This is a genomic window from Bradyrhizobium centrosematis, assembly GCF_045571495.1.
Lineage (GTDB): Bacteria > Pseudomonadota > Alphaproteobacteria > Rhizobiales > Xanthobacteraceae > Bradyrhizobium > Bradyrhizobium centrosematis.
In genome coordinates this window covers 2,178,788-2,629,929 of the sequence record NZ_CP120703.1, presented here as the reverse complement: position 1 = coordinate 2,629,929, position 451,142 = coordinate 2,178,788, and the positions used below count along the sequence as shown (strand labels likewise).

Here is a 451,142-nt window from a genome sequence, read left to right as displayed (position 1 = left end):
GGCGTCAACGTGCACTATATCCCGGTGCACACCCAGCCCTATTATCAACGTCTCGGCTTCCGCGCAGGTATGTTTCCTGAAGCCGAAAGCTACTACCAGGACGCCATCACGTTGCCGCTGTTTTCGAAGATGACGGATGCAGAACAGGACACCGTCGTCAGCGCGCTCACGAAGATCCTCTCGTGAAGATCGCGGTCATTCCGGCGCGCGGCGGAAGCAAGCGGATTCCCCGCAAGAACATCCGTCCGTTCTGTGGTAGACCCATCATCTCATACTCGATCGATGCGGCGCGCCAGAGCGGCCTGTTCGACGAGATCATCGTGTCCACCGACGACGAGGAGATCGCAGCTGTATCGCGCCAACTGGGCGCGGCGACGCCGTTCGTTCGGCCGAAGGAGATTGCCGACGATTTCACCGGCACCAATGCAGTCGTCAAACACGCGGTCACGTGGTTCCGCGAACGAGGCAAAGAGATCAGCCATGCCTGCTGCATCTACGCCACCGCTCCGCTGATTCAGCCACGTTATCTGCGCGAGGGACACGACGCCCTCGCCCGCTCGGACGCCGCCTTCGCCTTTTCGGTCACCAGCTACGCATTTCCGATCCAGCGGGCCGTGCGCATCACGACGTCAGGACGGGTCGACGCTTTCTATCCTGAACACCGTCTGACGCGGTCTCAGGACCTCGAGCCGGCGTATCATGATGCGGGCCAGTTCTACTGGGGAACGGGGGACGCCTTTCGCGATGATGTGCCTCTGTTCTCCGAGCGATCGATCGGCATCGTTCTTCCGCGGAAATATGTGCAGGACATCGACACGCTCGAGGACTGGGAGCAGGCGGAATACATGTTTCGCGCCATCAGTCACGGCTAGACCGCCCGCTATATGCCAGCCCTGAACCGCAGCTATACTAAGGCGCCGCAGTGGCCTTGAGCAGCGGGCGAAGGAACGCCGCCAGGTCGCCCTCCCTGTACAAGTACCCGGGCAGCCCGGCAGCGCGTGCCGCTTCGACATCGCGATCATTGTCGCCGACGAGCAGGCTTCCTTCCGTCCGGACGGGCCAACCGCTCATGCAATCGATGATCATGCCCGGAGCAGGCTTGCGCCGGTCGCTGGCGCGCCGAAACGCCTCAATCGTACCCTCCTCATGATACGGGCAATATTGATAGTCGTCGATGTGCGCGCCCACCGCCGCCAGTTCTCCGCTCATCCAGTCATGCAGGCGGTGAACGTCCTCGACGCCGTAATAGCCGCGAGCAACTCCCGACTGATTGGTGGCGACGAACGCGTAATAGCCGAGATCGTTGCAGAGCTTGATCGCTTCGCGTGCGCCCTCGATCCATTCGAAATCTTCGATCCGGTGCACATAGGCCTTGTCGACGTTGAGCACCCCGTCCCGATCGAAGAACACCGCAGGGCGGCGTAGCCGCTCCGGGAGTTCGTGCTGGACCCGCTCGAAATCAGAGGGGATGCCGATATCGATGAAGAAGCCGTCGTAGAGACTCGCCTCGAGTTGTCCCTCGGCGACCAGCCTCGGAAACACCTGTTGCTCCAACGAGCACGGCAGTTCGTCAATATACCGTAGAATTGCCCGGTCGATGCAATAGACGCCCGTATTGATCGGCCCGTTCGGCTGGGCCCCGGCTCCGAGAAAACGCCTGACGCGACTGCCTTCGAGCACAACACGACCGTAGCGATCTCCCTCCTGGTCACGCTTGAGTGCCATATGGACGATGGCGGACGAATTCCGCGCGCGCAGGGTGAGATCCAGCAAGTTGAAATCAAACCAGGAGTCGCCGTTCAGAAGGAAAAAGCGATCCTGCAGCACTCCAGCAGCATGCTTCAACGCACCGCCAGTGCCGCACGGCGACGGCTCGCAAACGACCGTCACCGAAGCGCGGCGCCAGCTCCTGCCGTGGTAGGCCTCGACGACGACGTCGGCGCGGTGGCCGGCGAGCAGCACGATCTCCTCGACCGTCGGGTAGCGCGTCAGCTCGTCGAGCAGATAGTCGAGAAAAGGTTTACCGGCGACTTCCAGCAGTGGCTTGGGAACGAGCCGGGTCCGCTCTCCGAGCCGTGTCCCGAGACCACCGACCAGGATGACGGCCTGCCTCAACATGTTCGCGCTGTGCCCCTAGTCTGCGCGGGCGGAGCCCGGCATGCGGATCATGGCGTACAGGAGCAAAGCCAGCAATGCAATTGCTCCGGCAAAGATCGCATGTCGGATAGGCCGAGGCGATGACTGCACAAATGTCACGTCCTCGCTCAGGGATGCCGGATAGGTCTTCGCCGGCCCCATCCTGCTCATCAGTCTGCGCCGCTCCGCGTTGGCGGCAGCCAGTCTCTCTTCGTTCTTCGTCGTCAGATCCAGTAGCCACACGCGGCGCAGGACTAGCGCCGAGGCATCGCCGGGTACGGAGGGCGAAATCGAATCGCCCGTCGCCAAGGATTCTCGAATTCGAGTCAGGCTAACAATGTTTTCATCTTCCAGAGCGAGTTGAGCGCTGAGCTCCGAGACCAGGGGAGCGCGCAGCTTCTCCTGCTCCTTGTTCAACTCATTGACGGCGGCCTCCAACGCGTCGCGAGCCTGCTTCTCGCTCGCCGCCGTCACGACGAGCGTCAATGCATCGGCCACATTCGGACGTGCGTTGAAACTATCCAGGATGAGGTTCCGACCCCGTTCATCGGGACCGGCCGCCGCATCCGAGGCGCTCAGGGCACGAACCAGGAACATCCGCTGATTCATCTGGCTGGCCGTCGCCTGCGGCGTCATCAGATCCGCGCCGTCGACCCGGGCGAGGCGAACACCCGCCGTCGCGGTATAGGTCGCGGGCGCCATTTGGCTGACGAGGAATACGGCGACCATCACCGCCAGCGTTCCTATCGCAATCGTGCCCAACCGCTTCCGGACCGAGCGGTCGAGAAACGTCGACAGTCCGCCGAAATACTCCAGAATAGATATCTGCGGCTGCACATTACTCATACGGCTGTTCCTTCCGGCCTCACACGACGGGCTTGCCGGCAACCGAAGCCGTAGCCGTGATCATACTCCAGCGCCACCTATCCTCCAGAACATACGCGAAAACAGCGGCGGCAATCTTTATCATAAATGTGAGCTGCACGAACGAATTGACCATCCCGGACACGAGGAAGATCGAAAGCGCGTAGAAGATCGGAGTCAGGAAAAAGCAAGTGACGTAGCGCTCTTCCACGAGGCAGCGGGTCAACAGGAACATGAATTCGGAGAACAGTATGGCCGAGACGGCGACGAGACAGAAGCCCCCGACCGGACCTGCCAGCTCGAAAAGAACCTCTGGCCACCCTCCGGTGTAAGCCGCTCCCTGCGCAATGATGAAATGGGCACGCTCGAGCGGCAGTCCCATTTCCATCAGGAACTGCATGGTCGAGTTGCGGTTCGGATTGAACGGGTCCACGAACAGCTTGAAGAAGGCATGATCGCCATTCCAGTCGTTGTGCAAGAAGACGCGTTCATACGTCATCCACCACATCTCGCCCTGCTGAACCAGGATGCGTTGGACGAGTTTGGTCTGGAGGGCAACCGTTTCACCGGCGCGAACGACCACGTAGGAGTAGACGAGCGCAGCTCCAACCAGAAGTACGAAGCCAAATGCAGGCAACCAGACGCGGCGCAACAGCTTCGCCAAGGAAATCTGGCTCTTCTGCTTGCCTAGCAACGCGGCTCCCATCGGAATCACGAGGAATGAAAGGTAGAGATAAAACGACGAAAAGCGATGCCCGACCGCAAACAGATACAATATCAAGGCCGCGAACAATGCAGCAAAGCGCTTGTCCAGAGGCTTGCCGCAGAGCGCGGGCAGCGACAGGAGAACGCCGAGCTGAAATGCCAGCATCGGTCCCCATTCCAACAGCCGCTGATGCAAGGGGCCGCCGTAGAGCCGCGTATAGTCGAAGCGCTCGAGGCCCGCGAACAGCGGGATATGACCGCGGATCAGCAACTCGATCCAAAGCGCGAGCACGAACAAGCCGACAACGCGAAAGGCCACGTCGGTCAAACTCCAATCGCCGCTCTTCAGCACAGCAGATAGCCGGATAACCGAAGCATCCGAAAGCGCACGCAGACGCCGCGGGCGAAAGGAGATGAGCAATGCGGTCAGGACGAGCGCCTGGGATGCCGCCAGCGGCAGCACGGCAAATCCCGGACCGAGCTCGCGCTCCAGTTGCTCGGAGTAGACTGGCCCGAACACGTCGATATAGAGGACAGAGAGGAGGCGCCAGGCAAATGCAAAGAAAAAGAAGAAGAGGATCAGCAAAAGGCCGGGTCGGCTTATCGCGATGCGACCCATGGCTGCGAGCATGACTCCGACAGCCGTGATGCAAAGCATCGCTGGAAACAAGCTCTCCATGCTCCACCAAGAGACCTGCATCTCATCCCCACCGACAGCTGGATCGCCGAACCACCGCCGTGGGCAAGTTCCGAATCAGTCCGAATCGCCCATCGGCGCCCAAGCATAGAGCAATCCGTCATTGTGCAGGGTGGGTGCAAAGTTCATTCGCTCCCTCGCACTCACGCGAATCCGGCCCGCCCGATCCAATTCGTCGAGCAGCGTCCACAGCCGGGTTTGATAGTCCATCGATCGAATGTAGACCCGGCTGGCGATGTCCCGCGGATCGGAAAGGTCCAACATGTCGACCGCAGGCTCGATATTGATGACGCGCGCAGGGCGCGCTTTCAGGATGTGATCAACGACGGCCTCGACGGCATGGGGAATCTGCTCGATGCAGAAATAAGTGAGGATCGTCGCGCCCTTTAGTTCCTGGAAGGCGGGATCGGCGGGATCGGTCAGGTCGATACGCCCGAAGCTGATCCGGTCGCCCAGCGCGAAATGGCCGGCGATCTGCCGGCCGGCCTCGATCCCGTTCGGAGCGATGTCGAGGCCACGCAGCCTGGTCCATCGTCGGTCGATCGACAGGGAGAAGAGATTGTATCCAAAGCCCGCGCCAAGTTCGAGGAGCGACGTCTCTTCGCCGGCGTGCCGCGCGATCAATTGCGAGAGCGCGCCCAGCCGGTACCGATAGTATTCTCTGGTGGGAATCCGGACGATCCGGCCATCGACCTTGGCGAGGCGCGACGCCTCGTCATGGCCGACCAGAAAGTCCTCGAGTGAGGGTTCGCGAAGCCAGGCGCGCTCGGATAGAATGCGGCCCCATTCCCCCGAATTGTATTCGGCATCAACGATGTCGCGTGTCCGCTTGACGTTCTTGAACGCGATCCGACGAAGGCTGCGCGCGATATCGACGGCATAGGCTCTCGACAGCTCCAGCCGTGAAGCAGGCTTCAAATCAGGCGTAAACGTCACCGAACGCCCTTTCAGAGATTGATCATGAGATCGGAGTGCCTATCCATCACAGGCCCAGCAGAAGCTTTTCGAACGCCGTCGTATTCGGCGCCGCAAAGAATGGCCGGTTCTTGGTACCGGGGAACATCCGCGGAAACGAGAAGAATGTCGCGGTGTACAGCAGCCGTCCATGCCCCGGCCCCATTCGGCTCCCCATGTGCAGACATCTCGTCGTATCGACCATAAAGGATGAGAGCCGCGGTGCCTTCATCACCTTGATGTCCTCGCGCGGTACCTTGTTGAACACCTGCTCGTCAGGGAAGTGGCTTCCCAGAAGAGGGTAGCCAAACTTGTCCGTCGACTGCTTCGGGAGGAAAGTGAACGGACCGTCGGCGTCATCCTCGACGTCGGTCAGATAGCTGAAAAACTTGATAACCCGCACGTCGTCATGATCGCGATGCCAAAGCTGTGAAGAGGCCAGGCTCTCGCCGGTGTAACGCGAGTAAGACAACAGAACATAGTCAAGCCAAGGAACCTCGCCGAGCGCGGTCGAGATGACGTTGACGACCGACTTCTGCATCGCATAGCGAACAAAGATGTTATCCGCACTGAGCTGACCATTTTGCATCTCGGCATCAAGCAGGCGCACCCAGAATTTCTTCCAGTTCGAACTCTGCTTGGCCTCGAGTCTCTCGACGTCCTTCAGCCTTTCCATCCCGGCATCCGCAAACGCCTGCTGGATCGACGCATCCATCAGCTCGGTGACGACCGCATAACCGTCCCGGTTCAAATCCTCGGCCTTGGCTTTCTCCTGCGCCGATACGGTCAGGAGCTCGGCCTGGCGACGCCGCTCCTGCTTCTCGCTGAGGTGCCATGTGCTGACGCCCGTCTTGACCGCCCAACGGAGCGGCGAACGGTTCACGTGCCAAAGCGCCCTGGACATCAATCCCATTTTGCCGCCCCCGCCCCTGCCGGACCTATATTTCGCGCTGTTCCCAATGGGCTCAGTCAGCTGATTTGGCCTTAGCAAATCCACCAAACCCGAGCAACCGCAGAGTGTCGGTTGGGAACTTTACGATGCCATGGGGCTGCCGACGCATCAGCGCGGCGTCAATGCCCGGGCAAATTTGCCCACCATTTCTCGGTCGCTGCGGGACAGTATCAGACCCAAGCTCAGCGCCCATGCGGCGATGCACGCGATCCCCCCTACGGTGGCGAGAGCCAGCAAGCTTGCTGGTGTGGCGTACATTTTGTAGCCGACTGCCATTATCGTGAGGATCGCCGCCACCAGCAAGTGTCTGCCCAGTTGCTGCCAGAACAGCGAATTCGGCAGGCTCATGAAAGACAGCATGCGGTGGGCTATGATGGGCGCAAAGAGGATATAAGATATTGCCCAACCGAGAAGAAATGCACGCTCGCGCAACCACGCCGCGGCGAGCGCTGTGGCGACGTATTGGGTTAGCACCTGCAAATAGAGAAAATGCGTGTTAGTGCGGAGAAAATCCGACCGCACCATCAGCGCTGTCTGGCCCGCCCCCAACATGGCCGTTACGGCGGGAACGAACAGCGCCAAGGCAAGCCAGGGCCATTGATCCGCATGCTGCGGGCCGACCCACACCCTCAATATGTCCTCGGAGAAAAGCCCGATGACGACGAGGACCGGAATAATGATCGCAGCCGGTAGAACCAGACCATTCCGCCCCAGCAATTGCAGCCGCCGAACGTCGGTTTTCTCGTCTAGATGGGTGGAGATCGGAAGAATCGCCGAATAAAGAGGGCCCATCGTCGTCTTCAGAAACCGCGGAAGCCGCGTCAGCAGGTCAAAGGTCCCGACCTCGACGGGTCCATACAATGCGCCGATCATCAGGGGAATGAGGGTTTGCTGTAGTGCGCCCGCTATCCTGTTGTTGAACATGAGCCAACAACGATAAGCGACATCGTGCCGGCTCGCAGGCGTCCAGACACTGAAACGCAGCGGAGTAGCGCGTGCCGCAAGGTAGATCACCAACGCCAGCACGAAGTATTTTGCGGCCATGGCGCCCAGATATGCATAGGCGATCCACTCGAACGCAGCGTTTTGCCAGAAGGCGAGATAGATCGAGCTAACGTAGAGAACGCTGCTTCCGACTTCCGTCAACCGAAGCCAGCTATATTCCTCGAAGCCCTTGAGCGCGCCCTCGACCACCAACCCGACGAAGGCGATCGGCAGGACGAACGCGGTGATCCGGAGGATCGACACGAACGCTTGGGCCTGTTCGGGGGCCACCCTGAAAACGAGAGCAAGACTGGGCGCGGCAAGCCACAGCACGATACTCGAGGCGACACCGGCGAACACCGCGACCACAGTCAGGAGCGATATCTTTTCGCCGGCCGCCACCCAATCGCCGAGCCGGCCGCGAGCGATTGCTTGGGTCGCGATCTCCGATACGCCGAAATCGATCAGAACGAGAAAACCGCTCGGAAGAAAGCCGCGCACCAGGACGATCAGACCGAGCACGGCCAATCCGTAGGACTTCGCGATCAAGCCGACGGCAAACAGGCCCAGCACGCCAGCAAAGCTGTAGGCAACGGCGGAGATCGCTGTGTTATGCACAAAGCGGCGCAGCAAGGTCAGCTCAATTCCGCGAGTTGCACGCTCGCTCCACTCAGCATGCGTTTCATACGGACGTTCGCGGCCGGCCGCGCGACAAAGCGCCTGCCGTCGACGGAAGCCCCATCGAGACGCTTCAATATCGAATTCACGGTCTCGATGCCGAACGCCTTGCCGTCCCGCCGACGCTCGCTTTCGGCGGAGCTGTAAGCACGACGCAGCAACGAACTTGTCCTGTGGCCCAGAGTTCGACGAACCGCAGCCGCGGCCATTCCGCGCAGCGAAGGCCGTGCTGTCGCAGGCATCGGCGCGTCGCCCCGCCGGGCGGAGATTGTCGCGAGCACCACCTCGGACACGCGAGCAGAACTCGCGCCATCCACGGCGGTATAGAGCTCGCTGAGAATTTCGCGGCGAAACGTCGTGGTCTCGGCGGGCAGTGGCGGCATGCGATCCTCGAGCCCCTGCCGGACCAGCTCGATCATTTCGGCTTCCCGGGCCGCACCTCGACTGACCCGCGTCGCCGCATCGAGGCGCAGAGCCGGAGTGTTGAACCACTCCATGCTCAACGGCTCGACGTTCAGCATGGTGGCCTCGATTGCGGTGGAACAATTCTGATGAACCAGCAGGCGCGCACCGCTGATCCATTCGAGCGACGTTCCGCTCTGAATGACCTTGGCGTTCGGCAGAGCCGCAAACGCATCATACGAGCTGATGTTCTCGAATGGGTGCGGCCGCAGCACGAACTGCACGTCGGAAAAATGCTGCGCGAGCTTGATCGCCATATCCAGAGCGCTGCGATAGGCATGGGCGCCATCGGCGATGAACTGCCGGGCGAATTCGCGTTCGAAGCCCGCCTTGACCATCGAGTCTTCCTCGTGCGAGCTGCTGCCGGAGAAGCGCGGATTCACGGTCGGGAAGTTCGTGTTGATGAGAACGTAGTCCGAGCCAACGGACGGCTTCGGCAACGCCGCGCGCCAGGGAGGCGCGCAGAAATCATAGCGCGGACAACCGGTAGCGTGCAGGCGATCGGCCGCGACCGTGTCCTGCCGGAGGAACGCTGCGTACTGTGCCTGCCCCCAGACGCAGTAGAGATCGACAAGGTCGGGGCAGCCCGCACTCTTCACCATGCTGGCAAACTGGTCCGCGTTCTTGCCGCCAATTCCTTCCGTATCGAGAACGCCGACGAGAATTCCGGCGCTCTTGTAGGACTTGATCAGGTCGGCATTGTTGGGACGCGTGTAGTTCACCAGCACGAGATCAGGCCGCAAGGCCGGGACGTCGAACCCCTGCTCGTACATGGGCACCAGCGTAGCCTGCACGCCGCGTGTCGACAGCTGCCGCGCGAGCAGCACCAGTCCCTCGAGATCGCGAAGCGGGTTATCGACGACCAGACAGACATGCGGCTGATCAGCCACGGGCGCTCCTCGCCGCGCCTTGCGGCGTCGGGACCGCGTCGTCTGCAGACGAGAGCAGATCCCAACTCATCGGGGTTCCCCGCCTAACCGCTCGTCCTACACGCTTGCCAAGCAGCGTCTCGAAATACTTCGGTGGCAAGCCAAGACCGGGCCGGATAATGCGGAGGTTTTGCTCGCTGAGCACGTCGCCGGGGGCGAGATCCTCCGTCACGTACAGCGACCGGCGGAACACCAGCGACTTGCTCTCCTTTTCGGTCAAACCATAATAGACTTGGCCGAGAGCGAGCCAGGCGCGCTTGGTCTCGACCACGAGAGCGGCCATCTCCTCCGGCTCCATCGAGAAGGTCGAATCGACGCCGCCGTCGGCGCGGGCAAGCGTGAAATGCTTCTCGATCACGGTCGCGCCGAGCGCAACACTTGCGACCGACGCACCGATGCCGAACGTGTGGTCCGACAGCCCGACCTGACAGCCGAATAGCGAGCGCATATGGGGAATGGTCAGCAGATTGGTGTCAGCGGGCGTCGCCGGATAGGTGCTAGTGCACTTCAGCAGGACGAGCTGCTTGCAGCCCGCCGCCCTGGCCGCCCTTACCGTCTCATCGATATCGGCCACCGTGGCCATGCCCGTCGAGATGATCATGGGCTTGCCAGTGGCCGCAACCTTGCGAACGAGCGGCAGATCGGTGTTCTCGAACGAGGCAATTTTGTAGCAAGCGACACCGAGACCTTCGAGAAAATCGACAGCGCTCGCATCGAACGGCGTTGAGAACGGAATCATGCCGAGCGAGCGCGCGCGGTCGAAGATCGGTCCATGCCATTCCCAAGGCGTATAAGCCTGCTGGTAGAGTTCGTGCAGGGAACGACCTTTCCAGAGGCTGTCGGGATCATCGATGAAAAATTCGTCGCGCGCGAGTGCCAGCGTCATCGTGTCGGCCGTGTAGGTCTGCAGCTTGAGGGCGTGAACCCCCGCCTTGGCGGCCGCCTCGACGATCGCCAACGCCCGCTCGAGCGACTGATTGTGGTTGCCCGACATCTCCGCGATGATGAACGGCTCGTGGGACTGGCCGATTGCGCGCCCGGAGAGGGATATCGTGTCAGTCATCGATTGCTCCAACCTTTTCAAGGCGCACCAGGTAACGGTGACCGCGGAAATCGAAGAACACGGGAAAACGCTCAGGATCCGCTACTCGCAGAAGCTCGAATTGCTGAGCCAGTGGTTGCGCCGGATCCAGCCTCGAATCCTCCGGCGAACGCCGTGGATAGTACGTCGGCGCGCGGTCATCCTGAGCAACCGGCGCCCTTCGTCCGATGCTGACTAAAGCCTCGTTCATGAGATCGAGCTCGATCGCAAACAGCTTCGCATTGATCTCGTCGAACAATTCATGGCCTTCGAGGATCAGGTGACGCTGCGCCCAGATGGCGCCCGTGTCCACCTGGTCCTCCGCCTCCAGCAATGAAACAACGATGTCATTCTTCCCCTCGAGGATCTGCCAGATGTGGGGCGACCATCCGCGCCCCTGCGGAAGGTCGCTCGCGTGAATTACGAGGCACTTATCGTAGCGTGCGCGATCGCCCGCCGAAATGATCTCGTGGCACGAGATCAGGAACAGAATGTCTCCGCCCGAGAGTTCAGCCTTTCTTTGCACGAGCTCGACTTCGTGCGTTGCACCTGTAAGCTGAGCCCAATGCTGCAGATGCGGGTAGATCGGATGCGACGCGCTGGAGCAGAGGATCGAAATCTTCATCTTCAACCGACGGACCGAACAGCGGGATTCCCAAGTTTCGCCCTGCGTTTAGCACGAAAGTCCGGCTTGGCCACCAGCTGGCTGCACCCCTTCGGAATTTTTCGGCGCGTGGCAGGATTTTGGCCCAAAATCAAAGCCTTAATCGCACATCCGGGCCATGACCCGGTTCCTTCCCTCTCCGTCCACCAGCCCAAGGGCGGCCTCGCCCATGGTCCTGACCCGAGGTGCACTGTCGAACAGCGAATGAGTGCCTTCGGCAAGCATTTCAACCGTGACGGTAGTCGCGGAACCAAGATAAAGCGCAGCTCCCGCATCGGCCAGGGCCGTTAGCGCGCCGATCTGGTTGTCGGCAATATCGACCACCACGGCCGGCAGGCCTAGGCAACAGCGCTCCCAGCTCATTACGCCGCCGGCCCCAATCGAAAGATCGGCCCGCCGCATCAGCTCCGCGATATTGTTAGCCCCCCGATAGACCCGCGCGCCCGACAACCCGCTGCATAACCGCATGATCGAGTCCGTATGGGGATTGCTCAGCCCCACGACTACATCGACCTCTACCGACGGTATCTGGAGGCTCGCAATCGCTCGCACCGCTTTTGCGGTCTCATTGGTGGGATCGGAGCCGCCATAGCAGACCAGAATGCGGCCAATCTCTCCGCTGCGGCTTGTCAACATGCGACGCTGTTGCGCGAAATCGGGGCGAAGCAGGGCGTAACGCGGTCCGAGCAGTTTCACACAGGTCTCAGGCACTTGGTCGCGATAGCGCGCGTGCATCTCTCGAACGAGATTCTGATCGAGCAGGACCTCGCAGTCATGTTGGCGATTGGCCAGATCGTCGATTGCGAGAATCCTCAGGGCATCGCGGCGACATGCGCTTTCCCAGCGAAAATCGAGGGCGTAGTGATCGACAATGAGCCAATCGGCCGCGCCGATCCGGTCCATGGCTTGCGAGGTCTGCTCTGCGTCCTGTCGCCATGTTGTCGGCAGCCAATCCGCATACGGGCCGGCGTCGTCCGTTTCGGGACACCCCTCCGGCGGATCCGGCAATAGGCGCACATCGTGTCCGCGTCCTTCAACGAATGCTCTCAATCCCGCGGCGTGGCTGCGCAGGAGAAAGCACGACTTCGCTCCCCTTTCGGCGAGCGCATTCGCCAACGTAAGGCATCGGGTGAGGTGCCCCATACCCATCTGGACCGATGCGTCAACGCGAAAGACAACTCGCTGCATGCTGTTCGTGAACCCAACCAACGACCTTGTCCTGCCCACGATCATAGCCGATGCGACCGTCGGCTGCCACAATCGGGGATCGGAACTCACCCCAATCCGCCCTTGAGCTGTCGCGCAGGCTTCTATATGCGGAAACTGCAACCAATCACACCGCAAACCAAACATGAGCTCCTCCAACACGATCCTGATCACGACGCTTGCCGAATACCAGACCCGGTTCTGGATTCCGGTGGCGCAGCGTCTGCGCACGTCAGGATGCGATGTCGAACTGCTCGCCTTTGACGATCGCAGCGCCGAGATGGCGGTGACCGCGGGCGTGCCGGTCACGAACATGTACCGCGAGGGCCTCAAGGCCGGCCCCTCGCCCGATGAACGGAAGGCTTTTGATGCACGGATCGAAGCCTATGGCCTCGACGGCTCCAATTTCCTGTTCAGCCATGAGCGCTTCGCTTTCGGAATCCGCGACAGCGCGGCGCTGCGCCGGCGCTTCATGATCTACGCCAACGCCATGGAGGCGTTGCTCGACCGTCTCGCGGGGCAAGGCAAGCATGCCGTGCTGGTGCAGGAGCTCGGCGGCTTTCTCTCGGTGATCTCGAGCTTCTACGCTGCGAAACGTCGCGGTATCCGCAATTGGTTCATCGAGCCGTCATTCTTCCGCGGCCGGATGTACTTCACGCCGGATAGTCTTGCCGCGCCGCAGGTGATGGCGAGACCTGCGGATGAGGTGTCGCCCGAAGTGCGCAGCTATCTCGACGACACCCTGAAGCAGCAGGCCATCGTCATCCCCAAGAAAGACCAGCATCATTATTCGGCGGCCTTCAAGAAGGTGGTCAACCTGCGCAACTCGCGCCGCCTCGCCGAGAAACTCTGGGACCAGCTCGCGCTCGGCAAGCACCAGGAATTCGGGCACAATCTGCGCCATGCCCGCGTGCACGCCGCGATGGCACTCAACGCGACACGGCTGAAGAAGCTCTATCGTCCAATCCCGGACAAGCGGTTCGTCTATTACCCCTTTCATGTGCCGGCTGACATGGCTCTGACCCTGCGCTCGCCGGATTATCTCGATCAGGTTGCGACCGTCGATTTCCTGCTGCGCACGATCCCGGATTCGCACGTGCTGGTGGCGAAGGAGCACCCTGCCCAAATCGGCGCAATCTCGGCCGATCGCCTGTTCGAGCTGGCGCGCCGCTTCGACAATTTCGTGCTGCTGCCGCCACAGACCAACAATTACACCGTACTGAACCGCTCCGACGCCGTCATATCCGTCAACAGCAAATCCGGCGCTGAGGCGCTCCTGCTCGGCAAGCCGGTCGTGGTGATGGGTGATGCCTTCTACAGCTCATGTCCGCTGATCTATGCCGCCGACCGCCTGCGCGACGTGCCGACACGCCTGCGCGAGGCGCTGCGGGACGGCCCATTCGATCCGGCCAGGGGCGCTCCCTATTTCGAGGCCGCCTGGCGGCGGTCGTTCCCGGGCGAACTCTATATCAGCGACGGCGAACAGCTCGACACCTTCGCGGCTTCGTTGCGCGCCGCGGTCGTCGAGACCGCCGTTGCCGGTTGAATGGATTGCGAGATGCCCCTTGTCTCGATCATCACGCCATCCTGGAACGTCGAACGCTTCATCGAGGAAACCGTCGCTTCGGTACAGGCCCAGACCTTCGGTGACTGGGAGCTGCTGATCGCCGATGATTGCTCGACCGATCGCACGCCCGCGATCGTGGCCGAGATCGGCGCGCGCGATCCACGGGTCAAGCTGATCCGGATGCCGAAGAACGGCGGTCCGGCGCTGGCGCGCCAGGCGGCGATCGACAAGGCCGAAGGTCGCTATCTCGCTTTCCTCGACAGCGACGACCTATGGCTGCCCACGAAGCTCGAACACCAGCTCGCCTTTGCCCGCGACAAGCGCGCGGCGCTCAGCTACACCGCGTTTCGCCGCATCGACGAAGCCAATACCATGGCAGGCCGGCTGATCGAGGTGCCGGCAGAGCTGAGCTATGACCAGCTCCTGAAGAACACCTCAATCGCGACACTGACGGCGCTGGTCGACCGCGAGATTTCAGGTCCCATCGCCATGACCAACGAGGGCTATGACGATTTCTGCCTGTGGCTGTCGATCCTCCGCCGCGGTCACATTGCCCATGGCCTCAACGAGGACTTGGCGCGTTATCGTGTCAGAGGCTCGTCCGTCTCCAGCCGCCCGGCGCGCTCTGCCAAATGGGTCTGGAACATCTATCGCAATATCGAGCACCTGCCGTTGCTCAAGTCGGCCTGGTGCTTCGGCCATTGGGGCGCGCGTGCCTGGCTGAAGCGGCGCCAGTTTTAGACGCGGCACGATAACCTGTCGCAACGACGATTATGGTGTCGCGATACCATCACCTAGGTGGGCCATTTCAGCTGTTGGAGCAGCCGGCGGTTGCCGATACCACTCCTCGAAGCCGCCGCTCGGCCGGGTATTTTGGAACCGATGATGCCGTTTGAAACCTACAAGAACAGCCGCATCCTCGTGACGGGCGGCGCCGGGTTCATCGGATCGCACCTCTGCGAATGACTGCTCGCGACCGGGGCTGAAGTGGTGTCCGCGGACAATTATTTCACCGGCAGCCGGCGCAACATTGCCCATCTGTTTGCAAATCCGCTGTTCGAGGCGGTCAGACAGGATGTCACCTTTCCGCTCTATATCGAGGTCGATGCCATCTTCAACCTGGCCTGCCCGGCCTCGCCGATCCATTAGCAGCGCGATCCCGTGCAGACCACCAAGACCTCGGTACACGGCGCCATCAACATGCTGGGCCTCGTCAATGCGCAAACCACAACCTAAAACGCGATGACGATTCATCTAAATCTCATCGCTTTAGTGAAACAGGAAGGTTCGCGCCAGAAGCTCAGTGATGTGGGGTAGGCTTGAATGGTCAGTAGGAGAGAAGGCCTGATCACTCCGCTGGTCTTCCCAAAATCCATGATCAAACGAGGGCGCTTGCGTCTCCAAGAGAAATCCGGTGCCGAGTGGGCGGCTGGAAAGATCCGGCAATCCGCTGTGGATGGAGCTAGTATCCATCTTACCGGTGAGCTCGATCTCAGGTTGGAAAACGAAACTTTCGTTGTGCTGTTTGAGAAACTCCGTTGCAGATGATGTGTTGGCCCCAGCAGCAGCCGAAGGAACTCCAATGGTCCCATCGCCATTGAGGTCTTGCTGGAAGGTGGTCTCGAGCGATCGAAGTGATGTGTTCGTCCCCGTCACCTCGGGAACGATGTTGCCCGTGTAGTTGCCGTTGGTGTCCGTGCTCCAGACGGTGTAGTGACCTGTCGCCGAGTCCCTCCAGGCCACATCGTATCCGCTGCCGGTCTGCTCGGCCGCGATGGGCGCCCAGGTCCCATACACGGTGGCGCTGACCGGCGAGCCGGAGATCTTCAGGACAGGCCCGCTGCTCGTACTGATGGCCTCGAGGTAGAAATTGTCTCCCGTCTGCACCAGTTTGGTGGAGCCCTGCGCCTCAATCGTGGCGCTGGGAATACCGATGGTGCCATCGCCATTGAGGTCTTGCTGGAAGGTGGTCTCGAGCGATTGAAGTGATGTGTTCGTCCCCGTCACCTCGGGAACGATGTTGCCCGTGTAGTTGCCGTTGCTGTCCGTGCTCCAGACGGTGTAGTGACCTGTCGCCGAGTCCTTCCAAGCCACGTCGTATCCGCTGCCGGTCTGCTCGGCCGCGATGGGCGCCCAGGTCCCATACACAGCGGCGCTGACCGGCGAGCCGGAGATCTTCAGGACAGGCCCGCTGCTCGTACTGATGGCCTCAAGGTAGAAATTGTCTCCCGTCTGCACCAGCTTGGTGGAGCCCTGCGCCTCAATCGTGGCGCTGAGAATACCGATGGTCCCATCGCCATTGAGGTCTTGCTGGAAGGTGGTCTCGAGCGATCGAAGTGATGTGTTCGTCCCCGTCACCTCGGGAACGATGTTGCCCGTGTAGTTGCCGTTGCTGTCCGTGCTCCAGACGGTGTAGTGACCTGTCGCCGCGTCCCTCCAGGCCACGTCGTATCCGCTGCCGGTCTGCTCGGCCGCGATGGGCGCCCAGGTCCCATACACGGTGGCGCTGACCGGCGAGCCGGAGATCTTCAGGACAGGCCCGCTGCCCGTGCTGATGGCCTCAAGGTAGAAATTGTCTCCCGTCTGCACCAGTTTGGTGGAGCCCTGCGCCTCAATCGTGGCGCTGGGAATACCGATGGTGCCATCGCCATTAAGGTCTTGCTGGAAGGTGGTCTCGAGCGATCGAAGTGATGTGTTCGTCCCCGTCACCTCGGGAACGATGTTGCCCGTGTAGTTGCCGTTGCTGTCCGTGCTCCAGACGGTGTAGTGACCTGTCGCCGAGTCCTTCCAAGCCACGTCGTATCCGCTGCCGGTCTGCTCGGCCGCGATGGGCGCCCAGGTCCCATACACAGTGGCGCTGACCGGCGAGCCGGAGATCTTCAGGACAGGCCCGCTGCCCGTGCTGATGGCCTCGAGGTAGAAATTGTCTCCCGTCTGCACCAGCTTGGTGGAGCCCTGCGCCTCAATCGTGGCGCTGGGAATACCGATGGTGCCATCGCCATTGAGGTCTTGCTGGAAGGTGGTCTCGAGCGATCGAAGTGATGTGTTCGTCCCCGTCACCTCGGGAACGATGTTGCCCGTGTAGTTGCCGTTGGTGTCCGTGCTCCAGACGGTGTAGTGACCTGTCGCCGAGTCCCTCCAGGCCACATCGTATCCGCTGCCGGTCTGCTCGGCCGCGATGGGCGCCCAGGTCCCATACACGGTGGCGCTGACCGGCGAGCCGGAGATCTTCAGGACAGGCCCGCTGCTCGTACTGATGGCCTCGAGGTAGAAATTGTCTCCCGTCTGCACCAGCTTGGTGGAGCCCTGCGCCTCAATCGTGGCGCTGGGAATACCGATGGTGCCATCGCCATTGAGGTCTTGCTGGAAGGTGGTCTCGAGCGATTGAAGTGATGTGTTCGTCCCCGTCACCTCGGGAACGATGTTGCCCGTGTAGTTGCCGCTGCTGTCCGTGCTCCAGACGGTGTAGTGACCTGTCGCCGTGTCCCTCCAAGCCACGTCGTATCCGCTGCCGGTCTGCTCGGCCGCGATGGGCGCCCAGGTCCCATACACGGTCGCGCTGACCGGCGAGCCGGAGATCTTCAGGACAGGCCCGCTGCCCGTGCTGATCGCCTTAAGATAGAAGTTGTCTCCGGTCTGCACCAAACTAGTCGACCCGACCGCCTCGATCGCAACGTTGATCACGCTGACGCTTGCGATCGTGCCATCCGCGAACTGAAGATATTCGACGCCAGTCACGGTGTCGGTACCGTCAGGCGAGCCGGAGCGCTGATCGGCTATGGTGAAGGTCTGCGTACTCGCGTTGTACGAGATGGTGTAGCTCGCCTTGCTGCCCGAAAACACGGCGGTGTCGGTGCCGGCGCCGCCGATGATGGTGTCGTTGCCCGCCCCGCCCGTGATCGTGTCGTTGCCGCCGCCGCCGTTCAGCGTATTGGCGATGGCGTTGCCGACGATGGTGTCGTTGCCGGATCCGCCGATGGCGTTGTCGATGTAGGAGCGCACGTCGCCGCTATAGAGATAGGCGTTGTAGACGTTGCCCGACGCGTAATGGCCGTCACCGAGATACGCCAGCTGCACCGAGGACAACACCGAGGAGGCGCCGGGATTGAGGTTGATGCTGAGGTTGGTTGTGTAGTTCGACAAATCGTAGGTATCGACGCCGCCGCCATCCCAGACCGTCTCGTAGATGCGGTTGGCTGAGCCGCCGACGCCACCGCCCGGCGCAAGCTGCCCAACACCGTTGATGAACTCCTGGCCGGTGGTCGGATTCCAGGTGTAGACGGTGTTGCCGCTTTGGGTGGTGTAGTCCGCGCCGTACATCGTCTGGAGCGCGAGGATATCGTTGGCCATGTACGTCTGAGGATAGCCATACGCCTCGTTGGTGTAGCCGGACGTGGTCGAAGCGCCGACATAGCTGCGATAGCTCATGACGGTGTATTCGCTGTCGTCATGCGCGCTCGGCACCGCGACATTGGCGGGACCACCGGCCTCCTGGCTGTGCTTGAGGCCAAAGGCATGGCCGAGCTCGTGCAGCGCGGTCGTGAAGTAATGATTACCGAGCTTGGCTAGCGAGTAATTGTACTGAGTGCCGAACCAGATGTCGCCGCCGGACGCGTAGTTGCCGGGATAGTAGGCATAGGAGGTCGGATTGGCCGCCGGCGACTGCGCGATCATGAGGTCGGCGCCGTTCGTGCCCGCGTACTGGATATTGGCGTTGGTGTAACTGAGGATCAGACCGATCGCGTAATTGATCGCCGCCTGGATCTGGGTGGGCGCCGAGGCAAAGCCCGACGTGGTCGGCTCGCTGTCACCACCGCTGTAGGGATTGGCGTAGTCGCTCGGCGCGTCGGGAAAACTGTAGGTGATCGTGCCAGACCATTTGTAGCCTGACAGCAGACCGTCGATCTCGGCGTTGTTGGTGGCACTGACATTAACGGCGGTAGCCAATTGAATCTCCAAAGCAACGCGTCGTGTGATTCGCCGCGAGGGCACATGATTCTAGCTAGAGAGTTAAACGTTTGGTTTAAATGGGGCAGGGGCGTTCGCAACGCTTCCATAAGGCTGTATTAGCCATCAAATTCCGTAGTCATACGGAACAGAACGCAGGGTTTCGTTCCCGGAACTCCCGTCATTTGTAGGGTCTTCATGAAACGACATTCATTCCCGGCCGGCCTGTTTGGCGCCCTGATCGTGCTTGCCGGACTGCCCCTGCAACCCCTCGAAGGACTGCCTGTCATGGTGAAGAAGGCCAAGGCGGACGACAGCGGCAAGGCGGGGCGCGCGCCCTCCATGCCGATGGCCCGCGATCCCGCCGTTGCGGTAGCGGAGGAATACGAAGCTGCACGCCGCAAGGGAACGTGGGAGGCGCTCGAACTCTTCATTGCGCGTCACGGTGATGATCCCCTGGCCGAGCAGGCGCGGGCCGGGTTGAAGCGCCTGCCGCGCTGATCTCGCAGGCACCGCACCAGGCATGGCATTTCGGCAGGCGGGACCGGCGCCGGGCCGGGCTTGTCGTGTGGTCTTTCGGCACTATGGTAGGCCCGCAACCTGTCCTGGAGCCTTGCAAGATGCCCTTTCCGCATGCCTCGGAAGCCCTGTCGCGCTTCACCGTGCTCGATCTGACCCGCGTCCGATCCGGGCCGACCTGCGTGCGGCAGCTGGCGGACTGGGGAGCGAATGTCATCAAGATCGATGCGCTGACCGAAGATGCCGGCGGCGAGCAGCCGGGCGGCCCCCGGCGGGGCTCCGACTTTCAGAATTTGCATCGCAACAAGCGGGCCATGACGCTGAACCTGAAGGACGAGCGCGGGCTCGCCGTGTTCAAGCGCCTCGCAGCCAAGGCCGACGTCGTGGTCGAGAATTTCCGGCCCGATGTGAAGAAGAAGCTCGGCATCGACTACGACAGCCTCGCCAAGATCAACCCACGCATCGTCTATGGCAGCATCTCCGGCTTCGGCCAGGATGGCCCCTATCACAAGCGGCCCGGCTTCGATCAGATCGCGCAAGGCATGGGCGGGCTGATGTCGATAACCGGGGCGCCGGGCGAAGGCCCGATGCGCGTCGGCATTCCCGTGGCCGACCTGACGGCTGGCCTGTTCTGCGCCATGGGCATCCTCACCGCGCTGCTCGAGCGCGAGGTCTCGGGCAAGGGCCAGTGGGTGCAAACCTCGCTGCTCCAGGCACAGATCTTCATGCTCGACTTCCAGGCCGCGCGCTGGCTGATGGAGAAGGAGGTGGCCAAGCAGGCCGGCAACAACCATCCGACCAGCATCCCGACCGGTGTGTTCAAGACCTCTGACGGCTACATCAACATCGCCACCACGGGCGGGCGGATCTGGGAGCGTTGTGCGCAGGCGATCGGCGCACCGGAGCTCTATGCCCATCCCGACTATGCGACCGCCCCTGCCCGCTCCAAGAACCGCGACGCACTCAATGCCGAGATCGAGAAGCGCACCGTGACGAAATCGACCGAAACCTGGGTCCGCGAGCTCAACGAGGCCGGCGTACCCTGCGGGCCGATCTACGCCATCGACCAGATGTTCAATGACGCCCAGGTCAAGCATCTCGGCATCGCCCAGGATGTGCCGAACGAGGAGGGCCGCCATATCCGCTTGGTCGGCCAGCCCGTGACGCTCTCACGCACGCCAAGCAGGATGGTGGCGCGGCCGCCGGAATTCGGCGAGCAAACCGATGAGGTGCTGAAAGAGTTCGGCTTCGGCGCCGACGAGATTGCGGGGCTCAGGGACGCCAAGGTGGTGTGAGTCCGGCCTGAAGCATGATCCGGAAAAGCGTGAAGCGGTCTTCCGGAAAGATCATGCACAAACAACAAACTAAAGCGCGATCACGATTCATCCAAATTTCATCGCGCTTTATTGCGATGTCGCTCTCGCCCCCTGTGTCAGTCCGACGCGAGCAAGCACACCGTCGATCACCGGCCAGAACAGCAGCACGATCGCCAGCGTCGTGATCGAGCCGACTAGGCCATTCGACCAGAACACCTTGAGGTCGCCGCCGGAGCCTATCATCGAGAGGCGGAAGGCATCCTCGGCGCGATTGCCGAGCACGAGCGCCAGGGTGAACGGCGCCAGCGGAATGCCGATCTTCTTGAAGACATAGCCGACCACGCCGAAGCCGAGCATCAGCCAGATGTCGAACATCGCGTTCTGGATCGCGTAAGCGCCGATCGCGCAGGACACCACGATCATCGGCGCCACCGCAGCAAATGGCACGCGCAGGATCGAGGCGAAGATCGGCACAGTCGTCAACACCAGCACGAGGCCGACGACATTGCCGAGATACATCGAGGCGATCAGGCCCCAGACGAAGTCCTTGTGTTCGACGAACAGCAGCGGCCCCGGATTGAGGCCCCACACCATCAACCCGCCGAGCAGGATCGCCGCGGTGCCCGAGCCGGGAATGCCGAGCGCCAGCATCGGCAGCAGCGCCGAGGTGCCGGAGGCATGCGCCGCCGTCTCCGGCGCGAACACGCCCTCGATGCGGCCCTTGCCGAAGCTCTCGGGTTCCTTGGCAAAGCGTTTTGCCAGATTGTAGCCCATGAAGGAGGCCGCGATCGCGCCGCCGGGGGTGATGCCGAGCCAGCAGCCGATGAAGGACGAGCGCAGCAGCGTCACCCAGTATTTCGGCAGGTCCTTCCAGACGCCGAGCACGACGCGCAGCGAAATGCTCGCGGCGTGTCCGCGCAGCGCCAGCCGCTCCTCCATCGTCAGCAGGATTTCGCTGATGCCGAACAGGCCGATGACGGCGACCAGGAAGTTGATGCCGCGGAGCAGCTCCGGCGAGCCGAAGGTCATGCGGAGATTGCCCGACACGGTATCCATGCCGATGCCGGCCAGCAGCAGCCCCAGCGACATCGAGATGACGGTCTTGTGCTTGGCCTCGCGCCCCAATCCGACGAAGGAGCAAAAGGTGAGCAGATACACCGCAAAGAACTCGGGTGGGCCGAACTTCAGCGCGAAGGACGAGATCATCGGTGCGAGGAACGTGATCAGCAGCACCGCAACCAGCGAGCCGATGAAGGAGGAGGTGAACGCCGCTGTCAGCGCCTCCGCCGCCCTACCCTGCTGCGCCATCGGATAGCCGTCGAAGGTCGTTGCGACCGACCAGGCTTCGCCGGGAATGTTGAACAGGATCGAGGTGATCGCGCCGCCGAACAACGCGCCCCAATAGATGCAGGACAGCATCACGATCGCCGAGGTCGGATCCATCGTGAAGGTCAGCGGCAACAGGATGGCGACGCCATTGGGGCCACCGAGCCCCGGCAGCACGCCGACGAAGATGCCGAGCACCAGCCCGACCATCATCAGCACGATCGTCTTCCATGTCAGCAAGACGACAAAACCGTGAAGCAGGAGACCGAGAGCTTCCATCGCGGGACCGCCTAGCGGCCGAGGGCCGCTTCGAGCGGCCCTTTCGGCATGATGACGTCGAAGGCGATGTCGAAGGTGACGAACATGATCGCCGTGAACACGAACGCGGTGAGCAGCGACTTCCACAGCGCGATCTTGCCGACGAGGCGCATGAAGCCCGCGATCAGGAGGAAGCTCGCGACATAGAGGCCGAGGAGCTGCGTGACCAGGCAGAACAGCAGCGTCGGCACGAACACCGCCAGCACGCGGCGCGCCTGCGCGTGCGTGACGAAGATCTCGGCCGCCCTGCGGTGCGCAACCAGCGCCGCGATCAGGCCATAGAGGCTGCCGCCGCCGAGGACGATGGAGAGATAGAACGGGAAATAGCCGGGCTCGGGCCCCGTCGCATCCCAGGCCGCGCCGGTGCGCCAATTGTCGTAGCCGAGCGTGACGGCCAGCGCTAGCAGCAGGATGCAGACGACGATCTCGATCGTGCCGGAGGACACGATCGAGGGCGAGTCGTCTTCAGGCGCGGTCGGATCCTCGACGACGATTTCTAGATCGGTTTGGGACATGAGCGAATGACAAACACTGCGGCTGATTCCCTCGCCCCGCTTGAGGGGATAGGGTTAGGGTGAGTGGGAGTCTCCACGAGGATGGTGAAAGCTGGGACTCGCGGAGAGTCCCCCTCACCCGGATTGCATCTTCGGTGCAATCCGGCCTCTCCCTCGCAAGCGGGGCGAGGTGAAGAAGACGGCTACTTCGCGACGAATCCGGCCTCCGTCATCAGTGCCTTGTTCAGCGAATCGTCCTCCTCGAGGAATTGCACCATGTCCTTGCCGGTGAGGAAGATCGGCTTCAGCGCCTGCTTTTCCATGTAGTCCTTGTACTCCGCGGTCTGCGTCACCTTGTGGAATAGATCGACGTAGAACGCCTGCTGCTCCGGCGTGACCTTGCCCGGCAGGAACATCGCGCGCAGCATCAGATACTGGACGTCGACACCCTGCTCCTTGCAGGTCGGAATGTCGGCCCAGGACTGGGTGTCCGTCACCTTGCTGGTGTAGGAGATGCGCTCCTTGTCGAACACGCAGAGCGGACGCACTTGGCCCGCACGCCAGACCTCGAGATTTTCGGATGGATTGTTGACGTTGGCTTCGGTGTGGTTGCCGACGAGCTGCGTCGCGGCCTCGCCGCCGGACTTGTAGGGCAGATAAGAGAATTTTGCGCCGGTCTTCTGCTCCAGGAACACGGTGAGCACGTGATCCTCGCGCTTGGAGCCGGTGCCGCCCATCTTGAACGGCGAGCTCGCCGCCTTCGCGGCGTCGATGAAGTCCTTCACCGTCTTGGGGCCGGCGCTGTTGTCCCACAGCACGAACTGATCGAGCGCGATTACCGAGACTGGGGTCAGCTCGCGCCAGTTGAACGGGATCTTCGCCGACAGCGGCAGCATGTAGATTAGCGAATAGGCGATCAGCACCTTGTTCGGATCGCCCTCGCTCGATTTCATGTACATCAGCGCTTCCGCGCCGGAGGCCCCGCCCTTGAGCGAGACCACCATGGGCTGCTTCATCAGATTGTTCTTCTGGATCGCCGCCTGCATCATCCGGGCCATCTGGTCGGAGGCACCGCCTGCCCCCGCCGCCACCACGATCTCGACGGGTTTGGTCGGCTCCCAGCCGGCAAAGGCGGGCATGCTCATCAACAGGGCCGTCGCAGCCCCGACGGCTTTCACTGGAATACGCACGAGTTTCGTCCCCTGGTTATTATTGGCTTTGTGATGCCGGGAAATTTATCGATGCATTGTGCGGACTAAAGGTTGTGAGTTCAAGCCGGCGGACATTCCGCCGCATATGACTTTCGGCTGACGAGGCGCGCGCTACTTGCCCTTCCAGACCGGCGCGCGCTTGTTGAGGAAAGCGTCCATGCCCTCGCGGAAATCTTCGCTCATATAGGCCTTCAGGATCAGATCCTCGCCTTCCTCGCGCGACAGCGTCCGGCGGATGCGGCGCACCGCTTCCTTGGTCGCTTCCAGCGTGAGCGGTGCATGGCTGGCGACGAGCTTTGCAGTCTCGTCGGCGCGACGCTGCAGCGTCTCGACGTCGGGCACGACCTCGTTGAGCAGGCCGAGCGCCAGCGCTTCCTGCGCCTCGACGAGGCGCGCCTTGAAGATCAGATCCTTGGTACGGGCGGGTCCCACCAGCGCAACGACACGGCTGATGTTGGACATCGACAGGCAGTTGCCCAGCGTGCGTGCGATCGGAAAGCCCATTCGCGTCGTCTCGGTGCCGATGCGCAGATCGCAGCAGGCCGCAATGCCGGCGCCACCGCCGGTGCAGGCCCCTGCGATCGCCGCGATCACGGGCACGCGGCACTGCTCGAGCGTGCCGAGCACGCGGTCGATGCGCGCCTCGTAGTCGAGCGCGTCCTGGGCGGTCTTGAACGCACGGAACTGGGAAATGTCGGTGCCGGAGGCGAACGCCTTGTCACCGGCGCCAGTTAGGATCAACGCCTTGATCGAACGGTCGGCGTTGATCTCCTGGCAGATCTCCGCCATGCGATCATACATGGCGAAGGTCATGGCGTTGCGCGCCTGGGGGCGGTTGAAGGTGATCCGCGCGATGCCCTCCGTGACGGAGTAGAGCAGGTCTTCGTTAGTCGTCGCCGGTGCGTTCATCGCGCGCTCACTTTCTTCACTACCGTTCAATCAGGCCGCCCTTAAGGACCTGATCCTCAGGCTACCTGAGCCTTGGTCATCGGTACCACGTCCCGTCCCTTCAGGACGTCCATGGCCGCCAGCACGCCGCCGCTCCGGTGCGGAATCTTTGCAAGATCCAGGCCCATCTCGACGCCGGCGAGCGTGCCCATCAGCATCAGATCGTTGAAATGGCCGATATGGCCGATGCGGAACACCTTGCCCTTGACCTTGTTCAGACCGGTGCCGAGCGACATGTCGAAATTCTCCAGCACGACCTTGCGGAAGGCGTCGGCATCAAAGCCCTCGGGCACGCGCACGCCGGTCAGCGCCGGCGAATGGGCCGCGGGGTCGGAGCACTGCGTTTCCAGGCCCCAGACCTTGACGGCCGCGCGCGTCGCTGCGCTGTGGCGCTTGTGCCGGGTCCAGACGTTCTCCAGCCCCTCCTCTTCCAGCATCTTCACGGCTTCACGCAGGCCGTAGAGCAGATTGGTCGCAGGCGTATAGGGGAAGGTGCCGAGCTTGTTGAAGTTGATGATTTCCTGCCAGTCCCAATAGGAGCGCATGCCCGGATTGGCCTTGGCAACCGCGAGTGCCTTCTCCGAGACGGCGTTGAAGCCGAGGCCGGGCGGCAGCATCAGGCCCTTCTGGGAGCCGGCGACCGAGACGTCGATGCCCCAGGCATCATGCTCATATTCCATCGAGCCGAGGCCGGAGATGGTGTCGACCATCAAGAGCGCCGGATGCAGGACGCGGTCGAGGATCTTGCGGACTTCGGCGGGCGGCGTGACACAGCCGGTCGAGGTCTCGTTGTGGACGACACACACGGCCTTGATGCTGTGCTGCTTGTCGGCAGCAAGGCGCTTCTCGATCTCGGCGAGATCGGCGCCGTGGCGCCAGTCGCTCGGGATGAAGTCGACGTCGAGCTTGAACTTGTCGGCGATGCCGCGCCACAGCACGGCGAACTGGCCGGTCTCGCACATCAAGACCTTGTCGCCGGGCGAAAACACGTTGACCATGGCCGCTTCCCAGGCGCCGGTGCCGGACGAGGGGAAGATGATCACGGGCTGCTTGGTGCGGAACACGCGCTGCATCGCGGCAAGCACGGCAAAACCGAGCTCGGCGAACTCCGGACCGCGATGGTCCAGCGTCGGCATGTCCATCGCCCGCAGCACGCGGTCGGGCACATTGGTCGGTCCTGGAATCTGTAAGAAATGCCTTCCAGTATGCACGGTCATAGGCGTCCTTCCCGGTCTAGCCTTGGATTTGATGGCCGCCGAATAGCACCATTTGGCCGGCTTGTCCCCTCCTCCAAGGAGCCGTTCGTGCATAGCGGGCCGGCCTGCGCCCGGGCGGCCCCGTTGCGGACCACCTTTATGTGCCGACGATCTTCAGATGCGGCGATGCGTTGCCTTGCGGACGCTGCTCCAGGAGCTTCATGGCGACGTCGACGCCGCCGGAGCGATGCGGCACGCCAGCCACCGACAGGCCCATCTCGACGCCGGTGAGCGCGCCGAGCAAAGTGAGCGCGTTGCATTCGCCGAGATGGCCGATGCGGAAGACTTTTCCAGCGACCTTCGACAAGCCCGAACCGAGTGACATGTTGTAATTGTCGAGCACAATCTTGCGGAACTGATCGGCGTCATGGCCGGGCGGCATCAGCACGGCCGTCAGCACCGGCGAGAACTCCGCCGGCTCCTGGCAGAGCACTTCCAGCCCCCAATGATTGACGGCGGCGCGCGTCGCCGCGGCAAGCCGCTGATGCCTGGCGAAGACGTTGGCGAGCCCCTCCTCGAGCAGCATCGCGATCGCCTCGCGCAGGCCATAGAGCAGGTTGGTTGCGGGCGTGTAGGGGAAGAAACCCTTGGCGTTTGGCTTGAGCATCTCCGCCCAGTCGAAATAGGAGCGCGGCATCTTGTTGGTCCTGGACGCAGCCAGTGCCTTCTCCGAGATCGCGTTGAAGCCGAGACCGGGCGGCAGCATGAAACCCTTCTGCGAGCAGCTGACGCTGACGTCGACCTTCCATTCGTCGTGGCGGTAGTCGACCGAGCCGAGCGAGGAGATGGTGTCGACCATCAGCAGCGCAGGATGGCCCGTGCGGTCGATCGCGGCGCGGATCTCGGCGATGCGGCTGGTCGCGCCGGTCGAGGTCTCGTTGTGCACGACCATGACGGCCTTGATCACGCGCGCCTTGTCCTCGGTCAGTCTTGCCTCGATCACCGCGGGATCAGCACCGCGGCGCCAGTCGCCGGGCACGAAATCGACCTCGATGCCGAAGCGACTGGCCATCTGCCGCCACAGCGTCGCGAAATGGCCGGTCTCGACCATCAGCACCTTGTCGCCCGGCGATAGCGTGTTGACGATCGCGGCTTCCCAGGCACCGGTCCCCGACGAGGGGAAGATCACCACAGGCCCCTTGGTCTGGAAGATCTTCTGGCTGCCTTCGAGCACGGTGCGGCCGAGCTCGCCGAACTCCACGCTGCGGTGGTCGATCACGGGCATGTCCATGGCGCGCAGCACGCGCTCGGGGACCGGGCTCGGGCCCGGGATCTGAAGGAAATGGCGCCCTTGATGCATGAAACCTCCCTGGCGACGGGATATGGCCGGCTGTATCAGGCATTTTGCATTCATTTTTTGTCCTTTCAATCGAAATTTGGTATTCGGTTGAGAACATCGACGCGACCAAACGGGCAAACTACTGTGCTGGAAATGAAATCCACGATTCCCGACACCGGGGTTCCGATCACCCCGCCCGCCGGCAGCGGCGGCGACCGCCAGGAAAACCATCACGAGGCCTCGCTCCATGGCGAGATCCTGCTGCGGCTGCGCGACTACGTGGTCGAAGGCAACATTTCGGAAGGAGCCCGCGTTCCAGAGCGTCAGCTCTGCGAGATGCTTGGCATCTCCCGCACGCCTTTGCGCGAAGCGCTGAAGGTGCTCGCCGCCGAAGGCCTGATCGAGCTATTGCCCAACCGCGGCGCACGCGTGCGCCAGCTCAGCCAGCGCGACCTCGAAGAACTGTTCGATGTGATGGCCGGGCTGGAAAGCCTGGCCGGGCGCCTCGCCTGCGAGGCCATTACAGATGCGGAAATCACCGCGATCGAGCAGCTGCATTACGAGATGTATGGCCACTATCTGCACCGCGACATGCACGGCTATTTCCAGACCAACCAGCGCATTCACGAGAGCATCGTCGCGGCCGCGCGCAACGAGACGCTGAAGACCGCCTACGCCAACTTCGCCGGACGGATCCGCCGCGTCCGCTACTCCGCCAATTTCGCCCGTAAGCGGCAGCGCTGGGCGGAAGCGATGCGCGAGCATGAGGCCATCCTCGATGCACTGCGCCGCCGCGCCGGCAGCGAACTCAGCGACATCCTGTTCCAGCACCTGCGCAACAAGCGGACGGCCGCGATCGAGCACCTGACCGAACCGAAAGAGGACGCTCCGGCGACGCCCTGAGGCCGTCGGCTTGCTCCATTTTGCATTCAGAACATATTCGGTCGAGAACCATAATGAATAACTCAGCAAGGCCTAGGCCTCGCTGAGGCAGTCCGGGATCAGGGATGACAAACGCCTCCACACTCGAACAGCGCCTGCGGTCGGAATTGACCGGCGACGTCTTGTTCGACCCCTTCAGCCGCGGCCGCTACGCCACCGACGCCTCGTTCTACCAGATCGTGCCGGCGGGCGTGGTCGTACCCCGGACCATCGATGAGGCGCTGCGCGCGCTGGCGATCGCTCGCGACGAGGGGCTGAAGGTCACCCCGCGCGGCGGCGGCACCTCGCAATGCGGCCAGACCGTCAATGACGGGCTGGTGGTCGATCTCTCGAAGCACCTCAACCGGCTCCTGTCGCTCGACGTCGAGGCCCGCACCTGCGTGGTGGAGCCCGGCATCGTGCTCGACGAGCTCAACCGCCAGCTCAAGAAGCACGGGCTTTGGTTCCCGGTGGACGTCTCCACGGCCTCTCGCGCCACCATCGGCGGCATGGCCGGCAACAATTCCTGCGGCGGCCGCAGCCTGCGCTACGGCACCATGCGCGACAACACACTGTCGATGGAGGCCGCCCTCGCCGACGGCACGCTGAGCCGATACGGCGAGATCTCGCGCGATCTCTCCGATCTCGACGCCGGCGACAGCACTCGGGCCCTGTTCCGCGACATGCTCGATCTCGGAATGCGCGAGGCCGACGAGATCGCCGTGCGCTTCCCAAAGGTGCAGCGCCGCGTCGGCGGCTATAATCTCGATGCGCTGGTGCCGCGCAATGCGCCGAACAACATGGCACACTTGCTGGTCGGCTCCGAAGGCACGCTCGCATTCACCACCAAGGTCGAGCTGAAGCTGTGGCCGGTCATCCGTAACAAGGCGCTCGGCGTCTGCCATTTCGGCAGCTTCTACGAGGCGATGGATGCGGCCCAGCACCTGGTCAAGCTGAAGCCGATCGCGGTGGAGCTGGTCGACCGCACCATGATTGCGCTCGGCCGCGACATCGCGATGTTCAAGCCGATCATCAATGCGGCGATCAAGGACGATCCGGACGCGGTGCTGGTGGTTGAGTTCGCAGAGGAGGACCAGGCGGACAACCTCGTGCGCCTCAAGCAGCTCAGCGAATTGATGGGCGATCTCGGCTTCGGCTGGAATAACGAGCCGCGCAAGTGGGGCGGCGTGGTCGAGATCATCGAGCCGGCGCTGCAGAGCGGCATCGCCGATTTCCGCGCCGCCGGCCTCAACGTCATGATGTCGATGAAGCAGGAGGGCAAGCCCGTCTCCTTCGTCGAGGACTGCGCCGTGCCGCTGCCGCATCTGGCCGACTACACCGCGCGGCTGAATGAGGTGTTCGCCAGACACGGCACCAGCGGCACGATGTACGCGCACGCTTCCGAGGGCTGCCTGCATGTGCGTCCGGTGCTGAACTTGAAGCTGGAGAAGGACGTCAAGGCGATGCGCGCCATCGCCGAAGAGGCGTTTGCGCTGGTACGCGAATACAAGGGCTCGCATTCCGGCGAGCATGGCGACGGCCTGGTACGCTCCGAATTCCACGAGACGATGTTCGGCGAGCGCCTCGTGGCCGACTTCAGGGAAGTGAAGCATCGCTTCGATCCCGATGGCGTGCTCAACCCAGGCAAGATCGTCGATGCGCCCAGGATGGACGACCGCTCGCTGTTTCGCTTCAGGCCCGACTATCGCGTCGGCGAGCTGAAGACCAGGCTCGACTGGTCCGCCTATCCCGGCGCCGGCGGCGGCTTCCAGGGCGCGGTCGAGATGTGCAACAACAACGGCGCCTGCCGCAAGCTCGAGGGCGGGGTGATGTGCCCGTCCTATCGCGCCACGCGCAACGAGAAGGACGTCACGCGCGGCCGCGCCAATACGCTGCGCCTTGCGATCTCCGGCCAGCTCGGCCCGGATGCGCTCGCTTCCGACGAGATGATGGAGACACTGAAACTCTGCGTCTCCTGCAAGGCCTGCCGCCATGAGTGTCCGACCGGCGTCGACATGGCCAAGATGAAGATCGAAGTGCTGGCTGCGCGCGTCGCTTCTCGCGGGCTGACATCGCGCGACCGGCTGGTCGGCTATCTGCCCCGCTATGCCGGCCTCGCCTCGCGCTTCGCGCCGCTGGCGAATTTGCGCAACCGCAGCCCCTTGCTCCGAAAGCTGTTCGAACGCTTTGCCGGCATCAGCGCGCGCCGCACCCTGCCCGCCTTCCGCAGCGATATATTCGCACCGCCGGCGGATGTGGTCGGGCCGGAGAGCGGCCGGGAGGTCGTGCTGTTCGCCGACACTTTCAACCGCATCTATGAGCGCGAAAACCTCGACGCCGCGCTGCGTGTGCTGGCAGCGGGCGGCTATCGCGTGCATCTGCCCAGGCCCGCAAGCGGCAGCCGCCCGCTCTGCTGCGGCCGAACCTTCCTCTCTGCCGGCCTCGTCGACGAAGCGAAGGCCGAGCTCGACCGGCTGGTGAGCGCCTTCGCGCCTTTTGCTGCGCGCGGCGTGCCGATCGTCGGCCTGGAGCCAAGCTGCCTGCTGACGCTGCGGGACGAGCTCGCTTCGCTGCGCAAGGACGCCGACGCCAAGGCAATCGGCGCGCATGCCCTCACCTTCGAGGAGTTTCTGGTGCGCGAAGCCGCAGCCGGAAGGCTGCAACTGCCGCTTGGCCACGTTGCCGAGAAGGCCGTCGTGCACGGCCATTGCCACCAAAAATCCTTCGGCGCCTTCAAGCCGGTCGAGCAGGTGCTGCGTCTCGTTCCCGGCATCGACGTCGAGACCATCGAGTCGAGCTGCTGCGGCATGGCTGGAGCGTTCGGCTATGGCGCCGACACCTATGACGCCTCGATCGAGATGGCCGAACTCTCCCTGCTGCCCACCGTGCGCAAGGCTGATCAGGATACGCTCGTCGTCGCCGACGGCACCTCCTGCCGCCATCAGATCTACGACGGCACGAAGCGCGAGGCGCTTCACGTCGCCCGCGTGTTGGCGATGAGCCTCGATCGTGCCGACAGCAATTCCACCTCAACCGCGACAAAGGAAACCAGCCATGGCTGACCTCACGCTCGACACCGCCCGAAAAATCCTCGACGCCGCCTTCGCGAAGGCCGGCGAACTGAAGCTGAAGCCGTTGGTCGTCACCATCCTGGACGCGCGCGGCGTGCTCAAGATGGCCGCTGCGCAGGACGGCATCAGCCTGATGCGGGCGGAGATCGCGCACGGCAAGGCCTATGGCGCGCTCGCCATGGGCATGGGCTCGCGCGCCCTGTTCCAGCGCGCGCAGGAGCAGGCCTATTTCATCGACGCGGTGAACACGATTGCCAAGGGCGCGCTGGTGCCGGTCCCCGGTGGCGTTCTGATCATGGACGGCACCACGCTGCTCGGCGCCGTCGGCGTGTCCGGCGACACCTCCGACAATGACGAAGCCTGCGCGGTCGCGGGTATCGAGGCCGCGGGGCTTAAGGCGAACGCGGGGTGAGGCCTGGCACGTCGCGTCGTCATATTCCGCCATCGCGGGCTTGTGGCACGCACTTGAAACAGACTCGGTGTCATCGCGCGCGAAAGCGGGCGATCCAGTACTCCGAGATAGTGCGAGAATACGGAAAGGCCGTGGCGTACTGGGTGCCCCGCTCCCGTGCGCAATTGCGCACTAGGCGGGGCTTGACAGCAGATAGCAGTGGCCGCCTTCTCAACGCCCCGTCCAGACCGGCTTCCGCTTCTCGCTGAACGCCTTCAGGCCCTCCTTGGCGTCCTCGGTCATCGCCAGCAGCGCGATCTGGCTTTCGGTGTAGGCGATGCTCTCGTCGAACGACATCGAGGCAATGGCGCGCATTGCGTATTTGCCGCGGCGGATAGCGGTCGGAGATTTGTCGACGATACGGCCGATCAGCCAGTCGACCTTGGCATCGAGCTCGGCGGCGGGCACCACGTAGTTGAGGAGACCTGCAGCGCGCGCGGCCCCGGCGTCGAACGGCTCGCCGGTGAGCGCCCATTCATTCACGAGCCGTGGCGGCGCGATGCGCTGGAGCAGGCTGAGCACCTGCATCGGAAACACGCCGACCTTCACCTCCGGCAGGCCGAAGACGACGTGATCGGCCGCAACCGCCATGTCAGTCATGCACAAAAGGCCCATGCCGCCGGCCATGCAGACGCCGCCGACCCGCGCGATCGCAGGCTTGGTGGCGTTCTGTGACAAACGTAACAGATCGGCATAGTCGACATTTGGCTTGGAATGATCCATCGCGAACGCAGCGCCGGAATTCTGCAAGTCGGCGCCCGCGCAGAACGCCTTGTCGCCCGCACCCGTCAGCACGATGACGCGGACGTCCTTGTCGTCATGCGCGTCGCGATAGCCCTTGGTGATGCCGGCGATGACGTCTCCGTTCAGCGCGTTGCGTTTCTCTGGCCGGTTGATGGTGATCCAGAACGCTTGTCCGCGCTTTTCCGTGATGATGGCAGTGGTGTCGCTCATGGCACGCTCGCTTGCTTAGGCCCGTTTTGCTGCCATTTGCGGCAGGTCGGGCGAAAGGCGCAAGCGCAAACTGCGGCGAGGTGCTGCTTTAGCGCCTCGACGCAATATGCGGGACAATCAGCATGCGAGAGCGGCTCAACCCGCGAGCGCTTTCCTGATCCAGACCTTGTTGTCATGGAATGCAGCCCCGCCGATCGGCGCGACCGTTCCGGCTCCGGTCAGCATGTTGATGCCGCGGCCACCGATATGGTTCTTGTTGGGGTGAACGGATTCGGCGATCAGCACGCCGCGCCTGACGCCGTCGAACAGCGTGGCGATCAGCGTGGTCTCGCCGCGGCTGTTACCGAGCGTCACCGCATCGCCGTCGGCGATGTCGAGTGAGGCCGCATCCAACGGATGGATCATCACGCTCGCCTTGCCCTCGCGCGCCTGCGAGGACGGCGTTTCGTTGAATGTGGTGTTGAGAAAACTGCGCGACGGGCTGGTCGCAAGCCGGAACGGATGCGCCTGGTCGGAGTGCTCGATCACGGCCCAGTGGTCCGGCAGCCTCGGCATGTTGTCGATATCGCCCATCGTCACGCCGAACGGCGGGTGCGCCCAATCCGCCCGGAAGTGGAATTTCCCGTCGGCATGGGCAAAGCCGTCGAGGAAATGCGAGGTGCGGAAGTCCGGCTGCAGGTCGCGCCAGATGTCGGCTTCGAGACCGGCGATGTCGCCATGGCCGCTCAGCTTCAGCGTCGCATCGATCAGTTCGCGCGGCGTCATCTCGAAACCTCGATGCTTGGCACCGAGCCGCGGCGCCAGTGCTTGCAAGACTTCATGGTTGGAGCGGCATTCGCCGGGCGGGTCGATCAGCTTCGGGCCGACCGAAATGTGCTGGTGACCGCCGCCGTAATAGAGGTCGTCGTGCTCCATGAACATGGTGGCCGGCAGCACGATGTCGGCCATCTGCGCCGTCTCGGTCATGAACTGCTCGTGCACCGCCACGAACAGATCCTCGCGCGCGAAGCCCTGCCGGACCAGCGCCTGCTCCGGCGCGACCGTCATCGGATTGGTGTTCTGGATCAGCATCGCCTTGACCGGTCCCCTGCCCTGCAGGGCTCCGGCATCGCCGGTGAGAATGCGGCCGATCTTGGACTGGTCGAGCGCGCGGACTCCAGGATCGATCGCGTCGTGGCCCTCGATGATGGATTCGTTGAAGTGCCACAGCGCGTAATTGTTGAAGAAGGCGCCGCCCCCTTCATACTGCCAGGCGCCAGTCACCGCGGGAATGCAATTTGCCGCGTGCATCTGCGTTGCGCCGTTGCGGCTGCGCGTAAAGCCGTAGCCGAACCGAAAGAAGGTTCGCTTGGTCTCGCCGACCGCTTTCGCAAAGGCCTCGATCTCCGCCACCGGCACGCCGCAAATCGCAGCTGCCCATTCCGGTGTGCGCGTCTTCAGATGTGCCTCGAGCTCGGCAGGACAGTCCGTGTATTTGTCCATATAGGCGCGGTCGGCATAGCCGTCTCGGAACAGGACATGCATGACGCCGCAGGCGAAGGCGCCGTCGGTGCCGGGGCGCAGGATGATCTTGATGTCAGCCTGCTTCATCGTCTCGTTGTCGTAGATGTCGACCGCCGCGATCTTCGCGCCGCGCTCCTTGCGGGCGCGGGAGGCGTGCGTCATCACGTTGACCTGGGTGTTGACGGGATTGGTGCCCCAGATCACGACGAGATCGGACAGCGCCATCTCGCGCGGGTCGACGCCCGCGATCTTGCCGGTGCCAATGGCATAGCCGATGCGGGCGACATTCGCGCAGATGGTCTGATAGAAGCGCGAATATTTCTTCACATGCGTGAGGCGGTTGAGGCCGTCGCGCATCACGAGGCCCATCGTGCCGGCATAGTAATAGGGCCAGATCGATTCGGCGCCGAACTCGCGCTCGGCCGCATTGAAGCAGTGCGCGATCTCGTCGAGCGCCTCGTCCCAGGAGATCCGCGCGAACTGCCCCGAGCCCTTCGGTCCGGTGCGACGCATCGGATACGTCAGCCGCTCGGCGTGATGAATGCGCTCGGCATAACGCGCGACCTTGGCGCAGACGACGCCGGCCGTATAGGTCTGCAGCTTCGAACCACGGACGCGACCGATGCTCCGGCCCTCGATCACCTCGACATCGAGGGCGCAGGCCGAGGGGCAGTCATGCGGGCAGGTCGAATGGCGGATTTCGATCCGGGTGTCGATCTTGGCGTGCTGGTTCATGTCACAGTCCGTAACACCAAAATACCTGTCAGCCGAGGGCATTTATCCGGCAGCGCCCATGCGATTTGCTCAAACCGTGCGCGCCGTGGGTTCCTGCTGCGACCGCGAAGGCAGACCGGCCACACCGAAAGCCACCCGGTATTCCCGGCCCAATCGCCTTTGTGAGGCGTCGACAGTCCGCATCCGCTGCCGCTACAGTGCCGGCCAACAAGAACGACATCAGGGAGGTGGGCATCATGGCCCGAAGATCCGTGCTGGCATTGGCGGCCGGCCTGCTTGCCACGTTCTCCGCAGCCCCCTCATTCGCACAGGACTATCCCAACCATGCAGTCCGGATCGTCGTGCCCTTCGGCGCCGGCGGACCGGCCGACGTCGCGGCCCGGCTGATCGGCAATGTGCTCCAGGAGAGCTTCGGCCAGCCCTTCGTGGTCGAGAACCGCACCGGCGCCGGCGGCGTCATCGGCACGATTGAGGCCGCGAAGTCGCCGGCCGACGGCTACACGCTGCTGATGATGTCCAACACCCAGACCGCGAACGAATCGCTGCTGACACCGGACAAGCGCAAATACGAGCTGATGCGCGACCTCGTGCCGATCGCGCCGGTGAACTATTCCGATCTCGTCATCGTGGTGAACCCGGGTGTTGCGGCAAAGACCCTGCAGGAGTTCATCGCACTCGCCAAAGCGCAACCGAGTAAGCTGAACTATGCCTCCTCGGGCCAAGGCACACCCTACCACATGGCCGGCGAGCTGTTCAAAGCCACGGCCGGCATCGACATCGTCCATGTCCCCTATCGCAATAGCGGCGAGGCGCGCAGCGGCGTGATCGGCGGACAGGTGCAGATGATGATCGACGCGGTGCCGGCGATGGCGCCGAACATCGCCGAGAACCAGGTTCGCGCGCTCGCCACCACCGGCAAGCAGCGCTCGGCCGTGCTGCCGAACGTGCCGACCGCGACCGAGGCCGGCGTTGCCGGCTACGAGGCGACGATCTGGCTCGGCCTGATGGCGCCCGCGGGCACGCCGAAGCCTGTCATCGACAAGCTCAACACCGCCGTCAGCGCAATGGTGAAGCGGCCCGATATCGTCAAGCTCTGGACGGACCAAGGCGCCGTGCCCATGTCGATGACTCCCGCGGAATTCGACAAATTCCTGCGCGGCGACATCGAGAAATGGGCCGACGTCGTCAAGAAGTTCGACAAATCCTGAGGCCGCAGCGCGCAATGACCACCGTCCAGTTCCAGCTCAACGGCGCGGCGACGACCGTGGATGCTGATCCCGATCAGATGCTGCTCGATGTGCTCCGCGGCCGGCTCGGCGTCACGGGTGCGCATTTCGGCTGCGGCGCGGGTGAGTGCGGCGCCTGTTACGTCATGGTCGGCGATCATGCGATGGCCTCCTGCGACTTGCCGATGTGGTCGGTCGCGGGCAAGGACGTCGTCACGGTTGAAGGCCTCGGAACCATCGAGCGACCACACCCGCTGCAACGCGCCTTCATCTCCGAACAGGCCATGCAGTGCGGCTATTGCGTCTCCGGTATCCTCATCAGCGCCGCGGCACTGCTAAAGCGCAATCCATCACCTACGGAGGCGGAAGTCAGGACCGCACTGGACCGCAATTTGTGCCGCTGCGGGTCGCATAACCGCATGGTTCGCGCCGTGCTGCGTGCGGCTGTGGAGATGGCGGCGTCATGAGCACATCGTCCCCTGCCCTGAAACTGCCGGTCAGCCTTGCGGCCAATCCCAAACTGTCGTCCTGGGTGCGATTCACCGAAGACGGCCGCGTCTCGATCTCGCCCGGCAAGGTCGAGATCGGCCAGGGCATCGTCACGGCGCTGGCGCAGATCGCGGCGGACGAGCTCGACGTCGAGACCGCCAGAATAGACATGATCCGCGCCTCGACGGCGGCCAGTCCGAACGAAGGGGTCACCTCGGGCAGCCTGTCGGTCCAGCAGTCCGGCCGCGCCCTTCGGCATGTCTGCGCCGAGGTGCGCCAACGCTTCCTACGCGCCGCATCGGACCGCTTCGGCGTCAACGCCTCGCTGCTCGATGTCGATGACGGAACGATCTCGGGTCCTGGCAATATCAGGACCAGCTATTGGGAACTGGCCGGCGAGGTCTCGCTCGACCGCGATGCCACGGCGGACGTGACTGCAAAGAGCATCGCCAGTCGCACCGTCGCCGGACATTCGGTCCAGCGCATCGACATTCCCGATAAGGTGTTCGCGCGGCCGCGCTTCATTCACGACCTTGCACTGCCGGGACTCCGACATGGACGCGTACTGCGGGCGGACATCTCCGGCGCGAAACTGATCGGGCTCGACGAGAAGGCTGCGCGCGCGGTCCCCGGTCTCGTCGCGATCGTCCGCGATGGCGGCTTTTCCGGCGTGGTCGCCGACAGCGAAGCTGCGGCGGAAGCCGCGCTGAAGGCTCTCCGCAAAGGCGCGACGTGGTCGGCCGGCGAGCCGTTGCCCGATGAAGATGATCTGGCGGGCTTCCTGCGGAGCCAACCGGTCGAGACGACCATCATCGACACCAGGGTGGCAGCAGCGACCGGGAACGCCACGCGCACCCTGCGCCGGCAATATACCCGGCCCTACATCGCGCACGCCTCGATCGCGCCCTCCTGTGCCATGGCGCGATGGGACGGCGAGCGTGTCCACGTCTGGACGCACAGCCAGGGGGTCTATCTGCTGCGTGCCGACCTCGCGATCGTGCTCAAGCTGCCGGTCGAAAGCATCGTGGTGGAGCACATGGAGGGTGCCGGCTGCTACGGGCACAACGCGGCGGACGACGTCGCGCTCGATGCCGTGCTGCTGGCCAAGGCGGCAGGCGGCCGACCGGTGCGGGTGCAATGGTCGCGCCACGACGAGATGTCCCATGCGCCTTTCGGCGCGGCCATGGCCATCGAGATCGAGGCTGACCTCGACAACGACAATGAGATCGTCGGCTGGCGCCACAGGATCTGGAGCAACGGCCACGCCGCAAGGCCCGGACGCGCGGCACGGCCGGCGCTGCTGGCCGCAACCGAGATCGCCAATCCCTATCCCCGCATGATCTCGACCAACCCGCCGGCCGCCAATGGCGGCGGCGGCGACCGCAACTCCGTTCCGCTCTATGATCTCCCGGCCTGGACGATCACAAGCCATCGGCTGCTGACCATGCCGGTGCGCACCTCGGCGCTGCGGACGCTGGGCGGCCAAGCCAACGTGTTCGCGATCGAGTCCCTGCTCGACGAGATCGCCGCCTTGCGCGGCGAAGATCCGATCGCATTTCGCCTGCGGCATCTGCGCGACGAACGGGCGCGCGACGTCATCAGCGCCGCGGCGCGACGTGTTGGATGGAAGCCGCAGAAGCGCCCCGGTATCGGTCACGGCATCGGCTTTGCGCGCTACAAGAACATGGGCGCCTATTGCGCCGCGATTGCCGAGATCGAGGGCGCCGACGATATCCGGGTGAGACGGCTGACGCTGGCGGTCGATGTCGGCGAGGCGATCAACCCGGACGGCGTCATCAATCAGATCGAGGGCGGCGCGATCCAGGCCACCAGCTGGGTGTTGAAGGAGCGCGTCCGTTTTGACCGGACACGCGTCACCTCGACCTCGTGGACGGACTATCCGATCCTGTCCTTCAGCGAGGTACCGGCGGTGGATGTCGAGATCATCCAGCGGCCGGAGATCGAGCCGGTCGGCGCCGGCGAAGCTGCGCACGGCCCGGTGACGGCGGCGATCGCCAATGCCGTCTATGATTGCCTCGGCGTCCGCGTGCGCGACCTGCCGATCACGCGCGACAACATCATTGCAGCCATGGAGCTGGCAACGTGACGGCAATAACCATTTTGAGCGGCGGTGCGGCGCAAGGCCTGGTGCGCGGCCTCGCCGAAACCTTCAAGGCGCGGACCGGCTTCGACATCGATGGCGAATTCGGCGCAGTTGGCATCATGGCCGACAAGCTGCGGGCAGGCATGGCGGCCGATCTCGTAATCCTGACCCAGGCGCTGCTTGCCAAGCTCGCCGAGGAGAAGCTCGCCGTTCCCTCCTCGATCGCCGACGTCGGCCAGGTCGAGACCGCGCTGGCGGTCCGCAACCGCGATCCCAAGTTGATGGTGAAGACCGAGGCCGATTTGCGCGACGCGCTGAGAGGCGCCGACGCGATCTATGTCCCCGACACCAAAGCCTCGACCGCGGGCCAGCACGTCGCAAAGGTGCTGGATCAGCTCGGCATCAGCTATGAGATCGCCTCGCGTCTCAAGATCTTTCCAAACGGCGCGACCGCGATGCGCGAGCTCGCGAATTCCACCGCGACGCGGCCAATTGGATGTACCCAGGCAACCGAGATCATTGCGACAGACGGCATCGTACTATCGGGATCTCTGCCGCCGGGATGCGAGCTTGTGACGATGTACGCGGCCGGTGTGACCGCGCGGGCCGCCCATCCGAAGGAGGCCGCCGCGCTGATCGCGCTGCTGACCGGCACAGATCACAGAGAGTTGCGCCAGCGCGTGGGCTTTGCCGGCTAACGGCCGGCCTATTTGTGCAGCTGGGTGAGACCGGTCGGCGGACCGTCGACAGCGGTCCAACCGCCGTCGACGAACAGCGTGCTGCCGCTGACATAGCTCGCGGCGTCCGAAGCGAGATAGGCAACGGCGGTCGCGACCTCGTCGGCACTGCTCCAGCGGTTGAACACGGTGTGGCCGGCATAGAGATTATAGATGTCGGGCCGTTGCTTGAACGGACCTGTCAGTGCGGTCTCGGCGATGCTCGGCGCGATCGCGTTGACGCGCACGCCGGCATGGCCGACCTCGGAGGCGAAGCCCTTTACGAGGAGGCCAATCGCCGCCTTGGTCGAGCCGTAGACGCCGAGGCCCGGCTCGATGGTCACCGCCCGCACCGAGGAGCAGGCAATGATGCTGCCACCCTTCTGCGCGACCATGATGCGGCCGAAGGCCTGGAAGAAGAAGACCGTGCCCTTGACGTTGAGATTGAGAACGCGGTCGAGGTCCTCCTCGGTATAGTCGAGGATGGTCTTGCGGATGTTGAGGCCCGGCGTCGTCACCGCGATGTCGAGCCGCGGAAATTTCTGCATGAGGGTCTTGGCCAGCGCATTGACGTCCGCAGCGCTCGCGGCGTCGCAGCTAGCGGCTTCTGCCCAGCCGCCCTTGTTGCGAATGCCGGCAGCAGTCGCTTCCGCCGCATCAAGCGCGCGATCGGCGCAGACGATCCGGGCTCCGAGCCCGGCCAGCGCTTCGGCCGACGATTTGCCGATGCCCGAGGCGGCGCCGAGCACCACGGCCGTCTTGCCGGTGAGATCGAAGAGCTTGCGATAGTCCGTCACGAACGAAATCTCCTGTCTTGCCGCTATCCCTTGTAGCCCATCAGCAGGCGCGGCAGCCACAGTGAGAACGCGGGGACGTAGGTCACGAACATCAGAGCTGCGATCAGCGCAGCGTAGAACGGCAGGATGGTGCGCATCACCGCGCCCACCGAGATGCCGCCGATAGCGCAGCCCACGAACTGCGTGGTTCCGACCGGCGGGGTGTTCAGCCCGAGGGCGCAGTTGATCAGCATCAGCATGCCGAACTGCACCGGGTCCATGCCCGCCTTCATCGCGATCGGCAGGAAGATCGGGGTGCAGATCAGGATAGTCGCAGCCATGTCCATGAACGTACCGAGCACGAACAGGATGACGTTGATGAGCAGGAAGATCATCCAGGGTTGCGTCGACACCTTGCTCATCATTTCGCCGGCGAGGTCGGCAACCTCGTAAAGTCCCATCAGATATTGGAACATGGTGGAGACGCCGATCAGCAGCAGGACAACGCCCGTCGTCTTCACCGCCTTGGCGGCGGCGCGCAGGAAGTTGTTCCAGGTCATGGTGCGGTAGATGATGAACGTCAGCAGGATCGTGTAGGTGACCGCGACGGCGGCGGATTCGGTTGCCGTGAAGACGCCCGACAGGATGCCCGCCAGGATGATGCCGACGATAAGCAGCCCGGGCAGCGCGGCCGCGAACGAACGAAAAACCTCGGTCCAGCCAGGAAACTTGCCGGCCGGGTAGCCGCGCTTCACCGCGACGGCGTAAGCGGCGACCAGCATGCACACCATCAGCACGATCGCCGGCAGAAGGCCGGCAGCGATCAGCGCGCCGATCGAGACCTTGCCGCCGGCGGCGAGCGCGTAGATGATCATGTTGTGACTGGTCGGCATCAAGGCTCCCACAAGCGACGCGTGAGTGGTGACGTTGACGGCGTAGTCGGTGTCGAAGCCTTCCTTTTTCATCATCGGGATCATCACCGCGCCCATCGCCGATACGTCGGCCACGGGCGAGCCGGAGACGCCGCCGAACAGGGTACAGGCGACCACGTTCGACATGCCGAGCCCGCCGCGGATGTGCCCGACGAGATTCTTGGCGAGCTGCACGATCTTGTCCGCGACGCCGCCATGCAGCATCAGCTCGCCGCTGAAGACGAAGAAGGGAATGGCGAGGAAGGAGAAGATATTCATCCCCGACATCATCTGCTGGAAGATGACGGCGACCGGCAGCCCCTCATAGAGAATGGTGCAGATTGCCGAGAGGCCGATGGCGAAGGCAACGGGGACGCCGAGGATGAGGAAGCCGAAGAAGGTGGCGCCGAGGATGATCAGTTCCATGAGGGGAGGACCTCTTCGCCACGCAGGAGAGCAATGATGTGCTCGATTGAAAAGGAGACGATCAGAAGGCCGGAGGCGATCAGCGGCACGTAGCGGACGACCTCGGGCAGTCCGAGATTGGGGATCTTCACGGTTCCGACCGACGCTCCAAGGATCCAGCCATTATAGGCCATCGCGATGCCGAACACGGCGACCAGGACGTGGATCGCGAGCTCGATCTTCTCGCGCGCGTGGTCGGGTAGCATCACCAGCAGACTGTCCATGCCGATATGTCCGGCATCGCGCACGCCGACGGCGGCGCCGATCAGCGTGACATACAGGATCAGAACCAGTGCGAGGTTCTCCGTCCAGGTCGGACTGGAATTGAGCACGTAACGTCCGAACACCTGATAGAACACGATGACGACGATGACGAGCAGGCCGGCCACGGACAGATACATGCCGGCCCGAGCAACGGGGGCGTTGATCCGCGTCAGCAAGCCTGTCGACGGATGTGCTGCCGTGTCGTCCTGTTCGTGACTTGCGACGTGGGGGTCTGTCATTCCCGCAGCTCCCTGCGCGGGTCCGGTGTCGCCTCCGCGGCTACACCGGACCCGATGCGGCAATAGGCTTACTTGGAGTCCTGGATGCGCTTGACGAGGCTCTGCAGCTTCTCGTCACCGGCGAACTTCTGATACACCGGCTTCATCGCATCGACGAACTCCGCCTTGTTGGCGATAGGGACGACTTGCACGCCGGCGGCTTCGACGGTCTTGCGGGAGGCCTGCTCACGCTCGTCCCAGAGCTTGCGCATGACGGGCACCGATTCCTTCGCCGCCTTGCGGATCATCGCCTGATCGTCCTTGCTCAGCGTGTCCCAGACCTTCTTGGACATCACGAGGACTTCGGGCGCCAGGGAGTGCTCGGTGATGTTGTAGAACTTGGCGGCCTCGAAATGGCGCGACGACTCGTAGGAGGGCCAGTTGTTCTCGGCAGCATCCACCAGGCCGGTCTTGAGCGCAGTATAGACCTCGCCATACGGCATCGGCGTCGGGTTGGCGCCGAGGCTCTGGATCATGCCGACCCACAGGTCAGACTGCTGGACACGGATCTTCAGACCCTTGAGATCCGCGAGCGACTTGACCGGTGCCTTCACAGTGTAGATCGAGCGCGCACCGCTGTCGTAATAGGCAAGGCCGACCAAGCCCGCGGGCTCCATGGCCGCCAGGATCTCGTCGCCGATCGGACCGTCGAGCACGGTGCGCATGTGCTGCGTGTCACGAAACACGAAGGGCAGGCATAGCGCGATGGTCTCCGGCACGAAATTGTTGAGCGGCGATGCGTTGATCCGCATCATGTCGAGCGCACCGATCTTGAGCTGCTCGATAGTGTCCTTCTCCGAGCCCAGAGCTCCGTTGGGAAACACCTTGACACCGAGCTTGCCGCCGCTCGCCGTCGCGAGCTGCTTGCCCATGAACTTGACGGCCTCGACGGTCGGATAGTCGGCAGGGTGGACGTCGGCGGAGCGGAAGTCGCGGGCGGTCGCCAGGGGCGCCGAGAGTGCCAACGCGACGGCTGTGACGATACCGGTGAGTGTCTTCATCTGGGCGTTCCTCCGGGGTTGATTGTGTCGTTGTCGGGCAGGCTGCAGCCGCCTTGGGTCGCTCCACTCCAACTGTGCAGTCAAGCGCCAATATCGTCCCTAGGGCGGGCGGCATTCCCTGTCCAAGCCAAATCCGGCATCGATCGATGCAACAGTTGTATCGATCAATCTGCCCCAATTCGCATCCTTGTGGAAGGCGCCGGACAGCTTGCGTCGCCGGCACGTTACTTGACGCGGCCGATGGAGGACCCGCAAGATGTCGGAGACAGCGGACCATCTCGAAGGAATGCCTATGCCGCGGAAGCTGATCGATATCTCGGTGCCGCTCAAGAACGACGTGACGGCCGATCCGCCGGGCAACCATCCGACCATCCAATATATCGATCACCAGCAGGGCCTGCCCCGCATGCTGCAATTCTTCGATGGGCTCAAGGCGCAGGATCTGCCGGATGGACAGGGCTGGGCCGTCGAACAGGTCTCGCTGTCGACCCATAACGGCACGCATCTCGATGCGCCCTGGCATTTCCATCCGACCATGAACCGCGGCGAACGGTCATGGACGATCGACGAGGTCCCGCTGGAATGGTGCTTTCAGCCTGGCGTGAAGCTCGACTTCCGGCATCTGCCGGACGGTTACGTGGCGAGCGCCGAGGACGTCGAGAAGGAGCTGAAGCGCATCGGGCACACGCTTTCGCCGCTGGAGATCGTCGTCGTCAACACCGGCGCCGGCGCGAAGTTCGGCAAGGCCGACTACGTCAATTCCGGGTGCGGCATGGGCTATGAAGCCACCATGTATCTGCTCGAACGCGGCGTGCGGCTGACCGGCACCGATGGTTGGAGCTGGGATGCGCCGTTCGTCTACACCGCCAGGAGATACGCAGAAACGAAGAATGCCGGCCTGATCTGGGAGGGTCACAAGGCGGGAAGGCACATCGGCTACTGCCATCTCGAGAAGTTGCACAATCTCGACCAGCTACCCTCGACCGGGTTCACGGTCTCGTGCTTCCCGGTGAAGATCGAACGTGCCTCGGCGGGCTGGACCCGCGCGGTTGCCATCGTCGATAGCTAGAGCGTCGTAAGATCAGGCTGACCGCTGCAATGGAGGTCACGCACCGTCGAGACCGCTCTCGGCGAGTTCGCGCAGCGCATCGGTATCGAGCACGACGATGGCGCCGTGCTCGAGACGAACCCAGTTGCGGCCGGCCCAGGCGCGCAACTGCTTGTTGATGCTCTCGCGCGTCATCCCCACCATCTCGCTGATCTCCTGCTGCGTGATGGCGAGCGTGCCGCTGCCGGAGTCGAGCTTGCGCTCCTCGGTGAGACCGAGCAGCGCGCTCGCGAGCCGGCCCGGCAGATTCTGCAGGATCACCTGCTCGACCTGCTGGCTGGTCCAGCGCAGACGCGCACAGAGCAGCTCAATGAATTTCATCGCCAGTGCTGGCTGGCTCCTCACGAACGGCAGGAAGTCCCTGCGATCGATGATGTAGAGCTCGCAATTGGTGTTGGCGGTCGCATCGGCCGATCTCGGCGCGCCGTCGAGCACCGCAATCTCGCCGAAGATCTCGCCGGGGCCGATCAGGTTGAGGATGGCGTTCCGCCCATCCGGCGAGGAGGAGGAGATCTTGACCGTCCCTGTGATCACCGCGAACAGATTGTTGCCGGGATCGCCCTTGGCGGCGATCATCGCGCCGCGCTTGACGGTGGTGTGCTTGGCATAGCGGCAGAGCTGATCGAGCGCCTCCGGCTCCAGATCCGCGAAGATCGGGTGCTTGCGCAGGACCGATAGTTTGTTGCCCGCCGACTGTCGGGGGTCGCCGGTCTTGTCCTGAGGCACGCCGCGGGGCTCCTAAGACTGCGAGGCACTGAAGTTCCTGCGTAGTCAACGTTACCAGGGTTTTCAACCGGAAAGCACGCCCGCAATTTAAGGCAAATGCCGCGAAAAAGCGCGGTCGAGCCGGGATTCCGCATCCAAAGGATGCGCCGACTCGCTTCGAACGATGCAGAGTTGCAGGCGTCGCAAGCTATGTTGCGTTGAGGCGCTAACGAGCGGCGGCCCACCGGACGAGCGTCCGCCGTCGGCCTGTCTGAGCGTACCGAGGCCTCGAAGACTTCAGCGTTTGGAATCCGGATCGAGCCGGCCTGCACTGGTTTGCCGGTCCGCCCAGACTAGAGCAGCGGCGAATGCGACGAAGATCGCGACGACGACAATGGTCACCAGCAACGCGTCAGCAGGCATCATGCTCCTCCCAATAGTTTGAGGCATTATTTGCTGCAGCCAGACGGCGTCATTGATCGAGATCAAAAGCGGCGGGGCACTGCGGACGGAATCTCAGGCTGCGGCCAGCGCCTCGGCGCGGGCAGGATCGAGCAGGCTGATGCCGCCATGAATGATCTCGATCACACCGTGACGCTCCAGCTTGGTGAAGGTGCGACTGACGGTTTCGATGGTCAGACCGAGATAATCCGCGATGTCCTGACGGCTCATCGGAAGCGGGACCGTGTCGGACAACCCTTTGAGCGCGACCAGCCGTTCACGCCAGCCGAGCAGGAACGTCGCGACCTTCTCGTCGGCCGAGCGTCGGCCGAGCAGGACCATATGATCGCGTGCCTGGCCCAACTCGCGAATGGCCAACTCGTTGATCCGCTTGAGCAGCTGCGGCCGGTCTTCGATGAAACGGCTAAAAGCCGCCTTGGCGAACTGGCACACGGTCACCACGCCGATTGCATCGGCCGAAAAATTGTGCCGGCCGGAAAGGTTCATCCCCAGGAAATCGCCAGGCAAGGCAAAGCCGACGATCTGCCGCCGGCCGTCGGGCAGCAGCTTGTACAGCCGCATGACGCCTTCAAGCACGTTGTAGAAGGAGGTCGTGATGTCCTCCTCGGAGAACACGGTCTCGCCAACGTCGAAACGAACGCGGCGTCCGAGATGCTCGAACTCCCTGAGCTCGGCTGCATCCAGCGACGCGCAAACCGCCGCCCCGCGTACGGCGCAATCGCTGCAGAAGTGCCCGTTCGGCTCAATCGTGACCACGGAAGGCTTCATCCACCGCTCCTAGCGTCGGTCCAGCTCCGCCCCCCGGCCGAGTCCGCCACGCGGCTGCATTTTACTGCATTGCGCCAAAGCCAATTGACTCAGATCAAATTTGAGTGGCATCCCCATCATATTCTGCCTCCGGAGTTCGACGGGATTACTTTCCATGCTGCAAGCCGCCCTGCGTCACGGCCTGATTGGGCTGCTTCTGATTACGCCCGCACTGGCCGCCCCTAGCGCCGAACAACGCGGCAAGGCCTTTGCTAGGGCCAATTGCGCGCGCTGTCACGCGATCGACCGCGCCTCCCGTAGCCCACTCGAGGGCGCTCCCCCGCTCCGCACTCTGCATCTGCGTTATCCGATCGAGACCCTCGGCGAAGCGCTGGCCGAAGGAATCTATACCGGTCACCCAGATATGCCGGCCTTCGAGCTCAGTCCGGACCAGATCCACGACCTGCTGTCCTACCTGAAGACGCTGGAATAGACGGCGTCATACCGCCTCCACGGTCCACCCGATCAGCTCCTTGACGATGCGCGCGAAGGCCGCGTCGAAGGCCGCGACCGAAGCGGCCGGCTCGATCTTGTCGAGCTTTTCGCTGGTCTCGAGCAGGCGCGAGGCCACCACCTTGCCGGTCTTGTCGACGATCCGTGCCGACAGTCCGATCTCGACCTTTGCCTCCCCTTCCGTCGCGATCCGAAAGCGCCTGATGTCGATCAGGAGCTGATAATCCGCCTGACCGAGGTCGCTCGTGCGCAGCGGGGCGTGGGCGATGTCGTAATTCTCGAAGCTGTCGATCAGGCGCGCCTGCACCAGTTTCGGAATGCTATCGGCCCAGAGGAAGTCGGCAAAGCCCGTCCTGTCCCCGCTGGGTGCGAACAGCATGCGCTGGGTCTGCAGCATTGCGACCGCGCTGGGCTCGGGAATGGCCAGTGGCGCCGACAGCGTCTTGCCGGCAGGGCCGAGATACTGCGGCGTGTGCAGGTCGTAGGTGACCTTTTGCGCAGGAGCGCCGCCGCCGGTCATCTTCTCCAGGCCCGCCAGAATGCCGTCGATCTTGCCGGTGTTGCGAGCGAGCCCGTCGGAGAAGGTCTTAAAATTGGCGATGGTGTCCTTCAACGGGCCAGAATTGTCCTGCAGCACCGTGTCGACCCGCCGCAACGCATCGCGCGCCGCCTGCGTCATACTCTGACCGGCGCCGGCGTCCGCGATCAAGGTCAGCGGCTCGCCGGATCTGGCGACGACCATACCGCCTTCCAGCGTCACCACCGGCACGCCGGTCAGGCCCTGGAATTCGAGACCGACCTTGGTATCGGAACGGACTGGCGTGGCGGTCGCAACGGAGATCGTCGCATTGACGAAGCGTGGGTTGTCCGGCGCGAGCCCGAGCTGGGTCACCTCGCCGACACGAATGCCGTTGAACAGCACGCCGGCACCGACCAGCAAGCCTGGGACCGGGCCCTGGAATTGCACGTGGTAGTTCGTGCGCGGCCCGATCCCGCCGGTATTGTTCAGCCAATAGACGAAGCCGAACACCGCGAGAATCGCGGCCAGCACGAAACTGCCGATCAGCACGTAGGGAGCGCGGGTTTCCATATCTCATCTCATCTCGTGTTGCAGCATCTGCGAGCGCTTGCCGTGGAAATAGGCGCGCACCCAGGGATGCTCGGATTGCAGCAATTCGCGCATCGGGCCGATCGCCACGATCTGGCCGTCGGCGAGCGCGGCGACGCGGTCGCAGACCGTGGTCAGGCTCGCAAGATCGTGGGTCACCATGAACACGGTCAGCCCCAGCGTCTTTTGCAGCGTCTTGATCAGCGCATCGAAATCGCCGGCGGCGATCGGATCGAGGCCCGAGGTCGGCTCGTCCAAGAACAAGATCGGTGGATCGAGTGCGAGCGCGCGCGCCAGCGCCACGCGCTTGGTCATGCCGCCGGACAGCTCCGCCGGATATTTGTCGGCATCCTCGGCACGCAAGCCCACCATTTCGAGCTTGGCGATCGCGATTTCGTCCATCAGCTCCTGCGACAGCACGAGATTTTCGCGCAAGGGAAACTGCACGTTCTGGCGGACCGTCAGCGAGGAGAACAATGCACCCTGCTGGAACAGGATGCCCCATGTCGTGGCCGCGCCTCGACCGTGACCGCCGGTCGGTTGCCCCATGACTTCGATGGTCCCGCTCCGACGCGGGATGAGGCCGATGATGGTCCGCATCAGCACCGACTTGCCGCCGCCGGACGCCCCTACCAGCCCGAGGATCTCGCCTCGGCGGACGTCGAGCGACAGATGGTCGAGCACGATCTGGCGACCGAAGCCGACTACGAGGTCGCGGACGCGGATCGCGAACTGGTCCTGCGATACGTCCATCGTCACATTCCGATCGAGGCAAAGAAGACCGCGAACAGGCCGTCAAGCACGATCACCAGGAAGATCGACTTCACCACCGACGTCGTGGTCTGTCGCCCGAGCGACTCCGCGCTGCCTTTGACGCGTAATCCCTCGCTGCAGGCCACGATCCCGATCACCAGCGCCATGAACGGCGCCTTCAGGATACCCACCTCGAAATGCGTGACGGAGATGGCCTCGTGCAGCCGCGCGATGTAGATCGCCGGCCCCATGTCGCCATAGAACTGCGCGACGAGACCGCCGCCATAAAGCGCGGCAATCGATCCGATAAAGGTGAGGATCGGCAGCGCAATGACCAGGGCCGCGACGCGCGGCAGGATCAAGACGTCGACGGGATCGAGCCCCATGGTCGAGAGCGCGTCGATCTCCTCGCGCATCTTCATCGAGCCGAGCTCGGCGGTGTAGGCGCTTCCCGATCGGCCGGCGACCATGATGGCGACGATCAGCACGCCGAGCTCACGCAGCACCAGGATGCCAACCATGTCGACAGTATAGGATTCCGCGCCGAATCTGCGGAAATGGAAGAAGCCCTGCTGCGCGATGATGGCGCCGATCAAGAAGGTGATCAGCGCGACGATAGGGATCGCCTGCCATCCAATGCGGTAAAGCTGATACACCAGCGAGGTCAACCGCAGCGAAGGTGGCCGGCGCAGAACGCCGACTATGGCCATGAATAATGCGCCGAGCATCTGGAGGAAGATCGTGATATCCTCCCGCGCACCGAGCGTGGACTTGCCGAGATCGCCGAGCCTTGCCAGAATTGGATTGGGCGCAACCGTCGGCGCGGGTGTGTGGCGGTTGACTTGGCGTACCTCATCCAGCAGCCCGCTGAAGTGATCGGCGACGCCGACGAATTCAGCCGATCTGCCCGATGACGCGGCCCTGCGCGACAGTTTCTCCAGGACCCAGGCGCCGAGCGTGTCGAGCGCACTGACGCCCGACATGTCCAGCGTGACAACACGCGACCGATCGACGTCGGCTCCGACCGACCGGGACAAATTCTCCAGCGCTACCACATTCGCGGCGGTCCAGGGCCCTTCAGGGCGCAAGTTCAGCACGTCGCCGGACGGCGTCGCGAGCAACAGCGGTTCGTAGTTCACGCTTCCACCTCATCGGGGCAATTGGCCCCCATTCATTGGGCATTTCTAGGCCAGCAGATGGCGGCCGGCTTGACCTGTCTCAAAACCCTGGAGCATGCCGCGGGTTGACGCAAATCAAGCGCGATCGCGCACGCGGGTCCTAGGCTTGCTTCCGTTCAATGGGGATATCAAGTCCATGTTCGACAGTGACAGGATGAGCGAAGAACTGCACGCACTGAAGGTCGACGTCACGCGCTTGCTGAGCACCGCCGGCGAGGAGATGTTCGAGAGCTCGAAAGATCGCGCCGAGGCGCTCGCCGATCAGATCCGGGCCGCGCTGACCGAGCTCGGCGAGACCGTCGAGGAAGAGCAGGAGCAGCTTCAGGGGCTCATTGCGGACCGTCCGATCACATCGCTCGCCTCTGCCTTCGCGCTCGGCGTGGTTGTGGGCTTCATGCTGAGGAGACACTAGGTGAATTCCGAGAACGTCGTCAAACATCTGCGCGCGCTGTGGCGCACCGACAGGATCATCGCGGACATCAGGCTGCGCCATCTGCTGGTCGGCCTCGGCCTGCGCGCCTTTGCAGCCCTGATCGCAGCGTTCGGGCTTCTGATGCTGGAACTGTCGGCCTATTTCGCGCTGGTGCAGATCTGGAGTGCAATCGCCGCGGCGGCCATTCTCGGCGCCGTCAATTTTGCCATCGCGGCCGCTCTCTTTCTGATCGCCGGCCGCGCTCCGTCAGGCCGTGACATCGAGCTCGCCAACGAAATTCACGATTGCTCCATCGAAGCGCTTCAGCTCGAGGCGCGCGCGTTCCAGGCCGAGGTGTCGGGCGCGGTGCATCATCCGCTCAGCACGATCGTGCCGGTGCTGGTGCCGCTGATCGCGATCATCATCAAGAATTTGCGGACGGCGGCCAAGACATCCGCCGCGGCAAGCTCGGCCGAAGCGCGCCCATAAAGCCCGATGAGATTTTAGGTCGTTGTTTGCGCATGATCTTTCCGGAAAACCGCTTCGCTCTTTTCCGGATCATGCTTTAGCGGTCGCGCTCAGAGCTTCAACCTGACGTCGCAGATATCAGGCTCGGTCGAATCCGGCTTGACCTCGAATCCGAGGTGCCGGCACATTTCCAGCATCACGGTATTTTCCTTCAGCACGTCGCCCGATATGACTTTCAGCCCTTCCGACTTGGCGTAGTTGATGATGAGCTGCATGAGGGCCAAGCCGAGCCCCCTGCCCTTGAGATCGGACCGCAGCAGGATGGCGTATTCGCCGCGCTCATAGACCGAATCCGAATGCAGCCGGACCACGCCAACCATTTCGCCGGTGGCCTCGTCGAACGCGATAAAGGCCATCGCCCGCGCATAGTCGAGCTGGGTCAGGCGCGCGATGAACTCGTGGGTAAACTCCTTCATCGGCGCGAAGAAGCGCAGGCGAAGGTCGTGCGGGGTGACATGACGCAGGAAGTCGTGGATGGTCGGCTCGTCCTCGGGGCGCATGGGCCGCACGAAGATGCGCCAGTCATCCTTGATCTTGAGGCGGCGCTCCCATTGCGATGGATAGGCGCGAACCGCGAAGTTGGCCGGGCCGGAGCCGACAAACTTCCGTTGCGGCGGCCCGACCGCAACGCGGGCATCGACCGCGGTCACGCCGGTTTCGTCCGCCAGCAGCGGATTGATGTCGAATTCGCGGATCTCGGGAATATCGGCGGCCATCTGCGCCAGCTTGACCAGCACCATGGCTACCGCGTCTTGCTTGACTGCGGGCACATCCCGGTAGGACTTCAACAGCCGCGATACGCGCGTGCGGTCGATCAAATCGCGGGCGAGCTGCAAATCCAGCGGCGGCAGCGCAAGCGCCTTGTCGTTGATGATCTCCACCGCCGTGCCACCACGGCCGAACACCACGACGGTGCCGAAAGTGGGATCGTCGGCGAGGCCCAGGATCAGCTCGCGCGCTTTCGCCTTGACCACCATGGCCTGGACGATGACGCCGCCGATGCGGGCTTCCGGGCGCAGCTTTTTCGCACGTGCTATAATGCCCGTGGCCGCGCCTCGGACTGCTTCGGGCGTGGTCAGGTTGAGCACGACACCGCCGACATCGGACTTGTGGACAATGTCCCGTGACAGGATCTTCAGCACGACGGTGCCGCCCTGTGCGAAGATCTCCTTCGCATAGGTTACCGCCTGCTCGACATCGGTTGCCGCATAGGTCGGCACCATCGCGATGTCGTAAGCTTCGAGCAGATGCTTGATCTCGACCGGCTCGAGCCATTGGCGGCCATCCGCGATCGCGGCAGTGACGATCTCCCTTGCCCCCTGGGCGTCCGGAACGAAGGTATCGGGCATCGCGGGGGGAACCTGGCTCAGCTCCTCCACCACTTCACGGTGCCGGACCAGATGCATGAAGCCGCGCACCGCATCGTCCTCAGTTGGATAGTTCGGCATGCCGGCACCGGAAAGTGCCTGAATGATGGGCTGATCGGCCCCGACCCAAGCCGCCAGCACCGGCTTGGCCCATCGGCGGTGCTGCTCGCGATACTTGCCGACGAGCTCCGTCACGGTGGTGGCGATCTCGGCCGCAGAGGCAATCGCCGTCTGCACGTTGAGGACCAGGACCGCATCGTTGTCGCGATCGGCGAGCAACTCTTGCAGCGCCGCCGCGTAGCGCGAGGCGTCGGCATCGCCCACAATGTCGACGGGATTTGCACCGGACCAGGTCGGCGGCAGTGCGGCATCGAGCTTCCCGCGCACTTCGGCCGAGATTGTTGCCGGAATCCCGCCGAGCTCGACCAATCGATCCACTGCGAGGACGCCGATGCCGCCACCGTTGGTCAGGATGGCGAGACGCTTTCCAGTCGGGGATTCGACGCGCCCGAGCGTCTCGGCACAATCGAATAGCTCGCGCAGATCTGACACCCGCAGCACACCCGCCCGGCGGAATGCCGCGTCGTAGACGGCGTCGGCACCGGCGAGCGCGCCGGTATGGGTGGCCGCTGCCTTCGCGCCCTGCGCCATGCGGCCGGACTTCACCACGACGACAGGCTTGACGCGCGCAGCAGCGCGCGCCGCCGACATGAACTTGCGCGCGTCCTTGATGGACTCGATATAGAGCAGGATCGCCCGCGTCTGGCGATCCATAGCGAAATGGTCGAGCAGATCGGCAATGTCGACGTCGATCTGATCGCCGATCGAGACGATGCCGGAGAAGCCGACGCCACGCTGCGTAGCCCAGTCGACCATACCGGCTGCGATCGCCCCTGATTGCGAGATCAGTGCGAGGTTGCCCGCCCCCGGCATATGCGCGGCAAAGCTGGCATTGAGGCTCACGCCGGGCATCATGATGCCGAGGCAGTTCGGTCCGATCAGCCGCATGCCGTATTTACGGGCAGCCGTGCTTGCGGCCTCGTGCAGGGATCCCGGCCCCTGGCCGAGCCCGGCTGAGACAATCAGCGCGCCCGCGGAGCCGCGACGCCCGGCCTGGTCGATAATTCCTGGAATCTCGCCTGCCGGGGCAGTGATGACGACGAGCTCGGGCACGAAATCCAGCCTGTCCAGGTTCTTCACCGCTGCGAAGCCGCCAATCTCGGCATGGCGCGGGTTGACTAGGCCGAACTGCCCCTTGAATTCGGCCTTGCGAATGTTGTCCAGGACGGCGCGTCCCACGGAGGCCGGACGGGAGCTCGCCCCGATGAGCGCGACTGAGCGCGGCGACAGCAGGTTGTTCAGACGATAAGTGGACATGAAAGCAAATGCGCCGGGTCAGTGGCGGTTCCGATGGTTGACGGTCGGGCCTGAAAATGGAGAGCCTAGTGTGAGATCATAACCCAGCATGGTGGCTGGCCAATGACGGTCTTTGTCACACCGCCCCAGACGATCTCATTCAGGCGCGAATGATGGTAGGCACCCATCACGATGGCATCGATGCCATGGGATTTCGCCCAGCTTCCCAAGACCTTGCCGACCGAGCTGCCGCCGCTTTTGGTGGTTTCGAACGCGGCATAGACCCCGTGTTCCCTCAGGTGGTCGACGAGAGCTGTCCCGGATTGTACGACCGCATCCGTCTTGTCCTCCGCCACGGTCACCACCCGGACCGAGCTGGCAGCCTGAAGTAGCGGCAACGCGTCGCCGACCGCTCGCGCCGCGCGCGCGGAGTGATCCCAGGCGATCATGACGTTCTCGAATTCGGGCCGAAGCTCGCCCGCAAGATGCTCCGGACAGAGCAGCAGCGGCCGGCCGGATTCGAACAGGAGGGCTTCGACAATGCGCTCCGTTCGACTGTCGTGCGGCTTGACGGGAAGCAGCGTGAGATCGCTGAAACGGGCGTGCTCGGCCAGAATCACTGCGATCTGGTCTGCCGGCACCTTTCCCGTTCGGCGCTGGGCGCGAATGTTGGCGCGGGACGCCGCATTGGTGAATGCGTTCAGGAGCTGCTGCAGTTCGTTCGTCCCACGCGCCCTGCCGACATCAGCGGAATCGCCATCGTCAGGCAGTATCACCTTCGGCCGTTCGAAAACCTCTTCCTCGAGCGCGAGCGCCGTGATCCTGACGCCGAGGTCGGCGGCGACGCTCACACATTTCTCGATCGCAACCAGGGCCGGCCCGCGCGGCTGGCCGACAAGCGGCAGAAAGACGTCCTTAATGGGCATCGGAATTCTCCTTGGCCGCCACAATAGGCTGGCTTTCGTCGAGACAGTTGATCCTCGTCAAGCCAAGGGAACCGGTTCGCTCAAGCGGGAACCGGCGTTGACCGACGTCAAGGACTGGTCGCTCTGCTACTCTATGAATAATTCAGTCGGAGCGGTTCGCCCCGGAGAGACTTTATGCGCGCGATGGTGTTGTCGGCCCCGCGAAGGCGGCTCCAGATGGAGGAGCGGCCTGACCCGATACCCGGCGCGGGTCAGCTGCGGGTGAAAATCGGCGCCTGCGGGGTATGCCGGACCGATCTTCACCTCGTCGATGCCGAGCTGCCCGACATTCATTATCCGATCGTGCCTGGCCATGAGATCGTCGGCCGGGTCGACCTCGTGGGCCCGAATGTGGCAACGCATGCGCCCGGTGATCGCGTCGGCATTCCCTGGCTCGGCTTCACCTGCGGAAATTGTCGCTTCTGCCGGGATGGCATGGAAAACCTGTGTGACGCACCGCTGTTCACCGGCTACACGCGCGACGGCGGCTACGCGACCCACACCATCGCCGACGCTCGCTACGCTTTCCCCCTCGGCGAGGCCGGCAGCGACGTTGAGATCGCCCCTCTGCTATGCGCCGGACTTATCGGCTGGCGCTCACTGGTGCTGGCCGGCCCCGCCGACCGGCTCGGCCTTTATGGTTTCGGCGCGGCCGGCCACATCATTGCGCAAATCGCGGTCTGGCAGGGACGCTCCGTCTACGCATTCACACGGCGTGGCGACGCCGCAGCACAGGATCTTGCGCGTCGTCTCGGCGCCGCGTGGGCGGGGGCATCGGACGAGGTGCCTGACGAGCCGCTCGATGCCGCCATCATCTACGCACCAGCCGGCGAGCTCGTCCCGGCCGCGTTGCGCGCCGTACGCAAAGGCGGGCGCGTCGTATGCGCCGGGATCCACATGACCGACATTCCAAGTTTTCCGTATGATCTGCTCTGGCAGGAACGCCAGCTTGTCTCGGTGGCCAATCTGACCCGGCAGGATGGCCTCGACTTTCTCAAGATCGCTCCACAAGCCGGCGTGCGCACCGAAACGACCGCCTTTCCGCTCGACCAGGCCAATGAAGTTCTGACCATGCTGAGAGCGGGCCAAATTCTCGGCGCGGCCGTGCTGACGCCCTGATGGTGCTTTCGGATGCCCGTTTCCACGAAAGATGAAATGGCCGCCCAAGAGCGGATCTTCCGGACGCTGACCGGCCATCCCGGCGTGACACGGATCGACACGCATGGAGCGTCGGTGTTCCTCGACGGGAAGCGCGCATTGAAGATCAAACGCGCCGTGCGGTTTCCCTTCCTCGATTATTCGACGTTGGAGAAGCGAAAGGCGGCGTGCGAGGAGGAAATCAGGATCAACCGACCTCTGGCGCCGCAGATCTATCATCGCGTCGTGGCGATTACGGAAGAGCCAGATGGATCAGTGCAAGTCGGCGGTCCGGGCCGGCCGATCGAGTATGCAGTGGACATGTCGCGCTTTGACGAAAGCAGGACACTGGATCATCTGGCCAAAGCCGGTCCGCTGGATGCAAAGCTCGCCTCGGCAGCCGCCGACGCGATCGTGGCTTCGCACGCGGCGGCGACCCGCGCCGACGGAAAGGCATGGGTCTCATCGATCCCGGCGCTGATTGACGGCAACAGTGACGGACTGCGGGCTGGCGGGCATTTCAACGCTGACGACGTCGAAAAGTTCGGCAAGGCCTCGCATGAGGCATTTCGACGTATTCGTCCCCTGCTCTCGGAGCGCGGCCATCAGGGCTTCGTGCGCCGCTGCCATGGTGATCTGCATCTTGCAAATATCGTTCTGATCGACGACAGGCCCGTGCTGTTCGATGCCATCGAGTTCGATGCACAGATGGCAACCGTCGACGTCCTCTACGATCTCGCATTCACGCTGATGGACCTGTTGCACCACGAACAGCCACGCGCGGCCAACATCGTCTTGAACCGCTATCTCACCGCGACGCCGGCCGACAATCTCGACGCGCTCTCGGCCCTGCCACTGTTCATGTCGGTCCGGGCAGCGATCCGCGCCCAGGTGGCCCTGGCACGGATGAGGCCGCCGCTCTCCGACGACCCCGGCATTCTCGGGCAGGCACAGCGTTATTTTGACCTCGCCAGGACTCTGATTCATCCGCCGGCCCCGCGCCTGATTGCCATTGGTGGACTATCAGGCACCGGCAAAACGGTTCTGGCGCAAGCGCTCGCGCCCGGCATTGCACCGCCGCCTGGGGCCGTCGTGCTGCGCAGCGACATCGTCCGCAAGCAGATGTTCGGGGTCGAGGATACCCAGCGCCTGCCGCCGTCCGCCTACACGCCGGAGCATGCGGCCCGCGTCTACGGCACGCTGGCCCAGCACGCCCGGCGGGTGCTGGCGCAAGGCCATTCGGCGATCATCGACGGCGTATTCGCCCGCGAGGACGAACGGGACGCGGTTTCCGCGCTGGCGCGCGAGTGCGGCGTGCCGCTGAACGGGCTGTTTCTGGTTGCGGACCTCGCAACCCGGCAGATGCGGATCGGAAGCCGCCGGGGCGACGCATCGGACGCCACGCAGGAGGTTGCCGCGCTGCAAGAGCACTATAATATCGGCCGTATCGATTGGGGGACCATCGATGCATCCGGGTCACCAGAGCAAACGCTCCAGCACTGCTGGAGCGCGATCGCTGAAAGCAAACAGGGCAATCTGATTGGCGCGGGCAAAGATGGCACGACCTAGCACGACCTCGACGGCCGCTCGCACCACTCCGGCGGCGCGGCGCAATGCGCTGCCCGGCCGGCTCAGTCCCGGCATGGCCTGCGATACGGCGTTCCGGATCATCGCGCGCCGCCACCTCGATGCCGTCCTCGCCCAGCACGACGGCACCTGCCGCGGTGATCCCGACGCTCTGCACCAGATCCGTATCGCATTGACTCACCTGCGGACGGCCATCCGCTTCTTCTCGCCGATGGTCGACGATGCTCTGCGGCCGCATGTCTGGGCCGAGCTGAAGTGGCTGAACAGCCAGCTCGGCATGGTGCGCGACCTCGATGTGGCGATCGAGCGGGTCGTCGCCGAGAGCGGCGACGAGCTCGCCGTGGTCGCCGAGCTTCAGCACTGGGACGAAAAGCGCGCCGAGAGCCACCGCCAGCTGGCGCGCGCACTGCAATCGGCGCGGTATCGCCGCCTCGTGGAGCAGACCTCGAGCTGGATCGAGAGCGGTCCCTGGTCGACCCGGCGCAGCAAGGAAGCCATCCGATTGCGCCGCTGCACGCTCGCTGACCACGCAACGGAGCGGCTGACCGAATGGGAGACGACGCTGCTCAAGAAGGCGCGCAAGCTCCGGAAACTCGACGTCGAGAAACGCCACAAGGTGCGACTTCTCAACAAGCGAATGACCTATTCGGTCGAGTCGCTGCAGGACCTGTTCGCCGAGGATTCGTTGACGAAGCAGAAGTCCATCCTCAAGAAATTGCGCAAGGCGCAACGGTCGCTCGGACAACTGAACGATGACGCACGAGGACAGGCATTGGCAGCGTCGTTGAACGGCGCAGGCCTCGAAGCTGGCAAACGCTTCCTCAATCGCAAGCGGGAGAAGAAGCTGTTGCGGAAGGCCTCGGCCGCCTACCGCAAATTGGATAAGACCAAACCGTTCCGCTCCTCAGATCTCGCGCCGAGTTCGGAGCCGGAGGCTTAGGTGTGGACGTAATCCCCGGGCGCATCGGGCAGGCCCGGAGCGCCTCCAACTCCGATCTGCGGGGGATCGCAGGGCACTCCGGAGCGCGCCGTCAGCCATTTGGTCCATTCCGGCCACCATGAGCCTTCGACGTGCGGAGCCAGCTTCAGCCATTCGTCGGCACCAACATAGGGCGCATCGGCAGCCTTGGTCAGCACCTGGTAGCTGTGGCCGGGCTCCTCGGGAGGCGCAACGACACCCGCATTGTGACCACCGCTGGTCAACAGGAACGTCACGTCGGCATCGACCTGATAATGGATCTTGTAGACGGATCGCCACGGCGCGACGTGGTCGGCCAGCGTTCCGACCACGAACATCGGCGCGTGAATATCGGAGAGCGAAACGCTCCTGCCGTCGACGCGATAGCGACCACCCGCCAGATCATTGTCGAGGAACAGCTGACGCAGATACTCCGAGTGCATGCGATAGGGCAATCGCGTGGCGTCGGCGTTCCAGGCCATGAGATCGCTTGGCGGCGCGCCCTCGCCCATAAGATAGTCGTGCGACAAACGCGACCAGATCAATTCGTTGGAGCGCAGCAGCTGGAAGGCACCGGCCATCTGCGTCGTGTCGAGATAGCCTCGCTGCCACATCATGTCCTCGAGAAATGCGACCTGGCTCTCGTTGATGAAGAGCGTCAGCTCTCCGGCCTCGGTGAAATCGGTCTGGGCCGCAAGAAGAGTGACGGTGCCGAGGCGGTTGTCGCCGTCGCGCTCCATCGCCGCGGCGGCGATCGACAGCAACGTACCACCGAGACAATAGCCGAGCGCATGAGTCTTCCGTCCCGGCACAATCAGGCCGATCATGTCCAGCGCAGCCATGACGCCCAGCTTGCGGTAGTCGTCGAAGGCAATATCCCGATCCCGTGCATCCGGATTGCGCCAGGAGATCGCGAACACGGTGAAACCTTGATTGGTCAGATATTTGACCAGCGAGTTCTGCGGCGAGAGATCGAGGATATAATATTTCATGATCCAGGCAGGCACGATCAGGATCGGCTCGGGTCGCACCTGCGCGGTGGTCGGATGGTACTGAATCAGTTCGATCAGGTTGTTGCGGTAAACGACCTTGCCGGGTGAAGCAGCCACCGTCTTGCCGACCACGAACTGCCCGTCGTCGGTCAGCTTCGAGCCGGAGAGCAGGCGCATCAGGTCGCTGCACCAGTTCTGCCAGCCGAAGACGAAATTCTCCCCGCCGCTCTGGAACGCCTTCTCCAGCACCTTCGGATTGGTCGCCGCGAAATTCGACGGCGCCAACATGTCGAGCATCTGGCGCATCGAGAACTCGACGATGGCCTCGTTTGCGTGCGACACGCCGCGCACGCCTGTCGCGGCATCGCGCCACCAGCTCTCTGTGAGCAGAAATGCCTGCGCGAGCAGGTTGAACGGCGGGGTCTCCCATTGTGGTCCACTGAAACGGCGATCCCGCCCCTGCGGCTTGATCACGGACCACGGCTTTTGCTGCGGTGACGCCGCATGCGCGGCGGCTTGCGCCAGCCGGCCAGTGTCGCGCAGGATGTTGCGGGAAATCTCCATCTGACGCTGCGGCGCCGCAGCGAGATGCGAGCTCCAGTCGAACCAGGCAAGCGACAAGGCCAGCGGCGAAATTCCGCCCGTGAACCGTGCCAGCAAAGCGTGAAACGCGCGGTCGAAGGGATATGGCTCTGATACAGGCAAGAGATCGGCGGCAGCCGGCGTCTCCAGGGGCTTTTCAGCGCTCACCGTCCGGGCTTCGGGCCCAACGATGAGATTGACGGGAAGAGCCTGTGCTGTCGGCTCTTCGGCCCGTGGAAGTGTCTGCACGACGCTCATGGCTCAATTTTTCCTGTCGGCTCTGTTCATTGGCAAGATATGGCCAGCCTTCACATGCGGGTTGAGCTGCATCAAATCCGGGACGCAGATCACGTCTGCTGAATCGGGATGAACCGGCGTCGTCCGATTGACCTGGGTCAAGCCGCACCTCGATACCCGAGCTAGTTTTCGTGCATCGACGTTCAACAAGCCAGCGGAGTTATCCATGCGCGCCCATCAGATCATGACCCGGTCGGTCATTTCGGTCACCCCCGACACCAGCATCGTGGAGGCGGCCAATATCATGCTGAAGCGGCATGTCAGCGGCCTCACGGTGGTCGACGAAACCGGCAAGCTGGTCGGCATCGTCTCCGAAGGCGACTTCATTCGCCGCAGTGAAATCGGTACCGGGCGCAAGCGTGGGCGCTGGCTGCGGTTCATCCTCGGTCCGGGGAAATCCGCCAGCGACTTCGTCCATGAGCACGGCCGTAGGGTCGCGGAGGTGATGACCGACACGGTCGTAACCATCACGGAGGATACGGCGCTCGCCGAGATCGTCGATCTCATGGAGCGCAACAACGTGAAGCGGCTGCCGGTGGTGCGTGGCGACAAGGTCGTCGGGATCGTATCACGGGCCAACCTGCTGCAGGCCGTGGCAGGGCTCTCTCGCGAAGTGCCGGATCCGACGGCGGATGACGATCACATTCGCAGCCGCATCATCGAGACCATGGAGAAGAACGACTGGTGCCCGTTCGGGCTGAACGTCATCGTCCGTGACGGCATCGTTCACCTCAGCGGCGTCATCACCGAAGAGCGCACCCGGCAGGCCGCGATGGTCGCGGCGGAGAATGTCGAGGGCGTGAAAAAGGTGCACGACCATCTGTGCTGGGTTGATACCATGTCGGGGATCTATCTGAACTCGCCCGAGGACGACGGGCTCGCTAAGGCGAGCTGACAAGGCGAGCTGAGCCAGGCTCAGCGTGGAATGACGGCGGTGGCCTCAATCTCGACGCGCGCCGCCTTCTCGACGAGGCGCACCACCTGCACCAGCGCCATTGCGGGGTAATGGGCGCCAAAGATGGAACGGTAGATCCTGCCGAGCTCCTTCAGGTTGGACAGGTACTCATCCATGTCGACGACGTACCAGGTCAACCGCACGAGGTGCTCGGGCCGCGCGCCGGCCTCGCCCAGGATCGCGGCGATGTTGCGCAAGGTCTGGTGCACCTGCGCGACGAAGCCATCGGCGAGACGCTCTTCGGCATCCCAGCCGATCACCCCGCCGGTGACGACGATGCGTCCCTCCGCGGCCACGCCATTGGCATAGCCCTTCGGCATCGGCCAACCCGACGGCTGGAGCACCTGCACCCGCGGAGGGGTGTCATCCTCGGCGGCTGTCGGTAGCACCGCGAGCTGCGGGCCCTTCGGCGTCGTCACGGACAATTCTTCATCCTTCTCTCATTCGGCCGCGACGCCCGAGGACGTTGCGGCGGCCTGCGCCAGTTGTCGCAAAGCAAAGCGCTTCAGTTTCCCGGTCTCGGTCTTCGGAAGTTGCGTCACGAATTCGATGGCGCGCGGATACTTGTATGGCGCGATCTCGCGTTTGACATGCTCCTGCAACTCGGCCACGAGCTTTGCATCCGGCGTCACGCCGGACGCAGCGATGACATAGGCCTTCACGATCATGCCGCGCGCCTCGTCCGGGGCGCCGACCACACCGCATTCGGCGACCGCCGGATGCGTGAGCAGGGCCGCCTCGACGTCCGTGCCTGCGATGTTGTAGCCGGCCGACACGATCATGTCGTCGGAACGCGACTGGTACCAGAAATAACCGTCGCTATCCATCAGATAGGTGTCGCCGGTGATGTTCCAACCGTTCTGGACGTATTTCCGTTGGCGCTCGTCGGCCAGATAGCGGCAGCCGGTCGGCCCACGCACGGCAAGCCTGCCCATCGTCCCCGGCGGCACGTCACGGCCGTCATCATCGACGATCTTGGCCTCGTAGCCCGGCACGGGCTTGCCAGTTGCGCCCGGACGAATTTCCTCTTCCGTCGCGCTGATGAAGATATGCAGCAGCTCGGTCGAACCGATACCGTCCATCAACTTGATGCCGGTGGCCTTGAGCCAGGCATCGAAAGTGGCCTTCGGTAGGGTCTCGCCGGCCGAGACGCATTTGCGCAGCGAGGAGATATCGCGCCCCGGCAGCTTGCCGATCATGGCGCGGTACGCTGTCGGCGCCGTAAAGCAGACCGTGGTCTTGTATTGCTCGATCGCCGCCAGCAGATCGTCGGGCGTCGTCTTCTCCAGCACGACGAAGGAGGCGCCGATGTGCATCGGAAACAGCACGCCGCCGAAGCCGAACGTGAACGCGAGGGGCGCCGAGCCGATGAAGCGATCCTTCTGCTCGGCCCGCAAGATGTTGCGCGCATAACCGTCGCAGACCGCGAGCATGTCGCGATGAAAATGCATAGTGCCCTTGGGATCGCCCGTCGTGCCCGACGTGAAGGCGATCAGGCAGACATCGTCCGACGCGGTGTCGAGGGCCCTGAACTCCGGGCTCGCATCGGCGATCAGCGCTTCGAGTGAATCCGCGGCGCCATTGCCCCAATAAACGACCCGCTTGAGATTCGGCGCGGCAGCTTTCGCCCTCTCCAGTTCCTCGGCGAGCTTGCCGTCGCACAGCGCCAGCGCGATTTCCGCCTTCTGGATCGGATAGGACAGTTCCTTGGCGCGCAGCAGCGGCATTGTAGCCACGACGATGCCGCCGGCCTTGATCACTGCAAGATAGGTCGCAACCATCATCGGATTGTTGGCCGAGCGCAGCAGCACCCGTCCGCCGGGGACGAGACCAAGCTTGCCGACGAGCACGTTGGCAATGCGGTTCACCAGGACTTGCAGCTCGCGATAGGTGTAGCTGACGGCGGGGCTGATGACACAAGGCGCATCGCCCCGACCCTGCTCGACCCAACGGTCGAGAAAATAACTGACACAATTCAATCGCGGCGGATAATGCAGCTCCGGCCGCGTGAAGATGAATTCGGGCCAGAGCTCGCGCGGCGGCAGATGCTGTTGCGCAAACGTATCGACATGGGGCGTCGCGGCGTTGCCGTCATGCGAGCCCGTGATTTGAGTCTTGGCGGCGTTGGCCATCGCACGCTCCTTTCAGCATGGATTGCACCCGGCAGCACGATCTGGAAAAACATTTTAGGCTTAAAACAATTCGGCGCAATAGCGGATTTTGGGCATCCCGTGCTTTTTCCTGCGGCAAAAAGGACTGGGGACCTGCCGGCTTGGGCTCACGGCCGGCGGCGCGCGGCCGATTTCTGCGCCGAAGCCTTGGTCTTGGCGAGCAGCCGCATCAATTCGCGCACATCCTTCGGCGAGAGGTCGGCGAACAGATCCGCGATCCAGGTCTCATGCTCCGCAGCCATCCGGCGAAACTCGGCTCGGCCGAGTTTTGTCAGACGGATCACCTGGACACGGCGATCCGTCTCCGAGGTCCTGCGATCGAGATGGCCGGATTCCACAAGGCGCTCGACGAGACCGGTGACGTTACCGTTCGACACCATCATGCGCTTGGAGACATCGGACAGCGTCATGCCGTCAGGCGCCTTGTCGAGCTGCGCCATCAGATCGAAGCGGGGCAGCGTGACGTCGAACCGCTGCCGCAGCCGGCCGCGAACCTCGCCCTCGATCAGGGTCGTGCAGGTCAGAAGGCGCAACCACAGCCGCAGCTCGTCGGCATGATCCTCCGGCGTTTCGACGGCCTTGGTCTCGGAATCGAGCATCTCGGTGCAGTCACTCTTGGCGGGCGTTGGCGCCGGCACGGATTCCCCAACATTTTGAGCTTCAAATAAATTGAAGCCGGCCGCAAGTCCAAAGCTGCAACAATCGACCCCACGTCCAACTTCTTTAGGCTTCAAATAATTGGCGCGGCGCTTGCATGCGCCGCCAGCCACGGGATGAGGACACTTTGAGGGCTGCTTGCCGCGGCAGCCATCGTCGGCATAAGCTTGAATTGGAGCACGCGGCTTGCGGCGCAAGCCCTGACGTCACGAGGGACAGATCATGAAGACGCAATTGACCTTGGCCGCTGCCTTGCTGCTCGGCACTGCCGTGAGCCCTGCCCTCGCCCAGGAGAAGATCAAGCTGGGCGTAATCGTGACCCTGTCGGGGCCCGCCGCTGCGCTTGGTCAGCAGGTGCGCGACGGCTTTGCGCTCGCAGTGAAGGATCTCGGCGGCAAGATGGGCGGGCGTGACGTCGAGGTGATCGTCGCGGATGACGAGCTGAAGCCGGACGCTGCAGTGACCAAGGTCAAGGGCCTGCTCGAACGCGACAAGGTCGATTTCGTGGTCGGCCCGATCTTCTCCAACATCCTCCAGGCGATCCACCGGCCCATCACGGAATCGAAGACCTTCCTGATCAGTCCCAATGCCGGTCCGTCGACCTTCGCCGGCAAGGATTGCAATCCGTACTTCTATGTGACCTCGTATCAGAACGATCAGGTTCACGAGATCCTCGGCAAGGTCGCGCAGGATCGCGGTTACAAGCGGATGTACCTGATGGTGCCGAACTATCAGGCCGGCAAGGATTCGGTGGCGGGCTTCAAGCTCGACTACAAGGGCGAGATCGTCGAGGAATCTTACATGCCGCTGAACACGCTGGATTTCCAGCCGGAGCTGTCCAAGATCTCCTCGCAGAAGCCCGACGCCCTCTTCACGTTCATGCCGGGCGGCCTTGGCGTCAATCTCGTCAAGCAGTACCGGCAGGCCGGCCTAGCCGACAGCATTCCGGTGCTCTCGGCGTTCACGGTGGACGAATCCACGCTGCCGGCGCAGCAGGACGCGGCCGTCGGCATGTTTGGCGGCGCAAACTGGGCGCCCAATCTCGACAATCCCCAGAACAAGAAATTCGTCGCGTCCTACGAGGCCGCCTACAACGTCGTGCCCGGCACCTACGCCTTCCAAGCCTACGACGCCGCGATGCTGATCGACAGCGCGGTCAAGGCCGTGAAGGGCGACCTGTCGAACAAGGGCGCGGTCCAGGCCGCGTTGAAGAAGGCCGACTTCACCTCGCTGCGCGGCGCCTTCAAGTTCAACACCAACGGCTACCCGATCCAGGATTTTTATCTGACCAAGGTCGCCAAGCGTCCGGACGGCAAGTTCCAGACGGAGATCGTCCAGAAGGTCTTCGAGAATTACGGCGACCGCTACGCCAAGGACTGCAAGGCGGCGAACTAAGCATGATCCGGACAAGTGCATAGCGGTTTTCCGAGAAGGTCATGCCCAAACTAGCCGCGCATCGCGTTAAGGGAGGACTGCTGCAATGAAGAGCGAAATCACCGGCATCACGCGGGCCAATGAGGGCATACAGGGCATCTCCTGGAACATTCTCGGCCAGACCTATGTGCCGAAGAGCTATGCCGAGAACAGCTTCTCGTGGCACGCGACGCTGCCGCCGGGCACATTCGTGCCGCCGCATATTCACCCCGACCAAGACGAGTATCTCTACATGCTTGAGGGCAAGCTCGACTTCGTGCTCGGCAATTCGGAGGCGCAGGCAACCGCAGGCGACCTGATCCGCCTCGGCATGGGCGTGCCGCACGGCATCTTCAACAAGTCGGAGCAGACCGCAAAAGTGCTGTTCTGGGTCTCACCCAGCCGCAAGTTGTTCGACCTGTTCTGGGGCCTTCACAACATGAAGGAGCAGAAGCCCGAAGACGTGGTGGCGCTGGCGGCCGAGTTCAACATCCACTTCCTGCCGCCGCCTCCCGGCGGCTAGCAGCGCGCCTCAAGCACGCACCGCGGCAAGCCCCGGCACGGCGGCAAAACCGGCCTTGGTCGCATAGCCGCGCACAATGGCCTCACGCTGGGAATAGCTGAGGACATTGTCGATATTGTCAAAGCCGTCGGGCGCGAGTTGCTCGACGGCGTCGATGACGCCCTCGGGGCCACCGCGCCGGTTGGAGCGAACGATATCGGCGGTCATCGGCAGGCGCTTCTTCTCGTATTCGAGCAGCGCCTGGCGCGGATGCTCGGCACGCACCAGCGCATCGGCAAGACAGCGCGCATCGAGGATCGCCTGCGAGGCGCCATTGGAGCCGACCGGATACATGGGATGCGCGGCGTCGCCGAGCAGCGTGACACGTCCTGACGACCAGTATGGCAGGGGATCGCGGTCGCAAGTCGGATATTCGTAGAATTCAGGCGTCGCCGCGATCAGGCTCCTCACGTCGAGGTAAGGCACCGAGAAGCGCGCGACGTGTGGCATTAGCTCCTCGCGCCGACCCGGGCGCGACCAGTCTTCCCTGCGCGGCGGCGGCACGTTGCCCTCGCCGACCTTCACTAGCACGGCCCAATTGGTCAGGCGGCTCGCCGGGCTCGATCCCTCCGCGATCGGATAGATCACCACCTTGGCATTGAGGCCACCGGCCACGATCATCGATCTACCGGTGAGGAACAGCGGCCAGTCGCGCGCACCGCGCCAGAGCATCAAGCCGTTCCAGCAGGGCGGCCCTTCATTGGGGAACAGCGTCTCGCGGACGCGGGAATGGATGCCGTCGGCGCCGATCAGAATGTCGCCGCGCACCGTGTGGACATGCGCACCGACACGATCGAAGAAGTAGGCGGTGACGCCGCCCTCGTCCTGCGTGAACGCACCGAGCCTGCAACCGGTGTGGATGGCATCAGCCCCGAGCCGCTCCTCGACCGCGCGGTGGATGACGCCTTGAAGGCGGCCACGGTGGATCGAGAATTGCGGCACGTCATGGCCGGCGTCGATGCCGCGGGCTTCGCGCCAGACCTCCTGGCCATGGCGGTTGAGGTAATAGAGCTGGTCGGTACGGATCGCGACGTCGTCGAGCTTCTGGAGCAGGCCGAGCCCGGCAAGTTCGCGCATGGCGTGCGGCAAGGTGTTGATGCCGACGCCCAACTCGCGAATCGTGTCAGCTTGCTCGAAAAGCTCGCATCCGATGCCGCGCGAGCGCAGCATCAAAGCGGTGGTGAGGCCACCAATACCGCCACCGACGATAATCGCCTTCATCGCCCTTACTCCACTCGAAACACGCAAGGCAATGAGGTTAACGTCGCACGGGCGGTCACTCCGCCGCAAGCGGCTTTGTCGCCTCCGCCTTGAGCTCGGCCCGGGTCTTGGGCTTAGCCTTAATTCTCAGCTCCTCGAGATCCTGTCGGTCACGGACGCTATTGCGGAAAATTTGCTCTTTTCCCGGCAGATATTGCGGCGGGCAAAACGCCGCATCTGCCCCGTACCAGGCGGCGGCCCTCATGGTGAAGAACGGATCCACCAGGTGCGGCCGGCCGAGCGCAACGAGATCCGCCCGGCCGGCAGCCAGGATGGTGTTGGCCTGGTCCGCCGTGGTGATGTTGCCGACGCACATCGTGGCCACGCGCGCCTCGTTGCGAACCTGATCCGAGAACGGCGTCTGGAACATGCGGCCGTAAACAGGCTGCGCATCGCGGACGGTCTGCCCGGTCGAGACGTCGACGAGGTCGACGCCAGCTTCGGCGAAAGCGCGCGCGATGGCAACGGCGTCGTCACCGGTGATGCCCCCCTCAGCCCAATCGGTTGCGGAAATGCGCACCGACATCGGCTTGTGCGACGGCCAAGCCGCGCGCAGCGCCTCGAAAATCTCAAGCGGGAAACGCAGGCGGTTCTCGAGCGAGCCGCCGTATTCGTCCGTGCGGTTGTTCGTCAACGGCGAGATGAAGCTCGCGAGCAGATAGCCGTGGGCGCAGTGCAGCTCCAGCATGTCGAAACCGCAGCGCTCGCCGCGCTCGGCCGCCGCGACGAAAGACTCCCTCACCGCGGTCATGCCGGCACGATCGAGCTCGCGCGGCACCTGGCTGTCGGGAAAATAGGGTAGCGGGGACGCCGACACCACCTCCCAGCCGCCCTGCTCCAGCGGCCGATCGATTCCGTCCCACATCAGCTTGGTCGCGCCCTTGCGGCCGGCGTGGCCAAGCTGCAGGCAGATCTTTGCAGCCGAATTGCCGTGGACGAAATCCACGATGCGCCGCCACGCGGCCTCCTGCTCGTCGTTCCACAATCCAGCGCAGCCGGGCGTGATGCGGGCGTCGCGGCTGACGCAGGTCATCTCCGTGAAGATGAGGCCTGCCCCTCCGATGGCGCGCGAGCCGTAGTGGACGAGGTGGAAATCGGTCGGCACGCCCTCTTTCGCCGAATACATGCACATCGGCGACATCACGGCGCGGTTGGCGATCTGCATCTCGCGCAGCCTGAACGGCTGGAACAGCGGCACCGCCGGCTTCGCCGTATCGACGTCAAAGCCGCTGTCGCGAACCCGTTTCGCAAATGACGTCTCGACTTCGGCCACGAAATCCGGCGCGCGGAGTTTCAGATTGTCATAGGTGATCGCCTTCGATCGCGTCATCACGCCGAAGGCAAACTGTACCGGGTCGAAATCCCAGAAGCGGTCGACGTGCTCGAACCAGACCAACGAAACGTCAGCGGCGTGCTGTGTCTTCTCCACCTCCTCGCGGCGGCCGTGCTCGTAGAGATCGAGCGCCGCCTCGATGCTGGGAGCTTCCTCCATCGCTTCGGCGAGCGCAATCGCGTCTTCCATCGCGAGCTTGGTGCCGGAGCCGATCGAAAAATGCGCGCTCGCCTTGGCATCGCCAAGCAGCACCATGTTGTCCTTGACCCAGCGCTTGCTGCGGATCATCGGGAAATTGCGCCACATCGAGCGGTTGATGAGCAGCTTGTGTCCATCGAGGAACCAGCCGAAAATCTCCGCCATCCGCGCAGCGGATTGTGTCTCGTCCAGCCCCGTCAGGCCGGCCCGCTCGAACGTCTCGGGATCGGTCTCGAAGATCCAGGTCGAGTGTCCAGCCTCGTACTGATAGGCATGGGCGATGAACGGCCCCCACTCGGTCTCCTGGAAGATGAAGGTGAACGCGTCGAGCGGCCTGGTCGAGCCCATCCAGGCGAACTTATTGGAGCGGACGTCCACCTCCGGCTGGAAGTGATCGACGTATTTCTCGCGAAAACGGCTGTTGATGCCGTCGGCGATCAGGACGAGATCGGCATCGGCGAAGCGCGATTCATCGTCGATGTCCACCTCGAAATGCAGGACGACGCCCAGCTCGCGGGCTCGCTCCTGAAGGATCAGAAGTAGCTTGCGCCGGGAGCAGCCGCAAAAGCCATTGCCGCCGACCCGGTGCACAGTGCCGCGGAAATGCACGGCGATGTCATCCCAGTACGCGAACTCCTGAGTGATGCGGCGATAGCTTGGCGGATCGTGCTTTTCGAAATTGTCCAGCGTGGCGTCCGAGAACACCACGCCGAAGCCGAACGTATCGTCAGCCCGATTGCGCTCATACACGGTGATGTCGGCGCCCGGCCGCTGCTTCTTGAGCAGGATCGCAGCGTAAAGACCCGCAGGTCCGCCACCGATGATCGCGACTTCCATGGGAGCCTCGCCAATTCACCCAGTCATAAAACTATTTTAAGCCTAAAATAATTTCACGCAAGTCCCCGTTGCTGCCGACCTCGGACGCGGCGTGTCGATCTAGTCGCCCCTGAATACCGGTTTGACCTTGTTGGCGAACGCCTCAAAGGCGCGCTCGAAATCGGCGGTTGTCATGCACAAGGCCTGGGCAACGGCTTCCGCCTCGATCGCCTCCTCCACCGACATGGCCCATTCCATCGCCAGCATCCGCTTGGTCATGGTGTTGGCGAAAGTCGGCCCTTCCGCGACCTGCTTGGCGAGCAATTGGGCCTGGATCAGCACCTGCTCCGGCGTCACGATGCGGCTGAAAAAGCCCCAGCGCTCCCCCTCCTCCGCAGTCATGAACCGGCCGGTATAGAGCAGTTCGGAGGCGCGGGACTGTCCAATGATCCGCGGCAGGATCGCACAGGCGCCCATGTCGCAGCCGGCCAGACCCACCTTGTTGAACAGGAACGCAACTTTTGCCCCACTTGCAGCAAGTCGCATGTCCGAAGCCATGGCGACGATCGCCCCGGCCCCGGCGCAGATGCCCTCGACGGCTGCCACGATCGGCTGCGGGCAGGCGCGCATCGCCTTGACCAGGTCGCCCGTCATCCGCGTGAAGGCGGTCAACCCCTTGGTGTCCATCTTCACCAGCGGACCGATGATCTCAAACACGTCGCCGCCGGACGAGAAATTGCCGCCGGCGCCGGTGACGACGATGGATTTGACCTCGTCGTCGAACGCGCAGGCTCGGAAGAAATCGGTCAGCTCCCGATAGCTTTCGAATGTCAGGGGATTCTTCCGTTCCGGCCGGTTGAGCGTGACCGTCGCAACGCCCTCGACCACGGCCAGCAGAAAATGCTGCGGCGAATAGCCTGCGAGCGGCACGGTGACGGGATTTGCTGGCCTGCTCATGCGATCTCCTTAGCTTCTTGTTTCGTGCCTGCGCTTGCAGGCTAGACCTCGCCCCCGGCCACGGCAATCGCCTGCCCGGTGATCGCACCGGCACCCTCGCCGCACAGCCAGAGAACCGTGTCTGCCACTTCTTGAGGCGTGATTAGACGTCCTTGCGGATTATGCTTCGCGAGCTCAGCGATCGCCTGCTCGCGGCTGCGCCCCGTCTTGTTCATAATGTTCTCGATGCTGCCGGCAACGAGATCGGTATCGGTGAAACCTGGGCAAACGGCGTTCACCGTCACATTGCCGCCGGCGAGCTCAAGGGCAAGGGAACGCACGAGACCGACCGCGGCGTGCTTTGCCGCAGCATATGCGCTGACATAGGCATAACCCTTGAGCCCCGCTGTCGACGCAATCACGATGATGCGGCCGTAAGGACGATCCTTCATACCTGGCAGCACGCCTTGGATGGCATGGACCACGCCCATAAAATTGACGTCCATCATCCGTGCAAACAGGGCGCTGTCCGATTTCGCGAATGGCGCGGATTCGGCACTGCCCGCGTTGGCGATCAGGATATCGATCGGCTGCCGCGCATGGACCTCGGCGATGGCGGCTTTCAGGGCAATCTCGTTCGAGACGTCGGCGACCGCCGCAAAATGCGCGGCGCCTGCATTGACCGCGTCCTCAAGCGCGGCGGCGTTCCGACCGACGATCGTCACAGCCGCGCCGGCTCCGACGAGAGCTGCCGCGATCGCACGGCCGATGCCGCGACCGCCACCGGTCACCAGTGCGTGCGGCGAGTGCGGCAATCTGGACATGCACTGGGTCCTCGGATCTCGTGATCGTGGCTCCGATATATTTTAACCTTCAAATTTTTGCAACGAAAGGGCGCTCGCCGCCGCAGGTGCCGCGGCACGAGCGACGGCCCGAAAATTGCTTTAAGTCTAAAATTATCGCTTCCCATCCCCGAAAGGCCTGTTAGCATCGAAGGGCCAAGCAAAAGGATGTCGCGTGTCGCAGCCTGTGCTAATGATAACAAAGGACGGACGCTTCGCCTATGAAGCGGCGGGCGATTTGAACGCGATACCTCTGATTTTCCTGCATGGCATCGGCGGCGCGGCACGAGCTTGGCGAAGACAGCTTTCCACATTCGGCAGCCGCTTCCGCGCAATCGCCTGGGATATGCCCGGCTATGGCGGATCGGTGCCGCTCGCCCGCGTCAGCATCGCTACCTTGGCAGAGGCGCTCCAGCAGTTCATCGAGCAACTCGGCGCAACCAGACCCATGCTGGTCGGTCATTCGATCGGCGGCATGATCGTCCAGAAATGGCTGGCACAGTCCCCAAGCCTGGCTCGCGCGGTCGTGCTGGCACAAACCAGCCCTGCCTTCGGCAAGACCGACGGCGACTGGCAGAAATCATTCATCACAACGCGGCTCGGACCGCTCGATCGCGGCGAGACGATGAAATCGCTGGCGCCCTTGCTGGTGAAGGAGCTGGTCGGCGACGATCCCGATCCGGCGGGAATGGAGCTCGCCCGGGAATGCATGAGCAGCGTGCCGGAAGCGAGCTATCGCGCCATGATGCTGGCCTTGATCGGCTTCGATCAACGCAGCACGCTCGGCGATATTTCGGTCCCGACGCTGTTGCTGTCCGGATCCAAGGACAACAATGCGCCCGCCCCGATGATGGCGAAGACCGCGACCTACATCCCCGGGGCTCAATATGTCGAGCTGGCCGGCGTCGGCCATCTCGCCAACCTCGAGCGTCCCGACGCCTTCGACGAGGCGCTTGACCGCTTCCTGAATTCCGTTACGACCGAAGTGTAAGGTGACTGTGCAATGACCATGCAAGTCAGCAAAACTATCGGCACGACCGACAAGGTCGTGCTGGATGCCCCGATCTTCGATCCCGTTGCATTCCGCCTAGGCGACGAGCAGGCCGGCATCATTGCGCGGGCAAGGGAGATCGGCCAGAGCGTGTTCGCCGCTCGCGCCGCGACCTACGATCGCGAAGCAACCTTTCCGATCGAGAATTATCGCGACCTGCATCGCGTCGGCCTGCTCGGCATCGCCATTCCCAAGAAGCACGGCGGGCTTGGCGCGGATTATCAGACCTATGCCTTGGCGGCCGCCGAGATCGGCCGCTATTGCGGCGCGACCGCGCTGACCTGGAACATGCACGTGTGCTCGACCCTGTGGTCGGGCCCTCTTGCCGACGATCTCGACATGGATTCTGCGACCCGTGACGAGCACGAACGGCGGCGGGCGATCCACTACAAGCGCATCGTGCAGGACGGCGCGATCTATTCGCAACCCTTCTCGGAAGGCGGCGCAGCGGCCGCGGGTGGCGTCGCATTCGGCACGGAAGCAAGGCCGGTCGAGGGCGGCTGGATCGTCAACGGCAAGAAGATCTTCGCATCGCTCTCCGGCCATGCCGATTATTACGGCGTGCTTTGCACCGAGGTCGAGGAAGGCGAGAAGGCCTCTCGCCGCAACACGCTGTACCTCGCGATATCGGCAAAGTCTGAAGGAGTCTCGGTTGTCGGTGATTGGGACCCGCTCGGCATGCGCGGAACAGTTTCAAGGACGCTCCTGTTCAAGGACGTGTTCGTGCCCGAGGATTCTGCGCTGATGCCGCGCGGCGTCTATTTCCAGGCCGCGATGCGCTGGCCGCACATGTTCCTGACCTTGTCGCCGACTTATATGGGGCTCGCGCAAGCTGCCTACGACTTCACTGTACGTTACCTGCGTGGCGAGGTTCCGGGCATGCCGCCGGTCAAGCGGCGCATGTATCCGACCAAGCAGATCGCGGTTGCACAGATGCAGATCAAGCTTGAGCAGATCAAGGCGATCTGGTTCCAGGCCGTCACCGAAGCCCGTGCCAATCCGAGCAAGGAGCAGGTGCTGCGGGCCTATGCCGCGCAATATTCGGTGATGGAAGGCGCCAACGAGCTCGCAGCGCTCGCGATCCGAACCTGCGGCGGCCAAGCCATGCTCCGCTCGCTGCCGCTGGAGCGAATCTATCGCGACAGCCGCTGCGGCTCGCTGATGCTGCCCTGGACGGCCGAGCTCTGCCTCGATCGTATCGGACGCGAGGCGCTGTACGAGGCCGGCGAGACGGACGACTGACGGTGGATCTCTGCAGTCTGATCGATCGCAACGCGGCGTTCGCGCCAGACAAGACGGCCATTGCCTTCGAGGGGCAACGGCTGAGCTACGCGGCCTTCGCCGCACGCATCGAACGGACCGCGACGGCATTGAAGCAGGAGCACGGCGTCGGCCGCGGCGACCGCATCGCCGTCCTGAGCCTGAACCGGCCGGATTACTTGGTTCTGCTTTATGCCTGCGCGCGACTTGGCGCGATGCTGGTACCGCTGAACTGGCGGCTCGCAGTCGCCGAGCAGCTCTTCATTCTCACAGACGCGGGCGCCAAGGTGCTGGTGCTCGAACGGGCGTTCGAGGGAGTCCTCCCCGAGCTTGCGCCGGGGATATCCGTTATCGGCCTCGACTTCGCGCCGCCTCGCGGCAGGACATTCGAAGATCTGTTGCTTTGCGGGGATGGCGGTGGACGCAATCCGCACACCGATCTCACATGTCCGCTGCTGATCGTCTACACGTCGGGAACGACCGGACGGCCAAAAGGCGCAGTGCTGCGTCAGGAGGCGCTGTTCTGGAACGGCGTGATGAGCCAGCACATGCACAACATGACGTCCGACGACCACGTGCTGACCGTGCTGCCGTTCTTTCACGTCGGCGGCCTCAACATCCAGACCACGCCGGCATTACAGCTGGGCGCAACCGTCACGGTCCACGCACGCTTCACGCCGGATACCACACTTGTGGCCATTGAACGGGAACGGCCGACGCTCACAGTGATGGTGCCCGCGATCATCCAGGCGGTGAGCGAACATCCCGCCTGGGCATCCACCGATCTTTTCTCGCTCAAGGCCGTCACCACCGGCTCGACCATCGTGCCGCCGCACCTGATCGATCGCTTTGTCGCGCGCGGCGTGCCGGTCCTTCAGGTCTACGGCTCGACGGAAACTTGCCCGATCGCGGTCTACACGCGGCTTGGCGGCGACCTTTCGCGCGCGGGATCGACCGGTCTTGCCGGCCTGTGCTGCGAAGCCAAGATAATCGACCAGGCCGGAAACGAATTGCCCGCGGGCACGCCGGGCGAGATCGCGGTGCGTGGGCCGAACGTGTTCTTTGAATATTGGGGTAATGAAGCTGCAACGCGCGACGCGTTGCACGATGGCTGGTATCGCACCGGCGATATCGGACTTTCCGACGCCGACGGCTATTTCTGGGTCCGCGACCGCAAGAAGAATATGATCATTTCAGGCGGAGAGAACGTCTACCCGGCCGAGATCGAGCGCGTCCTGCTCGAACATCCCGATGTCAGCGAATGCGCCGTGATCGGCCGGCCGGACCCACGCTGGGACGAGGTGCCGATCGCCTATGTCATTGCGCGATCCGGCTGCCGGCTCGAGGCGGACGAACTGAGGACGCATCTTCAGGCGCAACTCGCACGCTACAAGGTTCCCGGCGAGATCGTCTTCGTCACCGACCTGCCGCGCACGGCGTTGGGCAAGGTCCAGCATTTCCTGCTGAAACAGCTTGATGCGCAGTCACGCGCGCAAGGAGAAGCATCTTGAAGATCGCGGTTTTGGGTGGGGGAAACGGCTCTTTCGCGGCCGCGGGCGATTTTGCGCTGTCGGGGCATGAGGTGCGGCTCTGGCGCCGCAATGCCGACCAGGTCGCGACGCACCGCGCCGCCGGCTCGCGCATCCTGGTGAAGGATCACAACGGCCGCCACGACGTGAAGCTGGCGCTGGTCACGACCGATATCGCCGAGGCCGTCGATGGCACGAAGCTGATCCTGTGCCCGGCCCCTGCTTTCGCGCAAGCAGACATCGCGCGCCTGCTTGCGCCGCATCTGCGGGACGGTCAGGTCGTCTTTCTGCCCCCGGCGACATTCGGCTCGATGATCTTCGCCCAGGCTGCACGAGATGCCGGCAACCACGCGAATGCAAGCTTTGCGGAAACCGGCACGCTTCCGTGGCTGACCCGCAAGCACGGACCGTTCGAGGTCGCCATCACCATCCGCGCCAAGCGGCTCCCGGTCGGCGTGTTCCCGCTCGACCAGGCGCCCCACGCCCTCGAAACGATCGGACGTGCTTTCCCAGACGCGATCGAGACGTGCGGAGACGCCCTGTCCGGCGCGCTGATGAACGCAGGACCCATCATCCATCCGCCGCTGATCGTGATGAACGCAGGCCCGATCGAGCATTTTGAGCGCTGGGACATTCACAAGGAAGGCACGCAGGCCGCGATCCGCCGGGTCACCGACGCGCTCGATGCCGAGCGGATTGCCGTGCGCGAAGCACTCGGCTACGGCGCGCCGCATTTCCCGCTCGCTCATCACTACGCGAAGGAAGGCGAGATCTGGATGTATGGCCGCGGCTCGCACGACCGGCTGACCGATTCCGGCGACTGGCGCGAGCGGATCGTGCTGACCGAGCACCGCTACATGCGTGAGGACTTGCGGCTTGGGTTGTCTCTGCTGGCGTCGGTCGCCGGCCTGGCGGGCGTCGCCACCCCACTGGCCAAAGCGTTCCTGTCGATCGGTGGCGCAGTCTGCGGCGAGGACTTTTTGCAGGGCGGCCGAACGCTTAAGACGCTGGGGCTCGACAATCTCAGCAAGGCTGAATTGCAGACGCTGCTCCGCAATGGATTTTGATCAATGACCAATCGCGCCAATATCGCCTGTCTCGGCGCTGGCCGCATGGGCCGCGGGATTGCCGTCGCCTTCGCTTACGCGGGGCATCGCGTCACGATGATCGACGTCAAGGCCCGCCCCGCGGAGGAGTTTGCCAGGCTGGAGGCGGACGCGCTCGGCGAGGTCAGAAAGACCTTTGCCAGCCTGTCGAAGCTGGGATTGTTGACCGAGGCAGATGTTGATCCGCTGATCGCGCGGGTCTCGGTGGTAGCAGCGGGCGAGAGCGGCGCAGCGTTGGCCGAGGCCGGCATCGTCTTCGAAGGCGTCCCTGAAGTCGTCGAGCTCAAGCGCGAGGTGCTGCGAGCGGCTTCAAAGCAAGTCGGCCCCGACACGATTATCGCATCAACGACATCGACCATCCTCGTCGACGATCTCTCAGGTGCGATCGTAAATCCGCACCGCTTTCTCAACGTGCACTGGCTCAATCCAGCCTATCTGATTCCGCTTGTCGAGGTCTCGCCGGGGAAAGCCACAGATCCCGCCGTCGTCGACGAAGTCAAGGCTCTGCTCGAAGGTATCGGCAAGGTGCCGGTGGTCTGTGCCGCAACGCCTGGCTTCATCGTTCCCCGCATCCAGGCGCTGGCGATGAACGAGGCCGCACGCATGGTCGAGGAAGGCGTCGCCAGCGCGGAAGAGATCGACAAGGCGATTCGCTACGGCTTCGGCTTCCGGTACGCCGTGCTCGGGCTACTCGAATTCATCGATTGGGGCGGCGGCGACATCCTCTACTACGCGAGCCGGTATCTCGAGGGCGCGCTCGGCAATGACCGCTATCGGGCGCCGGAGGTCATTTCTCGCAACATGCATGAAGGCCGGATCGGCCTGCGCACGGGCGCAGGCTTTCTCGATTATTCTGGATTGGACGTGGACGCCTATCGCGCGAAGCGGCTGCAGGCCATGGTCGACCTGCTCCGCCACTTCGAACTGGCACGTCCCCCGGTGCTCGACCGCAACTAGCCGAAAACGTCCTGGAGCACGCCTTCCCGGACCACGGCAAGGCCATCGAGCTCGATCGTCGTTCCCATCATCGGCAGGTCGAAATGGCCCGCCGTGTAGCGGCCGGCGAATTCGTTCGCGCCGGTCGAGAACAGGAAATTGCCGGAGACGGCGCGAATTTCCGTGCCGTTGGTGTCGCGCTGGTCGTACATCGAGAGGGCCTCGTAGCGTGCACCCGGGTTCATGCCAAAACCGACATGCGAGACGGCATAGGCCTCGCGATCGCCCCAGGCAGCGAGATAGGCGCGCATCATCGCGGCATCAGTGCCCTCGCCTTCCAGCTCGACGACATAGTCATCCTTCAGCGTCATCTTCACGGCCGATGTCAGGTAGCGCTTGAAGGTGAGATTGATGTCGCCCGGCGCCATTACCAGCGTGCCGTTGATGGTTCGGCTCTTGGGGAAGCTGACGACGATTCCACCGGGCCAATGCGCCAGCGTTCCGGGTTTGTCGGTCCAGCCCCACACACCAACCGTAGACGCACCGGCCATATCGACGTCAAGCGCCGTGCCGGCCTTCGAGGTCACCCGCATCCGCTTGGTGCCTCGCAGCATCTTCGCCGCCGCCCGGACGCGCTTCTCGAGCGCGGAATCCGGCACCATCCGCTCCAGCGCCTCGGGATGCTCGTTGGAGATCACCAGGATCCGCGCGCCGGCCTTGAGGATCTCCGGCGTCTCGACCGCATGCATCAGGCCCTCGATGGTGCAGTCCACCACGAAGCCGGCCTGCTGAAGCGCGGTGATGACCGGGCCAAGCTTCTGGATCGCCTCACTCGCCCCCGTGGAACGAACCGGAACGATATTTCGATTGCGGGGCGTCGGCATCACGACGTGAAACGGCCGCGCCCCCATGCGCAGCAGCGCCAGCTCAGCCAGATGAACATTCAAGGCGCGCGATTGGGTTTCCGAGAGGATCGCCGCGGTATCGCCAGCCTTGACGGCGCAACGCTCGAAGATCTCGCAAAATGCGTCGATCCACTTTGCCTCGATGCGATCAGCCAGCATGATTCACTCCCGGTCTTGCTTTCTTCTTCCTTCAGATCACGCTTCTGGAAAACCCCGCAAGAGGTAAGACCGCAGGGCGCCAAGCAGGGCATTCAGGATCAATCCCAACAGCGAGATCGTGATCAGCGGCACGAACATGTCGACGGCCTGGAAGGTACGGGCCGCCGTCACGAGCGCGTGGCCCAGTCCGTCCGTCGACGTGATCATCTCGGCCAGAAACACCACGATGCAGGAAATGACAAGCCCGATCCGGCATCCGGTCAGGATCGACGGCATCGCGGCCGGCAGCACCACCTTGAAGAGGATTTCACGGCGCGCCGTTCCCGCCGCCATGGCCGACCAGATCAACTTCTGCTCGACGGTCGATGCACCGTAATAGGTCGACAGCAAAATGGGAAAGAGAGCGTCCGCAGCCACCAATGTGATCTTAGATCCGTGGCCAAATCCGAGCAAAAGCAGGAGCGCCGGATAGAGCGCAACCTTGGGCAGCGGCGCCAACACGCGGACGATCGGCCGAACCACGGCATCGATCCCGGAACTAGCGGCGGCGGCAATCCCGATACTGACGCCGAGCACGACTGCGATCGCAAACCCGGCAAACAGGCGGACCAGCGTTGCCGCAATCTCCTGCTGAAACGCAAACGTCACGAGTTGCTGAAGCAGCCGGCTGAACACAAAGCCCGGTGGCGGCAGCAAGACCGCAGGCGCAAAGCCGAACGAAACCAGGCCCTGCCACAGGGCGATCACCAGCGCGAGCGGGGCAATCCCAAGAAGGACATGCGGGGAAAGAAATCGGGACATCATGAAAAGCTCAGCGGCATGTCGAACTGCGGCTCGGACCAACGTACGAGCCTGGCACGAATCCGTTCGAAAATCGCATCGAGGCAGATTCCCATCGCCCCCACGACGATGATCATCGCAAAGACGGTGTCGTATTGCCCCATGTCCAGCGCATTGAACAGGATATTCCCGGCGCCGGACTGACGGGCAATCATTTCGCTGGTGATCATGGTGATCAGCGCCAGGACCAGCCCCGTGCGGCAGCCAGTCAGAATTTCCGGCAGCGCCGCAGGCAACACGATCCGCACCAGGCGTTGTACGGACGAGAGCCCCATCGCGGCACCTGACCACAGCATCTTCTCTTCGACGGCCTTGGCACCCTCGAAGCTATGGTAAATCACGGGAAGGCTGACGCCCAGAAAGATCACCAACGTCTTGGTAACGTCGCCGACACCCAGCCAGAGCATGATGATGGGCATCAAGGCAGCTTTCGGCACTGGATAGATCACCATCAGGAGCGGATTGAAAAAAGCCGCGACGCCTCGGCTGCGTCCCATCAACAGGCCCAGCGGAATCGAAATCAGAACGGCCACACAGAACCCAAGCGCCATGCGGCGCAGCGACGCCAGGATGTTGACGAGGGATTCCTTGTCGCCGAGAATATCGGGAATTGACCGGATCGCCTCAATCGCCGTCGGGAAACTGTCGTTCTTCAGCGCGAGCGAGGCAACTTGCCACACCGCCAGCAAACCGATACAGGCGAGCACCGGAGCGGCTCGTCTGATGAAGACACCCGGCGACATCATGAGGCAGGCCCGGCTTCGTCGCTTTCATCGAACATGCGCTCGATATCGACGACATACTTCTGGTAGCGCGGGTCGAGCAACAGCTCGTTGCGGCGGCGCGGCCGCGGCAGATCGATGTCAATCACCTGGCGGATGCGGCCGGGAGATTTCGACATCATGACGACCTTGTCGGAGAGAAAGACAGCTTCGTCGACTGAATGGGTTACGAACAACACGGTCTTGCGATCGCGTTCCCAGATGTTGAGAAGGTCGTTCTGCAGGCGTGTCCTTGTGTGCGCGTCGAGCGCACCGAACGGCTCGTCCATCAGCAGCACCTCGGGATGATAGGCGAGCGTCCGCGCCAGCGCCACGCGCTGCTTCATGCCGCCCGACAGCTCCTTGGGATAGAAGTTCTCATAGCCCTTGAGGCCGACCATTTCGATCAGGGCGCGGCTCTGCGCTTCCGCCTCGGCAGCACGCACGCCTTGTTGGCGCGGGCCGTACATCACGTTGCCCAGCACAGTCTTCCAGGGAAACAGCGCGAACTCCTGGAACACCGGTCCGCGATCTGGGCCAGGGCCTGTGATCGCCCGCCCCTTCATCTTCGCTACGCCGCTGGTCGGGCTGACAAAGCCGCCGACGATATAAAGCAGGGTCGACTTGCCGCATCCGGACGGACCGAGGATGGAGACGAATGCTCCCGCCTCGATCATCAGCGAGATGTCCGAGAGCGCCACATGATCCCTGCGCGCCGAGGTCTGAAAGATCTGCGAGACGCGGTCAATCTCGATGATTGCAGAAGCCGGCTCTTGTGATGTCACCGGGCTCACCCACTCCTTCGGTCTCGCAGGCACTACCGTCATCCCGTCTCTCGCCTCACCCGCGCGAATTTCCCTCGACGAACCCGCCGAATGTTCGCTGTCCGCGGCACCAGCTTAGCAAGAAGCCTGCCACACAGGCGGCCTGTCTTTACACCTGTGCGCTGCGTCACTCGAACCACGGCCATTCTGCGGGGCCTTCATGCGTAACGGCTCCGCCCGGGGCCTGCCCAACCAACCGGGCATACTTTGCGAGGGCCCCTGCACGATGACGCGGCGGACGCTGCTTCCAATCGCGGCGCCGCGCAGTGAGTTCCTGCTCGTCGAGCAGGACATCCATCCGTCGATTTGCGGCATCGATCCGGATCCTGTCACCGTCGCGAACGAGCGCCAGCGGACCGCCAACAAATGCTTCGGGAGCGACGTAGCCGATGCACATGCCGCGCGTCGCGCCAGAAAACCGGCCATCGGTGATCAACGCTACCTTTTCACCCATCCCCTGACCGTAGATCAGCGCCGTAACGCCGAGCATCTCACGCATGCCAGGGCCGCCAACCGGCCCCTCGTTGCGGATCACGAGAACCTCGCCCGCCTTGTAGCTGCGGTCACGAACCGACGCGACGCAGGCTTCCTCATCCTCGAAGACGCGTGCCACGCCCTCGAAGAACTGGTTCTTCAAACCCGCGACCTTGATCACCGCACCGTCGGGACAGAGGTTTCCCTTCAGCACCGCCACGCCACCATCAGGCATGATCGGCGCGCGCGCCGCATGCACAACCTCTCCATCGGGCGCGTTGGCGGCGCCATATTCTTCGGCAAGTGTGCGGCCGGTGATGGTCAGGCAGCTGCCATCGATATGCCCACTCTGGATCAGCTCACGGATCACGACCGCCGCGCCGCCGATGTCGTAGACATCCTTGGCCGTGTATTTGCCCCCGGGGCGCAGATTTCCGATCAGCGGCGTCCTGGCAAAGACCTCGCCCACATCGTCAATCGTGAATGCAATGCCTGCCTCGTTCGCGATCGCCGGCAAATGTAGCGCAGCGTTGGTCGAGCCACCCGTCGCCGCAACGATCGCGGCGCCGTTCTCAAGGCATTTCCGTGTCACGATGTCGCGCGGCAACGGCCCGCCGCGTTCAAGCATCTCCATGATCAGGCGTCCGGCGCGCCGCGAGATCCGCGCACGCTCTGCATAGACACCGGGCACCATCGAGACGTTGGGCATGGTCAGCCCCATCGCTTCCGAGACCATGCCCATGGTGTTCGCAGTGAACTGGCCGGCGCACGCGCCGATCGTCGGCAGGCACGCACGCTCGATCCGCGCGAGCGTGGCGCCGTCGATCTCTCCGGTCATGAAGCTGCCGACAGCCTCATAGGAGTCGAGCACCGTCAGCGTGCGTCCATCCAGACGGCCCGGCAGCGAGCTGCCGCCATAGATGAAGATGGACGGCACGTTGCAACGAACCATGGCCATCATCACGCCGGGAAGCGTCTTGTCGCATCCGCCGTATCCGATCAGCGCGTCGTAGGCCAGGCCATGGACAACGGCCTCGATCGAGTCGGCGATCAGTTCACGCGAAAACAGCGAGAACTTCATTCCCTCGTGGTTCATGCTGATGCCGTCAGAAACCGACACGGTCGAGAACTCCCGCGGCGTGCCGCCGGCCTCCTCGATCCCGGTTTTGGCCGCAGCCACCTGGAAGTCGTGGGTCATGTTGCAGGGCGTCTGCTCGCCCTTCATGCTGACGACGCCCACCATCGGCTTGGCGATCGCAGCGTCGTCGAGTCCCATGGCACGCATGAAGGCCCGGTGCGGGGCCCGATCGAGGCCGTCCGTCGTGACTCGTGATCGTAGCTTCTTCATGCGCGCATTTTCTTCATGCAGCGGCCCGAATGCCGGGACGAAACGCTATTCTTGACCGATTCAGCAGGCTTATCCACTCGATCCCCTACTGTAGCGGAGCGACGATCGACGGATGCTTGAACTGCGCGACATCCAGTTTCGGCAGCATTCCGGTCTCCGCATAGATGTCCAACATCTTCTGGATCGCCGGGAAGTTCGGTGCGGCCCCCGGATCACGGCCGAAATCGTTGTCCTTGAGCAGGTAGGTCTCGAGCACCGGGATGGGGGCTTTCAGCACTTCATTGACGACCTTGAGAGTCTCCTCGCGGTTCGCCAGCGCCTTCTTCATCCCCGAGGTGATATCGCGGACATAGGTCTTGACCAGCTCCGGGTTCTTGTCGACGAAATCGGCGCGGCAGGCCTCCAGAATATGCACGATGTTCGGCATGGCCTCCGAGAGTGAGAATAGCTTCCTGGTGCCCCCCTTCGCCTCCGCACGCGCGGCAAACGGCTGATTCATGTTGACAGCATCGACGCGGCCCTGGCGCAGCGCATCCTCGGAGACCGCAAAGCCGACCTCGACCAGCTTGATATCCTTGGCCGGATCGACACCGCTCTGCTTCAGAAGCAGATTGAACGGGCCTTGCGTACCACCGCCGATCACGGAAATGCCGACCGTCTTACCCTTGAGATCGGCAATTGTCTTGATCGGCGAGTCATCTTTGACGGCCCAATAGACCGAGAAGCCACCAGGCTTCTCGAACACGTGCTGTGCCACGATGTAGGCCTTGAGATTGCCGCCGACCACACCGTTGGCAAGCGACAGGGGTGCCTGCGTCGCGCAGTCCAGCGCGCCGGCGGCCAAGGCCTGCGTCATCGGCGCGGTGCCCTGGAATTGGGTCCATTCGATGTTGTAGGTCTTCCCGATGCTGGGAAATTCAGCTGGGCGGCGCATCATCCAGTACTTGGATTCCTCGGCGGGGATCGTCCAGCCGACGCGGATCGTCTGTTGCGCCAATGACGGGCCTGCCCCCGCGCTCGCAGCTGCCGCCGCCCCTAAAGCCAGGATCCATCTCGAAACGGTTCGCATCGTGCCCACTCCGCTGCTCCGGCGCCGATCCGCGCCACCCAACCCGACCGCCTCAAATGTTTCATGGTTCAAACAATCAGGCAAGTCATGCAAGCCGGATGGTTTTGCCGCCTGACATGGGATGTATGGTAAAGCGGCGTCGCGCTGCGACAGAAGGAGGCAACCTATGGCTGATGCGAGCAGGACAAACCCGCAAGGCACCGACAGACTTGGTTATCTCGGTCTGGGGCTGATGGGAGCGCCGATGACCCGGCGCTTGCTCAAGGCTGGCTATCGGGCCTCGGTCTGGAACCGATCGGCAGACAAGTTGACTCCGCTCATCGAGGCCGGCGCCAAGCGCGCGGCCACGCCTCGCGATCTCATGGCGAACTCAGATATCGCCTTCATGTGCGTGACGGACGCGACGGCAGTCGAAGAGGTGGTCTTCGGGACCGAGGGCCTGGCAGCGGCTCCCGGTGCAGGCAAGCTTGTCGTCGACTTTTCATCAATACATCCTGACGCTGCGCGCCACCTCGCAAAGCGACTGAGAGAGGCCAATGGCGCCGGCTGGATCGATGCACCGGTTTCCGGCGGGACGAAGGGCGCCGAGGAAGGCACGCTTGCTATCATGGCCGGCGGAGAAGCGGACGACATCGAACGAGTCCGCCCTTACGTTCTGGCGATGGCGCGCAGGTTCACTCACATGGGGCCGATCGGCGCCGGGCAGACGACAAAACTCTGCAATCAGGTGATCGTCGGTTGCGCGATGGCCGTGCTGGCGGAAGCCACGCGCCTCGCCGTCAACGCCGGAATTGATGCCAATCGCCTGCCCGAAGCGCTCGCAGGCGGCTTCGCGGATTCCATCCCGCTTCAGCTTTTCGTGCCGCGGATGGTCCAAGGCATCCACTCACCACCGCTTGGTCACATTGCCACGATGCTCAAGGATCTCGATACGGTTGCCGACGTCGCACAAGCGACGTCGACGCCGGTGCCGATGGCCTCGCTTGCGGGCCAATTGTTCAGGTTAGCCAAGGCCGCGCAGGGCGCGGAAGCGGACGCGCTGGAGATTTACAAGCTTTCAGCGGCGAAGCGCTAAGCCGTCGCGCACACCCGAAGCGCACGCTAGGGCGATCTCTGGCGCTCGTCGTCGGCGAGAAACCGGCCAAACGCCCCCCTCGCGAAGAGCAGCGGCTCCGCCGCGTTGTAGGTATAGGCCTCGACCGCCCCGAGAAAGATCACGTGGTCGCCGCCATAATAGCGGTTCACGGATCGGCATTGAAAGTTGGCAACGCTCTCGGCAAGCACTGGCGCGTTGCCGAGGCCCGGCGCCCAGTCCACGTCTGTGAACTTGTCCTCCGACGACTTCGCGAATTTACTCGCAAGCGCCTGCTGCGAAGCGCCAAGCACGTTGACGGTAAAATGGCTGGCGTTCTGAAAAATAGTCAGGCTCGAGGAGTAGACGACCAGGCTCCACAGGACCAGCGGCGGATTCAGCGAAACCGAGGCGAACGAATTGCAAGTCAGTCCGTAAGGCTTGCCGTCAGGCGCTGCGGCCGTGATGATCGTCACGCCCGTTGCATAAGTGCCGAGCGCGTTGCGAAAGTCGCGCGGATCGATCGGCGAACTGTCGCTCGCGAGCTCGTTGGCTGGATCGTGAGCGGCGGGCTGCTGCGGCAGATCATTCATCAGCCGGCCTCACAACGTGAGATTTTCGGACGGCAGGCCCAGCGCCACGCGTCCATAGTTGGTTCCGGCCGCATCAAAATTGAACGCGAGATGCGAGTTGATCGCGTGGGCATCGCGGAACTGCCGCTGTAGCACGCCGGTGGTGAACAGGCCGCGCGCGCCGCTCGCGGCAAACAGCATCGAGACCGCGTCCGTACACAGGTTCACCGAAAAAGATCCATCGCGCCGATACCGGGTCTTGGTTGCCATGTCGGGAATGTGCCCGCGCCGCGCGTCCTCCATGGCATCGAGGCACGCCGACCGCATGATCAGGCGTGCGGCGTCGATCTTCGCCGAGGCCTCCGCAATCTTGATCTGGGTGCTTTGAAAATCGCTCAGCTTGGCGCGGTTATAGGTCGAAATACGATGACGTGCGACATCCGTGTAATCGTCGAGGCACGCCTGCGCATTCCCCAGCGCGACACCGGAGAGGACGTACGGAAACAGCGAGAATACGGGCAGCGCATACAGCGGATTTGGATTGACCTTGCTTCCCGGCGTCGGCCCGCCGGAGAGGTCACCAACAGCGACCGTCATGTGGTCGGCCACGAAGGCATCCCTGACCTCCACGTCGCAAGATCCGGTCCCGCGCAATCCCGCGACATTCCAGGTATCCAGCACTTTGTAATCGCCCTTGGGCAGCAGAAAGATCCGATACTCGATGCCGTCGGCTTCATCTTCGGAGTAGACCACGCTTGCCAGCATGTTCCATTCACAAGAGGCAACTCCGGAGGAGAACGGCCAGCTGCCGCGCAGCTGGTATCCGCCGTCGACTTTCGTAGCGCGCCCGGCAGGGAAGATGAACGAGGAGGCGATCAACGCGTCCGGATCACGGCTCCAGACCAGATCCTGCGCCTTGGGTTCGAACATGCCGAGCATCCAGTGATGGCTCGCCAGGTTCGCGAGATTCCAGGCCACCGACGCGTCCGCTTGTCCGAGCAGCTCGGCGCAATCGACGAGAGCGACGTAGTCAAGCTCGGCGCCGCCGATCCGCGCCGGCTGGAGCATTCGGAACAGACCGCCGTCGTGAAGATCCCTCTCGGTTTCCGGCGGCAGATGCCGCAGCTCCTCCGTTCGCGCCGCCCGCTCGCGTAGTCGCGGAAGGAGGGCCCGGGCCTTCCCGATCATTGCCGCATAGGTGCTATCGCCGGCTTCTGGCCCGGTGGCCTGACCCATGCTCGGCTTTCGACCAGGCGCCATCTGTGTCCCTCACATTCGCATATTTATGCGGCCGACGCTTCACCAAATCAAGCCAATGCACCCGGCATGGACTCGCGTGTCGGCGGAGTTTGATGCTGCGGGCATTGACCGCGCGGGGGCCTAGCCGGTCGAGGGGTTGCCTGAACCAAAGACCCCCTTCTGGGTCAACTCCGTGATCCGACTCTCGTCACAACCGAGCAAATTGCGCAAAACATCTTCAGTATGTTCGCCCAACAGTGGCGCCGCAACGGGATCGACGGCGCCGGTCAGGCTCATGGTAATCGGCGGCTCGATGTTGGGCACCCACTCCGCGGTCGGGTGTGGAATCCGGTTCAAGCGATCGCGTTCGCGAGCTTCGGGCGCGTTGAACCCCTCCTCGACCGTCCGGAGATAGCCGACCGGAATGTTGGCCTGCTTCATCTTCGCCATCCAGTTTTCGAGTGTATCACTGGCAAAGACCTCAGCAATGGCCGCGCGCAAGAGCTCCTTGTTCTCGGAGCGGGCCTTGCGCGTCGCAAACTGCGGCTCGGTGATGAGATCCGGCCGGTTCAACACCTCGACCACGAGCCGGCGATAAAGCCGATCATTGGCGCAGGCCATGTAGAGCGGCCCGTCGGAAGCCTCGTAGACACCGACGGTGGGAGAGCCGCTCGGCGAATTGCCGAACCGGCCGGGATTTTCGCCGTTGATGAGATAGGCCATGCCATAGAAGCCAGTCATCCCCATTGCGATGTCGAACAACGCGACTTCGACACGCTGCCCGCGGCCGAGCCGGTCGCGCGCCAACAGCGCCAACAATATGGCGTTACAGGCCGACATCCCCGTCGCCATGTCCACGATGGGCGGGCCGGTACGAACCGCCGGACCGTCGGCAAATCCGTTGAGCGACATGAAGCCGCTCTCCGCCTGCGTGATGGGATCGAAGCCGGGGCGCGAGGCGAACGGTCCGGAGCGCCCGTAGGCGGAGATCGAGCAATAGACCAACCGAGGATTGAGCGGCGCGACCGCCTCATAATCCAGTCCGAACTTCTTCATGACCCCGCTCGAGAAATTCTCCACGACCACATCCGCCTTGCGGATCAGATCCAGCGCGATCTCGCGGGCTTCCGGGATGGAGAGATCGAGCGCGATGCCTTTCTTGTTGCGATTGAGGCTGAGATAGGCGGCGCTTTCGCCGCCGATTTCGGCGTGCTCATAGGCGCGGGTGTCGTCGCCGCCGTCGGGATTCTCGATCTTGATGACATGCGCGCCAAAATCGGCGAGTGTCTGCGTGCAGGCCGGCCCGGCGACGACACGCGTGAAATCGATGACCAGCAGACCATCGAGCGCAGTCAGCCCTTCCGTCGCCCGCGACGAACGTTCCGGCAATTGAGGCTTGTTGGGCATCGATGGTTCTCCCTTACATCGGCTTGTGGCCGCCGAATTTCCTGCAAGAGCAAACTTAAAGCCTGACGCTACCAACTTCGCAAGTGTTTCACCGGCATTGTCCATAAACGAAAAAAAAGCCCGGCAGCGGTCGGGCTGCCGGGCTTCTCGCCATCCTGCTCATACCGCTGCGCCAACGTCTTATGAGCCATTGCAAGCCATGTTCCGCATCGCGGGAAACGCTCCTCCAGCGTTCAGCGCAGCCTCTTTCTCCAGTAAAGTGTATGCGACCAGGCCCAAGGTACCTCGGGCTCGTAGAGCCGATAACCCGCCTGGATGAAGTTGTTGGCGGACACGGGATTGTCGGTCGTATCCGAAACAACACTGTCCCATCCAACGCGCCGCCCCCTTGCCTCGATCGCTCGCATCAGCCTGATTTGCAGCCCGCGTCCCCAATGCCGGCGCAAGACACCGACCCTGGAGAAGTAGCCGCTGTTTCGTACATGTGTCGATGGCACAACCCCGGCAAAGGCGACCGCGTTATCGCCGTGATAAGCCAGCCACCACGCACCAAGGTCGAACTGGGGCATTGCCGCGGCATCGAAGAACGTCAGCTGGTGCAGATCGGTCAAGGTGTCGGCGACGTCTTCGTCAGACGCATCGACGATACGAATTCTGTACATGGCATACCCATTGGCGACGGACAACGCATTCCATCGTGCGGTGACATCGCCGCCGAAGTCGTCTCACTTGCCCAGCGCGACCTTGACGCCTAGCCAAATGGCCCCCATCAATCCCGTGGCGACCACAGTAATCACGGCCTTGAACGTATAGCTCTGCGCCTGTTCCACGCTTTTCCGCCAGTGCCGCAGATGCTGAAAATCAGCTCTGATCTCGCTGCCGACCCACTGCACGATCCACATCGTGAAGGCATCCGCCGCAGCGCCCGCGCCACCGATGTCGATGAAGGCGCGCAGCGGAAGGAGAGGATCTGCCGAGACTTTTCCGATCCGCCCACCGGCACGGGCGTCCGACAGCAGCGAGGCGAAATAGGCGCCCTCGAAAGCGCGGGCATACTCGCCCTCCCAGATGTGGTCGTAGCGCTCAGGGTAGAGCTTCTGATCCAGCAGCCGCTCCTCCCCAAGCACGTCCGGAAACCAGGGATTGTCGCGCCAGTTCGCCTTGATCACGACGGCCCCGTCGGGCTTGCGCCCGCGCAGAAAATCGTCGATCGCATCGCTCTTGCGACGCGGATTCCAGCTCGCCCAGAGCTCGGAGTCTTTGGCACGGATCGTCGGCCGCAGCAGCGCGAGGCTGCGCGCGCTCAAGGATTGCGCCTCGTCGATCCAGGCGATGCGAAATCCTTCCAGAGACTTGATCGAATCGGCCGTGTGATCTTGAAGACCGCGGAAGATGATGAGGCCGTCGCCGGGCGTCTCGATCTTGTCGCTGAACAGTTTGAAGCCGTGGCCGAGGCCAAGGCTCGCGATCTTGCCTTCGATCAGACGTTTCGACGATTGCGCCAACGTCCGCTGCGCCTCGCGAATACAGACCGCGAGCGTGCCGCGCTCGGCCTGGCAGGTCTCGACAAGAAGCTCGCCGAAGAAATGCGATTTGCCCGAGCCGCGTCCGCCGTAAACGCCCTTGTAGCGCGCAGGTTTCAGCAGCGGCTCGAAGATCTTCGCCGTCGGAATTTTCAGGATCGACAATGGCTACGCTCGCTAGCCCTGGGTGCAGCGCACCTGCGCTGGGCAACGCCGGTCCAGCAAGCAGACCAGGAACTGAGGAAAGCATCATCGAGACGACCCGCAACCGATCGCTCGGCGCGGGCTGAACCAACTCGTTTTGATGATGCCACTATGCAAGTGTTTTGCCCGACGGGTCAACGATCAATCGAGACGGGATTTGAAATCGAGATCTCCGCCGCCGCAAGCGTCGCGAACGACGTCAGTGCTGCCCGAGCTTCCCGGATACACGATGATCCGTTCGATCCGGTGGATCAATTCGAGCACTCCGTCTTCGCCATTCTCGACCGGCTGTGCGGCCTTGCCCCAGCCGCGATCCAGGATCGCGTTGGCGGCCGAGACGCGCGCCGCCGGCGTTGCATCCTCACTGCGCATGACGCCGACCAGCACCCTGATGGCCGTTCTGGTGTGGCTGCGCGCAAGCGAGCGAATTTCGGTCAGGGTGCGCGCCCTCGACGTCTTCCCGCGCGCGGGCAAGCGAACCGGTGCAGGCTCGCGCTCGCATTCGGTCATTTCCTCGCTCACGACAACGTCTCCCACAGCACGACTGCAATGAGGCCCGCCAGCGCGAGCGATATCAGATAGGCGGTCATGACTCCTCCCAACAACGAAAATGCGCGGCAGATCGCGCAATGAGGCGCGATCGTTTCGGGCGCGAACCCTATCTCCGATCCCGGAGACCGCAGCGGCGCGGGCGACGAGCCCGGCGCCGCGGGCCGGCACGTTCGCGCGTGCACGGCCAGCAATGGTTCGGACGACGGCGCGCCGATCGGCGCTCCAGGTTTGTCGCGTGCGTGGCCGTGATGCGCCGCCGCCGTCCGATTGCGATATCGAGACGAAAAAACCCGCGGCGGAATGTTCCGCGCGGGTGAACCAAACTCGTCTCGATGATGTCATTCTGCCGGTGTTTTGCCCGACGTGTCAAACGAACGAACGCCTCCGACGGACGTTAGTCCGATCCGGAGGATCGCCATGACACAAAGGCCATCTCGCAAGCCGCGCAACCAGGACAAGCCGCACGCCGGCAAGGAGCGCGAACGCCAAGCGGCGGTGATCGAAGAGTCCGCCGAAGCAGCGGACAGCGGCCGCGACCTCGTGCACGGCGAAGGCGGCACCATCGATCTTCCCGCCGAGCCCCGCGATTTGTCGAAGGACGATTAAAGCATGACCTGGAGAAGTGCGAACTGGTTTCCCGGAAAGATCATGTGCAAAAGCAACCTGAAGCGCGATGACGCTTCATCCAAATCTCGTCGCGCTCCAGGCTCGCCGGAACTTAGCCGATGAGAGACGCGTTGATGCCTTCGCATGGAAGGAACGTTCGTGCGATGAGGCCTACCATTCTGGTTGTTGACGACGAGCCCGCCGTTCTCGACGTGATCGTGGGCATGCTGGAGGATCTTGGCTGCGAGGTGGTCAGCGCCCGGAACGGTCCGGATGCACTCGAGAGGCTAAAACAAGACCAGGACATCTCCGTCCTCATCACCGATATCAACATGCCCGGCATGGATGGTCATGAACTGGCCGAGCTGGCCAAGCGCGTCCGCCCGGAGCTGAAGATGCTGCAACTGTCGGGTCGCGAGCCCCGGCGCGGCGGCCTGCCCATGATCAGGAAGCCGTTCTCGTTCGAGGAGCTCGCCGCGATCCTGCAGCGGACCACAGGCATTCACTGACCATCGCCCAATAAAAAGCCCGCAGCGGACGGCGTCCGCGCGGGCATGAACCAAACTCTTCTGATGATGCCAATATGCCGGTGTTTTGCCCGACGTGTCAACGCGGCGAACGCGGACGAAGGACTCCCCTCCTCCCAGCTCAATATGTGGTGCGCAACGGGCTTGCTTCAAGTCCCCGACCCTGCCGTAGAACCCCCGACCCAGCACGCATCCAAAGCAACCAGCCGAGGGGGTCAATATGCCTGTCCTGCTTCCGACGTCCCGTTCACGCCGCCCGGCCCGGAGTGCCGATGCGCGGAACCAGACGCCGGCCGACCATGCCGTCGTGATCGCCGGCGGCGGGCCGACCGGCCTGATGCTGGCCGCCGAGCTCGCGCTTGCCGATGTCGACGTGGCCGTCGTCGAGCGCCGGGCCGACCAGGCACTGGTCGAAACGCGCGCGGGCGGCCTGCACGCGCGCACCATCGAGCTGCTCGATCAGCGCGGCGTCGCCGACCGCTTCCTGCGCGAAGGACAGATCGTCCAGCTCGCCGGCTTTGCCTGGACCCGGCTCGACATCAGCGATCTCCCCACGAGGCACGCTTACGGGCTCGCGCTGCGGCAGAACCACATCGAGCGCATCCTGGCCGATTGGGCCGCCGAGCTCGAGGTTACCTTCTATCGCGCGCGCGAGGTGACGGGCTTTGCGCAGGACGAGACCGGCGTCGACGTCATGCTGTCCGGCGGTGAGCGACTGCGTGCAAACTATCTGGTCGGCTGCGACGGCGGGCGCAGCTTGGTGCGCAAGACGGCCGGCATCGACTTCGCCGGCACCTCACCGACGCTGAGCAACCTCATGGCCGAGGTCGAGATGGGCGATGAGCCGCAGTTCGGCCTGCGTCACGATGCGCTCGGCTTTCACGGCCTCAGCAGGACGGAGAGCGGACGCGTGCTGGTGGTCCTGACCGAAGCAACGCTCGCCCGCACCGGCGAGCCCGGCTTGCGCGATCTCAGCGCGGGCCTCCTCGCCGTCTACGGCACCGACTTCGGTGTCAAAAATCCCGCCTGGATCTCCCGCTTCACCGATGCGGCACGGCAGGCCGCATCCTATCGCGAGGGACGCGTGCTGCTCGCCGGCGATGCCGCGCATATCCATCACTCCGTCGGCGGGCAAGGCCTCAATCTGGGTGTGCAGGATGCCGTCAATCTCGGCTGGAAGCTGGCGCAGGTGGTCAAAGGCGTCTCGGCGGACAGCCTGCTCGACAGCTACCACGCCGAACGCCATCCGGTGGCCGCGCGCGTGCTGCGCAACACCAGGGCGCAGATCGCCCTGCTTCGCCGCGGCGAGGACGGCCTCAAAGCCGCGCGCGAGGCGATCGCCGAATTGCTCGCCATGGACGAGCCGCGCCGGCGCTTCGGTGCGATGATGAGCGGGCTCGACATCGCTTACGATCTTGGCGAAGGCCACGCGCTGCTCGGCCGGCGCATGCCCGATCTCGATCTGAGCGTCGACGGGAAGAAGCTGGCACTGTTCACGCTGCTGCACAGCGCGCGCGGCGTGCTGCTCAATTTCGGCAGACGGGGTGGCATCGATATCGCACCGTGGAAAGACCGCGTCGATGTCGCCGAGGCCGACACGGATGGCGCCTGGGAGCTTCCTGCGATCGGACACATCGCCGCGCCGGGCGCGGTGCTGGTGCGGCCCGACGGGCACGTTGCGTGGGTGGGCGACGAGAGTCAGCATGGACTCGAACATGCATTGACACGATGGTTCGGACCGGCCGCCGTGTAGCTCGGCGGGTGCGGCCCTGAAACAAAGCCCGCGCCATTCAACGGGCTTCTCCCGCTTCAAGTGTTCGGGACGCGGGTCAATAATCGAATATTGCGTCGCTCGTCCACTTCCGGTGGGACCGCTTTGGTTGGTGAGCCCCCCACCGGAGTGGGGCTCTCGGGCCTATGCGCAAGTGCGTCCGCGATCCACTTCGGCCATTTGGCTTCATAACTCGGCTCCGCACGCGCTGGGCGCAGCTTTTGGAAGTCGTCGCTCATGCTTGCTCCTGCGAACGCAGCCATTCCTCTTCATAAGCCTCCTCGGAATCACACGTCGTTCCGAGGCTTCCGAGAACACTGATCGGCATTCGCTCAACACTCTCCTCGATCTGCGCTTCCATCATGACATTGTCGCCGGGGTGCACAATGACCCGCTCGATGCGGTGAATGAATTCAAGAGGCTTGCCGTCCTCACTCGCAAGTGGCTGCAGCGGCTTGCCCCAACCCCGGTCGAAAATCACACTGGCCGCGGCGACACGTGCATGAGCCGGAGCGTTCTTGTCCCGCATGATTTGCACGAGAGTCTTTATGCCGAGCGAGGTATGCGTGCGCGCCAGCGATTTGATTTCAGTCAACGTCCGCTGCTTCAACGCGCGCCGTGCCGCCGCCCTCGCCAGAGCATTCTGAGAAAGAAGGTTGTATTTCATGGGTTCGGTCATCTGAAAAATCCGTGTAAAGCTGCAATCCGCTTCTGAAACCGAGACACAAAAAAACCGCGCCGGAAAACTCTGGCGCGGGTGCAAAACACACTCGTCTCGATCATGCTAGTCTGCCGGTGTTTTGCCCGACGTGTCAAACGACAATCGCTGTTTCAAACGAGCTAGGCGGCACCTCGCAACGGGAGCGGCAGTTGAACAGCAAAAGGCCGCGTGGCATTGGCTTCGACGAAGGTCTGTAGAGCCGGAGAGAGCTCGACATTTTCAGCGACAGCCTTTGCGAGATCGTCTGCAATCTCGCTGGTCGCGTCGCGGGCCCAACCCTCGGATGGATTAAAAGCCACTATCCTCACGGGATAGACGTATTGGCCGGAGAGCAGATCGCGGATGATGGTGTCGCGGTCAGTATCCTGCTCGTCGGTCTCGCGCCACGCACAGCCGGCGCGCGCGCCGAAGTCCTCAAGCACCAAATATATGTCTCGGTCGAGGCGATCGGTCGGGATAATCGAAGGTGATGAACGCATACGCTTACTCCGAAACTTCGCGCGAAGGAGACGGCCCCGGCATCGCAGCGGGCTGGAGGTATGGCCGGGGCCGCTCGCCGGCTCGGCAGCGGGCCAGCGCCGACTCAATTCCGCGGCAATTACCGCAGTTCCTGAGTGGGGGAGATTCTTAATGGCGGTCCAATTAGACCAGCCTGAATCTATCTAGGGGAGCTTCGTGGACGCGATCGCCATCAGCATCGGTAACGAGCACTTTGTATCCTTTGCCTCGCAGCTCAGGCCTGGCTGCTGACAACTCGTTGGCAAGACGATTTGCGACCTGAATGGCCATTTGCACGTCGGCAAGCAATTGCCCGCCGTAATCGATAACGGTTTTGCTATCAATCAAGTCGAAATGGTAACGCGGCATAGGAGAAAAACCGAACGGACAGCGGTGCGTTCCTTTCGGCGAAACTGTCGAAGGCAAAAGTTCAGAGGGCGCTCCAAAGATGAGCTAGGAAAAACTGTTCACTCTGTTACTTAGGAAGCTCGCGACGAAGCGAGGTGATTCGATGCTGGAAATGATCTTGATCATGGCCGTCATCGGGACGGGGTTGGTCGGCGGCACAGTTGTCGTCTTCGAGTGGCGTGCTCTGGCCGGGTACTGGCATCTCAAAACCAAGCGCTGACGGCACTGCGGCAGCGTTGGCCTTTCGAATTTTTCAGCCCTAAGGCGAAGCTCAGCGACGCTTCAGCTTTTGCTCTACTTTCTTGCGGCTGCTGCCGACCTTTTTTACGGCCTTCTTCACCGCCGACGCGGATCGGCGTGTCTTCTTTGCCTCATAACGCACTTCGTAGTCTTGCCCGCCTGCCACGCGCGCGCGGTCTTGCTTGCGACCGCGAGCGGTCTGCTTCTTCGCCTTAGCCATAGTGCACCTCCATGCACTGCGAAAACGCCAGAGGATTCAGTTAGTTCCTCTCGACTAATCGGACCGGAGCAAAAGCCGGAACGAATCCTCTCAGAAAGATTCGAATCAAAGAGTTTGTTGCGTGGAGTTGTTCGGTGGCGTCCCTGCGTCAGCGTAAGTCAGCGGCGATCGGCGTCAAGGCGCCCTTCCCGAATTTTATCGAGCCCGCCCTGGCATCCTCCGTCGAGAGGGTCCCGTCCGGAGCGCGATGGATTCACGAGATCAAGTTCGACGGCTACCGCGTTCAAGTTCACTTGGCCAACGAGGCCGTCACCATCTACACCCGTCGCGGCTACGACTGGACGAAGCGCTTCAAGAAGGTCGCTGATGACGCATGGCACATCAAGGCCGGCTCCGCAATCATCGATGGGGAAGTCGTCGTTCCGGCCGCCGACGGCACAACAGATTTCTCGGTCCTCCAGAACGAATTGAAAGGCAACTCCTCCAAGCTCGTGCTTGTAGCCTTCGACCTGCTCTATCTGAACGGCCGTGACGTTCGCAGTCTGCCCTTGATTGAACGCAAGGCCGAGTTGAAGAAGGTCATTTCAGGCACCGACGTTCAGTTCAGCGAGAGCTTCGAGATCGAAGGGCGCGAGATGTTTGCCCACGCCTGCAAGGTTGGCCTTGAAGGCGTGGTCTCAAAGGTTCGCGACAGCACCTATAACAGCGGCCGGGGCAACAATTGGGTCAAGATAACCTGCCGGCAGCGAGAGACCCTGACCATCGCGGGCTTCGCGCTTGATGAAGGCAAGTGGGACGGCGTTTATCTCGGACGCCTAAAGGGCGATGATCTCATCTACGCCGGCAAGGTCGACCACGGCTTCGACAAGACATCAGCCGCAGAGCTGCGCAAACGGCTGGAGCCGCTGCGGCGCAAAACACAGCCCTATGCAAAGCGGATCGCCCACAAGGGTATCTGGGTCGAGCCAAAGCTGCTTGCCGAGATCGAGTACCGCGCCAAATCGGCCGAGGGAAAGGTGCGACATCCATTCTTCAAGGGATTGAGAGAGGATCTATGACCGGTACAACCGCCCACATCCTTCAGGATCTATATGACAGCGAAATCAACTTCGCGATTGCGACATTTTGGGATTGCGGCTTTGAGATTAGGCTTGGGGACCCACTGAATGGTTTTGCGGCCATTGGGAACGCCGACAACTTCGCGGAGGCTGTCGAGTGGCTTCGCGTGCTCGCTATCCAGAACTATCCGGAAAGCATGTTTGCAAAGGTTCATCGTCAACCTACCGACTTGATCGAGGCCCGCAACGATTTGTCACTGCCCTCGTAGGTCATCAACTCAGACACCCCACAAGAATGAGTGAGGAGCATCATGACAACGGAAACGGAAGAAGCGGTAGCCGAGGCCTTGGCGTCTTACGACTCCGCCATGACAGCGGCGTTTCAAGTTCTCGTCCACTGTTTGCAGACCAACGGAGCTCTTCGGGCGGGCCAGTACCCACAAGAACTCACCCGCTATCTCGATATCACGAAAGACAAGTGCCCTCCTGTGAAGAAGGCGATCCTCGAAGACCTGCGGGACATGTTGCTCAATTGATGCCTGTGCTGGTCTATTGCGCCTACAACTCCAACACCGCAGTCGAAGCTGAAGTCAGAGACCTCGGATGCGGCGCCGGAGAAATCCGCTGCCTCGAATGCGGTGGAGACGGCAATTGGGGCAAGTTCGCACCAGAGATTGTCGGACCGGATTACGCTTGCATTGATTGTAAGGGGACAGGCAGACAGCTGGTGAGCATTTGAGAGCTTCATTGTCCACAGCCACGAGAGGCAGTAGCTCGGTGGCTTCGACGCCTACTAGGGATCGATAATTTGCCAACGCTGTTGGCTCATGCCTTTGATGATTGGATGTCCACCAAATCGCGCCAATATCTCTTCGGCACTCAGATCAAGATGTCGGCCGAGCGGGCAAAGGAGGCCCGAAGGGAAGCCGATAAGCTAGCCTGCGAGGCCTGGAACAATCGCATGCTTGGCTACAAGGGCCCCGCGCAGCCGTCGCCAACGATCGGCGATGCGATTAACGGCGGCTACCCCTATCTGGAGGTTCGCTGTCACGGCTGCGATACCAATCAGACCGTAGCGCTCGATATCATTCGCCGTCCGAAGACGACGCCGGTTCACGAACTCGAACGCTACATGCGATGCAAGGACTGTTCGCAAGTGCGGGGCTATCCGTATAAGCGGAGCAAGCTTGTGGCGTTGAGGCCGACAAAGATTTCAGCCGCACACCCGCCCTCCATCTGGTGGCCGGGCGAGCGATAAGGCACAATCCATTTCATGTGCAATCTCTATTCGATCACGACAAATCAGCAGGCAATCGCCGAACTCTTCCGGATCGTCCGTCGCTACGAAGGCAACTTGCCGCCAATGCCGGGTGTCTTTCCAGACTACCCCGCACCCGTCATCCGTGACGCAGGCGGCGAGCGAGAAATGGCAATGATGCGCTGGGGCATGCCGCCGCCGCCGCGCACCGGCGGTCCACCTGTGACGAACATCCGCAACACCTCCTCGCCACATTGGCGCGCCTGGCTCAAGCCCGAGCACCGCTGCCTCGTGCCTGCCAACAGCTTCGCTGAGTATGCACCGGAGCCGAACCCGGAGACGAAGAAGAAGGATGTTGTCTGGTTCGCGCTTGCGGAGCCACGACCGCTGTTTGCATTCGCCGGCATCTGGACCACGTTCAACGGCGATCGCGGCACGAAGTCAAAGCCGGTGCCGGGCCCGCATCAGGTCTATGGGTTCCTCACGACCGAGGCCAATGCCGTCGTCGAGCCGATCGATCCCAAGGCGATGCCGGTCATCCTGACGAGCACAGAGGAGTGGGACGTTTGGCTGAGAGCTTCGTGGGACGAGGCGAAGGGGTTACAACGACCGTTATCGGCTGACTCCATGGCTGTTGTAGCGCGAGGAAGTGACAAAGAGGACATTTCCGCCCTTTAGCAGGACCTGCTTCAAGCCGGAGGCGGCTTTGGTTGCTGAAACTGGATGTTACACTTCTTCTGAATTGACGCTTGCTCAATAGCAACCATCTGGCCCTTCATTTGGGCCAGTTCGGCAGCTGTTTGCTTGTCTCCGCCGACCAGAAACGCCGCCGGCCAGAACACGACAATAGCAACCCCCGTCGCAACCTGATCTTTCGTGCGCTGACTGTCCTGCGTTCCGGAGAGAGCGGCCGCTCGTGCGGAAACCGACTGCGCCTCGAGCGCGAGCTGCTGACAGTTGTAAGGCTGATATTGTAGTGGCGAAACATAAGCTGGCGTGATCTCAGATGATGAAGACGCGCAGCCTGCCAGCGCGGCGCCCAATGCCGCGATGCAAATAATACGCATTCAGTAAGCCCCCCGGCTAGTCTCAAAGCGCCATCCAAGCTCAACCGATGGGCGAGTGCAAGAGGCAGATCGCCATATAGTAAAAGTACGGAGTAAGGAGTAGCCACGCGTCCCGGGAACAAGCGGCAAGACCTCGCATTGAGCTGCCATGCACGGATCAATGGACGATCCCTTGTTGGCGCGCGCCGATGCCGCCCTCTGCGAAGCCGAGCGGCTGCGCCTTGCACTCGTGCGGCAGCGCGCGATCGCCCGCGCGATCTGCGACAACGCCGCGCAAACCCACACGCTGCAATCAGGCCTGCTGCCGACCGCCGCGATTGCGTTGACGCTCAACGCTCCTCGTTCGGCGTAGCGTCTGTCTCGTGCGGGAAAGGCTCGTACGTCCTGCGTCCCAGAAACGTGTCGGGTAGCGGCTGCTTCAACAGCTCGCGGCATTCGCGCACGATCTGGCGCATGTATTCAGCCTGCTCGCGTTCGACAGGCAACGGCCAAAACACCGGCATGGTGCGGCTCCCCTTGCTTTGCAGGCGGGAGCACGCTCGGTCTCTCAGCCACCGACGCCTACGGACAAAGCCTTGGCCGGTGATGTCTTGCAAACGACCTGGGGTGGATTTGGTTCAAAAGTGAACGTAGATGATCGCGCGGCCAAAAATGAGTAAGTGGCTCAAAAGGCGCAGGAAGAGCGCGCGAAATTTAATGTACGCCCTATCAAAAGATACTGACTCTCCGCCGTGCCGGGCGTAGGGTTGGTCCATCACCGCAAGGCCCGTGGCAAGTATCGGTGATGAGAACGCTGGTCGCGCTCCCGCCCCCACTCCAACGAGGGAGCATCGCCATGCTGAAGCGGCGTCGTTTCAAACAGGTCACCACACTCAAGGACAGACTCGCGGACGAAGCCGCACGCTGCCGCGAAGAGGCGCGCACGCTCGCGCCGGGACGCCGCCGCGAAATGCTGCTGCGCCGCGCGCGGCAGGACGAAACGGCCATGCAGATCGACGCCTGGCTGCGCTCGCCCGGCCTGAGGGCACCGACATGACACAGCAATATCGCGCTTACCTCGTCGGCGAGAACGGCGTCTTCCGCTCCGCCGAAGCCTTCGAGGCCTCGTCCGACGAGGCGGCCCTCACCTTCGCGCAGCAGTTCACGCGTCACGGCAAGGTCGAGGTCTGGCAGCTCGGCCGCAAGGTCGCCGTACTGGACTCGGAGCAAGCCTTCCCGCCATTGGCCAAGCGATTCCCACCGACACTGACGCGTCAATGATCGGCGGGAGGCGATCCCGGCGTGAACGTCTCGAGCGCGAACGCGAACGTCACGCGCATCACGGGCCCCTTGTCGTCACGAACGTCTATCGCCATTTTTTGGCGCCCGCCTGTCGCCGGCGCTGCAATGATGGCGTCGCGCGCCATGTCGGCCACCGATTTGGCGGCCTCGCCCTGAACCGCGCGCAGGCCCGACAATTCCAGCCCTTCCTCGTCGGGCGCAATTCCATTGTCGTCACGAAGATCGAAGTAAAATCGCGGCATAGCTCGCATCCTTTCAGCCCTATTAGGCGCGGCGCGTGCAAAAGTTTCGTGTGGGATGAAAAAACGTCGTGGAGTCAACACGTTCCCGGAACCGGGCCGGGGGCCTGATCCGATCATATCCCAGACGCGCCTGACGGCTTGGTCTCCCTACTCCTCGGCGAGTTTGCGTTCGATATAGGCGTCCACCGTCTCGGCAAACGAGCGCTGCACGCCGACCGCCACATCATGCTGGTCGAGCGCGTCGCGCTGGAGCACGCGCAGGCCGCGCCCGCGGGCGCTGCGCGGCGCGGTGTTCAGGAATTCATCGATGGCGCCTTTGGCGAGCGGGATGGCCTTGGGATCGCCCCTGGCGATCAGGAGCCTGAGCAGGCTCTGGCATTCGGCCAAACCTGGCATGGATTTCAGCCTCTCACCTTCGCTGCGATTTCGGCTTCGGGCGCTTCACAGGCTGGGTGTGAGTGCCGAACAGCGCCAGCAGGAACGCGACTTCTTCCTTCGAACCGACTTGAATCATGATGATCTCCTTTTCGCTCCGTTGGTCGAGGCCCGGGCGCGCGGCGTTCAGGACAATCGGGTTTCAGCATTGTTTCAGCCGTGTTTCGTCCGGCCGAGCCGCGGCTGCCGGGCAGCCTGTGTACACAATTGAACATGGCCCGGCCGAGGTTGGGCTCCATTGCCGGTTTCTCTGTTCCTTAACGGGTGCGCCATAAGGTCAGCGCCATCAAAGGGCTGCGGGAGGTCGGGCGATGGTCGTGACGTGCGCGGGATGTGCTGACGGGACGGAGCTGCCGTTCGACTTCAAGATGGCGTTCCAGCCGATCGTCGACATCGGCCGGAACAGGGTCTGGGGCTATGAGGCGCTGGTGCGCGGCCCGAACGGCGAGAGCGCCCACAGCGTCCTCAGCCAGCTCAGCGACCATCAGCTCTACCGTTTCGACCAGGCCGCCCGCGTCATGGCGATCGAGACCGCAGGCCGGTTGTTTACGGATCCGCATGCGCGGCTCTCGATCAACTTCATGCCGAACGCCGTGTACGAGCCGCGCGCCTGCATCCAGAAATCGCTGGAAGCGGCACGCCGGGCGAATTTTCCTGCAACCAACCTGATGTTCGAGTTCACTGAAAACGAGCGGATGAGCAATCCGGCGCATGTCGAGAACATCGTGCGCTCCTACAAGGCCCTCGGGTTCTGGACTGCGCTCGACGATTTCGGCGCCGGCTACGCCGGCCTCGGGCTGCTGGCGCGGCTGCAGCCGAACCTGATCAAGATCGATATGGAGCTGCTGCGCGACATCCATCTCAGCCATCCCAAGCAGGTCATCGTGTCGGCCGTCGCGACCATGGCGCGCGAGCTGGACATCACGGTCCTGGCCGAAGGCGTCGAGAACGAGGCCGAGCTGACGGCGCTGCGCGGTGCCGGCATCACGCTGTTTCAGGGCTATCATTTCGCCAAGCCCGGCTTCATGTCCCTGCCGCCGGTGCGGGGATTTCAGCCGATGGACGTGTCGCTCGCCGTGTGAGCGGTTCAGCAAATGGGAAAGCCGGTGCAACGCATCGTTTGCATTCGTCCTGCGTCAAAAGCCCGCGCGGATCGCTCCACGCGGGCTTTTGCTTGCCGCTTTCGCAGCCTCCCTCAAGCTCCGGCATCGCAGGCCTGCGATGCCGATTGTCGCCTCAGTGCATGTGGCCGATCAGATAAACGCCGCCGCCGAGAACGATGACGGCCGGAACGGCCCAAAGCAGAAGTACGGGCATCGATCTCCTCCTCAGTTCGACGTGCAGACCTTGACGGTCTTCATGCCGGCCTCGGCTTCAGCTCGGGTCTTGTACACGGTGTCGCCGCTGACCACCGTCGTCTCCGTGGTGGTCGGCTTGGATTCCGTGATCGTGCACTTCTTGGTCTTGACGTCCTGCACCACGTAGAACGACTGCGCGAATGCGGGCGCGGCAAACGACGTCAGCACGGCAGCGGCAATGATGGTCTTGATGTTCATCGTGTCCTCCTCCAGCAACCCGGTCTTCCGGATCTGTCTTCTACAAACTCGAAGAATTTCCACTTGTTCCCGTTGGCGGGCAGAACCAACGGCCCCGGCTCGCGTTGTCGCGCAGGACGGAGGATGCGATGCTGGATGTGAGACTTGTAACGACGTCGCTGGCGATGCTGATCGCGCTATTGTCGGTGGCGCTGGCCGAGCCGGCCCAGGATCAGGCGCGGCCTGCCATCCAGGGCGCCAGCGAAGCTCGCCCCATCCGCGTCATCCTCCCCGCACCTTGGGAGCCCGCCCGGCCGCAAGCCGAAGCCCAGTCGACGAAGTGACGCCGCTTTTCTCCAGCCTCGCGGCGCGCCAGCAGGGAATGCTCTGCTTCCCGTTTGTCGGTCACGGCTGCCCTTCAGACATCGCTGCCAAGTAGCAAAGTGGACAATTGTTCCATCGGCAGTGCTGCGCGATGAAAGCGGCAAACGTTCCTCAATTTCCCGAGGCGCGCGGGCCGTCTTGCGCGAGAACGGCTGCGGCACTCCGTAGCTTCGCGCCGCAGCAACCAATTCGAATCTCACTTGTTGTCGCCGGCACATTCACTGCCGGAAGGACAACAACATGCGACGTCTCACTTTACTTGCAACGACCCTTTTGCTGCTCGGAGCGGTGCCCGCAAGCGCGCAGTCGCAGCCTGCGCAGAGCGGGCCGGGCAACAATGCCGTCAACAGCTCGGATCAGAACAACTCGAACAGGCCGGTCGCCGGCCGCAACAGCTTCACCGAAGGACAGGCGAAGTCGCGGATCGAGGGCGCCGGCTATTCCAACGTCTCCGGCCTGCAGAAGGACGACCAGGGCGTCTGGCGCGGCAAGGCCGACAAGGCCGGCACCAAGACGGATGTGAGCGTCGACTTCCAGGGCAACGTCAACCCCACCAAGTAACGCGCAAAGCAACGATCGATCACCAGGAGACCGAACAATGACAGTCACCATCTCACGTCTTTACGACAATTACGCCGATGCCGAGCGGGCCGTAACCCGGCTCGAAAGCGCCGGCGTGCCGCACTCCGACATCAGCATCGTCGCCAACAATTCGGACAATTGGTACGGCTCGTCGCGCGGCAAGGTTGACCGTGACCGCGACGGCGTTGACGATCGCGCCGAAGGCGCCGGCACGGGTGCCGGCATCGGCGCCGGTGTCGGCGGCGCGGCGGGTCTGCTCGCGGGTCTCGGCCTGCTCGCGATCCCCGGCCTTGGGCCCGTCGTTGCGGCAGGCTGGCTCGCCTCGACCGCTGTCGGCGCAGCAGCCGGCGCGGCCACCGGCGGAATCGTCGGCGCCCTGACCGAGGCCGGCGTCTCCCGGGAAGATGCCTCGCGCTATGCCGAGGGCGTTCGCCGCGGCGGCACACTGGTGTCCGCGCGCGTGCCCGACCAGGACCGCGCGCGCCTCGATGCGCTGCTCCACGAGAGGTCCGTGAACCTGCAAGACCGCAGCGCGGCCTGGCAGAAGAGCGGCTGGACCGATTTCGATGCGGCGAGCCCGCCCTTGTCGCCCGAGGATATCGGCCGCGAGCGCGAGCTCTACGGTGTCGGCGCGCGGCGATAGGCGCCTCTTGAACACGACAAAGGCCCCGCGCACGCGGGGCCTTTTTTCGGCGACGGCCGGCCAACATCACGATCCGGCAGGCTCGCCCATCGTGGTATCTTTGCCGGTGTTTTGCCCGACAGGTCAAACTTTATCTTAAATGCAGCAAAGCGGATTTGGCGAAACGAAATCTCTTCGCGCCATCCTGGGACATGGCCCGTTGCGCGCAAGCAAGCGGGAAAGCTTGGGAGAGAGACCGCCATGTACTACGTCGCCGCTGCATTGCTGGTGCTGTCGGGACTGTTCTACTCCGCGAGCCATCACGAGATCGGCTCGCTCGGCGTCACCATGTGCACCTATGGGGGTGCATTCTGCGACAACCCGCTGATCGTTTTTTCCGGCGCGGCGCTGGCTGCCGCCTGGGGCACATTCGTCAGCATCAAGTAGCGAGGCGCCGCCAGCCTCGCCGGCAAGCAAGCTTCCCCGACCGGACCGGACAAATGCCGCCGCGCGGTGATCGAGGTGTTGGGATGATGGCAATCTAAACCTGTTTTGCCCGGCGGTCAAGTTGAATTAGCATTTTCAGAAATTCCTAGGCCTTGGTGCGGCAGGGAACTTATGTTCCCTCTTTAGCATTTGCTAAAGAAGACATCCGTCCGCGACCGAGGCCTCCTTACATGAGCGACAGCGCCCTCACTCCGACCAAGTCCACGCCGACATTGCTGCAACGGCTGGGGCCCGGGCTGATCACGGGAGCTGCCGACGACGATCCGTCGGGCATCGCCACCTATTCGCAGGCCGGCGCGCAATTCGGCTACGGGCTGCTATGGACGGTGTTTCTGACCACGCCCTTCATGATCGCCATCCAGCTCGTCAGCGCGCAGATCGGCCGTGTCACCGGCAAGGGGCTCGCCGCCAATGTCATGAAGGTCGCGCCGCGCTGGGCGGTGCTGGGCCTCGTTGCCATGCTGGTTGCCGCCAACACGTTCAACATCGCCGCCGACATCGCCGCGATGGCCGAGGCGCTCTCGCTCGTCATCGGCGGGCTCAACCACGAGCACGCGCTGATCTTCGCGGCGGGCTCGACCCTGCTCCAGGTCTTCCTGCCCTATCGCCGCTATTCGCCGGTGCTGAAATTCCTCACCTTGGCGCTGTTCGCCTATGTCGCGACCGCCTTCACCGTCAAGATTCCCTGGAGCACGGCCCTGCTCGCCGCGGTGTGGCCCGAGCCCAATGTCAGCGGCGACTATCTGATGATGGTCGTTGCCGTGCTCGGCACCACCATCAGCCCGTATTTGTTCTTCTGGCAGGCCTCGCAGGAGGTCGAGGAGATGAACCAGGGCACGCGCGACAAGCCGCTTCGCGAGCTCAAGCGCGGCGGCGGTCACGAGCTCGACCGCATTAAGACCGACACCATCTCGGGCATGCTGCTGTCCAACGGCATCGCCTTCTTCATCATCCTGACCACGGCGTCCGTGCTGCACGCCAATGGCGTCACCAAGATCAATTCGGCGACCGAGGCGGCCGAAGCGCTGCGGCCGCTTGCCGGGGATTTCACTTTCGCGCTGTTCGCAATCGGGATCATCGGCACGGGACTGCTCGCGATCCCGGTGCTGGCGGGCTCGGCGGCTTATGGAGTCGCGGAGATCTTCGGCTGGCGCGCCACGCTGGAGGCCAAGCCCGACGAGGCGGTCGGCTTCTACACCATCATTGCCGCGGCAACCATCATCGGCTTCGGCCTCGGCTTCACGGGAATCGATTCCATCCACATGCTGGTATGGAGCGCGGTGCTCAACGGCATCGTCGCGGTGCCCATCATGGCGATGATGATGCTGATCGTCTCGAGCCGCGCGATCATGGGCCGCTTCAGGGCGCGGTCATGGCTGATCGCGCTGGGCTGGCTCGGCACCGCGCTGATGACGCTGGCCGTCCTCGCCTTGCTCGGATCCTCGCTGCTCGGTTGAGCAAAAGCAGCCCTCGCCGGGCTTCACGGCAGTGCGCCGTTAGCTTACCAATTGCGGCCGGGGCCAAGCTTGCAAGCGGGGCCGACAACAAGAACAACGCCCGCTGGGGCCAGGAAACACCATGACGACATCATCAAGAGCAACAAGTCTCGAAATCCTCGCCTGCGATGCCGGCTGGAGAAACTACCATTTCGTCAAGCTGACGACCGAGGACGGCATCGTCGGCTGGAGCGAGTTCGACGAGGGTTTTGGCTCGCCCGGCGTCGGGGCTGCAATCCAGCGCCTCTCGGCCCGCGTGATCGGGCAGAGCGTCTTCCAACACGAGCGCATCTATTCCGAACTGTTCGCCGCGACCCGTCCCGCTGCCGGCGGTGTGGTGGCGCAGGCGCTCGGCGCGATCGAGAATGCACTGCTCGATGCCAAGGCCAAGTGTCTCGGCGTGCCCTGCTACGAGCTGCTCGGCGGCAAGATCCGCGACCGCATCAGGGTCTACTGGTCGCATTGCGCCACATGGCGGATCAATCATCCGTCCTGGTACAAGCCGCCGATCGAAAGCCTCGATGGGGTCAAGGCGATGGGACGCGAGGTGCGCGAGAAGAAGTTCACCGCACTCAAGACCAACATCTTTTCCTATGACGATGGCAAGCCGACCGGCTGGCGCCCCGGCTTCGGCTCGCCCTTCGTCCCCGAGATCAACGTCGACCGCAAGATCCTGCGCGACCTGCACATGCATCTGGAGGCGATCCGTGACGGCGCGGGCCCCGACGTCGACATCCTGCTGGACTGCAACTTCAACGCCAAGACCGAAGGCTATCTGAAGATCCTGCGCACGATAGCCGACATCGACATGTTCTGGGTCGAGATCGACAGCTTTAGTCCGGAGGCGCTCGGCTACATCCGCAGGCAAAGTCCGCATCCGATCTCCTCCTGCGAGACGCTGCTCTCCTTGCGCGAATTCCTGCCTTATTTCCACGCGCAGGCCATGGATGTCGCGATCATCGACACGCCCTGGAACGGCGTCTGGCAATCAATGAAGATCGCAGCCGCCGCGGAAGCCTTCGAGGTCAACGTCGCTCCGCACAATTTCTATGGTCATCTCTGCTCGATGACCAACGCGCATTTCTGCGCCGCCGTCCCGAACCTGCGCATCATGGAAATCGACATCGATCGTCTCGCCTGGGATCGCGAACTCTTCACCTATGAGCCGGAGATCGAGAACGGTCATCTGGTCGTTCCAGACCGCCCCGGCTGGGGCACCGAACCGAACGAGGAAGCCCTGCGTGCCCATCCGCCGAAGACCAGCGGCGGACTTTTGAATTACGGTCGCAAGAGCTGACGGGACGTGTTGAGCGGCTACGGCGTCACGGGATTCACGGTCGGGGACGTCTTCGGCCCCGCCCGTGCCGGCTCGATCGGCGATTTCGGGGTCGTCGGAAGCACTCTGGCGCCAGCGGCTCGCGCCGCTTCGCCCGTGGTCGCATACATCGCAACATGGGCCGGTTGCGTCTTGGCCCGGCTCCAGGGACCGTGATCGACGATCAGCATGGCCGCAATCGTCACCCCAGCTACGATCAGCGCGATCACGCCGGGATGCCGCAGGGCGGTTGTCATAGACCTCGCGAAAGGACCGCTTGTCATCACAGGAGCCACTGTTGTTCCTATCGCAGGTTAACTCAAAGGCGCCCCACCCGGTTCCGGCTTCCGCCAAGTGGTTCCCTGACCAACTCGCGCCGCCGGTCTCGTGGACAGTCAATGAGCGTGCGCGATTCAGATCAACCAGTCATGGAAGACGAGCCCGGCATGCAGACCGTGATCGCCGTGCTGCGCCGTATGTTGGTCCGGCGCGACCAGCATCATGTCGAGAAGCATCTGGGCGTCCTTGTCCTGACCTGGCGGTACATGCGGCTCCTTGAGCTCTTCCGGCGCGATCGCCGCGGCGAGCGGGGAAGGAATGACCTCGCCATCGAAGCGGAACACCGCTTCGTGGTCTGCGCCGCTCGTAAAAGCAATCTCAGCCGACTTGGCGGTTTCTGATCCAGCCGCACCGGAATACGCCGCTTGCTGTGCGTTTCCGTCTGCGGGTTGACCCAAATTGCCGTCGCCGCCGCCTTTTTCCATCGCTCTCGCGGCTTCCGGATCGTCCGAGGCCGGAGAATGCTGATTGCCGTCGCCGTGGTCGTCTGGATCGGGAGCGTGCGGCGAGTGGCCATGCTGTCCGCCGTCCGCGGTGACGACGTTCTGGTCCGCTTCCTGCGCGTCTGCAGAACTCGGGTGTGCCGAGTGGCCGTGATCGCTGCCGGCTTTCACGTCCGCTTTCGCTCCTGCCGCATTAATCGAAGCCGGGGACTGAGGGTCATTGTCATGGCCGATGCCGTTCTGCGGTGTGGCCCCCGTCTCGGCCACTTCGCCGGCCGCCCCCTTCGATGCCCCTTGTTCAGACGCATGATGCGCGTGACTGCCGCCCGCCACATCGATGACGTCTGCTGCTTGTGCATTGGCAGGGTCCTGGTGTTGCCCCTGTTCCGAGTTGCCATGCTCCACCGGCGTTGACGGTTTCTCGGCGGCCGACTCTCGCGTCTCCTTCGAGGCCGGAGCCTGGTGCTCGGTGCCCTCGCCGCCGCCGTTGCCGGCGTCAGTCAATTGTGGAGCAGGCTCTTTCGATTCTGGCTCCGAAGCGTGCCCAGAGTTCCCAGCGCCGGTGTCCGCGGCAGACGGCAGATCAGGCGGCACCCACTCGTTCTGCTGTGTCGAAGGAGCGCCGTCGCCCGCATTCATCGGCTCGCTCTTTGCGCTGAGCTTTTCAATGGCTGGAACGGATGCGCCCTGACCGAGCGCAGTTGATGACCCCTGAACCGACCCATTCGACGCAGCGGTGCCAAGGTCCGTCTTATCCGGCGGCTCGCTCGTGAAGACCCCGGCCTTTGCCGACGTCTCGAAGCCGGTCCGAACTTGCGCGAATTGGAAGCCGACCTCGCCGAGGGCAAGAGCGCTCCAAACTCCAGCCGCCCCGGTCGAGCCCTCAGCCAGATGAGGACTGCCCGTCGTCAGACCAGCCTCATCGGTTGCGATCGCCGACACCAGCGCTTGCTCAAGCTGCTCCAGCGTGACCGCGACAGCGGCACCTTCCGGCTGACCGACGTCAGCCTCCGCAATGGAGACGATCCCCTGCACATGAACTTCCATCAGGGCTCGATCCCCGACATCGAGGACGCGATCGGTCGTGTTCACATACACGATCGTCTCATTGGTCGCGGCATCGTAGACCCAAGCGAGGGTATGCGGCGGAATGGATTTGGCGGCTGCCGTCAGATGCAGCCAGGCCAGCGCTCCGAAGGCCGAAAGATTGAGCCGGCCTGGCCCGAATGCGACATCCACGACAGAGTCGGAAGGGCCCGACCTGGAAGCGATCGGAGCACGAAAAGCAAAGTCCTCGACGTTACCACCGATCAGCTGATCGCGGCTGGATCCAGCCGGACTGGAATCGAGACCTGCGTCCAACACGCCTGCGGATCTCTGAAGATTGAGGCCCGCGGCGTCCGGGCCGGCGTGGCCCTGAACGCCGACTTGCGCGATATCGCTGGCATCGGTCACGGAGACAGAATGCAATCCGAGATCATGGGACAGAGTATCCGGGGCTGATTTGTCTGCCTGATTGATCGCCGCCAGTTTCGTCGTCGCCATTTCTCCGAGGCTTGCCAAGGTGCTGTCGATTGATGCATGCGCCGGATCAAATGACTTCGCGACGGCATCAGACTCGCTCAGTGCGTAGATCAAGGCCCCGGCGAGAGCTGCGAAGGTGCCGTACCCACTATGAATGGTCGGATTGGCTGCAAACCGCGGGAATTGGTTCTGCGGGAACAGCTCGCTTTCAATTCGCGTGTCGCTCATTTGCTGCGGCAGGAGCGCGGCAGAACTCGGCGTGATCGATCCGGCAGGGGCGTAGCCCTTCCAAGGCTTGGCGCCCATGAACTGCTCGGCTGCGCGCAGGGCTTCGATTGCCGCCGCCGGGTCCATAACCTCGCTCGCCTTGGCAACAACATGCCTCTCTGCGAACGGCGGCGCCTCATGGGAATCCGAGACAATGAGGCGCTGGAGAATGGCCTTTTTCCACACCTCATAGCCGGGGTGCTCGCCGGCGTGACCGGGGCCTTCGGCGTCCGGAAACATGTCGCTCGCTTCGGAAGCCTTGAGCTCATCCGCAACAGCGAACGCCAGGAAGGCCAGCGCGAGTGCGCCGAAGGCGGAGGTGCGTTGCAACAGCGCGATGGTCGCAAGCACCGTGCGATTGGTGATCTCGAGCTTCTGAAAGATGTTGTAGAGGTGGACTTTCACGGTCCCCTGCGACACGTTCAGCTTGCGGGCGATCTCCTTGTTCGACAGTCCCTCGGACACCAGCCGGGCGATCTGACGTTCCCGATCGGTCAACAGCTCGAGCAGCTTTTCGATCTTGGCGTCGTCGCGGCTTGGCGAGAGATCACGCTGCTCCAGCGAGACACCGCTCTTCGTCATCAGCCGCAGCGCGTGCAGCATGTTGGCGGGCGCGACATATTTCGAGATGGCGCTGCAGGCGCCCGCAGCGATCGCCGCGGTCAGATCGGGGGCGACTTCGGTCTCGGTGAAGAACACCAGACGTGTAGAAAGCTTCTCAGCCTTTACGATCGCGAGGATTTCGGCAGCCGTCAGATCCGGCAGCGCGTCGGCAATCAGCGCGACGTCAGGTGTCAGACTCCTGATGGCTTCCACGCAGCCTGTCCCGTCCCTGGACGCTGCGACAACGTCGAAATCCTGTTGTGTCCCAAGGACCGACTTCAGTCCCTGCAGAACGATCGGTTGCCGATCGACGATCACAAGCCGGATAGGTTTGAGTATCCCTTGCCTGGCGGACGCGTCCAACATCGAGTTTGCCTCGGCCCGGTCCTCTATATCCTTCGGCATATGGCCGTGGCCGGGTGGCATACTAAAATTAGATCCGTCGATTTGGTTCCTCGACCTAAATCAGATGGGACAATGGAAGTGACAAATATCTCGTTTGACCCGATGGCAGCGGCGATCGACTGGCTCGATGCCTACCGGGCGGGTGATCTCGAAATGATCATGGCGCTCCACGCCGAAGATGCCGTGGTGCACTGCGGCTGTGCCGGCGTCCAAACCATCACCGGTCGCGAGGCGCTTCGCGCCTATTGGAGCGAGCACCTCAAAAAATACCCCGCGGGAATCTTGGACGACCTCACTCCCTCGGACAGGGGAACAGTCGTCTCTTATGTGACCAGCACTGGCGTCATGAGTGCGCTTCTGGCGTTTGACGCCGCCGGCAGGATCAAGCTGGTGGATTGCAGCCCCTTGCACTAGGCGGCGCTACCGGGCCTGCAGAGGCGATATTCCGCGCCGTGCAAAATTGGGCGCCTGGTTCGATGTTCTCGATGATACGACGCTCTCGCGGCTCGACGGTCCGCACTGAGGCGTTTCGAAAGAAAGAGGGCCTCCAGATGGAGGCCCTCGATCTCGATCACGTTCCGTCTTGTCAGTTGTAGTCCGAATATTTGAATTGCGGGAGCGCCTTTAACTGCTCCTTGTTGCCGCTCATGACGGCGTGGTCAGGGACCCAGTCGTGGGTGTTACGGCTGGTGGTGTTGGTCGAAGCCGTACCGGTCGTCGTCTCGCGCGAGGTGGTCGTATTGGTGGTCGAGCTGGTCTTGACCGGCTCTTCCACGAACTTCAGCTTGTCCATGGAGACGGCGATGTCGTGCTCGCCCATTCCCAGGAAGCCGCCGATGCCGATCACCACCGCGTTGATCTTGCCGCTCTTGTCGACCAGCAGTTCGTTGATATCGCCGAGCTTCTCGTTGGCCTCGTTGTAGACGTTCAGGCCCATCAGCTTCGAGGCGCGCCAATTGTCCTTCAACATCGTCTTGTCTGCCGGCTGCGCGCTGGCCGCGGGCGCGGCCGTGCTGGCGGGCGGGGTGGATTGCGCGAACGCGGCGCCGCCGATCAGAGCGCTGCTGATCAGAGCTGCAGCCAAAACTGTCTTCATCGATCGTCTCCTCCAGTGAGCCAGCATCCGAATGGATGCCCGCCCAAAAACGTCCGGACGTACCACTTGTTCCCTATTGAGCTGCTCGGAAGCCGAGCCGCAATCTGGCTGCTCGATCTAGCCCCCGAGGAAGATACGCAAGGCGATCACGATGACCGCAGAGATGACAAACGAAATCGCAAGCAGGGTCCAGGTCGGCCGCGTGCTTCTGCGGGCCACGCAGGCGACGAGCATCTTCATGCCCGTCAACATTCGTCCCTGGGAAGCCGGTGCAGGTAGGCGATGCCGAAGCTGGCGAGCTCTTCCGCATCGCTCTCGCGCTCTTCCCATCTCCTGTGCAGGTGCCGTTCCAAAAGACAGCGCCGGCTGTCGCGAGCGTCGACGTCGGGGTACCGCGCCCGGTACACTGTCCAGGCGGTCTCGGTGGCCTTCTTCAGAGCGACTTCATCCACCATGTCCTAGTCCGAAACGTCCCGGTCGCTTGCCAACTCAAGTCACTCGTAAAGTTTCCACTTTTTCCCGATTTATCGCGCAAAGGCGATGCCCCCTCGCCGCCGCGACCGGCAGCAACCATTGCTTATTCCTCCCGTTAGTTCAGGGGCAGAAGCAATGTCATGTGAAAGGTGTCTCGATGAAGAAGATTGCAATGTCAGCTCTGATGATCGGCGCGCTTGGTCTGAGCTCGATCGCAGCAACGTCTCCCGCCCAGGCGCATTGGCGAGGTTGGGGACCGGGCATCGCCGGCGGCCTGGTCGCAGGCGCAGTCATCGGCGGGCTTGCCTCCTCTGCCTACGGGTGGGGACCCGGTTACGGCTATTACGGCGGCCCCGGCTATTATGGCGTCGGCTATTATGGCGGTCCCTACGCCTACGACTACGGCTACGACGAGCCATATCGCTGGGGCGGCGGCTACACCACGACGTACTACACGGCGCCTGTTTCCTACGGCTATCGTTATCGCCGCGTGGTGCGCCCCGCCTACGCCTATTACGGCGGGTCGTATCCGGTCGTCCGGCGCCACTGGCATCGGCACTACCGCCATTGGTGAGACCGTCGCGTCGCTCAGTACACAACGAAGGCCGCGCTGGGGAAAGCGCGGCCTTTTTCCTTATGCCATCTGCCGACCTTTCCGCTCACCACCACCCGCCCGAGAATGGATCGTGCCGCTCGAAGGCAAGCCGGCGCTCAGGTGCCCTTTTCGGTGATTTGGACGAGCGCCTCGGATGGCGACGGGCCTCTGCGAAGACGCGGGCGGGCGGTTCTTTCTTGATCTGCCCGGTCCGCTCTGCAGGCATGGCGGCCATAGCCTCACCTATCTGCTGGGGAGGCAATTCAGAAATCGGCTCGGCTCGAGCGATGTTCGGCACGACGGCGCGGATGTTCGTGTCGAGTACGATTTTCTCCGGGAGTCTTCTTGCCGAGGTAATGCGGATGGTGGTCTTGTCGGGATCGGCCGCCCCGGCAAGTGCCACAGGAGCCGGCAAGTACCCGTCGGCAGCAATGAGCAGCGCCAGCAAGATCCCGCCGACGAAGACGAAGTATCGAATGATCGGCATGACGCCCGCTCGCAGGTGAAAATGAGGGGTCGGGATAGGCGGCGGGCCGCACCGGAAGGAGGCGCGTCGCCTGCTTCAGCGACCCGCCCACTTGGACTTAATCGATTTCTTGAACGACGGTGCGCGTCGACGGATCGACCAGCATCACGCGTTCGCCTAAATACACGTAGCGGTACTTGGTGAGCGAAGGACCCCAGTCCGCGGGCACGGCCTCGAGCTCGACCTCGCGCGGTACCGGCTGGCCCACGACGATCTTCTCACGGGTCTGCACGGGACGGACCTTGCGTTCGGTGACATAGGTTCGGATCTTCGCGCGATATTCCGGCTCGATCTGCACGGCGGCGGCATGGCCTGTGCCGGTGGTGGTCACCACCGTTGGACTGCGCCATTGCGCCAGTCGAAATCAGCGCGGCAGCAGCGCACAGTATCAGCTTCTTCATGGGGGATCTCCTCGCCGCAGGAGGCGGCGCTGCGAAAACCCGCGAATGTTGGCGAGGTTCCCAGGAGTTGCCACTTTTTCCCGGTTGAAGACCGGAGAGCACTGGCTGCCAGATGCGGCGTCTTACGCCGCGCCCCGATGACGAAAAACCGGAGCCGCCACTTTATCGGGCGGAACATGCGCCGGCGTGAAAATCGTCTCGGTTCGCTGAGCACGCTTGCAGTTGGGGCAGACGAAAAGATGAGCGATGATCGGCTGTGCAAGGTCTCGCAAGAGCTCCGAGCGAAACCATCGCGTCGCGACGCGGCAATTCGGGCAGTGCGGGACATCCAGCTGCCCCAGTGCTTCCTTCAGCCGCTCCATGCTCGCCCCCACTCTTCAGGAAGCAGTAGCAGAGTGCGGAGCGTCGTAACGTATCAAACGATACACATCGGCGAGGTGGAGCAAAAATCCCACTCGGTGTTCACCATGCGGGTGCAGCTTTGCCCCTCTTCATGACAACGAGCGCGCCCCGTCTCGATGAGGCGCGGCATTCGTTACGTTCGCGGCGCCGCTTGCGGAGGCGCAGCCGGTTGCTGCGAAGGTGCGGCGGGCGGTTTGGACTGCTCCGCTGGCGCAACAGCATCTCCCCCGCCGTGCGGCACACAGGTGCCGACGTTGCTCAGCAGTCTTTTCGCCTCAAGCTCGCGGGCCCTCTTGTAGTCGCTACGCCGGTCGATTCTTGCTGCAGCCGCGCGGTCCCAGGCGTCGAACGCATCGGAATAGTGCTGTCGCATTTGCGACTCGGCGGCAAGGCAGTCGCTGAACTTGTCGAAGACAAGATCGGTATTGACGGGCGCGACGCCCCCCACGAGGACCACAAGCATCCATTTCATGGTGTCCGCCTCCGTTCGCGCCTGCGCACCGGGAACGATAATGCGTCGGCAAGGTTCCGGCTGCGTCGCCACCGGTCGCCATGAAAAAGGCCCCAGCTCCCGGGGCAATTGGGGGGCATTGGAGCTGGGGCCATGCGGGGTCACCCTTGGGGAAGGGCACCGGGAAAACTTGGCAATCGCGGGAATGTTCCGTCGCAATTTGGCCGTTTGCGCTGGCTTTTCCGTTCCACGAATGGAACGAACGCCGCTTTGTACACTTTGTAACACATTGGGTAGCGGGGTGACCGTGGTAGCAGAATCTCCAGTCGTCCTTGTCATCGAAGACGAGGCTATCCTCCAGGCCCTCGTAGAGGACGCTCTCTCGGAGGGAGGCTTTCAAACCGCCACCGTGAGAACGGGCGAGGAAGCCGTGACGCTCCTGAAGGGCGGGCTCGTGCCTTATAGGGCTCTCGTCACGGACGTGAACCTGCTGGGGCGTCTCGACGGTTGGGACGTGGCACGAGCCGCGCGGGAAATTGATCCGCATTTTCCCGTGATTTACATGACGGGCGGCGCTGCCGATAAGTGGCCCGTACTCGGTGTGCCCAACAGCATTCTGCTTCAAAAGCCCTTTGCGCCGGCGCAAGTGGTGGCGGCTGTTTCCCAACTCCTGAACGCAGGCTCGCAGCAGACGGGACCTGCCTGAGGTCGAATCCGTGCCAGCTTCAGTGTTCCTCGTCGAAGATGAAGCGCTCATCCGCATGATGCTGGTCGAGATGATCGAAGAGGCAGGACATTCCGTCGTCGCCGAAGCCGGGGATCTCGACAAGGGAGCCGCCCTTGCAGCTGGCGCTGACTTCGATCTCGCGATCCTCGACATCAATGTCGGCGGCGAGACCATCGAACCCGTCGCCTCGGAAATTGCCGGTCGAGGCAAGCCGTTCTTCTTCGTCAGCGGCTACGGGTCGTCTGGGGTGCCGGATGCGTTCAAAGGAACTCCCGTACTGAGAAAGCCTTGCCTGCCAACCGAACTTTCGGCTGCCATCGATCAGGCACTGTCGCAAACTCCGAGCGGCAGCGCTCAAACGCCGTAGCCACTCTCACTCGCCCGGAGCGATCGCATTGCTCGGCGTCGGCCGATCGGTGATCTGCTGGCCGAACAGGCTGCCGATCAGCTCGACCGCCGTGCGCGCCGTCCGACCACGTTCATCCAGAAAGGGATTGAGCTCGACGATATCGACCGATCCGACCACGCCGGAATCGTGCAACAGCTCCATGATGAGGTGTGCCTCGCGATAGGTCGCTCCACCAGGCACCGTGGTGCCGACGCCTGGCGCCACGCACGGGTCGAGGAAATCGACGTCGAAACTGACATGCAGCACGCCGTTGCTCGCTTTGACCCGCTCGATCACGCGCCGGATCAGTACGGCGACGCCGAACTCGTCGATCTGGCGCATGTCGACGACCCTGATCCGGCGCGCGCGCATCAGCTCCTTTTCGAGCTTGTCGATCGAGCGCGCGCCGAACAGGTCGAGCCTGTCCGGACCGATCGACGCGCGGGGATCATCGCCGAGGAGACCGTCGAGGCCCGGCTCGCCACACAGGAACGCTGCAGACATGCCGTGCATGTTCGCCGTGATCGTCGTCTCCGGCGTGTTGTAGTCGGCATGGGCATCGAGCCAGAGTACGAACAACTCCCGTCCACGCTCCTGCCAATGACGCGCCATGGCATTGACCGATCCCATGGACAGCGTGTGATCGCCGCCAAGAAAAATCGGCAGCGCACCGGTTTTCGCGATCTCATAGCCTCTGCGGCTCAGAACGCGCGTCCAGCGCTGGATCTCGCGGTAGTGATTGGCTCTCTCGGGCGGCCTGTCGGTGAGGTCCCGGAACTCGCTGACAGAAAGATCGCCGTAGTCGACGACCTCAAGCTCCAAGCTTTCGAGCAGCGTCGCAAGGCCCGCAGTACGTAGCGCCGCAGGGCCCATCAAGGTGCCGCGCTGCGATGCCCCCATGTCGATGGGAGCACCCAGCAAGGCGATGCGCCGGGCTCGATCCGTCATGGTCCGATCGGTCACGGCTGCCTCCTGGCGTCAACAACACTGAGCCAGCCTAACAGAGATTCGCATCCGTCGTTTCACGGGGCTCACTGCGGGGGAACTAAATCCCGCGCGCTGAATTGCTCATCCAAGGCCGGCACCCGCCGTTAAACTACGGCGCCTGTCGCGGATAGCCAAAGGTCATCGGACCCGCTGTTCAAAACGAGCGCTCGCGCGGATAGCCAAAGGTGCCGGTCTTCATCGTCAGGCCTGGAGGTCACGCGCTTGAGCACCGAGATACCGCAATCCCCTTCCCAACCCGGCGTGGCCGAGCGTGCCATCGACGCGGCAACGGACGTATCCCGGACAATCGGTGAAGTCGCCGGAGGCCTGCATGCTGCTGTCGACCGTCTGACCGCGGTGGTCGAGGAATCGCGCAAGCCTGGCGGGGCTCTCGCGACCGTTGCAGCCATCACGCGCGAAGCTCCGCTTGCCAGCCTGTTCGTCGCTTTTCTCTTTGGCGTCGCAGTCGCGCGCCGGCGTTAGAAACCCGGACCGCTTGCTCAGGCCGCGCTGACAGCGTCGAGTTCACCTGCCAGGAATTGCTTTTCGAATGCTTCGGCGGGCATTGGGCGGCCGAAGAAATATCCCTGTCCTTCCTCGCATCCCATGCTGACCAGGAAGTCGGCCGTGGCCTTGTTCTCGATGCCTTCCGCCACGACGGTGAGACCGAGCTGCTTGCTGAGGCCGATCGTCGAGCTGACGATGGCAGCATCTTCGGAATTGGCCAGTAGACCAAACACGAACGAGCGGTCGATCTTGAGCCCGTCGAGGGGAAACTTCTTGAGATAGCTCAGGCTCGCGTAACCGGTACCGAAATCGTCGAACAGGACGCGGACGCCGAGCTCCTGAATTCGCTTGAAGATGGCGAGCACGCGGCGTTCGTCCTGCAGCAGGATATCTTCCGTGACTTCGATCTCGAGAAGCGATGGCGTCAGCCCTGACCTTTCGAGCAGCGCCGCTACCGAATCCGCGAGATCGCCAGACTGAAGCTGCGAGGGTGAGAGGTTGATCGCGACCCGCACGTTGCGGCCGAACAGCTCCCACGCACGCGCCTGACGGCAGGCGGTCTCCATCACCCAGTTCGCGATCCGCTCGGATAGCTCCGAGGTATTGACCACCGGCATGAACTCTCCCGGCGCAACATAGCCGCGCACAGGATGTCGCCAACGGATGAGCGCTTCGGCCCCGACCAGGCTGCCGTCGATCAGACGAACCTGGGGCTGGTAGAACAGTTCGAACTCGCCGCGATCAGCGGCAAGCGCCAGCTCACTCTCCAACGTCAGCCGGTTCTCCAGCTCCTGCCTGATCGCAGCCTCGAAGATCACATGGCTGCCACGCCGCGTCATCTTCGCCCTGCTGAGCGCCAGGTGACCGTTGCTGAGAAGATCGTCGGCGCTCTGTCCGCCTTCGGGATAGACCGCGACACCGACGCTGATTCTGACGCGGTGCCGGCGCGTGCCCGTCACGAGCGGTGCTTCGAACGCGCGCGCGATCCGCTCGGCGAACGCCACGACCGGCTCACTGTCGTCCGCTCCCTCGCGCGCAATGGCAAATTCATCTCCGCTGAGCCGCGCGACGGTCGCCATGGCTCCGGCCTCGTCCTGAAGCCGCGCAGCGACCGCCCGCAGCACCAGATCTCCTGCCGAATGTCCCCACATGTCGTTGATGCGCTGGAAGCCGTCGAGCCCGATCACGAGCAACGCGACCTCGCGAGGTTGTCGGTCCGCAGCCGCGATCATGCCGACGAGGCGAGCATGCAGCGTGTTGCGATTGGCAAGACCGGTCAGTGCGTCGTATTCGGCAAGATATTTGACGCGGTCGGCCTCGCGCTTGCGGACCGAGATGTCGCGCAGGATCGCGCCGTATTGAAAGCCGTCCGTTCCCTGCCAGCCCGAGAAGCTCGCCTCGACTGAGAAGGTTTCACCATTCTTGCGCCGGCCCTCGAACTCGACGACGACCGCTCCGCCCGGGACCAGCAGTGCCTGGCGCGCGGCGTCGTGCATGGACGGTCGCGCATGGCCGACTGCCGGCGCGGCGCACAGCGTTTCGAACGGGCGACCGATCATCTCGGCCGGCGTGTAGCCGAAGATCGCGCTCGCGCCGGGATTCCAGACCGTGATCTTGTGATCCTCGTCGGTGCAGACGAGGCCGTCGCCGAGCGACATCGCGATGCGATGAAACCGGCTCTCGGCGATGCGTCCGAGCAGGCTGCGGAAATCGATTTCGTCCAGCGCAATCGCGGTCAGATAAGCAATGATCGCGATATGGAGGAGCGATGTGTCGATGACGAGGGACCATCTTGCCTGCACGAAGATTGCCGCCGATTCCAGGGCTGCTCCGGCGGCCACGAGCACTGCGACGCGAATTCCCGGCGCGACGCGGCGCCACGACAATATCATGAGCAGGCAGATCACGCCCAAGCCGAGGATCATTCCGATATCGGACGTCCAGCGCAGCATCCGGCCCTGAAGGATCGATTCCGCGGCCAGCGCCTGGAGGACCGGCCCCGAGACGATCTTGCCGTTCGGAATGCTGAACCGGTCGCCGAGCTCGAGCGCCGTGGCGCCGATGATGACCTTCCTGTCTCTCAGCTTGTCGAGAGCAGCAGGATCGCCGCGCAGCACGTCGACATACGAGACGCTCGGAATCGAGCCCGCACGAATGCTGAAATCGATCAGGAAGGGCGGCCGCCGGTTGGCGTCTTGTCCGGCCAGCACGACGGCCATCGAGGGCAGCATGGCATCGCCGAGCTTCTCGCCGATGGGATAGCGGCGAACCAGCCCGTCGGACTCGACTGCGACGTTCACGACGGCCGGCCACGACTGGTTGCTGAACGGCTTCAAGGGGCGATTGATGTAGGCGGCGCCACCGTTTGGCGTCGGCTGCTTGAAGGACGGCAGGATCGTCGAGCCGCCGGCATCGCGGAGCGCGTTGACGAAGGCCTCGTCGGAAGCCGGATCGGAAGACGTGCTGAAATCGACATCGAATGCGACGTCCCCCGCTCCCGCCGCCTCCAGCCTGCGCAGCAGTTCCGCATGCAGCCTACGCGGCCACGGCCAGACTCCGATCTGATCGATGGATGGTGCGTCGATGGCCACCACGACGACCTTGCCGCTGGCCTCACGCGGTTGCCAGGCAAAACGCAGATCGGTGAGCGCGTTACGTAGGGCACCATGCCATCCCGTGGACAGCACGATCGCAAGCGCGATCACGACAAGAACATGCGGCCGATAGCGTTTCACCCGATCCTCCCACGCACCCACTCCGATGGGCGCGCCCCTCTGCCCTAGAAAACGACCTCAGCGTCTGCCGTAGGCATGACCATGGCCGTTGCTGCCGTTCCCGCCGCCATTTCCATTGCCGTTGCCGTTGTTGCCCCTGCCATTACCGGTGGCACCGTTGTTGCCGTTGTTTCCATTGTTGCCGGAATTGCCATTGCCGCCGCCGTTTCCGTTGTTGGCACTGGGGCTGTCGGTGAGGGCACCGCCTGTCGCTGCCGCACTCGCGGTAGCCGCACTTGGCACGCTGCTACCGGCCGTGACGGCACCGCTCGTCGTCGCGGCGGTCTGGACCGAACTGTTCGAGGCGGGCGAGTTGGTTTTGCTGTCGTTCCACACCGTCGCAGCGGTGGCGTTCGCGTTGCGGACCTGGCCTGGAACAATGGCGCCGTGGGCGAGCCCGCGCGTGACCTTGTGGACGTCCAGCTTGACCTCGCCGAGCGAGCTCGAGATGCGCACGACGCCGGCCCTCGAGCCATGGCCCCCTGCCGCCTGATGCGATTGCTTCGGCCCGCCGTCCACCTTGGTGCCCCTGTCGATCGGACCGAGCGCGTGGATGGCCTGGCCGTTCGCGGCGTTGCGCGGCGCGGACAGACCTGATTTCGGCACCGGCACACGGTCGATCGTCGGAGCGCGCGGCTTGCCGTGCTCGATCGGACTAAACGTCCCTGCACCGCTCAGGCTGAGACCGGGCTTGCCGTGCGCGAAGACGGTGGCCGCTTGCCCCCGCATGATCTGGGCCATCTGTCCGGTCCTGAAATCGGAGACTTCGACCTGGCCGCGGAGCACGCCGACCTTGGTGCTGCCCGCGTCCACCGTGACGCTGAAACGCGTTCCCTTGACCACAGCGGCGAGATAGGGCGTCTCGACCTCGAAATGCTTGACGTTGCGCTTCTCGACTTCGAGCAGGATCGAACCCGCCTGCTGGATGATGGTGGTCGAGAGCCCCTCCTTCTTCTCGGCCGGCAAGCCGACCACGGAATTGGGGGAGATCAGAATCGTTTCCTCGCCGCGGACGAGCAGGACCCGGCCATTGCGCCCGGTGCGGATGGTATTGCCGGGCTTGAGCGTCTCTTCCTGATTCAGCGAGACCTGTTGTGCGCCGTCGGTCGCGACCCACACCTCACCGGTCACCTTGCTGATCGACCAGACGCCATCATCGGCGGCGAATGCACCGCAAGCCGTTCCAAGGGTCAGCGCCGCCACAAAGGCGCACCGCATTCCAATTCTGCCGAGCATGACCTTCCTCAGTCCCGTTACGGGCGGATCTGAGGGGTATCCGAAATCACTCAAGAGAGGATTAGCAGGAAGCGGCCAGTGACAGAGCGGCATTAACCAATCATTGACCATAAAAAACTAAGAAAAATCATGCGACTAACGAGCCCTTACCGCCCCGCGGCGAGATCTCCGTCATACTACGGAGAAAGCTTCGCCGCGTGCCTCAAGAGGCGGGATCTCCTTACCGCATCAGTGCTGCTGGTATCGATTTTTGCGGGAGTTCCCGAGGCACTCGCTCAGCAGGCGAACCAGCCGGGTTTCGATCCGCGCCAGCCCGAGAAATACTTTGAAAACCAAACCGAACGGGAAACGCTGAACCGTCCGTCGATCCGGTTACCGACGGTCAGCCAGCCCGGCACTGGAGGCGATACCAAGCCGCAATTCGTCCTGCGCGCCGTTGACGTCCGGGGTGCCAACGCCGTCTCGCGCGATCGCCTCGCGGCGGTTTACCAGCCTTATCTCGGCAAGAAGGTCTCGCAGGCGGATCTCGCCGCAATCGCCGGCGCGATCAGCGATCTCTACCGCGCCGACGGCTTCCATCTGAGCCGGGCGATCGTGCCGCCGCAGGACATTGCCGACGGCCGGGTCCGGATCCAGGTGATCGAAGGCGCGATCGTGGAGGCCGAGCTGAAAGGCGACGGCGCCGAGCAGTTCGGCGTCAGGCCAATGCTCGGGCCGGTTCTGGCCGAGCAGCCGTCGCGCCTTGCAACGCTCGAGCGCCAGCTCTTCCTGATCAACGGCAGGCCGGGGGTCCGAATCTCGGATACCGCGCTGGAGGAGATCGGCGGCGCCACCGGCCGCTTCCGCCTCATCGTCTATTTGAAGACCTGGCACGTCTTCTCGTCGTTCAGCCTGGACAATCTCGGATCATCCTCGGTCGGCCCGTGGCAGACCTATGCTACCGGCGCATTCAATTCGTATCTCACGCCCGGGGACACGCTGGCCGTCAATCTGTCGAGCATTGCCAACGATCCTCGCGAGCTCGGCTTTGCGCGGCTGTCCTATGACGCCCCCGTAGGTGTCGACGGCGTACGCCTCGGCGCTTCCGTCCTCTACAGTGCGGTCCGGCCGGGCGATGCCCGCCGCCTCGACAGCGACATCACAACGACCGAGGTCTTCGAGCTGCGGGCCGGTATCGTTCCGCTGCAATCACAATCCTCCACGCTCACACTGACGGCGGCGACGACCTTCAGCAATGTGTCCGAACACGACCTGTACGGCCCCTGGTACAACGACCACATCAGGACGGCGAGCCTGACCGCCGACTACAGGCTGCAGGATCAGTTCGGCGGCACCAATTACACGACTCTGACCTACCGCCAGGGCCTCGACGTCTTTGGCGCCTCGCATTTCGGCGACGATCTGTTGTCGCGCGACGGCGCCTCCTCGAACTTCTCGGTGCTGAACCTCTGGTTCACGCGCTACCAGACGCTCAACGATGCCTGGTCGCTCAAGCTCGCCGCGGCAAGCCAGACAGCGTCGCGGCCGCTGTTCACCTCGCAGCAATTCTACCTCGGCGGCGCGGCCTTCGGACGGGGCTATGGCGCTGCCCAGATCAGTGGTGACAATGGCCTTGCCGGCTCGCTCGAACTGCGCTTCGATCAGAAGCTCAATTTCCGCTACTTTACCGGTTATCAGCTCTACGCTTTCGGCGACGCCGGCGCCGTCTGGAACGACGGATACCGTTTGAGCGATGGCCTGTCGCTGACGTCGGCCGGAGCCGGTGTACGCTTCTTCCTGCCAGACGATCTTCAGGCCGATCTCGGCGTGGCCGTGCCTTTGAGCTACCGGGCGCCGGACAATGAGCGCCACAGCCCCCGCTTCCTGTTCACGCTGTCAAGCGCATTCCGGCTCTGCCCCGAGCGCGGCAGGTCGGGCTGCCTTTAGCCACCGTTTACGCAGCTCGCGCCGACATGCGGCCGTTTTGCGGCCTTGTTCACAGACTTGCCTAAATTTAATCCCGTAACCTGCTCACGATCACTCGATCCGGGAATTCCCAATGTCCATGTTCAGCCAAACGTGATTTGAGACCGAGCCATGACGAGGGTGTTTGCAATCCTGGCGTTTCTGTGCGTCCTCGGCGCCGGGGAATACCTTGTCGTTAGCCGGTTCGCGATCCGCCATGAGACTTTGGCGCTGTACGACGCCTCGCGGCAGCGGCCGATCTCGGTCGAATTGGCGGTACGACGCGATTACGAGACCAAGGCCAACCTCGGTCTCTGGAAGCTCCCGCTCGCCGTCATCAGCAACGGCAACACCGTCAAGGCGACCGAATATTCCTTCCTCGCCAATGTGCTCGCCGCGCGCGGCTATCTGGTTGCGAGCATCCAGCAGGACCTGCCGAGCGACCCGCCGCTGATGACTCATATCGGTCAGCAATATGTCGGCCGGCGCGAGGTCTATATCCGCTGCGAGGCCAACATCCTCTTCGTGCTGGACGCATTGAAGCGGCAGCAGGAGAATGTCGATTACGACCACATCACCCTCGTCGGCCACTCCAACGGCGGCGACGTCTCCATGTATGTCGCCCATCAGCATCCGGAGCTGGTGTCGAAGGTGATCACGCTTGACAATCTCAGGGTGCCTTTCGTGCTCAACGACGGCATGAAGATCCTGTCGTTCCGGTCGAAGGATCCGCATTTCGTGACCGATCCCGGCGTGCTGCCGACGCCGGAAGAGGCCAAGGCGCGCGGTATCGACATCGTCCACACCGGCGCGCAGCACACGGACATGAGCGATCGCGGCCCCAACGCGGTCAAGGAGAAGATCCAGGAAACGCTCGATCGCTTCCTGCGTGACAGCGCCAGCAGCGCTCTCGCGCCGGCCGATACGAAGAGCCCGATGATCATGAATCCGGGGGACTATTAGCCGGGAACGCCTTGCGGCAGATCAAGGCGGCTCCGAAGCGGCAGGGTAGAAAACCCTATGGCCTCGGAGAAACACGTGTCGCATTATATCGAACGTCTTGATACGAAAGGTCTCGATACGAGAAGTCTCGATGCAAGCAGTCTTGACGCAGGAAGCCTTGGTCTCCCCGCGGCGAGAATGCCGGCACCCGTGCGGCACCTCTATCGTTCGGCCCGCAAGCTGCTGCGGTCGATCGTCGCTCGCATTGATCTCTCACAATTTCCGGGATCATGCTGCGGATAGGCATGGCAGTCGCAAGAATGCATGAAGGTCATCCTATGCACGCGCATTTGAGACGAAGCTGCCTGCTGCTTGCCTTAACATTGAGCGTAGGCGCGCCCTCTGCACTCGCAGCCGATGCGGATCACGGGGCCGACCTCGCCAAGCGCTGGTGCGCAAGCTGCCATATCGTTGCGAACGGCCAGACCCAGGCGAGCGCCGACGTCCCCTCCTTTGCCTCAGTCGCGAGAAGGCCGGACTTCAATGCGGAACGGCTCGCCTTCTTCCTGCTCGATCCACACCCGAAGATGCCGAACTTCCCCTTGAGCCGGACCGAAGCCGGCGACCTCGCGGCCTATATCGCATCGCTGCGCTAGAGCATGATCCGGAAAAGTGCGAAGCGGTTTTCCGGAAAGGTCATGCGCAAACAACAGCCTGAAGCGCGATGATGATTCATCCGGATCTCATCCGCGCTTGAGTCGCGCGCCGAGCACGATAGCTGCTCCAAATAAAAGATCCCTGACGGAGGACCGACAGGGATCAGCAGAAGGGATGCCGGACGGCGAATGTGGTCACTCGGTGGCCCGTCATAGATCTGCACCAACATCGAAGTGCGGATCGCCGCGCCACGCAAGATCAATTTGTGGGCACGCTGTGCACAAGCTGAGAATCAGGATTTGCCCTTGCCCGGTTGCATGAGACTGCCGGTCATCTGGCGCATGTGATCTCCGGCGCTGGTGAACTGGCTGCGCAGGAAATCGGACTGGATCCGCATTGCTTCCTGAAGGTCGGTGGCATGAACCAGCTTGCGCGCATGCTCGAAGGCCGACTTCATGTTCTGCTCGGTGAAGGCCAGCGCCTGCTTTGAGACCTCCGTCCCCGCGCCCGGAACGGAAGACATCGATTTGGTGGCGGCTTCGAAGAACATCCCGAATGCTTTTTCCGCCTGGTCGATCGTCTTCTCGGCCAAGTCGCGCAGTTCGGCTGGAACTTCGAGCTTCGGTTCGATCATGGTCGCACTCCTCCCGTTTTCCCAACTGAATACCACACTTGCCGGATCGCCTTCCAGCGGCCAGCTCGTGGGGACACCTCGCCGGTGGCGCGGCTCCGGGCAGGATGAGAAAGCGACAGTAAAGGACCGGCGCGCGGGCGGGCTCAGGACAAAGGGTGCTCGGGAAGCGCTTCTTCGGTGGCGAGGTCTTCGACCAGCTTGATGACCTCGAAACGCTGTCGTGGCGCGAGCTTCAGGAACGCGCGGAGCAAGCGAAGACTTTCGACCGTGCCGCTTGTGGGCGCGCCGAGCTTGAGGTGCAGTTCAGCCGCGAAATTGAGGTTCTTCATTCCGCACCTATGACAAGCATCGGCCTTCGTGATCCAGTCAAGAACCGAACGCCGTAACAAGACGCCACAACAGGACCCTATGGCGACGAACTCTCGGCCGGGTGGCCCCGACCGGCTGGCACGCTGAACGACATGTCCACACGACGGGCTCAACCAGATGGTTGCAACTATGCCAAGGAACAACCCGCCCGGCAAGTCCAACGGTGTACCGTGCGATGCCTCGCCTGCATCGCACCACGGCGATTCCGGATAACAGGAATATCGACCGCCGTCACCCACCTGCGTCAAGAAGCGGCATCAATCACGCACATAGCCCCGATCGCTGTCAATTGGCACAATGTTTCGGCTTGCTTCCGACATGAACGGAGGCCGGCCGCGCATTAGCGCTTTCGGGTTGCATACACGTAATTGTTGAGTCCTATCGCGGCGGTTGTATCGGCGATGGAACGACGATCAATCCTCCAGGCCAATCTCCAGCGTCTCGATCCCGGCGCACGGCAGTCGCCTTGAGCATCGTCGGTCTGGATACGTTCCCGCCATGAACCGTTGTCCATGAGCGAACGACCAAGCCGTTGCGGCACAGTCACGCAGACAACGGGCGCCATGGCTGAAGACTTCTCGATTCGGGCGCGCGTCAGCACAAGGACCACGGCATGATTTCTCCCAGCGATCTCATCAAGGGCGCCGCGTTCACGCTCTTCACCCTTTCGATACAAGGCGCATGGGCGCAGGAGACCAAGATGAACCTGTTCAAGATCATCACCACCAAGGACGAAATCGTGGTGGGATTGTCGGTTGATGAGCTTCAGACGCTCGGCGGTCATGATGCGAGCGCCGTTGCGCACGCGCTGGCGCAGAAGGGCGATCTCACGGTCTGGCAATACAACGTGCATCGCGGCCCGAACGGCGAATTGCAGCAGGCGCCGACCGCCAAGATCGGGCTTCTGGCCAACGCCTCGCTCCGCGTCGAGCCCTATACGACGCCTTACCAGATCGTACCGCATCCATAAGGGCCCGATTGGCATGCCGGCGGTCGAGGCCGCCGGCGTGCCGTCGTCAACTGCGGCGCCCTGCCCGCCGGGCTCCCGTTTCCGTCGCAAAGCCGTAGACCAGTGCCAGCCGGTCCAGACATTCGCGAAAACGCCGCGCAAAGTAATCGTTCCAGCGTTGCGTCCGGACGGCGCGGCGTTCTCCGATCTGATCCATGGTCAGGCCCAGTATCAGCACATCGTGCACCAACGCGGCACCGTCGGTGCCAAGTTCGCGCTCGACCCGGTTCAGCCGCAACACCGCCTGGCGCTGGCTCTCAGTGACCGGCTCGCGCGTACGCGCGCCATCGACATATTCCCGCGTCGGATCCATCGCCTGAGGCCCCCGCTCCGCCCGCTCCCAATCGTTCTGGAAGGCACGACCGCCACGGTATTGCGCCTCGTCGATCTGATGGTGTGAGTGCAGCCGTCCCAGCGGATCGCCACGGGTCGACCGGACGACCAGGATCTTCTCGCCGGAATCGAGCGCCAGCGGGTTGTCGACCTCGACCTCCGCCACTTCGGCATTGAACGGCACCTCGCGGGACCGTCTGTCGTAAACCTGCGCCAATTTGTAGGACTTGCTGCGTCGGACACGAGCCACTCGGATACTCCTTGCGAAATTGAGAACGGAACGGGTGGGAGCTCAGGCGACGGAAACCAGCCTCAGCATCACGGGACCGGCAGCACGGGCGGACGCCGCACCGGAGCGGCGCGTCAGGCGCGCATGCGGCGCGCAATAGCTGGAGCCCGGCTGACACGGATGGCCGCAGAAGGCGATCTCTTCGCCATCCTTGTCGCCGCCATAGGGATAGCGGCAGTCGGCCGGCTCGAGTTCGACCAGTTCAACCAGGCGCGGCTGGACGCCGACGCAGCGCAACTTCACGGGCGCCGCTGGCTTCATCGCGGACTTCGGCGGAACGTTCAGGTTCGGTAACACCGCGCGGCGTGGCGAAACCGGAGCCTCTCCCGGCAAGTACGGCGCGAGCGACGGGCTCGTGATCCATTCCGATATGACGAGCCCGAGCCGCTTGGCGCGGCCGATCACCGCATTGCGCGTGTAAGCCGTTCCAAACCTTGCGTTAATCTGCCTTCCGATCTCCGCATAAGACATGCCCTTACGAAAATAATCGCAAAGCGCGTCGGAGTGCTCCGACGGCCAATGGCCCGGTTCCATGTTGTTGTCCTGTGATGCGCCTCCTCCCATCGAACGGGAGGCGAAACATACATTCCGTTATTCCGAAGAAGCAGTCAAGCAGAAATTCTGATATTCATAATTGCATCAATTCCGAATTTCGGATTACAAGAGGCGGGACGGTGTGCAATCGAGGGAATCACCATGTTGGACGTTGCTATGATCGAGCGGGGCCTGGAGAAAACGGGCAAGAGCAAGGGCGGCCTTGCGGCGGCCATGGGCGTGCGGCCCGGCGCGGTCTCGGAAATCCTCGGCGGCGAACGTCTGGTGAAGGCTTCGGAGATCATTCCGATCATGGAATATCTCGAGCTCAATCTCGCGCCGATCATGGGCCGCGTCGGCGCCGGTGCCGTGATCGAGCCGGACTATGAACAGGTTCCGCCGGAGGGGCTCGGCGACATCACGCTACCCTTCCCGATCATGGAAGAAACCGTCGCATTCGAGATCGTGGGTGATTCGATGCTACCCAAATACGAGAACGGTGACGTGATCGTGGTCTACAAGGACCAGCGCCATCCGCTGTCGAGCTTCTACGGCGAGGAGGCCGTGGTCCGGCTCAAGACCGGCGAGCGCTATTTGAAGACCATCGAACGCGGGAAGAGCCCATCGGTGGTCAATCTCACCAGCTTCAATGCCAAGCCGATCGTCGGCGTCAAGCTGGACTGGGTCGGCGAGATCTGCCTGTCGATGCCCAAGGGGCAACTCGAGCGGCTGCGCGCCAAGTCGGCACGCCCCCGCAAGAAGGGCAAGTGACGAGGATTTCCGTTTTTCGGAAATTGCTCTTCTTGATTTCGATTTTCAGAAATACTCTGCCGCGCCCCCCAGTGTCGGGACGTGGCAGGGTCGTTTTCATGCAGTATTTCGTCGTGATGATCGACTATGGACGGCGCGGCCGCGAAGCGGTGGTCGATCCCGAAATCACGCGGCGCGAGGTCATCTCGCGGATCGCCTCGGGCGAATACCAGAATGTCTCGTTCATCCATGAAATCGCGGAGAATACGGTCGAAGACGTCACCGAGGCGATCCTGAGTGAGGCCGCCCTGCCCCAGATCCCGCCAGAAGATGTCGACCTCCAGGCAACCCGCCTCGACCACCTCCGTGATCTACGCAAGCACGAACGGGCGTGACGCAGGCCGGGTCGCCTGCGCCCCCCCGTTCGGCCGGACCTTACACCAGGAGCACGGTCGATCCCGTGGTCTTGCGCGCGGCGAGATCGGCGTGTGCCTTGGCAGCGTCCTTCAGCGGATAGGTCTGGTGCACCTCGATCTTGACTGCACCAGACTTGACCACGTCGAACAGTTCGTTCGCCATCGCCACGAGATTTTCGCGCTTGGCGGCGTAGGTGAACAGCGTCGGGCGGGTGACGTAGAGTGAGCCCTTCTGGGCCAGCAGGCCGAGATTGAGCGGCTCGACCGCACCGGAGGATTGACCGAACAGTGCGGCGACGCCGAGCGGGGCGAGGCAATCCAGCGATTTCAGGAACGTGTCCTTGCCGACGGAGTCGTAGACCACGGGAACCTTCTTGCCGCCGGTGATCTCGTCGACACGTTTCACGAAATCTTCGCGGGTGTAGATGATGACGTGATCGCAACCATGTGCCTTGGCAAGCTTGGCCTTCTCGTCGTTGCTGACGGTTCCGATCACGGTCGCGCCGAGATGCTTGGCCCATTGGCCCAGGATCAGACCGACGCCGCCGGCCGCCGCATGCAGCAGGATGGTATCGCCGGCCTTCACCCGATAGGTCTGCCGGATCAGATATTGTGTGGTGAGCCCTTTGAGCATCATCGCCGCCGCGGTCTTGTCGTCGACACCGTCAGGCAGCTTCAGCAGACGGTCCGCAGGGATCAGCCGCGCCTCGGAATAGGCCCCGAGCGGCGAGGCGCCATAAGCGACGCGATCGCCCGGCTTCAAATCGGTGACACCGGCCCCGACTTCCTCGACGACGCCAGCCGCCTCGCTGCCGAGACCGCTCGGCAATTGCGCCGGGTACAGGCCCGAACGATTGTAGATGTCGACGAAGTTGAGGCCGACGGCAGTATGCCGGATGCGCGCCTCGCCCGGCCCGGGCTTACCGACGCTGACCTCCTCCCAGACCAGGACTTCCGGGCCGCCGGTCTTGTGAAAACGAATGGCATGAGTCATGGGCGTTGCTCCCTTATCGTTTGGTGAGGATCCGAAACAGCCATATTGGCCGCAGAAATAGGCATTCAATCCGCCCGTTACAGTACAGACACGTAACAAGAATGTCACAGCGAGCGACAAACATCCTCCGTTCCGTCTCCGTTCGAAAGAGTTGATGACGCGCCCGGAGCACGCGGCAGTAGCTTCTGCGCGGGGGTTGGAGGCCGCCTGCGAAGGAGAGCCGAGATGCCAGCTTATGTACAGCATCATCAGGATTTCGAGATCGCGCCAGTGAATTGCCCTACCTGCATGGGGTTCCTGCCGATGTATGTGCGCGAGGTCGAGCCGCATTGGAGCCTTGCCAAGATCGACTTTGTTTACGAATGCGCCGATTGCGGTACCGAGCTCAGGCAGACCATCCGCAAGCCGGAAGTGCTGCGGCACTGAACCAAGCGAACGGCGATCCGCCCAACTATTTGCGTTCAGCGGAAAAAACGCCGTTCGCGCGGGTCTGATGCCTCCCAAACGAGGCTTGTTCTTTGCCGGGAACGCAGGCAGAACAAGGCTCAAGCAAGACCTTTGGGAGCGCCCTTTCGTGGCTGATCAGAAGGCCTCGACGTCGATCGAGGCAGTAGAGAGCGGCCTTGCCGCGCAGGGCTATATCGCGAGCCGACAGATCGCGACCGCCGTTTATTTGTCGCAGCAGATCGAGAAGCCAATCCTGGTCGAGGGCCCCGCCGGCGTCGGTAAGACCGAGCTCGCCAAGGCGATCGCGGCCTGGCGCGGCATGAAGATGATCCGCCTGCAATGCTACGAAGGCCTCGACGAGGCCAAGGCGCTCTACGAGTGGAAATACGCCAAGCAGCTGCTCTATACGCAGATCCTCAAGGACAAGCTCGGCGAAGTCTTGGGCGGCGCGCAGACGTTGCACGCCGCGCTTGACCAGTTGCACGATTTCGGCGACGTGTTCTTCTCCAAGGAGTTCGTCGAGCCGCGCCCGCTGCTCCAGGCGCTGGAGCAGCCGGGCGGCTGCGTGCTGCTGATCGACGAGATCGACAAATCGGACGCCGAGTTCGAGTCGCTGCTGCTGGAAATCCTGTCCGACTTCCAGGTCACGATCCCCGAGCTCGGGACCGTCTCGGCGATCACGCCGCCGACAGTGATTCTCACCTCCAACAGCGAGCGCGACCTCGGCGACGCCTTGAAGCGCCGCTGCTTGCATCTGCATATCGGCTTCCCCGAGCAGCGGCTCGAGGAACGCATCGTCGAAAGCCGCGTGCCCGGCATCTCGCAGATGCTGCGCCGGCAGATGGTCGGCTTCATCCATGAGATCCGCTCGCTGGACCTGAAGAAGCTGCCTTCGGTCAGCGAGTCCATCGACTGGGCTCGCGTCCTGGTGCTGCTCCAGGCCGCGGAGCTCGATACCGAGATCGTCAAGGACACGCTCAACGTCCTGCTGAAATACGAGGCCGACATCGAGGCGGCAGCGCCGCAGGTGACGACCTTCATTGCCAAGGCGGCGCGTTCCAACGTCTTCGGTTGACGCCGATGCGCGAGAACCTCCATCGCTTCTTTCGCGCGGCACGGGGGGTCGGCGTCCACGTTTCGCCTGCCGAAAGCATCGATGCGATGCGCGCGGTCGCGAAAGTCGGCATCTCCGACCGGTCCGTGCTGCGCGACGCGCTGCTGCTGACGCTTGCCAAATCGCAGGACGAGAAGCTCGCGCTCGGCGACTGCTTTGATCTGTTCTTCAGCCAGCCGGAGCCGCGACAGGATCAGCCTGAAGCTGCCAGCGACGACGACGCTGGTGCAGGCGAAGATCGGCCGCCTTCCTCCGGCTCGGCGAGCGAGGCGGGCGAAGAAGGTCAGCCTCCCCAAGGCTTGGGTCCGTTGGCGCAGATGCTGTTGTCACAAGATCGCAACGCGATCGCGGCCGCGATTGCCAGCGCCTCCGGCGCGGCGTCGCTGTCCGACATCCGCTACTCCACCCAGCGTGGCATTTTTTCCAGTCGCATCCTCGATGCCATGGGCCTCCAGCGGCTGCGCGACGATCTTGACCAGCTCACCGCGGCCAATCCCGCGCTGGCCGAGCGCCTGCGTGCTGCGCTCGACGCCTTGCGCGAAGCCGTGCGCGACACGGTCTCGCAGGGGCTTGCCCTCTACGCCCGCGAGGAGGCCGAAAATCTCCGCAACGAGATTCTGCGCAACGCGCCGCTTGCCCGCATCGAGCGGCGCCAGGTCGCCGAGATGCGCGCGCTGATCCGCCAGATCGCGCGTCGCCTGCGCGAGCGCTATTCCAAGCCGCGCAAGCGCCAGCGTCGCGGCCATCTCGACGTCCGCCGCACGCTGCGCCGCAATGCGGCCTGGGGCGGCGTGCCCTTCCTCACGGCGTGGAAGCGCAAGCATCGCGACCGGCCGAAAATCGTGGCGCTGTGCGACGTCTCCGGGTCGGTCGCCCAGGTCTCCGATTTCTTCCTGCTCCTGATCCATTCGTTGCACGAAGTGGTCGATGACGTCCGCTCCTTCGCCTTTTCCTCGCACCTGATCGAGGTCAGCGACATCCTGGAGGCGAAATCGCCGGAAGAGGCAATGGCCGAGATCATGTCCAAGGTCGGCTTCGGTTCGTCCGACTACGGCTCGTCGCTGGTCGATTTCGAGGAGGGCTTCATGAGCGCGCTGACGCCGCAGACCACGGTGATCGTGCTCGGCGATGCCCGCAGCAACAATCTCGACCCGCGCGCCGACATCTTGCGCCGCATCTCCGAACGCTCGAAGCGGCTGGTCTGGCTTAATCCCGAAGGACGGCTGGCCTGGGGCTTTGGCGATTCCGAGATGCCGCGCTACGGCACCTTCTGCACCGTCGTGCGCCAATGCGCCACCGCGCAACAGCTTGAGCGCGCGGTGTCGGATATCGTGGCGACCTACCAGTAGGTCACGCTCGCCGCCAACGTCAGTTTCGCGCAAGCTCCGCTTCGCGGAGGTTACACTCCCGGAAGTGATAGGCAATTTCGTCGAGCGCCCGCTGCTCCCATTCCTCGGCTTGCGCAAGCCAGAAACTCCGGCGCTCGAAATCGAAAGCCGCACGCTCCCGACACAGGGATTCCTGACTGCGAATTTCAACCAGCCTGTTCATGCACTCCACTCCTGCCGCGTGAAGTCATTCCCCGGGAACCAACGTAACAGAATCCTGGATCGCTCGCCTCATGATTCCTGTGCATATACGACGCATTATGGGACAGCGATGCTTCCCGTGCAGCGCGGTAACTCGCAGTGCAACATCAACGCCAGATCATCAATTAGTGATCGAGGTTCGGGACGATATTCGCCGTCCAGCGATCTATCTCGCGTGCCGCAACGAAGTGCGGCAATTTGTGAAGAGACGTTCTAAACGGCCGATCGAATTCCCGACTCATTGTCGTCGCACGGTCTTCATGCAGCGTCGCTAACAGAGGCGCGGACCGCACTCTCTCTTGAGGCAACATGAGCAACGATTTCGACTTCGAACTTGCACCGGACCAATGGGAAGCGCTGCGCTCGCTTCGCAACCCGCTGTCCAGCGGTCGTCTCTCCAAGCCCTCTCTCGTCCGAGGCCTCGCCGAGCTCGGCCTCGTTGCCATCAATGACGGCGTACCTGCAATCACGCCGGCCGGACGCAAGGTGCTCGTGCGTGGGTCGTGCCGGCTGTTGGATCTCGTGGCGTGACAGGTTCGCGCTGATCATCGGTGCCCGATCTCCTGCCAACATTCAACCTCGCCCGATCACGTCCAATGCCGCGCATCGCGCCGGGTTTCGCGCAGATCAGTCATTCCACTGCAGGAGCGGCGATCCATACGCCCTCCTCCAGACCGACAGGAAACGCGGAAACCAGGAGTGGGCCACAGCACCCTTGTAGGCCCAGGTGCGATATTTCAGGCCCTGCTCCGAAATCAACTCCTGATATCCGCCGTGGAGCTCGGTCGCGGTCCGAATGTCCTTCAATATTCCCTGGGCGCAGGAACGGTAGGTCTCGCGCCCCGCGAATTCATCGTAATCCAGCATGCGATCCGCGAATTCGACGTTGAACGTCGGCCAAGAGGAACGTCCCTGGTAGGCAGGCGCCGCAATCTTGTGGATCATCTTGTTCCGCGGATTATCCGCCGACACCAGGAAGTGAAACGTGCTGGGGATACGAAAGCGCGGCTCCGCGACGATCAGATCCGCCGTGGCGGCGAACAACGCCCGCTCGCTCGCATCGCTCAGATCCCAGAAGCCGCGATGCACGCCGACGAAATCGAGCGCGACCGAGAACGCCGGCGGGCCCATGGGAGCATCCAGGGAATGCCTGATATATCCGTTCCTGCCGAACAGACCGAGCAGATCCGTCTTGTATTGTGCAAGGTCGCGCCCGAGCAGCCGCTTCAGCTCGTTCTCTTCGACGATTCCAAGCTGCACGCTCCAGGCGAAGGTTGTATAGACACAGGCATTGGTCACGAAACGCCGGCGCTCGGCGCGGGTATCCGTTGCAGCGGAGCGAGGGCCTTGGGCGTCACACAGCAAATAGCTGGCGCCGTCATGCTCGAACGGCTCGAGCTCGCTTGCGAGCTTCAGGATCGCACGCTTCAAGTCATCGCCATATTCGGCCAGCAGCAGGCGGCCGGCATGCGCGCATTGTGACATCGCCAGATAGGACGGCGCCCTGTGCTCGGCGAAGATCATCTGCTGCAGGCCGGCCAGAATGCCGAGCAGCGTATCCGACGGGCGCGAGAAGTAATTCACGCCGAGGTATCGACCGCGCCCGGCCGGGACGATGGTCGTCGTCACGACATCGGCGCGAACCGCCTCCAGCAGCAAACGGATGCTCTTGTCGAGCAGCCGCGCCCGCCGCACCGCGTCCTGCGCATCCATGATGGTTTCGGGGTCGAGAACGTCAGGGTAGAACCAGGCGAAATCGCGCGGATAATAGGCGGACGCGTGCGGCGCGCCCGTGACGAGGAAGGCCTCGGTCAGCGAAAAGGCGCTGTCCATCGAGTGCCGGTAAAGGTCCTCGATGGCCGATAACGAATGACGCGATCTTCGCAGGAAACGATCCCCAAGAAAATTGACCGCCTGAAGGGCGTTGGCGAAAAACGTTGCAGCCACGCCTTGGTAGAATCGGTTTCCGCGATCTGAGGACAATGAGATATCGCTATACATATGCAGTTAGGGCAGCTCCGATGGTGCGGCCACCATCTTGAGCTTGCCTGATTCGTATTTCTTCCAGATGACTGGCCGGCCTGAGTCAAAGCACCCGCGGCCGGCCCAGACTACCCCTCCCGCGGCTTGAATTTCTCGATTACCCGCAGCAACACCCGCGCGCCGGCATCGACATCGGCGGGCTCCACATGCTCGTCCGGGTGATGGCTGATGCCGCCGCGGCATCGGACGAAGATCATGCCGACATCGGCGATGTCGACCATCGCCATGCCGTCGTGCCCTGCCCCGCTCGGCAGTTCGAATACGGAAAATCCCTCCGCCCGGATCGCCTCGCCGATCTGATCCTTGAGCCATGGCGCGCACGGTACAGTACGGTTCTCGTGGGTGACGTCGAGCTGAAGGGCAAGCTGCCGGCGCGTGGCGATCGCCTCGATCTGACGGACGACATCGGCCACCGCGCGCTTGCGGTGCATGTCGGTCGGCGCGCGCATGTCGATGGTGAACGACACCTCCCCCGGAATGACGTTGGTCGCGCCGGGCCGCGCCTGGATGTAGCCGACGGTGCCGACCAAACCGGCCACGTCGGTGCGGCAGAACTGCTCAATCGCCCCGATGCATTCGGCAGCGCCAGCAAGCGCGTCGCGGCGCAGCGCCATGGGCACGGTGCCGGCATGTCCGGCCATGCCGGTCAGCCGCGCCGCAAGGCGTGTCGCGCCGGCAATCGCAGTGACGACCCCCACGGGCAGGTTCTGCGCTTCCAGCACCGGCCCCTGCTCGATGTGCAGTTCGAGATAGGCAAGCAGCTCGCGCCGCATCCGCGCGGCCGCGCCGATATGATCGGGATCAAGGCCGAACTGCACCAGCGCGTCGCGCATCGACACGCCCTCGCGGTCACGCGCATTCAGGACGCTCTCGTCGAAGGTACCGGCCACCGCGCGGCTGCCGAGCAAGGTCGAAGCGAAACGCACCCCCTCCTCGTCGGCAAAGCCGATGACTTCGATCGCAAACGGCAGGCGCTTGCCGCGGCGGTTGAGGTCGGCGATGCAAGCGATCGCCGTGATCACGCCCAGCGGTCCATCCCATTTGCCGGCATCGCGCACCGTGTCGTAGTGCGAGCCCAGCATCAGACAGGGCAAACCCGGCCGCTCGCCTTCGTAACGGCCGCAGACATTGCCGATCGCATCGAGATGAGCGCTCATGCCCGCTTCGCGCATCCAGCTCAGGATGAGGTCCGCCGCCTCGCGCAACGCCTTGGTGAGATACACTCGGGTGAGATTGTCGCTTCTCTCCGAGATCGCAGCCAGATCGTCAATTCGGCGCACGATCTCTTCGCCGAGTGAAGCATTTTGACCGATCTTGGCGGCCCCCATCTCGGTGAGCTCTCTCTTCGTTGGACGCAGTAGCCTGCCTCGCATATTTAACATTTTCAATCCACCATCCGGAAATGCATTCGGGAACAATTCGGACCGACTGGTGGTGATGCTCAACGGCGAATTCGTGTATGAAGCATGGGGACGTGCGCCGCCCGACCTCGCCGTGGTCGGCCGGCGCGTGGTGGAACACCGACCGCGGAGGGTTGATGACCGGCGCATCCGAACGGGATGAACACTTTCTGCGCTTGTCCTTCGGCGTCGCCCGCCGCTCGCTCACCCATGGCAATCATCCGTTCGGCTGTATCGTGGTGGATGCGGGCGGCAAGGTGCTGATCGAGACCGAGAACGGCTACATGCCCGATCGCGACGGCACCGCGCATGCAGAGCGCCTCGCGGCGACGCAGGCCTGCCGCATGCTCAGCCGCGACGTGCTGGCGACAGCCACGCTCTATTCCTCTGCAGAGCCCTGCGCGATGTGCGCCGGCGCGATCTACTGGGCCGGCATCGGCCGCGTCGTCTACGGCCTCAGCGAGCATCGCCTGCGCGGCCTCACCGGCGACCATCCGGAGAATCCGACCCTCGACCTGCCGTGCCGCGAGGTCTTTGCACGCGGCCAGCGAGCGACCGAGGTCGTTGGTCCGCTGCTCGAGGACGAAGCCGAGGCGCTGCACGACGGCGTATGGACGAAATAGACCTTAAGCCAAGCCCGCAATCGTAGAGTGACCGAAGGCGCATCTCCGCCGCGCCGTCGATATCCAATGGAAGCGCGAGCGGTGGGCACGCATTCACTCAGCCCGCCCCCGCGCGCATTTCTCCAGGCAATCACGAATGGTGCCGCGCATTTTCGCGCGGCACCACCCAGATCTCGACGCTCGCCCGATCAGAACTTCACAGTGATACCGGAGTAGAGCGAGGACTCGGTGCAGGACCCCGTGCTCACCGTCCGGCCACCGACGGCCGTGGTGCAGCCGACCGCAAGGTTGTGATCGAGACCGAACTTGTTCTGCCAGTAGCGGTAGGCCACCCAGACGTCCACGAAGTGCGAGTACTTGTCACCCCAGGCGGCCTTCGAGGCATCGAAGGTCAGACGGATGGGCTCCGAATTCAACTCGACTGCGGTGTTGTAGACGCCGTTCGCCGGGCTGTAGGGAAGCGGTTCGGTGTCCGTGCCCTTCTTGCCGTACCAGCCGGCGCGGCCGCTGATCGAGAAATACTGCATGTTCGGCGGCAGGAAGCCGAGATCCATGTAGTAATTGATTTCGACGGCCCAGGTCGGCTTGAACGAGGTATTGCCGTCTGCGAGGCAGGTGACGCCGGGAACGCCCGGACCGAACAATCCGCACTGGCTGAATGAGTTGTGATTGGCGAACTCCCAATACACCAGCGGCGCAACGTTGATGTAACCCTTGTAGGGCAGATCGAACGCAAACTGCAGACCGGCGACGACGTCGCGCTTGGCGGCGCCGAAATATCTGTTCTCGGTATTGGCATCCATGCCGACCTCGAACGAGATGTTGTGAAGCGGCCCGGCGGTGAAGGCCTTGGTGTTGAAGAGCTCATTCCAGCCGAACGTCGAGCGGAACAAGCCGTAGATCTCCGTCGCACCGGCGCAGGATGCCGCCGCACCGAAGATCGTGCCCGCGTTGGTGCAGGGCCCAGCCGGATCATTATGATCGGACTTGAACATGGAGATGGTGAAGAAGTTCGTGCCGTACGCCCAGAGATCGAAATGCGTGAACGAGTAGACCTGCTTGGTGGTCTTGCTGTCGATCGACCCATCCGGCCGGAACGACCACGCACCGGGCTGAGAGGCGTCGAAGATGTAGGAGAAGGTGACCCGGTTATCGATCACCAGGAAGAACGGAAGGTCCTGCGCTTTCTTGGCAGCCTTGACCGGCAAGTCCGCGGCCTGAGCCAGGCCACCGGTGGCGAGTGTAGCAACTGACAGCGCCGCAGCCGCAATTGCCCTGAAACGAAACGACATCCTGAATACCCCCAAGTTTGGACACGTCAACGAACGCCCTTGGGTGCGACACTTGCGCCGATCTCCCGGATGAAGAAGCCTCAACTTTTTTCAAGGTCTGCCGCTTGTTTTGGCATGACGCGGCCTTCTATCGCGGGACTTGGAAGGTTTTTCATAGCGGACACGCGGCCGAATGAAGCTCGCGATTGCCAGACATTCCCGTTTGATTTCGCTCTTCTTTTGTTAGGAGCGGATATTGCGAAGCGCAACGTCCGGGAGGCAATGTTGCGCCCATCGGCACCGCATGAACGTGCTGGCGCAACTTTACTCACTGCGACGTCAAGACTGCCTAGCGGGTTCCGATTTGCCTTGGACCGTCACAAATCTGCAACAGGCGTCCGCTGAAGCCGCGCCGGCAAGGCGATGTGCAGGCGTTCGAACACCGGTCATCGTCGTGGCGAGAGCAGGCACATTGCCACCTGATGCCTGCCAAAGCGTTGAGCAAGGGATGGCGCATTTTCACACCTTACGCCGGGGGGCAAACTGGCCCACTATTGGGACCCTTCACCATGCAAGCGCACCGGCGAATGTTGGATTCGACACCTGAGGGCATGATTTCCGGCGAGTCCCCGCTGCTGCGGACGATCGGGCTCACCAAGCGCTATGGCGATTTCCTCGCCAACGATTCCGTCGATATCGCTATCCGGCCCGGCGAAATTCATGCACTGCTCGGCGAGAACGGCGCGGGCAAGTCGACGCTGGTCAAGGCGATCTACGGGCTGATCCAACCCAGCGCCGGCGAGATTCGCTGGCAGGGCGAGCGACTCGTGCTGTCTGGCCCCTCGGAAGCACGCCGCCTCGGCATCGGCATGGTCTTCCAGCACTTCTCGCTGTTCGACAATCTCACGGTCGCCGAGAACGTCGCGCTCGGCCTCGACGGACGGGAATCCTTCAACGACATGTCGGCGCGGCTCGAACAGGTGTCGAAGACCTACGGTCTTCCGCTCGATCCCCGCCGCGAGGTCTGGCAATTGTCGGTCGGCGAGCGCCAGCGCATCGAGATCGTCCGCGCCTTGATGCAGGATCCGAAGTTCCTGATCCTGGACGAGCCCACCGCGGTGTTGACGCCGCAGGAAGCCGATCAGCTCTTCATCGTTTTGGAGCGGCTCAAGGCCGAAGGCCGCGCCATCCTCTACATCAGCCACAAGCTCGAGGAGGTGAAGCGGCTGTGCGATACCGCCACGATTCTGCGCGGCGGCAGAAAGGTCGCGACCTGCAATCCCCGGCGCGAAACCGCCGCTTCCCTCGCGCGCATGATGGTCGGCGGTGAGATCAAGGAGGTGAAGGCAGCGGCCGGCCGGAAGACCACCGTGCCGCGGCTCGTCGTCAACGATCTTTCGCTCGCGCCAAGCGAGCCGCATGGCGTACGGCTCGAGCACATTTCGTTCGAACTGAAGGGCGGCGAGATCCTCGGCATTGCCGGCGTCGCCGGCAACGGCCAGGACGAATTGTTCGCCGCGCTGTCCGGCGAACGGCTGTCGAAGGACCCCGGCACCGTGGTGATCGAAGGCATCGCCGCCGGCCATCTCTCGATCACCCAGCGCCGTAAGCTGGGCGCGGCTTTCGTGCCCGAGGAGCGGCTCGGCCATGGCACCGCGCCGCGCATGAAGCTGTCGGAGAACGCGCTGCTCACCGGGCACGCCGCCAGCGGCATGGTCCGTCGCGGCTTCATCGACACCGCGGCGACGCTGAAGACGGTTGATCGCGCAACCGAAACGTTCGACGTCCGCAAGGCCAAGCGCGATCCGGAAGCTGCGAGCCTGTCCGGCGGCAATTTGCAAAAATTCATCGTGGGACGCGAGATCCTGCGCAATCCCGCCGTGCTAGTGGTGAGCCAGCCGACCTGGGGCGTCGACGCCGGTGCTGCCGCCGTCATCCGTCAGGCGCTGCTTGATCTCGCAACAGCCGGTGCCGCCGTGCTCGTGACCAGCCAGGATCTGGACGAGCTGACGGAGATCGCCGACCGTATCGCCGTCATGTTCCACGGCAGATTGTCAGCGCCGCTCGCCACGAGCGAAGCGACGCGCCAAAAGCTCGGCCTGCTGATGGGCGGCAGCAGCCTGGAGCCGAAGGAGGCCGCGCATGCAGTTGGTGCTTGAGAAGCGCGCCGAGCGCTCGGGCACGATCGCGCTGGTCTCGCCGTTGATGGCAGTCGGCCTCACGATCGCGACCATGGTTATCCTGTTCGCGATCCTCGGCAAGAATCCGCTGCTTGCCTTGTACGCTTACTTCATCGCGCCCCTGACCGACGGCTATTCGCTGCAGGAGATCGCAGTGAAGGCGACGCCACTGGTGATGATCGCGATCGGGCTGTCGCTCTGCTATCTCGCCAATGCCTGGAACATCGGCGCCGAAGGCCAATTCCTGATCGGCGCGGTGGCCGGCAGCTGGATCGCGGTGAGGACGCAGGGCACCGACGCCGGCGCCTGGGTGCTGCCGGCCATGCTCGTGCTCGCCGCCGCCGCAGGCGCGCTCTATGCGCTGATCCCGGCGATCTGCAAGGTGAAGTTCGGCGCCAGCGAGATCCTGACCAGCCTGATGCTGGTTTATGTCGCCGACCTCTTCCTCGACTACCTCGTGCGCGGCCCCTGGCGCGACCCGCACGGCTTCAACTTCCCGACCACGGCCGAGTTCGACCCGGTGGCGACCGTCCCGCTGCTGATCCAGGGCGGCCGGCTGCATCTCGGCGCCATCATTACGCTTCTTGTCGTGGCGGCAGCCGCAATCCTGCTCGGGCGAACCATCAAGGGTTTTGAGATCCGCGTGGTCGGTGCGGCCCCCCGCGCGGCGCGTTTTGGCGGCTTCAACGCCAACCAGCTGGTCATCCTGACCTTCGCGGTATCAGGCGCGCTCGCGGGCCTTGCCGGCATCATCGAGGTTGCAGGTCCGGTCGGCCATCTCCAGCCCGGGATTTCCCCCGGCTACGGCTTTACAGCGATCATCGTTGCCTTCCTCGGCCGCTTGAACCCGCTTGGAATATTGATTGCAGGGCTTTTCCTTGCATTGACCTTTATCGGCGGCGAGCAGGCGCAGATCGCGATGAAGATTCCGTTGGATGTCACCAAGGTGTTTCAGGGCATTCTGCTGTTCTACGTGCTCGCCTGCGATTCCCTGATTCTCTATCGATTCAAGCTGGTGTTCCCGAACCGACAGGTGCCCCGTGGAGCTGGTTGAAGCCATCATCCTTTCGGTGCTTGCCGCCTCGACGCCGCTGCTGATCGCGGCGACCGGGGAGCTCGTGACCGAGCGCTCCGGCGTGCTCAATCTCGGCGTTGAGGGCATGATGATCGTCGGCGCGGCCTGCGGCTTTGCCGGCGCATGGCTGACCGGATCGATCTTGATCGGCGCGCTGTTCGGCATCATTGCGGGCACGCTGATGTCGCTCGTCTTTGCGCTGATGGCGCTCGGGCTTGCCGTCAACCAGGTCGCGACAGGCCTGGCGCTGACCATCTTCGGTGTTGGGCTCTCAGGCCTGATCGGCGCCGGCTTCGTCGGCGAGCGCATCACGCCGGCGGTGCACCTCAATCTTCCCGTCCTGACCGACATTCCGCTGATCGGCCATGTGCTGTTCGGCGAGGACGCCTTCGTCTATTTCTCGGTCGCGCTGATCGTCGGCGTCTGGTGGTTCCTGTACCGCACGCGTGCGGGATTGATCCTGCGCGCCTGCGGCGACAATCATGTGTCCGCGCATGCGCTCGGCTATCCTGTGCTGCGCATCCGCACCTTCGCCGTGATGTTCGGCGGCGCCTGCGCCGGGCTTGCCGGCGCCTATCTGCCGCTTGCCTATACGCCGTTCTTCATTCCGGGCATGACCGCGGGCCGCGGCTGGATCGCGCTCGCACTGGTGGTGTTCTCGTCCTGGCGTCCGGGCCGGCTCGTGGTCGGCGCCTATCTGTTCGGCGCCGTGACGATCCTGCAGCTGCATGCTCAAGGGTGGGGCGTCGGCATTCCCTCGCAATTCATGTCGGCGCTGCCTTATCTCGCGACTGTTATCGTTCTCGTTCTGCTCTCCCGCGCGCGCAGCGGCGGCTCGACCGCACCGGCCGCGCTCGGCACCGTGTTCGTACCTGACCGCTGAATTTGATTTTCCGCGACGCGCACGATGGGGCGCGCGCGTTGCGGATCGTGGCTTTCCCCTGATGTTGGAGATCGATGATGAGGAAATCACTTCTTGCGCTGGCCACCGGACTCTTGCTCGCCGCGAGCACCAGTGCAGCCTCCGCCGCCGACAAGCTCAAGGTCGGCTTCATCTATCTGGGACCGATCGGAGACCTCGGCTGGACCTACCAGCACGATCTCGGGCGCCAGGCGCTGGTGAAGGAGCTCGGCGACAAGATCGAGACCACCTATCTCGAGAACGTACCCGAAGGCCCCGACGCCGAACGCTCCATCGAGCAGCTCGTCCGCGCCGGCAACAAGCTGATCTTCACCACGTCGTTCGGCTACATGGATCCGACGCTGAAGGTCGCCAAGAAATATCCGAACGTGCATTTCGAGCACGCCACCGGCTACAAGCGTAACCCGAACATGTCGACCTATTCGGCGAAATGGTATCAGGGCCGCTACATCCAGGGCCTGATCGCCGCCAAGATGTCGAAGTCGGGCGTGCTCGGCTATATCGGCTCGTTCCCGATCCCGGAGGTGGTCTCCGGCATCAACGCGACGATGCTGGCGGCGCAGACCATCAATCCGAACATCAAGGTCAAGATCATCTGGGCCAACACCTGGTTCGACCCGGGCAAGGAGGCCGACGCCGCCAAGGCGCTGATCGACCAGGGCGCCGACGTGATCATGCAGCACACGGATTCGCCAGCGGCGATGCAGATCGCCAGCGAACGCGGCAAGCTCGCCTTCGGGCAGGATTCGGAGATGATCAAGTTCGGGCCCAAGACCCAGCTGACCTCGATCCTCGACACCTGGGGCCCCTATTACATCGAGCGCGTCAAGGCCGAGCTCGCCGGAACCTGGAAGTCCGAGGACAGCTGGGGCGGCCTCGACAGCCACATGTTCGCGATGGCGCCTTATACCAACATGCCTGATGACGTGAAAAAGATTGCCGAGGATGCCCAGGCCGCGATCACCGCGGGCAAGCTGCATCCGTTCAAATGCCCGATTGTTGGGCAGGACGGCAAACCAGTCGAGTGCAAGGGTGGTGATCACCTCGACGACGGCCAGATCCTCGGCATGAATTTCTACGTTAAGGGCATCGACGACAAGCTGCCGGGCAAGTAGCACGCTTCTTGCTTTACCCAAATCACCTGCTCCTCCCGGAGGAGGTTCGGAGGGGGTGGCCAGAAGCACCCGGCACTTATGGCTGCCCCCTCTTTTATCCCGCCTGCATCGCCCGCGCCGCCAAACTATGGCGGCGTACGAGGTCCGCAACATCGAGGCCCGGGATCGCACCGTCGACCACGACCCATTGTCCGGCCACCATCACGCGGTCGGCCCGATGCGCCCCGCACAGCACCAGCGCAGCCAGCGGATCGCCGTGGCCGGAGAAGCGCAGCTCGTCGAGCTTGAACAGAGCAAGATCGGCCGCCTTGCCGAGCGCGATCTCGCCGAGTTCCGGCCGGCCGACGCAGGCCGCTGAGCCCTTGGTGACCCAGCGCAGCGCGTCCTTGTGGCTGACCTTCGCGACGCCATAGCGCCCCCGTTGCAGCAGGAAGGCGGCGCGGACCTCCTGCATCAGGTTCGAGCCGTCGTTGGAGGCCGAGCCGTCGACACCAATGCCGATCCCGACGCCAGCCTCCTCCATCTCGCAGACCGGACAACAGCCGGACGCCAGCAGCTGGTTGCTGCAGGCGCAGTGGCTGATGCTCGTCTTGGCGTTGCCGAGCCGCTTCATTTCGTCGGCATCGAAGAATATGCCGTGTGCGAGCCAGGTTCGCGCATTGAGCCAGCCGCATTGCTCGAGATAGTCGAGCGGGCGGCAGCCATACGTTTGCTCGCAAAACCTGTTCTCGTCCTCGGTCTCGGCAAGATGGGTATGCAGACGCACGTCGAGCTTGTCAGCGAGATCGGCGGTCGCGCGCATCAACGACGTCGTCACAGAGAACGGCGAGCACGGCGCCAGCGCGATCTGCACCATGGCATCCGGACCGCGCTGGTGGTGCTTTGCGACCACGCGCGCGCTGTCGGCGAGGATCGTGTCCTCGTCCTGCACCACGCTGTCGGGCGGCAGGCCGCCGTCGCGCTGCGACAGGTTCATCGAGCCGCGCGTCAGCAGCACGCGCACGCCGAGCCGCTTGGCCACCGCCACTTCGATATCCACGGCGTCCTCGAGTCCTGCCGGAAAGACGTAATGATGATCCGTGGTGGTGGCGCACCCCGACAGCAGGAGCTCGGACATCGCCACAGTGACGCCGAGCTCGAGCGCTTCGGGGGTCAGCCTCGCCCACACCGGATACAGCGCCTGGAGCCAGGGGAACAGCTCGCGGTCCATCGCCGCCGGCAGCGCCCGCGTCAGCGTCTGGTAGAAGTGATGATGGGTGTTGATCAGGCCCGGCAGCACGACATGATTGCTTCCGTCGAACACCGCGACATCGGCGGTCGCGGGCGTGGCCCCGGCCGGCACCAGCTCGACGATCCGGCCGGCCTGCACCACGACGCCACGCTGGGCACCGTCGGCGAGGATGGCCATGGGATCCCTGATCCAGATCGGCCTTGAATCACTCATGATCCGATTTTCTCCTCACATTCGCTGAAGAGGGGGCCGCAAGGCGGACGCGGGTCCGATCACGGCCTTGCTGCGATATGTCGTTGCGACTTCTTCTTGCGACTTGGCTCCGGTCTTGCAAGACTTTCCGTCGGACAATTCAACCCGACCGAAGCGTGGGCGCAGCCATGGATTTGAATACCATCACAGCGGTCGCCCATCCACAAACGCGTACGCAGCTGCCGGCCTGGACGGCAGGCGATGCCTGGCTCGCAGGCGGCACGTGGCTGTTTTCGGAGCCGCAGGTCCATCTGAAACGGTTGATCGATCTGACCGACCTGAAATGGCCGGCGCTGACGATCACGGACAACCATCTCTCCATCGCCGCCACTTGCACCATCGCAGAGCTCGATGGGCTTGCCTGCCCGTCCGACTGGCTGGCCGCACCGCTGATCAATCAATGCTGCCGGGCCTTTCTTGCTTCGTTCAAGATCTGGAAGACCGCAACAGTCGGCGGCAATCTCTGCATGTCATTGCCGGCAGGGCCGATGATCTCACTCACCTCCGCGCTCGATGGCGTCTGCACGATCTGGAAGGCCGGTGGCGGTGAGCAGACGATTCCGGTCGTCGACTTCGTCACCGGTAACCAGCGCAATCGCCTGACGCCGGGCGACCTGATCCGGCAGATCGATATCCCGATCACGGCGATGAAGCGCCGCACGGCGTTTCGCCAGATCTCGCTGGCACCGGTCGGCCGCTCGGCGGCGCTCCTGATCGGCAGCCTCGATACAGATCGCACGCTGACGCTCACGGTTACCGCATCGACGGTGCGGCCGATCCGGCTGTCCTTCCGCAAGGCCCCGGACGCCGATGTGCTTCGCGACGCCATCCTGCAGCAGATCACGGATGATTTGTACCACACCGACATCCACGGCAAGCCGCTGTGGCGCAAGCACATGACCCTACGGCTTGCCGAGGAGATTCGCAGCGAGTTGCTCGGAGCCATGCCGTGAGCTTCGAGATCAACGGCAAGACGTTTGCGCAACAGCCGCGCGCCGGCCAGTGCCTGCGCACGTTCCTGCGCGAGCTCGGCCATTTCGGCGTGAAAAAAGGCTGCGATGCCGGTGACTGCGGCGCCTGCACCGTGCTGCTCGACGGCGAGCCGGTGCACAGCTGCCTGATCCCGGCCTTCCGCGCCGACACGCACGCCATCACCACGATCGAAGGTCTCGGTGGCGAGCATGGCACGCATCCGATGCAGCAGGCCTTCCTCGACGCGCAGGGCTTTCAATGTGGCTTCTGCACCGCCGGCATGATCCTGACCTGCGCCTCGCTGAACCAGGCGCAGCGCGCCGATCTCGGCTCCGCGCTGAAGGGCAATATCTGCCGCTGCACCGGGTACCGCGCGATCGAGGACGCGCTGCTCGGCAAGTCCAATGTCGAGGCGAGCGTCGAGCCCGGCGCCGCCTTCGGCCGCAGCCTGCCGGCGCCGGCCGGCCCCGACATCGTCCGCGGCAAGGCGCGCTACACCTTCGACACTGCGACCGACGGCCTGCTGCACATCAAGCTGCTGCGTTCGCCGCACGCCCACGCCAGGATCGTCGCCATCGACAAGTCCGACGCCCTGAGCGTTCCCGGCGTGCACGCGGTGCTGACCCATGAGGATGCGCCGTCGGTGCTGATCTCGACCGCGCGCCACGAAAAGGAGTGGATGGACCCCGAGGACACCCGCGTTCTCGACGACGTGGTCCGCTTCATCGGCCAAAAGGTCGCCGCGGTCGTCGCCGAGAGCGAAGCCGCCGCCGAGGAGGCGTGCCGGCGGATCAAGGTCGCGTACGAGATCCTGCCGGCGCTGATCGACCCTGAAAAGGCGATGGCGCCGGGCACACCGATCGTCCATCCCGACCGGACCACTGCCAACCGCATCGCAGATCCCCAGCGCAACCTCGCGGCGGAGACGCATGGCGAGTACGGCGACGTCGCGGCGGCGCTCGCGACGTCCGCCGTCACCTATGAAGCCACGTTCCACAGTCATCGCGTGCAGCACGCCGCACTGGAGACGCATGGCGGCCTCGCCTGGCTCGATGAATCCGGCGTGCTGAACGTCCGCACCTCGACGCAGGTGCCGTTCCTGACCCGGCGCGCGCTGTCCGAAATCTTCAAGCTTCCCCTGGACAAGGTCCGCGTATTCTGCGAGCGCGTCGGCGGCGGCTTCGGAGGCAAGCAGGAGATGTTCGTCGAGGATATCCTGGCGCTTGCCGCGCTCAGGACCGGACGCCCGGTGAAGCTGGAGCTGACCCGCGAGGAACAGTTCATCGCGACATCGACGCGGCACCCGATGCGGGTCCACATCAAGGCCGGCGCGGACGCCGACGGCAATCTCACCGCGCTGCAGCTCGAGGTGCTCTCCAACACCGGCGCCTACGGCAATCATGCCGGGCCGGTGATGTTCCACTCGCTGGCGGAATCCATTGCCGTCTACAATTGCCCGAACAAGCGGGTCGACGGCTACGCCGTCTACACCACCACCGTGCCCGCGGGCGCGTTTCGCGGCTATGGCCTGCCGCAGACACAGATCGCGATCGAGGCAGCGATCGACGAGCTGGCCAGGCAGCTCGGCATCAGCCCTTACGAGATGCGCCGGCGCAACATCGTCAAGCCGGGCGATCCCATGCTGTCGCCGCCGCCGTCCGAATATCACGACGTGCTCTACGGCTCCTACGGGCTCGATCAATGCCTCGACCTCGTCGAGCGCGCGATGCAGGCGGACGGCCCGCAGTGGGAGCTGTCGCCGGAATGGCTGATCGGCGACGGCGTCGCGTTGACCATGATCGACACGGTGCCGCCGGCCGGACACCTCGCCGACGCCACCATCGCGCTCAACGCAGACGGCAGCTTCGATCTCACCGTCGGCACCGCCGAGTTCGGCAACGGCACCAGCACCGTGCACCGGCAGATCGCAGCGACCACGCTTGCGACCACCGTCGACAGAATCCGCCTGCGCCAATCCGACACCGCCCATGGCGGCCACGACACCGGCGCCTATGGCAGTGCGGGCACCTTCGTCGCCGGCAAGGCGACGCATGCGGCCGCCACGCAGCTCGCGGCCGAGCTGAAGGCGGCCGCCGCAGGCGCGTGGCTGTGTGACGTCGGGAGCTGTGTGCTCGAGAACAACGCCGTCGTCAGCGGCGTCCGGCGGATGTCATTTCTGGAGCTGGCGAAACTTGCGCGCGAACGCGGGGAGCCGTTTGCAGGCAGCGGCAATTCCGGCGGCACGCCGCGGTCGGTCGGCTTCAACGTGCAGGGCTTTCGCGTCGCCGTGAACAAGGGCACCGGCGAGCTCAAGATTCTCAGGAGCGTGCACGCCGCCGACGCAGGCGTCGTCGCCAATCCCATGCAGTGCCGGGGCCAGATCGAGGGCGGCGTGGCGCAAGCGCTTGGTGCTGCGCTCTACGAGGAGATGGTGATCGACGCGACCGGTCGCGTGACCAACGCAAAATTCCGCGACTATCACCTGCCCTCTTTCGCCGACGTGCCACGCACCGAGGTGTTCTTCGCCGAGACGTCCGACACGATCGGTCCGTTGGGCGCGAAGTCAATGAGCGAGAGTCCGTACAATCCGGTCGCCGCCGCGCTCGGCAACGCCATCGCCGATGCCACCGGCATCCGCTTCACCTCTCCGCCTTTCAAGCCGGACCGGCTGTTTCCAGCATTGCTCGACAAGTTCGGCGGCTAGCTGCCGCGATAGGTCGAATAGCTCCACGGCGTGATCAGCAGCGGCACGTGATAGTGATCTTCCGGGGCGCTGATTCCGAAGCGCAGCGGGATTTCGTCGAGGAACGGCGGCTCGGCGAGTTGCAGGTTCCGCTCGGCGTAATATTTGCCGACGCTGAAGCGAAGCTCATAGCGGCCGATCGGCAGCGGGCGGCCGCCGATCAACGGTTGCTCGGTGCGGCCGTCGGCGTTGGTGACGGTGCGCGCGATAATCCGGTTCTCGCCGAGCGCGGAGAGCTCGACGAGCTCCACCGGGATGCCGGGTGCGGGCTTGCCGGCATGGTTGTCCAGCACATGCGTCGAAAGCCGACCGTGCACCTTCAGCTTGTCGTCGGCAACGACGAGCTGATCGAGCCGCAACGCCGAGATGCGGCCGATCTCCTCGATCGCGCGGCGCGTCTCGGTCTTGGCGATATTGCGCAACCGGATCTCGAAATCGCGCAGCACGGAATCCCTTGTGTGACGGCGCACGCAGACGATATAGGGGATGCCGAACTTGTCGCGGTAAGCGCTGTTGACGCGCTCGAACGCGGCGTACTCGGCCTCCGACAAGCGGTCGAGGCCTGCGCTGGTCTGCTCGTCGCTCGATTCCGCCGTAAGCCCTGCCGCGCGCTGAGTCTTGCTGGCGAGGTCGGGATGCGCCCGGATCAGCGCGAGCTGCACCTCGGGGTCGGCGCTTTGGATCGCCGCCATCAGCGCTGCGTGCAACTGGTTGACGCCCGCAAACGGCCGCTTGTCGGCGAGTTGCTCGGCGACCCACGGCGAATATTCGACCACGTTGGCCAGCGCGGCCACGAAGTCGGCCTTGGCAACGACGTTGAGATCGGCGAGCGGAATTTGCGGCATTGCCGTCATCCGATCTCGAACGCATCGGCGGCAAGATGCGCGTGCTTGTCGTGCCAATGCTGCGCGATCTGCAATCGCGTCGGCACCCAGACGCGCTCGTGCTCGCCTATATAGTCGAGGAAGCGGATCAGGCCCGCGGCGCGGCCGGGCCGGCCGGCTAGACGGCAGTGCAGGCCGACCGACATCATCTTCGGCGCCGTCTGACCTTCCGCATAGAGCACGTCGAAGGCATCCTTCAGATAGGTGAAGAACTGCTCGCCCTCGGCAAAGCCCTGCGGATTGATGAACCGCATGTCATTGGCATCGAGCGTATATGGGATGACGAGCTGCTTGCCGTTCGCGCCCTTGATCCAATAGGGCAGGTCGTCGGCATAGGAGTCGCAGAGGTAGAGGAAGCCGCCCTCCTCCATCAAGAGAAGGTTGGTGTTGATCGAGGAGCGCCCGGTGTACCATCCGAGCGGGCGCGATCCGGTTGCCTCGGTGTGGACGCGGATCGCATCGGCGATCTCGGCGCGTTCCTGCGCCTCGGTCATGTCCTTGTGCTCGATCCATTTCAGGCTGTGGCTGGCGATATCCCAGCCCGCCTCCTTCATCGCCGCGACGATCTCGGGGTTGCGCTTCAAGGCGGTCGCGACGCCGAACACGGTGGTCGGCCAGTTGCGCGCGGTGAATATGCGCCACAGCCGCCAGAACCCGGCGCGCGAGCCATATTCGAACATGGACTCGATATTGGCATGGCGCTGGCCGGGCCAGGGCTGCGCGCCGAGCACGTCGGACAGGAACGCCTCCGAGGCGCGGTCGCCGTGCAAGATGTTGTTCTCGCCGCCCTCCTCGAAATTGACGACGAACTGCACCGCGACGCGCGCATTGCCGGGCCATTGCGGGTGCGGCGGGTTGCGGCCGTAGCCGCGAAGATCGCGCGGGTAACGAGCGTCAGTCACTCAGACTTCCTCGAAGCGGATCGGCAGCGCGCCCTTCCATAGCACGCTCTTGCCGAGGGTGGCGAGATTCTCCAGGCCAGAGGTCAGCGTGATGAAATGGTTGCCGGCGAGCTGGCCCATCTTGCTTGCGAAATGCACGCCGCCATAGGCCAGCAGGATCTCGGTCTCGCTGATGCCGCCGGGATAGAGAATGATCTGGCCGGGCGCGGGGTAGCTGGTGTGGTTCTCGTAGCCGACGCCGAAGTCGAGATCGCCGAGCGGCATCCACACGCCTTCACCGCTCCAGCGCACATGGATGATGTGGCTTTCGAACGGCAGCGCCTTGCGGAAGGCGGCGACGGTCCTGGGCGCCAGCTGCTCCTCGAAGCGGGCATCGAAGGTGAATTCGCCGGCGCGGATAACGAGTTTGCTCATCTCATCTCTCTGGATCGGGGCCGACCGCCCCGCAGGTAACTTTCAGCAAGAAGCACTCCATCGGCCTTCGCGCAAGGGCGAAGCCACATCACCTGCGGTCGTAGGACCAGCCGAAAATGCCGCTCCGCCGCACCTCCGGCTCCGGCTCGGCTGCTGCCGGAGGCGGCGCCTCCTTCAGTTCTGCCTGCGGCGGCGGTGGAGGCGGTGACGGCAGGTTCTCGCATTTCATGGAATAGACCAGCTTGCCGTCCGCGGTCCGCCCGATTGGCGCGCAGGGATCCGGATGCGCCGCCAAACTCTTCGGCGTGGATTTGACCTGCGCCGACGCCGGTGCAGCGACCAGGAGAAGGACCAGCAGATATTTCGACATCGTTGTCGCCTGGAAAGCCAATTCATCCCATTGAACCGGATTGCGGCGGGCAAGTCCATCGGCGCCGTCGGGCAGCTGCCGAATTTTTAGCCGGGACCAAAAAATCGCTCGCTTCAACGTGATGGTGCCGCCGCTGATATTCGGCAAGCCACGTCGCCATGTCAGCCGCGACGACGACAACATCTCTCACAGCCGGAGCGTCGTCACGGGAGAAACAACGATGCAAAAGTCCCTCGCTTTTCTCGGCGCCGCCCTGATCGCCGCCGCCACCATCCAGACCGCCGCCGCAAACGACCGCCACCACGCCCGCAAGGCGCAACACGCTCCCATCACTCAATCGGTGCGCGATTCCAACGCCGCCATATGGCCGTCGCAGCCGACCGCGCCCGACTGGTCGCGCTATGCCAACGGCGCAATGTCGGCACCGGCGGGACGGTGATGCGCGAAGCGTAAAGCGCTGTCCTGTCTCTCTCGTGTCCCGGACGCGCTGCGGCGTGCAACGCTGCCGCGCAGAGCCGGGACCCGCGAGCCACAGGATACAAGGCCGCGACATGGGCCCCGGCTCTGCAGCGCACCATCGCTTCGGACGATGCTGCGCATCGCCGGGATGACGCTGCGTTGCGTCGGGACACGAGATCGAAGTGTGGCGCACACTCTCTCCAAGTCATCATTGCGAGCGCAGCGAAGCAATCCAGAATCCCTCCGCGCAAGGACGCTGGATTGCTTCGCTGCGCTCGCAATGACGGAGCATGAGGCGTCGGCGGGCCCTCCACACACCGCTGTCATTCCCCGCGAAGGCGGGGAATCCAGTACGCCGCGGCGGATGTGGGGAGAGCGAGCTTTTCAACGCGGGCCTCTGGAATACTGGATCGTCCGCCTTCGCGGGCGATGACGGTGGGTGTGTGTCGCAGACACGCCTCCGCATCCTCGCGGCTGATTCGCCCGAGCTTTGCTTGATCGATCTACCCTCATGTTCAAGAGGGAGCAGGGAAGGCCGGGTGCCGGCTGGCACCCACGGTCCGCTGCGCGAAAATGTAGCGCAAAGGAACCGCACAGCAGCATACAGGTGAAGCCCAACACACGGCCTTCCCTGCGCGATGGTCGGACGGCTTATGCCGTGCTCTCCCGGGAGCCGAGTTCATTCTGGCCTCCCTCACCTTCGCAGAAGTTACCGGATCTGCGCCGGTTGACGCAGATACCGCATCCGCAACGGTTTGACCGTAGCAACGACGGCCAGGACCACACGGTTTTGCCGTACGCGCGGTTCGCCATGTCGCCGCAGTTTTCCCGACTCCGTCGACAGAGCCGGAAACTTACAGACGAGACGAACCTGACAGCGCCGCTCGTCCGCACAAGGCCTGAGGGCTCATGGAGAGCAATCCGCCCTGCCCCAACATCTCGTGCACGACGCTGCCGCGTCCACCGCAAGCCCGGCTCGCGAAAACGACGACCGCATGATCGCCCCTCAAGGTTGAGCCGGGATGCGCCACAAATACGATAAACCCGAATTTCTGTAAAGTAGAATATTTCTCCGCGACGGATTGACAGTCTCTCAGCTGTTTTGCCCGTCGGGCAAGGAGATCCGTAACCCAGAGGGACCGCAGCGAAGCCCGGAAAAAGCGCCGGACGCCGAGCGAGCGCCGCCGGATTCGCCGCGCTCAATCCGAGCTACACGAATCCGGAAACGACAAGAAGGGCGGCGCAAAGCACCGCCCTTCCGCCAAACCCCAGCCTATCAGGCCGGTATCAGTAGCCCGGATCGTAATAGTAGGGGCCGCCGCCGTAATAGCCGGGGCCACCATAGTACGGGCGCGGGCCATAGCCGTAATAATAGCGGTTCTCGTAATAGTCGCGGCGCCGCTGCTCGGCGATCACCCCGCCGATGATGCCGGCTGCTGCGCCCATGAAAGCGAGGCCTGCGGCGCTCGGCCCGCGCCGATAATAATGGCGACGTCGGGCTGCGCTGAAATCGGTGACATCGGAGGACGCCCGCCCTGCCGCGGCAGCCGTTGCGGACACCGCCGACATCGACCCCGCGGAAGCCGCGACCGAGGGTGACACTGAGGTGGCGAGTAGCGCCAGGCCTGCGAACGCGGCCAGGACCGTGTTGCGTCCGGCTGCGGAAATCATCGGTGCATCCCTCATCTTGATCATCCTCTGTTCGCGCTCGAAACATAGATAGGCAAACAGTCGATAACGCGCAAACTACTGAAATGGTTTCCTGATCGCGGCGATCCGCCACGCTTTGAACAATTGTAAATCGAACGGCCAAGTCCAAGCTTGCACCATTCAACCTGAGCGGATAATGAACAGCCGCGCCGTTTTTCGGCTGCCGTAAGCGTTTTACGTGAACCAACGCATCAACCGACGCTGTCGGGATCGATGCCAATTGCAAGGTTCAACGTGATCGACGCGTCCTTTTCCAAGAGAAACCAGATGATTGTGGTTCGCAAACTGCCGGCGCGCTATGCGCCGATCGTGATGCCATTCGTGCTGTCCATCCTCATGACCGCCGTCGTGTCGGTCATTTCGACGCTCCGAAGCCTCGGGGCAACGCCGGCGTTCCTCGCGACCTGGCCCGGCGCCTGGGGGCTGTCCTGGCTGGTCGCCTTCCCAACGCTGCTCCTGGTGCTGCCGCTGGTCCGGCGGATCGTGACGCTCCTCGTCGCGTCGCCGCCTCAACCAGGCCAATAGCCGGCACCGGCGCTTACGACAGCGCGCCCAGCACGCCCCTCGTCGCCTTGTCGATCTCCTCGACATAGCGGCGGCGGGCGAAGGTTTCGGTGAGGAAGCCGACCACCTTGCGGCTGTCGGTGGAATCGACCACCGCCAGCATCTCGGCCTCGGCCTCGTCGAACACCGCCATCGCCGACTTCACGTTCATTTCCGGGATCAGCACGATGTCGATAAGGCGGGCGAGCTCGATCACCTGGATGTCGTCGGCGATGGTGTCGAGGTCGCTGGAGAACAGGTCCGGCAGCAGGACCAGCCCGACATATTCGTCCGCATTGTTGACGATGACGACGCCCGGCCGCGAGCCCAGCGCGAATTCGCGGCGGGCGGCGGCGATCGTCGTGGTCGAGGGCACCTTGCCGACGTCGGAACGCATCAAGCGTTCGACGGTGAGGTTGCGCAGCCAGCCGACGTCGTTGGCGCTGCGGATGGTCTCGCCGCGCAGATGCAGGCGCCAGGTCGAAAAGGAATGTCCGAACATGAAGCGGACGCAGATCGAGGTGACGATGCAGCCGGCCAGCACCACGGCGGTGACGTCGACGTTGCGCGTCATCTCGAGCACCAGGAACGACATGGTCAGCGGGCCGCCGACGATGGCGACACCGAGCGTCGCCATGCCCGTCAGCATCGCAACCAGCGGATCGATCACGAAGTTCGGACTGATCAGGAGCAGCACCGCGGCAAAGAACTTGCCGATCAGGCTGCCGACGAACAGCGAGGCGAAGAACAGACCGCCGCGGAAGCCCGAGGCGAGCGAGATCAGGCAGGCCGTCACCTTCAAGGCGATGATCAACGCGATCATGCCGATCGCCATGTCATGAAACAGATCGAGCACCATGGCGCCGTGGCCGGCCGCCAGCACCTGCGGCGTGATGATCGCGAAGCCGCCGACGATGAGGCCGCCGAACACAGGCCGCAGCCAGACCGGCAACCAGGAGAACAGGCGCTCGAACGTCGGGGAGGAGCGCATCACGGCGATGCCGACCCCGCTGGTGACGAGGGCGAGCCCGATCAGCGCCAGATATTGCTCGACGCCGACGGCGCTGACCTTGGGTATCTCCAGCGAATAGGGCGCGCCGCCGAGCCATTGCGCGGTCAACGCGCCCGCGAGCGAGGCTGCCAGGATCGGAGCCGCGCTGCCGACCGAATAGACGCCGACGATCAGCTCGCAGGCATAGAAGGCGCCGGTGATCGGCGCGCCGAACGCCGCCGCGATCGCCGCGGCGGCGCCGCAGCCGACCATCAGGCGCAGATCGTTCCGGCGCAGATTGAAGAACTTGCCGAACAGCGAGGCGATCCCGGAGCCGATCTGGGTATAGCCCGCCTCGAGGCCGACCGAGGCGCCGCAGCCATTGGAGATCAGCGTCTGGCTCGACACCACCACGCTGTCCCGCATCGACAGATTGCCGCCGCGCAGCGCGTTCGCCTCGATCGGATCGACCGCGCTCGAAATCTTCATGCGCCGCCGCGACCATTCCATGATGCCGAGCGCCAGACCGCCGAGCGCGGGCGCGATCAGCGCCGCCCACGGACTCACATAGGCGTTGGAGGACAAGCGCACGTCCACTGGGATGCCGTAGATCACCACATGCGCGATCTGCGCGATCTCGGCCATCAGCGTCACGATCGCGCCGGCCAGCGTGCCGATCACCAGCGCCAGCGGGATCAGGTAGAACTCGTTGCTGCGCAAGAGCGCACGGAGCCGGACCATGGTCCGGCTCGTTCCCTTGCGATCGACGAGATGCCTGATCCGCACGAACACCTTCTGCCTGCCCCTAACCGTCCGACAGGCCGTATCCGGCCATGCGCTGGCGGACCCGCTCGATCTCGGCGCTGGGAAGCAGCGGCGGCTTCTCGATCTGGAGGCAGCCGTGATATTGCCGCGCCAGCGTCTCGACTTCGACGGCCAGCCACATCGCCTTGTCCAGCGTCTTGCCGATCGCGATCATGCCGTGATGGTCGAGCAGGCAGGCGAGCCGCCCCTCCAGTGCCCGCACCGCATGCTCGGACAGCTCCGCCGTTCCGAACGTCGCATAAGGCGCGCAGCGGATGCTGTCGCCGCCGGCCGCCGCGATCATGTAGTGCACCGCCGGGATCTCCATGCCCATGATCGCCAGGATGGTGCAATAGGTCGGATGCGCATGCACGACGGCATTGACGTCGGGGCGCGACTTCAGGATGTCGCGATGAAACCGCCATTCGCTCGATGGCTTCTGATCCGGCGCGTGCGCGCCGTCCATGGTCATGAAGACGATCTGGTCCGGCGTCATGGCCTCATAGGGCACGCTGGTCGGCGTAACCAGCAGCCCGTCCACATGCCGGACAGAGATGTTGCCAGAGGTGCCCTGGTTGATGCCGAGCGCGTTCATGCGCCGGCACGCATCGATGATGGCCTGTCTCTTGGCGGGCTCGTCCGCTGTCATCGACATTTCGATTTCCTGACGATGGGCTTGTTGGACCCGGAGTACGTCAAAGCAACATGGCAGTGCAAGCGAAAGCGGCCCAGACCCCGTGCCGCCCTGACGAGGTCCTGCAAAATCACGAAATGGACGGCGAAATCAATGGATTTGCTGGCCCTATGACAGGCTGGTCCGGACGGCGGCAACCCCGTTGATCACGAACTGCACGGAATAGGCGGCGAGCAGCATGCCGAGAACGCGCGAGAGCACGGCATTTCCGGTGCGTCCGAGCGTGCGTGCGATAAGCTGAGCCGAGACGAAGCACAGCATGCAGAGCAGGCAGACCGAGAGGACGACCGCGATGATGATCGCGAGCCTCGCCCGGTAGCCGACATCGCCCGACAGGAGCAGCGTCGTCGCAATCGCGCCGGGGCCGGCCATCATGGGAATGGCCAGGGGAAATACCGCGACGTCTGAAGCGTGCTCTGCAGTCGCCTTATCGGCCTCGCGGGCCTCGCGATGCGGGCGATCGCCGAAGATCATCTGGTAGGACACGCCGAACAGCAGCAGCCCGCCGGCGATCTGGAAGGCGGGGATGCCGATCCCAAGCTGGCGGAGCAGCCAGTTGCCGACCAGCGCGATCACCACCAGGATCGAGGCCGCGATCAGCGGCGCGCGCAGCGCGATGGTCCGCTTGGCCCTGTCGGGCATGCCGGCTGTGGCGGCCAGAAAGGCCGGCACGAGACCGACAGGATCGATCACCAGCAGCAGCGTCACGAAGGCCGACAGGGAGAAATCAAGCATGGGCATCTCTCCGAGTCCGCTGTTCAACGTGCCGAGCAATAACAAAAGTTAACGCCCGCACCGAGTTGGAATTCGATGAGCTCAATTGCAGAGCAACCATTCGTCACGATTGCCGTTTTACCCGGCATCGCCACACCAACAGAAGCAGTCGCGACAATTGCACGAGCCTCGTTCCAGAATTGACCCGCACGATCCCATTGCCTGCAGTCGCTGGGCTCTTCGCTTAGGGACAAACGTCAGAGAACTCAAGGCCGCCATTCATCAGTTCGGCAGCGCGGCGGATGCCGTGACCTACGGTCTGCAGCAATGGCGGCACGGCGCCTCGCGCGGGCAGTGGCCCCTCCGCAGCGGCGCACCGCAGGTCGGCATTCTCTCCGATTCCATGGTTGCGCGCGGCGAGCAGCTCGCCTCGGTCGCGCTCGTCTGCGTGAACGCCGTCGGGCTCGTCGCAGGCGCCGTGCCACGGATCCTGCCCGCTGCGCCCGAAGCCGACGTCGATACCTATTTGGACGGGCTCGACGGCGTTTTCGTCGGCGGCGGGCAGACCAACGTTCATCCCTCCCGCTACGGACAAACTGCGGACGAAGCGCGCGACGGCCCGTTCGACGAATTCCGCGACGAGATAGCGCTCCGCCTGATTCCGCGGGCGCTGGCGCGGGGCATCCCCGCTCTTTTCATCTGCCGCGGTTTCCAGGAGCTGAACGTCGCCTTCGGCGGAACGCTGGCGAAGGAGCCGGACGATTTGCCCGAGGAGCAACGCCATGGCACGCCCAAGGTGGACAATGAGGATGCCCGCTACCGGTTGCGGCAAAAGGTGAAGCTCCGCAAGGGCGGTGTCCTGCAAGAGATCTGCGGCGCGGACACCATCACGGTCAATTCACTGCACAGCTTCCTGATCGGAGATCTCGCACCGGGGCTGATCGCGGAAGCCGTGGCCGAGGACGGCACGATCGAGGCCGCCAGCGTCGAGGGCGCGAGCGCGTTTGCGCTCGGCACGCTTTTTCATCCGGACTATTGGGCAAGCTCCGATCACGCGTCGGCGCGCATTTTGTCGGCCTTCGGCGATGCAGTTCGCCGCCACGCCAGGGCGCAAGGGGCAGCATAAGTCATGCACCGTTACCGCTTCGGCATCGAGGAAGAATATTTTCTTGTCAACCGCCAGTCCGCAGCGCCGAGATCCGAGCTGCCCAAGCCCTACATGACGGCGGCCCAGAAACGTCTCGGCGAACGCTTGACCACCGAGATTCTGCAATCGCAGATCGAGGTGGCGACGCCGCCAATGGCGTCCTCGGCCGACGCAATTGCCGAGCTTGCGCGCTACCGCGCCGTTCTCACCGAGGTCGGCAAGGACCATGGCATCGGCATCATCGCCGCCGGCACCCATCCCCTGGCCCTGCCGCAGCAGCAGCGCATGACCCGCAAGCGCCGCTACAGCAAGGTCATCAGCGACCTCGGCATGGTCGGCCTCGGCAACCCGATCAGCGGGCTGCATGTCCATGTCGAGGTGCCCGAACCAGACCTGCGCGTCGAGATCATGCACCGGCTGGTGCCGTTCCTGCCGCTGCTGCTGGCGCTCTCGACCTCCTCGCCTTTCTGGTGCGGCTATCCGACGGGGCTGCTGGGCTACCGGAACGCCGCCAACGATGCCCTGCCCCGCACCGGCTTCCCCGAGATGTTTCGCAACCTTGCCGAATACGAAACCTACGTGAAGACGTTGGTCGACGCTGGCATCGTCCCCAATGCGACCTATGTCTGGTGGGCGCTGCGGCCCTCGCTCCAGCATCCGACCCTGGAGCTGCGCATCACCGATTGCTGCACGGCCATCGGGGATTCGGTGGCGATCGCGGCGCTGTTCCGTGCCCTCGTTCGCCACGCCGTCCACCATCCCGATCTCAATCCCACCTACTCGGCCGTGCACCGGGCGCTGATCGAGGAAAACCGCTGGCGCGCCCAGCGCTATGGAACCGACGGCACCTATATCGATCTGGCTTCGTTCGAACCGATTTCATTCCGGACCTGGCTCGAGGCGGTGATCGCGATGCTGGCGGGCGACATCGCGCATCTCGGCGTCGAAGACGACATTCAGCATCTCAAGACCATTCCCAAGCGCGGCACTTCGGCACACCTCCAGCTCGAGTATTTCCGTGGCTTGCGGAAATTCGGCCGATCGCCGCGGGAAGCCATCGGCGACGTCACCAAATGGCTGCGGACCTCGACCGAAGCCGGCGACTTCACCGCGCGGGGTGGCGAGGCGAAAGGCGCACCGGTCCGGCAGCCACTGGCCGATCTGGTCTGACACCGCGGCGGAGGGTCGGATGGAACGACGTTTCGGCCGCCGACTTAGCTCGGCATGATCGCACTCGACATCGATGGAGACCAATCATGAGCGACAGCGGAGTTAGCATGCTGCTCGGTCACGCCTCGGCCCAGATGCTTTGGCTCTGGTTCATCGGCGCGTTCGTGCTCGGCGGGGTTCTCGTCTACGGCGTAATGAAGGCCGGTCACCTGCGCCGCAGCGAGCGGGCGCAGCTCGACCGCAACACCGAGGCGCGACAGCGCCAGGAAGACCCCTACAAGCGTCCGACCTGAGCGTTCGCCCCGCGGGCGCCGGTTGCAGTTTGGAACTTTCGTTCTGCAAGCGGCTTTGATCGCCTGAGGATTGAGGAAGGCGAGGCCTTCCCGTGTCGCCTCATGAGGAGGACGTATGGCTAAACGAGCGAACAAACGCACAACCAAGAAGACCGCGGCGCGTCGGCCGCGTCAGGCGCCGAAGATGCTCAGCGACCTGTTCCTGGAGACGCTGAAGGACATCTATTTCGCCGAGAACAAGATCATCAAGACCCTGCCGAAGATGGCCAAGGCCGCGCAGTCGAAGGATCTGGCAGCGGCCTTCAACAAGCACCTGCGCGAGACCCAGGGCCAGGTCAAGCGGCTGGACCAGATCTTCAAGATGCTGGGCAAGCCGGCGCGCGGCAAGCCCTGCGAGGCCATCAACGGCATTGCCGATGAGGGTGCCGAGATCATGAAGGAGTTCAAGGGCGCACCGGCGCTCGATGCGGGGCTGCTCGCGGCCGCCCAGGCGGTCGAGCACTACGAGATCTCCCGCTATGGCACCTTGCGCACCTGGGCCGAAGAGCTCGGCATGCAGGACGCCGCAAGGCTGCTGCAGGAGACGCTGGACGAGGAAGAGGCGACCGACCATACGCTGACCGAGCTCGCCACCTCGGTGATCAACCTCGAGGCGGAAGAAGAATACCGCGCCGCGGCCTGACCTGCCCCGGACGATCACGGAACGCCGCGGCCCGTGCCGCGGCGTTTGTTTTTCGATCGCACGGCAGCGCATGGCACGTCGGCGCCACCGCACTGGATTTCCCCGGAACCAGCCCCATATGCAGGCTTTCCCACCCCAGAGCCCGCATCATGCAACCCAAAAATCCCCTCGACTGGATGCTGTCCGAAGCCCTGGACTCGCTGACCCGCGCCGACCGGCTGCGGCAGCAGTTCGGCCGGCAGGAAGCCTGCTGGGAGCCGCCGATCGACGTGCTCGAAACCGAGCACGAGCTCCTGATCCTGGTCGCGCTTCCCGGGGTCAATCCGGACAATGTCGAGACGGTCATCCATGACGGCGTGCTCGTCATCTCGGGCCGGCGCACCCTTCCGCCGGAGCTCCGCAACGCCCGCATCCACCGGCTCGAGCTGCCGCAGGGCCGCTTCGAGCGGCGCATCGCGCTTCCCCTTGGCCGCTACGCCATCAGCCGCTTCGTGATGGACGGCTGCGTCGCACTGCGCCTCGCCAAATCCTGAGGTCGATCATGGCCACCGAACAGATGAACAATAACACGCAGAACAATCCCCAGAACGGCTCCGACGTGAAGATCCCCGACGACGCGCTGATCATCGTCCCCGTGCGCGAGATGGTGCTGTTTCCCGGCGCCATCGCGCCGATCACGATCGGCCGCGCGAAGTCCATCGCCGCCGCGCAGCAGGCGCTGCGCGAGCAGCGGCCGATCGGCGTCGTCCTGCAACGCAGCCCGGCGACCGAGGAGCCCGGGCCGGACGATCTCTACCGGGTCGCGACCATCGCCAACATCGTGCGCTACATCACCGCGCCCGACGGCACCCACCACATCGTCTGCCAGGGCGTGCAGCGCGCGCGCATCCTCGACTTCCTGCCGGGGACGCCGTTCCCGGCTGCGCGCATCCAGCAGATTCCCGAGCCGACCACGACCTCGCCCGAGATCGAGGCGCGCGCGCTGAACCTGCAGCGCCAGGCCATCGAGGCGATCGAGCTGCTGCCGCAGGCGCCGCCCGAGCTGGCGGCAATGTTCCAGGGCACCAGTGCGCCCGGCGCGCTGGCCGATCTGGCGACCTCGTTCATGGACATCAAGCCGCAGGACAAGCAGGAGGTGCTGGAGACCATCGACCTCGCCTTGCGCGTCGAGAAGGTGTCCAAGCACCTGGCCGAGCGGCTGGAGGTGCTGCGCATTTCCAAGGAGATCGGCCAGCAGACCAAGGCCTCCTTCGACGAGCGGCAGCGCGAGGCGATCCTGCGGGAGCAGATGGCGACGATCCAGCGGCAGCTCGGCGAAGGCGACGGCAAGCAGGCCGAGGTCACCGAGCTGACGGCTGCGATCGCCAAGGCCAACATGCCGCCGGAAGCGGAGGCGCATGCCAAGAAGGAGCTGCGCCGCTACGAGCGCATGCCGGAGGCTGCCGGTGAGGCCGGCATGGTCCGCACCTATCTCGACTGGCTGATCGAGCTGCCCTGGGCGCTGCCCGCGGAGAAGCCGATCGACATCAAGGAGGCGCGCGCCATCCTGGATGCCGACCATTTTGGCCTGGAGAAGATCAAGAGCCGGATCATCGAATATCTGGCGGTGCGCAAGCTCGCCCCGCAGGGCAAGGCGCCGATCCTGTGCTTCGTCGGTCCGCCCGGCGTCGGCAAGACATCGCTCGGCCAATCCATCGCACGCGCGATGGATCGCCCCTTCGTGCGCGTCAGCCTGGGTGGCGTGCATGACGAGGCCGAGATCCGCGGCCACCGGCGCACCTATATCGGCGCGCTGCCGGGCAACATCATCCAGGGCATCAAGAAGGCGGGCGCGAGGAACTGCGTCATGATGCTGGACGAGATCGACAAGATGGGTCGTGGCGTGCAGGGCGATCCCTCGGCGGCCATGCTGGAGGTGCTCGACCCCGAACAGAACGGGACGTTCCGGGACAATTACCTCGGCGTGCCCTTCGACCTGTCGCGCGTGGTGTTCATCGCGACCGCCAACATGCTGGACCAGATCCCGGGTCCGCTGCTCGACCGCATGGAGCTGATCAGTCTCGCCGGTTACACCGAGGACGAGAAGCTGGAGATCGCGCGGCGCTATCTGGTGCGGCGGCAGCTCGAGGCCAACGGCCTGACGGCAGAGCAGGCCGAGATCGAGCCGGAGGCGCTCAAGCTGGTGGTCAAGGGTTACACCCGCGAGGCCGGCGTGCGTAACCTCGAGCGCGAGATCGGCAAGCTGTTCCGGCATGCCGCGGTGCAGGTCGCCGAGGGTACGGCCGCTAAGGTCGTGGTGACGGCGAAGGACATCGCCACCGTGCTCGGCCAGCCGCGCTTCGAAGGCGAGATCGCGCAGCGCACCAGCATTCCGGGCGTGGCCACTGGCCTTGCCTGGACGCCAGTCGGCGGCGACATCCTGTTCATCGAGGCTTCAAAGGTGCCCGGCAAGGGCGGCATGATCCTGACCGGCCAGCTCGGCGACGTCATGCGCGAGAGCGTGCAGGCTGCGATGACGCTGGTGAAGAGCCGCGCCTCTCAGCTCGGCATCGATCCGCAAGCGTTCGAGAAGAGCGACATCCACGTTCACGTGCCGGCGGGGGCCACCCCGAAGGACGGACCGAGCGCGGGGGTGGCGATGTTCACGGCGCTGACGTCCCTGCTTACCAATCGCACCGTGCGCAGCGACACCGCCATGACCGGCGAGATCTCGCTGCGCGGCCTGGTGCTCCCCGTGGGCGGCATCAAGGAGAAAGTGGTGGCTGCGGCCGCGGCCGGCCTGAAGCGGGTGATGCTGCCGGCGCGCAACAAGCGGGACTATGACGACATCCCGAAGAGCGCGCGGGACAACCTCGAATTCATCTGGCTGGAGCGCGTCGACGAAGCCATCGCCGCGGCGCTCGAGCCGGCTGAAGCCAAGGTCGAAGCGGCGGAGTGAATGCGATGAAGAGGCTGCTGGAAAAAGCGAAGAGATCGCGGAAGACGCAGCGGCTGCGCCAGTTGCTCGATCGCGCGATCGACCGGGTTCGCGATGGGCTGGCGGCGCCCGGACCAGGTTCAGGGCCGCAACTTCAACCCATTTCGGTCCGGGTGAAGCGCCGCAAGGGTTGAGCCCTCCGTCTCAGGCCCTCGCGGCTGCCCCAAACAAAAGGCCTCCTCCGATCCGAGGAGGCCTTCGCGTTGTTAGCCCACGGCGTCCTTGGCCGCCTTGACCGGACGGGCGCGGACGATCTTCCGGGCCGGCTTGGCCTTGAACATCATCTCTTCACCCGTGAACGGGTTGGTGCCCTTGCGCGCCTTGGTCGCGGGCTTCTTGATCACCACGAACTTGGCGAAGCCCGGCACCAGGAACAGGCCGTTCTTCTTGAGCTCCTTGTGACCGACGTCGGTCAGCGTCTCCATGACGTTCTTGACGTCGCGCTTGGAAAGCTCTGTGGCGGTCGCAATCTTTTCGATCAACTGCGATTTGGACATTTGGGTGGCCATCGTGTCTCCTCTGATTCGTGACGGCTGCATATTAGACCAACCGGCGAAGGCCTATAGCCTTCTGCACAGTTTTGTCGCGGTTTTACGGGCATTTTTGGCCCTCTGTGGCAAAAAACCCTGCTTTTTAGCTACTTCCGGAGCGGGAGAAGCCTCAGGCAGCGGATTTTGCCTTGTTTCAAAGGCCCGCACGACATCTTGCTAGAACTGATTCGCCGCTTTCGACAAGCGAAGACCGGCCTCTTTGTGAAAGGAGGCGCGTGTTTCACCCTGAAAAATAAGGGTCGGATCGCATGTTGCCGGTCTTTCTCCCCGTAAAAACAGGGAGAAAGTGAGGGGCGATTGGCTAGACGCGCTCGATGATGATGGCCGGCGCCATGCCGCCGGCGGCGCACATGGTGACGAGGCCGCGCTTGAGGTCGCGCCGTTCGAGCTCGTCGAGCACGGTGCCGATCAGGATCGAGCCAGTGGCGCCGATGGGGTGACCGAGCGCGATCGAGCCGCCATTGACGTTGACCTTGGCGCGGTCGAGCTTGAGGTCTCGGATGTATTTTTCCGCCACCACCGCGAACGCCTCGTTGATCTCGAACAGGTCGATGTCGTCGATGGCAAGGCCCGCCTTCGCCAGCACCTTTTTCGTCGCGGGCACCGGCGCGTTCAGCATCAGGGTCGGCGAGTCCCCCATATTCGCCATGGCCACGACGCGGGCACGGGCCTTGAGGCCGTGTGCCTTGGCGTAAGCGGGCGAGGCCAAGAGGATCGCGGCGGCGCCGTCGACGACGCCGGACGAGTTGCCGGCGTGATGCACGAAGTCGATCTCGAGATCAGGATATTTCTGCAGGATCATGCCGCGATAGGTCGTGCCCTTGTCGTCGAGCGCATAGTCGGCGATGGCCGGGAATGCCGGTTTCAGGCTGCTGAGTCCTTCCATCGTGGTCTGCGGCCGCGGATATTCCTCGTGATCCAGCGCAAGGCTGCCGTCCTCGCGGTGGACCGGCACCAGGCTTTTCTTGAAATACCCGTTCGCGATCGCATGGGCGGCGCGCTTCTGGCTCTCCAGCCCGAGCGCGTCGACGTCCCTCCGCGTGATGCCCTCCAGCGTCGCGATCGCATCCGCACAGACGCCCTGATGCGACTGCGGATGCCGCGCCCGCAGGCGCAGATTGCCGCTGTCCATCATCATCGGGCCGCCGCCGCGGCGTCCCTCCATCGACATCATCTCGCAGCCGCCGGCGATGACGAGGTCCTCGGCGCCCGCCATGATCGAGGATGCCGCCATGCTGACGCTGGTGATGCCGCTTCCGCAGAAGCGGTCGAGCGTCACCGCGCTGGCGCGCACGTCGTAGCCGGCATCGAGCGCCGACATCCGCCCGAGGTCGCCGCTTTGCGTTGCGACCTGCGCGCTGCAGCCCCAGACGATGTCATCGACATCGGCGGTGTCGATTCCGGTGCGGTCCGCAAGGGCGCGCAGCACCGTTGCCCCGAGCTGCTGCGGATGAATGCCCGAGAGCGCTCCCTTGCCGGCCTTGCCGACGCCCCGCGGGGTCCGGCAAGCATCGATGATCAGCGCGTCAGCCATTGGCGTTGTCCTCTTGTTTATGGGTCTTGAGGACGGTTTTGAATAAGCGGAAGAGTGGAGTCAATGCGCGGCGCTACGCATCCTCTCCCGCCCCTCACCCAGATTTTCCGCTCCGCGAAAGCCTCAGCGACGCCATGGCCGGGCCTGTCCCGGCCATCCACTCCCTGCCTTACCATGGGCACGAAGAACGTGGGATCCCCGTGCCTCCGCCTCGCCGAAGCGGCTCCGGCCGCGCAGGCGCGACAACCCGGACATGACGACCTCTCCACGAAGAAAGCAATCACGCCCCGGCCGCGTTCCTCGCGATCACGTTGCGGTAGAAGCTGGCGCTGAGTTTCGGCGTGCGCACCTGGGTGTCGAAATTGACGTGGTACAGCCCGAAACGTTTGTTCAACCCGTACACCCACTCGAAATTGTCCATCAGGCTCCAGAGGAAATAGCCGCGCACCGGCACGCCTTCCGACGTAGCGCGCTGGAGCTGGGCGAGATAGTTGCGCAAATACATGATGCGGTCGGTGTCGTAGATCTTGCCGTCCGGCGTGACGACGTCGTCGCCGGAAGCGCCGTTCTCGCTGATATAGATTGCATCCGTCTTCCAGATCTTTGCCGCCAGCTTCGGCACCCAGTAGATCGTCTCGGGGCCGACACGCAGCCAGTCCGAATTCATGCGCGGAAACGATTTCGGGATCGGCAACGGCATGAAGCCCGCGCCTTGGTCTGATGCCACCACGTAGTTCTGCGGCGCGTAGATGTTGAGGCCCAGGAAATCGACCGGCGAAGAGATGATCTTCAGCTCCGCATCGGTGTATTTGGGCGCGTTGGGTCCGGCGAATTTCAGGAAGGCGTCGGTGTAGCGGCCCGTCATGATGACATTGAGATAGCCAGCATTCATCTCGCGCAGCGCGATCTCGGCGGCGCGAACGTTCTCCGGCGTGTCGATCGCGGGCGCACAGGCATCGACATTCTCGGCCGGCCCGACCCGGGTGCCGCGCCGGCCATGGGCGCGCATCGCCTGCACCGCGAGCCCGTGCGCCAGCGCGCTGTTGTGCCTGACCTGGTTGACCTCGGCTTTCGGCAATGTCATGCCCGGGGCGTCGATGCCGATGCCGTAGCCGAAATAGACGAAACGGCCGCTCTCGTTCAGCGTGAACACGTTCCTGACGCGGTCGGTCAGATGCTCGGCGACGTAGGCTGCATAGTCACCGAAGATCTTGCAGGTCTCTCTGGAGCGCCAGCCGCCGAAGCGATCCTGGAGCGATTGCGGCAGGTCCCAATGATACAGCGTCAGCCAGGGCTCGATGCCGTTCTTCAGGAGCTCGTCGACGAGACGGTTGTAGAAATCGAGCCCCTTCGGGTTGGGCTTGCCGTCGCCGTCCGGAAACAGCCGCGGCCAGGCTACCGAGAAGCGGTAGGCCTTGCAGCCGAGCGCCTTGATGAGCGCGATGTCCTCCTTGTAACGGTGATAGTGTTCATTGGCGCGGTCGCCGGTGGTGCCGTCCTCGATCTTGCCGGGCATGCGCACGAATTTGTCCCAGATCGAGGCCCCTCGCCCATCCTCGTTGACCGCGCCCTCGACCTGATAGGACGAGGTCGCCGTGCCCCAGACGAAGCCGGCCGGAAAGCCGCTTCCGCCGCGCGGCGGCGCTGGAGGCCTGGCTTCGGCTGCATCGCGCGAGCCGGTCAAGCCGGCCGCGGACAGCCCCGCCATCTTCGCGAACCGGCGACGCGAGACCTTGTCCGACATTGATGCCCCTCAGCTTCCGAGCCGTTGCGGGGCACAATGGCGGGTCCGGAGCGGTTTGAGAAGCAAGCTTTGGGAAGAACCGGATGCAGAAACGCACGGCCTGAGGCGCGACATATGGATGCGGGCCAGCCGACGCGCCGCCGGCATCGATCAGCGCGAACGCTTCGGCAGCTTAGGCAACTTGTCCGGGTTGAACGCCGGGCGCTGCTCGGTTCGCTTGGTCGCCGGGTCCTGTTGTTCGGTGAGAATGAGAGTTCCCTGGAGAACCATTCCGGGGACCTGCTGTGCCGTCGCGGTGTAAGTCGCGATCTTGCCGGGGCAGCTTCCCTCGATGTCCAGGGTGAGCTCGTCTTCCACGCCGAACACCGTTGCACGTCCGTCGGTATGGCGCTTGGTCGACACGGTGGCGGTGAAGCGGTCTCCGTCGACCTGACACGATCCGCGATAGGTCATCAAGCTGTCGCGGCCCCAAATCTGCCCGTCAGCGACATGGACAATGCCGGTACCCTGGTCGAGCGGCGTCTTGTACCACGCCGCATATGTCCCATCCTTCAGCATGGGAGCAGTCTCCGTTGGCCATTCCCGCACGATAATCCGCATGCTCGGCGCTAAGAAAGCGTTAATCACGCGGCCCGTGCCAATCCGGCCTGTCCTTGCGCAGCTCGGCTTCAAGCTCCTCGACGATGCCGTGAAGCAGACACGCGGCAAGCGGGTCTGTGACCTCCCGTTCCAAGCGCCGGTAACGCGCGATCCTGCATTCCTGCTCTCTCAATTGGTGCTCTGTCATCACACGGGCCCTCCGACACATCGACGCAGAGACCGCCGAGCAGTTTCGTTAAAATTTTCAGATCATTTGCGATGGTTGCTAATTGGTAAAGAGGAAAGGGCCTCTCCCCTTCAAGAGGACAGACGAAGCCAGATGTCCTTGCTCGCCAACGTCCCGCTCGGGGTGGCAATCTCCATGTCCACGACATGCAGGGAGCCGGGCTGGTCTCCATAGATGTACTTGAGGTGCCACATGCGGCCCAGGTCCGGCGAGATGACGAAATCGTCCAGACCGTCGGTAATGGCCCTGACGGCCTCGCGGTGCGTCAAGGGGGCGGAAGACATGACATCGATCAGGTTGGCGAGGCTCATGCCCTCGATGAGCATGAGCCGCGCGACCTCGTCACCATAGACATGCCGGAGCGCTGCAACGATAGCGGCGACGGCATGCGGATTTTTCAACGACACGGCAAAGCGAGCCTCCGGCAGCATGATGCCGGAAGCGGGATATTCTACGCAAGCGATCCGCCAGAGGCGGTCCGGAACCCTCCGCCTGGGCGCAAACGGCTGCGGCTTTACGCGCCTAGAACGTCACCCGCATGCCAGCATAGAACGCCCTTGGCCTCGCCGGGCTCAGCGAGCGCGGGTCGGTGAAGTCGTTGCCGCCGTTGGTGAAGTTGGGCAAGGCCTCGCGGTCGAAGAACTGCCCGTAGGTCGCGTAGCGCTTGTCGAACACATTGTCGATGCGGCCGTAGAGCTGGACGTTCTTCGCAACCTGGTAGGAGGTGTGGAGGTTGAACACCGTATAAGACGGCAGCTTCGCATATTGGTTCGACTCATCGCCAACCAGGTATTGGCTGGAGACGAACAGCGCGTTGCCGCCGACCTTCCAGACGTCGGTCACGGCATAGTCGACGCCGACCTTGACCCGATGCCGCGGGATCGCGGGGAGCTGGTTGCCCGGTGAGACGTGGATGGTTTTCGTGGCCGGATCGGCAAACGGGCTTTCCGAGCCGAGCTCGAGCGGATCGAGGAAGCGCGCGTCGACGAAGGCGTAGCTCGCCTGGAACTGGAGCGTCGGCGACTTGATGTTGACCTCTGCCTCAAGGCCCTGCCGGCGGGTCCGGCCAACGTTGGAGAAATAGCCGAAGCCGGTCCGCCCGACCACGGGGACCGCGACGATGTCGTCATAATTGGTGGCGCGAAAGCCGCCGATCTTCCAGCCGAGGGTGCCGATGTTCAGCTCCCTGGTGCCGCGCAGGCCGGCTTCCACGGTCTTGGACACGACCTGCTTGAGCGGCGGATCGGAGACCAGAAACGCCGCGATGAGACAGGGCCTGGCGGGATCGGAGCAGCCGAGCTCGAGCGGCGTCGGCACGCGGTTGGCCTCGGAATAGCCGGCGTAAGCGGTCAATTCCGGCGTGATCTTGTAGGTGCCGCCGATGACGGGATTGAAGCGGGTGAACGTGTGATCGCCGTTCAGCGCGGTCCCGAGCTGATCTTCCAGCGAGATCCGCGCCACGTTGAAACGGCCGCCCCCCGTGATGGCGAAGGCGTTCGTGACGTTGAACGTATCCATCGCATAGAGGCCGTTATATTGATTGACGGTCCGCAGCGAGACGGGGCCGGCAACGGGATCTGCTGTGGGAGTCGCACCCAGGAAAACCCCGCTGCCGCTGACGACGTAGTTCTCTCCCATCGAGCCGATCTCGGCGGTGGCGTTGTAGCGCGTCACGCTGGCGTCATAGGTCGCGCCCGCCACGAAGCGGTTGTCATGGCCGAACACTTGATCGGTGTTGGTAGCCTGTCCCGACACGCCGAACGTGGTCGAGCGGATCGAGCCCCGGTCGATCTCGCCGAGGATCGTTCCCGGAGCAAAGGGATTGGCGAGCTGCGCGCCATTGGCGCCGTTGGCGGCGGTGGTGTCATTGCCGAAGCAGAGCAATGCCGGATCGGTGCATTCCTGCACGTCGGTCGGATTGCCGTCGACGATCTTCTGCTCGAACCTGCGCACATGGGCGGTGCCTTCGAGCGTCCAGGTCGGCGTGGCGTCGACCTTTCCGGTCAGGTTGAGATAGCCGACGCGATTGGCGGTGGTCTGCGGCGTGGTGTAGGTCGCGCCCCAATATTTGTCGAGCAACTCGGCAGGGACGGTGGCGCTGGCGCCGAAATCGTTCTTGGCGACGCCCATATTGGCGTGGAATTCGCTGTCGCCGGCCTTGTAGCCGACATCGCCGTAGAACCGCCGCACGGTCGATTGCGAGAAATTGCGGAAACCGTTGTCGCGCAGGCCTTCGAGCGCGGCATAGACGGCGTAGTTCTTGTCGACCTGCTTGCCCCATTGCGCGGAGCCCTGGATGCGGCCGAACGAGCCGCCCATCAGATCGAGCTCCGCACCCTGATAGCTGAAGCCGTCCTTCATCTGCAGGTTGATGGCGCCGCCGAGCGCATTGAGGCCGAAGGCGGGATTGTTGGTCACCAGCGTCACGGACCTGATCGCGGCGGTGGGGATCAGGTCCCAATTGACGGCGTCGGAGAACGCTTCGTTGATGCGGACGCCGTTCTGGTACACGGCAAGGCCCTGCGGCGTGCCGGTCACGGGGGAAGCGACGAAGCCACGGAACTCGACATCGGGCGTGAATGGATTGCCGGTGACTTCGCTGATGTTGACGCCGGCGATGTTGTCTCGCAGCGCGTCCGTGACGTTGAGCGAACCGGTGCGCTTGATCTGATTGGCATCGACGGCGTTGATTGGCGACGGGACCTTGTCGACATCAAGACCCCTGCCGGTGCCCGGCGCGGTCGGGTAGACGTAGATGCGCGTCCGAGGACTGGCAGACGACGCGGCCCCGACGCGGGCGACCGGTCGCACCGGCGCGCTCCGTCTCGCCGCCGACGGAGGCGGCGCCGTCACTTCGACCGGCGGCAGATTCTGGACGTTGGTCTCCTCGTCCTGCGCGGCCGCGACAGGGGTCGCAAAGACCAGCCCGGACACCAGACCGGTCGACGCCGAAGCCATCAACACACGACGCTTGAACGAAAGAAACTTCCCCATCCCCGGCCTTCCCATCCGTAACCACCGGCTGTTTTGATTTTCGCCGATTGGTTCAGGCGAGTTTATTCGGCCGGAATGGGTGCGCCAGCCACAAAAGGTCGGGCAATATCCGCCCCGTTTTCCCGACCAAATCGGGATTTTTCCCGATGATCTCGGGCGCGCTCAGGCAACCGCGGTCGGAACCAGCGCTTCCACCGTCAAGCCGCCGGCGCCGGAGACGACGTTGAGCGTGCCGCCCAGCGCCAGAATCCGCTCGCGCATGCCGACCAGGCCGAAGCCGAGCTTCTGGCCCGGCTCCATGCCGCGGCCATTGTCGCTGACCCGCACCCGGGCGCAGAAGCGGCCATCGTGAGCCGTCGGCTCCGCCGGCTCGATGACGACATTGACCGAGGTCGCGCCGGCGTGGCGGAACACATTGGTGAGAGCCTCCTGCACGATCCGGTAGATGGTAAGGTCGGCGGTCTCGCCCGTGGGCCCGAGCGCGGGTGAGATGACGGTCTCGATCGCGACGTCGGGATGCGACTCCCGCCACAGCCGCGACAGCGATTCCAGCGCTTGACGCAGGCCGAGCTCGGCGAGGCCCACGGGGCGGAGGCGCTCCAGCACGCGGCGATTGAACTGCTGCAGCGCGTTGATCTGTTCCAGCATGGCGCTGCCATGTTTTCGCACGGCCTCCGCGCTGGGAACGCGTCCATCCGCCTGCTTCGCCAGCGCGCCGGCATGCGCGCGCAGCGAGAACAGATACGGCCCGAACTCGTCATGGAGCTCGCGCGCGATCTCCTTGCGCTCGATGTCCTGGAGCGACACCGCGCGCTCAGCAAGGCGCCGCTTGTCCTCGACAGCCTCATGCAGAGTTGCGGCAAGATGGTTGAGCTTGGTGCAGATCGCGGCGAGCTCCGGCGCACCGCCCGGCGCGACGCGGGCCTGATAACGTCCGGCCTCGAGCTCAGCCATCACATCCGCTAGCGACTGCAGCGGCGCCAGCGCCCGGCCGACCACATTCATCATCAAGAAAAACAGCGCGAGCGCGATCGCCGAGCCGACCTCGAGCTGGGTGACGATGCCGTCCCAGATCTCTGCGATCTCGTCGTCGGGATGCGAGGTGATCAGGAGCGAGCCGGGCCTGCCATGGATCGACAGCGGAACGCTCACCGCGGTCTGCTCGGGATGAACCAGGCTGACGAACCAGGCCGGCGGGCCGCGCGTCTCGGCATCGGCGTCGGCCCGCGGCGGCGTCAGCGGATTGCCGCCGGCGTCCCGGAGGGTGATGCTGACGTGGCGCAGACGGCTGAGGTCGCGCGCGATCTGGTTCAGCCTGGCATCCGGATCGGGCGCCTCGTTGAGATCGGCCACGATCATCTCGATAAACTCCCGCGCGAGGCGGATCACGCTCTGGTCCTCGGCCTGCACGCGGGGACCTGCCTCCGCGACCTGGCGGCCGATATTGACGGCGAGCCCCAGCGCCAGCAGCAGCGCCAGCAAGAGGTTGATGCGCCCGCGCAAGGATAGATTTTGCCACATTGGTATCGCCCGTGCCTCGCGAAGCCTTGCCCGCCCTGTCCGATGACGTTGACAGAGGCGAAGCGGCGGATATCTAATCGGAAGCGTACAGCAATCCCGGCCGGGTTGCATGAGGTGACCTCGGACACATCGCTCACGCGCCTGTCCCGTGTCGGTATCATGCGGCGCAGAGCCTGCAGGTTTGTCACAGGGAACGCGCTGTCAGGGGAACGCCTATGCGCATTCTGATCGTCGACGATCATCCCATCGTCGCCTCCGGCTGCCGTGCCGTGCTGGCCGACGAGGGCGAGATCGAGATTTTGGAGGCCGCCGACGCCGAGGACGGCGAGTGCGTCTTCATCGTCGAACGCCCTGACCTCTGCATCATCGACATCAACTTGCCGACCGTCTCCGGTTTCGAGCTTGCGCGCCGCATCCTCGAGCGCGCGCCCGAGGCCCGCATCATCATGTTCAGCATGAACGACGATCCCGCTTTCGCTGCGCGCGCGATCGAATGCGGCGCCAAGGGCTACGTCTCCAAGACCGGCGATCCCGACGACCTCGTCGAGGCGATCCGCGCCGTCGGCGGCGGCGGCACCTACCTGCCGAGCGCGATCGCGCGCAGCATCGCCTTCGCAGGACCGACGCTGGCGCAAAGCCCGCTGTCGAAGCTGAACGCGCGCGAGATGGAGATCCTGAGGCTGCTCAGCGCCGGAAAGAGCCTCTCGGAGATCGCCTGGCTGGTGCAGTCGTCGTACAAGACGGTCGCCAACACCTCATCGATCATGCGCCAGAAGCTCGGGGTGAAGACCTCGGTCGAGCTGGTGCGGCTGGCGATCGACAGCGGCGTCGCCTGACGCGCGGGCGACCGCCACAAATTCGGTCACACAAGCGTTGCAATGTTGATGTGGTTAGATGCCACGGAGCTCTAAGGCATGACGATTCAGACTGTCTCGACCAACAAATCCTATGGCGGCGTGCAGGGCGTGTATCGCCATACGAGCCAGGCGACCGGAACCGACATGGTTTTCTCGGTCTATGTCCCCCCGCATGCCGAGGGCGCGAAGCTGCCCGTGGTGTGGTATCTGTCCGGCCTCACCTGCACCCATGCGAACGTCACCGAGAAGGGCGAATTCCGCAAGGCCTGCGCCGAGCTCGGCCTGATCTTCGTCGCGCCCGATACCTCGCCGCGCGGGCCCGACGTGCCGGGCGATGCCAACAATGCCTATGATTTTGGCCTCGGGGCCGGCTTCTATGTCGATGCGACGCAGGAGCCGTTTGTGCGCAATTATCGGATGTGGAGCTATGTCACGGACGAGTTGCCCAAGCTCGTGGCGGGACATTTTCCCGTCGATGCCAGGCGGCAATCGGTGATGGGGCACTCGATGGGCGGCCATGGCGCGCTGACGGTGGCACTGCGCAACCCGCACCGCTACCGCGCCGCAAGCGCATTCGCGCCGATCGTGGCGCCCTCGCTCGTACCCTGGGGCATCAAGGCGCTGACCGGTTATCTCGGACCGAACAAGGATTCCTGGCGCAGCCACGACACGGTGGCGCTGATCGAAGACGGCGCGAAGTTTTCAAGCTTCCTGGTCGACGTCGGCGAAGCCGACAATTTCCTGAAAGAGCAGCTCAAGCCGGAGCTGCTCGAGGCCGCCTGCGCCAAGGCGGGCATCCCGCTGACGCTGCGGCGGCAGGCGGGCTACGACCATAGCTATTATTTCATCTCGACCTTCATGAGCGATCATCTGCACTGGCATGCGGAGAAGCTGAAGGCGTGATCTTTGAGCGCCAAGCGCGCTGCTCCCGCGTGCACAAGCGCGAGTTGGACTCGCGGAAACAACCCCTCACCCGCCTTCGCTATCGCGAAACCACCTTCTCCCACAAGGGGAGAGGGTGCACCGCCGTCGCGGCGAGTTATTCCCGCCCCTACTCCGGCTTGCCGTAATTCGGCGCCAGCAAGCGGTTGCGGATCAGGTAGCTCATCGTGCGCGTCCAGGCTTCATCGGTGTTGCCGCGCATGTCGGCGCTCGCCGCCGTGATCATGGCGCCGGTCTTGACGTCGCGCAGATAGATGTTGAGGTTGATGATCAGGTTCGAGACCTTCTGCACCATGCCGGTGATCTCGAGTTCGGCACCCACCTGTTGGGCGAGCTTGAGATCGCAGCCGCCGCAGGCCTGCAAATTGGCGTGGCGGGCGGCGTCCCTGACCGGCGCGATGTCCAGCACCTGGAACTTGCCGGAGTCAGCCAGCTCCTTGCGCAGCTGCTCGCTGATGCGCAGCAGGCGCGCCTCCTCCGGCCTGGAGCCGTAGAACTCGCCCGGCAGGCTGGTGTCGATCAGCTCGAAATCGAACACGGCCAGCTTCGGCGGATCGGCGCACGCGACCGAAGGCGTCAACAGCAAAGCGGCGAGCATCATGAATGCTCGCATGATCGTGATGCCCGGCCTCGCGCGCGCGGGGACGAAATGCGGGGTTGCATGCCCTGACAAATTGGTCATGCTTGAAGCTGAGACAATTCTCCACCTGCGGTCAAGCCGGGGAGAGCGCCTGGAGGAAACATGATCCGATGGTTGGCCGGTCTGATCGGTCTAGCTCTTGCCGCAACGAGCGCGTTCGCGGCGGAGCCTGTCCAGATCGGCGTCGGCTACCTCGGAATCGCCGGCACCAGATCGACCCTGTCGCTGGTCGAGCAGCCCGCGGAGAATGATGGCGTTGCCGGCGCCCGCCTCGCCATCGAGGACAACAACACCACCGGGAAATTCACGGGTCAGCGCTTTACACTGGAGGAGCGGCGCATTCGGGAAGGCGAGGACGTGGTGCAGGCCGCGACCGCGCTGGCCGAGAAGAACGGCTTCATCATCGCCGACCTGCCGGCCGACGCGCTCCTGAAAGTCTCGGATGCCCTGCGTGACCGCGGCACACTGCTGTTCAATGCGGGGGCAATCGACGAGCGGCTGCGCGAGGCCGATTGCCGCGCCAATGTGATTCACACCGCGCCGACGCGCGCGATGCTGGCCGATGCGCTCGGGCAATATCTGGTGTGGAAGAAGTGGTCGCGCTGGCTGCTGGTGGTCGGCTCGCACGACGAGGACAAGCTGTTCGCTGACGCGCTGCGGCGCACCGCGACGCGGTTCGGTGCCAAGATCGTGCAGGAGCGCACCTTCGAGGACAAGGGCGGCGCCCGTCGCACCGACAGCGGCGTGACGCTGATCCAGCGGCAGATGCCGGTGTTCACGCAGCAGGCGCCCGCTTACGACGTGCTGGTCGCCGCCGACGAGAGCGAGGTGTTCGGCGCGTACTTGCCCTATCGCACCTGGGATCCGCGGCCTGTCGCGGGCTCCGCCGGTCTCGTGCCGCGCAGCTGGGACCCGGCGCAGGACCAGTGGGGCGCGATCCAGATGCAGAACCGCTTCGTCAAGCTGAATTCGCGGCGCATGACCGCGCTCGACATGCAGGCCTGGACCGCGGTGCGCATGATCGGGGAAGCCACCTCGCGCACCAATTCCGGCGACGTCAAGAAGGTCACCGACTATATCAAGGGCCCGGATTTCTCGGTCGCCGCCTTCAAGGGTACGCGACTGACCTTGCGCGATTGGAATTGGCAGTTGCGTCAGCCAATCCTGCTGGTCGATGGCCGCATGGTCGTATCGGTCTCGCCGCAGGAGGGATTCCTGCACCAGGTCTCCGAGCTCGATACGCTCGGATACGATCGTCCGGAGAGCAAATGCAAGCTGAAGTGAGGACGCGGATGTTGCGCATGTGGCGTGTGGGGCTTCTCTCTGGACTTGCGCTGGCGGCTGCACCCGCGCACGCGTTCATCGCTTATGTCTCGAACGAGAAAAGCAACACGGTCTCGGTGATCGACACCGACAGCTGGACCGTCACCAAGACCATCAAGGTCGGCCAGCGGCCACGCGGCATCGACTTCACGCGCGACGGCAAGTTCGTGATGGTCGCGGTCGGCGACGACGACACCATCCAGATGATCGACGCCAGGACGCAGAGCGTGGTGGACAGCCTGCCCTCCGGGCCCGACCCGGAGCTGTTCGCCCAGGATGCGGCCGGCAAGATCCTCTACGTCGCCAACGAGAACGACAACACGGTGACCGTGATCGATCTGGAGAAGCGTAGCCGGCTCGGCGACATCCAGGTCGGCGTCGAGCCCGAGGGCATGACCATCAGCCCGGACGGCAAGACGCTGATCAACACGTCGGAAACGACCAACATGGCGCATTTCATCGACACCGGGTCGCGACAGATCGTCGCCAACGTGCTGGTCGACGCGCGGCCGCGCTTTGCCGAATTCAAGCATGACAGCTCGGAGCTGTGGGTCTCCTCCGAGATCGGCGGCACGGTGTCGGTGATCGACCCCAGCAAGCATGAGGTGATCGGCAAGGTCGTGTTCGAGATTCCGGGCCTGCGCAAAGAGGCGATCCAGCCGGTCGGCATCGGCATGACCAAGGACGACAAGACCGCCTTCGTCGCGCTCGGGCCCGCCAACCGCATCGCCGTGGTCGATGTCGCCTCGCGCAAGGTCACGAAATATCTGCTGGTCGGGCAGCGGGTCTGGCACATGGCGTTCACGCCCGACGAAAAATATCTGCTGACCACCAACGGCGTGTCGAACGACGTCTCCGTCATCGACGTTGCCGCGCAAAAGGTGATCAAGACGATTCAGGTGGGCGAGCTGCCCTGGGGCATCACGATCGCGCCATGACCAGTCCCGCTCCGATACCCGGGGCACGCGAGGCGCCGGGCCCTGATCTGGCCGCGGTGCCGGCGCTCTCGATCGATCGCGTCAGCCATAGCTATGGATCGCGCCGGGCGTTGATCGACGTCTCCTTCCATGTGCAGCCGGCGAGCTTTACCGCCCTGCTCGGCCTCAACGGCGCCGGCAAGAGCACACTGTTCTCGCTGATCACGCGCCTGTTCGGCATCCAGTCCGGACGGATCGGCATTTTCGGCCATGATATCGGCAAGAGCCCCGGCGAGGCGCTGCGGCTGCTCGGGGTCGTGTTCCAGCCACGCACGCTCGATCTCGACCTGTCGCTGACGCAGAACCTGCTCTATCACGCCGCGCTGCATGGCATCAGCCGCCGTGAGGCCGCCGCGCGCAGCGCCGAGCTGCTCGGCCGCATTGGGCTGGCCGACCGCGCCGGCAGCAAGGTGCGCGACCTCTCGGGTGGGCAGATGCGGCGGCTGGAGATCGCACGGGCGCTCTTGCACCGGCCGCGGCTGCTATTGCTCGACGAGCCGACCGTCGGCCTCGATGTCAAGGCGCGCGCCGACATCATCGGCCAGGTCCGCCAGCTCGTGACGGAGCAAGGCATCGGCGTGCTCTGGGCCACGCATCTGTTCGACGAGATCATGCCCAATGACGACCTCGTGGTGCTGCACCAGGGCAAGGTGCTGGCGCAGGGACCGATGAGCCGCGTCATCACCGAAGCCGGCGCGCAGGACGTCAACACCGCCTTCATGCGCCTGACCGGCGCGCAAACCATGCCGGGAGGCGGCGCATGAGCAGCATCACCACGCAAGACGCCCCGCGCGGCTTCTCAGCCCGCGAATACATGACCTGCCTCACCGGCATCGTCTGGCGCGAGGGCCTGCGCTTCCTGCATCAGCGCGAGCGGTTCGTCTCAGCGCTGGTGCGGCCGCTGGTGTGGCTGTTCATCTTTGCCGCCGGCTTCCGCCAGGTGCTCGGCATCTCCATCATCCCTCCTTACGAGACCTATATCCTCTACGAGGTCTATATCGCGCCAGGGCTGATGGCGATGATCCAGCTCTTCAACGGCATGCAATCCTCGCTGTCGATGGTCTACGACCGCGAGATGGGCAACATGCGCACGCTCCTGGTGAGCCCGCTGCCGCGCGGGTTCCTGCTGTTCTGCAAGCTGCTGGCAGGCACCGCGGTGTCGCTGCTCCAGGTCTATGCGTTTCTCCTGATCGCCTGGTTCTGGGACATCACCCCGCCGTCATCGGGCTATCTCACCGTGCTGCCGGCGCTGAGCCTGTCCGGGCTGATGCTGGGCTCGCTCGGCATGCTGATCTCCTCCGGCATCAAGCAGCTGGAAAACTTCGCCGGGGTGATGAATTTCGTCATTTTCCCGATGTTCTTCGCCTCCTCCGCCCTCTACCCGCTCTGGCGAGTACAGGAAGGCAGTCCCTATCTGTACTATCTCTGCGAGGCCAATCCGTTCACCCATGCGGTCGAGCTGATCCGGTTTGCGCTCTATGGGCAAATCAACTGGATCTCGCTCGCGGTGGTCGCGGCTTGCACTATCGTCTTCATGATCGGCGCGATTCTGGCCTATGATCCCTCGCGCGGGCTGGCGCGACGGGGGCCTGCAGGAGGCGAAGGATGAAGGTTCTGGCGATGGCTGCTCTGGCGCTCGCGCTGTCGGGCACGGCCGCCGGCGCGGCCGATCCGCGCTACCCCAACTGGCCCTGCACGCAAGCCAAGGTGCCGGAGATCTCGCTTGCCGCGGTCTGGGCCGGTCCTGCGCTCGACGACGCCGAGACCAAGTGGAAGAACGATACGAAAATCACCGCGCTGGTCGGGAAACTGTCGGCGCGCAAGACGCCGATCGAAGAGGCCGAGAAGTCGGTGAAAGACTTTTTGGCCGCCTCTTCCGCCGACAAGACCACCAACGCAAAGCTGTTGTTCGCCGGCCTGTTCGACACGCTCAACGCCCAGCGTTCGCAGGTCATGAACGGGCTCGAACGCGTCAGCCGCAAGCAGCGCGAGGCTGCCGACAAGATCCGCGAGGAGACGATCCAGCTGCAGGCGCTTCAGGGCGCCACGCCGCGAGACGAGGCCAAGGTCGAAGCGCTCAGCAACGAGCTGATCTGGAAGACCCGCATTTTCGAGGACCGCAACAAGGTGGTGCGGTTCGTCTGCGAGGTTCCAACTGCGATCGACCAGCGCCTGTTCGCACTCGGCCGCGTGATCCAGCAGGAAATGGAATAGCATCCGCTTCGCCGGCAGGTCGCGACAGGTTCCCGGATTGCCGGGGTTAACCTTTGCGCGGCTATCTGCCGGAACCAAATCGATCTAGGATGGCTTGTCGAAGTGAACTCCAGACGTCGGGAGGCCTCGATGGGAACCACAAGATTCATGTTCGCGGGCGCAGCCGCCCTCAGCATGCTCGCAACCAGCGCCCTTGCTGACGACATGACCGGGATGATCACGCGGATCGACCGGCTCAATGGCACGATCTCGATCCAGCAGACGCAAAAGGGTACGGTCGGCGCCAGCGCAGGCAGCGCCGGCGCGCTGCAGGAGTACAAAGCCAAGGATGCGGCGATGCTGGACGCCGTCCATGCCGGCGACAGGGTGACCTATTCTGCGACCGAAACCAACGGCACGGGCACGCTGACGAAGTTGGAGAAACAGAAGTAGGCGAGGCACTTCCTGACGCCGAGATCGCGGGGTCCAAACACGCTTACTGCTCGGGGCGCGGCTCGGGCTCGGCTGCGTCGGTTGGAAGCTTGGCACGCTCCCAACCGTCGGTGCCGTCGGGGTACCAGGCGACGTTGGAATAGCCATAGGTCAGCGCGCGCTTGGCCGCGTTCCAGGACATCCAGCAATCGGCAAGGCAATAGATCACCAGCAGCGCGGCCTTGTCGCCGCCCGAGACACGGGCGAGACCGCGCTGGAAATAGTCCTCCATGGCCGGCGGCAAACTGCCGTAACCGGTATCCGGCAGCCAGACGCTGCCCGGAATGTTCCTGCGCGGCGCATCGCGCCACACCGTGCCTTCGGGCAGGTTCTTCGGCTTTGGCGGCCGCGGCAGCACGTCGACAAACGCACCGCTCTTGGCGCGCCAGATCGCTTCGGCTTCCGCAGTGGTGAGCACGCGCGCGCCGGCCAGCGTCGCCGGTACCGGTGCGCGATAATTGTCAGTGCGATAGCCTTCGGGCTCGAACGGCTCCTGCTGCTGTGCGAATGCCGGTACCGCAAACGCGGCAATGAGGAGCGCAGCGGCAAGGGGCCGCCTCATGGCGTCTTCTTGGCCGTCTCCGCACTGAGCGGCCGGTCGCTCTCGTCGAGCAGCGGTACACCGAAATCGGCCAGGATCTTGTTGATCTCGCCCTGGTTCTCCTGGATCAGCTTGTTGAGCTGTCGCTTCCAATTCTGGTCGGCGGGGCGCACACCCATGCCGATGCGATAGACCAGCTTCGGCCCCGTCGTTTCCTTCACCAGCGGCGTGACATGAAGCGAGCCGACTTGCTTCGCGTAGTAGCCGGCCATGGGCCCCCACAGCACGCCGGCGTCGATCTTGCCCGCAGCGAGGTCGTCGATCATGGCCTGCGCCGAATTGTCGAAGCGCGTGTCGATCATGAGCGGATAGGGCTTGGCATCGCCCATCAGGCCGGCAAGCGCCATGTTCGTCGCCGGCGGGGTTCCGGCGACGATGCCGACATGCTTGCCTTTCAACTTCGGATCCTCGAGCGTATCGACGTCCTCGAGCCCGCTGCCAGCCTTGGCGACCAGCGCATAGGTCGTGCGGTAATAGGGATTGGTACCCTGGACGACGTCATCGCCTTGCGGAAAGCCCATAATGACGTCGCAGCGATGCGCACCCAGCGTCATGCGCACGAAGCCGGTGGCCTGCGGGAAGAAGACGTAATCGAGCTTCTTCTTGAGCTTGTCGGCAAACAGCTCCGCGAGCTTGTTCTCGAACCCCTCGCCCTTCTCGTTCGAGAAGGGCAGATTGCGGGGATCGGCGCAGACGCGCAGCACGTTCGGGTCGACCAGTTCAAATGAGAGATCGCCGCTATCCTTGGTCTGCGCCATGGCGATGTCACCGAGCGCACAGGACGCAACCAGGACCCACAGTGAAAACAACCAGCGACGATGTCGTCCGGCCTCCGTCATCGCGCTTCCTCCTTGTTTTGCTTGAATGCTATCCATGCAACGCATGACGCCAAAACTTTGCTGGCTTTGACTTGCTGCAGTGCAACGCGACGAACCCTTTGAACTGAGGCGAAAAAGTGTCTCGCATCGCTCGAGTGATCGCAGCCTTGTCCCTGCTGGGGAGAGCAACGCTAGCATGGGCCGGGGCGGCCGAATTGCCTGTGAGCGAAGTCGCAACGGGAATCTTCGTACACTCCGGGACCATCGCCCTGATGAGCCGCGAGAATGAGGGCGACATCGCCAATGTCGGCTTCATCGTGGGCGACGACGCCGTAGCTGTCATCGACACCGGCGGCAGCTTGCGCGAAGGCGAGGCCCTGCTGGCCGCCGTACGGGCCCGCACGCCCAAACCGATCCGCTATGTCATCAACACCCACGCCCACCCCGACCACGTCTTCGGCAACGGGGCCTTTGCCGCGACAGACACGATCTTCGTGGGCCACAGCAAGCTGCCGCAGGCGCTCGCAACGCGCGGCCCCCATTATCTCGACAATTTTCGTCGCATCATGGGCAGCGAGTTGATCGATCCCGTGAAGATCGTTGCCCCAACTCTGCTGGTTTCGGACACGATGACGCTCGATCTCGGATCGCGCCGCCTGACCTTGCGCGCTTGGCGGGCCGGGCATAGCGACAGCGATGTGACCGTGTACGACGAGACGACCAAGACCCTGTTCGCGGGCGACCTCGTCTTTCTCCGCCACATTCCGGTCATGGACGGCAGCATCCGCGGCTGGCTCGGCACGTTGGAGGAATTGGAGACCATTCCCGCGCAACGTGTCGTTCCCGGTCACGGCCCCGTGAGTGACTGGCCTGCCGCGTTGAGCGATGAACGGCGCTACTTGTCAACGCTGCTGTCCGACGTCCGCACGCTGAACAAGAACGGCGAGCCGATCCGGGCGGCCGCAGACAAGGCCGCTGCCGAGGAGCGGCCCCGCTGGGAGCTGTTCGGCGACTACAATGCCCGCAACGCAACTGCAGCATTCTCAGAAATTGAATGGGAGTAGCGGGCGCGCTACGATAGGCGCAGGAGCTTTGCTGCTTCGGGGAACATGACCATGACCCGATCGACACGCCGCCTGCCCTTGATCGCCGTACTGCTCGGCATCGCCTTCGCCGCCCCCGTGCAGGCTGAGGAGGCCTACGATCCCTGGCCGGGCCTGGTGCAGGATATCTTCAATAACCGTCCGATGAACGACGGCAGTGCCGTCATCGGCATCGAGATGCCGTATCGCGCCGAGGATGCGGCGATCGTGCCGGTGACATTGCGCAGCAAGCTGTCGCCCGCGGATGGCCGCCGGATCCGTTCGATCACGCTCGTGATCGACCGTAACCCCGCGCCGATGGCAGCGAAGTTCGAGCTCGCCTCCGATGCCAACGTGACGGAGATCTCGACGCGCGTACGCGTCAACAATTACACCGATGTCCATGCGGTGGCCGAGCTCAGCGATGGCCAGCTCTATGTCTCGAAAGTCTATGTAAAGGCCTCGGGCGGCTGCTCGGCCCCGGCAGCAAAGAACGCCGAGGAAGCGCAGAGCCGGCTCGGCCAGATGCGCTATCGGCAGTTCGCGCGCGAGGAGGCGCCGGCGAGCCGCATCCGCGAAGCGCAGATCATGATCGGCCATCCCAACAATTCCGGCCTGCAGATGGACCAGGTCACGCAGCTCTATATTCCCGCGTTCTTCATCAACCAGCTGAAGCTGACGCAGGACGACAGCCCCGTGCTGTCGATGGAAGGCGGCATCTCGATCTCGGAAGATCCCAATCTGCGCTTCACCTACGTGTCCAACGGCGCCAAGCGTTTCCGCGCGGAAGCAAAGGACACCGAGGGACACGTGTTCCGCAACGAGTGGGACGTGGAGAAGCCGGGGACGTAATAGTCACGCCGTCATTCCGGGGCGATGCGAAGCATCGAACCCGGAATCTCGAGATTCCGGGTCTGGTCCTTCGGACCATCCCGGAATGACAGAGCTAGATCAAAAACACCTCACCTCGGCTTCCGCCTGCGCGCGGCGCAAATCATTCACTGCCGCGTTCGCCTGCTCCGAGGTGCGGAACTGGACGCCGAGATTGCCGCGCACCTGGGACATGCTGAGCGCGGTCTCCGCGGTAACATAGCGCTCATAAGGAACGATCGAGGCCACCACGTCGATCGAGCAGGAGCATTGCTCGATCGACTGCCGGCTCTCGCCATTCGCCTTCATGCAGCCATAGACGTACTCGGCGCGCGCGGCGGTGGGATAATCATTGGCGTCCTCGGCCCGCGCTACGCACACGGTCGCCGCCAGCACGATCAATGCGGCGACAATCGGTCGTAGGTGTCCGCCCAGTTTCATGCTCATCCTCCCGCTGGTTGCGGCCAAAGCTATGCTATGCGTATTGTCATGAAAAGCACTCTGTCAGAGGAAACGGCTCACAAGGCGATGAGAGCACTTGGTGTGATGAGGGCATTTGGTCGAATATTGGCGCTCGCGACGACGCTGGCGCTGATGCCGGTCGCACCAGGCCGCGCCGCGGATACGATCCGCCTCGCAGTGCAGAAAACCGGAACATTCTCCTGGGAGCTGGCCGCGATCCGCAGCGCCGGCCTCGACAAGGAGGCGGGCCTTGCGCTGGAGGTCACCGAGCTCGCGAGCACGGAGGCCGGCAAGATCGCGATGCGCGCGGGCAGCGCCGACATCATCCTATCGGACTGGCTGTGGGTGTCGCGCGAGCGGGCGCTCGGTGCCAAGCTCACCTTCTACCCCTACTCCAGTGCGCTCGGCGCGGTGATGGTACCGGCATCGTCGCCAATGAAGACGCTCGCTGACCTCAAGGGCCGCAAGCTTGCCGTCGCCGGCGGGGCGATCGACAAGAGCTGGCTGCTGCTCCAGGCGCGCATGAAGCAGGACGGCATCGACCTGAAATCGGAGGCGACCATCGTCTATGGCGCGCCGCCCCTGATCGCCGCCAAGGCGCTCGACGGCGAGATGGATGCGAGCCTCAATTTCTGGAATTTCTGCGCCCAGCTCGAGGCCAAGGGTTTCAGGCGCCTCGCCGGCATCGAAGAGATCTTGCCGAAGCTCGGCGCCAAAGGTGCGGTCTCGGCGGTCGGCTACGTCTTCGACGAGAATTGGGCCGCGAGCCATCGCGACGCCGTGGCACGCTTCATCGCCATGACCCGCAAGGCCAAGCAGCTATTGGCGACCTCGGATGCGGCCTGGGACCAGATCGCGCCGCTGACCGGAACGAGCGATGCCACCCTGCTCAAGACTTATCGCGACCGCTACCGCGACGGTATTCCGCGCCGGAGCATCAACGACGAGGAACAGGACGCGCGCGTGCTCTACCGCGTGCTCGCCGAGATCGGCGGCCGCGACCTCGTCGGCCCCGCAGCCGAACTCGACCCCGGCACGTTCTATCACGCGGTCCCCGGAGACTGAGGTGCTGCGTCTTCTGTCGTTTACCCTGTTCCTCGCGATCTGGTGGACCGCCGCACTGTTCGTCGGCGGAGCAAAGCTGCCCTCCCCGCCGGCCGTGCTTCAGGTGATGATCGCGGAAGCATCAAGCGGCGCGCTGTTCCTGCATCTCGGCGCCACGCTGGCCCGCGTTGCGCTCGCCTTCACGCTTGCGATGTCGCTCGGCAGCGCCATCGGCTACCTGATGGGACGCGTCAAGCTCGCCGACCGGCTCGGTGATCCCTGGCTGATTCTGCTGCTCAACCTGCCCGCGCTGGTCGTGATCGTGTTGGCCTATATCTGGGCCGGCCTCACCGAGGCCGCCGCGATCGCGGCGATCGCCATCAACAAGCTGCCGACCGCGGTCGTCACCCTGCGCGAAGGCACCCGCGCGCTCGACCGCTCGCTCGACGAGATGGCGAGCGTGTTCGCGATGCCGCGCTGGCGCGCGTTCCGCCATGTCGTGTTGCCGCAGCTGGCGCCCTATATCGCCGCCGCCGCCCGCTCCGGCCTGTCGCTGGTATGGAAGATCGTGCTGGTCGCTGAGCTGCTCGGACGTCCGAACGGCGTCGGCTTCGAGATCGGCGTCGCCTTCCAGCTGTTCGACACGCCGCGGCTGCTCGCCTATTCGCTGACATTCGCCGCGGTCGTGCTCGTGATCGAAACCTTGCTGGTGCAGCCGTTCGAAGCCCGCGCAACACGATGGCGGCCCCGTGCGGCTTGAGGTCGAGATCACAGGCAAGACGTTCAGGAGTGCCGCGGGCGGAACGCACGAGGTGCTGGCGCCGATGAAATTCGCACTTTGCTCCGGTGAGGTCGGCGTGCTCATTGGTCCGTCCGGCTGCGGCAAGAGCACGCTGCTGCGCATCATCCTCGGCCTCGACGGCGATTTCAGGGGTCATATTGCGCGTCCGCCGCAGGCGCGGATCGGCATGGTGTTCCAGGAGCCGCGGCTGCTGCCTTGGCGTTCGGTCGAGCAGAATGTGCGGCTCGCGGCGCCCGACGTGACCGACGCGAAGCTGTCGGAGCTGTTCAGGATTCTGGAACTGGAAGCCCATCGCAGCCACTTTCCCGGCGAGTTGTCGCTCGGCCTCGCTCGGCGCGTCGCGCTCGCACGCGCCTTCGCAGTCGAACCGGATCTGCTGGTGCTCGACGAGCCCCTCGCCTCGCTCGACGACGCGCTCGCCGGCCGCTTGCGCGACGAGATCGCGACGCTGGTGGCCAGCCGTCCGGTGATGACGCTGCTCGTCACCCACAGTCTCGATGACGCGGTTCGGCTCGGCGATCGCCTGTTCTTCCTGTCGCCGCGCCCCGCACGTATCGTACAGGAAGTGCCGATTGCCGTGCCGCGCGCGATGCGCAGCGAAGCGGTGCTCGGCAAGATCAGGGCCGAGCTCGCGGCCTTGCCGCTTGAATCGAAATGAAGACCCATGGTCAACTGGGCCAATTCCTCGAGGGAGGTTCACCAATGCGGCGTACGCTGATTGCGATCGGCATCCTCTTGGTCGCGGCGCCCGGCGCGGCGCTGGCTCAGGCCAAAGGCAAGGGCATAAGGTTCTGGAACCTGACCACGGAGACGATCTCTGGCTTCCAGCTCTCACCCGCGGGCAAGACCGACTGGGGTCCGAATCAGTGCTTGAACGACAAGGACAAGGAGGTCGATCACGACGAGCGGCTGCGCATCACCGGCGTCGAGCCGGGCCGCTACGACGCCAAGGTCGGCTATCCCAACGGACGCCAATGCGTCGTTCGCGACATCGAGATCAGGGCAGATGCGGTGTTTTCGATCGCCGACAAGGATTTGAAGGACTGCACCAAATAGGGCGGCGTCTCACGCCTTGTCGTTCGGGTGCGGATATTCGCAGCGCCAGCGCACGGCTTGCCATTTCGGGTGCTCGCCGACCCATTGCGCGATATAGGGCGGAGCGGCCATCACGCATTGGCGGGGCGAGCCCGCATAGTTGAACACCAGATGCTGCTCCTCGCAGGTCGCAGGCGAGAGCACCGCACACACGGTCACCACCAGGTCGATTGGGTTCATGCCGGGATCCTCTCACGGGGACGATCGAGATTAGCACGAAAGGTACGTTCGACGGAGAGCGAAGTTTCAAGCCGGCTGAGGTTTGCGATAGAGGGAACTGGCTCGGCTAAAGCATGATCCGGAAAAATGCGAGGCGGTTTTCCGGAGTGATCATGCGCAAACAACAACCTAAGGCGCGATGACGATTCATCAAGTTGTCATCGCGCTTTAGAAGTTCACCCCGAACACCATGCGGGCCTGGTGCCGCTCGAAATTGACGAGATCGAGATTTCCGCCCGCTCCAGCCAGGCGTCCCCAGGCCTGCATGCTCCAGCTCAAGGTCAGCCGCGAGCGCTCGGACAGCTGGAAATAGGCCGTCGGACCGACGAACAGGGCCTGGCCTGAAAACTCGCCGAGGCCGATGCTTTCATATTGCCGGAAGTAGCGCAGCTCGCCGCCGAGCAGCACATCGGGCCGCACGCGCACCAGGCCGGCCAGCGCCGCACCGATCGTCGAGCTCTTCTCGGACAGTCCCCCCACCTCGAAGCGCGCCCATTCCGGCTGATAGATCAAATTGAGAGCGCCGATGGCGAAGTTCGGGATGAGCTCGCGATCGAAGGCGAGGGTGAATTCGGTGCCGTACATCCGCCCTTTCGCGCCGCTGGTCTCGTCGATGCGATCACCATGAAACTCGGCGGCGATGGTGAGGCCGAACGGCGCGCGCTCGCGGTCGAGCAGGCGATAACGCAGGTCCAGCGAAGCCCCCTGGAAGTTGAACTGGCGGCGGTCGTCGATATCGGGGACACCGGTGATGTCGTGCAGGCTCGCCGTGCCGCCGACCTCGATGCGGAAGTTCGGCAGCGGCACGATCTCGATCTCGACCTCTTGCTCGAGCGCGCGATAGGTGCCGCCGCCCTTGCCGAACCGCCCGGTCGTCTGGCTCTGGAATTCGCGCTCGCCGCGATTGCCGACATCGGTGCCGATCATGAAGCCGAAAATGTGCTCGGTATCGAAGCCGTCTTCGGCCTGCACACAGGCCGGTGTCAGCGCGACCGCGCAGGCAATCACCGTTCGAAATCCGCGAGCTCTGCCGTGCATCCCCTGCCCCGACCGCGCACACCGCTCTGATGCGGCAGCAGCGCTGACCGAGGATCAGCGTAACACATTGATGTAGCAGGTGGTCGAGATTCTGATGGGAGCCGCCTGGAGAAGGTCGTGCGACTGCGACAAGGCCAAGCACGTCAGTGTCAAAGCGCGAGTACGCGAGGATGGGTCGCAGTCCGACACTGCAGCGGCTCCGATGGCGTTCGCCCTCGAAGCCGCAGCAGGTCGTCAGTCTTACTTGCGCGAAGCGCAGGCGTACATGTTGATCTCCATGCCGACCGGCACTTCGACGATCTTCGGAGCTTTCCAAGCCATTCGGGTCTCCCAAGGTATTGAGCGCGATATCGCGCGGCGCAAAACCTAGGGCTGCGTCAGGTGCAGTTCAAGCCTGGAATCGACTCTCGGACGCGTCTGTGTCGATTCTTCGCGGCCGCATTTCTCTCTCGGACAAAGCCAGTTCCCTCTTGGTCAAGCAGACCTGCAAGACGCTGGCTTGTGCGACGCACCGCCCGTCGAACCGAGACTGGCGACAGCGCGGCGTCAGCAGCCTTTGTCTGCCGTCGCGGCGTTCGGCTTCGCACCTTCGGCCTGCTGGGCCGCCGTCGGCTCACTCTGCATCTGCCGCTGCGCATCTTCGGATGACGCCGGCGTTTCGCCACTTGCACGATTCATCGTGCTGGTCGGCGGATGCTGGCTGCTGTCGCTCGCTGAGCCGGACGCGTGCGATTGCGCCGAGCCTACGGTGACCGGGCCAGAGCCGGCATCCTTGTCAGTGCTGGCACTGCCCGTGTTGCATGGGCCGGCGATGGCGACGCCGCCGCTCAATGCCAGGATCGCGCAGGCGGCAAGAACAGATCGTTTCATGTTCATCTGCATCTCCTCTTCTCCCGCGGCGCTGCCCCGGCGCCAGGGACATCGCGAGGAGAACAGGCCGAGCAGCCCGATGTTCCGGCATCGGCGCGGAAATGCCCACCGAAAGCCGCGTCGGTTCCGATTGCAGCGCTCACCGCAACAATCGCAGCAGCGCGCGGCCGGCGCGCGTGTTGAGCTCCTTCGCATCGAGCGTTCCGTCCTTATCGGGATTGGCCGCGTTGAAGCGCTGCTCGACTACGGAGAGATATTCGTCGAGCGTGAGGGTCCCGTCGCGGTCGGGATCGGCGGCCGCAAGTTCTTTCGCCGTCAACCGTCCGCGCAGCTCGCGCGCATCGAGCGTGCCGTCGTGATCGGGATCGAGCTTTGCGAACAGGGCGGCGGCCGCCTTCTTCACCTCGGCAAGATCGAGCGTGCCGTCATTGTCGGTATCGAACAATTTGAGCGCATTGCCGGAGGCCGACCACGCCGGACCGGACATCAATGCAATCGTGAGCGCAAGCGCAACTGAGCGACGCGAAATCATTAAAGCCTCCCACACAAGGAGCCCTGGTTCGGGCTGGATAGAAACGACATAAATCCACAAGAGGCTCCCGATTCAAGTCCCTAATTGCAACTTGCGCGCGTGACAACCCGCGGAACCGACTTTCGGCGTGATGGCCGCCGCTTCGCGGCGCGGAATTTTCTCAGCGTCTCCGCACAAGTCGGACTCGGCTGCCGTCAGGTGACCGGCGGCTGCGTCCAATGATATCGGCACGGCAATTACGACTTTCGTATTGACGCGTTTTGCTTTCGGGCGGAGTGTTACACTGCAGCGTCAAAAGGCGCGCATATTGGGAGGAACGGATGAAACGCTTTGCGATGGCCGCGAGCCTCGTCATGCTTGCATCGACGTGTGCAAGCGCACAGACCACCGAGCAACTGGTCAAGGGCGCGACTGATACATCGAACGTTCTCAATTACGGGATGGGCTACAATCTGCAGCGCTTCTCGACGCTGAACCAGATCAACAAGGACACCGTCAAGAATCTCGTCCCGGTCTGGAATTACTCCTTCAACGACGATCGCAGCGAGGAATCGCAGCCGCTGGTGTACCAGGGCGTGATCTACGTGACCTCGCACAACGCCACCATGGCGGTCGACGCCAAGACCGGCAAGCAGATCTGGAAGACCAAGGTCGAATATCCCGCCGAAACCCCGCGCATCGTCTGTTGCGGCATCATCAACCGCGGCGCCGCGCTGTACGACGGCAAGGTGTTCCGAACCACGCTCGATGCCAACGTGATCGCGCTCGACGCCAAGACCGGCAAGGAGCTGTGGCGGCAGCAGGCGGCCGACATCAAGGAGGGCTATTCGATGACAGTGGCCCCGCTGGTCGCGGACGGCGTGGTCATTACGGGCATCTCCGGCGCCGAGTTCGGCACCCGCGGCTTCATCGACGGCTGGGATCCGGCAACCGGCAAGCATCTGTGGCGGACCCATTCGATCCCCTCGCCGGATGAGCCCGGCGGCGACACCTGGAAGGGCGATACCTGGAAGCTCGGCGGCGGCTCGACCTGGATCACGGGCTCCTACGATCCCGAGCTGAACACGGTGTATTGGGGCATCGGCAATCCCGGACCGTTCAACTCGGCGGTGCGTCCCGGCGACAATCTCTACACCTGCTCCGTGCTGGCGATGGATCCCAAGACCGGCAAGATCAAGTGGCATTACCAGTTCTCGCCGAACAATCCGTTCGACTATGACAGCGTGGCCGAGATGGTCCTCGCCGACATGAATGTCGAGGGCAAGCCGACCAAGGTGCTGATGGACGCCAACCGCAACGGCTTCTTCTACGTGCTCGACCGCACCAACGGAAAGCTGCTCGCGGCCAATCCCTACGTGAAGGTCAATTGGGCAACCGGCATCGACATGAAGACCGGGCGTCCGATCGAGACCGACGTCAGCAAGGACGCGCGCGAGGGCAAGAAGGTCACGGTCTACCCGTCGATCCTCGGCGGCAAGAACTGGGAGCCGATGTCGTTCAATCCGCAGACCGGATTGGCCTACGCCAACACGCTCAACTTCGGCGGCAAGTACAAGGCCGAGCCCGTCACCTTCAAGCAGGGTGAATGGTATCTCGGCATGGACCTGACCGATCCCTGGCAGTTCGACGACGGCCCGCGTGGTCATCTCAAGGCCATCGATCCCATGACCGGCAAGGCGAAATGGGAAGCACCGAGCGACATTCCGCGCTTCTCGGGCGTACTGTCGACCGCGGGCGGCGTCGTGTTCTCGGGTCAGCTCACCGGCGAGTTCGAGGCCTTCGACGCCGACACCGGCAAGAAGCTCTGGCAGTTCCAGACCGGGTCCGGCATCGAGGGCCAACCGGTGACCTGGCAGCAGGACGGCGTGCAGTATGTTGCGGTGACCAGCGGCTATGGCGGCGTCTACTCGTTGTTCTCCGGCGACGAGCGGCTTGCCAAGGTGCCTCCCGGCGGCTCGCTGTGGGTGTTTGCGGTCAAGCAGTAACCACGGCATGATGCTAAAGGACGTATCTTACAGGACGGCGGCGAAGATCGCCGCCGTCGCGGTGCTGACGGTCGCGCTTGCGGCAACTGTCCGTGCCGCGGATGACGCAACTGGCAATCCCATGCAGGCGCAGATCGACCACGGCAAGTCGACCTATGCCGAGAAATGCTCGCACTGCCACGGTCCGAACCTGATGAACTCCGGCACCATCACGCCGGACCTGCGCGTCTTCCCCGACGACAAGCCGCGCTTCGTCGCTACGGTGAAGAACGGCAAGAACAACAAGATGCCGCCCTGGGGCGACATTCTCAGCGACGACCAGATCGGAGATCTCTGGGCCTTCATCTCCAGCCGGAGGAAGCCGTGAGGGGGCGGTTTGTTGCATGGAGCGTTGCCGCGATCTGCGCGGCGACGACAGCCGCACATGCTGCGGATGATCCGCTGAAGGTCTGTCTCGACGAGGATCGCCCGCCGCTCTCGGTGCACCGCCGCGGCAAGCCGGATGCCGGCTTCGACGTGCTGCTGGCGCAGGCGATCGCGCAACGGCTGGGACGGCCGCTGGCGATCCAATGGTTCGAAAGCAAGCTGGATGAGGATTCCAGCCCTCAGCTCGAGGCCAATGCGCTGCTGTCCGATGGGCGCTGCTCACTGGTCGGCGGCTACGCCCTGACGCAGGATTCGCTCGTTGCCCCCGGCATGAAGACGGCGCGCCTGCCGGACTTTGCCGGCGCGACCCGCGACGACCGGCGGCGCCGCGTCGCGCTCGGCGTGCTCGCGCCGAGCCAGCCATACATCTATTCGCCGATGACGGTGGTGCTCGGGCCAAAGGCAAGCGGCCGCAAGATCGGCGACATCGGCGATCTCGCCGGACTTCGCCTGGTCATCGAAAGCGGATCGCTCGGCGATGCCATCCTGATGACCTTCGACAAGGGACGGCTGATCGACAGCATCACCCATCTCGTCCCCGGCCGCGACGACCTCCTGGGCGCGCTCCAGCGCGGCGACTACGACGCGACGCTGGTCGACCTCGCCCGCTTCGACGCTCACCGCGCCGCGCACCCCGACACGACGCTCACCGCATCCGGCTATTACTATCCGATCGGCGCCAATCGCGGCTATGTCGGGCTCGGCAGCGATCCTGCACTGATTGAGGCCGTCAACAAGGCGCTGAGCGGGCTCGCGGCCGAGGGCAAGATCGCCGAGTTCGGCAGGCAGGCCGGCCTCACCTATCTGCCGCCGCGCGAGCCCGCGATTTTGGGCGACGTGTGGACGAAGATCATCCAGCGGTAATCCGCAAGAGCTTCGTACCCCCGATGCGCTGCAACGCCTGTTCGCGCTGTGCTGCGTCCGGAGCACGAACTTCGCGCGGGACGGAGACGATACCGATGACCCCGGACCTGCGTGCTGCGCACGCATCCGCGTCACGGGTGATCGCCGCGAATGCGCCAATCTGTCTCGCCTGATGCCCATGGCGGCGCCAGCCTGGTGCAGTACCCTGCCCGGAACCGGGAGAGAATCATGTCCAAGAAAATCGATCGCCGCCATTTCATCGCCGCCGGAGCCGGCGCCTTTGCGATGCCCTTTGTCTCGCGCAGCGCCTCCGCACAGGGCAGCTGGCCATCGCGGCAGATTCGCATGATTTGCAGCTATCCCGCCGGCGGTCAGACCGACCTGCTCGCGCGCGCCTACGGCGAATTCATCTCCAAGCAGGTCGGCAAGACCGTGGTCGTCGAGAACAAGCCCGGCGCCTCCGGCGCGATCGGCACGGCCGAGGTCGCCCGCGCCGAACCCGATGGCCACACCATCCTCTGCTCGATCTCGACCACCTACATCATGAACCGGGTGGTGATGAAGAATCCCGGCTACGACATGGACAAGGATCTGACCCTCGTCAGCGTCATTCCGGGTGCCGGCCTGTTGCTGGTGACGAACCCGAAGACCGGGATCAAGACGCTGGAGGATTTCGTCGCCTTCGCGCGCAAGAGCGGCAAGGTGAATTTCGGCACCTATAGCGCGGGCTCGGCCCCGCACATGACGATCAACGAGCTCAACAAGCAGTACGGGCTCAGCATCGAGCCGGTGCATTATCGTGGCGAGGCTCCGATGTGGACCGGAATGCTCGAAGGCACGCTCGATGCCGCGATGGGAAGCTACACGGCGGCACAATCGGTCCTGCAGAGCGACCGCGGCACCGTGTTCGCCGTGCATTCGAAGAAGGTCGATGCGATCCCCGCGATCAAGACCCTTCCCGAGCAGGGCGCGACGTCGAAATTCTTCACCGTGAGCGGCTTCTCCGGATGGGCGGTGCCGAAGGCAACGCCGCAAGCCGTTGTCGATCGCCTGGCGGACCTCTGCGTCGCCGCCAACAACGACGCCAAGGTGAAGGAAGTTCTCGCCACCTTCGTGCTCGAACCCGCGATCGGCTTCAAGGAGACCAACGAACTCTACCAGCGCGAGCTGCCGATCTGGATCGAGAGCGCCAAGTCGCTCGGCCTCGAGCCGGCCTAACTCTTGAGGCAGGCGCGCCGACGCTCCTTCGCCGCTCGGCGTTCGACCAAAGCCTAGTGCCGGAAACGCATTTTCCCGCTATGATTGCGCCCCGCCGCCGGACGAGCTGCCCGCGGCGGACAACAAGGGGCCGATCGCATGACACCGGATGCCGTCGCTGTCGCCGTTATGGTCATTCTGCTCTTTCCGATGGGCTATTTCACGCTGGCATCGCCCGCTTTCCTTCTGGTGAAGCTCGACATCCGGCCGGTCGCCCTGCTGTTGCGCGGCATGTTCAACGCCCATTTTCTGGTGATGCGCGTTGCCGGAATCATCGCGACATTGGCCTTGCTGCTCGACGGCCGCCCGCTTGCCGCCACCGGCGTGGGCCTGCTCGCCGCCCTCGCGATCGGCGGCCGGCGCTGGTTCATGCAGCGGATGGACGAGCAGCTCAGCGCCGGCGAAGCGGGCGATACCAACGCCGCGGGCCGGCTGCGGCGGCTGCATTGGAGCGGAATGCTCTGCAACGCCGCCTTGCTTGCCGCCCTGCTGGTCAGCATTCCCTACATTGCGGCAGCGGCGTAAACGGCAATTGTCTGGCGGAGCGGCTTGATCGTCCGGGAGCAACTTCGGGTCTAAAATGCGATGAGATTTAGATGAATCGTCATCGCGCTTTAGGTTGTTGTTTGCGCATGATCATTCCGGAAAGCCGCTTCGCACTTTTCCGCATCATGCTTTAATGCTCGCCCGAACTCGCGATGCCCTGCTGCGCCTTGTGGATCGATGACGGCACCACGCCGAAATACTTCCGGAACACGCGGCTGAAGTGCGACGAGCTGGAGAAGCCCCAGGAGAAGGCGACGTCGGTGATGGTCTTGCCGGCGTGGGCCTCGAGCTCCTGGCGGCAGTTCTGCAGGCGCGCCTGCCAGATGTAGTCGCTGACCGTGGTGCCGCGTTCAGAGAACAACATGTGCAGATAGCGTTTGGAGCAACCGAGCTCGGCCGAGATCTGATCGATGCACAGATCCGGATCGCGCAAGTGCTCGCGGATGAAGAACTGCGCGCGCACATACATCGCTTCGGGTCCGACACGATCGAACATCGTGTCGGCCTCGCGCAGCGGCAGCAGCAGCAGGTCGATCAAGGAATCGGCGACGCCGACCGCGCTGTTCGCCGACAGCTTCGCCGCTTCGTCGAAGGTTGCGTGGACGAAATCGTGGGCGATCCGCCCCGTGCCCGTCTTCGCCGACAGCTTGCAGGCCGGCATCCGCTGTGACGGGAATCCGCGGTCGCGCAGCAGCGCCTTCGGCACGATCACGACGTCGTGACGCGTGAAGGCCGGGCTGATGATCGAATGCGGACAGGAGACATCATAGGCGATGATGTCACCGGGGTTGATCTCGATGTGGCGGCCTTCCTGCTCGAAATACGACACGCCGTAAGTCTGGAAGTGAATCTTGATGTAGGGATGTTCATTGGCCTTGGCCCGCGCCAGCGTGTGCGCGATGCGATGCTGGCTCACTTCGATCTGACAGAGCTTCAGACGCGAAACGCTCGTGTAGTCGATGCGGCCTTCGAGCGAGGACGCCTCCAGCGGATCGACGTCGAAATGCCCACACAGGCTCGTCAGCCCGTCGATCCAGCTTTGGATCTGGCGCTTCGGCGTCATGCCGGTCGTCGAGAGCGTGTGAATGGTGTCGGACATTAATCCAGCCACTGGTTTGATCCGGAGATTCGACGCGAATCGCGACCAGCGCTGCTGGAGCCCTCAGCCGTGATTGCGTGACGTTTACCTCGAATTTGAGCGGTCTTTGGCACGCGCGCCATCGTTCCAATGCCACCCTTGAAAGTTAATCCTCCGCCTTAGTTGCAGCGCCGTCAAGGGGAACCTGAGCGCCGAAGGCTCTGTCAGAGGGACGCGGAAGCCGCTGAATTCGCTACTGCAAAACAAAATCTTCGCGTCCGTGCGCTATCGAGCAAACCGGTTTCTCTCTTGGGCAAGTTTCCCGATGACGAAGTCGTTAGGAATTGCGGCAGGAACAACAAGAACGGGCCGCTCCTGCACGTGGACCCGTGGCTCTCATCAGGAGGAGGAAACAGCACAGCATCGTTTCTGGTCCGAAACGTGGACCGCCCTGCACGAGCAGAAGCCGGACGACGAGAAGCCCGGTGAATTATCAATGCTTCGGGAAAAATAAACGAGACCAACGGAGGAATGACTATGCGCAAGGTGCTACTGGCGACCTTTCTTGGCTCAGCGGCGGCTCTCGCCGTCGGGAGCGCCTCAGCCAATGACGAGTTGCAAAAGATGTCGCAGAACCCGAAAGACTGGGTGATGCCGACCGGCGACTACGCCAATACTCGTTATTCCAAGCTGAACCAGATCAACGCCCAAAACGTCGGCAAGCTCCAGGTTGCCTGGACCTTCTCGACCGGCGTGCTGCGCGGCCACGAAGGCGGCCCGCTGATCATCGGCAACATCATGTACGTCCACACGCCGTTCCCCAACAAGGTCTACGCCATTGACCTTTCGCAGGAGAACAAGATCGTCTGGAAGTACGAGCCGAAGCAGGATCCGAACGTCATTCCGGTGATGTGCTGCGACACGGTTAACCGTGGCCTGGCCTTCGGCGACGGCAAGATCTTCCTGCATCAGGCCGACACCACTCTCGTCGCGCTCGATGCCAAGACCGGCCAGGTTGCATGGACCGCCAAGAACGGCGATCCGAGCAAGGGCGAGACCGGTACGTCGGCGCCCATGGTCATCAAGGACAAGGTGCTGATCGGCATCTCCGGCGGCGAGTTCGGCGTCCAGGCGCATATGTCGGCCTACGACATCAAGACCGGCAAGCTGGCATGGCGCGGCTATTCGGAAGGGCCGGACGACCAGATCCTGGTCGACGCCGAGAAGACCACTGCACTCGGCAAGCCGGTCGGCAAGGATTCGAGCCTCAAGACCTGGCAAGGCGATCAGTGGAAGATCGGCGGCGGCGCCACCTGGGGCTGGATCTCCTACGATCCCGAGCTGAACCTGGTCTATTACGGATCGGGCAATCCCTCGACCTGGAATCCGAAGCAGCGCCCCGGCGACAACAAATGGTCGATGACGATCTGGGCCCGTAACCCGGATACCGGCGTCGCCAAGTGGGTCTATCAGATGACGCCCCATGACGAATGGGACTATGACGGCGTCAACGAGATGATCCTCTCGGATCAGTCGATCAACGGCCAGCCGCGCAAGCTGCTGACCCACTTCGACCGTAACGGCCTCGGCTACACCTTGGACCGCGCCACCGGCGAGTTGCTGGTCGCCGAAAAGTACGATCCGAAGGTGAACTGGACCTCCGGCGTCGACATGGACAAGAACTCGCCAACCTACGGTCGTCCGAAGGTGCTCGACGCAGCTTCGACCGACAAGGCGGGCGAGGATCACAACGTGAAGGGCATCTGCCCGGCCGCGCTCGGCACCAAGGACGAGCAGCCGGCAGCCTACTCGCCAGACACGCAGCTGTTCTACGTTCCGACCAACCACGTCTGCATGGACTACGAGCCGTTCAAGGTGAGCTACACCGCGGGCCAGCCCTATGTGGGCGCGACGCTCTCGATGTATCCGCCGCAGGGTGAAACCCACATGGGTAACTTCATCGCCTGGGACGGCAAGACCGGCAAGATCGTCTGGTCGAACAAGGAGCAGTTCTCCGTCTGGTCGGGTGCGCTCGCAACGGCTGGCGGCGTGGTGTTCTACGGCACGCTCGAAGGCTATCTGAAGGCGGTCGACGCCAAGACCGGCAAGGAGCTCTACAAGTTCAAGACTCCCTCCGGCATCATCGGCAACGTCACCACCTATGAGAACGGCGGCAAGCAGTATGTCGCAGTGCTCTCCGGCGTCGGCGGCTGGGCCGGTATCGGTCTGGCGGCAGGCCTGACCGATCCGACTGCAGGTCTCGGCGCGGTCGGTGGCTACGCGGCCCTCAGCAACTACACGGCGCTCGGCGGTACGCTGACCGTGTTCTCGCTGCCGAACTAGGCCCATCAGCATCGCTCCGGCGCGTGGATCAACTCCACGCGCCGGCTCGTCTCCCCCGGGCGTCTTCGAGGATAAATCTCTTGCGTAAAATCTGCTCTGTCATTGCTGCGATGATCTTGGTTGCGTCCGGAGGAATTGCGGTCGCGGAAGGTCCGGGCGACCCGACCGCCGTGAAGAAGGAAGACGACGGAAAGTGGCTCGATAAGGAAGGAAATCCGACCTACAAGATTTCGGCCGACGGCACCGTGGACTGGTTCACCTATTCCGGATACCGCCGCTATCACTCCGACTGCCACGTCTGCCATGGGCCCGACGGCATGGGCTCCACCTACGCGCCGGCGCTCAAGGATTCCGTCAAGTCGATGAGCTATGGCGACTTCCTCGGCGTGGTCGCCTCCGGTCGCAAGAACGTCTCGACCGCACAGGAGAACGTCATGCCGGCCTTCGGCGACAATCCGAACGTCGCCTGCTACATGGACGACCTGTATGTCTATCTGCGCGCCCGCTCCACCGAAGCGTGGGGCCGGCAGCGTCCCTCCAAGAAGGAGGAGAAAACAGAGGCCTACACCAAGGCGGAAGACGCCTGCATGGGCAAGAAGTGAACGTTACGAAGACTGCCAAGACTACTTATTGGCGTCTGATGAGGATTTGAGGAGCTACCAATGAAGACACGTGCCGCCGTCGCTTTCGAAGCCAAGAAGCCGCTTGAGATCGTCGAGGTCGATCTGGAAGGCCCGAAGGCCGGCGAAGTCCTGGTCGAGATCAAGGCGACGGGCATCTGCCATACCGACGCCTACACGCTCGACGGCTTCGACAGCGAGGGAATCTTCCCGTCGATCCTGGGCCATGAGGGCGCCGGGATCATCCGCGAGATCGGCCCCGGCGTCACCTCGGTGAAGCCGGGTGACCACGTCATTCCGCTCTACACGCCGGAATGCCGGCAGTGCAAAAGCTGCCTCAGCCAGAAGACCAATCTCTGCACTGCGATCCGCGCGACCCAGGGCAAGGGCGTGATGCCCGACGGCACCAGCCGCTTCTCCTACAAGGGCAAGCCGATCTACCACTACATGGGCTGCTCGACCTTCTCGAACTTCACCGTGCTGCCGGAGATCGCGGTCGCCAAGATCCGCGAGGACGCGCCGTTCGACAAGAGCTGCTACATCGGATGCGGCGTCACCACCGGCGTCGGCGCCGTGGTCAACACCGCAAAGGTCACGCCGGGCTCCAACGTGGTCGTGTTCGGCCTCGGCGGCATCGGCCTCAACGTGATCCAGGGCGCCAAGATGGCGGGCGCCGACAAGATCATCGGCGTCGACATCAACGATTCCAAGGAAGATTGGGGCCGCCGTTTCGGCATGACCGACTTCGTCAACCCGAAGAAGATCACCGGCGACATCGTCCAGCATCTCGTCGGCCTCACCGACGGCGGCGCCGACTACACCTTCGACTGCACCGGCAACACCACGGTGATGCGCCAGGCCCTGGAGGCCTGCCATCGCGGCTGGGGCACCTCGATCATCATCGGCGTTGCCGAGGCCGGCAAGGAGATCGCCACTCGCCCGTTCCAGCTCGTCACCGGGCGCAACTGGCGCGGCACCGCCTTCGGCGGCGCCCGCGGCCGCACCGACGTGCCGAAGATCGTCGACTGGTACATGAACGGAAAGATCCAGATCGATCCGATGATCACCCACGTGCTCAAGCTCGAGGAGATCAACAAGGGGTTTGACCTCATGCACGAAGGCAAATCCATCCGTTCAGTCGTCGTGTTCTAGCTCGAAAGCGTCACACCAAGGAGGATCGACCATGACTGTTGCACTCCATCCATCGATCGACAACGGCCTCAAACAGGGCAGCGGCAGCTTCGCCGGCGGCACGCTGGTCTGCAAATGCAGCGACCATCCGGTCAAGGTCGGTATCAAGGGCGACGTCGCACACAACCACGCCTGCGGCTGCACCAAGTGCTGGAAGCCGCAAGGCGCGATTTTCTCGGTGGTAGCCGTGGTGCCGCGCCAGAACGTTACCGTGCTCGAGAACGGCGACAAGCTCCAGATCGTCGATCCCTCCGCGGTGATCCAGCGCTACGCCTGCAAGGCCTGCGGCACGCACATGTACGGCCGCATCGAGAACAAGAACCACCCGTTCTACGGTCTCGACTTCATTCATCCCGAGCTGTTCCAGGAGCAGGGCTCGCAGGCCCCGCAGTTCGCGGCCTTCGTCTCTTCCGTGATCGAATCGGGTGTGAAGCCTGAGCAGATGGCGGGCATCCGTTCCCGGCTGAAGGAAATCGGGCTCGAGCCCTATGATTGCCTGTCACCGGCGCTGATGGACGCGATCGCGACCCACGTTGCCAAGGCCAAGGCCGCCTGAGCAAGGCCGGCTGGTATTCGCCGAATCCCGTCCGCTCGCTGGCCTCGACCAGCGCCATCGAGCCGGACGGGCCCGGCCCCGGAGTTGACGGCGATGCCGCCACCTCCAACCTTACAGGCATTTGAGGGTGATTGGCTCCTCAGTCCTGGTCTCTGAATGACTGCGCAGTGCCGCCGACTTCCGTCTGAAGTCCCCGGCATCTGCGTTTCTCCCTCCCTCGACTGAGGTATCCTGCTTCGTCCGCGCAGTCCTTCTGGCGGACGAAGCCTTTTTCGTCGCAACCCCTGTTTGCGAACGCGCGATCTACGCGGCGCGATGACGCGCCCTGCTTTTGACAAACCATCGATGCAATCTTTTCCCGGTGAGAACACTCGGCTGTGAACGCCGGGCCGGCGCGATCCCTGTTACGGTCGGGCCGTCACGATGCCGCACGCACGTTCAAACAACTAAGAACAAAAACGGGGAGGTATCGAGCACATCCAGACATCGCCAGTGGCGTTCCTGCCTCCCACCGGGATTTGCCCGCGCGGGGCGAAGGCGGGGATGCGACGAAACGACATACGCGCTGTCGCCAACCGGCGTCGGCGAACTTTGAATTTGGCATGCTTATGAAGAGCGAGGGACGATCATGATCAAGGTGAAGATCAACGGCCAGGAACAGAGCTGGGACGGCGACCCGGATCTCCCGCTACTCTGGTTCCTGCGCGACGAGGCCGGGCTGACCGGCACCAAATATGGCTGTGGCCAAGCCTTGTGCGGCGCCTGTACGGTCATTGTCGACAAGGAGGCCGTGCGCGCCTGCATCACGTCGGTCAACGACGTCGCCGGACGCGAGGTCACCACGATCGAAGGACTGCATCCCAACGGGGATCATCCGGTGCAGAAGGCCTGGCGTCAGGTCAATGTACCGCAATGCGGCTTCTGCCAGGCCGGCCAGATCATGCAGGCCGCCGCGCTGCTGATGGACAACCCGAAGCCTTCGCATGACCAGATCCGCGAGGCGATGTCCGGCAATATCTGCCGCTGCGGCTGCTATCAGCGCATCGAGAACGCAGTCCATCTCGCATCGACGGGAGTGTGACATGAATTTCATCGACAATCCCGGCAAGCTCCGCGGCTTCGAAAAGCACGTCAAGATCGAGAAGGTCTCGCGCCGCAGCATCCTGAAGGGGCTCGGCATCACCGGCGGATTCGTTCTCGCCGCCCCCGTGATGTCGCGCCAGGCGTTTGCCTATGAGACCGGCGCCGGCAAGATGCCGCACGGCGTCGTGGTCGATCCGCGCGTGTTCGTCTCGGTCGCACCCGACGGCATCGTCACCATCGTCGGGCACCGTTCGGAAATGGGCACCGGCGTGCGCACCAGCCTGCCGCTGATCGTGGCCGAGGAGATGGAAGCCGACTGGTCCAAGGTCAAGGTGCAGCAGGCCCATGGCGACGAGGTCAAGTTCGGTAACCAGGACACCGACGGCTCGCGCAGCACGCGGCATTATTTGATCCCGATGCGCCAGATCGGCGCCTCGGCCCGCACCATGCTGGAGCAGGCTGCGGCGAAGCGCTGGGGCGTGCCGGCGACCGAGGTCAAGGCCGTCAATCATGAAATCGTCCACAGCGCCAGCGGCCGCAAGCTCGGCTTCGGCGAGCTCGCCGCCGATGCCGCCAAGGAATCGGTGCCGAGCATCGAAGGCCTCAAGCTGAAGGACCCCCGGGATTTCCGCTATCTCACCAAGGGCCAGATCGGCATCGTCGATCTCCACGACATCACCACCGGCAAGGCGCGTTACGGCGCCGATGTGCGGCTGCCGGGGATGAAATATGCCGTGATCGCGCGCCCGCCGGTGACCGGCGGCACGCTGGTCTCGTTCGATCCGGAGGCCGCACTGAAGGTCCCCGGCGTCGAGAAGGTGATGAAGGTTCAAGGCTGGCCGTGGCCGTCAAAGTTCCAGCCGCTCGGCGGCGTCGCGGTGATCGCGCGCAACACCGGCGCTGCCATCAAGGGCCGCGACGCGCTGAAGCTGACCTGGGACGACGGGGCCAACGGCAAGTACGACTCGGTCGCCTATCGCAAGGAGCTCGAGGAGGCCTCGCGCAAGCCAGGTCTCGTCGTGCGCAAGGAGGGCGACGCGGATGCGGCTCTGAAGGGCGCCGACAAGGTGATCGTCGGCGAGTACTACATCCCGCACCTTGCCCATGTCAGCATGGAGCCGCCGGTGGCGGTCGCCGACGTCAAGGGCGACAAGGCGGAGATCTGGGCGCCGGTGCAGAGCCCGGGCGGGACCCGGGACGACGTCGCCAAGACGCTCGGCATTCCCGAGGGCAATGTCACCGTCAACGTGACCCTGCTCGGCGGCGGATTCGGCCGCAAGTCGAAATGCGACTTTGCGCTCGAAGCCGCGCTGCTGTCGAAGGAGCTCGGCGCACCGGTGAAAGTGCAATGGACGCGGGAGGACGACGTTCGTAACGGCTTCCTGCACACCGTCTCGGCCGAGCGGATCGAGGCCGGCCTCGACAAGAGCGGCAAGGTGATTGCCTGGCGCCACCGCAGCGTGGCACCCAGCATCGCCTCGACCTTTGCAGCCGGTACGGTCCATCAGGCGCCGTTCGAAATCGGCATGGGCCTCGCCGACGTGCCGTTCGAGATCGCCAATATCTCCTGCGAGAATCCGGAAGCGGCCGCGCATACCCGCATCGGCTGGTTCCGCTCGGTCTCGAACATCCCGCGCGCCTTTGCGGTACAGTCGATGGTCGGCGAGATCGCGCAGGCGACCGGCCGCGACCAGAAAGACATGCTGCTCGAGCTGATCGGCTCGCCCCGCATCGTCAAGCCCAACGTGAAGGACCTGTGGAACTATGGCGAGCCGCAGGAGAGCTACCCGATCGATACCGCGCGCCTGCGCAAGGTGGTCGAGCTGGTTGCGGAGAAGGGCGAATGGGGCCGACAAGTGCCGAAGGGCCACGGTCTCGGCATTGCCGCCCACCGCAGCTTCGTCAGCTACATCGCGACCATCGTCGAGGTGGCTGTCGACGACAAGGGCAAGCTGACGGTGCCGAGGGTCGACACCGCGATCGACTGCGGCACCTACGTCAACCCAGAGCGGATCGCTTCGCAGATCGAGGGCGCGGCGATCATGGGGCTGAGCCTCGCCAAATACGGCGAGATCACCTTTAAGGACGGCAAGGTACAGCAGAAGAATTTTGACGACTTCCAGGTCGTCAGGATCGACGAATCCCCTGTCGTGACCAATGTCTACATCGTGCCGCCCGGCCCCGACACGCCGCCGAGCGGCGTCGGCGAGCCTGGGGTTCCGCCGTTCGCGCCGGCGCTGATCAATGCGATCTTCGCAGCGACCGGAAAACGCATCCGCTCGCTGCCGATCGGCAGGCAATTGGAGGCGTGAGACGAAACCGAGGCGCGCGGCGGAACACAAGACGCCTCGCGCCGTTTGCATCGATCTGACAGGAGCAGATCGATGACCAACATCTCAAGGGCGCTCGCAGTCTCGCTGTCGGGCGCCTTTCTTTTGACGTCCTCCGGCGCGTTCGCCCAAGGCAACTCGACGCCCCCAACCACAGCCACGCGGCCCACCGCGCCCGACCAGAACTCGCTTCCCAACGCCAACGCCCCGCCTGCTTCGACCACCCAGACCACCGGGCAACACAATTCCGATCCGAAGGTTCGCGAGATGAACCAGAAGGAAAGGGACAAGGTCGAGCGCGAAGGGAAGTAGCGAGGGCCTCGCGCACAAGCCGCCCCACATCGTCATGGCCGGGCTGCGCTCGGCCATGATGACGCGTACGTGGCGCGCTGGCGATCCAGTACGCAAGAATGCGGCGGACGTTGCCGCCCGCCGCATTCGCCACCCCCCAGCTGCTCCGCTGTCTTCGATCCGCCCGCGGAGCTATTTCTTCAGCGCGAACACCCAGATGACCCCGCCTTGCGGCACGTTGGCTTCGATGCCGATGTTATTGGTCGCCAGCGCATCCTGGATGCGCTGCGCGTCCACGCCCCAACCCGACTGGATCGCGATGTATTGGGTGCCGTCGATCTCATAGGAGACCGGCATGCCCATGATGCCGGAGTTGGTCTTCTGCTCCCATAGGAGCTCGCCGGTCTTGGCATGGAAGGCGCGGAAGTTGCGGTCATTGGTGCCGCCGACAAGGACGAGATCGCCCGCAGTCGCGGTCACCGAGCCGAACAGCTGCGACTTCGGGAAGTTGTGCTGCCACACCTTCTTGCCCGTCGCGGGATCCCACGCCTGCAGCTCACCGAAGTGGTCCGCACCCGGCTTCGTCTTCAGGCCGATGTCCTCCGGCTTGGTGCCGAGCCAAAGCTCGCCCGGCTTCAGCGCGACCTTCTCGCCGGTGAACCCGCCGCAGAAGTTCTCGTTGGCGGGGACGTAGACGAGGCCGGTCTTCTGGCTGTAGGCCGCCGACGGCCAGTCCTTGCCGCCCCAAAGCGACGGACAGAACTCGACGCGCTTGCCGATCACCGGCTTGTGCGCGGGATCCACGATCGGCTTGCCGCTCTCGGGTTCAATGCCCTTCCAGACATCGGTGGAAACGAACGGCCAGCCGGCGACGTAGTTGATCTTGGTCGGCGTGCGCTCGAGGATCCAGAAGATCGCGTCACGGCCCGGATGGACCAGGCTCTTGATGTTGCGGCCGTCGCGTTGCAGGTCGATCAGCATCGGCGCCTCGACCTCGTCCCAGTCCCAGGAGTCGTTCTGGTGATACTGGTGGTGGGTCTTGATCTTGCCGGTGTTGGGATCGAGCGCGAGCACCGAGGAGGTGTAGAGATTGTCGCCCGGATGGGTCTCGCCGGGCCAAGGCGCAGCGTTGCCGACGCCCCAGTAGATCGTCTTGGTGTCCTTGTCGTAATTGCCGGTCATCCAGGCCGAGCCGCCGCCGTTCTTCCAGTCGTCGCCCTGCCAGGTGTCATGCCCCGGCTCACCTTCGCCCGGAATGGTGAAGGTCCGCCACAGCTCCTTGCCGTCCTTGGCGTCGTAGGCGGCGACGTAGCCGCGCACGCCGAACTCGCCGCCGGAGCCGCCCACGATGACCTTGCCATCAACGATCAGCGGCATCAGGGTCATGTACTGGCCCTTCTTGTAATCCTGCACCTTGGTGTCCCACACCACCTTGCCGGTCTTGGCATCGAGCGCGACGACGTGGTCGTCCGTGGTGGCGAGATAGAGCTTGTCTTCCCAGAGGCCGACGCCGCGACTGGTGGGATGCAGCTGGAACAGGTCGTCGGGCAGCTGCCGCTTGTAGCGCCAGTATTCGTCGCCGGTCTTCGCGTTCAGCGCGATCACCTGCCCCATCGGGGTCGCCACGAACATCACGCCGTTATTGACGATCGGCGGCGCCTCGTGGCCTTCGACGACACCGGTGGCGAAGGTCCAGACCGGCGTGAGATTCTTCACGTTGGAGGCGTTGATCTGATCGAGCGGACTGTAGCCCTGGCCGTCATAGGTGCGCCGATAGAGCATCCAATTGCTCGGCTCGGGATTCTCCAGCCGCTGCGCGGTCACCGGCGCGTAGTTCTCGATCGGACCGGACACGGCGGCGGTCGAAACGAGACAGGTGAAGGCGACGAAGCCGGACAAATACAATTGCTTCCTGGTCATGGACGTTTTCATGGACGTTCCCCTTTGTCATCCGTTTGAATTCTTGTGTTGAATTCTTGTCGTTCGTCCCGCTGTCCGCCCGTCGGCGGATACGGCCTCTCGTTGAGGCGGGCACGGCCGCACCGTCCATCATCCTGGCTGCGCGCCACCTACCTTTCCGATGAAATTGCCGGCGACGCTGAGCGAGCCGTCAGCGAGCGCGAGCGGCAGCGCAGCGAGCCGCCGCGGCGCCGGTCCGAACACGACCTGTGCGTCCGCACGAGGATCGTATTCGGAATTGTGACACATGCACTTGAACACCTCCTTGTCACCGACATCGCTCTTCACCCAGGCGGTGACGGGACAGCCGGCATGCGCGCAGATCGCTGAATAGGCGACGATGCCGTCGACGGCGCGCGCTTTGGTTTTCTCATCGAGCTCGGCAGGATCGAGCCGGATGATCAGGATCTCGTTGAGCCGGGAGGCGCTGCGCACGACCGATGTCTTGGGATCCTTCGGCCAGGCATGCACCGGCGGTCCGCCGGCGGGCAGGTCGGCTGCGGTGATGAGCTTTCCCTCCTTGTCGCCTTCGGAGAAGACCAGCACATCGCCCTTTTGAGGCCGTTCGTCGGAGCCCGGCGGATCCTCGTCGGCGCGCGCATGCGCGGAACAACCGAGGCAGGCGGTGGTGGCGAGTGCGCCAAGCAGCACCGTCCGCCGCGTCCGCGCGGCGCGCGAGTCGGCTTCGGGATCCGTGGGGCTCTCGGACGATGCGGAACTGGACGTGATCGATGCGCGGGACATGTCCACAAGCAGGCGCTGGAACTCTGCCAAAAACAAGGCGAAGAGTTGGCACCGCAGTGCATCAATATGGCTTTGCTCGCGTTGATTGAACGGCAGTGAACGCATTCATGCGCGTTTTCGCGATTTCAACGTCGCTCCACGCGATCAGCATGATGATTTTGCAGATCAGACCAATGATGCTGGAATTGGTGCAGCGCGCTCTCCGCCGCGCTGCGCAAAGCAAGCGGCGCAATAGAGCTGCATACTTTGCGAGCGACGGGCCGTCGGCCGTTCTCAGGACCTGAGCACATGGCGCGGCGCGGCGATAGAACCGGCAACGGTCGCCGACGCCATTTCGAAACTATCGGCAATACGGCGCGCCTTGTCGATGAACAGGCTAGCTGCCGGCGGTGGGCAGACCTCGCGCGCGGTCTGCTCGAACAGGTCGAGCCAGCGGTCGAAATGATCACCCACCAGGCTCAGCGGCAGATGTGCCCGCATCGGCGAGCCGTGATAGCGGCCGCTCATCAGCACGACCGAAGACCAGAAATCCCTAAGCTTGGCGAGATGCTCGTCCCAGTTCTGCACGATCCCGAACACCGGTCCCAGCTTTGCGTCTTCGCGTACCCGTCCGTAGAAGCGGGTCACGAGTTCCCCGATCATCTCCTCGGTGATCCCGGTCCGCTCGATCGCATCCTGAGTCAATAGGTTCCGCCGTGCGGCCGCCGCCTCGCGCTCGGCCTTCAGTCGATCCGACATATCCTCTGTGTCCGTTCCGTTATGCCCGCGGGCCGTTCAACATTGTCGGGCCAATTGCGCGCGGCGTCTTTGTCGCAGCGCAAAGTGCGGGATCCGGCGGCGGACGTCGTAAGCCCGCCGCCAACCGCCGTGATCAGGCGCTATAGGTGTAAAAGCCCTGCCCGCTCTTGCGACCGAGATGGCCGGCATCGACCATCTCTTTCAGCAGCGGTGCTGGCCGATATTTAGGATCGTTGAAGCCCTTGTAAAAGACCTCCATCACCGAAAGCATGGTGTCGAGCCCGACGAGATCGGCCAGAGCCAGCGGCCCGATCGGATGGTTGCAACCGAGCTTCATGCCGGCGTCGATCTCTTCCGCCGTCGCAATCCCTTCCTGAAGCGCAAAAATCGCCTCGTTGATCATCGGGCACAGGATGCGGTTGACGGCAAAACCCGGGCTGTTCTTGGCAGTGATTGCCACCTTGCCGACGCGCTGGGCGAAATCGAGCGCCTTGGCGTGGGTATCGTCCGAGGTCTGCAAGCCGCGGATCAGTTCCAGCAGCGCCATCACCGGAACCGGATTGAAGAAGTGCATGCCGATGAAGCGGTCGGGCCGGTCGGTCGCGGCGGCGAGCTTGGTGATCGAGATCGACGACGTGTTGGTTGCGACCAGCGTGCGCGGCGACAGGGTGGCGCAGAGGTCCTTCAGGATCTTGACCTTGAGCTCCTCATTCTCGGTCGCGGCCTCGATGACCAGGTCGCAGTCCGACAGCTTCGCCCGGTCGGTGGTGCCGGTGATGCGCTTGAGCGTCGCCTCGCGATCGGCCGCCGACATCTTCTCCTTCTTGACCAGGCGGTCGAGGCTGCCGCCGACGGTCGAAAGCCCGCGGTTCACGGCCGCATCGGAAATATCGACCATCACGACCGAGAGCCCGGCCGCCGCACAGACTTGCGCGATGCCGTTTCCCATGGTCCCTGCCCCGATGATGCCAACGGTCTGGATCATTGCCTCATATCCTTCTCATCCTAGCGGGCGCGCCAGCACGGCACGGCCCCGTTATTCCCAGTACCAGGGTCTAGCACCGCCGCCGGGCGGCTGCGACCTGATCCGCCCTCTCCTTAAAGCATCCATGGCGGGAATAAAGCCGCCGGCGGCCGCGAAAGGGCACGATTTGGCCTTCCGGCCCGCGGTTTACCCCGAATTTGCCCCTGCCCTTGCCCGTCGCAGGCGGAGGGACGGCTCGGCCTAGCACGCTTCGGGCAATCCTCGATCTACATCAATCGGACGACGCGGCGCCGCTGACGGTGTGCTGTGGTTGACGCCCAATGGCCGGCGCTCCGGCACGACGTTCAACTGGTCGAACTACCTTGCGAAGGTGAGCCCGCAATGGAAGGCGAGCGTGGGTGAAGGCACCCCGGTCGAGTGGCCGCTCGGCCTCGGCGGCAGGGGCAATGACGGCGTCGCCTCGCTTGTCGGCCTTGTTCCTGGTGCGATCGGCTATCTCGAACACACCTACGCGCTGCAGCGGCTCGACCGGATTTCCTTCGGAATCGTGCAGAACAGCGCCGGCAATTACGTCGTGCCCGACGCCGCGTCCTTCCAGGCCGCAGCCGCCAGCGCGGACTGGAAAGCGGAGAAGGACTTTCATCTTTTGCTCACCAACGCGCCCGGTGAAGATGCCTATCCGATCACGGCGACGACCTTCGTGCTGATGCCGAAGACGCCAAAATATCCGGAGCGCTCCGCAGCCGCCGTAGACTTCGTCCGCCGGGTGCTGGACGACTGCAGGTCCCAGGCCGAGACGCTCAACTACGTCCCGCTCCCGCCCGCCCTGATCGACCAGATCGAACGCTATCGGCAGCAGAGCATCGCCGCCGCCCACGCGATTTCGGCATCGGCTGCCGTCAAACGCTGAACCTCGAAGGCCGGCCGCAATGTCGAGATGGGGTCCACCGCACCTCGATCTCGGTTGACAACCGTCGATTATTTCAATACTCGTTGAAATATGGAAAAGACGGACGCCGTCGCAGCGCTCGCCGCGCTCGCGCAGGACAATCGCCTCGACATCTTCCGCCTGCTGGTGCAGGCCGGTCCCGGCGGGCTCACTGCCGGCGCTGTGGCTGAGGCGCTGGGTCTTGCCCCCAACACGCTGACCTTCCACTTCGACCGGTTGCGGATGGCCGGGCTCGCGACCGTGCGGCGCGAGGGGCGTTCGATGATCTATGCGGGGCGATTCGAGACCATGAACGCGCTCGTCGGCTTCCTGACCGACAACTGTTGCGGCGGGGTGTCATGCGCTCCGACAAAGCTGTCGAAACCAGCGCGAAAGCGCGGCAATGTGCCTGCAGCCTGAAAGGACAGACCATGAAGCGCCTGCACGTTCACCTGTCCGCCGAGGACCTCCCCCGTTTCATCGGCGCTGATTACGGCGACGGCACTGGCGAGAACCAGGCGCGGGTTGCTCACGAGAAGCCGGAGCAGCACTCGGCCCGCCGTGCGCCGCAGGTGGCGCCGGCGACCCCGCGAGCCTGCTGCTGAACAAGGGAGCATCCGCAATGGACGCGATCATCTACCACAATCCCGACTGCGGCACGTCGCGCAACACGCTTGCCATGATCCGCCATGCCGGTATCGAGCCGCACGTGATCGAATATCTGAAGACGCCGCCGTCGCGGACCCTGCTGCGGCAGCTCATCGCGCGTATGGGAATTTCCGTGCGCGAGGCCGTGCGCGAAAAGGCGGCCCCCTATGCGGAGCTCGGGCTCGGCAACGCGGCGTTGACCGACGATCAGTTGTTCGACGCGATGATGGCGCATCCGATTTTGATCAACAGGCCGATCGTGGTGACGCCGAAAGGCGTCAGACTCTGCCGCCCCTCCGAACTGGTGCTGGATTTGTTGCCACCGCAACGGGGCGAATTTGTCAAGGAAGACGGCGAGCGCGTGCGGCTGGATCGCGACGCCTGATGCAGAGCCTTGCACAGCGCGCCTTCGCCGAGTGGCTCGGGACGGCATTCCTGCTCGCGGCCGTGGTCGGCTCCGGGATCATGGCGCAGCGACTTTCCGGTGGAAACGTCGCACTGGCACTGTTGTGCAATACGATCGCCACCGGCGCCATCCTCGTGGTGCTGATCCTGACCTTCGGCCCGCTATCGGGTGCCCACTTCAATCCGGCCGTGACGCTGGCATTCGCCTTGCGCGGCGAAGTGCCATGGACGGACGCCGCGATCTACTGCATCGCCCAGATCACCGGCGCGATTGCCGGTGTCGGGGTCGCACACCTGATGTTCGAGCTTCCTGTGCTCCAATTTTCTCTCACAGAGCGAACCGGGGCCGGACAATGGTTGGCCGAAGCCATGGCCACCTTCGGCCTGCTATCGACGATCTTCGGCGTCGGACATCGCACCATCACTGCTATTCCTTATGCCGTCGGCCTCTACATCACGTCGGCATACTGGTTCACCTCGTCCACATCGTTCGCCAACCCCGCAGTCACCATCGCCCGTTCGCTGTCCGATACATTCGCGGGTATTGCCCCACAAGGCATAGCGGCTTTCATTGCCGCCCAATTGGTCGGGGCGGCTCTCGCCGTCCTGCTCGCGCGATGGCTTTGGGCCTGCGAAAGGCGGGGCCCTTCTCGGATCTCGTCAGAAGAGCCTGCGTGACGCGGCGCCAACAGCTTTTTTGATCGAATCGCGTTTTCAAACCGTCGCTCCCGGGTATTCTGTGGCCGTCAACACGACTTGCAGGAACCAATCCGTGAGGCGATTTCGAACGGCCGATATCGACGATCAGGAGCCATCCGGCCCGGCGCAACAGCGTCAGGCCGGATGAACGACTTCGCACGATCCATTGGCGCTGCGTTGTCGCTGATCGGCGAAGCCGACGCCGAACTGCTCGGCATCGTCGCGTTGTCGGTTCGCGTCAGCCTGACCGCGAGCATCATTGCCCTGCTGATCGGCGCGCCGATCGGGGCCTTGCTCGCGATCACCCGTTTCGGCGGCCGCCAGGTGATCATCGTGCTGACCAATGCGCTGCTCGGCCTTCCGCCGGTCGTGGTCGGGCTCGCGCTCTATCTCCTGCTGTCGCGGTCCGGCCCGCTCGGAGCTGCCGGACTGTTGTTCACGCCGGCCGCCATGGTGATTGCGCAGACGCTGCTTGCCACCCCGATCGTGGTGGCGCTGGTGCACCGGCCCGCGAGCCTGCTATGGGCGGAATATGGCGATCTGGCGCGGATCGACGGACTGTCGGCCTTCCGCAGCATGGCGCTTCTGTTCGCCCTCGGCCGGACCTCGCTGCTGACGGCCTTTCTCGCCGCGTTCGGACGCGCCATCGCCGAGGTCGGCGCCATCATCATCGTCGGCGGCAACATCCGCGGCTTCACACGCACGATGACGACCGCGATCGCGCTGGAGACCAGCAAGGGCGACCTGCCACTGGCCCTCGGGCTCGGGCTGATCCTGCTCGCGCTCAGCGTGGCGGTGTCGACCGTCGCCTTCCTGCTAGTGGGACGCGTTGGGGAAAAATAGCTGCTCGCCGCCGACCTTGTACCCGGCGATCGCCTCCTGTCCCTTCGGCGAGATCAGCCAGTCGATGAAGGCTTGCCCATCCCTGGCCTTCACGTTCGGGTGCTTTTCAGGATTGACCAGCATGACGCCGTACTGGTTGAACAGCCGCTTATCCCCTTCCGTCAGGATGGCGAGCTCGCCGCGGTTCTTGAACGACAGCCAGGTGCCGCGATCCGACAGCAGATAGGCGTTCGACGACGAGGCCATGTTCAGCGCCGGGCCCATGCCCTGGCCGATTTCCCGATACCAGCCGTCCTTTGCCGCGCCGATGTCGACGCCTGCTTCCTTCCAAAGCCGGAGCTCGGCCGCATGCGTGCCGGACTTGTCGCCGCGCGAAATGAACGGCGCCTTGGCGGCCGCGATCTTGCGCAATGCATCCGTGACGTCCTTGCCGCCGGTGATCTTCGCGGGATCGCTCTTCGGGCCGATGATGACGAAATCGTTGTACATGACGTCGAAGCGCTTCACACCCTGCCCTTCCGACATGAACTTGTCTTCGGCAGCCCTGTCATGGACGAACACCACGTCGGCATCGCCGCGCCGCCCGATATCCAGCGCCTGGCCGGTCCCGACGGCAACGACCTTCACGTTGATGCCCTGCTCCTTTGCAAACAGCGGCAGCAAATGGCCAAACAGGCCGGATTGTTCCGTCGAGGTGGTGGAGGCCACGGTGATGGCGCGATCCTGCGCGAACGCCATCGTGGACCAGAGCAGAAGCGCTCCGATAGCGACTAGTCTTTTCATTCCTCGTCCTTGCACCAGATGGCGGGTGCTCCAAACTACCCGGAGCGGCTGACGCAGGGAACCCCACCTTCGGTGCATGTCTCTCTCGACCATCCTTGCGACGCGCGTCGATTGGGAACGTCCTTTCCGCGCGCAAGTTGTCGACGGTGAACCCACGAGGAGAACGAGATGAAGAAGCTCATCTTGGCGTCGGCATGCATCATGGCGCTGGCGACCGGTGGCGCCTTCGCGCAGACGCAAGCCGCCCCGGACGCCTCGGGTCAGGGCGGCGTCGGCCCCTCGTCGCGCGGACCCGCGACCAAGGGCATGACGACCGGGCGTTCGTCGAACATGCAAAACGATGCCAGCGACAGCAAGGGTGCACAGTCGCCATCCGCCGGCAGTAGCAACACCAACAATATGGGCAGCCAGGCCGGCGGCAGTGCGGGCTCTGGCAAATAATCGACTTCGAAGGAAAGGTATCAGTCTCGGCACACCGCACTGTGGACGCGGTCACAGCCGACGAGCGGTCACGCTGCTGCTTCACGACGAGACAGCCTGTCGGCGACGGCTGCGCTACATTCAGTCACCACCCACGCGCGCGGAATTGTGGATGTTCTGCAATTGATCTCCCCTACGTTGACAGAGGTGTGACGAGCGGGGCAGTTTTTCACATTGCTGGCGAATCAGCGATTGCCTCACGCCCGAGTACCTCTTGGACAACTCCTAGTGCTTTCGAGACTGATATCGTTGCTGCGCCGCATCCCCGCCGTGAGATGGGCTTTCAACCGGCTTCGGCCTGCGCCGGATAGCGGCAGCATTGATGTCACGCCGATCGCCGCGGACGTATCGCCTGTCATCACCGAAGACATTACGGCAAAAGACATCGCAGCCGAAACCATCGCGGAAGCCGCCTCGGCTGACGACACCGTGACCAGCATGGTTTCGACGCACGACGAGGCCGAGGTCGCGGCTCCTTCTGCTCAGGATGGTGCCGCAATCTCCATTATCCCGGAGAGTCCGCCGGCCGCGCCAACCGACGCCAGCGCCGGCGACGATTCCTCCCGCGAGACGCCGTCCGACATCGAGCCGGTCATCGAGCCGGAGGCTTTGGTCCTGGCCGTCGAGATCGAAACCGCGACGGAAGATGCTCCCGAGCCCGCCATCAGCAACGATCCTGCTGTGGAAATTGCGGCGACGGTCGAGTCCGTCGACGCGGAGCCGATTGCGATCGATGCCGTCAGCGAACCGGTCGAAGCCGCCGAACCTGTCGTCAGCACCGATTCAATCCCGGTCGAGGCCGAGGCTGACGTCCTGGCAGAGACATCGGCGTCGCCCCTCGACGTCGAGAGTGCTCCCGTTGACGCTCCTGCCCTCGTCACGGACGACGATCGGTCGCCTGACGCTATCATGGACGTTGAGCCGACCGTAGACGAGCAGTGCGTCGTATCTGCTGACGCCGAAGCGCTGGCAGAGCCTGCTCCTGAGAATCACCTCGATAGCGCTCCCTCGCTTGGCGATGCCGTGACCATTGAGCCGGCTGCTGCGGATCTTGCTGTGCCCGTCGTCGCGCAGCAGGGTTCCACCGAGACGGCCAGCGTCGACACCGACATCGAGCCCGTTCCGGTTCTCGTCTCTCCATCTCCGCAACGGCGCAGCACGCCGAAAGCACGCGCGAGAGCCGCCGAACCTGCCGATCGCTCCGCGCTGATTCGGCAGCGCTGGGCGGAAAGCGGGATCAGGATGTGGAATCCTCGGCTTCACGGCACCGGCGAAGCCACGCTGAACATCCAGGGCAGTATCGGGCTGCTCCCGCCCGCGCCCGGCGACACGATGCCGCGCTACGACAAGCTGGAATTCAAGATGCTCGGCGGACAGATCGTCTGTGAGGGCGTCATTGTCGAGGCTCCACTACAGGCGAGCCATCGCAGCTTCACGCGGCTCGCCGAGCCCGGAAAACTCGAGCGGGTCCACGAGCCGGCCCGGGAACGCCAAGCCGCTCTCGCCTGATCCTTTCTCCTGCGACCGCCGCCGCGATGTGCTAGGCTGATATGCCGACATGGGAGATCGCATATGCGCGCAAGCCCGTTGCTTCTGGTCGCGATCGCTACCTTCTGCGCCTCGCAACCGGCCGATGCTGCCGGCAAACGGCCACGTCTTGACGTCGCGACCGTCGGCGCCACCGGTCCAGCCGCATCCTACAAGGCCGACCGCCTCTCCTCCTCTCGCGGAGAGTCGATTCTCAACACGGCGGGCCAGACCACCGTGCTGACGCGACAGGTGCTCGACGACATGAACGCGACCAGCCTCAGAGACGCCATGCGCTCGACCGCCGGCCTGACCATCGGGCGTTAAGCGCCCGGCCGGCTTTTGGCCGATAGGGCGCTATCCCCGCACGGCAGATGGATTTTCCTCACACGAAGCAGTTGCCGGCAGCGCCGGCCGCAACGTAACCTGCGCGCGGTCGCGCCGCGACATCCGCATGATCAAAACGACAACAACACGATGGGAGGCAAACCATGAGAACAATTACGGCCGCATTGTGCGCACTGTCACTGCTGGCGACGGGCGCGCAAGCGCAGACCATCAAGGGTTTCCTGGCGACGGTCATGCAGAAGTGGACGGCGCCGTTCGAGCCGTTCCAGCTCATCGGCAACATCTACTATGTCGGGACCGAGGGGATCGCCGTCTACGTCATCAAGACATCGCAGGGCCTGATCCTGATGGACACCGCGATGCCTCAGTCGACCGGCATGATCAAGGACAACATCGCCAAGCTCGGCTTCAAGGTCGCTGACATCAAGATCGTCCTCAACTCGCACGCGCATCTCGATCACACCGGCGGCTTTGCCGAGATCAAGAAGGAAACCGGCGCGCAGCTCATGGCTGGCGAGCGCGACAAGCCGCTGCTCGAAGGCGGCTACTATCCCGGCGACGAGAAAAACGAGAACCTCGCCTTCCCACCGGTAAAGGTTGACCGCACGGTGAAGGAAGGCGACAAGGTGACGCTCGGCGACACCACGCTGACTGCGCATGCGACGCCCGGCCACTCGCCGGGTTGCACCAGCTGGGAGATGACCGTCAAGGACGGCGAGCAGAGCCGCGAGGTGCTGTTCTTCTGCAGCGGCACGGTCGCGCTGAACAGGCTTGTCGGTCAGCCGACCTATGCCGGCATCGTCGAAGACTACCGCGCGACCTACGCCAAGGTGAAGGCGATGAAGATCGACGTGCTGCTCGGCCCCCATCCGGAGGTCTACGGCATGCAGGCCAAGCGCGCGCAGATGAAGGACGGCGCGCCGAATCCATTCGTCAAGCCGGACGAGCTTGCGACCTACGTGACCGGCCTGTCGCAGGAGTTCGACAAGCAACTCGCCAAGCAGACCGCGGCACTCGAAAAGAAGTAGCGGTCATCGGATGCAACCTTTCACCTCATCCCGTCGAGAAGAGGTGCGGCAAGACGTCGGGCCTGAGCGCATAGTTAGCGGACCCTAGCGGTCCTCGCAGGACTTTGCTGCCCTACAAGCCTGCTGATGCGGTTCTTATCGTTAACGCGGCCTCACCAATGCACGTGACGGGTGGCGATGTACCCGCCTGCAACCCGCACTGCCCGTCAGCAAGGGATCGATCTAACGCGCCCTTTACCCCCGCCGTGCAGGATCACCCCCGTTTCAAGGGATCCGGGCTCGTATTTCAATGCCATTTGCCGATTTGAAGTCTCATCTCGCCGCTGCGATGCGGCTGTTTCGCGTTCCGGCCGACAATCCGGATTTGATGCGCGCGCAGTTCGATGCCTTTTCCAAGCAGGTCCCGCTGCTCTACTTCATCCTCATGAGCAACACGATCGCGGTGGCCTACACCTTTGTGAACGTGGCGCCGGACTGGCTGACGATGATCGTGCCGAGCGTGCTCACCGTGCTCGCCGGCTTGCGCACCTATTGGTGGCTGCGCCAGCGCCACCTCGTGCGCAGCGACGCCGACATCCTGCGCAATCTGCGCGCCACAAACTGGTTGACCCTGCCGATCGGCGCAGGCTTCACCGCCTGGTCCTTCGCGCTCTACCCCTATGGCGATCCCTTCGCCAAGAGCCAGGTCGCCTTCTACATGGCGGTCACCGTGATCGGCTGCATCTTTTCGCTGATGCATCTCCGCTCGGCGGCGTTGATCGCGACCCTGATCGTCGACGTGCCCTATGTGCTGTTCTTCTTCGCCACGGGCGAACCGACGCTGAAGGCGATCGCCGTCAACAACCTCCTGGTGTCCGGTGCGATGGTGACGGTGCTGTTCATCTATTACCGCGACTTCTCCGATCTCGTCGCCAGCCGCAAGTCGCTGCTCGCGCAGCAGGCGGCGACACAGGCGCTTTCGGACGAGAACTTTCGCCTGGCCAATCTCGATTCCCTCACTGAGCTGCCGAACCGGCGCCGCTTCTTCGCCGAGCTGTCGAGCGCCTTCGCCGACGCCGAGCGCAGGCACGTTCGCGTCGCGGTCGGCATCATCGACCTCGACGGCTTCAAGCCGGTCAACGACAATTACGGCCATTCGGTCGGCGACCGCGTCCTGATCGAGGCCGGCCGGCGCATCCGTGAGGTTTGCGAGGGCTTCGGCCCGCAGCGCGTGGAGTTCGCCCGACTCGGCGGCGACGAGTTCGGCCTCGTCGTGTGCGGCGATCCCGAGGATTCGGATCTGATGCGGCTCGGCGAACGCATCAGTAGTCAGGTCAAGCTGCCGTATCAACTCGACACCGCCCATACCGGACTGTCCTGCTCGAGCGGCTTCGCATTGTTCCCGGACTCCGCGACGACGTCCGAAGCGCTCTATGAATGTGCCGACTATTCGCTTTACCACGCCAAGCGCCATCTGCGCGGCCGCACCGTGATCTTCTCGAGCGAGCTCGAGGCCGAGATCCGCAGCCGCGGCGTCATCGAGAACCTGTTGCGCACCTCCGATTTCGGCACGGAGATGGGGCTGGTGTTCCAGCCAATCGTTGACGCGATGAGCGAGCACACCGCGGGTTTCGAGACACTGGCGCGCTGGCACAGCCCCCGTCTCGGCTGGGTCTCTCCTGCCGACTTCATTCCCGCCGCCGAGCGCATCGGCCTAATCCGCCCCCTGACGCAGGCACTGCTGGCACGTGCGCTGGCGACGGCCAGAACCTGGCCCGACGGCATCCGCCTGTCATTCAACCTTTCCGCTCACGACGTCTGTGCCGCCGAAGGCATCCTGCCGCTGATCTCGATCATCGAGAAAAGCGGTCTTTCGCCACGCCGAATCGACTTCGAGATTACCGAGACCGCAGTCACCTTCGATTTCGTGCGCGCGCAGCAGTCGATAGCAACGCTGAAGGCGATGGGCTGCGGCATATCGCTGGACGATTTCGGCACCGGCTATTCGTCGTTGAGCCACGTGCATCGGCTGCCGCTCGACAAGATCAAGGTCGACCGCAGCTTCGTCGCCGATATCAACGAGAATCCGGTGAGCCACAAAATCGTCAAATCGCTCGCGGGCCTCTGCGACGACATGGAGATCGCCTGCGTGGTCGAGGGCGTCGAGACCCGCGCCCAGCTCGACAGCCTGCGCCGGCTCGGCTGCGATTTCATCCAGGGTTATTATTTCGCCAAGCCCATGCCGGCCGATGCGATCGCCGACTATCTGGCGAACGAACGCCAGCGCCTCGACGGCAGCGGAGCCAAGGTCGTGGCATAAGCGGGATGAGATTTAGATGGATCGTCATCGCGCTTTAGCTCTTATTTGCGCATGATCTTTCCGGAAAACCGCTTCGCGCTTTCGCGGATCATGCCTTAGCGTCAGACCGCGCAGTAGCGCTCCTGGATGTCCTTGTCCGCAAGCAGCGCGGCGGCGGTGCTCTGGTGCACGACCTCGCCCTGGTCGATGATTACCGCACGATCCGCCAGCCGCAGCGCCCATTCGACGTTCTGCTCGACCAGCAGCAGCGTCTTGCCCTCGTCGCGCAGACGGCGGAACAGCACGCCCATCTCCTCGACGAGAACAGGCATGATGCCTTCCGAGGGCTCATCCAGCAGAATCATTTTGGGCCTTGCAATCAGCGCTCGCGCGATCGCCAGCATCTGCTGCTCGCCGCCCGACAGCGTGACGCCTTCTTGGTCGAGGCGCTCCTTCAGGCGCGGAAACGTCTCGGCGATCTCGTCGATCGCCGCCCGCTCCTCGATGTCGCCGCCGGCCGCGACGAGGCCGAGCCGCAAATTTTCGCGCACAGACAGGCCAGGCACGATGCGGCGCTCCTCGGGCACATAGGCAAGGCCAAGGTGGAAGCGCTGATGGGCCCGCAACGGCAGGAGATCCCTGCCCGCGGAGCGCACGCGGCCGGTCGCCTTCGGCATCAGGCCCATCATCGCCCGCAAGGTCGTGGTCTTGCCGGCACCATTGCGACCGACCAAGGCGACCACCTCGCCCTCATTCACATGCAGCGAGATGCCATGCAGGATATGGCTTGCGCCATACCAGGCATGAAGATTCTCGATTTCGAGCAATGCGGTCTCAGCCATAGCCTTCACTCTGTCCGAGATAGACGCGGCGGACCTCCGGATTGCTCCTGATCTCGTCGGGCGCGCCGTCCGCGAGCAGCCGGCCGTGATGCAGCACCACGACGCGCTTCGAGAGGCCCAGCACCATCTTCATCTTGTGCTCGACCAGAAGCACGGTGCGCTTGTCGGCGAGCCGTTCCAGCAGCGCGACCATGTCCTTGGTCTCTTCCGGGCCCATGCCTGCGGTCGGCTCGTCGAGCAGCAGCAATTCCGGCTCGGACACCAGCGCGATCGCGATCTCCAGCGCACGCTGCTGGCCGTGCGAAAGGAATTTTGCGAGCTCGGCACGCTTGCCGAGCAGCCCGACCGCTTCCAGCGCCGCATCGACACGCGCATTCAGCTCGGACAGGCGGGCGCGGCTTCGCCAGATATCGTAGCTCACGGTCAGCGCCTGAGCCGCGACGCGGACGTTCTCGTGCACCGACAGGTTCGGAAAGATGTTGGTGATCTGGTAGGAGCGCGAGATACCCTGATGCACGAAGCGATGCTGCGGCAGGCCATTCAGCTCGCGCCCCCTGAAATGCAGCTTGCCGGACGTCGGCGTCAGCGCGCCCGAGAGGATGTTGAAGAATGTGCTCTTGCCGGCGCCGTTCGGCCCGATAATGGACGTGAGCTGTCCGGCGGCAAAGGACACGGTAATGCCTTCGAGCGCGACGAAGCCGCCGAAGCGCTTGCCGATCCCTTCGGCGCGAAGCAGTTCGCCGCTCATGGCCGCGCCTTTCCGATGCCGAAGCCATCCAGCAGCGTGCCCCAGATGCCCTTGGGCAGGAACAGCACGAACAGGACGAAGATCGCGCCGACGAAGATCTGCCAGTGCGGCGTCCAGAGCGAGATGACATCCTCCAGGATCAGGAAACTGGCCGCGCCGACGAAGGGGCCGAAGAAGCTGCGGGCACCGCCGAGCAGCACCATCATCACGATCATGCCCGAGGTCTGATAGTGCAGGATGTCGAGCGGCACGATCGACAGATGCAGCGCCAGCATGCAGCCACCGAGCGAGGAGATCGCCCCCGACAGCATGAACACGACCAGCTTGCTGCGTTCGACGTCGTAGCCGCAGGCCCGTGCCCGCTGCTCGTTCTCCCGGATTGCCTCGATGACCGCGCCGAACGGCGAATTCAGGATACGTGACTGGAACCACATCGCCAGCGCCGCGAAGACCATCAGCACGTAGTATTTGTTGACGGGGTCGAGGAAATTGACCTGGAGGCCGAACAGGCTGACGCGGTCGACGGTGAAGCCGCGCAGGCCGTTCTCGCCGCCGGTGATGGACGCCGCCTGCAGCGCGACGTAGTAGACCAGCTGCGCCAAAGCGAGCGTCACCATGGAGAAATAGATGCCACGGGTGCGGGTCGAGATGACCCCGATCAGAGCCGCAAGGCAGGTGCTGAGCAACACGGCGAGGGCGACGGCGGCAAACCACGGCACGCCATAGCGGCCGATCGCAATGCCGGTGAAGTAGGCCCCCGCACCGAAGAACGCCGCCTGGCCGAACGACAATAGCCCCGTGTAGCCGAACAACAGATTGTAGCCCATCACCACGACGCCGTAGATCAGGACGTTGACCGCCAGCGCCTTGGACGGCAGCAGCCAGGGCAATATGGCCAGCACGGCGACGGACAGCAGCACGCGGTGGTCGAGAACTCGGCCGAGCCCGCCTGGCACAGGCTTGGCGAGAGCCTCGCCGCTTGATGGTCCCGTCACGCCGTCCTCCCTCTCACGCCGAACAGGCCTTGCGGGCGGATCAGCAGCACGACTGCCATCAGCGCGAACATCACGATGGTCGCCATTTCAGGAGCGAACAGCGCCACCATGCTGATGGAAATGCCGACCATCAGGCCGGCGACAACCGCGCCGACGATCGAGCCGAGGCCGCCGATCACGGTGACGACGAAGGCTTCGGCCAGAACCAGCGAGCCCATCTCCGGATTGACGCTGCGCATTGGCCCGGCGAGCACGCCGCCCAGTGCGGCGAGCCCGACCCCGAGCCCGAAGATCGCAAGCCAGACCCGGCCGATGTCAACCCCGAGCACCTGCATGATGGTGGGATCGCGCGCCCCCGCACGCACGATCAGGCCGACGCGGGTCTTCTCCAGCGTCAGCCAGAGGACCAGCAGCGCCACCGCTACCAGCACGATCACGAACAGGCGGTAGCGCGGGAAGAAGCCGATGCCGAGATCGAGCACGCCGATCAGCTGCGGCGGGGTCGGAAATGGAATACCATCGCTGCCGAAGACGATGCGCACGCCCTCGACCAGGATGTAGCTGAGGCCGAAGGTGAGCAGCAGCGGATCGTCGATCGAGCGTCCATAGAGCCGGCGGATCAGGACGAACTCGATCAGCATGCCGAAGGCGCCGATCAGGATGGGAGCAAGCAGCAATCCCCACCAGAAGCTTCCGGTGAGCGATGCCAGATACAGCCCCGCATAGGCCCCGATCATGAACAGCGCGCCGTGGGCGAAATTGACCACCCCGAGCATGCCGAACACGATCGTCAATCCAAGCGCAGTGATCACCAGGACCGCGCCAAGCGCGATCCCGGAGAGAAGCTGCATGATGATCAGCGACAGATCCATCGGCCAGGCTTTACGTGGCGTGGCCGAGCTCGCTGCAGCTGCGCAGCATGTCGTCCGAGCCATTGTCGTTGGCGAGAATGGCGAACAGATCGTTGTCGCCCGCCATCGCCGACTTCTTCTTGGACTCCAGCACCAGCACCGACTGCACCGATTGATGGTCGCATTTGCGGTAATGCTGCGGGCCCTTGGTCAGATCATATTGCAGCTTCTCCAGCGCATCGATCACCTTGTCGGTGTCGGTGCCGCCGGCGGCCTGCATCGCGGCCAGCAACGATCCGACACCGGAATAGCCGTAGGCGCCGTAATCGGTCGGGATCGCACCGCCATTGGCGGCCTTGAACGCCGCGTTGAAGGCGGCCGCCGATTTGCTCTGCGTCTCCAGCCCCCAATAATAATTGGCGCCGCCGACCACACCCTCGAACACGTCGGGACCGACCGCCAGCCGCTGGTTGTGCAGGATCACCGGCACCACGATCTTCATCTGCTGCTTGACGCCGAAATCGACCGCCTGCTTGATCGCATTGGCCTGGTCGCGGCCGAAATTGGAGATGCAAAGCACGTCCGGGCGCATCGACATCAGGCGCGGCATGAAGGTGGAATAGTCGGCGGCGCCGAACGGATGCAGGATCTCGCCGACGCTGTCGGCGCCGATCGCCGCCTGCGCCCGCTTGAAGCCGCGTAGCATCTCGTGGCCGTAGGCATAGTCGGCGACGAGATGGGCGACCTTCATGCCCTTCTTCAGGGTCTGCCGGGCGACCGCTGCCGTCGTCATGTGCGGGTTCAGCGCCTCGTGGAAGGTGTATTTGCTGAAATCCTTGGCCTCATTGATGGTGTCGGACTGGCTGATGGATACGTAGATCACGCCGCGGGCGCGGGTGACTTCGTTGACCGCGAGCTGCACCGCGCTGGAGAGCGCGCCAACCACGGCATGAACCTTGTCCTTTTCGATCAGCTCGAGCGTGCGGGTCGCGGCCTCGCCGGCATTCAGCTTGTCGTCGCGCACCAGCAGCTCGACTTTGCGGCCGCCGATGCCGCCCTTGTCGTTGACGAGCTTGACGGCGAGCTCGGCGCATTTGACCTGATCGCGCGCTTCGGCGGCGAACGGGCCGGTCAGCGGCGTCGGAAAGCCGATGCGGATCGTCTCGTCTGCAGCACGGCCGAGACGAGGCATGGCAAGCAGAGCGGCGCCGGCCGAAAGGCCGGCGAGCGCGGTGCGGCGGGTTATTTTCGACATCGAGCCGGGTTTGGGCATGATTTCCTCCAATTATCTTTTTCTAGAAACGCTTCAGGGCTTTCAGGACCTTGGTGGGCGTGATCGGGATCGAATTGATCGTCGCATCGAACGGCGCGAGCGCATCGTTGACGGCATTGAGCACGCAAGCCGAGGCCGCGGCCGTGCCCGCCTCGCCAACACCTTTGGCCCCGAGCTCGGTATCGGCGGTCGGCGTCTCGACATGGGCGATGACAATGTCGGGCATCTCCATCGGCATCGGCACGAGGTAGTCGGCGAGCGAGCCGTTCACGAGCTGGCCGGTCTCGCTGTAGCGGCATTCCTCGAACAGCGCTGCGCCAAGCCCTTGCACGATACCACCGCGGAGCTGCTCGTCGACCAGCATCGGGTTGATGACGCGGCCACAATCCTCGACGATAAAATGTCTCAGGAGCTTGATGAGGCCGGTCTCGACATCGATCTCCAGCAAGCAGCCCTGAATGCCGTTGGTGAAGGCAAAGGGATAGCCCTGCGGCGCGAAATGATGGCTCACGGTGAGCTGTGCCTGCGTGCCGGGCGGCAGGGTGTCTGAGCGGAAGTAGGCGATACGCGCAATCTCTGCGATTGGTAGACGGGGCTTGCGCGTCGCAGCATCCACGACCTCGCCATCGACGATGTCGAGCGCCGACGGCTGCTCCTGCAGAATGAGCGCGGCGATCTCCAGGATGTTGCGCTTGAGCACGCGCGTGGCCTGCAGCGCGGTCTCGCCGCCGATGCCGGCGCCGCGACAGGCCCAGGTGGCGCCGCCATGCGGCGTCACCTCGGTATCGCCGGTGATGACCTTGACGTGCTCCTGCGCCACGCCGAGCTGATCGGCCACGATCTGGCTGATGATTGCTTCAGTCCCCTGCCCCTGCTCCGTGACCGAGATCAGGCATCGCACCTCCCCCGATGGCGTCAGGCTGAGGATCGCGCCGTCCTGCGAGGAAATGCGCGCCCCGCCGACACCATAGAATGCGGGGCTCGGATTGGTGATCTCGACAAAGCTGGCAATGCCGATACCGCGGTAAACGCCGCGCTTGCGCAAGTCCGCCTGCTCGGCGCGGAGCGCGTCATAATCCATCAGCTCATGCAGGCGCCTCAGGCAAGCCTGATGTGACAGCGCCTCGAAGCGGTAGCCTGTCGGCGAGGTCTGCGGATAGGCATCGTCGGGAATGACGTTCTGCGCGCGGATGGCGAAAGGATCGAGGCCGATCTTGCTCGCTGCCATGTCGACCAGCCGCTCCGTGACGGCGCAGGCGATCGGATGGCCGACGGCGCGATATTGACTGGTCTGCACCTTGTTCTGAAAGATCACCTCCAGCGTAGCGCGATAGTTCTTGAAGCGATAGGTCGCGCCGATCAGGCGGATCACCTGGTTGCCCTCAACCACGCTGGTGCGCGGATAGGTCGAGAACGCCCCAATCGCGGTCAGGTCCTCAACGTCCATCGCCAGGATCTCGCCCGAGGCATCGAGCGCCATGCGCGCACGGACGCGATGATCCCTGGCATGGATGTCGGAGACGAAGGACTCCATGCGGTCGGCAACGTATTTCACGGGCCGGCCAAGCAGGATCGAAAGGCCGACCACCGCCATGTCCTCGTGATAGACATGCAGCTTCATCCCGAAAGAGCCGCCGATATCGGTCGCGATGACGCGGACGCGGGCTTCCGGAATGCCGTAATGGCGTGAATAGAGGTCCTGAAACTGATACGGGGTCTGCGTGCCGTGATGCACGGTGAGCATGCCGCCGGCGGGATCGTAATCCGCGACGATGGCGCGAGGCTCCAGCGTCACCGCGGTATGGCGGCCAAAGGAGAATTCCTCCTCCACCACATGGGCCGCTTGCGCAAAGACCTCGTCCACGGTGCCGTTGTCGAGCTGGCTGCGGAAGCAAATGTTATGGGCGCTGCCGGGATTGACCACCGCAGCGCCGGCCGCGCGCGCGCCGTCGATATCGACGACGATCGGGAGGTCCTCATAATCGACCTCGATCAGCTCCAGAGCGTCTTCCGCGATCGCCCGGCTCTCGGCCACGACGGCAACCACCGCCTGCCCGGCCCAGACCACGCGATCCAGCGGCAGCGGCCATTGCGGTGCAGAGGTCATGCCCTTGAAATGATCGAGCGTGCCGGTCCAGGGCGTGCAGATCTTTGCGAGGTCAGCCCCGGTGGCAACGAGATGCACGCCCTCGCACGCGCGGGCCTGCTCGGCATTGATCGAGACGATCTTCGCATGCGCATGCGGGCTGCGCAGGAACGCGGCATAGAGCATGCGCGGCAGCTTGAGGTCGCTGATATAGCGCCCGCGCCCGGCCAGCAGCCGTTTTGCATTCGGCCGCGGCACCGAGCGGCCGATATAGGAGTTCGGGCGGTCGAGCGAGGTCAGCGGCGCGGTCATGTCGCACCTCCCGCTGTGCTGCGCGCCTTCATGCGTTCCTTGGCCACAGCATCGATGGCATCGATGATCGCTTCATAGCCGGTGCAGCGACAGTAATTGCCGGACAGCGCGTCGCGGATGTCTTCCCGGCTCGGCCGCGCCACCTGCGAGAGCAGCTCATGGGCATTGACCAGCATACCCGGCGTGCAGAAGCCGCATTGCAGCGCGTTGCGGCGATGGAATTCGGCCTGGAGGTCTGCAAGCACGCCGCTCTCGGTGAGCCCCTCGATCGTCTCGATTCGGGCGCCGTCGGCCTGCACAGCGAAGATCAGGCAGGCATGCGCGGCCCGGCCGTCGATCTGCACCAGGCAGGCACCGCAGGCGCCCATCTCGCAACCGGCATGCGTGCCGGTCAGCTCGAGCTTGTCGCGCAGGCAATCGACCAGCGTGTCGCGCGGCGCGACCTCGCAGGCGACCTTGCGACCATTGACGACGAAACGAACCCGCACCGTCCCATCCGGCTCGTCCAGCAGACTATCGTCGAAGGCGCTCATGCGCCCTCACCAAGACGTCCGAGCAGGCGACCCAGCAACACGCGGGCGAGATGCAGCCGCATCGCGGGCGGCACTTCGTCGCTCTCGGGTGGCGCGAGATCACCTTCGAGCGCCGCTTGTGCGGCCGCGATACCCTTCGCATCCAGCCCCCCGCCGATCAAGGCGCGCTCCGCCAGTTTCGCTCGTGTCGGAGTATTGCCGACAGAGAAGAGCGAGATGCGGACGTCGTCGATGCGGCTGCCAGTGCACGTCGCCATGATCCCGCAGCCGACCAACGCATAATCCCCGCGCCGTCGCGTCAGCTCGTCGAAGGCAAAGCGCTGGTCGGCCTTGAACAGCGGAACATGAATTGCGGTGATCAGCTCTCCGGGCTGCAACGCTGTGTCAAACAGGTCGATGAAGAAATCGTCGGCCTTGACGCGCCGGCGCCCAGAGGTGCCGACGATCTCGATCTCGGCATCCAGCGCCAGCGTCATCGCGGGAAATTCGGATGCAGGGTCGGCGAGCGCGACGCTGCCGCCGAAGGTGCCGCGGTTGCGGATCGCGGGATGGGCGACGAACGGCGCCGCCGCGTGCAGCAGCGGGGCGAACTCGGCGATCAATGGCTCGCTCAGCATCTCGCAGTGGCGCGTCAGAGCGCCGATGCGCAAATGGCCGCCTTCGCGCCTGACCCCACGCAGCTCGTCAATGTGGGTGATGTCGATCAAGAGCCGCGGCGCCTGCAGCCGCAGCGACAGCGCCGGCACCAGGCTTTGGCCGCCGGCAAGGAAGCGCGCGTCATCGCCGGCGCGCGCATGAGCGTCCAGCGCCTCGTCGACCGTCGCAGCACGAAAATAGCTGAAAGCCCTCGCCTTCACCGCCGTTTCCTCGATCCATCGGCTCACCAGCCGGGATGCCAGATTTGTAACCATCTGGTCTCAAAATCCTGACACGCCTCCCGAAGACGGTCAACAGGAAATGACCATTTGGTCACAAAAGCACCTTGGGCTATGAAGACAGAGGTACGTTGATTCAGCGACGAAATGGCCCGAAAAGCGCAGAAAACGGCGAGGCGACCGGTACGCAAGCGGACCGAGACAGGCAGCAGGTCCGCGCCAAAGCGTCGCAACATGCGCGCGGCTGACCGCGAGCGCGCCATCGTGGACGAGGCCATCCGCTTCTTCGCCGAGCGCGGCTTCGAGGGGCAAACCCGCGAGCTCGCCAAGCGCATGGGCATCACGCATTCGGCGATTTATCGCCACTTCCCCAGCAAGGAAGCACTGATCGAGCGGGTCTATCAGGAGGTCTATCTCAGCCGCTGGTCGCCCGACTGGGGCCCGATGATCCACGATCGTTCGTTGTCGCTGGAAGCGCGGCTCACGCGCTTCTATCTCGACTACGTCGAACGCGTGTTCGAGTATAATTGGGTACGGATCTTCGTGTTCTCCGGCATGAAGTCGTTCGGCATCACCAGTCGCTATCTCGACATCGTCCGCCGCGAGATCATCGAGCCGGCGGCCGCCGAGCTGCGCCATGAGCTGAAGCTGCCCGACGCAAAGGCTCACTCCTTGAGCGAACGCGAGACCGAGCTGTTCTGGGGCCTGCACGGCCGCATCTTCTATCTCGCCATCCGCAAGTTCATCTACGAGACGCCGATCCCGCCCGATCTCGACGCCATCGTCCGCGACGCCGTCCAGACCTTCATGGACGGTGCGAAGACGACGATGCCGAAGCTCTTGGTGAGCGGTTAGCTACTTCGCAAGGCTCGGCAGATCGAGCCCCTTGTCACGGGCGCAGTCGATTGCAATCTCGTATCCCGCATCGGCATGACGCATCACGCCGGTCGCGGGATCGTTCCACAGCACGCGCTCGATCCGCTTCGCAGCCTCAGGCGTGCCGTCGGCGACGATCACCATGCCGGCATGCTGGGAATAACCGATGCCGACGCCGCCGCCGTGATGCAGCGAGACCCAGGTCGCGCCGCTGGCGCAATTGAGCAGGGCGTTGAGCAACGGCCAGTCCGACACCGCATCCGAGCCGTCCTTCATCGCCTCGGTCTCGCGGTTGGGGCTTGCCACTGATCCGCTATCGAGATGATCACGGCCGATCACGATCGGCGCCTTGAGTTCGCCGCGCGCCACCATCTCGTTGAAGGCAAGGCCGAGGCGATGGCGATCGCCGAGACCGACCCAGCAGATCCGCGCCGGCAGGCCCTGAAACTTGATGCGCGCCTTGGCCATGTCGAGCCAGTTGTGCAGATGCTTGTCGTCCGGCATCAGCTCCTTGACCTTGGCGTCGGTCTTGAAGATGTCCTCGGGATCGCCGGACAACGCCGCCCAGCGGAACGGCCCGACGCCGCGGCAGAATAGGGGGCGGATATAGGCGGGCACGAACCCGGGGAAATCGAAGGCGTTCTTCAACCCCATGTCCTGCGCCATCTGGCGGATGTTGTTGCCGTAGTCCAGCGTCGGAATGCCCTGCGCATGAAAATCCAGCATGGCCTGGACGTGCTCGACCATCGAGTTCTTCGAGGCGCGCTCGACCGCCTTCGGATCGGAGCCGCGCTTGGCTTCCCACTCGGCGAGCGTCCAGCCTTTCGGCAAGTAACCGTTGACCGGATCGTGCGCACTGGTCTGGTCGGTGACGACATCAGGCTTGACCCCACGACGCACCAGTTCAGGGAAAATCTCGGCGGCATTGCCGAGCAGGCCGACCGAGATCGCCTTCTTCGTCGTGGCGGCATCGGCCATGATCGCCAGCGCTTCGTCGAGGCTTGCGGCCTGACGGTCGAGATAGCCGGTGCGCAGGCGCATCTCGATGCGGCTCGGCTGACATTCGACTGCGAGCATCGAAGCGCCGGCCATGGTCGCAGCCAGCGGCTGCGCGCCGCCCATGCCGCCGAGGCCGGCGGTGAGAATCCATTTGCCGGCGAGGCTGCCGCCGTAGTGGCGGCGGCCGACCTCGACGAAGGTCTCGTAGGTGCCCTGCACGATGCCCTGGCTGCCGATATAGATCCAGGATCCCGCCGTCATCTGGCCGTACATCATCAGGCCCTGGCGATCGAGCTCGTTGAAGTGGTCGAGCGTCGCCCAGTGCGGCACGATGTTGGAGTTCGCGATCAGCACGCGCGGCGCATCGGCATGGGTCCGGAACACGCCGACCGGCTTGCCGGACTGGACCAGCAGCGTCTGATCGGCTTCGAGCTTGCGCAAGGCCGCGACGATCCGGTCAAAACTCTCCCAGTCGCGGGCGGCGCGGCCGATGCCGCCATAGACGACGAGCTCGCTCGGCCGCTCCGCAACATCCGGATCGAGATTGTTCATCAACATGCGCAGCGGCGCTTCCGTCAGCCAGCTCTTGGCGCTGATGTCGCTGCCGCGGGGCGCGCGGATGGTGCGGTCATTGTCCAGTCGACGGTTCATGCGGACCTCTTAGCCAAGTCTCGGAAACGGATCGGATGAGAGCGCCGCGATCGCGGCGGCCGGCAGTGCATCGGCTTCGACAAGCGCCGCAGCCTTGGCGAGATCGCCGGCCATGTAGCGGTCGGTGCCGAGCGCGGGCACCTGCTCGCGCAGCGCGGCGATGACGGCGGCCAATGGCGCGCTGGTCGCGTGCGGCGCGCGCAGGGTAATGCCTTGGGCGGCGACCAGAAGCTCGATGCCGAGGATGGCGGCGAGATTATCAGCCATGTCCGACAGGCGCCGCGCGGCATGCGCAGCCATCGAGACGTGGTCTTCCTGGTTGGCGCTGGTCGGCGTCGAGTCGATCGAGCAGGCGAGCGCCCGCTGCTTGTTCTCGGCATAGAGCGCGGCGGCCGTCACCTCGGCGATCATGAAGCCGGAATTGATGCCGGGATCGGGGGTGAGGAACGGCGGCAAGCCGAAATTCAGCGCAGGATCGACCAGCGTCGCGATGCGCCGCTCGCTGATCGCGCCGATCTCCGATAGCGCCAGCGCGATCGCGTCTGCGGCAAAGGCCACCGGCTCGGCGTGAAAATTGCCGCCGGAGACGATTTCGCCGGTCTCGACGAGCACCAGCGGATTGTCGGTGACAGCATTGGCCTCGACGATCAGCGTGCGCGCGGCCCGCGTGATCAGGTCGAGCGCAGCGCCTGCGACCTGCGGCTGGCAACGTAGGCAATAGGGATCCTGCACACGCTCGTCGCCTTCGAGATGCGACAGGCGAATGTCGCTGCCGTCAAGCAGCGCGGTCAGGGTCGCAGCCGCGGCGACCTGCCCGGCATGACCGCGCAGCGCCTGGATCTCGGGGCGAAACGGCGCAGTCGAGGCCATTGCGGCATCGACCGATAACGCGCCGGTGACGAGCGCGGCGCGCGCCAAGCCGAAGGCGCGCAATACGCCGGAGATGGCATAGGCGGTCGAGAACTGCGTGCCGTTGATCAGCGCGAGGCCTTCCTTGGGGCCGAGCGTCAGCGGCGCAAGCCCGGCGGCCGCCAGCGCTTCTCCGCCGGGTACGACGTTCCCGTCGACCATCGCCTGCCCTTCGCCGATCATCACCGCCGTCATATGCGCAAGCGGCGCAAGATCCCCGGAGGCGCCGACCGAGCCCTGCTGCGGCACCAGCGGATAGACACCCCGCGCCAACATGTCCTGCAGCTGTTCGATCACCTCGCGGCGCACGCCGGAGGCGCCGCGGCCGAGCGAGACGATCTTCAACGCCATCATCAGGCGAACGATCGGCTGCGGTGTCGCCGGGCCGACGCCGCAACAGTGCGAGACGATCAGGTTGCGCTGGAGCAGTGCGGTCTGATCGGGCGGAATGCGCTTGGAGGCCAATTTCCCGAAGCCGGTGTTGATGCCGTAAACGGGAGCGTCGGCTTGCGCGGCTCTCGCAACAATCTCCGCTGCCGCCTCCACGCGCGGCCAGAACGACGGATCCAGCATGACGGGAGCACCCGCAAGCACCCGAGCGAGATCGTCGGGGCCAACCATTCCCGGCTTGACGACAATGGCTGCGCCCTGCCCCGTCATTGCCCCCTCCAGACCCGCCGATACAGCGGATTGAAGCCGATGCGATAAACGAGCTCGGCCGGACGCTCGATGTCCCAGATCGCAAGATCGCACCACTTCCCGGCTTCCAGCGTGCCGGTCTCATCGAGCACACCGAGCGCTCGTGCTCCTTCGCGGGTGACGCCGGCAAGGCACTCGGCCACGTTCATCCGGAACAAGGTCGCGCCCATGTTCATTGCGAGCAGCAGCGAGGTCAGCGGCGAGCTGCCGGGATTGCAGTCGGTCGCAAGCGCCATGTGAACACCATGCTTGCGGAACGTCTCGACGGGGGGCTTTTGCGTCTCGCGAATGAAGTAGAACGCGCCTGGCAGCAACACGGCCACCGTGCCGGCCTTCGCCATCGCGGCCGCGCCGGCTTCGTCGGTATGCTCCAAATGATCGGCCGACAGCGCCGAGAATTTCGCAGCGAGTGCCGCGCCGCCAAGGTTCGAGAGCTGGTCGGCGTGCAGCTTGACCGGCAGCCCAAGCCCCCTCGCCGTCTCGAACACCCGTCCGGTCTGCTCGGCCGAGAACGCGATGCCCTCCATGAAAGCATCGACGGCGTTGGCGAGTCCCGCTTTCGCTATTGCGGGCAGCATCTCGCTGCAAACGAGATCGATGTAGCGATCCTTGTCGCCGTCAGCTTCCAGCGGCAGGGCATGGGCGCCGAGGAAGGACGTGCGGATCGCAACCGGCCGCTGACGACCGAGACTGCGCGCGGCCGAGAGCTGACGCATCTCGGTTTCGGTGTCGAGGCCGTAGCCCGATTTGATCTCGACGGTCGTGGCGCCCTCACCGATCAGCGCATCGAGCCGCGGCAGCGCGCTTGCGACCAGTTCGGCCTCGCTTGCCTTGCGCGTCGCAGCCACCGTCGAAACGATGCCGCCGCCGGCGCGGGCGATCTCCTCGTAGCTCGCGCCTTTCAGGCGCAGCTCGAACTCGTGCGCGCGATTGCCGCCATAGACAAGATGAGTGTGACAATCGACGAGGCCGGGCGTGATCCAGCGCCCCTCGCAATCGATGCGCTTGATCGCGTCGGCATCAACCGGAAAGTCCGCTGCCGCGCCCGCATAGACGATATGGCCACCGCGGATGGCGACCACGCCATGCTCGATCTCACCAAGATCGGGACGGTCGACCCGCATCGTGGCGAGCCGAGCATTGTGCCAGATCCGGTCGAAACGCTCTGCCATGCAACGGTCCCTTCGCGGATGCCCCTGCGCCCTGGGATGCTTGACTTATATGTCTAGACATATAATCGTAAGGCGGTTCTGTCCAGCCGGCATGGAAACATGACACGACTGCATTTCGCCTCCGCGCTCCTGCCCTCGGGCTGGGCCAATGACGTGCAGGTGGTGATCACCGCCGGCGCGATCGCGGCGGTGACGCCGAACGTTGCACCGGCTGTCGGCGACGAGCGCCACGGGATTGCGCTCCCGGGATTGGCGAGCCTGCATAGCCATGCTTTCCAGCGCGGCATGGCAGGCCTCGCCGAGCTGCGCGGCGACAGCACCGACACATTCTGGACCTGGCGCGAGACGATGTATCGCTTTGCGCTGGCGATGACGCCTGATGACGTCGCCGCTGTCGCGACGCTGCTTTACGTCGAGATGCTGGAGCAGGGTTTTACCCGGGTCGGCGAATTCCATTATCTGCACCACGACCGCGACGGCTCTCCCTATGCCGATCCCGCCGAAATGGGTGCGCGCATCGCGCAGGCGGCCGAAGCCTCCGGCATTGCGCTGACGCTGCTGCCGAGCTTCTATGCGCATGGCTCCTTCGGCGGCACCGCGCCACATGACGGCCAGCGCCGCTTCATCTGCTCGGTCGATCCGTTCGCCGCGCTGATGGCGGCATCGCGCAAGGCGATCAGCGCGTTGCCGGGCGCCAATATCGGCATCGCCCCGCACAGTCTGCGCGCGGTGACGCCGGACGAGCTCAGCGCAATCATTCCACTGGCCGAGGGCGGGCCGGTGCACATCCATGCCGCCGAGCAGGTGAAGGAAGTCGAGGATTGCCTGACCTGGTCGGGCCGACGCCCGGTGCAATGGCTGTTGGAGCACGCGCCGGTCGACAGGCGCTGGTGCCTCATTCACGCCACCCATACGACGGATGAGGAAGTCAGTGCATTCGCCGCGACCGGCGCGGTCGCCGGCCTTTGCCCCATCACCGAAGCCAGCCTCGGCGACGGCATCTTTCCGGCGCGCGAATTCCTCGATGCCGGCGGCACATACGGTATCGGCACCGATTCCAACGTGCTGGTCGGCGCTGCCGACGAATTGCGCCAGCTCGAATACGGCCAGCGGCTCAAGCATCGCGAGCGCAACGTGCTCTCCGCAGGCGCAGGCCGCTCGACCGGACGCGCGCTGTTCGACCATGCGCTCGCGGGCGGCGCGCAGGCGCTGGCGCAGACGACAATCGGCCTTGTGCCCGGCGTGCGCGCCGACATCGTCACGCTCGACGGCACACATCCCTCGCTGGCAGGGCGTCATGGCGATGCCGCCCTCGATGGCTGGATCTTTGCCGCGGGCGGCAGCGCGATTGACTGTGTCTGGGCCGGCGGCGCGAAGGTCGTCGAAGGCGGCCGGCACAGGCTGCGCCGGAGCGCTCGCGAGCGTTTCAACGCGTCCGTTCGGAGGCTCGTTGCATGAGCCTCGCCACCGATGCCGCCGACAAGCCGACGCTCTACAAGCGGATTCGTGCCGACATCGAAAAGCGCATCCTGACCGGCGAATGGCCGCCCGGACATCGCATCCCGTTCGAGCATGAGCTCGTCGCCCGTTACGGCTGCTCGCGCATGACCGTGAACAAGGCGCTGTCGGAGCTGGCGCAGGCGGATCTGATCGAGCGGCGACGGCGCGCGGGCTCCTTCGTGCGCCGGCCTCAACACATGTCGGCGGTGCTCAAGATTGCCGACATCCGCGCCGAGATCACCGCACTGGGGCGCGCCTACGGCTATGAGCTGATCCATCGCAAGTTGCGCACGGCCACCATCGCCGACCGTGATCGTCTCGGTGTGAAGAAGGCCGGCAAGGTGGTTGCGATTACCTGCCGGCACAGCGCCGACAACGTGCCGTTCGCCCTCGAGGACCGGCTGATCGACCTGTCGTCCGTGCCTGATGCTGCGACCGCGGATTTTTCGCGCGAACCACCCGGCTCGTGGCTGCTTCATCACGTGCCGTGGACAGAGGCCGAGCACACGATCAGCGCCATCGTTGCGGACGATCACACGGCCGACGCGCTGGCGATCGCCGTCGGCGCCCCCTGTCTCGTGATCGACCGTTACACCTGGCGCAGCGCGCGCACGATCACCGCCGTGCGCCTGCTCTATCCCGGTGACTCCCACCGCCTTGTCGCGCGATTCAAGGGAGGCTGAGGGGGCATGTCGGCACAAATCGTGCAACGCTTCGGGCAACGGCCCATCTGGGCCGACAGAGATCAACAGGACGTCAATCCATCGATCGGCAAGAGGACGACAATCATGCGTAGTTCGACAGTATTTGCGACAATCATTGCTCTCGCGACCGCCACTCCCGCGCTCGCCGACGACGTCAAGGTCGGCGTCGGCATTTCCGGATGGACCGGCTTCGCGCCGCTGACGCTGGCGAAGGAGGCCGGCATCTTCAAAAAGAACGGCCTCGACGTCACCATCAAGAAGATTCCGCAAAAGGATCGGCATCTCGCCATCGCTTCCGGCGACATCCAGTGCGCCGCGACCACGGTCGAGACCTGGATCTCCTGGAACGCCAACGGCGTTGCCACCAAGCAGATCTTCCAGCTCGACAAGAGCTATGGTGCCGATGGGATGGCCGTGCGCAACGATATCGCCGCGATCAAGGACCTGAAGGGCAAGACCGTCGCCGCCTCCGCGCCCGGCACCTCGCCCTATTTTGCGCTGGCCTGGATGCTGAAGAAGAACGGCCTCACCACCAAGGACGTCACGGTCGTCAACCTCGAGCCGGCCGCGGCGGCGCAGGCCTTCGTCTCCGGCCAGAACGATGCCGCGATGACTTACGAACCCTATCTGTCGACGGTGCGCGCGGCTCCCGACAAGGGCAAGATCATCGCGACCACGCTGGACTATCCGATCGTCATGGATACCTTCGGCTGCACGCCGAAATTCCTCACCGACAATCCCAAGGCCGCCAAGGCGCTCGCCGACAGCTATTTCGAGGCGCTCGACATGATCGCCAAGGACCAGGCCAAGGCTTACGAGATCATGGGCGCCGACGTGAAGCAGACCGGCGAGCAGTTCGGCAATTCGGCGAAATATCTGCGCTGGCAGGACAAGGCCGCCAACCAGAAGTTCTTCGCAGGCGACTTCCTGACCTTCAACAAGGAGGCCGCCGACCTGCTGCTCGAAATCGGAATCATCAAGGCCGCGCCGAAGGTCGAGGACCTCTTCGACGCGAGCTTCATCAAGTAAGTCACTCACGAGCTGCCGGCCCCGTCGCGCGGCGGGGCCGGCAAATCTGTTCACCGCCCGGATATATCGTCGATGCGTCCCCTGGACCCTGTTACATCGAAGCAGCGCGTGGTCTATGGCCTTGCGTTCTTCGTGCTGTTCGTCGCTCTTTGGTCGTGGGCGACGCTCGGCGGCCATGTGTCGAAGACCTTTCTGGCCAACCCCTTGACCATGGTGCAGGAAGGTTTCGACCTGCTGACCAGGCAGGGCTTCGTCTACGATATCGGCATGACGATCTGGCGCGTCGTCGGCGGCTTTGCGCTCGCCGCCGTCATCGCGGTGCCGCTCGGCGTGCTGATGGGCGCCTACAAGCCGGTCGAGGCGTTCCTCGAGCCGTTCGTCTCCTTCGCGCGTTATCTGCCCGCCTCCGCCTTCATCCCGCTCCTGATCCTGTGGGCCGGCATCGGGGAACTGCAAAAACTTCTCGTCATCTTCATCGGCTCGGTGTTCCAGGTCATCCTGATGGTCGCCGTGACCGTCGGCGCCACGCGGCGCGATCTGGTCGAGGCCGCCTATACGCTGGGCGCCGGCGACCGCGGCATCATCCGCCGCGTGCTGCTGCCCTCCTCCGCGCCTGAGATCGCGGAAATCCTGCGGCTGGTGCTGGGCTGGGCCTGGACCTATGTCATCGTCGCCGAGCTGATCGGCTCGTCCTCAGGCATCGGTCATATGATCACCGACAGCCAGGCGCTGCTCAACACGGGCCAGATCATCTTCGGCATCATCGTGATCGGGCTGATCGGCCTGCTCTCGGACTTCCTGTTCAAGGCGTTCAACGCCTGGCTGTTTCCGTGGAGGCTCGCATGACGATCCTCAAGATCGAGCAGGTCTCGCGCACCTTCCCTGCGCGCCACGGCAACGCGCCGACCAGGGCGCTGGAGCCGACCGATCTCATCATCGGCAACAACGACTTCGTCACCATCCTCGGCCCGTCCGGTTGCGGCAAGTCCACGCTGCTGCGCATCGTCGCCGGCCTCGACCGCCCGACCAGCGGGCGCGTCACGCTCGACGGGCGCGAGGTCACTGGCCCCGGCGCCGATCGCGGCATGGTGTTCCAGTCCTACACGCTGTTTCCCTGGCTCAGCGTGCGCGAGAACATCGCCTTCGGCCTGCGTGAGCGCGGCGTGCCCGAGACCGAGCGCCACAGGATCGCCGACGCCTTCATCCGCCAGGTCGGGTTGTCCGGCTTCGAAAATCATTGGCCCAAGCAGCTCTCCGGCGGCATGCAGCAGCGCACCGCGATCGCACGCGCGCTTGCCAACGATCCCAAAATCCTGCTGCTCGACGAGCCGTTCGGCGCGCTCGACAACCAGACCCGCGCCTTGATGCAGGAGATGCTGCTCGGGATCTGGGAACGCGACCAGAAAACCGTGCTGTTCGTGACCCACGACATCGAGGAGGCCATCTTCCTCGGCAGCCGCGTCATCGTCATGAGCGCCCGTCCCGGCCGGATCAAGGCCGAGATCAATGTGGACCTGCCGCATCCGCGCTCCTACAAGATCAAGACCACGCCGGAATTCGTCCAGCTCAAGGAACGACTGGTCGAGGAGATCCGCAGCGAGGCGCTTAGGGTTGCCGAACATGCCTGACGATCGTCCTTCCGCCGACGGTGAGCGCGTTCTTGCCGATCTCAACGCGCTTCGCGCCATCGGCGCCTACAAGACCGGCGTGCACAAGCCGACGTTCTCCGAGCCGCACAAGCTGTCGCTGGAGTGGCTCGTGCGCAAGCTGCCCGGCGCGGGTCTTTCCGCTTCGATCGACGGCATCGGCAACGTCTTCGGCACCAGCGCAACGCCGGGACCGAAATTGCTGGCCGGCTCGCACCTGGAGAGCCAGAATTATGCCGGTTGGCTCGACGGGCCGCTCGGTGTCGTCTATGCGCTCGAGGCTGCGCGCGTGCTCAATGCCGATCCTTCGGTGAAGGGCGCCGTGGAAGTTGCCGCCTGGTGCGACGAGGAAGGCCATTTCGGGCACTTCCTCGGCTCGCGCTCCTATGTCGGACAGGTGACCGAAGCTGACATCGACGCTGCGCGCGACCGCACCAGCGGCCGCACCATGCGCGATGCTTTGGCAGAGATGGGGCTCGCCGGCCGGCCACGCATCAGCGTCGAACCGGGCCGCCATGTCGGATATCTCGAGGCGCATATCGAGCAGGGCGACACGCTCGAAAGCGGCAAGCTCGCGATCGGAATCGTCACCTCCATCGTCGGGATCTGGCAGTACCGCATCAATTTCATCGGCGAGCAAAATCACGCCGGCACCACACGCATGGCCGTGCGCAAGGATGCCGGGCTGGCGCTGGCCAAATTCTGCGTCGCGATCGACGAACGTTTCCCGGCTGCCTGCGGTCCGCGCACGGTCTGGACCACCGGCCGCATCACGCTCGATCCGGGCGCGCCCAGCATCATTCCGGGCGGCGCCGAGATGCTGTTCCAGATCCGCGACGACGATCCCGCCGTCATCGCCCGGCTGGAGCAGCAGCTGCGGGCCATGGCGGACGAGGCCAGCACAAACGGTCCCTGCGCCGTCACCGTCGAGAAACTGCGCACCGGCGCGCCCGCCATGATGAACGCAGGCTTTCAGGATGCGATCGAGGCCGCAAGCAAGGCCCTCGCTGGTGGACGATCCATTCGCATGCCCAGCGGCGCCGGCCACGACGCGCAGATGCTGGCCACCGTCATGCCCGCCGGCATGCTGTTCGTGCCGTCCATCGGCGGTATCAGCCATCACTGGACCGAGAACACCGCCGACGCCGATATCGTCACCGGCGCAGCGGTGTTCGTCGACGCCTGCCGGCGCATTCTCGGCGGCTAATGTACCGAAGCGTTGCGGCGCGGAGCCTGGATGCGACACTGGGCCCCCGGCTCTGCAGAGCAAGATGTGGCGCACAAACTCTCCTCCTCGTCATTGCGAGCGCAGCGAAGCAATCCAGAATTCTTCCGCATATCCATTTCTGGATTGCTTCGCTGCGCTCGCAATGACGGAGTCCGAGGCGGCAACGCAATTCCCGAGATGCACTTGTAGGATGGGTACTCGTCCTACGGTCTGCTGCGGCGGAGCGCGCACCTCGGGGGGACCACCATGAATTTGAGTCCGCATCGATTTTGAGATTTCAGAGAAGGACACGCCTTCTCGTTCTCGCGGCTGAATTCGCCCGAGCTTTGCTTCGTCGCTTCGCCCTCTGAAAGCCAAGAGGGAGCAGGGAAGGCCGGGTGCCGACTGGCACCTGCGGTCTGCTGCGCAAAGGCACGCGCAGGAAGAACCGCACAGCAGCATACAGGTGGTGCCGAACACTCGGCCTTCCCTGCGCGATGGTCGGACGGCTTATGCCGTGCTCTCCCGGGAGCCGAGTTCGTTCTGGCCTCCCTCGCCGTTCGAATTGGATGATGCCGTCTGCCCGGTTGGGCTCGCGCACATCTTCGATCCGGCTTGACCGTAGCAACGACGGCCAGGACCACACGGTTTTGCCGTACGCACGGCCCGCCATGTCGCCGCAGTTTTCCCGGCCCTGTCGACGAAGCCAGAAACTTACGAGCGAGACGAAGCCTAGCAGCGCCGTTCGTCTGCACGCGGGTTTCGGACTCACAGGGACTACCCGCCCTGCCCGCCCCATCTCGTGCCGACGCTGCCGCGTCCACCGCAAGCCCGGCTCGCGACAATGACGACCGCATGATCGCCCCTCTTGGTGAACCGGGATGGGCGACACATACGCCCTTTCCGAATTTCGGCAAAGTGGAATATTTTCGGCGACACGGATTGACAGAGGGCGAAACAGGCAAGGTTCGGCAGGTGGGGAAACGGGCCGGACGAACGGAGCGACAGCCGGGACCTTGCCACCAGGTATCGCTGCCCCGCTCGGGCTACGAACGCGTGCATCCGCGACATCGTATCCACGCCTCAGACATAAAGTCGCGACAATCGTCGGGCTTGTCGTTCGTCCCCGCCTCTGCTCCCCCGGAGTTCCCATGTCTTCCCCCGACCGGCCCTCGACACGCCTTGCGACGCGGCTTGCGTTCCTCGTCGCGGGCTTCGGCATCGCGTGCTGGGCGCCGCTGGTGCCGTTCGCGAAAACCCGGCTCGGCGTCGACGAAGGTGTGCTCGGACTGCTGCTGCTCAGCCTCGGCATCGGCTCGGTCATCGCAATGCTGCTGACCGGGATCGTAAGCGCGCGCTACGGCAGCAGGCCGATCATCATTGCAGGCGGGTTCGGTCTCGCGCTGGTGCTGCCCCTGCTCGCCGTCGCAAGCTCGCCCGCAACGCTGGCGCTGGCCCTTTTCGCATTCGGCGCCGCGCTCGGCTCGATCGACGTCGCCATGAACATCCACGCGGTGGAGGTGGAGCGCGCCGCGGCACGCCCGCTGATGTCGGGCTTCCACGCCCTATTCAGCATCGGGGGCTTTGTCGGATCGGCGCTGATGACGGCCTTGCTCTCGCTGCAATTCGGCCCGCTCGCCTGCACGCTGGTCTGCTCCGTCCTGATGCTGATCGCGATGGTCGTGGCCTGGCCGCGCCTGCTCCGCTCCGTGCAGGTGCAGGAGGGACCGCTGTTCGTGCTGCCGCATGGTTCGGTGCTGCTGCTCGCGCTGCTCGGCGCCATCACCTTCCTGGTCGAGGGCGCGATGCTCGATTGGGGCGCGCTGCTCGTGATCGGCGCGGGGCTCGTCAGCGAAGCGCAAGGCGGGGCCGGCTACATCGTGTTCTCGATCGCGATGACGGTGGGACGGCTCGGCGGCGACGCCGTGGTTGCGCGCATCGGGGACTACGCGACATTGCTGTGGGGCAGCCTGATTGCGATCGCGGGCTTCGTGGTTTTGCTCACGGCACCGGTTGCGGCGGTCGCCATCGCCGGATTTCTGCTGATCGGGCTCGGCGCGTCGAACCTCGTGCCGGTGCTCTTCCGCCGGGCGGCGCGGCAAACAGTGATGCCGACGGGGCTTGCGGTCGCAGCGATCACGACTGCGGGCTATGCAGGAGTTCTGATCGGTCCTGCCGGCGTCGGCCTCGTCGCCCGTCTTGGCGGATTGCCCATGGCGTTCTGGCTGCTGGCCGCGCTGATGGGTCTCGTCACGCTGTCGGCGCGCCTCGTCACAAAGCACGCGGCTCGCCCCCCTGCGGGCTAAGCCATTCCGTCTCAAGCATTATTCAAACGGTCCGAAACCGACCCAAGCCATCCGCGCAGGTCTGCCTGCCATGCGCCTTTCGGCCAGTTTACTGGACGCCTCGTTCTGTTACACCACAATAAAGTACGTTTTGACAATAAAGTACCTTTTGACTCCCGTCGCGGGTGCAATGGCACGTGCCAGCTCAGACTAACCAGGACTCGGTCGTTTCATTCGGGCCATTTCGGCTGTTTCCAAAATCCCGTCTCCTGGAGAAAGAGGGGGAGCCGCTTCATGTCGGCGGCCGCGCACTCGATATTCTCATCCTGCTGGCCGAGCGCCCGGGGGAAGTCGTTGACAAGAGAGAGCTGGTCAAGCGCATCTGGGCCGACGTGAATGTCGACGAGGGCAGCCTGCGCTTTCACGTCGCAGCATTGCGCAAGGTACTCGGCGATACCGGCAAGTCGGGCCGCTATGTCCTCAATGTGCCGGGCCGCGGCTATTGCTTCGTCGCCCCGTTCGCTCAGGCGGCGCCGCAGGCCGCATCGATCTCCGCCGACATCGTCCCTCCCCGCTCCCTGCCCGCGCAGCTTGCGAAGATGGTCGGACGCGAGGACATCATCGAGAAGATCTCGAACGGCCTGACGCTCTATCGCTTCATGACCGTGGTCGGCCCGGGCGGCATCGGCAAGACCGCCGTCGCGGTCGCGGTCGGGCATCGCCGCTCGGCGGATTTCGGCGGCCGCGTCTTCTTCGTCGATTTCGGCCCGCTGCGCGACGCCGGCCATGTCACGACGACCATCGCTTCCGTCCTCGGACTGACCGTCAGCTCGGAGGATCCGACGCCGGCCATCCTGACATTTCTGAAGGCCGGGCCAACCCTGCTGATCTTCGACAGTTGCGAGCATGTGCTGGACATGCTGGCCCCGCTGGCGGAGCGCATGGTTCGCGAGGCTCCGCTCCTTCGTGTTCTCGCAACCAGCCGGGAGTCGTTCAGAAGCGAGGGCGAGCGGATCTTCCGGCTGTTTCCGCTGGATTGCCCGCCCGAGCGCGAGGACCTCGACGTCGCCGAGGTTCTCGCCTACCCCGCGGCCCAGCTCTTCGTCGAGCGCATCGCGCAGAGCTCCGGACCGTTCCAGCTCAGCGCCGAGGAGGCGCCCCTCGTCGCCAGCATCTGCCGGCGCCTCGACGGCATCGCGCTCGCCATCGAGCTCGCGGCCGGCCGTGTCAACGCGTATGGCATCGCCGGCACCGCCTCCCTGCTTGACAGCCGCTTTTCGCTGCAATGGCGGGGGCGGCGCACCGCCGTTCCGCGGCACCAGACGCTCGCCGCCGCGCTCGACTGGAGCTACGACCTGCTGCCTCCCGCGGAAAGCGCCACCTTGCGGCGACTGTCGGTGTTCGCCGGGCCGTTCGCGCCGGAGGCCGCAGCCGCCGTTGCCTCCGGCGACGGCCTCAGCCCCTCCGAGACGTTGGAGGCGATCGACAGCCTGGTCACCAAATCGCTGATCTCGCCGTCCGGCTCGCGGACGCTGCGCTATCGCCTGCTCGACACCACGCGCACCTATGCGCTCGGCAAGCTGAGCGAGCTCGGCGAAAACAGGCGGTTCGCGCGGCGCCATGCCGAGCATTTTCGCGATTTCTTCGAGCACGCGGGGGCCGACACGTCGATGCCGCTGCCCGAATGGCTGAGCACCTATGGCGGGGAGCTGGACAATGTGCGCGTGGCGCTGGACTGGGCTTTCGCGCCCGACGGCGATGCGCAGCTCGGCATCGCGCTGACGGCGACCGCGGTGCCCCTGTGGGTGCGCCTTTCACTGTTCGCCGAATGCCGCGAGCGCTGCAGAACGGCACTGGCGGCGCTCGGCGATGACGGCGGCAATGACCGCATCCGCATGCAGCTGCTGTCGGCACTCGGCTGGTCGCTGATGTATGGCGAGGGGCGCGCGCGCGAGGCGCGCCCGATTCTCGAGACGACCCTGGAGCTGGCCGAGCGTCTCGACGACAAGGACTTCCGGCTGCGCGCGCTCTGGGGCTTGAGCATCGATCAGTTCAACAACGGTCAGTTCGGCAGGGCCCGCGCGCTCGCGGACCGCTTTGCGAACGCCGCGGTGAATTCATCCGACAGCACCGATCTCATGTTGGGCGACCGGCTGATGGCGGTCGCGCTGCATTATCTGGGCGACCAGAACGAGGCGCGGCAGCGCATCGACAGGGTGAACGCCTCGCTGCATGTGCTGGTGGAGAAGCCAAAAATCTTCCCGCTCGATCTCAGGATATCGACGCAATATTTCCGGGCCCGCATCCTGTGGCTGCAGGGCTTCGCTGATCAGGCCCGGGCGCTCGCCGCCAAGAACATCGAGGAAGGCCGTGCCAACGGGCACGCGCTGACCTTCTGCAGCGTGCTGGGTCAGGCCGCCTGTCCGATCGCGTTCTGGTCCGGCGATTTCGATGCCGCCGAGCGCCACGGCGCCGAGCTGCTCGAGCACACCGAGCGCCACGCGATCCGGCCATGGGGCCTGTGGGCACGGGCCTTCAACGCCGCGGTCATGGCCAGGCGCGGCGACATCGCGACCGGCCTTTCGCTGCTGCGCGAAGAGCTCAATCGCGCCGGCGACGCGCGCTTCCTGCCGCGCTTTCTTCCTCTGCTCGGCGAGCTCGCCGCATGTTTCCTGGCGGCCGACCAAATCGACCGCGGCCTCGACGTGATCGAGGACGTCCTGACCCGCTGCAATGACCGGCAGGAACTCTGGTATCTGCCGGAGCTGATCCGCATCCAGGGAGAATTGATGCAGAGAACCGCGCGGCATTCGGGGAATGCCGAGGCGCGCTTCCGCGAGGCGATCGACATTGCCGCCCGGCAGGGCGCCCGCTTCTGGCAGCTGCGCTGCGCGACCAGTCTCGCGCGGCTCTTGATCGGCGCCGGCCAGAGCGCGGACGCTCTGGCGGTCCTCGAGAATGTGACCGGATCGTTCGCCGAAGGCGCCGAGATCGCCGACATGCGCACCGCGCGCGAGCTGATCGCTCAGTCGCGCTGACGCGCTCTAGCCTCCCACGGCCGCCGCGCGGCGCGGCAGCTTCCAGCCGGGCCGGATGAAGTGGCAGGTGTAGCCGTCCGGATAACGTTCGAGATAGTCCTGATGCTCGGGCTCGGCCTCCCAGAACTCGCCGGCGGGAGCGACCTCGGTCACCACCTTGCCCGGCCACAGGCCGGATGCCTCGACATCGGCGATGGTGTCCTCGGCGATCCTCTTCTGCTCGTCGCTGGTGTAGAAGATCGCGGAGCGATAGCTCGTGCCGATATCATTGCCCTGGCGGTTGAGCGTGGTGGGATCATGAATCTGGAAGAAGAACTCCAGCATCGTCCGGAAGCTGGTCTTGGCGGGATTGAAGATGATCTCGATCGCTTCGGCATGACCCTCGTGATTGCGATAGGTGGCATTCTTGACATGCCCGCCGGTGTAGCCGACGCGGGTGGAGATCACGCCCGGCTGCTTGCGGATCAGATCCTGCATGCCCCAGAAGCAGCCCCCCGCCAAAACTGCGCGCTCTGTCGTCATATGGTGCTCCATTGATTTGGTCGAGATATTCAGCGCTCGTCCGCAGCGGGATGCAAGCGCGGATCGTCATGGTCGTCGTGATATTCGAGGCCGAGCGGTCCGATGGCGGAGACCTGCGTGACATATTCGCCTGATTTCGCCCAGTGAAAATGCCAGGTCTCGCCGGGCAGCACGATCACGCTGCCCGGCGGATAGGCTTTGACCTCGTCGCCGTCAAAGCGCTCGCCGAGCCCGATGTAGAACACACCCGACATCACCGTATAGATGCGGTCCTCGGGATGCTTGTGCGGCATCAGCTTGGTGCCGCCGGGCACCCTGACCCGGACGACGTAGGGTCCGGGTTCACTGGGATGACCGACCATCACGGCCAGCCGCGCGCCCTGGGGGAAGGCGGGGAATGGCTGCCACATGATGTCCTCCGGCAGAATCGCGCGGAACCTGTCTTCATCCGGCTGATGTCGGCGAGGCATGGCCACCACTCCTTCCGTTCGGTCAGCCCAGCTTGGCGTCGAGCGTGATCGCGGCGTTGAGCACCTTCGACACCGGGCAATTCTTCTCGGCCTCGCCGGCGATCTTCGCAAAGCCGGCATCGTCGAGGTTCGGCACCTTGGCGCGCAAGGTGAGTGCAGATTTGCTGATCTTGAAACCCTTGCCTTCGGGCTCGAGCGTGACGGCCGCCTCGGTCGACAGCTCATCCGGCGTGAAACCGGCCATCTGAAGGCCGAAGGCCAGCGCCATGGTAAAGCAGCCCGCATGCGCGGCGGCGATCAACTCCTCGGGATTGGTGCCCTTCTCGTTCTCGAAGCGGGTCTTGAACGAATAGGGCGTCTGCGCGAGCACGCCGGATTCGCTCGAGAGATGGCCTGTGCCATCACGACCGGTGCCCTTCCAGACTGCTGTTGCCTTGCGGATCATCATGGTTCTCCTGGTTTGTTTTGAGCATCACCGCTCGTACCGGAAAAAGGCGACATCGGCGTGGCGCCCTGCTCCTTCAAAACCGGTCGAGCGCTGCTGCGGTTCCGTCAGCTGCCGATCTGACCGACGTGAAAGCCGAGCCGGTTCTCGACGTCGCCGGCGCGATGGAAGCCGCGCGCCATCAGCGCCTTGAGGCGGGTCTGGCTCGCGGGACGACCGAGCGCAGCCAGGAACGCGTCCCACTCCGGCTTGATCTCGACATCCGGCGGCAGGCTTGCAACGTCGACCAGGCGCTTGGTCTCGGCGATCGCCTGCTTGTCGAACGAGGCGATCCGCATCGCCAGCGCTTCGACGAAGCCGTCGAGCTCGGCATCCAGCATCGACCGGTTGACATAGCCATAGCGCTCGGCGAGATCGCCGTGAATGTCGTCGGCGCCGAGCAGCACTTCCAGCGCGCGGCCGCGGCCCATCAGACGCGGCAAGCGCGCCATCGGCCCGCCGCCGGGCACGAGGCCCGCGCCGACCTCCCATTGCGACAGGATCGCCTTCTCGCGGCTGGCAAAGCGCATGTCGCTGGCGAGCGCGAGCTCGCTGCCGACGCCGGTGGCGCGACCACGAATGGAGGCGATGGAGACGACCGGCGCGCGGCTGAGGCGCACCAGCGTGTCAGGCAGCGACTGCAGGCCGGTCGGTCCAGGTGGAATGGCGAGCGAATCCTCCGGCGGCGCGAGGAAGTCGTAATGCGTGATGAAGAAGCCTTCGACGGCGCTGTCGAACACCACCACCTTCACCTCCGGATCGGTCTCGATCGCGGTGACGATGTCGCTGAGCAGCGGAAGATGCCTCGGTCCGAAGATGTTCACCGGCGGCATGTCGAAAGTGACCCGCCAATAGGCCGGCAGGCGGCGCTCCAGGCGGATCTCGTCGGTTTTGAAGGTGCGTTCGGGGCGGTTCATGGTCCTTGCTCCTGATGTGCTCGATGTCAGATCGACTGGCGCAGCGGACGGAATGCGGTGCGCATTTCCGCTGTGAACAGCGCGGGCTGCTCCCAGGCCGCGAAGTGGCCGCCCTTCTCGAGGCGGTTGTAGTGCATCAGCTTCGGATAGGCCTTCTCCGCCCAGCTGCGCGGCGCGGCATAGATCTCGTCCGGAAAGACGCTGACGGCGACCGGGATCTTGACGTGCTTGGGTTCGAAGAAGACCAGCTTGTTCTCCCAATAGAGCCGTGCCGACGACACCGCGGTGTTGGTGAGCCAGTACAGCGTGATGTTGTCGATCACATCGTCACGCGAGAGCCCTTCGGCCTTGCCGTCGAACACGCGGGCGATCATCGCCGCGCTGCGTGTGTCATGATCGAGCATCCAGGACGCCAGCCCCGCCGGCGAATCCACGAGGCCAAGAAGCGTCTGCGGCCGGTTCGACATCTCGATGGCATAGCCGAGGCCGCGCTTGTAGAAATCCTCGAGCTGGTCGTAGGCGATGCGCTCCTCGGCCGAGAGATTTGACGGCCGCGTTCCGCCGGGCTGCAGCGCCTTGGCGATGTCGTCGGGGACTGTCGCGGGCATGTTGGTGTGAATGCCGAGCAGCCCCGCCGGCGCGATCAGCGCCATCTGCTCCGTCACGGCATTGCCCCAATCGCCGCCTTGCGCGACGTACCGGCTGTAGCCGAGCCGCTCCATCAGCACGATCCAGGCGCGCGCGATGCGCTGGGGGTCCCAGCCGAGTGCGGTCGGCTTGCCCGAGAAGCCGTATCCGGGCAGCGAAGGGATCACGAGATCGAACGCGTCCGTGGCCTTGGCGCCGTGCGCGGTCGGATCGGTCAGCGGTCCCACGATCTTCATCTGCTCGACGATCGAGCCCGGCCAGCCGTGCGTGACGATCATCGGCAGCGCATTCTCGTGACGCGAGCGGACGTGAATGAAATGGATATCGACGCCGTCGATCTCGGTGACGAATTGCGGCAGCGCATTCAGCCGCGCCTCCAGCTTGCGCCAGTCATAGTCGCTCTGCCAGTACCGCACGAGCTGCTGCACCGTCGCGAGCTGCACGCCCTGTGACTGGTCAGTGACGATCTCGCGGTCCGGCCAACGCGTCGCGGCGAGACGGCGGCGGAGATCGAGCAGATCCTCTTCAGGCACGTTGACGCGGAACGGGCGGATCGCGCCGCTCACGGCCGCTTTTGCGGAATGCAGCGGCAGCAGGCTCGAGACGCCGGCGGCGACCGCGGTCATCGCGGCCTGGCCCAGCAGTTGACGGCGGTCGGGATTGAGGATGTCGGCGCGTGCTTGCGTAGTCATTTCGGATCTCCCTTGCTTTGACCGGTGATGCTCACCGGATTCGACGTCGAGACGTCGGCTCGTCGTGCAGGGAGATTGGCGCAGGCACTTTCGATTTGCTCGTTATGGGTTGTTAGAGTGCGTTAGCCCTTGCAAGTCCGCGCGGGTCGAGGCGAATGATGGATGCGTGTTGCAACACCGCGCGACACAACGCCAACAGCGCGCGACGAAGACATCATCGCGCGCCGTCAAGATGAATGCAGCAGATTTTAGGACGGCAGCGTCTGGCCGGCCTGCTCGTGCACGATGTAGTCGGCGTACCAGTCGGCCCAGTTCTCGTCGTGTCCGCCGATCCTCTTCTCGTGCTCGCCATGCGCCACCGCGGCACGGCGCAGGGCCGCGGCAAGGTCGGTCGTCGAAGCGAACGTCGTGCTGCCGCCCGCGATGCGGCCGGGCAATCGTGCGGTGACCTCCTGGAACAGCCAGCCATTGCCGTCGGGATCGCTGAACGATGCGAATGAACTGTAACTGCCGCGCTTCGGGTCGGGACCGTCGACCCGAACACTGCCGAACAGATACGGCTCGTCCGACCCGGCATGAACGTCGCCGCCTCCGTGGAATGGCGCGCTGATCTCGACGCCGCGGTCCAGCAGATCCTGTCGTGCCGCCTCGAGATCGGAGACGATCAGGTACAGGCCGCGCGCCGAGCCGGGCACCGCGGCCGTCACGTTCTTGCCGAAGATCACCGAGCAGGCCGAGCCGGGCGGCGTGAACTGGATCACACGCCAGTCGTTGCCCGAGCTGAAATCGGCGTCCAGCCGCCAGCCGAGGCGCGCGTAGAACGCCTTGGCGCGGTCGACATCGGACACCGGGATCACGACGACTTCGAGCTTCAGATCAACGCCGCGAGACTTGGTGGGCATGGTCGCGGCTTCGCGTTCGATTTCGATGGTGGCCATGTCGAGCTCCTGATGAAATGCGGATTGCAGGCACGTACAATTCTTCAGACAACCGCCGGCACCGCGATGGTCACGCGCGTGCCGCCCTGCCCCGCCTCGCCATGCAGCTTTGCCTGGATGCTGCGGGCGAGCCCTTCGAGGATGCGGCTGCCGGTGCCCTGTAGCGGACCGGTGGCGCCGATGCCGTTGTCAGCCACGGTGCAGAGCCACGCGTCGTCGCGGTCGGCCATGTCGATGCGGATCAGCGCGCCAGATTTGTTCGGAAAGGCGTGCTTTGCCGCATTCGTGACCAGCTCGGTCAGGATCAGCGCGAGCCGATGGCACTGCGCGGCCGGCAATGTGCCTCCTTCGATCGCAGCCTCGCAGCGGATGCCCGCCGGCTCCAGCACGGCTTCGGAGAGCGCGCCGCACAGATTTTCGAAGAAGGGCGCTACGGACACCAATGAGGGGTCATCGTTATCAGACAGAAGCTGGTAGAGCCTGCCGAAGGCGACGATGCGCCGCTCGAGCCGATCCGCCGCCAGCGACACATCATGGCTCCCCGTCCGCGTGAAGTCGCGGCGGACGGACGCACCGAGCAGCGTCAGGGTGTTCTTCATGCGATGGTGGGATTCCCGCAGCACGAGCTCCCAATCACGCGACTGATCATCGAGACTGGCGACGAATTGAGGTCGAACGACATGGTCATTCGCGCGAGCGCCGATACCGGACATCATGGCCTCCCCGTTGAAATGGGATCTAACTCGACAGCCATACTGGATGCGTCGGGCGCGCTTTGCTCGTTAGACGTTGCAAGATTCTGTTATGATCGGCGGTGTCCGCAGGCGCGGGACGGACAGCCCTGCGTCGATGGTCAAGCACGCTGACAAATTGTCACAGTCGCGTGGTAAGCCGCTCGTCTTTAAGCAAAATTTGCAGCGGATAATCGATTGCGCGCGGGCGAGCGCCACGCGATTTCGCCACTTTCGGCCAGTTTACTAAGCGTGTCGATCTGATAGATCAACGTGCAGATTTCAGCCCTCTCATTGGAATGCCTGGCCTGTGCCAGATACGAACGACCAGGATTCGGTCATAGCCTTCGGGCCGTTTCGGCTGTTCGTGAAGTCGCGACTGCTCGAGAAGGACGGCGCCCCGCTTCATCTCGGCGGCCGCGCGCTCGACATCCTGATTTTTCTCGCCGAGCGGGCCGGCGAGGTCGTCGACAAGCGCGAGCTGATCAAGCGCGTCTGGGCCGACCTCAATGTCGACGAAGGCAGCCTGCGTTTCCACATCACGACCTTGCGCAAGGCCTTGGACGATTCCGGCGAGGGCTCTCGCTACGTCGTCAACGTGCCCGGACGCGGCTATTGCTTTGCCGCCCCTCTGCTCCGGCCTGCACCATCGGAGAGCCGGACCGGCAAGTCCCCCGCCTCCGCCCGCTCGCTGCCCGCGCCGCTCGCGAAGATGATCGGGCGGGATGACGCGGTCGAGAAGATTTCCGCCGAGCTTGCGCAGCATCGCTTCGTCACCATCGTCGGCCCGGGCGGAATCGGCAAGACGTCGGTCGCGCTTGCCATCGCGCATGGCAAACTCGCGGCGTTCGAGGGCCAGGTGCGTTTCGTCGATTTCGGCGCGCTGACGGATATCGGGCTCGTTCCCGGGACGATCGCGGCCGCGTTGGGTCTCACCGTCGATTCCGACGACCCCGTGCCAGGCTTGCTGACCTTCCTGCGCTCCAGGCGGATGCTGCTGGTGCTCGACAGTTGCGAGCATATCCTCGACGGGCTCGCTCCTCTGGCCGAGCGCATCATCCAGGACGCGCCGGAGCTGCATATTCTGGCCACCAGCCGCGAATCCCTTCGCACCGAGGGCGAGCGCGTCCATCGGCTGTTTCCGCTGGATTGCCCGCCGCAGCGTGACGGGCTCGGCATCGCCGACATCCTTGCATATCCCGCAAGCCAGCTCTTCGTGGAACGCATCGCCGAGAGCCTGAGCGAATTCGAGCTCAGCGATGAGGATGCGCCGCTCGTCGCCGAGATCTGCCGGCGGCTGGACGGCATCGCGCTTGCGATCGAGCTCGCGGCCGGCCGCGTCAATGCCTACGGCATCGCCGGGACCGCCTCGCTGCTGGATAGCCGCTTCTCGCTGCTGTGGCGGGGACGGCGCACCGCTATTCCGCGCCACCAGACCCTGAGCGCGGCGCTGGCCTGGAGCTACGATTTGCTGCCGCCGGCCGAGAGCGCGACGTTGCGCGGATTGTCGGTCTTCGTCGGCCCGTTCACGCTGGAGGCCGCGCTTGCCGTGGCGGCCTGCCAGGGCATCAGCGAGCCCGAAGCGGTGGAAGCGATTTCGAACCTGCTGTCCAAATCGCTGATCGCGACCTCGCCCGCGGAGCGGCGGCTGCGCTATCGCCTGCTCGACACCACCCGGGCGTTCGTCGCGGACAAGCTCGCCGAGCACGGTGAGACGGCCCGCGTCGCGCGCGCCCACGCCGAATATTTTCGCGATTTCCTGCACGATATCGCGGTCAAATCGACCGGCATGCAGAGCGCAGGCGGCTTTCTTCCCTATTCCGACCATCTGCCCAACGTCCGGGCTGCGCTGACCTGGAGCTTTTCGGGCGGCGGCGACCGCACGATCGCCGTGGATCTGGCGGCTTCGGCCGCGCAATTCTTCCTCGAGCTGACATTGCTGACCGAATGCTTGCGCTGGACCCAGCAGGCGCTGGCGTCACGCGAAACGAGCGCCGTGGACAGCCGCCAGGAGATGGCCTTGCAAGCCGCGCTCGGCGTCTCCGTGATGTTCACGCAGGGCAACACCGAGGCGGTGCGGGCGGCATTCACGCGCAGTCTCGAGCTTGCCCGGCAGCTCGATGACCTGCACTGGCAACTCTGGCTGCTGCGCGGTTTGCACATCTACCTGACCAGGGTCGGAGATTTTCACGGCGCGCTCGGCACCGGTGAACAGGGTGAGAGCGTCGCACGGAAGCTGAACGACCCGGCCGCCACGCTCAACGTGGAATGGATGCTCGGTGTCGCGCATCATCTGATCGGCAACCAGGACAAGGCCGTGCAGTTCTGCGCCAGCGCGATGGTGCATAATCCCGGCTCGCAGCGGCTGAATATCGGGCATCTCGGCTACGACGACCGCATCGTGGCGCTTGTGGCGCTGGCGCGCGGACTGTGGCTCATAGGCCGGCCCGAGCGTGCGATCGAGGCGGCGCGATACACGGTGCGCGAGGCCGAGCTGCTCGAACAGCCGCTTACCCTCGGCATCTCCCTGATCTGGACGATTTATGTGTTCCTCTGGGTCGGCGACTGGGCCAATGCCGAAATCCTGATCGAGCGGCTGATCGATCATTCCGCGCGCCACTTCCTCGGCCCTTATCATGCGGTCGGCATTGGCCAGAAGGGCGAGCTGCTGCTGCGACGCGGCGACGTTGCCGGAGGCATCGCGCACCTTCGCCGTAGCCAGGCCACGCTCTATGCAACGCGGCACCGGATCATGACGACGGTGTTCGCGACGGCGCTTGCGGAAGGTCTCGCCGCCCAAGATCAGCCCGACCAGGCCCTGCAGACCATCAATGAGGCCATTGCCCAGATCCCCGATCATGGCGAATCCTTCGACATGCCGGAGATGCTCAGGATCAAGGGCGATATCCTCGCGAGATTGGGCAACGCCGCGGAGGCCGAGAGCGCCTTGCGCAGATCGCTCGATCTGTCGCGGCGGCAATCCGCGGTCGGCTGGGAGCTCCGCGGGGCGATCAGCCTCGGCCGCATCTGGCAACGGGCGGCCAAGGCCGCCGATGCGCGCGCCCTGCTGACCCCGCTCGTCGCCCGGTACGAGGAAGGCTTCCAGACCCGCGATCTGATCGCCGCCCGGGAGTTGCTGGGCGCCCTGAATTAGGAGCATCTTCAACGGGATACCGCCATCCTGCCCGCTCGCAACTCCTAACAACTTCTAACACGCCAAGCCGCAGAGGCCCCGCCATGGTGGCGACACTGCACGGTGGATATGGCGGGACATGGCGCTTCTTGATGATGTGATCGATGCCAGCGGCGGAATGGCCCGCTGGAATAGCTTCAACCGGTTCACGCTCCACCTTTCCGTAGGCGGAACGCTATTTTCCAACACCGGACATGCCGGGGAATTCAAGGACGTGACGGCAGAGGGCTCGACCCGGACGCAGTCGGTTCGCTTCACCGGCATCACCGGCGGTGAATATTCCGGCTCCTTTCAGCCGGACATGGTCACCATCGAGAGCGTGCATGGTGAAGTCCTGCGAAGCTGGCGCAACCCGAGCCTCGCGTTTGCCGAGGTCGGCTCGCCTGCCCTCGCGGACGAGCTGCATCTCGTCTTCTTCTGCGGCGTGGCAATCTGGAACTACCTGACCAACCCGTTCCTGCTCGGCCACCCGGATGTCGCGGTGGAAGAGCTGCCGCCATGGCAGGAGGGTCAGGAAACGTGGCGGCGGATGCGGGCGCGCTTCCCCTCTCACATCATCACGCTCGCGCCGGAACAGACCTTCTATTTCGATGAGAGCGCCCTACAGCGGCGCACGGATCACGATCTCTTCGGGATGAAGGTCGCACACACCTCCTGGGCCCATGACAGCTTCGGCGGCATCGTGGTGCCGACGCTTCGACGCATTCAGACATCGCGGCCAGATGGAACCGTGATCGCCAGGCCAGTGCTCATGGACGTCGAGATCTTCGACGCCGTCTTCGAATGACGCGAGACACGCGAGCCTGACGCCGGCCCGCCGCTCTCAACGTCTAACAATACATAACGAGCCAACAGACGACCCTGGGTGCAGGTTGCGTTCACGAGCATCGAACGAGCTGCTCGCACGAGACAAGCCGACGCATCTCCAGACCGGAACGCGTCATCCAACGAACGCACTCAAGGGAGACGATCATGAAAGTACTGATGGTTCTCACGTCCCACGATCAACTCGGCAACACCGGACGCAAGACGGGCTTCTGGCTCGAAGAGCTTGCCGCCCCCTATTATGTCTTCAAGGACGCCGGCGCGGAGATCACGCTGGTGTCACCCAAGGGCGGCCGTCCGCCGCTCGACCCCAAGAGCAACGAACCCGAGTTCCGCACCGACCTGACGTTGCGCTTCGAGAAGGACAGGGCTGCGGAAGCGCAGCTCGACAAGACGCTTCGCCTCGACAGCGTCAGGCAGGAGGAGTTCGACACGCTGTTCTATCCTGGAGGCCATGGCCCGATGTGGGACCTCGCCGAAGACCCGAACTCCGTCAAGCTGATCGAATCGTTCTTTGCAGCCGGCAAGCATGTCGCGATCGTCTGTCACTCCCCGGCCGCGCTGCGCCACGTCAAGACGCCTGACGGCAAGCCGCTGGTGCAGGGCAAGGAGGTGACCGGCTTCACCAATGGCGAGGAGGAGGAAGTCGGCCTCACCAAGGTGGTGCCGTTCCTGGTCGAGGACGAGATGCTGCGCCTCGGCGCCACCTTCTCGAAAAAGGCCAATTGGGTTCCCCACGTCGTCAGCGATGGCCTGCTGATCACGGGCCAGAATCCGCACTCCTCAGGTCCGGCCGCGCAGGCGCTGCTGGCGGCTGTCAAGGGCAAGCCGATGGCGAAGGCTTCGTAAGCTCTGGCCGCGGACGTCTCGGGAGGCGTCGTTGCCGGCGTCTCCCGACAGCGAATTCTTCTCTGGAGAGGACACAGTCATGGATCTGCCTACCCATTCGAATGTCACCAAATCGGCGCTGCGCGAATCGGTCAGCGCAAGCTCGATCGAAATGAAGATCGAGGTCGTCGTCCTTCCCGTCTCGGACGTCGAGCGCGCCAAGCGCTTCTATGCCGACCTCGGTTGGAGGCTCGACATCGACTACGCCGGCAAGGACAATTACCGGGTGATCCAGTTCACGCCACCGGGCTCTGGATGTTCGGTGATTTTTGGCAGCAACGTAACCATGGCGGCGCCCGGTTCGGTGAAGGGGCTGCATCTGATCGTTTCCGACATCGAGGCCGCATGTGACGATCTGCGCCGGCGCGGCATCGCAGTCAGTGAGCCGTTCCACGATCCCGGCGGCATATTCCACCACGCCAGCGCGACCCATCTCGCCGCCGGCCCCAATCCGCAGCGGAAGAGCTACGCGTCCTATGCCTCGTTCAGCGATCCCGACGGCAACGGCTGGGTGTTCCAGGAAATCACGGCGCGACTGACCGGACATATCGAGGAGGGCGACGACAGCTTTACACCCGAACTCACCGAGGTGGTTCGGCGGGCGGAAGCGGCTGCGCGCGGAGGCGATGGCCGGGCTGCGGCGTGACATCGGAGTGACGACATGAACATCCCAGCCATCCTTGGGCTCTCGGCCGCGCTGGCCTGCGCAATCGTGCCAGCCTCGGCGCAGGAGTTGAGGTCGAGCCGCCGCTCGATCAGCTATCACACCGTCGATGTCGGCGGGCTCAAGATTTTCTACCGTGAAGCCGGCCCTGCCGATGCGCCGGCCGTGCTACTGCTGCACGGCTTTCCGTCCTCGTCACGGATGTGGGAGCCTCTGCTGCCGCTGCTCGCCGACAAATATCACGTGATCGCACCGGATTATCCCGGCTTCGGCAATAGCAGCGCGCCGCCGCCATCCGCATTCAGCTACACGTTCGACAACATCGCGAGCGTCATCGGCGAGCTCACAACGAAGCTCGGGCTCGGCAAGTATGTCCTGTTCATGCAGGACTATGGCGGCCCTGTCGGCTTCCGCATGGCGCTGGCGCACCCCGAGCGCGTCCGCGGCATCATCATCCAGAACGCGGTGTCGCATGAACAGGGCTTGAGCCCGCTCTGGGACGCGCGCCGCAAATATTGGGCCGACCCGGCAAACGAGCTCGAGGCGCTGAAGGCCAACTTCACCTCGCTGGAGGCCACTCGGCTGCGGCATATCGGCACCAGCCCGCATCCGGAACGCTACGATCCCGACAGCTGGATGGACGAATACGCGTTTTTGACGCGTCCCGGCCAGGCCGAGATCCAGACCACGCTATTCCTGGATTACCGGACCAACGTTGGCTCCTATCCCAAATGGCAGGAGTGGCTGCGCACGACGCAGCCGGCGATGCTGGTCGTGTGGGGCAAATACGATCCGTCCTTCACGGTTGCCGGCGCCACGGCCTATCGGGCCGACGTGCCTGATGCCGAGGTGCACCTGCTCGACGCCGGCCACTTCGCGCTGGATGAAGCCACCGACGAGATCGCCCGGCTCGTCCGCGACTTTCTTGCGCGGCTGGATGCACACAAGGGCTGACCCGCCGCTTCGAGCGATCAGGCCGACTGATCCAGCATCAGCCGGGCCGCCCTGAGATCGGCGGTCTCATAGCCTTCGGAGAAGCGGGCGTAGGTGCTGGCGAGCTGTTCGAGCGGATCAGGCAGACCCTGCCGCTTCCGAAGCCGTACCAGCGACATTTCGGTGCGCAGCCGCCAGGACAATGCGCCCTGGCGTTCGGCGAGCCCTGCCGAAGCGACCAGACTGGCCTCGGCCGCTTCGAGAGCACCACGATGGGCCTCGAGCTCGCCGCGCACACGGAGCAGCTCCGGCATGTCGAAGGCGCCGCCTTCCTGCTTGAGCCGCGCTATGGTCTCGTGCAGGACCTCGCCGGCTTCCGGCAGCCGTCCCAGGGCGACCAGCCCCTGGGCGAGATCCGCGGCGAACGCCGATGCATAGAGCTCGTAGCGGTCGGCGTGCAGACGTGGAAGCGCGCTCCGTAACAACTCGACACCGCCCGTCGCCTCGCCGCGCGCAATCATGGCCTGCGCCCGAAAGCCGGCCGCGACCGCTTCGTAAGGCACGAGCCCGTGCATGTTCGCATGCGCTGTCAGGCGGGCGGTCATTGTCTCGACGGCAGACCAGTCGCCGACCCATCCGAACACCGAGGCGGACCAGCAGAGAGCGATACAATGCATGACCACGTCGCGCGGCGCTGACGCGCCGACGAGCGGACGGACGCAGTCGAGCGCGCGGTCGGGATATCCGCGCAGCCACAACACGCGCGCGAGCGGGATCTGCGGCGTACGCGCATAGGCGAAATGTCCTGGCTCTGTTCCACGCAGAGCCGCGTCGTCGCGCACACCCTCGTCGAGATGGGCTTGCGCCTCGGCCTGGTCCCCGGCGAGATGATAGGACACGCCGAGAAGCGCCTTGCTGCCGGCAATCCCTGCGGTGTCGCCGATCAGGCGGGCGATCCGCTCGGCGTGAAGCGCCGTCGGCACCAGATGCCGGTAACCGCCGGTCCGGCGGTAGAACATGTTCAGCCGCGACAGCAGCCGGAACGTGTTGGCGTGGTCGCCCAGCGCCTCAGCAATCTCCAGCCCGCGCCTCAGCGCCGCCTCGGCCTGCGCGCTGTTGCGCTCGGTGAACATGAAGGCGTGACCGAGCGTCGACTGGAGCTCCAGCTCCCACCTGCCGCCCCGGCTGGCACCGTCGAGAACTGCGAGAGCGCGATCGGACCAGATGCGCGCCTCGTTCAACAGATTGAGTTCGACGAACAGCCTTGCGCAGCTGCCGGCGAGCGGCACGCGCAGATCGGCGCCCTCGTCGTTGGCGAAGCTCCATTCCAGCGCGGCACGCGCGTCGGCGAGCAAGCCCGCCCGCTCCTGCAGGCGCGACGCCTGGCCGCCCCCGCCCTCGCTCATGCCGGCTTCGAGCGTTCGTTGCACGAACAGGGCATGACGCCGCGCGCTCGCATTCGCCTCGCCGCCATCGATCAGCTTCTGCATGGCGTAGGCACGCGTCACATCCAGCAGGCGATAGCGCCGCGATGCGCCATCCGGCTGCGAGGACACCAGCGACTTGGCCACGAGCAGCTCCAGGGCGTGGGCGACGCGATCCTGCGGCATCTTGTCGTCCGTGGCCACCGCTATCGCGCCCTTCAGCGTGAAGGAACCTGCGAAGACGGCGAGCCGTTGAAACACGACACGCTCGCTCTCGCCGATCAGACCAAAGCTCCAGTCGAGCGTGGCGCCGAGCGTCTGCTGCCGCAGGGGCGCCGTTCTCCGCCCGCGCCATTCGAGCTGCGGATGGCTGTCGAGCAGCGCGGCCATCTCGCGCAGTCCGTAAAGTCCGACGCGCGCGGCGGCAAGCTCGATCGCGAGCGCAATGCCGTCGAGCTTGCCGCAGATCCGGGCCAGGACCTCCGCATCCTCCTCCGTAATCTCCTCCCGATGGCCCGCCGCGACCGCGCGATCCACGAACAGGCGCGCGGCGGGATAACTCAGCACCTCCTCGGCGCTGAGGCGGGCGTCCTTGGGCGGACCGGGCAGCGGCACCAGATCTTGGATTTGCTCGCCTTCCACCCGCAGCGACTCGCGACTGGTTGCGAGGATGGCGACGCCGGGCGCCTCGCGGTAGATGTCTTCGGCGAGGCGCGCGACCTCATCGATGACGTGCTCGCAGCTGTCGAGCACGAGAAGCAGCCGCCGTCCCCGCAGAAAATTGAGAATGCTGCCCGAGGGATCGTTGTGGTGCACGACAAGTCCGAGCGCGGCGGCGACCGTGCTCGAAACCAGGGCGGCGTCCTTCAACGGCCCGAATTCGAGAAAATGCACGTTGCCATCGAACGTGTCGTACATCTCGTGCGCAAGGGCGGTCGCAATCGTGGTTTTGCCGATGCCGCCCGGCCCACGCAGCGTGACAAAACGATCGCGGAGCAGCCGCCGCACCAGCTCGGCCACAAGCTCGTCCCGCCCGATCATCCGGTCCAGCCGATGCGGCAGGGCCGGCGGCGCTGCTCTGTCAGGCACTGCCGAGACCGGCGCGGGCACCTCCGCGCGGTCGCCATGCCGCACGGGCGCGACAAAGCAATAGCCCCGGCCCGGAATGCTGGTGATGTAGCGGGTACCGTCCTTGCCGTCGCCGAGCGCCTTGCGCAGCTCCACGACATTGACCCGCAGATTGATCTCTTCGACGGCGAGGCCGGACCACGCGTAGCTGAGAAGCTCGCTCTTCGGCACCACCTCGCCGGCACGGCTGACGAGCAGGCGCAGGATATCGATTGCGCGGCTGCCGAGCTTGACCGGCACGCCATCCTTCTCCAGCAGCCGCGAGCGCAGCAAAAACGGCCCGAACGAAACGGTGCCGAGATCAAGGATCGTGCCAGCCGCGCCGCTGCGGGCGCCATGTCCTGCCGAGAGCTCGGTCACATTCCGCTCAACTTGACGAAGGCTTCATCGAAACGCGGGGCGAATATACAAGGCGACGATGCCAGGTCCAGTGAGGCGCGGCAGGGATCTCACACCGGCGTCGATCGAACCATGCTCTCCTAAGACCGGTCCGGTGCACGCAAATGTCTGACAAATTTGACACAATCAAAGCCCGCGGCGGGCTGTCGCACCGTGCGCGCGCACAAAATCTAACACTTCTTAATCACCACTAACGGGCGTCCTGGCTAACTCACGCCTATCCTCCGAGCATGGAAAGCATTGAGTTTGCGCGTTTGCCGGTCATCGCAAACAGCCGCAAAAGCCAGAAGAGGACGAGCGATGTCGAACAATTTGCACGCGGCGCATGCCTGGATCGATCTTTCGGCCGGCGCGCGGGATCACGAAGTTCTTCGCCCAACAAGGGTCATCATCCGGGAGAGCCAACGCACGGAACCGGAGTCGCCGCGCGTGCGGGTCAATGCCTTGCCGAAATGGCGGCTGCGGCGTGTCGAGCAATACATCGCCGATCATTTCGACCGCTGCATCAGCCTGTCCGAGCTCGCCAATGTTGCCGGCCTGTCCAGGATGCATTTTGCGGCACAGTTCCGCGCCGCGACCGGCTACCGTCCCCGCGAATATCTGCTGCATCACCGAACCGAGCACGCCAAGATGCTGCTCGCCACCACCGAGCGTCCATTGGCGCAGATCGCGCTGGCCGTGGGCTTCAGCACACAGGCGCATTTCTCGACCGTGTTCAAGCGCATCAGCGGCGAGTCTCCGGCACGCTGGCGCCTTGCCAGCAAGGGCAAAAGGCTCGCGCTCGAGGCGCCTGCACCGCGTCGTCCTTCCCCGGAGAGGAATTGGATCGCCAGCGCCGCCGCATGATCGATCTACCCGGCTCGCGCCCCTCCTCCGGGCCCTGCGAGCCTCTCGGGGCCGTCCTGCGCCCACACAGGATGGCCCCTTCTTTCCTGGTCCGCGATGCGTTACGTCCGCGGCACGAAGCGTAACACCAGCGCCCTACACGGGATCGAACGCCCGGATCGGCGGCAGATTGCCTGAAAACTTCTCCACCTCGACCGTCGTCAGCTGACCGGTGCAGCCCTGCGCCAGGGATGAGGTGCCGATGTCACGGGTAAGCACATTGGGATTGCCGTGAACGCAGAGCGGCGCCTCGTCCTCGGGGTCCATCGGATCGTACCAGGCGCCGGTCGGAAGCTGCACCACGCCGGGCGCAATGCCATCGGTGACGTGAACAGCGGCAAGGCAGGCGCCGCGCTCGTTGAACAGGCGGATGATGTCGCCATCCCTGATGCCGCGCGCCTCCGCATCGACCGGGTTCATGCGCGCGACCTCGCGGCCGCGATGCTTCGCGGCGAGCGAATGGCCGCCGAAATCGAGCTGGCTGTGCAGGCGCGTCGCCGGTTGGTTGGCGACAAGGAAGCACGGCGAGCCGGGCCTCGGCCTGTCGGTCTTGTCGAGCCAGACCGGGTGTCCCGGACAATCCGCATCGCCGTGCCCGGCGATCTTCGCCGAGAAGATCTCGATGCGGCCGCTCGGCGTCGGCAGGGCGTGACTGACGGGGTCCTCGCGGAAGCGGCGCAGCCGGCCGCCGTCGTCGGGCTGCTGCGGCACGACCAGGCTGCCGCGCGCCCAGAATTCGTCGAAGGTCGGCGCCTCCAGGCCGCGCTTGGCGAGCGAGACGCGGGTCGGCTCGTAGATATGCTCCAGCCATTGCCGCGACGTGCGGCCCTCGGTGAAGGGTTCGCGGGCTCCCAGGCGTTCGGCGAGATCGGCGAAGATGTCGTAATCGTCGCGTGCAAGCCCGAACGGCTCGGCGATCCGGTGCATTGCGACCATCAGGGGATCGTTGGTGGAGTAGCCGATGTCCTCACGCTCGAGCGTCATGGTCGCAGGCAGCACGATGTCCGCGTGCCTTGCCGTAGCGGTCCAGGCCAGCTCGTGCACGACGAACGTATCGAGTTGCGCAAAGGCCTTGCGCAGGCGGTTGATGTCCTGGTGATGATGGAAGGGATTGCCACCGGCCCAGTAGACCAGGCGGATGTCCGGATAGGTGCGTGTCTCGCCATTGTAGCGATAGGTGGTGCCGGGCTTGAGCAGCATGTCGGCGATGCGCGCCACCGGAATGAAATCGGCGACGCCGTTGCGGCCCTGCCCGAGCGTCGGCCCCGGCACGTCGTTGACGCGGCGGCCGTAATAGCCGATCGCACCCAGCGAATAGGCGTAGCCCCCGCCGGGCAGGCCGATCTGGCCGAGCGCGGCCGCGAGCACCATGCCCATCCACACCGGCTGCTCGCCATGCTCGGCGCGCTGCAGCGAATGCGAGACGGTGATCAGCGCGCGCTTTCTGGCAAGCCGCCGCGCCAGCTGCCGGATGGTGTCGGCCGCACCCCCTGAAATCGCCGCAGCCCATTCGGCATGCTTGACCTGGCCGTCGCTCTCGCCGGTGAGATAGTGCAGAAAGACGGGCCAGCCTTCCGTGTAGCGATCGAGGAAGGCCTGATCGTGCAGACCTTCGCTGACCAGCGTATGGACGATGCCGAGCATCAGTGCGGTGTCGGTGCCGGGCACGCAGCTCATCCATTCGGCACCGGCTTCCACCGGAAGATCGTCGCGCAGCGGGCTGACCAGGACGAAATCGCAACCGCGTCGGCGCGCAGCCGCCATGGCGCCACGCTCGACGTGCTTGCTGATGGAGCCGCCGGCCACCATGGAGTTCTTGAGCGCCATGCCGCCGAAGGCCAGCACGATCTCGGTTTCGGCCGCGATCTGCTCCCAGGTGACGTTGCGCTTGGTGATGTCCTCATAGCCTGCCAGAATCTGCGGCAGCAGCACCGAGGACGCGCCCGAGGAATAGGTGTTCACCGAGCGCACATAGCCGCCCATTGCGATGTTCAGGAAGCGATGCACCTGGCTCTGGGCGTGATGAAAGCGCCCGGCGCTCGACCAGCCGTAGGAGCCGCCGAATACGGCGCTGGGGCCGCGCGTGTCGCGGATGCGGCCGAGCTCGTCGCCGAGTAGATCGAGGGCCTTCTCCCAGCTGACCGAGACGAACTCGTCGCGGCCGCGGCGATTGTCGGGGCCCGGCCCGCGCTCGAGCCAGCCGCGCCGGATCGCCGGCTGGGCGATGCGCGCCTGGTGGCGAAGCGCGCCGGGGAAATTGTCGATGATGCCGTTCGGATCGGGATCGCCCGCATAGGCCCGGACCTCGAGGCCAGCCGCGCCCTGGCGCGCGGAAAACACGCCCCAATGCGAGGTGTGGGGCCTGAAGCCATCCGACAGGTCGAGACCAGGGTCGGGAAAGCCAATCGAATCGTCCATCGTCTGATCCTTGTTCCGGTATGCGGCGGCAGTATACCGATCCAAGCCGGGATGTCGTCGAGATCAGCGCCGCAGAAACGCCGGGCTGTCGTGCGCGCAGAGCTGGCTGGCAATCCGTCGCCAGACTATGCAGCGGCGATTCGCAGACAAAGCGCCAAGAATGTGCGATATGCCGCTCCTCTCACAGCGACACGGACACCTCATGATCAAACGCATCTCGCCGTACGAAGGTCTGCTCCACGAAGTGGTCGAGCACAATGGCGTGCTCTATATCGGCGGCATCGTCCCGGAGGACACCAGCCTCGACATGTCGGGCCAGGCTAAGGACGTTCTCGGCCAATTGACGCAGCTCTTGAAGACCCTCGGCTCCGATCCAGCCAACGTCTTGCAGGTGACGATCTACATGACCGACCTCAAGGAGAAGGCTGAATTCAACGCGGCCTGGAAAGCGAACTTTGCGGAAGCTCATCTGCCGGCGCGCGCCGCCATCGGCGTGGCCGATCTCGGTCCGGGCGTCAAGCTCGAGATGACCGCCATTGCCGCCCGGCAATAGGCGGCATCATCCACGGGCGCAGCAATCGACCAGCAGCTGCCAGATCCGCTGCGCCTCGTCCCTCTCGCGTCCCTCCGGCACTTTGTCGGCACTGGACCGACCATTCCCGACCGTGGTCTCGCGAGGCACGATCCATCGCTCCGAGATCGGGTCGTACCATTTTCCGATGTTCAGCTCAGTCAAGACGATCAACTCACAGATTTGATCAACGGTCCGCGATGCGCCTGCCGCGGCTTCCGTTGAGCCATTCGACGACGCGCCACTCAATTTACCAATCATGAGCTCGCACGATCGTTCCGCTCCGCGGCATCATCCTGGCCTCGCAGGATGCAGCGTGCGCGGGTGCCGCTCGTGCAGCAGCCGTGCGAGCTCCTCGCGTTCGGTTGCGCGTCCCTTCATGGCAGTCTCGAACAGCGCTTCCTGGATGTCGCGCGGCATGTCGCCCCACACCTCCATTGCGGCGCGTCCGAGCAGGCCCGCAAGATGATCAATTCCGTCGCTCATTCGACTCTCCTGGTCTGCACACGGAAATGGAACAGCTGCGGCCGCGCAGCGTTCCAGTGTCATCATTGTGAAAAGGAGGCGTCTTTTATGGGATTCTTCACCAAGGATATCAAATCGATGGAAGACCTGCTGCTGCATGGGCTGCAGGACATCTATTACGCGGAGCAGCAGATCCTGAAGGCGCTGCCCAAGATGATCGACAAGGCCAGCAACAGGGATCTGGTCGCCGGGTTGAAAGCTCATCTGGAGGAGACCAACAAGCAGGTCGAGCGGCTCGACAAGTGTTCGCCAAGCTTAGCAAGGAGCCCAGCGGCACGCAGTGCCCGGCCATTGACGGTCTCATCGAGGAAGCCGACGCGACTGCCGGCGAGATCGAGGACAAGGCCGTGCTCGATGCCGCGATCGTGGCCAATGCGCAGGCCGTGGAGCATTACGAAATGTGCCGCTACGGCACGCTGATCGCCTGGGCGGAAGAGCTCGGCCATGACGATATCGTGCGTTTCCTCACGACCAATCTGAATGAAGAGAAGGCCGCCAACACCAAGCTGAACACCGTGGCGCTTCGCAAGGGCGTCAACGCCAAGGCGTCCAACGCGGCCTGATCGAGATCTGATTTTCGAATGTGGCGGCCTCGGCATCCGATGCCGCCACGGTGCGCGTGCTCTCGGCGTCGCGGACGCCGTTCGATCAGATGAAGGGCTTTCCGCCCGTGACGGCCAACGTGGCCCCTGATGTGTAGCTCGAGAGCGGGTCGGCCAGCATGACATAGGCAGTGGCGAGCTCGGCCGGCTGGCCGGCGCGCTGCATCGGGACCTGCTTGCCGAAGTTCTTGACCCTTTCCTCCGACATGGTCGAGGGGATCAGCGGCGTCCAGATCGGCCCCGGGGCAACGGCGTTGACCCGAATGCCCTTCTCGGCCAGCATCTGCGCGAGCCCGCCGGTGAAATTCTGAATGGCGCCCTTGGTCGTGGCGTAGGCCAGGAGACTTGGGTTCGGCATGTCCGAGTTCACCGACGCCGTGTTGATGATCGCCGCGCCCGGCTTCATATGGGGGACGGCTGCCTTGGTCAGAAAGAACATGGCGTGGATGTTGGTTGCGAACGTGCGCTGCCACTCCTCATCGCTGATGTCCCCGATCTCCTTGAACGTGGCCTGATGCGCCGCATTGTTGACGAGGATGTCGATGCCGCCAAGCTCCTCGACGGTGCGGCGTACGACGGACCGGCAGTGATCGGAATTGCTGATATCGCCTGACATCAGAACCGCCTTGCGTCCCTCCCGCTCGACCAGCGCCTTGACCTCGGCTGCATCCTCGTCCTCGTTCAGATAGGCGATGGCGATATCCGCGCCTTCGCGGGCATAGGCGATCGCGACCGCCCGGCCGATGCCGCTGTCACCTCCGGTGATGAGCGCCTTCTTTCCGGCCAGACGACCCGAGCCCCTGTAGCTCTCCTCGCCATGATCGGGACGTGGATTCATCGCACGCGTCGAACCGGGCATCGGCTGCTGCTGCGAAGGATAAGGCGGCTTCGGGTATTCGATCATGGACGACTCCAGCAATTTGCTCCGCTAACGGAGCCCCGCCGGAAGTGTTCCTGTAGCCGCGCTGCTGCACCGCAGAACCATTTGCGCCGCAGCATTCAAAAATGAGACTGCCCGTCAAGCCCGACGAGGTACCCACGCGTGCAGCGCATCCGACTTCGGATAGCCTTCCTTCAAAGCTGCGGGCCTTCGAAGGCCACGGGCAGCCGCGCCGGCCCGGTGCGGCAATAAATCAACGACACAGGGAGGAGCACAATGTCGAAATGCGGTGTGGGACTGCTGGCGCTGAGCAGCCTGTTTCTTTCAGGCGCGGCGATCGCCCAGGAAAAAATCAAGGTCGGCGTGACCGCCACCCTCGAAGGCACCTACACGGTGCTCGGCGAGGACGGCATGCGCGGCCACCAGACCGCGCTCAACGTGCTGGGCAAGAAGGTCGGCGACAAGGAGCTCGAATTCATCGTCGCCTCGACGGACGCGACGCCGGACTCCGCGGTGCGCGCCGTGCGCAAGCTGATCGAGCAGGACAAGGTGCAGATCCTGCTATCGCCGCTCTCCGGCGACGAGGGCATTGCTGTGAAGAATTTCGCGAAGACCCATCCCGAGCTGACCTTCATCAACGCGGCATCGGGCGCGCAGGAGACCACCTATGTCGATCCTGCCCCCAACTTCTTCCGTTACAACATGGACGGCGCGCAGTGGCAGGTGGGCCTCGGCAAATACGCCTATGAGGAAAAGAAATATCGCAAGATCGCAACCGTCGGCGAGGACTATTCCTTCATCTACACCCAGGTGTTCGGCCTCGTACTCGAATTTTGCGGCATGGGCGGACAAGTGACCAACCGGCAGTGGGTGCCGCTCGGCACCAAGGATTTCGCCTCGGTGATCGCCGCGCTGCCCGACGACGTCGATGCCATCTATCTCGGCCTCGGCGGCGCCGACGCCGTCAACTTCCTCAACCAGTATCAGCAGGCCGGCGGCAAGGCGCATCTGATGGGCGGCTCCATCATGATCGACCAGACCATCCTGTCGTCCAAGGGCAACGCCAAGAACGCCTTGATCGGCACCATCGCCGCAAGCGGCCAGGCCGACACCTGGGAGGACCCGGGCTGGCAGAAATTCGTGAAGGCCTATCAGGACGCCTTCCCGCCCAACAAGCGCTTCCCGAGCCCCTCGCTGCTGGCGACCAACTACTATGATTCAACCATGGCGCTGATCCTCGCCCTGCGTCAGGTCAATGGCGATCTCTCCAACAACCAAGCGAAATTCAAGGAAGCACTGGCCAAGATCGAGCTCGATGCGCCGAACGGCAAGATCAAGCTCGATTCCAACCGCCAGGCGATTGGAACCAACTTCGTCACCGAGGTCGTCGACGACGGCAAGGGCGCGCTGTTCAGCAAGGTGGTGAAGGTGATCCCAAACGTCAATCAGACCCTCGGCTATGATCCGGCCGTGTTCGCGAAGATCGGGCTGCCGAGCCGTACCGTGCCGGAATGTAAGAAATACTGACGCATCACGGCCACAAAGATGGCTCCGGGGAGCGACTTGCTGACGCGGTCGCTCTCCGCTCTTGCAATCTCGGCGGCGTTGTTGAACGCTGAGCGAAAAGACAAGAACATTCGGGAGGGGAAGGCATGAGCCGCGCGCTCGCCGTCTTCCACGGCCGGTTCGGTCGGGCGACGGTTTATCAGTTGAACCGCCCTTTCAATATTCACGCCCATCGAGAAGGTCATCTGATCTTCCATGTCGGCGGCATGCCGGCATGCATCGACGTGTCCGACGGGCATTACGATCTCAATGAGACGTCCGTTGTCGCGGTCAATCCCTGGGAGCCGCACAACTTTCTACCGACCGATCTCGAGGGCGGCGCGATCTTCTTCGTGCTCTACGTCAATGCCGAATGGTTTGCGCCGGACGCCGCGGGCACCGAACGGATGCGGTTCGGCCGCACGCAGTTCAGGCGCACGCCTGCTCTGGACAAGCACATCAGGCGGACTGCCGCGCTGGTGTGCGGCGCACCGTCCCTTTCCAGCCTCGATTCCGAGCTGCGGCGGCTGATCGACATCTGCTACGACGAAAGCTGGCAGCAGGCCGAGATCGCGCGCGATCCACGCGCAAATGGCTCCGTCACCGATTTCCGCGTGCGCAAATGCATCAAGATGATGTCGGAGAGCCCCGGCGCCGAGATCGAACTCGACGCAATCGCGCGGGAGTCCGGGCTGTCGCGGCCGCACTTCTACCGCCTGTTCCGCGTCCAGACCGGCGTCACCCCGAACCTCTATCTCAACACGCTGATCATGGAACAGGCGCTCGAAGCGCTTGTGGCCGGCGAGACGCCGATCGCCGATATCGGCTTCGATCTCGGCTTCTCCTCGCAAAGCGGTTTCACTCGCTTTTTCGCCGCCAATGTCGGAATGGCTCCGACCGATTATCGCCGCGCCGCCAAGGTTTTGCGCGCCTGAACGCAGACCACGAAAAGATACTCACGATCAAATGCCACACTCGCCGCCCGGCTAGGATGCCAGCAACGCGATCCCAACAAGAGGATCGCGAGTGACGGGAGGACGTTCGTCCATGGCAGGCGCAGCAGCCGGCAACGGCTTGCATGCCCCCTCGCCCCGCTTGCGGGGACGAGACGAGCTTCGGTCGCGCTGGGAGCGTTGGGATGAACCGGCGCTTTCAGCGCGACCACTCTTTGCACGCGCGTGCACAATCACACATGATCCCTTGGAAACGCCGGAGCAAGCGCCTCGTCCTTCGAGACGACCGCTCCGCGGTCTCCTCAGGATGAGGCTAATCAGCATCGGCCCCGCTGAACCTGTTATCGAATGCGCTGCCCTCATCCTGAGGAGCCCGCCAAAGCGGGCGTCTCGACGGATCGGCCGCGGAAAATCCACTTCCGATGTGAGATTGCCCCGCCGCAAGCGAGACGAGGCGAGAGCATGAGCCGCTTCGTCGAACGCCATCCGGCCTGGGCGCTGATCGTGATCATCGCGGTAGCGGTCGCGCTTTGGCTGATCTTCGCGGTCTGGCCGCCGGGCCTGGAAGAGGCGATCGGCCGCAAGCGCGTCTTCCTCAACGCCGTCTTCAACGGCATCACGCTCGGAGGACTTTATTTCCTCGTCGCCAGCGGCTTCACGCTGATCTTCGGCCTGATGCGCAACGTCAACCTCGCGCACGGCTCGCTCTATCTGTTCGGCGGCTATGTCGGCTATGCCATCAGCAGCGCGACCGGCTCCTGGCTGCTCAGCTTCATCGTCGCCTTCGTCCTCGCCGCCTTGGTCGGCGTCCTGCTCCAGGTCATCGTGTTCCGCCGGATGGAGGGACAGGATCTCAGGCAGACCATGGTGACGATCGGGCTGTCGATCGTGTTCGCCGATCTCATGCTGTGGGCCTGCGGCGGCGACTTCTACCAGATCCAGACGCCGAACTGGCTGATCGGCCCCGTGGAGCTGCCACTGGTCACGGCGATCAAGTCCTCGGGCGAGCCGGTCTATCTCAGATATCCCATGGTCCGGCTGGTGATCTTCATCGCCTCCGTGGTCATCGGCGTGGCGATGTGGCTCGCGCTCAACCGGACCCGGATCGGCATGATCATCCGCGCCGGCGTCGACGACCGCGAGATCCTGGCCGCGACCGGCGTGCGGATTCAACTCGTCTTCGTCGCCGTGTTCGCGTTCGGCGCGGGGCTTGCGGGCATTGCCGGCGTCGTCGGCGGCACCTTCCAGTCCTTATCGCCCGGCGAGGACATCCGCTTCCTGCTCGCGTCCCTCGTCGTCGTGATCGTGGGCGGCATGGGATCGATCCCGGGGGCGGCGCTCGGCGCGCTGATCATCGGCCTCGCCGAGCAGCTCGGCTCGGTCTACATCCCGACCTATGCCATCGTCGTGACCTTCCTGATCATGGTGCTGGTGCTGGCGATCCGGCCGCAAGGCCTGTTGGCGAGGCGCTGACATGTCGCTCGCCCACGATGCCCGCGTTGCCGTTCGTCGCGCCACTGTCGCGCAGACCCCCGCGCGCACCTGGCCGGAGATCAACAATCCCGCCGGCTGGATCGTCGCGGCCATTCTCCTGATCATGCCGCTGATCGCCAACGGCTTCTTCCTGATCGAGATCTTCGCGACCACGCTCATCCTCGGCACCATGGCGCTCAGCCTGATGTTCCTCGCCGGCTATGGCGGCATGGTCAGCCTGATGCAGCTCACCATCGCGGGCTTTTCGGCCTACATGGTCGCCGTATTCGGCATCAGCGGCAACGCCAATATCAGCCTGGGCTGGCCGTGGTGGCTCGCGGTGCCGATGGCGCTGGCGCTCGCGACCGCCTTCGGCACGCTCGGTGGCGCGCTCGCGGTGCGCACCGAGGGCATCTACACCATCATGATCACGCTCGCGATCGGCGCGGCGTTCTACTATTTCACCAACCAGAACTGGGCGATCTTCAACGGCCACACCGGCATCAACACGGTAGCCACGCCGCATTTCTGGGGGGTGAACTGGCGCGCCGACATTCCCTTCTATTATGTCGTGCTCGCGGTCGCCGCGCTCTGCTACTTCGCGGTCGAATATCTGTCGCGCGCGCCCTTCGGCCTCGCGCTCCAGGGCGTCCGCGACAATCCGCGGCGCATGGCGGCACTCGGCTTCAACGTCAATGCGCACCGCGTCGCCGCCTATGCGTTCGCGTCCTTCATCGCCGCCCTCGCCGGCGTCCTCCAGGTCTGGAATTATCGCCAGATCTCGCCCGGATCGGTCAGCGTCGGGGCCTGCATCGACGTGCTGATCATCGCCGTCGTCGGCGGCATCACGCGCCCGATCGGTCCGTTCATCGGCGCGCTGATCTTCGTGCTACTGCGCACCTTTGCGCTCGACGTTCTGATCAAGCTGGGGCTCGACGGCAATCGCTTTCGCCTGCTGATCGGGCTCGGTTTCCTCGCCATCGTATTCTGGTCCTCGGACGGCGTCATCGGCCTGTGGCAACGCTGGCGCCAGAGCCAGCGGGGGGCCGCAAATCGCCCTGGCGGAGGACGCGGCCATGGATAGCGTCGCGCAGCGCCTGTCGGCCGTCGGCGCCGGCGCCGCGCTGGAGCTGCGTGGCGTGACGCGGCTGTTCGGCGCGCTCGCCGCGCTGACCGACGTCACCATCACCGTTCGTCCCGGCGAGCGGCGCGCCGTGCTCGGCTCCAACGGCGCCGGCAAGACCACGCTGTTCAACTGCATCACCGGCGATTTCCCTCCCTCCTCCGGCACCATCCGCTTCTTCGGCGAGGACGTCACCCATTTCCCGCCCTATGAGCGCATCCGCCGCGGCTTGCGCCGGACCTACCAGATCTCGGCGCTGTTCCCCGGCCTCACCGTGCAGGACAACGTCTATCTTGCCTGCCGCGGCGTCTCGCGCGGGCGCTTCTCGTTTCTGCGACCGGGACAGAACGATGCCCTGATGCATGCGGCCGACAACCTCGTTCAGGCCGTGCATCTGTCCGCCGTGAAGGATCAGCGCGTGGCCGAGCTCGCCCACGGCCAGCAGCGGCAGCTCGAGATCGCGCTCGCGCTGGCCGGCGCGCCGCGCTTCGTCCTGTTCGACGAGCCGGCCGCGGGCCTGTCGCCGACCGAGCGGGCCGAGTTGATCGAGATCCTGACCTCGCTGCCGGCGCATATCGGCTACATCATCATCGAGCACGATATGGACGTGGCGCTGCGCGTCGTCGAAAGCGTCACGATGATGCATAACGGCCGCGTCTTCAAGGAGGGCCTGCCGGAAGAGATCCAGTCCGACCCCGAGGTGCAGGAGCTTTATCTCGGAGGCGGCCATGAATGAGCCCCGCCGCTCTGCCGCCGCGCTCGAGGTCCGCGGGCTCGACGTCTACTACGGCCACTCGCACGCCCTGCAAGGGGTCGACCTCACGCTGGACAGCGGCGTGTTCTCCGTCGTCGGCCGCAACGGCATGGGCAAGACCACGCTGTGCAAGGCGATCATGGGGCTGGTCGGCGTGAGCGGCGGATCGATCCGCGTCCGCGGCGAGGACGTCACGCGGCGGCCTTCCGCCCAGATCGCCCGGCTCGGCGTCGGTTACGTGCCGCAGGGCCGCCGGCTCTGGCGCTCGCTCAGCGTCGAGGAGCATTTGCGGCTGGCTGGTGGGCTGCGCTCCGGCGCTTGGACCGTCGAACGCATCTACGACACCTTTCCGCGCCTCGCCGAACGCAGGGATCACGGCGGCGGCCAGCTCTCGGGCGGCGAGCAGCAGATGCTGGCGATCTCGCGCGCGCTGCTCACCAATCCGCATCTGTTGATCATGGACGAGCCGACCGAGGGTCTCGCGCCCGTCATCGTGGCGCAAGTCGAGGAGATGCTGCTGCGGCTCGGCGAGGAGGAGGACATGTCCGTGCTCGTGATCGAGCAGAACATCGGCGTCGCCACCGCCGTCTCGCGCAACGTTGCGATCATGGTCAACGGGCGCATCAACCGCATCATCGACTCCGCGCGCCTCGCTGCCGATCGCGAGCTCCAGCAGCGCCTGCTCGGCGTCGGACTGCACGCCGAGCTCGAACCGGATCTCGACGTCGCCGAGCGCGGCACCGAGACGAAACCCGCGCCCGTGCCACGCCGCGACGGACCGGTCCGTATCTACGTCTCCAACCCGACGCTTCCGACACGGTGGTCGCAACCGGTGCCGATCGCCCGCATCGAGGCGGCGGCGCGGACGCTGTCGACGCAAGTCGCGCGACTGGACGAGACGGCGCGACGCAAGCGCGAGCCGGCGGCGGCCCTGGCCTCAGGTCCGCCCGTCGTGCTCGTCGTCGGAACGCTCGACACCAAGGGCCTCGAGCTGCGCTATATCCGTGACATCATCGCCGAAAGCGGCTTGCGTACGCGCCTGGTTGACGTCTCGACCAGCGGCAAGCATTCATCCTGCGATGTCTCCGCACAGGAGATCGCACTGAACCATGGCCGTGGCGGCGCAGCAGTGTTCGGCCCCGACCGCGGGGCTGCCGTGACGGCCATGGCCGATGCGTTCGCCAGCTGGCTGCGGCGCCAAGGCAATGTCGCCGGCGTGATCTCGGCCGGCGGCTCGGGCGCAGCATCGCTGGTTGCCCCGGGCATGCGCGCGCTTCCGGTCGGCGTGCCCAAGCTGATCATTTCCTCCGTCGCGTCCGGTGACGTCGGCCCCTATGTCGGCCCCGCCGACATCACCATGATGTACTCCGTCACCGACGTGCAGGGGCTGAACTCGATCTCGCGCGCGGTGCTGGCCAACGGCGCCAATGCGCTGGCCGGCATGGTCAGGGCGCGGCTCGATCAGCGCACCGCGACCGCGCGCTCCGCCGCCGGCCTGCCTTCGGTCGGCATCACCATGTTCGGCGTGACGACGCCGGCGGTGCAGAAGATCGCGGCCGATCTGCGCGACGATTTCGAGTGCCTGGTTTTCCATGCCACCGGCGTCGGCGGCCGGTCCATGGAGAAGCTCGTGGAGTCCGGCCAGCTCGCCGGCGTGATCGATCTCACCACGACCGAGATCGGCGACCTCCTGATGGGCGGCGTGTTCCCGGCGACGGAGGACCGCTTTGGTGCGATCATCCGCAGCCGTCTGCCTTATGTGGGCTCGGTCGGCGCGCTCGACATGGTCAATTTCGGCGCACCCGACACCATTCCCGAGCGCTATCGCGGCCGCAAGTTCCACGTCCACAATCCGCAGGTGACGTTGATGCGGACGACGGTGGAAGAGAACGAGCGCATGGGCCGCTGGATCGGCGAGCGGCTCAACCAGATGGATGGCCCGGTGCGCTTCTTCCTGCCCGAGGGCGGCGTTTCCGCACTCGATGCACGCGGCCAGCCGTTCTGGGATCCGGACGCCGACGCCGCGCTGTTCCGCACGCTGGAGCGCACCGTGCGGCAGACCGGCAATCGCCAGCTCATCCGGATCCCCAAGAACATCAACGATCCTGACTTCGCCGCCGCCATCGTCAGTGCATTCCGAGCCCTGTTCGGCCGCACCGGCGCGCGGCGGAGACAAGCGAGGTGACCGATGGCCCGGTTTGAACGCGCTGCCCTTCTGAAGAAGTTTCGCGACATGGCGAGGCGCGGCGAGCCGATCGTCGGCGGCGGCGCCGGCACCGGCCTGTCGGCCAAATGCGAGGAGGCCGGCGGCGTCGATCTCATCGTCATCTACAATTCCGGCCGCTATCGCATGGCCGGTCGCGGCTCGCTGGCCGGGCTGATGGCTTACGGCGACGCGAACGCCATCGTTGTCGAAATGGCGGCGGAAGTGCTGCCCGTGGTCACCCGCACACCGGTGCTTGCAGGCGTCAACGGCACCGACCCGTTCCGCGAGATGGACGTATTTCTCGACCAGTTGAAGGCCCTTGGTTTCGCAGGCGTCCAGAACTTTCCGACCGTCGGCCTGATCGACGGCACCTTCCGCACCAATCTCGAAGAGACCGGCATGTCCTATGCCCTCGAGATCGACATGATCGCCAGGGCGCACGACAAGGACATGCTGACGACGCCCTATGTGTTCAGCGAGAAGGAGGCCGCCGCGATGGCGATCGCCGGCGCCGATATCATCGTCTGCCACATGGGACTGACGACCGGCGGCACGATCGGCGCGCAGACCGCGCCAAAGCTCAAGGACTGCCCGGCCCAGATCGACACCTGGGCCTCGGCTGCGCTCAGCGTCAATCCGGACATCCTGGTGCTGGCGCATGGCGGCCCGATCGCGGATCCCGCCGACGCCGAATTCATCATGAAGAACACCCGCCATTGCCACGGCTTCTACGGAGCGTCCTCGATGGAGCGACTTCCCGTGGAGCGGGCGCTGACGGAGCAGGTACGTCAATTCAAGGCGATCGGCGCGCGATAACGCCTGATTGGTTCGAGGGAGGGAAAGATGTCGGGGATGTTGGTCGGTGAATTGATCCTCTGGCTGATCGTCGCGATCGTCGTGATCGTGGTCGGCGTCTATATCGTCAATTGGCTCTACCACCGCTCCTCCAAGGAGACCTCGTTCGTTCGGACCGGCTTCCTCGGCGAACGTGTGGTCATCAACGGCGGTGCCTTCGTGCTGCCGTTCATCCACGACTACACGCCCGTCAACATGAACGTACTCCCGATGGGCATCGTGCGCTCCCGGCAGGACGCCGTGATCACCCGCGACCGCATGCGCGTCGACATCGAGGCCGACTTCTATGTCCGGGTGCAGCCGACCCGGGAAGCGGTCTCGATCGCCGCGGCCACGCTCGGCCGCCGCACCATGGAGCCGGAGCAGCTGCATGCGCTGCTGGCCGGCAAGTTCATCTCCGCGATCCGCTCGATCGCCTCCGAAATGACCATGGAGGAGATGCACGAGCGTCGCGGCGACTATGTCGCGCGGGTCAAGACCAATGCATCAGAAGCGCTCGCGCTGAACGGCCTTGAGCTCGAATCGGTCGCCATCACCGATCTCGACCAGACCGACCTCGAGTTCTTCAACCCGTCGAACCGGTTCGACGCCGAAGGCCTGACCCAGCTGATGCAGGACATCGAAGCCAAGCGGAAGTTGCGCAACGACATCGAGCAGGATTCGATGATCAAGATCCGCGCCCGCAACCTGGAGGCTGAGCGGCAGGCGCTGGAGATCGAGCGCGAGAGCGAGACCGCGCGCCTGGAGCAGGAACGCGATATCGAGATGCGGCGCGCCCTGCAGCGCACCGAGGTCGCGCGCGAGCGGGCGCTTCGCGAGACCGAGGCCGAGCAGGCGCAGATTTCGGCCCGCGAGGCCATCGAGCGCGCCCGCATTGCCAATGACCAGGCGATCGCCGAGGCCCGCATCGCCTCGGAGCGCGAGACCCGCCAGAAGGAGATCGAGCGGACGCGGACGATCGAGGAGAAGGAGCTGCTGGCGCGCGAGGAGATCGAGAAGACGCGAATCGCCAACCAGCGCTCGATCGACACCACGCGCATCGCCTCCGAGCGCGAGGTGCGCCAGCGCGAGATCGAGCGGATGCGCACGGTGGAGGAAGCCGAGATCGCGGCGCGCGAGGCGATCGAGAAGGCCCGCATCCAGCAGGACCGGGTCGTCACCGACGCCCGCATCGCCAACGAGGAGGAGACACGGCGGCGCGAGATCGAGCGCACCCGCGCCGTGGACGAAGCCGAGATCGCCGCCCGCGAAGCCACCGAGAAGGCGCGCATCGCCCAGACGCTGATCGTCAATGTCGAGCGCATCTCCTCCGACGAGCGCACCCGCGCGCTGGAGATCCAGCAGGTGCGCACCATCCAGGAGGCCGAGATCGAGGCCCAGCGCGCGGTCGAGGCCGCCCGCATCGCGCGCGAGCGGACGCTCGCCGCCGAACGCATAGCCGCCGAGCAGAACACGCGGCAGCTGGAAATCGAGCGCAACCAGGCGCTGGACGTCGCCGGCATCGCCGCGCGCGAGACCACGGAGGCCAGCCGCATCGCCCAGGAGGAGCGCGTGCGCTCGCTGGAGATCGCTCGCAACCGTGCCGTCGAGGAAGCCGACATCGCCTCGCGCGAGGCGATCGAGGCAGCGCGTATCGCCCAGGAGAAAGCGGTCGCCGCCGAGCGGATCCAGGCGGAACGCGACACCCGCGCGCTCGAGATCGAGCGCAGCGGCGTGCTGGAGGCTGCCGAGCTGAAGCGGCGAGATGCCATCGAGCGCCAGCGCATTACGGTCGATCTGGCGCTCGAAGCTGAGCGCATCAACTCCTCCAAGCAGCGCGAGGTGCTCAACATCGAGCAGAAGAAGGCGATCGAGATCGCCGACGAGGACCGTGTCATCGCCCTCTCTACCAAGCGTTCCGAACGCATCGACGCCGATCGCCAGGTCAAGCAGGCCGAGATCGTCGCGCGCAAGGAGGTCGAGACCACCGACGTCTCGCGCGAGCAGGCGCTGGAAGCCGCCCGCATCGAGCGGCGCCGCGCCATCGAGCAGCTCGAGGTCGCCCGCGTGCAATCCCTGCAGGAAGCCGAGATCGCCTCCCGCGAGGAGGTCGAGCGCGCGCGCATCGCATCGGATCGCGGCCTGGACGAGGCCCGCATCGGCCGCGAGCGCGAGCTGCGCAAGCTCGAAGTCAACCGCGAAAAGGACGTCGAGACCGTCCTGATGGAGAAGGCGATTGCCATCCATCAGAAATCGCTGGAAGAGTCCGCCGCGCGCGCCGCCGCCGAGGAAGCCCGGATGCGCGCGACGGAAGCCACCGAGCGCGTCGTCACCGCACGCGAGAGCGAGATCGCCAAGCGGCGCAAGACGGTGGAGATCCTGCTCGCCGAGAAGCAGGCCGAGGAGACCCGCATCGCCGCCGAAGCCGAGCGCGTCCGTGCGGCCGTGGAGGCCGAGGCGCAACGGATGCTCAACGAGGCCGAGAACGTTCTCACCGACCAGGCGCGCTACTCGCTGTTCCGCAGAAAGCTGCTCGACCGCATCGAGGGCATCGTGCGCGAGAGCGTCAAGCCGATGGAGAAGATCGAGGGCATCCGCATCCTCCAGGTCGACGGCCTCAATGGTAACGGACACGGCAACGGCAATGGCGGCCGCAGCGCCACCGACGAGGTGATCGATTCCGCGCTGCGCTATCGCGTCCAGGCACCGCTGATCGACTCGATCCTGTCCGATATCGGCGTCGAGGGCGGCAGTCTCGCGAAGATGCCGGGCCTGATCCGCGAGGCCCGCGACATGCAGGGCATCAAGGAGTCCGCGCGAAAGAGCGGCGGCGGTGGTGCCGATAAGCCGGCTTCCCCGCCCGCGGCCGAGGGCGGCGAGCCGCCGGCCGAGCGCGGGCCGCGGAAGAAGAGCTGAGGTCGCGCCATGGCCCGCGTCTACGTCTCCACCGTCGTCAACGCCCGCAACGACCGCGTCTGGGCGCGGGTGCGCGACTTCAACGGTCTGCCGAACTGGCATCCGGCCATCGCCGAGAGCCGGATCGAGGGCGGCGAGCCCTCCGACAAGATCGGCTGTGTGCGCGATTTCCGCCTGCGCAACGGCGACCGCATCCGCGAGAAGCTGCTGGGCCTCTCCGACTACGACATGTTCTGCACCTATTCGATCCTGGAATCGCCGATGGGCGTCGAGAACTACGTCGCGACGCTGCGCCTCACGCCCGTCACCGACGGCGACCAGACTTTTGTGGAATGGACCGCCGAGTTCGACTGCGCCCCGGAGCGTGAAACGGAGCTCGTGAGCAACATCGGTGGCGGCGTATTCCAGGGCGGGTTCGACGCCCTCAAGCGCGTGTTCGGAGGCTGACGGTGCCGCATATCGTCAAGAGCACGATCCTCAACGCACCGACGGAGGCGGTGTGGACCGTGCTGCGCGACTTCAACGGGCATGATCGCTGGCATCCGGCGGTGGCGACCTCCTCGATCGAGCGCGCGCAGTCCGCCGACAAGATCGGCTGCGTCAGGCGTTTCAAGCTGAAGGACGGCTCCGAGTTGCGCGAGCAGCTCCTGGCTCTGTCCGACCTCGAACAGACCTTCAGCTATTGCCTGCTCGATACTCCGATCCCGATGTTCAACTACGTCGCCCATGTTCGCCTGCTGCCGGTCACCGATGGCGACCGCACCTTCTGGCACTGGGAATCCCGCTTCACCACGAAGCCTGGGGATCGCGACCGTATCACGCACATGGTTGCGGACGACATCTATCAGGCCGGATTCGAGGCGATCCGCCGACATCTGAAGGAGGCCGCATAATCATGGCCGTGACAGTAAAGACCTTTGCAAGCGTCAGCGAAGCGGCGGGAGCGCTATCCTCGGATCGTAGCGCGCGCTATCTCGGTGGCGGCACGTTGGTGATGCGGGCGCTGAACGAGGGCGACGTGTCGATCTCGACCGTGGTCCGCGCGCAGGATCAGGCGCTCACCCGCATCGACGCCTCGGGCCCGCGCGTCACGCTGGGCGCCGGCGTCACTTTCGCCCGCATCCTTGCCGAGCGCGACCTCGCCTTCCTGCATGCCCCTGCCCGCTCGATCGGCGGCCCCGCCGTGCGCAACATGGGCACGGTCGGCGGCAACCTGTTCGCGCCGATCCCTTACGGCGACTTCACCGTGGCGCTGCTGGCGCTCGATGCCACCATCGCGGTGCAAGGTGGCTTCGGCTCCCGCGATATTCCGATCGAGGAATTCTTGCAGGCGCGCGAGCGTCAGGCCGGAACATTGGTGCTGTCGGTCTCCTGCACCCGGCCGGCCAGCGGCGAGGCGTTTCGCTATCGCAAGATCGCGCGGATCAAGCCGAAGGGCGGCTCGGTCGTCACGCTCGCGGCACATATGCCGGTCAGCGGCGGCCGGATCGCAGGCGCCCGCATCGCGTTGGGCTCGATGGCGCCAACGCAGATCCGCGCCCGCGCAGCCGAGCGTGCGCTGGAGGGCCGCACGCTCGACGCCGCGACCATCGCGGCCGCCGCGTCCGCAGTGACCGAGGGAACATCGCCATCCGACAATGCGCTCGGCAGCGCCTGGTACCGCCGCGAGATCGTCGGCGTGCATCTGCGGCGTCTTTTGTCCGGCCAGGAATAGACAGGGATACGCCATGTCGAAAATACCCCTGCAATTTCGCCACAACGGCCGCGAGGTCGCGATCTTCGTCGACGGCGGCACCAATCTGCTGGTCGCATTGCGCGAGCTGATCGGCGACATGACACCGAAATTCGGCTGCGGCCAGGGCGGCTGCGGCACCTGCAGCGTGCTGATCGACGGCGAGTTGCACCTCTCCTGCCTGACGCTGGCGGAGACGGTTGCCGGCCGTTCCATCGAAACGCTCGACGGCATGAAGCAGGGCCCGAACCTGCATCCGCTGCAACGCGCCTTCGCCGACAATTTCGCCGCCCAATGCGGCTATTGCACGCCGGGCATGCTGATGGCCGCAAAGGCTCTGCTCGACCGCAACCCCGCCCCGAGCCGCGACGAGGTGGCCGAAGCCATCTCCGGCAATATCTGCCGCTGCACCGGCTACGAGCCGATCATAAATGCCATCCTCGCCGCCGCCGGCGGCCGGGTCAGCGCCTGAGGTCAACCATGCTGGAACTGCGCAAAGATATCTTCGCGGACGAGCGCGACGATAATTTGAAGGAGATCGGCAAGGGCACCCAGCGCCAGGACATGCTCGGCCACGTCACGGGCACGTCGAGTTATTTCAATGACCACAAGCTGCAAGGGATGCTCCATTTGAAGGTCGTGCGCTCAACCCAGGCCCATGCCCGGCTGCGCCGCATCGATACCACCGAGGCCGAGCGCTCGGCCGGCGTCCGCCGGATCATTCGCGGCGCCGACGTTCCACGCAACCTCAACACGCTGCTCAGCCTGATCAATTTCGGCAAGGACGACGAGCCGTCGCTGGCGGTCGACAAGGTGCGCTACAAGGGCGAGCCGATCCTCGCCATTGTCGCCGACAGCGAGCGCGAGGCATTCGAGGCGATCGCAAAGGTCCGGATCGACTACGAGCCGCTGCCGGCCGTGTTCGACGTCGAGGATGCGCTCAAGCCCGGCGCGCCCGTGGTCAACGAGACCTATCCGAAGAACGCCTTCATCTATCACGACGTCTACGACCATCAGCGTCTGCGCTTCGGCGATGCCGATGCGGCGCTGGCGACAGCGGATCACGTGCTGGAACAGCGCTACCAGATGTCGCCGATCGAGCACGCGCCGACCGAGACCAACGGCGCCATCGCGGCACCCGACACCAACGGCCGCTACGTCGTCTACACCTCGACCCAGGCGCTGTTCTTCTCGGTCGACACCTGCGCCAAGATTTTGGACGTGCCCTCCAACACCTTCCACTTCATCGGAGGAACCGTCGGCGGCGGGTTCGGCGGCAAAGTGGATACCTTGACCGAGCCGCTTGCCATTCTCGGCGCGATACTGACGGGGCGCCCTGTCCGTTACGTGTTCGGCCGCGAGGAAGAGATGCAGTATGGCCCGCCGCGCGGTGCCGAGCGCATCTACATCAAGGACGGCGTGATGCGTGACGGCCGCATCGTCGCGCGCAAGATCCACGCCTATTTCGACAGCGGCGCCTATACGCGGCTGTCCAGCTACGCCGCGGTGAAATGCGCCGCGCACCTGCCGGGGCCTTACACCATTCCGAACGTCTATGGCGACGTCTATTGTGTCTTCACCAATCGCACGCCCGCGACCGCCATGCGCGGCTTCGGCGTCACCGCGATGGATTTCGCCATCGAATGCCAGATGGACAAGCTCGCGGGCCTCGTCGGCATGGATCCGATGGAGTTCCGGATTCTGAACGCCTATCGCGACGGCGACATGAAGGCGCACCGGCGCGAAGCCAAGAACACCGCGCTGATCGAATGCGTCCAGGTCGCGGCCGAGAAGGCCAAATGGCCGATCCGCGACGAATTCAGGCGCGCCTCATCCCGCAAGGACGGCGGCGGCAGCCGCGCGGCGATCCCGCCGACGCCGACGGATTCGCGCGCGCGTCCGGCCGCGCCGGTCCAGCAGCGCACGAGCTACGACCGCACGCCAATGACCACGACGAGGGAGCCCCCGCGCGAGCCGCCCCCACCGGCACCGCCGCCTTCCCCACCACGCCCGGCCGCACCGTCACACGGCGCGACCCGGTTCTCCTCCGTGTTCGGCACCAGGAGGCGCTAGATGGCCCGGCATCGCGGACGCGGCATGGCGTCGGTCAATTATCCCATCGGCATGAATCTCGGCGGCGATCCGAGCCAGGCCCTGGTGCACTCCAACCCGAGCGGCAAGTTCACCGTCGCGCTGTCGTCGATCGATCTCGGCCAGGGCATGAAATCGGTGACGCGCCAGATCTGCGCCGAGACGCTCGGCGTCCCCGTCGAGGACGTCTATGTCGACACGGCCGATTCCGACACCGGCCCGCATTGCATGGGCTCGTTCGCCTCGCGCGGCACCCACCGCGTCGGCAATGCCGTGATGGCAGCCGCACGGGAGGCTCGTGGCGTGATGATGGAAGCGGCCGCCGAAGAGCTGGAGGTCAACGCCGCCGATCTCGAAACCGACGGCCGCGGCAACATCCACGTCAAGGGTGCGCCACACCGCTCGATCTCGACCAAGGACGTCGCGATCGCCGCGCAGTTCAAGCAGGGGAAGACCATCTCGGGCCGCGGCATCTTCCTCGTCCCGCTCTCCGAGGTCGATCCGGAGACCGGCGAGATGTCGCCGGCAACCTGCTATGCCCATGCCTGTCTGGTCGCGGAGGTCGAGGTCGATGATGAGACCGGCGAGGTCGCGATGGTGCGGATGGACTCGGCTTACGAGCTCGGCCGCGCGCTCAACCCGCGTCTGGTCGAACAGCAACTCGTCGGCGGCGCCTGGATGGGTGTCAGCCACGCGCTCTACGAGACCCCGGAGCCGTATTATCCCGATCCCGTTCACGGCCCCCGCGACTTCGTCGAATATCTGATGCCCGGCCCCGGCGACATCTGCCCGCATGACATCGCAGTGCTGGAGCGCCCTGCTCCCGATGGTCCGTTCGGCGCCAAAGGTCCCGGCGAGATGTGCGCCAACCCGGTGCTGCCCGCCGTTGCGAATGCGATCTTCAACGCCGTCGGCGTCCGCATCGACGACCTGCCGATCACGCCCGAAAAAGTGCTGCGCGCGATCAAGGCCCAGGGCGGCGCGCGGCCGCAGGCGCGACGTTAAGGGATCAACCGTGGCGGTTCGCAGCAACATCGTCGGCATCGACAGTCCGGAGGCGCTGGAGAAGGCGCTGCGCGCGGCCTACTATCTCGCCGACGAGGGCCTCGCGACATCGGCCTATCTCGGCCTCGCGCTCGGCAAGCCGCTGCTGCTGGAGGGCGCGCCGGGCGTCGGCAAGACGGAGGCGGCAAAGGCCATCGCCGCCGTGCTCGGCCGCCGCCTGATCCGCCTGCAATGCTATGAGGGCATCGACGCCTCCGCCGCGCTCTACGAGTGGAACTACCCGCGCCAGATGCTGGCAATCCGCCAAGCCGGCGACGAGAGCATCGACATCTACGGCGAGACCTTCCTGATCGAACGGCCGATGCTGGCCGCGCTCCGCGCGCCCGATTCCACCGTGCTGCTGATCGACGAAATTGACCGCGCCGACCAGGAGTTCGAGGCGTTCCTGCTCGAGTTCCTCTCCGACTTCCAGATCTCGATTCCCGAACGCGGCACGGTTCGCGCGGCCGAACGTCCCGTGGTCGTGCTGACCTCGAACCGGACGCGGGATCTGCACGAGGCTTTGCGCCGCCGTTGCGTCTACCACTGGATCGACTATCCGACCGCGGAACGCGAAGCCAGGATCATCATGATGCGCGCCTCCAGCGTCGCCGAGGCCACGGCCCGCGCGGTCGTCGCAGCCGTGGAGAAGTTGCAGCGCGAACCCTTGAGCAAGGCGCCCGGCATCGCCGAGGCCGTCGACTGGGCCGAGGCCGCGACATTGCTGCACAAGGGCGGCGCGCGCTGGCCGGATGCGTTCAAGCGCTCGATCGGCGTGGCGCTCAAGGACGAAGAGGATCTGCATTTCATCTCGCCGCGGCTCGATGCCATGCTCGCGGAGGCGACCGCATGAACACCGAGCCGCAGCTCCCGCGCGCCGCCCGGATCTTCGTCAGGTTCGTCCCGCTGCTGCGCGCGAACGGCTTTGCCGTGGCGCCCGAGCAGACCACGACGTTCCTGGCTGCGATCGAGCTGCTCGGCCCGCGCGACATCGAGCAGGTCAGGCAAGCCGCCCTGGCGACGTTGGCTCCGCCACCCGAACGACGCGCGACCTTCGACCGATTGTTCGACCTGCACTTCCGCGGCAGCGAGGCGATTACGCGCGATGACCAGGGCGAGGACGACGAGACGGTCCGCCTTCAGGAGGAGGGCCGCGGCGACGAGGAGCCGCCGCTCGCGGACGAGGCGAGCGAGTCGGGTCTCACCGCGACCCGAAGCGAGGCATTGGTCAAGCGCCGCTTCGGCGGCAGCTCGGGCTCCGATGCCCTGCGTCGCCTGACGCGGGAAGCGCCGCGGCGCCTGCCGCGACGACGCGGACACCGCCGCATGCGCGCACGCCGCGGGCCGTTCGCCGATCTCCGCCGCACTTTGCGCGACAGCGTCCGCAGCGACGGCGAGATCCTGCGGCTCGGCCACATGAGGCGGCGCCAGCGCCCGCGCAAGATGCTGCTGCTGATCGACGTGTCCGGCTCGATGAAAAGCCGCACTGAGGAGAACATGAAGCTCGCGCATGCGCTGGTGCAGGCTGCGCCCAATGTCGAGGTGTTCACCTTCGGCACCCGGCTGACCCGCGTTACCCGCCCGCTCCGGTTGAAGCGACGCGAGCAGGCCATGAACGCTACCGCGCATCTGGTCAGCGATTGGGATGGCGGCACCCGCATCGGCGATGCGCTCCAGGCCTTCCTCGCGGTGCCCCGCTTCGGCGGCTATGCCCACGGCGCCGCCGTGGTCATCGTGTCCGACGGACTCGAACGCGGCGAGACCGACGCTCTTCGAGACGCCGTCGCGAGATTGTCGCGGCGGGCCTGGCGCTTGAGCTGGCTGACGCCGCTGGCGACAAGCCCCGGCTTCCGCCCGCAAACCGAGGCGCTCATCGCCATCGAGCGCTTCGTCGACGACCTCGTGGATGGCGGTTCGAGCGCGTCGATCGTCGCGCATATTCTGGCGCTGGGACGAAGGAGAGCGGCGTGACCGATATTGTCGATGGCCACCATCACATCTGGCGGCAGGCCGACCTGCCCTGGCTGATCGGGCCGATGCAACCGCGCATCTTTGGCCCGTATGAGCCGATCCGGCGCGACTATCCAATTCAAGAATACCTCGACGACCTCAAGGGCACCGGCGTCACCCGCTCGGTCTATGTGCAGACCAATTGGGCCAACGACCGTTTCGAGGACGAGGCTGCATGGGTGCAACAGACGGCGGACGAACACGGCTGGCCGCATGCGATCGTCGCCTATGCCGATTTTTCCGTAGACGACGTGCGCCCCCAGCTCGATCGCCTGAAGCGCTATCCGTTGGTGCGCGGCGTGCGCATGCAGTTGCACTGGCACGAAAACCCGCTCTACCGCTTTGCAGCCCGCGCCGATCTCTGCGCCGATCCGACCATCCAGCGCAACGTCGCCCATCTTGCCGATTATGGCTGGAGCTTCGACTTGCAGGTGTTCACGCCGCAAATGCCGGGTGCGGCGCAGCTCGCCGGGTCATGTCACGGCGTGACCTTCATACTTCAGCATGCGGGCATGCTGGAGGATCTTACGCCTGATGGCCGCGCCGCCTGGCGTGCCGGGATGGCCCGGCTCGCTGCCTGCCCGAACGTGGTGTCGAAGCTCTCCGGGCTCGGCACTTTCATCCATCGCAATGACCCCGCGCACATCGCCGCCGTTCTCACCGATACGGTCGCGATCTTCGGCGCGGAGCGCTGCCTGTTCGGCTCCAATTTCCCGATCGAGAAATTGTGGACCAGCTATCGCGAGCTCGTTGGCGCCTTTCGCAAGGCCGCCGCACCGTTCGGCCCGGAGCAACAGGACGCCATGTTCAGGACGACGGCGACGCGCGTCTACGGGCTTTGACGGACAACAAGCAGATAAGGGAGGGCAATGAATGGCGCTGGAGATCAAGATCCTGGACTATGGCGATATTGAGCTGGAATCGAGCTTTCTGGTGCTTGGCCGCGACTGCGGCCGGACGCGCCGCGTGCTCACGCTCGGCTTCCTGATCCTCGGCGGCAAATATCCGGTCGTGGTCGACACCGGCTACCGCTCCAACCAGATCATGGAGACGCTGGGCATGCGCGGATTGCAGTACCACGAGAACATGATCGAAAACCAGCTCGCGCGTCACGGCGTGCGTATGGGCGACGTCCGCTTCGTCTGCCACACCCATCTGCACATCGACCACGCCGGCAAGGACGATCTGTTCCCGATGAACACGACCGTCGTACTCAACCGCAAGGAGCTCGAATATTCGGTCTCCGGCCTGATGCATCCACAATATCCGGCGCCGGACATCAAGCATTTGATCGACCGGTTGCACACCAAGAGCGCGCTGCGCTTCCTCGATCTCGAGATCACGGGCCCCATCGAGCTGATGCCCGGCGTCTACTGCGACGCCGCCAATGCGCATACGGAGGGCTCGATGAACATCATCGTCGAGACTGCGGATGGGATCGCCACCATCTGCGGCGACGTGATCTACGATTTCAACGACCAGATCGTCACGCCGTTCAACGAGATTCACGATTGGGAGCCGCGCACGACCGGCAACCACGGCACCAGCAAGCGGGCGGAGAAGGCCTCGATCAAGAAGCTGCTCAGCAATTCGCGCTATCTGCTCCCCGTGCATGACCGTCCCGCCAAGATCGAAGGCGGCAACGTCGTCGGGCGCCTGCACGACCAGGTCCCCGGCCCGATCGTGCAATCGCTGCCTGCACGCAATTGGTTCCCGGCGTAACGGGGCTCGAGGATCAACCGATGACGCACGTCACCTTGCGAAGCGAGTTCGAGACCCTGATCGACCCCTACGCGCCGGTCGCGCAGGTCGGTACCGGCTTCGAGTTCACGGAGGGGCCGATCTGGCATCCGGTCGATCACTACCTCTTGTTCTCGGACATGCCGGGCGACGTGCGCCGGCGCTGGGATGCGCGGCGCGGTGTGGTCGAGGTCAAGCGTCCCTCGAACAAGTGCAACGGCATGACCTATGATGCCGAGCTCAATCTGATCGTCTGCGAGCATGCGACCTCGCAGCTAGTCCGGGAACGGTCGGACGGGCGCCGCGAGGTGCTGGCCTCGCATTTTGGGGGACAGGAGCTCAACAGCCCCAACGACGTCTGCGTGCACTCCTCCGGCGCGATCTATTTCTCGGACCCCTGGTACGGCCGCATGCCGGTCTATGGCGTCGAGCGTCCACGCCAGCTTGGCTTCCAGGGCGTCTATCGCGTCGTACCCGGCGGCGAACCGAAGCTCGTGGTCGACCGTTACCTGTTCGACCAGCCGAACGGGCTCTGCTTCTCGCCGGACGAGAAGCTGCTCTATGTCAACGACACCGTGCAGGCGCTGATCCGCGTCTTCGACGTGGCTGGTGACGGTTCGCTGTCGAATGCGCGGGTGTTCGCGAGCGGCATCAAGTCCGAGCTCGAGCCCGGCCTGCCCGACGGCATGAAGTGCGACCAGCACGGCAATGTCTGGGTCACCGCACCGGGCGGCGTCTGGGTCTACTCGCCGCGCGGCGAGCTGCTCGGCAAGGTTCGCGTGCCCGAGCTCGTCGCCAACCTCGCCTGGGGCGGGCCGGATTTCCGCACGCTGTATTTGACCTCGACCCATTCGGTCTATGCGATCCCGACCAAGACCGGCCCGCGGCATGAGCCCTATATGAGCGGCCGACGCAACACTGGTGGCGCGACCGCAAGCGCCTTGCCGGCGGCACCCATTCTCGCCGACGGCGAGATGCGGCTCGACCCGCAGCGTTGCGCCATGATCATCCAGGACCTGCAGAACGACGTCATCATGGACGGCGGCGCATTCGCCGAGTCCGGCGCTCCCAGCCACGCGAAGCAACAGCATGTCGTCGAGAATGTCCGCCGCCTGGCGGAGGCCGCACGCGCACGGGGCGTCACCATCATTCACGTCTGGTTCGTGGTTGAGCCGGGCGCCCCCGGCGTGACGCTGAATGCACCGCTGTTCGAAGGCCTGGTCGACAGCAAGGCCATGGTACGCGGTAGCTGGGGCGCGGCGCCCGTTCCCGGCCTCGAGCCACGGCCCGGCGATTTCGTCGTCGAGAAGATGCGCATGAGCGCCTGGGAAGGCACGCGGCTGGAGACGATCCTGAAGGCGACCGGACGCGACATGATCATCAACACCGGCGCCTGGACCAACATGTCGGTCGAGCACACTGCCCGCACCGGCGCCGACAAAGGCTACTTCATGATCGTGCCGGAGGATTGCTGCTCGACCATGAACGCGGACTGGCACGCTGCCTCGATCAATTTTGCCATGCAGAACGTCGCGATCGTGACGCGGGCAGATGCCGTCATCAGAGCGCTGGGATGAGCAGTGGCCAAGCTCCTGCATTTATCCTGCTCGCCCCGAGCTGACTCCTTCTCGAGTGCCGGCGCGCGCGTCTTTCTCGACGGCTTTCGCCAGGCCCGGCCGGACTGGGATGTTGATGTCGTGGACCTCTGGCGGGAACGGATGCCGGAATTCACGGGTCCCATCGTCGACGCCAAATATGCCCGGATGAAGGGGCAGGCCTTCAACGACGCAGAGCGCCACGGTTTTGCCGAGGCCGAGCGAATGGCGCTGCGCCTGTCGCTCGCCGATCGTGTGTTGATCTCGACGCCGATGTGGAATTTCGGCATTCCCTACAAGCTCAAGCAATGGTTCGACATCATCGTCCAGCCCGGGCTGACCTTTCGGTTCGACCCGTCGCAGGGCTATCTCCCGCTGCTCATGGACCGGCCGACGCTGGTGATTCTCGCCAGCGGCAGCGATTTTGCGACCGGCATGAACCGCGGCCGCATCGACATGGCAACGTCCTACCTGCGAGACATCCTGCGCTTCATCGGGATCGACGATGTCCGTTTCGTGCCGATCGGGCCAACCACCGGACCACAGCAGCCGATCGAGGCCGCACGGGACAGGGCGCATCGACGTCTGGCTGCAATGGCCACGAGCTTCTGATGCAGGCGGCACGACTTTGTCCGGGTTAGACCCCCATCCGCGGCACCGCGCCTTGCGCATCCCCTGACCGGACCTGGTGATAGAGGTGGCCCGGCTCGGCCCACAAGAACCCATTCGAGAAAGGCACGCCAGGATAGGCCGCCGCCAGCCGGCGGTTGCCGCGCTCGACATCGTCACGCCCGTCCAACACGTCGCGAAAGGTCTTGGCGATCTCGACCATGTCGCAATCCTGCGGCGACAGGCGCAGCGAGCCGACATTGCTCTTGTGCAACAGGCTGGCCTCGCCCAGCAGCTTGGCGCAGGTGTGAGACAGGGTCTGCACCCCGTTGATGGTCAGGAAGTCCTGCTGCTCCAGCGTGTTCAGCAGGAGACCATCCGGATCCTTTTCGCAGACGAAGCGGCAATTGTCCTTGGCGAGCTTGTGAAGGCGCGCGTGATAGCAACGCGCAGAAATGGCTAGCGGCACCCTGCCGAACGCGAACACCTCGATCGTAACGTCGCGAACAGCCCTCGCGATCGCCGCCACCGAAGCCAGCGGCAATTCCGGCGGTAGGCAGATGCGCTTCGCCCCGTGCGCGGCGTGAAAGGCCGCGCTCGCCTCGTTGTAGATGTTGACGAACGGGCCGATCGCGTGCGCCCGGCCTGCAAGCGCCCTGAGACAGGTCAGATCATTGACCTCGACCAACACGCCTTCGACCGCGGCGAGCTCTTCGCTCTGGCGGCGCTCGCGCCGCAGCGAGACCAGGATCAGCGAGCCCAGCAGCACCTGCTTGCCTGCCTTCTGCAGCCGCTCGACCACGGCCGGTATGTGATCCACGAAGAACGGCGAGCGTTTCGAGCAGACGATCTCGCCGACGGATACGATGTCGACCGGCGCTTCGTCGGCGATACGGAAATAGAAGTCGCGCCAGCGCTCGGGCGCCCAATTGTACAGAACGGGACCGAGGCTGAGTTGCATCGCTGGACCTCTCATATCTCGAAAGATTAGCGCCAAGTCTTGCGATAGGCGCCGACCGTGGAAGCCTGGCCTTCGGTGAACGGCTTCAGGCTCGCAATGTCCGCCTCACTTCCGCTCTCGAGGGCCGCGAGCGCATGGCGGAAATGGCGTACCACGCTTTCGACATAGGCGCGGCCGCGCTGGCGGCCCTCGATTTTGAGCGCGGTCACCCCGGCGTCGCGCAAGCGCTTGAGCAGGGCCGTGGCGTCCAGGCTGACGGGGTCCTCGAAAATGTAGCCGGCGCCCTGCGCGGTCGAGAAGCGGCCCTTGCACAGCGTCGGATAGCCGGCAGGCTCGCTGGTCCCGAACCGGTTGATGGTGAAGCCGCCGAGGCTGGACTTGGTCCCCTCCGCGGTCTGTTCGTAGGCCACATGGCTCGGAGGGGAGCAGACGCCCTGCATGTTCGGCGATTTTCCAGTCGCATAGGACGACAGCGAGCAGCGCCCCTCGGCCATCACGCAAAGGCCGCCGAACACGAAGACTTCGGTCTCGCAGGCCGACTCCCGGGTGATCTCGGCGATCTCCGGCACGCTCAGGACACGGGGCAGCACGACGCGCTTCGCGCCGAAGGTCTCGGCGTAGAAGGCGATGGCATCCGGATTCGCGGCCGCAGCCTGAACCGAGACGTGCAAACGCTGGCTCGGATGACGCCGTGCCGTGTAATCCATCAATCCGATGTCGGCGAGGATCAGCGCGTCAGCTCCGGCGCTCACCGCATCGTCCACGGCGCGGTGCCAGATATCGACGGCAGAGGCGCGCGGGAAGGTGTTGATGGCCACCAGGATCTTCGCGCCGCGGCGATGCGCCAACGCGATCCCCTGGCGCAGCTCGTCGCGGCTGAAATTCAGCCCCGGAAAGTTGCGCGCGTTGGTTTCGTCGCTGAAGCCGCAATAGATCGCGTCGGCGCCGGCATCGATGGCGCTCTTCAGCGCCGCCGGCGTCCCGGCCGGACAGATCAGCTCCATCATCTCAATTGCCCGTCTTGTCCCGCTGAACCGATCACGTGACCGCGGGCGGCCTCGAAGACGCGCCTTGCGGGCGCGCCGAGTGGGCCGAACAGCGAGGACATCTCGGCTGCGAGATCGAGCTGGGCATCGTCGATCGCATTGCGCAGCGCCAGCACCGCCTCGACATCGCCCTCGACGACGAGCTCGCGCGAGAACATCAAGGCATCGCCGTCGACCCTGCCTTCGAGCAGAGCCAACAGGTTGGCGAGCGACGCCGAGATGCGCGCGTCCAGAGCTTTCGGCAGCTCGCGGACGAGCGACAGCCGCAGCGGCTTCGCCTCGATCACGAAGGCAAAGGGCAGATCGATCGGCCTGATGCCGAACCGCGCGCGAGCGTGCTCGCCGAGCCGGTCGAATATTGCAGGGTTGCGCCGATGGATCCTCTGCAAGACACCGCCGAGAACGAGCTGCAGCGGCAGCAGGGGCAGGGAACGCATGGCCAATGCGACAAGCGGCGGAATCGTCGGCAAGGGGCCGGGCGATGCGGCGAACGGATCATTCATGGCCCACATCTGGACGGATTGCGCGCCGCTGTATTTGAGCGGGAACAATGAAGACCAAAAACACGCCGGCTAGCTGTGATTTTTTGGGAGCTTGCTCAGTTGCAACGTGATGTGCCGCGCTTTCGCGATCTGTCCGACTTCCTGCGCTTCATCGAAGGGCGGGGACAGTTGCGACGCATTCGCGAGAAGGTCTCCGTCGTCCACGAGGTCACGGAGATCCACAAGCGTGTGCTCGAGGCACAAGGACCGGCATTATTGTTCGAGCAGCCCGTCAGGGCCGACGGTCGACCCTCGGAGATGCCGCTCCTGACCAATCTGTTCGGAACGGTCGAGCGGATCGCCTGCGGTATGGGGATCGCGCCGGATCGTCTCGAACAGCTCGGCGAGCTGATGGCCGAGCTGCGCGCGCCGCGACCACCGAGCAGCATCAGGGATGCCTTCGACAAGCTCCCGCTCGCGCGCGCCGCGCTGGCGACGCGCCCGCGCACGCGCACGGCGGCGCCGGCGCAGGACTGCGTCACGATGGGGCCCGACATCGATCTCGCGAGATTGCCGGTCCAGATCTGCTGGCCCGGCGAGCCGGCGCCGCTGATCACCTGGCCGCTGGTGATCACCGTGCCGCCGGACCCCACAACGGCCGACCAGGAGGAGAATGTCGGCGTCTACCGCATGCAGGTGCTTGGACGCAACCGCGCCATCATTCGTTGGCTTGCGCATCGCGGCGGCGCCCGCCATCACCAGCAATGGAAGGCGGCCGGGCGCGACATGCCGGTCGCGATCGTCATCGGAGCCGATCCTGCCACTATCCTGGCCGCAGTGCTGCCGCTGCCCGAGACCATGTCAGAGCTGCGCTTCGCCGGAATCCTGCGCGGCGAGCGGCCTGACCTCGCGCCCTGCCTCACCGTCCCACTCGCGATTCCGGCCGAGGCCGAAATCGTCATCGAGGGCTTCGTCTCCGCGACGGAAACCGCGCCGGAGGGGCCGTATGGTGATCACACCGGGTACTATAATTCTGTCGAGGAATTCCCCGTGATGCGGGTGACGGCGATCACCAGCCGACGTCAGCCTGTCTACCTCTCGACCTTCACGGGCCGGCCGCCGGACGAGCCGTCGCGGATCGGCGAGGCGCTCAACCGCCTGTTCGTGCCGCTGATCCGGCAGCAATTCCCTGAGGTGACCGACTGCTGGCTGCCGCCCGAGGCGTGCTCCTATCGCATCGCGGTCGCGGCGATCAGGAAGCGCTATCCCGGCCAGGCGCGGCGGCTGATGCTCGGCCTGTGGTCGATGCTGCCGCAGTTCAGCTACACCAAGCTCCTGATCGTGGTCGACGATGACATCGACATCCGCGATTGGCGTGCCGTGATGTGGGCCGTCTCGACGCGCAGCGACGCCTCGCGCGATCTCGTCACGCTCACCGACACGCCGATCGACTATCTCGACTTCGCCTCGCCGAAATCGGGCCTCGGCGGCAAGCTCGGCATCGACGCCACCACGAAGATTCCCCCGGAGACGGACCGGGAATGGGGCGTTCCGCTGGCGATGGATCCCGCCGTGGTCGCGCGTGTCGATGCGATGTGGTCGAACCTTGGCCTTTCCGGCATGCCCGCACGCGCGACGGTCTTCACATGAGCGGGCGGAAAGGCATCATCATCGGCATCAGCGGCGCCTCGGGCGCCGCGATCGGCATGCGCATCGTGGAATTGCTGGCCGACGATCCGCATTATGCAGTCCACCTCGTGGTTTCGCCCGCGGCCGAACGCACATTGGCAGAAGAGGTGGGCGGCGATGCGCTCGCGCAGCTGCGCGCACGCGCCTTTCGCCACTATCTTCATTCGGACATCGGCGCCGCGATCGCCAGCGGCTCCTATCCGGTCGCTGGCATGATCGTGGCGCCGTGCTCGATCCGCACGCTCTCGGCCATCGCCTGGGGGCAGCTCGACAATCTCCTGACGCGCGCGGCCGACGTCCAGCTCAAGGAACGGCGCCGGCTGGTGCTGCTGGTCCGGGAGAGCCCGCTGCATCTTGGCCATTTGCGCGCGATGCTGCAGGCAAGCGAGATCGGCGCGATCATTGCCCCACCGATGCCGGCGTTCTATCTCAAGCCACAGTCGCTGGATGAGGTGATCGACCAGATCGCCGCCCGGGCGATCAACCTGCTCGACCTGACGAACCTTCGCGCGCCCACCAGGATCTGGTCCGGCCCAGGCTCTGAAGACACATAGCCGGCAGAGCAGCCTCGGACCCGGCTGCCTTGCCGGATCAATTCACCTCGGCAAACCCGAGCAACGACCTGACACCCGGCGAGATCATCGAGGGCTGCCAGGCGGGCTCGAACGTCATGGTGACGTCGACCGATTCCACGCCCGGAACGAAACACGCGCTGCTCGCGACGCCCTCCTTGAGAAAGGACGCAGCGGGACAGCCGCGTGTCGTCGCCGTCATGGTGATGTGCGCAGCGCCGTCGTCGATCGACACGTCGTAGATGAAGCCGAGGTCGACGACGTTGTGCCCGAGCTCCGGATCGATCACGACTTTCAGTGCCTGTTTTATCCGGGCCACGAGGTCATCATCATCGATCGTCATGCCTGCACCCTCACCGTCAGCTGGTAGGCGTCCTTCGACGTGAAGCCGCCGCGCCATTGATGGCCGCGTTTGGTCAGCTCCCGGAACAGGAACACCGGTTCGCGACTGAGCAAGGCGCAGAGCGTCTGGCCGGGCGCCAGCCGTTCCACGGCCGCCAGAATCCGGACCATCGGCTCCGGCGGATCGAGGTCGCGATTGTCGAGATGAATTGCGGGCTCCGGCCAATCGCCATCGCCTGGCGTGGCGGAGGCCGCTTCAGCCGCTTCGAACGATTCGTGGTCCCGCATGAAGCGGATCTCCCATTCGCCGCCTTCGAGCTCGGCTTCCCGATGCGCAAAGCCCTTGCTCGCCATGACGTCGAACAGGGGAACGGGCTTGAAGGGAGCATAGAGCCGCAGCCCCTCCCCCGGCCCGAGCCGCTCGAGCGCGGCCATGATGACGGAGAACGGCTCGCCGCCTGCACGCAGGATCGGCCGGACATCGACGTCGATGAATTCGGTCATTGCAGTCTCCTTTTCAGTTTCGCGAGACCAGCAGGTGGGGCGCGGCAGCTCCCGCCGGCAGGCGTAGCGGGCCCGTCACATCCGCAAGCCGCCGGGCCCTGATGAACTCCTCGCTCAGGCCGAGCGTCGCAAGCATCACGACCGCGACAGCGACGCGGAACCCGAATGCAGCATCGATCATGAGCATCAACGTTGCCGCCCAGCTGCCGGCAAAGAACAGGACGAACCACTTCGACGCGCGGCGCTCGGCAACGAGATCCTGTACGCGGGGCGTCGGCACTCTGCCCATCACCGGACCATAGGTCTCGAGCCAGGTCAGGAACGGAACGATCTTGTAGAGATTGGCGAGCACCAGACCCGTAAGCCAGCCGAATGCGACCAGAAAGACAATCGCCCCGACATGCGAGGGGAAGGAACCTGTCGCAAGCGACGCGGCACCAAGCAGCGCAGCTGCGGCGAGGCTCGCCAGCGCAACGAGGCTCATGCGCGTGTTGAGCTCGAGCGCGCGACGTTTGCGGGCTCTGTACAGACCGAGCACGTCGCGACCGTAGGCAGAAAGCGACAGCACTGCCGCCGCACCTGCAAGCAGAAGCGCCAGATTCAGCCCTGTCATGCGCCAGAGTGCGAGCACGCCCCCGACAAGTCCGATCGCCAGCGCGGCGGTGCCGGCCAGCCAGGCGCGACGGCCCAGCTTCGCAACGTCGGGCGCGAGCATGAACATCGCAAGCAGGCGATAGCTGACGCCCATGGCCGTGAACGTCAGCCAACCGCCAAGCCCCGCAATCGCGTGGACCGGAACGCCCGATTCCAGCAGGGCCGGCCATTGCGCACCGATGGCGATCCCGGACAGCACCAGCGAGAACATTCCGCCGAATGCCGCCGTGACACAGATGCAGGCAAGGCCGCCCGCGACGAACCGTGCAGGCCCTGGTAGCGGACGGGCCGACCAGAGCGTCATGCCGAGATTGGCAACGACCAATGCGAAACCGGCAATCAGCAGGCTGGCGCCGACGGGAAGCAGCCAGGGCGGCCCGTTGAAGTGTCCGCCCAAAGTCAGAAAGCCTGCGAGCAGGACCACCAACCCAAGCGTCAACAGCGCGAGAGCCGGCAGGGTCAGGCGCTCTGCATGGAGCGGTCTTGCGACCAGCACCGGCACGAACTGAAACAGCGCGCCACACAGAACCGTGCTCAACCAGCCGATGCAAACCATATGGACGATGACGAGCGTGTCTGGACCGCCGATGTCGCTGTTCGGAAATCCGAACCCGGCGACAATCAGCCCTTCTGCGAGCAGCAGCCACAGGATTGCGACCGCGAAGTAACTGATGGCCCATCTACAGAGGCTGGTTCCGATCACGGCTTGCTTCTCATCGCCTGCACACGAAGTCCGGTGTCAGTTGGACGGTAAGCGGCTGCGGTCACGGCCACTTTGTCGAGGCGCAAACTCCGGCACCTTTCGTGACAAGGACAGGATCGCCCACGCCGGAGCGGAGCAAATATTGATTCATCGCAAGAGCACCGGGCGCAGCCCTGATATCCAGATCTGCGATCAGCAGGGAATGGTCCGATGACGGTGAAGAATTGGTGCGCGGTTCTGGCGATTTCGGCGGGTGCGGTCACATCCGCGATTGCTCAATCGGAGTTTCCGCCCTCGCCGAACGCAAAACAAGATGCGCCTCGCCTCGTCGAGGTCATGAGCATGGCACAGGTTCAGCATCTCAAGCTCTGGTACGCAGGCAAGGCGAGAAACTGGGACCTCGCCGCGTATGAATTGCGCCAGCTGACAAACAGCCTGGCAGAAGCGGCGATCTTCTACCCGGCCATTCCCGTGACCAACGTGACCACCATGAAGGAGCCGCTGCTCTCGATCGCCGACGCGATCACGGCAGCCGATGATCGCAAGTTCGCCGCATCCATGCGCGGGCTGACCGACGGCTGCAACGCCTGTCACAACTCGATGGGGCGCGGCTTCATTGCCATCGCCGCTCCGACGGGCGGGCAGCCGCCCGCTAATCAGATTTTTTCGCCGCCGGGCAATAGCCGGAAGAAATGATGCGCGAGGGCGCCGCCTGGCTGCGGCGCTCAGTAGCACCAGAACCTCTCACCCGGACTGCGCTACGACGCGCTCCGACCTCTCCTTCGGGAGAGGTGAATGCGGGTCCTGGGCGCATCCATCCTATTGAGCCGTATCAACACAGGGATTGAGCAGCGTCTTACCATCGCCTGGCCCAGATGACAGTGACCGGCGAGCCGCTTCAATGATCGAACAATCCATTCCGGCCAAGGCTTTGGCTGCTGCTTTCTGGCAAACGCCCAAGGACGATCTCTACCGCGCGCTCGGCTCCGGCCCGGAAGGCCTGTCTCAGATCGAAGCCGCTCGACGGCTGGCGATCCTCGGAGCAAACCGCGCCGACGCCTCCCAAAACCGGTCAGCCCTGCGCAAGCTTGGCCAACGCCTCTGGAACCCGTTGGTTGCCATGCTGCTGGCGGCAGCGCTCGTATCCGGACTGAGCGGCGACATCGGAAGTTTTGCAATCATCGCAACCGTGCTCTCCCTGTCCATCACGCTCGACATCGTTCAGGAGCACCGCGCCGAGCTCACCGCGGAAGCGTTGCGGGAATCCGTCGCCATTCAGGCTGATGTCGTCCGGGACGGCAAGGATATGACCCTTTCGGTGACCGCTCTCGTCCCCGGAGACGTCGTCAAGCTCCGCATCGGCGATTTGATACCGGCCGACGGCATCGTCCTCGATGCCCAGGAATTGCAGGTCAATGAAGCCTTGATGACAGGCGAGCCGTTTCCGGCCTTCAAAACGGACGCCCCCTGCTCCGCGGCATTGCCGGCGGACGCCACGAATGCCCTGTTCGCGGGAACCAGTACGGTCGGCGGAAGCGGCAAGATGTTGGTCGTGGCGACCGGAGGCCGGACGCGCTTTGGCGCGATCGCCGCGGCAATGGCGGCCAACGCACCACCAACGGCCCTCGAACAAGGCGTCCGCAGGCTGGGGATCCTGATCCTCCGACTGACGCTCTTTCTCACGCTCTTTGTGCTGATGGCTCATCTCGTTGCGCAACGCAACGCCATGGAGTCCTTTCTCTTCGCGGTCGCGCTCGCCGTCGGTCTGACGCCAGAGCTGCTGCCGATGGTGATGACGGTGACACTCGCCCGCGGCGCGCAGCGCATGGCGAAACGCAAAGTCATCGTCAAGAGGTTGTCGGCGATCCACGATCTGGGCGCCATGGATACGCTCTGTGTCGACAAGACCGGCACGCTCACGGAAGCCAGGATCACGTTGGCGGCGCATATCGACCCGCAGGGGCGGTCCAGCGATCGCGTTCTGAGGTTAGCGCGGCTGAACAGCTGCTTTCAGGCCGGCATCAGAAGTCCCCTCGACGACGCGATCCTGTCAGCGAGCCGCGATGATCTCGACGGCTGTGTTCGCCTTGCGGAAGTCCCATTCGACTTCGAGCGGCGCTGCTTGTCCGTCTTGGTCGTACAAAATGGCGAACACATCCTGATCGCAAAAGGGGCTCCGGAATCCATCCTGTCGCGTTGCGTGGCCGTGGAAATCGACGGCCTTGCCCACCCGCTCGATGCCGCCTGGCAGCAGAAGATGGCAGACATCGAGGCTCAATATGCCCGCGACGGTTTCCGGCTGCTTGCCGTCGCCACCAGGTCCATTCCAGCCGCGCAGCAGACGATTGGCGTCGGCGACGAGATCCATCTGACCATGATCGGCTTTTGTGTCTTCGCCGATCCGCCGAAGCAGGATGCAGCCTCGGCCATCGACGCGCTCAGCGCGCTCGGCGTGACGATCAAGATCCTCTCCGGTGACCATGGCGCGGTGGTCTCGCACGTTGCGCGATCCGTCGGTCTCAGGTCGGACCGGATCATGACGGGCGCCGAAATATCCGAGCTCACCGATGCTGCGCTCGTCGCCCGGGTCGATCACATCGATCTGTTTGCCCGGATCGATCCCGATCAGAAACGACGGATCATTGCCGCGCTCCGGCACCGCAATCACGTCGTCGGCTTCATGGGAGACGGCGTCAATGATGCGCCCGCGATCCACGCGGCGCATGTCGGCATATCCGTCACGGGTGCAACCGAGGTCGCCCGCGCGGCCGCCGACATGATCTTGTTGGCGCCCGACCTGTCCGTGCTTGCGGCCGGCGTGCGCGAGGGCCGCAGAACCTTCGCCAATATCCTGAAATATGTTCGGATGGGAACGAGCTCGAATTTCGGCAACATGCTTTCCATGGCCCTCGCCTCGATCGTTCTCCCATTTCTGCCGTTGCTGCCGCTGCAGATCCTATTGAACAATCTCATCTACGATCTCTCCGAAATCGGCATCCCCTTCGATGAGGTCGATCGCGAAGACGTTGCCCGGCCAGAAGCCTGGAACATGGCAAGCATCCTTCGCTTCACCATCATCATGGGAGTGGTGTCGTCCCTGTTCGACGCGATCACCTTCGCCGTTCTCCTCAAGCTGTTCCATGCCGATGCAGCGCTGTTTCAAACCGGATGGTTCGTCGAATCGATCGCGACCCAGATCCTGGTGATCTTCGTGATCAGGTCGCGCAAATTGCCGTGGCGCGCGAACCGGCCCCACAACATCTTGATCGCGACGTCCCTCGGCGCCCTGCTTGCTGGCGTGGCGCTTGCGCTTGGCCCGTGGGGAGGAGCGTTCGGCTTTGTCGCGCCGTCTGCTGCATTGCTTGCAACAATCGTCGCTATCGCGGTCGCCTATCTGATTTCGGCGAATATCGCGAAGCGGCTGGCAATCTCGGGGCCGTAACGGCCGACACAACGATTGGGGTTCGTGCCGACCAGGAAATGCCTGCGCTCAAGGAGACGCGCCACCCGGTGAAGGCACTCTTCCTTCGCTGATCGAAGCACCCGGGCCAATTGTCAGGTCGCGTCTGGATAGATTTGCTCGCGATGGACTTCCCGGCCGCTCTCGTCGATGACAACGATCCGAAGGCCGGGATGGCCCTTCGGCTTCGCTCTGCGCACCTCGTTGGCCAAGCTCTTGCTGTGTGCGATGGCGGCCCCATCACTCACAAGCTCCAATCCGGACCTGTCCCGGACAGGCACGCCGTCCTTCATGTCGAAATAATAGGTGGGCATGAACTCATTCCCGCGTTCGCACGCGGCTCGGTTGGAATCATCATTCCCGGGAAAGAGTTGCCGCCGAGGCTGGGGGATGGACCTCGGCGGCGACTTGGGACGTAACTGTAGGGCAAGTTACGCAAATTACACTTTAAGTGGCCGAGCCTAGGCATAGCTTGACCCGGATCAAACGCCAGTTGCCCTGTTCCTTTTCTGACGCCTCATCCCGATATTGGTCAGCGATTACAGGATGTTGGACATTTCGCTCTCCGTCTTCGCGCATCGGCTTCCCTCTGCAAGACCCCCAGCAATCCGGGAAGTGCGCCAGGTTTTAGCAGCGGCATCCGACAAACCCGGCCGGTATCATATTACTTAATTGACGCCCTGAAGGCCCTTTCGCCGTTGATCTCGACGGCGGTAACATTTGGTAGTTATGTGCAATCGGGACCTTGTGGAGAGGACGCCATGGATCGTTACATCGCGAGGTCGAACATCGATCACTACCTCACTCGGTTGAACGGCAGTGATCTCGCTCCTGATAGCCGAAGCACGATCACCAAGATGCTGATCGCCGAAGAGGACAAGCTCAGCCACGACCTGGAACAGATCGAGTTCGCCGAGAGCCGCGCCGCAGCCGGACGCAAACGCGTCGATCAGATCCGTAACCTGCGCGGACGATTTGCCTTCGGGACGCCGGAGCGACAAGAAGCCGACAGGCTGCTGGTGAACGTCGAGAATTTGCAGACTCTGCTGGAGGACTTTTGTCATCGCTTGCACGCGAGGATCAAATCAAGCGGTCTTTAATTCTCCCGTCTCGCTTCTGCTGTTTTCCCAGCCCCATCGTCCTTCCCCGACGGAAACACCGGTTCGCTCGACGCGCGTAGCTTCGCCTCACCCTGCTGCAAGACCTTCAGGATCAAATCCCGATGCGCAACATGTTCGACCTGCAGCCTTCTGAAGGTCGCTAATGTTGCAAGGGCCTGCTTGGTATCATGGCCGTCGCGATCCAACTCGGCGACGCGCCGTTCCTGAAGCAGAATGTGGCGCTCACCACTAGCCACCGCTTTTTCCGCAATGGCGAGATGAGCCAGCTCCATTTCTCTATTCATGGCCTCTTGCTCTGGCGAGGTTCGTGTTCGCCAAAACTATCGTTCAGCCGGCCCTCGGGATTTGAGATAGCGCAAGAGTGGCGACGAAGGCGGTATCGGTCCATCGGCCATCCCACGCTCCGCAAGCCGCGGTCGCGCCTCATTCGGCCGTCCGTTCAATATTGCCCCGCCCAGGGGCAAGCCCAACGTTCCCCGGCGCGCCGCACCGTCATGCGGCAACGGATTCGCTTTCACCGCTGCGCTTACCGAGCAATGGTGCAAACTGCTCGGCCGTGACCGTCTCATTTGCGATCAACAGTTCGACGCCAGCGTCGAGATCGACTCGCCGGCGCTGCAGGATATCCCGGGCGCGGCGGTCTCCTTCCTCGATCAGGTTGCGGACGGCGAGATCGATCTCGCGGCCGGTTGCCTCGGCCGCCGCTACGATCTTGTCCTGCGCCGCCAGGAGAAACGCTTGCGGCTTGGCAGCATAGGTGCGCTGTCCGACTGTCTCGTCCATGCCGTACTTGGTCACCATTTCGATGGCGATTTCGGTCGCACGTTGAAGATCATCGGCTGCGCCGGTCGAGATCGCGCCGTCGAAGATCAGGTGCTCCGAGGCGCGCCCTCCCATCAGAACCGCGATGCGGTTCTTCAGCTCCTCGATGGTCAGTAGGAACCTGTCTTCGGTCGGACGCTGGATTGTGTATCCGAGCGCGCCGATGCCGCGCGGGACGATCGACACCTTCTGCACGGGGTCGACACCGGGCAGGCCGGCCGCAACGAGCGCATGGCCCATCTCGTGATAGGCGACCCGGCGCCGTTCGTCCTTGCTCAGCACCCGGCTCTTCTTCTCGATGCCGGCCACGATCCGCTCGATCGCGGTGACGAAATCGTCGAACGTGACCTCCTCTCCACTCCGCCTGGTCGCAGCGATCGCGGCTTCATTGATGAGGTTGGCGAGGTCCGCGCCGGTAAAGCCAGTCGTGAGGCCCGCCACCTTGTCGAGATCAACGTCTTTGCTCAACCGAATCTTGGGGGCGTGCACCTTCAGGATCGCAACGCGCCCGATCTTGTCCGGCCGGTCAACGAGGACCTGTCGGTCGAACCTGCCGGCCCGCAGCAGCGCCGGATCCAGGACCTCGGGACGGTTGGTCGCCGCCAGCAGAATAACGCCAGCGCTCGGGTCGAAACCGTCGAGCTCGGACAGCAGCTGGTTGAGGGTCTGCTCCTTCTCGTCATAGCCGCCGAACGATTGCGGCCCGCGGCTGCGTCCCAGCGCGTCGAGCTCGTCGACGAAAATGATGCATGGGGCGGCCTTGCGGGCCTGCTCGAAAAGATCCCGCACCCGCGCAGCGCCGACCCCGACGAACATCTCCACGAATTCGGACCCCGAAATCGAGAAGAACGGAACGCCGGCCTCTCCCGCCACGGCGCGGGCCAGCAGCGTCTTTCCTGTCCCCGGCGGTCCGACCAGCAAGATTCCCTTGGGGACATGCGCCCCCAGGCGGCCGTAGCTGGTGGGATCCCTCAGGAACGAGACCACCTCCTGGAGCTCGAACTTCGCCTCGTCCACGCCGGCGACATCGGCGAAGGTGACCTTGATGTCCTTCTCGACGTAGACCTTTGCGCGGGATTTGCCGATCGCCATCAGCCCGCCCAGGCCCTGGCCGCCCCCGATGCCGCGGCCGAGCCAGAACCAGATCAGGAAGAAGGCGATCACCGGGAAGATCCAGGACAGCAAACTCTGCAGCGCGCCACCGCCGGGAACGCCGGTGACACGCGTTCCCTTCGCGGCGAGCTTATCGGCCAAGGCCATATCGACACGGGCGGTGATGAAGGCGGACTTGCCGCTCGGAAGCGGCTCTTTCAATTTCCCCTGAATCGTATCGGAGCCGACCGAGACCTCGGCGATCTTGTCCTGGGCCAGCAGCTGCTCGAATTGGCTGTAGGGAATGGTTTCGGTCGAATTATACGTGGCAAGGCCGAACTGCAGCATGACGAGCAGCAAGCCACCCGCGACAAAGGCAGCCAGTGCCATGCCCGGCTTCCGTGAACCTTGATCGGACTCCAACCTGCTTCTCCTATCACCGTCAACAACGCGAATGGTAATAGGAGCGGGCGACCGTCGCTTGATTCAGCTCAACACCGCGGCCAGCTCACATTCGGGCGATCGGAAAAAGGGGAGTTGCACAAACGCGACCGGCTCACCGGACGCGGATGCCCGTCGCGATCAGAAATGATCGCGGCGATGTGCGCCGACGCGGCTAACAGCGATCCGGCCGCGCCCGCCCGCAGGAGGCCTGACGTGAAAACCGCTGCGCCAGCAAGGGTTTGGCGACCTGGTCTCTTCGATTAGGGAGGAAGCAGAAAATGCGCATCCGAAATCACTCCAATCTTCCCTATGGCGCTCCTCCTGTCGGACTGCGGAGGCCTTCATCAGGGTTAGGAACCTCCACGGCATGCTCGCATTGCCCGTCTTTCTCGCGCGAAAGCACTGGTCCGGATTACGCAAGTCGCACACCACCACAGTGGTGCATGGCAGCGATGGCCACGTGAACAAGCGGCGAAGCCGAGGATGATGGATGTTTGAAGACCTGCGCGCGATCATTCAGCCCGGCGCGATCTTCGCTGTCCTGATCGTGCTGGCCCTGATGGGAGCGGCCGACGCGGCCATCTTCATCGCGACCAGAGGGTGGCCGTTCTAATCGGGCAGTCCGATGGTTGATGTTGGACTTATCATCTTCCAGGGGTGGCCGCCGATCCTGCGAAGACATTGACCGCATTGACGATGTCGGCGCGATCGTGCTTGCGGCCGACGGCACGTTCAGCGTCATCAAGCAGCTCGGATCCGGCGCCTCCGCGCTTGCCGACGTCCCGGAGCTTGCCGGCTCCAACTCCGCCAACCGCTCCGACGACGAATAGGAACCTTCATACGATTAACCGGTTCGCCTGCAATAGGGGTGCACGGCGAACATCGATGCCTGTCCGGATACGAACGGCTCTGCTGCCATTTGCAACGTTGCCGCTGGCCGCTTGCGCCGGCCGGCAGTCCGCGCTCGAGCCGCAGGGGTTTCAGTCCCAGCAAATTCTCCAGACTTTCTTCATCTTCCTGATCGTGGCGGCCTTCGTCTGGACTGCCGTCGTGATCGTGCTTTGCGTCGGCATGCTGCGCCGGAAGCGCGGGGCCGAGCAGCCGCTTGCGCTGCACCAGTCCTTTGAGCGGACCAGCGGTCGCATCGTCTTCGTGTTGGGACTTGCGACCCTCGTCGTCGTGCTCGGGCTTTCGATCGTCAGCTATGCCGGTCAGCGCACCGTCTTCGCCAAGGACGAGCATGCTCTCACCCTCAAGATCATCGGCCATCAATGGTGGTGGGAGGTCCGTTACGAGGACGACAGCCCCGACAAGAGCTTCGTGACCGCGAACGAGATCCGGATTCCGACCGGCCAGCCGGTGAAGGTCGAGCTGGAGTCCGCTGACGTGATCCACAGCTTCTGGGTGCCGAGCCTGACCGGGAAGATGGACCTGATCACCGGGCAGAAGAACGAACTGCAATTCACGGCGAAAAATGCCGGCGTCTATCGCGGCCAGTGCGCCGAATTCTGCGGTCTTCAGCACGCGCATATGGCCTTCGCCGTGCTCGCGCTGTCGCCGGACGAATTCGGTCGCTGGCGCGACCACGAAAATCAGAGCGCGAGCAGCTCGATCGACCCGCTCGGCAAGCAGGGCGAACAGCTGTTCCGCGCAAGAGGCTGTGCGCTTTGCCACACCATCCGCGGCACGCTCGCAGGCGGGCAGCTGGGCCCGGACCTCACCCATATCGGCAGCCGCACGACAGTTGCAGCCGGGACGCTGCCGATGTCGTCGGCAACCCTCGCCGCCTGGATTGCCGATCCCCAGCACATCAAACCCGGAAACTCTATGCCGAAGATGCCGCTGCAGTCGGACGAGCTCATCGCGATCCTTCACTATCTGGAGCAGCTCAAGTGAGCATGGTGGCCGAGCAACGCGAGCTGCGCGACGATGCGCTGAACGGTCTTCAGCTTTCGACGCGGCTCGAGAGCATCTGGCGCACGCCGTCCGGCTTTCTCGGCGCGCTGAAGTCGGTGGACCACAAGGTGGTGGGGCGCCGCTACATCGTCACGGCATTCGCCTTCCTGCTGCTCGGCGGATTTCTCGCGGTTCTCATGCGCATTCAACTCGCCGGCCCCGAGAAGACGTTCCTGTCGGCGGACAAGTACAACCAGATCTTCACGATGCACGGCTCGACGATGATGTTCCTGTTCGCCGTGCCTGTCATGGAGGCATTCGCCGTCTATCTCGTGCCGCTGATGGTCGGGACGCGGAGTATTGCCTTCCCGCGCCTGAATGCCTTCAGCTACTGGATGTTCCTGTTCGGAGGCTGCTTTCTCTGGATTTCCTTCGCGCTCAATGTCGGCCCCGATGTCGGCTGGTTTGCCTATGTCCCGCTGTCCTCGCTGCAGTACACGCCGACGAAACGGCCGGACGTGTGGGCACAGATGATCACCTTCACCGAGGTCGCCGCGCTCGCCGTTGCCGTCGAGATCGTCGTCACCGTGTTCAAGCAGCGCGCGCCCGGCATGACGCTCGACCGCATCCCCCTCTTCGTCTGGGCGATGCTGGTCACGGCGTTTCTCGTGATGTTCGCAATGCCCTCGATCATGGTGGCATCGACGTCGCTGATCCTCGACCGCCTCGTCAACACGCGCTTCTATGACTCCTCCTCGGGCGGGCATCCTCTGCTCTGGCAGCACCTGTTCTGGTTCTTCGGCCATCCCGAGGTCTACATCATCTTCATCCCCGGCACCGGCATGGTCTCGGCGATCCTTGCAACCTTCGCCCGGCGTCCCGTCGTGGGTTATCCCGTCGTCATCCTCTCGCTGATCGCGACGGGCTTCCTGTCGTTCGGCCTGTGGGTCCACCACATGTTCGTGACCGGACTGCCCCAGCTCGGCGCCGGCCTGTTCACGGCCTCCAGCATGCTGATCGCGGTGCCGAGCGGGCTGCAGATCTTCTGCTGGCTGGCGACGCTGTGGGATGGTCGCCCGGTCTATCGTACCCCGCTGCTGTTCGTGATCGGCTTCATCGTGATCTTCGTCATGGGTGGACTGTCGGGCGTGATGGTCGCCTCGGTGCCGATCGACACCCAGGTGCACGACACATATTTCGTCGTCGCCCATTTTCATTACGTTCTGATCGGCGGCGCGGTGTTCCCGCTCATCGGCGCCGTCTATTACTGGTTTCCCAAGATCACCGGCCGGATGCTGAGCGAGAGGCTCGGACGCTGGAATTTCTGGCTTGCCTTTGTCGGCTTCAATGTCGCGTTCTTCCCGATGCACATCCTCGGGCTGATCGGAATGCCGCGGCGCGTCTATACCTACACCGCCGACATGGATTGGGCGCACCTCAATCTGCTGTCCAGCGGCGGAGCTGCGATTTTTGCGCTCAGCTTTGCGCTGCTGCTCGTCAATGTGATCTCCAATCTTCGCAGCGGCGCGCTCGCGGGGGACAATCCCTGGGGTGCATCGACGCTGGAATGGGCAACATCCTCACCGCCGCCACCGCAGAACTTCGATCGCATTCCGGTGGTCAAGCACCGCGATCCGCTCTGGCTCGACAATGCGAGCCTTCCTGTCGTCGCGGGCCTCAGCGTGGAACGGCGAGAGGTGCTGTTGACATCGCTCGCCGAAGCGGAGCCGCAGATCCGGGAGGCGTCTCCCGAGCCGAGCCTCTGGCCGCTGCTGACGGCGATCGCGACCACCGTGTTCTTCATCGGCTCGATCTTCACGCCTTGGGCAGTGCTGTGGGGGACACCACCGATGGCCGTCACCCTGATCGGCTGGTTCTGGCCGGCCGGCAACAAGGAGGACGAGGAGTGAGACAGACCATCGTCCGCAACGTCTCCGACCTGCCGACCTATGGCTATGGCCCGCGAAGCGGCCCGTGGTGGGGAGCCATGGGCTTCATGGCGCTGGAAGGTATGGGGTTTGCCATCGCCATCGGCGCTTATCTGTACCTGTACGCCGTCAATCCCGACTGGCCGATCGGCGCCACGCCGCCCGATCTGTGGCCCGGCACCGCCGAAACCATCATCTATCTCCTCAGCATCATTCCGAACGAGATGACCAACCGCGCGGCCCATCGGCAGGACCTTCCGAAGGTGCGCACAGGCCTGATCGTGATGTCGTTGATCGGCATTGCTCTGCTTGTGCTGCGCAGTTTCGAGTTCGCCCATCTCAACACCCGCTGGGATAACACCGCCTATGGATCAATCGTCTGGCTGATCCTCGGACTGCATACGACTCACCTTGCTACCGACGTCGGCGACACGATCGTGCTCGCGGTGCTGATGTTCACCCGCCATGCCAAGCCGCGCCGGTTCAGCGACGTCACCGACAACGTGTTCTACTGGAACTTCGTCGTGCTGGCGTGGCTGCCGCTCTATGTCCTGCTCGACTGGGTGCCCCGCCTATGACCGCTACTGAACGACGCACGAAACTGCTCTATTGGGCCGGCGTCGCGCTCGGACCGCTCGCCTGGGGCATCAACCTGCAAGGGGTCTACACGCTTGCGCATTTCTCGTGCGAGACGACGAGGCTGACCGGTACGATCATGAGCGTGATCCTCGCCGTTGTCGCCCTCGCCGGCACGGCAATCTCCGCGCGCGCGGTCCGGCGAGGCGCCGGAGCGGAGTGGACCGATCCGCAAGGCGGTGGCCCCCACACCTTCATGGCCTGGCTCGGCGTCGGCTCGGGCGTGCTGTTCGCGCTTGTCATTGCCAACCAGCTCGCAGCATCACTGATGATCAGCCCATGCCTGCGCTGAGCCTGCTGGCGGTCCTGCTTGGCCTCATGGCAGCGCCTGCAATGGCGCATGGCATCGGGGACGTCGACACGGGCTCGCTGTGGAGCTTCGATCCCTGGCTACTGGCGCCGCTCTATGTCGTCGGCATCGGCTTCTATGTCGGCACACAGCGACTCTGGCACCATGCCGGCGGCGGCCGTGGCGTCAGCTTTCGCCAGGTCGGCGCCTTCTGGACCGGATGGCTGGTCGTCGCGCTCGCCCTGACGTCGCCGCTGCATTGGCTCGGCGAGCGCCTGTTCACCGCGCACATGATCGAGCACGAGTTGCTCATGGTGGTCGGCGCGCCGCTGATGGCCTTCGCCCGGGTCAACGGGCCGATGATGTGGAGCCTGCCCGCCTCGGTTCGTCCGGCGGTCGGCCGCTCGCTCACTTGGCCGCTCGTGGCGAAGCCATGGGCGCTCGTCAGCCATCCCGTCAGCGCGACGGCCCTGCATGGTCTGGCGCTCTGGGCTTGGCATGCACCGCCGCTTTATGCGTGGGCGCTGGAAAACACCGCGATCCATCGCCTCCAGCACATCAGCTTCTTTGCCACCGCGCTGTTGTTCTGGTGGGTGCTGTTGCATGGCCGCGGTGTCGGACGCAGCCTGCGGCTGCGGGACGGCATCGCGATCGCCTGCCTGTTCGTCACGATCCTGCATTCCGGCGTCCTCGGAGCACTGCTGACGCTGTCGACACGCATGTGGATCCCGGGTCAGGGCGCTCTCGCCGGCGAGTTCGGCTTGTCCCCGCTGGAGGATCAGCAGCTCGCGGGCATCCTGATGTGGGTGCCCATGGGCATGCTCTACACCGGCGCGGCACTGTTCTTCGCCTATCGATGGCTCACCGCGTTTCCTGCGCACTCCCACATTCCTGCGGCTCGGCATGCCGGCTGAACGACCTGGGGCGGCGAAGATAGGAACCGCAGCTGTGATGCAACGTTCGCCAACCTACTCTCGACCATCCCGTGGAGGCCATATGGGGAAGCGAACCGTCCTGGCGACCGTCATCCTCGCGGCTGTGCTTGCGATGCCGCAAGGCGCAACCGCGCAAGACCAGCCGCGCCCGGGAATGTCCTGTCCGGTCGACCATGAGCAGCTGGCGGACATCCTCAAGAAAAGCGTCAAGCCCGGCGGCGGACCCAGCAACGGCGGCCTCGACAACAATGAGTGGGCTGCCGTGGTGAACCGGCAGGGCGTGGTTTGTGCCGTCGCCTACAGCGGCAGCAAGGTCGACGACCAATGGCTCGGCAGCCGCGCGATCGCTGCCGAGAAGGCCAACACGGCGAATGCCTTCAGCCTGAAGAACAAGGCGATGGCCACTGCCAATCTCTACGCGGGGGCCCAGCCGGGCGGCTTCCTGTTCGGCGCAGCGCTCAGCAATCCGCCGTCTCCGGAAGTTATCTATGCGGGCACGCCGGAGGAGTTCGGCACGGCAAAAGATCCGATGGTCGGCAAGCCCGTCGGCGGCGTGATCGTGTTCGGCGGCGGGCTCGCGCTCTATGACGGCAACGGCATTGCCGGCGCGCTCGGCATCAGCGGCGACAGCTCCTGTGCCGACCACAATGTCGCCTGGCGCGTGCGCCACCTCCTCGGTCTCGATCGCGTGCCGGCCGGCGTCAGTCCCAATATGAAGGACGCGATCATCTACGACATCGGCCCGGACGGCAAAAGCCCGTCGGGCTTCGGCCATCCCAAGTGCAATGGCAAGGAGGACCAGATCGCGGTGGATCTCGGTGCCGGCGTCTCTGGAAATGTGGTGAGATAGCGACGCTCAGCAGAGCTTAGGAACCAAGCAAGAGCGCAACGTTTGTACGTTCGCAAACCGGCCTGCAACGCGGCAAGGCCCCCATGCCGTGGAGATCTACACTTATGTTAAGTTTCGGCCTCAAGCAGTTGCTGTGGGGGATACTGAGTACGCTCTGCGCAGTTCTCGCCTTGCTGTCGCCTGGCATTGCTCAGACCGATCTCGCCGGCCGCATGAAGGACCCCGGCCAGTGGCCGATGGCAGCACGTGACTACGCCAACACCCGTTACAGCGAGCTCGACCAGATCAACGCAAGCAACGCCTCGCGCCTGCAGCTGGCCTGGACCTTTTCGATCGGAGCGGATCGTGGCCAGGAGGCGGCGCCCCTCGTCGTCGATGGGACCATGTATGTGGTTGGCCCCTATGCCGGCCCCCACCCCAACCGTGTATTTGCGCTGGACGCGACTTCGGGCGAACTGAGATGGTCTTATGCGCCGAAGCCGCAGCCTGCCGCGGCGGGCGTTGCCTGTTGCGACGTCGTCAATCGCGGGCTCGCGTTCGACAATGGCAAGGTCTTCCTTAACACGCTGGACAATCACTCGGTCGCGCTCGATGCCAAAACCGGCAAGGAGCTTTGGCACACCAAGCTTGGCGAGATCAACAAGGGCGAGACCATCACGATGGCGCCCGTCGTGGTGAAGGGCAAGGTCCTCATCGGCAACAGCGGCGGCGAGATGGGCGTGCGCGGTTGGGTCACCGCGCTTGACGAGAACACCGGAGCTATTGCCTGGCGCGCTTATGCGACGGGCCCTGACAAGGACGTCCTGATCGGCGACGACTTCAAGCCGTTCTACGATAACCTCAGAGGCAAGGACCTTGGCGTCAAGAGCTGGCCTGCCGACCGATGGCAGGTTGGGGGCGCCACCATGTGGGGTTGGATTTCCTATGATCCCGACCTCAACCTGATCTATTACGGCACCGCCAATCCCAGTCCCTGGAATGCGAACCAGCGCAGCGGCGACAATCTCTGGAGCACGACGATTTTCGCGCGCGATCCCGATAACGGACATGCGAAATGGGCCTATCAGGTCAACCCGCACGACCTGTTCGATCATGACGAGATCAACGAGAATGTGCTGGTCGATCTCGAGCTCAATGGCCAGCCGCGCAAGGTGCTGATCCATCCCGGCCGCAACGGCTACATGTACGTCATGGACCGCGCCACCGGCGAAGTGATCTCGGCCGACGCCTATGAATTCGTGAATGCCTATAAGGGCGTCGACCTCAAGACCGGCAAGATCATCCCCAACGAGGAGAAGACCCCGTTGGTCGGCAAGACCGTCGAGAACATCTGCCCGACCGCGCCGGGCGCTAAGGATTGGCAGCCCTCCTCGTGGTCACCCCGCACCAGGCTGCTTTACGTTCCGCATCAGCATCTCTGCATGAATTTCAAGGCCTCACAGGTCGGCTACATCGCCGGCACGCCCTATGTCGGCGCCGATGTCGACATGTATGCCGGCCCGGGCGGCCATCGCGGCGAGTTCATGGCGTGGGATCCGGTTGCGCGCAAGAAGGTCTGGGAAATCCACGAGAAGCTGCCGGTGTGGAGTGGCGCGCTGGTAACTGCAGGCGATGTCGCGTTCTACGGAACGATGGACCGTCTGTTCAAGGCGGTGGATGCAAAGACGGGCAAACTGCTCTGGCAGTTTCGTGCCGGCTCAGGATTCATTGGCCAGCCGATCGCCTATCGCGGTTCGGACGGGCAGCAATACATCGCCATCCTCTCGGGTGTCGGCGGCTGGCCCGGCGCGGTGGCGAATGCGGAAGTCGATCAGCGAGTTCGCAATGGCGCGCTCGGCTTCACCGGTGCCATGCAGGATCTGCCGTTCTACACCGCCGGCGGCAGCGAACTTCTGGTGTTCAAACTCGGCGGCGCCAGCAATCAGGACGGCAGCCATGCGCCTCCGCAGTGATTGCGCCGGTCTTGGTCTTGCTCTCGCGCTTGTCGGCCTGATCGGAACCGCATCGCCGGCATCGGCCATGGCGGATGGCGAGCTTCGTGTCTGCGCCGACCCGAACAATCTGCCTTTTTCGAACAGCACCGAGGCCGGCTTCGAAAACAGGCTGGCATCGATGGTGGCGGAGGCGCTGGGACGGTCGGTATCCTACACCTGGTGGGCGCAGCGTCGCGGCTTCATCCGCAATACGCTGCGGGCCGAGATATGCGACGTCGTGATGGGCGTGCCCTCCGGCTACGAGCTCGTGGAGACCTCAAAACCCTATTATCGCTCGAGCTACGTCTTCGTCAGCCGCCAGGACGAGCATCTTGATCTGTCATCCCTGCTCGACCCGCGTCTTCATCGTCTCTCCATCGGCGTGCACCTCGTCGGCGACGACGGCAACAATCCACCGCCGGCGCAGGCGCTTGGCCAGCTCGGCATCGTCGACAATGTCCGGGGGTACTCGATTTATGGGGACTATCGACAGGCCGATCCGCCCGCGCGCCTGATCGAGGCGGTCGAGCACGGCGAGATCGACGTCGCCGCGGTGTGGGGTCCGCTGGCTGGCTATTTCGCCGAGCATTCCAAGGTGCCGCTGACCATCACCCCGATCCAGGATGGCGATCGGTTCGCGCCTCAACGGTTCCAGTTCGCCATTTCGATGGGTGTTCGCAAGGGCGACCACGTCCTGCGCGATCAGTTGAACGCATTCATTGACCAGCATCGATCCGATATCGCCGCACTGCTCCGGAGTTACGGCGTGCCCGTGGTCGAGGAGCCGGCGACGGCATCAGGAGGACATGAGTGATATCTGCTTCATGTTGGCGCGCGAGCGCGATATCGCTGCTGCTGGCGACCACGCCGAACGACGTCGTGCTTGCCCAGCAAACCCTGCCGCAATCCCAGGAGGCGCAGATGCCGACGGTGGCACCGCGCCCGAATTTCGGTGGCAGCGTCGGCAATGGCCGGCCGGGCGTGTTCATGCAGGTGCCGGTGACCACGCTCTTCCCAGGCGCGCAGCCGGATCCGCCTCAGATCAAGAACCCGGTGCAGGGTGATCCCAACGCCGAGCAGCGCGGCATGACCTATTTCGTCAATTTCAATTGCGTCGGCTGCCACGCCCCGAACGGGGGTGGCGGCATGGGCCCGGCGCTGAGCAACAATCTCTTCACCTACGGTTCGCAGCCAGAGAACATCTACCTGTCGATCTACCAGGGGCGGCCCAACGGCATGCCTGCCTGGGGCGGCGTGCTGCCCGACAGCGTGATTTGGGACCTCGTCACCTATGTCGGCAAGATCAGCAACGAGCCCAGCCGGCAATGGGGCCGCACCTTCTCGGCAAATCCACTGTCGCCTGAAGTCGAGCAGGTCCCGAGTGAGCAGGTTTCGACGACCGATCCGTGGTCTGCCACCAAGAGCTTCAACTTCGGTCAAAGGCCCTGATGGAAAAGCGGAGCAGCCGATGGTCCATCCAACGACACGATTGCTCATCGTCTCGCTGCTCGGGATGACGGCTGCCGCCTGCGAGCCAGGCAAGGCCGCAGGCCCCGAAAATTTCGCCGGCGATGCGCGCCGCGGCACCGATCTGGTGAAACAGTACCAGTGCGGCAGCTGTCACGACATTCCCGGCATCGCCGGTGCCGACGGCAATGTCGGCCCGCCGCTCCGCCGGATCGGCACCCGGACCTACATCGCCGGCTACATCCGGAACTCGCCGGACAACATGGCCGACTGGATCGAAGACCCACAGCGGGCGTTGCCGGGCAACGCCATGCCGAGAATGGGCATCCCGCAGAAGGACGCGCGCGACATCGCGGCGTTTCTCTATACGCTGAAGTGAAGCACATGAACCCGATCCATCGTTTGGCGAACTTGTTCCGCATCGCGCCTTTGCTCGCCATCACCATTGTGGTTGTCGCCATCATGGGATTGAGCCTCGTTGCCGGCGGCGCCTGGCTCGCCGTGCTTGGCGGCTCCGTTTATTATCTCGTCGCCGGCATCATGCTGCTGCTCACCGCCTGGCTGCTGGCACAACGTCGTGCCGAGGCGCTCTGGGTCTATGCCGCGCTGCTGCTGGGCACGATGGCATGGGCGATCTGGGAAGTCGGATTTGATTTCTGGTCGCTGGCCCCCCGCGGCGACGTGCTCGCGCCGCTGGGCGTCTGGCTGCTGTTGCCCTTTATCGCTCGCCGTCTGGCGCCCAATCTGCGCGGCGCGCGGTGGGCGCTCGGGCTCGTCCTGATCGCGGCAGCCGGCGTGCTCGCCCTCGCCCTGGTGCGCGACCGCCACGACCTTGCCGGCTCCGTGCCGGACAGCCAGACGACGGGCGCCGTTGCCGCTTCTGAAGCAGCCCCGCTCACCGCCGGCAAGAACTGGACGGCCTATGGCGGCAGCGGCTTCGGCACGCGCTATTCCTCGCTCGGCCAGATCACCAAGGCCAATGTGAAGGATCTCAAGCTCGCTTGGGAATTCCGCACGGGCGACCACAAGGGACCTGATGATCCCGATGAGATCACCAACCAGGCCACACCGCTCAAGATCGGCGATCTCCTCTACACCTGTTCGCCGCACCAGATCGTGTTCGCGCTCGATGCCGCGACCGGCCAGCTGCGCTGGAAGTTCGACCCGCAGGTCCAGCACAACAAAGCCTTCCAGCACATGACCTGCCGCGGCGTGTCCTATCACGCGACGAAGCCCGGCGCGGTCACGGTCGACGGCGCTCCGGCTCCCACCGATTGCGCGGAACGCATTTTCGTGCCGACCAATGATGGACGGATGTTTGCGCTGGATGCCCAGACCGGCACGCCTTGCGCCAACTTCGGCAAGCAAGGCCAGATCGACCTCAAGGAGGGAAGCGAGATCCAGACGCTCGGCTTCTACGAGGGCACCTCGCCGCCTGTGGTGACCGACAAGGTCCTGATCGTCGGCGGCGCCGTCATCGACAATTATTCTGACCGCGTCCCCTCGGGCGTCATCCGCGGCTTCGACATCTATTCCGGGCGACTGGTCTGGGCCTTTGACGCCGGCAATCCCGATCCGAACGAGATGCCATCGGCCTCACACCATTTCACGGCCGGCTCACCGAACTCGTGGAGCATCTCGGCGGTCGATGAAAATCTCGGGCTCGTCTATGTCCCGCTCGGCTCGAGTTCGCCGGACATCTGGGGTGGCGGTCGTTCGCCGGCGAAGGAGCGCTACGATTCGGCGCTGATCGCCCTCGACATCGCCACCGGACAACTGCGCTGGTCGTTCCAGAACGTGCACCATGATCTCTGGGACATGGACATGCCCTCGCAACCGAGCCTGGTCGATCTGCGCTCGAACGGGAGTACCACGCCCGCGATCTACATCCCGGCAAAGACCGGCGACATCTTCGTGCTCGACCGCCGCGATGGCCACCAGCTGGTGCCCGCGCCGGAGAAGCCGGTGCCGCAGGGCGCCGCGTCCGGCGACCGGCTGTCCCCCACCCAGCCCTTCTCCGAACTGAGCTTCCGTCCGCCCGGCATGCTGACGGACGCGCAGATGTGGGGCAGCACGATGTTCGACCAGCTCGCCTGCCGCATCAAATTCAAGCGGCTGCGTTACGAAGGACCGTTCACCCCACCATCGGAGCAAGGCACGCTGGTCTTCCCGGGCGATTTCGGCATGTTCGAGTGGGGCGGCATCGCTGTCGATCCGAAGCGCCAGATCGCCATCGCGAATCCGCAATCGATTCCGTTCGTCTCCCGCCTCGTGCCGCGGGGAAAGGACAATCCGGCCGCGCCGAACGCAGCGCATCCGCCCGGCACCGAACTCGGCGTGCAGCCGATGTATGGCGCCCCCTATGGCGTCGATCTCGGCATCTTCCTGTCGCCGCTCGGCATCCCCTGTCTCGCTCCGCCGTGGGGCAATATCGCGGCCATCGACCTCCGGACGCACAAGGTTGTCTGGCAACACCGCATCGGCACGATCCGCGATCAGGCTCCTCTGCCGCTTCCCTTCAAGCTCGGCGTTCCCATGCTGGGCGGACCGATCGTGACCGCAGGCGGCGTCATCTTCATCACGGGGACGATGGACGACTACATCAGAGCGTTCGACGTCGGCGACGGCAGGCAACTCTGGCAGGATCGCCTTCCCGCCGGCGGCCAGTCGACGCCGATGACGTATGAGGCTGGCGGCAAGCAATATGTCGTGACGGTCGACGGCGGCCACGGCTCGTTCGGCACCAGGCTCGGCGATTACGTGCGGGCCTACGCGCTGCCGTGACGTCCGTTGCTATGTCCCGACTGTGTCCGGCGCCGCCTTGCCCCGATCCGCCGGCGTGGACGAGCAATAGCCGAGGCGGCAAAGGCAGCGCACGCAGCTAATCCAACGACAGCGAGCCCGTTGCTGATAATCCCGGCCGGCGGAAGCTGCTTCCGCGCCAGCCAGCCTCCGTCAACCGACGTGCCTGGCGGGGACGCCTCGATCATGCTGCCCTCGCTGATCGGTGCGCGGCGGGCGCGCGACAGCAGGAAGCGGAACGCGCCACCCAGCAGATACTCGGTGAGTTTCGGCGCAACTGCATAGGCCACCTGGCCGGCCCGCGCGGGCCATCCGACGGCCACTTCGTCGCGCGGCGCGCGAACAAGGTTGACAAAAGTCTCCGCGACGTCGTCCGACTGGTACAGCAGCGGACCCGGATCCAGCCGCTTGCCGGTCATGTTGGCCCCGTGGACGAAGCCAGGTGTATCCACCATCGCCGGGAACACCCCGCAAACATGGATGTTGGGATGCGCACCAAGCTCCTGGCGCAGGCTGGCCGTGAACCCGCGCAGGCCGAACTTGCTCGCGCTGTAGGCGGCGGCAAACGGGGTCGGCGCCCACCCTCCGAGCGAGATGTTGTTGATCAGCATGCCCCGGTTCTGGCGCAGAAAGATCGGAAGGACAGCGTAGGCGCCGTGCATGGTTCCGAGCAAATTGACCTCGATGGTCCGGCGATGCAGCGCAAGATCAGCGTCCTGATAGGCGCCGAACACACCGGTACCGGCATTGTTGATCCAGACGTCGATGCCCCCGAATGCATCCTCCGTCTGCCTGGCCAGTCGCTGCACCGCCTCGGCATCGGTGACATCGGTCGGGACCGCCACGGCACGACCTCCCAGTGCCTCGCACTCCGCAGCGAGGCCGCTCAGGATTTCGCCGCGCCGTGCGGCGAGAGCCACGCTCGCGCCTTCCCGCGCAAACGCCAGCGCCGCAGCACGGCCAATTCCGCTGGATGCCCCCGTGATGACAACGCGCGTGCCCGCCATCGGTCGGGACATCGCGCGCGAGGCGGGCGTGGGAAGCAGCCATCGCAGCGAGCGACGGAGCCGCTCGGTTGCTCCGGTGTCGAACCAGTCGCCATGCGCAAAAATCGCCCGCTCCGGCGCAAGACCGATGAGCCGCTCTGCCGCCGCCTGCACCGCCCGGCCGCCGAGACGCAACAGCAGCCGTAAATAGACCGGTGCCTTGCCATCGGGCTTGGCGATGCCAAGCAAGCTTGCGGCTGTCTGATTTGACGGAGGAAGATCATTGGTATCCAGGTTCTGCACGAGATCCGTCAGGATCAATGTGCGACTGCGCCTGTCGAATATCTCCACCTCGGAAAACATCGGCGCATTCACGGAGATGATCTCGAGCTCCCTCGACCATTCTGACGGAGTGGCCTCGCCAAGCTCCCGGTCAATGCGAAGGCCTGCCTCCCGCACCTGCTTCCGCGCCGAGAGGCCTCTTGCTGCGTAGGTCCTTGCCTGCGGCAATTGCCTTTGCCATTCGGGTAGAAACATCCAGTGCGCAACGTTCGGCGCCAGCAGATATCTGATCGTCCCTAGACGATCGAGCTCTTCGCGCAGAGCGTGCGAATATCGCACCGGCGAGTGCAGGATGAGGTCGCCATTTGACAGCCGGATCACCGTCATACGAACAGGCAGAACCAGCCCCGCCGCGCTGATCGGCGCGTCGTCGGCGATCCAGATGTCGTCCGTCACCCTCGTGAGGGTGGCAGTCGATGGAACGGTACTAGAGCTTTGCATGAGCGTCTTCCGGTCTGGATCCTACCCAAGTCCCCGGATAGGACACCCGTTCCTCGTCACCACGCTGCATGGCCGACGCTTCCGACGCCGCGCTGGAACCTGCTCGCCGACCAGGGTGGACCTGGTTCCGGACAAGCTGCTTCAGCACGACAGCGGCCGACGTTGCAGCGGCGGCGACGAGAATCCCCGCTCAAAACACCCCATTGACCAACTTAGGTCATCCCCAGGCGGGCGGAGCCCGCAGGAACATTGAAGACGGGCAGGCGTCGACCTGCATCCGATGATCCATTCTCTCAATTCGCACGAATGCATCAAAGGTTAATGCCTGCCTTTTGCGACTTGACCCAAACTGCACGTGGGCGACGTGCGATCGGACGACCAATGCAGACTGGATTTACCTTCTCCAAGCTCGCCGATCATCTGGCGAGCCTTGGCGACATAAGTGTTGACGATCTCGATCTCCTGGCAGAGATGCCGAGCACGATTGCGCACTTCAGTTCGCATCAGACGATCCTGCGCCACGGCGACGATAACCATCGATGCTGCCTGCTGCTCCAGGGCTATCTATCCTGGCAGGACGCCGAAGGGACGGACGGGCAGATCACGTCGATCTCGGTCCCCGGCGACATTGCCGATCTCCAGACGTTGTACCGGCCCCGCATCCATGGCAACCTCATTGCGCTCGGCCCCGCTGTGGTCGCGCTGGTGCCGCATCACTTCTTTCGCGAGGTATCTGCACGCTCGCCTACGATGGCGCGTACTCTGCTGCTGATGCTGCTTCGAGACCACGCCATACAACGCAACTGGACGATTAACCTCGGCAGCCGCGATGCCCTGACGCGCGTGGCGCACCTGCTCTGCGAGATCACGACCCGCCTGCAGAATGTCGGACTCGCCAAGGATTTCAGATTGTCCTCGCCGTTTACCCAATCCGACCTCGCCGCGGCCTGTAGCATCTCCCCGGTTCATGCCAACCGTACCATCCAGGAGTTGCGCCGCTGCAACCTGCTGCAATGGCATGGCAAGACATTGACGATCTCCGACTGGCCGGGACTGGTCCGGCTGGCGGGCTTCGATGCCGCCTATCTCGGCATCCAGCCGCGGGACCAAGGTGCGCGATCAATCCAACCGGCTAAAGGCGCCGTTGCGCTGGCGTGATGAGGTTCACGCGAGTGTTTGCATGCTGCTCCAAGGCTTCTCGTACTTCCGAGATCACAGCGCCCCAATCCCCGGTCGTCTTCTGGCGAAACAGCCGCAGGCTCGGATACCAGAGCGAGCGGCACCCGGACGAGGGCCATCGCCAGTCGCAGTCGGCATGCAACAGCACCCAGGCTTCGCATCCGAGTGCGCCGGCCAGATGTGCGATCATGGTATCGACGCAGATGACGAGGTCGAGCCGGCGGAGCAGATGGCCGAGCGTCGCGATGTCGGGCGTGCTGATGTCCAGCGCCCCGATCTGCGCGAGCTCTTCGATGGCTGCATTTGCCTGAAGCGAGTGAAGCGCTACGCCAGGAATAGCGAGAGGTCGCAACATGGCCGGTGGAATTGCGCGCCGCTTGTCCCATTGACCGACCTCCCAGATCAGACCGACGGCCAATCCTTCAGGGTCGACCGAGGCAGGCACGCTTGTCGGCGGTAGCGTCAAATAAGGCGCGCGCATCTCGATCCGCTCTCGCCCGACCTTCAGCGCCTGCGGCACCTCCATGATTTCGATATCCACCTCGAAATCAGTTTCGGGCGCCCCGTCGTGGAGCGCAAGCACGCGGTCGACGCCTGCAGTGCGCTCCACCAGCGGCAAGAGTTCCGCCTGGCACCAGACCGTGACGCTGCGCGCCACGTCCTGGAGAGGCGGCATGAAGCGCAGGAACTGGAGGGTGTCGCCGAGCCCGTGATAGCACCGGACGAGCACATGCTGGTCCGCGAGAGGCTCCCCGCGCCAGATCCGCTGGAGATGCCGCGGACCGGTGTGCTTGGGCGGATGCGGCGTCGCCGCGAGATCGCGGTCGTTGATGGCCCAGGCGCGCGCGAAATCGCCCGCGCGCATCGCCTCCACCCAATCGCTCGCCACCGCCGGCGATCCGGCTAGCGGCGGACGAACTTGTGGAAACGGCTGAGCTTGCCGTCCTTGGTGCGATCCTGGTGCAGGAAGGCGATGCCGGCTTCGTCGAACTTGTCGAAGAACTCGTCCCAACCGATGCGATCGAGTGCTTCGTCCGGCGGATCGAAATCGATGCGCAGGATGCCGGCATGGCCGTCCTCCTCGGTTGCCTTGACCGTCGCCGGCTGCCCGCCGCGCTCATCCACCCATCTGCGGATCGCCGCGTGATCGGTGGTCTGCTGGGCTTCGCTGTTCTGGGTCTTGGACGTCATGTGGCACCTCGCTTGTTGGCAGCCTGGCAATGCCAGGGCATCACACCGGGCTATTTGCGGTGAAACGCAGGCCGGCAAGATTTGTTCTTCACGGCACGACACGGCTCATTGCGAGACGACCAGCATCATCTTCTTCATCTTCATCCAAGATGATCTTCGTTCCCCTCGAGCAGCGGCGGATTCTATCCCAGGTTAAGGGCGCTGCATTTTCTTGCCCGGAATCGATCCGCCTGGGGCGGCGGCGTCTCCAGCACAGGAACGAACATACCTTCCGATACGTTCGCCGACCTACTTACGCTGACGCCGTGCGTCTTCCCGGAGGTTTTCGTCCATGCATTCCCGTCTTCAGGACAGGCGCCGCGTGCGCGTCGGCATCGTCGGCGTCGGCAACTGCGCAAGCTCCTTCGTCCAGGGTCTCACCTTCTATCGAAATGCCAAGTCGAATGAGCCTGTGCCCGGCCTGATGAACGTTGATCTCGGCGGATACCACATCAGCGATATCCAGATCGCATCGGCCTTTGACGTCCATGCCGCCAAGGTCGGGCGCGACGTCTCCGAGGCCATCTTTGCCAAGCCAAACAACACGCACCGCTTCGCTGACGTGGATCAAACCGGCGTGATCGTACAGCGCGGCCCGGTCATGGACGGTATCGGGCACTATCTCGAGGATGACGTTCCGATCGCCGACGTCCCGGAGGCCGACGTTTCGGAAGTCCTGGCGACGTCACGAACCGACGTTTTGGTGTCATACCTGCCCGTCGGCTCCCAGCGCGCAAGCGAATGGTACGCGGCGCGCGCGATCGAGGCCGGCTGCGGCTACGTCAATTGCATTCCCGTCTTCATCGCGTCCAATCCGGACTGGCGGCGGCGGTTCGAGGACGCGGGCCTTCCGATCATCGGCGACGACATCAAGAGTCAGGTCGGCGCCACCATCCTGCACCGCGTGCTTGCCAACCTGTTCCGCGATCGCGGCGTGCGGCTGGACCGCACTTATCAGCTCAATGTTGGCGGCAACACCGATTTCAAGAATATGCTCGAGCGAGAGCGGCTGACCTCGAAGAAGATCTCCAAGACCCAGGCCGTCACCAGCCAGTTCGACGTCCCGATTGATCCTGACAACATCCATGTCGGACCGAGCGATCATGTGCCCTGGCTCACTGACCGCAAGCTCGCGTTCATTCGGCTGGAAGGAACGACGTTCGGCGGCGTTCCCTTGAGCGCCGAGGTCAAGCTCGAGGTGTGGGACTCCCCGAACTCGGCGGGCGTCGTGATCGACGCCGTCCGCTGCGCAAAACTTGCGATGGACCGCGGTCAGGGCGGCGCCCTGACCGGCCCCTCCAGCTATTTCATGAAGTCGCCGCCGCAACAGTTCACCGACGACGAGGCCGGGCGGCGAACCCGCGCATTCATCGACGACAAGGCGTACAGCTGATGGCCGAGATCATCCACCTTGTCCGCCATGGCCGTCATGCCCTGCTCGGCCGCACGCTGTGCGGCCGGATGGACGGCGTCACCCTCGATGACATCGGCTGCAGCGAGATGGCGCGCTGCGCGACCAACGTCAGTCCGCGGCCGTCCTTGATCCAGTCGAGCCCGCAGCGACGCTGCATGCAATCGGCCTCCATCCTGGCGGCGCATTTCGGACTGCCGATCGAGATCGTTCCTGCCGTCGACGAGCTCGACTATGGCGAATGGACCGGCAGGTCCTTTGAGGAGCTCAGTCGTGACCCCCGATGGTCGCGCTGGAACAGGCGGCGCGGCAGCGCGCGCCCTCCGGGCGGCGAGAGCATGCGATCGCTTCAGAGCCGTGTCGTCAGCCATCTGGAGCAGCTGCGCCATGACCCTGTTGCGGGCACCGTGATCGTCGTCAGTCATGCCGAGCCGATCCGTGCGGCCCTGCTGCACTACGCCCGCATGCATCTTGATGCCTTTCTCTCGATCGAGATCGATCCTTCCAGCATCAGCACTCTCAGCGCCTACCAAAGCGGGCTCAGGATCACCGGAATCAATCAGCAGGTGCCGGCGTGAAGATCGTCATTTTCGGCCTCACCATCTCCTCTTCCTGGGGCAACGGCCACGCGACCCTGTGGCGCGGTCTCTGCAAGCATTTGACGCGCCTCGGGCATACCGTGGTCTTCTACGAGCGCGACGTGCCCTATTATGCCGGTGCCCGGGACTTCAATGAGTTGCCCGGTGGGCAGCTGCGGCTGTTTTCGAATTGGGGCGAGACCCGCTCCCTGGCCCGCAGCGACATCGGGGATGCCGATGTCGCGATTGTGACGTCTTACTGTCCCGACGCGATTGCGGCGACCGACCTGATCATGTCCGAGGGACGAGCCGTTCCCGTCTTCTATGATCTGGATACGCCGATCACGCTGGCGCGGCTCATGGCGGGTGAAACCGTTTCCTATATCGGCCAGCAAGGCCTACGGGATTTCGCGCTCGTCCTCAGCTTCACGGGCGGACCGCGCGTGGTTCACGAATTCCGCGAGCGGCTCGGCGCCCGCGACATCCGTCCCCTGTACGGCCATGTGGATAGCGATATTCACCGGCCGGTGCCCTCCCAACCACATTACCGTGCGGATCTGTCTTACCTCGGCACCTACTCCGACGACCGCCAACGCGGGCTCGAGGCTCTATTCGTCGAACCGGCGCGGGCGCGACAGGATCTGCGCTTCCTGATCGGCGGAGCGCAATATCCCGACGACTTTCCATGGTCGCCCAACATCTATTTCGTGCGGCATCTGCCGCCATCGGAACATGCACCTTTCTTCGCGTCCTCTCGCCTGACCCTCAACGTCACGCGCAAGGCCATGGCGGAGATGGGCTGGTGCCCCTCCGGCCGTCTGTTCGAGGCCGCGGCCTGCGGCGTCCCACTGCTGAGCGACCACTGGCCAGGCATCGAGGAATTCTTCGCGCCCGGCAGGGAGATCCTGATTGCCCGTGACGCGCAGGACACCTTGGCCGCGCTCGCGATACCAAGCCCGGAGCTGCAGTCCATTGCCCAGTGCGCCTATGAGCGCACAATGGATCAGCACACCTCCGACAAGCGCGCCCGTGAGCTGGTGTCCCTGCTCGAGCAGGCGGCATCCAGCGGCGCGCGTCAGCAGCAGCAATCCGAGGAGGCCTGAGCATGTGGGGCATCGTTCCGGCAGCCGGCCACGGCAGCCGCATCCAGCCGCTGGCTTTCTCCAAGGAGCTACTGCCTGTCGGCAGCCGGCGCGACGACGGCACGGAGCGTCCCTGCGCGGTCTCCGAATATCTGCTGGAGCGTCTGATCCTCGGCGGCGCGGACAAGATCTGCTTCGTGATCTCCTCAGGTAAATCCGACATTCTGGAATATTTCGGCGACCACTATGGCAGCGCCCAGCTCGCCTATGTCGTCCAGCCCGACGCATCCGGCCTCTGCGATGCCGTCTTCAGGGCCGGCACCGTGGTCGGCCATGACGAGGACGTCGTCGTCGGCCTGCCTGACACCGTCTGGTTTCCAAAGGCCGCGCTACAGGCCCTGCCCGATGCCGATCTCTCCTTCCTGCTCTTCCCGGTCGAGCACCCGGAGTTTTTCGATGCCGTCGTTCTCGACGGCGATCATGTGCGTGAAATCCAGGTCAAGCAGCCGACTCCGGCATCACGGTGGATCTGGGGCGCATTCAGGATGTCAGCAGCCGGCTTTCGCCAATTGCACGCACTCTGGATCGACCGGGACAAACAAGACGAATATTTCGGCACGTTGGTCAATGCCTATCTCCAGGCCGGTGGCACCGGCATCGGGATCAAGGCAGGCGAATCCTATGTCGATGTCGGGACCGTCGACGGCTATCGCACCGCGATGGCTCTTCTCGCGGAGAGCAGCGGCATGGACGGCCGGTCGAGATTGCGGGCCGGGGCCTCGACCGATGGAGTCCGATCGATCGCCGCAACGAACAACGGAGCAACGGCATGACGGGAGCGCTGCTCACGCGCGAGGAAATTCGCAGGCGCGTCGACGCGCTCGGTCCGTGGTTTCACAACCTCGACCTCAACGGCGTGCCGACCGCGCCCGGCCATTTCCTCGGCGATTATCCCAATGTGAAATGGCGCCGCTTCTCCGGAATCATTCCGGACCGCCTCGAAGGCAAGACGGTGCTCGATATCGGCTGCAACGCGGGCTTCTACGCCATGGAGATGAAGCGGCGAGGCGCCGAGCGCGTGCTCGGGCTCGATACCGACGAGGAGTACCTCGCACAGGCGCGCTTCGCCGCCGAGGTGAACGGCCTCAGGATCGAATTCCGCCGGATGTCGGCCTATGATGTCGGACAGCTCCGCGAGAAATTCGACCTCGTCATCTTCATGGGCGTGCTCTACCATCTGCGCCATCCGCTGCTGGCGCTGGATCTCATCCACGAGCACGTCGCCAAGGACCTCCTGCTGTTTCAGTCGATGCAGCGAGGCGACAGCCGTGTCGATGCGATCGACAAGAACTACGATTTCTGGACCACCGACCAATTCGATTCCAGCGGCTATCCCAAGCTCCACTTCATCGAGCACAAATATGCCGACGACCCCACCAATTGGTGGGTGCCGAACCGGGCCTGTGTCGAGGCCATGCTGCGCAGTGCGGGCTTTGCCGTCACTGCGCATCCGGAAGACGAAGTCTATCTCTGTAAGCGGACGGAGCGGCCACAAGCCGACGGGCCCGTCTATCCATCCCGGAGCACAAGCTGATGATCGAGGCCGCCAAGATCTGGAACGAGCCGAACAACAAGTCGCATTGGGATCTTCAGATCGACCCGGATTGGGTCATGTTCGCGGATCTCGCCATCACCGCCGGCAAGGCGATCCGCAGCGCACGGTCGGCGCTGCCCATCGTGCTCGGCGGCATCTCGCCGATCGATCCGTCCTTCATGCGCAAGATGCAAAGCCGCGGCGTGCTCGACAATTTCGATGCGGTCGCCGTGCACGGCTTCCCGCTCGACTGGAACCTGTGGCAGATCGGCGAGTGGCCGGCCAAGCTCGAGGAAATCAAGGCGGTCACCACCCTGCCCGTGTGGGTGACGGAGGTCGGCGTCTCCTCGTTCGGCGCCGAAGAGGTGCAGGCCTGGGGCCTGTCGCGCACCGCCGAGCTCCTGATCGGACGCGCACCGCGCATCCATTGGTACAGCCTCTACGACCTGCCCTCGGCCTGGGAAGCAACGACACGGCACAAGGAAGCCGAAGGCTCCTCCTACTACCGCCATTTTCACATGGGCCTGCTGCGCGAGGACGGCACGCCGAAGGCCGCCGCCGACCTGTTCGGCGAATATGCGCCTGCCATGGGTCTCTGCCAGTGGTTCCACTTCGAGGATCATCGGCTCCAAGACGCGGTGCAGTGGATGCGTCGCCTCGGCGTGACCCATCTCAGGACAGGGCTGTCGTGGGCCGACAGCTTCCGCCCCAATGCGCTCGACTGGTTCGACCGCCAGATGGCGGCGTTGGCGGAGTTCCAGGTTACAGTCACGTTCTGCTTCACGCCCGAGCATCGAGGCATCGAACCGCATCACACCAGCCCGCCACTCGACGTCAACGAATTCGCTGATTTCTGCGCATCGATGGTCGATCGATACTGCACCAAGACGGGCTTTGCGCCTTCCTCACCGCTGGTTGATCCTCGCATCAGAGAGCCGTCATGCGTGCCCTGATCCTCGTCATGGACTCCGTCGGCATCGGTGGCGCGCCCGATGCCCCGCGCTACGGCGACGACGGCGCCGACACCATCGGTCACATTGCGGAGGCTTGCACGGCTGGGCGCGCCGACAGCGCCGCCCGCGAGGGGCCGCTGCGGCTTCCCAATCTCGTCGCGCTAGGCCTCGGCGAAGCCTGCCACCTCGCCACTGGGAGCGTGCCGCAAGGACTGGAGGGCCACGCCTGGCACCGGCAATTCGGATGTGCCAGCGAGATCTCGAAGGGCAAGGATACGCCTTCAGGTCATTGGGAGATCGCCGGGGTACCCGTGCCCTTCGACTGGGGCTACTTCCCGCGAACGACGCCGTGCTTTCCCGCGGATCTGACAAAGGCCTTCTGCGATCAGGCCGGGTTACCTGGCATCCTCGGTGACTGCCACGCCTCCGGCACGGAGATCCTTGCCGCGTTCGGCGAGCGTCACATGCAAACGGGGATGCCGATCTGCTACACGTCGGCCGATAGTGTGTTCCAGATTGCGGCGCACGAAGAGACTTTTGGTCTCGAACGCCTCTACGGCATCTGCACGATTGCAAGACGGCTGATCGATCCTCTCAACATCGGCCGCGTCATTGCCCGGCCGTTCATCGGCACAGGCGCGAGCGACTTCAAGCGGACTGCGCACCGCCGCGACTTTTCGGTACCGCCGCCCGGAACCACCATGCTTGACCTCGCCGCAAGCGACGGCCGTGACATCGTGACAATCGGCAAGATCGACGACATCTTCGCCCATCGCGCGACCGGACGAAACCTGCGCGGCGACGGCAACATGGCGCTGTTCGATGCCACCCTGAAAGGGCTGGCGAGCCTTGCCGATGGGGGATTGCTGTTCGCCAACTTCATCGATTTCGACACGCTCTATGGCCACCGCCGCGACGTCGCGGGCTATGCCGCGGCACTCGAAGCCTTCGATGATCGCCTTCCCGAGCTATTGTCCCGCCTGCGCAGCGACGACCTTCTGATCATCACCGCCGATCACGGCTGTGATCCGACGTGGCCCGGCACCGATCACACCCGCGAGCAGGTGCCGATCCTGGCCTGGACGGCGCAAGCTGCCGCGCAGATCGGCCGTCGCGACGGCTTTGCCGATATCGCCGCGACCGTGGCAAAGCATCTGGAGCTGCCCGCTCTCCTGCACGGCACGCACTTCTAACCGCAGTTCGTTAGTCGCGGCTCGTGCGCGGATTCACCTAGGTTATTGATCCAGGTTAGAGAAATATTCGTTTGTACAATTTCGAGGAACGAACATTCCTTGCATCGCTTCTGACTCCAAACGTGACCGGCGCGCGGGTCGTCCGACCATCCAGTAAGTGCGCTTCACCAGACATCATCGACCGATCCGAACGGATCGGTCTTGCGGTTGTACGGAGCGATGAATGACGCGGGTATTGATCACGGGGGGTGCGGGCTTCATCGGGTCCCATGCGGCGGACGTGTTGCTTGCCGCCGGCTACGACGTGCGGCTTCTCGACAATCTCTCGCCGCAGGTTCACGGCGGCAACCGTCAGCGTCCGTCCTATCTCGCCGAGGACGCAGAACTCATCGTCGGTGACGTCACCGACGGTGGTGCCGTCGAGCGCGCCCTGCGCGGCGCCGATATGGTGCTGCATCTCGCGTCCGCCGTCGGCGTCGGCCAGAGCATGTACGACATCGAGCCCTATGTTCGCACGAACGAGCTCGGCACCGCCGTTCTCCTTCAAGCGTTGTCGAAGCGGCCGGTCGAACGGCTGGTCGTCGCTTCCTCCATGAGCATCTACGGCGAAGGCCTCTATCGCAGGTCGGATCAAAGCGTCGTTACCTGCGATGAGCGATCGTTCGAGCAGCTCCGTCGAGGAGAGTGGGAGTTGCGCGATACGGCCGGCCATCCGCTCGATCCCCTGCCTACGCCGGAGACAAAGCTGCCGTCGCTGAGCTCGGTCTATGCATTGAACAAATTCGCGCAGGAGCGCATGTGCCTGATCACGGGTAAGGCTTACGGCATCCCGACCATGGCGCTGCGGTTCTTCAACGTGTTCGGTCCCCGTCAAGCCCTGTCAAATCCCTATACCGGCGTGCTCGCCATTTTCGCGGCGCGGCTTCTCAACGGCCGGCCGCCGCTCGTGTTCGAGGACGGCGAGCAACGTCGCGACTTCGTTCACGTGCATGATGTTGCCCGTGCCTGCCGCATCGCGCTGGAAACGGAACATGCGCACGATGTCTTCAACGTCGGCTCGGGCCAAAGCCGGAGCATCCTGTCGGTCGCGGAGGATCTCGCCGACGTCATGGGACGCAGCGACATCGCGCCCGAGATCACGCGGAAATACCGCGCCGGCGATATCCGGCACTGTTTCGCGGATATCGGCAAATCGCGCGATCTCCTCGGCTTCGAGCCACATGTGGCTTTCAAGGATGGCCTCGAGGAGCTCGCGGACTATCTCGCAGACCAGATCGCCGACGATCAGGCCGAGCGGGCGACCCAGGAGCTGCTGCAACGAGGATTGGTTGCGTGATGAATGAGCGAGACAACAGGCCCGTCCTGATCACCGGCGGCTGCGGCTTCATCGGCTGCAATCTTGCCGACCGGCTGGCGGAACGCGGCGAGCGCGTCCTTGTGCTGGACAATCTGGCTCGCGCCGGCGTGCGCGAGAACGCGCAATGGCTGAAATCCAGACATGGCGACCGCGTCACCATCACGGTATCAGATATTCGCGAGCCGATCCCCGTGATCGACGCCGTGCGCGAGGCCCGCGCGGTGCTGCATCTGGCGGCCCAGGTCGCCGTCACCGACAGCGTGAGCGATCCGGCCACCGATTTCGAGATCAATGCACGCGGCACCCTGAACGTGCTCGAAGCGGTTCGGCTGCACAACAGCAGCGCGCCGGTGGTGTTCGCGTCCACCAACAAGGTCTATGGCCGCCTGATCGAGGACGGCGATATCGTGCTCACGGGCCGCCGTTACACGCCCACGAATGCCATGCTGGCGGACGGCATCTCCGAGAACGCGCCGCTGGACTTCTACAGTCCCTATGGCTGCTCCAAGGGGACCGCGGACCAATACGTCCACGACTATGCGCGGGTCTACGGGCTTCAGACCGTGGTGATGCGCATGAGCTGCATCTACGGGCCGCGTCAGTTCGGCACCGAGGACCAGGGCTGGATCGCACATTTCCTGCTGAGCGCGATCCGCGGCAAGCCGCTGACGATCTACGGTGACGGCTATCAAGTCCGCGACGCCTTGCATGTGTCGGATGCAGCCACGGCTTGGCTCGCGGTGCTCGACCGGATCGCGCTCGCGCGCGGGCGTGTCTTCAATCTTGGCGGCGGTCCGGCGAATGCGGTCAGCCTTCGCGAGCTCATCGACCACATCGCCGAACTGACGGGCCGCGAGATCGCTTATGGCTTTGCCGATTGGCGTCCGGGCGATCAGCCCTGGTACGTGACCGACACCCGTGCGCTGTCGACCGCACTTGGCTGGGCACCGCAGGTTTCGATTGCCGAGGGCCTTCGCTCGCTTCATGCCTGGCTCGACAGCCGCTTCGGAGCAACTCACGGCAGCCGCGAGGCCCTGGCATGAAGCGCGTCGCCCTGATCAATCCGAATTGGGATTTTGGCGGCAGCATCTATTTCGGGTGCCGCTCGCCTCACCTTCCGCTCGAGCTTGGGATCTCTGAGCACTATCTGAAAGCGGCCGGGCACCGGACGCTGCTGCTCGATGCGCACATGTTCGATCTGTCGCTCCGGGACATCGAGACGGAGCTACGCGCGTTCATGCCCGACCTGGTCGTCATCACGACAGCTCCGACCTATCTGTTCTGGCGTTGCGCGCCGCCCGAGCTGCGCGTTCCGCAGGAGCTTGCCCTGGCGGTACGCGATCTTGCACCAATCCTGGTCGCCGTCGGGCCGCACGGCTCGACGACGCCGCGCGCGGCCCTCAAGAAGCTCGGCGTCGACATCATCGTGATGGGCGAGTGCGAAGCATCCTTGCTGCGCCTGGCAAACGGAGAGCGCGATTTTCCCGGCCTGTGCTTTGCAGACGGTGCCTCGGTTCGCGTCAATGGTGGTCCGCAGGCGGTCGAGTTCAGGGATCAGCCGGCGCTTGTCTGGCCGGACGAGATGATCCGGCGGCATCATCACCATCATCACCGGTTCGAGGCCAAACCTGTCGGACCCGGAGCGGAGGTCGAGGCGTCGCGGGGCTGCCCCTATAACTGCACCTTCTGCGCCAAGGAGAACTTCCGCAACGCCTACCGCAAACGGCCGCCCGCGATCATTCTTGACGAGATTGATCGCCTGCGCGGGCAGGGCGTCGAATATGTCTATTTCATCGACGAGATCTTCCTTCCGAACGCCGAACTGCTGGAAGGGCTGAGCACGCGCGGGCTCAAGTTCGGCGTGCAGACCCGCATCGATCTTTGGAAGCCGGACATGCTCGCGCTGCTCGGCCGCGCCGGCTGCGTCTCGATCGAGGCCGGGGTCGAGAGCCTCACCGTCGAGGGACGCGCTGCACTCGCCAAGAACTGCAGGATGACCACCGACCAGCTCGCCGACCGGCTGGTCGAAGCCCGCCGGCACGTTCCCTTCGTGCAGGCCAATCTGATCGAGGTACCCGAGGACGACGATCCCGTGGTGCAACGCTGGCGCCGCAAGATGCAGGATGCGGGCATCTGGGCCAACGATCCGGTTCCGCTCTACCCCTATCCCGGCTCGCCAGACTACCGAAAGCTCTGGGGCGAGGCAGACGATTTCGCCTGGGAGCGTGCGCACCGGCACTATCTCAGAATGTTCGACCGGTTCAGCGACGTGCAGAACGACCGGCCAATCCCGCTCGACGCCCTCGAGCATCCGGTGGCACCATGAGCCGAGGAGCGGACATCAGGATCCTGATGACGACCGACACTGTCGGCGGCGTGTGGACCTTTTCCTGCGCCCTCGCCACCAGCCTTGCCGCGGCGGGCGCCGACGTCACTCTCGCGACGATGGGCCCACGCGCGCGCCGCGATCAGAGCGAGGCGCTGCGCGACTCCCGGATCTGCCTGATCGAAACCGACCTCGCCTTGGAGTGGCAGGATCCGGAAGGCCGCGACTTCCCCAACGCTGAACGCGTCCTCGCCGGCCTCGAAGCGAGGCTCAGGCCCGACATCGTCCACCTCAACAGTTTTCGGGAGGCGACGCTGTCGTGGCGGGTCCCGACGGTTCTCGTGGCACATTCCTGCGTCAACTCATGGGCGTTGGCCTGCCGGGATACGGCCTGGCTCGGCGCGCCCCGATGGACGCGATATACCGAACGCGTGGCCGCTGCGCTCAACAGCGCGCAGGCCTGGGTCTGCCCGAGCCGATCCTTCCACGACCAGGTCGTGGAGATCTATCATCCCCGCTCACCGGGAGCCGTGATCTGGAACGGAATTGCTGCCGGAGACCTTCCAAGCCGAAAGGGGGAGCTTATCTTCGCGGCGGGACGACTCTGGGACCGTGCCAAGAACATCGACGTCTTGGCGGCCGCCGCACCCGGTCTGGATTGGCCGGTCCAAGTCGCCGGACCCACTGACGCAGATCCATCCGCAGGCGTCACCTGGCTTGGACAATTGCCGCACAATGTCCTGCGCGGCCATCTTCAGCATGCGGCGATCTTCGTCAGCCCCGCTTTGTACGAGCCGTTCGGCCTCTCTGTTCTGGAAGCGGCTGCCGCCGGCTGCGCGCTCGTGCTCTCGGACATCCCGACATTCCGGGAATTGTGGAGCGGAGCTGCACGGTTCTTTGGTCCCGATGACAGCGAGTCCCTGCACAGAATCCTGGCCGAGCTCTGTGACGATGCCCCCGGTAGGGCACGCCTGCAACGCGCCGCCTATGAACAGTCCCTGAGCTATTCACAGGCGCGCACGACCAGCGCCTATCTCACGCTCTACGAAGAGCTGCTCGCCTCGAACTCCGTTCGACCGCCGTCCAGCCCGCTCGAGGTGCGCGCATGAAATGCGTCCTGTTCTACCACGCATTCACCTCCTGCTGGAACAATGGCAACGCGCATTTCCTGCGCGGCTATGCTCGCGAGCTGCATGCGCTCGGCCACGAGGTCGTGGTGTTCGAGCCTGTCGATGGCTGGAGCCGGCTGAATGCCATCCGAGAAAGCGGCAGTCAGGCACTGCAGACGATCAGCCAGCTCTTTCCAGGCGTTTCAATTCGTCGCTACGATGCTTCGCTCGATTTCGACGAGGCGCTGGATGGCGCCGATCTCGTCGTCGTGCACGAATGGAATTCGCCCGATGTGATCGAGAAGATCGGGTCCAGGCGCGCGCACGGCGCCACTTTCACGCTGCTGTTTCACGATACCCATCACCGCGCGATCACCGCGCCGGATGAGCTTGCGCAGTTCGACCTCGATGCGTTTGACGGCGTGCTCGCCTTCGGTGAGGTGCTTCGCCAGATTTACATGAAGCTCGGCTGGGCGGATCGTGCCTATACCTGGCACGAGGCCGCCGATACAGCCATGTATCACCCGTTGCCGCATGTCCAGCGTACCGACGACCTGGTCTGGATCGGCAATTGGGGCGATGGCGAACGCAGCGCCGAGCTCAATGAGTTTCTGGTCGAACCCGTTGCCGATTTGGGTTTGCGCGCGAGCGTGTATGGCGTTCGCTACTCCGACGTCGCGCTCCAGACCATCCGGGCGGCAGGTATCCGTCATGGCGGTTGGCTGCCGGCACACTGGGCGCCGGTCGCGTTCGCCGGAGCGCGCGCGACCGTGCACGTTCCGCGTGGCCCCTATGTGCGGTCGCTTCCGGGCATTCCCACCATCCGCGTGTTCGAGGCGCTCGCCTGCGGCATTCCCCTGATCTCGGCTCCCTGGTCCGACGCGGAAAGCCTGTTTCCGAACGGCGCTTATCTCCAGGTCGCCGACGGCGCAGAGATGAAGCGTGCGCTGCGTGCCGTGCTCGATGATCGCGAGCTGTCCGCCGCCATGGTGGCTACAGGGCTGCAAACGATCCAGGAGCGCCATACCTGCCGGCATCGCGCCCAAGAGCTTGTGAGCATCGTGGAGGGCATTCGTGCCTCCGAGACCTCATCTCAGCCTCTGCGTTACATCGGAGCCTCTGCATGAAGATCTGCTTCTTCGGATCAAGCCTCGTCTCGTCCTACTGGAACGGCGCCGCCACCTACTATCGCGGCATGCTCAAGCAGATTGCGGCGCTCGGACACGACATCACCTTCTTCGAGCCGGACGCTTTCGAGCGGCAAGCCCATCGCGATATCGCCGATCCCGACTGGGCCAGGGTCGTCGTTTACCCTGCGACCGCGGACGGCTGGCGCGGCGCGCTCGATGCCGCGGCGCGATCGGCCGACATGCTGGTCAAGGCGAGCGGCGTCAGCGTCTTCGATCGGGAGCTGGAACTCGCGCTGGCGGCCCTGCCATCCAGAGCCATGCGGATCTACTGGGATGTCGATGCTCCCGCCACGCTCGAAGCCATGGCAAGCGATCCAGAACATCATCTGCGGCGCGCCGTTTCTTGCTATGACATGGTCCTGACCTATGGCGGCGGCGACGTCGTCGTATCGGCCTATCGCGCGATGGGCGCACGGGATTGCGTGCCGATCTACAACGCGCTCGACCCCGAGACGCATTTCCCGTCTCCGGCCAAGCCGGAGTTCGCCTGCGATCTCAGCCTGCTGGCCAATCGCCTGCCCGATCGCGAGAAGCGCGTCGAACACTTCTTCCTCGAGGTCGCGCGTGAGCTGCCGGACAAATCGTTCGTCCTCGGCGGTTCCGGCTGGGAGAACAAGGATACGGCGCGGAACACCCGCAAGATCGGGCATGTCGGCACCGGTGAGCACAACGCATTCTTCGGCTCCGGCCTGGCGACCCTGAATGTCAATCGCGACAGCATGGCCCGCTACGGTTTCTCGCCGCCGACGCGAGTGTTCGAGGCGATCGGGGCCGGCGCCTGCCTGATCACCGATCAATGGGACGGCATCGACCACTTCCTTGATCCGGATCGCGAGGTGCTGGTGGCCGCGAGCGGAGCCGAGGTGGCCAGCCATCTGCGCACTCTCAGCCCCGATCGGGCCGCCGCGATCGCGAAGCGCGCCCGCGCGCGCATTCTCAGCCAACACACCTATCGGCACCGTGCCCGCCAGTTCAACGATCTTTTTGTCGGAAGCAGCTCGCGCATCGAGGCAGCAGAATGAAACTGAGCATTGTCGTCGTCGGTCTTTCGGTCACATCGTCCTGGGGCAATGGTCATGCCACGACCTATCGCGCCCTGATCGAGGCCCTCGCGCGACGAGGCCACCGCGTCACGTTCCTTGAACGCGACGTCGCCTGGTATCGCGAGCATCGCGATCTCACCAAGCCGTCTTCGTGGACTGTCGAGCTCTATCAGTCGCCGAGGGACGTTCCTCGCCGCTTCGGCAAGCTGATCCGAGATGCCGACCTCGTCATCATCGGCTCTTATGTGCCCGACGGCGTCGCCATCTCCGAATGGATCACGAGCCAGGCACGGGGAATCACCGCCTTCTATGACATCGACACGCCCGTGACGCTGGCGAAGCTCGACCAGGGCCTCGACTATCTCTCGCCGACGATGATCCCTCGTTTCGACCTCTATCTTTCATTTGCCGGCGGCCCTGTGCCGGACATGATCGAAGAGCGCTACGGCAGCCCGATGGCGCGGGTGCTCTATTGCAGCGCCGATGCCGACTCCTACAAGCCGCAACAGGCGCAGACGACATGGGCGCTCGGTTATCTCGGGACCTATAGCGAGGACCGGCAGCCCGTCCTCGAACAATTGCTGCTGGCTCCAGCGCGTACGCTGCCATCGGAGCAGTTCGCGGTTGCAGGAGCGCAATACCCCGCGGATATCGTCTGGCCGGCCAATGTCACGCGGATCGAGCATCTCGCGCCGAAGCAGCATCCGCAGTTCTACACGGAACAGCGGTTTGCGCTGAACGCCACCCGCGCCGACATGCGTGCTCTTGGCTTTTCGCCGAGCGTCCGGCTGTTCGAAGCGGCCGCCTGCGGCACGCCCGTGATCTCGGATCAATGGCCCGGCATCGAAACCGTCTTCGAGCCGTCGCGGGAAATCCTTCTGGCCTCAACCCCGCGCGATGTCATCGAGATCCTGCGCGACATGCCCGAGGAGCGTCGACGCGCCATCGCGGAGAGCGCACGCCGGCGCGTTCTCGCTGATCACACCGCCAGTCACCGAGCCCGCCAGCTGGAGGGTTACTACGCCGAAGCAACCGCGCGCCGTCGGCGCAAATCCGCGCGTCTTCTCGGCGGCCGTCCGGTTCAGGTCGCACAACTCCAAGAGAGCTTGCCATGACACTTCAGTCCCGCATTCCCACGCTCCGCCGTTCGTCGACCGTGCTCATCACCGGCGGCGCCGGGTTCATCGGCTCTCATCTCTGCGATTCGCTCCTGCAGCGCGGCAACGCCGTCATCTGCCTCGACAATCTCTTCACGGGCAGCATCGATAATATCAGGCCGCTCCTCAATCATCCGAACTTCCGCTTCATCGAGCATGACGTGCGGGATGAGATCGAGATCGACGGGGAGATCGACCGTATCTACAGCCTCGCCTGCCCAGCTTCGCCCCGGCATTATCAGAAGGATCCCGTCGGCACGATGAAGACGTGCGTGCTCGGCACGATCAATACGCTGGAGCTCGCACGCCGGAAAGGTGCTCGCGTCCTGCAAGCCTCCACCAGCGAGGTTTACGGCGACCCGGAGGTGCATCCGCAACCGGAAGCCTATCTCGGCAACGTCAACCCGATCGGTCCACGCGCCTGCTATGACGAAGGCAAGCGCGCCGCAGAGACGCTCATGTTCGACTACCACCGCACACACCGGACCGAGATCAAGGTCGCGCGCATCTTCAACACCTATGGTCCGCGCATGCTGGAGAACGATGGCCGTGTCGTCTCCAATTTCATCGTGCAGGCCCTGCGCGGTGAACCGATCACGATCTATGGCGGCGGTACGCAAACGAGAAGCTTCTGCTTCGTCGACGATCTCGTGAGAGGCCTCCAGTTGCTGATGGAAAGCCCCTCATCGGTGACAGGTCCCTGCAACCTCGGCAACCCGCACGAGGTTGCAATCGAAGCAATTGCTCGAGAGGTCTTGACATACACGGAGTCAACCTCGCCGCTGCGCTTCGAGGCGCTACCGAAGGACGATCCGAAGCGTCGCAAGCCGGTCATCGACACCGCCGCGCGACTGCTCGGATGGCGCCCGCGCGTGGCGCTGAAGGATGGTCTCCAAGCCACAATCGCCTATTTCGCGTTGCGCATCGCAGGTGAGTCGCCAACGCTTGTGCCGGCCATTGCATCGAGCCGGTCTCGGCATGCGGTAAGGAGCCGGCTGAAGGTCACTGATCCGCCAGATCGCGTCTAGAAACAATCTGAAACAAAATTCTTCGCCATTTGGCCCGAATCTTGGACAAACAAATGGCATGGCCATCCCCAGTCCCAACATCCTGGTCGTCGAGGACGACCGCGAAACCCGGACGCTGATTGCGAAATACCTGCGCAACAACGCCTGCAACGTCACCGCCGTGAGCGACGGCCGCGAGATGTCGCGCGCGATGGCCGACCACCGCGTCGATCTCATCATCCTCGATGTCATGCTGCCCGGCGAAGACGGCTTCAGCCTCTGCCGGAAGGTGCGTTCGGAAGCGCAGACGCCGATCATCATGCTGACCGCGCGCGGCGAGGACATCGACCGCATCGTCGGTCTCGAGATGGGCGCGGACGACTATCTGCCCAAACCTTTCAACCCGCGCGAGTTGCTCGCCCGCATCAACGCGGTGCTGCGCCGTCAGGCCGCCGCGCAAGCGGCGAGCGCGGTCCAAGGCGCTAGCACGCTTGCCTTCGAAGGCTGGCGCATCGATCTGCGCCTGCGCGAATTGCGCAATCCCGACGGCGCGCGCGTCGCGGTGACCAGCGCCGAGTTCGACCTGCTCAGGGCGTTCTGCGAGCGGCCCGGCCGCGTGCTGTCGCGCGACAGCCTGCTCGACCTCACGCAGGGCCGCAACGCCGGCTCGTTCGAGCGCTCCATCGACGTGCTGGTCAGCCGCATCCGCCGCAAGATCGAGCCCAATCCGGCCGATCCCACCATCATCAAGACGGTGCGCTCCGGCGGCTACCTGTTCACGCCGAGAACCGAAGCAGTGAGCACGCAAGCGACCGCGGCGGTCTTGAGCGGATGACATGTGGCTTTTGGGATTCTTCCATCTCAGGAGCATTAGCGGACAGATCGCCGCGCTCGTAGAGTTCCGATCCTCGCACTACATCTCATCACCACCGCGGGATTTCTGATCACGCAGCCAGATCACTTCAAATAACTCGCAAGATTCAGGCTCAAGATCTTCCCGAGAGCAGAATAGGACGCCGTGAGTTGCGTCTGGTAAGTCGAAAGCTGCGCCGTGATGGCGGCGACGTCGACGCTGGTCAGGTCATTCGACAAGGTCTCCGCATAACTCTTGTAGTCGGCCTGGCGAGAGCTTGCAGTCTCGATCGAGGACGACGAACTCGACAGCTTTGCCTGCACGGCAGCGGTGTCGTCGAGCGCGGTGCTGGCGAGGTCGAGCGCGCTGGTGATGTCCGAAGACGACAGCGTGGTGCTGTTGGCGACGAATTTCAGCACGCGCATAACTTCTTCGAACGCCGAATGATCGGCGGTGACGCCGTATGACACGGTTTCGTCGGCAGCGACCCGTACAGAAGCGATCTCGTTGTCGCCATTGTAATAGCTGGTGTCCGCGGTCGTTGTCGAACCGGTTCCGGACGAAAAGCTCGTGAGATCGACCGGTGCAGTGTCCGTCTTGCCCCCGGCGAAGACGTACTGGCCGTCATATTGCGTATTCATCAGCGAGCCCATCTGCTCCAGCATCTGCTGGGCGGAGCTGATCACCGAATTCACCTCGGTCGAGCTCCCCGTCGAGGCCGCGCTGAGCTGGGAGCGGAGCTGAGTGAGGATGTCGGTGACCGAACCCACCGCCGAATACATCACCTGGACCTTGCTGTCGGCGAGCGTAGCGGCGTCGATATAGGACTGCGCACGCGTCACCGAGACCTGGAGATTGACCACATGCTGCGCGTCCGAGCCGTAGCCGCCGAAATCGGTCGAGACCACACCCGTCGATTCCTGGATCTGCTTGTTGGCCATCACCGACTCCACCCGCATCGCGTCGGCTATCATCCTGTTCGACTGGGCGAAGGTGGCAACCCGCATCGCGACCATCGGCGCGCCCTCTTACGTCGACTGCACGGCGGTGAGCAGCGCCGAATACATCGAGTTGATGGCCTGTATCAGGGCCGAAGCCGCCGAATATTTGTTCTGGAGCGTGCTCAGATTGGCGGATTCCTCGTCGAGGTTGACGCCAGACTGCGACGCCAACGAGTTCGCATATGTCGACTGCGCAGTCTCCTTGTCAGTGTAATCTGTGGACGCCCGCGAGGCCTTGCTCGCCACATCGGACACGATAGCCGAGGCGTAGTCGGCGAGCGATCCCGTAGTGGCCGCAAGGCCGCCGGTCGGCACAAAGCTCCGCGAATCCGTCAGGGCATCGTAGAAGGCATTGACCGTGGTAGCGGATCCCGACGACAGCACCGTGCTGCCGACCGTCAGGCTCGAAGACGAATCCAGGGTCGCGAGCTGCAGCTCGTTCGTCCCGGACAGGATCTTGCTGTTGACAGCAATGTCCGAGGCACTCGTTCCAGTCACCAGATCGTTGAGGCCGAAATACTGGGAAAATCCCTCGCCCGAGCCGCCGACTGAGCTCGTCATCTCGTTGACGGCGACGCCGTTGCCAGAGCCAGTCGCCGTGATCGAGAGATGGCCGTCCGCGTCGACCGAGGCGGACAGGCCCGAGATGCCGTTGATGGCGGTGACGAGGTCGCCGACCGTGGCATAGGACGACAGATCGAGATCGCTGTAGGAGACCAGATTGCCGCTCTGGTCGGTGACGGCAAGGCGCACCGTGCCGGTGGACGACAGCGCCGTGCCGCTGGTGACTGACGTCGTGCCGGTCAGGCTCGTCGGCGCCGGCACGGAGGAGGCGCTGTTCGAGACGCTGTTCATCGCCGAGGCAAGCTGCTGCGCAAGCTGGTCGAGCTGCGACTGCGCGTCCGGCAGCGTGTCGTCGCGAAGTGTGATCAGCGCCCCGATGTCTCCGCCTGATATCTGGGAGGTGATGTCGACGCCGTTCACGGTGATGGCGCTGAAACCACTCGACGAGGAGCCCACTGTATAGGTCGTTGCCGCCGTCACATTGGCCGAGGCGGTGGAGCTGATCGTGTGCGCGGAGGAGTCTACCAGCGCCTGGCCCGACGTGGTGTAGATCTGGAGATCGCCATTCGACGCCGTGAAATAGCTGACGTTCATCTTCGAGGCGACGTCCTGCAGCGCGGTATTGCGCTGGTCCTCCAGGTCCGCTGTCGACTGGCCCGCCGCCGCGGTCTGCTTGATCTGGGCGTTCAGATCCGCGATCTGCTGCAGGTCCGTGTTGACGTCATCAATCGAGGACGCGATGTCCTGGTCGGCATCTGACCGCAGCTTCTGGATCCCGCTCGATGTCTCCCGCAGCTGGCTTGCGACGTCGTCGAGCGCGCTGACGACGTTGGACTGCAGCGAGGCGCTGCTCGGCGTGCTCGCCAGCGACGACAGCGCCGATTCCAACGATGCGATGCTGTTGGCGAGCGACGTTCCGGATGACGAATCGTTGCTGCTGCTGATCGAGCCGTAGAGCTTCTGCAGCGACGTGAGATAGGTGTTGGTGGTATCGGCCGCGCCGAGAGCGGAATCCGCACCGACCAGCGACTTCAGCAGTAGCTTGTCGACGGTGGAGCTGATCCCCGTCACCGTGACTCCAGTACCGACACCATTGGTGACGCTGCTCGACTGGTTTGCGGACTTCCTGGTATAGCCCGTCGTGTCGGCGTTCGAGATGTTCGACGACGTCACACTGATCTGCACGGACGTCGCCGACAGCCCGCTGAAAGCGATCGATCGTGCGATATCGAGTGACACGGCGAGCCCCCACGAACCGTCAAGCGCTGCGGCTGGTGCCGCTGGATACGGCACGGGCGGCGGCGACGCGACCGGAGGCGCCATAGGGCGACACCGCAGCGATCTGCTCGCGGATCGCCTGCATGACCGCCTCGATCCGGCGGTTGCTTGCCTCGATCGCGGCGCGCAGCCGCACCAGGTTCTCGTCCATCGCCGCACGCAGCTTCAGAATCTTGTCCATCAGCTGTTCGCGCAGGATGCGGTCGCGCACGTGGAGGCTGGTCGTGCCGGCCGCGCATTCGGCAACGATCCGCTCGAACATCTCCGCCAGGTGGTTCTTTTCGTCGACCTGCTTCAAGCGCGAGGCCGGCAGGCCCCTGGCGAGTTCGGCATTCTCCTCGGCGACCAGCGCGGTCAGCGTGTCGATCAGCGCGATCAGCGACTTGACGCGGGTATCGCCATTCGCGGCGTTCGTCATCTTGGCGGGGGCTACACTCATGGTCATCGCCTTCTTCTAATTATGCCGTTTGCCGAGCTGGACTTGGGAGTTGCGCAAGTAAGCGCCGATTGCGCTCGCCCTGACGGTTGCCTGCCTCATCTCGCCCTCGATCTCCGCACATTCCCGCAGGAGACCGCAGCGTGTCGTTTCGACGTCGTCGAGCAGCGCGAGCAGTTGCTTGCGATCACGGCCTTTGAGAGTCGCGGCCCGAGCCAGCAGCCGCTGCATCCGGCGCAACAGCGCTTCGCCGGCCGCGCTTGCCTTTTCACCGGGCATCGCTCACCTCATCGCCGAGATCAGGGTGTCGTACATCTTGTTGACGGTGGAGATGACCTGGGACGCAGCGGAATAGGCCTGCTGCGCCGAGATCATGCTCGAGAACTGGCTGGAGGTATCGGTGGTCGAGGATTCCAGCTCGCTGCCGTAGATCGTCCCCGCGCCGTTCTCGCCGGAGCCCTGCAAGGAGGCATTCCCCGACGTAACGGTCGCCGAATAGAGTCCGTTGCTGGAAGCGGCGAGCCCGTTGGGATCGGCGAAGGTCGCAACCGCGATCTTGTAGATCGCAATGGTCTGCCCGTTGGAATAGGTCGCGTTGACGAGGCCGTCATCGGCGATCGAGATGCTGGACAGCTTGCCATAGGAGAGGCCGTCCGAATCGATGCTGGTGACGTTGACCGACGGTGTCGTCTCGCCCGAAGCATATTGCGTCAGGCCATCGGTACCGCCGACCGTTCCGAGGTCCATCGTGATGGCGCTGTTGGCCGCGCCGTCGGTCCAGCCGGTGATCGAGACCGTCGCCGGGTCCGGACTGGTGCTGGCCAGCGAGCCGTCGCTGTTGAAGGTGATGTCGATGGTGCCTGACGCTGTGCCCGTCGCCGTCGTAGTGTCCGACGAGGATGTCGGATTGGCGAAGCTCGCGCTCCAGGCGTTGGTGCCGGTCTTGGTCCAGGTGATCTGCATCGTATTTGCAGCACCGAGAGAGTCATACACCGTCATCGAGCTGGTATAGGTGTCGCCGGTGGCAGCATCCGACGGCAGGTTTGCCGCGATCGTGGTCTTGGTGGTGGCGCTGCCGCTGGTGGAGGCTATCTGGGTGTTGATGGCCTCCAGATCGCTTGCCGACTCGCTGCCGATGACGTTGCCGTCCGCGTCGGTCCGCCAACCTTCGAGGTAGCTGCCGTTGTTCTCGAGATAGCCGGCATTATTGATCGTGAAGGCGCCGTTGCGGGTATAGGACGTGATGCCGCCGGTCGTGGCGCTGGTCACGACGAAGAAGCCCGAGCCCTGGATCGCGACATCGGTGGCGTTGGAGGTCGCGGCGAGCAGGCCCTGCTGAGTGATGTTGGAGCGACCCGAGACGGTGACGCCGCCCGATGCGTAGGAGGTGGTGTTGCTCGATGCCGTTACGAGCGCGTCGAACATCGCCGACGTCGTCTTATAGCCGGTCGTATCGGAATTGGCGATGTTGTCGCTGATCATCGACAGGGACTGGCTCTGCGCACTGAGCGCCGAGATCGCCGAGGACAATGCACCGGTGAGACTCATGATCAAGCTCCAGAGAAAATCGAAAATCAGGACGTAACGCCGAGGATGTTGGCTGCGCTGATCGCGACGCCGTTCACCGTGAGAGAGGGCGTGGAGGTCGAGGTGTCGATGCCGGTCACCGTCCCGCTCACGGTCGTGTAGTTGAGGACCGAGCTACCGGCGGAGTTCGTCGCGGTCACCGAGATGGTGTACTGGCCGCCGTCCGCGAGCTGGTTGCCGTTGGAATCCTTGCCGTCCCAGGTGAAGCTGTTGGAGCCGGAATTGCCGGTGCCGGTGCCGGTGTAGACGACATTGCCGGAGGAGTCCGAGATGCTGATCGAGACGTCGGAGGCGGCCGAGGACAGCGAGTAGCCGTAGGTCGCCGAGCCGTTGCTCAAGGTCGACGTGTCGCCCTTCGCCTCGACGGTGTGGCCGATATAGTTCACCGAGTTGAGCGTCACGAGGCTCGAGAACGAGCTCGCCAGCGACGACATGTTGGAGTTGATCGACTCCTGCTGGGTGAAATTGGCGTAGGAGGTGAGCTGATTGATGAAGTCGGTGGTCGAGGTCGCGTTCAGTGGATCCTGGTTCTGGAGCTCGCTGACGAGCAGGCTGAGAAAGTCGCTCGACGTCAGCGACGAGCTCGATGATGTGCTCGACGACGATGTCGTCGTGGTCGCGGTGGTCGTGGAACTCACGGCGGAAACGGTCATCAGAAACTCCGCTTTCGTGCGCGGTCGGCGACCCGATGTCGGTCGCGGCGCTTGAAATCTGTGTGCTGATGAAACGCGTGGGCGCGCGGATTCAGGCGAGGATTCACGCGCGCGAAAATGGCTTTCGACAGGGCAGAATCTGCCGTGTGCGCATCTTGAGAGAGCGATGAGTTGAAGCGGATCTGACGCGGCACCGGCGGTGCGCTCTCTCGCCCTGCCTGCGGGGAGAGGGTTGGAGTGAGGGAAGTCTCCGCGAGACGGTGAATGCTGGGTTCAGCGGAGGATCCGCTCTCCCGAATTGCATCTTTGATGCAACGCGAACTCTTCCCGCAAGCGGGGCGAGGTGAAGGAAGCGACGGTTCAGAGCGGAGCCGTTCAGCTCTCGGTCGTCTCGCCTTCCGTGCGCGGCTCGGCCGCGTCGCTCTTCATGTTTGCGGCCGCCGCGACGATGCGATCCGCGAGGCCCTTGGGCGCGCGGACCGGGGGTGTAGCGAGCGCCTGGCGCAAGGCGCGCGCTTCCTCCAGCAGGGCCTGCGCGGCGGAGGACTGCGCCAGCAGCGCTTCGGCCGGCAAACGCCGGTCGTCGGGCCAGAGGGAAAGGTCCTCGCCCAGCCGATCGATCAGTTCCTCAAACTCGGTGACGTCCATCGCCCGCCGATCCCACCTCGGTCAGGCCGTCATAGAGCATTGCAAGGGCTCCGGAAACCGGATTTCGGCGGCTTCGTGCGCCAAATGTGCCCGCAGCAATACGGAAAGCGGTGGAAACGGCCGACCGTTCCGGCGCCCGCTCTCCCCTCCGCGTCGCGGAGGGGCAGCCGGCTTCAGCCCTTGCGGGCCGAATCGGCTGGCGCCAGCTTGCCGCTCCGCACGGTCGTATCGACGAATTCCCAGGCTTCCCGCAGCTCGGTCAGCCCGGCAATGATGCGGCCGAAACTTTCGCGAGCGTGCGGACGGCCATAGGCCTTGTGGCTCGCCAGGATCACCGCGTTGTAGGTCTGGAACAGCCGCTCCGCCACGTCGCCGCCTTTGGCGAAATCGAGGTTGTGGCTGAGCCCGCGCAGGATCGCAGTCGCCTTCATCAAGTCGTCGTGCCCTTCCTCGAAGCGCATTGCCTCCTGGGCGGCGAGCGATTTCTGCAGGAACGTGATCGTGCCGCCAAGCAGTATCGAGACCGCCTTGAGCGGCGGCACGGTCGTCGCCGTCCCCCGATAGGCCTGGCTGGCCATGTACGCCGTCGGATTATGCATCATCAATTACTCGAGCTGGAATTGAGCAAGGCTTTGAGATAGTCGAGCGTGCTGTTGGCACTCTCGATCGCGGCCTGGTACTTGGCGTATTGCGTCTGAAGCTGCGACTGCAGCGTCGAAGCCGCGGTGTTGATGTCGTCGACCTTCTGCTGAAGCTCGTCATCGCGATTCGTCAGGCTGGTGATCTGTGTTTGCAGCGCGCCTGATGACGACGAATAGTTCTTCGCGATCTGATAGATCTGCGATGCAATGCCGGTGGTCGAGGTGACCGTGATCGACTGCGACGTCGAGCCGCTATAGGTGAAGGCCATGCCAGCATAGATCGAGCCGGCCGCGCCGATGATGGTGGTACCGCTGACAGTGAACAGCGAGGAATCGCCGCCGACCGAGGCGGAGGTGAGATTGCCATCGGAATCGACGGTGAGATCCAGCGTGAAGGATTGCGGCGAGGTCCCGGTGTTGACGACGCTGAGCTGGCTCGACGACGTCGTGGTCTGCGCCGACAACAGCTTGGTCACGCCGCTCAGATTGGTGCTCAGGATCTCCGACAGCGTCGAGGTATCGAGCTCGAGCTCGTTATTCTCGTTGAAGGACAGGCCGAGATCGGCCATGGTCATGTCGCCCACGGTGCTGTTCAGGGCGTTCTGCAGCGCATCCATGATGTTGCGCATGGTTCCGTCGCCGAACAGGACCGCGCTCGAGTCGGCCGTGCCGTCGGTTGCAGTCGCCTGCTGGGCAATGACCTCATCGCGAAAGGCATTGTAGTTGGTGACGAACGTCTCCAGCGCCGATTCGATCTGGCTGGTATCGGTCTCGATGCCGACGTTCAGCGAGGTTCCGTCCGGCGTTGCCTGGAGCAGGCTGAAGGTGACCCCGCTCAGGACGTCGGAGATGTCGTTGGTGTCGCGGGTCATCGAGATGCCGTCGAGCGTGAACTCGGCCGATTGCGCTTCCTGGATGACGTTGGCGAAGCTGCCCGAGCTGTCGGTCACGCCGAGCTCGTTCATGATGTCGTCGCCGGAGGTGCTGGAATAGGTGATATCGGCGGCATCCGCGGTGCCGGTCAGCACCATCTGGTACGACGTGCTGGACACCTGCACGATGGAGGCCTGGACGTTGATCGTCGAGGTCTGGGCGTTGATGGCGTCGACGACGTCCTGCAGCGACATCGTGCTGGTGACCGTGATGTCAGACGTAGCACCGCCTGAAAGGCCGATGGAAAACGTGCCGGAATAGCCGAGCTCGTCGGTCTGGCTCGATTGCGCGGTGCTGGACACCTTGTGCGCGGTCGCGAGCTGACCGATCGTCAGCGTATGGTCGCCGGTCGCGGCCCCGTTCTTGATCGTCATGGAGAGCGCCGAAGAGGCACTCACATCCCCGCTCGAACTGATGCTCGCCGAGCGCGTTGCGAACGCGCTGGTAGAGAGCGAGTTGACCACGGCCGTCGAAAGCGACGACAGACCCGAATACAGCGTCTGCAGATCGGTCTGCAGGGTCTGATAGGCCGAGATCTTGGCCTCGTTGTTGGTGATCGTGGTCGAGATCGTGTCCGCCTGCGCGGTCTTGGCGTCGACGGCGGACTGGATCAGCGCGGACCAGTCGATGCTGCTCGAATTGGTCGTCCCGGTTGTGGTGACGGTGACGCCGGCACTTGCGCTGCTGCTGGTTGAACTGACGCTGGTCACTTTGCCTGACTATCCCTGGCAGAGAGGCGGCCGGCATCATGCCGGCCGCCCGGATCGTTATCAGCCCAGCAGCTTGAGCAGGTACTGCGGCATCTGGTTCGCCGCGGCCAGCGCCGACACGGCGGCCTGGGTCTTCACTTCCGCGGAGGAGAGCTTGGACTGCTCGGCCGCGATGTCGACGTCCTCGATCGCCGAATTGGCGGACTGCAGGTTCTGGGTCTGGGTCGAGATCGAGTCGGCGCTGAAGTTGAAGCGCGATTCCTGGGCGCCGATGCTGGCGCGAGCCGCGGAGACGGTGTCGATCGCAGTATCCAGCGTGGTCAGCGCCGAAGTCGCGTCCGACAGCGTGCTGACGTCGAGCGAGGAGACGCCGAGCGAGGATGCGGTGAGACTTGTGAGCGTGATCGTGATGGTGTCCGAGCCGGACGAGCCGACCAGCACCGAAACGCCGGATGCGAACACGCTGGAGCCGTCCAGCAGGCTCTGGCTGGAATAGCGGGTCCCGGAGGCGATCGAATCGATTTCGCTCGTGAGCTGCGTGAATTCCGAGTTGATGTAGGCGCGGCTGGAGTCGGTCGTGGTGCCCGAGGCCGACTCGGAGGCCAGCGACTTCATGCGGGCGAGAATGTCGGAGATATTCGAGGCGCCGCCGTCCGCGGTCTGCAGGATCGCGGTCGCCTGCGAAGCGTTGGTCGCGGCCTGCTGCAGCGTGGTGACGTCCGAGGAGATGCGGGTGGAGATCGCAAGGCCGGCGGCGTCGTCGGACGCGGAGGTGATACGCGAGCCGCTCGACAGTTTCGAGAGCGAGCTGGTCTCCTGCGACGAATTGATGTTGAGGTAGCGAACCGCAGAGTTGGCGGCGGTATTGGTATTGATTGCGGGCATTGGAAGCTCCTGTGCTGATGGGCAGGCGTGCCGCATCGTTGAAACCGACTTACGACGACGCGGACCGCAGCCCCGTCCGTTCGCTCAAACGGCGGAGCGCATGAAGATCAGGCGCGAAAATTTTCGCTGGCCGAGTTTTATGGTTAGCAGTCGGTAAACGCGGTGCGGATGTCGCGCTCGTGCTTGCGCAAGAGCTGGCGCAGTTGCTGGCGCCCGCGCTTGAGTAACGACTCCACTGCGGCAACCGTCGTGTCCATCACCTGGGCAATCTCGCCGTTGCTCATGTTCTCGTGGTACGAGAAGATCACCGCGATGCGCTGCTGCTCGGGCAGACGCTGCATCGCGAGCTCAAGCATGTCGTTCAGCTCGTTGCGCTCGATGATCTCGACGGCTCCGGGCTGACCGTCGGCGACTTCCGGCACCGTGTCGACATTCTCGTTGCGCGGCTTGCGACGCAGATCGATGCAGCGGTTGGAGATGACGCGGTAGAGCCAGGTCGAGAACTTGGCGCGTCCGTGCTGCCAGCGGCCGCGATGGCTCCAGACCTTGAGCATCGTGTCCTGCACCACGTCTTCGGCGTCCGCCGCGTTGCCTACGATGCGCAGGGCGATCGCATAGGCACGATCGATGTGACGTTCGACCAGCATGCGGAACGCCGCTTCGTCGTCGGCAGCGAGCCTGTCCAGCAGTTCGCTGTCTTCGTCGAACCAAACATCGCCGGCCACGGGCGCGCTGTCCGGCGCGAGCGGCACTGACGGCGCGACCTGTACGATCGCATCGACCGGCGCCGTCTTCGTGATCTCGGCCTCGGCGGGAGACCAGACATCAGCAGCGTAACTCATCCCGCAACCTCCAACCCGCAATGCCGGAGGCGCACATGCCACACGGCTTCCAGGCGTTGAACGCGGGGCCAAAACAATCCAGGCGGAGATTTTTTGTTGTTTTTCAAGATGTTAACCGGTATCTTTTGCCGAGCGTCGGGCAATATTTGCCGACCGCGCGGCCTTCGCGCGCTTCAAACCCGCAATCATCACATCGTCTCGCGCCATGGCGGATCATCCATCCTGAACAGATGCACTCGGGAGAAAACGTTGAAGTTACGCGGCACTACGTGATCAAGCGCGAGGCGCGCGATGCGCATCAAGAAGCGATTGTTTCCGAGTGTGAATAAACGCGAGACAGCTTCTGCACTCGGCAATTCTTGCCGAATCACCTTTTTCGAACCTAGCGATTTTTTTGAATCTGTCAGTCGCGACGAACGCGATTTTGAATCGCGCGTGAAATTTTTTTGCGCTTGTGGCGCCTGACTCCGCAAATGCGCTCGTTAATCATGCTGGTGACGGGGATTTGCAGCATGAAGATCGCAACGGCCGGTGCGGAGCGCCGTGCGCAAATTGTTTCTGCTTGGTCATTCGATGTTTTCGATACGTTTCTACTTCGTGCCTGCACGACGCCGAATGGCGTGTTTGAAAGGACTTACGAGCTATCCGGCATTTCAAGATCATCTTGTCCTAATGTTTCAGAGAGTTTCGTTCAGCATCGTATCCAGGCTGAATCGCGCGCGCGCCGAGCCGCTAAGGAGAAGCGCGCCGGATGCGAAGTGCACATCTCCGAGATCTATTCCTTCTTTCCGTTCAGGATGTTCGGCCTTACGCGCAGCGATCTGAATCATCTGGTCGAATCGGAATTCGCCGCAGAGCTCGAGCTCTGCCGCGCCAATACCGACATGATCAGGCAATATCTCGACATGAAACGTGCCGGCCATCGCGTCGGCTTCATCTCCGACACGTATTGGGATTCGGATCGGTTGGCGCGGCTGCTGCGGGCTTGCCGTCCCGAGCTCACATGGGATTTCCTCTATGCGTCCTGCGATCACGGCAGCAGCAAGAGCGAAGCGCTGTTCGCCAAATATCTCTCCGAGCAGGGGATCGATGCCGGCGCGTCCTTTCACGTCGGCGACAACGAGACGGCCGACATCAAGGGCGCGAAGCGCCACGGCATCCGACCGCGCTATTATCCGCAGACGACGGCGCAGCTCGCCTCCAGATTCCAGCGCGAGACGACGTTGTTCGAGCTGCTCTGCACGGGCGCGCCATCGCGGCTCGATCACGGTGCGCGAACGCTGCGGCGCATGGTTGCCGCTCGCGGCGCCGAGAAATCTCCGGCCTTCCACCTCGGTCTGACCGTGCTTGGCCCGGTGATGACGGCCTACGATGCGTTCGTGGCGCGGCGCTGCGAGGACGTTTCCGGCCCCGGCCGGCAGGTCGCCCTCGGCTTTCTCGGGCGCGACGGGTTTCTGTCGCATCGCGTCTGGCAAGATCTGCACGGGATGACCTCGGCCTATCTCGAGATCAACCGCCGCGTCAGCCTGATCGCATCCGCCGACACGATGCAGCCGATCGTCGACCTTCTCGGCAAGGTCTTCAAGATCGACGGGCCGACCTTCGGTGACATCATAAAGATCATGCCGCCGAAGGTCGCGGCCTTCTTTGCCGGCCGTCCCGGCGGCATCGCCACCGGCGAGGAGCTCGCCGAGGCGCTTCCCGGACTGATGGATCCGCCGGAGATCGTCGCGCTCGCCGCCGGCTTGCGCGCCCGGCTGCTCGCCTATCTTCGGAACGCCATTCCCGGCTTCGACGAATGTACCGACCTCGTGCTCGCCGATCTTGGCTATTCCGGTAGCGTTCAGAAGGCGCTCCGTCGCGTGTTCGACATCGAGGGCATCAATATCCGGCTCCATGGCGCCTACCTGATATCGCTCGACGACGCCTTCGATGACATCGCCGATCAGGACAGCGCCGAAGGATTCATCTCGGACCTCGTGGTCACGCCCCACGTCAAGCGCATGCTCATCCGCAACGTCGCGCTGCTCGAGCAAATCTGCTGCTCGGCTGACGGGTCGGTGTGCGACTATCATGGCGGCGAAGTCCTGCGCGAGATAAATCCACGGCCAGCGGACCAGATCGCACTCGCCGCCGAGATCCAGGCCGGGGTCCTCGCCTTTGCCAAGAGTGCCGAGGACGTCGCGCTGGACTTCTGCCTTGATCCCTATGCCGATGCGGCGGTCGCGGCGCGCTGGTGCGCGGCCACACTGACCCGCCTGTTGCTGCTGCCGGATCACGACGAGCTAACATTGCTCGGCGGATTGAAGCACGACGTCAATCTCGGCACGCATGCGCTGGCACCGATGATCGACGGCGATTTCATCCGCCGCCAGATCACCGCGCGCGGCCTCTCCGCCGCCTGCACCGCCCTAGCGCCGCCGATGTGGCTGGCGGGCAGCTTTGCGCAGCTATCGCCATCCCACGCCTATCTCTATGCGCTGTTCGGCGCCAACCGCCTGCCGGCCGACGTCTTCGAGGAAACCTCCGCCGGTTCGGCTCAGGTTGGATTGTTTCGGGCAAGCGGCGAAGCGACGCTGGAGACGGTGGCCATCCGTCGTACCGGCCTCGGCGAACTGCGCGTCCGCATTCCGGTCTCCCGCACGATGGGTGTCAGCATGATCGCCCTGCCACTGCCCAAATTCGCCGCCGAAGGTCTCCTGCATGACGTGACCATCCAGAGCGCCGACGACATCCGCGGCGCCGCCAACAGCCAGGACGTGGTCGGCATCGCGGCTGAGAGCCTGGTCTTCGCCGGGATTCGGCGGAACGGCTACCATTATTGCGCCGAAAGCGAGGATGGCTGCCTGCTGATCCCGATCGCCCCCATGACTGAGAATGTCGCGATCTATTCCGTGGCCATTACGCCATTGCGCGCCCATCCCAAATAGTCCGCCTGATTGCACCGCCGCGACCGTTGAAGTCCAAGGGCCGAGATCGGGGGTACGGAATTGACGGACGAGACGCGCGAAATCCTTGATCAGCTGTCGCAATCCGACGGCGTGAGGCTCGGCCGGACCCAGCGCGACCGCCTCGACTGGCTGGTCAGGCAGTACGGCGCGCCGATTTGCGATTTCAGCCAGGGCCGGCGGGCCGGCGTCATCATCCTCAAGGAGCCGCCAAGCGGCGCGGCCGCCGAGCTGTTCTACGGCTCGCTGACGCCCGGCTGCGCCGTCGTCATTCCCAGAGGCGAGAACCCCGGCTTCGACTTCCTCAAGTCGAAGCTGACGGAGTTCGGCACTGTCGGCCCCTGCGGCGCGGACGGACCGCACGAGATGTGGTGGGGCGGCATCGGCTGGTCGAAATTCCTCTCCGCCCCCGATTCATCAACCCTGCGGCCGCGGATCGTCTCCTGCTATCCGCGCGGCGGCGATGCAACCGCGGCCTTCGCGCTCCGGCATTCGCTCGAACGGTTCGACCTCGCCTGCCACATCGAGCCGGTCGAAGCCCAGCTCGGCGACCGCATCCTCTGCTTCGAAAAGGCCGAGTTCATGATGCGGATGTGGAACAAATATCGCGAGCCGCTGCTGTTCGTCGAATCCGGCGCGGTGCTGCGCGAGGCGCCGCTGCTGCCGTCCTTCCTCGGGTGCGACCTGGCCTTGCACAAGTGGAATGGCTGGGAGATGTCGGCGCGCACGCTCTATCTCGGCCGCACCAAAGCTGCGGAGATGATGCTGCGCACGTGGCAGCAACTCGCCGCGTCCTATCCTGCGGTCTGGGAGGGCTATCTGCTCGACCAGGCCTGGAGCCTGACATCTTCCCAAATGCCTCTCGACACTGTCTGGCTGCCGCGCTCCTACCACGCGCTGAAGGGTGACCTCGGCGCGATGCGTGCCACGATCCTGCACGATCAGCAGACGACGACGCTGGAGCTCGGTCCCGATCCCGGCTTTGCCGGCATCGCACGCGCAGCCCGCCGCGCCGGACGTACCGGCGCTCGCGACGCCTTCATGGTCATGACCTCGAAAGCCGAGACCGGCACCGGCATCGCCGTGATCCTGCGCGACGTCTCGGCCTGTGATGCCGGCGCGGTCGCTGCGACCGTGGAAGCCGTGACGGGCGCCTATGCCGCCAATTGCGGCGGCTACGGCCGGCTCGAATTGTCCCTCTGCGCTTGGCAGGACGACGTCGGCGCCGCCCGCGAAGCCGCCGCCCGGGCGCGTTACCGCATCCTGGAGATCGCGCCGGGACAGCGCATTGCCGACGACTTCTTTGCGACCCACGGCTCCGACGAAGCGCTCATGACCACTCGCCACCTCTTCTCCTGACGGACACCTCACGATGCTCAAGACCATCATCCTGCTCACCGACACCGTGCAACAGCAGCCGCCGCTGGCCAATCTGCTCCGCGAGCACAATCGCGGACTCACCTTCTGCTCGGCGCTGCGCGCGTCCGACCTCGGCGCGATCGAAGCCGACGTGCTGGGCGAGGCTCGGCTGGTGTCATTTGCCGCCGACGTCGCCGTCCCGGAAAGATTCCTGCTCCGGCTCGGCTATGGTGCCTACAAATTCTACGTCGCGCCGACGCAATATCCGGGCTTGCCGCCGGGGGCCGACGAGTGGGACGAGGATCCGCGCTGCTATTCCGTGATCGCGCAGTCGATGATGATCTGGCCGGAGTTCAAGAAGGTGGTCGGCCTGGAGACCGTGACGATTCCTGACGGCACCGTTGCTGCCGAGCGCGAGCGGATGGTGTTCTCTCGCCTTGCGTACCTGTTCTGGCACATGTCGGGCATGATCGCCGGCGAGGCCACCGATCTCCCCGGCATCATCTCGTGCAGTGAAGGCCGGCGTCCGGCGCTCGCGATGATGAACTAAGGGCCGTCATGGCCTGAACTGCCGTCGAGCTCTGCCACGGCCAAAGAGCGCTTTGCTTTCGCAGGATCTCGTTGGCCTGCCAATGCTCGCGGCTCTCTCCTAGATGACTCGATCCTCCCTCGCCATGCAGCGGCGGGCGTCCAACTAGAACGACGTGCCACCCCCAAACCTGAACTCCTGAACCGTGTCGTACTTGCCCTTCGTCAGCGGCACCGCGTAGTCGAAGCGCAGCGGCCCGAACGGCGAGGCCCAGATCAGGCCGACGCCGACGGACGATCGCACCGTACTGCTGTCGTCGTATTGCAGTCCGCAGGTCGGGCACGCCTTGGTGTTGACTTCGCCCGTCGCCGTCCACGACGTCGGCCCCTGGTAACCCCAGAGCGAACCGGCATCGGCATAGACCGCGCCCTTGAGGCCGACTTCCTTGGGCAGGAACCAGAACGGCATCTGCAATTCCACCGAGGCGCCCCAGTATTTGGTGCCGCCGAGCGCATCACCGCTGGAACCGTAGTTGTAGTAGGTGATGTCGCGCGGACCGATGCCGTTGGAGGCGAAGCCGCGCACGAGGTTCGGTCCCATCTGGAAATGATCCAGCATGCGCAGGTCCTGGCTGCCGAGCTTGCTGAGGAGACCGCCCTGGAGATGGATCACGCTGACGATATCGGACACGAGCGACGTGTAGTACTTGGTGTCCACCGCCGTTTTCAGATAGGTGACGTCGCCGCCGACACCCGCAAAATCCTGCTTGAAGTCGACCAGCAAGCCGTCGGTGGGGTTCTTGGTGTTGTCGAGCGTGTTGTAGTTCAGCGTGTAGCCGAGCGCGGACGTCCAGGTCGCACCGTTCGCCAGTTCCTTCCGCACCGGGAGGCTCGACTCGCCGTCGCCATAGCAGCCATAGCCGTAGACGCCAGAATCGGTGGCGTTGGTCGGATCCACGCCGCCCAGCACATTCTTGATGTAGGCCGGCGTCGGGTTGAAGGCGAGCGACGTGTTCGATGCGTTGTTGTTGCAATTGTTATACGCGCTGGCGAGCGTGATGCTCTGCTGATAGAGCGAATAGCGGAGCTGGAGTGAGAGGTCCTCGCGCAACGCAAAGCCCAGGCGCGGCGAGAAGCCCAGCGTCGTCACGCCGTAGCTCGTATACCTGTTCGATAATTGCTGGCGCCAATAGGTGTCAAAGCCGAGCGCCAGCCGGTAGTCGAGCAGATAAGGCTCCACGAACGACAGTGAAATGCCGCGCGAATACTGGCCGTAGCTGACGGACGCCTTGGCATAGAGACCGCGGCCGAGCAGGTTTCGTTCGGAGATCGAGACTTCGGCCAGCGCACCGTCGGAGGTGGAATAGCCGCCCGAGATCGAGAAGTCGCCGGTCGACTTCTCCTCCATGTCGACGATCAGGACGACGCGGTCGCTGGACGAGCCCGGCTCGGTGACGATCTTGACACTCTTGAAATAGTCGAGGTTCTTCAGCCGCCGCTCGGCACGGTCGACCAACGCGCGGTTGTAGGCGTCGCCTTCCGAGATGTCGAACTCGCGGCGGATCACGTAGTCGCGCGTGCGCGTATTGCCGCGCAAATTGATGCGCTCGATGTAGGTGCGCGGGCCCTCGTCGATGTTGAACACGACCGACACCGTGCGCGCCTCGAAGTTGCGGTCGCCGCTGGGCCGGACGATGGCGAAGGCATAGCCGCGTCGCGAGGCTTCGATCTGCATCTCCTCGGTCGACTTCTCGACCGCTTCGACGTTGTAGAGCGAGCCGGGATGGACGCGGGAATATGTCCGCATCGAGCTCGCGTCGAAGTTCGGGATGCTGGAGCGGAAGTCGAGCGATCCGACGCGATATTGCTGGCCTTCCTCGATCTTGAAGGTGACGTTGAAGCCCTTCTTCTCCGGATCGTATTCGGTGAGCGCGGCAACGACCTGGACGTCGGCATAGCCGTTCTTGAGATAGAAGCGGCGGATCAGGTCGCGGTCGGCCTCGACGCGGTCGGGATCGTAGATGTCGTTGTTGCCGAGGAAGCTGAGCAGGTTGCTTTCGTGCGTCTTGATGACGTCACGCAGCCGCGCGGCCGAATAGGCGTTGTTGCCGATGAACTCGACCGACTTGACGCCGGTCTTGGCGCCCTCCTCGATCGTGAAGATGAGGTCGACGCGGTTGTTCGGCTGCTCGATGATCTCGGGCGTGACGTGGACGTCGTAGCGGCCCGAGCGACGGTAGATCTCGGCGATGCGCAGCGTATCGGACTGCACCATGGCGCGGGAGAAGGTCCCGCGTGCCTTGGACTGGATTTCCGCCGAAAGCTGCTCGTCCTTGATTTTCTTGTTGCCCTCGAAGGCGATGCGGCCGATCACGGCGTTTTCGACCACCGACACGACGAGGCGGCCGCCGGACTGACTGATCTTCACGTCTTGGAACAGGCCTGTCCCGATCAACGCCTTGAGACCTTCATCGATCGCCGGCTGATCGAGACGCCCGCCCGGGCCCGGCCTGAAGTAGGAGCGCACGGTCTCGGCCTCGACGCGGCGATTGCCCTCGATGACGATCGTCTCCACCGCCTGCGCGGCCGCCGGCTGCGGCAACAGCGCGACAAGAGCTGAACTCGCAATCGATACACCGCACATCACCACCGCGATCAGCCAGGGCCGCAAAAACGACATTCCACACCTCAAGAGCATCTAGCCTGCTCTGAAACGAGACGGCTGTGGCCGCGGTGTGGCTTTGAGATTGCTGTACTGTTTCCGGTCGTTGAAATTGATTGGCGGATCAGCCGCGCGAGTATGGCCACTGATGACGACCGCCCGAGCCTTCAGCGCGAATGACCGACATGCAGGCGGCCCCGTACAGAGCCCCACCGAGCAAGCGCGCAGCAACATCGCGCAACGCCCGAATTCTTTACAACCTCTGAAGTGGGTGCGAGAGGCGACGACATCAGGAATTCGCATGGGGCATTAGCCGATGAACGCGCTTGTCGTGACCAGAACGGTTCTGGTCGTTCTCCTCTCCTCGACCCTCACCGCCCATGCCGCAACCACTCGCAAGCGCGATCGACAGCAGACGACGCAAGATGTCGTCTATGAGTATGGTCCGCATGGGCCGAACCGGTCCTTTCAGTCCGGCCCGCATACCCGCGTCTATGTGAGCAAGCGGTCCTGGCTGGATGGCGGGACAGAAGTGCTTCCCGGCGACCGCAAGTTCACGGACTACGCCTTGCCGCCTGGCACGTCGTTCGCACGGGGTAATAACAACCGGCCGCTCGACCGTCAGCCTCTGAACCCGGAGTCGGACCTGGGTGGATTTGCGCAGCGAATCCCGATCTCTTGGTGATATCCGTCTGTCCCGACGCGCCACAACGCTTGTCAGTTCGCACTGACCAGACACGCCTTCGCATCCTCGCGGCTGATTCGCCCGAGCTTTGCCCGATCGATCCACCCTCTTGTCCGAGAGGGCGCAGGGAAGGCCGGGTGCCGGCGGCACCCGCGGTCCGCTGCGCAAAAACGTAGCGCAAAGGAGCCGCACAGCAGCATACAGGTGAAGCCGATCACACGGCCTTCCCTGCGCAGTGGTCGGACGGCTTATACCGCGCTCTCCCGGGAGCCGAATTCCTTCTGGCCTCCCTCGTCCTTGCGAAATTCACCAGCACCGCGCCGGTTGACGCGACTGCCGCCTCCGCAAGAGCTTGACCGTAGCAACGACGGCCAGGACCACACGGTTTTGCCGTACGCGCGGCTCGCTTGTTCGCTGCAGGGGTCGACAGCGTTGTGCACGTTGCCGCCGATCTGCTGGCGAGACGAGCCTGTCAGCGCCGTTCGTCCACGCGAAGCCTTGGGCTCACGGAGAGCAATCCGCCCTGCCCCTGACCACCCGCGCCCGACGCTGCCGCGTCCACCGCAAGCCCGGCTCGCGAAAATGACGACCGCATGATCGCCCCTCAAGGATGAGCCGGGATGGGCAACATATACGACAAATCAGAATTTCGGTAAAGCGGAATATTTTTCCGGAAGTCCTTGACGCGGCGGCGAAACAGGGACCGATGCTGCCCGTGGCGAACTGCCCGCCGCCGGCGCCGAGATGCCGCGCAACATCTGTTTACATTCAGCAACATTCCGGCTGCCGAAAGGCCACGATCCCTAGGCTAGTGGTTCCTGCCTCGTCCTGCCTCCGAGACCATGAGCGCCCTCCTCCTTCCGGGGCGAGGCCAATGAATCCCAGCCGATTTGATGCCGTCACACCTGTCCCTCGTAATCCCCGTGCCTTCTGCTAAGGAGAACCGTCATCCGGCGCCTCGCCTGCTGCGCCAAGTCCCTTCCCGTACCGGATCGGCTTGCCTCGCACTGATGTTGGCTGCCGCACTGGCTGGCTGCGCCGTCGGGCCGGATTATGCCGGGCCGCCCGAGCTGGACATGCCGTCGCACTGGAGCGCGCAACCAACTTCCCGGCGGCAAACCGGCACGCTGGATCGCTGGTGGATGCGCCTGCGCGATCCCCTGCTCAGCCGCTTGATCGAGCAGGCCGTCGAAGCCAACCCCAGTGTTGCCAAAGCCAAGGCGGTCGTGCGCGAGGCACGCGCAACGGTGCAGCAGACTGGCGCCGGCCTGTTTCCCTCCGTCAGCGGCTCGGCCTCGGTGACCGACAACAAGACCAGCGCGGGCTCCGCCTCCGCCGTCACCGACACAGCGCCCTACACGCTGCACCAAGCGAGCTTCGATTCGAGCTGGGAGCTCGATCTGTTCGGCGGCACGCAACGGAGCATCGAGGCGGCGGTGCGCGGGCGACAATCGGCCGAGGAGGATCTGCGCGACAGCCTCGTCACGCTAATCGGCGACGTTGCCGCCTATTACGTGGAGGCGCGTGGCTACCAGGCGCGGATCGCGCTGGCGCGGCGAACATCGGTCTCGCAGCGCGACACCGAAAAGCTCACCCGCAGCAAATACGAGGCCGGCAGCGGCAATGCCGTCGATCTCGCCAAGGCGACCGCACAAGCCGCGAGCACGGAGGCGAACGTTCCGACCTATCAGGCGGCGCTCGCGGCCGACATTCACCGGCTCGGAATCCTGCTCGGACGGCCGCCCGATGGCGTCGCTTCGCTGATGGCGCGGTCCGCGCCCGTGCCGGCGCCGCGCATGCCGCTGCCGACGGGCCTGCCCGCCGATCTCCTCATGAGCCGTCCCGATGTCGCCAGCGCCGAGCGCAAGCTCGCCCAGGCCACCGCCAAGATCGGCGCGGCCGAGGCCGACCGCTATCCTGCGGTCTCTCTGACCGGCTCGGTCGGCACCTCTGCGCTGAATGCGGGGGATCTCGCAAAGTATTCCAGCGTAAGCTGGTCGGTGGGCCCCTCTGTCACGGTGCCGGTCTTCGATGCGGGCAAGCGCCTGGCGACAGTCAGGATTGCCGAAGCACAACGCGACCAGGCGTTCGCGACGTTCCATTCGACCCTGCTCACCGCGCTCGAAGATGTCGAGAATGCGCTGGTGTCGCTGTCGCAGGAACGCATTCGCGCGTCCAAGCTGGCCGAGGCAGCGAAGAACTATCGCGAGGCCGCCCGGCTCTCGCGGTCGCTGTTCGAGACCGGTAGTGCGAGCTTCATCGACGTGCTGGACGCCGAACGCTCGCTCTATTCGGCTGAGGATTCGCTGATCCAGAGCAAGGTATCCGCGGCCAAGGACTACATTTCCCTCGCGAAGGCCCTCGGTGGCGGCTGGTCCGATCCGGTCGACGTATCGACGCCGATCATCGTGGACACCAATACAGGGCCACACTTCCGGGAGACGGCGAAGTGACTGATATCATCACCGCCAAGCGCGTGAAGATTGCCGCCGCGCTGGTTGCCGTCGTGGCAACCGGGGTGGTCGCCGCCATGCGCTTTCCGGGGACGTCGAGCAAGGGGAGGTCCTACATCACTACGCCGGTCACCGTCAGCGACCTGCGCGAGGAGGTGCTCGCCAGCGGCACGCTCAAGCCGGCGCGCCTGACTGCCGTCGGCGCGCAGGTGTCGGGCCGGATCACCGCCCTCAATGTCCGCGTCGGCGACACGGTCAAGGCCGGCGACGTCATTGCCCAGATCGACCCAGTCACCAAGCAGAACGATCTGCGCAATTCGGAGGCTTCGCTCAAGAACTACCGCGCGCAAAAACTGGAGAAGGAAGCCGCGTTGGTGCTGGCGGAAGCCAATCTCGCACGACAGCAGGCGACACTGGCGCAGCACGCCACCTCGCGCAGCGATTTCGACAATGCGGATTCGACGGTGCGGCAGACCCGCGCCCAGATCGCCGCGCTTCAAGCGCTGATCGTGGGCGCCGAAGCCAGCGTCGAGACGGCGCGGGTGAACCTCGACTACACCAGGATCACCGCGCCTATCGATGGCACGGTGCTCGCCACCGTCGTGCAGGAGGGCCAGACGGTCAACGCGGTGCAGTCCGCTCCGACCATCGTCGTGCTCGGCCAGCTCGAGACCATGACGGTGCGGGCGGAGATCTCCGAGGCCGACATCGTCAAGGTCAAGCCGGGCCAGGCGCTCTACTTCACCATCCTCGGCGACCAGGATCACCGCTACGAGGCTAGCCTGGAGCAGATCGAGCCGGCTCCCGAGTCCATCAAGAGCGACGCCAGCTTCTCCTCGACCACCACATCGAGTTCGAGCACGAGTTCGAGTTCGTCGAGCTCGACCAGCACCGCCATCTACTACATCGGTGTTTTCAATGTCCCCAACAGGGATCTGTCGCTGCGGACCTACATGACCGCTGAGGTGCACATCATCACCGGTGAGGCCAAGCGCGTGAAGGTCATCCCCGCGCTCGCGCTGATGCGCAAATCCGACGGCCGCAGCACCGTCCGCGTCCTCGATGCGTCGGGTGACGTGCGCGAGCGCGAGGTCAAGACCGGCCTCAATGACCGCACTACGGTCGAGATCAGGTCCGGCCTCGACGAGGGCGACCGGGTCGTCACCGGAGAAGCCAGCGAGCAGACCGCATCGAGCAGCATGCCCGGCGGCCCGCCGGGAGGTCTCTGAGATGGCCGATCCGATCATCGCCCTCGAGAACGTCAGACGGGAATTTGCGGCCGGTGACGCGCGCGTGGTTGCGCTCGACGATTTGTCATTGAACATCCAGCCCGGCGAGATGGTGGCGATCATCGGCTCGTCCGGATCGGGTAAATCGACGCTGCTCAACATCCTTGGCTGCCTCGACCGCCCGACCTCGGGCAGATATCGTGTCGCCGGCAAGAACGTCTCCGAACTCGACGCAGACGAACTGGCGGCGCTGCGGCGCGAGCATTTCGGCTTCATCTTCCAGCGCTATCATTTGCTCGGCGACCTCTCCGCCGCCGAGAACGTCGAGATCCCAGCGATCTATGCCGGGATGAAGGCCCGAGAGCGCCGCACACGCGCAGGGCAGCTGCTCGCGAGGCTTGGTGTGGACGACCGGCGCGGCCACCGCCCGAACCAGCTGTCGGGCGGCCAGCAGCAGCGCGTCTCGATCGCACGGGCGCTGATCAACGGCGCCGAAGTCATCCTGGCGGACGAGCCGACCGGCGCGCTGGACCGACGCAGCGGCGAGGAGGTCCTGAAGATCCTGAAGGAGCTGCACGGCGAGGGGCGGACGATCATCATCGTTACCCACGATGCCGACGTCGCCGCGCGGGCCGAGCGCACCATCGAACTGCGCGACGGCAGGATCGTTTCAGATCGCCGCCCCGAGACCGCAGGTGCATCGGGGCCGGTCGCGGCGGCGTCTCGGGCCTCTCGGGACAGCGGTGCCGGCTGGCCCGGCGCGTTGCGGCGCCTGCGGGAAGCCTCGCGGATGGCGCTGGTGGCGATGGCCGCGCACCGGCTGCGCGCCTTCCTGACCATGCTCGGAATCATCATCGGCATCGCCGCCGTGTCCTCCGTGGTTGCGCTCGGCAACGCCTCACAGCGCAAGGTGCTGTCGGACATTTCGAGTCTCGGCACCAACACGATCGAGGTGTTTCCGGGCAAGGATTTTGGCGACGCGCGTGCCGGCAAGATCAAGACACTCGTTCTCGGCGATGCCCGCGCGCTCGGCCAGCAGAGCTTCATTGCCGGAGTCACACCGACGGTCTCGACCAGCACGACGGTGCGCTACCGCGGCAACGAATCGAACGTGCTGGTCAACGGCGTCGGCGAGGCCTATTTCCAGGTCAAGGGCGCCAAGCTGGCGAAAGGCCGCCTGTTCGAATCCGACGCGGTGCGCAACATCGAGCGGCAAGCCGTCATCGACGACAACACCCGAAAGACCTTCTTCGCCGACGACCAGAACTCGGGGATCGGCCGCGTCATCTGGCTCGGCAAGGTGCCCTGCCGCATCGTCGGCGTCATCGCCCAGCAGCAGGGCGGCTTCGGCTCGAACCAGAACCTCTCGGTCTATCTTCCCTACACCACCGTGCAGGCGCAGTTCACGGGCGACCGCTCGCTTCGCAGCATCCTGCTCCGGATCAGCGACGAGATCTCGACCACGCTGGCGCAGGATGCAGTCACCACGCTCTTGACGCAGCGGCACAATGCCAGGGATTTCGTCATCCTCAACACCGACGACATCCGCCGCACCATCACCAGCACGACGCAGACGCTGGCGTTCCTCGTGGCCGCGATCGCGGTGATCTCGCTGATCGTCGGCGGCATCGGCGTGATGAACATCATGCTGGTGTCCGTCTCCGAACGGATCGGCGAGATCGGCGTGCGCATGGCGGTTGGCGCCAGGCGCAGCGACATCCTCCAGCAGTTCCTGGTGGAGGCGACACTGATCTCCTCCATCGGCGGCATCGCCGGCATCCTCGCCGCGATCCTGCTCGGAACTGCGGTCAATATTGCGATGCCCGGATTCCAGGTCAGCTATTCGCTGTTCTCGATCGGTGCGGCATTCCTGACCTCGACCGGGATCGGGGTGGCCTTTGGCTTCTTCCCGGCCCGCCGCGCCGCCTTCCTGGATCCCGTGGTGGCATTGAGCCGTGACTGACCGTAGGATTGCAGACATGACCGTAGTTCTTGGGGCGAGACAATCGTCCGCAAATCCATCAATGATCGGCGCCCCCGATGCGATCTCAAGCATGACCAGCGACACGCAGAACATCCTGATCGTCGAGGATGACCGGCAGACCCGCGACCTCATCGCGCGTTATCTGCGCGAGCATTCGTTTGCGGTCCACCTGGTCACGAACGGCAGGGAGATGGACCGACATCTATCGCAGAACCGGGTGGACCTGATCGTGCTCGACCTGATGCTGCCGGGCGAGGACGGGCTGAGCCTCTGCCGCCGCGTGCGCATGGAATCCATGACGCCGATCATCATGCTCACCGCGAAGGGCGAGGATCTGGACCGGATCCTTGGTCTCGAAATGGGAGCCGACGATTATCTGCCGAAGCCGTTCAACCCGCGCGAGCTTCTCGCCAGGATCAACGCCGTGCTGCGCCGCCAGGCAAGCGGCCTTGCCGCCGGCGGCGCGACGACGCGACTGAAGTTCATGGGCTGGATCATCGATCTTCGCTTGCGGGAGCTGCGCGACCCCGAGGGTGCGCAGGTGCCGCTAACCAGCGCCGAGTTCGATCTGCTGCAGGCTTTTTGCGAACGCGCCGGACGCGTTCTCACCCGAGACAACCTCCTGAGCATGACGCGCGGCCGGCCCGGCGGCAACTTCGGCCGCAGCATCGACGTGCTGGTCAGCCGGTTGCGCCGCAAGCTCGACCGCACCCAGGACACGTCCGTCATCAAGACCGTCCGCACCGGCGGCTACATCTTCACGCCGGTGGTGGAGGAAGCATGAGACGCGCCGCCGACATCGTCACGCTGTTCAGCTTCAGGCGAATCAGTGGCCAGATCGCGGCCTTGATTTTGGGGTCACTGATCCTGATCCATGTGCTGATTGCGGGGTATTTTCTGCTCAACCGGCCGAGCGTTTTGATGAACAATCCCGTGGAGCAATTCGAGCTGATTGCGAGGATCATCGCCAATACGCCGCAGGGAGAGCGGGAACTCGTTCTTGAGAACGTCAGCCGAACCTTTCCGGCGCTGAAGCTGCAGTTGAAAAAGGATGCTCCGCCTCCACGGCTCCATTGCTAGAGCGGACGCGCCTGACCACTCCATCCGCTATCGAAGGCCCGGTCGATCTCATTCGTGGGTCCACACCGGAGGACAATCGCCTCTGGTTCTATTTGGCAAATGGCGACGTGCTCGAGGCGACGATCGGGACGTTCAAGATGCCTGCCTTCGTGAGCGGCCTCTGGACGAGCACACTCCTGTTCCTGGTGGCAAGCGTGACGCTGCTCGGCGTCTGGGCCGGCCGCGCACTCAGCTCGCCCCTGTCGGCCTTCGCGCGCGCGGCGGAGGACTTCAGCCTGAACCGCTCGTCCGCGCCGTTGCCTGAAAACGGCCCGGAGGAAATCAGATCTGCGGCGAGAGCGCTCAACCGGATGCGCGAACGCGTTACCGCACTGATGAACGACAGAAGTCGAATGCTGGCCGCCATCAGCCACGACCTGCGCACCCCGATTACGCGCCTGCGGCTACGCTCGGAATACATCGAGGATCCGGCACAGCGCGCCCAGACCGTACGCGACCTCGATCAGATGCAGTCGATGCTCGAGTCGGTGCTCTCGCTGCTGCGCAATGAAAGCGCTGCCAGACCGACACTGGTCGACGTTGCCGCGCTGCTCCAGATGGTTTGCGACCAGTTTTGCGACTGTGGTTACGCTGTTTCCTATTCGGGGCCGAAACGCGCGACCTGCATTGTGCGGCCTGATGACATCACCCGCGCAATCACAAACCTGGTCGAGAATGGCGTACGTTTCGGCACGGCCGTGCGCGTCGAGTTATCGATGTCGACTGACCGAGCCGTCATCGAGGTCTCCGACAACGGGCCGGGCATTCCGGATCGCAAGAAGGCTGCGATGCTCGAGCCTTTCGTACGGGGAGAAGATGCCCGCACCATGGACGAGACCATCGGCTTCGGTCTCGGCCTCTCCATTGCGCAGGCGATCGTAGCGGCGCACGGCGGAACGTTGTCGTTGTGCGACAACCCACCAAATGGGCTCCGCGTCGCCATTACGCTCCCACGCGACGGGGGACAGACAACCGAGCCATCCTCGAACCGTCGCTTGCCGTCGCAATCCAGCTCCACCGCAACCTCGGAAGCTCAGCCGCCGGGGGCATCCAATGCGAAAGACTGATGGTTGGCCTTCGACGCAACGGGAGCTGCACCAATCCGTGCGCCCTCGTCTAGAACGACGGCTGACGCTGGACTTTGATTTATCTTTCTTGATCTCCCGGCGCACACGTCGCGCACACGCGGCCATCTGACCGTCTGCAAACCTTGAACTGTCGTTCCATCCCTCATGGGGGCGATGGGATGCGGTGGTGGCCAGCGGACTGTCCTCCATCGACGTGGAGAATCTCGCCCGTCACAAACCCTGCGCCATCGAGGTACAGCACCGCATCGACAACGTCGGATATGTCGCCCATCCGGCCCATGGGGTGGAGCGCGGCCAACATTTGATGCGCCTCTGGTGGATGCATCGGCGTTTTGATGATGCCGGGCGAGACAGCGTTGAGGCGGACACCAGTGCCCGCATACTCGATCGCGAGCGCCCTGGTGGCCGCATTCAAGGCGCCTTTGGTGAGCGACGCCAAGGCGGCCGGGACGCTGTTCATCGGCTGGTCGACGAGACTCGTCGTGATCGTGACGACATGGCCGCGCCCCTGCTTGGCCATGATGTCGAGCGCACGTTGGGTCATGTGAAAGAAGCCGGTCACGTTCGTCGAGACGTAGGCCTGATAATCGGCCTGCGTGTAAGCGGTGAACGGCTTCGCCATGAACATGCCGGCGTTGTTGACCAGCGTGTCGACCCGGCCGAAACGCTCGAGCGCCGCGCTAAATGTCCGCTGCGCCGTTTGGGGATCGCCGATGTCGCCCGGCACGACCAGCATGTCGGCATCAGCGCCCGGCTTGATTGATCGCGAGGTCGCGACGACCCCGTAGTTTCGCTGCCGAAACGCCTCTGCAATCCCCGCGCCGATCCCCTGAGATGCTCCGGTGACGATGGCGACTTTCCGTTCGGTGCCCATGACGATCTCCCTCAAGCCGCGCCGCTTGCCGCAAGCGGATCGTAGCGGCCTTGCCGAAACATCATGTGGAGCTGCCGTCGCCTCACGCCCATATTGCCGCCGTCGAAGATTGGCAGTGCCAGCGCGTCCTGGAGCAGGCGAGCGAACGGAGCCTCGTGATCGTAGCTGTCGACGCCCACCACGCGCATGAGATCGGTGATCACGCGCACCGCCGCTTCCGAGCCAAAGATTTTTGCCGCGATGGCGAGTTCATCCGCACCTGGCGACTGCGTATCGACCGCGTGACACGCCCGCCAGCTGAGATAGCGTGCGGCTTCGATCGTGATCTTGGCATCGGCCAGGGCGTATCCGACCGCCTGATGCTCGATGATCGGGAGAACGCCGCCGCGCTTTTCGGTCTGGGCAAAATGCAGCGCGAACTCGAAGGCCGCGCGCATCAACGCCACGCCGAAGATGCCGACGAGCGCCGCGGTCCCCGTGAAGGCGGCCGCTGTCAGGGCGAGCCCCGACCCTTCCTGGCCCAGCAGATTGTGGTGCGGCGCCGCGACATTCTGCAAGCCGAACTGCGGCACGAGGTGCCCGCGATGACCGATCGTGTCGATGGCGCGCTCGAACACAAGGCCCATGACCGGTCCCTCGACGGCAATAATCGAGATCGCTTCACTGGCGGGCGCTGCAGAGTCGGTTCGGCACACGACGCACAGGAGGTCGGCGCCCTCGCGATTCCAGCCCGTGGCTGAGGATACCCATTTCTTGCGGCCGTTGATGACCCAATTGTCGCCCTCCCGTCTCGCGGTGGTGCGAACCCCTTCGCCCGGCGGAGGCGAGCCGGCATTGGCGCTACCGCCGGGCTCGCTGGAGCAGAATCCGGCGAGCGGCGCGCCACTCGTCCTCAGGAACGGCACGAGCAGGCGTTGGCACTGGTCCGGCGTGCCGCCGAGCAGAATGGGGAGCAAGCCGAGCACGGTGCCGAGCATCGTCAGCGTCACGCTGGCGTTCACGCTGTAGAATTCCTCGGCCAGGATCGCCATGTCGATCAAGCCGGAATTTTCGCCACCCGCGGGCGACGGAATGCATTTGCGCAAATAGCCGGCCGCGACCATCGCTTCATAGGTGGGCCGGGTCGCGAGAAAGCGTTCTTCCGGTGTTGCCAGCAGTTCGGCGCGCCGGGCCTCGCTGAGCACCTCCTTGGCGAACTTGCGCGAGGCGCGCTGAAGATCCCGCTGTTGTGTCGTAAGCGTGAAATCGATCGCCATGGCGATATCCTCTGATCCCAGATGCCAGCCGTCGGGCATGGCTATCCCCGCCTCGGAAGGAAATCTTGGACGGCAGCGTCCGATTTCTAGGCGTGGAGTGAACCGGATCAGTCAGCGTGCGCTGCTCGCACGCCGAAACTCGCGCGGAGCCAAACCGTGGCTGCGCTTGAACAGACGGTTGAAATGCGAGATGTCGCGGAAGCCCGCGGCAAAAGCGATTTCGGCTATGGTCTTGTGAGCTGATTTGGGGTCAACCAGCACGCGCGTGCAGGCAGCAATCCGCCGGTCACTGACATGTTCGCCGACCGAGCGATCCGTCATGGCAAAGAGACGATGTACGTAACGCTCGGAGCAACGGAACTTCGCGGCAAGCGCCGCCGCGTCGAGTTCGGAATCCTCGCTGTGACGCTCGATATGGTCAATCATCATCGACAGCAGGACGGGGATGTGCACGCGCTCGGCGGACAGATCGCCGAGCACGTCGGGCGCGTGCGCGATCAGATCGACCACATGCGCACCGACCGTGGCCGAGGTCATTGAACGCCGATGGTCGGCCAGACAGATTTCGGCATAGCCGGCGAGTGTCTTCGACAGAGCACGGCCGGTTTCGGTCCGGGACAAGTTGAGCCGCGGACGATCGAGCAGCCCGCTTGGCAGCAGCCGTCGCGGTACGGCAAAGCAGAAGAGCTTGAAATTGTGGCAGTTGGCGATCTCGAACGGCTCCGTCGTATCCGCAATCGCGAGGTCACCGGGCGCGCAGGTCTGCTCGTGGCCGCGTTGCCTGGTGCGCCCGAGCCCTTCGATCTGGAGGTTGATGAAACAAAGATCGTCGGTGCTCCCGGAAATATGTGAGGCAAGGCGAACCACCGTGTGCCGCGTCGCGGTCACAAGGGAGACCTGGATTGGCGCAGCATCAGCTCTGGAAATGACGCCTTCAAACGGCTCGTCGGCAATCCTGCGCGGCTCAAGGCGAACAAATGCCGCGGCAAGGTCGTCCGCCCAGCTTCCAAAGGGCTCGTCTGCGCGCCGCGGCCTGGTCGACCATTCCATGAGCACCCCATACGAATTGCAAGGGTCCCGGTTGGCCCAGGATATCGCCCGCGCAATATGCGGTCAAATGCCATCCATCTTCTTCGGCTCTTCCCAATGTGATGGTAGGCCGCTCAAAAATACGACTCGAAGAGACCCTCGAATTGCGCGGCCACGACACCGCGCATCAGCATCAGCGTATTGACCGGGAAGTACGGCTTCTGGCGGAAAGTCGTGATGTGATGGCGTCTAATGAAGCGCTGGGCCTCGATCGCAAGGTGTTCCGGCTTGTTCTTGATGCCGCGAAGAGAATCTGCCGGAGACATGTTGCCGGTCGCCTTGTAGATGCCTCCGAGGAGCAGTACTCGAACGTGCCGGTGCGTCGCTCGATCGACGGGATCACGAGCTCTGCTAGGTACGCGTTCGGACTGCCGAAATCGAACTGAGAATTCAACTTCGGTGGGACTCGTCACCACTTCCCCCTCCCTCGGAACCACAACGGCACCGCTATAGTTCTAAAATAGAACTGTCAATCCCCATCAACGGAGAGGTTTGTGCTACAGTGGGGCGCCACGGCTGGAACGCTTGCAATCGGCGTGCGTGCCTATTTAGAATGTTCGATCAGTATTGCACGCGATTCAGGCTTCACGCCGTTTTCGCAGGAGAGAGCTGAGATGAAGTGGGAAGCCCTCGAGGAAGAACCCTGTTCTCTTGCGCGCACAATTAGCGTGATCGGCGATCGTTGGACGCTGCTCATTCTGCGCGAGTGTTTCCTCCGCACCCGCAGATTTGAGGAATTTCAGTCCGCGCTGGGAATCACGAGACACCTTCTTGCCGGGCGCTTGAAGAAGCTGGTGCGCATGGGCGTGCTGCGCCGAATTCCCTACCAGGAGTCGCCGAAGCGACATGAATACATCCTCACGCAGAAAGGCCTCGATCTCTACCCGATCATGATGGCACTGGTTCATTGGGGCGACACGCACATGGTCGACGAGCGCGGACGCCCGCTGCTGCATGAGCACAAAAAGTGCGGCAAGCTGTTCGATCCGGTTATGGTCTGTTCCGAGTGCCGCGAACCGCTGCTGGCGAAAGAGGTCGTGGTCCACCCGGGGCCTGGTGCCCGCTCCGCGACGCAGCCCCCCGCGACGAGCGCCAAAGCGAAGGCCGGCCGGCGAGCCGCCTAGGCCAACTCACTTCCTGGATGGGGTGCGTGCCGTCCGAATAACGTCCCGCGAACCTGTGGCGCAGTTCGATCTTCTGGATCTTGCCCGTGGCGCCGTAGCTCAACGCCTCCACGAACACAACGTCGTCCGGCATCCACCATTCTGCGATCCTCCCTTCGAGATAGCCGGTCACAGCTGAGGGGCTCACCGTGGCGCGGGGCTTGGCTACGGCCGAAAACTGGGATTTCGCCTGTACATCCGCGGCAACTGCCGACATATGCAAAACGCACACGCAAGCAACTGATCTCAAGCACTAAGAAGCGTCGCGAGGAGCGAACAAAGCAGCTGGTTTGTCGGAATGGCCGCTGACCACTTGTGGGAATGGCAGTCGCGAGAGGTCCCCAAGCTATTGAAAAGCTTGGTGGGCGCACCAGGGCTCGAACCTGGGACCCGCTGATTAAGAGTCAGCTGCTCTACCAACTGAGCTATGCGCCCGAAAGGCGGTCAATGCCTTGCGAGGCCGGTCGTTTAGCAAAGCGATCCGGGTCTGGCAAGCGATGCGGCGAAGGTTTTTCGACAGTCCCCAAGAAGCGAAAAGCCGCTGGATTCCAGCGGCTTCGCCAAGGTTAATCCCGGGGTCGATCCCCGCAAGAACCCGGCTCGTTCAGAGCCGGCCCTCGCGGTCCCGGTCGGGGCCGCTATCGCGGTCGAAGCGGTTATGGTGGAAGTGCTCCATCATGCGGTCCATGCCGCGTTCCATGAAGTGGCGGGGTGGGCCGTCCTCCCCGCCGCCGAACGGACCGCGGTGGCGGGTCAGCACGGCGAGGCGCCGCTTCTGGCCGTCGTCCAGGGTCTTGTAGAGCGGATCGGCGGCGTCGGCGATCTTCTTCAGGGCCGCGGAGCTGGCGCCCATGTCCTCGGCGCGCTGGCGCAGGCGGGCGATCGGGTCTTCGGCCTGGTCGGCGTCCCTCGACGCGTCGCCCGCGCCGGCATTCATGCGCGCATTGGCGCGGTCGATGCGCAGCTTGGCGAATTCCCGCACGGCAGCCTCGACCGGCGGCCACAACTTCTCTTGATCGGCGTTGAGCTTCAGGCCGGCATGGACGGCGGCAATCCGCGCGTCGACAAAGGCGGCGCGGTCTTCCGGGTTCATGCGGATATGGCGGACATGCTCCATCCACGGCCGATGATATTGGGCATAGACAGCGCCCGAGCCAGCGATGCTGAGCACGGCGATGGCGGCGATGGTGAACTTCTTCATCCGAACCTCCTCTGGAAGGATGTCCGTGAAGATGCGCGCGAGGCGGCTGGCAAGCAACTTACAACTTGGACAGGGAGCGCGTCCTTACCAAGATGTAAGGCGCGATTTTACCTCCGGCAGCAATCGGATATCATCCGCAACAGAAAGGCTTCCGTGCCGAGCGCACGGAAGCCTTGCTTCATCGTTCGAAACGATCAGTTCGTCGCGCTCTTGGCTTCCTTGAGGAACTCGTCGATCAGCGGCTGGCCGACGCGGCCTGCGGCGTCCTTGTAGACCGGCTCCATCGCCTTGCGCATTGCCTCGTTCTGCTCCGCCGTGAGCTTGATGATCTCGCTCTTGCCGCTCTTCTTGATCTCGGCAAGCGCGTCCTCGTTCTCCTTCTGCGACTGTGCGTTGTTGTAGTCGGTCGCTTCCTTCATCGCCTTGGTGAGCTGATCGCGGATGTCGGCCGGCAGATCGTCCCAGAACTTCTTGTTCACGATCACGACGTAGCCGATATAGCCGTGATTGGTCTCGGTGATGTACTTCTGCACCTCGTGCATCTTCTGGGTATAGATGTTCGACCAGGTGTTCTCCTGGCCATCGACCACGCCGGTCTGCAGCGCCTGATAGACTTCCGAGAACGCCATCACCTGCGGCAGCGAGCCGAGCGCCTTGAACTGGGCCTGCAGCACGCGCGAGGACTGGATGCGGAACTTGACGCCCTGATAGTCGGCGGGCGCGATCAGCTTCTTGTTGGCGCTCATCTGCTTGAAGCCGTTGTCCCAATAGGCAAGGCCGGTGATGCCCTTGGCATCCAGCAGCTTGAGCAGCCGCGTGCCGAGCGGCCCTTCCGTCACCTTCCGCAGGGTCTTGAGGTCGGGCAGGATGTAGGGCAGATCGAACACCTCGAACTCGCGGATGCCGAGCGGTCCGAACTTGGAGTTGGACGGTGCCAGCATCTGCACGCTGCCGAGCTGGAGCGCCTCGAGCTCCTCCTTGTCCTTGTACAGCGTCGAGTTCGGGTAGACCTCGACCTTGACCTTGCCGCCGGTGTACTTCTCGGCCAGCTCCTTGAACTTCTCCGCTCCCTTGCCCTTCGGCGTGTCGGTGGCGACGACGTGGCTGAATTTGATGATGATCGGCGATTGGGCCGATGCCGGACCTGCAAGTCCGAATGCCAGTGCCGCGATGGACGCGGCGATCGCGAAGGTGCGCATAGTCTCTCCCTGCTGGTTATTGGGCCACCCAGCGCACGGGCAGCCGATCTTCATGCCGACAGCATCCATATAGGCCACCGGCTTGCGCTGCTATTGGCCGTTAGCAGGGCTGGTATTCATGGTGAATGCCATAAGCGACGCTGCGCCCCCTCTCCCGCTGGCGGGAGAGGGTTGGGGAGAGGGTGTCTCCGCATCGGGACATTCCCTGTATGGAGAGAACCCTCACCCGCCACGCTTCGCGTGTCAGCCTCTCCCGCAAGCGGGAGAGGCGAAGCAAGCAGCGTCAGCTCGCCGCCGCCGTCGTCACCGTGTCGCGCTGGCGCTTCATGACGATCTTGTTGAGCGCGCCGAGATAGGCCTTGGCGGAAGCCACCAGCGTATCCGGATCCGCTGCGCGGGCCGTCATCGAACGGCCGTCCTGCGACAGCCGCACCGATACTTCCGCCTGCGCGTCGGTGCCTTCGGTGACGGCGTGGACCTGGTACAGCTCCAGCTTGGCCTCGTGTGGCACTAGGCGCTTGATGCAGTTGAATACCGCGTCCACCGGACCGTTGCCTTCAGCTTCCTCGATCTTGATCTGGCCGTCGACGTCGAGCTTCATGGTCGCGCGCTGCGGGCCATGGGTGCCGGCGATCACGGTCAGCGAGGTCAGCTTGATGCGGTCGTGGGAGGCCGCCATCTCCTCGTCGACCAGCGCCTCGATGTCCTCGTCGTAGATGTCCTTCTTGCGGTCGGCGAGCGCCTTCATCCGCGTGAACGCATCTTCCAGCTGGTTCGGACCGAGCTTGTAGCCCATCTCCTCCAGCTTGTGCACGAAGGCATGGCGGCCGGAGTGCTTGCCCAGCACCAGTGAGGACTGCTTCAGGCCGACCATCTCCGGCCGCATGATCTCGTAGGTGGAGGCGTCCTTCAGCACGCCGTCCTGGTGGATTCCGCTCTCATGCGCGAACGCGTTCCGGCCGACGATCGCCTTGTTGTACTGCACGGGAAACGAGGTTGCCGCCGAGACCAGCTTCGAGGCGCGGGTGAGCTGGGTGGTGTCGATCTTGTTCCAGTAGGGGAATTTGTCGTTGCGCACGTTGATCGCCATCACGATCTCTTCGAGCGCTGCATTGCCGGCGCGCTCGCCGATGCCGTTGATGGTGCACTCGACCTGACGCGCGCCGCCGACGATGCCGGCCAGCGAGTTGGCGACCGCCATGCCGAGATCGTTGTGGCAGTGCACGGAGAACACCGCCTTGTCCGAGTTCGGCACGCGCTCGATCAGCGTCTTCATGAAGTGGGTGTATTCCTCCGGCACCGTGTAGCCGACGGTGTCGGGAATGTTCACCGTGGTGGCGCCGGCCTTGATCACGGCTTCGACGATGCGGCACAGGAAATCCATCTCGCTGCGGGTGCCGTCCTCGGCCGACCATTCGACGTCGTCGATCTGGTTGCGGGCCCGCGCGACCATTGCGACCGAGGTCTCGATCACCTGCTCGGGGGTCTTGTTCAGCTTAACCCGCATGTGCAGCGGAGAGGTCGCGATCACGGTGTGGACGCGGCCGCGTTTTGCAAATTTTACCGCCTCGGCGCAGCGGTCGATGTCGGCGGGATGGGCGCGCGACAGGCCGGCGATGACGGCGTTCTTGGAGCGGCGGGCAATCTCGCTGACGGCCTGAAAGTCACCTTCGGAGGTGATCGGGAAGCCGGCCTCGATGACATCGACGCCCATATCGTCCAGCAGCTCGGCAACCTCGAGCTTCTCCTCGAAGGTCATGGTGGCGCCGGGGCACTGCTCGCCGTCGCGCAGCGTGGTGTCGAAAATGATGACGCGGTCCTTCTCGGACTTGTTCACGGTGGCCATTTCAAATTTCCTTTTGAGCTTTTGCGCCGTTCAGACCATTAGTCCCTTGGCGCTTGAGGTGTCCGGTGATCTCGACCAGCCCCTGAGCGCCCAGGCGCATGGCGCCCAGCCGGCCCTCAGGGGCAGCTAAGAAGAAGCCCGCCAAGAAGCAGGGTGGGCAGCGCGGCCAGGATCGTGGCGGCGGCCAGAGCCACCTCCCCCGAAATCCCCTCGATTTGGCCACGAATCAGCATTGCCGGACCCTTTTGAGCCCTCAAATGCTCGGCCAAAACCGTTGACGGTTGGTTGCCGGGAGGCTCAGTGGCCCGTTTCTAGACGAGAAATGGCCGCAACTGCAACGCCAAAAGATGGTCAGGGAAGCTGACCTGGTTGAGGCCTTGCTGCGCCGCGCCCCGGGGGCTCCAGAGCGGGCTGCGCCCGTCTCTCCACGCCGCCCCCTACCCCGCACGGCGGGCGCGGGCCCTGGTCTCCCAGCGGTCCAGCATCTGGCCGAGCTCGCCGGTGACCACGGGGATCGCCGTGATCGCGCTCGCGATCTCGTTGGTGTTGGCGGGCGCGTTGGCGGGCAGCCAATCCGGCTCGGCATATTCGCGCCAGCGGCGGGCTTCCGCCCGTCGTTTGTTGGAGATGTAGTCACGCGTGAAATAGCCGGCCGCGAACGCGATCCCCAGCAACACGATCAATACGATGACGCCAGCCACGTTCAACTCCGTTCGTCGCCCCCGCACGGTTTCTGCGCAGCAATAGGTGCGAAATCATGGCTTGAGCCGGACCGAATGTGTGACGTGCCGCGCTTTGTCGCACGCAAATATGCGCTCGCGCCCGCGGACCATTTTCGAGCCGTGCAAATGACGCAAGACGGACGCGAACCGCGCCCAGCCCGGACGCATTCGAAGATGACGGGATTGCGACCCGCCATCGCGCCCACGCGATTCCTCCCCTCGCAACAGGACGCGGACCGGATTAACCTCAGCTTGCTCGGCCGGATCAACCGGCCAGCGAACATGATCGGGAGGACGCCATGACACGCCAAGAGCAGCGTGAACAGGATGCTGCGCTTTCACGACGAACCCTTGTCCGGGGGCTTGCCCTCGGCGCCGCGGCCACCGTGACCGGGGTGGGCCCCGCGCTGGCCCAGACCGGACCCGTTGCACCACCGACCACCATCACAACTCCGCCGCGCGATTTCAGCCCTCACGGCGCGCCGACCACTTATTTCTGGGACCCCGACATCATCGCGGTCGATCCCTCCTTCAACGATCTCGCCCAGCCCAACACCGCGATCAAGCGCCTGTACACCGGCCTGCTGTGGGCCGAGGGTCCGGCGTGGAGCGCGCAAGGAAGGTATCTGTTGTGGAGCGACATTCCCAACAACCGGCAGATGCGCTGGAGCGAGGATGACGGCCGCGTCAGCGTGTTTCGTTCCCCCTCGAACAACTCCAACGGCAACTCCTTCGACTTCCAGGGCCGCCAGCTCTCCTGCGAGCATCTGACGCGGCGTGTGACGCGCTACGAGCACGACGGCACCGCCACGGTGCTCGCCGACTCCTATCAGGGCAAGAAGCTGAACTCGCCGAACGACGTGGTCGCGCATCCCGACGGCAGCTACTGGTTCACTGATCCGCCCTATGGCGGCCAGCTCTACGAAGGTGAGCCTGACGTCGCGGGCGGGCCGAGCAATGCGGGCGGCAAGCTCAATCCGCGGATCGGACAGCCGGCCGGCTTCGTGCCCGGCAAGCGCGAGCTGCCGACCAATTGCTATCGCATCGATCCCTCCGGCCGCATCGATCTCGTCGTCACCGAGGAGCAGGTGCCCGATCCGAACGGGCTGTGCTTCTCCCCCGACTACAAGAAGCTCTACATCGCCTCGACCGGAAAAGGTCCGGGCGACACCGGCCCCGGCGGCAAGGGCGAGATCTTCGTGTTTGACGTCGGCGGCGACAACAAGCTCTCGAACCCCAGGAAGTTCAGCGATTGCGTGATCGACGGCGTGAAGTGCGGGCCGGACGGCGTGCGCTGCGACGTCAACGGCAATGTCTGGGCGTCCAGCAATGCCGGTCGCGCCGTCGGCTATAACGGCGTGACGGTGTGGTCACCGGAGGGCAAGCTGCTCGGCCGCATCCGCCTGCCGGAGGTCTGCGGCAACATCACCTTCGGCGGCCCCAAGCGCAACCGCCTGTTCATGGCCGCGAGCCAATCGCTCTACGCGGTGTTCACGGCGACGCAAGGCGCGGCACCGGGCTGACCTAAGAGTGCACCGCGATCGAGGATGGGCACGGCGCTTTGCCCATCCTGCGGCACTAAGACAGTAGGGGCGCCGGCCCGAACCGCCGGCGCCTGCTGCTTTCTGCAGCACGCATTCGCCGCAAACATGCAGGCGACCTCACGTTTCATGACAGCTAGGCGACGCGCTCGCTCCGGCCCGGTTCCGCAGCCGCAATCAAGCTGCATCGCGGGCCAATCTCCGCCATCAAACCAACGATGATGCGTGACGCAGCGTGGCGCCGGGACACGATACCCGCCGCGGTCCGCGCCTGACTTGAACTGGGGAGTTGCGCGATGCGCCATATGCCAAACGACACGATCATCACCCACGTCGGAAGCGAGGAGCTCGTGCTCGTATTCGGCGACCCCGGTCTGGCGACCGACGGGCGCGGTGGAAACGACACCATGATCGCGACAGTCGATGGCGGGCCCAGCACCCTGCTGCTAGTCGGCGACGATGAGGACTTGCGGGGGCAGTCGCACGGCGGCAATGACCATTTCGTCGCCGATGTCGCGGGCTTCGGCGTTTACGTAACCGTCGACGGCGACGCGCGGACGATGTCCGGCTAGGCCCATGGCGGCAATGACGTCCTGGACGTCGACGCCACCGATTCCATCTATACGACCACCTCTCTCTTCGGCGACGCCGAGATGGCGATGACGGGAGAAGCGCGCGGAGGCAATGACGTCCTCACGGGCACGATGGGAGACAGGGCGTATGGGACGTTCGTCGGCGACGCCGGCACCACCATGAACGACGATACCCGAGGCGGCAACGACATCATCAACGTCACCCAGTCCGGGGTCTATGGCGCCGCATCGATCTCCGGCGATGCACTCATCGACATGCGCGGCGAGGCACGTGGGGGCAACGATATTCTCATCTATACGATTGGCACCGAAGCGCGATCCGGAGGCGCGTTCATGGTTGGAGACGCGGACTACATGAGCGACGACGCCCGCGGCGGCGACGACGTGCTGATCGCAACCGTTGATGGCGATCCCGACTCGACGTCGATCACCATGTTCGGAGATGCCGCGAACATGTCGGGCAGCGCGCATGGCGGCAACGACATCCTCGTGGGCAGCGAGCGCGGCGACTGGCTATATGGCGATGCCCAAATCTACACCCCAGGCGGGGACGGATTGATCACCGGCGGCCGCGACCTCTTGAACGGCGGCGGCGGCAATGACCAGCTCTGGGGCGGACCGAACAACGATCTGTTCGTGTTCGACAAAGGCTCCGGCCAGGACGTGATCAACGATTTCGATCAGGGCAACAAGGCGGCGGGCAGCACGGCGCGAGAGCACGACCTCATCGACGTGCAGAGCTACGGATTTGCGGACTGGGCAGCGCTGAAGAATTTGATCAGCGACGACGCTTCCGGAAATGCCGTGATCCACCTCACGGCCAGTGATACGGTCACGCTGGAGGGGGTCCATGCTGCCGATCTCCGTGCCGGGGATTTCATCGTCTAGGAAACAGACCATGCGCGTTGTGATCTGCGGCGGCGGCGTGATCGGCGCCTGCATCGCCTGGTTTCTGCGCCGCCGCGGCATCGACGTCATCGTAGTCGAACGGACCGAGGTGGCGGCGGCAGCCTCAGGAAAGGCCGGCGGCTTCCTCACGCGCGACTGGTGCGTCGGCACGCCACTCGATGCGCTGGCGCGACGCAGCTTCGCACTTCATGCGCAACTGGCCGGCGAGATCCCAGGCGATTGGGGCCATCGGCCCATGACCGCCTATAGCGGCTTCGTTGCTCCCGATGGCGACGCACGGCGGAATCTGCCCTCCACGCTCGGCTGGCTCGCCAACGGCGTCGTCATCGCGCAGCGTATCGGCACGCAGGAGACCACCGCAATCGTGCATCCCCGCAAGTTCACCTCCTCAGTGATGGACGCGGCGCTCGCGCAAGGCGCGCAGCTTCGTCGCGCCCGCATCACGGCGATCTTGCGAGCCGCGGACGGCATCGCGGCGAGAGGCGTCGAGGTCGAAGGCGGCGTCATCGAGGCAGATGCCGTCGTGATCGCGATGGGCCCATGGTCGCTGCTCGCCGCGCAATGGATGAGCCTGCCCGCCGTCTATGGTCAGCGCAGCCCGAGCATCGTGTACGACACCGGCACCGATGTGCCGGCCGAGGCGCTGTTCCTCGAGCACGAAGACGACGGCGGCGCCATATCGATCGAAGTCTTCCCGCGGGCCGACGGCAGCACCCACATCACCGCGCTGTCCGATATCGCGCCGCTGCCGCTCGATCCCGCCGCCGTCGTGCCCGATCAGGACGCGATCGCGCGCCTGCAAGCCATGAGCGAGCGATTGTCGCCGCTGTTCGCGCCTGCGCGGATCATCGCGCGGCAGGCCTGTTTTCGTCCTGTGACGCAGGACGGCTTGCCGCTGATCGGCAAAGTGCCGCAGAGCGAGGGCCTCTATGTCGCGACCGGACACAATGTCTGGGGCATTCTCAACGCGCCCGCCACCGGCGAAGCCCTGGCACAGCTGATCGCCGATGGAACGACGGAGATCGACCTGTCACCGTTTGATCCTGCCCGGCTCGAGCCGCTCGATCCGTCGCTGCTGCACGCGCGTTGACGCAAGGCATGCCGGGCGCCCACGTGCATGGGCGTCGCCGAAATCTGCATGACTGCCCTGCTCTCTATTTTCACGGCGCTAGACTTTAGTTCGCCCTCACGATCCTGAATGCAGTTTCACTTGCCGAGAGTGTCCTCGCCGCTATAGTTGCGCCCCAATAGCTCACAAGAGGCTACATTCAAGGAGAGAAACAACATGAAGAAAAGACTCTCTGCTGCATTGCGAATTCGCTCGACGCCGCCGTGATCGGCGCGCCGGAGGACGTCGTCAGGATTGACGCCAGTCTCCCGAGCTCCCCATCCAGCCTGCCTGCGAACTGCTCGGAACGGCATCTGGGCCTTGCCCGGAGGGTTGTCCGCTTGGCGGGTATGCGCAGCACCTTTCCCTCCAAGCGGCAGCCACACTGCCCGGCCAATCATCAATGCGAGTCTTCCAGATTTTGATCGATGGCTTTGCCATCAGCGCTCTCTACGCGCTCGGCGCCACCGGCTTCACCCTGATCTTCGGCGTCTCCGGCGTGCTCAACCTCTCCCACGGCGCCATCATGGTCGCGGCAGCGGTGGCGGCCTGGGCCGCAGCCAGCGTGCTTGGCGTCGGCACCTATGCCGGCGCGCTGATCGGGGTCGGTGTCGCCCTCCTGACCGCGTTTGCCACCTATTTCGCAGTGGTGAAGCCGATCCAGGATTCCCGCCGCATACCCAACGAGGAGAAGGAGATCTTCGTCCTCACCGGCACGCTGCTCTGGGGCATCATGATCCAGGAGCTGATCGCCTATTTCTTCACCAACAACGCCAAGACCGTGCTGCCGATCGTCGAGGGCGTGGTCGAGATCCTCGGCGTGCGCACGCCGCGCAACGAGATCTTCACCGCGATCGTGTGCTGCCTCGTCATCGCGCTGCTGTGGCTGCTGGTGAACCGCACGCGTACCGGCAAGGCCGTGCTGGCGGCGTCGATGAACCCGCGCGGCGTTACGCTGCTCGGGCTCGAGCTCACCAACATCTACATCGTTGTCTGGGCGATCTACGGGGTTCTCGCCGGCATCGCCGGCGTGCTGCTTGGCATGTTCCTCGGTGTCAGCTCGTACAGTGTGGGCCCCTTGACGGCGAGCGCGTTCTCGATCGTCGTGCTCGGCGGCCTCGGCAGCGTCTCCGGCTCGCTGATCGCCGCCTTCGTGGTCGGCTATCTCGAGACGCTGACGGCATATCTCGTCTCGCCGGCCTATCGCACCATCCCGGCGCTGCTGCTGCTCGTGTTCGTGATGTACATCCGGCCCCAAGGCCTCCTGGGGAGGCGCTGAGATGCCCACCTTCTTCAACTCCCGCCTGTTCTTCATCTCGCTGGCGCTGGTCGTCATCGCAGCCACGCTGCCGCTCTACGTCTCCGGCTATGTGCTCGGGCTCTTGACGGTCGCCTTCTATTTCGGCGTGTTCGCGATGGCCTGGGATCTGTTGTTCGGCTTCGCCGGCGAAGTGAATTTCGGGCCCACCTTTCTGATCGGCGTCGGCGCCTATACCGCCGGCATCCTCAATGCCCAGCTCGGCTGGTCGGTCTATCTCTGCATCGTGCTCGGCGCGTCGGCTTCGGTGATCGCCGGCCTCGTGCTGGCGCTGCCGGCGCTACGCGTGCGCGGGCCCTATTTCGGCCTGACCACGCTGGTCGCGGTCCTGATGCTGCAGAACTTCGTCGTCGTGTTCGCCGACCTCACCGGCGGCGAGATCGGCCTCACCATCCCCGACGTCATCAGCATCAATGCCGGCACGAATTACTGGATCGCGCTCGGCTTCATGACGATCTCGGCCGCCATCCTCTACGGCCTGTCGCAATCACCTGTTGGACTCGTGCTGCAGGCGAGCGGCCAGGATCCGGTGCAGGCCGGCGCGCTCGGCTTCAACATCGTCAAGCACAAGCTCGCCGCCTTCATCGTCAGCGCGTTCTTCTCGGGGCTGTCGGGGGCGCTGCTGGTGTTCTATTTCGGCACCGCCTCGGTCGGCACCGTCGTCGACGTCGCGGTCGGCGTCAACGTGATCGTCTCGGCCGTGCTCGGCGGCCGCCGCACCGTGCTCGGCGCGGCGCTCGGCGCGATCTTTCTGATCGTGGCCGGCGAGTTCCTGCGTCCCACAGGCGAGCTTGCGACCTTCATCGTCTCGGCGGTCGCACTTCTCGTCGTGCTGTTCTTCCCCGGCGGCTTCTTGGGGGCGGCCCTCTCGCGCGAGGCTCGTTCGTGATGGACATGAGGCTTTCAAACCGCGCCGTGCTCGAGGTCAGCGGGCTGACCAAGCGCTTCGGCGGCCTGACGGCGGTGAAGAACCTCGGCTTCGAGGTCAACAGCGGCGAGATCTTTGGCCTGATCGGACCAAACGGCTCGGGCAAATCGACCGCGATGAAGAGCGTGATGGGGATCGAGCGTCCAACCTCGGGCGAGGTGATCTTCGAGGGCGAGGATGTCGCCGGCCTGCCCGCGCACAAGATTGCGCGGAAGGGCTTTGGCATGGTGTTTCAGCACTCCCGGCCGCTGAACCGGCAGACCGTGCTGGAGAACATCCTGGTCGCGCTGTTGCCGGACAGCCTGTTCATGCTGTTCCCGGACAAGGCCCTGGTCGAGCGCGCCAAATGGATCGCCGACCGCGTGGGCTTAGGGAATGTGATGCACCGCCGCCCGCCGACGCTGCCCTTCGCCGATCTGCGAAGGCTCGAGCTCGCAAAGGCTATCGCGCGTGATCCAAAGGTCGTGCTGGTGGATGAACCCTTCGCCGGGTTGACGCGGGCCGAGGTCGACATCTTCTCCGACCTGATCCGCAGCTTTCGCGACGAGGGCCGCGCGGTGATGCTGGTCGACCACAACGTCAAGAGCGTGGCAGCTCTGGTCGACCGGGTGCTCGCGATGTATCTCGGCGAGGAAATCGTCACCGGCAAGGCCGAGGACGTCATGAAGAACGAGACCGTGCGCCGGGTCTATCTCGGCGGCGCCATCGAGACCCATGCGCGGCCCGAGACTAGCTTCAAGGACAAGGTGCCACTGCTCCAGGTCGAGAATGTCAGCGTGTTCTATGGCAAGGCGCAGGCGCTGGAGAACGTCTCGATCCACGTCCATGAGGGCGAGTTCGTCTCCGTGGTCGGCCTTAACGGCGCCGGCAAGACCACGCTGTTCAACACCATCTCCGGCTTCCTGCCCTATAGCGGCGAGATCATACGCGGTGGTCAGCCGCTGCGCGGTACGAGCCCGGCCAGGATCGCGCGCAGCGGCCTCGTGCAATGCCCGGAATCGCGCGAGCTGTTCGGCGAGATGAGCGTGCGGGAGAACCTCGATCTCGGCGGCCAGCATCTGTCCGACGACAAGCGCGCCGCGCAGCTCGCCTGGCTGTTCGAGCTGTTTCCGATTCTGAAGGAGCGTCAGGGCCAGATGGCGCAGACACTCTCCGGCGGCGAGCAGCAGATGCTCGCGATCGGCCGCGCGCTGATGATGCAGCCGCAGATCCTGATCCTGGACGAGCCGACGCTGGGGCTTGCCCCCGTCATCCTCGAGCAACTGTCCAAGGCGCTGACCAAGCTGCGGCAGACCACCTCGATCACGGTGCTGCTCGGCGAGCAGAACGTGACCTTCGCGCTTCCCCACGCCGACCGCGTCTATGTGCTGGAGCATGCCAGGATCGTCTGGGAGGGCGATCCCGGCCGCTTTGCCGCGGAAGCCGGCGCCGATTTTCTGTAAGTCTTCGACATCAACAAGAAACTTGGAAAGGAAACGACCATGCGATCTTCAGTTCTCAGCAGCAGCTTGCTCGCCTCGGCGCTGGCGCTGTGCCTTGCGGCCCCCGCCTACGCCCAGTCGAACGATCCGATCAAGATCGGCGTCATCGCCGAGGTGCAGGCGATCGCCGGCGCGGCGACGCCGGGCGGCGCGCAGATCGCTGCCGATGAGATCAACGCCAAGGGCGGCATTCTCGGCCGCAAGGTCGAGATCGTCACCTATGACAACAAGAGCTCCTCGGCGGATTCCGTGCGCGCGTTCCAGCGCGCCGTCAGCGAGGACAAGGTCTCGGCCGTGATCGCGAGCTATATCTCCGAGGTCGTGCTGGCGCTGGAGCCATGGGCGGCGCGGTTGAAGATGCCGCTGATCACGCCGGGCGCCGCCTCGAACGAGATCACCAAAGCGATCCATAACGACTATGAGAAGAACAAGTACACCTTCCACGGCTATCTGACCTCGGCCGCGCAGGCCCAGCTCGTCTGCGACGCCGCCAAGGAGCTTCTGGTCGACAAGCTCAAGTTCAAGACGGTCGCGATCATGAGCGAGGACGCCGCCTGGACCAAGCCGCTCGACGTCGGCTATGAGGCGTGCCTGCCCAAGGCGGGCCTCAAGGTCGTCGAACACGTCCGCTTCTCGCCCGATACCACCGACTTCACGCCGATCTTCAACAACATCGAGAGCAAGAAGCCCGACGTGATCGTCACCGGCATCTCGCATGTCGGCGTGCAGCCGACGGTGCAGTGGAAGAACCAGCAGGTGCCGATCCCGATGTTCGGCATCAGCGCGCAGGCGCTGAGCCCGACCTTCTGGAAGGACACCAATGGCGCCGCCGACGGCATCCCCTCCCTTGCGGTGGCGACGCCGGATGTTGCGGTGACCTCGAAGACGAAACCGTTCGCTGCTGCGTTCAAGGCGAAGTACGGCAATCCTCCGGCCTATACCGGCTACACTGCCTATGACGAGGTCTACATGATCACCGACGCGATCAAGCGCGCCGGCTCGACCGATCCCGACAAGATGGTGGCCGAGCTCGAGAAGACCGACTATGAGGGCACGATCGGCAAGATCCAGTTCTATGGCAAGAACGACGAGTTCACCCATGGCATCAAGTCGGGGCCCGGCACCGTGACCGGCCTCGTCTTCCAATGGCAGGACTCCAAGCAGGTCGTGGTCTGGCCCGAGCGGATCGCCGAAGGCAAGCTGAAGTTTCCGAACTTCGTGAAGCTGTCGCAATAACACCCGCCGCCGGGCGCTCCGGCGCCCGGACGCTGACAGCACCCGTGCAGGGCCCGTCGCGATCACCGCGGCGGGCCTCTGTTTTGTGCAGAACGGAACTGCCGCGCTGGCCTGACGGGACCCATCCGGCGATCCTGCCGTTAATCCCGACGCGGCCCGGAGCAACCTGATGGACGATCGATCCAGACACCCCGACAGCCTGATGCAGGACGACGGCTTCGTCCGGGTCCGGGGCGCGCGCGAGCACAACCTCAAGAACATCGACGTCCGCATTCCCCGCAACGCCCTCGTCGTGTTCACGGGCGTGTCGGGCTCGGGGAAATCCTCGCTCGCCTTCGGCACGATCTACGCCGAAGCGCAGCGGCGCTATCTGGAATCGGTGTCACCCTACGCGCGGCGCCTGTTCCACCAGATGCAGATTCCTGAAGTCGACGACATCGAGGGCCTGCCGCCCGCCGTTGCGCTCCAGCAGCAGCGCGGGGCGCCGACGACGCGCTCGTCGGTCGGCAGTGTCACCACCATCTCGAACCTGCTCAGGATGCTCTACTCCCGCGCCGGGGACTATCCGCGCGGACAGCCGATGCTCTATGCGGAGGCATTCTCGCCGAACACGCCGGAGGGCGCCTGCCCGACCTGCCACGGCATCGGCCGGATGCTCGATGTGACCGAGAAGTCGATGGTGCCCGACGATACCAAGACGATCCGCGAACGCGCGATCGCGGCCTGGCCAAGCGCCTGGCAGGGACAGAACCTCCGCGACATCCTGACCACGCTCGGCTACGACGTCGACAAGCCCTGGCGCGAGCTGCGCAGGAAGGACCGCGACTGGATTCTGTTCACCGAGGAGCAGCCGACCGTTCCTGTTTACGCCGGTTACGACGCCGCCGAGGTCAGGCGCGCCCTGCGCCGCAAGGAGGAGCCGAGCTATCAGGGCACCTTCACCGGCGCCAAGCGCTACGTGATGCAGACCTATGCCAAGTCCGAGAGCGCGATGATGAAGCGCCGGGTCGCGCAATTCATGATCACGCGGGATTGCCCGACCTGCCACGGCACGCGGCTGAAGCCCGAGGCGCTCAAGGTCAAGTTCGCCCGCCTCACCATCGCCGAGATGTCGCACCTGCCGCTCAAGGAGATGCACGAGCTGATCCAGCCGTTTGCAAGAGCATCGACGGACAAATCGGAGAAGGCCGTCGTCGCCAGGCGCATCTGCGAGGATCTCTCGGCGCGTCTTGCCGTTCTGCTCGACCTCGGCCTCGGCTATCTCGCCTGCGAGCGCAGCACGCCGACGCTGTCGCCGGGCGAGTTGCAGCGGCTGCGCCTCGCGACGCAGGTCCGCTCGAATCTGTTCGGCGTCGTCTACGTGCTCGACGAGCCTTCCGCCGGCCTGCATCCGGCCGATACCGAGGCGCTGCTGCGGGCGCTGGACCGGTTGAAGCACGCCGGCAACTCGATCTTCGTCGTCGAGCACGAGGTCGAGGTGATCAGGCATGCCGACTGGCTGGTGGATGTCGGGCCCGACGCCGGCGACGGCGGCGGATGCATCCTCTATAGCGGACCGCCCGCGGGACTTGGTGAGATCGGGTCCTCGCAAACCGCGCACTACCTCGCACATCCGCGAAAGAAGCTGCCGACAATCCGCCGCGAGCCGAAGGGACATCTGAAGCTCAGGGGCGTCGTCCGCAACAATCTGCGCGGCCTCGACGTCGACATTCCGCTGGGCGTCATCACTGGCGTCACCGGCGTGTCCGGCTCCGGCAAGTCGAGCCTGATCAGCCAATTCCTCGTCGAGACCGTGGCCGCCCATCTCGGCCATTCGCTCGCCTCTGATGCCGATGACGACAGCCTTGCCGCGACGGTCGAGACGCTGGGCGGCAAGATCATTGCCGGCCTTGACCAGATCGACCGCCTCGTCGTCGTCGACCAGAAGCCGATCGGCCGCACGCCGCGTTCCAACCTTGCGACCTATACCGGCCTGTTCGACCACGTCAGGAGGCTGTTCGCGGCAACGCCGCAGGCCAAATCCCGCCGCTATGATGCCGGGCGCTTCTCCTTCAACGTCGCAAAGGGACGCTGCGCGACCTGCGAAGGCGAGGGCTTCGTCTGTGTCGAGCTTCTGTTCCTGCCCAGCGTCTACGCGCCCTGCCCGACCTGCAAGGGTGCACGGTACAACGACAAGACGCTCGAGGTGACGATCCGCGGCAAATCGATCGCGGACGTGCTGGCGATGCGCGTCGACGAGGCCTTCGACTTCTTCGAGGGCGATGCGACACTGAACCGCACGCTGTCGGTCGTGCGCGAGGTCGGCCTCGGCTATATCCGCCTCGGCCAGTCCGCAACGGAATTGTCGGGTGGCGAAGCCCAGCGCATCAAGCTCGCGACCGAGCTGATGCGCCCGCAACGGGGCCACACGCTCTATGTCCTGGACGAGCCGACCACCGGCCTTCATCCACGCGATGTCGAGCGGCTGATCGCGCAGCTCGAGCGGATCGTGGACGCCGGCAACAGCGTGATCGTGGTCGAGCACGACATGGACGTGGTGGCGCACAGCGACTGGATCATCGATCTCGGGCCCGGCGCCGGCGACGAGGGCGGCCGCGTCGTCGCATCGGGGACACCCGATCGGGTCGCGAAGGCCGGCGGGAAGACGGCGCCTTATCTGGCGCGCCGCTTGAGGCAGTGACCACGCGGCAATCGCCCCGAGCCTCGGCGCCCGTCATTTCGCAACTGCGTTCCATGACGCAGCGGACAAACCCCGACTTTCGCCATGTTGACTTTCCGCGATCCCCCTCCCCATACTTCGCAAAAAAACAACAACCAATCATAAGACGGTTTTGAGGGAGGATAGGATGCCGACTTCACGCAGGCAGCTGCTGAAGGGTACGGCGGCGGCCGCCGCCACACTCAGCCTCGATTGGACCAGGGCCCAGGCGCAGGCCGAAACGTTGCGCATCGGCCTGATCTACGATCTCACCGGACCCTTTGCCGCCGGCGGCTCGGTCGCCTCGTCAATCGGCGCCCAGATCGCGATCGACCTCGTCAACGCGAAAGGGGGTGTCGGCGGCAAGACCAAGATTGCTGCCGTTGCGGCGGATTCCCAGAGCAAGCCCGACGTTGCGATCAACGAGGCCGAACGCCTGATCAGCCAGGAGAAGATCGACATCCTCAACGGCGTCTATGCGAGCTCGCATGCGGTGCCGCTGGCCGCGAAGGTCGAGCAGCAGAAGAAGATCCTCTGGATCACCACCGCGGTCTCGACCGCCGTGTTCAAGGACAAGAACCTGCAATATGTGTTTCGCGCGCAGATCCATTCCGACCAATACGGCCAGGCGTTTGCCAGCTTCATCACCGAGCACGCAAAAGCAAAGCTCGGCATGGATCCAAAGGACGTCAAGGTGGCGCTGATCCACGAGGACGGCCCCTACGGCGTCGGGGTCGCCGCCGCGGACGAAGCCTATGCCAAGCAGGCCGGCATCCAGGTCGTGTTGCGCGAAGGCTATTCGGCGTCGGCGCCCGATCTGTCGGTGCTGGTGACGAAGATCAAGCGCGCCAAGGCCGACGTGATCTCCCATGCCGGCTACAATCCCGACATCACCCTGTTCCTGCGCCAGGCCCGCGAGAGCGGATTGCGCTTCAAGATGCTGTTCGGGGCGGGTGCGGGCTACAGCCAGCTCGACAAGCTGCGTGCGACATTCGGCGCCGACATCGACAATTTCTGCAACATCGATCCAGTCCCGGCGCAACTGCTGGATCCCGGCAAGCTCGCGCCGGGCATGGGCGATCTGATCAACGCGATGGTCACGCGCTACAAGGCCAAGACCGGCGCCACCGATGTGCCGCCGCATTGCTCGATGGGTTTCAACCAGACCTGGGTGCTGCTCAACAACGTCCTGCCGGTCGCCAAGGAGAAGTACGGCGGCTTCGAGCCCGAGGCGATCCGCAAGGCCGCACTCGACGTCGACATCCCCGCCGGCGGCACCATCCAGGGCTACGGCGTGAAATTCTTCCCGCCGGGCACGCCGCTGTCCGGCCAGAACGAGCGCTCGACGCCCGTGGTGATGCAGAACGCCGGCGAGCACATCTCGGTGGTGTGGCCGACCAACATCCGCACGCAGGACCCGGTGTTCCCGCTGCCGAAGGGCTCGACCTACGGGGCGTAGGGGCAGCGACGGCGGCGCTGCTCTTACCCTCCCCTGGAGGGCAGGGCTATCGCATGTGACAGTGATGTCGCGTGCGGCCATCCTTCGAGATGCCCGCCGTTGGCGGGCCCTCAGGATGAGGACCGAGTGCGTTTCGCTGGTTTCGACGGGCTCCGATGCCGCTTAGCCTCATCCTGAGGAGACCGCTGAAAGCGGTCGTCTCGAAGGACGAGGCGCGCGCTCAGCTCGTGCAAAGAGCCACATGCGATTCCCCTGCCTGGAGGGGGAGGCAAGAGCAGCCACCTACAACACCACCCGCCGCCCCTCCTCCGCCGCCCAGTACCCCGCGTAGTTCACCTTGATCGTCTCGTAGGCCAGCGCGAGGTCGGAGAGCGGCTGCCGGCCTGTCGCGGCGCATTCCATGAAGTCCTGGATCTCCTGCAGATAGCCGCGCGTCCATTCCTCCTCGAGGCAGACATATTGCCAGCCGGTCTTGCGATCGACCTTTTCGGTGATGTAGACGCCCGCGAGCTTCTCCTCGCTGGTCTGGTAGCTCATCAGATGATTGTTCGGCGTGATGTTGGCGAACAGCGAGCCGCCGGACGTGTAGGTCTCGATCAGATTGCGCACGCCGCCCATGATCATGTCGCCGGAGAACACGGTCGCCTTGGTGCCGTCGCTGAAAGTGGCGGTGAGCGTACCCCAGTCTTCGACGTCGACGGGATTGGCCTTGATGTAGGTGCGCTCTTCGGGCTTGAGGCCAGCGGTGACATTGCCGACATCGCAGGTGACGCTGGCAACCCGGATGGTCTCCCCGCGCGCCCTCGCCTCGACCTGCTTCAGATACAGCACCGCCGAGAGCGGGTGGCAGCCCATGCGGATCAGCGAGCCGCCGCCGGTCATCGCCCATTGCGCGGCATGGGCGGCGTGCGAGCCGGAATGGCTCTCCTCGCCCTTCATGAACAGGACCTTGTCCTTGGTCGCTCTCAGGATCTCCGCGGTCTTGGTCACGGCCGGTGCGTAGATCCAGTCCTCGGCATACATGAAGAGCTTGCCGGTGCGCTCGATCACTGCGCGCGTCTTGTCCATCTCCTCGATCACGCGCTCATACATCAGCGCCTTCGGTACGCGCCTGCCGATCGGCTGCTGATCGCCGTCACGCCCGAAATAGCCCGCGAACGGCTTTTCGCAGATCACATGCTTGCCGGCCTGCATGGCGCCGACGATCATCTCGGCATGAAGATTGGGCGGGGTGCAGATGTCGACGACGTCGATCTCGCGGTCCGCGACCAGCTCGCTGAAGCTGCGATAGACGCGCGGGATTCCGTGCCGTCCGGCGAATTCGACGACATGGTCGCCGCGCGCGGCCACCGCGGCGACCTCGACATCCATGCCATAGACGCGCCGGAACGCATACATGTGCAGCTCCGACACGAAGCCGCAGCCGACGAGTCCCACTCTGATCCCTGCCATTGATGCCCTCCCTTGCGTTCGGGGGGCACTATAGCGCGTGGACCGGCCTATTCCACGGAGACCGTCACCACGCCGGCGCTCATCATGCCGAGCGCGCGGGCAGCGGGCACCGAGAGATCGACGATGCGGCCGCGGATGAAGGGACCGCGATCGTTGACGCGGCACTGGATCGTGCGCCCGCTCCAGGACACCTTGAGCATGCTGCCGAACGGGCGCGTCCGGTGCGCGCAGGTCATCTCGCCGCCCCTGCCGGCTTTTCCATAGCCGTAATACGAGGCAAGCCCGCTTTCGGCATGGGCAACAGAAATGGAAGAAAGCGAAAAACTGGCCAGAGAGAAAAACAGCGTGGTTTACGCTCGCACGGCACCGCTCCCGGTTGGCCCCGCCCGGCGCTGCAAACGTGGGTTTGTTCCCTCGAGTTCCCGACCCACGGCCGCGCAAGGGCGGCCGCGCGATCACACATTGTTACTGTTTGTGGAAGACCAGCGTGCGCACCTCGATGCTCTCACGCGGCGCGGCGTTCGCCGGTGTGGTCGGATCGACGAAGGCGGTGTGCGGCCCGAAGCGCGTGCGGCCATCGGTTGCGGAATCATAGCATTTGAGCAGCAACGCCTGGTCGGATGTCATCTCCGGGAAATAGAACCAGCGATGCGCCGGATTGTACTTCACCGAATAGGTCTCGCCGCGGCGGTTGGGATAGATCAGGTCGGAGGCGACGAGATCGTCTGGCGCCACCGTCGTGCCGTCCGCCATCGCCAGCGGCGAATCGCGCAATGGGCCGCGGATCGGCCGCCAGAGATTGATCACCTGCACGCGGCCCCTGAGCAACTCCTCGGCCTCGTCGGGCAGATGCTCGCGGACGCGGTTGGCACCGGAGGTCGCGGTCTGGTCGACATGGACGCGCGTTGCCGGTTGGCGCGGACCACCGCCCCGGATGTCCGGCGCGCCTTCGACGCGTTTGCGGACGGTGTGATCGAAGATCACGACGCGATCGGCCTTCAGCGTGGCCCGCAGGAACGCCTCCACGGCGGGATAATAGACCCCCCTCACCTCTTCGTCGTTGTAGAAATCCTTCACCCGGGTCGGATGACGCACCAGGGCAAAGCCCTCGCGATCGAGCGAGAACGTTTGCGCAATCGGCCGCGCGTCGAAGATCGGCACCTGATGCGCCTCCGGCAGCGCCGTGCTTTTGGGCTCGCCCGGCGGCGGATCGAAGGCGTAGGTGCGCGGCTTGCCCGCAACGGGCGCGAGGTAGTTGAGTTCGGCAGTGACGAAGGGAAGCGACTCGATTTTTGTTTCTTGCAGGCCCATGGCCGGTCTCCCGATGTGGTCGTCGAATTGATCTTTGCGGGAGTTCACCGCGCCGCAAGAGCTGCGATGCAAATAGCAATGCGAGTGTTGTCGCAAGTCGGGAGTGCAGAAGAAATGCCTCGAGGGACGCAGGTGAGCGCTGGTCTCCTTCTCCCCTTGTGGGAGAAGGTGGCGCGTAGCGCCGGATGAAGGGCATCTATCCGCGCGTTCGAGATGCCAGAGATGTGATCGCGGAGAGAGACCCCTCACCCGTCTCGCCGCAATCGCGGCGAGCCACCCTCTCCCACAAGGGGAAGAACCGCGTCCGGCCGGCGCAAGCGCGCGCTACAACCCCGCCTTGGCAATCGCATCTGTAAACGAGCGATCCACGATGCCCGCCGCATCCAGCTTCTGCTTGATCAAGCCCCAGCGGAAATAGAGGTCGATCGTGCCCTGCTCGTCCGCGACCACGCCGTCGTCGATCGGCGCGATGCGGATCTTTGCGCGCGACAACCAGTTCTGCGGCACCGCGGCCGGGATGTTCATCAGCCTGCCCCAGGTCGCGGCATAATCGTCGACATTGTTCAGCGACCAGGCCCGCGCCGCGGTGAGGCGCCGGATGAAGTCGGTCAGCTCGGCACGCTTGTCGTGGATCGCGTCGGGTCGCGCCACCAGGAAGCTCAGTCCCGGTGTCAGGCCTTCCGACGTGATGATGCGGCGCGACTTGAACAGCACCTCCTCCTGGCTCACATAAGGCTCCCAGGTCGACCATGCATCGACCGAGCCTTGCGTGTAGGCGATCTTGGCGTCCGACGGCGCCAGGAACGCGATCTGCACGTCACTCGCACGCCAGCCGTTTTTCTCCAACGCAGCGAGGATCAGCTGATGGCCGATCGAGCCGCGGCCGGTTGCGATCTTCTTAGCCCGCAGATCGGCAAAACTCTTGATCGGCGATGTCTCGGGCACAAGGATCGCGAGCCCCTCACGCGTTTGCCGGATGGCAGCGATCGCCTTCACCGGCGCGCCGGAGGCGGCGGCGAAGGTGAAGGGCGCATCCCCGACGAGGCCCGTCTCGATCGCGCCGGCACTGAGCGCCTCCAGGAGCGGCGCCGCCGCCGGAAATTCCTTCCACTCGATCTTGTAGGGGACGTCCTTGAGCACGCCGGCAGCTTCCATCACGGCCTGCGCGTTGCCCTTCTGATCCCCGACGCGCAATGTGGTTTGCGCCGCTGCCGCCTCCAGCGAAGCGAACAGCAGCGCGCCGGCCAGCATGAGGCGGATCATTCCGCGGCCTCGCCGCGCACCGCCTGGCGCTTGGCGATCAGCTCGCGCGTTAGCGGGATCAGCTCGCGGCCGTATTCGATGGCGTCGATCAGCGGATCGAAGCCGCGGATCAGGAAATGGCTGATGCCGAGATCGTAATAATCGCCGAAGACTTCGGCGACCTGCTCGGGCGTGCCGACCAGCGCGGTGGTGTTGCTGTTGGCGCCGGTGAGCTTTGCGATCTCGGTCCAGAGCCGCTTGTCGATGCGGCTGCCCTGGTCGGCGAGCGCGAGCAGGCGCCGCGCGCCGGCGGTGGCATGGCCGTCGGCGGGCTTGCGGTAGCCGGTCTTGTCCTGAAGCGCGGTGGCGCGGGCCAGGATCGCCTCAGCCTTCTCCCAGGCCTGCTTCTCGGTCGGGGCAATGATCGGCCGCACCGAGAGGCTGAAGCGCGGCGTCGGCCGCCCGTGCCGAACCGCCGCATTGTGGACGCGGGAGGTGACGTCACGCACCTGGGCGTAGGACTCGCCCCAAAGCGCAAAGGTGTCGGCGTGCTTGCCGGCGACGTCGATCGCCGCGTCCGAGGCGCCGCCGAAATAGATCCGGATCCCTTCGGGACGATAGGGCTTCACCTGCGAGAAGGCGTTCTCGACCTGGTAATACCTGCCCTTGTAGCTGAACGGCTTGTCGCTGCCCCACTCCAGCTTGAGCACGTCGAGGAACTCGGAGGTGCGTGCATAGCGCTCGTCCTTGTCGTCCAGCGTGTTGCCGTCCTGCCGGAGCTCGGTGGCATTGCCGCCGGTGATGACATGGAGCGCGACACGGCCGCGCGAGAACTGGTCGAGCACGGCGAACTGCCGCGCCAGCAATGTCGGCGCGGTGAAGCCGGGCCGCTGCGCGATCAGCACGTTGAGCCTCTCGGTGTGATTGAGCACGTGCTGGGCGACCTGGAGCGAGTCGGGCGTCGTCGAATGGAACGCCAGCAGCGCTCGATCGAAGCCGGCGTTCTCGTGCGCCTTCGCCACCGTCTCGATGTGGGTCGGATCGAGCACCGGCCCGTCGCGCACGATGGTCTCTGACGAATTGTTGTTGCTGATGAAGCCGATGAACTCGATCGACATGATCGTCTCCCTGTTTCTCTAGAGGCCGAGTGCGGCACGGCCGAGGCCGATGCGGGTGGAATCGTCCTGCGGCGTGTGCACCCGCCCGCACAGCACGTCCCGATAGTGCCGCTCCAGCGGATTGCTTCGGGACAGGCCGTGATTGCCGGTGAGCGACAGCGCGTCCTCGACGACGGCGACCGCGTTATTGGTGACCGTCAGCTTGATGACGTTGGCCTCGGTACCGGTAAGCGCAACACCATCGTCGAAGTCGCCGGCAAAGGAGGCGATCAACCGCGCGTTGACCGCAAGCCGCGCTTCGATCGCTCCGAGGATTTCCTGCGCACGCGACAAGGTCGCAAGCGGCGCGGCGAGGCTGGCCGGCACGCGCTGCTTCAGGAATGTGATCAGCCAGTCGCGCGCCGCGCGCGCGATGCCGTCATAGATCGCGGCGACGAAGATCGTGTGGACGGTCGCCTGCGCCGCATCGGGGGAGCGCCAGTCGGCAGGGCTGCGCAGGTCGACTTCGGACTCCCGCGGGATCACGACGTCCTCGAAGATCACGTCGTGGCTGCCGCTGGCGCGAAGACCGTGATGGTCCCAGGTCTCGACGAAGCGAGTGCCCGGCAGGCCCGCCGGCACCAGGAATTGGCCGACGCGCGGCTCGGCCTCGTCGGTCCGCGCCCAGACCAGATACCATTTCAGGATCGGCGAGCCCGTCGCGTAGATCTTGTGGCCGGATAGGCGCCAGCCGGTCTCGGTACGCCGCGCGATCGTCGCCGGCAGGCCGCCGCGCGCGGGCGAGCCGAGCTCCGGCTCGACACGCAGCGCGTTGATGAGCGCCAGGCCCTCGACGCTCTCGCGCGCCAGCTTGCGCGACAGCCGCGCCGGCCAGGTCGGGCTGCGTGCCATCACAAGGTGATTGATGTAGTGCATCGACAGCACCAGCGCGGTCGACGGATCGGCCTTGCCGATGATGCCGAGGACGCGCGCGGCGTATTGTGCGCCGGCGCCGGCCCCGCCATGGGCCGATGGCACGGTCAGCGACAGCAGGCCTGCCGCAAAGAGCTCGCGAAAATTCTCGAACGGAAAGCTGCCGGACCGGTCATGCTCGGCCGCACGCGCCGCAAAGGTCTCGGCCAGCGCCGCGGCACGCGCGACATGATCCGGTTCGTGATGCGCCGGGCGCCCTTTTGCAACAGGTGTCACCATGTGGCGTCCAGTCCCAGAAGGCCGAGAATCTGACGGCGCAGATCGGCGAGATAGGGATCGCCGCGATGGCGCGGATAGGGCCGGTCGACGCGGATGTCGGCCTTGACACGTGCCGGCCGGTCGCTGAACACGATGACGCGGTTGGCGAGCACGAGCGCTTCCTCGGCATCATGCGTCACCAGCAGCGTCGTAAAACCCTTGCGTTGCCAGAGCGCGACGATCTCGGCCTGCATGGTGATGCGGGTCAGCGAGTCCAGTTTCCCCAGGGGCTCGTCGAGGATCAGGATCTTGGGATCGTTGACCAGCGCCCGCGCCAGTGCGACGCGCTGTGCCATGCCGCCGGAGAGCTGGTGCGGATAGGCGTTGCGGAACGAGGACAGCCCGACGAGGTCGAGCGCGTCATCGACGCGATGGCGCTGGCTCTTCAGAATGCCCTGGGCCTCGAGACCCAGGGCGACGTTGTCCCAAACCGACCGCCAGGGAAACAAGGTCGGATCCTGGAACACGACGACGCGCGACGGATGCGGCCGCGTGATGCGCGCCTCATTTTCCCGCAGCGTCCCCGCCTTCGGCTTGTCGAGGCCGGCGACCAGCCGCAGCAAGGTCGACTTGCCGCAGCCGGACGGCCCCAGCAGGGCGACGAATTCGCCTGGCTCGACCGAGATGCTGACGTCGCTCAGCACCGGCAGTGCGGCACCGTCGATGTCGAAGGCGTGGCTGACCTGCTCGATGTCGAGCGCGGCGCCAGCGGTGGGATGCGTGATCGCTTCGGCGAGTGCTGCCTCTACCATTTCACGGTGCCCTTCTGCCAGACCAGCAGGCGGTCGCGGATTGAAAACAGCAGCGTGATCGCGCCGGAGCAGAGCAGCGACATCACGATCAGCGCCGCATACATATTGGCGTAGGCGGCCCAGCCCTGTGCCCATTGCAGGTACCAGCCGAGCCCGGCCTTGACGCCGATCATCTCGGCGACGACGAGTACGGCAAAGGACGAGCCGAGCCCCATGAACAGGCCGACGAAAACATGCGGCAATGCGGCCGGGATTGCGACCTTCAACACGAGGAACGACGGCTTGGCACCGAGCGTGCGTGCGACGTCGTAATAGGCGTTGCTGACGCTCGCGACGCCCGACCAGGTCAGCACCGTCACCGGAAAGCCCGTCGCCAGCGCGATCAGGAAGGTCGAGGCGCTCCAGCTCGACGGGAAGGTGAAGAAGGCGATCGGCAGCCAGGCCGTCGCCGGCAGCGGGCCGATGAAGCGCAGCACCGGATGCACCCAATAGCCGACCGCGCGCGACCAGCCGATCGAGACGCCGGTCAGGAATCCGACGGTCGCGCCGATCAGATAGCCGCCGAGCTGCAGCTTCACGGACGCAAAGACGCTGTCGAGCAGCTTCGGCAGATCGTCGGTGTAGACCTCGATGATCGCCTGCGGCGGCGGGAAGAACGGCAGCGGCAGCCAGGCGAACTTTGCGCTCGCGACCTCCCAAACCGTCAGGAACGCGCCGAGTGCGACCAGCCACGGTGCTCGTTTGTGTAAAGCTTTTCCGGCGGAACCGAGATAGTCGGCGCCGACAGAGCCGAACAGCGCGATGGCCGCGATGATGAAGGCGACGATGCCGAGCGAATGCGTCCGCGACCAGTCGCCGACATCCGCCCACCACAGGCAGGACAGGCCGAAGGCAATCCAGGCGATGCTGGCGAGAACGCCGATCCCGGATTCCCGGATCCAGGTCGCCAGCAGCGGCACGCGCGAGGTGCGCGGCGCGCCGGAGGCAAGGCCGTCAGACAGCGAATACGTCGACATAGATGCGCTCCGCGAACTTGGCCGTGTCGGTGCTCGCCTTGAAGACCTGCACGCTCTTGAGATCGTCGGCATAGGCCTTGAGCTCGCGCTTGAGCACGTCGCCGACGGGATGATGATGATGGGTGTGGTAACGCACCATGCCCTCGATATCAGCGAGCGTGGCGGCCTTCGGCGCGTAGGGCTGGAACGATTTTGCCGCAAGCGTCGCGTTCTGGGAGGTGAACATCGCCGCATCGAGCAGCGCCTGGGTGATGGCGCGCGCGACTTGAGGTTCTTCGCGTACAAGCGAGCCGCGCAGGCCGAGGATGCAGCAGCTCTTCTCGCGGAATTCGCCATCGAGGTTGGAGGCGACTTCCTTGTACTGGGTATCCTTGAGCCAGAGATAGGCGAGCGGGTCGGATGACAGGAACGCCTGTACCTCGCCCTTCTCCACCGCGACGTTGAGGAGATTGCCCGGATAGGCGCGCCAGTCGACGTCCTTGACCGGGTCGATGCCGAGCTTGGCGAGCTGGATCGAGAAGAAATTCTTGTCGGGACCGGCGAGATCGCCGACCGCGACGATCTTGCCCTTGAGGTCGGCGAGCTTGGCGACGCCGGAATCGGTGCGCGACAGCACACGCATGCAGCCGCCATGGGTGCCGGCGGCGATCTTGACGTCAAAGCCCTGCTCCAGCGGCTTCAGCCAGCGCAGCGCCATGCCGAGGCCGGCATCGCTCTTGCCGGTCGCGATCGCCTCGAGCAGCTGGTCGGTCGAGCCGGAATAGTTGACGAGCTCGACATCGAGATTGTGCTTCTGGAAGAAGCCGTGCTCGATGGCAACCGGCACCGGCGCAAGGCAGACGGCGCCGGCATTCCACGACAATTTCAGCTTGCGCGGCGCCCCCGTGAGCGCGGGCGCGTCGGACGCCGTCCGGCACAGCGGGAATTCCGAGAAGTCGACCCCGGGGGCGATGGTGCGTGGTGCAAACGCTTGCGCGCCCAGCGCGCCGAGCGGCGCGGCGAAGGCCGCAGCTAACCCGGCCTGAAGCAGATGCCGCCGATCAAGCCGCGACCTGCTCCGCTTGGTGTCGTTGTTCATTGGTCCCCACTCCCGCGCTGGCACGGCTCCGCCATGTGCGCAACGGTTCGCGTTGCGCATGTTCCGTGCGGAGCTGCGTTGAGAGAAAATTGTTCCGGCGTCTTGGCGCCGCGTTGATGCGATGCGCAAATCATGCGGCGGGCTCGGCGCATCGTCAATGAAATGGAATTTCGAATGTAATGCGAAGCGAGGTCATTCTCTCCATCGGCGGATGCGGGAGCGATGAAATGATTTTCGCAGACGCGTCGACATGCGAGGAAGATTGCGGCTCCTTCGCCTGCTGCATCCATCTGCATCTTCACCCCGCGCACAATGCGCATTCTCGAAAGCGATGCTTCGTTGACACGTCATTGCCCAAAGCGAGCAGAATACGGTCGGCCATTTCATTGACGGCGGATCGCGTGCCCATAGACTTGATCGCCTCGCTGCATCGCTCGCTCACGCGTCGTGAGCCAAAGTAACAAGCAAGCAACAAGACAGGCCTCATGAGCATCAACTCCCACGATCATTCCATCACGCGCCGGCTCGCGGCATCGCTGCTTGCCGCCGCCATGACGCTATCGACCGCAGCAGCATCTCTTGCTGCCGACACCGTCGTGCTGCGCGTCGGCGACCAGAAGGGCGGCAACCGCTCGCTGCTCGAAATCTCCGGCTATGCGAAGGACCTGCCCTACAAGATCGAATGGTCGGAATTCCCCGCAGCTGCACCGATCCTGGAAGCGCTCAACGCCGGCGCGCTCGATGTCGGCTACACCGGCGACCTCTCCTTCCTCTCGGTCTATGCGGCCGGCGCACCGATCAAGGCGATCGGCGGCACGCGCTCGGATGCGAAGACGCAGGCGATCCTGGTGCGCCAGGATTCGCCGATCAAATCGGCCGCCGATCTCAAGGGAAAGCGCCTCGCCGGCACGCGCGGCGGCTGGGGCCAGTTCCTGATCGATGCGACTCTGGAGAAGGCACAGATCAAGCTGGAGGATGCGATCTTCGCTCCGCTCGGCCCGGTCGATGCCAAGATCGCGCTGGTCGCGGGCTCGATCGACGCCTGGGCGGTGTGGGAGCCCTACGTGTCGTTCGCCACGCTGAAGGACAAGGCCCGCGTCATCGCCGACGGCGAGGGCCTGACGCCGACCATCACCTTCATCGTCGCCTCCGACAACGCCATCGCCACCAAGCGCGCGGCAGTGCAGGATCTGGTGCACAGGCTGAACAAGGCTCGGTTATGGTCCCTGGACCATGTTGCCGAGTACGCCAGGAACACGGCCGAACTGACCAGGCTGCCCGAGGACGTGTTGCTGTCGGCCTACACCGCACAGCGCACCAGCCCGATCGTGATCGACGAGAACGTGGTCAGGGAGGTGCAGGACGCCTCCGACCGCTCGACCCGCTACGGTATCCTGCCTAAAAAGCTCGACGTCAGCAAAGCGGTCGACCGCAGCTTCACCGCTGCGGCCGCGGGATCGAACTAGCACGGGGGCGCGGCGGGATGCGCAGGTTTCGTCTCGAAGCCGGCCCGCTGCATCTCGCCGCCATCGTGCTCATGCAGCTCGCCTGCATGAGCCTGATCGTCTGGCTCTCGCTGTAGACGCAAGCAGGGTCGCCGCTTGCCGGCCCGGGCTGCGACGTCCGCGCGGACTTAAGGGAAAGATCAGGACAACATAAGGCGCCCATAAGGACTTGCGAACGCCATTGGCCTAGCATCGACTCTGCGATCTCGTCGGTAACGGGATGCCTCATTCCGCGGCTTGTGCAGGCAACCGCAGTTCGCTCTCAGATTGCCGATCCCGACCGGACGGGTCTACAGTGCAAACCGCCCTGCGGCCGTCGATGCTTGCAATGGGAAGGCGACGCGAAGGCTGGAGATCAGCGCCATGTCAGCCGGTCAGTATCTTCGCTATGACCCCTCTGTCGAACAAATCCGGCCGGAGGAAGCGGAGGCCGTCGAGGCGATCGTCGCCTCGATCTCACGGACGAGCGCCCGCAGCTTCGCGAAGGACGGGCACGGCACCCGGCAGCAGCACGCCAAGGGCGCCGGTTATCTCCGCGGCGAGCTGATCGTCTACGACGATCTGCAGGATCATCTGCGGCAGGGCCTGTTCAAACAGCCCGGCCGTTTCCCGATCATCGTCCGGCTCTCCACCGCATTCGACAGGAGCGACCGCGTACGTTCGCCGCGCGGATTTGCCATCAAGGTCCTGGGCGTGACTGGACCCAAGGCGCTCGGCGACGACGATTCGACGAACCAGGATCTCCTTCTCGTCAATCATCCCAGCTATTTCGCGGACGCGATGAGCTATATGCACGCGCAGCACAAGGTCGAGCGCAGCCTGATCCTGCCGGACCTTGCGTACGGCCCCATCGGCTTTGTCGCACGCGTCCTGGTCGCAGCGTCGGACAGAACAGGCATTCCGATCCCGATCGTCCTGAAAGCGCTCGGTGATGCTGGCAGCAATATTCTCGGAGAAACCTTTCACACGGAGGGAGCGTTGCGGTTCGGCGACTACATTGCAAGGCTTCGGCTGGTGCCGATGTCGGCCTCGGTCCGCCGGCTAACCGGCCAGCCCTGCCACGACGCCGATCATGCCGTGCGGGACGCCGTCGTTGCCTTCTTCAAAGACAATGCGGCCGAGTACGAGCTGTTCGCCCAGCTCTGCACCGACCTGGAGCGCACGCCGATCGAAGACGCCTCGATCGACTGGCCCGAGGACGTCGCGCCGCCGCAGGCCCTCGGCAAGATCACGCTTCCGCGCCAGACCGCCGACAGTCCCGCTCGTCGCGTCTATTCCGACGAGGTGCTGTCGTTCGATCCTTGGCGATGCCTCGCCGCGCATCAGCCGCTCGGCTCGATCATGCGGTTGCGCAGGGATGCCTACCGTGCCTCCCGCACGCTTCGGCAGCAGCAGAATCAATACATCTTGAAGCAGCAACCCGGAGAGCCGCGACAGATCTCGGACCTGCCGGATTGACCGGTCATTGTCCCGCACCGGTGTCCCAGCCGGCGTCGAAAAAGGTCGCCGACCGCAGCGGATCGCCCGGATCGAGCGTCTCTGCCAGCGATGCGATCACTCGGCGGGAGCGGTCCCGCCATTTCGCAGCCCTTTGCGCGTGTCCGAGGCTTCCATAAAGCACCGCGACCGTGCGGTAGACCTGCCAGGCTGCATGCGGCAGCCTGGCATGACGGACGATCGAAATTGCCGCCGCCAAATGCTCCCCGGCGAGTTGCACATCCTGCTTCAGGATCGCAATTCTTGCCATGACCTCGTGGCACAGCGCGAGAAACGGGAGGTCGGGTGCCGCGCTCGTCACTGCAAGAAACTGGCTGGCCGAACTCCGGGCGCGATCCAGATCGCCGATCGCGATCCAATAGTCGCAGCAAGTCAGCAGATACTGGGGGATGACCAGCGACTCCATCGGCACGCGATCGACCTCCATTCGCCGCTCCATCGCGTCGAGATGCTGCCGCGCCCGCGCCAGGTCGCCCATCCTGACATAAGCTCGCGCCAGCAAATTCCTGCCGACGAAGAAGGTGAACGGATTGGCCTCGATCATCCCACCGAGCGCATCCTCAGCACGCCGCGCCGCGCTCCCGTATTCCCCGGCCTCGGAATACAGCCATCCGATGGTGAGCTGACACAGCGCGACGGCCTGTGGATTTGCATTCCGCTCCGAGATGGCCAACGCGGAGGCGACGTTTCTTTTCGCCCGCCCCCATTCGCCGAGATAGATCTGCGCAAAGGCCTCGACGGCTTCATAGAGCACGAACAGATAGACGTCGCCGACCGCGCGGGCGAGGTCCTTGCCCCTGGTCGTCGCATCGCAGCAGGCAGGATAATTAGCGCGGAGGAACTCCAGCACCATCTCCATCGAGCAGCGTCGCAACCGCATGCTCAGGTCCTGCTCTCCGGTGATCAGTGCTGAGGCCTGCTCGGAAAGGGAGGCGTTCTCGCGGTCCCAGCCGCAGAGCATCAGCTTCAAATTGGCAACGTTCCCCTGGACCAGTGCGCTGAACGCGGCGTCGTCGATCGCACGGCTCTTCACGAGGGCCTGTTCGGCAATAGGCAGGCTCTGGCGTCGATCGACGTAAAGACAAAACCGGCTGAGGTCGACCAGTGCGTTCACCTCTTCGCGCTCGTGCCCGTTCTCCGCCGCATGCGCGACGACTGCGTTGAGATCCTGCAGGGAATTCAGAAAATCTCCGCTGGCCCGCCAGGCCCAGGCGCGTTGAAGCAGCAACTTCAGACGTGCCGCCACCCGAAACTCCGGCGGTAAATGCGGCACGAGATCCAAGGCACGGGATAGATAGCTCGCCGCCTCGCGCGTGCTGAACCGCCGCGCCGAGCCCTCGGCGGCGGCGCCCAGATAGTGCATTGCCTTCGGGAAATCGCGGCCCAGTTCGAAGTGGCGGGCGAGCACGGGGGCGATCTCCCGAGCCTGCAGCCCGTATCCCTGCTCGAGCCCGGCTCCGAGCAGCGCATGGGTTTTTGCGCGGCGCGCGGGCGCAAGCCGCTGGTACAGGATCTCCTGGTAGAGCGCGTGCTGGAACGCATAACGCCCGGAGACGTCTCCGCTCGGCCACTCCGTCATGCCGTCGACGAGGAGGATACGATCGGTTCGCGCCAGGTCCTCGCACATCTGCTCGACATCCAGCACGGAGCGGTCGAGGGCGCCTGCGATATGGAGCGCGGAAAACTCCGCGCCCGCCGCACTTGCGACCTCGAGCAGGCTGCGTTCGTCTGCAGTGAGGTGATCGATCTGCTGCCTGATCATTCCTTCCAGATCGCGCGGCATGCTGTCTTGCGAGGCCGCGTCTTCGCGGACCAGCTGCCAGCCTGCGTCGCTCTCCACGAGCGCGCCCTGCGCCACGAGATGGTCGATGAGTGAGGTCACGAACAAGGGCTGTCCGCCGGTTCGCGCGAAGATGCGTCCGACCAGCTTCCTGGCGAAATCGGCGGAGTTGAAGCGCAGGGACAGATAGCGTTCGACGTCGATATCGGTCAGTCGGTCGAGCGCGAGCTCGGTGGCGTATCCATGAATCCGCAGATCCTGGTGAACCGCGCGAACGGGATGTCCGCCGACCGCGACTTCCATGGGCCGATAGGTGGCCAACACGAGGATGGCCGCCTTCCCATCCCGGCGCGCGAGGCGCGAGAGCACATCCACGGTGGCAAAGTCGCTCCAGTGCAGGTCTTCCAGCACGATCACCCATGGTCGCCGGACGGCGAGACGTTCCATGAGATCGGCAAATTCACGCAGCATGCGCTCGCGGGTTGCGCCAAAGACCTCATGCTGGAATGCCGCCCGGTCTGCTTCGCCGAGGAAGCCGGGCATTTGCGCGAGCCAGGTCGGCGCGTGCTCGCGTATGGAAGCCAGCAGCGATGCTCCATCGGTTCGACGGCAGCACTCGTTCAGCGCTCCGATCAGCGGAAGAAAGGCCTCATGGGTGCCGAACAATTCGTTGCAGCCACAGTGCAGCACGCCCAGCCCCTGCTGGTTCATCCTGTCGAGGGTCATTTGCAAGAGGGTGGTCTTGCCGATCCCCGCCTCGCCGGTGATGAAGACGATCTGGCGCTGTCCGGCACGCGCGAGTTGCAGTGCCTTGTCCAGCATCTCGAGCGCGCCGGTGCGCCCCACCCTCCATTGCCGGCGTCGATCGATAGCCTGCTCCGAGGCGGAAGCCCCCTCCACGTCAGCCGCCCGCGCGATCGCAGGCGGTTCGGCGGTCGCGACCGCCGCAATGAAACGATAGCCGCGCCGTGGGACCGTCTCGATATAGTTGGGGGACTGCCTGTCGTCACCGAGTGCCGCGCGGAGCGCGTTGACGGCGACGGCGAGGCTGGACTCGCTGACGTGGAGATCGGACCAGACCGCGTCGAGCAACTCGTCCTTGGTGACGAGCTCCCCGGGACGATCGACCAGACAGCAGAGAACCTCGAACGGCTTCGGCGGCAGCGCGACCCGCTCCGCTCCTCGCCACAACAGCGCGTTGGCCCGATCGAGCCGGAATTCACCAAAGGCAAGCGCGTCTCTACGCACAGCTTCCACCTCCGGATACTGCCCGATCTTAAGGGAAAGCTCAGCCAAATGTAAGGACGCCCTAAAGACCTGCGCCCTGCGCCGGCCCTAGCATCGCCCTGTTCATTTCAGAGGCGCCGGACGGCCTTTTCATCGTGTCGCCATTTCAATCGGCGGGCAGTTGATGCCCGAATTTTGGCAAGGAGTTGGCTATGAGCATTTTGAGGCCCCAGGCGATTCCGCCTCTCGCCGTCGCCGTACGCCGTTACGACGTCAGGGTCATATTGAGCCTCACCGTCCTCAGCCGCGTTTTCCTGGTTGCCATCTATCTTGCGTGCGCCGGCCCGAGCCTGTCCGGGGCCGACCTCACCAACGCCATCGCGCTGCCATGAACTCGGGACCGCTCGAATGGTGCATCGAGATCGCGGTCATCGCCGCGATCTGCATCGGGATTTTCGCAGCCGCGTATATCCATATCAGCGCGCCGGATCGGGACTCTCGCCGCGCGCCTGGAGGCCCGGCCGCCTGCTTTCAGCGCTCCGCGAGCAGCGCAAATATCGGAACGCTCTTGCACAGCCGGCACCCCGCTTGATCGGGGTGCCTGCCTGCGCGTGCGATCACCAATATCGGCGATAATAGTGTCGGTGATAGACCCGGTACGGCCGGTAGTAGCCATAGCTGTAATACGGTCGATAGGGCCGATAGTAGCGGGGATAGGCGTAGACCGGTGCGTATCCATAGCCGTAATAGGCTGGGGCATAGCCATAGCCGTAGCCGGGATAGCCGTAGCCGCCATAATAAGGGCCGCCGTAATAGCCGTAGCCGTACGGCGCACCGCTGGCGATGGCACTGCCGATGATCGCGCCGGCCGCAAATCCGCCGAGGCCCCATCCCCATCCGCCGCCGCGCCAATGCACCTGCGTGACGTCGTCGCCGACCGCGGCCTTCATGGTCGCGACGTTGGTCGGCAGCGGCGCCGCCCCGGCCTGCTGAACTTGGCCGGCGACGACCGCGCCGGCGAGCGAACAGGCAATTGCCGTTTTCCAGATCCTCATCGTCTCAACTCCTGTCTGACGTTTCGCTTGGAAAAGGATCGCAGCGTCATGATCGGGCATCCTTGCGCCAAGTCAAAGTCCGGACGTTCGAAGCCGGATTTGCGTGCGGCGCACAAGTCTCCTTCATTGCCTCGTTGATGGTCGCCGGCGCGCGGGCGGGACGACGCGCCCGCTCCGTCCCGCGTAACCGCGGTGCGATTCCGGAGCCCGGCGGCAGGGCAAAGCATTAAGCTTCCCGCGTTCGCAACCAACAACCTACTTCACGATTTACTATGGGTACCGTTACTATCGGTTCCAAGGGCGCGGGGCTTCTCGCGACAAATGGCCTCGGCCTGCGCCGGGCGTGAGTGGGAGGATAACATGAGTGCCGTCGGTAATGAGCCGCTCGCCCGTCAGGCGCTGGCGTTCGTCCTGGCCGGGGGTCGCGGCAGCCGGCTCCTGGAGCTGACGGATCGGCGCGCCAAGCCGGCCGTTTATTTCGGCGGCAAGTCCCGCATTATCGATTTCGCGCTGTCGAATGCCGTCAATTCGGGCATCCGCCGCATCGCGGTGGCGACCCAGTACAAGGCGCACAGCCTGATCCGGCATCTCCAGATGGGCTGGAACTTCTTTCGTCCCGAACGTAACGAGAGCTTCGACATCCTGCCCGCGAGCCAACGCGTCTCCGAGAACATGTGGTATGTCGGCACGGCGGACGCTGTGTACCAGAACATCGACATCATCGAATCCCACGCCTGCCGCTTCATCGTGGTGCTGGCCGGCGATCACATCTACAAGATGGACTACGAGGTGATGCTGCGCCAGCACGTCGAGAGCGGCGCCGACGTCACCGTCGGCTGCCTGGAGATGCCGCGCGCGGAATCCTCGGGCTTCGGCATCATGCATATCGACGAGAACGGCTGGATTCAGGAGTTCCTCGAGAAGCCGAAAGATCCGCCACCGATGCCGGGCAAGCCGGACGTTTCGCTCGCCAGCATGGGCATCTACGTGTTCAACGCCAAACTCCTGTTCGACCAGCTTAAGCGCGACGCCGAGGACCCGAACTCCAACCACGATTTCGGCAGGGACATCATTCCCTACCTCGTCAAGAACGGCCGCGCCATCGCGCACCAGTTCTCGACCTCCTGCGTGCGCTCCAGCAGCAACAACGGCGCCTATTGGCGCGATGTCGGCACCGTCGACGCATACTGGTCCGCCAACATCGATCTCACGGACGTGGTGCCGGAGCTCGATCTGTTCGACCGCGCCTGGCCGATCTGGTCCTATGCGGAGATCACGCCCCCCGCCAAATTCGTTCATGACGAGGAAAGCCGGCGTGGCCAGGCCGTGAGCTCGCTGGTCTCCGGCGGCTGCATCATCTCGGGCGCCTCGCTGCGCCGCTCGCTGCTGTTCACCGGCGTGCGCGTCAACTCCTACGCCAATGTCGAGAACGCCGTCATCATGCCTTATGTGAATGTCGGCCGCGGCGCACGGCTGAAGAACGTCGTGATCGACCGCGGCGTCGAGATTCCGGAAGGGCTCGTCGTCGGCGAGGACCCGCACCATGATGCCCAGCGCTTTCGCACCACCGAGCAGGGCATCTCGCTCATCACCCAGCCGATGCTCGACAGGCTCAATACATGACGCCTGTTCGCGTCCTCGCAGTCGCTTCCGAAGTCTATCCCATCGTCAAGACCGGCGGCCTCGCAGATGTCGCCGGCGCGCTGCCGGTTGCGCTGAAGGCGCATGGCGTCGAGATGCGCACCTTGATGCCGGGTTATCCCGACGTGACGCGGCTTGTCGCCGGCGCGCAGGAAATCTGGCGCTGGCCGGACTATTTCGGCGGACCTGGCCGGCTGCTCGCGGGTTCCTACGACGGGCTCGACCTGTTCGTGCTCGACGTCCCGCATCTCTATGCGCGGCCGGGCAATCCCTATGTCACCCCTGATGGCGTCGACTGGCCGGACAATGGGCTGCGCTTCGCGGCGCTGTCGCGCGTCGCCGCCGATATCGGCCACGGCCTCGTGCCCGCGTTCGTGCCCGATGTCGTGCACGCTCATGACTGGCAGGCCGGGCTCGTGCCGGCCTATCTGCATTATGACAATCGCCCGCGGCCGGCCACTGTGATGACCATCCACAACATGGCCTATCAGGGCAAGTTCGCGCCCGAGCTGATCGGATCGATCGGCCTGCCCTGGGGCTCGTTCAACGTTCATGGCCTCGAATATTTCGGCGGCATCAGCTTCCTGAAGGCCGGCATGCAATTCGCCGACCACATCACCACGGTGTCGCCGACCTACGCGCGGGAAATCCAGAGCGACGAAGGCGGCATGGGACTCGGCGGCCTCTTGCGCGAACGCGCACATGTGCTGAGCGGCATCCTCAACGGCATCGACATCTCGGTGTGGAATCCGGAAGACGACCCGCACATCGCCTACCGTTACGGCGCGGACGATCTCACGTTCCGGGCCGCAAACAAGGCGGTGCTGCAGCAGCAATTCAACCTCGATTCCTCGGACGAGGCGCCGCTGCTCGGCGTCATCAGCCGGCTGTCGTGGCAGAAGGGGCTCGATCTCCTGCTCGAGGTCATTCCGACCATCTTGAGCGAGGGCATGCAGCTCGCGCTGCTCGGCAGCGGCGACCGCGATCTCCAGGACCGTTATCAGGCCGCGGCCCGCGCCAATCCCGGCCGGATCGGCGTCGTGATCGGCTATGACGAAATCCTGGCGCACCTGCTCCAGGCCGGATCCGACGCGCTGATCGTGCCCTCGCGTTTCGAGCCATGCGGCCTGACCCAGCTCTGCGCGCTGCGCTATGGTGCGGTCCCGATCGTCTCGCGGGTCGGCGGGCTCGAGGACACCATCGTCGATATCGGCGAGGCCGACGCGTCCGGCCGCGATGCTACCGGTTTCAAGTTTGCGCCCGTGACGGCGGAGGCCCTCGCCGGCACGCTGCGCAAGGCCAGCACTGTCTTCCACGACAAGCAGACCTGGCGCCGGCTGCAACGCAGCGGCCTTGCGACCGACGTCTCCTGGCGCAACCGCGCTGGCGATTATGCCGCGCTGTATCGCAGCCTGATGGCGGAGCGCGCCTGAGGCAGCAGGCTCGTCATCCGGAAGCATGATCCTCGTCGAATCCATGCTATAGAGCCGACATGGAACCCCTCGTGATCAAGCTGATCGGCTTTGCCGCCGCCACCTGCACCACCGTGGCCTACGCGCCGCAAGCCATCAAGGTATGGAAGACCCGCTCCACCGGAGACATCTCGCTCGGCATGTTTCTGGTCATGGTGCTGGGCCTGGCGCTCTGGCTGATCTACGGCCTGCTCTCGGGCGACGCCCCGCTGGTCGCCGCCAACGCCATCACCATGGTGCTCGCCGGCGGCATCTTGTTCATGAAGCTGAAATACGGGTGAGGCTGCCTTTCTTCCCCCCTTGTGGGACCCATAAGGGGAGAGGGTTAAGGCGCAATGCCGCCTACTCGTCATCCAAACACATACGACGCCATCGCCACGTTCGCGACTTCGTCGACGAAGACGCGCTTGCCGACGTCGCTGCCGGCGGCGCCGGCGGCCACCATCAGCGGCAGCAGATGGTCCTCGCGCGGATGCGCAAGGCGCGCGCTCGGTGCGTTCTCCCAATCAACCAGCATCGCGTTGCGGCGCGCGGGATCCGGGTTGCTGATCGCCCCGTTCAGATAGGCCTCGAAATCGTAGGAGACGGGCTTGGACTCCGGCCGGTTGAAGCCACGCATGTTGTGATAGGTCAGCCCGCTGCCGACGATGAGAATGCCTTCGTCGCGCAGCGCTGCGATCGCCTCGCCGGCCTTGATGTGCTCGGCCGCATCGTAAGCCGACTTCAGCGAGAGCAGCACGATCGGCATGTCGGCGTTCGGATACATCAGCCCGAGCGGCACGAAGGTGCCGTGATCGAAACCCTGATTGGGATCTTCCCGGCAATCGAGACCCGCGCCGGCAAGCAACGCCTTCACCCTCGCCGCAAGCTCGGGCCGGCCGGGCGCCGGATATTTGAGGTGGTAGGTGTGCTCGGGGAAACCGTAATAGTCGTACACCATCGGCGGATGTGCCGAGGTCGACACGGTGAAGGTGTCCGCCTCCCAATGGCCGGTGATGACGAGCACGGCCTGCGGCCTTTCGGGGAGCAGCTGCGGCAAGCGGCCGAACTCCGCGGCGGTCCTGGCATATTGCACCCGCCTGTCCTCCATGAAGGGCCAGGGCCCGCCGCCGTGCGACAGGAAGAGGGTCGGAAATCGCGTCATGGGACTCGTCTCGTCGGCAACATGCGCGTGCCAGCGCCCGCGCGATCGGCCGCGAGCATAGGCGAACCGGGATGGTTAGCAAGTCGTTAACGATTTGCCGCCCAAAATCTGAGCCGTGGCCGAAGCAGTCGGCCTGAAGACAAGTGAGACGTGAGATGAAGAAGTTTGCGCTGGGGGACGTCGTCAACAGTGACAAGGGCCGCCGCGGCATCATTCGCGCCGCCTTCAAGTCGCGGGACGGCCAACAGTTCTACGCCGTCGAGAAGGACGGTGCGATGGACTATCTGGAGGAAGACCGGCTGACCCCGGCCCCCCGCGTCGAGCTCGCGGCTTAAATCCAATCCATTCGCGCTAGCGCGCGAGCCGGTCCAGACGCTCCGCGAAGGGATCGTCGCCGCTCGCGATGCGATCGTTCGTGATCAGCAGCAGGCGATCGCGGCCTGCCGCTGCGTCCCAATGCGGCAGATCGGGACCGTTGGGATCACCGCTCCTGGCAAAATTGATCCAATAGGACCGCATGCGGCTGGCGACCTCGCGATCACCTCGCGAGAAGATGCCCGCCCCGGGCACGCCCTCCGCACCGAAAATGAACTGCAGCTCGCACCCGTGCCCGCCTTCGGGATTAGCACGCCGGGCCTCCGGCACATAGGCGAAGCGATAGCGAAAGGTCGCCGCACCGCTTGCGGCATGCAGGCGCGTCAGCAGTCGTGCAGGCTCGGAAAAGACCTTGTCGGTATAGAACCTGGCCGCAAGGTCCGAAGGCCTGAGGAGGTCGGGATAGAGCTCACGCAACTCATCGCTGGTGATGCCTGACGATGCGACGTTCTTGACCTCGGTGTCGCTGTCGAAACCGGTCTCGTCATCGTTCGAGCCGATGATCAGGGGGATGCGGCTTTGATGTCCGGCCGCAAAGCCCGTAGCGACATCCTCGCTCACCAGGCTTCCATCCATCATCGGCGCGAAGCTGCGCGGTGATTCTTCCAGCAGATGTTTCTCGGCGGCCAGCAAGCGTCGCGGCTCGGCTTGGCGCAAGTCTGCCTTCGGTCCGAGCGCTGCCACGAACTGCCGGCCGACAGTGTCCGCCTCCTGCGCCGATTGCGGGCGCGCGCGCGCGGGGATCGATTGCAGAATGGCTTTCTGGAAGAGATCGCGCGATTGCGCAGACAGCATCAGAAGCGCGATCGACGTCGCACCTGCGCCACTGCCAAACAACGTGACATTATTGGGATCGCCACCGAAGGCCGCGATGTTGTCGTGAACCCAATGCAGCGCCGCGATCTGGTCCATCAGGCCGTAATTGCCGGAGCCGCCTTCCGGCGGCACGGGACCAGCGAGCCAGCCGAGCGCACCGAGGCGATAATTGGCGGTCACCACGATGAGGCCAGCCTGCGCCAGCCTGGCGCCGTCGAAGCGAAGATCGTTCGCGGTGCCGCTGACGAAGCCGCCGCCATGGATGAACATCATCACCGGCAACGGGCCGTCGACCCCGAACGGACGGAACACGTTCAGCGTGAGACAATCCTCGCTCGCATCGGGCAGCGCCGGCTGAAGGCACGGCGCGCCGTATTCGTAGGCCGTGCGCATCTCCGAGCTTTCGGGCGTCGGCTGCGGCGGGCGCCAGCGCAGCGCGCCGACCGGCGGCGCCGCGTAGGCCAGTCCCTTGAACGACGCGACCTCGCCTTCGACGGCGCCGAGCAGCTGTCCTTCACGCGTCAGCGCGAATGGAAACTGCCCGACAGGCTGGGCCACGGCCGAGCCGGCACAATGCAGTGTGCAAACGGCAAATAGGGAAAGCAGGGGACGCATCTTCGAGACATCTCGATGCGCGGACAGGCTGCCTGCAGGTTATGCCCGCGACGGTCGGCGAGGCAAGTGTTGCGGCCGCGCCTAACGGCCCTTGCCGATGAGCTCCGCCAGCGCGCGCCGCGCGACAATACCGAGCTCGCCGAGCGTGGAGTGTCCCGCCTGCGCCGCCTCGATCAGGCGCTCGGCGATGAATCTGCGGCTGTCGTGATCGCCGCCATGCGGCAATTGCCGGCACGTCTCCTCGAGGACGACGTCCATGTTCGCTTTGGTCCGCTCACTCAACTCTGTCATAACGCCCCGGCCGCCACGCGTGGCTTGTAGCCGCAAGCATACACAGACGGATCGGGCATGATTAGCCCGGGTAATCACGGCCATTGTGCATCGCGGTGCGTGTGGTGCCGCAAACATTCACGCGGCCACGATGCTGCCGCAAACGACCACCGAAGATTGCATTTGCCGTGATGACAAGCTGAACCTGCAACGATAGCCTGCCGGCAACAACACATAACGGGAGGAATGCATGCCTGACGCAATGGTTGCCACACGTGCCTCCGAGGAGCGCGGAACCGCTCAGCAGGTCGACGTCGCCGTGGTCGGCGCCGGATTTGCCGGCCTCTATCTTCTGCATCGCCTGCGCAAGGCCGGCTTTTCGACGGTCGCTCTCGAAGAGGCCGGCGACGTCGGCGGCACCTGGTATTGGAACCGCTATCCCGGCGCGCGCTGCGACATCCAGACCATCGACTACAGCTACACCTTCGATCCGGAACTCGAAACGGCCTGGACCTGGTCGGAGAAATACGCGACCCAACCCGAAATCCTGCGCTATCTCGGCTTCGTCGCCGACCGCTACGATCTCAGGCGCGACATCCGCTTCGGCACGAAGGTCACCCAGGCCAAATGGGACGAGACGGCCGAGCGCTGGCTCATCACCACCGACCACGGGCAACCTGTCTCCTGCCGTCATTACATCATGGCCACCGGCTGTCTCTCGGCGCCAAAGCCGCCGGAGATCGACGGCGTCGAGGATTTCGGCGGCGAGGTCTATTTCACCGGACGCTGGCCGCATGGCGGCGTCGATCTCGCGGGCAAGCGCGTCGCCGTGATCGGCACCGGCTCGTCGGCCATCCAGTCGATCCCGCTCATCGCCGAGCAGGCCGCACATCTGACCGTGTTCCAGCGCACGCCGAACTTCGCGCTGCCCGCCCATAACGGTCCCGCACCCGCGGACCGCATGAGCCTGCTGCAGTCGGACCGCGCGGCCTATCGCGAGCAGGCGCGCCAGTCGATGGCCGGCGTGCCCTATCCGCAGCAGACGGCGGTGAGCTGGCAGCTCAGCGATGCCCAGCGCCGCGCGCGCTTCGAGGAAGCCTGGGGCAAAGGCGATCTCGTCTACATCCTCACCCAGCTCTGGGCCGACCAGGCGGTCGACGTCGAAGGCAACCAGCTGATCTGCGATCTCATCCGCGAGAAGATCTCGGCGGCCGTGAAGGATCCCGAAACGGCCGCGGCGCTGATGCCGCACGACCATCCCTTCGGCGCCAAGCGCCCCTGCCTCGATACCAATTATTACGCGACCTATAACCGGCCGAACGTCACGCTGGTCAATCTGCGTCAGGAGCCGATCAAGGCGATCACCGCCAGCGGAATCACGACCAGCAAGCGCAGCTTCGACCTCGACGTCATCGTGTTCGCGACCGGGTTCGACGCCATGACCGGCGCGATCCGCGCCGTGCATCCGATCACCGGGCGCGGCGGCAAGTCGCTGACCGATGTCTGGGCGCAGGGGCCGCAGACCTATCTCGGTCTCACCGTCGCGGGCTTCCCGAACTTCTTCATGATCACCGGACCCGGCAGCCCGTCGGTGCTGTCGAACATGGCGGTGTCGATCGAGCAGCATGTCGACTGGGTGGTCGACCGCCTCGCCGCGCTGCGTGATGCCGGCTTCACCACGATCGAGCCGACCGAGACGGCGCAGGCCGGCTGGAACAGGCACATGGCCGACTGCTCGATGCTGACGCTGCACCGGCTCGCCAACACCTGGTACACGGGCGCCAACGTGCCCGGCAAGGTGCAGGGCCTGATGCCCTATACCGGCGGCGTCGGACCTTATCGCAGCATCTGCGACGAGGTGGTCAGCCGCGGCATGCTCGGCTTCAAGCTCACCGGCCCCAATGTCGCCGCGCAATGCAATGATGGCGAGGTGGTGCGGCTGCAGCCCGACGTGCGGCTGGTGCTGAACCTGCTCGCCTCGCTCAATCTGCCGCCGATCGAATCGATGGGCGCGCTCGGCGCCCGCGAGTTCGTGAACGAGTTCAACAAGGCCCGCCCGGCGGGCCGGCCGATCGGCGACATCGTCGACGGCACCCTGCCCGTCACCGGCGGCGCGCTACCCTACCGCGTCTACAAGCCGGCAGCGCCGGGACCACATCCGGTCGTGGTCTATTTCCACGGCGGCGGCTGGGTGCTCGGCGACGAACAGTCGGACGAGCCGTTCTGCCGCGACATGGTGCGGCGGACTGGCATGATGTTCGTCAGCGTCGGCTATCGCCATGCGCCGGAGCATCGCTTCCCGACCGCGGCCGAGGACGGCTATGCTGCCACGCGCTGGATCGCCGAGCACGCCGCCGAGCTTGGCGGCAGACCGGGCCCGGTGCTGGTTGCGGGCTGGAGCGCCGGCGGCAACATCGCCGCCGTCACCTGCCAGCTCGCGCGCGACCGCGGCGGGCCGGAGATCGCCGGCCAGCTCCTGATCTGTCCGGTCACCGACTGCACCTTCGACCGGCCCTCCTACAACGACAATGCGACGGGCTACTTCCTGACGCGTTCGCTGATGTACTGGTTCTGGGACCTCTACTGCGCGCCGGCCGACCGCACCGATCCGCGCGTCTCGCCGCTGCGCGGCAAGGTCGTTGGCCTGCCGCCGGCCTTCGTGGCCACCTGCGAGTTCGATCCCCTGCGCGACGAAGGCATCGCTTATGCCGAGGCGATGTCGGCCGCAGGGGTGCCGGTCGAGCAGCTCAGGGCGCGCGGCCATTTCCACTCCTCCTTCACCATGGTGGACGTCGTGATCACGAGCGTGCCGGGCCGGGCGCAGATGGCGGAAGCGTTGCGTCGCTTCGCCGGTCTGCCACCGGAGGTCAGCAGCAGCGACGAGCGCAGCCACGGCCAGGCCAGCCCAGGGCACAGAATCGCGGCCGCTGCGAGCTGATCAGACGACACCGCCGGGAACCTTTTCCCGGCTGCTGCGTTGAGCATGTGTGGCATTGAGATGCAGCGACAGGTGTAAACCCCGGTACGCAAATCCGCGTGCCGGGGCGTTTTTTGCGTGAGGCGGGGTGATGGGGGACGTGTCTACGGAGTCAAAGGTCGATTTTGGCGCGCTTGCAGTGCTGAACAAATGGCCGTCACTGGCCAATCAGCGCCAGCCCGACCGGGAGCCTTATCAGCTCATCGAAGGTACGCTCGACGAGTGCATCTCGGCGCTCATGGCCAAGCCGGCGGCAACCCGGCACCTCTATGAGATCCGGACCGCAGCGCAGCCGCCGCTCGTCACCGAAATTCTTTCGCCCGAGCACGTCATCGAGCTCGCGCGCTTGAGAGAATTTCTCTGACGGCACTTCACGGCGACGCGCAGGAACCTTCTTCAGGTTCTTCCCGTTAACGGGGATCGGAAGCCAAGTCGCGAGTGCCCTGACGATGCTTGAAGCTGGCGTATCGTCTCCCGTCGTGCCCTATGGCGCAGACCAGACCCTGTTCGTGGTGATCGATCGCCGCGACAATTCAACTGAGATCCCGATCGAACGGAGCGATCTCGAAGCCACGATCGGCGAGCTCGTCGCCGGCTGCTTCAATGATCCCGTCAAGGTGATTTCGTTCAACACGCTCGAACATTGGATGAAGGACATCTCGACCGACGTCGCCGGCGAGATCCGCGCGCGCTGCGATATCGAGGGCGTGACGATGCCGGACTATCTCAGCGACTTCGTCGAGAGCCATTCGTGACGCCATCGCGTCGCCGATAGGCTTCACACCGCAGGCAATAAAAAAGCGCCGCTTCCGCGGCGCTTTTGCTGTCGAAACCTCAGTGGTGCCAGAACAATGCCAGCAGCAGAACGATCGGCAGCGGCACGCCAAGCAGCCAAAGCAAAGCACCTCGTCCAAAACCCATGATGTCCTCCTCTCTCTCCGTGCCCAGATGACGCAGGAGCGGCGAAGAAGTTCCGTGCTTCGCGGGAAGGACGAATGCGTTCAGAGCATGGTTGAGGGGAGTTATGCGCGCCGATATTTGCCGGTGATGACCTCGATCTCGCGGCGGCGCTCGTCGGCAAAAGTCAGGAGCTTTTCGATCGTGAGCGTATCCGTGATCCGTTTGGCGAGCCGCTCGGCGCGCGCGGCCTGATCTTCGAGATACTGGATCGTCTTCAAGCGTCCGCCTCCCCAACAGCCCCAAATTGTTCGGACGAGCATGGTGCTTGAGAAGCCGCTAACAGCCGGTTAAGCGCGGCCGGCCAAAAGCGATGTCTCGAATTCATCGTAGGACGTCGAGCCTGACATTGGTGATGCCCTTGTCGACCATGCCGAGCGCCTCGGCCGCGGAAGGCGAGATGTCGACCACGCGTCCGCGAACATAGGGCCCGCGATCGTTGACCCGGACGGTGACGAAGCGGCCGGACGAAACGTCGGTGACGCGCAGTTTGGTGCCGAACGGCAGGCTCGGATGCGCCGCGGTCAATTCGTTCCTGTCGAACTTCTCGCCGCTCGCGGTCTCGGTGTCCGAATAGAAGCTGGCAAGGCCCTGCGAGGCTGCTTGCTTGGCCTCGCCCTTGGAGTCGGGGATGCGCGCCCGGCTGATCGGCCTTGGATGCAGCGCCGCCACCCTGTGCGGTCGCTCGACGGCGGCCTGCCGGTTGGTCCCCGCCAGATCGGCCTTCTGACGCCCGACTGGCGATTGTGCGCAGGCGGCCAGCGAGGCGGCAGCAACGATGGCGAGCAGCAGCCGGCATAGGGATACGAGGGAAATCCGGGCAGTTTCGGCACGTGCAATGCGAGACATGGTACGCCCCTCCGAACTGCCGGGATTTTCGGCGGGCAATGAGGGCAGAACCTTGTCGGAACAAAAGCAGGCCTGGGGCCGCCGGTGTTTCGCGCCAGCTGTGGCGATTCCACCACAGTGACATGTTCCGAAAAGAGACAGGCCACCCGGAGGCGGCCTGCCAATCCGGCGATGTCAGTATTTCGGCTCGTACATCTGGGACTGGACCAGCGCCTTGACGTCGTTGGGCGCGGGTCCATCCGCGAGCCCGCGCTGATAGGCGACGTCCGCAACGGCCGCGGCGATGCGGACCGAGACCTCGCGGATGCGCGGCAGCGCCGGATAGAGACTGCCCTGCGCGAGGTCGTCCTTGCCGACGCAATCGGCGAGCGTATGGGCGGCCGCCATGAACATCTCGTCGGTCACCAGCTTCGAGCCGCTGGCGATGACGCCGAGGCCGACGCCCGGGAAGATGTAGGAGTTGTTGCCCTGGCGCGGCACGAAGCTGCGGCCGTTGAGCTTGACCGGATCGTACGGGCTGCCACAGGCGAACAGCGCACGGCCCTCGGTGTAGCGATAGGCGTCCTCGGCCGAGCATTCGGCCTTCGAGGTCGGATTCGAGAGCGCGAACACGATCGGCTGCTCGTTGAGCTCGGCCATCGCCTTGAGCACCTCGGGCGTGAAGGCGCCGCCGACCGCGGCGACGCCGATGATCGCCGTCGGCTTCAGCGTCTTGATCGCGGTGAGGAAGTCGGAGATCGGCGCCTGGTCGGCATGGGCGTAGCGCAGCTTGTGGCCGGTGACGCCGTCGCGGCCGCTGACGACGAGGCCGCGGGAATCCACCAGCCAGTTGCGCCGGAGCGCGTCCTGTTCGGAAGCGCCCTCCGCCATCATGGCCGACACCACGAGATCGGCGATGCCGGTCGCGGCCTCGCCCGCGCCGAGGAACAGGATGCGCTGATCCCTGAGCTTGCCGCCCGAAATGCGCAAGGCCGAGAACAGACCGGCGAGCGCCACCGCGGCGGTACCCTGGATGTCGTCGTTGAAGACGCAGGCTTCGTCGCGATACTTGTGCAGCAGCTTGAACGCCGAATGATTGGCGAAATCCTCGAACTGGATCAGCACGCCCGGAAAGGTCTTTCGCGCGGCCTGCATGAACTCGTCGACGAAGCTGTCATAGGCCTCGCCCGTGAGCCGCCGCTCGCGCAGGCCGAGATAATAGGGATCGTTGAGCAGCTCTTCGTTGTTGGTGCCGACGTCGAGCACGATCGGCAGGCACAGTTCGGGATGCACGCCGGCGCAGGCCGAATAGAGCGACAGCTTGCCGACCGGGATGCCCATGCCGTTGGCGCCGAGATCGCCGAGGCCCAGGATGCGCTCGCCGTCGGTGACGACGATCAGCTTGGCCGGATAGGGCCAGTTCTTCAGAAGCTCGGCGATCTGGCCGCGATCGCGCGAGGAGATGAACATGCCGCGCGGCCGCTGGAAGATCAGGCCGTATTTCTGGCAGGCGAGCCCGACCGTCGGCGTGTAGATGATCGGCTGGATCTCGTCGATATTGTCGACGACGACGCGGAAGAACAGCGCCTCGTTGCGGTCATGCAGCGCGTTCAGCGCGACATATTTTTCAAGATCCGTCGGCAGCGCGCGGAGATTGGTGAGAACGCGCTGAGCCTGCGTCTCCATCGTCAGCACGCAAGGCGGTAGCAGGCCACGCAGGCCGAGTGCCTCGCGCTCGGATGCCGTGAAGGCAGTGCCCTTGTTGAGCAAGGGATCGCGCAGCAGCGCCATGCCTTGCGGCGGAGTGGACGACGTCGATTGGGCAACGACCCGGGCAGGTCTATTCACGAATTCCCCCAAGAAGCTTCACATTGAACCGCGCACATTGTCGGCCAGCGCTCCAACGAGATCAAGGACGGAGCGAAGGCGGCATCGATTGTGATCTCGCACCGCAGCGAGGTCGCCGCGAACGACTGGCAGTTGCGCGAGAAAAGGTTAACGCGGCAAGGCTCTCTCGCGTTGGTGGCAGGTATAGGCCGCTCTCTCCCCTCGTCATTTCGGGGCGCGACGAAGTCGCGAACCCGGAATCTATCGGACCGCAGAGACGGCGGTACAATGGATTCTCAGGTGCGCAATTGCGCTGGCACGCGCCCCGGAATGACGAGAAACCTTCAGGATGCGGGCGTGTTAGGCGCGAACTATTCAGGCTTGATGTTGGCCGCCTTCACGATCGGCCACCATTTCTCGGTCTCGGCCTTCTGGAAAGCGGCGAGCGCTGCCGGCGTCTGCTGCTCCGGTGGCGGAATCTCCTGGCCCAGTTCGGCAAAGCGCTGCTTGACTGCGGCGTCGGCAAGCACGGTCGCGATGGCTGCATTGAGCTTGGCGACGATGTCCTTCGGCGTGTTCTTCGGTGCCCAGATGCCGTGCCAGTAGGAAATATAAAGGCCAGGCAAACCTGCTTCGTCGACGGTTGGCACGTCGGGCGCCGATGCAAGCCGCGTCGGCGAGGTCACCGCGAATGCCTTGATCGCACCGTTCTTGACGTGCGGCAGTGAGTTCGAGGCCTGGTCGAACATGATGTCGATCTGGCCCGCGACGAGATCGATCATGGCAGGTCCTGCGCCGCGATAAGGCACGAACTGGAAGTCGGTGCCGGTCTTGTCCTTGAAGAAGACGCCGGCGACATGCGCGCCCGTTCCGGCCCCTGCCGTCCCGGCGGTGGCCTTGCCGGGATTAGCCTTCAGCCAGGCGATCAGCTCTTTCAGATTGGCCGGCTCGAGCGATTTCCTGCCGACGATGAGCTGCGTTCCCATCGCGATCAAAGCGACCGGCTCGAAATCGTCGACGACGTCATAGGGCAGCTTGAGGATCGCCCCGTTCAGCACATGGGTGCCCCAATGGCCGATCGTGATCGTCGTGCCGTCCGGCGCCGCACGTGCGACGCGGGCGCCGGCGATGCTGCCGGAGGCACCGGCCACGTTCTCGACCACGACGGTCGCGTGCAGCTCGGCGGCAATCCGCTCGGACAGGATCCGCGCCAGCGTATCGGTCGGGCCTCCCGCCGCGAACGGTACGATGAGGGTGATCGGGCGGGACGGAAACGGCTGCGCGTGGCCCGGCGCAATCCACGCCGCAGATCCGACCAAGGCGCACAAGACGATCACATGGCCGCGCAAGGCGGCCCACAGCCCTCGTACCATTCCACCCGACCCATTTTTCGTCACCCGCATTGTCAGCGGGCTGGAGCCTAAGTGAACGCTGCCGGGCGGGCGGAGGCAAGGCGGAAATTTCCGCTGAACGACTATCCGGCCGCGCGCCGCGGTGTGAGGCTGGCAGTGCCATCGGCCGGCGGCGCGATGTGCATCAGGATGGTCTGGGTGGCGGATGCGACCTCGATGCCGTTCTGCTGGAAGCGCAGCTTCATGCGGCGGTTGAATTCGCGCTGAACCGGCCAGCGCCCGGCCTCGGTACAGCGGATCTGACCGACGATCGACACCATCGCGCCATCGACCTTGTCGATGCCCCACAATTCGAGGTCGCCGCGGATCAGCGCGCGGAATTCGGGTTCGCGGCGCATCTCGTCGACGATGTCCTTGAGGATCTGGCCGGCGCGGTCGGTGTCTTCCTTGTAGGCGACATTGACGCTGACCGAGGCGTTGCCGGCGCCGCGGCTCGCATTGGTGATGGTGGTGACCGCGCTGAACGGCACGATGTGCACGGCGCCGTCGCCAGCGCGCAGGCGGATGGTACGGATCGAGACGTTCTCGACCACGCCCGAGAGTCCCGACACGCTGACATTGTCGCCGACCTGCACCGTGTTCTCCAGCAGCAGGAACAGCCCGGTGATGAGGTCCTGCACCAGCTTCTGCGAGCCGAAACCGATGGCGATGCCGACGATGCCGGCGCCCGCCAGCAGCGGCGCGACGTTGACCCCGATCTCGCTCAGCGCGGTGAGGCCGACGACGGTGGCGATCAGACAGAGCAGCGCGGTGCGCAGCATCGGCTGGAAGGTGCGCAAGCGCGCGGCACGGGCGTAGTGGCCATCCCGCGAAAGCGTGTTGATCTGGCGGTCCAGCAGTGCGTTGCTGGCTTCCCAGATCGCCGCCGCGATGAACACGGCGAGACCGATCGTTACCACGGCCGAGATCAACCGGCTGCCGATCTGGCCGCCATAGAACCAGACGATGGCGTCGACGCCCCAGACTTCGAGCACGGCAACGAAGCCGATGAAGACGATCACGCCGGAGATGATCTTGCGCAGCAGCGGCAGATAGCGATTGGCGCGGATCTCGAGGCCCGGAAAGCGTTGGAGGATCTCGGGCTTGATACGGAAGCCGCGGTCGATCAGGCTCAGCGTCAGCATGATGGCGATGCGGGTGATCAGGGCGACCGCGATCGTGCCGACGAAATATTGCAGCAGCAGCGAATAGCCGTTGCGGATGTTGAGCGCCCATACTGCCCAGAGCGCAAGGTCGAGCGCGATGGCGAGATAATGCCAGCCGCCGGCAATGCGGTTACGCAAGCGGGCGGCGATGCCCTGCCGGTCGGCAGGCGCGCGGATGGCGTCGGCGACCTGGCGGCGGCATTGCAGGATGATGACGACGACGAAGAGATGCACGACCAGCATCACCATGCGCAGCAGCACGGCATAACCGGCGCGGTGGAGACCGAGCAGCAGCGCCACGTTGGCGAAGGCGATGCCGGAGACGCCGACACCGACGATGCGGCGCGCCCAGATCTCGATATAGGCCGCGGTCTCGGCCCGTACCGGAAACAGGCCGAACGGCCCCGCCAGCGCACGAACCACACAGATGAGGCCGCGCGAGAACGCATAGGCGTTGGCAACCGCGAGGATCACGAGGCGAACCGTCGTGGGCTCACCGATCTCCGTCCCAAGCAGCGCGGAGGCGACGCCCATGAAGGCGAATACCGGAAGCAGTTCGAGCACGAAGCGCCCGAGCACCAAGGGCAGCCGCAACATGATCTGCCAGACCCGCGCCAGACTGTGGCGGCGCTGGTGCAGTTCGGGCTCCGGCGTGACGTCGGCGACCGATGACGGCGGATCGGCAATCGGCAGCGCCTGCGCCGGCAGTCGTCCGGCTTGCGGCACGCGTCCCTCGAGAAACGCGACCGGACGCCGGATCAGGCGGAAGATCACCCATTCGGCCGAGAGGGCGCAGCCGAGCACCAGTGCAAGCTTCCAGGCGATCTCGATCAGCAGATTATAGGCCGCGGGATCGTTCGCGGTGCGGACGATCCAGTAGTAGAAGGCCGGGAAATGCGTGAGCGTCCGGGCTACGCTGGCGATCTCGCTCGATATCGCGCCGATCTCCTCCGACACCGTGAGCAGGAGCTGCGCACCGAGGCCGTCGGCAGCGAGCGGGATCGGCGACTTCTGTTCGGGCGCGGGCGGCTGCTGACCGGATGCGTTGGCGATCGCGCGCAGCGTATCGATCATCTGCGCCCGTTTCTTGTCGTCCTGTAGCGTCTCCAGCGCACGCTTGGCTTCCTCAGGCGACAATGCGGCCGCATCATTCGTCGCCGGCCGAGGCGTCTCGGCGCGGACGCCGGAGAGAGAGGAGATCACGAGGAAGAGAGCGGCGAAGAATGCCGGGGCAAGCTTATGCGACACGAGGATTCCCTGGAAAAATGAATGCGCCGTCGGCATCGGAGACGATCACGGCCGAACCACGCGCGTCATGTCGGATGCCAGCTATTCGCCCCGATCCTGTGTCGGAAATGGGCCAGCGGGACGACATTCTCTTGGCATTTACCGCAATGCGAAGGCGGCAGCCGCAACGGCAGGGCCGAGATGCCAACGGAACGTGATCGTCATTCTGCAGGGATCACCGCGGTTCGACATCACGAAGAGGTCGTCATGCCCGCGCACGGCAAACCAGCGTCCCCCGAGTGCATAGATGATGCGCGCTCGCCCTCCGTCATACCCCATGACGCTCGCATAGGGCGCGTGCACGCGGTGCCATCGGCAGCAGGCTCCCTCTCCCGCTTGCGGGCAGGGGCAATCGCATACGGATTTCGCGAGGACCGCCGGCTTGCTCCGCCTCTCCCGCAAGCGCAAGCGGGAGAGGCAAAAGCAAGCCCGCGGATAATTCCCGTGAAATCCTATGCGATCGCCCTGCCCGTCATTCCAGGCGTCGGCCCGGAATGACAGCGGAGAGGCAGGAGGAGAAAGGGGATGTTGAATCCATCCATAGCGGCGGCCTCGCCATGGCCATCCGACACGATCGATGTCACACAAAATACAGCGCCGGGCAGGTAGGGGCTCTGCCTTACTGATGCAGCCCACTAAACCTTGACCCGGCGTGCCGTTCGCGGTTTCTGCCGCTATGCGATAATCCGAACGAGCTCCATCGCAATTAACGCGGCTGGATTTGCGGAGGTGGCGTCATAGACCTCCCCTTGCTCATGGAGTGGACATTGCGCGTCGCTTGTTTGCGACCAGTGCCATGCTCCTCCTGTGACACAAGACTGTCAAGCGGGATCAATCATGCAGGCATCAAATGTGAAGTGCGCAGCAGGGGTGCTTTGACAGGGAACCGGCGTGGCCGTTACGGTGCCAGTCTATTCATTGACATCATACTCCTGATTTGCCCGACGCCGCAAATCGACTTCGCAAAATCAGCAGCCGCTCCCGGCCACTGGCAAGCCATTGATTTTGCTGTCTCCGGCTACTGTGCATGGGGTTGTTTTCGCGATTTCTTGGTGCTGCCCCTCTTCTCTTCCTTCTCCAGCGCTGCGCGCACCTCCTCGAACTCCCGCAGCGAGGCCTTGTCGGCGCGGGGAAAGCGCAGATCCAGTTTTTCGAGCGCTGCATTGATCACCGATCCGATGACGACGCGCGCGAACCATTTGTGGTCGGCGGGCACGACATACCACGGCGCGTGGGGCGTCGAGGTGTGGCGGACGATGTCCTGGTAGACCGCCTGGTAGCGCGGCCACAGCGCGCGCTCCTTGATGTCGTCCATCGAGAACTTCCACTGCTTGGCCGGGTCCTCCAGCCGGTCGAGAAAGCGCTCGCGCTGCTCGGCCTTGGAGACGTTGAGGAAGAATTTCAGCACCACGGTGCCGTTGCGGCAGAGGTAGCGCTCGAACGCCGAGATATCCTCGAACCGCTCCTTCCAGATGCTCTTGGTGACGAGCCTTTGCGGCAGCTTCTCCTTGGCGAGGAGCTCCGGGTGCACGCGCGTCACCAGGCACTCCTCGTAATGGGAGCGGTTGAAGATGCCGATATGGCCGCGCTCGGGCAGCGCGATCACGTGGCGCCAGAGGAAATCGTGGTCGAGCTCCTTGCTGCTCGGCGCCTTGAACGCATGGACCTCGCAGCCCTGCGGGTTGATGCCTTCGAAGATCGCCTTGATCGCGCTGTCCTTGCCGCCGGCATCCATGGCCTGGAACACGATCAGGAGCGACCAGCGGTCCTGGGCGTAGAGCTTCTCCTGAAATTCGATCAGCCGCTTCTTGTTGGCATCGAGAAGCGCCAGCGCCTTCTCCTTGTCGAGATCGCCCTTCTCGTTGGTCTTGTAATCCTTGAGATGAAACTTGCCCGATCCATCATAGCGAAATGGCGTGATGTAGCGGTCAAGCTCCTGGGCGAGCGATTTGGACGGCTTCTTGCTCATGAGCGCGGGGCACCTTGCGTTGCGGCTTCAATCGGTCGAGCACGCTACCAAGGATACCCTTGGGAAGGAATATGATGAAAAGCACGAGCAGCACGCCGTAGACGAGGTTGTCCCAGCCGACCGCCTTGGTGCCGAAGCCGATGCGAAGGGTTTCCGCCAGCAGAATCGTGATCACAGCGCCGAAGGTCGGGCCGAGCGAGACGAACAGGCCGCCGACGATGGCCGCGAACACCATCTGCAGCGACACCGCGATGCCGCTGACGGTGTCGGGCGTGATGAACATCTGGTACTGGCAGTAGATCGCGCCCGCGAGCGCCGTCATCAGGGCGCTGAGCAGCGTGATCTTCAGCTTCTCCGCGGTGACGTCGACGCCGGCGGCGGCCGCCGCGTCCTCGTCCTCCGAGATCGCCTCCAGCGCGTAGCGCGCCATGCTGCGATCGACCCAGTGCCAGATCACGAGGCCGAACAGCCAGATCCCGAGCGCGATCAGATACCAGGTGGTCTTGTCGTCGAACTGCAGCGCCAGCAGCTTGTTGGTGGAGGCGCGGTTCGGCGTATAGCCGAGCGAGCCGCCGGTGTAGTCGCGCGTCGCGGTGATGACCTGGAGCACGATGCCCGACAGCGCCAGCGTCACCAGCACGAAATAGTGCCCGGTGATGCGGAAGCGGAAGCAGGGATAGCCGACGATCAGCGCCAGCGCGCCGGCCGCGACCATGCTGACGGGAATGCCGATCCAGGGCGACAGACCGAGATGATTCCACAGCAGCGCAGTGACATAGGCGCCAATCCCCATGAAGCCGCCATGGCCCAGCGAGACCAGCCCGAACCGTCCCATCATGGACCAGGACGTATAGGCGAACGACCAGATCAGGATCAGCACCAGGATGTGTAGATGATAGGGATCCCGGTAGAGAAAGGGCAGCGCGACCAGCGCCGCGAGCCCGACGCCCCATGCTGCAAGCCGCCCCTGCCCCATCATCGGCGCCTCGCCAGCAGGCCGGCAGGCCGGATGAACATCATGACGATGAAGAAGGCGAAGGCGAGCACATAGCCCCATTCGAGATCGGAGAACAGGCCGCCGAGCGAGATGATCTCGGCGAACACGAAGGAGGCGATGAAGCCGCCGATGAAATTGCCGAGCCCGCCGAGCACGCAGATCAAGAAGGTGATCGGCCCGAAGGACAGGCCGACGAAGGGATGCACGTCATATTGCAGCACCAAGAGGCAGGCGGCGAGCCCCGCGAGCGCACCGCCGAGTGCCGAGGTGATGAGATAGATCCGCTTGGTGTCGACGCCCATCAGGGCCATGATCTGCCGGTCCTGCGAGATGGCGCGGATCGCGGTGCCGGTGAAGGTGCGCGTCATGAACAGATAGACCGCGACCATGCCGACCAGCGCGGCCAGAAACGACAGGAGACGGGCGTAGCTGAAATTCATGTCGCCGAAGGCGAGCACCGGCAGGCGGATGCCGAGGTTGCGGAAGTCGATGCCGAAGGCGACGGTGGCAAAACTCTGCAGCACGAATAACACGCCGCCGGTCGCGAGCAGCTGGTTGATCGGCGGCGCCGTGAGCAGCGGCGCGATCACCAGGTAGTGCAGCGCCGCGCCGAGCACCGCGACCAGCAGGACGGTGAGCGGAGCCGCGATGAAATAGCTGATGCCGTAGTACTGCACCATGAAGTACATCGCATACATGCCGATCATCACCAGCTCGGCGTAGCAGATCCAGGTCACGTCGATGACGCCGAAGATCAAATTGAGCCCGAGCGCGAGCAGCGCCAGCACGCCGCCGAGCAGGATGCCGTTGATCACGGCTTCCAGCAGGTAGATATCGAAAATGTCCAGGAATGCCTGCATGCCCATCACACCCCGAGATAAGCTTCCTTGACCGTGTCGCTCGCCAGCATCTCCGCCGAGGTGCCCGACGCCCTGATCGTGCCCGCCTCGATCAGATAGGCGCGATCGACCACTTTCAGCACCTGCTGCACGTTCTGCTCGACGATCAGCACCGTCAGCCCGCTGGCGCGGATCCGCTTCACCAGCTCGAACACCTGCTGCACCACGACCGGCGCCAACCCGGCCGAGGGCTCGTCGAGCAACAGCAGCTTTGGATTTGACATCAGGGCGCGGCCGATCGCGCACATCTGCTGCTCGCCGCCCGACATGGTGCCGGCCATCTGGTGCCGCCGCTCCTTCAGACGCGGAAACAGATCGAACACGACCTCGAGCCGCTCGGCATAATGACTGCGTGCCTCCTTCATGAAGGCGCCCATCTTGAGATTGTCGTCGACCGTGAGCTGCGGAAACAGCCGCCGGTTCTCCGGGACGTGGGCTATGCCGAGGCTGACGATCTTGTGCGGCGGTGTGGCGACGACGTCGACACCTTCCATCTTGATCGCGCCGCGCGACGGCCGGATCAGGCCGGAGATGACGCGCATCAGGGTGGTCTTGCCGGCGCCATTGGGCCCAATGACGCCGACAGCTTCGCCGGCCCTGACGTCGAGATTGACGTCGAACAGAGCCTGGAACGTGCCATAGCCGGCATTGACGGCGCGGAGCTCCAGCATCGGCTAGCCTCCCGCGCGGCGGCGCGCTTCGGCGGCCGCGGCCTGCGTGGTCTCGGCATCGGTGCCGAGATAGACCTCGATCACGCGCGGGTCTCCCGCCACCAGGCTCGGCAAACCTTCCGATATCTTCTCGCCGTGATCGAGCACCATGACGCGATCGACGACGCGCATCAGCACGCCCATGATGTGCTCGACCCAGATGATGGTGATGCCGAGCTCGTCGCGGATGTTGCGCAGCATGTCGGCGGCCTGGTCCATCTCGGCCTCGTCGAGGCCGCCGAGGCTCTCGTCGGCCAGGAGCAGCTTTGGCGCAGTCGCAAGCGCCTTGGCCAGCTCGAGCTTCTTCAGACCGGCCGCGCCGAGGCCATCGACGCTGGCATGGCGGTCGGTCGGCAGGCCGACCATCGCCAGCGAGCGCTCGGCCGCTTCCTCGGCCTTGACACGGCTGTGGCGTCCCTGGCCGTAGAAGCCGGCGAGCGCGACGTTCTCGAAGATGGTCAGGCGGCGGAACGGCCGCGGGATCTGGAAGGTGCGGCCGATGCCGCTGTTGATGATCCGGTGCGGCGCAAGGCCCGCGATCTCGGAGCCGCCGAACAGGATCGATCCCGATGTCGGCGCCAGCGTGCCGGAGAGCATGTTGAAGATGGTGCTCTTGCCCGAGCCGTTGGGGCCGATCAGGCCAAGGATCTCGCCCTGGTCGACCCGGAACGACACGTTGTTGACGGCGGTGAAGCCGCCGAACCGCTTCACCAATCCGCTGACTTCCAGCACCAAGGCCCTCCGCTGCTACTGGTTGCTGTAGGTGGTGCCCTTCGGCAGCGGCAGCACAGCGTCGCGCTGCGCCTGGCTCTTCGGCCACACCACATGGGACTTGTCTTCGATGTACTGGATCACGACAGGGAACGAGCGCTCGTTCTGCCCGGCCATGGGCGTCCCCTCGCCGTAGAACTTAACGCCGAAGCCCAGCATGGTGCCGCCTTCGGGGATGTCGGTGTCGAGCGCCGCCTTGCGCAGCGCGTCGGGATCGACGCCGCCATACTTCTTGATGGCGCGGGGCAGCACGTCGCTCATGAACACATAGGTGTTGGACGCACCGATACCGACATGGGCGGAGCGGATGGCGACGCCGGGCCGAATCTTGTCGAACTCCTCTCCGACCATCTTGATGACGGGCGGAAGCTTCGGATCCATGGTCTTCTGATTGGCGAGCCAGATCGAGATCGGATCGGTGTTGAAGATATAGGTGGCGTCGGCGCCCATGCCTTCCTTCAGCTTCTCATAGACGCCGTAGCCCGCACCATGCCCCATCAGGGCACCGAACTTCAGGCCCTGCTCGCGGGCTTGGCGGAGCAGCAGGGTGATGTCCGGATTGTAGCCGGTGTGGAAGACGACGTCGGGCTTGGCGCGTTTCAGCTTGGTCACAAGCGGCGACAGATCAGGCGCGGTCGCCGAATAACCTTCCTTGAGCACGACGTTGAAGCCGGCCTTCTTCGCGCCGGCCTCGTTGCCCTTGGAGACGTCGACGCCATAGGCGCCGTCCTCGTGAATGATGGCGACACGCAGATCCTTCGGCTCCTTGCCGAATTTCTCCTTGGCGTTCTGCGCGATGAAATCCATCGTCATCATGCCGAACTGGTCGCCGCTGGCCTGCGGGCGAAACACGTATTTGTAGCCCTTCTCGTTGAACACGGCCGACGAGATGCAGGTCGTCATCCACATGAACTTCTTGAGCTGCTCGACGCGGGCGGCGACCGGCACGCATTGCGCCGAGGAGAAGAAGCCGAGCACCATGTCGACTTTCTCCTGCTCGAGCAGGCGGACGGATTCGTTGATGGCGATGTCGGGCTTGCTCTGCGCGTCGGCGTAGACTGCCTCGACCTTGTAGCCCTCGACGCCGGTCTTGGCGAAATGGTCGAGGACGATCTTTGCGCCGATATAGCCGAGCTCGGAGCCGCCGCCGGCGAGAGGTCCGGTCAAATCAAAGACGACGCCGATCTTGATCTTCTTGTCCTGAGCCTGGGCGGACGCCGCCAACCCGGTCGCCGATATCGCGACCACCAGTCCACGTAGCAAACGGGCAGCCATGCGCAGGCGCATCAAAACCTCCCTGGACGATTGTGCATTGCATTCGTCTTGCTTTTGGTTGCCCTATCACATGGGCTTGGCGCAGGGATGTCAAGCCTCGCGCCTCAGCGCGAAGCGAACTGCTGCTCGATAAAGGCCGTGACAAATCGCGGCATGGTCGGCGTGAGATCACTCATCCCGCGCACGAGATGGATGGCCGACAATTCAGGTTCGTCCTCACGGGCGAGATTGGCCTCGATCCGGGCACGAGCCTCGTCGCCAGGCATGTTCAGGTTGAGAACCTTGATCATCGCAATCGCGCGGCCGCTGACGACGCAGTGCCAGTCCGCCTCGACCGTGTAGTCGGCCGGGGTCAGCCCGGTCTCCTCCGCGAGCTCGCGGACGACGCTGCCGGGGATGTCGAGCACGCCACCTTTGACATCATCGAGGTCGGGCGTACCCGAGGGGAAATAGATGCGGCCGGCATTGGATGTGTGCTGCGCCATCTCGCCCATGACGAAGGCGCCGTCGGACGTGCGCAACGCGCCCATGCCGAAACCATTGAACACGGTCACGTCGGGAAAGCCCCAGTCGCGCCAAGCGAGGAAACTGGCGAAATCGGTCTCGAAATAGGTCGCAGTCAGACGGTCGTCGGTGAACGCGGCGTCCCGCCCCAGCAGGACGCGGCCGTTCCAGAGTTTCGGCCGCTCCCGCTGCTTTTCGGCGAAATGCGCCGCGATGTCGGCGCGCCGCTCCTCCGCAAACGGCCAGACGAGCGGCCGCACAGCAAGATCAAGCGTCGTGGCGCGATGAATGGTCAGTGACGTCATGACGCTTGATTATCAAGCCTTCGCGTCAGCTATTTGGCGTTCCCCGTGGTCTTCTTCGCCTGCTCCACGAACTTGTTGGTGAAGGTCTTGCTCACGTCGATCTTGGCATTGGCGACCTCGGGCGAGCCGACGCTGAACACAGCGAGCACGGCGTCCGCACCCTTCGGGTCCATCTTGCCGGTCTCCGAATACATCGGAATCGTGTTCTTCAGCGCGGCGAGATAGAGATCCTTGTTCTTGCCGACCGTCTCCTCCGGCATCTTCGCCATGATCTCCTCAGGGCTGTGCGAATGAATCCAGGCGAGCGTGGCGAGGATCGCGTTGGTGAGCGCCTGCGTCTCCTTCTCGTGGCCGTTGACCCATGCCGCCGTCGAGTACAGCGCCCCGCCGGGATATTCGCCGCCGAAGGTCTCCAGCGTGTCCTTCTGCGTGCGGGTGTCGGAGAGGATGCGCAGGTCCTTGTGGCTGCCCTGCAGCACGGTCACGGAGGGATCGAGCATCACGGCCGCATCGATCTGGCCCTGCTCCATCGCGGCGACCGCGGTGGCGCCGAGGCCGACGCCGATCACGGCGGTGCCGGCCGGGTCGAGCCCGTGCTTCTTGAGCATGTACTTCAGGAAGAAGTCGGTGGAGGAGCCGGGTGCGCTGACACCGACCTTCTTGCCGGCGAGATCCTTGACCGACTTGATGTCGTTGGTGCGCGAGGGCGCGACCACGAGCACGAGGCCGGGATAGCGGTCATAGACCACGAAGGACTGGAGCTCCTGCTTCTTGGCTGCCAGATTGACGCAATGGTCGAAATAGCCGGAGACCACGTCCGCGCTGCCGCCGAGCACGGCCTTGAGCGCGTCCGAGCCGCCCTTGAGGTCCACGAGCTCGACATTCAGGCCCGCCTTCTCATATTCGCCGAGTTGCTTGGCCAGCACCGTCGGCAAATAGCACAGGCAGGAGCCGCCGCCGACCGCGATGGTGACCTTGCTTTGCGCCGCGGCAAGGCCCGTGGTGAGCGTCAGCGCCAGCAGCGCGCCAGCGAGCCTGGCAATCGTGTTCTTCATTGGTTTCCTCCGTTCGGCCGGCGGCACCATAGAGCAGCCCGGCTGGCTTGAGAAGCGCTGCCGAAGTGCTAGCGCTATTGGGCTTTCGCCGCATGCGCGGGCCCTTGCCTCTAGCCGCGCCCATCCACCGTCGGTCGCCACACCAAGAGGCGGCGCTCCACCAGCGTGACCCCAAAGTCGATCAGGATGACGAAGGCCGATAGCACGAACATGCCGGCGAACACGCCGGCGACGTCGAACACGCCCTCGGCCTGCTGGATGAGATAGCCAAGGCCCGCCGCCGATCCCAGATATTCGCCGACGACCGCGCCGACCACGGCGAAGCCGACGGAGGTGTGCAGCGAGGAGAACATCCAGGACAGCGCCGAGGGCCAATAGACGTGCTGCATCAGTTGCCGCTCGCTCATGCCGAGCATGCGGCCGTTGTCGAGCACGGTGCGGCTGACTTCCTTGACGCCCTGATAGACGTTGAAGAAGACGATGAAGAACACCAGCGTCACGCCGAGCGCGACCTTGGACCAAATGCCAAGCCCGAGCCACAGCGCAAAGATCGGCGCCAGCACGACGCGCGGCAGCGCGTTGACCATCTTGACGTAAGGGTCGAACACGGCCGCCACCAGCGGCTGGCGTGCGAACCAGAAGCCGACCAGGACGCCGCCGAGCGAACCGATCACGAAGGCAAGAATCGATTCCGCCAGCGTGATGCCGAGATGCTTCCAGATCACGCCGGATGCGAACCATTTCACGATCTGGCTGAACACGTCGAACGGGTTGGAGAAGAAGAACGGCGGCAGAAGGATCTTGCCGAACACGGGCACGGTCGACAGCACCTGCCACAGCACGATGCAGACGACCGCGAACAGGACTTGCAGCGCAAACAGCGTCGGACGCGACATCAGACCGCCTCCGCCGCTTGCGTGGACTGGGCGTAGCCCTTCATCACCTCGTCCTTGAGCACGCTCCAGATCTCGCGATGCAGTTCGTGAAATGCCTTGTCCAGCCGCACCTCGAAGATGTCGCGCGGGCGCGGCAAGGTCACCCGCCAGTCGCCGATGATGCGCGAGGACGGCCCGGCCGACATGATCACGACGCGGTCGGCGAGCGCGATCGCCTCTTCGAGGTCGTGGGTGACGAACAGCACCGCCTTGCGGTCGGCGTTCCAGAGGTCGAGCAGCAGATTGCCCATCACCTGGCGGGTCTGCGCATCGAGCGGCCCGAACGGCTCGTCCATCAGCAAGATCTTCGGATCGCGGATCAGCACCTGCGCCAGCGCCACGCGCTTGCGCTGGCCGCCGGAGAGCATGTGCGGATAGCGGCCGGCAAAGGCGCCAAGACCGACGGAGGTCAACCATTGCTGCGCCCGCGGCAGCGCTTCGGCCCGCGGCGTGCCCTTGATCTCGAGGCCGATCGCGACATTGTCGAGGGCGGTTTTCCACGGGAACAGCGCGTCAGCCTGGAACAGGTAGCCGGCATCCCGATTCAGCCCGGCGAGCGGCCGGTCGAAGATCCTGACCCTGCCGGCGGCGGGCTTGAGCAGCCCGGCTGCGACGTTGAGCAGCGTCGATTTTCCGCACCCCGTGGGCCCGACAATGGCCACGAACTCGCCTTGCGCAACGGCAAGATGGGCTTTCTCTACCGCCGTATAGACCCGCCCGTCCCCGAGCCGGAACGCAACCTTGGCATCCTCCAGCGCCACTGCCGTGGGCGTCGACATATGCTTCCTCCGAATTTCGCTTGATGCCTTAGCCGCTCGCGCGGCCAAGTTCAATCAAGCCGCCAAGCGTGCTACGCATGCCGTGCTGCCGCGCTCTTACCCTCCCCTGGAGGGGGAGGGTCGGCTCACATGAGCGCAGCGAAATGTGAGACGGGGTGGGGTGACGGTGTTTCTGCAGATGCACTGCCCGCGTGGATAGATCACCCCACCCCGCCCGCGCTTCGCGCGAGCGACCCTCCCCCTCCAGGGGGGGGGTAAGAGCGAGTCTTCAACGGATGCCTTCCAAACCAGCCATCAGCTACAAGCACGTCATCAAGCGCTTCGGCTCTCTTGCAGCCGTCGACGGCGTGTCGCTCGACATTGCCGAGGGCGAATTCCTGGCCATCGTCGGCGGGTCCGGCTCCGGCAAGACTACGCTGCTGCGGCTCGCCAACCGGCTGATCGAGGCCGACGGCGGCACCATCACCGTCGAGGGCGAGGACGTGCAAGGCGTCGATCCGGTCGCGCTGCGGCGGCGGATCGGCTACGTGTTCCAGAGCGGCGGCCTGTTTCCGCATTTGAGCGTTGCCGACAATGTCGGAATCACGCCAAGGCTGCTGGGCGAGCCGGCGTCGAACATCGCAACGCGTGTCGACGAACTGCTGGAGCTCGTGCAGCTCGACCGTGAGGCGCATCGCGATCGTCTGCCGGAGGCGCTCTCCGGCGGCCAACGCCAGCGCGTCGGCGTGGCGCGCGCGCTCGCGGCGAGGCCTCGCATCGTGCTGATGGACGAACCCTTCGGCGCGCTCGATCCCCTCACCCGCGATGCGCTCGGCGACGATTATCGTTCGCTGCATCGCAAGCTCGGCCTGACCACCGTGATGATCACCCACGACATGACGGAGGCGATCCTGCTCGCCGACCGCATCGCGGTGATGCGCAGTGGACGGTTGCTCGCGCAGGGCACCCCCGCCGCACTGTCGGAGAGCAGCGACGCCTACGTGCTCGAGCTGTTGCGCACGCCCCGCCGCCAGGTCGAACGGCTGAACGCGCTGCTGCCACGAAGCGGTGCGGCATGAGCCTCCTTGCCGATCCGCGCTGGGGCGAGGCTGTGGCGCATCTGCCCGATTATCTCGGCAATCACGTGCGGCTGAGTCTCGCCGCGCTCGCACTCGGTCTCGCCGTCAGCCTGCCGCTAGCGATTCTGACGCGCAACCGCCCGGCGCCGCGAGCGATCTTGCTCGCGATCGCCAGCATCGTGCAGACGGTGCCGGGTCTGGCGCTGCTCGCGCTGTTCTATCCGCTGCTGCTGTTGGCCGCGTCCGTGACGCTGGCCTGGTTCGGCGTGTCCTTCTCGGCGTTCGGCTTCCTGCCGGCGATGCTGGCGCTCGCGCTCTATTCGATGCTGCCGGTGCTGCGCAACGGCATCACCGGGCTCAACGGCATCGATCCCGCGCTGATCGAGGCTGCCAAGGGCGTCGGCATGACCGCGCGGCAGTCGCTGGTGATGGTCGAGCTGCCGCTGGCGCTGCCGGTGATGATGGCGGGCATCCGCACCGCCGCCGTGTGGGTGATCGGCACCGCGACGCTGTCGACGCCGATCGGGCAGACCAGCCTCGGCAATTACATCTTTGCAGGGCTCCAGACCCAGAACTGGGTGTTCGTGCTGTTCGGCTGCCTGGCCTCGGCCCTGCTCGCGCTCGCCGTCGATCAGCTGCTCGGCCTGATCGAGGGCGGCCTGCGCCAGCGCAGCCGCGCCCGCACCGCGCTCGGCGCGGCCGGCATCGCAGCGCTGGTCGCCGCCACGCTGGTCCCGTCGATGGGGCGGTCGTCGCAAGGTTATGTCGTCGGTGCCAAGACCTTCGCCGAGCAATATGTGCTGTCGGCGTTGATGAGGGACCGCCTTCAGGCCGCCGGCCTGTCCGCGACGGCGCGATCGGGCCTCGGCTCGAGCGTGATCTTCCAGGCGCTGAAGGCCGGCGATATCGATCTCTATGTCGATTATTCCGGCACGCTCTGGGCCAACCAGCTGCATCGCACCGACATCAAGCCGCGCGCCGAACTGGTCGCGGAGCTGAAGAGCGTGCTTGCGAGAGACAACATCACCTTGCTCGGCGAGCTCGGCTTCGAGAATGCCTATGCGCTGGTGATGCCCAGGACACGGGCCGAGGCGCTTCATATCCGCACCATCGCCGATCTCGCCGCGCATGCCTCGACGATGTCGATCGCCGGCGACTACGAGTTCTTCTCGCGGCCGGAATGGGCGGCACTGCAAAAGGCTTATGGCCTGTCGTTCGGAGGCCAGCGCCAGATGCAGCCGGACTTCATGTATGCGGCGGTCGCCAGCGGCGAGGTCGACGTGATCGCCGGCTACACCAGCGACGGACTGATAGCGAAGTACGGTCTGGTCACGCTTGACGATCCCAGGAACGCGATCCCGCCCTACGACGCCATCCTGCTGCTCGCGCCGAAGCGCGCCGGTGACGAGCGGCTGCGGGCCGCGCTCAGCCCGCTGCTCGGCAAGATCGACATCGCCATCATGCGCGAGGCGAACCTGCGCGCCAGCGGCAACGACGCGAATTCGTCGCCGGATGCCGTGGCGAAGTGGCTGTGGGGGCAGATCAAGCAGTAGGCTTGCAGCAAGACCCGTCATCCTGAGGCGCGAGTGATGGGGCGCAGAGCGCCCCATCGGGAGCCTCGAAGGATGAACGGCCACGACGTCGGTGCAGCCGGGCTGTCGCCCTTCGAGGCTCACCGAGCGGCTTGCGCCCCTCGGCGAGCGCCTCAGGGTGACGGTCGAAGAGATAAGTCCGCAATCCAGGTGAGATTACAGCCCTCTGATCATCCCCGCCTCGATCAGCAGGCGATTCAATCGCCGCGCTTCGGCGCCGCCCTTGCAGCTGTAGAAGGCGCCCTTGCAGCGGAGCATGATCTGCTTTTGCTCGGCGAAGGACGGGTCGAGCGGGATGCCGGCGGCCTCCTGGATGACCAGCGGCAGATAGGGACCGTCGATCGTGTCCATCACGGCCTCGCTTCCGACCGGCTCGAAATTGACGGCGTCGATCGCGTAATAGGTCGCGTAGAGGCGCGGATCATAGGCGTCCAGCTTCTTGCCGAGCGCGCCCTCATCGAGGCCAGGCTCGAGGATCTGCGGCGCGAACTCCGGCTGATGATCGCCATAACGCACGATCAGGAAGGGCTCGCCCGGAAAAGTCTTCTTCAGGCCAGCGATGAACGCCTTGTACTGCTCGGCGCTCATCGCCTGCCGCCGCAGATATTCGTCGATCGACGGCACATTGCCCGGCGCGCGCCAGTTCGGCAGCAGGTCCGGGCGGAAGCGCGTCTCCCAGGGGAAATGATTGGCGCCGAGATAGATGAAGGTGAACAGCGGCTTGTTGGGCGGCTGCTGGCCCATCAGCTGGAGCGCCTTGTCGTAGAAGAAGCTGTCAGGCTCGACGTCCTTGGCGCCGAGATCCTTCGAGTCGAAAAAGCGCTCGATGCCGGTCGTCATCTGGAAGCTGCGGGCGCCCATGAAGCCGCCATGGGCGGGATAGAGCGACATCGTGTCGTAGCCGCAACGGCGCAGCGCCAGCGGCAGCCCGCGCTCGACGCGGTTGGAGGCAATGCGTGTGACGAAATAGGCGAAGCGGCCGAACGAGCGCGAGGAGAGCCCCGCGAGCACGTTGTACTCGGTGAACCAGCTCGGCCCACCATTGCTCTCGGCCAGGAACGTGCGCTGCTTGCCATCCCAGGATTTGAAGTGGCCGCCATAACCTTGCGGCACCTTGATTCCCTTGGCAGCGCGGATGTCGAAGCTCGATTCATCATGGATCATGATGATGTTCGGCCTGCGGCCAGCAGGATGGCAGGAATCGACCAGCGGCATGTTGAGCCGCTCATTGGTCACAGCGGCCGATTCCATGAAGCCGTACTGCAAGAAGTCGGAGACCGAGCTGACGCCCGAGCGGAAGAATTTCGAGAGATAGCCGTCGTCGTAATAGCCGCGCCAGGCCTCGTCCGGAGAATAGAGCGAATAGCCGACCAGCGCGGCGAGGCAGGCCAGCTTGCAGGCGAGCGCCGGCAGGCGGCGGATGCGGAACGGATCGAGCCACCACAGCGCATACATCAGCGGCAGCGTGACGAGGCCGGCCAGGATCACCGACCAGCGCAAATTCGGGAAGATCGTGAACAGGAAGGCGACGGTGTCGCGGTCGATCATCATCAAATCGATGAAGTTGACCGTCATCTGCACAACATCGTGCTTGAGCCGCGACAGCAGCACGAGGACGACGACCATGGTCAGCGACAGCGCGCCCGACAGCGCGGGGCGGCGCAGTAGCGTGATCCAGAAGAAGTTGAGGATGCCCCAGGCCAGCACGAAGGAGAGGCGCGAGCCGAAATCGGTTTCGGTCTCGTACATCAGCGCGAGCGCCGCCAGATGCGGCGCGGCAACGGCGAGCAACCGCCAGATGCCGAGCGCGGCGACGCTCGCCAGCACGGCGGTCGTGGCAGAAGGACCTGGATTGGGCGCGGACGCCATCGAGGACACGCAACTCTGGTCCGGTGCTGTGATGCCCAGCCGTCTGGCCAACCCGAACGCGACCAGAGGCTCCGGCGCAGCCGGACGCCTGCACCTTGTCACAAAACTGTAACGGAACGGTCAAGAACAGGCAACGCGTGCCGTGACCCTGGCTTCGCTTCATGTTGACTCATGGCAAACCGGACCTCCCCGCCTGCCGCCGCCCTCGGCCCTCATCGCCGCCGCGCAGACGGGTTCGCTAAACGCCTTCGACGCTGACCAGCCGGGCAGAGCTGCAGGCATCCCGGATGGACTTGAGGCCCTGATACGTGGAGCCATGATAGAACTCCTCCCAGGCCGCGACGGATGGGAATTCCAGGATCACGATCCTGCGGGGCTGCCAATCTCCTTCGTAGACCTTGTGAGCGCCGCCGCGCGCCAGATACCTGGCCCCAGCCGCCTCTAATGCGGGTTTCACGCCCAGCATGAAGCTCTGGTACTGCTGGGGATCCCTGATCTCGACGTCGAAAATCACATAGGCTGCCATTGTGGTCTGCTCCTCCACTACCCTCGAATATTGGATATCGGGACGCCATGAACAGCCCACACCGGGCTATTCGATCACCTGGTCGGCTCGGGCGAGCAGGCTTGGCGGAATTGTCATGTCGAGCGATCTGGCGGTTCTCAGATTGATGATCGTCTCGATCTTGGTTGAACGCTGAACGGGAAGATCCGCCGGCTTGGCACCCCTGACGATGCGCGCAGCATAACGCTTGGCCAAATCCAGAGCGGCACAGTGCCGGCCGCCAGAAGAAATCCGCGTCGTTTCATCTTCGCCGTTAGTTTCAAACAATCAGATCAAGTATCGCAGCCAATCTATGCGGAGCGGCGTGGTCCGCCAATGCCGATCTGGAAATCGAGGGCCTAAGGCTTGGTGATCCCGGCGATGAACAGGTCGAGCACCCCTTCCGCCGTCCGCTCGACCTCACCCTCCTCGACGCCCCAGCGTGGAAAGTGGCCGTCGAGATTCATCCGGGCAAGACCGTAGACCAGGGCGCGGCCGGCGATCTGGATGCGCTTGAGGTCGGCCTGCCGCAGCAGGCCCTGCTCCGCCGCCTCGGCCAGGATTTTCTCGGTCAGCGCGATCAACTCGGCATTGTCGCGCGTCAGCTCCTCGGAGCTGCCATGGGCGAAATAACGCCCCGTGGAGATGATCTCGAAATGGGCGGGATTGCGCATCGCCCAGCGCAGGTAAGCGAGCCCGAAGGCGCGGAAACGGGCGAGCGGGCCGGCGGCCGGGGCCTCGCGCAGCGCGGCCTCGATCTCAACCCGAAAGCGCCGCTGCGCCTCCCCGGCCGCAGCGGCCATGAGGGCGTCGCGGTTCGGAAAGTGCCGGAACGGCGCCCCCGGCGACACCGCGGCCCGGCGCGCGGCCTCGCGGACAGAGACCTCCGCTCCCTCTGCGGCGAGCTGCAGCGCAGCATCGATCAGGACGCGGCGAAGGTCGCCGTGGTGATAGGGCCGTGCCTGGGCCGCGGAGCGGCGGGCGCGCGGCTTGGACGGCTGACGGGCGGGCATGGCCTCTCCTAGCATCACCCGAACGTGAATGTAAGCAGCGATTACACGGTTGACCAATCAGCGACACCGAAATGTAATCAATGATTACATGACGGAGAAAGTCATTATGTCGGAACGACAAGGCTGGTTCGAAGGCTGGCGGCTGCTGGCCGCCCTCACCCTCAGCTTGATCACCCTCAGCCTGTGGATCGCCTCGATGCGACAGTTCGAGGTCGAGGGCGTGCGGATGGTGATCCGGTTCACCGCGCGCAGCTCGCTGCTGCTGTTCTGCCTCGCCTTCAGCGCTGCGGCGCTGGCGCGGCTGTGGCCCAATGGCTGGACGCGCTGGCAGCGCCGCAATCGCCGCTATCTCGGCTTGAGCTTTGCGGCCTCCCACACCATCCACGCGATCGCGATCATCGCCTTCGCCAGGATGGATCCAGCCGGCTTTGCGGAAGCCACTTCGGCCGCCTCCTACATCGTCGGCGGGATCGGCTATGCCGTCATCATTGCCATGAGCGCGACCTCGTTCGACCGCGCCGCCGCGCTGGTCGGGGCCCCCGCCTGGCGCATGCTGCATCTTGCCGGCGGCTATTATCTCTGGCTCCAGTTCATGGTCTCGTTCGGCAAGCGTGTGCCGGCGATGCCGCTCTATGCCGCCTTCCTCGTTCCGCTGCTGATCGTGCTGGCGCTGCGCATGATCGCGATGGCTCGCCATCCGCGCGGGCAGACCGTTGTGGCGGGCTAGGCGCCTTACCGCGCTTGGTCCGCGAACCGGATGGTCGCGAGATCAGATCACGAATGAAGAGCCGAGTCCTTGATCCTGAAGACGCAGGCGTTTTGGTGTTCGGAAGCTGCGCGAAAAGCTTAAGAAACGGCGCAAGACCAAGAATGTGGTTTAAGCGTCAGTTCTTGGTGCTCGGAGAGCACTTCAACTCGCGAAGAGTTTGAATGAAGCAGCAATGCTTGGCGCGAGATGAAAAGAGCCAGACCGCGATTTGCGATCTCGCCCGACCATAGTCGCCAAGCTTTAAGATTTGGTTTGGCGGGCGAAGATTGTGTTTCTCTCGTCATTCCGGGACGCGCGTTAGCGCGACCCCGGAATGGCGGCGTAGCCGTCAGTTCTTGCTCTTGTCGACCAGTGCGCCCTTCTTGATCCAGGGCATCATGTCGCGCAGCTTGGCGCCGACTTCCTCGATCGGGTGCGCGGCGAGCTTGGCGCGCGTCGCCTTGAACGAGGTCTGGTTGACCTTGTTCTCGAGCATCCAGTCGCGGGCGAACTTGCCGCCCTGGATGTCGGCCAGAACCTTGCGCATCTCCTTCTTGGTCTCGTCGGTGATGATGCGCGGGCCGGTGACGTACTCGCCGTACTCGGCGGTGTTGGAGATCGAGTAGTTCATGTTGGCGATGCCGCCTTCATAGATCAGGTCGACGATCAGCTTCACTTCGTGCAGGCACTCGAAATAGGCCATCTCCGGGGCGTAGCCGGCTTCGACCAGGGTCTCGTAGCCGCCCTTGATCAGCTCGACCAGGCCGCCGCAAAGCACCACCTGCTCGCCGAACAGGTCGGTCTCGCACTCTTCCTTGAAGGTGGTCTCGATGATGCCGGCGCGGCCGCCGCCGACAGCCGAAGCGTAGGATAGGCCGAGGTCATGGGCGTTGCCCGACACGTCCTTGGCGATCGCGATCAGGCAGGGCACGCCGCCGCCGCGCTGATACTCGGAACGCACGGTGTGGCCGGGGCCCTTCGGCGCGATCATCAGCACGTCGAGGTCGGCGCGCGGGTCGAGCAGGTTGAAGTGGACGTTGAGGCCGTGCGCGAACACCAGGGCGGCGCCCTTCTTCATGTTGTCGTGCAGGTGCTCGCGATAGATGTCGCCCTGGAGCTCGTCCGGGGTCAGCATCATGACGAGGTCGGCCCATTTGGCGGCTTCGGCGACTTCCATCACCTTGAAGCCGGCGGCTTCCGCCTTCTTCACCGAGCCCGAATCCTTGCGCAGCGCGATGGCGACTTCCTTGACGCCGGAATCCTTCAGATTGAGCGCATGGGCATGGCCCTGGCTGCCATAGCCGACGATGGCGACCTTCTTGCCCTTGATCAGGTTCAGGTCGGCGTCGCGATCGTAATAAACACGCATAGGTCGTTTCCTCGTTCAGGGCCGAAATCGGCCAATGGTCAGTGTCCGAAGGGTGAAATTTGCGGATTTCGGGGGCTGTCTAGAGCATTTTCAGCCCTGAGGGAAACCCGTTTCTGCATGGAAATCCGCGACATCATGCATCCATGAAAACGGGGTAGAGGGAGGCCAGCAGCAGGATCGCCATCAGAATATTGAAGGCGCGAACCAGCCGCTCGGAGGTCAGGACCGGCCGCAATGCGGAGCCGAACAGGGCCCAGACCACGGTCGAGACCGTGCCGACGATGAGGCTGATCACGGTCTGGATCGCGATGTTGAGTGGAAACTGGGCGATCGCCGCATAGGCGGTGATGGTGCCGATCACGATCACCCAGCCCTTGGCGTTGATCCATTGGAACATCGCCGCGCCCCAGAAGGTCATCGGGCCGCGGCCGTCCCCCTGCCCCGGCTTGGTCGGGCCGGACATGGCGATCGCGGCCGCGAGGTAGATCAGGTAGGCGGCACCGACATATTTCAGGATGGTCTGGAGGATCGGATAGGCCAGGAACACCGAGCCGAGCCCGAGGCCAACTGCGGCGACCATGAAGGCGAAGCCGAGCACGATGCCGACAATGTGCGGGATGGTGCGCCGGAAGCCGTAGGTCAGGCCCGAGGACAGCAGCATGATGTTGTTCGGGCCGGGCGTGAAATACATCACGACCATGAAGATGAGGAAGGCATAGAGCAGCGACTGGGACATGCTCACCTCACGCCGTCTTTGGCAGCGGCTGCGGGCGCTGTGCCAGCACCATCACGGCGATACCGCCGATCACTGTCAGCATGCCGGCCAGCCTCAAAGGTCCGAACCGCTCGCCGAACGCGATGCTCGACGCAGCCGAGCCGACGAATGGCACCAGCAGCGCGAAGGGCACCACGTGCGCGGCGGGATAGTCGCGCAGCAGCCGGCCCCACAGCCAATAGGCGATGCTGGTCGAGATGCCGCCGAGAGCCAGCATGCAGAGAGCCGATGTCAACGACATGTGGCTCAGAGACGTCCAGGTCGGCGCCGGCCCATTGGCGATCAGCGCCAGAACGAACAGCGGCACGGCCGAGGCGAGACACAACCACGCGAACAGGTCGAACATCGGCACGCCGCGGGCGCCGCGCAGCAACAGATTGCCGACGGCAAAGCTGAGCGGCGAGATCAGCAGCACTGCAAACGCAGCGACAGTGAAGTCGTAGCCGACAGTGCCGCAGATCATCAGCAGGCCCGCCGCCGCGATGACGATGCCCAGCGTCTGCACCGGTGTCGGCCGCTCACCGAACGCGATCGCGGCAAAGCCGATCGTGAACAGCGCCTGGCTCTGCACGACGACGCTGGTCAGGCCCACCGGCACCCCATGAGCGATGCCATAGGCCTGGCTCAGGAACTGACCGAGGAAGAGGGTAAAGCTGATCGCGATCAGCAGCGACCAGGCGACCTTCGGCTTGGGAATGAACAGGCATGGCACCGCGGCGATCGAGAAACGCAGCGCCGTCATCAGTTCCGGCGAAAGCTCGTCGAGCGCGATCCGGCTCGCCACGAAGGCGAGCCCCCAGATGATCGCCACCAGGATGGCGATGAGGATATCGGCCGGCTTCATTGTTGTTCTCGGCTCTGCCCTGTCGTGCAGCCCTGTTGTTATTCGCTAGCCTTGCTCGCCGGCTTTCGGTTTCCGCAGCAGATACGTGCCGTGCATCGGTGCGTGATAATCGGCCGAGACCAGCGTGAAGCCGACGTCGGTCAGCATCCGCTCCATCACCCAGCCGAAGGTGGAATATTCGTCGCGCATGTGCGTCACGACGCTTTCGCGCGAAAAGTCGTGGTTCTTGATCTGGAAATCGGCCCATTGCTCGACGTCGCGCTCGATGGCGTCCGGCATCAAAGCGTAGACGATGTCGCGCAGATAGAAGCTCGCGCCCGGCTTCAGCGCCCGATAGATCCGCGAGATCGCAACCGCCTTCCAGAAATCCGGCAGGTGGTGCAGCGTGAACTCGCTGACGATCAAATCGTAGGATTCCGGCCGGTAGGAAAAGCTGAGCAGGCCCGCCGATTGGGTGCGCACGGGTGCCTTGCGATCGCGGGCGTAGATCTCGGCAAGCGCCAGCATCGCCGGCGAGATGTCGATGGCGTCGACTTCGGCACCCATCAGCGCCGCCTCGGTGGCGAGCACGCCATTGCCGCAACCGATGTCGGCGACGCGCCAGCCGCGCTGGATCCCCAGCATTTTCAGCGCGGCGCGCGCCCGCAGATCGGCATCGTCATGACTGTCGTAGATCGACGCCACCGCGGGCTCGATCCCCATCCGGTTCCGCTCGTTGTAATACCAGTCGCGCGCCAGCATGGTTCACATCCCTTCGGGCCCGCGGCCGATCGCGGCAACACCGGTGCGCGACACCTCGACGAGGCCGAGCGGGCGCATCAGGTCTATAAACTGATTGATCTTGTCCGTATTGCCTGTGATCTCGAACACAAAGCTCTCGGTGGTGGCGTCGATCACCCGGGCACGGAACGCATCCGCGAGCCTCAGCGCCTCGACCCGATGCTCGCCCTGCCCGCGCACCTTGACCATCGCAAGCTCGCGCTCGATCGAGCGCCGGGTCTGCGTCATGTCGACGACCTGGTAGACCGGGATCATGCGGTCGAGCTGGTTCTTGATCTGAGCGATCACCATCGGCGTACCCGTGGTGACGATGGTGATGCGCGACAGATGCTTCTGGGCCTCGGTTTCCGAGACCGTGAGACTCTCGATGTTGTAGCCGCGGCCCGAGAACAGGCCGATGACGCGCGCGAGCACGCCGGGCTCGTTCTGCACGAGCACCGCGAGCGTGTGCGTCTCGTTGGGATCGTGACGCTCCTCGATAAAGTAGGCGGATGCGGGCTGGTTCATTGTCGTCCCCTCAAATCTCTCTGGTCACACCAGCGCCTTGCCGCCGGCAAATGCCTTTGCCGTGGCCTCGTCGTTGGCCTGCTCCGGCAACAGCATCTCGTTATGCGCCTTGCCGGACGGGATCATCGGGAAGCAGTTTTCGAGCGCCGCGACGCGGCAGTCGAACAGCACGGGACGCTTGACCGAGATCATCTCCTGGATGGCGCCATCGAGATCGCCGGGCTTGTGCACCTGAAGGCCGACGGCGCCATAGGCTTCCGCGAGCTTGACGAAATCCGGCAGCGCTTCCGAGTAGGAATGCGACAGGCGATTGCCGTGCAGCAGCTGCTGCCATTGGCGCACCATGCCCATGTACTGGTTGTTCAGGATGAAGATCTTGATCGGCAGCTCGTACTGCACCGCCGTCGACATCTCCTGCATTGTCATCTGCACCGAGGCATCGCCCGCGATGTCGATGACGAGGCTGTCGGGATGGGCCACCTGCACGCCGACTGCGGCCGGCAGGCCGTAGCCCATGGTGCCGAGACCGCCCGAGGTCATCCAGCGATGCGGCTCCTCGAAGCCGTAGAACTGCGCTGCCCACATCTGGTGCTGGCCGACCTCGGTCGTGATGTAGGTGTCCTTGCCGCGTGTCTGCTCGAACAAGGCCTGGATCGCGTGCTGCGGCAGAATGACGTCGTTGCTTTTCTTGTAATACAGCGAGTTGCGGGCGCGCCATTGCGCGATCTGCTGCCACCACGATTTGATGTCGGGCTTCTTGGCCTCCGCCTTGAACACCTGGAGGATGTCGCCGAGGATGTTGGCGCAGTCGCCGATGATCGGCACGTCGACGCGGATGTTCTTGTTGATCGAGGACGGGTCGATGTCGATGTGGATCTTCTTCGAGCCCGGCGAGAATGCATCGACCCGGCCGGTGATGCGGTCGTCGAAGCGCGCGCCGACGCACAGCATGACGTCGCAATCATGCATCGTCATGTTGGCCTCGTAGGTGCCGTGCATGCCGAGCATGCCGAGCCAGTTCTTGCCCGACGCAGGATAGGCGCCGAGCCCCATCAGCGTGGAGGTGATCGGGAAGCCCGTGACCTCGACCAGCTCGCGCAGCAGCTTGGTCGCCTCTGGGCCGGAATTGATGACGCCGCCGCCGCTGTAGATCACGGGACGCTTGGCACCCGCCAGCAGCGCCACTGCCTTGCGGATCTGCGTCGCATCGCCTTTCACGCGCGGTGCATAGGACCGGTGCACGTCCGACTTGCGCGGCGGATGATAGGTGCCGGTCGCGAACTGCACATCCTTGGGAACGTCGACCAGCACCGGACCGGGACGGCCGGAGGTCGCGACGTAGAAGGCTTCATGCAGGACTTTGGCGAGATCATTGACGTCGCGCACCAGCCAATTGTGCTTGGTGCAGGGACGCGTGATGCCGACGGTGTCGCATTCCTGGAACGCGTCGTTGCCGATCAGATGCGTCGGCACCTGGCCGGAGATGCAGACCAGCGGGATCGAGTCCATCAGTGCATCGGTCAGCGGCGTCACCATGTTGGTGGCACCGGGACCGGAGGTCACCAGCGCGACGCCGGGCTTGCCGGTGGAGCGCGCATAGCCCTCGGCAGCGTGACCCGCACCCTGCTCGTGACGGACCAGGATGTGCTGGACCTCGCTCTGCTGGAAGATCTCGTCGTAGATCGGAAGCACGGCGCCGCCCGGATAGCCGAAAATGTCGGTCACGCCGTGATCGATCAGCGCGCGAACGATCATCGCGGCGCCGGTCATCTGGTTCGGATCGTGGCTCTTGTCGCTCATTGGCTTGCTCCGGATGCGCTGTTGCCAGCGGCTTCGTTCGAATGGGGTTCGGGAAATAAAAAAGGCCCCGAAGAGGGCCCATGCACACCGCCTGTCTTGTGGATGGCAGCTAGCCATCCCCGGCGGTGTGCCTGGGTACGACGGCGATAAGCAGCTTGGTAATAATATTACGCATGGCAGGCGCTCGGCTTCCCAAAGGTTGCGCGAACCATAGCGGCCAAAGCCCGGATGTCAAGGCAATGCGGCCGCTTTCGCGTGATTTTGGCAGTGTAGCGGCGTTCCCGGGGTTCGGCGAGAGGTAAATGCGGGAACCCGGACACAAAAGCGTTCGTCCCCGCTCGCAGCCTCACTTGGACTCCCACGCACCATTCACGGCCGCCGCGAGCCACCGCCTCGCCTCCTCCGGCCTCACCCATTCGAACGCCGGCAATTGGTGCCGGAACCAGGTGAATTGCCGCTTGGCATAGTGGCGGGTGTCAGCGCAGCCGATGGTGGCGGCCTGCTCCAGAGTGAGCTCGCCGCGCAGATGCCGGATCAAGGCCGGCACGCCATGCGCTTTCATCGCCGGCAGCAGCGGATCGAGCTGTCTGGCGGCAAGCCGCTCGACCTCCTCGAGCGCGCCAGCCGCCAGCATGGCACTGAAACGGGCATCGATCCGCGCATAGAGCACGTCGCGATCGGGCGCGAGAAACACGGCGCGAAAGCAATCCTTCGGCAGCAGCGGCGGCTGGCCCTCCCGGTGCCAATCCAGCAGCGAACGGCCGGTCGCCTCGACCACTTCGAGCGCGCGCGCGATCCGGGTGCGATCACGCAGGTTCAATCGTTCGGCGGCGCGCGGATCGCGACGCGCCAGTTCCGCGTGCAGCGCTTCCGCGCCGTTCCGTTCCAGCCGCGCGCGCACGTCCTCGCGCAGCTCGGCCGGAATGGGCGGCACGATGGAGAGTCCCGCCGTGAGCGCCTTGAAATAGAGCCCCGTGCCGCCGATGAAGATCGGCAGGCGGCCTTCCGCTTTCGCCTCGTCGAGCGCCTTCGTCGCATCGGCCAACCAGGCGCCGGCCGAGAAATTCACGGCCGCGTCGACATGCCCGTAGAGACGGTGCGGAGCGCGGGCCTCCTCATCGTGTGTCGGCCGTGCCGTGATGATGCGCAGGTCTCGATAGACCTGCATGGAATCGGCATTGATGACGATACCGCCGGTGGCGAGCGCGAGCTCCAGCGCCAGCGCCGACTTGCCGCTGGCGGTCGGGCCTGCGATAAGCACGGCCTCGCCAACACGTCTTCTGCCGACTTGCTCCTCGCTCACGAAAACCTCAAATGTCCCTCGTCGCCACGCTGATCTGCAACCCCAACAATCCCGCGCTCGATACGACCATCGTCGACGGCGCCCGGGCCGTGCTGCCGCAGGCAGCACCCGCACAATGGCTGTTCGACGGGGTCGCGGTCGATATCCCCTTCGGCGCCGACGGTAACCTCGAAGCCGACCGTCACGCCATCGAGCAGCGGCTCCGCGAGCTTCGCGGCGACCTGCCCGTCGACATCGTCGTGCAGCCTGTCGGCTTCAGGCGCAAGAAGCTTTTTCTCGCCGACATGGATTCCACCATGATCGGCCAGGAATGCATCGACGAGCTCGCCGATCTCATCGGGGTGAAGGCGCATGTGGCCGCCATTACCGAACGCGCCATGCGCGGCGAGATCGAATTCGAGCCGGCGCTGCGCGAGCGCGTCGCGCTGCTGAAGGACCTGCCCGCGAGCGCGGTCGACGAGGTGCTGGCCAAGCGCATCACGCTGACCCCGGGCGGCCGCGAGCTGGTTGCGACCATGCGCGCGCACGGCGCCTATACCTGCCTCGTCTCCGGCGGCTTCACGCTGTTCACGAGCGCGGTCGCCGCCAGGATCGGCTTCCAGGAAAACCGCGCCAACGAACTCGTCGTGCGCGACGGCAAGTTCACCGGCGAGGTGAAGGAGCCGATTTTGGGCCGCGCCGCGAAGCTCGCCACGCTGGTCGACCTGATGGAGTCGTTCGATCTCGATGACATCGACTCCGTCGTGGTCGGCGACGGCGCCAACGATCTGGCGATGATCCAGGCCGCGGGCCTCGGCGTTGCCTATCACGCCAAGCCGGCGGTCGCGGCCGCGGCTGCGGCGCGGATCGACCACGGCGATCTCACCGCATTGCTGTACGCGCAAGGGTATCGGCGCGAGGAGTTCGTGGAGGGGTGATGTTATCGTCGTTCCGGGATGGTGCGAAGCACCAGACCCGGAACCTCGAGATTCCGGGTTCGATGCTTCGCATCGGCCCGGAATGACAGATGAAGTTACTGCACGCTCAGCGCGACAAAGCGTAGCTCGCCGTCCGCATTCGAGACCAGCAGCAGCACCGACTTCTTGCCGTCCTTTTTGAGCTGGTCGACGCGCTTCTGGATGTCGGCGCCGCTGGAGACGGCCTCCTGCGCAACCTCGACGATGACGTCGCCGGCGGAGAGGCGCTTCTCGGCCGCGTCCGAATTGGCGTCGACATTGGTGACGACCACGCCCTTGACGCTCTCCTTGATCTTGTAGCGCGTGCGCAGATCCTTGTTCAGCGCGGCGAGATCGAGGCCGAGCGCCTTCTGCGTCACCGGCTTGTCGGGCGCCGGCTCGTCGGTCTTCACCGCGGCCTGCACCTTGTCGGGATCCTGGAGGCGGCCGAGCGTGACCTTCTTGGTCTGCTCCTGGCCCTTGCGGATGATGACGACGTCGACCTCCTTGCCGACCGCGGTGTCGGCGACGACGCGGGAGAGATCCTTGGGATCCTTGACGTCCTTGCCGTCGAACTTGACGACGACGTCGCCGGGTTCGATGCCCGCGGGCTTAGCCGGGCCCTTGTCGTCGACGCCGGCAACCAGCGCGCCGCGCGCCGGCTTGATGTTGAGGCTCTCGGCAATCTCGTCGGTGACGCTCTGGATCCGCACCCCCAGCCAGCCGCGGCGCAACTCTCCGAACTGACGGAGCTGGTCGACGACGCCCACCACCGTCTTCGACGGCACGGCAAAACCAATGCCGATGGAGCCGCCGGAGGGCGAGATGATCAGCGTGTTGACGCCGATGACGTCGCCGTCGAGGTTGAACAGCGGGCCGCCCGAATTGCCGCGATTGATGGAGGCGTCGGTCTGGATGTAGCTGTCATAGGGACCCGAGGAGATGTCGCGGTTCTTGGCCGAGACGATGCCGGCCGTCACCGTGCCGCCCAGGCTGAACGGGTTGCCGATCGCGACCACCCAGTCGCCGAGCCGCAGCTTGTCGCTGTCGCCGAACTTCACCGACACGAGCGGCTTCGGCGGCTTGATCTTGAGCACGGCGAGATCGGTCTTCTTGTCGACGCCGACCAGTTCGGCCTTGATCTTGGTGCCATCGTTGAGGATGACGTGGATCTCGTCGGCGTCGGCAATGACGTGGTTGTTGGTGACGACGACGCCCGAGGTGTCGATGATGAAACCGCTTCCGAGCGAGTTGGTCTTCTTCGGCGGGCCGCTGCCGTTATCGCCGCCCTTGCCGCCGCCCGGACCCCTGCGGTTCTTGAAGAAGTCGTCGAAGAATTCCTCGAAGGGCGAGCCGGGCGGCAATTGCGGCATGGTGTTGCTCCCGCCGCCCTTGGCCTCGACGGTCTGCGAGGTCGAGATGTTGACGACCGCGTCGATCACCTTCTCGGCGACGTCGGCGATGCCCTCCGGTCCGCGCGCCAGGGCCGGCGTGCCGAACGCAGTGAAAGCACTGACGGCGAGCGCGGCCAGCCCTAAACGCAAACGGGTCGGGGCAATGATGGCAGCGGGCATTGGGATCTCCAGAGAAAAGGATTCGGCGCTCAGACTGCGCTCGAACAGGGGGACGGCGCAAGCACGGAGCTTAACGGGCCTCAAGACCGCGATAATACGGCGAAAACCGGTCTGCCGCCTTCACTTTGGCGTTGGCTCTGCGGCTAAACCGGGCGCCGCATAACCCAGATCAGGATCAGACCGGCCACAGCCGAACCGATGCCGACCGCCCGCAGGATGTTGTCCGGCGTGGCCATGGCGCTCTTCATGGCCTTGCGCATCCAGTTTGGACTTGCCGCAAACATCAAGCCTTCCAGCACGAACAGGATGCCCAAGCCGATGAGGAAGTCGGCAAACGCTATGGACCTCATCGGATTGGAACCTCCCGTTGTGCTGTTCTTGTCGGCACGAAGGGCGGCGAAACCCGCCGCCCCTGTCTAGCTTACGGTTTCGCCGGCGTCGCCGCCGTCTTACCGGACGGGTTACCAAAATACCGGAAGAAATCCGACTCCGGCCGCAGCAGGAAGCGGGTATCGTTCGACTTGAGCCCGTTCTCATAGGCCGTCATCGACCGGTAGAAGGCGAAGAAGTCGGCATCCTTGCCGTAGGCTTCAGCGAACAGGCGGTTGCGCTCGGCATCGCCCGCGCCGCGGGTCTGTTCCGCCTGCGAATTGGCTTCCGCGATGATCACGGTCGCCTCGCGGTCGGCCTTTGAGCGGATCTCCTGTGCCTTCTGGCCGCCCTGCGCGCGGAACTCGGCGGCTTCGCGCTCGCGCTCGGTCTTCATGCGCTGATAGACCGCCTGGCTGTTCTGCTCCGGCAGGTCGGCGCGGCGGATCCGGACGTCGACGACCTGGATGCCGTAGCCGTCGGCCTCGCGATCGAGCTGGTCGCGGATGCGCAGCATCAGCTTCTCGCGGTCGTCGCGCACCACGTTGATGAAGGTGACCTCGCCGAGCACGCGGCGCAGCGCCGCGTTCAGGAGCGTGGTGAGCTGGATGTTGGCAGCCTGGATCGAGCCGACGCTCTGATAGAAGCGCAGCGCATCCTTGATCCGGTAGCGCGCGAACGCATCGACCACGAGCCGCTTCTGATCGGAGGCGATCGCTTCCTGCGACGGGTTCTCCAGATCGAGGATCCGCTTGTCGATGTTGATCACCGAATTCCACGGCGCCTTGAAGTGCAGGCCGGGCGCGGTGACGACGTCGACGGGCCGGCCGAACTGCAGCACGATGGTCTGCTCGGTCTGCTGCACCGTGAACAGCGACATGTAGCCGACGATCACGACGAGCAGGAGGGCGATCAGCGTGACGAAACCTGTGACCGGAGACCTCATCGCGTGCCTCCGCTCGAGGGCTGACCGGCGCTAGGCGGCCGCTTGGTCGTCAGTTCGCCGAGCGGCAGATAGGGCACGATGCCCTGGCCCGAGGAGCCGCCGTCATAGACGAGCTTGTCCGCGCCGCCGAGCACGCGCTCCATCGTCTCCAGATAGATCCGTTCACGCGTCACGTCGGGCGCCTTCTTGTATTCCTCGTAAACCTTCAGGAAGCGTGCGCTCTGGCCCTTGGCCTCGGCGACCGCCTGCTCCTTGTAGCCTTCGGCATCCTGCTGGATCTTGGCAGCGCGTCCACGCGCCTGCGGCACCACCTGGTTGGCATAGGTCTGCGCCTCGTTCTGCAGCTGCTCGAGATTGGCCCGCGCAGCCTGGACGTCGCGGAAGGCGTCGATCACCTGGGCCGGCGGATCGACCTTCTGCATCTGCACCTGGGTGATGAGGATGCCCGCGCCATAGCTGTCCAGCGTCTTCTGGATCAGCTCCTGCACGCCCTGTTCGGTGATGTTGCGCGCGCCGGTCAGGATCGGCTGGATCTGCGAACGGCCGATCACCTCGCGCATCGCGCTCTCGGCGACCGCCTTCACGGTGCCTTCGGGATTCTGGATGTTGAAGAGGAAGTCGCCGACGCCATCGGGCTTGATGCGCCAGAGCACGGTGAAGTCGACGTCGACGATGTTCTCGTCGCCGGTCAGCATCAGGCTCTCTTCCGGCACGTCACGAATCGAGCGGCCGCGCCGCGCCGGATCGTCGATCAGCGTCATGCCGATGGAGATGGTGTTGACGCGCAGCGCCTTGGGCAGCAGCACGGTCTCGATCGGGTAAGGCAGATGATAGTTCAGGCCCGGCTGCACGGTGCGAACATGCTTGCCGAAGCGCAGCACGACGCCGAGCTCCTCGGACTGCACGCGGAAGAAGCCCGAGAGCAGCCAGAACGCGATGATCAGCAGGATGATCAGCGTGATGCCCACACCGGAGAAATAGCCGCCCGGCATGATCTGCTGGAGGCGGTCCTGGCCGCGCCGCAGAAGGTCTTCCAGATCCGGCGGCCTCGGCCCGACCGGTTGCGGGCCTGAGCCCCATGGTCCCTTTGGACCCGAGCCCCATGGGCCACCGCCCTGATTCTTCCACGGCATTCGACGCTCTCCTCGGCAGGGTGGAATTGCCCCCGCCCGCTTTGTCCGGTCCGGCTTTATAGGGGACAGGCAGGTCCCTTACAACGCAGCCCTGACCGTCCTTCGAGCTATGCTCGGGCACGAAAAAGTCAATGTAAACATTGACGAAAGCGGTTAATGGCCGCGCCGCCGACGATATGTCACATAGGAGACGTCGGCGCTGTCGTCGGGGCCGGCAGGATGGCGGACACGTTCAACTTCGTCCCACTCCGCCTTGTCGATCTCGAAATGCGTATCGCCTTCGGGCCGCGCGTGGACTTCGGTGATCTCGAGGCGATCGGCGCGACCGAGCCATTGCCGGAAGATCTCGGCCCCGCCGATCACCGCGATCTCGGCGACCGAACGCCGCAGGGCATCACCGCGTGCGATCGCGTCGGCATCCGCCGCCGAGGTCGTCACGATGGCCCCGTTGGCGCGATAGGCCGCATCGCGCGTGACCACGATGTTGGTGCGGTTCGGCAGCGGCCGGGGCAGCGATTCGAAGGTCTTGCGGCCCATGATCACGGGCTTGCCGATCGTGAGCGCCTTGAAGCGCGCCATGTCGGACTTCAATCGCCACGGCATCGCATTGCCCGCGCCGATGACGCCATTCTCCGCGATCGCGACGACGAAGACGATCTCCATCAGGCAGAGCTCCCGGCAAGCCGCGTCAGCGCAGGCCCGGTGACGCGGCACAGCGTCCAGTCGTCCATCATGACGGCGCCGAGCGATTTGTAGAACGCGATCGACGGCGCATTCCAGTCGAGCACCGCCCATTGCAGGCGCGCCCAGCCATTGTCGACGCATTCCCTCGCGAGATAGACCAGCAGCGCCTTGCCGAGGCCCCTGCCCCGATGCGACGGCCGCACGTAGAGATCCTCGAGATAGATGCCGTGGCGGCCGCTGAAGGTGGAGAAATTCACAAACCACACCGCGAAGCCGACGGCCTCACCGTTCCATTCGGCGATCGCGCAATAGAGTCGCGGCTGCTTGCCGAACAGGGCCTCGGCGATGTCGTCCTCGGTCGCTTCCATTTCGTGCGAGAGCTTCTCGTACTCGGCGAGCTCGCGGACGAAGGAGAGAACGAGCCCGGCTTCTCCGGGCTCTGCGCGGCGGATGTTGAGCGACATCGCTTTAAAGTGCCCGCATGATCATATCGGAGAACCGCTGCACACTTTTCCGGATCATACGCTAGACCGCGACTTCCGCCTTGATGTGCGGATGCGGATCGTAGCCGACGAGCTCGAAATCCTCATAGCGGAAGGAGAAGATGTCCTTCACCTCAGGATTGATCCGCATGACCGGCAGCGCACGCGGCGCGCGGGTGAGCTGAAGCCGCGCCTGCTCCAGATGGTTGGAATAGAGATGGGTGTCGCCGAGCGAATGCACGAAGTCGCCGGGCTTCAGGCCGGTGACCTGCGCGACCATCATGGTGAGCAGGGCGTAGGAGGCGATATTGAAGGGCACGCCGAGGAAGACATCGGCCGAGCGCTGGTAGAGCTGACATGACAGCTTGCCGCCTGCGACATAGAACTGGAACAGCAGGTGGCAGGGCGGCAGCGCCATCTTCTCGACGTCGGCAGGATTCCAGGCGGTGACGATCAGTCGGCGAGAGTCCGGCGTGCGCTTGATCATCTCGACGACATTGGCGATCTGGTCGATGCTGCGCCCGTCGGCCGTGGGCCAGGAGCGCCATTGATGGCCGTAGACCGGACCGAGATCGCCATTGGCGTCCGCCCACTCGTCCCAGATGGTGACGCCGTTGTCGCGCAGATATTTGATGTTGGTGTCGCCCTTCAGGAACCACAACAGCTCATGCACGATCGCCTTCAGCGGCAGCCGCTTGGTGGTCAGCATCGGAAAGCCGGCTGACAGATTGAAGCGCATTTGATGGCCGAACACCGAGAGCGTGCCGGTGCCGGTCCGGTCGGTCTTCTCGGCGCCGTCTGAAAGAATCCGCTCGAGCAGGTCCTGATACTGGTGCATGTGCCAATGAGCCTTTGGGGAGGCGGCGAACTTAGCGGCCGCCCCCGCGCTGCAACAGCCGCGATTCGCTGTCCGCACCGATTATACCCGGAAAAGTGAGCATCCCCCGCACAAACGACAAGGGGCGGAACTCACGTCCCGCCCCTCGCCTATCGGCTTGAAAGTGCAGCTTAAGTCGCCGGCTTGAGCACCGGCGTCCATTTCGCGATCTCGTTCTTCACGAGCATGGCCAGCGCCTCCGCCGTCCGCTCCGCAGGGGCGGGGATCACGCTGCCGAGCTCGAGCAGGCGCTTCTTCACGGTCTCGTCGTCGAGCGCCTTGCTGGCCGCAGCGTTCAGGCTGGCCACGATTGCAGGCGAAGTTCCCTTGGGGGCGAACATCGCATTCCAGGCCTGGGCCTGGAATTTCGGCAGGCCGGCTTCCGTGGTGGTCGGCACGTTCGGCAGCGACGGATTGCGCTCCGGTGTTGCGATCGCATAGGCCTTGATGGTGCCGGCGTTGATCTGCGGCACGGCGTTGACGATCTGGTCGCACATATAATCGACCTGCCCCGCCACCAGCGCGTTCATCGCAGGCCCCGTGCCGTTGAAGGGCACGCCGACCGGCTTGATGTCGAGGATCGAGTGCAGCAGCTCGCACGAGACGTGCGAGACCGAGCCGACGCCGGCATGTGCAGCGTTGACCTTGTCGGCGTTGGCCTTCACGTAGGTCGCGAACTCCTTCAGGTCCTTCGCCGGAAAGTCCTTGCGCGCCAGGATCAGGATCGGCGTGCCCGCGAGCAGCGCGATCGGCTCGAAGTCCTTCTCGGGATGATAGGCGAGCTTCGGATAGAGCGGCACGGAAGCCGCATGCGTGCCCATGTGTCCGGTGATCAGGGTGTAGCCGTCATTGGCCGCGCGCGCGGCACGCGTGGTCGCGGTGGTGCCGCCGGCGCCGACCACGTTCTCGATGATGACGCTCTGTCCGAGCGTCTGCGCCATGTGTCCGGTGACGATGCGCGCCACCACGTCAGTCGGACCGCCGGCCGCAAACGGCACGATCATGGTGATGCTGCGCGTTGGATAGGTCTGCGCCTCGGCTGGCGCAACAAGGGCGCACAGCGAGGCGAGCGCAGCGGCGCATGCGCCCGTGAGCGCGCGAGTGAAGGTCATGTCGATCCCCTTGGACACAAACAAATGCCGGCCCCAAGGCCGGCATTTTCATTTCACGAAGCGGTCACACAAGTCGATCCGACTTCCGGATGCGGCGCGCCGACGCAGGGGCGCGGGGGGCGCCGCAGGAAGGCGGCGGCCTCAGTTCTCGGATTCGGTGAACACCTCGTCGCGCTTCGAACGCAACGCAGGCAGCACCGTGAGCAGCAGCAGACCGGCCGCGACCGCGAGCAGCACCGCCGACAGGGGCCGCGTCAGGAACACGCTCCAGTCGCCGCGCGAGATCAGCAGCGCACGGCGCAGGTTCTCTTCCATCAGCGGTCCGAGCACCATGCCGAGCAGCAGCGGCGCCGGCTCGAAATCGTGCTTGATCAGCCAATAGCCGACGAGCCCGAACACGCCGGCGAGGATGACGTCGACCGGTGCGTTGTTCACCGAGTAGATGCCGATCGCGCAGAAGATCACGATCGAGGGGAACATCAGCCGGTAAGGCACGCGCAGGAGCCGCACCCAGATGCCGACCAGCGGCAGATTGATGATGATCAGCATCAGATTGCCGATCCACATCGAGGCGATCATGCCCCAGACGAGATCGGGTTGCTTCTGCATCACCTGCGGGCCCGGCACGATGCCGTGGATGGTCATCGCGCCCACCATCAGCGCCATCACCGCGTTCGGCGGGATGCCGAGCGTCAGCAGCGGGATGAAGGAGGTCTGCGCTGCCGCGTTGTTGGCACTTTCCGGTGCCGCCACGCCCTCGATTGCGCCGCGGCCGAACCGCGACGGGTTCTTGGCGAGCTTCTTCTCGAGCGTATAGGCCGCGAACGAGGCGATGACCGCGCCGCCACCCGGCAGGATGCCGAGGATCGAGCCGAGCACCGTGCCGCGCAGGATCGGCGGCGTCGAATCGACCAAATCCTTCCTGGTCGGCATCAGGCCGGTGATCTTCTGCTGCACGAGGTCGCGGTTCATCTCCGCGCCATGGTCGAGATTGCGGATGATCTCGGCGAAGCCGAACACGCCCATCGCCACCGTCGCAAAGCCGAGACCGTCGGCGAGCTCGGGAATGTTGAACGCCATGCGCGAGGCGCCGGTCTCGATGTCCGAGCCCACCATCGACAGCAAGAGGCCGAACACGATCATCGCGATCGCCTTCAGCACCGAGCCCTTGGCCAGCACCACGGCGAAGATCAGGCCCAGCACCATCAGCGAGAAATACTCGGCCGGCCCGAACGCCAGTGCGAGTTTCGTGAGCGGCGCGCCGAGGATGGCGATCAGGACGGTCGCGACGCAGCCGGCGAAGAACGAACCGATTGCCGCGATCGCCAGCGCCGGGCCGGCGCGGCCCTGCTTGGCCATCTGGTGACCATCGATGGCGGTGACGACCGATGTCGCCTCGCCCGGGATGTTGACCAGGATCGACGTGGTCGAGCCGCCATACTGGGCGCCGTAATAGATGCCGGCGAGCATGATCAGCGCGCCAACGGGCGGCAGTCCGAAGGTGATCGGAAGCAGCATCGCGACGGTGGCGATGGTGCCGATGCCCGGAAGCACGCCGACCAGCGTGCCGACGAGGGCGCCGATCAGGCACATCAGGAGATTGATCGGCGAGAGCGCGACGGCAAAACCGTGAGCGAGGTTGGCAAAGATATCCATCACACCCTCACTGGATCAGGAAACGCGGAAACATCGGCATCGGCAACCCGAGCACGTAGGGAAAGAGGATGGCGCAGCCGAGCGTCAGGCAGGCGCCGACGATCGCTGCCTCCAGCCAGCGCGTCTCGTGCGACCCCGTCGCCGCGATCATGAAGCTGACAAAGGCGGTGACCACGAGGCCGAGCGGCCGGATCGCCAACGC

Annotated in this window: 438 protein-coding genes, 1 tRNA gene and 4 pseudogenes (2 of these 443 running past the window's edge); 225 read left to right on the top strand and 218 right to left on the bottom strand. The window is 64.2% G+C overall.

All coding sequences use genetic code 11. The features are described 5' to 3' along the window. Together pseC and pseF are read left to right on the top strand one after the other, a co-directional pair. Window positions 1-186, top strand: the final stretch of a protein-coding gene (gene pseC / locus P6U31_RS12620) for a UDP-4-amino-4,6-dideoxy-N-acetyl-beta-L-altrosamine transaminase (protein WP_407188714.1). Its footprint begins 993 nt before the window's first position; the window shows 186 of its 1,179 coding nt (coding positions 994-1,179); its start codon lies beyond the left edge, outside the window; the stop codon is at window positions 184-186. Further along, window positions 183-872, top strand: coding sequence for a pseudaminic acid cytidylyltransferase (gene pseF, locus P6U31_RS12615; RefSeq protein ID WP_407188712.1), 690 nt, complete (start codon window positions 183-185; stop codon window positions 870-872). The genes pseC and pseF overlap by 4 nt, the downstream gene beginning before the upstream one ends. 37 nt (window positions 873-909) lie before the next feature. Here pseF and P6U31_RS12610 read toward each other — a convergent pair whose 3' ends face one another. The 10 genes from P6U31_RS12610 to pseG form a co-directional block, all read right to left on the bottom strand. Continuing rightward, window positions 910-2,118: an HAD-IIIA family hydrolase gene (locus P6U31_RS12610; RefSeq protein ID WP_407188711.1), complete on the bottom strand. Its 1,209-nt coding sequence runs from the start codon at window positions 2,116-2,118 to the stop codon at window positions 910-912. Between the two features lie 15 nt (window positions 2,119-2,133). Continuing rightward, entirely contained in the window at window positions 2,134-2,982 is an 849-nt protein-coding gene (locus tag P6U31_RS12605) for a hypothetical protein (RefSeq protein WP_407188709.1), read from the bottom strand. 19 nt (window positions 2,983-3,001) lie between these two features. Further along, on the bottom strand, window positions 3,002-4,336 hold the full coding sequence (locus P6U31_RS12600; protein ID WP_407188707.1) for a DUF6418 domain-containing protein: 1,335 nt from the start codon (window positions 4,334-4,336) through the stop codon (window positions 3,002-3,004). Between the two features lie 123 nt (window positions 4,337-4,459). Continuing rightward, complete coding sequence (locus tag P6U31_RS12595) at window positions 4,460-5,338, bottom strand: class I SAM-dependent methyltransferase (protein WP_407188706.1); 879 nt, start codon at window positions 5,336-5,338, stop codon at window positions 4,460-4,462. A 46-nt stretch (window positions 5,339-5,384) separates the two neighbouring features. Continuing rightward, window positions 5,385-6,269 carry a hypothetical protein gene (locus P6U31_RS12590; protein ID WP_407188705.1) on the bottom strand — a complete coding sequence of 295 codons (885 nt, stop codon included), beginning with the start codon at window positions 6,267-6,269 and terminating at the stop codon, window positions 5,385-5,387. A gap of 147 nt (window positions 6,270-6,416) precedes the next feature. Further along, window positions 6,417-7,925 carry a lipopolysaccharide biosynthesis protein gene (locus P6U31_RS12585; protein ID WP_407188704.1) on the bottom strand — a complete coding sequence of 503 codons (1,509 nt, stop codon included), beginning with the start codon at window positions 7,923-7,925 and terminating at the stop codon, window positions 6,417-6,419. A 2-nt stretch (window positions 7,926-7,927) separates the two neighbouring features. Continuing rightward, window positions 7,928-9,322 carry a surface carbohydrate biosynthesis protein gene (locus P6U31_RS12580; RefSeq protein ID WP_407188703.1) on the bottom strand — a complete coding sequence of 465 codons (1,395 nt, stop codon included), beginning with the start codon at window positions 9,320-9,322 and terminating at the stop codon, window positions 7,928-7,930. Beyond that, the gene (pseI, locus tag P6U31_RS12575) at window positions 9,315-10,424 is read right to left on the bottom strand and encodes a pseudaminic acid synthase (protein WP_407188701.1); all 1,110 of its coding nucleotides are present in this window, start codon (window positions 10,422-10,424) and stop codon (window positions 9,315-9,317) included. The genes P6U31_RS12580 and pseI overlap by 8 nt, the downstream gene beginning before the upstream one ends. Continuing rightward, window positions 10,417-11,067, bottom strand: a complete 651-nt coding sequence (locus P6U31_RS12570) for a formyltransferase family protein (RefSeq protein ID WP_407188700.1) — start codon at window positions 11,065-11,067, stop codon at window positions 10,417-10,419. The genes pseI and P6U31_RS12570 overlap by 8 nt, the downstream gene beginning before the upstream one ends. Before the next feature lie 138 nt (window positions 11,068-11,205). Beyond that, window positions 11,206-12,249 carry a UDP-2,4-diacetamido-2,4,6-trideoxy-beta-L-altropyranose hydrolase gene (gene pseG / locus P6U31_RS12565; RefSeq protein WP_407189837.1) on the bottom strand — a complete coding sequence of 348 codons (1,044 nt, stop codon included), beginning with the start codon at window positions 12,247-12,249 and terminating at the stop codon, window positions 11,206-11,208. A gap of 208 nt (window positions 12,250-12,457) precedes the next feature. On the opposite strand from pseG, the gene P6U31_RS12560 reads away from it, so the two are divergent. The 3 genes and pseudogenes from P6U31_RS12560 to P6U31_RS12550 all read left to right on the top strand — a co-directional run. Then, the gene (locus P6U31_RS12560) at window positions 12,458-13,858 is read left to right on the top strand and encodes a capsule biosynthesis protein (protein WP_407188699.1); all 1,401 of its coding nucleotides are present in this window, start codon (window positions 12,458-12,460) and stop codon (window positions 13,856-13,858) included. A gap of 12 nt (window positions 13,859-13,870) precedes the next feature. Continuing rightward, on the top strand, window positions 13,871-14,620 hold the full coding sequence (locus P6U31_RS12555; protein WP_407188698.1) for a glycosyltransferase family 2 protein: 750 nt from the start codon (window positions 13,871-13,873) through the stop codon (window positions 14,618-14,620). Window positions 14,621-14,845: 225 nt separating this feature from the next. Further along, a pseudogene (locus tag P6U31_RS12550) lies at window positions 14,846-15,091 on the top strand (SDR family NAD-dependent epimerase/dehydratase); the annotation flags it as partial. A 57-nt stretch (window positions 15,092-15,148) separates the two neighbouring features. On the opposite strand, the gene P6U31_RS12545 reads toward P6U31_RS12550, so the two are convergent. Continuing rightward, window positions 15,149-18,826: a M10 family metallopeptidase C-terminal domain-containing protein gene (locus tag P6U31_RS12545; RefSeq protein ID WP_407188696.1), complete on the bottom strand. Its 3,678-nt coding sequence runs from the start codon at window positions 18,824-18,826 to the stop codon at window positions 15,149-15,151. A gap of 198 nt (window positions 18,827-19,024) precedes the next feature. Between P6U31_RS12545 and P6U31_RS12540 the strand changes: the two genes are divergently transcribed. Both P6U31_RS12540 and P6U31_RS12535 read left to right on the top strand, forming a co-directional pair. Then, window positions 19,025-19,327 carry a hypothetical protein gene (locus P6U31_RS12540; protein WP_407188695.1) on the top strand — a complete coding sequence of 101 codons (303 nt, stop codon included), beginning with the start codon at window positions 19,025-19,027 and terminating at the stop codon, window positions 19,325-19,327. A 119-nt stretch (window positions 19,328-19,446) separates the two neighbouring features. Then, window positions 19,447-20,640 carry a CaiB/BaiF CoA transferase family protein gene (locus P6U31_RS12535; RefSeq protein ID WP_407188693.1) on the top strand — a complete coding sequence of 398 codons (1,194 nt, stop codon included), beginning with the start codon at window positions 19,447-19,449 and terminating at the stop codon, window positions 20,638-20,640. 108 nt (window positions 20,641-20,748) lie between these two features. Here the strand turns inward: P6U31_RS12535 and P6U31_RS12530 are convergent, their stop codons facing one another. The 6 genes from P6U31_RS12530 to P6U31_RS12505 form a co-directional block, all read right to left on the bottom strand. Then, window positions 20,749-22,266, bottom strand: a complete 1,518-nt coding sequence (locus tag P6U31_RS12530; RefSeq protein ID WP_407188691.1) for a tripartite tricarboxylate transporter permease — start codon at window positions 22,264-22,266, stop codon at window positions 20,749-20,751. A gap of 11 nt (window positions 22,267-22,277) precedes the next feature. Continuing rightward, a complete protein-coding gene (locus tag P6U31_RS12525) occupies window positions 22,278-22,820 on the bottom strand; it encodes a tripartite tricarboxylate transporter TctB family protein (protein ID WP_407188690.1) in 543 nt (180 codons plus the stop codon). Window positions 22,821-23,002: 182 nt separating this feature from the next. Next, window positions 23,003-23,944, bottom strand: coding sequence for a Bug family tripartite tricarboxylate transporter substrate binding protein (locus tag P6U31_RS12520; RefSeq protein ID WP_407189836.1), 942 nt, complete (start codon window positions 23,942-23,944; stop codon window positions 23,003-23,005). Between the two features lie 177 nt (window positions 23,945-24,121). Beyond that, a complete protein-coding gene (locus tag P6U31_RS12515; protein ID WP_407188688.1) occupies window positions 24,122-24,919 on the bottom strand; it encodes an enoyl-CoA hydratase/isomerase family protein in 798 nt (265 codons plus the stop codon). 56 nt (window positions 24,920-24,975) lie between these two features. Beyond that, window positions 24,976-26,175 carry a pyridoxal-phosphate-dependent aminotransferase family protein gene (locus P6U31_RS12510; RefSeq protein ID WP_407188686.1) on the bottom strand — a complete coding sequence of 400 codons (1,200 nt, stop codon included), beginning with the start codon at window positions 26,173-26,175 and terminating at the stop codon, window positions 24,976-24,978. Between the two features lie 136 nt (window positions 26,176-26,311). After that, window positions 26,312-27,514: a pyridoxal-phosphate-dependent aminotransferase family protein gene (locus P6U31_RS12505; protein ID WP_407188685.1), complete on the bottom strand. Its 1,203-nt coding sequence runs from the start codon at window positions 27,512-27,514 to the stop codon at window positions 26,312-26,314. Between the two features lie 132 nt (window positions 27,515-27,646). On the opposite strand from P6U31_RS12505, the gene P6U31_RS12500 reads away from it, so the two are divergent. The 3 genes from P6U31_RS12500 to P6U31_RS12490 all read left to right on the top strand — a co-directional run bounded on the left by P6U31_RS12500 (window position 27,647) and on the right by P6U31_RS12490 (window position 31,897). Then, window positions 27,647-28,396, top strand: coding sequence for a GntR family transcriptional regulator (locus P6U31_RS12500; protein WP_407189835.1), 750 nt, complete (start codon window positions 27,647-27,649; stop codon window positions 28,394-28,396). A gap of 104 nt (window positions 28,397-28,500) precedes the next feature. Continuing rightward, on the top strand, window positions 28,501-31,476 hold the full coding sequence (locus P6U31_RS12495; protein ID WP_407188684.1) for an FAD-binding and (Fe-S)-binding domain-containing protein: 2,976 nt from the start codon (window positions 28,501-28,503) through the stop codon (window positions 31,474-31,476). Then, the gene (locus P6U31_RS12490) at window positions 31,469-31,897 is read left to right on the top strand and encodes a GlcG/HbpS family heme-binding protein (protein ID WP_407188683.1); all 429 of its coding nucleotides are present in this window, start codon (window positions 31,469-31,471) and stop codon (window positions 31,895-31,897) included. The genes P6U31_RS12495 and P6U31_RS12490 overlap by 8 nt, the downstream gene beginning before the upstream one ends. Window positions 31,898-32,107: 210 nt before the next feature. Here P6U31_RS12490 and P6U31_RS12485 read toward each other — a convergent pair whose 3' ends face one another. After that, complete coding sequence (locus P6U31_RS12485; RefSeq protein WP_407188681.1) at window positions 32,108-32,890, bottom strand: enoyl-CoA hydratase/isomerase family protein; 783 nt, start codon at window positions 32,888-32,890, stop codon at window positions 32,108-32,110. Window positions 32,891-33,025: 135 nt separating this feature from the next. After that, a complete protein-coding gene (locus P6U31_RS12480; protein ID WP_407188680.1) occupies window positions 33,026-35,128 on the bottom strand; it encodes a molybdopterin-dependent oxidoreductase in 2,103 nt (700 codons plus the stop codon). A gap of 236 nt (window positions 35,129-35,364) precedes the next feature. Here P6U31_RS12480 and P6U31_RS12475 point away from each other — a divergent pair, with 236 nt between their 5' ends. Genes P6U31_RS12475 through P6U31_RS12460 form a run of 4 tightly spaced genes read left to right on the top strand, consistent with a single transcriptional unit; the run spans window position 35,365 to window position 39,645 of the window. Further along, window positions 35,365-36,336, top strand: coding sequence for a Bug family tripartite tricarboxylate transporter substrate binding protein (locus tag P6U31_RS12475; protein ID WP_407188678.1), 972 nt, complete (start codon window positions 35,365-35,367; stop codon window positions 36,334-36,336). A gap of 14 nt (window positions 36,337-36,350) precedes the next feature. Then, the gene (locus P6U31_RS12470; RefSeq protein WP_407188676.1) at window positions 36,351-36,821 is read left to right on the top strand and encodes a (2Fe-2S)-binding protein; all 471 of its coding nucleotides are present in this window, start codon (window positions 36,351-36,353) and stop codon (window positions 36,819-36,821) included. Next, window positions 36,818-38,950 (top strand): molybdopterin cofactor-binding domain-containing protein, encoded by a 2,133-nt coding sequence (locus P6U31_RS12465; protein ID WP_407188675.1) that lies wholly within the window; start codon window positions 36,818-36,820, stop codon window positions 38,948-38,950. The genes P6U31_RS12470 and P6U31_RS12465 overlap by 4 nt, the downstream gene beginning before the upstream one ends. After that, the gene (locus P6U31_RS12460) at window positions 38,947-39,645 is read left to right on the top strand and encodes a molybdate ABC transporter substrate-binding protein (protein ID WP_407188673.1); all 699 of its coding nucleotides are present in this window, start codon (window positions 38,947-38,949) and stop codon (window positions 39,643-39,645) included. The genes P6U31_RS12465 and P6U31_RS12460 overlap by 4 nt, the downstream gene beginning before the upstream one ends. 8 nt (window positions 39,646-39,653) lie before the next feature. On the opposite strand, the gene P6U31_RS12455 is transcribed toward P6U31_RS12460, so the two are convergent. From P6U31_RS12455 to P6U31_RS12440, 4 genes are all read right to left on the bottom strand, one after another. Next, window positions 39,654-40,460, bottom strand: a complete 807-nt coding sequence (locus P6U31_RS12455) for an SDR family NAD(P)-dependent oxidoreductase (protein ID WP_407188671.1) — start codon at window positions 40,458-40,460, stop codon at window positions 39,654-39,656. Window positions 40,461-40,483: 23 nt separating this feature from the next. Further along, window positions 40,484-41,776: a TRAP transporter large permease gene (locus P6U31_RS12450; RefSeq protein WP_407188669.1), complete on the bottom strand. Its 1,293-nt coding sequence runs from the start codon at window positions 41,774-41,776 to the stop codon at window positions 40,484-40,486. Further along, complete coding sequence (locus P6U31_RS12445) at window positions 41,767-42,318, bottom strand: TRAP transporter small permease (RefSeq protein WP_407188667.1); 552 nt, start codon at window positions 42,316-42,318, stop codon at window positions 41,767-41,769. The genes P6U31_RS12450 and P6U31_RS12445 overlap by 10 nt, the downstream gene beginning before the upstream one ends. A 68-nt stretch (window positions 42,319-42,386) precedes the next feature. Continuing rightward, window positions 42,387-43,358, bottom strand: a complete 972-nt coding sequence (locus tag P6U31_RS12440) for a TRAP transporter substrate-binding protein (protein ID WP_407188666.1) — start codon at window positions 43,356-43,358, stop codon at window positions 42,387-42,389. Window positions 43,359-43,650: 292 nt separating this feature from the next. On the opposite strand from P6U31_RS12440, the gene P6U31_RS12435 reads away from it, so the two are divergent. After that, a complete protein-coding gene (locus P6U31_RS12435) occupies window positions 43,651-44,427 on the top strand; it encodes a cyclase family protein (RefSeq protein ID WP_407189834.1) in 777 nt (258 codons plus the stop codon). A 36-nt stretch (window positions 44,428-44,463) separates the two neighbouring features. Here the strand turns inward: P6U31_RS12435 and P6U31_RS12430 are convergent, their stop codons facing one another. From P6U31_RS12430 to P6U31_RS12420, 3 genes are all read right to left on the bottom strand, one after another. Then, on the bottom strand, window positions 44,464-45,192 hold the full coding sequence (locus tag P6U31_RS12430) for a Crp/Fnr family transcriptional regulator (protein ID WP_407188665.1): 729 nt from the start codon (window positions 45,190-45,192) through the stop codon (window positions 44,464-44,466). 276 nt (window positions 45,193-45,468) lie between these two features. Continuing rightward, on the bottom strand, window positions 45,469-45,597 hold the full coding sequence (locus tag P6U31_RS12425; RefSeq protein ID WP_407190087.1) for a hypothetical protein: 129 nt from the start codon (window positions 45,595-45,597) through the stop codon (window positions 45,469-45,471). 90 nt (window positions 45,598-45,687) lie between these two features. Beyond that, window positions 45,688-46,401, bottom strand: coding sequence for a helix-turn-helix domain-containing protein (locus P6U31_RS12420; protein ID WP_407188664.1), 714 nt, complete (start codon window positions 46,399-46,401; stop codon window positions 45,688-45,690). 154 nt (window positions 46,402-46,555) lie between these two features. On the opposite strand from P6U31_RS12420, the gene P6U31_RS12415 reads away from it, so the two are divergent. After that, a complete protein-coding gene (locus P6U31_RS12415; protein ID WP_407188662.1) occupies window positions 46,556-46,873 on the top strand; it encodes a c-type cytochrome in 318 nt (105 codons plus the stop codon). 6 nt (window positions 46,874-46,879) lie between these two features. Here the strand turns inward: P6U31_RS12415 and P6U31_RS12410 are convergent, their stop codons facing one another. Genes P6U31_RS12410 through P6U31_RS12400 form a run of 3 tightly spaced genes read right to left on the bottom strand, consistent with a single transcriptional unit; the run spans window position 46,880 to window position 49,893 of the window. Continuing rightward, window positions 46,880-47,983 carry an ABC-type transport auxiliary lipoprotein family protein gene (locus P6U31_RS12410; RefSeq protein WP_407188661.1) on the bottom strand — a complete coding sequence of 368 codons (1,104 nt, stop codon included), beginning with the start codon at window positions 47,981-47,983 and terminating at the stop codon, window positions 46,880-46,882. A gap of 3 nt (window positions 47,984-47,986) precedes the next feature. Further along, window positions 47,987-48,754: an ABC transporter ATP-binding protein gene (locus P6U31_RS12405; RefSeq protein WP_407188659.1), complete on the bottom strand. Its 768-nt coding sequence runs from the start codon at window positions 48,752-48,754 to the stop codon at window positions 47,987-47,989. Between the two features lie 2 nt (window positions 48,755-48,756). Further along, window positions 48,757-49,893 carry an ABC transporter permease gene (locus tag P6U31_RS12400; RefSeq protein WP_407188657.1) on the bottom strand — a complete coding sequence of 379 codons (1,137 nt, stop codon included), beginning with the start codon at window positions 49,891-49,893 and terminating at the stop codon, window positions 48,757-48,759. 175 nt (window positions 49,894-50,068) lie between these two features. On the opposite strand from P6U31_RS12400, the gene P6U31_RS12395 reads away from it, so the two are divergent. Then, entirely contained in the window at window positions 50,069-50,344 is a 276-nt protein-coding gene (locus P6U31_RS12395; protein ID WP_407188655.1) for a hypothetical protein, read from the top strand. Next, complete coding sequence (locus P6U31_RS12390; protein WP_407188654.1) at window positions 50,345-50,833, top strand: phage holin family protein; 489 nt, start codon at window positions 50,345-50,347, stop codon at window positions 50,831-50,833. Between the two features lie 89 nt (window positions 50,834-50,922). Here the strand turns inward: P6U31_RS12390 and P6U31_RS12385 are convergent, their stop codons facing one another. Both P6U31_RS12385 and P6U31_RS12380 read right to left on the bottom strand, forming a co-directional pair. Beyond that, window positions 50,923-53,616, bottom strand: coding sequence for a bifunctional acetate--CoA ligase family protein/GNAT family N-acetyltransferase (locus tag P6U31_RS12385; protein WP_407188653.1), 2,694 nt, complete (start codon window positions 53,614-53,616; stop codon window positions 50,923-50,925). A gap of 65 nt (window positions 53,617-53,681) precedes the next feature. Then, the gene (locus tag P6U31_RS12380) at window positions 53,682-54,521 is read right to left on the bottom strand and encodes a universal stress protein (RefSeq protein WP_407188651.1); all 840 of its coding nucleotides are present in this window, start codon (window positions 54,519-54,521) and stop codon (window positions 53,682-53,684) included. 174 nt (window positions 54,522-54,695) lie between these two features. Here P6U31_RS12380 and P6U31_RS12375 point away from each other — a divergent pair, with 174 nt between their 5' ends. Genes P6U31_RS12375 through P6U31_RS12365 form a run of 3 tightly spaced genes read left to right on the top strand, consistent with a single transcriptional unit; the run spans window position 54,696 to window position 58,224 of the window. Continuing rightward, window positions 54,696-55,679, top strand: coding sequence for a zinc-dependent alcohol dehydrogenase family protein (locus P6U31_RS12375; protein ID WP_407188650.1), 984 nt, complete (start codon window positions 54,696-54,698; stop codon window positions 55,677-55,679). Window positions 55,680-55,715: 36 nt separating this feature from the next. After that, entirely contained in the window at window positions 55,716-57,266 is a 1,551-nt protein-coding gene (locus tag P6U31_RS12370; RefSeq protein WP_407188648.1) for an AAA family ATPase, read from the top strand. Then, window positions 57,253-58,224 (top strand): CHAD domain-containing protein, encoded by a 972-nt coding sequence (locus tag P6U31_RS12365; protein ID WP_407188646.1) that lies wholly within the window; start codon window positions 57,253-57,255, stop codon window positions 58,222-58,224. The genes P6U31_RS12370 and P6U31_RS12365 overlap by 14 nt, the downstream gene beginning before the upstream one ends. Here the strand turns inward: P6U31_RS12365 and P6U31_RS12360 are convergent. Then, complete coding sequence (locus P6U31_RS12360; protein WP_407188644.1) at window positions 58,221-60,074, bottom strand: PHA/PHB synthase family protein; 1,854 nt, start codon at window positions 60,072-60,074, stop codon at window positions 58,221-58,223. The two genes, P6U31_RS12365 and P6U31_RS12360, sit on opposite strands and share 4 nt — an antisense overlap. Window positions 60,075-60,279: 205 nt before the next feature. Between P6U31_RS12360 and P6U31_RS12355 the strand changes: the two genes are divergently transcribed. Further along, window positions 60,280-61,008 carry a CBS domain-containing protein gene (locus P6U31_RS12355; RefSeq protein WP_407189833.1) on the top strand — a complete coding sequence of 243 codons (729 nt, stop codon included), beginning with the start codon at window positions 60,280-60,282 and terminating at the stop codon, window positions 61,006-61,008. Between the two features lie 20 nt (window positions 61,009-61,028). Here the strand turns inward: P6U31_RS12355 and P6U31_RS12350 are convergent, their stop codons facing one another. The 3 genes from P6U31_RS12350 to P6U31_RS12340 form a co-directional block, all read right to left on the bottom strand. Beyond that, window positions 61,029-61,487, bottom strand: coding sequence for a RidA family protein (locus P6U31_RS12350; RefSeq protein WP_407189832.1), 459 nt, complete (start codon window positions 61,485-61,487; stop codon window positions 61,029-61,031). A 21-nt stretch (window positions 61,488-61,508) separates the two neighbouring features. Next, window positions 61,509-63,200: a benzoate-CoA ligase family protein gene (locus P6U31_RS12345; protein ID WP_407188642.1), complete on the bottom strand. Its 1,692-nt coding sequence runs from the start codon at window positions 63,198-63,200 to the stop codon at window positions 61,509-61,511. 146 nt (window positions 63,201-63,346) lie between these two features. Then, window positions 63,347-63,838 (bottom strand): MarR family winged helix-turn-helix transcriptional regulator, encoded by a 492-nt coding sequence (locus P6U31_RS12340; RefSeq protein WP_100181426.1) that lies wholly within the window; start codon window positions 63,836-63,838, stop codon window positions 63,347-63,349. A gap of 280 nt (window positions 63,839-64,118) precedes the next feature. On the opposite strand from P6U31_RS12340, the gene P6U31_RS12335 reads away from it, so the two are divergent. Beyond that, window positions 64,119-65,291 (top strand): ABC transporter substrate-binding protein, encoded by a 1,173-nt coding sequence (locus P6U31_RS12335; RefSeq protein WP_407188641.1) that lies wholly within the window; start codon window positions 64,119-64,121, stop codon window positions 65,289-65,291. An 85-nt stretch (window positions 65,292-65,376) separates the two neighbouring features. Beyond that, entirely contained in the window at window positions 65,377-65,832 is a 456-nt protein-coding gene (locus P6U31_RS12330) for a cupin domain-containing protein (RefSeq protein ID WP_407188639.1), read from the top strand. Window positions 65,833-65,841: 9 nt separating this feature from the next. On the opposite strand, the gene P6U31_RS12325 is transcribed toward P6U31_RS12330, so the two are convergent. From P6U31_RS12325 to P6U31_RS12310, 4 genes are all read right to left on the bottom strand, one after another. Continuing rightward, window positions 65,842-67,092: a flavin-dependent oxidoreductase gene (locus tag P6U31_RS12325; RefSeq protein ID WP_407188637.1), complete on the bottom strand. Its 1,251-nt coding sequence runs from the start codon at window positions 67,090-67,092 to the stop codon at window positions 65,842-65,844. Window positions 67,093-67,147: 55 nt separating this feature from the next. After that, window positions 67,148-69,499 (bottom strand): bifunctional salicylyl-CoA 5-hydroxylase/oxidoreductase, encoded by a 2,352-nt coding sequence (locus tag P6U31_RS12320; protein WP_407188636.1) that lies wholly within the window; start codon window positions 69,497-69,499, stop codon window positions 67,148-67,150. A 99-nt stretch (window positions 69,500-69,598) separates the two neighbouring features. Next, window positions 69,599-70,435 carry an enoyl-CoA hydratase family protein gene (locus P6U31_RS12315; RefSeq protein ID WP_407188634.1) on the bottom strand — a complete coding sequence of 279 codons (837 nt, stop codon included), beginning with the start codon at window positions 70,433-70,435 and terminating at the stop codon, window positions 69,599-69,601. Window positions 70,436-70,476: 41 nt separating this feature from the next. Further along, complete coding sequence (locus P6U31_RS12310) at window positions 70,477-71,238, bottom strand: SDR family NAD(P)-dependent oxidoreductase (RefSeq protein ID WP_407188633.1); 762 nt, start codon at window positions 71,236-71,238, stop codon at window positions 70,477-70,479. A 193-nt stretch (window positions 71,239-71,431) separates the two neighbouring features. Between P6U31_RS12310 and P6U31_RS12305 the strand changes: the two genes are divergently transcribed. Genes P6U31_RS12305 through P6U31_RS12285 form a run of 5 tightly spaced genes read left to right on the top strand, consistent with a single transcriptional unit; the run spans window position 71,432 to window position 77,159 of the window. Beyond that, the gene (locus P6U31_RS12305; RefSeq protein WP_407188631.1) at window positions 71,432-72,247 is read left to right on the top strand and encodes an alpha/beta fold hydrolase; all 816 of its coding nucleotides are present in this window, start codon (window positions 71,432-71,434) and stop codon (window positions 72,245-72,247) included. A 12-nt stretch (window positions 72,248-72,259) separates the two neighbouring features. Further along, a complete protein-coding gene (locus tag P6U31_RS12300; RefSeq protein ID WP_407188629.1) occupies window positions 72,260-73,549 on the top strand; it encodes an acyl-CoA dehydrogenase family protein in 1,290 nt (429 codons plus the stop codon). 2 nt (window positions 73,550-73,551) lie between these two features. Beyond that, window positions 73,552-75,078: a class I adenylate-forming enzyme family protein gene (locus P6U31_RS12295; protein ID WP_407188628.1), complete on the top strand. Its 1,527-nt coding sequence runs from the start codon at window positions 73,552-73,554 to the stop codon at window positions 75,076-75,078. Further along, window positions 75,075-76,163, top strand: a complete 1,089-nt coding sequence (locus P6U31_RS12290) for an NAD/NADP octopine/nopaline dehydrogenase family protein (protein ID WP_407188626.1) — start codon at window positions 75,075-75,077, stop codon at window positions 76,161-76,163. Before P6U31_RS12295 ends, P6U31_RS12290 begins: the two co-directional genes overlap by 4 nt. Before the next feature lie 3 nt (window positions 76,164-76,166). Continuing rightward, the gene (locus P6U31_RS12285) at window positions 76,167-77,159 is read left to right on the top strand and encodes a 3-hydroxybutyryl-CoA dehydrogenase (RefSeq protein ID WP_407188625.1); all 993 of its coding nucleotides are present in this window, start codon (window positions 76,167-76,169) and stop codon (window positions 77,157-77,159) included. On the opposite strand, the gene P6U31_RS12280 is transcribed toward P6U31_RS12285, so the two are convergent. The 6 genes from P6U31_RS12280 to P6U31_RS12255 form a co-directional block, all read right to left on the bottom strand. Beyond that, window positions 77,156-78,202, bottom strand: coding sequence for a peptidase M29 (locus P6U31_RS12280; protein ID WP_407188623.1), 1,047 nt, complete (start codon window positions 78,200-78,202; stop codon window positions 77,156-77,158). The genes P6U31_RS12285 and P6U31_RS12280 overlap by 4 nt on opposite strands. Before the next feature lie 36 nt (window positions 78,203-78,238). Next, a complete protein-coding gene (locus P6U31_RS12275) occupies window positions 78,239-79,003 on the bottom strand; it encodes an ABC transporter permease (RefSeq protein ID WP_407189831.1) in 765 nt (254 codons plus the stop codon). Further along, window positions 79,003-79,788, bottom strand: a complete 786-nt coding sequence (locus tag P6U31_RS12270) for an ABC transporter permease (protein ID WP_407188622.1) — start codon at window positions 79,786-79,788, stop codon at window positions 79,003-79,005. The genes P6U31_RS12275 and P6U31_RS12270 overlap by 1 nt, the downstream gene beginning before the upstream one ends. Further along, complete coding sequence (locus P6U31_RS12265; protein ID WP_407188621.1) at window positions 79,785-80,630, bottom strand: ABC transporter ATP-binding protein; 846 nt, start codon at window positions 80,628-80,630, stop codon at window positions 79,785-79,787. The genes P6U31_RS12270 and P6U31_RS12265 overlap by 4 nt, the downstream gene beginning before the upstream one ends. A 124-nt stretch (window positions 80,631-80,754) precedes the next feature. Beyond that, complete coding sequence (gene ilvD, locus P6U31_RS12260) at window positions 80,755-82,449, bottom strand: dihydroxy-acid dehydratase (protein WP_407188619.1); 1,695 nt, start codon at window positions 82,447-82,449, stop codon at window positions 80,755-80,757. A gap of 85 nt (window positions 82,450-82,534) precedes the next feature. After that, on the bottom strand, window positions 82,535-83,518 hold the full coding sequence (locus P6U31_RS12255) for an ABC transporter substrate-binding protein (RefSeq protein ID WP_407188617.1): 984 nt from the start codon (window positions 83,516-83,518) through the stop codon (window positions 82,535-82,537). Window positions 83,519-83,684: 166 nt separating this feature from the next. On the opposite strand from P6U31_RS12255, the gene P6U31_RS12250 reads away from it, so the two are divergent. Next, window positions 83,685-84,593 (top strand): NAD(P)-dependent oxidoreductase, encoded by a 909-nt coding sequence (locus P6U31_RS12250; RefSeq protein WP_407188615.1) that lies wholly within the window; start codon window positions 83,685-83,687, stop codon window positions 84,591-84,593. A 26-nt stretch (window positions 84,594-84,619) separates the two neighbouring features. Here the strand turns inward: P6U31_RS12250 and P6U31_RS12245 are convergent, their stop codons facing one another. The 6 genes and pseudogenes from P6U31_RS12245 to P6U31_RS12220 form a co-directional block, all read right to left on the bottom strand. Beyond that, window positions 84,620-85,183 carry a flavin reductase family protein gene (locus P6U31_RS12245; RefSeq protein WP_407188613.1) on the bottom strand — a complete coding sequence of 188 codons (564 nt, stop codon included), beginning with the start codon at window positions 85,181-85,183 and terminating at the stop codon, window positions 84,620-84,622. Between the two features lie 9 nt (window positions 85,184-85,192). Next, window positions 85,193-86,398, bottom strand: a complete 1,206-nt coding sequence (locus tag P6U31_RS12240; protein ID WP_407188611.1) for an acyl-CoA dehydrogenase family protein — start codon at window positions 86,396-86,398, stop codon at window positions 85,193-85,195. Window positions 86,399-86,542: 144 nt separating this feature from the next. Further along, window positions 86,543-87,808 carry a CaiB/BaiF CoA transferase family protein gene (locus tag P6U31_RS12235; RefSeq protein ID WP_407188610.1) on the bottom strand — a complete coding sequence of 422 codons (1,266 nt, stop codon included), beginning with the start codon at window positions 87,806-87,808 and terminating at the stop codon, window positions 86,543-86,545. A gap of 233 nt (window positions 87,809-88,041) precedes the next feature. Beyond that, entirely contained in the window at window positions 88,042-88,470 is a 429-nt protein-coding gene (locus P6U31_RS12230; protein WP_407189830.1) for a GNAT family N-acetyltransferase, read from the bottom strand. Between the two features lie 453 nt (window positions 88,471-88,923). Continuing rightward, a pseudogene (locus P6U31_RS12225) lies at window positions 88,924-89,496 on the bottom strand (PBSX family phage terminase large subunit); the annotation flags it as partial. A 180-nt stretch (window positions 89,497-89,676) separates the two neighbouring features. Then, the gene (locus P6U31_RS12220; RefSeq protein WP_407188608.1) at window positions 89,677-90,057 is read right to left on the bottom strand and encodes a hypothetical protein; all 381 of its coding nucleotides are present in this window, start codon (window positions 90,055-90,057) and stop codon (window positions 89,677-89,679) included. Window positions 90,058-90,504: 447 nt separating this feature from the next. Between P6U31_RS12220 and P6U31_RS12215 the strand changes: the two genes are divergently transcribed. From P6U31_RS12215 to P6U31_RS12205, 3 genes are all read left to right on the top strand, one after another. Then, on the top strand, window positions 90,505-90,693 hold the full coding sequence (locus P6U31_RS12215; protein ID WP_407188607.1) for a hypothetical protein: 189 nt from the start codon (window positions 90,505-90,507) through the stop codon (window positions 90,691-90,693). Window positions 90,694-90,857: 164 nt separating this feature from the next. Next, on the top strand, window positions 90,858-91,202 hold the full coding sequence (locus tag P6U31_RS12210; RefSeq protein ID WP_407188605.1) for a response regulator: 345 nt from the start codon (window positions 90,858-90,860) through the stop codon (window positions 91,200-91,202). A gap of 238 nt (window positions 91,203-91,440) precedes the next feature. Further along, window positions 91,441-92,973: an FAD-dependent monooxygenase gene (locus P6U31_RS12205; protein ID WP_407188604.1), complete on the top strand. Its 1,533-nt coding sequence runs from the start codon at window positions 91,441-91,443 to the stop codon at window positions 92,971-92,973. A gap of 253 nt (window positions 92,974-93,226) precedes the next feature. Here P6U31_RS12205 and P6U31_RS12200 read toward each other — a convergent pair whose 3' ends face one another. The 4 genes from P6U31_RS12200 to P6U31_RS12185 all read right to left on the bottom strand — a co-directional run bounded on the left by P6U31_RS12200 (window position 93,227) and on the right by P6U31_RS12185 (window position 95,078). Further along, the gene (locus P6U31_RS12200) at window positions 93,227-93,670 is read right to left on the bottom strand and encodes a hypothetical protein (protein WP_407188603.1); all 444 of its coding nucleotides are present in this window, start codon (window positions 93,668-93,670) and stop codon (window positions 93,227-93,229) included. 161 nt (window positions 93,671-93,831) lie between these two features. After that, window positions 93,832-94,191 carry a hypothetical protein gene (locus P6U31_RS12195; protein WP_407188602.1) on the bottom strand — a complete coding sequence of 120 codons (360 nt, stop codon included), beginning with the start codon at window positions 94,189-94,191 and terminating at the stop codon, window positions 93,832-93,834. A gap of 163 nt (window positions 94,192-94,354) precedes the next feature. After that, entirely contained in the window at window positions 94,355-94,579 is a 225-nt protein-coding gene (locus P6U31_RS12190; RefSeq protein WP_407188601.1) for a DUF6894 family protein, read from the bottom strand. Window positions 94,580-94,889: 310 nt separating this feature from the next. Further along, window positions 94,890-95,078: a DUF3606 domain-containing protein gene (locus tag P6U31_RS12185; RefSeq protein ID WP_407188599.1), complete on the bottom strand. Its 189-nt coding sequence runs from the start codon at window positions 95,076-95,078 to the stop codon at window positions 94,890-94,892. Window positions 95,079-95,212: 134 nt separating this feature from the next. On the opposite strand from P6U31_RS12185, the gene ligD reads away from it, so the two are divergent. From ligD to P6U31_RS12160, 5 genes are all read left to right on the top strand, one after another. Then, window positions 95,213-96,136 (top strand): non-homologous end-joining DNA ligase, encoded by a 924-nt coding sequence (gene ligD / locus P6U31_RS12180; protein WP_407188597.1) that lies wholly within the window; start codon window positions 95,213-95,215, stop codon window positions 96,134-96,136. Then, a complete protein-coding gene (locus P6U31_RS12175; protein ID WP_407188595.1) occupies window positions 96,133-96,405 on the top strand; it encodes a hypothetical protein in 273 nt (90 codons plus the stop codon). Before ligD ends, P6U31_RS12175 begins: the two co-directional genes overlap by 4 nt. Window positions 96,406-96,447: 42 nt before the next feature. Further along, the gene (locus P6U31_RS12170; protein ID WP_407188593.1) at window positions 96,448-96,672 is read left to right on the top strand and encodes a hypothetical protein; all 225 of its coding nucleotides are present in this window, start codon (window positions 96,448-96,450) and stop codon (window positions 96,670-96,672) included. 308 nt (window positions 96,673-96,980) lie between these two features. Further along, window positions 96,981-97,394, top strand: coding sequence for a hypothetical protein (locus P6U31_RS12165; protein ID WP_407188591.1), 414 nt, complete (start codon window positions 96,981-96,983; stop codon window positions 97,392-97,394). Window positions 97,395-97,409: 15 nt separating this feature from the next. Then, complete coding sequence (locus tag P6U31_RS12160; protein WP_407188590.1) at window positions 97,410-98,072, top strand: SOS response-associated peptidase; 663 nt, start codon at window positions 97,410-97,412, stop codon at window positions 98,070-98,072. Window positions 98,073-98,083: 11 nt separating this feature from the next. Here P6U31_RS12160 and P6U31_RS12155 read toward each other — a convergent pair whose 3' ends face one another. Beyond that, window positions 98,084-98,461 (bottom strand): hypothetical protein, encoded by a 378-nt coding sequence (locus tag P6U31_RS12155; RefSeq protein ID WP_407188589.1) that lies wholly within the window; start codon window positions 98,459-98,461, stop codon window positions 98,084-98,086. 148 nt (window positions 98,462-98,609) lie between these two features. Here P6U31_RS12155 and P6U31_RS12150 point away from each other — a divergent pair, with 148 nt between their 5' ends. Then, complete coding sequence (locus P6U31_RS12150; RefSeq protein WP_407188587.1) at window positions 98,610-98,813, top strand: hypothetical protein; 204 nt, start codon at window positions 98,610-98,612, stop codon at window positions 98,811-98,813. Here the strand turns inward: P6U31_RS12150 and P6U31_RS12145 are convergent. Continuing rightward, window positions 98,791-98,964, bottom strand: a complete 174-nt coding sequence (locus P6U31_RS12145; protein WP_407188585.1) for a hypothetical protein — start codon at window positions 98,962-98,964, stop codon at window positions 98,791-98,793. The two genes, P6U31_RS12150 and P6U31_RS12145, sit on opposite strands and share 23 nt — an antisense overlap. 332 nt (window positions 98,965-99,296) lie before the next feature. On the opposite strand from P6U31_RS12145, the gene P6U31_RS12140 reads away from it, so the two are divergent. Together P6U31_RS12140 and P6U31_RS12135 are read left to right on the top strand one after the other, a co-directional pair. Continuing rightward, entirely contained in the window at window positions 99,297-99,497 is a 201-nt protein-coding gene (locus P6U31_RS12140; protein WP_407188583.1) for a hypothetical protein, read from the top strand. Next, a complete protein-coding gene (locus P6U31_RS12135; protein ID WP_407188582.1) occupies window positions 99,494-99,721 on the top strand; it encodes a hypothetical protein in 228 nt (75 codons plus the stop codon). Before P6U31_RS12140 ends, P6U31_RS12135 begins: the two co-directional genes overlap by 4 nt. Here the strand turns inward: P6U31_RS12135 and P6U31_RS12130 are convergent. Both P6U31_RS12130 and P6U31_RS12125 read right to left on the bottom strand, forming a co-directional pair. After that, window positions 99,715-99,984 carry a DUF6894 family protein gene (locus tag P6U31_RS12130; RefSeq protein ID WP_407188581.1) on the bottom strand — a complete coding sequence of 90 codons (270 nt, stop codon included), beginning with the start codon at window positions 99,982-99,984 and terminating at the stop codon, window positions 99,715-99,717. The genes P6U31_RS12135 and P6U31_RS12130 overlap by 7 nt on opposite strands. A 147-nt stretch (window positions 99,985-100,131) precedes the next feature. Further along, a complete protein-coding gene (locus P6U31_RS12125; protein ID WP_407188580.1) occupies window positions 100,132-100,380 on the bottom strand; it encodes a hypothetical protein in 249 nt (82 codons plus the stop codon). Window positions 100,381-100,730: 350 nt separating this feature from the next. On the opposite strand from P6U31_RS12125, the gene P6U31_RS12120 reads away from it, so the two are divergent. After that, on the top strand, window positions 100,731-101,501 hold the full coding sequence (locus P6U31_RS12120) for an EAL domain-containing protein (RefSeq protein WP_407188579.1): 771 nt from the start codon (window positions 100,731-100,733) through the stop codon (window positions 101,499-101,501). A gap of 246 nt (window positions 101,502-101,747) precedes the next feature. Here P6U31_RS12120 and P6U31_RS12115 read toward each other — a convergent pair whose 3' ends face one another. Further along, complete coding sequence (locus P6U31_RS12115; RefSeq protein ID WP_407188578.1) at window positions 101,748-101,975, bottom strand: hypothetical protein; 228 nt, start codon at window positions 101,973-101,975, stop codon at window positions 101,748-101,750. Window positions 101,976-102,103: 128 nt separating this feature from the next. Here P6U31_RS12115 and P6U31_RS12110 point away from each other — a divergent pair, with 128 nt between their 5' ends. The 6 genes from P6U31_RS12110 (at window position 102,104) to P6U31_RS12085 (ending at window position 106,842) form a co-directional block, all read left to right on the top strand. After that, window positions 102,104-102,298 (top strand): hypothetical protein, encoded by a 195-nt coding sequence (locus tag P6U31_RS12110; RefSeq protein ID WP_407188576.1) that lies wholly within the window; start codon window positions 102,104-102,106, stop codon window positions 102,296-102,298. 280 nt (window positions 102,299-102,578) lie between these two features. Continuing rightward, on the top strand, window positions 102,579-102,899 hold the full coding sequence (locus P6U31_RS12105; protein WP_407188574.1) for a hypothetical protein: 321 nt from the start codon (window positions 102,579-102,581) through the stop codon (window positions 102,897-102,899). Between the two features lie 37 nt (window positions 102,900-102,936). Next, window positions 102,937-103,563 (top strand): hypothetical protein, encoded by a 627-nt coding sequence (locus tag P6U31_RS12100; RefSeq protein ID WP_407188572.1) that lies wholly within the window; start codon window positions 102,937-102,939, stop codon window positions 103,561-103,563. A 240-nt stretch (window positions 103,564-103,803) separates the two neighbouring features. Beyond that, window positions 103,804-103,989 (top strand): hypothetical protein, encoded by a 186-nt coding sequence (locus P6U31_RS12095; RefSeq protein ID WP_407188570.1) that lies wholly within the window; start codon window positions 103,804-103,806, stop codon window positions 103,987-103,989. A gap of 230 nt (window positions 103,990-104,219) precedes the next feature. Further along, entirely contained in the window at window positions 104,220-105,506 is a 1,287-nt protein-coding gene (locus P6U31_RS12090; RefSeq protein WP_407188569.1) for an NRAMP family divalent metal transporter, read from the top strand. Window positions 105,507-105,627: 121 nt separating this feature from the next. Then, on the top strand, window positions 105,628-106,842 hold the full coding sequence (locus P6U31_RS12085) for a mandelate racemase/muconate lactonizing enzyme family protein (RefSeq protein ID WP_407188568.1): 1,215 nt from the start codon (window positions 105,628-105,630) through the stop codon (window positions 106,840-106,842). Window positions 106,843-106,859: 17 nt separating this feature from the next. On the opposite strand, the gene P6U31_RS12080 is transcribed toward P6U31_RS12085, so the two are convergent. Then, window positions 106,860-107,144 (bottom strand): hypothetical protein, encoded by a 285-nt coding sequence (locus P6U31_RS12080; RefSeq protein WP_407188566.1) that lies wholly within the window; start codon window positions 107,142-107,144, stop codon window positions 106,860-106,862. A gap of 129 nt (window positions 107,145-107,273) precedes the next feature. Beyond that, the gene (locus tag P6U31_RS12075) at window positions 107,274-110,402 is read right to left on the bottom strand and encodes a LuxR C-terminal-related transcriptional regulator (protein ID WP_407188564.1); all 3,129 of its coding nucleotides are present in this window, start codon (window positions 110,400-110,402) and stop codon (window positions 107,274-107,276) included. Between the two features lie 111 nt (window positions 110,403-110,513). Between P6U31_RS12075 and P6U31_RS12070 the strand changes: the two genes are divergently transcribed. Continuing rightward, complete coding sequence (locus P6U31_RS12070; RefSeq protein ID WP_407188562.1) at window positions 110,514-110,855, top strand: nuclear transport factor 2 family protein; 342 nt, start codon at window positions 110,514-110,516, stop codon at window positions 110,853-110,855. Window positions 110,856-111,027: 172 nt separating this feature from the next. Here P6U31_RS12070 and P6U31_RS12065 read toward each other — a convergent pair whose 3' ends face one another. The 3 genes from P6U31_RS12065 to P6U31_RS12055 form a co-directional block, all read right to left on the bottom strand. Next, the gene (locus tag P6U31_RS12065) at window positions 111,028-111,537 is read right to left on the bottom strand and encodes a PRC-barrel domain-containing protein (RefSeq protein ID WP_407188560.1); all 510 of its coding nucleotides are present in this window, start codon (window positions 111,535-111,537) and stop codon (window positions 111,028-111,030) included. A gap of 117 nt (window positions 111,538-111,654) precedes the next feature. Continuing rightward, on the bottom strand, window positions 111,655-111,777 hold the full coding sequence (locus P6U31_RS12060; protein WP_407188558.1) for a hypothetical protein: 123 nt from the start codon (window positions 111,775-111,777) through the stop codon (window positions 111,655-111,657). A 5-nt stretch (window positions 111,778-111,782) separates the two neighbouring features. Continuing rightward, entirely contained in the window at window positions 111,783-111,992 is a 210-nt protein-coding gene (locus tag P6U31_RS12055) for a hypothetical protein (protein ID WP_407188557.1), read from the bottom strand. Window positions 111,993-112,183: 191 nt separating this feature from the next. Here P6U31_RS12055 and P6U31_RS12050 point away from each other — a divergent pair, with 191 nt between their 5' ends. Beyond that, window positions 112,184-112,585, top strand: coding sequence for a hypothetical protein (locus tag P6U31_RS12050; protein ID WP_407188556.1), 402 nt, complete (start codon window positions 112,184-112,186; stop codon window positions 112,583-112,585). Between the two features lie 85 nt (window positions 112,586-112,670). Here the strand turns inward: P6U31_RS12050 and P6U31_RS12045 are convergent, their stop codons facing one another. From P6U31_RS12045 to P6U31_RS12030, 4 genes are all read right to left on the bottom strand, one after another. Next, complete coding sequence (locus tag P6U31_RS12045) at window positions 112,671-113,093, bottom strand: hypothetical protein (protein ID WP_407188554.1); 423 nt, start codon at window positions 113,091-113,093, stop codon at window positions 112,671-112,673. 97 nt (window positions 113,094-113,190) lie between these two features. Next, the gene (locus P6U31_RS12040; RefSeq protein WP_407188552.1) at window positions 113,191-113,466 is read right to left on the bottom strand and encodes a DUF1236 domain-containing protein; all 276 of its coding nucleotides are present in this window, start codon (window positions 113,464-113,466) and stop codon (window positions 113,191-113,193) included. Between the two features lie 189 nt (window positions 113,467-113,655). Beyond that, window positions 113,656-113,895, bottom strand: coding sequence for a hypothetical protein (locus tag P6U31_RS12035; protein ID WP_407188550.1), 240 nt, complete (start codon window positions 113,893-113,895; stop codon window positions 113,656-113,658). Window positions 113,896-114,068: 173 nt separating this feature from the next. Further along, window positions 114,069-114,407: a hypothetical protein gene (locus P6U31_RS12030; RefSeq protein ID WP_407188549.1), complete on the bottom strand. Its 339-nt coding sequence runs from the start codon at window positions 114,405-114,407 to the stop codon at window positions 114,069-114,071. 280 nt (window positions 114,408-114,687) lie between these two features. Between P6U31_RS12030 and P6U31_RS12025 the strand changes: the two genes are divergently transcribed. Next, window positions 114,688-115,092, top strand: a complete 405-nt coding sequence (locus P6U31_RS12025; RefSeq protein ID WP_407188548.1) for a response regulator — start codon at window positions 114,688-114,690, stop codon at window positions 115,090-115,092. A 22-nt stretch (window positions 115,093-115,114) separates the two neighbouring features. Beyond that, complete coding sequence (locus tag P6U31_RS12020; RefSeq protein WP_407188547.1) at window positions 115,115-115,480, top strand: response regulator; 366 nt, start codon at window positions 115,115-115,117, stop codon at window positions 115,478-115,480. 6 nt (window positions 115,481-115,486) lie between these two features. Here P6U31_RS12020 and rocF read toward each other — a convergent pair whose 3' ends face one another. Continuing rightward, window positions 115,487-116,464, bottom strand: coding sequence for an arginase (gene rocF / locus P6U31_RS12015; RefSeq protein ID WP_407188546.1), 978 nt, complete (start codon window positions 116,462-116,464; stop codon window positions 115,487-115,489). A 246-nt stretch (window positions 116,465-116,710) separates the two neighbouring features. Here rocF and P6U31_RS12010 point away from each other — a divergent pair, with 246 nt between their 5' ends. Beyond that, on the top strand, window positions 116,711-116,971 hold the full coding sequence (locus P6U31_RS12010; protein ID WP_407188545.1) for a hypothetical protein: 261 nt from the start codon (window positions 116,711-116,713) through the stop codon (window positions 116,969-116,971). A gap of 17 nt (window positions 116,972-116,988) precedes the next feature. Here P6U31_RS12010 and P6U31_RS12005 read toward each other — a convergent pair whose 3' ends face one another. Beyond that, window positions 116,989-119,730, bottom strand: a complete 2,742-nt coding sequence (locus tag P6U31_RS12005; RefSeq protein WP_407188544.1) for an EAL domain-containing protein — start codon at window positions 119,728-119,730, stop codon at window positions 116,989-116,991. Between the two features lie 57 nt (window positions 119,731-119,787). Beyond that, entirely contained in the window at window positions 119,788-121,005 is a 1,218-nt protein-coding gene (locus P6U31_RS12000; RefSeq protein WP_407188542.1) for a FecR domain-containing protein, read from the bottom strand. Window positions 121,006-121,134: 129 nt separating this feature from the next. Between P6U31_RS12000 and P6U31_RS11995 the strand changes: the two genes are divergently transcribed. From P6U31_RS11995 to P6U31_RS11985, 3 genes are all read left to right on the top strand, one after another. Next, entirely contained in the window at window positions 121,135-122,931 is a 1,797-nt protein-coding gene (locus P6U31_RS11995; protein WP_407188541.1) for a ShlB/FhaC/HecB family hemolysin secretion/activation protein, read from the top strand. A gap of 150 nt (window positions 122,932-123,081) precedes the next feature. Beyond that, a complete protein-coding gene (locus P6U31_RS11990; protein ID WP_407188540.1) occupies window positions 123,082-123,912 on the top strand; it encodes an alpha/beta fold hydrolase in 831 nt (276 codons plus the stop codon). Between the two features lie 317 nt (window positions 123,913-124,229). Next, window positions 124,230-124,547: a c-type cytochrome gene (locus tag P6U31_RS11985; protein ID WP_407188539.1), complete on the top strand. Its 318-nt coding sequence runs from the start codon at window positions 124,230-124,232 to the stop codon at window positions 124,545-124,547. A 293-nt stretch (window positions 124,548-124,840) separates the two neighbouring features. Here the strand turns inward: P6U31_RS11985 and P6U31_RS11980 are convergent, their stop codons facing one another. After that, window positions 124,841-125,182: a phasin gene (locus P6U31_RS11980; protein WP_128926959.1), complete on the bottom strand. Its 342-nt coding sequence runs from the start codon at window positions 125,180-125,182 to the stop codon at window positions 124,841-124,843. A 143-nt stretch (window positions 125,183-125,325) separates the two neighbouring features. Continuing rightward, a complete protein-coding gene (locus tag P6U31_RS11975; protein ID WP_407188538.1) occupies window positions 125,326-125,511 on the bottom strand; it encodes a hypothetical protein in 186 nt (61 codons plus the stop codon). A gap of 653 nt (window positions 125,512-126,164) precedes the next feature. Between P6U31_RS11975 and P6U31_RS11970 the strand changes: the two genes are divergently transcribed. Then, window positions 126,165-126,521, top strand: a complete 357-nt coding sequence (locus P6U31_RS11970) for a hypothetical protein (RefSeq protein WP_407188537.1) — start codon at window positions 126,165-126,167, stop codon at window positions 126,519-126,521. Between the two features lie 46 nt (window positions 126,522-126,567). Here P6U31_RS11970 and P6U31_RS11965 read toward each other — a convergent pair whose 3' ends face one another. Together P6U31_RS11965 and P6U31_RS11960 are read right to left on the bottom strand one after the other, a co-directional pair. Beyond that, window positions 126,568-127,143 (bottom strand): hypothetical protein, encoded by a 576-nt coding sequence (locus tag P6U31_RS11965; RefSeq protein WP_407188535.1) that lies wholly within the window; start codon window positions 127,141-127,143, stop codon window positions 126,568-126,570. A 42-nt stretch (window positions 127,144-127,185) separates the two neighbouring features. Further along, window positions 127,186-127,716, bottom strand: a complete 531-nt coding sequence (locus tag P6U31_RS11960; protein WP_407188534.1) for a GcrA family cell cycle regulator — start codon at window positions 127,714-127,716, stop codon at window positions 127,186-127,188. Between the two features lie 162 nt (window positions 127,717-127,878). On the opposite strand from P6U31_RS11960, the gene P6U31_RS11955 reads away from it, so the two are divergent. Next, entirely contained in the window at window positions 127,879-128,487 is a 609-nt protein-coding gene (locus P6U31_RS11955; protein ID WP_128932533.1) for a S24 family peptidase, read from the top strand. A 98-nt stretch (window positions 128,488-128,585) separates the two neighbouring features. After that, complete coding sequence (locus tag P6U31_RS11950) at window positions 128,586-128,861, top strand: hypothetical protein (RefSeq protein ID WP_407188533.1); 276 nt, start codon at window positions 128,586-128,588, stop codon at window positions 128,859-128,861. A gap of 40 nt (window positions 128,862-128,901) precedes the next feature. On the opposite strand, the gene P6U31_RS11945 is transcribed toward P6U31_RS11950, so the two are convergent. Continuing rightward, complete coding sequence (locus P6U31_RS11945; RefSeq protein WP_407188532.1) at window positions 128,902-129,876, bottom strand: quinone oxidoreductase family protein; 975 nt, start codon at window positions 129,874-129,876, stop codon at window positions 128,902-128,904. A gap of 225 nt (window positions 129,877-130,101) precedes the next feature. Here P6U31_RS11945 and P6U31_RS11940 point away from each other — a divergent pair, with 225 nt between their 5' ends. The 3 genes from P6U31_RS11940 (at window position 130,102) to P6U31_RS11930 (ending at window position 132,786) form a co-directional block, all read left to right on the top strand. Continuing rightward, the gene (locus P6U31_RS11940; protein ID WP_407188531.1) at window positions 130,102-130,302 is read left to right on the top strand and encodes a hypothetical protein; all 201 of its coding nucleotides are present in this window, start codon (window positions 130,102-130,104) and stop codon (window positions 130,300-130,302) included. Between the two features lie 148 nt (window positions 130,303-130,450). Next, window positions 130,451-131,398: an AAA family ATPase gene (locus tag P6U31_RS11935; RefSeq protein WP_407188530.1), complete on the top strand. Its 948-nt coding sequence runs from the start codon at window positions 130,451-130,453 to the stop codon at window positions 131,396-131,398. 5 nt (window positions 131,399-131,403) lie between these two features. Next, window positions 131,404-132,786: a vWA domain-containing protein gene (locus tag P6U31_RS11930; RefSeq protein WP_407188529.1), complete on the top strand. Its 1,383-nt coding sequence runs from the start codon at window positions 131,404-131,406 to the stop codon at window positions 132,784-132,786. A 19-nt stretch (window positions 132,787-132,805) separates the two neighbouring features. Here P6U31_RS11930 and P6U31_RS11925 read toward each other — a convergent pair whose 3' ends face one another. Beyond that, entirely contained in the window at window positions 132,806-132,988 is a 183-nt protein-coding gene (locus P6U31_RS11925) for a hypothetical protein (RefSeq protein WP_407188528.1), read from the bottom strand. A gap of 347 nt (window positions 132,989-133,335) precedes the next feature. Here P6U31_RS11925 and P6U31_RS11920 point away from each other — a divergent pair, with 347 nt between their 5' ends. Beyond that, the gene (locus P6U31_RS11920; protein ID WP_407188527.1) at window positions 133,336-133,557 is read left to right on the top strand and encodes a hypothetical protein; all 222 of its coding nucleotides are present in this window, start codon (window positions 133,336-133,338) and stop codon (window positions 133,555-133,557) included. A 96-nt stretch (window positions 133,558-133,653) separates the two neighbouring features. Here P6U31_RS11920 and P6U31_RS11915 read toward each other — a convergent pair whose 3' ends face one another. Continuing rightward, window positions 133,654-135,027, bottom strand: a complete 1,374-nt coding sequence (locus P6U31_RS11915; RefSeq protein ID WP_407188525.1) for a hypothetical protein — start codon at window positions 135,025-135,027, stop codon at window positions 133,654-133,656. Window positions 135,028-135,137: 110 nt separating this feature from the next. Then, the gene (locus P6U31_RS11910; protein ID WP_407188524.1) at window positions 135,138-136,397 is read right to left on the bottom strand and encodes an allantoate amidohydrolase; all 1,260 of its coding nucleotides are present in this window, start codon (window positions 136,395-136,397) and stop codon (window positions 135,138-135,140) included. 209 nt (window positions 136,398-136,606) lie between these two features. On the opposite strand from P6U31_RS11910, the gene P6U31_RS11905 reads away from it, so the two are divergent. Beyond that, window positions 136,607-137,092 carry a nucleoside deaminase gene (locus P6U31_RS11905; protein ID WP_407189829.1) on the top strand — a complete coding sequence of 162 codons (486 nt, stop codon included), beginning with the start codon at window positions 136,607-136,609 and terminating at the stop codon, window positions 137,090-137,092. A 188-nt stretch (window positions 137,093-137,280) separates the two neighbouring features. Here the strand turns inward: P6U31_RS11905 and P6U31_RS11900 are convergent, their stop codons facing one another. After that, on the bottom strand, window positions 137,281-138,384 hold the full coding sequence (locus P6U31_RS11900; RefSeq protein ID WP_407188522.1) for a hypothetical protein: 1,104 nt from the start codon (window positions 138,382-138,384) through the stop codon (window positions 137,281-137,283). Window positions 138,385-138,932: 548 nt separating this feature from the next. Here P6U31_RS11900 and P6U31_RS11895 point away from each other — a divergent pair. The 4 genes from P6U31_RS11895 (at window position 138,933) to P6U31_RS11880 (ending at window position 143,655) form a co-directional block, all read left to right on the top strand. Further along, the gene (locus P6U31_RS11895; RefSeq protein WP_407188521.1) at window positions 138,933-140,522 is read left to right on the top strand and encodes an ABC transporter ATP-binding protein; all 1,590 of its coding nucleotides are present in this window, start codon (window positions 138,933-138,935) and stop codon (window positions 140,520-140,522) included. Further along, entirely contained in the window at window positions 140,506-141,597 is a 1,092-nt protein-coding gene (locus tag P6U31_RS11890) for an ABC transporter permease (protein ID WP_407188519.1), read from the top strand. Before P6U31_RS11895 ends, P6U31_RS11890 begins: the two co-directional genes overlap by 17 nt. Beyond that, window positions 141,584-142,501: an ABC transporter permease gene (locus P6U31_RS11885; RefSeq protein WP_407188517.1), complete on the top strand. Its 918-nt coding sequence runs from the start codon at window positions 141,584-141,586 to the stop codon at window positions 142,499-142,501. The genes P6U31_RS11890 and P6U31_RS11885 overlap by 14 nt, the downstream gene beginning before the upstream one ends. A gap of 77 nt (window positions 142,502-142,578) precedes the next feature. Continuing rightward, window positions 142,579-143,655, top strand: coding sequence for a BMP family ABC transporter substrate-binding protein (locus tag P6U31_RS11880; RefSeq protein WP_407188516.1), 1,077 nt, complete (start codon window positions 142,579-142,581; stop codon window positions 143,653-143,655). Between the two features lie 94 nt (window positions 143,656-143,749). On the opposite strand, the gene P6U31_RS11875 is transcribed toward P6U31_RS11880, so the two are convergent. Then, a complete protein-coding gene (locus P6U31_RS11875) occupies window positions 143,750-145,099 on the bottom strand; it encodes an 8-oxoguanine deaminase (protein WP_407188515.1) in 1,350 nt (449 codons plus the stop codon). A gap of 167 nt (window positions 145,100-145,266) precedes the next feature. Between P6U31_RS11875 and P6U31_RS11870 the strand changes: the two genes are divergently transcribed. Further along, window positions 145,267-146,091: an FAD binding domain-containing protein gene (locus P6U31_RS11870; RefSeq protein WP_407188513.1), complete on the top strand. Its 825-nt coding sequence runs from the start codon at window positions 145,267-145,269 to the stop codon at window positions 146,089-146,091. After that, window positions 146,088-148,814: a molybdopterin-dependent oxidoreductase gene (locus tag P6U31_RS11865; RefSeq protein WP_407188511.1), complete on the top strand. Its 2,727-nt coding sequence runs from the start codon at window positions 146,088-146,090 to the stop codon at window positions 148,812-148,814. Before P6U31_RS11870 ends, P6U31_RS11865 begins: the two co-directional genes overlap by 4 nt. Here P6U31_RS11865 and uraD read toward each other — a convergent pair. The 4 genes from uraD to P6U31_RS11845 form a co-directional block, all read right to left on the bottom strand. Beyond that, window positions 148,811-149,698, bottom strand: coding sequence for a 2-oxo-4-hydroxy-4-carboxy-5-ureidoimidazoline decarboxylase (gene uraD, locus P6U31_RS11860; protein ID WP_407188510.1), 888 nt, complete (start codon window positions 149,696-149,698; stop codon window positions 148,811-148,813). The two genes, P6U31_RS11865 and uraD, sit on opposite strands and share 4 nt — an antisense overlap. A 5-nt stretch (window positions 149,699-149,703) precedes the next feature. Beyond that, window positions 149,704-150,639, bottom strand: coding sequence for an allantoinase PuuE (gene puuE / locus P6U31_RS11855; protein ID WP_407188508.1), 936 nt, complete (start codon window positions 150,637-150,639; stop codon window positions 149,704-149,706). Beyond that, window positions 150,640-151,053 (bottom strand): DUF3830 family protein, encoded by a 414-nt coding sequence (locus P6U31_RS11850; RefSeq protein WP_407188507.1) that lies wholly within the window; start codon window positions 151,051-151,053, stop codon window positions 150,640-150,642. It abuts the gene before it with no gap. 88 nt (window positions 151,054-151,141) lie between these two features. After that, window positions 151,142-151,423, bottom strand: coding sequence for a hypothetical protein (locus P6U31_RS11845; protein ID WP_407188506.1), 282 nt, complete (start codon window positions 151,421-151,423; stop codon window positions 151,142-151,144). Window positions 151,424-151,544: 121 nt separating this feature from the next. On the opposite strand from P6U31_RS11845, the gene P6U31_RS11840 reads away from it, so the two are divergent. Next, window positions 151,545-151,862, top strand: coding sequence for a hypothetical protein (locus tag P6U31_RS11840; protein WP_407188504.1), 318 nt, complete (start codon window positions 151,545-151,547; stop codon window positions 151,860-151,862). Between the two features lie 1,307 nt (window positions 151,863-153,169). On the opposite strand, the gene P6U31_RS11835 is transcribed toward P6U31_RS11840, so the two are convergent. Next, a complete protein-coding gene (locus tag P6U31_RS11835; RefSeq protein WP_407188503.1) occupies window positions 153,170-153,568 on the bottom strand; it encodes a hypothetical protein in 399 nt (132 codons plus the stop codon). A gap of 291 nt (window positions 153,569-153,859) precedes the next feature. Here P6U31_RS11835 and P6U31_RS11830 point away from each other — a divergent pair, with 291 nt between their 5' ends. After that, the gene (locus P6U31_RS11830; RefSeq protein ID WP_407189828.1) at window positions 153,860-154,117 is read left to right on the top strand and encodes a DUF2798 domain-containing protein; all 258 of its coding nucleotides are present in this window, start codon (window positions 153,860-153,862) and stop codon (window positions 154,115-154,117) included. Between the two features lie 13 nt (window positions 154,118-154,130). Here P6U31_RS11830 and P6U31_RS11825 read toward each other — a convergent pair whose 3' ends face one another. The 3 genes from P6U31_RS11825 to P6U31_RS11815 form a co-directional block, all read right to left on the bottom strand. Further along, complete coding sequence (locus P6U31_RS11825; protein ID WP_407188502.1) at window positions 154,131-155,918, bottom strand: chloride channel protein; 1,788 nt, start codon at window positions 155,916-155,918, stop codon at window positions 154,131-154,133. 13 nt (window positions 155,919-155,931) lie between these two features. Then, window positions 155,932-156,585, bottom strand: coding sequence for an L-fuculose-phosphate aldolase (locus tag P6U31_RS11820; RefSeq protein ID WP_407188500.1), 654 nt, complete (start codon window positions 156,583-156,585; stop codon window positions 155,932-155,934). 147 nt (window positions 156,586-156,732) lie between these two features. Next, window positions 156,733-157,359 (bottom strand): MarC family protein, encoded by a 627-nt coding sequence (locus P6U31_RS11815; protein ID WP_407188499.1) that lies wholly within the window; start codon window positions 157,357-157,359, stop codon window positions 156,733-156,735. A gap of 85 nt (window positions 157,360-157,444) precedes the next feature. On the opposite strand from P6U31_RS11815, the gene P6U31_RS11810 reads away from it, so the two are divergent. From P6U31_RS11810 to P6U31_RS11780, 7 genes are all read left to right on the top strand, one after another. Then, the gene (locus P6U31_RS11810; RefSeq protein ID WP_407188497.1) at window positions 157,445-158,464 is read left to right on the top strand and encodes a gamma-glutamyl-gamma-aminobutyrate hydrolase family protein; all 1,020 of its coding nucleotides are present in this window, start codon (window positions 157,445-157,447) and stop codon (window positions 158,462-158,464) included. 3 nt (window positions 158,465-158,467) lie between these two features. Beyond that, window positions 158,468-159,655 carry a carboxylate-amine ligase gene (locus P6U31_RS11805; RefSeq protein WP_407188495.1) on the top strand — a complete coding sequence of 396 codons (1,188 nt, stop codon included), beginning with the start codon at window positions 158,468-158,470 and terminating at the stop codon, window positions 159,653-159,655. A gap of 86 nt (window positions 159,656-159,741) precedes the next feature. Beyond that, complete coding sequence (locus tag P6U31_RS11800) at window positions 159,742-159,948, top strand: hypothetical protein (RefSeq protein WP_407188494.1); 207 nt, start codon at window positions 159,742-159,744, stop codon at window positions 159,946-159,948. A 115-nt stretch (window positions 159,949-160,063) separates the two neighbouring features. After that, on the top strand, window positions 160,064-160,630 hold the full coding sequence (locus P6U31_RS11795) for a ferritin-like domain-containing protein (RefSeq protein WP_407188492.1): 567 nt from the start codon (window positions 160,064-160,066) through the stop codon (window positions 160,628-160,630). A 149-nt stretch (window positions 160,631-160,779) separates the two neighbouring features. Next, window positions 160,780-161,163, top strand: coding sequence for an Hsp20/alpha crystallin family protein (locus P6U31_RS11790; protein ID WP_100175437.1), 384 nt, complete (start codon window positions 160,780-160,782; stop codon window positions 161,161-161,163). An 8-nt stretch (window positions 161,164-161,171) separates the two neighbouring features. Then, window positions 161,172-163,568, top strand: a complete 2,397-nt coding sequence (gene lon / locus P6U31_RS11785; protein WP_407188490.1) for an endopeptidase La — start codon at window positions 161,172-161,174, stop codon at window positions 163,566-163,568. A 5-nt stretch (window positions 163,569-163,573) separates the two neighbouring features. Continuing rightward, a complete protein-coding gene (locus P6U31_RS11780) occupies window positions 163,574-163,741 on the top strand; it encodes a hypothetical protein (protein ID WP_407188489.1) in 168 nt (55 codons plus the stop codon). Window positions 163,742-163,813: 72 nt separating this feature from the next. Here P6U31_RS11780 and P6U31_RS11775 read toward each other — a convergent pair whose 3' ends face one another. The 7 genes from P6U31_RS11775 to P6U31_RS11745 all read right to left on the bottom strand — a co-directional run bounded on the left by P6U31_RS11775 (window position 163,814) and on the right by P6U31_RS11745 (window position 172,777). After that, complete coding sequence (locus P6U31_RS11775) at window positions 163,814-164,116, bottom strand: HU family DNA-binding protein (RefSeq protein ID WP_025037698.1); 303 nt, start codon at window positions 164,114-164,116, stop codon at window positions 163,814-163,816. Between the two features lie 343 nt (window positions 164,117-164,459). Then, complete coding sequence (locus tag P6U31_RS11770; RefSeq protein ID WP_407188487.1) at window positions 164,460-165,692, bottom strand: acetyl-CoA C-acetyltransferase; 1,233 nt, start codon at window positions 165,690-165,692, stop codon at window positions 164,460-164,462. 280 nt (window positions 165,693-165,972) lie between these two features. Further along, window positions 165,973-167,436 carry a GH1 family beta-glucosidase gene (locus tag P6U31_RS11765; RefSeq protein ID WP_407188485.1) on the bottom strand — a complete coding sequence of 488 codons (1,464 nt, stop codon included), beginning with the start codon at window positions 167,434-167,436 and terminating at the stop codon, window positions 165,973-165,975. Between the two features lie 150 nt (window positions 167,437-167,586). After that, the gene (locus tag P6U31_RS11760) at window positions 167,587-167,994 is read right to left on the bottom strand and encodes a hypothetical protein (RefSeq protein ID WP_407188484.1); all 408 of its coding nucleotides are present in this window, start codon (window positions 167,992-167,994) and stop codon (window positions 167,587-167,589) included. A 339-nt stretch (window positions 167,995-168,333) separates the two neighbouring features. Beyond that, on the bottom strand, window positions 168,334-168,693 hold the full coding sequence (locus P6U31_RS11755; RefSeq protein ID WP_407188482.1) for a hypothetical protein: 360 nt from the start codon (window positions 168,691-168,693) through the stop codon (window positions 168,334-168,336). 91 nt (window positions 168,694-168,784) lie between these two features. Beyond that, entirely contained in the window at window positions 168,785-171,256 is a 2,472-nt protein-coding gene (locus tag P6U31_RS11750; RefSeq protein WP_407188480.1) for a TonB-dependent receptor, read from the bottom strand. A 162-nt stretch (window positions 171,257-171,418) separates the two neighbouring features. After that, window positions 171,419-172,777, bottom strand: coding sequence for a histidine kinase (locus P6U31_RS11745; protein WP_407188478.1), 1,359 nt, complete (start codon window positions 172,775-172,777; stop codon window positions 171,419-171,421). 215 nt (window positions 172,778-172,992) lie between these two features. On the opposite strand from P6U31_RS11745, the gene P6U31_RS11740 reads away from it, so the two are divergent. Together P6U31_RS11740 and fghA are read left to right on the top strand one after the other, a co-directional pair. Continuing rightward, window positions 172,993-173,613 (top strand): response regulator transcription factor, encoded by a 621-nt coding sequence (locus P6U31_RS11740; RefSeq protein ID WP_018320706.1) that lies wholly within the window; start codon window positions 172,993-172,995, stop codon window positions 173,611-173,613. Window positions 173,614-173,691: 78 nt separating this feature from the next. After that, a complete protein-coding gene (gene fghA, locus P6U31_RS11735) occupies window positions 173,692-174,537 on the top strand; it encodes an S-formylglutathione hydrolase (protein ID WP_407188477.1) in 846 nt (281 codons plus the stop codon). A 148-nt stretch (window positions 174,538-174,685) separates the two neighbouring features. Here the strand turns inward: fghA and P6U31_RS11730 are convergent, their stop codons facing one another. After that, the gene (locus tag P6U31_RS11730) at window positions 174,686-175,258 is read right to left on the bottom strand and encodes a DUF3280 domain-containing protein (RefSeq protein ID WP_407188475.1); all 573 of its coding nucleotides are present in this window, start codon (window positions 175,256-175,258) and stop codon (window positions 174,686-174,688) included. A gap of 60 nt (window positions 175,259-175,318) precedes the next feature. Between P6U31_RS11730 and P6U31_RS11725 the strand changes: the two genes are divergently transcribed. The 6 genes from P6U31_RS11725 (at window position 175,319) to P6U31_RS11700 (ending at window position 180,162) form a co-directional block, all read left to right on the top strand. After that, window positions 175,319-176,500 (top strand): ABC transporter substrate-binding protein, encoded by a 1,182-nt coding sequence (locus tag P6U31_RS11725; RefSeq protein ID WP_407188473.1) that lies wholly within the window; start codon window positions 175,319-175,321, stop codon window positions 176,498-176,500. Window positions 176,501-176,508: 8 nt separating this feature from the next. Beyond that, on the top strand, window positions 176,509-177,477 hold the full coding sequence (locus tag P6U31_RS11720; RefSeq protein ID WP_407189827.1) for a YVTN family beta-propeller repeat protein: 969 nt from the start codon (window positions 176,509-176,511) through the stop codon (window positions 177,475-177,477). Next, complete coding sequence (locus P6U31_RS11715; protein WP_407188471.1) at window positions 177,474-178,280, top strand: ABC transporter ATP-binding protein; 807 nt, start codon at window positions 177,474-177,476, stop codon at window positions 178,278-178,280. The genes P6U31_RS11720 and P6U31_RS11715 overlap by 4 nt, the downstream gene beginning before the upstream one ends. Then, a complete protein-coding gene (locus tag P6U31_RS11710) occupies window positions 178,277-179,125 on the top strand; it encodes an ABC transporter permease (protein WP_407188470.1) in 849 nt (282 codons plus the stop codon). Before P6U31_RS11715 ends, P6U31_RS11710 begins: the two co-directional genes overlap by 4 nt. Then, window positions 179,122-179,730 (top strand): hypothetical protein, encoded by a 609-nt coding sequence (locus P6U31_RS11705; RefSeq protein ID WP_407188468.1) that lies wholly within the window; start codon window positions 179,122-179,124, stop codon window positions 179,728-179,730. Before P6U31_RS11710 ends, P6U31_RS11705 begins: the two co-directional genes overlap by 4 nt. A 129-nt stretch (window positions 179,731-179,859) precedes the next feature. Next, window positions 179,860-180,162, top strand: coding sequence for a copper-binding protein (locus P6U31_RS11700; protein ID WP_407188466.1), 303 nt, complete (start codon window positions 179,860-179,862; stop codon window positions 180,160-180,162). A gap of 43 nt (window positions 180,163-180,205) precedes the next feature. On the opposite strand, the gene P6U31_RS11695 is transcribed toward P6U31_RS11700, so the two are convergent. Together P6U31_RS11695 and P6U31_RS11690 are read right to left on the bottom strand one after the other, a co-directional pair. After that, the gene (locus P6U31_RS11695) at window positions 180,206-180,763 is read right to left on the bottom strand and encodes a PQQ-dependent catabolism-associated CXXCW motif protein (protein WP_407188464.1); all 558 of its coding nucleotides are present in this window, start codon (window positions 180,761-180,763) and stop codon (window positions 180,206-180,208) included. Then, window positions 180,760-181,641, bottom strand: coding sequence for a substrate-binding domain-containing protein (locus tag P6U31_RS11690; protein WP_407188463.1), 882 nt, complete (start codon window positions 181,639-181,641; stop codon window positions 180,760-180,762). Before P6U31_RS11690 ends, P6U31_RS11695 begins: the two co-directional genes overlap by 4 nt. Before the next feature lie 116 nt (window positions 181,642-181,757). Between P6U31_RS11690 and P6U31_RS11685 the strand changes: the two genes are divergently transcribed. Continuing rightward, entirely contained in the window at window positions 181,758-182,684 is a 927-nt protein-coding gene (locus tag P6U31_RS11685) for a quinoprotein relay system zinc metallohydrolase 2 (protein WP_407188461.1), read from the top strand. 51 nt (window positions 182,685-182,735) lie between these two features. Then, entirely contained in the window at window positions 182,736-183,554 is an 819-nt protein-coding gene (locus P6U31_RS11680; protein WP_407188460.1) for a quinoprotein dehydrogenase-associated SoxYZ-like carrier, read from the top strand. A 99-nt stretch (window positions 183,555-183,653) separates the two neighbouring features. On the opposite strand, the gene P6U31_RS11675 is transcribed toward P6U31_RS11680, so the two are convergent. Beyond that, a complete protein-coding gene (locus P6U31_RS11675) occupies window positions 183,654-184,013 on the bottom strand; it encodes a hypothetical protein (protein ID WP_407188458.1) in 360 nt (119 codons plus the stop codon). 105 nt (window positions 184,014-184,118) lie between these two features. Here P6U31_RS11675 and P6U31_RS11670 point away from each other — a divergent pair, with 105 nt between their 5' ends. From P6U31_RS11670 to P6U31_RS11655, 4 genes are read left to right on the top strand one after another with little or no spacing between them, the layout of a single operon-like run. Then, the gene (locus P6U31_RS11670) at window positions 184,119-185,099 is read left to right on the top strand and encodes an ABC transporter substrate-binding protein (RefSeq protein WP_407188457.1); all 981 of its coding nucleotides are present in this window, start codon (window positions 184,119-184,121) and stop codon (window positions 185,097-185,099) included. 1 nt (window position 185,100) lies between these two features. Beyond that, a complete protein-coding gene (locus tag P6U31_RS11665; RefSeq protein ID WP_407188456.1) occupies window positions 185,101-185,838 on the top strand; it encodes an ABC transporter permease in 738 nt (245 codons plus the stop codon). Next, a complete protein-coding gene (locus tag P6U31_RS11660) occupies window positions 185,828-186,538 on the top strand; it encodes an ABC transporter ATP-binding protein (RefSeq protein WP_407188454.1) in 711 nt (236 codons plus the stop codon). The genes P6U31_RS11665 and P6U31_RS11660 overlap by 11 nt, the downstream gene beginning before the upstream one ends. A gap of 44 nt (window positions 186,539-186,582) precedes the next feature. Continuing rightward, window positions 186,583-186,936, top strand: a complete 354-nt coding sequence (locus P6U31_RS11655) for a hypothetical protein (RefSeq protein ID WP_407188453.1) — start codon at window positions 186,583-186,585, stop codon at window positions 186,934-186,936. A 9-nt stretch (window positions 186,937-186,945) separates the two neighbouring features. Here P6U31_RS11655 and P6U31_RS11650 read toward each other — a convergent pair whose 3' ends face one another. The 5 genes from P6U31_RS11650 to P6U31_RS11630 form a co-directional block, all read right to left on the bottom strand. Beyond that, window positions 186,946-187,155: a hypothetical protein gene (locus P6U31_RS11650; protein ID WP_063688494.1), complete on the bottom strand. Its 210-nt coding sequence runs from the start codon at window positions 187,153-187,155 to the stop codon at window positions 186,946-186,948. 207 nt (window positions 187,156-187,362) lie between these two features. Next, window positions 187,363-188,232: a hypothetical protein gene (locus P6U31_RS11645; RefSeq protein WP_407188452.1), complete on the bottom strand. Its 870-nt coding sequence runs from the start codon at window positions 188,230-188,232 to the stop codon at window positions 187,363-187,365. A gap of 240 nt (window positions 188,233-188,472) precedes the next feature. Further along, entirely contained in the window at window positions 188,473-188,553 is an 81-nt protein-coding gene (gene pqqA, locus P6U31_RS11640) for a pyrroloquinoline quinone precursor peptide PqqA (RefSeq protein WP_008562446.1), read from the bottom strand. Between the two features lie 225 nt (window positions 188,554-188,778). After that, window positions 188,779-189,114 carry a hypothetical protein gene (locus P6U31_RS11635; RefSeq protein ID WP_407188451.1) on the bottom strand — a complete coding sequence of 112 codons (336 nt, stop codon included), beginning with the start codon at window positions 189,112-189,114 and terminating at the stop codon, window positions 188,779-188,781. A gap of 127 nt (window positions 189,115-189,241) precedes the next feature. Beyond that, window positions 189,242-189,634, bottom strand: coding sequence for a calcium-binding protein (locus tag P6U31_RS11630; RefSeq protein ID WP_407188450.1), 393 nt, complete (start codon window positions 189,632-189,634; stop codon window positions 189,242-189,244). 320 nt (window positions 189,635-189,954) lie between these two features. Here P6U31_RS11630 and P6U31_RS11625 point away from each other — a divergent pair, with 320 nt between their 5' ends. From P6U31_RS11625 to P6U31_RS11605, 5 genes are all read left to right on the top strand, one after another. Next, window positions 189,955-191,619, top strand: coding sequence for a methanol/ethanol family PQQ-dependent dehydrogenase (locus P6U31_RS11625; RefSeq protein ID WP_407188448.1), 1,665 nt, complete (start codon window positions 189,955-189,957; stop codon window positions 191,617-191,619). Between the two features lie 10 nt (window positions 191,620-191,629). Beyond that, window positions 191,630-191,986 (top strand): c-type cytochrome, encoded by a 357-nt coding sequence (locus P6U31_RS11620; RefSeq protein ID WP_407189826.1) that lies wholly within the window; start codon window positions 191,630-191,632, stop codon window positions 191,984-191,986. Continuing rightward, on the top strand, window positions 191,983-192,909 hold the full coding sequence (locus P6U31_RS11615) for an ABC transporter substrate-binding protein (protein ID WP_407188446.1): 927 nt from the start codon (window positions 191,983-191,985) through the stop codon (window positions 192,907-192,909). The genes P6U31_RS11620 and P6U31_RS11615 overlap by 4 nt, the downstream gene beginning before the upstream one ends. A gap of 228 nt (window positions 192,910-193,137) precedes the next feature. Beyond that, window positions 193,138-194,127, top strand: a complete 990-nt coding sequence (locus P6U31_RS11610; protein ID WP_407188444.1) for a Bug family tripartite tricarboxylate transporter substrate binding protein — start codon at window positions 193,138-193,140, stop codon at window positions 194,125-194,127. A 138-nt stretch (window positions 194,128-194,265) separates the two neighbouring features. Continuing rightward, on the top strand, window positions 194,266-194,691 hold the full coding sequence (locus P6U31_RS11605; protein WP_407189825.1) for a hypothetical protein: 426 nt from the start codon (window positions 194,266-194,268) through the stop codon (window positions 194,689-194,691). Window positions 194,692-194,842: 151 nt separating this feature from the next. Here P6U31_RS11605 and P6U31_RS11600 read toward each other — a convergent pair whose 3' ends face one another. Next, a complete protein-coding gene (locus tag P6U31_RS11600) occupies window positions 194,843-195,811 on the bottom strand; it encodes a helix-turn-helix domain-containing protein (protein ID WP_128927023.1) in 969 nt (322 codons plus the stop codon). Between the two features lie 516 nt (window positions 195,812-196,327). Here P6U31_RS11600 and xoxF5 point away from each other — a divergent pair. The 7 genes from xoxF5 (at window position 196,328) to P6U31_RS11565 (ending at window position 204,225) form a co-directional block, all read left to right on the top strand. Next, window positions 196,328-198,133, top strand: coding sequence for a lanthanide-dependent methanol dehydrogenase XoxF5 (gene xoxF5 / locus P6U31_RS11595; protein ID WP_407189824.1), 1,806 nt, complete (start codon window positions 196,328-196,330; stop codon window positions 198,131-198,133). A 110-nt stretch (window positions 198,134-198,243) separates the two neighbouring features. Continuing rightward, window positions 198,244-198,735 (top strand): c-type cytochrome, methanol metabolism-related, encoded by a 492-nt coding sequence (locus P6U31_RS11590; protein WP_407189823.1) that lies wholly within the window; start codon window positions 198,244-198,246, stop codon window positions 198,733-198,735. A gap of 60 nt (window positions 198,736-198,795) precedes the next feature. Then, window positions 198,796-199,905: an S-(hydroxymethyl)glutathione dehydrogenase/class III alcohol dehydrogenase gene (locus P6U31_RS11585; protein WP_407188443.1), complete on the top strand. Its 1,110-nt coding sequence runs from the start codon at window positions 198,796-198,798 to the stop codon at window positions 199,903-199,905. 31 nt (window positions 199,906-199,936) lie between these two features. Further along, window positions 199,937-200,500 carry an S-(hydroxymethyl)glutathione synthase gene (gene gfa / locus P6U31_RS11580; RefSeq protein WP_407188442.1) on the top strand — a complete coding sequence of 188 codons (564 nt, stop codon included), beginning with the start codon at window positions 199,937-199,939 and terminating at the stop codon, window positions 200,498-200,500. 628 nt (window positions 200,501-201,128) lie between these two features. Further along, window positions 201,129-201,581: a (2Fe-2S)-binding protein gene (locus tag P6U31_RS11575; protein WP_028177985.1), complete on the top strand. Its 453-nt coding sequence runs from the start codon at window positions 201,129-201,131 to the stop codon at window positions 201,579-201,581. A gap of 1 nt (window position 201,582) precedes the next feature. Next, entirely contained in the window at window positions 201,583-203,895 is a 2,313-nt protein-coding gene (locus P6U31_RS11570) for a molybdopterin cofactor-binding domain-containing protein (RefSeq protein ID WP_407188441.1), read from the top strand. Window positions 203,896-203,967: 72 nt separating this feature from the next. Further along, window positions 203,968-204,225 (top strand): hypothetical protein, encoded by a 258-nt coding sequence (locus tag P6U31_RS11565; RefSeq protein WP_407188440.1) that lies wholly within the window; start codon window positions 203,968-203,970, stop codon window positions 204,223-204,225. Between the two features lie 171 nt (window positions 204,226-204,396). On the opposite strand, the gene P6U31_RS11560 is transcribed toward P6U31_RS11565, so the two are convergent. The 4 genes from P6U31_RS11560 to P6U31_RS11545 all read right to left on the bottom strand — a co-directional run bounded on the left by P6U31_RS11560 (window position 204,397) and on the right by P6U31_RS11545 (window position 208,630). Beyond that, window positions 204,397-206,124: a methanol/ethanol family PQQ-dependent dehydrogenase gene (locus P6U31_RS11560; protein ID WP_407189822.1), complete on the bottom strand. Its 1,728-nt coding sequence runs from the start codon at window positions 206,122-206,124 to the stop codon at window positions 204,397-204,399. Between the two features lie 129 nt (window positions 206,125-206,253). Beyond that, window positions 206,254-206,907 carry a ubiquinol-cytochrome c reductase iron-sulfur subunit gene (locus P6U31_RS11555; protein ID WP_407188438.1) on the bottom strand — a complete coding sequence of 218 codons (654 nt, stop codon included), beginning with the start codon at window positions 206,905-206,907 and terminating at the stop codon, window positions 206,254-206,256. 273 nt (window positions 206,908-207,180) lie between these two features. Next, on the bottom strand, window positions 207,181-207,645 hold the full coding sequence (locus P6U31_RS11550) for a group III truncated hemoglobin (RefSeq protein ID WP_407188436.1): 465 nt from the start codon (window positions 207,643-207,645) through the stop codon (window positions 207,181-207,183). Between the two features lie 133 nt (window positions 207,646-207,778). Further along, a complete protein-coding gene (locus P6U31_RS11545; RefSeq protein WP_407188435.1) occupies window positions 207,779-208,630 on the bottom strand; it encodes a 3-hydroxybutyryl-CoA dehydrogenase in 852 nt (283 codons plus the stop codon). Window positions 208,631-208,931: 301 nt separating this feature from the next. On the opposite strand from P6U31_RS11545, the gene P6U31_RS11540 reads away from it, so the two are divergent. The 6 genes from P6U31_RS11540 (at window position 208,932) to P6U31_RS11515 (ending at window position 212,153) form a co-directional block, all read left to right on the top strand. Further along, complete coding sequence (locus P6U31_RS11540) at window positions 208,932-209,540, top strand: substrate-binding domain-containing protein (RefSeq protein ID WP_407188433.1); 609 nt, start codon at window positions 208,932-208,934, stop codon at window positions 209,538-209,540. A gap of 90 nt (window positions 209,541-209,630) precedes the next feature. Then, entirely contained in the window at window positions 209,631-209,978 is a 348-nt protein-coding gene (locus P6U31_RS11535) for an ArsR/SmtB family transcription factor (RefSeq protein ID WP_407188432.1), read from the top strand. Between the two features lie 11 nt (window positions 209,979-209,989). Beyond that, window positions 209,990-210,163, top strand: a complete 174-nt coding sequence (locus P6U31_RS11530; protein WP_407188431.1) for a hypothetical protein — start codon at window positions 209,990-209,992, stop codon at window positions 210,161-210,163. 17 nt (window positions 210,164-210,180) lie between these two features. Further along, window positions 210,181-210,591 (top strand): arsenate reductase (glutaredoxin), encoded by a 411-nt coding sequence (gene arsC / locus P6U31_RS11525; RefSeq protein WP_407188430.1) that lies wholly within the window; start codon window positions 210,181-210,183, stop codon window positions 210,589-210,591. After that, a complete protein-coding gene (locus P6U31_RS11520) occupies window positions 210,591-211,289 on the top strand; it encodes an MIP/aquaporin family protein (protein WP_407188429.1) in 699 nt (232 codons plus the stop codon). Before arsC ends, P6U31_RS11520 begins: the two co-directional genes overlap by 1 nt. Before the next feature lie 165 nt (window positions 211,290-211,454). Beyond that, window positions 211,455-212,153, top strand: a complete 699-nt coding sequence (locus P6U31_RS11515) for an ABC transporter permease (RefSeq protein ID WP_407188427.1) — start codon at window positions 211,455-211,457, stop codon at window positions 212,151-212,153. Here the strand turns inward: P6U31_RS11515 and P6U31_RS11510 are convergent. Beyond that, window positions 212,127-212,936 carry an extracellular solute-binding protein gene (locus P6U31_RS11510; RefSeq protein WP_407188426.1) on the bottom strand — a complete coding sequence of 270 codons (810 nt, stop codon included), beginning with the start codon at window positions 212,934-212,936 and terminating at the stop codon, window positions 212,127-212,129. The two genes, P6U31_RS11515 and P6U31_RS11510, sit on opposite strands and share 27 nt — an antisense overlap. Before the next feature lie 168 nt (window positions 212,937-213,104). Here P6U31_RS11510 and P6U31_RS11505 point away from each other — a divergent pair, with 168 nt between their 5' ends. The 5 genes from P6U31_RS11505 (at window position 213,105) to P6U31_RS11485 (ending at window position 218,618) form a co-directional block, all read left to right on the top strand. Next, window positions 213,105-213,377: a hypothetical protein gene (locus tag P6U31_RS11505; RefSeq protein WP_407188424.1), complete on the top strand. Its 273-nt coding sequence runs from the start codon at window positions 213,105-213,107 to the stop codon at window positions 213,375-213,377. A gap of 288 nt (window positions 213,378-213,665) precedes the next feature. Beyond that, a complete protein-coding gene (locus P6U31_RS11500) occupies window positions 213,666-214,925 on the top strand; it encodes a hypothetical protein (protein WP_407188422.1) in 1,260 nt (419 codons plus the stop codon). 63 nt (window positions 214,926-214,988) lie between these two features. Further along, on the top strand, window positions 214,989-215,270 hold the full coding sequence (locus P6U31_RS11495; RefSeq protein ID WP_407188421.1) for a Plug domain-containing protein: 282 nt from the start codon (window positions 214,989-214,991) through the stop codon (window positions 215,268-215,270). Between the two features lie 164 nt (window positions 215,271-215,434). After that, window positions 215,435-216,319 (top strand): BJP family subclass B3 metallo-beta-lactamase, encoded by an 885-nt coding sequence (blaBJP, locus tag P6U31_RS11490; RefSeq protein WP_407188420.1) that lies wholly within the window; start codon window positions 215,435-215,437, stop codon window positions 216,317-216,319. A gap of 289 nt (window positions 216,320-216,608) precedes the next feature. Next, on the top strand, window positions 216,609-218,618 hold the full coding sequence (locus P6U31_RS11485) for a putative bifunctional diguanylate cyclase/phosphodiesterase (RefSeq protein ID WP_407188418.1): 2,010 nt from the start codon (window positions 216,609-216,611) through the stop codon (window positions 218,616-218,618). A 101-nt stretch (window positions 218,619-218,719) separates the two neighbouring features. On the opposite strand, the gene P6U31_RS11480 is transcribed toward P6U31_RS11485, so the two are convergent. From P6U31_RS11480 to P6U31_RS11445, 8 genes are read right to left on the bottom strand one after another with little or no spacing between them, the layout of a single operon-like run. Then, entirely contained in the window at window positions 218,720-219,439 is a 720-nt protein-coding gene (locus P6U31_RS11480; protein ID WP_407188417.1) for an ABC transporter ATP-binding protein, read from the bottom strand. Next, window positions 219,432-220,187, bottom strand: a complete 756-nt coding sequence (locus P6U31_RS11475) for an ABC transporter ATP-binding protein (protein ID WP_407188416.1) — start codon at window positions 220,185-220,187, stop codon at window positions 219,432-219,434. The genes P6U31_RS11480 and P6U31_RS11475 overlap by 8 nt, the downstream gene beginning before the upstream one ends. Continuing rightward, window positions 220,184-221,182 carry a branched-chain amino acid ABC transporter permease gene (locus P6U31_RS11470; RefSeq protein WP_407188415.1) on the bottom strand — a complete coding sequence of 333 codons (999 nt, stop codon included), beginning with the start codon at window positions 221,180-221,182 and terminating at the stop codon, window positions 220,184-220,186. Before P6U31_RS11470 ends, P6U31_RS11475 begins: the two co-directional genes overlap by 4 nt. Beyond that, the gene (locus P6U31_RS11465) at window positions 221,179-222,054 is read right to left on the bottom strand and encodes a branched-chain amino acid ABC transporter permease (RefSeq protein ID WP_407188414.1); all 876 of its coding nucleotides are present in this window, start codon (window positions 222,052-222,054) and stop codon (window positions 221,179-221,181) included. Before P6U31_RS11465 ends, P6U31_RS11470 begins: the two co-directional genes overlap by 4 nt. Window positions 222,055-222,064: 10 nt before the next feature. Next, complete coding sequence (locus P6U31_RS11460) at window positions 222,065-223,306, bottom strand: ABC transporter substrate-binding protein (RefSeq protein ID WP_407188413.1); 1,242 nt, start codon at window positions 223,304-223,306, stop codon at window positions 222,065-222,067. A gap of 22 nt (window positions 223,307-223,328) precedes the next feature. Further along, a complete protein-coding gene (locus tag P6U31_RS11455) occupies window positions 223,329-225,704 on the bottom strand; it encodes a xanthine dehydrogenase family protein molybdopterin-binding subunit (protein ID WP_407188412.1) in 2,376 nt (791 codons plus the stop codon). Beyond that, window positions 225,701-226,237 (bottom strand): (2Fe-2S)-binding protein, encoded by a 537-nt coding sequence (locus P6U31_RS11450; protein WP_407188411.1) that lies wholly within the window; start codon window positions 226,235-226,237, stop codon window positions 225,701-225,703. The genes P6U31_RS11455 and P6U31_RS11450 overlap by 4 nt, the downstream gene beginning before the upstream one ends. Further along, a complete protein-coding gene (locus tag P6U31_RS11445; protein WP_407189821.1) occupies window positions 226,234-227,094 on the bottom strand; it encodes an FAD binding domain-containing protein in 861 nt (286 codons plus the stop codon). Before P6U31_RS11445 ends, P6U31_RS11450 begins: the two co-directional genes overlap by 4 nt. A 252-nt stretch (window positions 227,095-227,346) precedes the next feature. Between P6U31_RS11445 and P6U31_RS11440 the strand changes: the two genes are divergently transcribed. After that, a complete protein-coding gene (locus P6U31_RS11440) occupies window positions 227,347-227,967 on the top strand; it encodes a TetR/AcrR family transcriptional regulator (RefSeq protein ID WP_407188410.1) in 621 nt (206 codons plus the stop codon). Here P6U31_RS11440 and hutU read toward each other — a convergent pair whose 3' ends face one another. Genes hutU through hutI form a run of 3 tightly spaced genes read right to left on the bottom strand, consistent with a single transcriptional unit; the run spans window position 227,968 to window position 232,418 of the window. Further along, the gene (gene hutU / locus P6U31_RS11435; RefSeq protein WP_407188409.1) at window positions 227,968-229,638 is read right to left on the bottom strand and encodes a urocanate hydratase; all 1,671 of its coding nucleotides are present in this window, start codon (window positions 229,636-229,638) and stop codon (window positions 227,968-227,970) included. 9 nt (window positions 229,639-229,647) lie between these two features. After that, window positions 229,648-231,207, bottom strand: coding sequence for a histidine ammonia-lyase (hutH, locus tag P6U31_RS11430; RefSeq protein WP_407188408.1), 1,560 nt, complete (start codon window positions 231,205-231,207; stop codon window positions 229,648-229,650). Beyond that, window positions 231,204-232,418, bottom strand: coding sequence for an imidazolonepropionase (hutI, locus tag P6U31_RS11425; RefSeq protein WP_407188406.1), 1,215 nt, complete (start codon window positions 232,416-232,418; stop codon window positions 231,204-231,206). The genes hutH and hutI overlap by 4 nt, the downstream gene beginning before the upstream one ends. Before the next feature lie 99 nt (window positions 232,419-232,517). On the opposite strand from hutI, the gene P6U31_RS11420 reads away from it, so the two are divergent. The 8 genes from P6U31_RS11420 to P6U31_RS11385 all read left to right on the top strand — a co-directional run bounded on the left by P6U31_RS11420 (window position 232,518) and on the right by P6U31_RS11385 (window position 243,827). After that, window positions 232,518-233,876 (top strand): formimidoylglutamate deiminase, encoded by a 1,359-nt coding sequence (locus P6U31_RS11420; protein WP_407188404.1) that lies wholly within the window; start codon window positions 232,518-232,520, stop codon window positions 233,874-233,876. Further along, a complete protein-coding gene (gene hutC / locus P6U31_RS11415; protein WP_407188402.1) occupies window positions 233,873-234,601 on the top strand; it encodes a histidine utilization repressor in 729 nt (242 codons plus the stop codon). Before P6U31_RS11420 ends, hutC begins: the two co-directional genes overlap by 4 nt. Before the next feature lie 105 nt (window positions 234,602-234,706). Beyond that, window positions 234,707-235,651 (top strand): ABC transporter substrate-binding protein, encoded by a 945-nt coding sequence (locus P6U31_RS11410; RefSeq protein WP_407188400.1) that lies wholly within the window; start codon window positions 234,707-234,709, stop codon window positions 235,649-235,651. 72 nt (window positions 235,652-235,723) lie between these two features. After that, window positions 235,724-236,497: an ABC transporter permease gene (locus P6U31_RS11405; RefSeq protein WP_407188398.1), complete on the top strand. Its 774-nt coding sequence runs from the start codon at window positions 235,724-235,726 to the stop codon at window positions 236,495-236,497. Beyond that, on the top strand, window positions 236,494-237,279 hold the full coding sequence (locus P6U31_RS11400) for an ABC transporter ATP-binding protein (protein ID WP_407188396.1): 786 nt from the start codon (window positions 236,494-236,496) through the stop codon (window positions 237,277-237,279). Before P6U31_RS11405 ends, P6U31_RS11400 begins: the two co-directional genes overlap by 4 nt. Continuing rightward, complete coding sequence (locus tag P6U31_RS11395; protein WP_407188395.1) at window positions 237,272-238,504, top strand: Zn-dependent hydrolase; 1,233 nt, start codon at window positions 237,272-237,274, stop codon at window positions 238,502-238,504. The genes P6U31_RS11400 and P6U31_RS11395 overlap by 8 nt, the downstream gene beginning before the upstream one ends. Window positions 238,505-239,655: 1,151 nt before the next feature. After that, window positions 239,656-240,810, top strand: a complete 1,155-nt coding sequence (locus tag P6U31_RS11390; RefSeq protein ID WP_407188393.1) for an MFS transporter — start codon at window positions 239,656-239,658, stop codon at window positions 240,808-240,810. 176 nt (window positions 240,811-240,986) lie between these two features. Beyond that, complete coding sequence (locus tag P6U31_RS11385) at window positions 240,987-243,827, top strand: ATP-binding protein (protein WP_407188392.1); 2,841 nt, start codon at window positions 240,987-240,989, stop codon at window positions 243,825-243,827. Window positions 243,828-243,833: 6 nt separating this feature from the next. Here P6U31_RS11385 and msrA read toward each other — a convergent pair whose 3' ends face one another. From msrA to P6U31_RS11350, 7 genes are all read right to left on the bottom strand, one after another. Then, window positions 243,834-244,349 carry a peptide-methionine (S)-S-oxide reductase MsrA gene (msrA, locus tag P6U31_RS11380; RefSeq protein WP_407188391.1) on the bottom strand — a complete coding sequence of 172 codons (516 nt, stop codon included), beginning with the start codon at window positions 244,347-244,349 and terminating at the stop codon, window positions 243,834-243,836. A 29-nt stretch (window positions 244,350-244,378) separates the two neighbouring features. Further along, window positions 244,379-244,759, bottom strand: coding sequence for a cupin domain-containing protein (locus P6U31_RS11375; protein ID WP_407188390.1), 381 nt, complete (start codon window positions 244,757-244,759; stop codon window positions 244,379-244,381). Window positions 244,760-244,841: 82 nt separating this feature from the next. Next, the gene (locus tag P6U31_RS11370; RefSeq protein ID WP_270161990.1) at window positions 244,842-245,264 is read right to left on the bottom strand and encodes an OsmC family protein; all 423 of its coding nucleotides are present in this window, start codon (window positions 245,262-245,264) and stop codon (window positions 244,842-244,844) included. A gap of 107 nt (window positions 245,265-245,371) precedes the next feature. Next, window positions 245,372-246,220, bottom strand: coding sequence for an enoyl-CoA hydratase/isomerase family protein (locus P6U31_RS11365; protein WP_407188389.1), 849 nt, complete (start codon window positions 246,218-246,220; stop codon window positions 245,372-245,374). A gap of 26 nt (window positions 246,221-246,246) precedes the next feature. Beyond that, the gene (locus tag P6U31_RS11360; protein ID WP_407188387.1) at window positions 246,247-247,560 is read right to left on the bottom strand and encodes an epoxide hydrolase family protein; all 1,314 of its coding nucleotides are present in this window, start codon (window positions 247,558-247,560) and stop codon (window positions 246,247-246,249) included. 248 nt (window positions 247,561-247,808) lie between these two features. Next, on the bottom strand, window positions 247,809-248,498 hold the full coding sequence (locus tag P6U31_RS11355; protein ID WP_407188385.1) for a VOC family protein: 690 nt from the start codon (window positions 248,496-248,498) through the stop codon (window positions 247,809-247,811). A gap of 44 nt (window positions 248,499-248,542) precedes the next feature. Next, on the bottom strand, window positions 248,543-249,211 hold the full coding sequence (locus tag P6U31_RS11350; protein ID WP_407188384.1) for a sensor histidine kinase: 669 nt from the start codon (window positions 249,209-249,211) through the stop codon (window positions 248,543-248,545). A gap of 328 nt (window positions 249,212-249,539) precedes the next feature. On the opposite strand from P6U31_RS11350, the gene P6U31_RS11345 reads away from it, so the two are divergent. From P6U31_RS11345 to P6U31_RS11325, 5 genes are all read left to right on the top strand, one after another. Then, entirely contained in the window at window positions 249,540-252,383 is a 2,844-nt protein-coding gene (locus P6U31_RS11345; protein WP_407188383.1) for an ATP-binding protein, read from the top strand. 118 nt (window positions 252,384-252,501) lie between these two features. Then, window positions 252,502-253,209, top strand: a complete 708-nt coding sequence (locus tag P6U31_RS11340) for a hypothetical protein (RefSeq protein ID WP_407188381.1) — start codon at window positions 252,502-252,504, stop codon at window positions 253,207-253,209. A 185-nt stretch (window positions 253,210-253,394) separates the two neighbouring features. Beyond that, window positions 253,395-254,096, top strand: coding sequence for a type 1 glutamine amidotransferase domain-containing protein (locus P6U31_RS11335; protein ID WP_407188380.1), 702 nt, complete (start codon window positions 253,395-253,397; stop codon window positions 254,094-254,096). Between the two features lie 79 nt (window positions 254,097-254,175). Further along, window positions 254,176-254,781, top strand: a complete 606-nt coding sequence (locus P6U31_RS11330; RefSeq protein WP_407188379.1) for a VOC family protein — start codon at window positions 254,176-254,178, stop codon at window positions 254,779-254,781. Between the two features lie 15 nt (window positions 254,782-254,796). Next, window positions 254,797-255,753, top strand: coding sequence for an alpha/beta fold hydrolase (locus P6U31_RS11325; protein ID WP_407188378.1), 957 nt, complete (start codon window positions 254,797-254,799; stop codon window positions 255,751-255,753). A 17-nt stretch (window positions 255,754-255,770) separates the two neighbouring features. Here the strand turns inward: P6U31_RS11325 and P6U31_RS11320 are convergent, their stop codons facing one another. After that, on the bottom strand, window positions 255,771-258,644 hold the full coding sequence (locus P6U31_RS11320; RefSeq protein WP_407188377.1) for an ATP-binding protein: 2,874 nt from the start codon (window positions 258,642-258,644) through the stop codon (window positions 255,771-255,773). Window positions 258,645-259,091: 447 nt separating this feature from the next. On the opposite strand from P6U31_RS11320, the pseudogene P6U31_RS11315 reads away from it, so the two are divergent. Further along, window positions 259,092-259,529, top strand: a pseudogene (locus P6U31_RS11315) (helix-turn-helix domain-containing protein); the annotation flags it as partial. Window positions 259,530-259,664: 135 nt separating this feature from the next. Here P6U31_RS11315 and P6U31_RS11310 read toward each other — a convergent pair. Next, on the bottom strand, window positions 259,665-261,986 hold the full coding sequence (locus P6U31_RS11310; RefSeq protein WP_407188375.1) for a molybdopterin guanine dinucleotide-containing S/N-oxide reductase: 2,322 nt from the start codon (window positions 261,984-261,986) through the stop codon (window positions 259,665-259,667). A 202-nt stretch (window positions 261,987-262,188) separates the two neighbouring features. Here P6U31_RS11310 and P6U31_RS11305 point away from each other — a divergent pair, with 202 nt between their 5' ends. Then, window positions 262,189-262,539, top strand: a complete 351-nt coding sequence (locus P6U31_RS11305) for a RidA family protein (RefSeq protein WP_407188374.1) — start codon at window positions 262,189-262,191, stop codon at window positions 262,537-262,539. Window positions 262,540-262,545: 6 nt separating this feature from the next. Here the strand turns inward: P6U31_RS11305 and P6U31_RS11300 are convergent, their stop codons facing one another. Both P6U31_RS11300 and P6U31_RS11295 read right to left on the bottom strand, forming a co-directional pair. Continuing rightward, entirely contained in the window at window positions 262,546-262,818 is a 273-nt protein-coding gene (locus P6U31_RS11300) for a hypothetical protein (protein WP_407188373.1), read from the bottom strand. A 30-nt stretch (window positions 262,819-262,848) separates the two neighbouring features. Beyond that, a complete protein-coding gene (locus P6U31_RS11295; RefSeq protein WP_407188371.1) occupies window positions 262,849-263,043 on the bottom strand; it encodes a hypothetical protein in 195 nt (64 codons plus the stop codon). Between P6U31_RS11295 and P6U31_RS11290 the strand changes: the two are divergent. After that, window positions 263,023-263,645: pseudogene (locus P6U31_RS11290) on the top strand (ferritin-like domain-containing protein). The gene P6U31_RS11295 and the pseudogene P6U31_RS11290 overlap by 21 nt on opposite strands. 85 nt (window positions 263,646-263,730) lie before the next feature. On the opposite strand, the gene P6U31_RS11285 reads toward P6U31_RS11290, so the two are convergent. Further along, window positions 263,731-264,588 carry an SDR family oxidoreductase gene (locus P6U31_RS11285; RefSeq protein ID WP_407188370.1) on the bottom strand — a complete coding sequence of 286 codons (858 nt, stop codon included), beginning with the start codon at window positions 264,586-264,588 and terminating at the stop codon, window positions 263,731-263,733. Between the two features lie 252 nt (window positions 264,589-264,840). Here P6U31_RS11285 and P6U31_RS11280 point away from each other — a divergent pair, with 252 nt between their 5' ends. The 20 genes from P6U31_RS11280 to P6U31_RS11185 all read left to right on the top strand — a co-directional run bounded on the left by P6U31_RS11280 (window position 264,841) and on the right by P6U31_RS11185 (window position 287,192). Then, complete coding sequence (locus P6U31_RS11280) at window positions 264,841-266,091, top strand: ABC transporter substrate-binding protein (RefSeq protein WP_407188369.1); 1,251 nt, start codon at window positions 264,841-264,843, stop codon at window positions 266,089-266,091. A 125-nt stretch (window positions 266,092-266,216) separates the two neighbouring features. Beyond that, the gene (locus tag P6U31_RS11275; protein ID WP_407188368.1) at window positions 266,217-267,044 is read left to right on the top strand and encodes an AraC family transcriptional regulator; all 828 of its coding nucleotides are present in this window, start codon (window positions 266,217-266,219) and stop codon (window positions 267,042-267,044) included. Window positions 267,045-267,524: 480 nt separating this feature from the next. Then, complete coding sequence (locus tag P6U31_RS11270; protein WP_407188367.1) at window positions 267,525-268,535, top strand: branched-chain amino acid ABC transporter permease; 1,011 nt, start codon at window positions 267,525-267,527, stop codon at window positions 268,533-268,535. A gap of 1 nt (window position 268,536) precedes the next feature. Beyond that, window positions 268,537-269,619, top strand: coding sequence for a branched-chain amino acid ABC transporter permease (locus P6U31_RS11265; RefSeq protein ID WP_407188366.1), 1,083 nt, complete (start codon window positions 268,537-268,539; stop codon window positions 269,617-269,619). After that, window positions 269,612-270,394 (top strand): ABC transporter ATP-binding protein, encoded by a 783-nt coding sequence (locus P6U31_RS11260; protein WP_036023786.1) that lies wholly within the window; start codon window positions 269,612-269,614, stop codon window positions 270,392-270,394. Before P6U31_RS11265 ends, P6U31_RS11260 begins: the two co-directional genes overlap by 8 nt. Further along, window positions 270,387-272,597 (top strand): ABC transporter permease, encoded by a 2,211-nt coding sequence (locus P6U31_RS11255; RefSeq protein ID WP_407188364.1) that lies wholly within the window; start codon window positions 270,387-270,389, stop codon window positions 272,595-272,597. The genes P6U31_RS11260 and P6U31_RS11255 overlap by 8 nt, the downstream gene beginning before the upstream one ends. Before the next feature lie 3 nt (window positions 272,598-272,600). Then, complete coding sequence (locus P6U31_RS11250) at window positions 272,601-273,434, top strand: phosphoenolpyruvate hydrolase family protein (protein ID WP_407188362.1); 834 nt, start codon at window positions 272,601-272,603, stop codon at window positions 273,432-273,434. Between the two features lie 27 nt (window positions 273,435-273,461). After that, entirely contained in the window at window positions 273,462-276,368 is a 2,907-nt protein-coding gene (locus P6U31_RS11245; protein WP_407188361.1) for a flotillin domain-containing protein, read from the top strand. A gap of 9 nt (window positions 276,369-276,377) precedes the next feature. Further along, window positions 276,378-276,815 (top strand): SRPBCC family protein, encoded by a 438-nt coding sequence (locus tag P6U31_RS11240; RefSeq protein WP_061882131.1) that lies wholly within the window; start codon window positions 276,378-276,380, stop codon window positions 276,813-276,815. Between the two features lie 2 nt (window positions 276,816-276,817). Next, window positions 276,818-277,261, top strand: coding sequence for an SRPBCC family protein (locus P6U31_RS11235; RefSeq protein ID WP_407188358.1), 444 nt, complete (start codon window positions 276,818-276,820; stop codon window positions 277,259-277,261). A 2-nt stretch (window positions 277,262-277,263) separates the two neighbouring features. After that, window positions 277,264-278,082, top strand: coding sequence for an FAD binding domain-containing protein (locus P6U31_RS11230; protein ID WP_407188357.1), 819 nt, complete (start codon window positions 277,264-277,266; stop codon window positions 278,080-278,082). 13 nt (window positions 278,083-278,095) lie between these two features. Then, window positions 278,096-278,572, top strand: coding sequence for a (2Fe-2S)-binding protein (locus P6U31_RS11225; RefSeq protein WP_407188356.1), 477 nt, complete (start codon window positions 278,096-278,098; stop codon window positions 278,570-278,572). Window positions 278,573-278,580: 8 nt separating this feature from the next. Continuing rightward, window positions 278,581-280,173, top strand: coding sequence for a xanthine dehydrogenase family protein molybdopterin-binding subunit (locus tag P6U31_RS11220; RefSeq protein WP_407188355.1), 1,593 nt, complete (start codon window positions 278,581-278,583; stop codon window positions 280,171-280,173). After that, complete coding sequence (locus P6U31_RS11215; protein WP_407188354.1) at window positions 280,174-281,196, top strand: xanthine dehydrogenase family protein molybdopterin-binding subunit; 1,023 nt, start codon at window positions 280,174-280,176, stop codon at window positions 281,194-281,196. Between the two features lie 10 nt (window positions 281,197-281,206). Next, window positions 281,207-282,088 (top strand): AAA family ATPase, encoded by an 882-nt coding sequence (locus P6U31_RS11210; RefSeq protein WP_407188353.1) that lies wholly within the window; start codon window positions 281,207-281,209, stop codon window positions 282,086-282,088. Then, on the top strand, window positions 282,085-283,206 hold the full coding sequence (locus tag P6U31_RS11205) for a vWA domain-containing protein (protein WP_407188352.1): 1,122 nt from the start codon (window positions 282,085-282,087) through the stop codon (window positions 283,204-283,206). The genes P6U31_RS11210 and P6U31_RS11205 overlap by 4 nt, the downstream gene beginning before the upstream one ends. Beyond that, window positions 283,203-284,087, top strand: coding sequence for an amidohydrolase family protein (locus P6U31_RS11200; RefSeq protein WP_407188350.1), 885 nt, complete (start codon window positions 283,203-283,205; stop codon window positions 284,085-284,087). Before P6U31_RS11205 ends, P6U31_RS11200 begins: the two co-directional genes overlap by 4 nt. Window positions 284,088-284,118: 31 nt before the next feature. Continuing rightward, complete coding sequence (locus P6U31_RS11195) at window positions 284,119-284,967, top strand: MBL fold metallo-hydrolase (RefSeq protein WP_128927095.1); 849 nt, start codon at window positions 284,119-284,121, stop codon at window positions 284,965-284,967. Window positions 284,968-284,987: 20 nt separating this feature from the next. After that, window positions 284,988-286,562 carry an isochorismatase family protein gene (locus P6U31_RS11190; protein ID WP_407188348.1) on the top strand — a complete coding sequence of 525 codons (1,575 nt, stop codon included), beginning with the start codon at window positions 284,988-284,990 and terminating at the stop codon, window positions 286,560-286,562. 3 nt (window positions 286,563-286,565) lie between these two features. Next, window positions 286,566-287,192, top strand: coding sequence for an FMN-dependent NADH-azoreductase (locus P6U31_RS11185; RefSeq protein ID WP_407188347.1), 627 nt, complete (start codon window positions 286,566-286,568; stop codon window positions 287,190-287,192). Window positions 287,193-287,217: 25 nt separating this feature from the next. Here the strand turns inward: P6U31_RS11185 and P6U31_RS11180 are convergent, their stop codons facing one another. Genes P6U31_RS11180 through P6U31_RS11170 form a run of 3 tightly spaced genes read right to left on the bottom strand, consistent with a single transcriptional unit; the run spans window position 287,218 to window position 289,633 of the window. Further along, window positions 287,218-288,150, bottom strand: a complete 933-nt coding sequence (locus tag P6U31_RS11180; protein WP_407188346.1) for a U32 family peptidase — start codon at window positions 288,148-288,150, stop codon at window positions 287,218-287,220. Between the two features lie 26 nt (window positions 288,151-288,176). Next, complete coding sequence (locus P6U31_RS11175) at window positions 288,177-289,154, bottom strand: peptidase U32 family protein (protein WP_407189820.1); 978 nt, start codon at window positions 289,152-289,154, stop codon at window positions 288,177-288,179. Beyond that, the gene (locus tag P6U31_RS11170; protein WP_407188344.1) at window positions 289,154-289,633 is read right to left on the bottom strand and encodes an SCP2 domain-containing protein; all 480 of its coding nucleotides are present in this window, start codon (window positions 289,631-289,633) and stop codon (window positions 289,154-289,156) included. The genes P6U31_RS11175 and P6U31_RS11170 overlap by 1 nt, the downstream gene beginning before the upstream one ends. Between P6U31_RS11170 and P6U31_RS11165 the strand changes: the two genes are divergently transcribed. Genes P6U31_RS11165 through P6U31_RS11155 form a run of 3 tightly spaced genes read left to right on the top strand, consistent with a single transcriptional unit; the run spans window position 289,632 to window position 291,921 of the window. Next, entirely contained in the window at window positions 289,632-289,772 is a 141-nt protein-coding gene (locus P6U31_RS11165; RefSeq protein WP_407188342.1) for a hypothetical protein, read from the top strand. The genes P6U31_RS11170 and P6U31_RS11165 overlap by 2 nt on opposite strands. A gap of 26 nt (window positions 289,773-289,798) precedes the next feature. Beyond that, window positions 289,799-291,328 (top strand): UbiD family decarboxylase, encoded by a 1,530-nt coding sequence (locus P6U31_RS11160; RefSeq protein WP_407188340.1) that lies wholly within the window; start codon window positions 289,799-289,801, stop codon window positions 291,326-291,328. Continuing rightward, on the top strand, window positions 291,325-291,921 hold the full coding sequence (locus tag P6U31_RS11155) for a UbiX family flavin prenyltransferase (RefSeq protein WP_407188338.1): 597 nt from the start codon (window positions 291,325-291,327) through the stop codon (window positions 291,919-291,921). The genes P6U31_RS11160 and P6U31_RS11155 overlap by 4 nt, the downstream gene beginning before the upstream one ends. Window positions 291,922-291,958: 37 nt before the next feature. Here P6U31_RS11155 and P6U31_RS11150 read toward each other — a convergent pair whose 3' ends face one another. The 3 genes from P6U31_RS11150 to P6U31_RS11140 are packed head-to-tail and all read right to left on the bottom strand — an operon-like array spanning window position 291,959 to window position 294,142. Beyond that, window positions 291,959-292,282 carry a metal-sulfur cluster assembly factor gene (locus P6U31_RS11150; protein WP_407188336.1) on the bottom strand — a complete coding sequence of 108 codons (324 nt, stop codon included), beginning with the start codon at window positions 292,280-292,282 and terminating at the stop codon, window positions 291,959-291,961. Next, window positions 292,279-292,785: a DUF2249 domain-containing protein gene (locus P6U31_RS11145; protein ID WP_407188335.1), complete on the bottom strand. Its 507-nt coding sequence runs from the start codon at window positions 292,783-292,785 to the stop codon at window positions 292,279-292,281. The genes P6U31_RS11150 and P6U31_RS11145 overlap by 4 nt, the downstream gene beginning before the upstream one ends. A 13-nt stretch (window positions 292,786-292,798) precedes the next feature. After that, window positions 292,799-294,142 carry a hypothetical protein gene (locus P6U31_RS11140; RefSeq protein WP_407188333.1) on the bottom strand — a complete coding sequence of 448 codons (1,344 nt, stop codon included), beginning with the start codon at window positions 294,140-294,142 and terminating at the stop codon, window positions 292,799-292,801. Between the two features lie 210 nt (window positions 294,143-294,352). Between P6U31_RS11140 and P6U31_RS11135 the strand changes: the two genes are divergently transcribed. Both P6U31_RS11135 and mgtA read left to right on the top strand, forming a co-directional pair. Then, the gene (locus tag P6U31_RS11135; protein ID WP_407188331.1) at window positions 294,353-294,838 is read left to right on the top strand and encodes a hypothetical protein; all 486 of its coding nucleotides are present in this window, start codon (window positions 294,353-294,355) and stop codon (window positions 294,836-294,838) included. 205 nt (window positions 294,839-295,043) lie between these two features. Continuing rightward, window positions 295,044-297,584 (top strand): magnesium-translocating P-type ATPase, encoded by a 2,541-nt coding sequence (gene mgtA, locus P6U31_RS11130; protein WP_407188329.1) that lies wholly within the window; start codon window positions 295,044-295,046, stop codon window positions 297,582-297,584. Window positions 297,585-297,697: 113 nt separating this feature from the next. Here the strand turns inward: mgtA and P6U31_RS11125 are convergent, their stop codons facing one another. Continuing rightward, window positions 297,698-297,916 (bottom strand): DUF6894 family protein, encoded by a 219-nt coding sequence (locus P6U31_RS11125; protein ID WP_407188327.1) that lies wholly within the window; start codon window positions 297,914-297,916, stop codon window positions 297,698-297,700. 447 nt (window positions 297,917-298,363) lie between these two features. On the opposite strand from P6U31_RS11125, the gene P6U31_RS11120 reads away from it, so the two are divergent. After that, complete coding sequence (locus P6U31_RS11120) at window positions 298,364-298,702, top strand: hypothetical protein (protein ID WP_407188326.1); 339 nt, start codon at window positions 298,364-298,366, stop codon at window positions 298,700-298,702. Here P6U31_RS11120 and P6U31_RS11115 read toward each other — a convergent pair. Both P6U31_RS11115 and ftsH read right to left on the bottom strand, forming a co-directional pair. Further along, window positions 298,699-299,007, bottom strand: a complete 309-nt coding sequence (locus P6U31_RS11115) for a hypothetical protein (protein WP_407188324.1) — start codon at window positions 299,005-299,007, stop codon at window positions 298,699-298,701. The genes P6U31_RS11120 and P6U31_RS11115 overlap by 4 nt on opposite strands. A 208-nt stretch (window positions 299,008-299,215) precedes the next feature. Further along, window positions 299,216-301,027: an ATP-dependent zinc metalloprotease FtsH gene (gene ftsH / locus P6U31_RS11110; RefSeq protein ID WP_407188323.1), complete on the bottom strand. Its 1,812-nt coding sequence runs from the start codon at window positions 301,025-301,027 to the stop codon at window positions 299,216-299,218. Between the two features lie 544 nt (window positions 301,028-301,571). On the opposite strand from ftsH, the gene P6U31_RS11105 reads away from it, so the two are divergent. The 13 genes from P6U31_RS11105 to P6U31_RS11045 all read left to right on the top strand — a co-directional run bounded on the left by P6U31_RS11105 (window position 301,572) and on the right by P6U31_RS11045 (window position 313,839). Continuing rightward, the gene (locus P6U31_RS11105; RefSeq protein WP_407188321.1) at window positions 301,572-301,694 is read left to right on the top strand and encodes a hypothetical protein; all 123 of its coding nucleotides are present in this window, start codon (window positions 301,572-301,574) and stop codon (window positions 301,692-301,694) included. Window positions 301,695-301,713: 19 nt separating this feature from the next. After that, window positions 301,714-301,911 (top strand): hypothetical protein, encoded by a 198-nt coding sequence (locus P6U31_RS11100; RefSeq protein WP_407188320.1) that lies wholly within the window; start codon window positions 301,714-301,716, stop codon window positions 301,909-301,911. Between the two features lie 55 nt (window positions 301,912-301,966). Beyond that, on the top strand, window positions 301,967-302,977 hold the full coding sequence (coxB, locus tag P6U31_RS11095) for a cytochrome c oxidase subunit II (RefSeq protein ID WP_407188319.1): 1,011 nt from the start codon (window positions 301,967-301,969) through the stop codon (window positions 302,975-302,977). Between the two features lie 2 nt (window positions 302,978-302,979). Then, window positions 302,980-304,887, top strand: a complete 1,908-nt coding sequence (gene ctaD / locus P6U31_RS11090) for a cytochrome c oxidase subunit I (RefSeq protein WP_407189819.1) — start codon at window positions 302,980-302,982, stop codon at window positions 304,885-304,887. Then, window positions 304,884-305,483, top strand: a complete 600-nt coding sequence (locus tag P6U31_RS11085) for a heme-copper oxidase subunit III (protein ID WP_407188318.1) — start codon at window positions 304,884-304,886, stop codon at window positions 305,481-305,483. The genes ctaD and P6U31_RS11085 overlap by 4 nt, the downstream gene beginning before the upstream one ends. Beyond that, the gene (locus P6U31_RS11080) at window positions 305,480-305,833 is read left to right on the top strand and encodes a hypothetical protein (RefSeq protein ID WP_407188316.1); all 354 of its coding nucleotides are present in this window, start codon (window positions 305,480-305,482) and stop codon (window positions 305,831-305,833) included. Before P6U31_RS11085 ends, P6U31_RS11080 begins: the two co-directional genes overlap by 4 nt. Continuing rightward, on the top strand, window positions 305,821-306,744 hold the full coding sequence (locus tag P6U31_RS11075) for a cytochrome c oxidase assembly protein (protein WP_407188315.1): 924 nt from the start codon (window positions 305,821-305,823) through the stop codon (window positions 306,742-306,744). Before P6U31_RS11080 ends, P6U31_RS11075 begins: the two co-directional genes overlap by 13 nt. 82 nt (window positions 306,745-306,826) lie before the next feature. Beyond that, the gene (locus P6U31_RS11070; protein WP_407188314.1) at window positions 306,827-307,615 is read left to right on the top strand and encodes a heme-binding protein; all 789 of its coding nucleotides are present in this window, start codon (window positions 306,827-306,829) and stop codon (window positions 307,613-307,615) included. 104 nt (window positions 307,616-307,719) lie between these two features. Beyond that, window positions 307,720-309,567 (top strand): methanol/ethanol family PQQ-dependent dehydrogenase, encoded by a 1,848-nt coding sequence (locus P6U31_RS11065; protein WP_407188312.1) that lies wholly within the window; start codon window positions 307,720-307,722, stop codon window positions 309,565-309,567. Continuing rightward, a complete protein-coding gene (locus P6U31_RS11060) occupies window positions 309,551-310,402 on the top strand; it encodes a substrate-binding domain-containing protein (protein ID WP_407188311.1) in 852 nt (283 codons plus the stop codon). Before P6U31_RS11065 ends, P6U31_RS11060 begins: the two co-directional genes overlap by 17 nt. Next, window positions 310,402-311,037: a c-type cytochrome gene (locus P6U31_RS11055; protein ID WP_407189818.1), complete on the top strand. Its 636-nt coding sequence runs from the start codon at window positions 310,402-310,404 to the stop codon at window positions 311,035-311,037. The genes P6U31_RS11060 and P6U31_RS11055 overlap by 1 nt, the downstream gene beginning before the upstream one ends. Before the next feature lie 19 nt (window positions 311,038-311,056). Beyond that, entirely contained in the window at window positions 311,057-311,434 is a 378-nt protein-coding gene (locus tag P6U31_RS11050; RefSeq protein WP_407188310.1) for a c-type cytochrome, read from the top strand. Window positions 311,435-311,439: 5 nt separating this feature from the next. Continuing rightward, a complete protein-coding gene (locus tag P6U31_RS11045; RefSeq protein ID WP_407188309.1) occupies window positions 311,440-313,839 on the top strand; it encodes a glucose/quinate/shikimate family membrane-bound PQQ-dependent dehydrogenase in 2,400 nt (799 codons plus the stop codon). On the opposite strand, the gene P6U31_RS11040 is transcribed toward P6U31_RS11045, so the two are convergent. Next, window positions 313,824-315,626: an SDR family oxidoreductase gene (locus tag P6U31_RS11040; protein WP_407188307.1), complete on the bottom strand. Its 1,803-nt coding sequence runs from the start codon at window positions 315,624-315,626 to the stop codon at window positions 313,824-313,826. The genes P6U31_RS11045 and P6U31_RS11040 overlap by 16 nt on opposite strands. Before the next feature lie 381 nt (window positions 315,627-316,007). On the opposite strand from P6U31_RS11040, the gene P6U31_RS11035 reads away from it, so the two are divergent. Continuing rightward, on the top strand, window positions 316,008-316,784 hold the full coding sequence (locus tag P6U31_RS11035) for a Crp/Fnr family transcriptional regulator (RefSeq protein WP_407188305.1): 777 nt from the start codon (window positions 316,008-316,010) through the stop codon (window positions 316,782-316,784). On the opposite strand, the gene P6U31_RS11030 is transcribed toward P6U31_RS11035, so the two are convergent. Further along, window positions 316,759-317,694 (bottom strand): hypothetical protein, encoded by a 936-nt coding sequence (locus P6U31_RS11030; RefSeq protein WP_407188303.1) that lies wholly within the window; start codon window positions 317,692-317,694, stop codon window positions 316,759-316,761. The two genes, P6U31_RS11035 and P6U31_RS11030, sit on opposite strands and share 26 nt — an antisense overlap. A gap of 14 nt (window positions 317,695-317,708) precedes the next feature. Beyond that, on the bottom strand, window positions 317,709-317,996 hold the full coding sequence (locus P6U31_RS11025; protein WP_407188302.1) for a hypothetical protein: 288 nt from the start codon (window positions 317,994-317,996) through the stop codon (window positions 317,709-317,711). Window positions 317,997-318,327: 331 nt separating this feature from the next. On the opposite strand from P6U31_RS11025, the gene P6U31_RS11020 reads away from it, so the two are divergent. From P6U31_RS11020 to P6U31_RS10945, 16 genes are all read left to right on the top strand, one after another. Further along, window positions 318,328-319,428, top strand: a complete 1,101-nt coding sequence (locus P6U31_RS11020; RefSeq protein WP_407188300.1) for an inositol-3-phosphate synthase — start codon at window positions 318,328-318,330, stop codon at window positions 319,426-319,428. After that, the gene (locus P6U31_RS11015) at window positions 319,428-320,024 is read left to right on the top strand and encodes a histidine phosphatase family protein (RefSeq protein WP_407188298.1); all 597 of its coding nucleotides are present in this window, start codon (window positions 319,428-319,430) and stop codon (window positions 320,022-320,024) included. The genes P6U31_RS11020 and P6U31_RS11015 overlap by 1 nt, the downstream gene beginning before the upstream one ends. Beyond that, on the top strand, window positions 320,021-321,127 hold the full coding sequence (locus P6U31_RS11010) for a glycosyltransferase (protein WP_407188297.1): 1,107 nt from the start codon (window positions 320,021-320,023) through the stop codon (window positions 321,125-321,127). Before P6U31_RS11015 ends, P6U31_RS11010 begins: the two co-directional genes overlap by 4 nt. A gap of 2 nt (window positions 321,128-321,129) precedes the next feature. Further along, on the top strand, window positions 321,130-321,939 hold the full coding sequence (locus tag P6U31_RS11005; protein WP_407188295.1) for a sugar phosphate nucleotidyltransferase: 810 nt from the start codon (window positions 321,130-321,132) through the stop codon (window positions 321,937-321,939). After that, a complete protein-coding gene (locus P6U31_RS11000; protein ID WP_407188294.1) occupies window positions 321,936-322,700 on the top strand; it encodes a TIGR04290 family methyltransferase in 765 nt (254 codons plus the stop codon). The genes P6U31_RS11005 and P6U31_RS11000 overlap by 4 nt, the downstream gene beginning before the upstream one ends. After that, window positions 322,700-323,653, top strand: coding sequence for a beta-xylosidase (locus P6U31_RS10995; RefSeq protein WP_407188293.1), 954 nt, complete (start codon window positions 322,700-322,702; stop codon window positions 323,651-323,653). The genes P6U31_RS11000 and P6U31_RS10995 overlap by 1 nt, the downstream gene beginning before the upstream one ends. Beyond that, a complete protein-coding gene (locus P6U31_RS10990) occupies window positions 323,641-324,846 on the top strand; it encodes a phosphopentomutase (protein ID WP_407188292.1) in 1,206 nt (401 codons plus the stop codon). Before P6U31_RS10995 ends, P6U31_RS10990 begins: the two co-directional genes overlap by 13 nt. A gap of 223 nt (window positions 324,847-325,069) precedes the next feature. Continuing rightward, complete coding sequence (locus P6U31_RS10985; RefSeq protein ID WP_407188291.1) at window positions 325,070-326,182, top strand: NAD-dependent epimerase/dehydratase family protein; 1,113 nt, start codon at window positions 325,070-325,072, stop codon at window positions 326,180-326,182. Beyond that, window positions 326,182-327,246 (top strand): NAD-dependent epimerase/dehydratase family protein, encoded by a 1,065-nt coding sequence (locus P6U31_RS10980; protein WP_407188289.1) that lies wholly within the window; start codon window positions 326,182-326,184, stop codon window positions 327,244-327,246. Before P6U31_RS10985 ends, P6U31_RS10980 begins: the two co-directional genes overlap by 1 nt. Then, window positions 327,243-328,529, top strand: coding sequence for a TIGR04295 family B12-binding domain-containing radical SAM protein (locus P6U31_RS10975; protein WP_407188288.1), 1,287 nt, complete (start codon window positions 327,243-327,245; stop codon window positions 328,527-328,529). The genes P6U31_RS10980 and P6U31_RS10975 overlap by 4 nt, the downstream gene beginning before the upstream one ends. After that, complete coding sequence (locus tag P6U31_RS10970) at window positions 328,526-329,638, top strand: glycosyltransferase family 4 protein (protein WP_407188287.1); 1,113 nt, start codon at window positions 328,526-328,528, stop codon at window positions 329,636-329,638. Before P6U31_RS10975 ends, P6U31_RS10970 begins: the two co-directional genes overlap by 4 nt. Then, a complete protein-coding gene (locus P6U31_RS10965; protein ID WP_407188286.1) occupies window positions 329,635-330,765 on the top strand; it encodes a glycosyltransferase in 1,131 nt (376 codons plus the stop codon). Before P6U31_RS10970 ends, P6U31_RS10965 begins: the two co-directional genes overlap by 4 nt. Further along, a complete protein-coding gene (locus tag P6U31_RS10960) occupies window positions 330,762-331,850 on the top strand; it encodes a glycosyltransferase (protein WP_407188284.1) in 1,089 nt (362 codons plus the stop codon). The genes P6U31_RS10965 and P6U31_RS10960 overlap by 4 nt, the downstream gene beginning before the upstream one ends. Next, window positions 331,847-332,986, top strand: coding sequence for a glycosyltransferase (locus P6U31_RS10955; protein WP_407188283.1), 1,140 nt, complete (start codon window positions 331,847-331,849; stop codon window positions 332,984-332,986). Before P6U31_RS10960 ends, P6U31_RS10955 begins: the two co-directional genes overlap by 4 nt. Then, window positions 332,983-334,056, top strand: coding sequence for a UDP-glucuronic acid decarboxylase family protein (locus tag P6U31_RS10950; RefSeq protein ID WP_407188281.1), 1,074 nt, complete (start codon window positions 332,983-332,985; stop codon window positions 334,054-334,056). The genes P6U31_RS10955 and P6U31_RS10950 overlap by 4 nt, the downstream gene beginning before the upstream one ends. Before the next feature lie 58 nt (window positions 334,057-334,114). Beyond that, complete coding sequence (locus P6U31_RS10945) at window positions 334,115-334,870, top strand: response regulator (protein ID WP_407188280.1); 756 nt, start codon at window positions 334,115-334,117, stop codon at window positions 334,868-334,870. Between the two features lie 122 nt (window positions 334,871-334,992). Here the strand turns inward: P6U31_RS10945 and P6U31_RS10940 are convergent, their stop codons facing one another. The 11 genes from P6U31_RS10940 to P6U31_RS10890 form a co-directional block, all read right to left on the bottom strand. After that, window positions 334,993-335,904, bottom strand: coding sequence for a flagellin (locus tag P6U31_RS10940; protein WP_407188278.1), 912 nt, complete (start codon window positions 335,902-335,904; stop codon window positions 334,993-334,995). Window positions 335,905-335,916: 12 nt separating this feature from the next. Then, window positions 335,917-337,692: a flagellar hook-associated protein FlgK gene (flgK, locus tag P6U31_RS10935; protein ID WP_407188277.1), complete on the bottom strand. Its 1,776-nt coding sequence runs from the start codon at window positions 337,690-337,692 to the stop codon at window positions 335,917-335,919. A 19-nt stretch (window positions 337,693-337,711) separates the two neighbouring features. Further along, entirely contained in the window at window positions 337,712-338,176 is a 465-nt protein-coding gene (locus P6U31_RS10930; RefSeq protein ID WP_407188275.1) for a flagellar protein FlgN, read from the bottom strand. Window positions 338,177-338,185: 9 nt separating this feature from the next. Then, window positions 338,186-338,446: a hypothetical protein gene (locus P6U31_RS10925; RefSeq protein ID WP_407188274.1), complete on the bottom strand. Its 261-nt coding sequence runs from the start codon at window positions 338,444-338,446 to the stop codon at window positions 338,186-338,188. A gap of 3 nt (window positions 338,447-338,449) precedes the next feature. Further along, the gene (gene flgE / locus P6U31_RS10920) at window positions 338,450-339,715 is read right to left on the bottom strand and encodes a flagellar hook protein FlgE (RefSeq protein ID WP_407188273.1); all 1,266 of its coding nucleotides are present in this window, start codon (window positions 339,713-339,715) and stop codon (window positions 338,450-338,452) included. Window positions 339,716-339,741: 26 nt separating this feature from the next. Beyond that, on the bottom strand, window positions 339,742-340,407 hold the full coding sequence (locus P6U31_RS10915; protein ID WP_407188272.1) for a flagellar hook assembly protein FlgD: 666 nt from the start codon (window positions 340,405-340,407) through the stop codon (window positions 339,742-339,744). Between the two features lie 375 nt (window positions 340,408-340,782). After that, complete coding sequence (locus tag P6U31_RS10910; RefSeq protein WP_407188270.1) at window positions 340,783-341,055, bottom strand: hypothetical protein; 273 nt, start codon at window positions 341,053-341,055, stop codon at window positions 340,783-340,785. Window positions 341,056-341,228: 173 nt separating this feature from the next. Beyond that, complete coding sequence (gene fliS / locus P6U31_RS10905) at window positions 341,229-341,657, bottom strand: flagellar export chaperone FliS (protein WP_407188268.1); 429 nt, start codon at window positions 341,655-341,657, stop codon at window positions 341,229-341,231. Then, on the bottom strand, window positions 341,657-343,339 hold the full coding sequence (gene fliD / locus P6U31_RS10900) for a flagellar filament capping protein FliD (protein ID WP_407188266.1): 1,683 nt from the start codon (window positions 343,337-343,339) through the stop codon (window positions 341,657-341,659). Before fliD ends, fliS begins: the two co-directional genes overlap by 1 nt. 60 nt (window positions 343,340-343,399) lie before the next feature. After that, window positions 343,400-344,224 carry a flagellin gene (locus P6U31_RS10895; protein ID WP_407188264.1) on the bottom strand — a complete coding sequence of 275 codons (825 nt, stop codon included), beginning with the start codon at window positions 344,222-344,224 and terminating at the stop codon, window positions 343,400-343,402. A 143-nt stretch (window positions 344,225-344,367) separates the two neighbouring features. Beyond that, complete coding sequence (locus P6U31_RS10890; protein WP_407188263.1) at window positions 344,368-345,066, bottom strand: RNA polymerase sigma factor; 699 nt, start codon at window positions 345,064-345,066, stop codon at window positions 344,368-344,370. Window positions 345,067-345,101: 35 nt separating this feature from the next. Here P6U31_RS10890 and P6U31_RS10885 point away from each other — a divergent pair, with 35 nt between their 5' ends. The 4 genes from P6U31_RS10885 (at window position 345,102) to P6U31_RS10870 (ending at window position 349,923) form a co-directional block, all read left to right on the top strand. After that, on the top strand, window positions 345,102-345,395 hold the full coding sequence (locus tag P6U31_RS10885) for a hypothetical protein (protein WP_407188262.1): 294 nt from the start codon (window positions 345,102-345,104) through the stop codon (window positions 345,393-345,395). A 429-nt stretch (window positions 345,396-345,824) separates the two neighbouring features. After that, window positions 345,825-347,996: a hypothetical protein gene (locus P6U31_RS10880; RefSeq protein ID WP_407188261.1), complete on the top strand. Its 2,172-nt coding sequence runs from the start codon at window positions 345,825-345,827 to the stop codon at window positions 347,994-347,996. A gap of 60 nt (window positions 347,997-348,056) precedes the next feature. Next, a complete protein-coding gene (locus tag P6U31_RS10875) occupies window positions 348,057-349,373 on the top strand; it encodes a hypothetical protein (protein WP_407188260.1) in 1,317 nt (438 codons plus the stop codon). A 13-nt stretch (window positions 349,374-349,386) separates the two neighbouring features. Next, window positions 349,387-349,923: a hypothetical protein gene (locus tag P6U31_RS10870; protein WP_407188258.1), complete on the top strand. Its 537-nt coding sequence runs from the start codon at window positions 349,387-349,389 to the stop codon at window positions 349,921-349,923. Window positions 349,924-350,067: 144 nt separating this feature from the next. On the opposite strand, the gene bamA is transcribed toward P6U31_RS10870, so the two are convergent. Then, window positions 350,068-352,581 carry an outer membrane protein assembly factor BamA gene (gene bamA / locus P6U31_RS10865; RefSeq protein WP_407188256.1) on the bottom strand — a complete coding sequence of 838 codons (2,514 nt, stop codon included), beginning with the start codon at window positions 352,579-352,581 and terminating at the stop codon, window positions 350,068-350,070. 298 nt (window positions 352,582-352,879) lie between these two features. Here bamA and P6U31_RS10860 point away from each other — a divergent pair, with 298 nt between their 5' ends. The 7 genes from P6U31_RS10860 (at window position 352,880) to P6U31_RS10830 (ending at window position 361,100) form a co-directional block, all read left to right on the top strand. Beyond that, the gene (locus P6U31_RS10860; RefSeq protein ID WP_407188255.1) at window positions 352,880-353,248 is read left to right on the top strand and encodes a hypothetical protein; all 369 of its coding nucleotides are present in this window, start codon (window positions 352,880-352,882) and stop codon (window positions 353,246-353,248) included. A gap of 1,010 nt (window positions 353,249-354,258) precedes the next feature. Further along, entirely contained in the window at window positions 354,259-355,701 is a 1,443-nt protein-coding gene (locus P6U31_RS10855; RefSeq protein WP_407188253.1) for an efflux transporter outer membrane subunit, read from the top strand. Further along, window positions 355,698-356,930: an efflux RND transporter periplasmic adaptor subunit gene (locus tag P6U31_RS10850; RefSeq protein ID WP_407188252.1), complete on the top strand. Its 1,233-nt coding sequence runs from the start codon at window positions 355,698-355,700 to the stop codon at window positions 356,928-356,930. The genes P6U31_RS10855 and P6U31_RS10850 overlap by 4 nt, the downstream gene beginning before the upstream one ends. A 1-nt stretch (window position 356,931) precedes the next feature. Next, window positions 356,932-358,893, top strand: coding sequence for a MacB family efflux pump subunit (locus P6U31_RS10845; RefSeq protein WP_407188251.1), 1,962 nt, complete (start codon window positions 356,932-356,934; stop codon window positions 358,891-358,893). 91 nt (window positions 358,894-358,984) lie between these two features. Beyond that, window positions 358,985-359,698 (top strand): response regulator, encoded by a 714-nt coding sequence (locus tag P6U31_RS10840; protein ID WP_407188250.1) that lies wholly within the window; start codon window positions 358,985-358,987, stop codon window positions 359,696-359,698. Next, window positions 359,695-359,994, top strand: coding sequence for a hypothetical protein (locus tag P6U31_RS10835; protein ID WP_407188248.1), 300 nt, complete (start codon window positions 359,695-359,697; stop codon window positions 359,992-359,994). Before P6U31_RS10840 ends, P6U31_RS10835 begins: the two co-directional genes overlap by 4 nt. A gap of 107 nt (window positions 359,995-360,101) precedes the next feature. Next, window positions 360,102-361,100: an ATP-binding protein gene (locus tag P6U31_RS10830; protein ID WP_407188246.1), complete on the top strand. Its 999-nt coding sequence runs from the start codon at window positions 360,102-360,104 to the stop codon at window positions 361,098-361,100. Between the two features lie 163 nt (window positions 361,101-361,263). Here the strand turns inward: P6U31_RS10830 and P6U31_RS10825 are convergent, their stop codons facing one another. The 4 genes from P6U31_RS10825 to P6U31_RS10810 form a co-directional block, all read right to left on the bottom strand. Beyond that, window positions 361,264-361,995: an SDR family NAD(P)-dependent oxidoreductase gene (locus tag P6U31_RS10825; RefSeq protein WP_407188244.1), complete on the bottom strand. Its 732-nt coding sequence runs from the start codon at window positions 361,993-361,995 to the stop codon at window positions 361,264-361,266. 11 nt (window positions 361,996-362,006) lie between these two features. Beyond that, window positions 362,007-363,251: an acyl-CoA dehydrogenase family protein gene (locus P6U31_RS10820; protein WP_407188242.1), complete on the bottom strand. Its 1,245-nt coding sequence runs from the start codon at window positions 363,249-363,251 to the stop codon at window positions 362,007-362,009. Between the two features lie 111 nt (window positions 363,252-363,362). Continuing rightward, window positions 363,363-364,301 (bottom strand): helix-turn-helix domain-containing protein, encoded by a 939-nt coding sequence (locus P6U31_RS10815; protein WP_407188241.1) that lies wholly within the window; start codon window positions 364,299-364,301, stop codon window positions 363,363-363,365. 113 nt (window positions 364,302-364,414) lie between these two features. After that, on the bottom strand, window positions 364,415-364,606 hold the full coding sequence (locus P6U31_RS10810) for a hypothetical protein (protein WP_407188240.1): 192 nt from the start codon (window positions 364,604-364,606) through the stop codon (window positions 364,415-364,417). 348 nt (window positions 364,607-364,954) lie between these two features. Here P6U31_RS10810 and P6U31_RS10805 point away from each other — a divergent pair, with 348 nt between their 5' ends. Beyond that, complete coding sequence (locus P6U31_RS10805) at window positions 364,955-365,464, top strand: winged helix-turn-helix transcriptional regulator (protein ID WP_407188238.1); 510 nt, start codon at window positions 364,955-364,957, stop codon at window positions 365,462-365,464. Between the two features lie 398 nt (window positions 365,465-365,862). Here P6U31_RS10805 and P6U31_RS10800 read toward each other — a convergent pair. The 5 genes from P6U31_RS10800 to P6U31_RS10780 form a co-directional block, all read right to left on the bottom strand. After that, window positions 365,863-365,938, bottom strand: a tRNA-Lys gene (locus tag P6U31_RS10800). A 169-nt stretch (window positions 365,939-366,107) separates the two neighbouring features. Further along, on the bottom strand, window positions 366,108-366,704 hold the full coding sequence (locus P6U31_RS10795) for a Spy/CpxP family protein refolding chaperone (protein WP_407188236.1): 597 nt from the start codon (window positions 366,702-366,704) through the stop codon (window positions 366,108-366,110). Window positions 366,705-366,898: 194 nt separating this feature from the next. Continuing rightward, entirely contained in the window at window positions 366,899-367,903 is a 1,005-nt protein-coding gene (locus P6U31_RS10790) for a TRAP transporter substrate-binding protein (protein ID WP_407188235.1), read from the bottom strand. Between the two features lie 283 nt (window positions 367,904-368,186). After that, on the bottom strand, window positions 368,187-369,749 hold the full coding sequence (locus P6U31_RS10785; RefSeq protein WP_407188233.1) for a 2-isopropylmalate synthase: 1,563 nt from the start codon (window positions 369,747-369,749) through the stop codon (window positions 368,187-368,189). A gap of 437 nt (window positions 369,750-370,186) precedes the next feature. After that, entirely contained in the window at window positions 370,187-370,450 is a 264-nt protein-coding gene (locus P6U31_RS10780) for a hypothetical protein (RefSeq protein ID WP_407188232.1), read from the bottom strand. Between the two features lie 320 nt (window positions 370,451-370,770). Between P6U31_RS10780 and P6U31_RS10775 the strand changes: the two genes are divergently transcribed. The 10 genes from P6U31_RS10775 to P6U31_RS10730 all read left to right on the top strand — a co-directional run bounded on the left by P6U31_RS10775 (window position 370,771) and on the right by P6U31_RS10730 (window position 383,742). After that, window positions 370,771-371,994 carry an SMP-30/gluconolactonase/LRE family protein gene (locus tag P6U31_RS10775; protein WP_407188230.1) on the top strand — a complete coding sequence of 408 codons (1,224 nt, stop codon included), beginning with the start codon at window positions 370,771-370,773 and terminating at the stop codon, window positions 371,992-371,994. 314 nt (window positions 371,995-372,308) lie between these two features. After that, window positions 372,309-372,584 carry a hypothetical protein gene (locus P6U31_RS10770; protein WP_407188229.1) on the top strand — a complete coding sequence of 92 codons (276 nt, stop codon included), beginning with the start codon at window positions 372,309-372,311 and terminating at the stop codon, window positions 372,582-372,584. 87 nt (window positions 372,585-372,671) lie between these two features. Then, the gene (locus P6U31_RS10765; RefSeq protein WP_407188228.1) at window positions 372,672-373,493 is read left to right on the top strand and encodes a calcium-binding protein; all 822 of its coding nucleotides are present in this window, start codon (window positions 372,672-372,674) and stop codon (window positions 373,491-373,493) included. A gap of 10 nt (window positions 373,494-373,503) precedes the next feature. Continuing rightward, complete coding sequence (locus P6U31_RS10760) at window positions 373,504-374,604, top strand: NAD(P)/FAD-dependent oxidoreductase (RefSeq protein WP_407188227.1); 1,101 nt, start codon at window positions 373,504-373,506, stop codon at window positions 374,602-374,604. A 421-nt stretch (window positions 374,605-375,025) separates the two neighbouring features. Then, window positions 375,026-375,901 carry a branched-chain amino acid ABC transporter permease gene (locus P6U31_RS10755; RefSeq protein WP_407188226.1) on the top strand — a complete coding sequence of 292 codons (876 nt, stop codon included), beginning with the start codon at window positions 375,026-375,028 and terminating at the stop codon, window positions 375,899-375,901. Window position 375,902: 1 nt separating this feature from the next. After that, window positions 375,903-376,829, top strand: coding sequence for a branched-chain amino acid ABC transporter permease (locus P6U31_RS10750; RefSeq protein ID WP_407188224.1), 927 nt, complete (start codon window positions 375,903-375,905; stop codon window positions 376,827-376,829). Next, complete coding sequence (locus tag P6U31_RS10745) at window positions 376,829-378,310, top strand: ATP-binding cassette domain-containing protein (protein WP_407189817.1); 1,482 nt, start codon at window positions 376,829-376,831, stop codon at window positions 378,308-378,310. Before P6U31_RS10750 ends, P6U31_RS10745 begins: the two co-directional genes overlap by 1 nt. A 39-nt stretch (window positions 378,311-378,349) precedes the next feature. Further along, window positions 378,350-379,585: an ABC transporter substrate-binding protein gene (locus tag P6U31_RS10740; RefSeq protein WP_407188222.1), complete on the top strand. Its 1,236-nt coding sequence runs from the start codon at window positions 378,350-378,352 to the stop codon at window positions 379,583-379,585. Between the two features lie 169 nt (window positions 379,586-379,754). Beyond that, on the top strand, window positions 379,755-382,265 hold the full coding sequence (gene uvrA / locus P6U31_RS10735) for an excinuclease ABC subunit UvrA (protein ID WP_407188220.1): 2,511 nt from the start codon (window positions 379,755-379,757) through the stop codon (window positions 382,263-382,265). Window positions 382,266-382,431: 166 nt separating this feature from the next. Beyond that, a complete protein-coding gene (locus P6U31_RS10730) occupies window positions 382,432-383,742 on the top strand; it encodes an ABC transporter substrate-binding protein (RefSeq protein ID WP_407188218.1) in 1,311 nt (436 codons plus the stop codon). A 282-nt stretch (window positions 383,743-384,024) separates the two neighbouring features. Here the strand turns inward: P6U31_RS10730 and P6U31_RS10725 are convergent, their stop codons facing one another. The 9 genes from P6U31_RS10725 to P6U31_RS10685 all read right to left on the bottom strand — a co-directional run bounded on the left by P6U31_RS10725 (window position 384,025) and on the right by P6U31_RS10685 (window position 392,941). Next, on the bottom strand, window positions 384,025-385,194 hold the full coding sequence (locus P6U31_RS10725) for a Gfo/Idh/MocA family protein (RefSeq protein WP_407188216.1): 1,170 nt from the start codon (window positions 385,192-385,194) through the stop codon (window positions 384,025-384,027). Between the two features lie 47 nt (window positions 385,195-385,241). Beyond that, a complete protein-coding gene (locus P6U31_RS10720) occupies window positions 385,242-385,538 on the bottom strand; it encodes a septal ring lytic transglycosylase RlpA family protein (protein WP_407189816.1) in 297 nt (98 codons plus the stop codon). A 121-nt stretch (window positions 385,539-385,659) separates the two neighbouring features. Continuing rightward, window positions 385,660-386,505, bottom strand: a complete 846-nt coding sequence (locus tag P6U31_RS10715; RefSeq protein ID WP_407188214.1) for a CmcJ/NvfI family oxidoreductase — start codon at window positions 386,503-386,505, stop codon at window positions 385,660-385,662. 324 nt (window positions 386,506-386,829) lie between these two features. Further along, the gene (locus tag P6U31_RS10710) at window positions 386,830-387,768 is read right to left on the bottom strand and encodes an ABC transporter substrate-binding protein (protein ID WP_407188213.1); all 939 of its coding nucleotides are present in this window, start codon (window positions 387,766-387,768) and stop codon (window positions 386,830-386,832) included. Then, complete coding sequence (locus P6U31_RS10705) at window positions 387,765-388,865, bottom strand: LLM class flavin-dependent oxidoreductase (protein ID WP_407188211.1); 1,101 nt, start codon at window positions 388,863-388,865, stop codon at window positions 387,765-387,767. The genes P6U31_RS10710 and P6U31_RS10705 overlap by 4 nt, the downstream gene beginning before the upstream one ends. A gap of 18 nt (window positions 388,866-388,883) precedes the next feature. Further along, complete coding sequence (locus tag P6U31_RS10700) at window positions 388,884-390,056, bottom strand: acyl-CoA dehydrogenase family protein (protein WP_407188209.1); 1,173 nt, start codon at window positions 390,054-390,056, stop codon at window positions 388,884-388,886. Beyond that, a complete protein-coding gene (locus tag P6U31_RS10695) occupies window positions 390,050-390,847 on the bottom strand; it encodes an ABC transporter ATP-binding protein (protein WP_407188207.1) in 798 nt (265 codons plus the stop codon). Before P6U31_RS10695 ends, P6U31_RS10700 begins: the two co-directional genes overlap by 7 nt. Beyond that, entirely contained in the window at window positions 390,841-391,863 is a 1,023-nt protein-coding gene (locus P6U31_RS10690; protein WP_407188205.1) for an ABC transporter permease, read from the bottom strand. The genes P6U31_RS10695 and P6U31_RS10690 overlap by 7 nt, the downstream gene beginning before the upstream one ends. After that, window positions 391,841-392,941, bottom strand: a complete 1,101-nt coding sequence (locus P6U31_RS10685) for an ABC transporter substrate-binding protein (protein ID WP_407188203.1) — start codon at window positions 392,939-392,941, stop codon at window positions 391,841-391,843. The genes P6U31_RS10690 and P6U31_RS10685 overlap by 23 nt, the downstream gene beginning before the upstream one ends. A gap of 485 nt (window positions 392,942-393,426) precedes the next feature. Here P6U31_RS10685 and P6U31_RS10680 point away from each other — a divergent pair, with 485 nt between their 5' ends. Then, on the top strand, window positions 393,427-394,407 hold the full coding sequence (locus P6U31_RS10680) for an ABC transporter substrate-binding protein (protein ID WP_407188202.1): 981 nt from the start codon (window positions 393,427-393,429) through the stop codon (window positions 394,405-394,407). A gap of 402 nt (window positions 394,408-394,809) precedes the next feature. Continuing rightward, a complete protein-coding gene (locus P6U31_RS10675) occupies window positions 394,810-395,904 on the top strand; it encodes a catalase family protein (RefSeq protein ID WP_407188201.1) in 1,095 nt (364 codons plus the stop codon). Window positions 395,905-395,908: 4 nt separating this feature from the next. On the opposite strand, the gene P6U31_RS10670 is transcribed toward P6U31_RS10675, so the two are convergent. After that, the gene (locus P6U31_RS10670) at window positions 395,909-399,019 is read right to left on the bottom strand and encodes an ATP-binding protein (RefSeq protein ID WP_407188199.1); all 3,111 of its coding nucleotides are present in this window, start codon (window positions 399,017-399,019) and stop codon (window positions 395,909-395,911) included. 143 nt (window positions 399,020-399,162) lie between these two features. On the opposite strand from P6U31_RS10670, the gene P6U31_RS10665 reads away from it, so the two are divergent. Further along, a complete protein-coding gene (locus P6U31_RS10665) occupies window positions 399,163-399,342 on the top strand; it encodes a hypothetical protein (RefSeq protein WP_407188198.1) in 180 nt (59 codons plus the stop codon). A 225-nt stretch (window positions 399,343-399,567) separates the two neighbouring features. Here P6U31_RS10665 and P6U31_RS10660 read toward each other — a convergent pair whose 3' ends face one another. Continuing rightward, complete coding sequence (locus P6U31_RS10660; protein ID WP_407188196.1) at window positions 399,568-400,005, bottom strand: hypothetical protein; 438 nt, start codon at window positions 400,003-400,005, stop codon at window positions 399,568-399,570. Between the two features lie 360 nt (window positions 400,006-400,365). Here P6U31_RS10660 and glgC point away from each other — a divergent pair, with 360 nt between their 5' ends. From glgC to P6U31_RS10645, 3 genes are read left to right on the top strand one after another with little or no spacing between them, the layout of a single operon-like run. Beyond that, a complete protein-coding gene (gene glgC / locus P6U31_RS10655; RefSeq protein WP_407188195.1) occupies window positions 400,366-401,628 on the top strand; it encodes a glucose-1-phosphate adenylyltransferase in 1,263 nt (420 codons plus the stop codon). Then, complete coding sequence (glgA, locus tag P6U31_RS10650; RefSeq protein ID WP_407188194.1) at window positions 401,625-403,079, top strand: glycogen synthase GlgA; 1,455 nt, start codon at window positions 401,625-401,627, stop codon at window positions 403,077-403,079. Before glgC ends, glgA begins: the two co-directional genes overlap by 4 nt. Before the next feature lie 59 nt (window positions 403,080-403,138). Beyond that, complete coding sequence (locus P6U31_RS10645; protein ID WP_407188192.1) at window positions 403,139-403,399, top strand: SemiSWEET transporter; 261 nt, start codon at window positions 403,139-403,141, stop codon at window positions 403,397-403,399. 68 nt (window positions 403,400-403,467) lie between these two features. Here P6U31_RS10645 and P6U31_RS10640 read toward each other — a convergent pair whose 3' ends face one another. Beyond that, window positions 403,468-404,262: a DODA-type extradiol aromatic ring-opening family dioxygenase gene (locus tag P6U31_RS10640; protein ID WP_407188190.1), complete on the bottom strand. Its 795-nt coding sequence runs from the start codon at window positions 404,260-404,262 to the stop codon at window positions 403,468-403,470. 155 nt (window positions 404,263-404,417) lie between these two features. Here P6U31_RS10640 and P6U31_RS10635 point away from each other — a divergent pair, with 155 nt between their 5' ends. Beyond that, window positions 404,418-404,597, top strand: a complete 180-nt coding sequence (locus tag P6U31_RS10635) for a hypothetical protein (RefSeq protein ID WP_407188188.1) — start codon at window positions 404,418-404,420, stop codon at window positions 404,595-404,597. Between the two features lie 16 nt (window positions 404,598-404,613). Here P6U31_RS10635 and P6U31_RS10630 read toward each other — a convergent pair whose 3' ends face one another. Continuing rightward, complete coding sequence (locus P6U31_RS10630) at window positions 404,614-406,068, bottom strand: carboxylesterase/lipase family protein (protein ID WP_407188187.1); 1,455 nt, start codon at window positions 406,066-406,068, stop codon at window positions 404,614-404,616. Between the two features lie 81 nt (window positions 406,069-406,149). Next, window positions 406,150-406,326 (bottom strand): hypothetical protein, encoded by a 177-nt coding sequence (locus P6U31_RS10625; RefSeq protein WP_407188186.1) that lies wholly within the window; start codon window positions 406,324-406,326, stop codon window positions 406,150-406,152. 262 nt (window positions 406,327-406,588) lie between these two features. On the opposite strand from P6U31_RS10625, the gene P6U31_RS10620 reads away from it, so the two are divergent. The 3 genes from P6U31_RS10620 (at window position 406,589) to P6U31_RS10610 (ending at window position 410,070) form a co-directional block, all read left to right on the top strand. Next, window positions 406,589-409,276 carry a flavin-containing monooxygenase gene (locus P6U31_RS10620; RefSeq protein WP_407188184.1) on the top strand — a complete coding sequence of 896 codons (2,688 nt, stop codon included), beginning with the start codon at window positions 406,589-406,591 and terminating at the stop codon, window positions 409,274-409,276. A 130-nt stretch (window positions 409,277-409,406) separates the two neighbouring features. Continuing rightward, entirely contained in the window at window positions 409,407-409,679 is a 273-nt protein-coding gene (locus P6U31_RS10615; protein ID WP_407189815.1) for a hypothetical protein, read from the top strand. An 85-nt stretch (window positions 409,680-409,764) separates the two neighbouring features. After that, window positions 409,765-410,070 (top strand): hypothetical protein, encoded by a 306-nt coding sequence (locus P6U31_RS10610; protein WP_407188182.1) that lies wholly within the window; start codon window positions 409,765-409,767, stop codon window positions 410,068-410,070. Between the two features lie 267 nt (window positions 410,071-410,337). Here P6U31_RS10610 and P6U31_RS10605 read toward each other — a convergent pair whose 3' ends face one another. The 15 genes from P6U31_RS10605 to P6U31_RS10535 form a co-directional block, all read right to left on the bottom strand. Next, window positions 410,338-410,493 carry a hypothetical protein gene (locus tag P6U31_RS10605; protein ID WP_164938179.1) on the bottom strand — a complete coding sequence of 52 codons (156 nt, stop codon included), beginning with the start codon at window positions 410,491-410,493 and terminating at the stop codon, window positions 410,338-410,340. 103 nt (window positions 410,494-410,596) lie between these two features. After that, window positions 410,597-411,121: a septal ring lytic transglycosylase RlpA family protein gene (locus P6U31_RS10600; protein WP_407188180.1), complete on the bottom strand. Its 525-nt coding sequence runs from the start codon at window positions 411,119-411,121 to the stop codon at window positions 410,597-410,599. A 174-nt stretch (window positions 411,122-411,295) separates the two neighbouring features. Further along, the gene (locus tag P6U31_RS10595) at window positions 411,296-412,891 is read right to left on the bottom strand and encodes an NAD-dependent malic enzyme (protein WP_407189814.1); all 1,596 of its coding nucleotides are present in this window, start codon (window positions 412,889-412,891) and stop codon (window positions 411,296-411,298) included. Between the two features lie 407 nt (window positions 412,892-413,298). Next, on the bottom strand, window positions 413,299-414,300 hold the full coding sequence (locus tag P6U31_RS10590) for a tripartite tricarboxylate transporter substrate-binding protein (RefSeq protein ID WP_407188178.1): 1,002 nt from the start codon (window positions 414,298-414,300) through the stop codon (window positions 413,299-413,301). A 101-nt stretch (window positions 414,301-414,401) separates the two neighbouring features. Further along, window positions 414,402-416,732, bottom strand: coding sequence for a mechanosensitive ion channel domain-containing protein (locus P6U31_RS10585; protein WP_407188176.1), 2,331 nt, complete (start codon window positions 416,730-416,732; stop codon window positions 414,402-414,404). A gap of 1,057 nt (window positions 416,733-417,789) precedes the next feature. Then, window positions 417,790-418,740: a polyphosphate kinase 2 family protein gene (locus P6U31_RS10580; RefSeq protein WP_407188175.1), complete on the bottom strand. Its 951-nt coding sequence runs from the start codon at window positions 418,738-418,740 to the stop codon at window positions 417,790-417,792. Continuing rightward, the gene (locus tag P6U31_RS10575) at window positions 418,700-419,719 is read right to left on the bottom strand and encodes a branched-chain amino acid ABC transporter permease (RefSeq protein WP_407188174.1); all 1,020 of its coding nucleotides are present in this window, start codon (window positions 419,717-419,719) and stop codon (window positions 418,700-418,702) included. Before P6U31_RS10575 ends, P6U31_RS10580 begins: the two co-directional genes overlap by 41 nt. Then, complete coding sequence (locus P6U31_RS10570; RefSeq protein ID WP_407188173.1) at window positions 419,716-420,597, bottom strand: branched-chain amino acid ABC transporter permease; 882 nt, start codon at window positions 420,595-420,597, stop codon at window positions 419,716-419,718. Before P6U31_RS10570 ends, P6U31_RS10575 begins: the two co-directional genes overlap by 4 nt. A 5-nt stretch (window positions 420,598-420,602) precedes the next feature. Further along, entirely contained in the window at window positions 420,603-421,307 is a 705-nt protein-coding gene (locus tag P6U31_RS10565; protein WP_407188171.1) for an ABC transporter ATP-binding protein, read from the bottom strand. A 3-nt stretch (window positions 421,308-421,310) separates the two neighbouring features. Next, a complete protein-coding gene (locus tag P6U31_RS10560; RefSeq protein ID WP_407188169.1) occupies window positions 421,311-422,078 on the bottom strand; it encodes an ABC transporter ATP-binding protein in 768 nt (255 codons plus the stop codon). Between the two features lie 15 nt (window positions 422,079-422,093). Then, entirely contained in the window at window positions 422,094-423,404 is a 1,311-nt protein-coding gene (locus tag P6U31_RS10555) for an ABC transporter substrate-binding protein (protein ID WP_407188167.1), read from the bottom strand. Between the two features lie 92 nt (window positions 423,405-423,496). Continuing rightward, entirely contained in the window at window positions 423,497-424,201 is a 705-nt protein-coding gene (locus tag P6U31_RS10550) for an NUDIX hydrolase (protein WP_407188165.1), read from the bottom strand. Window positions 424,202-424,230: 29 nt separating this feature from the next. After that, entirely contained in the window at window positions 424,231-425,256 is a 1,026-nt protein-coding gene (locus tag P6U31_RS10545; RefSeq protein WP_407188163.1) for an ABC transporter substrate-binding protein, read from the bottom strand. 110 nt (window positions 425,257-425,366) lie between these two features. Next, window positions 425,367-426,152 carry an ABC transporter permease gene (locus tag P6U31_RS10540; protein ID WP_407188161.1) on the bottom strand — a complete coding sequence of 262 codons (786 nt, stop codon included), beginning with the start codon at window positions 426,150-426,152 and terminating at the stop codon, window positions 425,367-425,369. Next, on the bottom strand, window positions 426,152-426,970 hold the full coding sequence (locus P6U31_RS10535; protein WP_407188159.1) for an ABC transporter ATP-binding protein: 819 nt from the start codon (window positions 426,968-426,970) through the stop codon (window positions 426,152-426,154). The genes P6U31_RS10540 and P6U31_RS10535 overlap by 1 nt, the downstream gene beginning before the upstream one ends. Window positions 426,971-427,245: 275 nt before the next feature. Between P6U31_RS10535 and P6U31_RS10530 the strand changes: the two genes are divergently transcribed. Both P6U31_RS10530 and P6U31_RS10525 read left to right on the top strand, forming a co-directional pair. Further along, window positions 427,246-428,028: an ATP-binding cassette domain-containing protein gene (locus P6U31_RS10530; RefSeq protein WP_407188157.1), complete on the top strand. Its 783-nt coding sequence runs from the start codon at window positions 427,246-427,248 to the stop codon at window positions 428,026-428,028. Next, a complete protein-coding gene (locus P6U31_RS10525) occupies window positions 428,025-429,581 on the top strand; it encodes a glycine betaine ABC transporter substrate-binding protein (protein WP_407188156.1) in 1,557 nt (518 codons plus the stop codon). Before P6U31_RS10530 ends, P6U31_RS10525 begins: the two co-directional genes overlap by 4 nt. Before the next feature lie 195 nt (window positions 429,582-429,776). On the opposite strand, the gene P6U31_RS10520 is transcribed toward P6U31_RS10525, so the two are convergent. The 4 genes from P6U31_RS10520 to P6U31_RS10505 all read right to left on the bottom strand — a co-directional run bounded on the left by P6U31_RS10520 (window position 429,777) and on the right by P6U31_RS10505 (window position 433,046). Next, the gene (locus tag P6U31_RS10520) at window positions 429,777-431,489 is read right to left on the bottom strand and encodes an LTA synthase family protein (protein ID WP_407188154.1); all 1,713 of its coding nucleotides are present in this window, start codon (window positions 431,487-431,489) and stop codon (window positions 429,777-429,779) included. Between the two features lie 238 nt (window positions 431,490-431,727). Then, window positions 431,728-432,015, bottom strand: a complete 288-nt coding sequence (locus P6U31_RS10515) for a DUF1330 domain-containing protein (protein WP_407188153.1) — start codon at window positions 432,013-432,015, stop codon at window positions 431,728-431,730. 66 nt (window positions 432,016-432,081) lie between these two features. Further along, window positions 432,082-432,321, bottom strand: a complete 240-nt coding sequence (locus P6U31_RS10510) for an ABC transporter substrate binding protein (RefSeq protein WP_407188151.1) — start codon at window positions 432,319-432,321, stop codon at window positions 432,082-432,084. 71 nt (window positions 432,322-432,392) lie between these two features. Continuing rightward, window positions 432,393-433,046 (bottom strand): TetR/AcrR family transcriptional regulator, encoded by a 654-nt coding sequence (locus P6U31_RS10505; protein ID WP_407188150.1) that lies wholly within the window; start codon window positions 433,044-433,046, stop codon window positions 432,393-432,395. Between the two features lie 106 nt (window positions 433,047-433,152). On the opposite strand from P6U31_RS10505, the gene P6U31_RS10500 reads away from it, so the two are divergent. Next, on the top strand, window positions 433,153-433,773 hold the full coding sequence (locus P6U31_RS10500; protein WP_407188148.1) for a hypothetical protein: 621 nt from the start codon (window positions 433,153-433,155) through the stop codon (window positions 433,771-433,773). 370 nt (window positions 433,774-434,143) lie between these two features. On the opposite strand, the gene ilvC is transcribed toward P6U31_RS10500, so the two are convergent. The 7 genes from ilvC to miaA form a co-directional block, all read right to left on the bottom strand. After that, window positions 434,144-435,163: a ketol-acid reductoisomerase gene (gene ilvC, locus P6U31_RS10495; protein WP_060735242.1), complete on the bottom strand. Its 1,020-nt coding sequence runs from the start codon at window positions 435,161-435,163 to the stop codon at window positions 434,144-434,146. A gap of 133 nt (window positions 435,164-435,296) precedes the next feature. Next, complete coding sequence (locus tag P6U31_RS10490) at window positions 435,297-435,899, bottom strand: LysE family translocator (protein ID WP_407188146.1); 603 nt, start codon at window positions 435,897-435,899, stop codon at window positions 435,297-435,299. A 7-nt stretch (window positions 435,900-435,906) separates the two neighbouring features. Then, entirely contained in the window at window positions 435,907-436,782 is an 876-nt protein-coding gene (locus P6U31_RS10485; protein ID WP_407188145.1) for an EamA family transporter, read from the bottom strand. Window positions 436,783-436,827: 45 nt separating this feature from the next. Further along, window positions 436,828-437,523, bottom strand: a complete 696-nt coding sequence (locus P6U31_RS10480; RefSeq protein ID WP_407188144.1) for a class I SAM-dependent methyltransferase — start codon at window positions 437,521-437,523, stop codon at window positions 436,828-436,830. 3 nt (window positions 437,524-437,526) lie between these two features. Continuing rightward, complete coding sequence (gene ilvN / locus P6U31_RS10475) at window positions 437,527-438,069, bottom strand: acetolactate synthase small subunit (protein WP_028137987.1); 543 nt, start codon at window positions 438,067-438,069, stop codon at window positions 437,527-437,529. 24 nt (window positions 438,070-438,093) lie between these two features. Continuing rightward, the gene (locus tag P6U31_RS10470; protein ID WP_407188142.1) at window positions 438,094-439,869 is read right to left on the bottom strand and encodes an acetolactate synthase 3 large subunit; all 1,776 of its coding nucleotides are present in this window, start codon (window positions 439,867-439,869) and stop codon (window positions 438,094-438,096) included. A gap of 346 nt (window positions 439,870-440,215) precedes the next feature. Next, the gene (gene miaA, locus P6U31_RS10465) at window positions 440,216-441,172 is read right to left on the bottom strand and encodes a tRNA (adenosine(37)-N6)-dimethylallyltransferase MiaA (protein ID WP_407188141.1); all 957 of its coding nucleotides are present in this window, start codon (window positions 441,170-441,172) and stop codon (window positions 440,216-440,218) included. An 11-nt stretch (window positions 441,173-441,183) separates the two neighbouring features. On the opposite strand from miaA, the gene serB reads away from it, so the two are divergent. After that, entirely contained in the window at window positions 441,184-442,089 is a 906-nt protein-coding gene (gene serB, locus P6U31_RS10460) for a phosphoserine phosphatase SerB (RefSeq protein WP_407188140.1), read from the top strand. Window positions 442,090-442,184: 95 nt separating this feature from the next. Here serB and P6U31_RS10455 read toward each other — a convergent pair whose 3' ends face one another. The 10 genes from P6U31_RS10455 to P6U31_RS10410 form a co-directional block, all read right to left on the bottom strand. Continuing rightward, window positions 442,185-443,681: a Do family serine endopeptidase gene (locus tag P6U31_RS10455; protein ID WP_407188138.1), complete on the bottom strand. Its 1,497-nt coding sequence runs from the start codon at window positions 443,679-443,681 to the stop codon at window positions 442,185-442,187. Between the two features lie 143 nt (window positions 443,682-443,824). Then, a complete protein-coding gene (locus P6U31_RS10450) occupies window positions 443,825-444,031 on the bottom strand; it encodes a DUF2065 domain-containing protein (RefSeq protein ID WP_128927236.1) in 207 nt (68 codons plus the stop codon). Between the two features lie 71 nt (window positions 444,032-444,102). After that, a complete protein-coding gene (gene hflC / locus P6U31_RS10445) occupies window positions 444,103-444,996 on the bottom strand; it encodes a protease modulator HflC (RefSeq protein WP_407188136.1) in 894 nt (297 codons plus the stop codon). Then, on the bottom strand, window positions 444,993-446,129 hold the full coding sequence (hflK, locus tag P6U31_RS10440) for an FtsH protease activity modulator HflK (RefSeq protein WP_407188134.1): 1,137 nt from the start codon (window positions 446,127-446,129) through the stop codon (window positions 444,993-444,995). The genes hflC and hflK overlap by 4 nt, the downstream gene beginning before the upstream one ends. 153 nt (window positions 446,130-446,282) lie before the next feature. After that, a complete protein-coding gene (locus P6U31_RS10435; protein WP_407188133.1) occupies window positions 446,283-446,792 on the bottom strand; it encodes a dihydrofolate reductase in 510 nt (169 codons plus the stop codon). Further along, complete coding sequence (locus P6U31_RS10430) at window positions 446,792-447,277, bottom strand: GNAT family N-acetyltransferase (RefSeq protein ID WP_407188132.1); 486 nt, start codon at window positions 447,275-447,277, stop codon at window positions 446,792-446,794. Before P6U31_RS10430 ends, P6U31_RS10435 begins: the two co-directional genes overlap by 1 nt. Window positions 447,278-447,338: 61 nt before the next feature. Beyond that, window positions 447,339-448,133, bottom strand: a complete 795-nt coding sequence (locus P6U31_RS10425; RefSeq protein WP_407188130.1) for a thymidylate synthase — start codon at window positions 448,131-448,133, stop codon at window positions 447,339-447,341. Window positions 448,134-448,303: 170 nt separating this feature from the next. Further along, window positions 448,304-449,284 carry a tripartite tricarboxylate transporter substrate binding protein BugD gene (locus P6U31_RS10420; protein ID WP_407188129.1) on the bottom strand — a complete coding sequence of 327 codons (981 nt, stop codon included), beginning with the start codon at window positions 449,282-449,284 and terminating at the stop codon, window positions 448,304-448,306. A 141-nt stretch (window positions 449,285-449,425) separates the two neighbouring features. Beyond that, the gene (locus tag P6U31_RS10415; protein WP_407188128.1) at window positions 449,426-450,940 is read right to left on the bottom strand and encodes a tripartite tricarboxylate transporter permease; all 1,515 of its coding nucleotides are present in this window, start codon (window positions 450,938-450,940) and stop codon (window positions 449,426-449,428) included. A 7-nt stretch (window positions 450,941-450,947) separates the two neighbouring features. After that, window positions 450,948-451,142 carry the end of a tripartite tricarboxylate transporter TctB family protein gene (locus P6U31_RS10410; protein WP_407188127.1) on the bottom strand. Its footprint extends 567 nt past the window's final position, so the window shows 195 of its 762 coding nt (coding positions 568-762); its start codon lies off the right edge, out of view; it ends in the stop codon at window positions 450,948-450,950.

Bases quoted from the DNA above. Each gene is read 5' to 3' on its own strand.
- P6U31_RS12610 (WP_407188711.1), bottom strand. From the start codon at position 2,118: ATGTTGAGGCAGGCCGTCATCCTGGTCGGTGGTCTCGGGACACGGCTC.
- P6U31_RS12605 (WP_407188709.1), bottom strand. From the start codon at position 2,982: ATGAGTAATGTGCAGCCGCAGATATCTATTCTGGAGTATTTCGGCGGA.
- P6U31_RS12600 (WP_407188707.1), bottom strand. From the start codon at position 4,336: ATGCTCGCAGCCATGGGTCGCATCGCGATAAGCCGACCCGGCCTTTTG.
- P6U31_RS12590 (WP_407188705.1), bottom strand. From the start codon at position 6,269: ATGGGATTGATGTCCAGGGCGCTTTGGCACGTGAACCGTTCGCCGCTC.
- pseI (WP_407188701.1), bottom strand. From the start codon at position 10,424: ATGACTGACACGATATCCCTCTCCGGGCGCGCAATCGGCCAGTCCCAC.
- P6U31_RS12570 (WP_407188700.1), bottom strand. From the start codon at position 11,067: ATGAAGATTTCGATCCTCTGCTCCAGCGCGTCGCATCCGATCTACCCG.
- pseG (WP_407189837.1), bottom strand. From the start codon at position 12,249: ATGGGGCACCTCACCCGATGCCTTACGTTGGCGAATGCGCTCGCCGAA.
- P6U31_RS12560 (WP_407188699.1), top strand. From the start codon at position 12,458: ATGAGCTCCTCCAACACGATCCTGATCACGACGCTTGCCGAATACCAG.
- P6U31_RS12555 (WP_407188698.1), top strand. From the start codon at position 13,871: ATGCCCCTTGTCTCGATCATCACGCCATCCTGGAACGTCGAACGCTTC.
- P6U31_RS12540 (WP_407188695.1), top strand. From the start codon at position 19,025: ATGAAACGACATTCATTCCCGGCCGGCCTGTTTGGCGCCCTGATCGTG.
- P6U31_RS12535 (WP_407188693.1), top strand. From the start codon at position 19,447: ATGCCCTTTCCGCATGCCTCGGAAGCCCTGTCGCGCTTCACCGTGCTC.
- P6U31_RS12530 (WP_407188691.1), bottom strand. From the start codon at position 22,266: ATGGAAGCTCTCGGTCTCCTGCTTCACGGTTTTGTCGTCTTGCTGACA.
- P6U31_RS12525 (WP_407188690.1), bottom strand. From the start codon at position 22,820: ATGTCCCAAACCGATCTAGAAATCGTCGTCGAGGATCCGACCGCGCCT.
- P6U31_RS12520 (WP_407189836.1), bottom strand. From the start codon at position 23,944: ATGAGCATGCCCGCCTTTGCCGGCTGGGAGCCGACCAAACCCGTCGAG.
- P6U31_RS12515 (WP_407188688.1), bottom strand. From the start codon at position 24,919: ATGAACGCACCGGCGACGACTAACGAAGACCTGCTCTACTCCGTCACG.
- P6U31_RS12510 (WP_407188686.1), bottom strand. From the start codon at position 26,175: ATGACCGTGCATACTGGAAGGCATTTCTTACAGATTCCAGGACCGACC.
- P6U31_RS12505 (WP_407188685.1), bottom strand. From the start codon at position 27,514: ATGCATCAAGGGCGCCATTTCCTTCAGATCCCGGGCCCGAGCCCGGTC.
- P6U31_RS12500 (WP_407189835.1), top strand. From the start codon at position 27,647: ATGAAATCCACGATTCCCGACACCGGGGTTCCGATCACCCCGCCCGCC.
- P6U31_RS12495 (WP_407188684.1), top strand. From the start codon at position 28,501: ATGACAAACGCCTCCACACTCGAACAGCGCCTGCGGTCGGAATTGACC.
- P6U31_RS12490 (WP_407188683.1), top strand. From the start codon at position 31,469: ATGGCTGACCTCACGCTCGACACCGCCCGAAAAATCCTCGACGCCGCC.
- P6U31_RS12485 (WP_407188681.1), bottom strand. From the start codon at position 32,890: ATGAGCGACACCACTGCCATCATCACGGAAAAGCGCGGACAAGCGTTC.
- P6U31_RS12480 (WP_407188680.1), bottom strand. From the start codon at position 35,128: ATGAACCAGCACGCCAAGATCGACACCCGGATCGAAATCCGCCATTCG.
- P6U31_RS12475 (WP_407188678.1), top strand. From the start codon at position 35,365: ATGGCCCGAAGATCCGTGCTGGCATTGGCGGCCGGCCTGCTTGCCACG.
- P6U31_RS12470 (WP_407188676.1), top strand. From the start codon at position 36,351: ATGACCACCGTCCAGTTCCAGCTCAACGGCGCGGCGACGACCGTGGAT.
- P6U31_RS12465 (WP_407188675.1), top strand. From the start codon at position 36,818: ATGAGCACATCGTCCCCTGCCCTGAAACTGCCGGTCAGCCTTGCGGCC.
- P6U31_RS12450 (WP_407188669.1), bottom strand. From the start codon at position 41,776: ATGGAACTGATCATCCTCGGCGCCACCTTCTTCGGCTTCCTCATCCTC.
- P6U31_RS12445 (WP_407188667.1), bottom strand. From the start codon at position 42,318: ATGACAGACCCCCACGTCGCAAGTCACGAACAGGACGACACGGCAGCA.
- P6U31_RS12440 (WP_407188666.1), bottom strand. From the start codon at position 43,358: ATGAAGACACTCACCGGTATCGTCACAGCCGTCGCGTTGGCACTCTCG.
- P6U31_RS12435 (WP_407189834.1), top strand. From the start codon at position 43,651: ATGCCGCGGAAGCTGATCGATATCTCGGTGCCGCTCAAGAACGACGTG.
- P6U31_RS12425 (WP_407190087.1), bottom strand. From the start codon at position 45,597: ATGATGCCTGCTGACGCGTTGCTGGTGACCATTGTCGTCGTCGCGATC.
- P6U31_RS12420 (WP_407188664.1), bottom strand. From the start codon at position 46,401: ATGAAGCCTTCCGTGGTCACGATTGAGCCGAACGGGCACTTCTGCAGC.
- P6U31_RS12415 (WP_407188662.1), top strand. From the start codon at position 46,556: ATGCTGCAAGCCGCCCTGCGTCACGGCCTGATTGGGCTGCTTCTGATT.
- P6U31_RS12410 (WP_407188661.1), bottom strand. From the start codon at position 47,983: ATGGAAACCCGCGCTCCCTACGTGCTGATCGGCAGTTTCGTGCTGGCC.
- P6U31_RS12405 (WP_407188659.1), bottom strand. From the start codon at position 48,754: ATGGACGTATCGCAGGACCAGTTCGCGATCCGCGTCCGCGACCTCGTA.
- P6U31_RS12395 (WP_407188655.1), top strand. From the start codon at position 50,069: ATGTTCGACAGTGACAGGATGAGCGAAGAACTGCACGCACTGAAGGTC.
- P6U31_RS12385 (WP_407188653.1), bottom strand. From the start codon at position 53,616: ATGTCCACTTATCGTCTGAACAACCTGCTGTCGCCGCGCTCAGTCGCG.
- P6U31_RS12380 (WP_407188651.1), bottom strand. From the start codon at position 54,521: ATGCCCATTAAGGACGTCTTTCTGCCGCTTGTCGGCCAGCCGCGCGGG.
- P6U31_RS12375 (WP_407188650.1), top strand. From the start codon at position 54,696: ATGCGCGCGATGGTGTTGTCGGCCCCGCGAAGGCGGCTCCAGATGGAG.
- P6U31_RS12370 (WP_407188648.1), top strand. From the start codon at position 55,716: ATGGCCGCCCAAGAGCGGATCTTCCGGACGCTGACCGGCCATCCCGGC.
- P6U31_RS12365 (WP_407188646.1), top strand. From the start codon at position 57,253: ATGGCACGACCTAGCACGACCTCGACGGCCGCTCGCACCACTCCGGCG.
- P6U31_RS12360 (WP_407188644.1), bottom strand. From the start codon at position 60,074: ATGAGCGTCGTGCAGACACTTCCACGGGCCGAAGAGCCGACAGCACAG.
- P6U31_RS12355 (WP_407189833.1), top strand. From the start codon at position 60,280: ATGCGCGCCCATCAGATCATGACCCGGTCGGTCATTTCGGTCACCCCC.
- P6U31_RS12345 (WP_407188642.1), bottom strand. From the start codon at position 63,200: ATGGCCAACGCCGCCAAGACTCAAATCACGGGCTCGCATGACGGCAAC.
- P6U31_RS12340 (WP_100181426.1), bottom strand. From the start codon at position 63,838: ATGCTCGATTCCGAGACCAAGGCCGTCGAAACGCCGGAGGATCATGCC.
- P6U31_RS12335 (WP_407188641.1), top strand. From the start codon at position 64,119: ATGAAGACGCAATTGACCTTGGCCGCTGCCTTGCTGCTCGGCACTGCC.
- P6U31_RS12330 (WP_407188639.1), top strand. From the start codon at position 65,377: ATGAAGAGCGAAATCACCGGCATCACGCGGGCCAATGAGGGCATACAG.
- P6U31_RS12325 (WP_407188637.1), bottom strand. From the start codon at position 67,092: ATGAAGGCGATTATCGTCGGTGGCGGTATTGGTGGCCTCACCACCGCT.
- P6U31_RS12320 (WP_407188636.1), bottom strand. From the start codon at position 69,499: ATGGAAGTCGCGATCATCGGTGGCGGACCTGCGGGTCTTTACGCTGCG.
- P6U31_RS12315 (WP_407188634.1), bottom strand. From the start codon at position 70,435: ATGAGCAGGCCAGCAAATCCCGTCACCGTGCCGCTCGCAGGCTATTCG.
- P6U31_RS12310 (WP_407188633.1), bottom strand. From the start codon at position 71,238: ATGTCCAGATTGCCGCACTCGCCGCACGCACTGGTGACCGGTGGCGGT.
- P6U31_RS12300 (WP_407188629.1), top strand. From the start codon at position 72,260: ATGACCATGCAAGTCAGCAAAACTATCGGCACGACCGACAAGGTCGTG.
- P6U31_RS12285 (WP_407188625.1), top strand. From the start codon at position 76,167: ATGACCAATCGCGCCAATATCGCCTGTCTCGGCGCTGGCCGCATGGGC.
- P6U31_RS12280 (WP_407188623.1), bottom strand. From the start codon at position 78,202: ATGCTGGCTGATCGCATCGAGGCAAAGTGGATCGACGCATTTTGCGAG.
- P6U31_RS12275 (WP_407189831.1), bottom strand. From the start codon at position 79,003: ATGTCCCGATTTCTTTCCCCGCATGTCCTTCTTGGGATTGCCCCGCTC.
- P6U31_RS12270 (WP_407188622.1), bottom strand. From the start codon at position 79,788: ATGATGTCGCCGGGTGTCTTCATCAGACGAGCCGCTCCGGTGCTCGCC.
- P6U31_RS12265 (WP_407188621.1), bottom strand. From the start codon at position 80,630: ATGACGGTAGTGCCTGCGAGACCGAAGGAGTGGGTGAGCCCGGTGACA.
- ilvD (WP_407188619.1), bottom strand. From the start codon at position 82,449: ATGAAGAAGCTACGATCACGAGTCACGACGGACGGCCTCGATCGGGCC.
- P6U31_RS12255 (WP_407188617.1), bottom strand. From the start codon at position 83,518: ATGCGAACCGTTTCGAGATGGATCCTGGCTTTAGGGGCGGCGGCAGCT.
- P6U31_RS12250 (WP_407188615.1), top strand. From the start codon at position 83,685: ATGGCTGATGCGAGCAGGACAAACCCGCAAGGCACCGACAGACTTGGT.
- P6U31_RS12245 (WP_407188613.1), bottom strand. From the start codon at position 85,183: ATGAATGATCTGCCGCAGCAGCCCGCCGCTCACGATCCAGCCAACGAG.
- P6U31_RS12240 (WP_407188611.1), bottom strand. From the start codon at position 86,398: ATGGGTCAGGCCACCGGGCCAGAAGCCGGCGATAGCACCTATGCGGCA.
- P6U31_RS12235 (WP_407188610.1), bottom strand. From the start codon at position 87,808: ATGCCCAACAAGCCTCAATTGCCGGAACGTTCGTCGCGGGCGACGGAA.
- P6U31_RS12230 (WP_407189830.1), bottom strand. From the start codon at position 88,470: ATGTACAGAATTCGTATCGTCGATGCGTCTGACGAAGACGTCGCCGAC.
- P6U31_RS12215 (WP_407188607.1), top strand. From the start codon at position 90,505: ATGACACAAAGGCCATCTCGCAAGCCGCGCAACCAGGACAAGCCGCAC.
- P6U31_RS12210 (WP_407188605.1), top strand. From the start codon at position 90,858: ATGAGGCCTACCATTCTGGTTGTTGACGACGAGCCCGCCGTTCTCGAC.
- P6U31_RS12205 (WP_407188604.1), top strand. From the start codon at position 91,441: ATGCCTGTCCTGCTTCCGACGTCCCGTTCACGCCGCCCGGCCCGGAGT.
- P6U31_RS12200 (WP_407188603.1), bottom strand. From the start codon at position 93,670: ATGACCGAACCCATGAAATACAACCTTCTTTCTCAGAATGCTCTGGCG.
- P6U31_RS12195 (WP_407188602.1), bottom strand. From the start codon at position 94,191: ATGCGTTCATCACCTTCGATTATCCCGACCGATCGCCTCGACCGAGAC.
- P6U31_RS12190 (WP_407188601.1), bottom strand. From the start codon at position 94,579: ATGCCGCGTTACCATTTCGACTTGATTGATAGCAAAACCGTTATCGAT.
- P6U31_RS12185 (WP_407188599.1), bottom strand. From the start codon at position 95,078: ATGGCTAAGGCGAAGAAGCAGACCGCTCGCGGTCGCAAGCAAGACCGC.
- P6U31_RS12175 (WP_407188595.1), top strand. From the start codon at position 96,133: ATGACCGGTACAACCGCCCACATCCTTCAGGATCTATATGACAGCGAA.
- P6U31_RS12170 (WP_407188593.1), top strand. From the start codon at position 96,448: ATGACAACGGAAACGGAAGAAGCGGTAGCCGAGGCCTTGGCGTCTTAC.
- P6U31_RS12165 (WP_407188591.1), top strand. From the start codon at position 96,981: ATGTCCACCAAATCGCGCCAATATCTCTTCGGCACTCAGATCAAGATG.
- P6U31_RS12160 (WP_407188590.1), top strand. From the start codon at position 97,410: ATGTGCAATCTCTATTCGATCACGACAAATCAGCAGGCAATCGCCGAA.
- P6U31_RS12155 (WP_407188589.1), bottom strand. From the start codon at position 98,461: ATGCGTATTATTTGCATCGCGGCATTGGGCGCCGCGCTGGCAGGCTGC.
- P6U31_RS12150 (WP_407188587.1), top strand. From the start codon at position 98,610: ATGCACGGATCAATGGACGATCCCTTGTTGGCGCGCGCCGATGCCGCC.
- P6U31_RS12145 (WP_407188585.1), bottom strand. From the start codon at position 98,964: ATGCCGGTGTTTTGGCCGTTGCCTGTCGAACGCGAGCAGGCTGAATAC.
- P6U31_RS12140 (WP_407188583.1), top strand. From the start codon at position 99,297: ATGCTGAAGCGGCGTCGTTTCAAACAGGTCACCACACTCAAGGACAGA.
- P6U31_RS12135 (WP_407188582.1), top strand. From the start codon at position 99,494: ATGACACAGCAATATCGCGCTTACCTCGTCGGCGAGAACGGCGTCTTC.
- P6U31_RS12130 (WP_407188581.1), bottom strand. From the start codon at position 99,984: ATGCCGCGATTTTACTTCGATCTTCGTGACGACAATGGAATTGCGCCC.
- P6U31_RS12125 (WP_407188580.1), bottom strand. From the start codon at position 100,380: ATGCCAGGTTTGGCCGAATGCCAGAGCCTGCTCAGGCTCCTGATCGCC.
- P6U31_RS12120 (WP_407188579.1), top strand. From the start codon at position 100,731: ATGGTCGTGACGTGCGCGGGATGTGCTGACGGGACGGAGCTGCCGTTC.
- P6U31_RS12115 (WP_407188578.1), bottom strand. From the start codon at position 101,975: ATGAACATCAAGACCATCATTGCCGCTGCCGTGCTGACGTCGTTTGCC.
- P6U31_RS12110 (WP_407188576.1), top strand. From the start codon at position 102,104: ATGCTGGATGTGAGACTTGTAACGACGTCGCTGGCGATGCTGATCGCG.
- P6U31_RS12105 (WP_407188574.1), top strand. From the start codon at position 102,579: ATGCGACGTCTCACTTTACTTGCAACGACCCTTTTGCTGCTCGGAGCG.
- P6U31_RS12100 (WP_407188572.1), top strand. From the start codon at position 102,937: ATGACAGTCACCATCTCACGTCTTTACGACAATTACGCCGATGCCGAG.
- P6U31_RS12095 (WP_407188570.1), top strand. From the start codon at position 103,804: ATGTACTACGTCGCCGCTGCATTGCTGGTGCTGTCGGGACTGTTCTAC.
- P6U31_RS12090 (WP_407188569.1), top strand. From the start codon at position 104,220: ATGAGCGACAGCGCCCTCACTCCGACCAAGTCCACGCCGACATTGCTG.
- P6U31_RS12085 (WP_407188568.1), top strand. From the start codon at position 105,628: ATGACGACATCATCAAGAGCAACAAGTCTCGAAATCCTCGCCTGCGAT.
- P6U31_RS12080 (WP_407188566.1), bottom strand. From the start codon at position 107,144: ATGACAAGCGGTCCTTTCGCGAGGTCTATGACAACCGCCCTGCGGCAT.
- P6U31_RS12075 (WP_407188564.1), bottom strand. From the start codon at position 110,402: ATGTTGGACGCGTCCGCCAGGCAAGGGATACTCAAACCTATCCGGCTT.
- P6U31_RS12070 (WP_407188562.1), top strand. From the start codon at position 110,514: ATGGAAGTGACAAATATCTCGTTTGACCCGATGGCAGCGGCGATCGAC.
- P6U31_RS12065 (WP_407188560.1), bottom strand. From the start codon at position 111,537: ATGAAGACAGTTTTGGCTGCAGCTCTGATCAGCAGCGCTCTGATCGGC.
- P6U31_RS12060 (WP_407188558.1), bottom strand. From the start codon at position 111,777: ATGAAGATGCTCGTCGCCTGCGTGGCCCGCAGAAGCACGCGGCCGACC.
- P6U31_RS12055 (WP_407188557.1), bottom strand. From the start codon at position 111,992: ATGGTGGATGAAGTCGCTCTGAAGAAGGCCACCGAGACCGCCTGGACA.
- P6U31_RS12050 (WP_407188556.1), top strand. From the start codon at position 112,184: ATGTCAGCTCTGATGATCGGCGCGCTTGGTCTGAGCTCGATCGCAGCA.
- P6U31_RS12045 (WP_407188554.1), bottom strand. From the start codon at position 113,093: ATGCCGATCATTCGATACTTCGTCTTCGTCGGCGGGATCTTGCTGGCG.
- P6U31_RS12035 (WP_407188550.1), bottom strand. From the start codon at position 113,895: ATGGAGCGGCTGAAGGAAGCACTGGGGCAGCTGGATGTCCCGCACTGC.
- P6U31_RS12030 (WP_407188549.1), bottom strand. From the start codon at position 114,407: ATGAAATGGATGCTTGTGGTCCTCGTGGGGGGCGTCGCGCCCGTCAAT.
- P6U31_RS12000 (WP_407188542.1), bottom strand. From the start codon at position 121,005: ATGCTCGGCAGAATTGGAATGCGGTGCGCCTTTGTGGCGGCGCTGACC.
- P6U31_RS11995 (WP_407188541.1), top strand. From the start codon at position 121,135: ATGCGACTAACGAGCCCTTACCGCCCCGCGGCGAGATCTCCGTCATAC.
- P6U31_RS11990 (WP_407188540.1), top strand. From the start codon at position 123,082: ATGACGAGGGTGTTTGCAATCCTGGCGTTTCTGTGCGTCCTCGGCGCC.
- P6U31_RS11985 (WP_407188539.1), top strand. From the start codon at position 124,230: ATGCACGCGCATTTGAGACGAAGCTGCCTGCTGCTTGCCTTAACATTG.
- P6U31_RS11980 (WP_128926959.1), bottom strand. From the start codon at position 125,182: ATGATCGAACCGAAGCTCGAAGTTCCAGCCGAACTGCGCGACTTGGCC.
- P6U31_RS11975 (WP_407188538.1), bottom strand. From the start codon at position 125,511: ATGAAGAACCTCAATTTCGCGGCTGAACTGCACCTCAAGCTCGGCGCG.
- P6U31_RS11970 (WP_407188537.1), top strand. From the start codon at position 126,165: ATGATTTCTCCCAGCGATCTCATCAAGGGCGCCGCGTTCACGCTCTTC.
- P6U31_RS11960 (WP_407188534.1), bottom strand. From the start codon at position 127,716: ATGGAACCGGGCCATTGGCCGTCGGAGCACTCCGACGCGCTTTGCGAT.
- P6U31_RS11955 (WP_128932533.1), top strand. From the start codon at position 127,879: ATGTTGGACGTTGCTATGATCGAGCGGGGCCTGGAGAAAACGGGCAAG.
- P6U31_RS11950 (WP_407188533.1), top strand. From the start codon at position 128,586: ATGCAGTATTTCGTCGTGATGATCGACTATGGACGGCGCGGCCGCGAA.
- P6U31_RS11945 (WP_407188532.1), bottom strand. From the start codon at position 129,876: ATGACTCATGCCATTCGTTTTCACAAGACCGGCGGCCCGGAAGTCCTG.
- P6U31_RS11940 (WP_407188531.1), top strand. From the start codon at position 130,102: ATGCCAGCTTATGTACAGCATCATCAGGATTTCGAGATCGCGCCAGTG.
- P6U31_RS11930 (WP_407188529.1), top strand. From the start codon at position 131,404: ATGCGCGAGAACCTCCATCGCTTCTTTCGCGCGGCACGGGGGGTCGGC.
- P6U31_RS11925 (WP_407188528.1), bottom strand. From the start codon at position 132,988: ATGAACAGGCTGGTTGAAATTCGCAGTCAGGAATCCCTGTGTCGGGAG.
- P6U31_RS11920 (WP_407188527.1), top strand. From the start codon at position 133,336: ATGAGCAACGATTTCGACTTCGAACTTGCACCGGACCAATGGGAAGCG.
- P6U31_RS11915 (WP_407188525.1), bottom strand. From the start codon at position 135,027: ATGTATAGCGATATCTCATTGTCCTCAGATCGCGGAAACCGATTCTAC.
- P6U31_RS11910 (WP_407188524.1), bottom strand. From the start codon at position 136,397: ATGGGGGCCGCCAAGATCGGTCAAAATGCTTCACTCGGCGAAGAGATC.
- P6U31_RS11905 (WP_407189829.1), top strand. From the start codon at position 136,607: ATGACCGGCGCATCCGAACGGGATGAACACTTTCTGCGCTTGTCCTTC.
- P6U31_RS11900 (WP_407188522.1), bottom strand. From the start codon at position 138,384: ATGTCGTTTCGTTTCAGGGCAATTGCGGCTGCGGCGCTGTCAGTTGCT.
- P6U31_RS11895 (WP_407188521.1), top strand. From the start codon at position 138,933: ATGCAAGCGCACCGGCGAATGTTGGATTCGACACCTGAGGGCATGATT.
- P6U31_RS11890 (WP_407188519.1), top strand. From the start codon at position 140,506: ATGCAGTTGGTGCTTGAGAAGCGCGCCGAGCGCTCGGGCACGATCGCG.
- P6U31_RS11880 (WP_407188516.1), top strand. From the start codon at position 142,579: ATGAGGAAATCACTTCTTGCGCTGGCCACCGGACTCTTGCTCGCCGCG.
- P6U31_RS11875 (WP_407188515.1), bottom strand. From the start codon at position 145,099: ATGAGTGATTCAAGGCCGATCTGGATCAGGGATCCCATGGCCATCCTC.
- P6U31_RS11870 (WP_407188513.1), top strand. From the start codon at position 145,267: ATGGATTTGAATACCATCACAGCGGTCGCCCATCCACAAACGCGTACG.
- uraD (WP_407188510.1), bottom strand. From the start codon at position 149,698: ATGCCGCAAATTCCGCTCGCCGATCTCAACGTCGTTGCCAAGGCCGAC.
- P6U31_RS11850 (WP_407188507.1), bottom strand. From the start codon at position 151,053: ATGAGCAAACTCGTTATCCGCGCCGGCGAATTCACCTTCGATGCCCGC.
- P6U31_RS11845 (WP_407188506.1), bottom strand. From the start codon at position 151,423: ATGTCGAAATATCTGCTGGTCCTTCTCCTGGTCGCTGCACCGGCGTCG.
- P6U31_RS11840 (WP_407188504.1), top strand. From the start codon at position 151,545: ATGGTGCCGCCGCTGATATTCGGCAAGCCACGTCGCCATGTCAGCCGC.
- P6U31_RS11835 (WP_407188503.1), bottom strand. From the start codon at position 153,568: ATGAGGGATGCACCGATGATTTCCGCAGCCGGACGCAACACGGTCCTG.
- P6U31_RS11830 (WP_407189828.1), top strand. From the start codon at position 153,860: ATGATTGTGGTTCGCAAACTGCCGGCGCGCTATGCGCCGATCGTGATG.
- P6U31_RS11820 (WP_407188500.1), bottom strand. From the start codon at position 156,585: ATGTCGATGACAGCGGACGAGCCCGCCAAGAGACAGGCCATCATCGAT.
- P6U31_RS11815 (WP_407188499.1), bottom strand. From the start codon at position 157,359: ATGCTTGATTTCTCCCTGTCGGCCTTCGTGACGCTGCTGCTGGTGATC.
- P6U31_RS11805 (WP_407188495.1), top strand. From the start codon at position 158,468: ATGCACCGTTACCGCTTCGGCATCGAGGAAGAATATTTTCTTGTCAAC.
- P6U31_RS11800 (WP_407188494.1), top strand. From the start codon at position 159,742: ATGAGCGACAGCGGAGTTAGCATGCTGCTCGGTCACGCCTCGGCCCAG.
- P6U31_RS11795 (WP_407188492.1), top strand. From the start codon at position 160,064: ATGGCTAAACGAGCGAACAAACGCACAACCAAGAAGACCGCGGCGCGT.
- P6U31_RS11790 (WP_100175437.1), top strand. From the start codon at position 160,780: ATGCAACCCAAAAATCCCCTCGACTGGATGCTGTCCGAAGCCCTGGAC.
- lon (WP_407188490.1), top strand. From the start codon at position 161,172: ATGGCCACCGAACAGATGAACAATAACACGCAGAACAATCCCCAGAAC.
- P6U31_RS11780 (WP_407188489.1), top strand. From the start codon at position 163,574: ATGAAGAGGCTGCTGGAAAAAGCGAAGAGATCGCGGAAGACGCAGCGG.
- P6U31_RS11775 (WP_025037698.1), bottom strand. From the start codon at position 164,116: ATGGCCACCCAAATGTCCAAATCGCAGTTGATCGAAAAGATTGCGACC.
- P6U31_RS11770 (WP_407188487.1), bottom strand. From the start codon at position 165,692: ATGGCTGACGCGCTGATCATCGATGCTTGCCGGACCCCGCGGGGCGTC.
- P6U31_RS11765 (WP_407188485.1), bottom strand. From the start codon at position 167,436: ATGTCGGACAAGGTCTCGCGTCGCCGGTTCGCGAAGATGGCGGGGCTG.
- P6U31_RS11760 (WP_407188484.1), bottom strand. From the start codon at position 167,994: ATGCTGAAGGATGGGACATATGCGGCGTGGTACAAGACGCCGCTCGAC.
- P6U31_RS11755 (WP_407188482.1), bottom strand. From the start codon at position 168,693: ATGCTGCCGGAGGCTCGCTTTGCCGTGTCGTTGAAAAATCCGCATGCC.
- P6U31_RS11750 (WP_407188480.1), bottom strand. From the start codon at position 171,256: ATGGGGAAGTTTCTTTCGTTCAAGCGTCGTGTGTTGATGGCTTCGGCG.
- P6U31_RS11745 (WP_407188478.1), bottom strand. From the start codon at position 172,777: ATGTGGCAAAATCTATCCTTGCGCGGGCGCATCAACCTCTTGCTGGCG.
- P6U31_RS11740 (WP_018320706.1), top strand. From the start codon at position 172,993: ATGCGCATTCTGATCGTCGACGATCATCCCATCGTCGCCTCCGGCTGC.
- fghA (WP_407188477.1), top strand. From the start codon at position 173,692: ATGACGATTCAGACTGTCTCGACCAACAAATCCTATGGCGGCGTGCAG.
- P6U31_RS11730 (WP_407188475.1), bottom strand. From the start codon at position 175,258: ATGACCAATTTGTCAGGGCATGCAACCCCGCATTTCGTCCCCGCGCGC.
- P6U31_RS11725 (WP_407188473.1), top strand. From the start codon at position 175,319: ATGATCCGATGGTTGGCCGGTCTGATCGGTCTAGCTCTTGCCGCAACG.
- P6U31_RS11720 (WP_407189827.1), top strand. From the start codon at position 176,509: ATGTTGCGCATGTGGCGTGTGGGGCTTCTCTCTGGACTTGCGCTGGCG.
- P6U31_RS11715 (WP_407188471.1), top strand. From the start codon at position 177,474: ATGACCAGTCCCGCTCCGATACCCGGGGCACGCGAGGCGCCGGGCCCT.
- P6U31_RS11710 (WP_407188470.1), top strand. From the start codon at position 178,277: ATGAGCAGCATCACCACGCAAGACGCCCCGCGCGGCTTCTCAGCCCGC.
- P6U31_RS11705 (WP_407188468.1), top strand. From the start codon at position 179,122: ATGAAGGTTCTGGCGATGGCTGCTCTGGCGCTCGCGCTGTCGGGCACG.
- P6U31_RS11700 (WP_407188466.1), top strand. From the start codon at position 179,860: ATGGGAACCACAAGATTCATGTTCGCGGGCGCAGCCGCCCTCAGCATG.
- P6U31_RS11695 (WP_407188464.1), bottom strand. From the start codon at position 180,763: ATGAGGCGGCCCCTTGCCGCTGCGCTCCTCATTGCCGCGTTTGCGGTA.
- P6U31_RS11690 (WP_407188463.1), bottom strand. From the start codon at position 181,641: ATGACGGAGGCCGGACGACATCGTCGCTGGTTGTTTTCACTGTGGGTC.
- P6U31_RS11680 (WP_407188460.1), top strand. From the start codon at position 182,736: ATGACCCGATCGACACGCCGCCTGCCCTTGATCGCCGTACTGCTCGGC.
- P6U31_RS11675 (WP_407188458.1), bottom strand. From the start codon at position 184,013: ATGAAACTGGGCGGACACCTACGACCGATTGTCGCCGCATTGATCGTG.
- P6U31_RS11670 (WP_407188457.1), top strand. From the start codon at position 184,119: ATGAGGGCATTTGGTCGAATATTGGCGCTCGCGACGACGCTGGCGCTG.
- P6U31_RS11655 (WP_407188453.1), top strand. From the start codon at position 186,583: ATGCGGCGTACGCTGATTGCGATCGGCATCCTCTTGGTCGCGGCGCCC.
- P6U31_RS11650 (WP_063688494.1), bottom strand. From the start codon at position 187,155: ATGAACCCAATCGACCTGGTGGTGACCGTGTGTGCGGTGCTCTCGCCT.
- P6U31_RS11645 (WP_407188452.1), bottom strand. From the start codon at position 188,232: ATGCACGGCAGAGCTCGCGGATTTCGAACGGTGATTGCCTGCGCGGTC.
- pqqA (WP_008562446.1), bottom strand. From the start codon at position 188,553: ATGGCTTGGAAAGCTCCGAAGATCGTCGAAGTGCCGGTCGGCATGGAG.
- P6U31_RS11635 (WP_407188451.1), bottom strand. From the start codon at position 189,114: ATGCAGATGAACATGAAACGATCTGTTCTTGCCGCCTGCGCGATCCTG.
- P6U31_RS11630 (WP_407188450.1), bottom strand. From the start codon at position 189,634: ATGATTTCGCGTCGCTCAGTTGCGCTTGCGCTCACGATTGCATTGATG.
- P6U31_RS11625 (WP_407188448.1), top strand. From the start codon at position 189,955: ATGAAACGCTTTGCGATGGCCGCGAGCCTCGTCATGCTTGCATCGACG.
- P6U31_RS11620 (WP_407189826.1), top strand. From the start codon at position 191,630: ATGCTAAAGGACGTATCTTACAGGACGGCGGCGAAGATCGCCGCCGTC.
- P6U31_RS11610 (WP_407188444.1), top strand. From the start codon at position 193,138: ATGTCCAAGAAAATCGATCGCCGCCATTTCATCGCCGCCGGAGCCGGC.
- P6U31_RS11605 (WP_407189825.1), top strand. From the start codon at position 194,266: ATGACACCGGATGCCGTCGCTGTCGCCGTTATGGTCATTCTGCTCTTT.
- P6U31_RS11600 (WP_128927023.1), bottom strand. From the start codon at position 195,811: ATGTCCGACACCATTCACACGCTCTCGACGACCGGCATGACGCCGAAG.
- xoxF5 (WP_407189824.1), top strand. From the start codon at position 196,328: ATGCGCAAGGTGCTACTGGCGACCTTTCTTGGCTCAGCGGCGGCTCTC.
- P6U31_RS11590 (WP_407189823.1), top strand. From the start codon at position 198,244: ATGATCTTGGTTGCGTCCGGAGGAATTGCGGTCGCGGAAGGTCCGGGC.
- P6U31_RS11585 (WP_407188443.1), top strand. From the start codon at position 198,796: ATGAAGACACGTGCCGCCGTCGCTTTCGAAGCCAAGAAGCCGCTTGAG.
- gfa (WP_407188442.1), top strand. From the start codon at position 199,937: ATGACTGTTGCACTCCATCCATCGATCGACAACGGCCTCAAACAGGGC.
- P6U31_RS11575 (WP_028177985.1), top strand. From the start codon at position 201,129: ATGATCAAGGTGAAGATCAACGGCCAGGAACAGAGCTGGGACGGCGAC.
- P6U31_RS11570 (WP_407188441.1), top strand. From the start codon at position 201,583: ATGAATTTCATCGACAATCCCGGCAAGCTCCGCGGCTTCGAAAAGCAC.
- P6U31_RS11565 (WP_407188440.1), top strand. From the start codon at position 203,968: ATGACCAACATCTCAAGGGCGCTCGCAGTCTCGCTGTCGGGCGCCTTT.
- P6U31_RS11560 (WP_407189822.1), bottom strand. From the start codon at position 206,124: ATGACCAGGAAGCAATTGTATTTGTCCGGCTTCGTCGCCTTCACCTGT.
- P6U31_RS11555 (WP_407188438.1), bottom strand. From the start codon at position 206,907: ATGTCCCGCGCATCGATCACGTCCAGTTCCGCATCGTCCGAGAGCCCC.
- P6U31_RS11550 (WP_407188436.1), bottom strand. From the start codon at position 207,645: ATGTCGGATCGACTGAAGGCCGAGCGCGAGGCGGCGGCCGCACGGCGG.
- P6U31_RS11545 (WP_407188435.1), bottom strand. From the start codon at position 208,630: ATGATCCAGACCGTTGGCATCATCGGGGCAGGGACCATGGGAAACGGC.
- P6U31_RS11535 (WP_407188432.1), top strand. From the start codon at position 209,631: ATGGAAAAGACGGACGCCGTCGCAGCGCTCGCCGCGCTCGCGCAGGAC.
- P6U31_RS11530 (WP_407188431.1), top strand. From the start codon at position 209,990: ATGAAGCGCCTGCACGTTCACCTGTCCGCCGAGGACCTCCCCCGTTTC.
- arsC (WP_407188430.1), top strand. From the start codon at position 210,181: ATGGACGCGATCATCTACCACAATCCCGACTGCGGCACGTCGCGCAAC.
- P6U31_RS11520 (WP_407188429.1), top strand. From the start codon at position 210,591: ATGCAGAGCCTTGCACAGCGCGCCTTCGCCGAGTGGCTCGGGACGGCA.
- P6U31_RS11515 (WP_407188427.1), top strand. From the start codon at position 211,455: ATGAACGACTTCGCACGATCCATTGGCGCTGCGTTGTCGCTGATCGGC.
- P6U31_RS11510 (WP_407188426.1), bottom strand. From the start codon at position 212,936: ATGAAAAGACTAGTCGCTATCGGAGCGCTTCTGCTCTGGTCCACGATG.
- P6U31_RS11505 (WP_407188424.1), top strand. From the start codon at position 213,105: ATGAAGAAGCTCATCTTGGCGTCGGCATGCATCATGGCGCTGGCGACC.
- P6U31_RS11495 (WP_407188421.1), top strand. From the start codon at position 214,989: ATGCGCGCAAGCCCGTTGCTTCTGGTCGCGATCGCTACCTTCTGCGCC.
- blaBJP (WP_407188420.1), top strand. From the start codon at position 215,435: ATGAGAACAATTACGGCCGCATTGTGCGCACTGTCACTGCTGGCGACG.
- P6U31_RS11485 (WP_407188418.1), top strand. From the start codon at position 216,609: ATGCCATTTGCCGATTTGAAGTCTCATCTCGCCGCTGCGATGCGGCTG.
- P6U31_RS11480 (WP_407188417.1), bottom strand. From the start codon at position 219,439: ATGGCTGAGACCGCATTGCTCGAAATCGAGAATCTTCATGCCTGGTAT.
- P6U31_RS11475 (WP_407188416.1), bottom strand. From the start codon at position 220,187: ATGAGCGGCGAACTGCTTCGCGCCGAAGGGATCGGCAAGCGCTTCGGC.
- P6U31_RS11465 (WP_407188414.1), bottom strand. From the start codon at position 222,054: ATGGATCTGTCGCTGATCATCATGCAGCTTCTCTCCGGGATCGCGCTT.
- P6U31_RS11460 (WP_407188413.1), bottom strand. From the start codon at position 223,306: ATGCCCAAACCCGGCTCGATGTCGAAAATAACCCGCCGCACCGCGCTC.
- P6U31_RS11455 (WP_407188412.1), bottom strand. From the start codon at position 225,704: ATGACCGCGCCGCTGACCTCGCTCGACCGCCCGAACTCCTATATCGGC.
- P6U31_RS11450 (WP_407188411.1), bottom strand. From the start codon at position 226,237: ATGAGCGCCTTCGACGATAGTCTGCTGGACGAGCCGGATGGGACGGTG.
- P6U31_RS11440 (WP_407188410.1), top strand. From the start codon at position 227,347: ATGCGCGCGGCTGACCGCGAGCGCGCCATCGTGGACGAGGCCATCCGC.
- hutU (WP_407188409.1), bottom strand. From the start codon at position 229,638: ATGAACCGTCGACTGGACAATGACCGCACCATCCGCGCGCCCCGCGGC.
- hutH (WP_407188408.1), bottom strand. From the start codon at position 231,207: ATGACGGGGCAGGGCGCAGCCATTGTCGTCAAGCCGGGAATGGTTGGC.
- hutI (WP_407188406.1), bottom strand. From the start codon at position 232,418: ATGGCAGAGCGTTTCGACCGGATCTGGCACAATGCTCGGCTCGCCACG.
- P6U31_RS11420 (WP_407188404.1), top strand. From the start codon at position 232,518: ATGACACGACTGCATTTCGCCTCCGCGCTCCTGCCCTCGGGCTGGGCC.
- hutC (WP_407188402.1), top strand. From the start codon at position 233,873: ATGAGCCTCGCCACCGATGCCGCCGACAAGCCGACGCTCTACAAGCGG.
- P6U31_RS11410 (WP_407188400.1), top strand. From the start codon at position 234,707: ATGCGTAGTTCGACAGTATTTGCGACAATCATTGCTCTCGCGACCGCC.
- P6U31_RS11405 (WP_407188398.1), top strand. From the start codon at position 235,724: ATGCGTCCCCTGGACCCTGTTACATCGAAGCAGCGCGTGGTCTATGGC.
- P6U31_RS11400 (WP_407188396.1), top strand. From the start codon at position 236,494: ATGACGATCCTCAAGATCGAGCAGGTCTCGCGCACCTTCCCTGCGCGC.
- P6U31_RS11395 (WP_407188395.1), top strand. From the start codon at position 237,272: ATGCCTGACGATCGTCCTTCCGCCGACGGTGAGCGCGTTCTTGCCGAT.
- P6U31_RS11390 (WP_407188393.1), top strand. From the start codon at position 239,656: ATGTCTTCCCCCGACCGGCCCTCGACACGCCTTGCGACGCGGCTTGCG.
- msrA (WP_407188391.1), bottom strand. From the start codon at position 244,349: ATGACGACAGAGCGCGCAGTTTTGGCGGGGGGCTGCTTCTGGGGCATG.
- P6U31_RS11375 (WP_407188390.1), bottom strand. From the start codon at position 244,759: ATGTGGCAGCCATTCCCCGCCTTCCCCCAGGGCGCGCGGCTGGCCGTG.
- P6U31_RS11370 (WP_270161990.1), bottom strand. From the start codon at position 245,264: ATGATCCGCAAGGCAACAGCAGTCTGGAAGGGCACCGGTCGTGATGGC.
- P6U31_RS11365 (WP_407188389.1), bottom strand. From the start codon at position 246,220: ATGAACCGCCCCGAACGCACCTTCAAAACCGACGAGATCCGCCTGGAG.
- P6U31_RS11360 (WP_407188387.1), bottom strand. From the start codon at position 247,560: ATGACTACGCAAGCACGCGCCGACATCCTCAATCCCGACCGCCGTCAA.
- P6U31_RS11355 (WP_407188385.1), bottom strand. From the start codon at position 248,498: ATGGCCACCATCGAAATCGAACGCGAAGCCGCGACCATGCCCACCAAG.
- P6U31_RS11350 (WP_407188384.1), bottom strand. From the start codon at position 249,211: ATGTCCGGTATCGGCGCTCGCGCGAATGACCATGTCGTTCGACCTCAA.
- P6U31_RS11340 (WP_407188381.1), top strand. From the start codon at position 252,502: ATGGCGCTTCTTGATGATGTGATCGATGCCAGCGGCGGAATGGCCCGC.
- P6U31_RS11335 (WP_407188380.1), top strand. From the start codon at position 253,395: ATGAAAGTACTGATGGTTCTCACGTCCCACGATCAACTCGGCAACACC.
- P6U31_RS11330 (WP_407188379.1), top strand. From the start codon at position 254,176: ATGGATCTGCCTACCCATTCGAATGTCACCAAATCGGCGCTGCGCGAA.
- P6U31_RS11325 (WP_407188378.1), top strand. From the start codon at position 254,797: ATGAACATCCCAGCCATCCTTGGGCTCTCGGCCGCGCTGGCCTGCGCA.
- P6U31_RS11310 (WP_407188375.1), bottom strand. From the start codon at position 261,986: ATGGACGATTCGATTGGCTTTCCCGACCCTGGTCTCGACCTGTCGGAT.
- P6U31_RS11305 (WP_407188374.1), top strand. From the start codon at position 262,189: ATGATCAAACGCATCTCGCCGTACGAAGGTCTGCTCCACGAAGTGGTC.
- P6U31_RS11300 (WP_407188373.1), bottom strand. From the start codon at position 262,818: ATGATTGGTAAATTGAGTGGCGCGTCGTCGAATGGCTCAACGGAAGCC.
- P6U31_RS11295 (WP_407188371.1), bottom strand. From the start codon at position 263,043: ATGAGCGACGGAATTGATCATCTTGCGGGCCTGCTCGGACGCGCCGCA.
- P6U31_RS11285 (WP_407188370.1), bottom strand. From the start codon at position 264,588: ATGATCGAATACCCGAAGCCGCCTTATCCTTCGCAGCAGCAGCCGATG.
- P6U31_RS11280 (WP_407188369.1), top strand. From the start codon at position 264,841: ATGTCGAAATGCGGTGTGGGACTGCTGGCGCTGAGCAGCCTGTTTCTT.
- P6U31_RS11275 (WP_407188368.1), top strand. From the start codon at position 266,217: ATGAGCCGCGCGCTCGCCGTCTTCCACGGCCGGTTCGGTCGGGCGACG.
- P6U31_RS11270 (WP_407188367.1), top strand. From the start codon at position 267,525: ATGAGCCGCTTCGTCGAACGCCATCCGGCCTGGGCGCTGATCGTGATC.
- P6U31_RS11265 (WP_407188366.1), top strand. From the start codon at position 268,537: ATGTCGCTCGCCCACGATGCCCGCGTTGCCGTTCGTCGCGCCACTGTC.
- P6U31_RS11260 (WP_036023786.1), top strand. From the start codon at position 269,612: ATGGATAGCGTCGCGCAGCGCCTGTCGGCCGTCGGCGCCGGCGCCGCG.
- P6U31_RS11255 (WP_407188364.1), top strand. From the start codon at position 270,387: ATGAATGAGCCCCGCCGCTCTGCCGCCGCGCTCGAGGTCCGCGGGCTC.
- P6U31_RS11250 (WP_407188362.1), top strand. From the start codon at position 272,601: ATGGCCCGGTTTGAACGCGCTGCCCTTCTGAAGAAGTTTCGCGACATG.
- P6U31_RS11245 (WP_407188361.1), top strand. From the start codon at position 273,462: ATGTCGGGGATGTTGGTCGGTGAATTGATCCTCTGGCTGATCGTCGCG.
- P6U31_RS11240 (WP_061882131.1), top strand. From the start codon at position 276,378: ATGGCCCGCGTCTACGTCTCCACCGTCGTCAACGCCCGCAACGACCGC.
- P6U31_RS11230 (WP_407188357.1), top strand. From the start codon at position 277,264: ATGGCCGTGACAGTAAAGACCTTTGCAAGCGTCAGCGAAGCGGCGGGA.
- P6U31_RS11225 (WP_407188356.1), top strand. From the start codon at position 278,096: ATGTCGAAAATACCCCTGCAATTTCGCCACAACGGCCGCGAGGTCGCG.
- P6U31_RS11220 (WP_407188355.1), top strand. From the start codon at position 278,581: ATGCTGGAACTGCGCAAAGATATCTTCGCGGACGAGCGCGACGATAAT.
- P6U31_RS11215 (WP_407188354.1), top strand. From the start codon at position 280,174: ATGGCCCGGCATCGCGGACGCGGCATGGCGTCGGTCAATTATCCCATC.
- P6U31_RS11205 (WP_407188352.1), top strand. From the start codon at position 282,085: ATGAACACCGAGCCGCAGCTCCCGCGCGCCGCCCGGATCTTCGTCAGG.
- P6U31_RS11195 (WP_128927095.1), top strand. From the start codon at position 284,119: ATGGCGCTGGAGATCAAGATCCTGGACTATGGCGATATTGAGCTGGAA.
- P6U31_RS11190 (WP_407188348.1), top strand. From the start codon at position 284,988: ATGACGCACGTCACCTTGCGAAGCGAGTTCGAGACCCTGATCGACCCC.
- P6U31_RS11180 (WP_407188346.1), bottom strand. From the start codon at position 288,150: ATGCAACTCAGCCTCGGTCCCGTTCTGTACAATTGGGCGCCCGAGCGC.
- P6U31_RS11175 (WP_407189820.1), bottom strand. From the start codon at position 289,154: ATGGAGCTGATCTGTCCGGCCGGGACGCCGGCGGCGCTGAAGAGCGCC.
- P6U31_RS11165 (WP_407188342.1), top strand. From the start codon at position 289,632: ATGGCCAATGCGACAAGCGGCGGAATCGTCGGCAAGGGGCCGGGCGAT.
- P6U31_RS11170 (WP_407188344.1), bottom strand. From the start codon at position 289,633: ATGCGTTCCCTGCCCCTGCTGCCGCTGCAGCTCGTTCTCGGCGGTGTC.
- P6U31_RS11155 (WP_407188338.1), top strand. From the start codon at position 291,325: ATGAGCGGGCGGAAAGGCATCATCATCGGCATCAGCGGCGCCTCGGGC.
- P6U31_RS11150 (WP_407188336.1), bottom strand. From the start codon at position 292,282: ATGACGATCGATGATGATGACCTCGTGGCCCGGATAAAACAGGCACTG.
- P6U31_RS11145 (WP_407188335.1), bottom strand. From the start codon at position 292,785: ATGACCGAATTCATCGACGTCGATGTCCGGCCGATCCTGCGTGCAGGC.
- P6U31_RS11135 (WP_407188331.1), top strand. From the start codon at position 294,353: ATGACGGTGAAGAATTGGTGCGCGGTTCTGGCGATTTCGGCGGGTGCG.
- mgtA (WP_407188329.1), top strand. From the start codon at position 295,044: ATGATCGAACAATCCATTCCGGCCAAGGCTTTGGCTGCTGCTTTCTGG.
- P6U31_RS11125 (WP_407188327.1), bottom strand. From the start codon at position 297,916: ATGCCCACCTATTATTTCGACATGAAGGACGGCGTGCCTGTCCGGGAC.
- P6U31_RS11120 (WP_407188326.1), top strand. From the start codon at position 298,364: ATGGATCGTTACATCGCGAGGTCGAACATCGATCACTACCTCACTCGG.
- P6U31_RS11115 (WP_407188324.1), bottom strand. From the start codon at position 299,007: ATGAATAGAGAAATGGAGCTGGCTCATCTCGCCATTGCGGAAAAAGCG.
- ftsH (WP_407188323.1), bottom strand. From the start codon at position 301,027: ATGGCACTGGCTGCCTTTGTCGCGGGTGGCTTGCTGCTCGTCATGCTG.
- P6U31_RS11105 (WP_407188321.1), top strand. From the start codon at position 301,572: ATGTTTGAAGACCTGCGCGCGATCATTCAGCCCGGCGCGATCTTCGCT.
- P6U31_RS11100 (WP_407188320.1), top strand. From the start codon at position 301,714: ATGTTGGACTTATCATCTTCCAGGGGTGGCCGCCGATCCTGCGAAGAC.
- coxB (WP_407188319.1), top strand. From the start codon at position 301,967: ATGCCTGTCCGGATACGAACGGCTCTGCTGCCATTTGCAACGTTGCCG.
- ctaD (WP_407189819.1), top strand. From the start codon at position 302,980: ATGGTGGCCGAGCAACGCGAGCTGCGCGACGATGCGCTGAACGGTCTT.
- P6U31_RS11080 (WP_407188316.1), top strand. From the start codon at position 305,480: ATGACCGCTACTGAACGACGCACGAAACTGCTCTATTGGGCCGGCGTC.
- P6U31_RS11075 (WP_407188315.1), top strand. From the start codon at position 305,821: ATGCCTGCGCTGAGCCTGCTGGCGGTCCTGCTTGGCCTCATGGCAGCG.
- P6U31_RS11070 (WP_407188314.1), top strand. From the start codon at position 306,827: ATGGGGAAGCGAACCGTCCTGGCGACCGTCATCCTCGCGGCTGTGCTT.
- P6U31_RS11065 (WP_407188312.1), top strand. From the start codon at position 307,720: ATGTTAAGTTTCGGCCTCAAGCAGTTGCTGTGGGGGATACTGAGTACG.
- P6U31_RS11060 (WP_407188311.1), top strand. From the start codon at position 309,551: ATGCGCCTCCGCAGTGATTGCGCCGGTCTTGGTCTTGCTCTCGCGCTT.
- P6U31_RS11050 (WP_407188310.1), top strand. From the start codon at position 311,057: ATGGTCCATCCAACGACACGATTGCTCATCGTCTCGCTGCTCGGGATG.
- P6U31_RS11045 (WP_407188309.1), top strand. From the start codon at position 311,440: ATGAACCCGATCCATCGTTTGGCGAACTTGTTCCGCATCGCGCCTTTG.
- P6U31_RS11040 (WP_407188307.1), bottom strand. From the start codon at position 315,626: ATGCAAAGCTCTAGTACCGTTCCATCGACTGCCACCCTCACGAGGGTG.
- P6U31_RS11035 (WP_407188305.1), top strand. From the start codon at position 316,008: ATGCAGACTGGATTTACCTTCTCCAAGCTCGCCGATCATCTGGCGAGC.
- P6U31_RS11025 (WP_407188302.1), bottom strand. From the start codon at position 317,996: ATGACGTCCAAGACCCAGAACAGCGAAGCCCAGCAGACCACCGATCAC.
- P6U31_RS11020 (WP_407188300.1), top strand. From the start codon at position 318,328: ATGCATTCCCGTCTTCAGGACAGGCGCCGCGTGCGCGTCGGCATCGTC.
- P6U31_RS11015 (WP_407188298.1), top strand. From the start codon at position 319,428: ATGGCCGAGATCATCCACCTTGTCCGCCATGGCCGTCATGCCCTGCTC.
- P6U31_RS11005 (WP_407188295.1), top strand. From the start codon at position 321,130: ATGTGGGGCATCGTTCCGGCAGCCGGCCACGGCAGCCGCATCCAGCCG.
- P6U31_RS11000 (WP_407188294.1), top strand. From the start codon at position 321,936: ATGACGGGAGCGCTGCTCACGCGCGAGGAAATTCGCAGGCGCGTCGAC.
- P6U31_RS10995 (WP_407188293.1), top strand. From the start codon at position 322,700: ATGATCGAGGCCGCCAAGATCTGGAACGAGCCGAACAACAAGTCGCAT.
- P6U31_RS10990 (WP_407188292.1), top strand. From the start codon at position 323,641: ATGCGTGCCCTGATCCTCGTCATGGACTCCGTCGGCATCGGTGGCGCG.
- P6U31_RS10985 (WP_407188291.1), top strand. From the start codon at position 325,070: ATGACGCGGGTATTGATCACGGGGGGTGCGGGCTTCATCGGGTCCCAT.
- P6U31_RS10980 (WP_407188289.1), top strand. From the start codon at position 326,182: ATGAATGAGCGAGACAACAGGCCCGTCCTGATCACCGGCGGCTGCGGC.
- P6U31_RS10975 (WP_407188288.1), top strand. From the start codon at position 327,243: ATGAAGCGCGTCGCCCTGATCAATCCGAATTGGGATTTTGGCGGCAGC.
- P6U31_RS10970 (WP_407188287.1), top strand. From the start codon at position 328,526: ATGAGCCGAGGAGCGGACATCAGGATCCTGATGACGACCGACACTGTC.
- P6U31_RS10965 (WP_407188286.1), top strand. From the start codon at position 329,635: ATGAAATGCGTCCTGTTCTACCACGCATTCACCTCCTGCTGGAACAAT.
- P6U31_RS10960 (WP_407188284.1), top strand. From the start codon at position 330,762: ATGAAGATCTGCTTCTTCGGATCAAGCCTCGTCTCGTCCTACTGGAAC.
- P6U31_RS10955 (WP_407188283.1), top strand. From the start codon at position 331,847: ATGAAACTGAGCATTGTCGTCGTCGGTCTTTCGGTCACATCGTCCTGG.
- P6U31_RS10950 (WP_407188281.1), top strand. From the start codon at position 332,983: ATGACACTTCAGTCCCGCATTCCCACGCTCCGCCGTTCGTCGACCGTG.
- P6U31_RS10945 (WP_407188280.1), top strand. From the start codon at position 334,115: ATGGCCATCCCCAGTCCCAACATCCTGGTCGTCGAGGACGACCGCGAA.
- P6U31_RS10940 (WP_407188278.1), bottom strand. From the start codon at position 335,904: ATGGTCGCGATGCGGGTTGCCACCTTCGCCCAGTCGAACAGGATGATA.
- P6U31_RS10930 (WP_407188275.1), bottom strand. From the start codon at position 338,176: ATGACCATGAGTGTAGCCCCCGCCAAGATGACGAACGCCGCGAATGGC.
- P6U31_RS10925 (WP_407188274.1), bottom strand. From the start codon at position 338,446: ATGCCCGGTGAAAAGGCAAGCGCGGCCGGCGAAGCGCTGTTGCGCCGG.
- flgE (WP_407188273.1), bottom strand. From the start codon at position 339,715: ATGAGTCTCACCGGTGCATTGTCCTCGGCGATCTCGGCGCTCAGTGCG.
- P6U31_RS10915 (WP_407188272.1), bottom strand. From the start codon at position 340,407: ATGACCGTTTCCGCCGTGAGTTCCACGACCACCGCGACCACGACGACA.
- P6U31_RS10910 (WP_407188270.1), bottom strand. From the start codon at position 341,055: ATGGACGTCACCGAGTTTGAGGAACTGATCGATCGGCTGGGCGAGGAC.
- fliS (WP_407188268.1), bottom strand. From the start codon at position 341,657: ATGATGCATAATCCGACGGCGTACATGGCCAGCCAGGCCTATCGGGGG.
- P6U31_RS10895 (WP_407188264.1), bottom strand. From the start codon at position 344,224: ATGCCCGCAATCAATACCAATACCGCCGCCAACTCTGCGGTTCGCTAC.
- P6U31_RS10890 (WP_407188263.1), bottom strand. From the start codon at position 345,066: ATGAGTTACGCTGCTGATGTCTGGTCTCCCGCCGAGGCCGAGATCACG.
- P6U31_RS10885 (WP_407188262.1), top strand. From the start codon at position 345,102: ATGCCACACGGCTTCCAGGCGTTGAACGCGGGGCCAAAACAATCCAGG.
- P6U31_RS10870 (WP_407188258.1), top strand. From the start codon at position 349,387: ATGCTCAAGACCATCATCCTGCTCACCGACACCGTGCAACAGCAGCCG.
- bamA (WP_407188256.1), bottom strand. From the start codon at position 352,581: ATGTCGTTTTTGCGGCCCTGGCTGATCGCGGTGGTGATGTGCGGTGTA.
- P6U31_RS10860 (WP_407188255.1), top strand. From the start codon at position 352,880: ATGAACGCGCTTGTCGTGACCAGAACGGTTCTGGTCGTTCTCCTCTCC.
- P6U31_RS10855 (WP_407188253.1), top strand. From the start codon at position 354,259: ATGTTGGCTGCCGCACTGGCTGGCTGCGCCGTCGGGCCGGATTATGCC.
- P6U31_RS10845 (WP_407188251.1), top strand. From the start codon at position 356,932: ATGGCCGATCCGATCATCGCCCTCGAGAACGTCAGACGGGAATTTGCG.
- P6U31_RS10840 (WP_407188250.1), top strand. From the start codon at position 358,985: ATGACCAGCGACACGCAGAACATCCTGATCGTCGAGGATGACCGGCAG.
- P6U31_RS10835 (WP_407188248.1), top strand. From the start codon at position 359,695: ATGAGACGCGCCGCCGACATCGTCACGCTGTTCAGCTTCAGGCGAATC.
- P6U31_RS10825 (WP_407188244.1), bottom strand. From the start codon at position 361,995: ATGGGCACCGAACGGAAAGTCGCCATCGTCACCGGAGCATCTCAGGGG.
- P6U31_RS10820 (WP_407188242.1), bottom strand. From the start codon at position 363,251: ATGGCGATCGATTTCACGCTTACGACACAACAGCGGGATCTTCAGCGC.
- P6U31_RS10815 (WP_407188241.1), bottom strand. From the start codon at position 364,301: ATGGAATGGTCGACCAGGCCGCGGCGCGCAGACGAGCCCTTTGGAAGC.
- P6U31_RS10810 (WP_407188240.1), bottom strand. From the start codon at position 364,606: ATGTCTCCGGCAGATTCTCTTCGCGGCATCAAGAACAAGCCGGAACAC.
- P6U31_RS10805 (WP_407188238.1), top strand. From the start codon at position 364,955: ATGAAGTGGGAAGCCCTCGAGGAAGAACCCTGTTCTCTTGCGCGCACA.
- P6U31_RS10795 (WP_407188236.1), bottom strand. From the start codon at position 366,704: ATGAAGAAGTTCACCATCGCCGCCATCGCCGTGCTCAGCATCGCTGGC.
- P6U31_RS10790 (WP_407188235.1), bottom strand. From the start codon at position 367,903: ATGCGCACCTTCGCGATCGCCGCGTCCATCGCGGCACTGGCATTCGGA.
- P6U31_RS10785 (WP_407188233.1), bottom strand. From the start codon at position 369,749: ATGGCCACCGTGAACAAGTCCGAGAAGGACCGCGTCATCATTTTCGAC.
- P6U31_RS10775 (WP_407188230.1), top strand. From the start codon at position 370,771: ATGACACGCCAAGAGCAGCGTGAACAGGATGCTGCGCTTTCACGACGA.
- P6U31_RS10770 (WP_407188229.1), top strand. From the start codon at position 372,309: ATGCGCCATATGCCAAACGACACGATCATCACCCACGTCGGAAGCGAG.
- P6U31_RS10765 (WP_407188228.1), top strand. From the start codon at position 372,672: ATGACGGGAGAAGCGCGCGGAGGCAATGACGTCCTCACGGGCACGATG.
- P6U31_RS10760 (WP_407188227.1), top strand. From the start codon at position 373,504: ATGCGCGTTGTGATCTGCGGCGGCGGCGTGATCGGCGCCTGCATCGCC.
- P6U31_RS10755 (WP_407188226.1), top strand. From the start codon at position 375,026: ATGCGAGTCTTCCAGATTTTGATCGATGGCTTTGCCATCAGCGCTCTC.
- P6U31_RS10750 (WP_407188224.1), top strand. From the start codon at position 375,903: ATGCCCACCTTCTTCAACTCCCGCCTGTTCTTCATCTCGCTGGCGCTG.
- P6U31_RS10745 (WP_407189817.1), top strand. From the start codon at position 376,829: ATGGACATGAGGCTTTCAAACCGCGCCGTGCTCGAGGTCAGCGGGCTG.
- P6U31_RS10740 (WP_407188222.1), top strand. From the start codon at position 378,350: ATGCGATCTTCAGTTCTCAGCAGCAGCTTGCTCGCCTCGGCGCTGGCG.
- uvrA (WP_407188220.1), top strand. From the start codon at position 379,755: ATGGACGATCGATCCAGACACCCCGACAGCCTGATGCAGGACGACGGC.
- P6U31_RS10730 (WP_407188218.1), top strand. From the start codon at position 382,432: ATGCCGACTTCACGCAGGCAGCTGCTGAAGGGTACGGCGGCGGCCGCC.
- P6U31_RS10725 (WP_407188216.1), bottom strand. From the start codon at position 385,194: ATGGCAGGGATCAGAGTGGGACTCGTCGGCTGCGGCTTCGTGTCGGAG.
- P6U31_RS10715 (WP_407188214.1), bottom strand. From the start codon at position 386,505: ATGGGCCTGCAAGAAACAAAAATCGAGTCGCTTCCCTTCGTCACTGCC.
- P6U31_RS10710 (WP_407188213.1), bottom strand. From the start codon at position 387,768: ATGATCCGCCTCATGCTGGCCGGCGCGCTGCTGTTCGCTTCGCTGGAG.
- P6U31_RS10705 (WP_407188211.1), bottom strand. From the start codon at position 388,865: ATGTCGATCGAGTTCATCGGCTTCATCAGCAACAACAATTCGTCAGAG.
- P6U31_RS10700 (WP_407188209.1), bottom strand. From the start codon at position 390,056: ATGGTGACACCTGTTGCAAAAGGGCGCCCGGCGCATCACGAACCGGAT.
- P6U31_RS10695 (WP_407188207.1), bottom strand. From the start codon at position 390,847: ATGGTAGAGGCAGCACTCGCCGAAGCGATCACGCATCCCACCGCTGGC.
- P6U31_RS10690 (WP_407188205.1), bottom strand. From the start codon at position 391,863: ATGTCGACGTATTCGCTGTCTGACGGCCTTGCCTCCGGCGCGCCGCGC.
- P6U31_RS10685 (WP_407188203.1), bottom strand. From the start codon at position 392,941: ATGAACAACGACACCAAGCGGAGCAGGTCGCGGCTTGATCGGCGGCAT.
- P6U31_RS10680 (WP_407188202.1), top strand. From the start codon at position 393,427: ATGAGCATCAACTCCCACGATCATTCCATCACGCGCCGGCTCGCGGCA.
- P6U31_RS10675 (WP_407188201.1), top strand. From the start codon at position 394,810: ATGTCAGCCGGTCAGTATCTTCGCTATGACCCCTCTGTCGAACAAATC.
- P6U31_RS10665 (WP_407188198.1), top strand. From the start codon at position 399,163: ATGAGCATTTTGAGGCCCCAGGCGATTCCGCCTCTCGCCGTCGCCGTA.
- P6U31_RS10660 (WP_407188196.1), bottom strand. From the start codon at position 400,005: ATGAGGATCTGGAAAACGGCAATTGCCTGTTCGCTCGCCGGCGCGGTC.
- glgC (WP_407188195.1), top strand. From the start codon at position 400,366: ATGAGTGCCGTCGGTAATGAGCCGCTCGCCCGTCAGGCGCTGGCGTTC.
- glgA (WP_407188194.1), top strand. From the start codon at position 401,625: ATGACGCCTGTTCGCGTCCTCGCAGTCGCTTCCGAAGTCTATCCCATC.
- P6U31_RS10645 (WP_407188192.1), top strand. From the start codon at position 403,139: ATGGAACCCCTCGTGATCAAGCTGATCGGCTTTGCCGCCGCCACCTGC.
- P6U31_RS10640 (WP_407188190.1), bottom strand. From the start codon at position 404,262: ATGACGCGATTTCCGACCCTCTTCCTGTCGCACGGCGGCGGGCCCTGG.
- P6U31_RS10635 (WP_407188188.1), top strand. From the start codon at position 404,418: ATGAAGAAGTTTGCGCTGGGGGACGTCGTCAACAGTGACAAGGGCCGC.
- P6U31_RS10630 (WP_407188187.1), bottom strand. From the start codon at position 406,068: ATGCGTCCCCTGCTTTCCCTATTTGCCGTTTGCACACTGCATTGTGCC.
- P6U31_RS10625 (WP_407188186.1), bottom strand. From the start codon at position 406,326: ATGGACGTCGTCCTCGAGGAGACGTGCCGGCAATTGCCGCATGGCGGC.
- P6U31_RS10620 (WP_407188184.1), top strand. From the start codon at position 406,589: ATGCCTGACGCAATGGTTGCCACACGTGCCTCCGAGGAGCGCGGAACC.
- P6U31_RS10615 (WP_407189815.1), top strand. From the start codon at position 409,407: ATGGGGGACGTGTCTACGGAGTCAAAGGTCGATTTTGGCGCGCTTGCA.
- P6U31_RS10610 (WP_407188182.1), top strand. From the start codon at position 409,765: ATGCTTGAAGCTGGCGTATCGTCTCCCGTCGTGCCCTATGGCGCAGAC.
- P6U31_RS10600 (WP_407188180.1), bottom strand. From the start codon at position 411,121: ATGTCTCGCATTGCACGTGCCGAAACTGCCCGGATTTCCCTCGTATCC.
- P6U31_RS10595 (WP_407189814.1), bottom strand. From the start codon at position 412,891: ATGGCGCTGCTGCGCGATCCCTTGCTCAACAAGGGCACTGCCTTCACG.
- P6U31_RS10590 (WP_407188178.1), bottom strand. From the start codon at position 414,300: ATGGTACGAGGGCTGTGGGCCGCCTTGCGCGGCCATGTGATCGTCTTG.
- P6U31_RS10580 (WP_407188175.1), bottom strand. From the start codon at position 418,740: ATGAGCAAGAAGCCGTCCAAATCGCTCGCCCAGGAGCTTGACCGCTAC.
- P6U31_RS10575 (WP_407188174.1), bottom strand. From the start codon at position 419,719: ATGATGGGGCAGGGGCGGCTTGCAGCATGGGGCGTCGGGCTCGCGGCG.
- P6U31_RS10570 (WP_407188173.1), bottom strand. From the start codon at position 420,597: ATGCAGGCATTCCTGGACATTTTCGATATCTACCTGCTGGAAGCCGTG.
- P6U31_RS10565 (WP_407188171.1), bottom strand. From the start codon at position 421,307: ATGCTGGAGCTCCGCGCCGTCAATGCCGGCTATGGCACGTTCCAGGCT.
- P6U31_RS10555 (WP_407188167.1), bottom strand. From the start codon at position 423,404: ATGCGCCTGCGCATGGCTGCCCGTTTGCTACGTGGACTGGTGGTCGCG.
- P6U31_RS10550 (WP_407188165.1), bottom strand. From the start codon at position 424,201: ATGACGTCACTGACCATTCATCGCGCCACGACGCTTGATCTTGCTGTG.
- P6U31_RS10545 (WP_407188163.1), bottom strand. From the start codon at position 425,256: ATGAAGAACACGATTGCCAGGCTCGCTGGCGCGCTGCTGGCGCTGACG.
- P6U31_RS10540 (WP_407188161.1), bottom strand. From the start codon at position 426,152: ATGTCGCGTCCGACGCTGTTTGCGCTGCAAGTCCTGTTCGCGGTCGTC.
- P6U31_RS10535 (WP_407188159.1), bottom strand. From the start codon at position 426,970: ATGTCGACGCCCACGGCAGTGGCGCTGGAGGATGCCAAGGTTGCGTTC.
- P6U31_RS10530 (WP_407188157.1), top strand. From the start codon at position 427,246: ATGCCTTCCAAACCAGCCATCAGCTACAAGCACGTCATCAAGCGCTTC.
- P6U31_RS10525 (WP_407188156.1), top strand. From the start codon at position 428,025: ATGAGCCTCCTTGCCGATCCGCGCTGGGGCGAGGCTGTGGCGCATCTG.
- P6U31_RS10520 (WP_407188154.1), bottom strand. From the start codon at position 431,489: ATGGCGTCCGCGCCCAATCCAGGTCCTTCTGCCACGACCGCCGTGCTG.
- P6U31_RS10515 (WP_407188153.1), bottom strand. From the start codon at position 432,015: ATGGCAGCCTATGTGATTTTCGACGTCGAGATCAGGGATCCCCAGCAG.
- P6U31_RS10505 (WP_407188150.1), bottom strand. From the start codon at position 433,046: ATGCCCGCCCGTCAGCCGTCCAAGCCGCGCGCCCGCCGCTCCGCGGCC.
- P6U31_RS10500 (WP_407188148.1), top strand. From the start codon at position 433,153: ATGTCGGAACGACAAGGCTGGTTCGAAGGCTGGCGGCTGCTGGCCGCC.
- ilvC (WP_060735242.1), bottom strand. From the start codon at position 435,163: ATGCGTGTTTATTACGATCGCGACGCCGACCTGAACCTGATCAAGGGC.
- P6U31_RS10490 (WP_407188146.1), bottom strand. From the start codon at position 435,899: ATGTCCCAGTCGCTGCTCTATGCCTTCCTCATCTTCATGGTCGTGATG.
- P6U31_RS10485 (WP_407188145.1), bottom strand. From the start codon at position 436,782: ATGAAGCCGGCCGATATCCTCATCGCCATCCTGGTGGCGATCATCTGG.
- P6U31_RS10480 (WP_407188144.1), bottom strand. From the start codon at position 437,523: ATGCTGGCGCGCGACTGGTATTACAACGAGCGGAACCGGATGGGGATC.
- ilvN (WP_028137987.1), bottom strand. From the start codon at position 438,069: ATGAACCAGCCCGCATCCGCCTACTTTATCGAGGAGCGTCACGATCCC.
- P6U31_RS10470 (WP_407188142.1), bottom strand. From the start codon at position 439,869: ATGAGCGACAAGAGCCACGATCCGAACCAGATGACCGGCGCCGCGATG.
- serB (WP_407188140.1), top strand. From the start codon at position 441,184: ATGTCCCTCGTCGCCACGCTGATCTGCAACCCCAACAATCCCGCGCTC.
- P6U31_RS10455 (WP_407188138.1), bottom strand. From the start codon at position 443,681: ATGCCCGCTGCCATCATTGCCCCGACCCGTTTGCGTTTAGGGCTGGCC.
- P6U31_RS10450 (WP_128927236.1), bottom strand. From the start codon at position 444,031: ATGAGGTCCATAGCGTTTGCCGACTTCCTCATCGGCTTGGGCATCCTG.
- hflC (WP_407188136.1), bottom strand. From the start codon at position 444,996: ATGAGGTCTCCGGTCACAGGTTTCGTCACGCTGATCGCCCTCCTGCTC.
- hflK (WP_407188134.1), bottom strand. From the start codon at position 446,129: ATGCCGTGGAAGAATCAGGGCGGTGGCCCATGGGGCTCGGGTCCAAAG.
- P6U31_RS10435 (WP_407188133.1), bottom strand. From the start codon at position 446,792: ATGGAGATCGTCTTCGTCGTCGCGATCGCGGAGAATGGCGTCATCGGC.
- P6U31_RS10430 (WP_407188132.1), bottom strand. From the start codon at position 447,277: ATGTCGCTCAACATCCGCCGCGCAGAGCCCGGAGAAGCCGGGCTCGTT.
- P6U31_RS10425 (WP_407188130.1), bottom strand. From the start codon at position 448,133: ATGCACCAGTATCAGGACCTGCTCGAGCGGATTCTTTCAGACGGCGCC.
- P6U31_RS10420 (WP_407188129.1), bottom strand. From the start codon at position 449,284: ATGACCTTCACTCGCGCGCTCACGGGCGCATGCGCCGCTGCGCTCGCC.
- P6U31_RS10415 (WP_407188128.1), bottom strand. From the start codon at position 450,940: ATGGATATCTTTGCCAACCTCGCTCACGGTTTTGCCGTCGCGCTCTCG.